This window comes from Candidatus Chryseobacterium colombiense (assembly GCA_029203185.1).
In the GTDB taxonomy this organism is placed as follows: domain Bacteria; phylum Bacteroidota; class Bacteroidia; order Flavobacteriales; family Weeksellaceae; genus Chryseobacterium; species Chryseobacterium colombiense.
The window spans coordinates 346,029-807,401 of record CP119310.1; the positions used below are offsets into that span (position 1 = coordinate 346,029).

Annotated in this window: 367 protein-coding genes, 2 tRNA genes and 1 pseudogene (2 of these 370 running past the window's edge); 253 read left to right on the forward strand and 117 right to left on the reverse strand. The window is 36.0% G+C overall.

All coding sequences use genetic code 11. From position 1 onward, the window contains the following. Both P0Y62_01530 and P0Y62_01535 read right to left on the reverse strand, forming a co-directional pair. A protein-coding gene (locus P0Y62_01530; protein ID WEK70236.1) for a porin crosses the window boundary here: on the reverse strand, positions 1-737 show its 5' portion. It extends 643 nt beyond the left edge of the window; only the first 737 of its 1,380 coding nucleotides appear in the window; it begins with the start codon at positions 735-737; its stop codon lies beyond the left edge, outside the window. 252 nt (positions 738-989) lie between these two features. Then, on the reverse strand, positions 990-1,406 hold the full coding sequence (locus tag P0Y62_01535) for a hypothetical protein (GenBank protein WEK70237.1): 417 nt from the start codon (positions 1,404-1,406) through the stop codon (positions 990-992). Between the two features lie 160 nt (positions 1,407-1,566). On the opposite strand from P0Y62_01535, the gene P0Y62_01540 reads away from it, so the two are divergent. The 8 genes from P0Y62_01540 (at position 1,567) to argH (ending at position 10,474) form a co-directional block, all read left to right on the forward strand. Continuing rightward, complete coding sequence (locus tag P0Y62_01540; protein WEK70238.1) at positions 1,567-2,166, forward strand: GNAT family N-acetyltransferase; 600 nt, start codon at positions 1,567-1,569, stop codon at positions 2,164-2,166. Further along, positions 2,138-3,334 (forward strand): argininosuccinate synthase, encoded by a 1,197-nt coding sequence (gene argG, locus P0Y62_01545; protein ID WEK70239.1) that lies wholly within the window; start codon positions 2,138-2,140, stop codon positions 3,332-3,334. The genes P0Y62_01540 and argG overlap by 29 nt, the downstream gene beginning before the upstream one ends. Further along, positions 3,331-4,293: an N-acetyl-gamma-glutamyl-phosphate reductase gene (gene argC, locus P0Y62_01550; GenBank protein WEK70240.1), complete on the forward strand. Its 963-nt coding sequence runs from the start codon at positions 3,331-3,333 to the stop codon at positions 4,291-4,293. The genes argG and argC overlap by 4 nt, the downstream gene beginning before the upstream one ends. 335 nt (positions 4,294-4,628) lie before the next feature. Beyond that, the gene (locus P0Y62_01555) at positions 4,629-5,768 is read left to right on the forward strand and encodes an aminotransferase class III-fold pyridoxal phosphate-dependent enzyme (GenBank protein ID WEK70241.1); all 1,140 of its coding nucleotides are present in this window, start codon (positions 4,629-4,631) and stop codon (positions 5,766-5,768) included. A gap of 226 nt (positions 5,769-5,994) precedes the next feature. After that, positions 5,995-6,954, forward strand: a complete 960-nt coding sequence (locus P0Y62_01560; GenBank protein WEK70242.1) for an N-acetylornithine carbamoyltransferase — start codon at positions 5,995-5,997, stop codon at positions 6,952-6,954. A 7-nt stretch (positions 6,955-6,961) separates the two neighbouring features. Continuing rightward, positions 6,962-7,756, forward strand: a complete 795-nt coding sequence (argB, locus tag P0Y62_01565) for an acetylglutamate kinase (protein WEK70243.1) — start codon at positions 6,962-6,964, stop codon at positions 7,754-7,756. After that, positions 7,731-8,813, forward strand: a complete 1,083-nt coding sequence (locus tag P0Y62_01570; GenBank protein WEK70244.1) for a M20 family metallo-hydrolase — start codon at positions 7,731-7,733, stop codon at positions 8,811-8,813. Before argB ends, P0Y62_01570 begins: the two co-directional genes overlap by 26 nt. 356 nt (positions 8,814-9,169) lie before the next feature. Beyond that, positions 9,170-10,474 (forward strand): argininosuccinate lyase, encoded by a 1,305-nt coding sequence (gene argH, locus P0Y62_01575; GenBank protein ID WEK70245.1) that lies wholly within the window; start codon positions 9,170-9,172, stop codon positions 10,472-10,474. A gap of 169 nt (positions 10,475-10,643) precedes the next feature. On the opposite strand, the gene P0Y62_01580 is transcribed toward argH, so the two are convergent. Continuing rightward, a complete protein-coding gene (locus tag P0Y62_01580) occupies positions 10,644-11,105 on the reverse strand; it encodes an Lrp/AsnC family transcriptional regulator (GenBank protein ID WEK70246.1) in 462 nt (153 codons plus the stop codon). Positions 11,106-11,472: 367 nt separating this feature from the next. On the opposite strand from P0Y62_01580, the gene egtD reads away from it, so the two are divergent. The 18 genes from egtD to P0Y62_01670 all read left to right on the forward strand — a co-directional run bounded on the left by egtD (position 11,473) and on the right by P0Y62_01670 (position 30,555). Next, on the forward strand, positions 11,473-12,438 hold the full coding sequence (gene egtD, locus P0Y62_01585; GenBank protein ID WEK70247.1) for an L-histidine N(alpha)-methyltransferase: 966 nt from the start codon (positions 11,473-11,475) through the stop codon (positions 12,436-12,438). Positions 12,439-12,453: 15 nt separating this feature from the next. Continuing rightward, positions 12,454-13,635 carry an ergothioneine biosynthesis protein EgtB gene (gene egtB, locus P0Y62_01590; GenBank protein ID WEK70248.1) on the forward strand — a complete coding sequence of 394 codons (1,182 nt, stop codon included), beginning with the start codon at positions 12,454-12,456 and terminating at the stop codon, positions 13,633-13,635. 9 nt (positions 13,636-13,644) lie between these two features. Further along, the gene (locus tag P0Y62_01595; GenBank protein ID WEK70249.1) at positions 13,645-14,550 is read left to right on the forward strand and encodes an ABC transporter ATP-binding protein; all 906 of its coding nucleotides are present in this window, start codon (positions 13,645-13,647) and stop codon (positions 14,548-14,550) included. Further along, positions 14,550-16,112, forward strand: coding sequence for an ABC transporter permease/substrate-binding protein (locus tag P0Y62_01600; protein WEK70250.1), 1,563 nt, complete (start codon positions 14,550-14,552; stop codon positions 16,110-16,112). The genes P0Y62_01595 and P0Y62_01600 overlap by 1 nt, the downstream gene beginning before the upstream one ends. A gap of 244 nt (positions 16,113-16,356) precedes the next feature. Further along, complete coding sequence (locus P0Y62_01605; GenBank protein WEK70251.1) at positions 16,357-17,247, forward strand: aspartate carbamoyltransferase catalytic subunit; 891 nt, start codon at positions 16,357-16,359, stop codon at positions 17,245-17,247. A 169-nt stretch (positions 17,248-17,416) separates the two neighbouring features. After that, positions 17,417-18,490 (forward strand): carbamoyl phosphate synthase small subunit, encoded by a 1,074-nt coding sequence (locus tag P0Y62_01610; protein ID WEK70252.1) that lies wholly within the window; start codon positions 17,417-17,419, stop codon positions 18,488-18,490. A gap of 135 nt (positions 18,491-18,625) precedes the next feature. Then, positions 18,626-21,808 (forward strand): carbamoyl-phosphate synthase large subunit, encoded by a 3,183-nt coding sequence (gene carB / locus P0Y62_01615; GenBank protein WEK70253.1) that lies wholly within the window; start codon positions 18,626-18,628, stop codon positions 21,806-21,808. Positions 21,809-21,915: 107 nt separating this feature from the next. Beyond that, a complete protein-coding gene (locus P0Y62_01620; GenBank protein WEK70254.1) occupies positions 21,916-22,368 on the forward strand; it encodes a hypothetical protein in 453 nt (150 codons plus the stop codon). A 103-nt stretch (positions 22,369-22,471) separates the two neighbouring features. Continuing rightward, complete coding sequence (locus tag P0Y62_01625) at positions 22,472-22,897, forward strand: hypothetical protein (protein ID WEK70255.1); 426 nt, start codon at positions 22,472-22,474, stop codon at positions 22,895-22,897. 31 nt (positions 22,898-22,928) lie between these two features. Further along, positions 22,929-23,360, forward strand: coding sequence for an SRPBCC domain-containing protein (locus P0Y62_01630; protein WEK70256.1), 432 nt, complete (start codon positions 22,929-22,931; stop codon positions 23,358-23,360). Positions 23,361-23,524: 164 nt separating this feature from the next. Then, a complete protein-coding gene (locus tag P0Y62_01635; GenBank protein ID WEK70257.1) occupies positions 23,525-24,676 on the forward strand; it encodes an ABC transporter ATP-binding protein in 1,152 nt (383 codons plus the stop codon). Positions 24,677-24,698: 22 nt separating this feature from the next. Continuing rightward, positions 24,699-26,540 carry a hypothetical protein gene (locus tag P0Y62_01640; GenBank protein ID WEK70258.1) on the forward strand — a complete coding sequence of 614 codons (1,842 nt, stop codon included), beginning with the start codon at positions 24,699-24,701 and terminating at the stop codon, positions 26,538-26,540. Between the two features lie 147 nt (positions 26,541-26,687). Continuing rightward, entirely contained in the window at positions 26,688-27,467 is a 780-nt protein-coding gene (locus P0Y62_01645) for an isocitrate lyase/phosphoenolpyruvate mutase family protein (GenBank protein ID WEK70259.1), read from the forward strand. Then, positions 27,464-28,507, forward strand: a complete 1,044-nt coding sequence (locus P0Y62_01650; GenBank protein WEK70260.1) for a methylated-DNA--[protein]-cysteine S-methyltransferase — start codon at positions 27,464-27,466, stop codon at positions 28,505-28,507. The genes P0Y62_01645 and P0Y62_01650 overlap by 4 nt, the downstream gene beginning before the upstream one ends. A 28-nt stretch (positions 28,508-28,535) precedes the next feature. Next, complete coding sequence (locus P0Y62_01655; GenBank protein WEK70261.1) at positions 28,536-29,141, forward strand: DUF2911 domain-containing protein; 606 nt, start codon at positions 28,536-28,538, stop codon at positions 29,139-29,141. 31 nt (positions 29,142-29,172) lie between these two features. Continuing rightward, positions 29,173-29,700, forward strand: a complete 528-nt coding sequence (locus P0Y62_01660; GenBank protein WEK70262.1) for a GNAT family N-acetyltransferase — start codon at positions 29,173-29,175, stop codon at positions 29,698-29,700. Further along, the gene (locus P0Y62_01665; GenBank protein WEK70263.1) at positions 29,697-30,056 is read left to right on the forward strand and encodes a cupin domain-containing protein; all 360 of its coding nucleotides are present in this window, start codon (positions 29,697-29,699) and stop codon (positions 30,054-30,056) included. The genes P0Y62_01660 and P0Y62_01665 overlap by 4 nt, the downstream gene beginning before the upstream one ends. Before the next feature lie 121 nt (positions 30,057-30,177). Next, positions 30,178-30,555, forward strand: a complete 378-nt coding sequence (locus P0Y62_01670) for a PEGA domain-containing protein (protein WEK70264.1) — start codon at positions 30,178-30,180, stop codon at positions 30,553-30,555. 75 nt (positions 30,556-30,630) lie between these two features. On the opposite strand, the gene P0Y62_01675 is transcribed toward P0Y62_01670, so the two are convergent. From P0Y62_01675 to P0Y62_01685, 3 genes are all read right to left on the reverse strand, one after another. Continuing rightward, positions 30,631-31,374 carry a dienelactone hydrolase family protein gene (locus P0Y62_01675; protein ID WEK70265.1) on the reverse strand — a complete coding sequence of 248 codons (744 nt, stop codon included), beginning with the start codon at positions 31,372-31,374 and terminating at the stop codon, positions 30,631-30,633. 74 nt (positions 31,375-31,448) lie between these two features. Beyond that, complete coding sequence (locus tag P0Y62_01680; protein WEK70266.1) at positions 31,449-32,063, reverse strand: HAD family phosphatase; 615 nt, start codon at positions 32,061-32,063, stop codon at positions 31,449-31,451. A gap of 24 nt (positions 32,064-32,087) precedes the next feature. Next, the gene (locus P0Y62_01685) at positions 32,088-32,519 is read right to left on the reverse strand and encodes a type I restriction enzyme HsdR N-terminal domain-containing protein (GenBank protein ID WEK70267.1); all 432 of its coding nucleotides are present in this window, start codon (positions 32,517-32,519) and stop codon (positions 32,088-32,090) included. 7 nt (positions 32,520-32,526) lie between these two features. On the opposite strand from P0Y62_01685, the gene holA reads away from it, so the two are divergent. The 4 genes from holA (at position 32,527) to P0Y62_01705 (ending at position 36,666) form a co-directional block, all read left to right on the forward strand. Further along, positions 32,527-33,564, forward strand: coding sequence for a DNA polymerase III subunit delta (gene holA, locus P0Y62_01690; protein ID WEK70268.1), 1,038 nt, complete (start codon positions 32,527-32,529; stop codon positions 33,562-33,564). Between the two features lie 188 nt (positions 33,565-33,752). Further along, a complete protein-coding gene (gene trxB, locus P0Y62_01695; GenBank protein WEK70269.1) occupies positions 33,753-34,694 on the forward strand; it encodes a thioredoxin-disulfide reductase in 942 nt (313 codons plus the stop codon). A gap of 219 nt (positions 34,695-34,913) precedes the next feature. Beyond that, positions 34,914-34,998 (forward strand) — tRNA-Ser (locus P0Y62_01700). 294 nt (positions 34,999-35,292) lie between these two features. Further along, positions 35,293-36,666 (forward strand): site-specific integrase, encoded by a 1,374-nt coding sequence (locus P0Y62_01705; GenBank protein WEK70270.1) that lies wholly within the window; start codon positions 35,293-35,295, stop codon positions 36,664-36,666. Between the two features lie 343 nt (positions 36,667-37,009). On the opposite strand, the gene P0Y62_01710 is transcribed toward P0Y62_01705, so the two are convergent. Further along, positions 37,010-37,279, reverse strand: a complete 270-nt coding sequence (locus P0Y62_01710; GenBank protein WEK70271.1) for a helix-turn-helix domain-containing protein — start codon at positions 37,277-37,279, stop codon at positions 37,010-37,012. 325 nt (positions 37,280-37,604) lie between these two features. Between P0Y62_01710 and P0Y62_01715 the strand changes: the two genes are divergently transcribed. Then, the gene (locus tag P0Y62_01715; GenBank protein ID WEK70272.1) at positions 37,605-42,287 is read left to right on the forward strand and encodes an ATP-binding protein; all 4,683 of its coding nucleotides are present in this window, start codon (positions 37,605-37,607) and stop codon (positions 42,285-42,287) included. A gap of 108 nt (positions 42,288-42,395) precedes the next feature. Here the strand turns inward: P0Y62_01715 and P0Y62_01720 are convergent, their stop codons facing one another. The 3 genes from P0Y62_01720 to P0Y62_01730 all read right to left on the reverse strand — a co-directional run bounded on the left by P0Y62_01720 (position 42,396) and on the right by P0Y62_01730 (position 44,246). Then, positions 42,396-43,082 carry a zeta toxin family protein gene (locus P0Y62_01720; protein WEK70273.1) on the reverse strand — a complete coding sequence of 229 codons (687 nt, stop codon included), beginning with the start codon at positions 43,080-43,082 and terminating at the stop codon, positions 42,396-42,398. 8 nt (positions 43,083-43,090) lie between these two features. Further along, positions 43,091-43,525 carry a hypothetical protein gene (locus tag P0Y62_01725; protein WEK70274.1) on the reverse strand — a complete coding sequence of 145 codons (435 nt, stop codon included), beginning with the start codon at positions 43,523-43,525 and terminating at the stop codon, positions 43,091-43,093. A gap of 253 nt (positions 43,526-43,778) precedes the next feature. After that, entirely contained in the window at positions 43,779-44,246 is a 468-nt protein-coding gene (locus P0Y62_01730) for a DUF3408 domain-containing protein (GenBank protein ID WEK70275.1), read from the reverse strand. Positions 44,247-44,673: 427 nt separating this feature from the next. On the opposite strand from P0Y62_01730, the gene P0Y62_01735 reads away from it, so the two are divergent. Continuing rightward, a complete protein-coding gene (locus P0Y62_01735; GenBank protein ID WEK70276.1) occupies positions 44,674-45,672 on the forward strand; it encodes a toprim domain-containing protein in 999 nt (332 codons plus the stop codon). Between the two features lie 205 nt (positions 45,673-45,877). Next, complete coding sequence (locus P0Y62_01740; GenBank protein WEK70277.1) at positions 45,878-47,044, forward strand: hypothetical protein; 1,167 nt, start codon at positions 45,878-45,880, stop codon at positions 47,042-47,044. Positions 47,045-47,496: 452 nt separating this feature from the next. Here P0Y62_01740 and P0Y62_01745 read toward each other — a convergent pair whose 3' ends face one another. From P0Y62_01745 to P0Y62_01765, 5 genes are all read right to left on the reverse strand, one after another. Further along, on the reverse strand, positions 47,497-48,006 hold the full coding sequence (locus P0Y62_01745; GenBank protein ID WEK70278.1) for a hypothetical protein: 510 nt from the start codon (positions 48,004-48,006) through the stop codon (positions 47,497-47,499). 317 nt (positions 48,007-48,323) lie between these two features. Next, complete coding sequence (locus tag P0Y62_01750; GenBank protein WEK70279.1) at positions 48,324-48,845, reverse strand: hypothetical protein; 522 nt, start codon at positions 48,843-48,845, stop codon at positions 48,324-48,326. A gap of 4 nt (positions 48,846-48,849) precedes the next feature. Continuing rightward, a complete protein-coding gene (locus tag P0Y62_01755; GenBank protein ID WEK70280.1) occupies positions 48,850-52,401 on the reverse strand; it encodes a DUF6443 domain-containing protein in 3,552 nt (1,183 codons plus the stop codon). A gap of 6 nt (positions 52,402-52,407) precedes the next feature. After that, on the reverse strand, positions 52,408-55,245 hold the full coding sequence (locus tag P0Y62_01760) for a hypothetical protein (GenBank protein WEK70281.1): 2,838 nt from the start codon (positions 55,243-55,245) through the stop codon (positions 52,408-52,410). 6 nt (positions 55,246-55,251) lie between these two features. Further along, complete coding sequence (locus tag P0Y62_01765; GenBank protein ID WEK70282.1) at positions 55,252-56,889, reverse strand: T9SS type A sorting domain-containing protein; 1,638 nt, start codon at positions 56,887-56,889, stop codon at positions 55,252-55,254. 400 nt (positions 56,890-57,289) lie between these two features. Between P0Y62_01765 and P0Y62_01770 the strand changes: the two genes are divergently transcribed. Next, complete coding sequence (locus tag P0Y62_01770; GenBank protein ID WEK70283.1) at positions 57,290-57,676, forward strand: helix-turn-helix transcriptional regulator; 387 nt, start codon at positions 57,290-57,292, stop codon at positions 57,674-57,676. 1,298 nt (positions 57,677-58,974) lie between these two features. On the opposite strand, the gene P0Y62_01775 is transcribed toward P0Y62_01770, so the two are convergent. Next, the gene (locus tag P0Y62_01775) at positions 58,975-60,243 is read right to left on the reverse strand and encodes a hypothetical protein (GenBank protein ID WEK70284.1); all 1,269 of its coding nucleotides are present in this window, start codon (positions 60,241-60,243) and stop codon (positions 58,975-58,977) included. A 485-nt stretch (positions 60,244-60,728) separates the two neighbouring features. On the opposite strand from P0Y62_01775, the gene P0Y62_01780 reads away from it, so the two are divergent. From P0Y62_01780 to P0Y62_01815, 8 genes are all read left to right on the forward strand, one after another. Beyond that, a complete protein-coding gene (locus P0Y62_01780) occupies positions 60,729-61,400 on the forward strand; it encodes a hypothetical protein (GenBank protein WEK70285.1) in 672 nt (223 codons plus the stop codon). Positions 61,401-61,613: 213 nt separating this feature from the next. Continuing rightward, entirely contained in the window at positions 61,614-62,255 is a 642-nt protein-coding gene (locus tag P0Y62_01785; protein ID WEK70286.1) for a hypothetical protein, read from the forward strand. 301 nt (positions 62,256-62,556) lie between these two features. Then, positions 62,557-63,393 carry an SDR family NAD(P)-dependent oxidoreductase gene (locus P0Y62_01790; protein ID WEK70287.1) on the forward strand — a complete coding sequence of 279 codons (837 nt, stop codon included), beginning with the start codon at positions 62,557-62,559 and terminating at the stop codon, positions 63,391-63,393. Positions 63,394-63,485: 92 nt separating this feature from the next. Then, complete coding sequence (locus tag P0Y62_01795; protein ID WEK70288.1) at positions 63,486-64,436, forward strand: helix-turn-helix transcriptional regulator; 951 nt, start codon at positions 63,486-63,488, stop codon at positions 64,434-64,436. Between the two features lie 377 nt (positions 64,437-64,813). Continuing rightward, on the forward strand, positions 64,814-65,638 hold the full coding sequence (locus tag P0Y62_01800; GenBank protein ID WEK70289.1) for an SDR family NAD(P)-dependent oxidoreductase: 825 nt from the start codon (positions 64,814-64,816) through the stop codon (positions 65,636-65,638). A gap of 46 nt (positions 65,639-65,684) precedes the next feature. Continuing rightward, positions 65,685-66,575 carry a helix-turn-helix transcriptional regulator gene (locus P0Y62_01805; protein WEK70290.1) on the forward strand — a complete coding sequence of 297 codons (891 nt, stop codon included), beginning with the start codon at positions 65,685-65,687 and terminating at the stop codon, positions 66,573-66,575. 298 nt (positions 66,576-66,873) lie between these two features. After that, on the forward strand, positions 66,874-67,464 hold the full coding sequence (locus tag P0Y62_01810; protein ID WEK70291.1) for a TetR/AcrR family transcriptional regulator: 591 nt from the start codon (positions 66,874-66,876) through the stop codon (positions 67,462-67,464). Between the two features lie 151 nt (positions 67,465-67,615). Next, positions 67,616-68,344 carry an SDR family NAD(P)-dependent oxidoreductase gene (locus P0Y62_01815; protein WEK70292.1) on the forward strand — a complete coding sequence of 243 codons (729 nt, stop codon included), beginning with the start codon at positions 67,616-67,618 and terminating at the stop codon, positions 68,342-68,344. 65 nt (positions 68,345-68,409) lie between these two features. On the opposite strand, the gene P0Y62_01820 is transcribed toward P0Y62_01815, so the two are convergent. Both P0Y62_01820 and P0Y62_01825 read right to left on the reverse strand, forming a co-directional pair. Beyond that, on the reverse strand, positions 68,410-69,366 hold the full coding sequence (locus P0Y62_01820; protein WEK70293.1) for a nitrilase family protein: 957 nt from the start codon (positions 69,364-69,366) through the stop codon (positions 68,410-68,412). A gap of 41 nt (positions 69,367-69,407) precedes the next feature. Then, entirely contained in the window at positions 69,408-70,247 is an 840-nt protein-coding gene (locus P0Y62_01825; GenBank protein WEK70294.1) for a helix-turn-helix transcriptional regulator, read from the reverse strand. A gap of 570 nt (positions 70,248-70,817) precedes the next feature. On the opposite strand from P0Y62_01825, the gene ilvE reads away from it, so the two are divergent. The 7 genes from ilvE (at position 70,818) to ilvA (ending at position 80,736) form a co-directional block, all read left to right on the forward strand. After that, positions 70,818-71,720 carry a branched-chain-amino-acid transaminase gene (ilvE, locus tag P0Y62_01830; protein ID WEK70295.1) on the forward strand — a complete coding sequence of 301 codons (903 nt, stop codon included), beginning with the start codon at positions 70,818-70,820 and terminating at the stop codon, positions 71,718-71,720. Next, complete coding sequence (gene ilvD, locus P0Y62_01835; protein WEK70296.1) at positions 71,713-73,398, forward strand: dihydroxy-acid dehydratase; 1,686 nt, start codon at positions 71,713-71,715, stop codon at positions 73,396-73,398. The genes ilvE and ilvD overlap by 8 nt, the downstream gene beginning before the upstream one ends. Before the next feature lie 102 nt (positions 73,399-73,500). Next, positions 73,501-75,243, forward strand: a complete 1,743-nt coding sequence (gene ilvB, locus P0Y62_01840) for a biosynthetic-type acetolactate synthase large subunit (GenBank protein WEK70297.1) — start codon at positions 73,501-73,503, stop codon at positions 75,241-75,243. A gap of 9 nt (positions 75,244-75,252) precedes the next feature. Then, entirely contained in the window at positions 75,253-75,843 is a 591-nt protein-coding gene (ilvN, locus tag P0Y62_01845; GenBank protein ID WEK70298.1) for an acetolactate synthase small subunit, read from the forward strand. 196 nt (positions 75,844-76,039) lie between these two features. Further along, on the forward strand, positions 76,040-77,521 hold the full coding sequence (ilvC, locus tag P0Y62_01850) for a ketol-acid reductoisomerase (GenBank protein ID WEK70299.1): 1,482 nt from the start codon (positions 76,040-76,042) through the stop codon (positions 77,519-77,521). A 323-nt stretch (positions 77,522-77,844) separates the two neighbouring features. Next, positions 77,845-79,296 carry an ATP-binding cassette domain-containing protein gene (locus P0Y62_01855; GenBank protein WEK70300.1) on the forward strand — a complete coding sequence of 484 codons (1,452 nt, stop codon included), beginning with the start codon at positions 77,845-77,847 and terminating at the stop codon, positions 79,294-79,296. 171 nt (positions 79,297-79,467) lie between these two features. Continuing rightward, positions 79,468-80,736 (forward strand): threonine ammonia-lyase IlvA, encoded by a 1,269-nt coding sequence (gene ilvA / locus P0Y62_01860; protein WEK70301.1) that lies wholly within the window; start codon positions 79,468-79,470, stop codon positions 80,734-80,736. A gap of 232 nt (positions 80,737-80,968) precedes the next feature. Here ilvA and P0Y62_01865 read toward each other — a convergent pair whose 3' ends face one another. Beyond that, positions 80,969-82,726, reverse strand: a complete 1,758-nt coding sequence (locus P0Y62_01865; GenBank protein ID WEK70302.1) for an RICIN domain-containing protein — start codon at positions 82,724-82,726, stop codon at positions 80,969-80,971. A 672-nt stretch (positions 82,727-83,398) separates the two neighbouring features. On the opposite strand from P0Y62_01865, the gene P0Y62_01870 reads away from it, so the two are divergent. Further along, positions 83,399-83,551, forward strand: a complete 153-nt coding sequence (locus P0Y62_01870; protein ID WEK70303.1) for an SDR family oxidoreductase — start codon at positions 83,399-83,401, stop codon at positions 83,549-83,551. 213 nt (positions 83,552-83,764) lie between these two features. On the opposite strand, the gene P0Y62_01875 is transcribed toward P0Y62_01870, so the two are convergent. From P0Y62_01875 to P0Y62_01895, 5 genes are all read right to left on the reverse strand, one after another. After that, a complete protein-coding gene (locus P0Y62_01875) occupies positions 83,765-86,227 on the reverse strand; it encodes a glycoside hydrolase family 3 C-terminal domain-containing protein (protein WEK70304.1) in 2,463 nt (820 codons plus the stop codon). Between the two features lie 120 nt (positions 86,228-86,347). After that, positions 86,348-87,226, reverse strand: coding sequence for an alpha/beta hydrolase (locus P0Y62_01880; protein WEK70305.1), 879 nt, complete (start codon positions 87,224-87,226; stop codon positions 86,348-86,350). A 192-nt stretch (positions 87,227-87,418) separates the two neighbouring features. Continuing rightward, the gene (locus tag P0Y62_01885) at positions 87,419-88,585 is read right to left on the reverse strand and encodes an alpha/beta hydrolase-fold protein (protein WEK70306.1); all 1,167 of its coding nucleotides are present in this window, start codon (positions 88,583-88,585) and stop codon (positions 87,419-87,421) included. A gap of 233 nt (positions 88,586-88,818) precedes the next feature. Beyond that, positions 88,819-91,110, reverse strand: coding sequence for a glycoside hydrolase family 3 N-terminal domain-containing protein (locus P0Y62_01890; GenBank protein ID WEK70307.1), 2,292 nt, complete (start codon positions 91,108-91,110; stop codon positions 88,819-88,821). Between the two features lie 11 nt (positions 91,111-91,121). Further along, on the reverse strand, positions 91,122-93,380 hold the full coding sequence (locus P0Y62_01895) for a TonB-dependent receptor (GenBank protein WEK70308.1): 2,259 nt from the start codon (positions 93,378-93,380) through the stop codon (positions 91,122-91,124). Between the two features lie 414 nt (positions 93,381-93,794). Between P0Y62_01895 and P0Y62_01900 the strand changes: the two genes are divergently transcribed. Next, on the forward strand, positions 93,795-94,544 hold the full coding sequence (locus tag P0Y62_01900) for an NUDIX domain-containing protein (protein ID WEK70309.1): 750 nt from the start codon (positions 93,795-93,797) through the stop codon (positions 94,542-94,544). Positions 94,545-94,796: 252 nt separating this feature from the next. On the opposite strand, the gene P0Y62_01905 is transcribed toward P0Y62_01900, so the two are convergent. Further along, on the reverse strand, positions 94,797-95,174 hold the full coding sequence (locus tag P0Y62_01905; GenBank protein WEK70310.1) for a helix-turn-helix domain-containing protein: 378 nt from the start codon (positions 95,172-95,174) through the stop codon (positions 94,797-94,799). A 91-nt stretch (positions 95,175-95,265) separates the two neighbouring features. Between P0Y62_01905 and P0Y62_01910 the strand changes: the two genes are divergently transcribed. The 31 genes from P0Y62_01910 (at position 95,266) to P0Y62_02060 (ending at position 148,224) form a co-directional block, all read left to right on the forward strand. Beyond that, positions 95,266-96,270, forward strand: a complete 1,005-nt coding sequence (locus P0Y62_01910) for an alpha/beta hydrolase (protein WEK70311.1) — start codon at positions 95,266-95,268, stop codon at positions 96,268-96,270. Between the two features lie 16 nt (positions 96,271-96,286). Next, positions 96,287-97,447, forward strand: a complete 1,161-nt coding sequence (locus P0Y62_01915; protein ID WEK70312.1) for an MFS transporter — start codon at positions 96,287-96,289, stop codon at positions 97,445-97,447. Between the two features lie 672 nt (positions 97,448-98,119). Continuing rightward, positions 98,120-98,836 (forward strand): NUDIX domain-containing protein, encoded by a 717-nt coding sequence (locus P0Y62_01920; protein ID WEK70313.1) that lies wholly within the window; start codon positions 98,120-98,122, stop codon positions 98,834-98,836. A gap of 16 nt (positions 98,837-98,852) precedes the next feature. Next, positions 98,853-100,337 carry an FGGY family carbohydrate kinase gene (locus P0Y62_01925; protein WEK70314.1) on the forward strand — a complete coding sequence of 495 codons (1,485 nt, stop codon included), beginning with the start codon at positions 98,853-98,855 and terminating at the stop codon, positions 100,335-100,337. A 107-nt stretch (positions 100,338-100,444) separates the two neighbouring features. Continuing rightward, positions 100,445-101,773, forward strand: a complete 1,329-nt coding sequence (gene xylA, locus P0Y62_01930) for a xylose isomerase (GenBank protein WEK70315.1) — start codon at positions 100,445-100,447, stop codon at positions 101,771-101,773. Positions 101,774-101,869: 96 nt separating this feature from the next. Then, positions 101,870-104,749 (forward strand): SusC/RagA family TonB-linked outer membrane protein, encoded by a 2,880-nt coding sequence (locus tag P0Y62_01935; protein ID WEK70316.1) that lies wholly within the window; start codon positions 101,870-101,872, stop codon positions 104,747-104,749. A gap of 13 nt (positions 104,750-104,762) precedes the next feature. Beyond that, positions 104,763-106,724 (forward strand): RagB/SusD family nutrient uptake outer membrane protein, encoded by a 1,962-nt coding sequence (locus P0Y62_01940; GenBank protein ID WEK70317.1) that lies wholly within the window; start codon positions 104,763-104,765, stop codon positions 106,722-106,724. Positions 106,725-106,810: 86 nt separating this feature from the next. After that, positions 106,811-107,980, forward strand: coding sequence for a mannonate dehydratase (gene uxuA, locus P0Y62_01945; protein WEK70318.1), 1,170 nt, complete (start codon positions 106,811-106,813; stop codon positions 107,978-107,980). A 15-nt stretch (positions 107,981-107,995) separates the two neighbouring features. Next, positions 107,996-108,811 (forward strand): SDR family oxidoreductase, encoded by an 816-nt coding sequence (locus tag P0Y62_01950; GenBank protein ID WEK70319.1) that lies wholly within the window; start codon positions 107,996-107,998, stop codon positions 108,809-108,811. Positions 108,812-108,971: 160 nt separating this feature from the next. Further along, positions 108,972-110,690 carry a glycoside hydrolase family 43 protein gene (locus tag P0Y62_01955; protein WEK70320.1) on the forward strand — a complete coding sequence of 573 codons (1,719 nt, stop codon included), beginning with the start codon at positions 108,972-108,974 and terminating at the stop codon, positions 110,688-110,690. 162 nt (positions 110,691-110,852) lie between these two features. Next, positions 110,853-112,469 carry a glycoside hydrolase 43 family protein gene (locus P0Y62_01960; protein WEK70321.1) on the forward strand — a complete coding sequence of 539 codons (1,617 nt, stop codon included), beginning with the start codon at positions 110,853-110,855 and terminating at the stop codon, positions 112,467-112,469. 84 nt (positions 112,470-112,553) lie between these two features. Beyond that, complete coding sequence (locus P0Y62_01965) at positions 112,554-114,482, forward strand: alpha/beta hydrolase-fold protein (GenBank protein WEK70322.1); 1,929 nt, start codon at positions 112,554-112,556, stop codon at positions 114,480-114,482. A gap of 49 nt (positions 114,483-114,531) precedes the next feature. Then, positions 114,532-116,976, forward strand: a complete 2,445-nt coding sequence (locus P0Y62_01970; protein WEK70323.1) for a glycoside hydrolase family 31 protein — start codon at positions 114,532-114,534, stop codon at positions 116,974-116,976. 12 nt (positions 116,977-116,988) lie between these two features. Next, the gene (locus tag P0Y62_01975; GenBank protein ID WEK70324.1) at positions 116,989-119,544 is read left to right on the forward strand and encodes a glycosyl hydrolase 115 family protein; all 2,556 of its coding nucleotides are present in this window, start codon (positions 116,989-116,991) and stop codon (positions 119,542-119,544) included. A 12-nt stretch (positions 119,545-119,556) separates the two neighbouring features. Next, entirely contained in the window at positions 119,557-120,675 is a 1,119-nt protein-coding gene (locus P0Y62_01980) for a family 43 glycosylhydrolase (protein WEK70325.1), read from the forward strand. 17 nt (positions 120,676-120,692) lie between these two features. Then, complete coding sequence (locus P0Y62_01985) at positions 120,693-122,066, forward strand: glycoside hydrolase family 43 protein (protein ID WEK70326.1); 1,374 nt, start codon at positions 120,693-120,695, stop codon at positions 122,064-122,066. Between the two features lie 12 nt (positions 122,067-122,078). Then, positions 122,079-124,100 carry an NPCBM/NEW2 domain-containing protein gene (locus P0Y62_01990; protein WEK70327.1) on the forward strand — a complete coding sequence of 674 codons (2,022 nt, stop codon included), beginning with the start codon at positions 122,079-122,081 and terminating at the stop codon, positions 124,098-124,100. 12 nt (positions 124,101-124,112) lie between these two features. After that, complete coding sequence (locus tag P0Y62_01995; protein ID WEK70328.1) at positions 124,113-125,519, forward strand: glycoside hydrolase family 43 protein; 1,407 nt, start codon at positions 124,113-124,115, stop codon at positions 125,517-125,519. A gap of 168 nt (positions 125,520-125,687) precedes the next feature. Then, the gene (locus P0Y62_02000; protein WEK70329.1) at positions 125,688-127,064 is read left to right on the forward strand and encodes a glycoside hydrolase family 43 protein; all 1,377 of its coding nucleotides are present in this window, start codon (positions 125,688-125,690) and stop codon (positions 127,062-127,064) included. 2 nt (positions 127,065-127,066) lie between these two features. After that, positions 127,067-129,007: a glycoside hydrolase family 97 catalytic domain-containing protein gene (locus P0Y62_02005; GenBank protein ID WEK70330.1), complete on the forward strand. Its 1,941-nt coding sequence runs from the start codon at positions 127,067-127,069 to the stop codon at positions 129,005-129,007. 65 nt (positions 129,008-129,072) lie between these two features. After that, on the forward strand, positions 129,073-131,595 hold the full coding sequence (locus P0Y62_02010; GenBank protein WEK70331.1) for a glycosyl hydrolase 115 family protein: 2,523 nt from the start codon (positions 129,073-129,075) through the stop codon (positions 131,593-131,595). Positions 131,596-131,855: 260 nt separating this feature from the next. After that, entirely contained in the window at positions 131,856-134,585 is a 2,730-nt protein-coding gene (locus P0Y62_02015) for a T9SS type A sorting domain-containing protein (protein ID WEK70332.1), read from the forward strand. 221 nt (positions 134,586-134,806) lie between these two features. Beyond that, positions 134,807-137,434, forward strand: a complete 2,628-nt coding sequence (locus P0Y62_02020) for a glycoside hydrolase family 3 C-terminal domain-containing protein (protein ID WEK70333.1) — start codon at positions 134,807-134,809, stop codon at positions 137,432-137,434. Between the two features lie 100 nt (positions 137,435-137,534). Further along, positions 137,535-139,517 carry an alpha-L-arabinofuranosidase C-terminal domain-containing protein gene (locus tag P0Y62_02025; protein ID WEK70334.1) on the forward strand — a complete coding sequence of 661 codons (1,983 nt, stop codon included), beginning with the start codon at positions 137,535-137,537 and terminating at the stop codon, positions 139,515-139,517. Positions 139,518-139,735: 218 nt separating this feature from the next. Continuing rightward, the gene (locus P0Y62_02030) at positions 139,736-141,433 is read left to right on the forward strand and encodes a ribulokinase (GenBank protein ID WEK70335.1); all 1,698 of its coding nucleotides are present in this window, start codon (positions 139,736-139,738) and stop codon (positions 141,431-141,433) included. A gap of 454 nt (positions 141,434-141,887) precedes the next feature. Beyond that, a complete protein-coding gene (locus tag P0Y62_02035; protein WEK70336.1) occupies positions 141,888-142,586 on the forward strand; it encodes an L-ribulose-5-phosphate 4-epimerase in 699 nt (232 codons plus the stop codon). A 135-nt stretch (positions 142,587-142,721) separates the two neighbouring features. After that, complete coding sequence (gene araA / locus P0Y62_02040; protein WEK70337.1) at positions 142,722-144,218, forward strand: L-arabinose isomerase; 1,497 nt, start codon at positions 142,722-142,724, stop codon at positions 144,216-144,218. A 20-nt stretch (positions 144,219-144,238) separates the two neighbouring features. Continuing rightward, positions 144,239-145,399 carry a galactose mutarotase gene (locus P0Y62_02045; protein WEK70338.1) on the forward strand — a complete coding sequence of 387 codons (1,161 nt, stop codon included), beginning with the start codon at positions 144,239-144,241 and terminating at the stop codon, positions 145,397-145,399. Positions 145,400-145,402: 3 nt separating this feature from the next. After that, the gene (locus P0Y62_02050) at positions 145,403-147,130 is read left to right on the forward strand and encodes a sodium/solute symporter (protein ID WEK70339.1); all 1,728 of its coding nucleotides are present in this window, start codon (positions 145,403-145,405) and stop codon (positions 147,128-147,130) included. A gap of 85 nt (positions 147,131-147,215) precedes the next feature. Further along, positions 147,216-147,797 carry a Crp/Fnr family transcriptional regulator gene (locus P0Y62_02055; protein ID WEK70340.1) on the forward strand — a complete coding sequence of 194 codons (582 nt, stop codon included), beginning with the start codon at positions 147,216-147,218 and terminating at the stop codon, positions 147,795-147,797. A 58-nt stretch (positions 147,798-147,855) separates the two neighbouring features. Beyond that, a complete protein-coding gene (locus tag P0Y62_02060; GenBank protein ID WEK70341.1) occupies positions 147,856-148,224 on the forward strand; it encodes a DUF4260 domain-containing protein in 369 nt (122 codons plus the stop codon). 152 nt (positions 148,225-148,376) lie between these two features. Here the strand turns inward: P0Y62_02060 and P0Y62_02065 are convergent, their stop codons facing one another. Beyond that, positions 148,377-149,063 carry an NUDIX domain-containing protein gene (locus P0Y62_02065; GenBank protein WEK70342.1) on the reverse strand — a complete coding sequence of 229 codons (687 nt, stop codon included), beginning with the start codon at positions 149,061-149,063 and terminating at the stop codon, positions 148,377-148,379. Positions 149,064-149,605: 542 nt separating this feature from the next. On the opposite strand from P0Y62_02065, the gene P0Y62_02070 reads away from it, so the two are divergent. The 13 genes from P0Y62_02070 (at position 149,606) to P0Y62_02130 (ending at position 167,013) form a co-directional block, all read left to right on the forward strand. Continuing rightward, positions 149,606-151,975 (forward strand): glycoside hydrolase family 127 protein, encoded by a 2,370-nt coding sequence (locus P0Y62_02070; protein WEK70343.1) that lies wholly within the window; start codon positions 149,606-149,608, stop codon positions 151,973-151,975. A gap of 7 nt (positions 151,976-151,982) precedes the next feature. Further along, positions 151,983-153,893 carry a sialate O-acetylesterase gene (locus P0Y62_02075; protein ID WEK70344.1) on the forward strand — a complete coding sequence of 637 codons (1,911 nt, stop codon included), beginning with the start codon at positions 151,983-151,985 and terminating at the stop codon, positions 153,891-153,893. A gap of 88 nt (positions 153,894-153,981) precedes the next feature. Beyond that, complete coding sequence (locus P0Y62_02080) at positions 153,982-155,436, forward strand: MFS transporter (protein ID WEK70345.1); 1,455 nt, start codon at positions 153,982-153,984, stop codon at positions 155,434-155,436. 245 nt (positions 155,437-155,681) lie between these two features. Next, positions 155,682-156,803, forward strand: a complete 1,122-nt coding sequence (locus P0Y62_02085) for an endo-1,4-beta-xylanase (GenBank protein WEK70346.1) — start codon at positions 155,682-155,684, stop codon at positions 156,801-156,803. Positions 156,804-156,953: 150 nt separating this feature from the next. Beyond that, positions 156,954-157,928, forward strand: coding sequence for a glycoside hydrolase family 43 protein (locus tag P0Y62_02090; protein WEK70347.1), 975 nt, complete (start codon positions 156,954-156,956; stop codon positions 157,926-157,928). 80 nt (positions 157,929-158,008) lie between these two features. Continuing rightward, complete coding sequence (locus P0Y62_02095; protein WEK70348.1) at positions 158,009-160,039, forward strand: alpha-glucuronidase; 2,031 nt, start codon at positions 158,009-158,011, stop codon at positions 160,037-160,039. 114 nt (positions 160,040-160,153) lie between these two features. Next, positions 160,154-160,807, forward strand: coding sequence for a fructose-6-phosphate aldolase (gene fsa, locus P0Y62_02100; GenBank protein WEK70349.1), 654 nt, complete (start codon positions 160,154-160,156; stop codon positions 160,805-160,807). Between the two features lie 5 nt (positions 160,808-160,812). Continuing rightward, positions 160,813-161,658: a transketolase gene (locus tag P0Y62_02105; protein WEK70350.1), complete on the forward strand. Its 846-nt coding sequence runs from the start codon at positions 160,813-160,815 to the stop codon at positions 161,656-161,658. A gap of 106 nt (positions 161,659-161,764) precedes the next feature. Then, complete coding sequence (locus P0Y62_02110) at positions 161,765-162,718, forward strand: transketolase C-terminal domain-containing protein (protein WEK70351.1); 954 nt, start codon at positions 161,765-161,767, stop codon at positions 162,716-162,718. 117 nt (positions 162,719-162,835) lie between these two features. Continuing rightward, positions 162,836-164,020 carry a galactokinase gene (galK, locus tag P0Y62_02115; protein WEK70352.1) on the forward strand — a complete coding sequence of 395 codons (1,185 nt, stop codon included), beginning with the start codon at positions 162,836-162,838 and terminating at the stop codon, positions 164,018-164,020. Further along, on the forward strand, positions 163,989-165,053 hold the full coding sequence (locus P0Y62_02120) for a UDP-glucose--hexose-1-phosphate uridylyltransferase (protein ID WEK70353.1): 1,065 nt from the start codon (positions 163,989-163,991) through the stop codon (positions 165,051-165,053). The genes galK and P0Y62_02120 overlap by 32 nt, the downstream gene beginning before the upstream one ends. 193 nt (positions 165,054-165,246) lie before the next feature. Next, positions 165,247-165,696: an Hsp20/alpha crystallin family protein gene (locus P0Y62_02125; protein WEK70354.1), complete on the forward strand. Its 450-nt coding sequence runs from the start codon at positions 165,247-165,249 to the stop codon at positions 165,694-165,696. Between the two features lie 135 nt (positions 165,697-165,831). Beyond that, complete coding sequence (locus tag P0Y62_02130) at positions 165,832-167,013, forward strand: cation:proton antiporter (protein WEK70355.1); 1,182 nt, start codon at positions 165,832-165,834, stop codon at positions 167,011-167,013. A 101-nt stretch (positions 167,014-167,114) separates the two neighbouring features. Here the strand turns inward: P0Y62_02130 and P0Y62_02135 are convergent, their stop codons facing one another. The 4 genes from P0Y62_02135 to P0Y62_02150 all read right to left on the reverse strand — a co-directional run bounded on the left by P0Y62_02135 (position 167,115) and on the right by P0Y62_02150 (position 170,281). Next, positions 167,115-167,588: a PaaI family thioesterase gene (locus tag P0Y62_02135; GenBank protein ID WEK70356.1), complete on the reverse strand. Its 474-nt coding sequence runs from the start codon at positions 167,586-167,588 to the stop codon at positions 167,115-167,117. A gap of 72 nt (positions 167,589-167,660) precedes the next feature. Beyond that, positions 167,661-168,101, reverse strand: coding sequence for a GNAT family N-acetyltransferase (locus P0Y62_02140; GenBank protein ID WEK70357.1), 441 nt, complete (start codon positions 168,099-168,101; stop codon positions 167,661-167,663). A 123-nt stretch (positions 168,102-168,224) separates the two neighbouring features. Then, positions 168,225-169,628 (reverse strand): dihydrolipoyl dehydrogenase, encoded by a 1,404-nt coding sequence (gene lpdA, locus P0Y62_02145; GenBank protein WEK70358.1) that lies wholly within the window; start codon positions 169,626-169,628, stop codon positions 168,225-168,227. Between the two features lie 56 nt (positions 169,629-169,684). After that, complete coding sequence (locus P0Y62_02150; protein WEK70359.1) at positions 169,685-170,281, reverse strand: TetR/AcrR family transcriptional regulator; 597 nt, start codon at positions 170,279-170,281, stop codon at positions 169,685-169,687. Positions 170,282-170,765: 484 nt separating this feature from the next. Here P0Y62_02150 and P0Y62_02155 point away from each other — a divergent pair, with 484 nt between their 5' ends. Beyond that, positions 170,766-171,827: a ketoacyl-ACP synthase III gene (locus P0Y62_02155; GenBank protein ID WEK70360.1), complete on the forward strand. Its 1,062-nt coding sequence runs from the start codon at positions 170,766-170,768 to the stop codon at positions 171,825-171,827. 15 nt (positions 171,828-171,842) lie between these two features. Here the strand turns inward: P0Y62_02155 and P0Y62_02160 are convergent, their stop codons facing one another. Further along, positions 171,843-172,787, reverse strand: a complete 945-nt coding sequence (locus P0Y62_02160; protein ID WEK70361.1) for a beta-1,6-N-acetylglucosaminyltransferase — start codon at positions 172,785-172,787, stop codon at positions 171,843-171,845. 445 nt (positions 172,788-173,232) lie between these two features. On the opposite strand from P0Y62_02160, the gene P0Y62_02165 reads away from it, so the two are divergent. The 19 genes from P0Y62_02165 to P0Y62_02255 all read left to right on the forward strand — a co-directional run bounded on the left by P0Y62_02165 (position 173,233) and on the right by P0Y62_02255 (position 190,583). Beyond that, the gene (locus P0Y62_02165; protein WEK70362.1) at positions 173,233-174,351 is read left to right on the forward strand and encodes a DEAD/DEAH box helicase; all 1,119 of its coding nucleotides are present in this window, start codon (positions 173,233-173,235) and stop codon (positions 174,349-174,351) included. Between the two features lie 51 nt (positions 174,352-174,402). After that, a complete protein-coding gene (locus P0Y62_02170; protein WEK70363.1) occupies positions 174,403-174,597 on the forward strand; it encodes a cold-shock protein in 195 nt (64 codons plus the stop codon). 264 nt (positions 174,598-174,861) lie between these two features. After that, complete coding sequence (locus tag P0Y62_02175; GenBank protein WEK70364.1) at positions 174,862-175,320, forward strand: MaoC family dehydratase; 459 nt, start codon at positions 174,862-174,864, stop codon at positions 175,318-175,320. Positions 175,321-175,516: 196 nt separating this feature from the next. After that, positions 175,517-176,011 (forward strand): hypothetical protein, encoded by a 495-nt coding sequence (locus P0Y62_02180; protein ID WEK70365.1) that lies wholly within the window; start codon positions 175,517-175,519, stop codon positions 176,009-176,011. A gap of 32 nt (positions 176,012-176,043) precedes the next feature. Next, entirely contained in the window at positions 176,044-177,168 is a 1,125-nt protein-coding gene (gene chrA, locus P0Y62_02185) for a chromate efflux transporter (GenBank protein WEK70366.1), read from the forward strand. 460 nt (positions 177,169-177,628) lie between these two features. Further along, positions 177,629-179,068: a TolC family protein gene (locus tag P0Y62_02190; GenBank protein WEK70367.1), complete on the forward strand. Its 1,440-nt coding sequence runs from the start codon at positions 177,629-177,631 to the stop codon at positions 179,066-179,068. A gap of 12 nt (positions 179,069-179,080) precedes the next feature. After that, the gene (locus P0Y62_02195; GenBank protein ID WEK70368.1) at positions 179,081-180,076 is read left to right on the forward strand and encodes an HlyD family efflux transporter periplasmic adaptor subunit; all 996 of its coding nucleotides are present in this window, start codon (positions 179,081-179,083) and stop codon (positions 180,074-180,076) included. A 39-nt stretch (positions 180,077-180,115) separates the two neighbouring features. Continuing rightward, positions 180,116-181,261, forward strand: a complete 1,146-nt coding sequence (locus tag P0Y62_02200; protein ID WEK70369.1) for an ABC transporter permease — start codon at positions 180,116-180,118, stop codon at positions 181,259-181,261. Further along, positions 181,258-182,415, forward strand: a complete 1,158-nt coding sequence (locus tag P0Y62_02205) for an ABC transporter permease (GenBank protein ID WEK70370.1) — start codon at positions 181,258-181,260, stop codon at positions 182,413-182,415. Before P0Y62_02200 ends, P0Y62_02205 begins: the two co-directional genes overlap by 4 nt. 106 nt (positions 182,416-182,521) lie before the next feature. After that, positions 182,522-183,073 (forward strand): dihydrofolate reductase family protein, encoded by a 552-nt coding sequence (locus P0Y62_02210; GenBank protein WEK70371.1) that lies wholly within the window; start codon positions 182,522-182,524, stop codon positions 183,071-183,073. Between the two features lie 486 nt (positions 183,074-183,559). Further along, positions 183,560-184,099, forward strand: coding sequence for a tail fiber protein (locus P0Y62_02215; GenBank protein WEK70372.1), 540 nt, complete (start codon positions 183,560-183,562; stop codon positions 184,097-184,099). A 44-nt stretch (positions 184,100-184,143) separates the two neighbouring features. Continuing rightward, positions 184,144-184,683 (forward strand): tail fiber protein, encoded by a 540-nt coding sequence (locus P0Y62_02220; GenBank protein ID WEK70373.1) that lies wholly within the window; start codon positions 184,144-184,146, stop codon positions 184,681-184,683. Positions 184,684-184,722: 39 nt separating this feature from the next. Beyond that, positions 184,723-185,265: a tail fiber protein gene (locus P0Y62_02225; protein ID WEK70374.1), complete on the forward strand. Its 543-nt coding sequence runs from the start codon at positions 184,723-184,725 to the stop codon at positions 185,263-185,265. A 58-nt stretch (positions 185,266-185,323) separates the two neighbouring features. Continuing rightward, entirely contained in the window at positions 185,324-186,445 is a 1,122-nt protein-coding gene (locus P0Y62_02230) for a hypothetical protein (GenBank protein WEK70375.1), read from the forward strand. Next, positions 186,442-187,380 (forward strand): formyltransferase family protein, encoded by a 939-nt coding sequence (locus tag P0Y62_02235; GenBank protein WEK70376.1) that lies wholly within the window; start codon positions 186,442-186,444, stop codon positions 187,378-187,380. The genes P0Y62_02230 and P0Y62_02235 overlap by 4 nt, the downstream gene beginning before the upstream one ends. A 171-nt stretch (positions 187,381-187,551) precedes the next feature. Continuing rightward, on the forward strand, positions 187,552-187,818 hold the full coding sequence (locus P0Y62_02240) for a SemiSWEET transporter (GenBank protein WEK70377.1): 267 nt from the start codon (positions 187,552-187,554) through the stop codon (positions 187,816-187,818). Positions 187,819-187,943: 125 nt separating this feature from the next. Further along, positions 187,944-188,519 (forward strand): Crp/Fnr family transcriptional regulator, encoded by a 576-nt coding sequence (locus P0Y62_02245; protein WEK70378.1) that lies wholly within the window; start codon positions 187,944-187,946, stop codon positions 188,517-188,519. A 64-nt stretch (positions 188,520-188,583) separates the two neighbouring features. Then, positions 188,584-189,594 carry an NAD-dependent epimerase/dehydratase family protein gene (locus tag P0Y62_02250; GenBank protein ID WEK70379.1) on the forward strand — a complete coding sequence of 337 codons (1,011 nt, stop codon included), beginning with the start codon at positions 188,584-188,586 and terminating at the stop codon, positions 189,592-189,594. A 356-nt stretch (positions 189,595-189,950) separates the two neighbouring features. Next, on the forward strand, positions 189,951-190,583 hold the full coding sequence (locus P0Y62_02255) for an HdeD family acid-resistance protein (protein WEK70380.1): 633 nt from the start codon (positions 189,951-189,953) through the stop codon (positions 190,581-190,583). Positions 190,584-190,706: 123 nt separating this feature from the next. Here P0Y62_02255 and P0Y62_02260 read toward each other — a convergent pair whose 3' ends face one another. The 12 genes from P0Y62_02260 to P0Y62_02315 form a co-directional block, all read right to left on the reverse strand. Continuing rightward, on the reverse strand, positions 190,707-192,260 hold the full coding sequence (locus P0Y62_02260) for a peroxidase, FMP-type (GenBank protein WEK70381.1): 1,554 nt from the start codon (positions 192,258-192,260) through the stop codon (positions 190,707-190,709). 27 nt (positions 192,261-192,287) lie between these two features. Next, the gene (locus tag P0Y62_02265; protein WEK70382.1) at positions 192,288-193,787 is read right to left on the reverse strand and encodes a ferritin-like protein; all 1,500 of its coding nucleotides are present in this window, start codon (positions 193,785-193,787) and stop codon (positions 192,288-192,290) included. A gap of 2 nt (positions 193,788-193,789) precedes the next feature. Next, on the reverse strand, positions 193,790-195,844 hold the full coding sequence (locus tag P0Y62_02270; protein ID WEK70383.1) for a GMC family oxidoreductase: 2,055 nt from the start codon (positions 195,842-195,844) through the stop codon (positions 193,790-193,792). Further along, a complete protein-coding gene (locus P0Y62_02275; GenBank protein ID WEK70384.1) occupies positions 195,841-196,284 on the reverse strand; it encodes a hypothetical protein in 444 nt (147 codons plus the stop codon). Before P0Y62_02275 ends, P0Y62_02270 begins: the two co-directional genes overlap by 4 nt. Before the next feature lie 552 nt (positions 196,285-196,836). After that, positions 196,837-197,388, reverse strand: a complete 552-nt coding sequence (locus tag P0Y62_02280) for a hypothetical protein (GenBank protein ID WEK70385.1) — start codon at positions 197,386-197,388, stop codon at positions 196,837-196,839. Next, positions 197,385-198,629, reverse strand: coding sequence for a hypothetical protein (locus P0Y62_02285; GenBank protein WEK70386.1), 1,245 nt, complete (start codon positions 198,627-198,629; stop codon positions 197,385-197,387). Before P0Y62_02285 ends, P0Y62_02280 begins: the two co-directional genes overlap by 4 nt. Then, the gene (locus P0Y62_02290) at positions 198,622-199,893 is read right to left on the reverse strand and encodes a condensation domain-containing protein (protein ID WEK70387.1); all 1,272 of its coding nucleotides are present in this window, start codon (positions 199,891-199,893) and stop codon (positions 198,622-198,624) included. Before P0Y62_02290 ends, P0Y62_02285 begins: the two co-directional genes overlap by 8 nt. A gap of 5 nt (positions 199,894-199,898) precedes the next feature. Beyond that, positions 199,899-202,295: a glycosyltransferase gene (locus tag P0Y62_02295; protein WEK70388.1), complete on the reverse strand. Its 2,397-nt coding sequence runs from the start codon at positions 202,293-202,295 to the stop codon at positions 199,899-199,901. Continuing rightward, the gene (locus P0Y62_02300; GenBank protein WEK70389.1) at positions 202,288-203,079 is read right to left on the reverse strand and encodes an alpha/beta fold hydrolase; all 792 of its coding nucleotides are present in this window, start codon (positions 203,077-203,079) and stop codon (positions 202,288-202,290) included. Before P0Y62_02300 ends, P0Y62_02295 begins: the two co-directional genes overlap by 8 nt. Then, positions 203,070-203,369, reverse strand: coding sequence for a phosphopantetheine-binding protein (locus P0Y62_02305; protein WEK70390.1), 300 nt, complete (start codon positions 203,367-203,369; stop codon positions 203,070-203,072). The genes P0Y62_02300 and P0Y62_02305 overlap by 10 nt, the downstream gene beginning before the upstream one ends. After that, the gene (locus P0Y62_02310; protein ID WEK70391.1) at positions 203,357-207,592 is read right to left on the reverse strand and encodes a beta-ketoacyl synthase N-terminal-like domain-containing protein; all 4,236 of its coding nucleotides are present in this window, start codon (positions 207,590-207,592) and stop codon (positions 203,357-203,359) included. The genes P0Y62_02305 and P0Y62_02310 overlap by 13 nt, the downstream gene beginning before the upstream one ends. A 21-nt stretch (positions 207,593-207,613) precedes the next feature. Next, on the reverse strand, positions 207,614-214,612 hold the full coding sequence (locus tag P0Y62_02315; GenBank protein ID WEK70392.1) for an SDR family NAD(P)-dependent oxidoreductase: 6,999 nt from the start codon (positions 214,610-214,612) through the stop codon (positions 207,614-207,616). A 944-nt stretch (positions 214,613-215,556) separates the two neighbouring features. Here P0Y62_02315 and P0Y62_02320 point away from each other — a divergent pair. Both P0Y62_02320 and P0Y62_02325 read left to right on the forward strand, forming a co-directional pair. Continuing rightward, positions 215,557-216,747 carry an FAD-dependent oxidoreductase gene (locus P0Y62_02320; GenBank protein ID WEK70393.1) on the forward strand — a complete coding sequence of 397 codons (1,191 nt, stop codon included), beginning with the start codon at positions 215,557-215,559 and terminating at the stop codon, positions 216,745-216,747. A gap of 15 nt (positions 216,748-216,762) precedes the next feature. Continuing rightward, positions 216,763-218,523, forward strand: a complete 1,761-nt coding sequence (locus P0Y62_02325; protein ID WEK70394.1) for an FAD-dependent oxidoreductase — start codon at positions 216,763-216,765, stop codon at positions 218,521-218,523. Between the two features lie 114 nt (positions 218,524-218,637). Here the strand turns inward: P0Y62_02325 and P0Y62_02330 are convergent, their stop codons facing one another. Together P0Y62_02330 and P0Y62_02335 are read right to left on the reverse strand one after the other, a co-directional pair. Beyond that, complete coding sequence (locus P0Y62_02330; protein WEK70395.1) at positions 218,638-219,663, reverse strand: phytase; 1,026 nt, start codon at positions 219,661-219,663, stop codon at positions 218,638-218,640. Positions 219,664-219,803: 140 nt separating this feature from the next. Then, on the reverse strand, positions 219,804-222,614 hold the full coding sequence (locus tag P0Y62_02335; GenBank protein WEK70396.1) for a TonB-dependent receptor: 2,811 nt from the start codon (positions 222,612-222,614) through the stop codon (positions 219,804-219,806). A 375-nt stretch (positions 222,615-222,989) separates the two neighbouring features. Here P0Y62_02335 and P0Y62_02340 point away from each other — a divergent pair, with 375 nt between their 5' ends. Beyond that, entirely contained in the window at positions 222,990-224,792 is a 1,803-nt protein-coding gene (locus P0Y62_02340) for a hypothetical protein (GenBank protein ID WEK70397.1), read from the forward strand. A gap of 39 nt (positions 224,793-224,831) precedes the next feature. On the opposite strand, the gene P0Y62_02345 is transcribed toward P0Y62_02340, so the two are convergent. Then, positions 224,832-225,329: a hypothetical protein gene (locus tag P0Y62_02345; GenBank protein WEK70398.1), complete on the reverse strand. Its 498-nt coding sequence runs from the start codon at positions 225,327-225,329 to the stop codon at positions 224,832-224,834. A gap of 140 nt (positions 225,330-225,469) precedes the next feature. Between P0Y62_02345 and P0Y62_02350 the strand changes: the two genes are divergently transcribed. Then, positions 225,470-225,554 (forward strand) — tRNA-Ser (locus tag P0Y62_02350). 1,260 nt (positions 225,555-226,814) lie between these two features. Here P0Y62_02350 and P0Y62_02355 read toward each other — a convergent pair. The 5 genes and pseudogenes from P0Y62_02355 to P0Y62_02375 form a co-directional block, all read right to left on the reverse strand. Beyond that, positions 226,815-228,383 (reverse strand): MBL fold metallo-hydrolase, encoded by a 1,569-nt coding sequence (locus tag P0Y62_02355; GenBank protein WEK70399.1) that lies wholly within the window; start codon positions 228,381-228,383, stop codon positions 226,815-226,817. A 141-nt stretch (positions 228,384-228,524) separates the two neighbouring features. Continuing rightward, positions 228,525-228,757, reverse strand: a pseudogene (locus P0Y62_02360) (transposase). A 153-nt stretch (positions 228,758-228,910) separates the two neighbouring features. Continuing rightward, positions 228,911-229,816, reverse strand: a complete 906-nt coding sequence (locus P0Y62_02365) for a helix-turn-helix domain-containing protein (protein ID WEK70400.1) — start codon at positions 229,814-229,816, stop codon at positions 228,911-228,913. A 99-nt stretch (positions 229,817-229,915) separates the two neighbouring features. Continuing rightward, on the reverse strand, positions 229,916-230,470 hold the full coding sequence (locus P0Y62_02370; protein ID WEK70401.1) for a TetR/AcrR family transcriptional regulator: 555 nt from the start codon (positions 230,468-230,470) through the stop codon (positions 229,916-229,918). A gap of 26 nt (positions 230,471-230,496) precedes the next feature. Then, positions 230,497-230,751, reverse strand: a complete 255-nt coding sequence (locus P0Y62_02375) for a hypothetical protein (protein ID WEK70402.1) — start codon at positions 230,749-230,751, stop codon at positions 230,497-230,499. A gap of 602 nt (positions 230,752-231,353) precedes the next feature. Here P0Y62_02375 and P0Y62_02380 point away from each other — a divergent pair. The 7 genes from P0Y62_02380 to P0Y62_02410 all read left to right on the forward strand — a co-directional run bounded on the left by P0Y62_02380 (position 231,354) and on the right by P0Y62_02410 (position 239,990). Then, the gene (locus tag P0Y62_02380; GenBank protein WEK70403.1) at positions 231,354-232,394 is read left to right on the forward strand and encodes an efflux RND transporter periplasmic adaptor subunit; all 1,041 of its coding nucleotides are present in this window, start codon (positions 231,354-231,356) and stop codon (positions 232,392-232,394) included. 18 nt (positions 232,395-232,412) lie between these two features. After that, a complete protein-coding gene (locus P0Y62_02385; GenBank protein ID WEK70404.1) occupies positions 232,413-235,550 on the forward strand; it encodes an efflux RND transporter permease subunit in 3,138 nt (1,045 codons plus the stop codon). Positions 235,551-235,648: 98 nt separating this feature from the next. Further along, on the forward strand, positions 235,649-236,935 hold the full coding sequence (locus P0Y62_02390; protein WEK70405.1) for a TolC family protein: 1,287 nt from the start codon (positions 235,649-235,651) through the stop codon (positions 236,933-236,935). A gap of 190 nt (positions 236,936-237,125) precedes the next feature. Continuing rightward, positions 237,126-237,863 carry a glucose 1-dehydrogenase gene (locus P0Y62_02395; protein WEK70406.1) on the forward strand — a complete coding sequence of 246 codons (738 nt, stop codon included), beginning with the start codon at positions 237,126-237,128 and terminating at the stop codon, positions 237,861-237,863. A gap of 311 nt (positions 237,864-238,174) precedes the next feature. Beyond that, positions 238,175-239,443 carry a glycoside hydrolase family 32 protein gene (locus P0Y62_02400; GenBank protein WEK71768.1) on the forward strand — a complete coding sequence of 423 codons (1,269 nt, stop codon included), beginning with the start codon at positions 238,175-238,177 and terminating at the stop codon, positions 239,441-239,443. 3 nt (positions 239,444-239,446) lie between these two features. Then, complete coding sequence (locus P0Y62_02405; protein ID WEK70407.1) at positions 239,447-239,575, forward strand: hypothetical protein; 129 nt, start codon at positions 239,447-239,449, stop codon at positions 239,573-239,575. Positions 239,576-239,591: 16 nt separating this feature from the next. Next, positions 239,592-239,990: a PfkB family carbohydrate kinase gene (locus P0Y62_02410; protein WEK70408.1), complete on the forward strand. Its 399-nt coding sequence runs from the start codon at positions 239,592-239,594 to the stop codon at positions 239,988-239,990. A gap of 375 nt (positions 239,991-240,365) precedes the next feature. Here P0Y62_02410 and P0Y62_02415 read toward each other — a convergent pair whose 3' ends face one another. The 3 genes from P0Y62_02415 to P0Y62_02425 form a co-directional block, all read right to left on the reverse strand. After that, complete coding sequence (locus P0Y62_02415) at positions 240,366-241,547, reverse strand: hypothetical protein (GenBank protein WEK70409.1); 1,182 nt, start codon at positions 241,545-241,547, stop codon at positions 240,366-240,368. Positions 241,548-241,634: 87 nt separating this feature from the next. Then, complete coding sequence (locus P0Y62_02420; protein WEK70410.1) at positions 241,635-242,501, reverse strand: helix-turn-helix transcriptional regulator; 867 nt, start codon at positions 242,499-242,501, stop codon at positions 241,635-241,637. Between the two features lie 135 nt (positions 242,502-242,636). Next, positions 242,637-242,780: a winged helix-turn-helix transcriptional regulator gene (locus tag P0Y62_02425; GenBank protein WEK71769.1), complete on the reverse strand. Its 144-nt coding sequence runs from the start codon at positions 242,778-242,780 to the stop codon at positions 242,637-242,639. A gap of 157 nt (positions 242,781-242,937) precedes the next feature. Between P0Y62_02425 and P0Y62_02430 the strand changes: the two genes are divergently transcribed. From P0Y62_02430 to P0Y62_02460, 7 genes are all read left to right on the forward strand, one after another. Further along, positions 242,938-243,507 (forward strand): Crp/Fnr family transcriptional regulator, encoded by a 570-nt coding sequence (locus tag P0Y62_02430; protein ID WEK70411.1) that lies wholly within the window; start codon positions 242,938-242,940, stop codon positions 243,505-243,507. 96 nt (positions 243,508-243,603) lie between these two features. Further along, positions 243,604-244,125, forward strand: a complete 522-nt coding sequence (locus tag P0Y62_02435; GenBank protein WEK70412.1) for a YceI family protein — start codon at positions 243,604-243,606, stop codon at positions 244,123-244,125. Between the two features lie 12 nt (positions 244,126-244,137). Beyond that, positions 244,138-245,202 (forward strand): nitronate monooxygenase, encoded by a 1,065-nt coding sequence (locus tag P0Y62_02440; protein ID WEK70413.1) that lies wholly within the window; start codon positions 244,138-244,140, stop codon positions 245,200-245,202. A gap of 330 nt (positions 245,203-245,532) precedes the next feature. Next, the gene (locus P0Y62_02445) at positions 245,533-246,672 is read left to right on the forward strand and encodes an AraC family transcriptional regulator (protein ID WEK70414.1); all 1,140 of its coding nucleotides are present in this window, start codon (positions 245,533-245,535) and stop codon (positions 246,670-246,672) included. A gap of 152 nt (positions 246,673-246,824) precedes the next feature. Continuing rightward, positions 246,825-247,883, forward strand: coding sequence for a serine hydrolase (locus P0Y62_02450; protein ID WEK70415.1), 1,059 nt, complete (start codon positions 246,825-246,827; stop codon positions 247,881-247,883). Positions 247,884-247,921: 38 nt separating this feature from the next. Further along, positions 247,922-249,292, forward strand: a complete 1,371-nt coding sequence (locus P0Y62_02455; GenBank protein ID WEK70416.1) for a serine hydrolase — start codon at positions 247,922-247,924, stop codon at positions 249,290-249,292. A gap of 325 nt (positions 249,293-249,617) precedes the next feature. After that, on the forward strand, positions 249,618-250,466 hold the full coding sequence (locus P0Y62_02460; protein ID WEK70417.1) for a hypothetical protein: 849 nt from the start codon (positions 249,618-249,620) through the stop codon (positions 250,464-250,466). 151 nt (positions 250,467-250,617) lie between these two features. Here the strand turns inward: P0Y62_02460 and P0Y62_02465 are convergent, their stop codons facing one another. Genes P0Y62_02465 through P0Y62_02490 form a run of 6 tightly spaced genes read right to left on the reverse strand, consistent with a single transcriptional unit; the run spans position 250,618 to position 254,158 of the window. Further along, the gene (locus tag P0Y62_02465; GenBank protein ID WEK70418.1) at positions 250,618-251,271 is read right to left on the reverse strand and encodes a TMEM175 family protein; all 654 of its coding nucleotides are present in this window, start codon (positions 251,269-251,271) and stop codon (positions 250,618-250,620) included. 35 nt (positions 251,272-251,306) lie between these two features. Next, the gene (locus tag P0Y62_02470; GenBank protein ID WEK70419.1) at positions 251,307-251,948 is read right to left on the reverse strand and encodes a hypothetical protein; all 642 of its coding nucleotides are present in this window, start codon (positions 251,946-251,948) and stop codon (positions 251,307-251,309) included. Positions 251,949-251,961: 13 nt separating this feature from the next. Beyond that, a complete protein-coding gene (locus P0Y62_02475; GenBank protein WEK70420.1) occupies positions 251,962-252,117 on the reverse strand; it encodes a hypothetical protein in 156 nt (51 codons plus the stop codon). Further along, positions 252,114-252,521: a hypothetical protein gene (locus P0Y62_02480; protein ID WEK70421.1), complete on the reverse strand. Its 408-nt coding sequence runs from the start codon at positions 252,519-252,521 to the stop codon at positions 252,114-252,116. The genes P0Y62_02475 and P0Y62_02480 overlap by 4 nt, the downstream gene beginning before the upstream one ends. A gap of 23 nt (positions 252,522-252,544) precedes the next feature. Next, positions 252,545-253,276 (reverse strand): DUF3667 domain-containing protein, encoded by a 732-nt coding sequence (locus P0Y62_02485; GenBank protein WEK70422.1) that lies wholly within the window; start codon positions 253,274-253,276, stop codon positions 252,545-252,547. A 6-nt stretch (positions 253,277-253,282) separates the two neighbouring features. After that, positions 253,283-254,158: a hypothetical protein gene (locus P0Y62_02490; GenBank protein ID WEK70423.1), complete on the reverse strand. Its 876-nt coding sequence runs from the start codon at positions 254,156-254,158 to the stop codon at positions 253,283-253,285. A 235-nt stretch (positions 254,159-254,393) separates the two neighbouring features. Here P0Y62_02490 and P0Y62_02495 point away from each other — a divergent pair, with 235 nt between their 5' ends. Further along, positions 254,394-257,231 carry a histidine kinase gene (locus P0Y62_02495; protein WEK70424.1) on the forward strand — a complete coding sequence of 946 codons (2,838 nt, stop codon included), beginning with the start codon at positions 254,394-254,396 and terminating at the stop codon, positions 257,229-257,231. A 3-nt stretch (positions 257,232-257,234) separates the two neighbouring features. Then, positions 257,235-257,969: a LytTR family DNA-binding domain-containing protein gene (locus P0Y62_02500; protein WEK70425.1), complete on the forward strand. Its 735-nt coding sequence runs from the start codon at positions 257,235-257,237 to the stop codon at positions 257,967-257,969. A gap of 187 nt (positions 257,970-258,156) precedes the next feature. Here the strand turns inward: P0Y62_02500 and P0Y62_02505 are convergent, their stop codons facing one another. Next, on the reverse strand, positions 258,157-258,945 hold the full coding sequence (locus P0Y62_02505; GenBank protein WEK70426.1) for a PhzF family phenazine biosynthesis protein: 789 nt from the start codon (positions 258,943-258,945) through the stop codon (positions 258,157-258,159). Positions 258,946-259,700: 755 nt separating this feature from the next. Here P0Y62_02505 and P0Y62_02510 point away from each other — a divergent pair. From P0Y62_02510 to P0Y62_02520, 3 genes are read left to right on the forward strand one after another with little or no spacing between them, the layout of a single operon-like run. Continuing rightward, a complete protein-coding gene (locus tag P0Y62_02510) occupies positions 259,701-260,522 on the forward strand; it encodes a hypothetical protein (protein WEK70427.1) in 822 nt (273 codons plus the stop codon). A 4-nt stretch (positions 260,523-260,526) separates the two neighbouring features. Continuing rightward, a complete protein-coding gene (locus tag P0Y62_02515; protein WEK70428.1) occupies positions 260,527-261,402 on the forward strand; it encodes a hypothetical protein in 876 nt (291 codons plus the stop codon). Between the two features lie 2 nt (positions 261,403-261,404). After that, positions 261,405-262,187, forward strand: coding sequence for a hypothetical protein (locus tag P0Y62_02520; GenBank protein WEK70429.1), 783 nt, complete (start codon positions 261,405-261,407; stop codon positions 262,185-262,187). Between the two features lie 177 nt (positions 262,188-262,364). Here the strand turns inward: P0Y62_02520 and P0Y62_02525 are convergent, their stop codons facing one another. Together P0Y62_02525 and P0Y62_02530 are read right to left on the reverse strand one after the other, a co-directional pair. Continuing rightward, positions 262,365-264,125, reverse strand: coding sequence for a RagB/SusD family nutrient uptake outer membrane protein (locus tag P0Y62_02525; protein ID WEK70430.1), 1,761 nt, complete (start codon positions 264,123-264,125; stop codon positions 262,365-262,367). A 12-nt stretch (positions 264,126-264,137) separates the two neighbouring features. Further along, positions 264,138-267,182, reverse strand: coding sequence for a SusC/RagA family TonB-linked outer membrane protein (locus P0Y62_02530; protein WEK70431.1), 3,045 nt, complete (start codon positions 267,180-267,182; stop codon positions 264,138-264,140). Between the two features lie 328 nt (positions 267,183-267,510). Between P0Y62_02530 and P0Y62_02535 the strand changes: the two genes are divergently transcribed. Then, positions 267,511-268,572, forward strand: a complete 1,062-nt coding sequence (locus P0Y62_02535; protein WEK70432.1) for a phosphatidylinositol-specific phospholipase C1-like protein — start codon at positions 267,511-267,513, stop codon at positions 268,570-268,572. Positions 268,573-268,679: 107 nt separating this feature from the next. On the opposite strand, the gene P0Y62_02540 is transcribed toward P0Y62_02535, so the two are convergent. Next, entirely contained in the window at positions 268,680-270,470 is a 1,791-nt protein-coding gene (locus P0Y62_02540) for a metallophosphoesterase (GenBank protein WEK70433.1), read from the reverse strand. Between the two features lie 267 nt (positions 270,471-270,737). Then, entirely contained in the window at positions 270,738-271,763 is a 1,026-nt protein-coding gene (locus P0Y62_02545) for an NAD(P)-dependent alcohol dehydrogenase (GenBank protein WEK70434.1), read from the reverse strand. Between the two features lie 385 nt (positions 271,764-272,148). Between P0Y62_02545 and P0Y62_02550 the strand changes: the two genes are divergently transcribed. The 5 genes from P0Y62_02550 to P0Y62_02570 all read left to right on the forward strand — a co-directional run bounded on the left by P0Y62_02550 (position 272,149) and on the right by P0Y62_02570 (position 277,961). Further along, positions 272,149-273,762 (forward strand): helix-turn-helix domain-containing protein, encoded by a 1,614-nt coding sequence (locus tag P0Y62_02550; protein WEK70435.1) that lies wholly within the window; start codon positions 272,149-272,151, stop codon positions 273,760-273,762. 417 nt (positions 273,763-274,179) lie between these two features. Continuing rightward, positions 274,180-276,054, forward strand: coding sequence for a hypothetical protein (locus P0Y62_02555; GenBank protein ID WEK70436.1), 1,875 nt, complete (start codon positions 274,180-274,182; stop codon positions 276,052-276,054). An 84-nt stretch (positions 276,055-276,138) separates the two neighbouring features. After that, entirely contained in the window at positions 276,139-276,702 is a 564-nt protein-coding gene (locus tag P0Y62_02560) for a hypothetical protein (protein ID WEK70437.1), read from the forward strand. A gap of 124 nt (positions 276,703-276,826) precedes the next feature. Beyond that, a complete protein-coding gene (locus P0Y62_02565; protein ID WEK70438.1) occupies positions 276,827-277,066 on the forward strand; it encodes a hypothetical protein in 240 nt (79 codons plus the stop codon). 286 nt (positions 277,067-277,352) lie between these two features. Beyond that, positions 277,353-277,961, forward strand: coding sequence for an alpha-ketoglutarate-dependent dioxygenase AlkB (locus P0Y62_02570; protein ID WEK70439.1), 609 nt, complete (start codon positions 277,353-277,355; stop codon positions 277,959-277,961). Positions 277,962-278,084: 123 nt separating this feature from the next. Here the strand turns inward: P0Y62_02570 and P0Y62_02575 are convergent, their stop codons facing one another. Next, a complete protein-coding gene (locus P0Y62_02575) occupies positions 278,085-278,630 on the reverse strand; it encodes an NAD(P)H-dependent oxidoreductase (GenBank protein WEK70440.1) in 546 nt (181 codons plus the stop codon). A gap of 85 nt (positions 278,631-278,715) precedes the next feature. On the opposite strand from P0Y62_02575, the gene P0Y62_02580 reads away from it, so the two are divergent. The 3 genes from P0Y62_02580 (at position 278,716) to P0Y62_02590 (ending at position 281,034) form a co-directional block, all read left to right on the forward strand. Then, positions 278,716-279,087 carry a helix-turn-helix domain-containing protein gene (locus tag P0Y62_02580; GenBank protein WEK70441.1) on the forward strand — a complete coding sequence of 124 codons (372 nt, stop codon included), beginning with the start codon at positions 278,716-278,718 and terminating at the stop codon, positions 279,085-279,087. Positions 279,088-279,213: 126 nt separating this feature from the next. After that, positions 279,214-279,765 carry a helix-turn-helix domain-containing protein gene (locus P0Y62_02585; GenBank protein ID WEK70442.1) on the forward strand — a complete coding sequence of 184 codons (552 nt, stop codon included), beginning with the start codon at positions 279,214-279,216 and terminating at the stop codon, positions 279,763-279,765. Positions 279,766-279,870: 105 nt separating this feature from the next. Then, positions 279,871-281,034, forward strand: coding sequence for a serine hydrolase (locus tag P0Y62_02590; GenBank protein WEK70443.1), 1,164 nt, complete (start codon positions 279,871-279,873; stop codon positions 281,032-281,034). 105 nt (positions 281,035-281,139) lie between these two features. On the opposite strand, the gene P0Y62_02595 is transcribed toward P0Y62_02590, so the two are convergent. Further along, positions 281,140-282,045, reverse strand: a complete 906-nt coding sequence (locus P0Y62_02595) for a hypothetical protein (GenBank protein ID WEK70444.1) — start codon at positions 282,043-282,045, stop codon at positions 281,140-281,142. Positions 282,046-282,307: 262 nt separating this feature from the next. Between P0Y62_02595 and P0Y62_02600 the strand changes: the two genes are divergently transcribed. The 7 genes from P0Y62_02600 to P0Y62_02630 all read left to right on the forward strand — a co-directional run bounded on the left by P0Y62_02600 (position 282,308) and on the right by P0Y62_02630 (position 288,201). Beyond that, entirely contained in the window at positions 282,308-282,853 is a 546-nt protein-coding gene (locus tag P0Y62_02600) for a DUF2652 domain-containing protein (protein WEK70445.1), read from the forward strand. A 74-nt stretch (positions 282,854-282,927) separates the two neighbouring features. Further along, positions 282,928-283,077 (forward strand): hypothetical protein, encoded by a 150-nt coding sequence (locus P0Y62_02605; protein ID WEK70446.1) that lies wholly within the window; start codon positions 282,928-282,930, stop codon positions 283,075-283,077. 157 nt (positions 283,078-283,234) lie between these two features. Next, positions 283,235-284,044 (forward strand): helix-turn-helix domain-containing protein, encoded by an 810-nt coding sequence (locus P0Y62_02610; protein ID WEK70447.1) that lies wholly within the window; start codon positions 283,235-283,237, stop codon positions 284,042-284,044. Between the two features lie 170 nt (positions 284,045-284,214). Next, positions 284,215-285,084, forward strand: a complete 870-nt coding sequence (locus tag P0Y62_02615) for an SDR family oxidoreductase (GenBank protein ID WEK70448.1) — start codon at positions 284,215-284,217, stop codon at positions 285,082-285,084. Positions 285,085-285,102: 18 nt separating this feature from the next. Continuing rightward, positions 285,103-285,630 (forward strand): SRPBCC family protein, encoded by a 528-nt coding sequence (locus P0Y62_02620; protein WEK70449.1) that lies wholly within the window; start codon positions 285,103-285,105, stop codon positions 285,628-285,630. 445 nt (positions 285,631-286,075) lie between these two features. Further along, positions 286,076-286,894 carry a helix-turn-helix transcriptional regulator gene (locus P0Y62_02625; protein ID WEK70450.1) on the forward strand — a complete coding sequence of 273 codons (819 nt, stop codon included), beginning with the start codon at positions 286,076-286,078 and terminating at the stop codon, positions 286,892-286,894. Positions 286,895-287,637: 743 nt separating this feature from the next. Continuing rightward, positions 287,638-288,201 (forward strand): Crp/Fnr family transcriptional regulator, encoded by a 564-nt coding sequence (locus tag P0Y62_02630; GenBank protein ID WEK70451.1) that lies wholly within the window; start codon positions 287,638-287,640, stop codon positions 288,199-288,201. 83 nt (positions 288,202-288,284) lie between these two features. Here P0Y62_02630 and P0Y62_02635 read toward each other — a convergent pair whose 3' ends face one another. Next, complete coding sequence (locus tag P0Y62_02635) at positions 288,285-290,390, reverse strand: S8 family peptidase (protein WEK70452.1); 2,106 nt, start codon at positions 290,388-290,390, stop codon at positions 288,285-288,287. A 330-nt stretch (positions 290,391-290,720) separates the two neighbouring features. Beyond that, a complete protein-coding gene (locus P0Y62_02640) occupies positions 290,721-291,209 on the reverse strand; it encodes a hypothetical protein (protein WEK70453.1) in 489 nt (162 codons plus the stop codon). A 655-nt stretch (positions 291,210-291,864) separates the two neighbouring features. Between P0Y62_02640 and P0Y62_02645 the strand changes: the two genes are divergently transcribed. The 13 genes from P0Y62_02645 (at position 291,865) to P0Y62_02705 (ending at position 305,477) form a co-directional block, all read left to right on the forward strand. Continuing rightward, the gene (locus P0Y62_02645; GenBank protein ID WEK70454.1) at positions 291,865-292,686 is read left to right on the forward strand and encodes an alpha/beta hydrolase; all 822 of its coding nucleotides are present in this window, start codon (positions 291,865-291,867) and stop codon (positions 292,684-292,686) included. 29 nt (positions 292,687-292,715) lie between these two features. Beyond that, complete coding sequence (locus P0Y62_02650) at positions 292,716-293,201, forward strand: MaoC family dehydratase (GenBank protein ID WEK70455.1); 486 nt, start codon at positions 292,716-292,718, stop codon at positions 293,199-293,201. A 116-nt stretch (positions 293,202-293,317) separates the two neighbouring features. Continuing rightward, on the forward strand, positions 293,318-294,226 hold the full coding sequence (locus P0Y62_02655; protein WEK70456.1) for an alpha/beta hydrolase: 909 nt from the start codon (positions 293,318-293,320) through the stop codon (positions 294,224-294,226). A 35-nt stretch (positions 294,227-294,261) separates the two neighbouring features. Then, a complete protein-coding gene (locus tag P0Y62_02660; protein ID WEK70457.1) occupies positions 294,262-294,894 on the forward strand; it encodes a hydrolase in 633 nt (210 codons plus the stop codon). Between the two features lie 54 nt (positions 294,895-294,948). Then, on the forward strand, positions 294,949-296,301 hold the full coding sequence (locus P0Y62_02665) for an alginate export family protein (GenBank protein ID WEK70458.1): 1,353 nt from the start codon (positions 294,949-294,951) through the stop codon (positions 296,299-296,301). Between the two features lie 391 nt (positions 296,302-296,692). Next, complete coding sequence (locus P0Y62_02670; GenBank protein ID WEK70459.1) at positions 296,693-297,436, forward strand: M17 family peptidase N-terminal domain-containing protein; 744 nt, start codon at positions 296,693-296,695, stop codon at positions 297,434-297,436. Between the two features lie 2 nt (positions 297,437-297,438). Further along, positions 297,439-299,328 (forward strand): amidohydrolase, encoded by a 1,890-nt coding sequence (locus P0Y62_02675; protein ID WEK70460.1) that lies wholly within the window; start codon positions 297,439-297,441, stop codon positions 299,326-299,328. Positions 299,329-299,339: 11 nt separating this feature from the next. Then, entirely contained in the window at positions 299,340-299,765 is a 426-nt protein-coding gene (locus P0Y62_02680) for a DoxX family protein (protein ID WEK70461.1), read from the forward strand. 1 nt (position 299,766) lies between these two features. After that, positions 299,767-300,240 (forward strand): DNA starvation/stationary phase protection protein, encoded by a 474-nt coding sequence (locus P0Y62_02685; protein WEK70462.1) that lies wholly within the window; start codon positions 299,767-299,769, stop codon positions 300,238-300,240. A gap of 4 nt (positions 300,241-300,244) precedes the next feature. Further along, a complete protein-coding gene (locus tag P0Y62_02690; GenBank protein ID WEK70463.1) occupies positions 300,245-300,916 on the forward strand; it encodes a YoaK family protein in 672 nt (223 codons plus the stop codon). A gap of 39 nt (positions 300,917-300,955) precedes the next feature. Further along, entirely contained in the window at positions 300,956-303,223 is a 2,268-nt protein-coding gene (locus P0Y62_02695) for a histidine kinase dimerization/phosphoacceptor domain -containing protein (GenBank protein WEK70464.1), read from the forward strand. A gap of 15 nt (positions 303,224-303,238) precedes the next feature. Then, positions 303,239-304,591 (forward strand): sigma-54 dependent transcriptional regulator, encoded by a 1,353-nt coding sequence (locus tag P0Y62_02700; GenBank protein ID WEK70465.1) that lies wholly within the window; start codon positions 303,239-303,241, stop codon positions 304,589-304,591. Positions 304,592-304,859: 268 nt separating this feature from the next. Beyond that, entirely contained in the window at positions 304,860-305,477 is a 618-nt protein-coding gene (locus P0Y62_02705; GenBank protein WEK70466.1) for a TMEM175 family protein, read from the forward strand. Between the two features lie 4 nt (positions 305,478-305,481). Here the strand turns inward: P0Y62_02705 and P0Y62_02710 are convergent, their stop codons facing one another. Beyond that, entirely contained in the window at positions 305,482-307,038 is a 1,557-nt protein-coding gene (locus tag P0Y62_02710) for a sigma-54 dependent transcriptional regulator (GenBank protein WEK70467.1), read from the reverse strand. Between the two features lie 311 nt (positions 307,039-307,349). Between P0Y62_02710 and P0Y62_02715 the strand changes: the two genes are divergently transcribed. The 3 genes from P0Y62_02715 to P0Y62_02725 all read left to right on the forward strand — a co-directional run bounded on the left by P0Y62_02715 (position 307,350) and on the right by P0Y62_02725 (position 311,092). Continuing rightward, positions 307,350-308,927: a Na+/H+ antiporter gene (locus tag P0Y62_02715; protein ID WEK70468.1), complete on the forward strand. Its 1,578-nt coding sequence runs from the start codon at positions 307,350-307,352 to the stop codon at positions 308,925-308,927. 52 nt (positions 308,928-308,979) lie between these two features. Beyond that, the gene (locus P0Y62_02720; protein WEK70469.1) at positions 308,980-309,141 is read left to right on the forward strand and encodes a hypothetical protein; all 162 of its coding nucleotides are present in this window, start codon (positions 308,980-308,982) and stop codon (positions 309,139-309,141) included. A 262-nt stretch (positions 309,142-309,403) separates the two neighbouring features. Continuing rightward, complete coding sequence (locus P0Y62_02725) at positions 309,404-311,092, forward strand: AraC family transcriptional regulator (protein ID WEK70470.1); 1,689 nt, start codon at positions 309,404-309,406, stop codon at positions 311,090-311,092. A 118-nt stretch (positions 311,093-311,210) separates the two neighbouring features. Here P0Y62_02725 and P0Y62_02730 read toward each other — a convergent pair whose 3' ends face one another. Continuing rightward, the gene (locus P0Y62_02730) at positions 311,211-311,987 is read right to left on the reverse strand and encodes a helix-turn-helix domain-containing protein (protein ID WEK70471.1); all 777 of its coding nucleotides are present in this window, start codon (positions 311,985-311,987) and stop codon (positions 311,211-311,213) included. A gap of 730 nt (positions 311,988-312,717) precedes the next feature. On the opposite strand from P0Y62_02730, the gene P0Y62_02735 reads away from it, so the two are divergent. From P0Y62_02735 to P0Y62_02750, 4 genes are all read left to right on the forward strand, one after another. Further along, positions 312,718-313,320: a hypothetical protein gene (locus P0Y62_02735; protein WEK70472.1), complete on the forward strand. Its 603-nt coding sequence runs from the start codon at positions 312,718-312,720 to the stop codon at positions 313,318-313,320. Between the two features lie 280 nt (positions 313,321-313,600). Then, positions 313,601-314,335, forward strand: coding sequence for a DNA-binding domain-containing protein (locus P0Y62_02740; protein ID WEK70473.1), 735 nt, complete (start codon positions 313,601-313,603; stop codon positions 314,333-314,335). Between the two features lie 272 nt (positions 314,336-314,607). Further along, entirely contained in the window at positions 314,608-322,134 is a 7,527-nt protein-coding gene (locus P0Y62_02745) for a hypothetical protein (protein ID WEK70474.1), read from the forward strand. A gap of 192 nt (positions 322,135-322,326) precedes the next feature. Next, the gene (locus P0Y62_02750) at positions 322,327-322,869 is read left to right on the forward strand and encodes a hypothetical protein (GenBank protein ID WEK70475.1); all 543 of its coding nucleotides are present in this window, start codon (positions 322,327-322,329) and stop codon (positions 322,867-322,869) included. A gap of 390 nt (positions 322,870-323,259) precedes the next feature. Here P0Y62_02750 and P0Y62_02755 read toward each other — a convergent pair whose 3' ends face one another. After that, positions 323,260-323,802, reverse strand: a complete 543-nt coding sequence (locus P0Y62_02755; GenBank protein WEK70476.1) for a hypothetical protein — start codon at positions 323,800-323,802, stop codon at positions 323,260-323,262. A 692-nt stretch (positions 323,803-324,494) separates the two neighbouring features. Between P0Y62_02755 and P0Y62_02760 the strand changes: the two genes are divergently transcribed. From P0Y62_02760 to P0Y62_02795, 8 genes are all read left to right on the forward strand, one after another. Continuing rightward, on the forward strand, positions 324,495-324,872 hold the full coding sequence (locus P0Y62_02760) for a hypothetical protein (GenBank protein ID WEK70477.1): 378 nt from the start codon (positions 324,495-324,497) through the stop codon (positions 324,870-324,872). A 152-nt stretch (positions 324,873-325,024) separates the two neighbouring features. Then, positions 325,025-325,489, forward strand: coding sequence for a heme-binding domain-containing protein (locus P0Y62_02765; protein WEK70478.1), 465 nt, complete (start codon positions 325,025-325,027; stop codon positions 325,487-325,489). Positions 325,490-325,560: 71 nt separating this feature from the next. Further along, positions 325,561-328,068, forward strand: a complete 2,508-nt coding sequence (locus tag P0Y62_02770; GenBank protein ID WEK70479.1) for a cation-translocating P-type ATPase — start codon at positions 325,561-325,563, stop codon at positions 328,066-328,068. Between the two features lie 40 nt (positions 328,069-328,108). After that, complete coding sequence (locus P0Y62_02775) at positions 328,109-328,498, forward strand: hypothetical protein (protein WEK70480.1); 390 nt, start codon at positions 328,109-328,111, stop codon at positions 328,496-328,498. Between the two features lie 70 nt (positions 328,499-328,568). Then, entirely contained in the window at positions 328,569-329,012 is a 444-nt protein-coding gene (locus P0Y62_02780; protein ID WEK70481.1) for a thioredoxin family protein, read from the forward strand. 5 nt (positions 329,013-329,017) lie between these two features. After that, positions 329,018-329,944 carry an FAD:protein FMN transferase gene (locus P0Y62_02785; protein WEK70482.1) on the forward strand — a complete coding sequence of 309 codons (927 nt, stop codon included), beginning with the start codon at positions 329,018-329,020 and terminating at the stop codon, positions 329,942-329,944. 93 nt (positions 329,945-330,037) lie between these two features. Beyond that, positions 330,038-330,259 carry a DUF4266 domain-containing protein gene (locus P0Y62_02790; GenBank protein WEK70483.1) on the forward strand — a complete coding sequence of 74 codons (222 nt, stop codon included), beginning with the start codon at positions 330,038-330,040 and terminating at the stop codon, positions 330,257-330,259. A gap of 25 nt (positions 330,260-330,284) precedes the next feature. Then, positions 330,285-331,475, forward strand: coding sequence for a DUF3570 domain-containing protein (locus P0Y62_02795; GenBank protein ID WEK70484.1), 1,191 nt, complete (start codon positions 330,285-330,287; stop codon positions 331,473-331,475). Between the two features lie 183 nt (positions 331,476-331,658). Here P0Y62_02795 and P0Y62_02800 read toward each other — a convergent pair whose 3' ends face one another. Then, on the reverse strand, positions 331,659-336,200 hold the full coding sequence (locus P0Y62_02800; protein WEK70485.1) for a GEVED domain-containing protein: 4,542 nt from the start codon (positions 336,198-336,200) through the stop codon (positions 331,659-331,661). 916 nt (positions 336,201-337,116) lie between these two features. Here P0Y62_02800 and P0Y62_02805 point away from each other — a divergent pair. From P0Y62_02805 to ligD, 9 genes are all read left to right on the forward strand, one after another. Further along, positions 337,117-337,980, forward strand: coding sequence for an SDR family oxidoreductase (locus tag P0Y62_02805; GenBank protein WEK70486.1), 864 nt, complete (start codon positions 337,117-337,119; stop codon positions 337,978-337,980). Positions 337,981-338,171: 191 nt separating this feature from the next. Continuing rightward, positions 338,172-338,768, forward strand: coding sequence for a Crp/Fnr family transcriptional regulator (locus tag P0Y62_02810; protein WEK70487.1), 597 nt, complete (start codon positions 338,172-338,174; stop codon positions 338,766-338,768). Between the two features lie 110 nt (positions 338,769-338,878). Continuing rightward, the gene (locus P0Y62_02815) at positions 338,879-339,085 is read left to right on the forward strand and encodes a hypothetical protein (GenBank protein ID WEK70488.1); all 207 of its coding nucleotides are present in this window, start codon (positions 338,879-338,881) and stop codon (positions 339,083-339,085) included. A 293-nt stretch (positions 339,086-339,378) separates the two neighbouring features. Beyond that, a complete protein-coding gene (locus P0Y62_02820) occupies positions 339,379-339,975 on the forward strand; it encodes a Crp/Fnr family transcriptional regulator (protein WEK70489.1) in 597 nt (198 codons plus the stop codon). Between the two features lie 30 nt (positions 339,976-340,005). Further along, positions 340,006-340,620, forward strand: coding sequence for a Crp/Fnr family transcriptional regulator (locus tag P0Y62_02825; protein ID WEK70490.1), 615 nt, complete (start codon positions 340,006-340,008; stop codon positions 340,618-340,620). Positions 340,621-340,816: 196 nt separating this feature from the next. Next, a complete protein-coding gene (locus tag P0Y62_02830) occupies positions 340,817-341,365 on the forward strand; it encodes a nicotinamide-nucleotide amidohydrolase family protein (protein WEK70491.1) in 549 nt (182 codons plus the stop codon). Between the two features lie 102 nt (positions 341,366-341,467). Beyond that, positions 341,468-342,247: a Ku protein gene (locus P0Y62_02835; protein ID WEK70492.1), complete on the forward strand. Its 780-nt coding sequence runs from the start codon at positions 341,468-341,470 to the stop codon at positions 342,245-342,247. Between the two features lie 31 nt (positions 342,248-342,278). Next, entirely contained in the window at positions 342,279-342,890 is a 612-nt protein-coding gene (locus P0Y62_02840; protein ID WEK70493.1) for a DNA polymerase ligase N-terminal domain-containing protein, read from the forward strand. Between the two features lie 65 nt (positions 342,891-342,955). Then, on the forward strand, positions 342,956-344,827 hold the full coding sequence (gene ligD, locus P0Y62_02845; GenBank protein WEK70494.1) for a DNA ligase D: 1,872 nt from the start codon (positions 342,956-342,958) through the stop codon (positions 344,825-344,827). Between the two features lie 14 nt (positions 344,828-344,841). Here ligD and pdeM read toward each other — a convergent pair whose 3' ends face one another. The 8 genes from pdeM to P0Y62_02885 form a co-directional block, all read right to left on the reverse strand. Next, positions 344,842-345,489 (reverse strand): ligase-associated DNA damage response endonuclease PdeM, encoded by a 648-nt coding sequence (gene pdeM, locus P0Y62_02850; protein ID WEK70495.1) that lies wholly within the window; start codon positions 345,487-345,489, stop codon positions 344,842-344,844. Beyond that, the gene (locus P0Y62_02855) at positions 345,486-347,948 is read right to left on the reverse strand and encodes a ligase-associated DNA damage response DEXH box helicase (protein ID WEK70496.1); all 2,463 of its coding nucleotides are present in this window, start codon (positions 347,946-347,948) and stop codon (positions 345,486-345,488) included. The genes pdeM and P0Y62_02855 overlap by 4 nt, the downstream gene beginning before the upstream one ends. After that, the gene (locus P0Y62_02860) at positions 347,945-349,525 is read right to left on the reverse strand and encodes an ATP-dependent DNA ligase (GenBank protein ID WEK70497.1); all 1,581 of its coding nucleotides are present in this window, start codon (positions 349,523-349,525) and stop codon (positions 347,945-347,947) included. The genes P0Y62_02855 and P0Y62_02860 overlap by 4 nt, the downstream gene beginning before the upstream one ends. Further along, complete coding sequence (locus P0Y62_02865) at positions 349,522-350,526, reverse strand: ligase-associated DNA damage response exonuclease (GenBank protein ID WEK70498.1); 1,005 nt, start codon at positions 350,524-350,526, stop codon at positions 349,522-349,524. Before P0Y62_02865 ends, P0Y62_02860 begins: the two co-directional genes overlap by 4 nt. 31 nt (positions 350,527-350,557) lie before the next feature. Continuing rightward, a complete protein-coding gene (locus P0Y62_02870) occupies positions 350,558-351,073 on the reverse strand; it encodes a pyridoxamine 5'-phosphate oxidase family protein (protein ID WEK70499.1) in 516 nt (171 codons plus the stop codon). Positions 351,074-351,248: 175 nt separating this feature from the next. Beyond that, on the reverse strand, positions 351,249-352,061 hold the full coding sequence (locus tag P0Y62_02875; protein WEK70500.1) for a ferritin-like domain-containing protein: 813 nt from the start codon (positions 352,059-352,061) through the stop codon (positions 351,249-351,251). A 24-nt stretch (positions 352,062-352,085) separates the two neighbouring features. Next, complete coding sequence (locus P0Y62_02880) at positions 352,086-352,796, reverse strand: ferritin-like domain-containing protein (GenBank protein ID WEK70501.1); 711 nt, start codon at positions 352,794-352,796, stop codon at positions 352,086-352,088. Between the two features lie 107 nt (positions 352,797-352,903). Beyond that, entirely contained in the window at positions 352,904-353,473 is a 570-nt protein-coding gene (locus tag P0Y62_02885; protein WEK70502.1) for a fasciclin domain-containing protein, read from the reverse strand. 372 nt (positions 353,474-353,845) lie between these two features. Here P0Y62_02885 and P0Y62_02890 point away from each other — a divergent pair, with 372 nt between their 5' ends. From P0Y62_02890 to P0Y62_02975, 18 genes are all read left to right on the forward strand, one after another. Further along, positions 353,846-354,322 carry a sigma-70 family RNA polymerase sigma factor gene (locus P0Y62_02890; protein WEK70503.1) on the forward strand — a complete coding sequence of 159 codons (477 nt, stop codon included), beginning with the start codon at positions 353,846-353,848 and terminating at the stop codon, positions 354,320-354,322. A gap of 1 nt (position 354,323) precedes the next feature. Beyond that, on the forward strand, positions 354,324-355,133 hold the full coding sequence (locus P0Y62_02895) for an anti-sigma factor (protein ID WEK70504.1): 810 nt from the start codon (positions 354,324-354,326) through the stop codon (positions 355,131-355,133). A gap of 223 nt (positions 355,134-355,356) precedes the next feature. Continuing rightward, positions 355,357-356,028: a helix-turn-helix domain-containing protein gene (locus P0Y62_02900; protein WEK70505.1), complete on the forward strand. Its 672-nt coding sequence runs from the start codon at positions 355,357-355,359 to the stop codon at positions 356,026-356,028. A gap of 2 nt (positions 356,029-356,030) precedes the next feature. Beyond that, positions 356,031-357,503 (forward strand): phytoene desaturase family protein, encoded by a 1,473-nt coding sequence (gene crtI / locus P0Y62_02905; GenBank protein WEK70506.1) that lies wholly within the window; start codon positions 356,031-356,033, stop codon positions 357,501-357,503. A gap of 2 nt (positions 357,504-357,505) precedes the next feature. Further along, on the forward strand, positions 357,506-358,342 hold the full coding sequence (locus tag P0Y62_02910) for a phytoene/squalene synthase family protein (GenBank protein ID WEK70507.1): 837 nt from the start codon (positions 357,506-357,508) through the stop codon (positions 358,340-358,342). Positions 358,343-358,358: 16 nt separating this feature from the next. Then, entirely contained in the window at positions 358,359-358,829 is a 471-nt protein-coding gene (locus P0Y62_02915) for an SRPBCC family protein (GenBank protein WEK70508.1), read from the forward strand. Then, positions 358,826-359,284 (forward strand): sterol desaturase family protein, encoded by a 459-nt coding sequence (locus P0Y62_02920; GenBank protein ID WEK70509.1) that lies wholly within the window; start codon positions 358,826-358,828, stop codon positions 359,282-359,284. Before P0Y62_02915 ends, P0Y62_02920 begins: the two co-directional genes overlap by 4 nt. A gap of 2 nt (positions 359,285-359,286) precedes the next feature. Next, complete coding sequence (locus P0Y62_02925; GenBank protein WEK70510.1) at positions 359,287-359,973, forward strand: lycopene cyclase domain-containing protein; 687 nt, start codon at positions 359,287-359,289, stop codon at positions 359,971-359,973. Further along, positions 359,966-361,252 (forward strand): deoxyribodipyrimidine photo-lyase, encoded by a 1,287-nt coding sequence (locus P0Y62_02930; protein ID WEK70511.1) that lies wholly within the window; start codon positions 359,966-359,968, stop codon positions 361,250-361,252. Before P0Y62_02925 ends, P0Y62_02930 begins: the two co-directional genes overlap by 8 nt. A 536-nt stretch (positions 361,253-361,788) precedes the next feature. Next, positions 361,789-361,959, forward strand: a complete 171-nt coding sequence (locus tag P0Y62_02935; protein WEK70512.1) for a lmo0937 family membrane protein — start codon at positions 361,789-361,791, stop codon at positions 361,957-361,959. A 183-nt stretch (positions 361,960-362,142) separates the two neighbouring features. Next, positions 362,143-362,754, forward strand: coding sequence for a DUF4142 domain-containing protein (locus tag P0Y62_02940; protein ID WEK70513.1), 612 nt, complete (start codon positions 362,143-362,145; stop codon positions 362,752-362,754). Positions 362,755-362,934: 180 nt separating this feature from the next. Next, positions 362,935-365,367 (forward strand): bifunctional YncE family protein/alkaline phosphatase family protein, encoded by a 2,433-nt coding sequence (locus P0Y62_02945; GenBank protein WEK70514.1) that lies wholly within the window; start codon positions 362,935-362,937, stop codon positions 365,365-365,367. 62 nt (positions 365,368-365,429) lie between these two features. Next, on the forward strand, positions 365,430-365,801 hold the full coding sequence (locus tag P0Y62_02950; GenBank protein ID WEK70515.1) for a hypothetical protein: 372 nt from the start codon (positions 365,430-365,432) through the stop codon (positions 365,799-365,801). A 147-nt stretch (positions 365,802-365,948) separates the two neighbouring features. Next, positions 365,949-370,310 (forward strand): CusA/CzcA family heavy metal efflux RND transporter, encoded by a 4,362-nt coding sequence (locus P0Y62_02955; protein WEK70516.1) that lies wholly within the window; start codon positions 365,949-365,951, stop codon positions 370,308-370,310. A gap of 1 nt (position 370,311) precedes the next feature. Further along, positions 370,312-371,568 carry an efflux RND transporter periplasmic adaptor subunit gene (locus P0Y62_02960; protein WEK70517.1) on the forward strand — a complete coding sequence of 419 codons (1,257 nt, stop codon included), beginning with the start codon at positions 370,312-370,314 and terminating at the stop codon, positions 371,566-371,568. 72 nt (positions 371,569-371,640) lie between these two features. Beyond that, positions 371,641-372,633 carry a linear amide C-N hydrolase gene (locus tag P0Y62_02965; GenBank protein WEK71770.1) on the forward strand — a complete coding sequence of 331 codons (993 nt, stop codon included), beginning with the start codon at positions 371,641-371,643 and terminating at the stop codon, positions 372,631-372,633. 316 nt (positions 372,634-372,949) lie between these two features. Beyond that, positions 372,950-374,698 (forward strand): amidohydrolase, encoded by a 1,749-nt coding sequence (locus P0Y62_02970; protein WEK70518.1) that lies wholly within the window; start codon positions 372,950-372,952, stop codon positions 374,696-374,698. Positions 374,699-374,872: 174 nt separating this feature from the next. Continuing rightward, on the forward strand, positions 374,873-378,208 hold the full coding sequence (locus tag P0Y62_02975; protein WEK70519.1) for a DEAD/DEAH box helicase: 3,336 nt from the start codon (positions 374,873-374,875) through the stop codon (positions 378,206-378,208). Between the two features lie 7 nt (positions 378,209-378,215). Here the strand turns inward: P0Y62_02975 and P0Y62_02980 are convergent, their stop codons facing one another. Both P0Y62_02980 and P0Y62_02985 read right to left on the reverse strand, forming a co-directional pair. Beyond that, on the reverse strand, positions 378,216-379,436 hold the full coding sequence (locus P0Y62_02980; GenBank protein WEK70520.1) for a retropepsin-like aspartic protease: 1,221 nt from the start codon (positions 379,434-379,436) through the stop codon (positions 378,216-378,218). A gap of 98 nt (positions 379,437-379,534) precedes the next feature. Then, positions 379,535-380,080, reverse strand: a complete 546-nt coding sequence (locus tag P0Y62_02985; GenBank protein WEK70521.1) for a helix-turn-helix domain-containing protein — start codon at positions 380,078-380,080, stop codon at positions 379,535-379,537. A gap of 123 nt (positions 380,081-380,203) precedes the next feature. Here P0Y62_02985 and P0Y62_02990 point away from each other — a divergent pair, with 123 nt between their 5' ends. The 10 genes from P0Y62_02990 (at position 380,204) to P0Y62_03035 (ending at position 392,241) form a co-directional block, all read left to right on the forward strand. Next, on the forward strand, positions 380,204-381,553 hold the full coding sequence (locus tag P0Y62_02990; protein ID WEK70522.1) for a sigma-54 dependent transcriptional regulator: 1,350 nt from the start codon (positions 380,204-380,206) through the stop codon (positions 381,551-381,553). 158 nt (positions 381,554-381,711) lie between these two features. After that, positions 381,712-382,071: a hypothetical protein gene (locus P0Y62_02995; GenBank protein WEK70523.1), complete on the forward strand. Its 360-nt coding sequence runs from the start codon at positions 381,712-381,714 to the stop codon at positions 382,069-382,071. A 12-nt stretch (positions 382,072-382,083) separates the two neighbouring features. Next, entirely contained in the window at positions 382,084-382,212 is a 129-nt protein-coding gene (locus P0Y62_03000) for a hypothetical protein (protein ID WEK70524.1), read from the forward strand. 230 nt (positions 382,213-382,442) lie between these two features. After that, positions 382,443-384,143, forward strand: coding sequence for a potassium-transporting ATPase subunit KdpA (gene kdpA, locus P0Y62_03005; protein ID WEK70525.1), 1,701 nt, complete (start codon positions 382,443-382,445; stop codon positions 384,141-384,143). Between the two features lie 10 nt (positions 384,144-384,153). Continuing rightward, positions 384,154-386,178 (forward strand): potassium-transporting ATPase subunit KdpB, encoded by a 2,025-nt coding sequence (gene kdpB / locus P0Y62_03010; GenBank protein WEK70526.1) that lies wholly within the window; start codon positions 384,154-384,156, stop codon positions 386,176-386,178. Between the two features lie 94 nt (positions 386,179-386,272). After that, complete coding sequence (locus P0Y62_03015; GenBank protein ID WEK70527.1) at positions 386,273-386,833, forward strand: K(+)-transporting ATPase subunit C; 561 nt, start codon at positions 386,273-386,275, stop codon at positions 386,831-386,833. A gap of 21 nt (positions 386,834-386,854) precedes the next feature. Beyond that, on the forward strand, positions 386,855-388,222 hold the full coding sequence (locus tag P0Y62_03020; GenBank protein WEK70528.1) for an outer membrane beta-barrel protein: 1,368 nt from the start codon (positions 386,855-386,857) through the stop codon (positions 388,220-388,222). A 36-nt stretch (positions 388,223-388,258) separates the two neighbouring features. Beyond that, the gene (locus P0Y62_03025; protein WEK70529.1) at positions 388,259-389,335 is read left to right on the forward strand and encodes a porin; all 1,077 of its coding nucleotides are present in this window, start codon (positions 388,259-388,261) and stop codon (positions 389,333-389,335) included. Between the two features lie 63 nt (positions 389,336-389,398). After that, the gene (locus P0Y62_03030; GenBank protein WEK70530.1) at positions 389,399-390,520 is read left to right on the forward strand and encodes a sensor protein KdpD; all 1,122 of its coding nucleotides are present in this window, start codon (positions 389,399-389,401) and stop codon (positions 390,518-390,520) included. Beyond that, complete coding sequence (locus P0Y62_03035) at positions 390,517-392,241, forward strand: ATP-binding protein (GenBank protein WEK70531.1); 1,725 nt, start codon at positions 390,517-390,519, stop codon at positions 392,239-392,241. Before P0Y62_03030 ends, P0Y62_03035 begins: the two co-directional genes overlap by 4 nt. A 35-nt stretch (positions 392,242-392,276) precedes the next feature. Here the strand turns inward: P0Y62_03035 and P0Y62_03040 are convergent, their stop codons facing one another. The 3 genes from P0Y62_03040 to P0Y62_03050 all read right to left on the reverse strand — a co-directional run bounded on the left by P0Y62_03040 (position 392,277) and on the right by P0Y62_03050 (position 395,137). Then, a complete protein-coding gene (locus tag P0Y62_03040) occupies positions 392,277-394,121 on the reverse strand; it encodes a chloride channel protein (protein WEK70532.1) in 1,845 nt (614 codons plus the stop codon). Between the two features lie 140 nt (positions 394,122-394,261). Next, positions 394,262-394,621: a prevent-host-death protein gene (locus P0Y62_03045; protein WEK70533.1), complete on the reverse strand. Its 360-nt coding sequence runs from the start codon at positions 394,619-394,621 to the stop codon at positions 394,262-394,264. Between the two features lie 159 nt (positions 394,622-394,780). Next, positions 394,781-395,137, reverse strand: a complete 357-nt coding sequence (locus P0Y62_03050) for a hypothetical protein (protein WEK70534.1) — start codon at positions 395,135-395,137, stop codon at positions 394,781-394,783. A 207-nt stretch (positions 395,138-395,344) separates the two neighbouring features. Here P0Y62_03050 and P0Y62_03055 point away from each other — a divergent pair, with 207 nt between their 5' ends. Further along, positions 395,345-397,528: an outer membrane beta-barrel family protein gene (locus tag P0Y62_03055; protein WEK70535.1), complete on the forward strand. Its 2,184-nt coding sequence runs from the start codon at positions 395,345-395,347 to the stop codon at positions 397,526-397,528. A gap of 73 nt (positions 397,529-397,601) precedes the next feature. Here the strand turns inward: P0Y62_03055 and P0Y62_03060 are convergent, their stop codons facing one another. Both P0Y62_03060 and P0Y62_03065 read right to left on the reverse strand, forming a co-directional pair. Continuing rightward, positions 397,602-398,591: an SDR family oxidoreductase gene (locus P0Y62_03060; GenBank protein WEK70536.1), complete on the reverse strand. Its 990-nt coding sequence runs from the start codon at positions 398,589-398,591 to the stop codon at positions 397,602-397,604. 301 nt (positions 398,592-398,892) lie between these two features. Continuing rightward, entirely contained in the window at positions 398,893-399,390 is a 498-nt protein-coding gene (locus tag P0Y62_03065; protein ID WEK70537.1) for a hypothetical protein, read from the reverse strand. Positions 399,391-399,582: 192 nt separating this feature from the next. On the opposite strand from P0Y62_03065, the gene P0Y62_03070 reads away from it, so the two are divergent. Next, positions 399,583-400,752, forward strand: coding sequence for a cytochrome c peroxidase (locus tag P0Y62_03070; GenBank protein WEK70538.1), 1,170 nt, complete (start codon positions 399,583-399,585; stop codon positions 400,750-400,752). Positions 400,753-401,021: 269 nt separating this feature from the next. Here P0Y62_03070 and P0Y62_03075 read toward each other — a convergent pair whose 3' ends face one another. Beyond that, the gene (locus P0Y62_03075) at positions 401,022-402,215 is read right to left on the reverse strand and encodes an MFS transporter (protein WEK70539.1); all 1,194 of its coding nucleotides are present in this window, start codon (positions 402,213-402,215) and stop codon (positions 401,022-401,024) included. 246 nt (positions 402,216-402,461) lie between these two features. On the opposite strand from P0Y62_03075, the gene P0Y62_03080 reads away from it, so the two are divergent. The 7 genes from P0Y62_03080 (at position 402,462) to P0Y62_03110 (ending at position 409,418) form a co-directional block, all read left to right on the forward strand. Then, entirely contained in the window at positions 402,462-403,718 is a 1,257-nt protein-coding gene (locus tag P0Y62_03080) for an aminotransferase class I/II-fold pyridoxal phosphate-dependent enzyme (protein WEK70540.1), read from the forward strand. Positions 403,719-403,723: 5 nt separating this feature from the next. Further along, positions 403,724-404,362 (forward strand): TetR/AcrR family transcriptional regulator, encoded by a 639-nt coding sequence (locus P0Y62_03085; GenBank protein ID WEK70541.1) that lies wholly within the window; start codon positions 403,724-403,726, stop codon positions 404,360-404,362. Between the two features lie 89 nt (positions 404,363-404,451). Continuing rightward, the gene (dnaX, locus tag P0Y62_03090; protein WEK70542.1) at positions 404,452-405,537 is read left to right on the forward strand and encodes a DNA polymerase III subunit gamma/tau; all 1,086 of its coding nucleotides are present in this window, start codon (positions 404,452-404,454) and stop codon (positions 405,535-405,537) included. Between the two features lie 293 nt (positions 405,538-405,830). Next, entirely contained in the window at positions 405,831-406,151 is a 321-nt protein-coding gene (locus tag P0Y62_03095) for a hypothetical protein (GenBank protein ID WEK70543.1), read from the forward strand. Positions 406,152-406,533: 382 nt separating this feature from the next. Further along, on the forward strand, positions 406,534-407,613 hold the full coding sequence (locus tag P0Y62_03100; GenBank protein WEK70544.1) for a chorismate mutase: 1,080 nt from the start codon (positions 406,534-406,536) through the stop codon (positions 407,611-407,613). 127 nt (positions 407,614-407,740) lie between these two features. Continuing rightward, a complete protein-coding gene (gene rsgA, locus P0Y62_03105) occupies positions 407,741-408,667 on the forward strand; it encodes a ribosome small subunit-dependent GTPase A (protein WEK70545.1) in 927 nt (308 codons plus the stop codon). A 334-nt stretch (positions 408,668-409,001) separates the two neighbouring features. After that, positions 409,002-409,418, forward strand: coding sequence for a nucleoside-diphosphate kinase (locus P0Y62_03110; protein WEK70546.1), 417 nt, complete (start codon positions 409,002-409,004; stop codon positions 409,416-409,418). Between the two features lie 62 nt (positions 409,419-409,480). Here the strand turns inward: P0Y62_03110 and P0Y62_03115 are convergent, their stop codons facing one another. The 3 genes from P0Y62_03115 to P0Y62_03125 all read right to left on the reverse strand — a co-directional run bounded on the left by P0Y62_03115 (position 409,481) and on the right by P0Y62_03125 (position 413,338). Next, positions 409,481-411,325, reverse strand: coding sequence for an alpha-L-fucosidase (locus P0Y62_03115; protein WEK70547.1), 1,845 nt, complete (start codon positions 411,323-411,325; stop codon positions 409,481-409,483). A 260-nt stretch (positions 411,326-411,585) separates the two neighbouring features. After that, entirely contained in the window at positions 411,586-412,236 is a 651-nt protein-coding gene (gene rpe, locus P0Y62_03120) for a ribulose-phosphate 3-epimerase (protein ID WEK70548.1), read from the reverse strand. Between the two features lie 25 nt (positions 412,237-412,261). Beyond that, positions 412,262-413,338, reverse strand: a complete 1,077-nt coding sequence (locus tag P0Y62_03125) for a M42 family peptidase (protein WEK70549.1) — start codon at positions 413,336-413,338, stop codon at positions 412,262-412,264. 51 nt (positions 413,339-413,389) lie between these two features. Here P0Y62_03125 and P0Y62_03130 point away from each other — a divergent pair, with 51 nt between their 5' ends. Continuing rightward, the gene (locus P0Y62_03130; protein WEK70550.1) at positions 413,390-414,094 is read left to right on the forward strand and encodes a DUF4294 domain-containing protein; all 705 of its coding nucleotides are present in this window, start codon (positions 413,390-413,392) and stop codon (positions 414,092-414,094) included. A 41-nt stretch (positions 414,095-414,135) separates the two neighbouring features. Here the strand turns inward: P0Y62_03130 and P0Y62_03135 are convergent, their stop codons facing one another. Both P0Y62_03135 and mnmD read right to left on the reverse strand, forming a co-directional pair. Beyond that, entirely contained in the window at positions 414,136-414,552 is a 417-nt protein-coding gene (locus tag P0Y62_03135; GenBank protein ID WEK70551.1) for an NUDIX hydrolase, read from the reverse strand. A 147-nt stretch (positions 414,553-414,699) separates the two neighbouring features. Then, entirely contained in the window at positions 414,700-415,374 is a 675-nt protein-coding gene (gene mnmD, locus P0Y62_03140; GenBank protein WEK70552.1) for a tRNA (5-methylaminomethyl-2-thiouridine)(34)-methyltransferase MnmD, read from the reverse strand. An 84-nt stretch (positions 415,375-415,458) separates the two neighbouring features. Between mnmD and P0Y62_03145 the strand changes: the two genes are divergently transcribed. The 5 genes from P0Y62_03145 (at position 415,459) to P0Y62_03165 (ending at position 419,848) form a co-directional block, all read left to right on the forward strand. Further along, positions 415,459-416,529 (forward strand): branched-chain amino acid aminotransferase, encoded by a 1,071-nt coding sequence (locus P0Y62_03145; protein ID WEK70553.1) that lies wholly within the window; start codon positions 415,459-415,461, stop codon positions 416,527-416,529. A gap of 286 nt (positions 416,530-416,815) precedes the next feature. Beyond that, complete coding sequence (locus tag P0Y62_03150; protein WEK70554.1) at positions 416,816-417,328, forward strand: hypothetical protein; 513 nt, start codon at positions 416,816-416,818, stop codon at positions 417,326-417,328. An 81-nt stretch (positions 417,329-417,409) separates the two neighbouring features. Beyond that, the gene (locus tag P0Y62_03155) at positions 417,410-418,447 is read left to right on the forward strand and encodes a peptidylprolyl isomerase (GenBank protein ID WEK71771.1); all 1,038 of its coding nucleotides are present in this window, start codon (positions 417,410-417,412) and stop codon (positions 418,445-418,447) included. Positions 418,448-418,754: 307 nt separating this feature from the next. Next, the gene (locus tag P0Y62_03160; protein ID WEK70555.1) at positions 418,755-419,108 is read left to right on the forward strand and encodes a hypothetical protein; all 354 of its coding nucleotides are present in this window, start codon (positions 418,755-418,757) and stop codon (positions 419,106-419,108) included. Positions 419,109-419,269: 161 nt separating this feature from the next. Beyond that, complete coding sequence (locus P0Y62_03165) at positions 419,270-419,848, forward strand: hypothetical protein (GenBank protein ID WEK70556.1); 579 nt, start codon at positions 419,270-419,272, stop codon at positions 419,846-419,848. Between the two features lie 37 nt (positions 419,849-419,885). Here the strand turns inward: P0Y62_03165 and P0Y62_03170 are convergent, their stop codons facing one another. The 5 genes from P0Y62_03170 to P0Y62_03190 are packed head-to-tail and all read right to left on the reverse strand — an operon-like array spanning position 419,886 to position 422,966. Further along, a complete protein-coding gene (locus P0Y62_03170; protein ID WEK70557.1) occupies positions 419,886-420,461 on the reverse strand; it encodes a hypothetical protein in 576 nt (191 codons plus the stop codon). 38 nt (positions 420,462-420,499) lie between these two features. Beyond that, positions 420,500-421,081 carry a GDP-mannose pyrophosphatase NudK gene (gene nudK, locus P0Y62_03175; protein ID WEK70558.1) on the reverse strand — a complete coding sequence of 194 codons (582 nt, stop codon included), beginning with the start codon at positions 421,079-421,081 and terminating at the stop codon, positions 420,500-420,502. 9 nt (positions 421,082-421,090) lie between these two features. Further along, complete coding sequence (locus P0Y62_03180; GenBank protein ID WEK70559.1) at positions 421,091-422,002, reverse strand: TIGR01777 family oxidoreductase; 912 nt, start codon at positions 422,000-422,002, stop codon at positions 421,091-421,093. An 11-nt stretch (positions 422,003-422,013) separates the two neighbouring features. Beyond that, the gene (locus P0Y62_03185) at positions 422,014-422,358 is read right to left on the reverse strand and encodes a hypothetical protein (GenBank protein ID WEK70560.1); all 345 of its coding nucleotides are present in this window, start codon (positions 422,356-422,358) and stop codon (positions 422,014-422,016) included. A gap of 5 nt (positions 422,359-422,363) precedes the next feature. Then, a complete protein-coding gene (locus P0Y62_03190) occupies positions 422,364-422,966 on the reverse strand; it encodes an HPP family protein (GenBank protein ID WEK70561.1) in 603 nt (200 codons plus the stop codon). A 175-nt stretch (positions 422,967-423,141) separates the two neighbouring features. Between P0Y62_03190 and ssb the strand changes: the two genes are divergently transcribed. From ssb to hisS, 3 genes are all read left to right on the forward strand, one after another. After that, complete coding sequence (gene ssb, locus P0Y62_03195) at positions 423,142-423,474, forward strand: single-stranded DNA-binding protein (GenBank protein ID WEK70562.1); 333 nt, start codon at positions 423,142-423,144, stop codon at positions 423,472-423,474. 46 nt (positions 423,475-423,520) lie between these two features. Further along, complete coding sequence (locus tag P0Y62_03200) at positions 423,521-423,973, forward strand: HRDC domain-containing protein (GenBank protein ID WEK70563.1); 453 nt, start codon at positions 423,521-423,523, stop codon at positions 423,971-423,973. Positions 423,974-424,133: 160 nt separating this feature from the next. After that, positions 424,134-425,483, forward strand: a complete 1,350-nt coding sequence (gene hisS, locus P0Y62_03205; protein ID WEK70564.1) for a histidine--tRNA ligase — start codon at positions 424,134-424,136, stop codon at positions 425,481-425,483. 80 nt (positions 425,484-425,563) lie between these two features. Here hisS and P0Y62_03210 read toward each other — a convergent pair whose 3' ends face one another. Continuing rightward, the gene (locus P0Y62_03210) at positions 425,564-426,226 is read right to left on the reverse strand and encodes a TerD family protein (protein ID WEK70565.1); all 663 of its coding nucleotides are present in this window, start codon (positions 426,224-426,226) and stop codon (positions 425,564-425,566) included. 191 nt (positions 426,227-426,417) lie between these two features. Between P0Y62_03210 and P0Y62_03215 the strand changes: the two genes are divergently transcribed. Beyond that, on the forward strand, positions 426,418-427,218 hold the full coding sequence (locus P0Y62_03215) for a class I SAM-dependent methyltransferase (protein ID WEK70566.1): 801 nt from the start codon (positions 426,418-426,420) through the stop codon (positions 427,216-427,218). 43 nt (positions 427,219-427,261) lie between these two features. Here the strand turns inward: P0Y62_03215 and P0Y62_03220 are convergent, their stop codons facing one another. Further along, positions 427,262-427,498, reverse strand: a complete 237-nt coding sequence (locus tag P0Y62_03220) for a YtxH domain-containing protein (protein WEK70567.1) — start codon at positions 427,496-427,498, stop codon at positions 427,262-427,264. Positions 427,499-427,819: 321 nt separating this feature from the next. Here P0Y62_03220 and glgB point away from each other — a divergent pair, with 321 nt between their 5' ends. From glgB to apaG, 7 genes are all read left to right on the forward strand, one after another. Next, positions 427,820-429,760, forward strand: a complete 1,941-nt coding sequence (gene glgB, locus P0Y62_03225) for a 1,4-alpha-glucan branching protein GlgB (protein ID WEK70568.1) — start codon at positions 427,820-427,822, stop codon at positions 429,758-429,760. Positions 429,761-429,802: 42 nt separating this feature from the next. Further along, positions 429,803-431,212, forward strand: a complete 1,410-nt coding sequence (locus P0Y62_03230; GenBank protein ID WEK70569.1) for a glycogen/starch synthase — start codon at positions 429,803-429,805, stop codon at positions 431,210-431,212. Between the two features lie 15 nt (positions 431,213-431,227). After that, complete coding sequence (locus P0Y62_03235; protein ID WEK70570.1) at positions 431,228-432,496, forward strand: glucose-1-phosphate adenylyltransferase; 1,269 nt, start codon at positions 431,228-431,230, stop codon at positions 432,494-432,496. A gap of 68 nt (positions 432,497-432,564) precedes the next feature. Next, positions 432,565-433,605, forward strand: a complete 1,041-nt coding sequence (locus tag P0Y62_03240; protein WEK70571.1) for a polyketide cyclase — start codon at positions 432,565-432,567, stop codon at positions 433,603-433,605. A gap of 123 nt (positions 433,606-433,728) precedes the next feature. Next, positions 433,729-436,542 (forward strand): 2-oxoglutarate dehydrogenase E1 component, encoded by a 2,814-nt coding sequence (locus P0Y62_03245; GenBank protein WEK70572.1) that lies wholly within the window; start codon positions 433,729-433,731, stop codon positions 436,540-436,542. A gap of 38 nt (positions 436,543-436,580) precedes the next feature. After that, positions 436,581-437,831: a 2-oxoglutarate dehydrogenase complex dihydrolipoyllysine-residue succinyltransferase gene (odhB, locus tag P0Y62_03250; protein WEK70573.1), complete on the forward strand. Its 1,251-nt coding sequence runs from the start codon at positions 436,581-436,583 to the stop codon at positions 437,829-437,831. A 79-nt stretch (positions 437,832-437,910) separates the two neighbouring features. Next, complete coding sequence (apaG, locus tag P0Y62_03255; protein ID WEK70574.1) at positions 437,911-438,297, forward strand: Co2+/Mg2+ efflux protein ApaG; 387 nt, start codon at positions 437,911-437,913, stop codon at positions 438,295-438,297. 48 nt (positions 438,298-438,345) lie between these two features. On the opposite strand, the gene P0Y62_03260 is transcribed toward apaG, so the two are convergent. From P0Y62_03260 to P0Y62_03275, 4 genes are read right to left on the reverse strand one after another with little or no spacing between them, the layout of a single operon-like run. Beyond that, positions 438,346-438,900, reverse strand: a complete 555-nt coding sequence (locus P0Y62_03260; GenBank protein ID WEK70575.1) for a 3'-5' exonuclease — start codon at positions 438,898-438,900, stop codon at positions 438,346-438,348. Positions 438,901-438,903: 3 nt separating this feature from the next. Further along, on the reverse strand, positions 438,904-439,416 hold the full coding sequence (locus P0Y62_03265; protein ID WEK70576.1) for an endonuclease V: 513 nt from the start codon (positions 439,414-439,416) through the stop codon (positions 438,904-438,906). A gap of 3 nt (positions 439,417-439,419) precedes the next feature. Further along, entirely contained in the window at positions 439,420-440,397 is a 978-nt protein-coding gene (locus P0Y62_03270) for a glycosyltransferase family 2 protein (protein WEK70577.1), read from the reverse strand. Further along, positions 440,397-441,275, reverse strand: a complete 879-nt coding sequence (locus P0Y62_03275) for a lysophospholipid acyltransferase family protein (GenBank protein WEK70578.1) — start codon at positions 441,273-441,275, stop codon at positions 440,397-440,399. The genes P0Y62_03270 and P0Y62_03275 overlap by 1 nt, the downstream gene beginning before the upstream one ends. Before the next feature lie 79 nt (positions 441,276-441,354). Here P0Y62_03275 and P0Y62_03280 point away from each other — a divergent pair, with 79 nt between their 5' ends. Beyond that, on the forward strand, positions 441,355-441,939 hold the full coding sequence (locus P0Y62_03280; protein WEK70579.1) for a thioredoxin family protein: 585 nt from the start codon (positions 441,355-441,357) through the stop codon (positions 441,937-441,939). A 32-nt stretch (positions 441,940-441,971) separates the two neighbouring features. Here the strand turns inward: P0Y62_03280 and P0Y62_03285 are convergent, their stop codons facing one another. Then, a complete protein-coding gene (locus P0Y62_03285; GenBank protein ID WEK70580.1) occupies positions 441,972-443,333 on the reverse strand; it encodes an aldehyde dehydrogenase in 1,362 nt (453 codons plus the stop codon). A 158-nt stretch (positions 443,334-443,491) separates the two neighbouring features. Here P0Y62_03285 and P0Y62_03290 point away from each other — a divergent pair, with 158 nt between their 5' ends. Next, on the forward strand, positions 443,492-445,177 hold the full coding sequence (locus tag P0Y62_03290; GenBank protein ID WEK70581.1) for a hypothetical protein: 1,686 nt from the start codon (positions 443,492-443,494) through the stop codon (positions 445,175-445,177). Between the two features lie 18 nt (positions 445,178-445,195). Next, the gene (locus P0Y62_03295; GenBank protein WEK70582.1) at positions 445,196-445,705 is read left to right on the forward strand and encodes a hypothetical protein; all 510 of its coding nucleotides are present in this window, start codon (positions 445,196-445,198) and stop codon (positions 445,703-445,705) included. Between the two features lie 15 nt (positions 445,706-445,720). Here P0Y62_03295 and P0Y62_03300 read toward each other — a convergent pair whose 3' ends face one another. The 3 genes from P0Y62_03300 to P0Y62_03310 all read right to left on the reverse strand — a co-directional run bounded on the left by P0Y62_03300 (position 445,721) and on the right by P0Y62_03310 (position 449,912). Then, a complete protein-coding gene (locus tag P0Y62_03300) occupies positions 445,721-447,283 on the reverse strand; it encodes a hypothetical protein (protein WEK70583.1) in 1,563 nt (520 codons plus the stop codon). 239 nt (positions 447,284-447,522) lie between these two features. Beyond that, entirely contained in the window at positions 447,523-448,569 is a 1,047-nt protein-coding gene (locus tag P0Y62_03305) for an HlyD family secretion protein (protein ID WEK70584.1), read from the reverse strand. A gap of 5 nt (positions 448,570-448,574) precedes the next feature. Then, the gene (locus tag P0Y62_03310; GenBank protein WEK70585.1) at positions 448,575-449,912 is read right to left on the reverse strand and encodes a TolC family protein; all 1,338 of its coding nucleotides are present in this window, start codon (positions 449,910-449,912) and stop codon (positions 448,575-448,577) included. Between the two features lie 137 nt (positions 449,913-450,049). On the opposite strand from P0Y62_03310, the gene P0Y62_03315 reads away from it, so the two are divergent. After that, positions 450,050-450,853: an AraC family transcriptional regulator gene (locus tag P0Y62_03315; protein ID WEK70586.1), complete on the forward strand. Its 804-nt coding sequence runs from the start codon at positions 450,050-450,052 to the stop codon at positions 450,851-450,853. Positions 450,854-450,925: 72 nt separating this feature from the next. On the opposite strand, the gene rplI is transcribed toward P0Y62_03315, so the two are convergent. From rplI to P0Y62_03355, 8 genes are all read right to left on the reverse strand, one after another. Then, on the reverse strand, positions 450,926-451,435 hold the full coding sequence (rplI, locus tag P0Y62_03320) for a 50S ribosomal protein L9 (GenBank protein WEK70587.1): 510 nt from the start codon (positions 451,433-451,435) through the stop codon (positions 450,926-450,928). 107 nt (positions 451,436-451,542) lie between these two features. Then, positions 451,543-451,845 (reverse strand): 30S ribosomal protein S18, encoded by a 303-nt coding sequence (gene rpsR / locus P0Y62_03325; protein WEK70588.1) that lies wholly within the window; start codon positions 451,843-451,845, stop codon positions 451,543-451,545. 31 nt (positions 451,846-451,876) lie between these two features. After that, positions 451,877-452,218: a 30S ribosomal protein S6 gene (gene rpsF, locus P0Y62_03330; GenBank protein WEK70589.1), complete on the reverse strand. Its 342-nt coding sequence runs from the start codon at positions 452,216-452,218 to the stop codon at positions 451,877-451,879. A 156-nt stretch (positions 452,219-452,374) separates the two neighbouring features. Next, positions 452,375-453,727 carry a chloride channel protein gene (locus tag P0Y62_03335; protein ID WEK70590.1) on the reverse strand — a complete coding sequence of 451 codons (1,353 nt, stop codon included), beginning with the start codon at positions 453,725-453,727 and terminating at the stop codon, positions 452,375-452,377. Between the two features lie 42 nt (positions 453,728-453,769). Next, a complete protein-coding gene (locus P0Y62_03340) occupies positions 453,770-454,399 on the reverse strand; it encodes a hypothetical protein (GenBank protein ID WEK70591.1) in 630 nt (209 codons plus the stop codon). Between the two features lie 242 nt (positions 454,400-454,641). Beyond that, a complete protein-coding gene (locus P0Y62_03345) occupies positions 454,642-456,072 on the reverse strand; it encodes a beta-lactamase family protein (protein ID WEK70592.1) in 1,431 nt (476 codons plus the stop codon). Between the two features lie 210 nt (positions 456,073-456,282). Next, on the reverse strand, positions 456,283-457,593 hold the full coding sequence (locus P0Y62_03350) for a dihydrolipoamide acetyltransferase family protein (protein ID WEK70593.1): 1,311 nt from the start codon (positions 457,591-457,593) through the stop codon (positions 456,283-456,285). Positions 457,594-457,656: 63 nt separating this feature from the next. After that, positions 457,657-458,484: an SAM-dependent chlorinase/fluorinase gene (locus P0Y62_03355; GenBank protein ID WEK70594.1), complete on the reverse strand. Its 828-nt coding sequence runs from the start codon at positions 458,482-458,484 to the stop codon at positions 457,657-457,659. A 131-nt stretch (positions 458,485-458,615) separates the two neighbouring features. On the opposite strand from P0Y62_03355, the gene P0Y62_03360 reads away from it, so the two are divergent. The 4 genes from P0Y62_03360 to P0Y62_03375 all read left to right on the forward strand — a co-directional run. After that, positions 458,616-459,572 (forward strand): PhoH family protein, encoded by a 957-nt coding sequence (locus P0Y62_03360; GenBank protein ID WEK70595.1) that lies wholly within the window; start codon positions 458,616-458,618, stop codon positions 459,570-459,572. 86 nt (positions 459,573-459,658) lie between these two features. Beyond that, complete coding sequence (locus P0Y62_03365) at positions 459,659-460,321, forward strand: porin family protein (GenBank protein ID WEK70596.1); 663 nt, start codon at positions 459,659-459,661, stop codon at positions 460,319-460,321. A 110-nt stretch (positions 460,322-460,431) separates the two neighbouring features. Then, positions 460,432-460,938 carry a hypothetical protein gene (locus P0Y62_03370; GenBank protein WEK70597.1) on the forward strand — a complete coding sequence of 169 codons (507 nt, stop codon included), beginning with the start codon at positions 460,432-460,434 and terminating at the stop codon, positions 460,936-460,938. A gap of 365 nt (positions 460,939-461,303) precedes the next feature. Then, positions 461,304-461,373, forward strand: the start of a protein-coding gene (locus P0Y62_03375) for an outer membrane beta-barrel protein (protein ID WEK70598.1). 530 nt of this gene lie beyond the right edge of the window; the window shows 70 of its 600 coding nt (coding positions 1-70); the start codon lies at positions 461,304-461,306; the stop codon falls past the right edge of the window.

Consider the following 461,373-nt stretch of genomic DNA (forward strand, 5'->3'; position numbering starts at 1 on the left):
GCATAGCCTGCTTTTGAGAAATTCGGATTTCCATTGTTGTCGACAGCCACTGCTTTTGCCGGATCTGTAACATTTGTTGGTGTTAAATCTGTCGCAAAAGGCTTGTTTAGGCTAAAACGATACTCCAGTTTCCCATATTTTCCTTTTGCAAACATTCCCAATTGTCTGGCGAACTGGTCAGAATTATCGATTAAAGGCCATGAGAAAATAGGGGAGTCGACTGTAAGGAAATTCAATGTGGAAGCCATCGTCATTCGGGAAAGTCCCATGTAATAATGCAATCCCGCTCCTAAAGATAAACTGAATTTGCCTGCTTCACCAGGTAAAATAACTGCATATTCGTTCCAGGCGTCATGAAAAAACATTTGTGGCTTTTTCCCGTTTCCATAGCCTCCCGTTCCTGAAGTTCCCGAACCACCTCCGTTGATAAATGTCTGATTATTAATTCCAAAATGTGCTAAAATCATATATCTTTTGGAAATTTGAGCATATGCTAAAGCACGTAATCGTCTGTTTCCCAGACTCCAGGAATTATCGGTAGGTTCTCCGCCAACGATACTTCCGGGGTTCATTTGGGTATTTCTTAACCAAAACTGGTCCCACAAAATAAATCTGACATATTTGTCGCCTTGTGGATTTAAGTTAACTTTCAGTCCATTTCCATAATCAGGCGAACCTTGAGAATATAAAGAATTGCTGATTAAAGCCAATCCAATAAAAGTGAGTAATTTCTTCATAAATTATCAATTTTTGGCGTTGTTTTTTGTGAAAGCCAAATTGTAATTAATAATTTGTTTGAAAAAATTTAATATATATTAATGCTAAGTGTATAGTTATAAGTTATTAATGATGAATTATAAGTTATTGAAATGGATGGATTTTTGAATCGTTTTTATATTTAATGTTTTGATTTTAAGCTATTTATTTTTTTTTGATCATACGTAACAAAAACTCATAATTAATAACTTATAACTCATAACTTACCAAAGTTACTTTTTAAATCGTTCCCATTTTATCAACATATATTTATCAGCAAACTGAGTAATAATTAAGCCTGAATTTTTAATGTTTTCTTCTTTGCTCATGTATTCAATCAATTCGTTTTGCTTTAAAATTTTATACACCGGATGAAATTCGGAATGAGGTGGTCTTACGATATTGTATTTTTTGATCCATGCACTGATAGTAACATGAGAAACGCCAATGATTCTTTCTATTTCTCGGAAACTTAAACCTTCCAGATAGAGCTGTAATGCTTTTGTTACGTAGTAATCATCTATTTGTTTTCCCAGCTTTTTTACCGTGAAATAATAGTTACAGTCTTTGCAGTGGAAGCGTTGTTTTTCATTCACGATTCCACTTTTTACAACTTTTATACTGTTGCATTTTGGACATTGGTTTTCCATAACTATATCTTTTTAGCAAATATATAATAACTTAGCAAAATATTAATTTAGTGTAAAGATAAAATTACCTGTATATTAAATTAATTCAATAAAATTATCTTTTTTATTTGGTTTTAAAAGAAATTATATTTTAAATTTGCCAAAAAATTTAGATAAATAAATGGAAATAGAAATTTCCTCATCCATACATCTGATGTATGTGAGTGAAATACAGCAGGAAATGTACGATTCTGCACAGCGTAGAGGAACGGGGATTGCCAAACGTTCCATAGAATATTTAAGTAAGAAGATTTCAGAAGGCAATGCTGTGGTGGCTACTGAAAACGGAGAGTGGGTGGGTTTCTGTTATATAGAAACCTGGTCGCATGGTCAGTTTGTGGCTAACTCCGGATTGATTGTTTCTCCTAAATTCAGGGAAAGAGGTGCTGCAACTTTAATTAAAAATAAAGTTTTCCAATTATCTAGAGAAAAATATCCGAATGCGAAAGTCTTCGGTCTTACCACAGGTCTTGCCGTAATGAAAATCAACAGTGATTTAGGCTATAAACCGGTAATTTATTCTGAGCTTACTCAGGATGAGGAATTCTGGAACGGCTGTAAGAACTGTGTGAACTATGAAATTTTAATGAAAAAAGAACGTAAAAACTGCCTGTGCACGGCCATGCTTTTCGTTCCTGAAAATATAACAAAAAATGGAGCTGCCCATACGCAGCCGGAAATTAAATATAGCAATGAACAAGAAAGTCATCTTAGCGTTTAGCGGAGGGTTGGATACCTCTTACTGTGCTAAATATCTTAGTGAGACACTGGGATATGATGTGTATGCAGTTACTGTAAATACCGGAGGTTTTTCTAAAGAAGAAGAGAAAGAACTGGAAAGGAAAGCCTTAAATCTTGGGGTGAAAGAATACAGGTGTGTAGATGCTCAGGAAGATTATTACAATTCTTGCGTAAAGTATTTGATTTTTGGGAATGTTTTAAAAAATAATACCTATCCGTTGTCTGTAAGTGCGGAACGTACGATTCAGGCGCAGGAAATTGCAAAATTCGCGATTGAAGTCGGTGCTGATGCCATTGCTCATGGAAGCACGGGAGCAGGAAATGACCAGGTCCGTTTTGACTTGATTTTCCAGGTAATGTGTCCGAATGTTGAGATCATTACGCCGATTCGTGATAAGGCTTTGTCTCGTGAAGAGGAAATCGAGTTTTTGAAAAATAACGGCTATGAAATGGAGTTCCATAAAGCGCAATATTCTGTGAATAAAGGACTTTGGGGTACTTCGGTAGGTGGAAAAGAAACGTTGACGTCAAGAAATTATCTCCCCGAAGAAGCTTTTCCGTCTCAAATTAAAGAAACTGAGCCTTCTGAATTGGAAATTGAGTTTAAAAATGGAGAAGTTGTGGCTGTAAACGGAGAAAATTTTGAACATTCTGTTTATGCGATTCAGAAAATTGAAGAATTAGCTTCGGCTTATGGAATTGGTAGAGATATTCACGTTGGAGATACGATTGTGGGAATCAAAGGAAGAGTTGGTTTTGAAGCGGCTGCAGCATCTGTAATTATCAAAGCGCACCATTTATTGGAAAAACATACGCTTTCAAAATATCAGCAGATGATGAAGTCCCAATTATCCGATTGGTACGGAAACTGGCTTCACGAAGCACTTTTCTTAGATCCAGTGATGAGAAATATCGAGTCTTTCTTGGTTGATTCTCAAAAAACGGTCAGTGGAAAAGTTTTTGTAACTCTTCATCCTTACCGATTTATCTTGAATGGAATTGAATCTGAACACGATCTAATGTCTGATAAATTCGGAAGTTATGGAGAAGCAAACAGAGCTTGGACGGGAGAAGATGTGAAAGGGTATACTAAAATTGTAAGCAATTCCTTGAATATATATCATCAGATTAACGCAACCAAAATATGAAAACAGTAGGAATTGTAGGCGCCAACGGTTACACGGGAAGCGAATTGGTTCGGCTGCTGGCTTTTCATCCTCATGTGTCTTTGAGTTTTTTATATAGTCGTTCGAATTCGGGCACAAAAATTTCAGATTTGTACCCGGATTTAGCGACGGTCTGTGAAATACTTTTAACAGATCATCCAGAAGAAGTGGATATTTTATTTTTATGTCTTCCTCACAAAGAAAGTCAGAATTGGCTGAATCAAAATGCTGTAAAAGATTCAACGTTGGTCATTGATTTAGGAAATGATTTTCGCTTAGACGGGAATTTCGGAAACAGAAATTTTATCTACGGATTACCTGAAATCAATAAAAAACAACTTTCCGGAGCGAAAAGTATTGCCAATCCAGGGTGTTTTGCAACGGCTATTCAACTGGCTTTGCTTCCATTAGCTCAAAAAGGTTTGTTAAATGAAGTGTATACAACAGGAATCACAGGTTCTACAGGAGCGGGGCAGTCTTTACAGGCAACAACGCATTTTACCTGGAGGAATGATAATATCTCAGCCTATAAAACTTTGACACATCAGCATGTGGATGAGATTTTACAGCAGTTAATTGCTTATAATACAAATGAAATCAGTCTGAATTTTGTTCCATGGAGAGGGGATTTTGCGAGAGGGATTTTTACAAGTTCCACTGTGAAAACAGATTTAGAACTTTCAGATATTGAGCAATTGTTTAAGGATTTTTATGAAGATGAGCCTTTCGTAAAGGTAAGCGAAAAAGCAATTGACTTAAAACAGGTTGTCAACACGAATCGCTGTGTGATTCATATTGAAAAGAGTGGAAATGTTGCAGTAATTCACTCAGCGATTGACAATTTGTTGAAAGGTGCTTCCGGACAGGCGGTGCAAAATATGAATATTGCCATGGGTTGGGAAGATAATTCAGGATTAAACTTAAAACCAATAGCATTTTAATATCAAAGTAAAATGTTTGTCATGCTGAGCTTGTCGAAGCATCTCTATTGTAGTTTGTAATTAATTTTTAAAGCCCAATCAAAACCGACCTAGGAAAATGAATCGTTAAGAAAAATAATTTTGTGAACGTTAAGAAAATCCCACTGTTTGAGTGCGACACAAATATTGAAACGAAGAACTAATATTCAGTTCGCATGAGTTTTGGGATTTTTAGAGAACAAAAATATTTTTTAGCGGAAGTTTCCAAGTCTTGAACTTTTGTTTCAAGACAAAAGAAAAATAATAAAGATAGTTGTTAAAAACCAACAACTATCAACCAAAAACAATCAACTAAGATGAATTTATTCAACGTATATCCATTATTCAACATAAATCCAATTAAAGCTCAGGGATCATTCCTTTGGGACGATAAGGGAGAACAATATCTTGATTTTTACGGAGGTCATGCTGTGATTTCTATTGGTCACAATCATCCACATTATCAAACTCAATTAAAGAACCAGTTAGATAAAATATCTTTTTATTCAAATTCGGTTCAAAATGAATTGCAAACTGAATTGGCTGAAAAATTAGGAAAACTTTCAAGTTTGGAAGATTACAATCTGTTTCTGTGTAATTCAGGTGCTGAAGCGAACGAAAATGCTTTAAAACTGGCTTCTTTTCACAACGGAAAGAACAAAGTGCTGTATTTTTCAGGTTCATTTCATGGAAGAACTTCCGCAGCAGTTTCTGTGACGGATAATCCAAAAATTGTTGCTCCTGTCAATTATGATGAAAGATTCATTAAATCTGAATGGAATAATATCGAACAACTTGAAGAGGTTTTTGAAAAAAAGGGAAGTGAAATTTCATCCGTTATTATTGAAGGAATTCAGGGAGTTGGTGGAATTATGATTCCAACACTTGAATTTTTAACTAAAATCAAAGAATTATGCGAAAAACATGATGTTGTCTTGATTTTGGATGAAGTTCAGTCCGGATACGGAAGAAGTGGTTATTTCTTCGCTCATCAGGAATTTGGAATTGAAGCCGATATCATCACAACGGCAAAAGGAATGGGAAATGGTTTTCCAATCGGCGGTGTTTTGATTCATCCGAAATTTGAGGCAAGCAATGGTTTGCTGGGAACTACTTTTGGAGGAAATCATTTGGCTTGTGTCGCGGCAATTGCTGTATTAGACGTAATGAAAGATGAAAATCTCATCCAAAATGCTCAGGAAATGGGCACTTATATTGAAAATGAAATTAAAGGTTTTCCACATATTAAAACGATCCGAAGGAAAGGCTTGATGATTGGGATTGAACTTGACAGGGACTGCTCTGAAGTGAGGAACAGCCTGTTGTACAATCATCATATTTTCACAGGAAATTCTAATGATAAGGCTGTGTTGAGAATTCTTCCGGCACTTAACATTAAAAAAGAAGAAACTGATTTATTCATTAATGCTTTGAAAGAAGTATTGGAGAATATTTAAGCTGTGAAAATTATGCGGTCTGTCATTCTTAATGGAACGAAGTGAAGAATCTCTTTTATGTTGATGGATTCTCCTTTGTCAGAATGACAAACGCAACTTTCAATTGCTGAGTGAAACGCCCTTGCGAACTAGAAATATTTTCAAGTTTATTTAAAAAAAACTTCGCGACCATAGCGTTAAAACTCAACATAATATGTAAGATAAAAATCTTTAAAATCAATTCAAAATGAAAAAATTCACCTCTGTGAGTGATGTTGAAAACTTACAGGAAATTATAAAAAAAGCTTTACAAATTAAACAAAATTCTCTTTCGGAAACTGAGAAAGGAAAAGGAAAAACGATAGGACTTGTCTTTTTAAATTCAAGTTTGAGAACCCGTTTAAGCAGCCAGATTGCCGCACAGAATTTAGGGTTGAATGTTTTAACATTAAATGCTGCTCAGGAAGCATGGAACTTGGAATTTGCAGACGGTGCTGTGATGAACGGAGATACGGTTGAACATATTAAAGATGCGATTGAAGTATTAAATCAATATTGTGACATCATTGCGGTTCGTTGTTTTGCGGGGATGAAAAGTAAGGAAGATGATGTTAACGAAAGTATTTTAAGCCAGTTTGAACAACACGCAAAAGTTCCGGTTATTTCATTGGAATCAGCGACACGTCACCCTTTGCAGAGTTTGGCAGACTGTATCACCATTACAGAAAACTGGAAAGAAGAACGTAAACCGAAAGTGGTTTTAACGTGGGCTCCTCATATCAAACCGATTGCTCATGCGGTAGGAAATTCTTTCGCAGAATGGATGCAGGAGATGGATGTTGAATTGGTAATAACAAATCCTGAAGGGTATGATTTGGATAAAAGCTTTACAAAAGACGTGAAAGTAATTCATGATCAGGATGAGGCGTTGAAAGATGCAGATTTTATCTATGTTAAAAATTGGTCGTCTTTTGATGACTATGCTGCGATGCCGGAAGTGAAAGAAAGTTGGATGTTAACGAACGAAAAATTGGAAAACACCAATCAGGCAAAGGTAATGCACTGTCTTCCCGTTCGTCGAAATGTGGAATTAAGCGATGAGGTAATGGATGGTGAGAATTCCATTATTTATCAGCAGGCTAAAAACCGTATTTTTTCAGCTCAGGCAGTTTTCTCTGAAATTTTAGATGGAATTAATTCAAAATAATCAAATCATGCAAGAAAAGCTTTTCGTCATAAAAATTGGAGGTGCTTTGATTGATGATGAGGAATTATTGGAAGAATTCCTGGAGCAGTTTGCCCAGATTCAGGAAAAAAAGATTCTCGTTCATGGTGGTGGAAAATTAGCAACAACATTGGCAGACAAGTTGGGAATTGAACAGAAGCTGGTGAATGGACGTAGAATTACGGATAAAGATACCTTAGATATTGTAGCGATGGTCTATGCAGGAGGAATCAACAAAAATATTGTAGCCAAACTTCAGCAGAAAAAATGCAAGGCTATAGGATTCTCAGGTGCCGATGCGAACCTAATTAAAGCAACTAAACGTGAAGATGATGAAATCGATTTTGGATTTGTGGGCGATATTACGGAAAAAGGTGTGAATAGAAAACTGATTTCAAAGTTGCTTAAACTTGAATTGGTTCCTGTATTTTCCGCAATTACGCATGATAAAAAAGGACATCTTTTCAATACAAATGCAGATACGATTGCTTCTGTAATTGCTCAAGCTTTGTCGGTAAAATATGATGTGGAATTATTGTATTGCTTTGATAAAGAAGGTGTTTTGGAGGATGTTAATAATCCGAAATCTGTTATTAAGAATATTTCCGAAGAAGAGTTTTCTACATTAAAAGATGAAGGAAAACTTCACAAAGGAATTCTTCCAAAATTAGAAAATGCTCTTGGAGCTGTAAAAAATAATGTAAATAAGGTATTCCTGATTAAAGAAACCGAACTGAAAAACCATATAGAAAACCATCATGCAGGAACTGAAATCTGTTTATAGTAAAGAAGAACTACTGAATAACGCAGTTGAATTGTTAAAAAAACTGATTGAAATTCCGTCATTCAGCAAAGATGAATTTAATACGTCTGTGGAAATTGAAAACTTTTTTAAAAAGCATCATATTCCGACCAAACGTTTTAAAAATAACATCTGGGCGGTGAATAAAAATTTTGATGTTTTCAAACCGTCGATTTTGCTGAATACGCATCATGACACGGTAAAACCGAATAAGGCGTATACATTAGATCCGTTTTTGCCCATAGAAAAAGAGGGTAAATTATTCGGATTGGGAAGTAACGATGCAGGCGCTTCTTTGGTTTCAATGGCGCAGGTTTTTTTACATTTTTATGATAAAGAAGATTTACAATATAATTTAGTTATTGCTTTAACGGCAGAGGAGGAGATTTCAGGATTTGATGGGATCGAGGCTTTATTTCCGCAGCTTCCGAATGTGGAGCTTGCTGTTGTGGGAGAACCGACGCTGATGAATCTGGCAATTGCGGAAAAAGGACTTTTGGTTATTGACGGGGAAATGAAAGGGACTCCTTCTCACGCCGCTCATCCGAATAATGATAATTCTATTGTGAAATGTATGGAAGATCTGCAGAATATTCTAAACTTCAGATTTCCAAAAGTTTCAGATTATTTAGGAGAGGTAAAGATAACATTGTCAGGAATTCATGCCGGAGTTCAGCATAATGTGGTGCCGGAATCTTGTGCTTTTACACTGGATGTGAGAGTTACAGATGAATATTCAAATGAGGAAGCTTTCGAAATCTTACAGTCACAGATGAAATCAACTTTAACGGCAAGGTCTTTTAGATTAAATTCTTCAAAAATTGAAATGGATCATCCTTTTGTAAAGGCAGGATTAGAAATTGGAAGGACAACTTATGGTTCACCAACTTCATCCGATCAGGCAATCATTCCTTGTACATCTGTGAAGCTGGGACCTGGAGATAGCAGGCGTTCTCATACCGCGGATGAATTTATTTTCATTGAAGAAATTGCTGAGGGAATTGAGATTTACATCCGAATTTTGGAGAGGATATTATAGGCTGGATGATAGAGGCTTGTAAGTAAGTGAAAAATCTCTTTTTGATCATTCAATAGATTCCTCCTTTGTCGGAATGACAAAGTTGAGTACAATAATAAATAAAGGGAAGGGAAGTAACAGAAGGTAAAAGTTCGGCGTACTTCTTTGAACTTCAAAACATTTGATTTTAGTTAGTTTTTTTACTGTTTTGACTTTACTCAGCAGACGATGAAGTTTGAATATTTTTAATAAAGATTTATGCAAAGGTTGATGTTAAAAATGAAAGACTTTAAAAATGTGGAAATGTTTAAAGTTGCAGAAATAGAAAATGAGTTCTGCTGGGTTGTCAAAATAGATTAAATTTTTAAAGAAAGAATATGAAAAAAATATGGCAGAAAGACGATAATGCCACCAATATATTAGTAAATAACTTTACAGTCGGGAAGGATCTTGACTTTGATGAGCGTCTGGCGAAATATGATGTCAAAGGTTCTATGGCACACTGTAAAATGTTGGCAGAAGTTGGAATTATTTCCAATGAAGAATCGGAACAGATGTTGTCTGTTTTGGCAGGTATTTTAGAAGACATCGAAAACGGAACTTTTGAAATCGATAAAAATGCGGAAGATATTCATTCGCAGGTTGAATCGATTTTAATTGAAAAATTAGGCGATACAGGAAAAAAAATACATACGGCGAGATCTCGTAACGATCAGGTTTTATTGGATATTAAATTGTATTTAGTAGATGAAATCCGGGAAATTACAGCATTAACGGATGAATTTTTTCAGATTTTAATCAAATTAGCAGAACAGCATAAAAATGTTTTGCTTCCGGGATATACCCATTTACAGATCGCAATGCCTTCATCATTTGGTTTGTGGTTTGGAGCCTACACAGAAGCATTATTGGATGATGTGGAAATGTTGTTTTCGGTTAAAAATATCATTAATAAAAATCCATTAGGTTCTGCAGCCGGTTATGGCTCATCTTTCCCGATTGACCGTGAAAGCACGACGTATAATTTAGGATTTCAGTCGATGAATTATAATTCTGTATATGCTCAGATGACGCGTGGAAAATCGGAGAAAATGTTGTCGATGGCAATGGCTACTTTGGCGGGAACTTTAAGCAAATTCTCTTATGATGTCTGTCTGTATTTGAGTCAGAATTTTGATTTTATCAGTTTTCCTAAAGAATTTACAACGGGAAGCAGCATTATGCCTCACAAGAAAAATCCGGATATTTTCGAATTGGTTAGAGCGCGTTGTAACAGAATTCAGTCGTTACCGAATGAATTTATTTTATTGACAAATAATCTCCCTTCAGGCTATCATAGAGATATGCAGCTGACGAAAGAAATTCTTTTCCCAGCTATTGATTCTTTAAAAGAATGTCTGGAGATTTTAAATTACACGTTACCCAATATTCAGGTAAAAGATGGAATTCTTGAGGATGAAAAGTATAAATATCTTTTCAGTGTAGAGAAAATCAATGAAGAAGTGAAAAACGGAAGTTCATTCCGTGATGCTTATGTAAAAATAGGACAGGAGATTGAAAATAATGCGTTTGATTTTGAAATAGGCAATCTCAATCATACACACCAAGGAAGTATCGGAAACCTGTGTTTAGATAAAATCGAATATCAGTTTAATAAACTGAAAAATAAATTATTGGGTTGATTTAAAACAAGAAAATTGTTTTAAATTGATAATGAGATGCTTCGGCAAGCTCAGCATGACAACACTACTAATGAATGGCTAATAAAACAATTAGTATTAGAGATGTCATGCTGAGCCTGTCGAAGCATCTTTAAATTTATATAGAAAAAGTTTGAGTTTAAATAAAGATTTAATCCAAATCAATCTTAAACTTAGTAGATTTTTTTACTTCATGAAGCACGATAGAACTGTGGTATTGCCCGATATTTGGAATATTTGAAATCACGTTCACGGCGAATTCATTATAAGAATTGATATCCTTTGCAATAATCTTTAACATGTAGTCGTATTCACCGGAAAGACTGATGATCTCCTGAACTTCATCATGTTTGCCAATGTTTTTCTCGAATGTTTCCAAAACCTTCTGAGATTGTTCTTTCAAACGAACATTACAATACACCACAATATTCAGACCTAGTTTTTCACGATTCAAAAGACCTACATATTTCTCAATAATCCCGTTTTTCTCCAGCTGTTTGATTCTTTCATAGGTTGGAGTAAAGGTAAGACCAATCTTTTCCGAAATTTCTTTCACGGATAAAGTGGAATCTTCCTGAATTATGCTGAGAATCATTCTGTCTTTTAAATCCATATAATAATAATGTTGAGTTGTAACAAATATACAATCTAATTTTTTTATTATCCATTACATTGTGATAATATGCTGATTCTTTACTTCAGTTTTGACTAAAAAATATAAAAGCCATTTTTTATTCTAGCCTTATTAATTGTTGAAAATCAGCAAAAACCGTTTCTCAAATCTAAGTAAAATATTTTTTTGTATAAATTTTATGTATATAGATAATTTCATATGATAAGTTCATTTTATATTAAAAAAACTTTTAATTTAGGATAAGGAACAGAACTGCTTTTTAGAATGACGAAATTCCTGCAATGGCAGAATAATTGTATTGATCTGCTTACCAAATAACAAACTAAACATGAGGAAAATTATTGATATGGACACTTTTTCCTTCGAAGAAACACAGAATAAATTTCAAAGTGAAATTATTGGGGGACTGAAAGGTGATCCCAAACATCTGCTTTCCAAATATTTTTACGACAAGAAGGGAGATCATCTTTTTCAGCAGATCATGAATATGCCGGAATATTATCTTACTGATTGTGAACTTGAAATTTTTACGCAAAAAACAGCCGATCTGGCAAATGCAATCAATGCTTTTGATGAATCTTTTGATCTGATTGAGCTTGGAGCTGGAGACGCTACAAAATCTTCTTTTTTATTGGAATATCTTGTTGGTCAAAAAGCAGATTTTACTTACATGCCAATTGATATTTCGGGGAATATTATTGAAGTTTTGGAAGCTAAATTAGCTTTAAAAATTCCCAATCTCCATGTTGTTGGTTTAAACGGAGAATATTTTGAAATGCTTGATAAAGCAAGCAAAATTTCCTCCAAAAGAAAAGTGATCCTGTTTCTCGGAAGTAACATCGGGAATATGGAAGTTGAAGAGGCTTATCATTTTTGTAGTGAGCTGAGAAAAAAACTAAATCCCGGCGATATTCTTCTCATCGGTTTCGATTTAAAGAAAAATCCGCACACCATTTTACAGGCGTATAATGATAAGACCGGCATTACAGCTGCTTTCAATCTCAATCTTTTGACCAGGATCAATGAGGAGTTGAATGCTGATTTTAATATTGATCAGTTTCAGCATTATCAGACTTATGACCCATTATCAGGAGCGTGCAGAAGTTATTTGATCAGCTTAAAAGATCAAATCGTAGCTATTGGAAATCAAGAGATTCAGTTTAAAGAAAACGAAGCGGTTTACATGGAAATTTCACAGAAATACTCTCTGGATGAAATAAATGTAATGGCTGTTAAAAATGGTTTTGAATCTTTAAAAGAAATCTCAGATTCCAGAAAATGGTTTATAGATGCTATTTGGAAAGTTGTATAATTTAAATCTGAAACTATGAAAAATCTCACTTTAATCTCACCTCAGGAACAGATCAAAGAAAAATATCAAGCCGTTAGAAAACGTTCTGTTGAAATTTGCCAACCTCTTGAAATAGAAGATTATGTTGTACAACCTATTGTAGACGTAAGTCCTCCAAAATGGCATTTGGGACATACGACATGGTTTTTTGAAACCTTTATTCTGATCCCGAATTTTCCGGATTATCAGGTCTTTGATCCGCAATATAATTTTGTTTTCAATAGCTATTATGAAACGATCGGAGCTCGTGTGATCCGTACAGACAGAGGAAATTTAAGCCGTCCTTCCGTTGCTGATGTTTATCGTTATAGAGAATATGTTGATCAGAATATGACGATTTTTTTATCCAATTTTGATTTAAATGAAGATTTAAAAAAGCTCTTTGAATTAGGCTTAAACCACGAGCAGCAGCATCAGGAATTGTTGTTAACGGATATTAAATATATTTTGGGTCACAATCCATTATTCCCGGCTTATGACAAAAATTATCCGTTAGAAAAGCCAGAGCATGAAAATTTAGAAATGCTTGCTTTTTCCGAAGGAATTTATGAAATAGGATTTGAAGGTGAAGGTTTTTGTTTCGATAACGAATTAAACAGGCATAAAGTTTTTCTGAACGATTTTGAGATTTCAAACCGTCTTGTAACCAACGCAGAATATATTGAATTTATGAATGACGGAGGTTATGAAGATTTTAAACATTGGCACGCTGAAGGTTGGGACTGGGTAAAAGGAAATCAGTTGAAATCTCCGCTTTACTGGCATTTTATAGAAGGAAAATGGATGCATTATACCTTGAACGGATTAAAAGAAATTAATCCCGATGATGCAGTTTGTCATATCAACTTTTACGAAGCATCTGCTTTCGCATCCTGGAAAGGTTTACGCTTACCGACCGAAGCAGAATGGGAAGTTGCTTCCGGAAAATTCAGTTGGGGAAAACGTTGGGAATGGACAGGAAGCGCCTATCTTCCATATCCAGGATTTGCAAAAGAAGAAGGAGCGGTGGGAGAGTACAACGGAAAATTCATGGTTAATCAAATGGTTTTAAGAGGCGCTTCTGTTGCAACACCAGTCGGGCACAGCCGTAAAACATATAGAAATTTCTTTCAGACCCATCTTCAGTGGCAATTCACGGGAATCAGGCTGGCAAATTAATTTGAACTGATGATTACTGTAGAATCTGTTTCTAAAAGTTTTAATAATCGTCCCGCTGTGGATGATATTTCCTTTGTTGCTCATGAAAAGGAAATTTTGGTTTTATTAGGAACCAGCGGTTGTGGAAAAACGACTACCCTTAAAATGATTAACCGTCTCATAGATTCAGATTCGGGTAATATTTTAATTAATGGAAAAAATATTAAAGAGCAGAAAACAGAAGAATTAAGAATGGGAATCGGGTATGTGATGCAGAATTCCGGACTTTTCCCTCATTATACGATTGCTGAAAATATTGCCGTGGTTCCAAGGCTCCAGAAATGGGATTCAAAAAAAATTGAAACCCGGACAGAAGAATTAATTCATAAACTGCATTTGTCTGATGATGTTCTAAGAAGATTTCCTCACGAATTAAGTGGCGGACAGCAGCAGCGCGTCGGAATTGCCAGAGCTTTGATAGCAAATACACCTATTTTATTGATGGATGAACCCTTCGGAGCACTGGATAATATTACAAGATCCGATATTCATTCTGAATTTAAAACATTGAATGAACTGAAAAATAAAACCATCATTTTGGTGACGCACGATGTTTCCGAAGCATTTGAATTGGGGCATCGGATCTGTTTAATGGATAAAGGCAAAATTATCCAAATCGGAACCCCGAAAGAAATGATTTATCATCCTAAGACTGATTTTGTCAAAAATTTCTTTGCCAGCAACCGTCTGATCTTAGAATATAAAATCACCAAAGTTGAAGACCTTCAGTTAGAAAATGTGCCGGAAAAAGATTTTGATAAAACTGAAAATATCTGGAATGTTCTTCAGAACCTTAATGCAAATCTAAAGGATGCTGAACTTTACGACAAAATAATAGCAGCTTTTAACGAATACCGAAAAAAACAATTAGCATAATGCAGCAAAGTTTGTGGCAGTTTCTTGTTGAGCAGCAGCATAAAATATTCATTCAGGTGATCCAGCATTTGGGACTGACCTTTATTGCGTTATTGTTTGCTATTGCCATCGGTTTGCCTTTAGGAATTTTAATCAGCCGCAAAAAAAAATTGGCAACGCCCGTTTTAACGGGTGCCGGAATTTTACAGACCATTCCAAGTATTGCTTTACTGGGATTTATGATTCCTGTATTCGGAATCGGACCGGAGCCTGCAATTGTTGCACTGTTAATCTACGCTTTGTTGCCCATCATCCGAAATACTTATACAGGAATTTCGGGAGTAAACAACAACGTCATTGAAGCAGCAAAATCCTTGGGAATGTCGAAAAGCCAATTGCTTTTTAAAGTGGAATTACCTTTGGCAATGCCGGTTATCGTTGCAGGAATCAGAACTGCGGCAGTAATTAATGTCGGAGTGGCAACGTTGGCTTCCTTTGTTGCAGCGGGAGGTTTGGGTGAGTTTATTTTTGGCGGAATTTCTCTTAATAACTCTAATATGATCCTTGCGGGAGCGATTCCGGCGGCATTATTGGCAGTTATTGTGGATCAGATCATTGCCTTCATTCAAAAATTACCATATCGTACGATCCGGAAAATATTGATCCTTATTCCTGTTGTTTTTATACTTGCAGGTGGAATTTATTTTTGGACTAAAAATTCTGCAAACGATTTGCGTGCCGGTTTTACGCCTGAATTTATGGGAAGAAAAGATGGAGATATTGGTGTGAAAAATACTTATCATTTAAATTTAAATCCTTCCGTTGTTAATGATGCACTAATGTATAAGGCTTTATATGAAGGAAAATTAGACGTTATCAGTGGGTATTCTACAGATGGTAGGATTAAAGCTTATGACTTGATGGTTTTAAATGATGACAAAAAAATATTTCCTCCATACTTTGCAGCTCCTATTATTAAGGAAAAAACGTTGCAAAAATATCCTGATCTCGAAAAAATACTCGATCTCCTCGCAGGAAAGATCAGTGATTCTGTTATGAGAGAGCTGAATTATAAAACCGACTATCTTCATGAGGTTCCGGAGAAAGTGGCGAAAGAATTTTTGGTTAAAAATCATTTGTATAAAACTCCCAATAAAGCAGGAAATGAAACGATCCGGATTGGCTCAAAAATATTTGGTGAACAATATATCCTTGCCGAAATGTATAAAATGCTGATCGAGGGAAATACCTATTATAATGTGGAAACCAAAACGGGTTTAGGCGGAACAAAAATCTGTTTTGATGCTTTAATGAACGATTCCATAGATTTTTACCCCGAATATACGGGAACGGGATTGCTGGTTTTACTGACGCCTGATAATTCAACAATAGATAAAGTCACGAAAAGCGCGGATCTTACCTATCAGTTTGTACAAAATGAATTTGAGAAAAAATACAGAATTCGCTGGCTTAAACCTATTGGCTTCAATAATGCTTATGCACTTGTTATGCGAAGAAATCAAGCTGATCAGTTTAAAATAAGATCAATAACCGACTTGAAAAATTATACTGATAAAAAATAATTTTATTAGATGTAAGTTTTTAAAACGGTTCCAAATCTCATATACTGTAGCGAGAATAATTAAATTTCAGATATAATGCAAATTTGGTTTTGTCAGTTTCTAAAATTGTTGTATCTTTGCATCTAATGAATAAGACAGTATTTATATCATTAGAATTACCGGGCGCAGACGCCCTTTACGATATTTATTTATAGTAAGCGAAGATATTTTCTTCGCTTTTTTTTTGTGAAAAAATTAAGATAGTATGTTTACAATTACAGAACTAAGCACCGAGAGAATCAACAGTATAGTTACAGAAGCATTAGCTTTTGCCAATGGAAAAACTGCTAAAATAGAAGGAGAGGTTTTTTGCTCAAATCTTTTCTTTGAAGACAGTACCAGAACAAAAACAAGTTTTGATATTGCCGAAAGAAAACTAGGATTACAAGTGGTTCCTTTTGATGCTTCTCACAGTTCTGTAAATAAAGGAGAAAGTCTTTACGACACGGTAAAAACAATTGAAAGTCTGGGGGTAAATCTGGTAGTGATCAGAGATAAAAAAGACAGGTATTTTGAGGAACTGGAAAATATAAAAATTCCGGTTATCAACGGTGGAGACGGAACAGGAAACCATCCTTCCCAATGTATGCTTGATCTGTTGACAATCTACCAGGAATTCGGAAAATTTGAAGGCTTGAAGGTGGGAATTGTAGGAGATGTAAAACACAGCCGCGTTGCCAATTCAAACGCAGAAGCTTTGAGAAGACTGGGTGCAAAAGTATATTTCTCAGGACCTGAACAGTGGTTTGATGAAGGCGCTTTAATCAACGGAACGTACCTAAGTGTTGATGAGTTAATTGCTGAGGTTGATGTTTTAATGTTGTTAAGAATTCAGCACGAAAGACATGATGCAAAAATGAGCTTCTCAGCATCGGAGTACCACAGAAAATATGGTTTGACAAAGGAAAGGGAGCAAGCCATGAAAAAAGAAGCGATTATTATGCATCCGGCTCCAATTAACAGAGGAGTGGAAATTGATACAGATTTGGTAGAATGCGAACGATCAAGAGTATTTAAACAAATGCAGAATGGCGTTTTTGCAAGAATGGCAATTTTAAAAGAGGCGTTGGAACAAGAAGGGTATACTTTTAAATAAGAACCAATGAATTAAGAACCAAGTTAAAAGTAAACGCCCATAAATTCCCCTCCTTTGGAGGGGTGGCGAAAATTCAAAGAATTTTTGACGGGGTGGTTAAAAATAAGAATCATCAGTAATAAGGATGGTTGAAAAAAATAAAAAGTAAAAGAAAATCTAAATAAAGAAAATGAAGAAAAAGTTAATACTGGAGTCCGGTGAAGTGTTTCATGGAGAAGGTTTCGGAACAGAATTGGAAACTGCAGGAGAAGTAGTTTTCAATACCGGAATGACAGGGTATCAAGAACTGATTTCTGATCCGTCATATTGCGGTCAGATTGTTTGTATGACCTATCCGCTTATCGGAAACTATGGGATTAATAGAGATGACTATGAGAGTATTGAGCCGGCGATCAAGGGTCTTATTGTAAAAGAACTTTGTGATCTGCCTTCCAATTTCCGTACTCAGATTACTTTAGATGAGTTATTTAAAAGGAAAAACCTTTCAGGAATTTCAGGGATTGATACGAGAAGACTTACAAGAATTCTTCGTAATTCCGGAGTAGTGAAAGGAAAAATTGTAAACGCTGATGCTGATGAAAGCGCAGTTGTAGCAGAATTAAAATCTACAAACTTTCTTACCAATCAGGTAGAACAGGTTTCTACAAAAACGCCTTATGCCAATCCGGGAAGAGGTTTGAAAGTAGTATTGGTAGACTTTGGTTCTAAATTAGGAATTATCAGAGAATTATCTCAAAGAAACTGTGATATCACGGTAGTTTCTCAGGATGTAACGGCAGAAGAGATTTTGCTGATGAATCCTGACGGAGTAATGCTTTCAAACGGTCCTGGAGATCCGGAAGATAACCAACAAGCACTGGAAATGATTAATGGAATTTTAGGAAAAGTTCCGATTTTCGGAATCTGTCTAGGACACCAGTTGATCGGTCTGGCTTGTGGAGCTAAAACTTTCAAACTAAAATTCGGACACAGAGGAGGAAACCACCCTGTATTGGATTTAGAGAAAAACAAAGTGGCCATCACTTCTCAGAACCACGGGTATGCAGTAGACCAAGAGAGTTTGAAAGGGACAGATTTAATTGAAACGCACATCGCACTGAACGACAGAACCAACGAAGGTCTGAAACACAAAATTCACCCTTGTTTCTCCGTTCAGTATCACCCGGAAGCTAGCCCAGGTCCGGAAGATGCGAACTACTTATTTGATGAATTCATTGAATTAATGGAAAACTTCAAAAAGTAAGACAGCAAGTTTGTCATTCTGATGCAGGAAGAATCTCAGAAATCAAGAATGGCAATGTGTAAAAATTAACTCTAAATAAAAACAGTGCTAAAAGTTTAACATTTAAACTTATGGCATCTAACATCTAACTTAGAAATGGCAAAACGTACAGATATAAAAACAATTTTAGTAATCGGTTCAGGACCTATTATCATCGGTCAGGCAGCGGAATTTGATTACGCAGGAACGCAGGCTTGTCTGTCTTTGAAGGAAGAAGGCTACAAGGTAATTTTGATCAATTCAAACCCTGCAACGATTATGACAGATGTTGAAATCGCAGATAAAGTATATATCGAGCCGATTTCACTTCAGTTTGTAAGTCATATCATTAGAAAAGAGCGTCCAGATGCACTTTTACCGACTCTTGGAGGTCAGACTGGACTGAACATGGCGGTAGAATTGGAAAAATCAGGTATTCTTGAAGAATGTAAAGTTGAGGTTTTAGGAACAAAACTATCAGCGATCAACAGAGCGGAAGACAGAGATTTGTTCCGTGAATTGATGAGAGAACTGAACGAACCGGTTCCTGAATCTGACATCGTAAACACGGTAGAAGGAGCATTAAACTTTGCTGACAATATCGGATATCCAGTAATTGTTCGTCCTGCTTTCACCATGGGTGGAACAGGAGGTGGTATCGCTTCCAATGAAGTTGAACTAAAAGAAATTGCTGAATTAGGATTAAAACACAGTCCGGTAACTCAGTGTCTGATCGAAAAATCAATCGCAGGTTTCAAAGAAATTGAATATGAGGTAATGCGTGATGCAAACGACAACGCGATTGTAGTTTGTAACATGGAAAATATTGATCCGGTTGGAGTTCACACAGGAGATTCAATTGTTGTAGCGCCTTCTCAAACGCTTTCGGACAGAGAATACCAGTTACTGAGAAACGCTTCATTAAAAATCATCAGAGCATTAGGAATTGAAGGTGGATGTAACGTACAGTTGGCATTAGATCCACATTCATTCGACTATTATATTATCGAGGTAAACCCGAGAGTTTCCCGTTCATCAGCTTTAGCATCTAAAGCAACGGGTTATCCGATTGCGAAAATTGCAGCAAAAATCGCAGTAGGCTTAACACTTGATGAAATCATGAATCCGGTTACAGGGAAGACTTATGCTTGTTTCGAGCCAGCTTTAGATTATGTAGTAACTAAATTCCCGAGATTCCCATTCGATAAATTCGAAACGGCGGATAGAAGATTATCAACGCAAATGAAAGCAACGGGTGAAGTAATGGCGATCGGAAGAAATTTCGAAGAGTCTTTACAAAAAGCGATCCGTTCTCTGGAAACAGGAATTAAACATATCGGTTTAAAAACCAAGCAGGCAGCAGCTCTTACAGCTGAAGAAATCGAAAGAAGAATCAGAGTGTGTGATGATGAAAGATTGTTCATCATCGGAGATGCTTTAAGAAGAGGGTATGATTGGGAACAAATCGTAGAATGGAGTAAAATCGATAAATTCTTCATCTGGAAGATCAAGAAATTAATTGATTTCGAAAAAGTTATCGCTGAAAATAAATTCAACAAAGAAATCGTTTTAGAAGCTAAGAAATTAGGTTTTGCAGATGTAAACATTGCAGTTCTTTGGAATGTAACGGAGCGTGAAGTGTTCAATTTCAGAAAAGAAAACGGAGTGATGCCGGTTTATAAAATGGTAGACACCTGCGCTGCGGAATTCGAATCTGAAACTCCATATTTCTACGGAACGTACGAAGAAGAAAACGAATCTGTAGTTTCAAATAAAGAAAAAATCATTGTTCTAGGTTCAGGACCGATCAGAATCGGACAGGGAGTTGAGTTTGATTATGCAACAGTTCACTCAGTTTGGGCAATCAAGGAAATGGGTTACGAAGCAATCATCATCAACAACAACCCTGAAACGGTTTCTACAGACTTCTCAATCTCAGATAAATTATACTTCGAGCCTTTAACGGAAGAAGATGTAATGAACATCATTGAGCTAGAAAAACCAAAAGGAGTTGTAGTACAGTTCGGTGGCCAAACTGCGATCAACCTGGCTGATAAATTGGCTTCTCACGGAGTTCAGATCTTAGGAACTTCTTTGGAAGATTTAGACAGAGCTGAAAACAGAGATAAATTTGAAAAAGCGCTTCAGGAAATGCAGATTCCTCAGCCTTTAGGAAAAACGTCAACCTCAAAAGAAGAAGCGATAAAAATTGCTAATGAAATAGGTTATCCGGTGTTGGTTCGTCCGAGCTATGTCTTAGGAGGTAGAGCGATGGAAATTGTGTACTCAGAAAGCGAACTGGCTCACTATATGGAATTTGCGGTAGACGCAAGTCCGGAACATCCGGTTTTGGTCGACAGATACATGGTTGGAAAAGAAATAGAAGTTGATGCGATCTGTGATGGAGAAACGGTAATCATTCCGGGGATTATGGAACATATCGAAAGAGCAGGAGTTCACTCCGGAGACTCGATTGCTGTGTATCCTCCTCAAAATATCTCACAAAGTGAAGTTGATACGTTGGTAGATTACACACAAAGACTGGCAAAAGGATTGAATGTAGTTGGTTTAATGAATATTCAGTATGTTCTTTTTGAAGGAAATGTGTATGTGATCGAGGTAAATCCACGTTCATCGAGAACGGTTCCTTTCTTATCTAAAATCACGGATGTTCCAATGGCAAACTTGGCTACGAAAGCAATTTTAGGTCAAAAGCTAACTGATTTAGGATATAAAAACGGATTGGTTCCAAATAAAGAGGGAGTTTTCGTAAAAGTTCCGGTGTTCTCTTTCTCAAAACTAACGAAAGTTGACATCTCTTTAGGTCCTGAAATGAAGTCTACAGGAGAGGTTATGGGTAAAGACACGACATTAGAAAAAGCATTGTATAAAGGATTGGTTGCAGCAGGAAGAAAAGTCCCTATGCATGGTTCTATCTTGTTCACAGTAGCGGATAAACACAAGCAGGAAGCAGCTGATTTGGCGGCTAGATTCCATGAAGTTGGTTTCAGAATCTGGGCAACGGAAGGAACAGCGAAATTCTTCGAAGAAAAAGGAATTCCTTGTAAAATAGGATACAAAATCGGAGAGGAAAGTGTAAACCTGATCGACCTGATCCAGAAAGGAAAAGTTCAGTACGTTGTCAACACCACTACAAAAGGAAAGCAGGCTGAAAGAGACGGTTTCCAGATCAGAAGAATGAGTGTGGAAAACGGTGTTCCTTGTTTAACATCCATGGATACAGTTGAAGCCATTTTAAAAGTAATCGAAAGCATGAGTTTCAAAATGGAGACAATGTAATTTTCGGATTAAGATATCTTTAAAACGCATCTTTTCAAGGTGCGTTTTTTTGTTTTATAATATGACTAAAATTTATAAATTAGAAAAAATAAATGCTAGCTTAACAAATGACTAATACTATAAGATCAATAATTTTTTCACTTAGTATTCTGCTAATTTCCTGCAATCAAACAAAAAAGCAAAAACGGATTGATGATAAGATTTTAAGATCGAAAGTTATTTCTGATTCGACAAATAAGCTGTCTGGTAAACCCGTTTTTAAAGCTGATAAAAAAGTGAAAACTTTAATTCTGGATTATAATGCGATTTCCTGTAGTTGCGCACAGTGGAGCGAATCGAAATCAAATAAAAAAGAATATTACTGGCTGGAACCTGCGAATGAAAAATTAATAAATGCGGATCATTTATTTAATGGGGATAATTTACCAGTACAAATTAAAGTAACAGGTCAGATTGTTAGTGAAAATGGGTTTCCTAAAAGACATAGTTTATCAAAAGTAAACGAGAATGAAGCAGGGAAAGTCTTTCGGTATACAAATATTGAAGTACTTAAAAAGTAAATCTTCATATATGATTAGCAATTATGATCACTTTATAAAAATTAATTTTTTGAGAATGAATTCATTAAATTAGCTTTGAAATTATAATTTAGATTCAAAGATAGTGGGGAAATATAATATCAAAAAATTACCAAAAGGATTCCGGTTTTTATTGAGTTTGAAAGAGATTAAAGAAATAGAAAACCATGCTGATCTAAAGTTTACAAATGTCACTTATGGCAGCTTGGCAAATTCAAAAATATTTAATGATGAATCATTTTTTCAGAGCAGTTTTCGAGGTTTTTCAATTCAAGGCTTAAAAAAAGGATCAATTTGGGAATTTAGTTTATTGCAAAAGGGATTTAGAGATGAATTATTACCCGAAATTTATGAAATAGATATCAAAAAAATGATAAAGGAAAAAGTAAAAGATTATCTGAGTAAAGTTTATTATTCCAAAGAAACAGATTGTTACAATAATCCGCAACTTTGGTGTTTGATTTCTATAATTCAAAATAAAGCAGATGTTTCTTGGACAGAATCAAAATAAAACTTCGTAACCAATCATTAAATCAAACAATATGAGTTCACAAAATTTCTCTTACACACTCACCACCTCAAAATCTCCAAATGAAATTTTTAATAGATTAATTGATCCAAAACAATGGTGGAATGGCCTACACGATGAAATTATCACTGGAAAATCTGAAAAGATAAATGATGTATTCATTTTTGATGCGGGAAACGGAGTACATCATACCGAGCAAAAACTGATAGAAGTTATTCCGGATAAAAAGATTGTCTGGGAAGTTACGGACAGCAATCTGACATTTGCAAGCAAGACTGATGAATGGACGGGAACGAAAATAAGCTTTGAAATTTTTAAAGAAGACCATAGAACAAAAATTGTTTTTACACACGATGGATTAACTCCACAATTTGAATGTTATGATGGCTGTTCTGGCGCTTGGCTGCAATATTTGATGCAGCTTGAGAAGAATTTAAATGAATAGTATTTAACCATAAAAATCCATACTTTGCATTGCGCTAATTATTATATGTCGATTATGAAAGCAGGAATGTAAGCTGAGATTATAAAGAAACTATGATGAGCAGAGGGTAAGGGCTGCTCAATTTTTTATTTTAAGATTTAATTAATACCAATAAAAAACACCAAATGACGAAACATCAGAAAAGAGTAGGTGAGGTCTATCATTTTTTTGATAACAAAGACACTGTTTTAGGATTCAGGAAATTGCTGGATTGTGCAATGGATACTCAGAATATGGAAATCTACAAAGAATCCATTGAGTTAACCGACTGGAAAGAGCAATATCCAGCGTATACCGAAGAGCTGATTGAAAAATCCAAAATTCTTCTTCAAAAAATAGAAAAAATTCCGGTAAAAGAACATTCGCTGGAGAAATCTGTGCTTCGGGCCCGAAATATTTTAAAATCCTACGGAAGCAATCGCTTTTCTTTAGGTCCGGTTTCTATGGAAATCAATAAAGGCCAGGTTTATGGACTGGTAGGAGAGAACGGAAACGGAAAAACGACTCTTTTGAGGATTTTGGCTAAAGAGATCTCTCATAATGAAGGCGAACTGCATTATTCTTTTACCATACAGCCCAAAGATGAATATGACCTTCGTACAAAACTGATATATATTCCACAAAGAACTGCAAAATGGTATGGAAGCTTAAAAGATAATTTAAAATTTGTGTTGTCAAATTATGGGGTTGCTCCTGAAGAAAACGAGACGAGAACTTTAATGATGATTGCCCGTCTCGGGCTTTGGAATTACAAACACCTGAAATGGAATGAGCTTTCTTCCGGATATAAAATGCGTTTTGAACTGGCGAGAACCCTTTTGAGACAACCTGAAATTCTGCTATTGGATGAACCTTTGGCGAATCTTGATGTACTCGCTCAACAGGTGATTTTGGAAGATCTTAAATCGATCGCAAATTCTGTAAACAATCCGATTGCCTTGATTTTAAGCTCACAGCAATTGTATGAAGTAGAGAAGGTTTCTGATAAAGTAATTTTCCTTAAAAACGGTCAGTATAAAGACAACTCTGAATTAAAAGATACGGAAAATGATCATCTGATCATAGAAATCGACACTCCGAATTCCAGAGAAGAATTGCTGGAGGTCTTCAAAAATTTCAGTTTAGAAAAACTTAATTTTAACGGAGGGGTTTATGTGGCTTATTTTTCGGCGGAAACTGAATTTTATGAAGTCATAACAGCGCTTGGAAATGCCAAAGCAGAAATCGTGTATATCCGTAATATTTCATCCTCTACAAGAAGATTCTTTGTAAGCTAAATCCTTTTAATTTCGACAGAAAATGCAAAAAATATTTAAGTTCAACCAATATGTACTCGAAAAATATCCTACCATATGGAATACTAAAATTATATGGATGGTTTTGGCGAGTATTGTCATTCACATTTTGTTTTTTATCATTGGGTATTTTTCCCATATCAATCCTGTTTCACTTCAGAAGTTTGAGGTAAAAGATGATTATTTCAGAGATGGGATGATTTTTATTCACCTTATCATTTCTATTTTAATGATTGTAGGATGGCTGATCATGATGTTTAAAAATAATGCGTTTAAAACCTACTATCCCTCATCCAAAAGCAAATTGTTTCTACAGTTTGTACAATATTTTATCATCATTTTTGCGTGTACAACATTCTATTTCTCTTATATGACGGGGTTTAAAATGTTTATTAAAAACAAGTATCCGGATAAAGAAATGCTTGGGAATATTGATGTCATCAACAGGGCAACGCCCTTCCTGTCGCAGGAAATGAATAACTATACTTTGGATAACAGAAAATATCCTAAAATTTTTAATGATCTTTATTGTGAGACCAATATCAATGAAATCAATAGAAACAAGAAATACTTTGTCTATCACAACAATGTGTATCAGTTTTATTCTGTGTTTTCCAAAATCTCGTATAAAAAAGATAAGTATGACAATTATGAGTTTCCGGCGAAAATGGATAAAAAACTTTTGGCCTATTCAGAAAAAAAGGAAAACTGTGAAGTATTTTATTTCAAAAAAGAGGTAGTAGATCTTTCTTCGTCTATTAAAACAACAGGTTTAACGTATTACAATTTTTCAGATATATTTTATGATAATGAATTAAATAATAAAGCAGGATATTCAGAAAATAAATACAATGAATTAGTTGTTGATGATTATATTAAAGACCTGCAGAATAAAAAATCTTATGCAATTAATAAAAGTGTTGCGGAGCTGTTGGATAAAAAAAATCCGGCTGAAGTAGAGATACTTCTAAATAAATTTTTAAAAATATCAAAAGAATTTGGGATTGAAAATAATTTGGAACCTAAGCAATGGACGAAAATGATTGTTGCACCTCAAAATCCGAATTTTGAAGTCAGATATTTTATCAGAAAATCTGAAAAAGACAGAAAAGATGACGATTTGGCTGTTGATTTAGGCTACGACACAGCGATAGATTCTGCGGCTGTTGTTGCAGACAACGGAACGATTGTGAATGATACGATAACTATTAAAATGTTTAACCCGAACATCAATAATGAAATTTCTTTAGAAGAGTATTACAAAAACAATCTTACGGATTACTATTATTACAGTGATCATCTTAGGGATCTTCTTATTAATGTTGATACGATGAAGTCTTTTGATTTTTTTACACAAAATATTCATGTTTATATCTGGATTGCATTTTTCATTTCCATACTCATTTTTAGTTTCAGAATTACGGGATTGAAATCTGTTCTGTTTAGCTTAATCAGTTCGGGGGTATTGACTTTGGGCGTGACATTACTTACAGTTCTGTATTCTTTAATCGTAGGCGGAAGAGAAGAATTCTTTGTGATGTATTTTCTTTTAATCCTTGCACTGTTTATTTTGCTGGTTCCGATACTTATGATGAGAAAATTTGGAAAGCTCATTTCCTCAATTTTTGTAAATATTTCAATGATTGGCTTTGTATTATTTGTATTACTGATTTTCGGAATTATTTCCCTACATCAGAGAAATGCTTGTCAGGATGTTTATAGAAACTGCAAAACACTGATTGAATATTTAGATTTTAATGTAAGTTATATCATTTTGGTTTGCGGCTTTATATTTATGTATTTCTACATGTCCGTTATTCAGAAATGGAAAGCGATGCCACAATAAATAATAATGAGCCCTGTAATTCTTTGCAGGGTTTGTTATTGTAATTCATTTTATAATAATATGTGGATTACTTATAACTGAAAAATACTTGTCCATTTTTCGGTTGCATGCAGAATGCAGATAACACTAGTTTTGTAAAAAAATAATATGACACATATTCAGACTTTTAAAGAACTGCATAAAAACGAAGAGCCTTTATTATTAGGAAATGTATGGAATCCGCAAAGTGCCAAAGTATATGAAAAATTAGGATACAAAGCATTGGCAACCTCCAGTTCGGCTGTTGCCCATAGTTTAGGATATGAAGATGGTGAAAATATGACCTTTGGTGAGTATCTTTATATTGTTGAACGAATTTTAAAATCTATATCAATTCCATTAACAGTAGATTTGGAAGGTGGTTATGGAAAAAATGCTAAAGAAATTGTTTCAAATATTTCAAAGCTTGCCGAAATAGGAGTGGTTGGAATCAATATTGAAGACAGTTTGATAGTAAATGGAATCAGACAAATTACAGATAAAGTGATTTTTTATGAAAAGCTGAAATCGGTTATTTCAAAATTAAAAGAAAACAATGTTGATATATTCGTTAACCTGAGAACAGATCCGTTTTTATTGGGATTGGAAAATCCTGTAGAAGAAACACTTCAGAGAATAAAACTCTTTGAAGAAACAGGAATTGACGGGATTTTTGTTCCTTGTATTACTTCAGAAAATGATATTGAAACAATTGTAAACGAAACACAGCTTCCGGTGAATGTAATGGCGATGCCTGAACTTCCGGACTTTGCTACATTAAAAAGATTGGGAGTGAAAAGAATTTCTTCAGGTAATTTTGCCAATGGATATATTTATAAAAGCTTAGAAGAAAAAGGTCGGGAAATTATAAAAGAAAAAAGTTTTTCACCTATTTTTATATCATCATGAAATTGACAGAGGACAGAATGTATCAGGCATCTCTGGATAAGGATTCTTCATTTGAAGGAACCTACTGGATGGCTGTAAAAACGACCGGAATATTTTGCCGGCCGACCTGTACTGCGCGAAAACCCAAAAAGGAAAACGTAGAATTTTTCCTAAGTACAGAAGAAGCTATTGAAAAAGGATACCGTGCCTGTAAGATTTGCAAACCTCTGAAAAAATTAAATGAAACCCCTCAATATATTCAGGAGTTATTAACAGAACTGGCACAAAATATATCGCTGAAAATAAAAGATGCAGATCTCTCAAAAAGAAATATAGAACCAGTGACACTCCGCCGCTGGTTTTTAAAAAATCATGGAATGACTTTTCAGGCTTTTCAAAGAGAATTCCGGATGAATGCTGCTTTTAAGAAAATTAAGAATGGAGAAAGCATTATAGAAACGGCTTTGGATTCAGGATATGAAAGCTTAAGCGGTTTTAATGAAGGATTTAAAAATATTTTGGGAACTTCCCCGAAAAAAAGTAAAAGACAAATGATTATTGATCTTAAAAGAATTGAAACCCCTCTCGGAACCATGTTTGCCTGTGCTGTTGAGGAAGGAATTTGTCTGCTCGAATTTACAGACCGCAAAAATATGGACAAACAATTCATTTCATTATCGAAAGCTTTGAATGCGGAAATTGTGCAGGGTGAAAATAAACATTTTAAACAACTTGAGGAGGAATTAAAAGAATATTTTGAAGGCAAAAGACAAACATTTGAAGTTCCGTTATTTACAACAGGGACTCAGTTTCAGGAGAAAGTCTGGCAACTCTTAAGAGAAATCCCAATAGGCGAAATCAGAACCTATAAACAACAATCAGAACTTCTCGGAAATCCGAAAGCGATTCGCGCTGTTGGAACGGCAAATGGGATCAATAAAATTGCCATTTTAATTCCCTGCCATCGTGTGATTGGCTCCAACGGTGATTTGGTGGGCTATGCGGGAGGAATATGGAGAAAACAAAAATTATTGGAACTGGAGAAGGCTATTCTGTTTTGATTTTGTAATTTTAAACAAAAATTTACACGTGAAAAAGTTACTATTTGCACTTTGCATATCAACATCAGTTTTCAGTTTTGCACAGGATTATTCCGTACCGGCTGTAAGTCCGCGTCAGAAGGTGGAGCAGCAGTTTTCAATGTCTAAAATCACAGTTGACTACGGAAGACCGGGAGTGAAAGGTCGTAAGATTTTTGGTGATCTGGTTCCTTACGGACAGGTTTGGAGAGCCGGAGCAAATTCATCAACAAAAATTACTTTCGGACAGTCTGTTAATTTCGGCGGGAAAGTAGTTCCGGCAGGAACGTATGGTTTATTTATCGTTCCCACAGAAAAAGAATGGAAAGTTATCTTAAATAAAGATTTTCAGCAATGGGGCGCTTATACGTATGATCCAAAACAGGATGTAGTAGATGTTACAGTTCCGGTAAATAAACTTGTGGATAAGCAAGAGTGGTTTGAAATTACTTTAAACCCAACAGATGAAAATACAGGGAATTTAGTGATCAAATGGGATACTTCTGAAGCTGAAGTAAGCTTAAAACCCGCAAAATTAGATGCTGTAATTAAAATTTCAGACAAACTGAAAGAAATCAAAAAGATCGAATCTGATGCCGCAAAAGCCAAAAGCTAAAATCACTCTGATTTAAAATAAAAATATACCGATGAAATTTTCTATACAAACCATTTTAGAAAATCAGGACTATCAATTAATCCCCTTACAGCAAGGGGATTTTGAATATCTATACGAAGTAGCTTCCGATCCTGAAGTCTGGAAGCAGCATCCTAACAAAGACCGTTACCAACGAGAAGTTTTTGAGAACTTTTTCAAAGGAGCCATAGAAAGCAAAGGAGCTTTTAAGATTGTTGAAAAGTCAAACGGAGATATTTTGGGAAGCACCCGTTTTTATGACTTTGACGAAAACAGAAATAGTATTTTTATTGGCTATACGTTTTACGGAACAAGATCCTGGGGAAAAGGAATTAATCCTCAGATAAAAAAAATAATGCTAGACTATATTTTTCAGTTTGTAGATACTGTTTACTTCCATATCGGAAAAGAAAATTTCCGTTCACAGACTGCACTAGAACGGCTTGGCGGACAAAAAATTGCAGAAGAGGAGGTTGCTTATTTCGGAGAACCTACAAGAACCAATTTTGTATATGAAATTAAAAAAGAAAACTGGATATGAAAAAATATAAAATTCAAACATCACCATTTGTAGTTCCTACCACTGATGGTAAATTAATAGAAGAACATTGGGGGCACTCAACGCAGAATTCCAATATTTCAATTGCTCATATGGTAGCACCACCAGATTGGAGTGAACCGCACCAAACTCCAGAATTTGATGAGTTTACCTTAATTATTTCCGGGAAAAAACAATTTGAAATTGACGGAGAAATAGTGACGTTAGAAAAAGGACAAAGTATTTTGATTGAAAAAGGAGCAAGAATCCGTTACAGCAATCCCTTTTCTGAACCTTGTGAATATGTAGCCATTTGCCTTCCTGCTTTCTCTATGGAATTGGTAAACAGAGAAGAGTAGAGGAGTTGGGAAATATTGATGAATAAAAGCAAAACGAACAAAATTATTTCTCATTATTTAGAAGTATTTTTTGTAAGTTCGCCGCGCTAAAATATTTAGCATCATTAATGTTTTACAATCTATGAAAAAAAGTTTATCAATTGTGCTAATACTTAGCATCAGTCTTAGCATGACTTCATGTGCAACAATCTTAACAGGAACTCAGGATTCAATATCTTTTGCCTCAAATCCTGAAGGAGCGAAAGTGTTTCATAAAGGAGTCGAAAAATGTACAACACCTTGTACAACCAAAATTCCGAGAGCATTGGGGAAGCAAATGGTTACATTTGAAAAAGAAGGTTTTAATAAGAAGGAAATTAAACTAACCAAAACCTTTAATGCTGTTACCTTATTGAATATACTTCTTGGAGGTGCTATTGGGGTGGGAATTGATGCGGCAACAGGTTCTCTGACAAAGTATTCGCCAAAAACCTATACGGTTGAATTAGAAGCAAATTAATCTACCTTATAAATCAAGCAGTGTACTCTTAACTTTCTTTACAAAGAGTACGCTGCTGAATAATATTTTCTAATACTATTTCAATATTTCCTTGAGGAACATCAACGTATGATTCCAGGCTCTTTTAGCCATGATTTCATTATAATCCGGTGATTTCGGATCTGTAAAAGTATGCTTTGAATGGGCATAGGTAATGATTTGCCAATCTGCATTTCCTTCATTCATTTCCTTGATCAGATTATTGTAATCTTCAGGAGTAACACTTTTGTCATCAGCCGGATTTTCAACTAAAATTTTAGTAACAATCGGACCATTTTTTCTGGACTGATCTTTCCCTATGCTTCCATGAATGGAAACAACACCTACTACGGGAAGGCTTCCTCTGGCAGATTCTAAAGCGCCCGTTCCGCCGAAACAATATCCGATAACAGCTATTTTACTCGGAACGGCCCCGTTTTTCTTCAACTGTTCCAAAGCTAATGTTATTCTTTTCTGATAGGTTTCGTAGTTTTGCTTGTAATATCCTGCTGCTTTACCAGCGGCAGCATTGTCGGCAGGAATATTTCCTTCCCCATAAATGTCCGCAATAAAAGCAATGTATCCTTGTTTTTCAAGTTCTGCTGCGGCTGTTTTTGCTTCATCGTCAATTCCTTTCCAGGCAGGAAGGATCAGGACTCCGGGAAGTTTTTTTCCTGCATTAGAAGTTACCAGACCGTTCAGCTTTTGAGAACCGTCCAGATAAGCGACAGGTTTAAGATTTTGACTGAAAATTGCTGCTGAAACACTTAGAAATGCTGCAGATAAGATGGATCGTATCATATTTTTGTAATTTTTAGTGTTGTTTTGTCATTACGAAGAATGACTTATCTAAATTAATAAAAATAACTTACTGCTTACTCAAATTTTACGCCTAAACTGATCAATTCCTGCTCTAAATTGGTTTCAGGAGTAACATGAACGGTTTCAAAACCTAATGACTTGGCTGTTTCAATATTTTTAGCATTATCATCGATAAAAACAGATTCCCGAGCCTTAAGATTGTATCTTTCTAACAAAACGTACCAGATTTTAGGATCAGGTTTGATTAATTTCTCTATTCCTGAAACCACAATCTTTCCATCAAATAACTGAAAGAAATCATAATTTTCCAATGCATAAGGAAAGGTTTCTTCTGACCAGTTGGTGAGTCCGAAAAGCTGATAATGAGTTTTTTTAAGCTTTCTCAGCACCTCTACATTGCCCGGAATATCACTTTTCAGCATTACCGTCCAGTTATCATAATACGATCTGATTTCCTTTTCCCAGTCCGGGAATTTTTTTACCTGAATTTCTGTTCCTTCCGAAAGCGTTCTTCCTCTATCTTGCTCTTCATTCCATGAAGACTGGGAAATATTTTTAAGGAAATATTCCATTTTTTCATCATCATTGAAGTAATCTTTGAAAAAATATCTGGGATTCCAGTCCATTAAAACTCCTCCAAAGTCGAATATGATGTTTTTTATTTCCATGGTAAATGTTGAGTTTAGAAAAGCTTATTCGGGTCTGTAAAACTGATATTGTTCGTTCTCATAATACGCATTGATATGCTGCAGACCATTGGTTAAAATGATCTCTTTAGCTCCGATAATGGAATTGTATCTTGCGGTTTGTTCAAACGTTTTCTCTGTTAATTTTATTTGCGGAGCTTTGCATTCAATTAAAATTATGGGTTCTGTTTTCTCAGTGATTAAAAGATCGATTCTCTTCGTTAAACCATTCAGAACAATTTTTTTTTCAGTGATTAAAGCTGAGGTCGAATACGATTTTACAGTAAGATAATAATGGATCCAATGCTGGCGAACCCATTCTTCAGGAGTGAGCAAAAGATAGGTCTTTCGGACTAAATCATAAATAAAAAACTTATCTTTGTCTTTCTTGAATTTAAAATCAAAAGTTTCCTGAAAATTCAGTTTTGGAAGTTCCATTTATAAGATGAAAGAATTAGATTTAATCCTCAAAAATATTAAAAATAAAGAAGTTTTACCTATTTATTTTTTCCACGGAGAAGAACCTTACTTTATAGATCTTGCTATAAAAGCTTTAGAACATGACTTTTTGAATGAAGATGAAAAAGCGTTCAATCAAACAGTAGTGTACGGAAAAGATACGTCTTATCAGGAAATCCTTTCGTTGGCGAGACAGTTTCCGATGATGGGAGACAAGCAGGTGATCATTGTAAAAGAAGCGCAGGATTTAAAATTAAATGAAGAGGAAAACAGAATTTTAGAAGCTTATGTAACGAATCCCGTTCCGTCTACTGTACTGGTTTTTGCCCATAAACACAAAAAATTAGACAGCAGGAAGAAAGTAACCAAAGCGTTGGATAAAGCCAATGCATTGTTTTTAAGCGAATCCATCAGAGAAAATAACCTCCCGAAATGGATTGCGGATGAATGTATTGCTTTAGGAATTAAAACCGCACCCAATATTTCGCATCTTTTAGCAGAATATCTTGGAAATGATCTTTCCAGAATCGCCAATGAGCTGAATAAGCTTAAAATTATTCTTAAAGAAGGAGAAGCATTGGACGGAACAATTATCGAAAATCATATCGGAATCAGCAAGGAATACAACGTTTTTGAGCTGCAAAAAGCTTTAGGAACAAAAAATGCCAATGCTGCATTTAAAATTGTTCATTTTATGGGTAAAAATCCGAAAAATAATCCCTTTGTGATGATGTTGGCGAGTTTATATAATTATTTTTCCAATGTCATTATTTATAATACGATGGTGGGGCAGTCACCGCAGGCAATTGCTTCTCAAATGGGGGTAAATCCCTATTTCATTAAAGACTATGCAGAATCGGCAAGATTATATCCTTTAAAGCATGCCACAAGAGTGATCTCTATTTTAAGAGAATTCGATATGAAAGGAAAAGGACTGGGAGCGGTTAATATGAGTGAGGCGGAACTTATTAAAGAACTTGTCTATAAAATTATCAATGTTGACAAGATTAAGATGAAAGTGTAGTTTGAGTAGAGATTCGAGTTCATATAAAAGTCCATTATTATCATAATCCCGACTCCGAAACTCACAACGCGAACCATTGAAAATCGACATATTAGATATTGACAACTATCATTAAAATAACTTTAAATTAATAGTAAAAATTACGAAATTAGCGCACGTTAATTTTATAATCTTTTGAAAAGCAAATTATGGAGCAAAACATTTTAGATTGTGTGATCGTTGGATCTGGACCTTCTGGTTTCACAGCGGCAATTTATGCAGCAAGAGCAGACCTTAAACCTGAATTGTATACAGGTCTGGAACCGGGTGGACAATTGACTACAACTACGGAAGTAGATAATTTTCCGGGTTACCCAGCGGGAATTACTGGTCCTGAAATGATGATGGATTTGCAAAAACAAGCCGAAAGATTCGATACTAAAGTTCATTATGAAATGATCACCAAAGTTGAATTTTCTAAGGAAGTAGGAGGTATTCACAAATTATATGCAGGAAATAAAGAAATCTTCGCGAGAACGGTAATTATCTCTACAGGAGCTACTGCAAAATATCTAGGGCTGGATGATGAGAAAAAATACAATGGAGGAGGAGTTTCCGCATGTGCAACTTGTGATGGATTTTTCTACAGAGGAAAAGATGTTGTAGTGGTTGGAGCAGGAGATACAGCAGCAGAAGAGGCTACTTATCTTGCTAAACTGGTAAACAAAGTAACGATGTTGGTGAGAAAGGATGAGTTCAGAGCTTCAAAAGCAATGATTCACAGAGTTCATAATACACCTAATATTGAAGTAAAATTCCACCATGAGCTAATTGGTATTGAAGGTGAAAATAATCTGGTAGAAAGAGCAGTGGTAATTAATAACCAGACTCAGGAAAAGTCTACAATTGATGTTCACGGAATTTTTATTGCGATTGGTCATAAACCGAATACAGACATTTTCGTAGGACAAATCAATTTAGATGAAAACGGATATATCGATACTGAAAAAGGTTCTTCAAGAACAAACCTTCCTGGTGTTTTTGCTGCGGGAGATGTTCAGGATCATATCTACAGACAGGCGATCACAGCAGCTGGAAGCGGTTGTATGGCGGCTATGGATGCAGAAAAGTACTTAGCGGAATTGCATTAATTTTATAGTATTAAAAATAAATAAAAGCGTATCTTTTAAAGGTACGCTTTTTATTTTCTGATGATTTCTTCTCATCCCAAAGAGACTTTAATAAAATAATCAATTTGATTTTTAGTCTATTATTAAGTTTTGTTAAAAAATGTATCGAAAAAATTTTGTCAGAATTGAAAAACATTCTATATTTGCACCACTGAAAACGACGATAGAATCGAAATTTATGGAGAGTTGGCAGAGTGGTCGATTGCGGCAGTCTTGAAAACTGTTGACTGTAACAGGTCCGGGGGTTCGAATCCCTCACTCTCCGCAAGATGCGAAAACGGAAGTTTTCAAAAAGCATCAAAAAATAGATAAATCCTGCAAAATCAATGATTTGCAGGATTTTTTTGTTTATAGTAGTTGCTGCAATTTTCAAAAATAATCCAAAAGTTTGTGGCAATCGTGTGGCAATTTTTAAATCAGATAAAAATTGCCACAAAAACGGAATGCAAAACGCTATAAAAACACATGTAAATAATTTAAAATGAACATGTTGTAAATCTAAACATCTTGATTTGAAGAGCTTTTAGTTTGACATTTATCACCTTAAAAATGTTGAATTATGTTAGTAGAACAAAGCTACGGGCTCACCTACTTTTTAAAGAGCTCAAAAAATGAAAAGATTCGCCACATTTACTTGCGAATTACCGTAGATGGTATTCCTAAAGAAACCTCCACCAAAAGAAAATGGTATCCCAACCGATGGGATCAGAAAGAAGGTAAAGCAATTGGGACAAAAGAAGATGCCCGAACAATTAATCTTTTTCTTGAATCCTTAACCACTAAGATCAATCGTCACAGAACAGAGTTAATGAATAATGATATTCCCATTACCTCTATTGATCTCATTAATTTTGTCAACGGAAGATACAGGACACGCAATAAAGTCCTTGAAGAATTCCAGGAGCATAACGATGAGATGGCCAAACTGGTCATTACTGGGGAATATTCCAAAGGTACACATGAGCGTTATATTACAGCACGCTCCCATGTGCAGGAATTTATCCAGCATAAGTATAATATGGCTGACTTGGAGTTCAGTGCCCTTAATTATGAATTTGTCAAGGATTATGATCTGTACCTTAAAACCGAAAGACATTGTTCAAATAATACCTCACTAAAATATATCAGCAATTTTAAAAAGATTGTTTTGAGGGCTGTGGCAAAAGAGATCATTCCCAAAGATCCTTTCAAACTGTTTGTCAGCAAGAAAACCAAGGTTAAAAAGAAGCCACTGACAAAAGCGGAGCTGAAACGGGTCGAAGAAAAAGAGTTCAGATCAGAAAGACTAAGTGTCGTTCGGGATATTTTCATATTTCAGTGCTACACGGGATTGTCTTACATTGATGCCTTTCAGTTAAAATGGGAAAATATTAAAGAAGCAGACGATGGAAGCATGTGGATTATGTCAAGCAGGCAAAAATCAAAATCAGATACCGATATTCCTCTTCTTCCAAAGGCATTGGAGATTATGGCTCGATATAAGAATGATCCCCAATGTCTAAAAAGAGGAACTGTACTTCCCGGGCGTTCAAATCAAAAAATGAATGAGTATCTAAAAGAAATTGCTGTATTATGTGACATTCAGGAAACGCTCAATACGCATAAAGCGAGACGAACATTTGCCAGTACGATCACACTAAACAATGGAGTATCCATCCATGTAGTCAAGGAAATGCTGGGACATTACTCAATTAAGCAGACGGAAGAGTATGCCATGACCGAACAGGCGTCCATAGCCCGTGAAATGAAGCAGCTTGAAACCAAGCTGAGAAGTACAGGTAATTTTAACCATGATCTGGTGAAATTGCTTGAACGGCTCGAAAAAGAATTCCAAGACCTAAAGGCTTCCCGGAACAATCACCCGGATATTTCTTTAGCTGATAGATATGATGCTTTTGAAAATATGCTCAATAGGGCAAAAGCAATTATTTAACGCAAAAAATAAAGCTCAATATATTAAATATTGAGCCTTATTTATGAATCATTTTTTTTTTTGCTTGCGAAGGATCTCTACAGTACTGCGATAATCCGGATGATAAGATGGCGTGTACTTTATATAGCCTAGCTTTTGAAGCTGATTAAAGTACTTATGATAGCTTGTTATTGTACCTATGTGTGAGTAGGTCATGAGCTTACTCCTGCTCACTCTTATGATCCATTTTTCTTTTTGTTTGCAAGCAAGTCTTGCTATAGCAATGAGCAACGCAATATGCCATACATTCAGTTGTGGATCATTGTCAATTTCATCAAGGAAATCAAACCATTGTTGCGGGTTATTAGTCTTCATCGTCAAATAAGTGTTGAAGATCCTCTTTATTGTAATAATAAGAACCTAATAGCTTCTTGAATCGAATTTTTCCCGTGATCCTAAGATTCTGTAGAGTAGAGGCGGAAATATTTAGCTTATTGCGAATGGCTTTACTTCGCATCCAGCCAAATTCTTCGGATTCTTTACTGTTGTCTATTCTACTATCAAGAAGACTACCAATGTCAGAAATGATTTGATCTCTCAATATGTTGAGATCATTTTTTGTTATTGTATCCATATTTAGAAATTTTGAATTTGTACAAAATTTCTACTTTATGAAATAATTTCAGTTAAATTGGAATTTAAAGGTATTGTTTTTCCTTTATTTGCCGAATTGAATTTAATTCAGGGTTTAACTAAATTTTATTAATTCTGAAATTACCCGGGAGACTTCTTTTATATAATTTGTTCTATTTAGAGTTATTCTATCAATTATTAAAGGAAGAATAATCAACAATCTCTTTTTTAGTAATGTTACTAATTATATTTGAAATTAAATAAATAAAATACTAACTTATAAACTTAATAAACTCTATACATAAACAAATTCAATTAGTAAAAAAATGAATTGGAATATTTTTAATTTGAAATATGAACGCCGCGAAACCTGGGCGTTTGAACAACTTTCATATCTACTTTTTTGTACAGAATTTAACAATAAAATAGGCCTATTTCGTTACAAAAATCAAGCTGGGATCGAAACAGAATATTTCACAAAGGATGCAAGAAACTATGGGTTTCAGGCAAAGTATTATACAACGTCTCTATCACAGAATAAAGATAATATCATTGATTCTCTAAAAAAAGCAAAAAGGAAGAATCCTGAATTAAATAGTGTTTACCTCTATGTTAATCAAGAGTTATCCGAAAGTAGTAAGCCTAATCAAAAGAAGCCACAATATCAATTAGAAATTGAAAAAGTTGCTAAGGATCTTGAACTGGAAATTGAATGGAGAGTGCCAAGCAATTTAGAACTACAGTTGGCTCTTCCTGAAAATAAATATATCTATGATTTGTTTTTTAATTTACATCACAATCAAGAGAATGTCATTCTTGATATTGAAAGCCATAATGATAATTTGTTAAGATCAATATCCAGTGAAATTACTTTTGAAAACCAGCACATCAAGGTTGACCGAAATTATTTTCAGAGTCAAATTATAGAAGCATTGGATCATGATAAATCCATTATAATTTCAGGTGAAGGAGGTTCGGGCAAAACAGCTATATTAAAAGAATTTTATGAAAACAACAAGCAAAAGATTCCAATATGTATTTTTAAAGCTTCTGAACTCAATGTAATGAACGTTAATGATCTGTTTAATCTTGATCATCATTTCTCGTTCATAGATTTTTTACAGGCGTATGAATTAGAAGAAAAAAAAATATTTATTATTGATTCTGCGGAAAAAATGGCTGAGCTTACTCGATCTGATCTTTTGACCCATTTGATCAATACATTAAGTAGCAATGGATGGTTTTTAGTTTTTACCACAAGATTTTCTTACTTAAACGATTTATCCTTTCACATTAAAGAAAGCTACCAACTACCTTTCCAGGTTTTCAATGTGCCGTTACTTACTACTGATGAATTAGAAAAGTTATCACAGGAATACCATTTTTCTTTACCAGATAATTTCAATTTTTCACATCGTTTACATAATCTTTTTTACCTCAATGAATATCTTCGACATTATACCAATATAGATAAGAAAGGAAACTTTGAAAATTTTATTGATATATTATGGAAAAAGAAAATTCAAAATAACAATGTACAAAAAGACAATGTGCATTTGGAAAGAGATAAGTGTTTTATTGAACTTACTAAAGAAAGATGTAAAACCGGATTATTCTATATCAATACGAACAATTTATCTCCAGTTGCACTTTCGTTGCTGAAGCAAGATGAAATTTTAGGGTATAGCGAAATTCATGATGGATATTTTATTACCCATGATATCTATGAAGAATGGGCATTAAATAGAATAATCTCCCGAAGATACGCTAACTACGAAGATGTTGATGTTTTTTTTGAAGATATAGGAAGTTCTTTGCCTGTAAGGAGAGCCTTTAGATTATGGCTTTCAGAACAGCTGTTTTATTATGAAAATACTATAGAAAACTTCGTTCTGGAAATTTTTAAAAACCCTAATGTAAATCAATACTGGAAAGACGAATTGCTTGTCTCTGTTCTTTTATCTGATTACTCTCAAACATTCTTTACATTCTTTGAAAAAGAAATTGTTGCTAATGACTTTGAACTGTTGAGAAAGATTATATTTATAATTAGAACTGCATGTTCTGATATCTCTACAAACAAAGGATTTGATATAATAATACCAAAAGGGAAAGGTTGGGAGGTTTTAATCTCATTTATATACCGTCATAAAAAAGATTTTTTTGAGCAAAACCTTAAGCTTGTGGTTCCTTTATTAAAGCCATGGTGTTTGAATAATCCACAGGGTGAAACAACTAAAATTTCAGGACTGTTGGCTCTCAGTATAATCCAAAAAACGGAACATGAAAAGAATTTTTATATTCATGGCGAAGCGGAGGAGGAACTGGTAAAAATTATATTTAATGCTGCGGAGGAGTTAGTCGTAGAACTGAAAGAGATATTTGAAAAAGTAATTTTAAATCAATGGACTGCATATAATGATCCCTATGAAGGAATCTGTTCTAAAATATTAGAAAAACCATATTTAGCATTCCGATTAATAAGAGCATTGCCAGAATCCGTTATAGGACTATGCAACTTATTTTGGCGGAAAAAAATAGATGATGATTATGATAACTATAGTGTAGAAAGTAAATATGATCTTACGGACAAACACCGTTTTAATTACCATCCGGCCAGTGCCTACCAAACACCTACTTATTTATTGCTTGGTGGCGCTTTTAAAGAAACGCTCGAATTTATCATTGACTTTACAAATAAGTCTACAAAATCCTATCGACATTCTAATTACGGAGATGATATCGAGGAAGTCATTGTACATATTGACGACAAAGAAATTAAGCAGTATTTATGCTGGGCTTTTTGGGGGGCTTATCGTGGCATTAGTAGTCCTGTAGTTCCTTATCTACTGCAGTCTATGCATATGGCTCTTGAAAAAAAGCTTTTAGAATTGGCTCAGGATTTAGATGCTTCCATTATAGAAGTAATACTATTACAAATTATAGCCAAAACAGAATCTACATCATTAACTGCTGTTGTATCTAGTATTGTTTTGGCTTATCCGGATAAATTATATAATGTTGCCATAGTATTATTTAAAACACTTGAGTTTTTTGGTATTGATATGCATAGGTGTGTCAACGAATTTCAGACTAAAAGCCTATATTCTATTGGCAATGGATTAATGGATACTTATTATACGGATGAAAGATTAAAGACCTGTGAGGATAAACATAGAGGGACTTATTTGGAATCATTGTTGGTGAATTATCAGTTTTTCGGAGTTAAAGGTTTTACAAAAGATCAAAATGAGAGGTATATAGCCAAACTATATGAAATAATTGATAGTCATAAAAAAGCAGTGGCATTCCTATCGGGCGATAGTAAAATAACCGCTGAAATATTGTTATCCCGTGCGGATCGACGCATCATGAAACCGGAAATGAAAAAGATTAACGAGACGGAATATCATATTGAGTTGAATCCACAATTACCCCCTGATTTAAAAGAACATAGCGAACAGGCTGTTAAGCAATATGAAGATATTTATAAATATATACCACTAAAAATGTGGTCGGATTTTATTTTCAGGAAAAGGAATTCCGGACAAAATCAGAACTATCCGCAATATGATGAAAATCCAGTAAGAGCTTTAAAAGAAGCCAAACAATTACTCAACGATTTAAGTAGCAATGTACACCTATTGCCCTTGGATAGTTATACTCCTTACTTTGTCTGTGCCAACCTAATGATTAATCATAGGGATAAACTTTCTGAAGATGATAAATTATACTGCAAGGAGCTAATTCTGTTATCAATTTCGCGCTTGTTTGAAGATGAATATCATTATCATATTAGTGATGGTGTTGAAGCAGCCTTGCATGCGATACCTTCATTAATGGAAGAATATCCTGATGAAAAAGAAAACTTTATTTCATTAATGATATTTTCTCTTTTTGATGACACATCATTAGGAAATGCTCGTATATGTGATTACGTAATCAATACTATATATGAATCAGGTTTATGGGATAAAGATTTTGGTACGGTAAATAATATCCTATTGGGATTTATTAAGTTGAAGCCTATTTTTAAGGAGATTTGTGATAATCAAAAACAAGATAATATATTTGTAAGAAGGATACAGAAAAAACAAATTTTTCAAAAACTACGTGAGGCTTTGGGAGATTTTTCTTTATCAAACATTTTGTATGATATAAGGGATATTGATTTATTAGATATTTTTGATCTGGAAATAGTATATCAGCTGATTCCAACAACAACTAATGATCAGAGGCACTTGGAAATCATAAAAAGATCATTACCCACCATCATTCCTCAGCTATTAGAAGATAAAAAAGAATCCAAACAGGGTAGAAGTTCTAGCCATTCTAATATTTATCTTGTCCGATTATATATTTTCAGAAAACTGGCTAATCTCATATTAGAGCAAGGTCTATCAGAAATCGACTTACTTTTAAAGCCTTTTGTTGAACAGTTTACAATTTCTAAAGAGATGGCGGCTTTCCTTGATGAGGTGGTGGGGGCAGCGGATAAAAATGATAGGCAGGAGCAATTTTGGTACGTCTGGAATCAGTTTTATCCGAGAGTTATTGCTATTGGCATCATAAAAGATAATTCATATGTCCATGAGATTTTAAAAAGCTATTTGTTGGCTTGGGATTGGTGGAGAGAAGATGCAAAACAATGGCATAGTTTGAGAAAGGAAAATCTTAGATTTTACGATGACATAATACGTGATTTAGGTAGTAACCCATCAATTTTATATTGTATTTCTAAAGTCTTAAATTCTATTGCCAGTCAATTTGGAACAGAGGGAATAGATTGGCTCTATCGGATTATTTCTAATAACACTGTTTTGCAATTGAGAAATTTAGAAGTGAAAACATTACAATATTTAGAAAAATTCCTTAGAACGTTTATTTTCCAGAATAGGCAAAAAATCAAGAAAGGAGCAAGGTTAAAGAACAAAGTGATCATAATTCTTGATTTTGTTATTGAACGTGGATCGGTGCATGGGTATTTACTAAGGGAAAGTATATTATAAAAGTTAAGTGAAAAAAATACAGAGTTGGAAAACTCTGTATTTTTCTTTAATAGCTGTTCCAAGATAATTCACTTTATAAAAATAAGGATCCATTGGATCGAAAGTTATTTATCTTCGTAAACCCCTTCCTTTTTTAGGCGGATTAATTTGAATTTGTTGCTTTTTGATTTGTGAAAGTTTTTCTGCTCTATTTTTAGCACATTTTTTAAGATTATCACTAAAATAAGTATTAAACCATTGTATGCTGTTATTCATTATTTGGCAGTTTGCACTATCGTTCAGATAAAAAGCAACTGCTATGGGCACACCTAAACTTGTAGTATCTACAAATCTAATTATATCAAAGAGGTTAAAATGTTCATTGACCCTTACAATCCCTTCATCGTAATTAAATTTTATATCGTGAGGGCTTACATCATGTTTACCTAATGCAACACGGTCTGTAACCCTTGAAGTCGCTAAGCTAATATTGTCAAGGCCAAAATAGATAAGATTAGTCTGATACCCTGCATCTTTGAAGGTCTTAGTGATTAGGGCTGCCATATCTGTCGAAAAATTACTTTCAAATGCAAAATCCTTTTTTAGAGATAAAGCGGCATCAATTTCTTTTTCAAGCCGTGATGGTACACCCCCTTTAAGTTTCTCAGGGTCATAATTTGGATATCTGCGTTGAAGTTCCGCATAAAGCTCATCACCATTGAAAAAAAATACATTTTCAGGAATAAAATCGCTGCTATATGTCGATTTTCCTGCTCCGTTAGGACCTGCCAAAAGAAAGAACTGCGGCCTACTCATGATTAAAGCTAATTTTTGTTATTGGTATAAGCCCAACGTCCTTTTCCGGCTGGCAAAAGCTGCTTGATAAAAGAATACTTTCTGCTATCAGCATTAAAAGCCACTAAATCTTCTGAGCCATCAGGATTGGCACAGATAAATTCCTTTTCCGTGGTACATCTGTCATCCTTGTAGTGCAGGGACACTCCTTTTGCAAAAGCCTCTTTATAAAGATTTTCAGTAGTGATAATACTTTTCTCATGTGTTTCTCTTATTGTCCGTCCTTCAGGCATCGTGGTATTAAGAAACATATTATCCTCTTGCCATTTTTTCATAAGGTCTTCTAATAATAACCTCATTTGGGAATTTTCTTTTAAATTATCTTTTAATTCAGACAGCTCTTCAATTGGAATAAAAAGTCCGGTCTGAACACCTTTGTCATTTTTTACATTACTGATTTTCATAGAACTATATATTGATTTATTAAACAAATTTAAACATTATATTTTTCAAAAAGAATCCGATTACTGCGATATGCAGATACTTTGTAATGATTACAATCTTTTTTCAAAAAATTGAGTTCTTGACTTATTAGGATCTCTTTATGGTTATTTCAGGATTTTTGAAACAAGCCAAAAATCATATTTTTTTGCGTATTGATATATAGAATTGTATTGAGAGGCACTGTTTTTCCTTTATTTTCCTGATTCATATCCGTTAGAATATTGGCTTATTTCTATCTTGGTATATTTTATAGATTACTTCTTCAAACTCCGTAAAATGATGCTCAATGATATTATCCACGTAAGCATATATGGTCAGTCTTTCTATTTCAAGTCCGGCTATAAGCTTTAAAAATTTTTGATGAAATTCTGGACGGATGTATACTGATCTTCCTTTACTTGCATTGTGTTTTGGAATTTTAAAGAAGGTTTCAAAATATTCCTTCTTCATTAATTCAGGAGACTTTAACCTCTTATTTCTATTGATCTCTGATTGACTTCTTATTGATTTCGCCTCTTTAGAGATATCTGCTGTCATAGCTTTTTTGAGATATTCATCGTCTGTTAAGGACTGAATATTACCTGCTAATTCTTTTGACTCGTTATGAGTTTCATCTGAAGTTCCTTTTTTTTTATGAGCCTCATTTTCATTGTTTTGATTATAAAAATATTCATTGTTCATATGTTATAATATTAAATATTCATTGTCTTTTATGTGTATCCCATTAGCTTTGATAACTATTATACTGTTATAAAGCTTTTGGTTATGTCGTTGGCTATGTTATGCAACAGTCAGTTATCATTATTTAAGCATAGCAAACTGTATAGTCATGACGTAAGCAGATTATAATTTCAGCATCATATAGTTTTATGATTCCAATTTGTCAGCCGTATATAAAATTATAATGCTAGCGATATAACAAATTAAATAAATGAATGCCGGTATTATTTTATTGCTGTATTGATAGGCACTGTTTTTCTTTTGCTGTCCTAATAAGTAACCATAAGATTGAATTATTAAGAAACTAAAGGACAAATACAGCCTCTCTATGCCATATTACCTATGTACATTACTCGCTTTACTATCTTCTGGAAAATAGATAGAGCAAATGAACTGTAAGCAATTAAATTCCATAGAGCTGGAAGAAGTCCTCGCTTTTCTCGGACACCTTCCAGTCAAACAAAATGAAAAAGAAGCATGGTATCTCAGTCCTTTTAGGGCTGAATCCCATGCCTCTTTTAAAGTGGATAAGCCGAAGAACCTCTGGTATCACTTTTCAGAGGGAGTAGGTGGCACAACGACCGATTTTATTCAGAAATATTTTAACATATCGGTAAAAAGAGCTTTAGAATGGGCTTCCAATCAAAATTTTTCTTCTTTTCAGCAGCAAACAAAAAGGTTAAAATCCCATCTAAATTATCGTATAGACAGGATTATGAATATTGCTCATCCTAATCTTTTATCTTATCTCCATGAGAGGGGTTTAAGTGAAAAAGTGTATCCTTTTATCAAAGAACTATGGTTTACCATCGAGAACAAACAACTTTATGCAGTGGGGTTTAAGAATAATTCTGAGGGTTGGGAGCTTAGAAATGCTTTCTACAAAGGGGCTTTACTTAATAAAGATATTACTGTCCTACCATTTCCCAAAGAAACCGAATCAGTGAGCAATAACGAAACTCAAAAGAATACTGTTAATCAAAAAATAGCAGTTTTTGAAGGCTTTACAGATGCCCTGTCTTTTATCGAAATGCAAAGATCTTTTCAGGGGGATTTACTGATACTGAATTCTACGGCAATGCTTAAAAAGGCTTTAACAGCGCTTGATTCCTATTCAGAGATCAGCCTGTTTTTGGACAATGATCCCACAGGCAGAGAATGCACTGAGCAGATTCTAAAAGTTTACCCTTATGCCAAGGACTTTTCCCACCTCTATTCAGATCACAAAGACTTGAACGAGTATCTCGTAGCAAAAAAGAAGCATCATGCTAATGAGTCAATTAATACGCAGATAATACCAACATCGAAAAACGAGCATGCAGAAAAAGAGAATTCCAGCAAGGAAGAAACAAACAGGATAAAAAAAGGAATGCGCAGGAGAATGTAGCACTGTGCTTTTTACAAACTGTCCGCAAAAGTTAGGAGCTCATTCGCAACTTTGAAGGTCGATACTCTCCCAACAAAGTTTCTACTTCGCCCGCAGGGGCTAAAAAGCAACCCTTTAGGGTTACTGAAAACGATTGATTTTAAATCCATCATAAATATAAAGTTGGTTGCTCAAAGATAATGCAAATTGATTAAACAGCTGTTTTATGAAAACCTCTATTAATTTTAAAGCGGTTAAGGCTGACTCGGAAGTCCATAACTTCCGAAGAAAAACCTTTGACTATATCCGTAAAGACCTGACACCTCTAAATGAATATTGGCAGGAGGATAAAATAGCGGACAGAATTCAAAAAATTGAAGTCTATTGCAAAGAGAAGTCGGGTAGAAAACTACAGAAAAATGCCATGCCCGTCCGTGAAGCCGTAGTGGTAATTAGAGAAGATACTACCATGAGAGAATTACATGATCTTTCTAAAAAATTAGAACAAGAACTTGGAATACGAATATTTCAGATTGCCATTCATAAAGATGAAGGTCATGTTGATAAAGAATCCGAAGAATGGAAACCTAATTTCCATGCGCATCTTGTTGCAGACTGGCAGGATAAGAAAACGGGTAAAACTTTAAAACATCAATCCTTTCATTACTCTAAAATGCAGGATCTGGCAGCAGAATGTTTGGGCATGGAAAGAGGAGTTTCAGGATCAGTGGGGAGACTGGAAGCGGTAGAATTTAAAATACAGAAAAAAGAAGAGGAATTAAAGGTTTTAGAACAGAAAATTGACAATATGAAAATGACTCTCGGCTCTGGAAAGTTCAACGATCTTATTGTTAATGATACCAATTTTTTTGGAGCGCAGCAGATTAAGACCAAAGAGACGATCGCTAATTTTGGTAATACTTTTAAACTTTATAACGCTGAATTAATCAAGAACAGCAATGAACTCGATATTAAAACCAAGCGGATTACAGAACTGTACAAAGAAATTATAGATTTAAAAATAGAAAATACTCAGCTTAAAGACAAAAACACAGCACTTTTGACAAATGCAGATGTTTTTGCTTTCGAAAAGAAAAAATATTTAGATTCAGTTGTAGATGCATTGGAAAAATCAATACGTTTTCATCGGCTTAAAAACCCTTTGATTGATAGATCGGATAATAAAAATCTTGTCGGGGAGATGAATAATATATGCAAAGAGTTTTCACAAAAGAATCACATTCCTTTTTCCGCTTTCGAACAAATATTTACCATAACAGAATTAACAACAGGGTTGTTTTCACTTTTAAGACTAGGAGACGGAAATGATATTGATCCGGAATATATTCCGCTACCTAAGAAAAAAAAGAAAAGCAGAAATATCAGGTATTAGTAATAGTAAAAAGAACAATAATGGTTATCATGTGATCTCATCAGTTTTTAATAAGTACTCGTTACACTTTGATTAGATTTGATGATAAATATTTTTTATAGATATTTCTATGTTTGAATATAAAAGCATAATTTAGATATGGATAAACCTTTATATTACAGAGATTTGACGGTTATCCAAATAATAAATGATGTGAAATTTTAAGAAGGTGGTCAGATGAATGCACACAATAATAGATCTTGTTCTTTTTCAACTCTTTGAATATTTAACTAAATATGGAAGTATACGACCTAATCTCCCGCTACTTGCTTATCCATTTATTTTTGTCATGAAAAAAAAGAGTATTGAAAATTCAACACTCTTTTTTTATCAATATTATATAAACTTGGAAGGATTAAAGCATAATCTTTTTGCCTTAAAAATGATAGCAATTCCAAGAGTTAAATGAATTTTTATTGTACTATTTTTCCTTCCTTATTTATGGCAATAGAAGCTATTTTAATCTTTTTGTTCTTTGCGAAATCATATAAATAAATTGGAAAGTTTGCTTCCGAACTACTAAAAGAATCATGAAGAGATAACAAATAGTCTTCTTTACCATTATTATATTGATTCAAAATATACAAAAATTCTTTATCTGTTATATTTTTCGAAACGACAATATCTTGAACATTCTCTTTTTTATTATAAATCATCTTTTTTTCATCAGTTAAATAATTATATATAAGCGCTCTAAACGTAATATTTTCATTAGAAATCAAACTTTTATCCCAAGATATTAATAATAATAAATTATTATTATTTTCTTCTGATAGTATATATTTTATAATTTTTTTCTTTTTAGCAAAATATCTACTTTTTTTATCTATACCTTGATTTAATTTTTTATACTGGTTATATAATGGGTTACAGCCCCAAAAACAAAATGATAAAAACATTAACGTCAAAAATTGTTTTTTCATATTCTTTTATTACTTCCGAGCCATCTTGGCAAGTTACATTTTCCACTTACATAAAACAAAGCGAAATAGCTCTGTTGGGGAACAACCTGCAAGGAATTACACTTTAATACTGAGGAATAAAAAAGGAAGGTAAAAATACTCTTTCCTTTTCATTATTATTCAAATTATTCAAAAGCTATTATATATGACTAAAAAATATAGGATTAAGTTTTTATCTCATTGTATTAATTTATTATCTTCATCAATTACAATAGCATTAATATTTAATTTTTTATGTCCTCTAAAATCATAATTCTAATAAAGGGTCAAATAGATTCTCATTGAATTATTTTCCCATTTTTATTAAAAGCAAATGATTTTATTTTCAATTTTTTATTTTTGACAAAGTCATATAAGTAATAAGGTGAATTAGCTTCCGAACTACTAAAGGAATCTTCTAAAGATAGTAAATATTCATCTTTTCCCTCCAAATAATTTTCAAGAATGTATAGATACTCTTTAAATTCTTTATCAGAAGTTATTTTCAATAAAATTTCTTTATCTGGATTTTGTTCGGTAGTTTTAATAATCTTCTTTTCTCCGTTGACTGCGTTATACAGTAAAGCCGTATAATATAGAGGGCCATTTTTCACCAAAATATTTTTTTTCCAACTAATTACTAAAATCACTTGTTTTTTTTCTTTTGAGAGAATAGATTTAATGATTTTCGATTGATCGCTATACAAACTATTTTTAATTGTATTATTATTTAATAATTCATACTGCTTATAAAGGGGGGTACAACTAAAAAATAGCGCTAGAAATAATATGTATATACATATATTCATTTTTTTTTTCATTTTCTTATTTTTTACTATTCATTATTTTATTATATATATTCTGAACATTATTTGGCATTATAAATACTCGTGTATTTGTATTTATTTTAGTAGTACTAGGCCCATTGCCTTTTATTGTAGGTTGCCATCTAATACTTTTAACATCAACTAAGGTATCAGTATTTCCAGCATCTGGGCTATAACTTACACGAATAGGTAGTCCTTGTTCAGAGCGGAGAAGATTCTCAATATATGATGCTGCTATTTCAGCTTGAGAAAAATCCTTCGATAATCCACTTCTTTCCTTATCAACCCATGTTTTACCCAGTTCAGAACGAGAAGATGTTTGATCTAGCCAACTATGTCCAATTTCATGAAATAATGTTATATGAAATGGATTCTGAAGTTGTTTCTCTTTCTCTCCAAACATTGAGGTATAAGGCATAACTTCTTGTTTAAAATCTGTTAAAATTCCTGAACCGTCGGTATATGTAGCATTTTGTCCCTCCCAATCTGTTCCTTTACTAGATTGAATGGTAGTATTAATATTATCATTGGCAAATAAACCTAAAAATGTACTTCCAAACGAGTCCTTATCTCCCCCTGTGATAGAGGTTAATGCCGCTAAAATTTGTCCGGCATAACTATCATTTTTCACGTTTGCTTCAACATCCCATTTTTTTGTCTGGGCATTTTGAGTATAAAGTTTACCATTATTATAACGATATGTATTATCTCCATCTTCAATATCAATCCACATTCCATTTGGATCAATAAATCTAATTGGGTTATTAGCAACATAATTATACGGATTATAACTATAATATAATTCCGATAATGGGTCCATTACCCCCCATCTTCCCAATTCAGGCATATACATTCTCGCACCATAGTCATACATTCCTGTCTCTTGCAACTCCTTTCCGTTGTACTTGTACTGATAGGCATTATCAAAACTATGGTTCTCACTATTATGCATCAACCCAAAAGGATAATAGTTGGTGACACCTTCAGCTTCTCCTGTGATGATATAGTTATTACAAATCTGTCCGTCAGGAGTATCATAACAATTATTTACTACAATATCCCCGGTTACAATTCCGTTTCCATCAGCATCGCTGTAGCTTAATCTTACATTTCCTAAATGGTCAGTGTAATTATAAAAATACCGGTTGCGTAAGGCATCAAAATAACCTTCTGAGGTCGGGATGATTCTCAGCTTCATTTCATCGTTCATCGTAGTTCCCGTTTCATCTTCCCAGGCATAGGTATATTTATACTGGAAGCTTCCCAGATAATCAGTCTCTATTCCTCCAAAGAGCTTCTTCACTTTCACCCCGTCTGCACGGTAGGTATAGTCTGTTACCTGTGCATTCCGGGTAATCTTCGCAGGTAAATTTAAGTAATTATATTGAATGGAGGAAATGCCTTTATCCCGGAAGGAAGTCATATTTCCATTAGTATCATATTCTATATTGGTAGGGCTCGATTTATATGGGAATCCCTGAGCAATGGTAACAGCATCGCGTACTTTTTGCAAACGGTTGGATGCATTTCCATTTTCATACTCATAGGTAAGGTTGTCAATCATTAAAGAGGTAGCACCAATTCTTTGTGCGGTTCTCACCATTGTTTTTATATTCCCGTTCAAGTCATAGGTTGCCTTTTCATAATATTCTCTCAGAGAAGGGTTGGTCGCGTTCTGGTAAAAGCCTGCCGAGAGGCGGTTGAGACCATCATATACATAGCCGTATCTTTTCAGAGATTCGTTGGGGGTGGCTCCTGTTTTCCAATCTACTTCGGCAATGTTTCCGTTGTAGTGGGGAACAACCTGCAAAGAAGTATCGGAAGCATCGGGAGTCTGAAGGCCTTCTACCTGATTGTATTTGATCTTATATCCAAAGAGATCATTACCCAGATTATTGGGATCATTGATCTGCGTCATCCAGCCGCGGATATTGTATAGGTAATTGACTTCCTGAAGCCCGGTTCCTAAAACTGTTCCTCCTACTTTCTTGGTCGTTAGCTGCGAAAGCTCATTGTATTCGTTCTGCGAGAGAATTTCTTCGGCACCGTTGTCAATTTTATGCTTGTGGGTGAGTATCCTGTTCTGATGATCGTAGGTAAAGGTTTCTGTGATCATTTTTTCAGGATCGCTGCTCAGTCTTTTATGTCTGGTCACTACCTGCTTTAGGGTTCCCGAAAAATCGAGCTCCGATTCTGTTTTGGTATAGCCTCCTAAATGATTGACGGAATGCGTTCCAATTATTCTTCCTTTGGTGTCATAATAACTGTAATTTTTCGTCCAGCTGTCGTCTTCTATGTTTTTCACATAAGATGCTAAAGGCAGACCTTTGGTGTTTAGCTTTGAGCTTGTATTATCCGTTAATACAGCACTTTGGTTAGGAATTGTCGGAACAAATGAAGGGGTACCTGTTGGATAGGTATCGGAATAATAAACACTTAAAACAGTTTCAATTTGGGAAAAGAAATTGTTTGTGTAATATATCTGCATTCCATTTTTGGTAAATCCTGTCGCATCTCTGTTTTCAATAATCACATTATTTCCTATCATAGCCTGCATGGATGCCCGATCACTTCCGGGAACTATTCCTGTCATGATCACTCTTCCCAACTTATCATACTTGGTGAAAAGCCATTTATTATTTGTTCTCAGATTAGCATCTTGGGTCACTACGAGACGATCGGCTGCGTCATACACCATATATTCCCAGCCTTTCCCAGGGAGTTTCTTTTCTACCAATCTATTCTTACCATCATAGCGGTACTGATAGCAAAGGTTATCCAATGTGGCTTGATCAATATTGCCTACAGAAGCCAGTGGTGGAATAACAAATGCCAATTGGTCATATTCATTATACACATAATAGGTATCTGCATTTTCTGTAATGTTAAGTACTTTTCTTACCAATAGAACCTGTCCGTCTCCATTTTTAAATTCAATGGTTTTGTTTCCATCCTCATCTTTAACTGAGTTTTTATATAATTTGCCGTCAGCAAAAAAAGCTCCTTCTCCCGGTGTCGTTTTAGTAGCCCCGTTCTCCCAGATACTACCGGTTGTATATTTTTTCACTTTATCCGCTGTAGTATTGGCATCATAGCCAAACATTACCGGTTTGGTACTCCAATCGTTTCCCACCTGGATCTGCTGCTGGATTCTGTCTAAGGGAGAATTTTCCAGTACTTTTTCAGTATAGATCTTTTCTGATCCATAAATGGAAGATGCATTTGCCAATGGAGAGGTATAAACCGCTCCATTCTGGGTTCCGGATTGGGGAACAGGAAGGTAGTCTTTTACCGGTCTTCCATACTGATCGTATTCTATATGGGAAACCACATCTTTTTCTGTAGGAGAAGCTTTTACATTAACCACTTGTTTTGGCCTTCCCAAAATATCAAAATACCGGATGGTTTCAGAGGTTTTAGGAGTTCCTATGGTAGGGTCTGATAAATAGGTCTTTGTATAGATGTAATTTTCTGTTGTACTTGGTGAAGTCTGGGCATATAATACCCCGGAAACCAGCAAAGTACTTATAGGAATTATAATTTTTTTCATCAATTCTTAGTTTTTGTAGTTGTATTTGAGTTCTTTCAACACTTTGCCGTTCACATCAACAATCTTTTCCAGCCTGTTAGCCGAATCATAAAAATAAACCTCTCTGATTCCTGATGGCGGAGTGATACTGGTGATCCCTATCAGAGGGTCGTAGCTATAAGTACTGACCTGATACCCTGATAATGATGAGTTATTTCTGAAACTATCTAATGCCGTAATTAAAGCTCCCTCATTGGATGGATTAGAGGCATCGGAATCTGAAGCCGAGACGATGGCTGAAATAAGGCCAAGGCTCTCCAGCTGGCTATACGCTACTCCTTCAACCTTGGCAATAGGCTGTGTATTGTTATATCCCCAAATGATAGATACAGGAACACCTGCTTTTGTAGTGTATTGCAATAATTTGTTATTACTGTCATACCTGTCATAAGTAATATTTGTTTGAGATCCGGATGCCGTGTTTAAAATCCCGCTCAACTCCGAAGTAGGATTATAATGAGCGGAATCGTCAAATTTTATTTCGCTTTTATTAACAGTAATTCCATTTACTTTTGTTTCTGTAATGACAGGAATGTTTATTATGTGGGCGTTCCATAGTCTTGGATCTACGGTTTTAAATACCCATGGGTAAGTGATAAAGGTTTCTGTAATTTTCCCGGAAGATTCTGTATTTTTTTTATATACAATATTAAAGTCATCAATGTCCCTAGTAATCTCTGAGGTTTCGGTAGTTACCGCTGAAGGGTTGTAAAAAGTAGATATTACCTTTTGATTTTGGATGATCCCGTTTCTTACGGTCTCATAATATTGCCCAAATATTACCTTTGGAATAGGGAATGGGTAAGTACTGTAAATATTATTATTAAGAGGAAGTATATAAGAAATGATTTCATTCTTTTTCATGAGGGCGTTGTTGGCATTATAAACTTCTTCCTTTTCTAAAAGTCCGTTTTTTAAAAGATTAGCACATCTGACTTCGGTACCCGCCAGGATTAAAGTATCCTGACTGGGAGGCTTTATATCATGTAATGTTCTATAATAATATTTAATAAACCCTTTATTTTGTCCGGTGGTTTCTTTTATATTTTCATAGACTACCGTTTCTTCATCTACATTTTCGTTCAGATACCCACTTGTTTTATTAGTACCGTCAAACTTCTGATAACTATAATTGGTAGTTAACCCAACTAAAGGGGCATTATTTTCCAGATATTCAATTTTTTTAATCCTTAAGCCCTTTCCGGTTGAATAATTCTCCATAGGTAAAGATTTATAGCGAATTCTCTTAATAACGATGGTTCCACGTCCTCCGGTTCCGCTAATCGTATAAGGATTAACGCCCGGAGGATACTTTTTATAGCCGTTTGCATCATTGACTCCGCTGCTCATATTGAGATTTACTACATAATTACCGTTTACAGGCTGAAAAGGGCTGTCGGTATATAGTTCATCAATATAAAGGTTGGTGAACAGGTAGCTGTAACCGTCAGATTCATCAGGGTTTGTAGTAAGGGTGAATTGGCCGAATTGCGCAGCCCCGTTGGTGTTATGATAATCAAAAGGTATCACGGCAATATCTTGAAAATACTGGGCATCTCTGTCTTTCAATTCATAAGGTGGAGCCTGGAGATTTTTGTATTCAGGATCACTTTTATCTACATAATATTGATTAGGTTCAAAAGTATATTTAACTTCACTTCCGTTAGGGAATTTAATTGAGCTAAGCAATCCGATTCCTAAATACTTGGGATTTTCTGATTCATTTTTAAAGCAGACTTTTAGCGGGTCTATATTAGAATATTCCGCCCAATAATCGGTTACATCAAAATTGTTATTACTGAAAGCAGGATATTTTATTTCTGTAGTTTCATAATTGGTTCCTCTTCCGTATTTTACTATTTTATCCAGCCTCCTCTTTGTCAGGACATCAACCATACCACAGGTATGGCCGGCTACGCTGGGATCAAATTTTTTAGGATAGGTCAATTCGAGTAATGACGACTGTAAAATATATTTTTCAATCTGGTTTCCGTTATTATCTTTCAATTGAATCATATCCAACCTGAAAGGGTCCCGGAATGTTTTCCTCTCATTTGGATCTAATGTATAGCTAAAATTGATACTTCCAAAGTCTTTTGAAATGATTTTTTTTATTTTTAATGATTTATAGTGATCCAGCACTTCTGTATACTCATCTGCCAAATATTCAAATGTAAGCATTTCATTTCCTTTTTCATTTTCAACCTTTGTTAGATAATAGCAGCTGGTATATGGCTTATTATAGGGTGAAAAATTCTGCGGATGATATAAATAATTGGATTGGTCTAATGTCTCAAAATAATATTTATAACCATTTTCATCGATTATTTTAAAATGGTAAAGCTCGGGGGATATTTCTTCAAATGTTACCTTTAGTTGATCTTCAATGATTTTAGCATATTGATGAGTTCCGTCTGTTTTTTTAGAAAAATAAAATTTCCCTACTTTTCCAAATAGGTTGATAATATAGTTGTTGTTTAGAGTACCAGAGTTATTTTCTCTATAAATCGTATTGGAAGTGCCAAATAAAGTCCATCCTAAACCTACATCACTAGCTTTACTATCCGCTAAAGTATTATTGGGATGGTAGGAAAGTCCAATATTGATATTGATTTTCTTTAAATGGGATGGTAAAGAAGTAAGAGGAATGTCAATATCCGGAATTCCTGTAGCATTTTTTGAAGGTGAATTAATATAACTTGCAAGTGATGAAACACTGGGAGCTGTCACATCATAATCTGCTGATTGAGCATTTACAATGTATGTTATACATGTCAATATTATAATTAATATATTTTTCTTCATTTCAGTTTATTTCTTAATCAGTTTAGCATTCGCAGTTTTGTTGGTATCCGTTTTTATGGTAATCAGGTAAGCCCCCTGTATCAAAGGCTGAGTGTTTATCTTCGTTACCTTGCTCTTGGTTTTCAAACTCTGAAGCTGTCTTCCCGCCATATCATATAGGGTGATATCCGCTTCCTTGAAATCAAATCCAATCTCTACATACGCGTAATCTGATACAGGATTCGGATAGATCTTAATATCCTGCTTCTCGATGAGTTGATCTATCTGCTGATCGCCCAGCTTTACGATCTTCCAGTTCTCTTTACCTAATTCTTCAGCACTGGTTCCTGCCAGAATAATGGATCCGTCTCTGTTTAATTTAATATCTGCTAATCTTTCTTCTTTTTTTCTGGATTCTCCTTTGACGTGTTTTCGCCATTGTTCATTGCCGTTTTCATCCAGATACAGCATCCAGAAGGTTTCATCATCGGTTTCTATCCTGCCTTCTGCCTGGGTATAGCCTCCGAGTAATATTCCTTTGGTAAGGTCTTTATTCTTTTCTCTTTCATTATGGCCTAAGATGACATGCATTCCCATTAAAACATCTCTGTTTTTGAAGTTGTAGGATTTCTGCCAGATTTCTTCACCTCTTTCATTTAATGAAATTAGCCATAGATCCGTTCCTTCTTCTACGCCTACGGTTTTATTGCCTGATCTTTCGGAACGGCTTTCACCTCCTATGATATAGCCTGAAGTCGTCATGGCCATGGTTCTTAAATGATCATCTCCTGTTCCTCCATAGTTCTTTTCCCATTCTACTTTACCGTCTTTATTCAGCTTAATGATCCAATAGTCGCCTTCTCCCTGATTATTCGTGGATTTAGGGTAACGGGATACGGGATTCGGAGTGGTAGTACCTGTACCAGAATCCAAATTGGGGGAATCGGAGCCCGAGCCTCGAATCTCAGAGCTTCTGGAATAGATTCCTAATAAAACGCCTCCATCTCTGGTGGGAATCATTTTTTCTACTTCGTCTAAGCCTTTTCCGCCTAGAATGAGTTGGGAGATTTCTTTTCCGGTTTTGTCTAGTTTAATGACAAGAACATCTTTGGAACCGTAACCTTGCGCAGAGTTCTGAACGTTTCCTGCAACAAAGAATCCTAAGTCAGTGGTTTGAATGACGGCTCTGGCTTCTTCATCGGAAGTTGTGCCTATTGTTTTCTGCCATAATTCGTCTCCGAATTCATTGATTCTGATGAGCCAAATATCGGAGCCTCCTTTGGAATCGTCTTTTTTATCGAGGCCTTTGCCTGAATACGAAGTTCCTGCGAGAATAAAACCTCCGTCCTGAGTGGAAAGGGATGCTGAAAGGTAATCATGGTTTTTGCCTGCAAAGTATTTTTCCCAGACGGCTTCGCCTTGTTGGTTGAGTTTTACGAGATGGAAATCGTAACCGTTGTTCTGCTGTTGGCTGCTGGCTACTTGCGACAGGCTTTTAGACTGTATGGAGCTTCCGGTAATTAGGTACTGAAGGTCTACGGTTGGGGTCACCTGGCTTAAGAAATCCTGAGTATTGGATTTGATGTCTTTCTGCCATAGGACTTCCTGAGCAAAGCATGCCCCTGTGATGCACAAGAACAATGCCCCTAAATAGAGTTTTCGCATAGTTATTATTTATTATTTAGATTGTTTTCATTTCTCTGCTTTTAGCAGCTGGTATTTACGTTAGGATGAGACCATTGGGGTTTGCCCCAATCCTTATATTGCAAATTTACTTCAACGACACGACAGGACATGACGTAATAAATTATTAAAGTAATTATATTATATGTCACAAGTTATTTATTTAAGTTTTATTAGGTGGATACAAAGTTATTATATAGGTTCCCACATACATTACGGTAAACCATACCAGTATCTTCTTAATAATGAGTTGTTTTTTGCGGCGAAGATAAAAATAAATAGTTCGGATGACGATAACTTGGATTATAATCTTAATAACTAAAGTTATAAAATGAAAACTTTTACAATATTTTATTAATTTAGCATATTGAAAAACTGTGAAATGACTACACTGGGTACTAAACTGACAAGATTAAGAAAGAATAAAGGCTATTCACAACAGGAACTTGCTGATAAGTTGGGAGTTTCCCAACCGGCATACCACAAATGGGAAACTGATGATGTAAAACCTGATCTTGAAACACTATTAAAAGTTAGTCAGGTACTTGAGGTAGATCTAAACGATCTGACTGATGATTATAATAGTCTTATCCAAAACAGTCAGTTCAAAGGATCTAATATTGTAGGTAATCATCAACCAATAATCAATATGAACTCACCGGAACTGATGAACCAGCTTTTGAAAAATCAGGAACAGATTACTCAAATACTTATTACTCAAAACAAATTGATCGAAACTTTTGTGGATAAGATCAATAATGCAAAATAAGACAGGGAATATATTATATTTCCCGATATAATTTTTTTTCATCCCGATGGCTCTTACAACTTTGTAAGGGCTATTTTTATATAGCATAATTGCTAATTCTTAAAACATTTATAATAATTGACTATAAATAATAGCCAACAAACAATTTGTAACTGTTTTGGTGCGAATGCTTGAAAGAATAAATACAGTGCTTATTCTTCAAAAATATTATTGGTTAATATTATAAAAAATAGATTAGCGGTATTCAAAATAGAATTTTATTTGCATTAAATAAATTGAAGTTTTTTATCTTTGCCCTATCAGACTAGATTTAATTTTTGGTCAGGTTGTTAAGATTTTTGCAGTTTATCTAAAAAATAATAGAGTAGTGGCAAATTCGTAGCAATGTATTGAATGGTATTTTGTAAGTATCAAATTTTCAATACTTTGGATTAATTGGTTCGAATCCCTCACTCTCCGCTTAGGGAGACGTTTATTTTTTAACGTCTCCTTTTTTTGTGTTTTATATTTGTTGATTTTCAGTTTGTTACATTGTTTTAGTTAAATGTGGAAAAGTGTTCGAGTTTTACAATATTTTTCACCGACAAAAAAATTGCCTTTAGAATTTTCGTATTATCCATAATTTAGTGTTCAATATTTCTTTAGCCAATCAATCTCCCAATTCAAGATTAAGTATCTTTTTTGAAGGATGTGGCTAACATATATAGGAAATCTAAAATAGCAATGGCTTCATCCTCATTAATATGTATTGCATTTTTCCCCAGGATTTTTATTGCCTGACTAGTAGAAATCATTCGCCCAGAAAAATATTTTGTATTTCGATTGATATTTTTCTAGATAATTTTTAAAACTTTTTCAGCTTTAGTATTGATTAAACCATCATACATTATTATTTTTTTTAGAACTGGATTAATTTGTATAGCCTCAAATTCCTTTTTAGATACATTTATTTGAGAAGGTGTAAACATACTTGTAATATGTCTTTTACCAACGAAGTCTTGAATGTTATGCGATTACTGAGCAAGAAGCTATTGGCTGTGAAATGAAAGAATTACAAACAAGGCCAAACACTAAAGAAAGTATCTCTAAAATTGATCTGAAATCAATGATTTATGAGCTTAGAAAAGAATTTGAAGCACTTAAGAATTCGAAACTTCAGATTAGTAATGAAGTTATATTTTAAAGGTTTGATCTGTTGGATAAGAATATACAACAACTTACTTTTAAGCTGTAAGTCTATAAAGGTGAAAAGAGGCTATTCTTTTGTGATAGCCTCTTTGTTGAGAGATTATTATCCATTATTTTATTTCTTCGCCGGTTGTCGCGTCAAAGCTGAGTACTGTGGAATTATAGGGATCTTTGAAATACATAAAAATAACCATACGTTGTTTTAGAGCTTTGCCGGTGACGGTTTCTTGGGCCTTTTTGGGGTCTTTAATCAAGGCATCAATATCTATTTCAAAATTCTTGTCTATACTTATCTTAGTCTGTTTTCTAAAACCTACGTAAGTGAGGTTTTTGACATCGTACTTTTTAAGGCTTTCGGCAAGTACTTTTTTAAGAATGGGCAAGGATGTTTCATCAGAAGTAAACAGCTCTTCGGGATTTACCGAGCTGCTGCTGGAATTTGGACTCACTTCGGCGGAATTACCGCGCAGCGTAACATCATCGTAGGCATTTTTTTGCCCCTCTGCTTCTACGCTCAAGCTTGTAAATTTATCGTAAATCAGTATTTTTTCTACCTTTCGATTGCCGATATATTGAATGGCTTTTTGATAGGCCTTGTCAAGATTTTCGTCGTCAAAATTACCTACATTTTGCCCCGTTAAAGTTTTTGGTAAATCGCGGACATCAGAAATCAGCTGGTCAAAATTACCCGATAGGGCAAAGGGCAATGCAAAGCCAAGGCCCAAAAAAGCAAGTGAAAGAATTATACCGAAAGCCAGTCGGACACCAGAAACTTTGCCGATTTCAGTTGGAAAAATAGACGAGCCTTTGTCGGGATATACCTTCTGGGCTTTAACATTTTTGAACTTTTCTAACGGATCGTAGACTTTATCCCGCCAAGCTTCATTCGGATTGATTTCCATGACGCCGTAGCCAGGATTTTCCCTGTCTTCAATAAAAGCCACAAACCACCCGGTATAGAAATTGGGTAAATCGCCCATAGTGATAAATTGGCGAATCGTGGTTTGATAAGGCTCTCCCATATCCGGGAAAACAGTAAGCGTGAATTTGAATTGATGATTAAAATTATTCACCACCAAGCCGACCTCTTCAAGTTTTTCAATCCGTGCAGGCACCCTTTGGGCATTTCCGCCACCTATATTTTCGCCATTTCCGGTCATTTTTTTGATTTTCGAAGTCAACCCGCGCGTGAAAACTATAGCCCACAAAAACGAGAGTGCAATAAACCCGATAATGGTAAATGGAATCCAGCTGTCCGGAATCATACCGCCAGAGCCTGCTGTTATTGTTCCAATGAATGCACCAATAGCTATCCAGGTTAACGCTTTAAACAAAAATCTACGCAAGTTGAACGGTCTCTTTTTTTTCTCGTTGTTCATATAGTAGCTATTTTATACCAAATTTATTACTTTACTTTTGAAAATACACGGGCAAAATCAATCCGATGTAAAGTATTAAATTTAAGGCTATTGTAAAAAGTATTGTTGTCTGAAGGGACTTTTTTTAATTTTATTCCATATCAGTCCTTCAGTTGTGACAATTCCAATGCTAGCAAACGTTCCCGGAATGGCTGCTATAAGTGAAAATTTGAGTAGGGGCTGTCCATAAAGTTGAAAGATCAAATTGTGCACCCGCCTGGGTATTCCTATATTAATTTATCTTCATCCATTAAATATCAAACTTCAGGTAAGTCTATAGCCATTGTTATATTTCTTTAAAAGCAATTTGATATTTTGCTCATTTTCGAACTGATCGACCTTGTCATTGGTTCTAGACTTGAAAAACAAATTAGAGATAAGACCGATATAAATTTTATATCTTAGAGTTGGCTTAAAAATCGCAATAAATTATAGTAAAATTAACAATGGGAAAAATCAGATGTGTTTTAATCTGTTTGCTCTTTCTAACCAGTTGTAAAAAGGAAAAGGCCATAGAATTGGAGGATTACAACTTTAATAGTAAGACCTCAACCTATTTTTCAGCTAAAGATAAGTACAAAACCTATGACAACTATTACCAAATAAAATCTGAGGTCATAGGGGTTGACACTATTTCTGACGGCGAGTTTATCGGAAGCGAAAAACCAATACGAATTGATTACAGGCAGGAAATCTTTTCCAATGAAGATGTTCTGGCGAGATTTGACGGTTTTGATTTTAATGCTATTAATTTCGCCACCACTATCGATGGCAGGATGATGGTTTTTAACGCGGTTGCAGGGAAGATTTCCTTAGAAGATACCAAAAAATTTGTAGCGGTATTAGATGAAAAATATGGGAAGTCTAAAGTCAGCACAGAAACATTTATTATGCCCTATAAAATTTATACCTGGCATTTGAAAGACCGAATAATTAAATATTGTGTAGTTACTGCCGATGAAAACAATGCACTGAAAATAGAGGATCAAGCAGATAAGGGATTCAATATCGAAAATAGAAAACCCCACCTAAGAGCTTTCCTATATATAATAAAAAATGAGTATGCCGACCAGGTTATAGGTAAGATGAGTTCAGGTGATCTTTTGTATTGCAAATGATTGGAGGTAAGTTGGATGATAACAGTTTGGCTTGTGTATTTTTAGTAGGGACATTCATCTGTTACAGCTAAATACAGTAAAAAAGTATTGCATGAGTTAAAGAGGGTTAGATGGTAATATCATTTGCTGATTCATTTGAATTTTGAAATGTAATTGGCCATAATTACTGAGAAACACGCTAATTTGTTTAATAATCTTTGAAAAACTAAAGTAATGGATAAAGTTGCGAAAACCTTGTACAGATATTTTATTTTGATTTTATTATCAATCCCACTGAACTTATTTTCTCAAACTAGTAAAAGTAAGGAGCATTTTACCTATCAGGTGAGAGAAGAACAGGGAGATCTAAATAATGATGGTAAAATGGATAGAATAACAGTGAAAATGGATACGGTAGACGAAACAAGACCGTTAAGATTACAGATTTTTCTGTCTCAGCCGAACGGAAAATTAGCGCTGGCTGTGTCATCAACTAAGATCATCGAATCCCAGTATCCGGTTGAAAAACAAGGGAAATTCAATGGTTTTCAAATTCCCGATTTTTTTATTGAAGAAGGGGTCTTAAAAATGTGGAGTGAAATTGAAGCTGGAAATATTACATATCACTTCAAATATCGGAGTGGGAATTTTGAATTAATTAAAGTTGAAAAGCTCACTAATAACGCAACTAGAGGTTATATTGATGATAAAACAATATTTACAGAAACAAAATTTGATCTTGTAACCGGGATCAGAACCGAAACTGATGAAATATTAGGTTCAACCACGCCATTGAAAGTAAGAAATAAAAGAGTCTTGATAAGACCGTTACCCAAAATACAGGATTTTAAATTTTCTGATAAAGAGTTATTTTAAGGTATCCTTAACTAAATATGGAGTCTGAACTTGAATATTATATCGTAAACTTATAATGTTTAAAAATATAATCAATAAAATAATTTGTTAAACATTATGAATTACGAAAAACGGTAATTTTAAAGAACAGTTCTTTCGTGCTGTTCCTATAATCGGTGTTGTAACTATAGATTTTTTGCTCTTCTACCTTTTATATACCAGCATTTCGCTTTTCTTTATTTTGGTTACGAGAATCCTCATTTTAGCAACGTAATCACGCCTATTTAAAACCAACTTTGCATAATATTAATACAATTAAAAAATGGAAAATAGACAGCAAGAAAAAGTTTGGTTTATTACAGGATCTTCAAGAGGATTTGGAAAAATATGGACAGAAGCCGCTTTGAAACGCGGCGACAAAGTCGTTGCTACAGCACGTAATATCAATAGTATTGCTACATTAAAAGAAAAGTATGGAGATCAGGTCTTGATACTTGAAGTGGATGTAACCAATGCCTCACAAGTGCAAAACGCTATCAGCAAGGCCAACGACTATTTTGGAAGATTAGATATTGTGTTCAATAATGCAGGATATTCTCTGGTGGGCACCATCGAAGAGAGCAACACTGATGAGGTAAAAGCCATGTACGAAACAAATATTATAGGACCTATCCATGTGATTCAGGCGGCATTGCCTATACTGCGAGCCCAAGGCCATGGCCATATTTTGGGAACATCCAGCGCCGTTGGCATTTACAGTAATCCTCTAATCGGGTATTATTGTTCTTCAAAATTTGCGTTTGAAGCGATTTACGATAGTTTATCTAAAGAAGTTGCGGCATTTGGCATCAAAGTAACAATGATTGAACCGGGGGCTTATAATACTGAATTTGGCAGTGCTGAATCACTAAAAATAGCCAGTAAAAAACTGACGGATTATGATGATTTGAAAAGCAGTTTGATGGAAAATTTAAAAAAGCTGGAACGAGGAAATCCTATTGCTACTTCCGAAGCCATATTTGCTGTTGTGGATGCTGAAAATCCTCCGTTGAGATTATTATTAGGTAAAAACGATTTACCACATATTCAACGTATCTATTCTGAACGTATTCAGGAATGGGAAACTTGGAAAACTGTTTCAGAAGCAGCCCAAGGTTAAGCCACCTAAGCTATTTGACATGCTTTTATTCGCTTTTCTTTTTGCTGGGAAAAGCGAATATTGCTTAACTTGTAATCTAGAATTTTTATAATATGGTTTCAAAAAAATCGAATCATTCCGTAAAAAGATTTAATATATTAGCTGAGGTAATGGAGGCATCTGGTTTTCCGCCTCCGAAGCACCCTTTAATCGTTTTGTTAAACGGTGTAGACAAACAGCTTAAAGGTCGTGCACCTAATAAATCGCACGTATTGAATTATTATAAAATAGCTTTTAAACCAGATGCGGGAGGAGAGCTAATGTATGGTCATACCAAATTTGATTTTAAAGAAGGCGGTTTGTTTTTTGTGGCTCCTCAGCAAATTCTTTCATCTATAGAAGATGATAAGCAAAAGGAAACTGAAGAACAAAAAATACTTAGCCCGCAGATCACACTGCTTATAGATCCTGATTTTTTACTACAATATCCATTAGCGCAAAAGATTCATCAGTACCACTTTTTCTCCTATGCTACCAATGAAGCGTTGCACCTTTCGGGAAAAGAAAAAGAGACCATTCTGTCACTTTTCAGAAATATAGAAGAAGAACTTGAGAACCGTATAGATGACATGAGCCACAATGTGATCATCTCGCAGATCGAACTGTTGCTAAATTATGCCCAACGATTTTATAACAGGCAGTTTTTGACCCGAAAACAGAACTATCCGAGTATTGCCGAGCGCATCGATCAACTGTTGGAGGATTATTTTAATAGCGATAAGGTTCTAATTGGAGGAGTTCCAACCGTTAATTACCTAGCTGATCAGCTCCATATGTCAGCCAGTTATTTAAGCGATCTGTTGCGAAACCTTACCGGTCAAAACACCCAACAGATTATCCATGATAAAATGATTTACCGTGCTAAAAATAAATTATCTACCACAGATCTCAGTATTTCTGAAATTGCATTTGAATTAGGTTTTGAACAGCCTCAATCCTTTAGCAGATTGTTTAAATTAAAAACCAATCAAAGTCCCCAGCAATATAGGGCTCAGTTTAATTAATGAATTGATTAACTAAATTGCCATTTGTGTCTTCCCAATTAAATATTCATTCAATTTATATTAAAAACGAGTAAGGGATCGTTTGAGGTTTCGTGTTAGGGTTTAGGATGATTTGAAGTAGAGATTATAAACAGTTACAGTAGTATCTATTAAAAGGCATTGATTAGACATATACATTTGAGTAAGAGCACGAATTATCAAAGCTATTTCCAATGCCGTTTTAAGTTATTATTCGGATTCAGCACGGGATTTCCTAAACAATTTCAAATAATCATCAAATACGTCATTTTGTACCATTAATTCGCTGATATGGGTTATTTGATCTTGCAGCTTGACGGTAACTTTGTATTATTAAATCAATCAAAAAAATTAGAACAATGAGTAAAGTAATTTTTATAACAGGAGCATCCAAGGGATTTGGTAAATTATGGGCTGAAGCGCTTTTGAAAAAGGGTAATAAAATAGCAGCGACTGCAAGAAATATATCTGCCTTAGACGAGCTTAAAGAAAAGTATGGTGACCATATATTAACATTAAAACTCGATGTTAACAACAGAGCTGAAGTTTTTGAAACTGTGGATCAGATTGAAAAACATTTTGGAAAAATTGATGTCCTGATCAATAACGCAGGCTTCGGTTTGTTCGGAACGACGGAAGAAACAACCGAACAGCAGGCAAGAGAACAGATGGAGACAAATTTCTTCGGTTCGCTTTGGGTAGCACAGGCTGTTCTGCCGATAATGAGAAAACAAAAAAACGGTCATATTATTCAGGTGTCAAGCTTTTTAGGTTTAACAACTTTACCGTTGTTGGGCTTATACAATGCATCCAAATTTGCTGTGGAGGGTCTGATTGAAACCATCGGAAGTGAAACCGCACATTTGGGGATCAAAACAACCCTGATTGAGCCCAACGGATTTGCAACAGATTGGGCAGGAGCATCAGCAATTCAAACATCTTCGGATATTGCCGATTATAACCCTGTTCGTGAGGCTTTTGCAGAGACAGGTGATAATCCGGATATCTGGGGAAAACCTGAGGCGACAGTAGATCCTATTTTGAATATAATAGACAGCGAAAACCCTCCGAAAAGGTTATTGTTGGGGAAAATTGCCTATCATGCTATTCATCAGATCTACACTGATCGTCTTAAGGAAATTGACAATTGGAAAGAGGTGAGTATTGCCGCACACGGGCATTAATCATTACTAAATTAATATTGTAATTTTGATTAAAATTTGAAATCCAATGAAACATTACGCAACCTTAACGGAACTGCATCTTGGAAATGGTTGGGATGCTCCCCAGAATCCGCTGTTCAGTATGATTGGCTGTCTGGCATCATGTCCGCTGGTAAATCGAGAATTCACAACAGACTGTTATATCATTGCTTTCAAAAAAATAAAATCAGGAATGTTCATGTATGGCCGCACTCAGTATGACCATGACAATGGCTGTCTATTTTTTGCCAAACCAAGACAGATCATTGAAATGAAAGACCTTGAATTTGAAGAAAAAGGCTATATGCTAATGATCCATGAGGATTATTTTAATGGCCATGAAATTCGAAAACGTATAGAAAACTATAGTTTTTTTGATTATGAAGTGACCGAGGCCCTGCAACTTTCACCAAAAGAAGAACAGATTATTCTCGAATTGTATGATAAAATCCAGATAGAGTATTATAACAATCCTGACGAATTCAGCAGGGAGATTATCCTCTCCCATATATCATCAATTTTAAACTATGCGCATCGATTTTACAAAAGACAATTTATAGACCGGGCACAGGTAAATGGAAAGATGGTATCAAAATTTAATGATGCACTCAAGAAATATATTAATGAAGGTAAATTAGAAGGTGTAGGTCTGCCCAGTGTAAATTACCTGGCGGAGCAGCTCTTTGTTTCTCCACGGTATTTAAGTGATCTGTTAAAACAGGAAACCGGGAAAACTGCCATGGAACTTATACATGTATTCTTGATTTCCGAGGCTAAGAATCTTTTGCGCTTAGGTGAGAAAGGGGTGGCTGAAATCGCTTATCATCTTGGTTTTGAAAATGCATCCTATTTCACAAAACTTTTCAAAAAACAGACCGGGGTAAGGCCATTAGAGTTTCGGAAGATGCATATGAATTAATTGAAAACTGATTAAAAATAATCTGACTAGCAGAAACCAATCATAGAATGAAATATTTAAAAAATTATAATTTGATAGGGAGCTTTATCAGACTTAACAAGTTAGATTAAAAAAGGAAAGAATAAGAGTAGAAATAATTTAGTAAAATAGTTTGATAATAATGTTTTCATCACTGAGTAATCTGTATTCTTATTTCTATTGAAAATTTATTTTAAAATTATAAAATAAACCTTTTGGTATATTTTATTTGGTTTTAAAATAAACTTTTTAGTACATTTGTAGCGTAAAGTAGAAAACGATGCTAACAAAAGCGGAAAAAACCAAACTATTTATCTTAGAAACAGCCAGTCCTCTTTATAATGAGAAGGGGATTTCTGGCGTGAGTATAGATGATGTTTTGGAGGCAACAAAATTGACAAAAGGATGTATCTATGGACACTTCAATGGAAAAGAAGATCTGTCTGAACAGGTTATTGAATTTTCTTTAAAAAAAATATCTGCAAAGGTCGGGACTATAATTGCGAAAGGTAAAACGGCAAAAGAAAAAATTTTCTTATACCTTGATTTTTATAAAAATCCTATTGATACCTATATTGCAGGAGGCTGCCCTATATTTAACACTGCTGTTGAGGCAGATGATAATTTCCCGATCATTAAGAAAAAAGTTGCTGCAGTACTTCTTGCTAGCTATAAAGATATTTCCCAAATTTTAAAAGGAGGTATCGAAGGTGGAGAATTTTCAGATAAACTAAATGCTGATGTTTTTGCTTTCAAAATGCTGTCTGCTGTAGAAGGTGGACTTGTATTAAGCAGAACAATGGACTCCCAAAAATTGATGATTGAACTCATAAAAGACCTTAAAAAAGAATTAGAGCAGTATTTGCTATAATTTTTTTTGTATTAAAATATACTAAAAAGTATATTTTAGAAAAGGGCTTTATATATTCAAAGATAAAGGTTCAAAGATTATCCTTCCCTAAATAAATAATAAAGTCTACATAAAGAAAACATAATTCAAAAATTACATAAAATTATTCAAAATGAAAACAACAGGTAATACCATATTTATTAGTGGTGGAAGCGCAGGAATTGGATTGGCAATTGCTAAAAAACTAAGTGAAGCAGGAAACAAAATTATTATTAACGGGCGTAATGAAGAGCGTCTTCAGAAAGCTTTAATAGAGTTGAAAAATGCAGTCGGCATTCAAGGTGATCTGGCTGTGGAAGCAGATCGAATTCGTATCGCAGAAGAGCTGAAAACGAATTATGCAGATGTTAATATTATTGTCAACAATGCGGGAGCTGCGTTTGGTTATTTATTGAGTGAAACTACCAATGCGCACGAAAAAGCATTACAGGAAATGAATACCAATTATTTTGCAATTATTCATTTCACAGAATTGATGCTTCCTCATTTATTGGGTAAAGAAGCGGCTGCAGTTGTTAATATTTCATCTATAGCTGTTTATGGAAGTCTTAAAGTTTTACCAACCTATGGAGCAAGCAAAGCTGCATTACACAGTTATACAACTGCCCTGAGAAAAACTTATGAGGACCAAAAAAATCTTCAGATTTATGAAGTATATCCGCCATTGGTAAACACTGAATTCTCAGCTGAAATAGGTGGATCAGCAGGTATTCCGCCAAGTGAGGTTGCAGATGAATTGTTCATAGGACTGGAGAATAATTTATTTGATATTCCGGTAGGTGATACTAAGTTGTATGCAAATGCTATTGGTGAAGCGATGTCAAAACTGACTCAGTCTTAATATAAATAAACCAATCATTTTCCATATCAAAAGTTAATGATTGGTATTTATTTCACTTTTAAATTTTAACTATTGTTGGGATGCAACCAAACTATTTTTTGAGTTGATTCATGTTCTCGTCCGAGAATGTCTCGATACAGATCGGGTCGTCGTGCATTAATATAACGATATCCGCCGGCTTGCATGAGTTTTTCGTGTGTAATGGTTGTAATGACAAAACTATCTTCAAATGTACGGCATTCAGCAAGAATATCCCCGAATGGATCTAAAATCATGGAACACCCATTTTTTAATTGATCATCATCCATGCCGATAGGATTTGAGAAAACAACATAAACTGCATTGTCATAAGCTCTAGCTGGTAACCATTTCATCAGCCAGCTGCGTCCTTTCATTCCGTCAAATTCCAAGCGTAGTGACGTTGGATCGTTTTCTCGGTTCTGCCAGAGCTGAATATCTACGAAGCCTGCTCCGGGCCGAGACGAAGGTGTACACATCGTCACATGAGGCATAAAAATTATATCGGCACCCAATAATTTTGTCGCACGTACATTTTCAATCACATTATTATCATAACAGATTAAAATACCACATTTCCATCCTTTAATTTCAAAAATGGTATAGTTTTGTCCTGCAGTTAGATGAGGATTTATAAAAGGATGTAACTTACGGTGTTTTGCAATTAATCCATTGCCGTCTACACAGATGTAAGGCTTGTATAAATTATCATTTTCATCTTTCTCAAATAAACCCGCAAGAATAATGATATTATATTTAGCCGCTATCGCAATCAGTTGCCGGGTACTTTCCCCGTCGGGAACAAGTTCGGCGATAGCAAGCATTTGCTCTTTATCTAAATTTCGTGCAAAGGTATAACCTGTAATGGAGCATTCGTGAAAAGCAATCACTTCCGCTCCTTGTGCGGCAGCTTCTTGTGCCAATTTTTCAATAACAGAAAGATTATAGGCTTTGTCCGCACTTTTATGCTCAAACTGTGCGGTTGCCATTTTTAATTTGTCCATATTTTTTTGTTTAATCGATGGACAAAGCTAAACCAACATCCTTAAGCCAAATTGTATAAACCCGACATCTGATTAAGACCGTCTTTAAATTCCATAAAATTTACGGCGAGCCTGTTTGTGCTATTTAAATACTGGGAAGGTGTGATGCCTGTATATTTTTTAAACATTCTGATAAGATGAGACTGATCGAAATATCCGCTTTCATAGCTGATGCCGGTCAGATTGGCTTCAGTTGGTTTATTACGGAGTAATTTCAGAAAGGAGTGAAGTTGGATGATATTGACATATTTTTTTGGACTCATTCCGACTTGTTGTGCAAATATTCTTTCTATGTGCCGCTCAGTATAACCAGTATAGTGAATAAGTTGTTCAATAGTTACCAAACCTTTATGCTGATCGATATGCTGCAGTACTTCAGGAAGTAAAGTTTGACCTGGGGATTTGCGTTTAAGTGATAATTCATAAAAGAAGATATTTAAGGCATTTACTTTCTCTGTTGCATATGTAAGATTGAAAAGGCTTTCATAGAGATTATTAGCTAGCGATCCAAAAATTTCCTGTGAGCTAATGATCTGGTCTTTTAAATCAATAGCGGGAATGCCAAGCAGCCTGTACAGTCCATCGGGCTGAAATACAACAATAATAAAGGAAGCCTGTTCGAAAAAGGTGAGATCTTGAAAATGACTGATCTGGCCATATAAAAATGAATTCGGAAGGTGCTGACTGTGATTGATAGATAAGTTGCTTTTATTCAGAAGGAATACCATCCCGGTATTTCCATCCGAAAATAAACGCAGTTTTTTATGCTGATCATGAGCACTTTCCAAAAAAAGATAGTGTTTAATATAGGGAGCTAAAATTTTTATTGGAAGTATCTGCATAAGCCGGATCCGGAAATTTACTATCTCAAATGTACGCATTTCCCATTGTTATGGAAAATGAAGTAAAGCTCAATTTTTAAAGTCTAAAGAATAGAAATAGTGTGTTCTTAAAAATCTATCATATTAATCGGTGTTTTTTGTTTTTCTTTAATATAACTGTGTGAAAAATTAGAACAGAATATCAAAATTCCTTGTTTTAAATAAAATTTTAGACATCGTAATTATGATTATTGCAATCTGTTGAAAGTAAGTGTTTTACGTGTTGTTTGCTGTTTGGTGGATATCGTAAAAAAAATAATATTTAGTGTGTTTTTGATAATGTTAAGGCTAAAATTTTATTAAAAAATCAATGTTTATTCAAATTAGTTTATACATTTGTATCGTTCAAAACGAGCAGATATGAATAAAACAATAATTATTTTCTTCATCCTTGTCATTATCGGATTCCGGTGGTGAGTGATGGCTTGTGATAATTATTGAAATTGAAATAATACAGACCATTCTCATCACGAGAATGGTTTTTTTATTTAAAAAAATAAAACAATAATAAATATAAAAAATCAATACAAAATGTATTACAATGACGACAGTGTTCTCTTTTTTGATGGGGAATATGTGAAAGCAAAAGAAGCCAAGACTGACTTGTACGGTCAATCGTTGCATTACGGATATGCCGTTTTCGAAGGAATTAAATCTTATAAAACAGCCAATGGAACCAAAATTTTCAAAGCAGAGGAACATTACGACAGACTTCGTAAATCTGCAGAAACAATGATGATGCCTTTCGATTATTCTACCGAAGAAATGGTTGAAATTACCTACCAACTTTTGGAACTGAATAATCTGAGCAATGCTTACATTCGTCCATTAGTGATTTGTTCTCCGAATATGTCGTTGTCAAAAGGTCAAAAAAGTTATCTCGTAATCGAGGTTTGGAATTGGGATAATGGTTATATGGCAAACAAAATGAGAATTATGACGTCGTCATTTGAACGTCCAAACCCCAAAGCTTTCAAGGTGGAAGCAAAAGTGAGCGGTCATTATGTAAACTCCATTTTGGCTTGTCAGGAAGCTAAGGACAAAGGTTTCGACGAAGCTTTAGTCTTAGATGCTCAAGGAAATGTAGCAGAAAGTTCCGGCGCCAATATTTTCTTTGAAAAAGACGGAAAGCTTTTCACACCAGCAAAAGGAAGTATTCTTCCTGGAATTACAAGAGCTACTGTTTTTGAAATCTGCAGTCAATTAGGAATTCCTTACGAGGAAAAGTTCTTCAAACCAGAAGAAATGAAAGGTGCAGATGCAGGATTTTTCTGCGGAACGGCGGCGGAAATTGTGGCTTTGGATTCTCTTGATAACGTTCCTTTCAAACTGAATTGGGAAGACAGTTTATCATCTAAAGTTCAGACAGCTTATCGTCATCTTGTGTTAGAAGAAGATTATTCATACCTGAAATCAAAATTGCAATATGTGTAACGTAGAATTGAATAAATATTCCAAAACACTGACGAAAGACCCGACTCAGCCTGCAACTCAGGCAATGTTTTACGGGATTGGTTTTCAAAAGGAAGACTTCGACAAAGCACAGATTGGAATTGCAAGTATGGGTTACGACGGCAATACTTGCAATATGCACCTCAATGGTCTTGCTGAGATTGTGAAAAAAGGAGTTAAAGAACAGAATTTGGTCGGATTAATGTTCCACACCATCGGAATCAGTGACGGAATGACCAACGGAACCGACGGAATGCGCTATTCTCTCGTAAGTCGCGACATCATTGCAGATTCTATCGAAGCCGTTTGTGCCGGACAATATTACGACGGATTGATTACAGTTCCCGGTTGCGACAAAAATATGCCAGGTTCTCTGATGGCAATGGCTCGTCTCAACCGTCCTTCGATAATGGTTTATGGCGGAAGTATTGCGCCGGGACATTACAAAGGCGAAGATTTGAACATCGTTTCAGCTTTCGAAGCATTGGGAAACAAAATCGCAGGTAAAATTTCTGAAGAAGATTTCCAAGGAGTAATTCAAAATTCCTGTCCAAGCGCAGGTGCGTGTGGCGGAATGTACACGGCAAACACAATGGCTTCCGCAATTGAAGCTCTTGGAATGAGTTTACCTTATTCTTCGTCTTACCCTGCACTTAGTAAAGAGAAAAAAGAAGAATGTCAGTTTGCCGGACATTACGTTAAAATCCTTTTGGAGAAAGACATCAAACCATCCGATATAATGACACCAAAGGCTTTCGAAAATGCTTTAAGGCTGATTATGATTCTGGGTGGAAGTACCAATGCGGTTCTCCATTTTATAGCGATTGCAAAATCTATCGGATACAATTTGACTTTGGATGATTTCCAAAAAATCAGTGATGAAACACCATTTTTAGCCGACCTTAAACCAAGTGGAAAATATCTGATGGAAGATCTTCACAAAGTTGGTGGAGTTCCGGCTGTGATGAAGTATTTATTGGATTTAGGCTTGCTTAATGGAGATTGTTTAACGGTTACAGGGAAAACTATTGCCGAAAATCTGGAGCACGTCACTTCAATTATCGACAGACAGCAAAATATCATTCACGATATCAAAAATCCAATCAAAGAAACCGGACATATCAGAATTATGTACGGAAATCTTGCTGAGAAAGGTTCTGTTGCAAAAATCACAGGAAAAGAAGGTGCTTATTTTAAAGGAACAGCGATTGTTTTCGACGGAGAAAAAGAATTCATCAAAGGTATCGAAGACAAAAAAATTCAGGAAGGAAATGTAGTTGTAATCAAGAACGAAGGTCCAAAAGGTGCTCCAGGAATGCCAGAAATGTTGAAACCTACTTCCGCTTTGATGGGTTCTGGCTTAGGTAAAAATGTTGCGTTGATTACTGACGGAAGATTTTCAGGCGGAACGCACGGTTTCGTTGTAGGTCACATTACGCCTGAAGCTTTTGCCGGAGGATTAATTGGTTTAATTAAAGATGGTGACGTGATTGAATTGGATGCAGAAAAAAATACCATCAACGCACTGTTGTCGGACGAAGAAATTGCCAGTAGAAAAGCCAGTTTCATTCAACCTGAATATAAAGTAAAAAGCGGTGTGTTATACAAATATGCCAAGTCTGTAGCAGATGCGTCGCAAGGTTGTGTAACCGACTTGTAACCGATAAAGAATGAAATAAAATACAATCCAAACAAAGAACCTAAAGGATTCAATTTGAATCACCGTAGGTGTAACTTATGGAGTAAATGAAAAATATTAAAAATGAATAATACCATTTCACGAATAGAAAATATAGAATTAGAACAGCCAAAAGCGATAGAAATATCAGGTTCAAAAGCCGTTTTAGAAGCTCTGTTACAAGAAAATGTCGACACGATTTTCGGTTATCCTGGTGGCGCAATTATGCCGATTTATGATGCGTTGTACGATTATTCCGAAAAACTAAAACATATTTTGGTTCGCCACGAACAGGGCGCAATCCACGCTGCACAGGGATTTGCAAGAACTTCGGGGAAAACCGGAGTCGTGTTCGCAACCAGCGGTCCCGGTGCAACCAATTTGGTAACAGGTTTAGCAGATGCGATGATAGACAGCAATCCGATTGTCTGCATTACAGGTCAGGTTTTCGCCTCACTTTTGGGAACGGATGCTTTTCAGGAAACGGACGTTATCAACATCACTACACCTGTTACAAAATGGAATTATCAGGTAACCGATGCAACAGAAATTCCTGAAGCAATAGCCAAAGCTTTTCACATTGCAAGTACAGGTCGTCCCGGTCCGGTTTTAATTGATATTACCAAAAATGCTCAGCTCCAATTATTCGGATATTTAGGTTACAAAAAATGTAATCACATCAGAAGTTATCGCCCTGAACCGGAAATCAGAAATGAATACATTGAGCAGGCTGCAGAATTAATTAATCAAGCAAAAAAACCATTTGTACTGTTTGGGCAAGGTGTGATTTTAGGAAAAGCAGAGGAAGAATTCAAAGCATTTATTGAAAAAATAAATCTTCCCGCAGCAGCAACTGTAATGGGATTGAGTGCGCTTCCAACGAACCACAAACTACATGTCGGAATGCTGGGAATGCACGGCAATTATGCACCAAATGTTATGACCAACGAATGCGATGTTCTGATTGCGGTCGGAATGCGTTTCGACGACAGAGTAACTGGACGTTTGGATAAATATGCGAAACAGGCAAAAATTATCCATCTTGATATTGACCCTGCCGAAATCGATAAAAACGTGAAAACAACTGTTCCGGTTTGGGGAAATTGTAAAAAGACGCTTCCACTTTTAACTGCTTTATTGAAAGACAATGACCATTCCGGATGGCTGGAAAAATTCCGTGAGTTGGAAAAAGAAGAGGTTAAAGAAGTCATTCAAAATGAACTTAATCCAACAACTGATGTAATGACAATGGGAGAAGTCATCAAAGTTCTTAATGAATTAACAAATGGTGATGCAATCATCACAACCGATGTTGGTCAGCATCAAATGGTTGCCTGTCGATATGCGAATTTCAATAATTCCAAATCCAGCGTAACATCTGGAGGCTTGGGAACAATGGGATTTGGTTTACCAGCCGCAATTGGCGCTTGGTATGGTGCACCGGAAAAAACAGTGGTTGCAATCATTGGAGATGGCGGATTCCAAATGACGTTGCAGGAATTGGGAACAATTATGCAGTTCGGAGCGAAGGTTAAAATCCTCATTCTCAATAATGAATTTCTTGGAATGGTAAGACAATGGCAGCAATTGTTCCACGATAGACGGTATTCTTTCGTAAACATTACAAGTCCGGATTTCGTGGCAGTTGCAAAAGGTTATTATATCGATGGACAGAAAATTTCCGAAAGAAAAGATCTGAAAACCGCTTTGGAAACAATGCTTAATCAAGATGGAGCTTATCTTCTTGAAGTAATGGTTGGGAAAGAAAATAACGTTTTTCCAATGGTAGCACAAGGAACTTCGGTTTCAGAAATCAGACTTAAATAAAAGAAGAAAATGGAGAAACAAGAATTTACCATCACATTATACACCGAGAATTCGGTCGGATTAATCGGCAGAATATCTGGGATTTTCTCACGCAGAAAAATAAATATCGAGAGTCTTAATACTTCTCCTTCCGAAGTCGAAGGCATTCACAGATTCACAATTCTCATCAATGAAACAGAGGAAGTCGTAAGGAAACTCTGCCGTCAGCTGGAAAAACAAATCGATGTTCTGAAAGCTTATTTCAATACCGATGACGAGATTGTCTGGCAGGAGCAGGCACTTTACAAAGTTCCCGCAGATGTTGTGACAGAAAAGGTCTATGTAGAACGGTTACTTCGTCAGTATGGCGCATCCACGGTTGTGATTCGTCAGGATTACATCGTTTTTGAAACAGCAGGACATCGGGAAGAAATCGACCGATTGACCGAAGAACTCAATAAATATGGTCTCATCGAGTTTGTGAGAGGTGCAAGAATCGCCATCATCAAAAACAGCGCAGGAATCCACGAAAAAGTCCTCGAGTTTGAAAAAAGAGAACCTTCACCCGAACTCATAGAAAACGAATATCTCGACAAAAGAGACGATGTTTTCACAATGTAAATAAAGAATCAAACTTTGTTGAGCGTAAGCGTCTTAGTGAACTTAAAAATATTCAATTGTTAAAAAATCTTCGTGCGCTTTGTGTTTAATTTTCAATACATATTCAAAACAAAATTTAAAAATCAAAAAATATTAATCCTAAAAAGTAGTTACGGTAATCTTTTTACTTGATACTTTTTACTTTTTACTTAAAAATATGGCAAATTATTTCAATACCTTATCACTCAGAGACCAGTTACATCAGTTAGGACAGGCAGAATTTATGGACACCTCAGAGTTTTCTGATGGCGTTTCTGCATTGAAAGGAAAGAAAATCGTAGTAGTTGGTTGCGGAGCTCAGGGGCTGAATCAAGGTCTGAATCTGAGAGATAGCGGACTGGATGTTTCTTACGCATTGCGTCAGGAAGCTATCGACCAAAAGAGAGATTCGTGGAAAAACGCAACCGAAAATAATTTCAAAGTCGGAACTTACGAAGAACTGATTCCAACTGCGGATTTGGTAATTAATTTGACTCCGGACAAACAACATACTTCCGTGATTAATGCAGTTCAGCCTTTGATGAAACAGGGTGCGACTTTGTCTTATTCACACGGTTTCAATATCGTGGAAGAAGGAATGCAAATCCGTAAAGATTTGACGGTGATTATGGTTGCTCCAAAATGCCCGGGTTCCGAAGTTCGTGCCGAATATCTGCGTGGTTTCGGTGTTCCAACGTTGATTGCCGTTCATCCCGAAAATGATCCTCAGGGAAAAGGTTGGGCAGAAGCAAAAGCGTATTGCGTGGGAACTGGCGGTCATAAAGCCGGTGTTTTGAAATCCTCTTTCGTTGCCGAAGTGAAGTCAGATTTAATGGGCGAGCAGACCATTTTATGCGGACTTTTGCAGACCGGTTCTATTCTTTCGTTTGACAAAATGGTGGAGAAAGGTGTTGATGCAGGTTACGCTTCCAAACTGGTTCAATACGGCGTTGAGGTAATTACAGAAGCCTTGAAACACGGCGGTGTGAGCGGAATGCTGGACAGACTTTCCAATCCTGCAAAACTAAAAGCGTTCGAATTGTCCGAAGAATTGAAAGACATTATGCGTCCACTTTTCCAGAAACATCAGGACGATATTATTTCGGGCGAATTTTCTAAAACAATGATGGAAGACTGGGCAAACGGCGATGCCAATCTTTTGAAATGGAGAGCTGAAACAGGAGAAACCGCTTTCGAAAAAACACCTGCAGGCGATGTGAAAATCGAGGAGCAGGAATATTTTGATAATTACCTTTTGATGTCGGCATTCATCAGAGCGGGCGTTGAATTGGCGTTCGAAACAATGGTTGAAGCCGGAATAAAGCAGGAATCCGCTTATTACGAGTCACTTCACGAAACACCTTTGATTGCGAATACCATCGCACGAAAAAAACTGTTCGAGATGAATCGTGTGATTTCCGACACCGCAGAATACGGCTGTTATCTTTTCGACCAGGCTTGTAAACCTTTGCTGGCAGATTTTATGAAATCAGTGGATACAGATTTGGTTGGAAAAGACTTTAACGAAGGCAAAAAAGCTTCGGTTGACAACGCTCAATTAGTTCATGTAAACGATATTTTGAGAAATCATCCTGTAGAAATTGTCGGCAGAAAACTGCGTCAGGCAATGACGGCGATGAAGTCGATTAAAACAGTTTAAAATTAGGAGCTAATCCCGCTTTGAGTTTATGCTGAGCGTCGTCGAAGTGCTATATCTTTTGCTCTTCGTTCCTCATCACAAAAGGATGCCGCTGCAATCGGGGCTAGGGGATTTGTCATAAAAATAAAGTTTGTTCCTAAATTCAAATTTTGTCATTCCATATAAAACCTAATGAGATAGTTTAAAACTGTTGAAATTCCTACGGAATGACAAATTATATGCAAAACCTTTTCTAAGCGAAGCGGCTTTGTGAACTTAAAACAGTTAGTTAATAAAAAAAATCTTTGTGCACTTTGTGTTCAAAATTGATTCAAAAAATAAAAATGTCAATCCCAATCATCCACATTTCAAACCTGAATTTCCAGTATGACAAACCCGTACTGAACCATTTCGACTGGGAAATATCTTCCGGTGAATGCTGGATGCTGGGCGGATTGAGTGGAAGCGGGAAAACAACTTTAGCCAAAATCATTTCGGGAGAAATCAAAAACTTTGAAGGAAAAGTTGAGGTCAATTTTAGTGAAAAATCAAACTTGCAGAAGAAAGTTCTGTACGTTTCCAACTGGTTTCAATTCCGTAATCTGGAAGGCGACCGCAATTTTTATTATCAACAGCGATATAATCAATTGGCTAAAAATGATACCCTAACCGTTTTTGCAGAGCTGAATCATTTTGGAAAAGAAGAAAATCTGGATTTTGGAATTTTGGAATCCTATTTAGAGCCGTTTGGATTTGAAAATTTTAAAAATCAGCAATTGATAGAATTGTCAAGCGGCGAACATAAAAAATTACAATTACTGAAAGCACTTTGGCTAAAACCTCAGGTTCTGATTATCGACCAACCTTACACAGGTTTGGATGTCAAATCGAGAGACTTTTTGAATGAGGCTTTTTATAATCTGAATCAGGAAAATGTCACATTGATTTTGATAAATAACGATGACGAATATCCTGAAAGTGTTCAGTATTTTGTAGAAATAGAAAACGGAAAATTAGTTCATAGAAATTCTCCAAAAGACTTTTCCAAAGGCGAAGAAAGAGTTCCAAAATCGCTACCTTTTTTCTTGCAAAATAATCAGGTAAACGAACAGGAAAGTCTCATCAGATTAGAAAATATCAATATTTCTTACGGCGAAAAACAGGTCCTGAAAAATATTGATTGGGAAGTCAATTCCGGAGAACAATGGCTGTTGCAAGGTCATAATGGTTCTGGAAAATCAACATTATTAAGTTTGTTGAATGGCGACCATCCACAAGCTTACACCAATGAAATTCATCTTTTCGGACAAAAACGGGGAAGTGGTGAAAGTATCTGGGACATCAAAGAAAAAATCGGGATGATTTCACCAGAGTTACATTGGTATTTTGATATGAATTCAAATGTAGGCCAAACCATCGCTTCAGGTTTTTTTGATTCGATGAGTTTGTATCAGAAACTGAGTTTTGACCAGCAACAACAGTTGGAACAGATACTTTATTTTTTCGATTTGAAAGATGATAAAAATAAGAAATTAAATACACTTCCACTTGGAAAACAACGTTTGGCTTTACTCGCAAGAACATTAATCAAAAAACCAAAACTTCTGATTCTGGATGAACCCTGCCAAGGAATGGACAATGAACAGACGCAATATTTCAATCAGGTAATTGATGATTTGGCAGGCCAGGGACAATCGTTAATTTACGTTGGGCATTTTGAATCTCAATTACCAAAAAAACTCAGTCATAAACTCGTTTTGGAAAACGGAACGACAAAAATTAAAGAAATGATTTAACCACAAAAGTCACAAAAGTTTTTTTAAGCTTTAAAAAGATACGTTTATAGTTCACAAAAAAGAATGTCAAAAATAATGAATGTTTTGTGAGCTTCTTATTTTCAATTGTTTATACTTAAGAGAAATAATATCTTTTGTGACTTTTGTGATTTAAAAAAATCAAAAAAATAAATGAAGATGAACGAAACGCTTATATTTCCAACATTGGAAGCGGTGAAAGAAGCCCGGAAAAGTATAGAAAATGTTGTGAATTACACGCCTTTACAATACAATGCGAGATTATCAGAAAAATTTGCAGCAAATATTTTCCTGAAAAGAGAAGATTTGCAACCAGTGAGGTCATACAAACTGCGAGGCGCCTACAATAAAATCAAAACTCTTTTTAACGAAGGCAAAGTTTCTCAAGGAATAGTCTGTGCCAGCGCAGGAAATCACGCTCAGGGAGTGGCTTTATCGTGTAAACAACTCCAAATCAAAGGAACGATTTTTATGCCCGTGACTACTCCAAAACAAAAGCTGGAACAGGTTGAAATGTTCGGCGGAAACTTCGCTGAAATTAAATTAGTCGGAGATACTTTCGATGCTTCAAAAAATGCAGCTTTGGAATTTGCGAAAACTTCGGGAGCAGCTTTTATTCATCCTTTTGATGATGTTCAGATTATCGAAGGACAGGCAACTTTGGCATTGGAAATATTAGAACAACAAAAAGAAAATATTGATTTTGTTTTCATTCCGATTGGTGGTGGCGGTTTAGCTTCCGGAATTTCTACCGTTTTTAAAGAGTTATCAAAAGAAACTCAGTTAATCGGCGTTGAACCAAAAGGTGCGCCTTCTATGAGAACTTCTATCGATAATAATCTGAATACAGAACTTTCAGAAATCGATGGTTTTGTTGACGGTGCAGCTGTGAAAAGAGTAGGAGATTTGACTTTTGAGATATGCAGAAATACGCTTGCAGACTGTATTCCTGTAGATGAAGGGAAGATTTGTGATACGATTCTTCAGTTATATAATAAAGATGCAATTGTCTTGGAACCAGCTGGAGCTTTGTCGATTTCGGCTTTGGAACAATATCGAAATCAGATTAAAGGCAAAAATGTGGTCTGCATTGTGAGTGGAAGCAACAACGACATTACCAGAATGGAGGAAATCAAAGAACGGGCTTTGCTTTACAATGGTTTGAAACATTATTTTATGGTGAAATTCCCACAGCGTCCGGGTTCTTTGAAAGATTTTGTTCTGAATGTTCTCGGCGAAAATGACGACATCACCCATTTTGAATATACCAAGAAAAACTCAAGAGAAACCGCTTTGGCAATTGTAGGAATCGAACTTTCCAATATCTCTGATTTCAATGGTTTGAAACAGAGAATGCAAAATCTCGGTTATTTTGAATCTTATCTTAATGATAATCCTGATATGTTGAATATGCTTGTTTAAAACGTTTTTAAAAATACCTAAGCTCATATTCTTTTTTAATGTTAATTGTGTCCAAACTTAAAAGTGAACAATTTGTTTAGAATTTAAAGCCAGTAAGGCTATAAAGTATTTGTTACAGTATGAATTTTTTAGCATTTGATCAAAAAATTTCTCGGTAAGGATTTACTTACCGAGAAATGGTATAAGAATTTGGAATACGATAATAGCTTTTATTTTTGTACTTCCAAGATGCTTAGTTCATGGCTATAAATTTAAACTTGAATAATTGACAGGATGTACCATAATAATCCCAAAGTTGTAAGTTTGAATTGCCATCCATAGTACAATTAGGAATGTCCCAGCCACGTGTGGCATCTACCTTTGATAGGATTTTATAATAGCCATTCGAAACAGCAACTACCTGCCATGCCTGTGCATCATTCCCATAGTTCTGCCAAAGCCGGATTGACGTTCCTAGTGTATTGCTGTTACTGGTCAGATCAATACATCGATTTGTTGCACTGGCTTTAGACACAAAACGCCAGTATCCATTGCCTGCGTCGATGGCAACCCAACGTTGTGCCGAAGCACCATTTCTTGTCCATGGTCTTAGTACTGCACCATTGGCGTCTTCCCCGGATTTTAGATCAAGTACTTTGTTGGCATCAGTTTGAAACTCAATCTCGTAAATACCATTATTGACCAGGCTACTAGTTGTGTTACAATTTGAAGAGGGATAGTTGGAGGATGCATATTGCTGAAACCACTGTTTGGCCGGGGCGGCACAAGCCTCCCAATCATTGTTGAAAGCAGTTCCAGCATTAGGGTCACCCTTATGGAGCAGATCATCAGGGGAAAGAAGATTCCAGCTTACATTGCCTGATTGATCTACAATATATTTTAGATTTGCACCAAATCCGTTTCCACCTGCTGTTCCGGTTGTTCCAGTACCAAAGGTGCCATATCCTTGTGGTGCCCAGTCGGTCTCGGTAATAACAATTGGAGCAATGTCTGCGACCGGTTTAACATTAATATTCCATGCATTTTGAAAGGATTGATAATTATTGACACCGCCCCAGTAACCCGGGTAAATGTGAACAGCATAGCCAATATTACCTCCTGTGATCTGATTATTAACATAGCCTTGATAATGCGATTGCCATCCCGTACCCGGTATCCAGCAAACATTATTAGCTCCGTTATTACGAATAATATTGACCAACGGTTGGAAGAAGTTTTTAAGTGCTGCAAAATGCTCGTTTCCCGTTGATCCCCATGTGCCGTTTGTTCCCAGGATTTCAACTGGTTCATTGGCTAATTCGAACATTACATTATCAGCATTCTTTAAGCCTGGGTGCTGCGATAAATAGGTCCATACGGTTTTAAGATAACTATGATAAGCGTCGTTTACAGCAATACGACTTGGACATACGCCTGGTGGACGTAGGATGACATACATTCCCAGACTGCGGGCATGGTTAATCAGTGGAATTATCACCTGATCTGTGTAAGTCACCAAGCGGTTATAATTGAATCTTGAGATATCGTTTTCAGGGATAGCCGGTCCAGGATCATTGGTCCAATACGGATCAATGTGAAGGCGAATATAATTGAGATACCAGCCATCGGCAGTGTTGCTGAGTTTATCCATAACAGCTTTGTTATAGTTTAGAGCTCCCTGAACATTGTAATTGTCCCAGGTACAGTAGCCGGAATTGGCACCATATTGACATCCATTAAACCAAGGGCTCGGCGTTATGGCGACTCCATGTAAAATTACGTTGTTGTCACAAGGGTCTTTGAGGTATCTGCCTCCGACATGCAGAGTTGGTGTTGCTGCGAATGCTCTCGCACTGATACTTGGATTGGTATCAGTTTCTTCAGGTAAAATTTTTTCTTCCATACGTAAGCAGCTGGAAAGAGTAGTTAACAGGATTACTAGAAGTAACCAAATTTTTTGTGTTCTCATATTTTTATTATTAAGGTGATTAGTAATGTTTTCTTTAGGCATGAGTTTCTCCGCTCTCTATCTTTTTGAACTAGATAATGAGTATTTATATAAATAATAAAGTATAATTCTTAAGATTCTCTAGGAAAAAACTGTAGTGTATAAGATTGAATGTCTTTCTGCCAGATTGCAAGCATGCTTAAAAAATGGATATAAATAAGCTCCATGTAAATTTGAGTTTTCATTTATTATTAGTTTTATATAAAAATAATAAAATTATTGAATATAAATCAATGTTTTTTTATAAATTAACAAAATAAAATCAATATCATAAATGAAATGATTAATAAATGGCTATAATGTTATCTATAATAGAGAAAAACAATGGATCTTATCATAAATTTTCATCAGGAGACTTATAAAATAGAAGAAAATGATTATTTGCTTTGATTTAAACCTTTTATATTGGCTCAAAAAATTATATAAAACCTGATTTTTATTGAAAATTCAAAATCAGTAACTGACTTTTAATCAATAGATTTATTGCAGATATGGATGAATTGACGTTTATAAATCGGACCCTCCTATGTGTTTACTCCTGTCATTTTTTCACCATTTCGGAAACTATATCACAAGGTTTTCTAACGACTACTAATTTTCTGAAACTTTTGAAAACCTTTTTCAATTGAATCTTTAAGGGAATCGCTTTTTTGTTTTAAACGCCCCATAATTAATTTGATGGAAAGTAAATTTTCTAATTTTAAAACAGTTATGAACAGAGTAGGAGATGTTCCTTTGGGAAGAATGTCTGAACCTGACGAAATTGCGAACCTTGTTACATATCTTGTTTCTTCTGAATCAAGATATATCACAAAGCAGATTATTTGATTGATAGCGGTCTAAGTATTGTTGTGTAAATTTTGGGATTTTCAAAATATGAAATCTTCAGGAGTTATTGATAAAATGAGGACTTTACTAAAAACAACGCCAATACAGAAAGTATTGGCGTTGTAAAATAATGAAAAATAATATCCCTTTTATTTTTGAATTTTATTTCTTGCAAGACAATCAAATAATCATTCTAATAATAGAGCTTTATTCTTAGTTTTTAGGTTTCAAATCTTCAAACTTTTCATCCGCAGGCAAAATATGCTGTACTTTTTCAACTACCAATTCTTTCGGAACAGAGAATTCCGTTGTTTGTCTGATGTCTAAAGAAGAAGCTCCGACAGATACTTTATAATTTCCGGCTTCTGCAACCCATGCCGATTTTGCGATTTCGAATGATGCTAAATCTTTCGGATTAAGAGTCAAAGTAATCGTTTGAGATTCTCCAGGTTTCAGATCTTTGGTTTTAGCATACGCTTTCAGCTCAGATTTTGGTTTGTCGATATTTTTTCCCGGAGCTGAAAGGTATAATTCAACCACTTCTTTTCCGGAAACTTTTCCTGTATTTTTTACATCAATAGTTACTTCCAGCTTATTATTAAAAGTCTTTGAACTCGTTTTAATATTTGAATATGCAAAATCCGTATAAGATTTTCCATAACCAAATTCATACGAAGGTTTTATGCCAAACGTATTAAAATAACGATACCCCACATAAACTCCTTCCTTATAGGTCACCTCTTTCGGATTATCTGCAGGAATTCCCGGGAAATTCTTTGACGAAGCGTGATCTGCGTAATTCACAGGGAAAGTCATCGTCAGTTTTCCGGAAGGATTTACCTTTCCGGAAATCACATCTGCAACGGAATGTCCGCCTTCCTGCCCCGGTTGCCAAGCCAAAAGAATGGCATCGACTTTATCTTTCCACGAAGCGGTTTCGATAACACCACCGATGTTTAGAATCACCACCACTTTCTTTCCTTTGGCGTGGAAAGCTTTGGAAATTTTATCCAGCATTTCAATTTCTTCATTCGCTAAATTAAAATCATTATCAACAACTCTGTCACCGCCTTCTCCTGAGTTTCTTCCCAACGTCACGAAAGCGATTTCCGAAGTTTCCGCTTTTCTAGCATAAAATGCGTCATCCAGTTTTATTTCGGGAAGTCTTTCAGGTAATGCTAAAATTCCTCTTGCTTTTCTTCTTTCTTTTTCGGCTGCAACTTCTTTTTCAGCGTGTGGTGTATATAAATCGACCAATTCTTTGTCTAATTTATAACCTGCTGCATTCAATCCTTCCAATAGAGAAACGGTGTGCTTGTTGTTTACACTTCCGCTTCCTGTTCCGCCTGTAATCCAAGCATAAGAAGTTACACCAAATAATGAAATTTCTTTTTGTTTGTTGGCAAAAGGTAAAGCGTTCTGTTCATTTTTAAGCAAAACCATTCCTTCCGTTGCCGCGCTTCTTGTTACTTCTGCGTGTTCTGTAAGGTTAGGTTTATCGCTGTATTTGTATTGTGCGAAAGTTGGCGTTTTGAACACATATTCCAGAATTCTTTTGACATTGAGATTTGCCACTTCCTGAGATAATTTCCCAGAATCCAAAGCTGCCAACAACACTTTTTTCTGAGCTGGAATTCCCGGCATCAAAAGGTCGTTTCCTGCATTCATCTGTTTTACGACATCGGAAATTCCTCCGCTTCTGATGGATTCAAATCCAGGGAAACCACCGAACCAATCGGTCATTACAATTCCTTTGAAACCCCATTCATTTCTCAGAACCTGAGTTAATAAATCTTTTGAATCTGACGTATAAACGCCGTTCACTTTATTGTAAGAAGACATTACCGTCCACGGTTGGGATTCTTTAACTGCGATTTCAAAGTTTCTCAGATATAATTCTCTCATTGCTCTTTCAGAAACGTGCGCATTGATGGTCAAACGATTGGTTTCTTCGTTATTTGCAGCAAAATGTTTGATGGAAGTTCCCACACCTTGAGACTGGATTCCGTTCACAATGGCAGCGGCTGTTTTTCCTGAAATTAGAGGATCTTCGGAATAATATTCGAAGTTTCTACCATTCAACGGGTTTCTTTGAATATTCAGAGCAGGTGCTAAAAGTACATCCACGCCGTATTCTTTCACTTCATTTCCCATTGCTTTTCCCACCTGTTCCAAAAGCGTTTTATTCCAAGTTGAAGCCAAAGCTGTTCCCACGGGAAAAGCCGTTGCATAATAGGTTTTCGAATCATTCGGTCTTGTTGGCGCAATTCTCAACCCTGCAGGTCCGTCTGCAACCACTGTCGCAGGAATTCCGAATCGGTCAAAATTCGCTGTTCCACCCGCTGCTCCGGGAACCAAACCTTGCTTTGAATCTCCGACAGGTCCTGTCAGAACTTCAATTCCGGGCATTCCTGTTCCGATCAGAAGGTTTACTTTTTCTTCGTTGGTCATTTGTTTGATGATGGCATCAATTCTTTTGTCCACCGAAAGTCTTGTATCTTCCCAGACATCCAATTTTCCGTTTTTGTTAAGGTCTTTGAATGTTTTTCCGGCAACGGTAACCGTCGGATTATTTTGAGCCTTTGCAAAAGGCGAAGCTGCTAATAAAGCCAGAAACAATCCTGCAAACTTTGCTTTTTTCGAAAGCATCAGCAAAGTAGTTTCGTTCTTGTTCATAATACGTTTTACTTTTTGTTATTATTGAGAATTTCTGAAATTACGGCAGATAACTGTGCAGGCACAACTACTGCCGTACAAAGAAACTATATAATTGATTTTTTTCAGTTTGATAATGTGTTACAAAAATTTATGAAATCGTAACCAATCCAAATACACATCCGACCATTTATCAACAGGAAGGTTCTGTTTTCCCATTCCGAAACCGTGACCGCCTTTTTCATAAATGTGAAGCTCAACAGGCTGCTTTGCATCGTGCCATTTGGTGTATAGTAAAATAGATTTCGGAGCCAGTTTTAATTGGTCATCGTCTGCTGCACAAATGAACAAAGGCAACTTTTGCTCAGGAACCTGATAACCTAAAACCGCGTCACTAGGACCGCCGTAGATGGAAGCTGCAAAATTCGGAATGGTAGAAGCATCTTCGCTGTGAAGTACACTTTCCAGAATCACACTTGCACCCGCTGAAAAGCCGATAACACCCAATTTTTCCGGATTTACATTGAGTTGAGCTGCATTTTTTCTGATGTAAGAAATGGCAGTTTTAATATCATTTCCTGCCATCACTTTGATCGGTGCTGTTTTGGCATCAAAAGCAGGTCTGTCTTTGATGTTTTCCATCATTTCGCGCGCCGGATCGCCGGTTTTGGTTTCGAGCAAACGGTATTTTAAAACGACTGCCGTAATTCCTTTTTCCTGAAGAATTTTGGCTAAATCTCTTCCTTCTTTATTAATGGAAAGACTCTGAAATCCGCCACCGGGAGCGATTACGATTACTGTTCCGTTGGCTTTAGCCTTTGGCGCTTCGTAGATTTCTATTGCCGGAGCGGCAACATTGTAAACCAAATGGGTTTTGAATAAATCTGAATCCATTTCTTTTTCAGAATAAGTCCAGTTTTCTGATCCCGGAGCTTTTCCTTTGTATAATGGAATTGATTTTTGGGCATTGATGCTATTTAAACCAAAAAGGAATAAGCTTGCTATGATTAATTTTTTCATTGATTTTAATTTTAGATTTAACCACAAAAGGCATAAAAGCTTTTAATACTTTAATTATTTTAAGTAATATTAAACTCCATAAAAAGAGCACTTAAGTTTCGAAAATCTTTAATTTTCATTTTTGTGAACTTTTATAAATATTATTTTTTGCTTAAAAATTTTTGTGACTTTTGTGGTTTTAAAAATTTATGATTATTTGAATAATTGCGGCACAAACTCGTTCAGGTACGTTCTCCAATTGCTCCAAGTGTGGCCGCCTTCAGATTCTACGTATTGATATTTGAAATTCATTTTGTCGAGTTTCTGACGGTATTCTGCTACATTTTTGTAGAGAAAATCAGTCTTTCCGATAGCAATCCAGTACAATTTGTACGAGTTATTTTGCTGGGTTTTCAGTTTTTGATCTAAATTCTGATAAATCGGACTTTTCTTTTCATCTGGCGGAAGAATTGCAGGAGAAAAAAGTCCTACATAATCGAATGTTTTAGGCTGATTGGCAGAGATGTATAGCGAATGAAAACCACCCATCGAAAGTCCTGCAATTGCACGGTCTTTGGCATCAGCTTTTACACGATAATTCGACTCTGTGAAATCCATAATTTCTTTGAAATACATTTCCATATCGCCACTGAAAATATCCGGCGTTCTCATATCGATTTTATAAAAACCTTTGGAAGATTCGCCCGGTGCTGCAGAATTGCTTGTATGACCGTTTGGCATTACAACAATCATCGGTTTTGCTTTTCCCTGGGCAATTAAATTATCTAAAATCTGAGAAGCTCTACCTAAAGTCATCCACGCTTCTTCGTCGCCACCCATTCCGTGAAGCAAATACAAAACCGGGAATTTTTCTTTAGAATTTTCATAACCCGGTGGTGTGTAAACTGTTAATCTTCGGTCTTCTTTCAGTCCGTTTGATTTGTACCATCTTTTGGAAACCGTTCCGTGCGGGACGTTCCGAACTTTGTAATTCTCGGATTGTTTTCCATCAATTAAGATCATGCTCATCACCGATGAAACATCACGAACCTGATAAGAATTGTTCGGGTCGTTGGCTTTTACACCGTCAACAATGAAAGAGTAGGTATAAATATCGGGATTGAAATCATTTTTTGTGAACGACCAAACACCGTCTTTGTCTTTCTGCAAATCCACAAAACCTGCTTCCATTCCTTTTGACGGAAACCAGTTTCCCTGTAATTTTACACTGTTTGCATTGGGCGCGAGCAAACGGAAGGTCGCATTCTGACCGTTGATTTCCGGAGAAATTAAATTTTTCTTCCCGCTGAAATCAAGGTTTTCCTGAGCAAACATTAATGAACTTAGCATTAATGAATAGATTGTGTATCTGATTTTCATATTAAATTGTTTGTTTAACCACAAAAGGCACAAAAGTTTTTTAACACTTTAGTTAATTTAAGCTTAATGCCAATTTTTTTAAGAACACATAAGTTTTGAAAATCTTTGATTTCCATTTTGTGGACTTTCAGGATTATTTTTTAAACTTGAAACTTTTGTGGTTTAAAAAATTAAACAGTTTTTAATTCAAAAATAAAATTCTGAGCCCGTAAGAACAGACTCAGAATCATCAATTATTTTTTATACTTCTCTGTTCTGGCATCTTTAATCACTCCAGACCAGTTCATTCCGTATCCGAAATCGTAGTTATGACCCTCGGAATCTTTATGCGTTTCCATATCATAAGGAACATCTTCTTTCTGTTTTTCAACGGTTGACATATTTGCAGGCATCTGAAGCGGAAGCAATCCTGAAGGTTCGTATTTTCCGGTTACGATATCAACAACCGCTTGATTGGATACATTAAAGTTCATCAGAATCGCATCAGCATGCTTTTCAAATTCGTTGAAAACCATTGGTTTTGAAGCGGTAACAGAAACAATCACAGGTTTTCCGTTCATTGCTTTATAGGTATTTTCAATCATTAGCAAATCTGTGAAATTGGTTGCTGTAGAAGTCTTGTTTTTGAATGTTCTGTCGTGTACATTAGGAGCAACAACTGGGTCGCCCGCAGCAATACTTTTTTCACGGGCTTCTGTCGCTGTGTAAGTCTGATATTGAAGAGAAATCGGGACATAACCGTTTCCGCCTTCTTTGGCATCGATATCGCTGTAACCGCCTTCTTCACTGTGCGGACTTTTTACAAAAACCAAAGCGAAATCTGCTTTTGCAGGATCTTCGGTTACATTATAATGTTTTTTGATTTTTTCGATATCCACAGGATAATCCAAAGACGGCGCAGTATAAACTCCCCACCAGCTGAACGTTGCAGGAGAATATCTCTTCGGAATGTAAACCGTTTTTCTTTCTTTGATAGGAAGGATATTCGCTTTGTTTTTCAACAATACGATAGACTTTACCTGAGCTTCGTAACCTGCTTTCATAAATTCAGGATTGCCAACGATTTTCTTGGTTTCTTCAACGTTAACGTATGGATTTTCAAACAATCCTGTTCTGAAGAAATTTCTCAGCAAACGAACGGCTGATTGTTCAAATTTGGCACGATACGCTTTTTCACCGTGTTCTTTTACACCCATTTGGTAGGCTTCCAAAACAGGGCCTTTATCGTTATTTCCTCCGAACTGGTCAACTCCTGCTTCAAGAACTTTGTAATGGCGTTCCGCGATCGATAATTTTTCAGCTCCCCAAGGTTTTCCGGCAAATCCGCCGGGAGATTTTGGTTCATCTGCAGTAATTAACCAATCGGTGCAAACTACGCCGTCATACTTGTATTTTCCACGAAGTAAATCAGTAATTAGATATTTGCTATACCCATTTCCAACATTCTCGCCATTTTTTGTATCCTGATTGAAACTGATGGTATAATAAGGCATTACTGCGGCAGCTTCTTTCGTTCCTCCATTGAGTTTGAAAGCCCCTTCCGTAAAAGGTTTTACGTGGTTTTGGAAATTATTTCCCGGATAAACTGCAAATTTCCCCATTGCCCAGTGACCGTCGCGGCCACCTTCTTCAGGTCCGCCTCCCGGCCAGTGCTTTACCATGGCGTTCACACTTTTGTTTCCCCAACCGTTTTTGTTTCCGATGGTGGTCTGAAAACCGTCAATGTAGCCTCTAGCCATATCTGCTGTCAGTTCCGGACTTTCTGAAAAAACGTAAGCTATTCTGTACCAACGAGGTTCTGTTCCCAAATCGATTTGAGGTGATAAAGCTGTAGAAATTCCCAATGCTCTGTATTCCTGAGCTGCAATGTTTCCGAATTTTTTAACTAATTCGGGATCGAAGGTTGCGCCCATTGCCAAACCATCCGGCCAAAGCGAGATCTGTCCACCCGCTCCTTCATTAAATTCGGCTGTTACTGTTGCAGAATGTCTCGGATCTGTACTGTTGTTGGCGGGAATTCCCAATCCTAAACCTTCGATATAAGCCTGAATATTGTTGCTCCATTGCGCTGCGATTTCGGGAGATTCTACCGTAGTTACTAAAACATGGCGAAGATTGTCTTCTTTTAAGAATTTCTTCTGCTGATCTGTTAAATCATAAGCTTTTGCACCGCTTTCTTTGTAAAATTTACCATTGTATTTTCCTGCTCTGAAACCGTCTGCAGGTGCCGGAACAGATTGGTGACCGCTATACAGCATCAAGCCTGCAATCTGCTCGATGGTCATTTTTGAAGCCAGATCTTTCGCTCTTTCGTCAACCGGAAGTCTCCAGTCTTCGTATTTATCAAGTTTTCCGTTTTTGTTTAGATCTTTGAATTTATTTCCGCCAATAGTCAGAATTTTCACCCCTGAATCTGCGGAATATCCTAAAACAGGACCTTTTGAATTCGTTACTGTCTGAATATTTTGAGCAAAGGCTGTTACTCCTAAAAATAACGCAGCAACATTTAAAACCGTTCTTTTCATTGTTTTACATTTTAGAAATTAAAGCTTACTGAGAATTGACCCGTTAATGGCATAATATACGTCCCTGTCAATAGTTTTCCGTAGTATGGACTTGCGTCTGTAATCAATTCGGCACCGTTGATGGTTCCGCTGGCTCCTCTTTGGTTCAGGAAGTTGATAACGGTCGCGCCAACATTGATATTTTTATTCACTGTATAACTCACGCCACCGAAAGTTTCCCATCTCGGAGCGAAATAAAGAGCGTTCGTTAAATTGGCATATTGTTTTGAAAAATATCTGAAACTTGCCCAGAATCTCCATTTGTCAATAGAATAGCTCGGATCGATTTCCATCAACACTTTAGCAACACCCAATACATTGTTGTTATTGTAATCATAGTCTTTTCCGAAAGCATTGAAATTAAATTTCTTATAAACAGGATTTTGGAACGTAATCAGATAATGCAAATTGAATCCTTTGAATGGTTTTAAAACAAAATCCGTTGTCCATCCCAAAGTTTGGATATCGTAATAAACCGTCGTAGTCTGCGCTTCAGAGCTATTAGCAGGATTGACCAGGTTGTATCTGTTGAGATTGTTGTTTTTCTTAAGATAAGTGGCCTGAGAAATCAACTGAATCCAGTTGGTGTTCCAGAAAACTCCGATTGCTCCCAATGGACTTTTAATTTTAGTAGTATTAGGTTCAAAAGCCTGGGAATAACTTTCTAATCTTCTGTTTTCTTCAGTGTAAAGGAAGTTGGCTAAAACTCCGAAGTTTTTAGTAATGTTGTACGTTGCATTCAAACTCCCTGCAATCTGGAAGAAATTTTGACTGATATGATTAAACTGACTTGGGTCTGTAAAGCTAAAACCAACTGTTCTTGGAGTCAGGGAGTATTCTCCGTCAATGATGTGATTTCTCAAATGTAATCCATAGCTTAAGTTAAAGTTGTCAGTCACTTTCCATTCATCTGTACCGTACACTGAGAGTTTGTTTTCTGTTCCGCTATGATACTCTCCACCAGCGTTATAGTTGTAGAATCCGTCAGCATCTGTATTCGGACCAATCAATCTCTGAGGCTGAGATTCAACAGTCTGGAAGAAAAAAGATCGGTTGGATGTGAATTTATCTACATGATAGTACTGTTCCAATACTCCAAATGTCACATTATGATTGGCGAGCTGTTTATTCAAAGAGAACCGACCGGCAATATTAGTAACGGGTGTCTCCGGCGTATACATTCCTAAAATAGTTCCTACTGGTCCAGTATAAGGCTGCCCGTTTGAAGCCAAAGTATATCCTGATGAAGCATTCGCATTAAAAATGCTTAAAGGAATCATATTGGCCATTTTCACTTTTGAAAAATGAGCTCTTGTAGAGAATTTGAAATTCCATCCGTTGTTTAGAAGGTAATTACCAAAAATATCAATGTTGTGCGATGTTGATCTGTTATCCTTACCACTCATGGATGCCCAATAAGATTCTCCCGTAAGAATATCTTTAATTTTCATTTGCCCGTCTCTTACTACGTAAGAATCTCTACCGATTTTAAAATTGTCGAGTTCGGTTACTTTTCCTTCGGCTCCGTATTGAAAAACGGCATAATTGGTTATGCTGTAAGAATCTGCATACTTGTATAATATTGAGATTTTACCTTTATCATTATTAAAATATTTGGTGACACCTGCTCTGAAAATCTTAGTTTCATCAGCATTTCTTGCAAAACCTAGTTTGTACGTACTTGGGTCAAAGTTAGCAAAAGCTCCCACTGTATAGGTCCAGCCGTTTTTGGAAATCGGTCCGGAAGCGTTGACATCTCCTTGCAGCCACCCAAAAGTACTTGTTGTAAGTTTTCCTTTCAGTTTAAAATCTTTGGTTCCTGTTTGAGCATAAGAGTTTACTGCAAAACCAAGATCTCCCATGGTATTGGCTAGTTGATCCATTTTCAGGAGTCCGGTTTTTTCCAAACCTACACTTTGTCTCCATGTTTTGTTTGGAAGTTCAGGCCAGAAAAAATAAACTACAGGAAGGTCATTCTCAAGGATTGTTATTCCTCCAACGGTTGATGGCAGACCAATATTCACGTCTCTTGGACTTGTATTGTTGGCTGCATTTAACATTACATTTCTGTTATTATCTTCTTTGGTGGTGACAGTTTTTACACCTTCTCCACCTTTTGTAGCGGTATTCACGGCATTTTTTACTGCCAGGCTATCAATCTGTTGTCCGAATGCCCCACTGAAGGAAAGCAGCAGTCCCAATGCGGAAATTTTCAGTTTTGGATTTTTCATAATTATCAATCAATCTATTATTAAAGTTTAATTTTTACAAGGAGATATAGAATTGCAGATATAGCATCTTAATAATTGATTTTTAGCATTATAAATAGCGGTTTCTATAAGAATTATATCTGGTATGGGTTTTGATATTTTCATATAAATATTGGTTGCTTCAATAGGAAGCAACCAATATTACATTCTTTTTTTGATACAGCCAAATGAATGTTAGGAAAATTTAATATTTGTTTATTTTATTGACTATTAGATTGTTAAATAACGGTCTTGTTGCGGATAGTATCAAAAAGCTTTAGAAATATTAAAAAATCGTAAACTGAATATTACCCAAAAATAGAATCTGGAGGCGCAAATTTTGGTTCTTCCTAAATATGAGCTTAAATTTGTTCAGTCAAACAATAGAAAATAAACATGAATCCCCATAAGCAGATCTTAGAGAAATCAGTTGAGTCCTATGAGCTATATTTACCACATATTTCTATCGATACAGTTATCTTCGGCTTTAGCGAAAATGAGCTTAAGGTACTTGCCATCAAGATGAAGTTTAATCAGCAGTGGTTTCTTCCAGGCGGTTATCTCAAAAAGAAGGAAAATATTGATGCTGCTGCGGTGAGAATTCTGTCTCAGCGTGCAGGGGTTTCCAATATATTTCTGGAGGAGTTTGCAGTATTCGGAAAGTATGGACGAAGCGAAGATTTTTTTGCGGATTATGAAGACAGTCTGTGGCACAAGCAGAGATTTGTTTCCATTGGGTATTATGCATTGGTGAATTATCATAATGTTTCTCCTGAAGCAGATGAAATGAGTGAGGAGTTTGACTGGTTGGATGTCAATAATCTTCAAAAATATGAGATTACAATGGATCATAAGGAAATTATCCAAAAAGCTCTTTTGACTCTTAGAGAAAGAATTACTTATAAGCCTATCGGATATAATTTGCTGCCGGAAAAATTTACGATGACAGAGCTTCAAAAGCTGTATGAAACAATATTGGGCAGAGAGCTTAACCGTGGTAATTTCTATAGAAAAATCAAAAATATGGGAATTCTGTTAAAATTAAATGAGCTGCGAACGGGGGGAGCTCATAAAGCACAGGAATTATATTCTTTTGATAAGGAAAATTACGAAAGGGCATTGCAGGATGGTGTAAATAGTTGGTAATTAAATGTTTATAAGGTAAATGAACAAGCGTTGAGATTTTTACCAATCAGCTTTATGGATTATTTGCTGATTGGTTTAATATTGATTACAGTAATTTTTATATAAACTAACCGAGACGTATTTAATTATATCATCAATTTTTCCTTTCTTTAATTAGGCTTTATGAAAAAAATCAAAGCCCTAAATGCCAAATGGACCGCTTATTCTGTCTAAAAAAAATAATGTTGAATTTTAGAATCCTGATAATAAAGATTAATTTTCAGTAAGGGCTTCCTCCTGAATTAAGCTTTTATGTTTATTTCCCCAATCACTTAATTGTTTCCAGATAGGGATCAATTCATTTGCAATTTCTGTCAACTCATAATCTACTCTCGGTGGGACTTCTGCATGTACAGTTCTTTTTACCAGACCTGCTTTTTCCAATTCGCGAAGTTGCAGGGTCAGCATTCTTTCTGTAATTCCTGTGATTCGGTTTCTGATTTCACTAAACCGTAGTTTTCCGTGTTCAAGTTTACATAAAATCAATAATTTCCATCTTCCTCCGATCTTACAAATGGCGTAGCTAAGATCACATTCTATAATATACTGTTCATTGATGCTATTCGTCGAATTTTCCTTTCTCTTTCCCATTACTTACAAATTTGTTCGTACCATACAATTAGCTGTGTACTGTGCAAATGTATGGCTTCTATTTAATTTTGCCTAAAATTTTGAATGGAATATGAAAAGACTTCTGGGCATACTGATGATAACGGGATTGGCTTCCTGCAGAATAATAAACAATAATAACAAAATGAATACAATTAATTTGACCCCTGAAATAAATAAAATAGTTGAAAACTTACAAAAGATTCATGTGTTTGATGGTCAAAATACATTAGATATGAGCCGGAAAGGATATGAAACGATGGCTGTTCAGCTTAGTGGAAAAAAAGAAATGATCAGAATGATTGAGGAATTTAATATTCATCAAGATACCCACAAAATTCCCGTGAGAATTTATAGACCTAATGGAATTGAAAATGAAAAATCAGCAGCTGTTATTTATCTTCACGGTGGCTGGTTTGTTTCTGGGAGTTTTGAAACTCATGATGCGATTGTTCGCCAATTGGCCAATGCTACAGGTGCTGCAATAGTCTTTGTTGATTATCGTTTGGCTCCTGAATATCCTTTTCCTGCTGGTTATGATGATGCTCGATCAGCTACTCAATGGATTCTTGATAATGCAGATCATTTACATTTAGATAAAAATAAAATCGGAATTATTGGGGACAGTGCAGGAGGAGCTCTAGCGGCAAGTGTATCCACGCAGCTTGGAGACCAATTAAAATTTCAGATACTGATTTATCCTGCAGCTGACAACGGGTTGAATACAAACTCGTGGAAAGATTATGAAAATGGTCCTATCATCAATAAAGAAGAAGGAATAAGAGCCTGGAATTGGTATCTGACCACTTCAGAGGACCGTCAAAACCCTCTGGCAATTCCTTTATTGATAAAAGATTTTAAAAACACACCACCAACGCTTGTTTTATTATCTGAACATGATCCTTTACGCGATGAAGGCCAGCAATTGGCAGAACATATGAAAGCTTCCGGAATTCAGGTCAAAACCGTTGTGTATAAAGAGATGGTTCATGGATTTTTGCATATGGGAGCCGTTTTAAAAGAAACCGGAGAAGCTGTTCAGGAAATTGCAACATTTACAAAAGAATCCCTAAAATAATTTTTAGAATTTTGATATGAAGAAATATGCATACATCGGTTTTTTAGGATTTCTTGCTATTATAACCACTGAATTCGGAGTCATTGGAATTTTACCTCAAATCGCCGAATATTATAAAATAAGTATTGATAAAGCAGGCTATTTACTAAGTGCTTTTGCTTTAATTATTGCTCTTACAGGGCCTTTTATGACCTTACTGACTTCTGGTTTTGACCGTAAGAAGATCATGCTGACTTCCATTGCTATATTTCTGCTCACAGGTTTGGTTTCCTCGTTTTCACCTCCATTTTGGGTTTTGATGTTGGTGAGGGTTTTACCCGCATTTTTACAGCCTGTTTATATCGCGACAGCTTTGTCCGTTGCCATTTCAAATGCTGACGATGAAAATAAAAATGAACTAATGAGTATCGTTTTCAGCGGAGTAACAGTTGCAATGGTAACAACAGTTCCCTTTGCTACATGGGTTTCAAGCTTGTGGTCATGGGAATATTCATTTATCATTCAGACAGCTGTAAGTTTCATTGCCTTAGTTGTGATTTATTTTATGCTTCCTTCAATGCCAGTAAAAAAGAAAAAATCATATGGTACCCAGTTGAAAATCCTCACTCAACCTTCATTTATTTTAAGTACGGCAACTAATTTTTTTATGATTACTGCCTGGTTTTCCACTTACAGTTATTTTGCAGATTATCTCAATAAAGCGAAAGAAATGAGTGAAACAATGGTAAGCTATATGCTCTTTGTTTTCGGGATTATCGGTGTTGTATCAACTTGGATTGCAGGAAAAATGCTTAATAAGAATATAACCAAAACAACAGCTTTTTTCCTTTCAGGAACTTTAGTGATCCCTGTTTTGTTGTACTTTTCAAATGGCAATTTATTATCAACTATTTTGGTCATCGGAATTTGGGGATTTATGTACTCACCAAGTTTTCTGAACGCATCAACCTACATGATTTCATCAGTTCCTGACTCTTTGGAATTTGCCAACAGCCTGGCTACTTCATTCGGGAATCTGGGAGTTACATTAGGAACCACTCTTGGTGGATGGATGATTATAAACAAAGGGGTAGAGTACAATCCATGGATTGGTTTTGTATTTGGTTCTTTGGCTTTTCTTATGATGGTGTTAAGGAGTTTTTATGAGAAAAAAGAACGGGCGATCGTTTGTCGTTAATAAGCACTGACATGAATACATCTGATTCTTATTAGTAAGTTTATAAATATAGCAATAGGAGATCAACTGAAAGTCTTCATCTCCATAAAGTAAAACTTAAAATTTCAATAAAAACCTTTAAAAATTTCAGTTTAAAAAGCATATTGAAATCACTAAAGGCAAAATTCATAGCCACTAAACTAATCCTTCTGTTTAATAGCAGTTAATACAGAAAAAATTTTCCTTTTCCATTGTGAAGGGGAAAATTTTTCTTAATAGATTTTTTTTCCAATTACATATTGAAATTCTGTTATTGGCAATTTTATAATGGCTTACATACAAAAATGGTAAAAAAAAACGTCAAAATTTAACGGTTTTTCTGTTTAAAAGTGTTTTTTTTACACTTGTTTGTATTTTTTTTTACATTTTTTTTTCGTAGTTCTTATCATAATATTTATTCGAAAAAATAGAATGATTTATCGTCGTTATTTTTATCATAAATACTTGTTAATTGATCTATTACAATACTCATAAGTGTAAATATAATGATAACCTTATCATATTTTATATGTGAATGTTTTCATAAAAAATCGATATGTAAACTGTTGATATTTAGGTGTTACTGTGGAAAATATTTTTTTTATTCAATTGAATTTTTATATTTGTCATGTTACATAAATGTTAACACGTCAGATGAACTCAAACTTTATTCATACATATGTATCGGTGGACTGCGTTGTTTTCGGATTTGATCACGAAAATCGACTGAATATTTTATTGGTTGAACGTCATCTTGATGAGAAAAGACAAATTAAACTTCCTGGAAGTCTTATTTTTAGTGATGAAGATGTGGATGATGCTGCACAAAGGGTTTTACATGAGCTTACTGGAATAAAGAAAATGATCCAGAAGCAATTCAAATGTTTTGCAGATCCTATGAGAGCAAATAATGAAAATGATATCAAATGGATGGGAATGGAATATAAGCATCATATTGACAGAATCATTACAGTAGCCTATCTTTCTCTTTGTAAAATAGACCATAAAATCAACAGTACAAAATACAGTACGGTAGATTGGTTTCCAATCGATGAAGTTCCTTCTTTACCATTTGATCACAATAAAATTATTAACGAATCTTTAGTGGAGGTAAGAAAATGGATAGAGCTGGACTTTTCTATTATTTTTGAGTTACTTCCCAAGAAGTTTACCATCAGGCAATTATATCAGCTATACAGCGCTTTGAGCGAAAAGTATATAGATATTAAAAATTTCCATAAAAAAATATCTTCTTTCAGTTACATTGTTCCATTGGATGAAATTGAAACCAATGTATCCCATCGTGCAGCAAGGTTTTATAAGTTTGATGCGAAGATTTACAAAAAAAACAATACTAAACTAATAAAATAATCTACTTCTTTACATTATGTATTTACTAGGCTATGATATCGGCAGCTCGTCTGTGAAGGTTTGTCTTATTGAGGCATCCAGCGGAAAAGTGATTGCGTCAGAATTTTCTCCTAAAAAAGAAATGAAAATCACTGCTGTTCATCCCGGTTGGGCAGAACAGAACCCCGTCGATTGGTGGACAAATCTAAAGCTTGCCCATGAAGCTGTAATGCACGAATCGGGGATACATGCCGAAGATATTAAAGGAATCGGGATTACCTGGCAAATGCATGGTTTAATTTTAGTAGATAAAGATCAAAACTTATTAAGACCTTCAATTATCTGGTGCGACAGCCGTGCCGTTCCTTATGGTGAAAAAGCCTTCAAAGAAATTGGAGAAGAAAAATGCCTGTCTCATTTATTGAATTCACCGGGGAATTTTACGGCTTCAAAATTAGCTTGGGTAAAAGATAACGAGCCTGAAATTTTTGAAAAAATTGATAAAATAATGCTTCCGGGAGATTATATTGCCATGAGACTTTCTGGAGAAATCGGAATGACGATTGAAGGGTTGTCAGAAGGGATTTTCTGGGATTTTAAAAATAATTGTATTTCGGAAGATGTTGTTAATTATTATGGAATTCCGAAAAGCTTTTTCCCTGAAATTGTCCCGACTTTCGGTATCCAGGCAACAGTTTCTGCAGCGGCAGCTCAGGAATTAGGTTTAAAAGAAGGAACCCCGATTTCTTACAGGGCTGGAGATCAGCCCAATAATGCACTGTCATTAAATGTTTTTAACCCTGGAGAAATTGCATCAACAGCAGGAACTTCAGGAGTAGTGTATGGTGTTTTGGATCAATTGGACTATGATAAATTATCAAGAGTAAATACTTTTGCACACGTAAATCATACGGAAGAGCTTACCAGACTGGGAGTTTTGCTTTGCATCAACGGAACAGGAATTTTAAATTCATGGCTGAAGCACAATTTTGCAACTTCATTATCTTCATACGGAGATATGAACGATTTAGCATCTCTTTCACCAGTAGGAGCCAAAGGTTTAAGCATTATTCCTTTTGGGAATGGAGCAGAAAGAGTACTTGAAAATAAAGAGACAAATTGTTCAATTCACGGAATTAATTTCAATATACATAGCAAAGGGGACATTTTACGTGCTGCACAAGAAGGTATTGTTTTCTCTTACGAATACGGAATGAATATCATGAGAAATATCGGAATGGATATTCAGGTCATTCGTGCAGGGAATGCCAATATGTTTTTAAGTTCAATTTTCAGAAAATCACTAGCCGGAGTGAGTAATGCTGTTATTGAACTATATGATACGGACGGAGCGGTAGGAGCTGCAAGGGCTGCAGGAATGGGTATCGGTTTTTATGCCGACTCCAAAGAAGCTTTTGCTTCTCTTGAAAGAATTGCTGTTATAGAACCACAATTAGAAAAACGAGAACAATACTTAGAAGCTTATTCAAGGTGGAGACAACATCTTAACGAAATAGTATAATCCCGAAACAAAGGAATTTCCATTGTACTTATTGATCTTTTGAGATCAGTGAGCAGGGTAATTTTACGCCAATTTTAAAATTAAATTAAAAATTAAATCAAATATATATGAACACTTTAACAGGTACAAAAGAGTTTTTTACAGGTATTGACAAAATTAAGTTTGAAGGAAAAGAAAGCAGAAATCCAATGGCTTTCAGATATTATGATGAGGAAAGAATAGTTATGGGAAAACCTATGAAAGACTGGACGCGTTTTGCGATGGCTTGGTGGCATACATTATGCGCCAACGGAAGTGATCCTTTCGGAGGACCTACGATTCACCATCCTTGGGATATCGGAAATGATGCTGTTACCAGAGCTATGCACAAAATGGATGCAGGTTTTGAATTTATGTCTAAAATGGGTTTCAATTACTATTGTTTCCATGATATCGATTTGGTAGATCCTGCTAACAACTGGAAAGAGTATGAAAAAAATCTTCAGGCGGTTGTAGACTATGCAAAACAAAAGCAGCAGGAAACAGGAATTAAGCTTTTATGGGGAACTGCAAACGTTTTCACTCACGAAAGATACATGAACGGAGCTTCTACCAACCCGAATTTTGATGTAGTGGCTTGTGCAGGTACTCAGGTTAAAAACTCTATCGATGCAACAATTGCTCTTGGTGGTGAAAACTATGTATTCTGGGGTGGTAGAGAAGGTTATATGAGCCTTTTAAACACAGATATGAAGCGTGAAAAAGATCATTTGGCACGTTTCCTTTCCATGTCGAGAGACTATGCTCGTCAGCAAGGTTTCAAAGGAACTTTCCTTATTGAACCAAAACCTATGGAACCTACCAAACACCAGTACGACTACGATTCGGAAACGGTGATCGGTTTCCTGAGACATTACGGATTAGATAAAGATTTTAAATTAAATATAGAAGTTAACCACGCGACACTTGCAGGTCATACTTTCGAACATGAACTTCAGGTAGCAGTAGACGCAGGGCTTTTAGGAAGCATCGACGCAAACAGGGGAGACTACCAGAATGGATGGGATACAGATCAGTTTCCGGTAGACTATTATGATATGGTTCAGGCTTGGTTGGTACTTTTACCAGCTGGAGGTTTAGGAAATGGAGGAGTTAATTTTGATGCTAAAATCAGAAGAAACTCTGTCGATCCTGAAGATTTGTTTATTTCTCACATTTCGGGAATGGATGTTTTTGCAAAAGGACTTTTAGCAGCAGCAGATATTCTTGAAAATTCAGATTATAAAAAATTAAGAACAGACCGTTACGCATCTTTCGACAATGGAAACGGAAAAGCTTTTGAAGAAGGAACGCTTACTTTAGAAGATCTTCAGAGAATAGCTCATGAAATCGGGGAACCACAGCCAAAAAGCGGAAAACAGGAATTGTTTGAAGCGATTGTGAACATGTATATCTAAATAAAAGTAAAAAGGCTGCTAAACACTAAGGATTTATAAAATCATAATTATTACCAGCCTTTTTATTTCAACCCTAATATTTAAAAAATAATAATTATGAACCGATTTTATTTTACTAAAACCAATAAGGCAGCTCTCTTTTTTGCTATGGCCTTATTACCTGCCGGCATGGCCTATGCTCAGGTTAAAAAAGATACGGTGGCTAAGGAGAAAAAGATAGAGGAAGTAGTTGTCATTGGTTATGGTACACAAAGAAAAGAAGCTGTAACGGGGTCTGTTGTAACTGTAAAAGGTGAGACCCTTAGAGAAGTTCCTACTGCAAATATAACTCAAGCTTTACAAAGTAGAAGTGCTGGGGTAGAAATTAATCAAACGTCCAGCAAGCCCGGGGCTACCATGAAAATAAGAATTAGAGGAACGAGATCATTGTCAGACTCGGCAAATGATCCGCTTATCGTATTGGATGGAATTCCTTTTGTAGGATCTTTGGGAGATATAAGTTCTAATGATATCAAGAGTGTAGATATCCTGAAAGATGCTTCTGCAACCGCTATTTATGGTTCCAGAGGAGCAAACGGGGTTATTTTGGTTACAACAAACAGAGGATCAAAAGGACAAAAACCTAGATTTACTTATAACTCTTTCACGGGGAGTCAAACCCTGTTTTCGAGGTATCCTATGATGAATGCTGCTCAATTGACTAAACTGAGACATGATGCCAATGATCTCATCAAAAATGGAGACAGTGAAAAAGACGGAGTTGATACCGATTGGCAAAAGCTCTATTATAAGCCGGCAATGATAACGAATCATGATTTTGGCGTTTCCGGAGGTACAGACGGAGGTAATTATAATGTAGGTTTGTCATACTTGAAGCAAGATGCTATAGTTCCTTTGCAAAGTTATGAACGTTTTGGTTTTCGACTAGGTTTGGATCAGCAGGTCGGAAAAATTTTTAAATTTGGTTTTACTACAAATTCAAATTATGTAAAATCTGAAGGTAATGGTATTGCTTCAGCTCCTACTTTGGGATATTCGCCTTTGGCCAGTCCTTATGATGAATTTGGTAATCCGAGAAGAACATTAACGATGTCATCAAATATGGATCAGGCGTGGGTTTATACAAGAAAAAGTCTGGATGCTCTGGGAGATAAATATGTAGATGAAACGAAAGCTTTCTCATCTTATAATAATATGTATGGTGAAGTTAAATTACCAGTAGATGGATTGAAATACCGTATAAATGTAGGATTGGATTTCAGAACTTCAAATAGTGGAAATTATACAGGGGTAGGTGTATTTAATACAAATCCTGCTGCTATTTCTTCTGCAGGTAAGGGTAATAACCAAACCTATCACTGGACTATAGAAAACTTATTGACTTATGATAAGACTTTTGGAAAACATAAGATAAATGCTGTTGCTTTATATTCTTCTGAACAAAATACTTATACAAGTAGTTATATGAGTGCTAAAAATGTACCTGCAGATTTTTTTCAATATTATAATCTAGGTCAATCTCCGCAAGCTGATATTACTGTGAGGCCCGAAGATCAATATTATGCCAGAACAGGATTGGTTTCCTATATGGGACGAGCAATGTACACATATGACAATAAGTATATGATTACAGCTACTCTTAGAAGGGACGGTGCTTCTGTGCTTGCAGAAGGACACAAATGGAATACTTATCCGGCAATCTCCGTGGGTTGGAATATTACTAATGAAAACTTTATGAAAACTTTCCAATTCGTTAATCTTTTAAAATTAAGATATGGTTGGGGAGAAACGTCAAATCAAGCTATCGCCCCCTATACGACTTTAGGAAGCTTAACTGTTAATCCATATAACTTTGGAGGAGCTTATTCTACAGGTGTTTCTATTAACACTGCACCAAACCCTTACTTAGGATGGGAATATTCCAAAACCCACAATGCAGGATTAGATTTTGGGTTTCTTAACAATAGAATCAACGGTACAGTAGAATATTACAGAACACATACCTACGGAATACTTCAAAATAAGAGTTTACCCTCAACTGCAGGGATTCCCGGCGGAGTGTTACAAAATGTAGGAAATATTGAAAATAAAGGATGGGAAGCTTCTCTTAATGCAATTATTATTGATAAACCTAATGGTTTCAGCTGGGATGCCGGAGTTAACTGGTATGCTAATAGAAACAAAATTTTATCACTTGCATCCGGTGCGGATAGAGATGAAAATAATTTATGGTTCGTTGGCCATAATGTAAATTCACTATATGATTATCAGTATGTAGGTTTATGGCAACAAGGAGATCCTTATTTGAGTATTCTTGAGCCTCAGGTTGGAGCTGCTCCGGGTATGATTAAAGTTCTATATACTGGGGGATATAATGCAGATGGAACTCCTGTGAGAGCTATAGGTCCAGCAGATAGACAAATTATAGATACCAATCCAGATTGGCAGGGAGGTTTCAATATGCGTTTTGCTTATAAAGGCTTTGAACTAAGTACGGTAGGTGCATTCCAAAAAGGAGGTGTTCTGATCAGTTCTATTTATGGTTCTGCGGGGTACTTGAATAGATTAACTGGTAGAGGAAATAACGTAGATGTAGATTACTATACAGATGACAATACGGATGCAAGATTTCCAAAACCTGGCGGATTGCTAAACGGTGATAACCCAAAGTATCTGTCAACTTTAGCTCTTTTTGATGGGTCATACGTGAAATTAAGAACCATCACATTAGGATATAACTTAAGTAAGGATTTTCTTAAAGATCTTAACATTAATAGCTTAAGAGTTTATTTTACAATTACGAATCCATGGATAATTTATTCTCCATACCACAAAATGTCTGGAATGGATCCCGAACCGAATTCTACAGGTGATCAAAATCAGGCTGTAAGCGGATACAAAAATCGTCAGTTGATTATAGGAACTAATAATCCTGCGACAAGAAACTTTATAATGGGAATTAATTTATCTTTCTAAATCACACATCATCATGATAAAAATTAACAAAAAAATTGTATTGGGAGTTGTAGTGGCTTCACTAGTATTGTCTAGCTGTAATGAGATTCTAGACGAACAACCCAGATCAGGATATACGGTTGATTATTTCAATTCTGCAGATGGCGTAACATCTGGCGTAACCGCATTGTACAGAAGCTTACGTCTTCTTTATGGGAATGGTTATTATATGAGTGCAACACAGAACGGAACAGATGAGGCAACTTGGGCTCAGAGTGCAGACGGGAATTTTAAAGATCTGGATATGACAGGAGGGACTGGAGCAATCAACTCTAATACTTTTCCTACAAGTATGGTTTGGGGATCTGTTTTCCCTTATATTAATACAGCCAATGGTATTATAGAAAGAGGACCTAAATTCAATATTCCGGAATCTCTTGTATCTGAAGCTCGTTTTTTTAGATCTTTTTATTATTTTCAACTAGTACAGACGTACGGTGGTGTACCTTTAGATTTAGGTTCTGGAGAATTGGCTCTGAACATTTCACCTACAACTTTGTCTAAAAGAAATACCGTTCCTGAGGTATATTCAAGAGGTATTTTTCCTGATTTATTAAAAGCAATAGACAATCTTCCTGCAACTCCTAGAGTAACGGGTGGGGTTACAAAAAATGTGGCAAGGCTGTTTTTAGCTAAAGCGTATCTTACTTACGGTTGGTGGTTGCAAAATCCGAATAATATTCCGACATATCCTGATGCTGCACGAACGGATCTTGATGGCCATAATGCACAATGGTATTTTCAACAAGCATATGATTTATCTCTACAAGGTATTAATAATCCAGGATCTTATGCCCTTCAGCCTACTTACTATGATGTAAATGAGGGCTCTAAAGATCGTAATTCAGAGCAGATGCTTTACGCAGATCATACAGCATCCAGTATTTTTTATAACGAGGGTGATCCTGTAGGATACGGTTCTGGGTGGGCTCCGGATAACTTCGCTGCCTGGATGCAAACATGGAATTATACAAATATAAAAAGTAGTAAATCTGCTACTTCATGGGTTTCAGCAAGTCCTATTACAAGAGAAGCGGCACAATCGCTGGGAAGGCCTTGGGTACGTATGGCACCACCTATAGGAGTTATTAAAAATACCTTTGCCGATAAAACTAATGATTCCCGTTATGACGGTACTTTTGTAACGACTTACAGAGGAAACTGGCAGAAAACAGGAACAGGCTTGGAATCTGTTACAACACTCTATAATGCTAATAGTCTTCCTGTACCGGTAGGAGGGGCGATATTAAGCTTCTTGGATGATGATTCTCAATTACCAAATATTGCTTACCCGACTGATGGCGGCCAAAATGGTGTAGGTGCTGGTGTTTTGCCTGGACGAGCGGATTGGGTAATTTCACCTAACGGAATTAGCAGAATTGTATATCCGGGACTTTGGAAAATTGGAACGTATCAGACAAATGATGTCACTGGTTTAGGTTATCCAAATGCAGCTTTAACAAGACCATTCCCTGTAGCTAAATTCTCTGAATTTTATTTCATTGCAGCGGAAGCAGCTGTAAAAGGAGCTTCGGGTGCTATGAGTGCAAGAGATTTGATCAATGTAATTCGTGCAAGAGCAGGAAAATGGAGATTTAGTAATAAAAATAATGCTTCATATATTGCCGACAACAGCGCAGCTATGACTGCAGCAACACCAGCTACGATTACTATAGATTATATTTTAGCAGAGAGATCAAGAGAATATTATGGAGAATTTTACAGATGGTTTGATTTGGTAAGAACTCAAAAATGGACAGAATATGCTGCAAGTTATCAGATAGGAGGAACAGCTTATGGAAATCATACACCACAGAATTTTACAAGAAACATTCAGCCATATCATTACTTGAGACCGATTCCTCAGGGACAGTTAGATGCAATGACCGAAATGTCTGCAGCGGATAAGGCAAAATACCAGAATCCTGGTTATTAAAAATTAGTTAGTTTCACATTCATATATAGTTTACAGGGCAGATCCTAAAATATCTGCCTTGTTTTTTAATTAAAAATTTAAATGGTATGGAAAAAACATGGCGTTGGTTTGGGAAGAACGATAAAATTAAATTACAAACACTTCGACAAATCGGTGTGGAAGGAATTGTTTCTGCATTGCACGATATTCCTAACGGAGAAATCTGGAATTTGGAGGTTATTAACGATTACAAAAATTATATAGAAAGTCACGGTATTCGCTGGTCTGTTGTGGAGAGTCTTCCGGTAAGCGAAGCGATCAAATACGGAGGTGAAGACCGTGATTTTTTGATAGAAAATTATATTAAAAGTCTCGAAAACTTAGGAAGAGCAGGGGTAACTACGGTTTGTTACAATTTTATGCCGGTTTTAGATTGGGCAAGAACAGATCTTTTCCATGAATGGGAAGACGGTTCATCGTCATTGTATTTTGATAAAGCAAGATTTGCTTATTTTGAAATTCATATTCTGAAAAGAGAAGGAGCAGAAAACGATTATAATCAGGAAATTTTGCAAAAAGTTGAAGAATTAAAAAATACGCTCACAGAAAAGGATAACAATGATCTGATAGATTCAGTCATTGTAAAAACACAGGGATTCGTTAATGGAAATATTAAAGAGGGCGATTTAAATCCCGTAGAAAAGTTTAATAATTTATTGGCTTTATATGATGGAATTGATAAAAATCAACTTCGGGAAAACCTAAAATATTTCCTTGAAAAAATAATGCCTGTCTGCGAAGAATGGAATATCCAGATGTGTGTTCATCCAGATGATCCACCTTTTGCTTTATTAGGTTTACCAAGAATTGTAACCAATGAAGAAGACATCGATTGGTTTCTGAACGCAGTCGATAATCCTCACAACGGATTGACATTCTGCGCAGGTTCTTTGAGTGCCAATCTTCAGAATGACGTTCCGAAATTAGCTCAGAAATTTGCCAACAGAACAAAGTTTGTTCATTTGAGAAGCACCAATGTTTTTGAAAACGGAGATTTCATTGAAGCCCATCATTTAGGTGGAAGAGGAAAATTAATCGACGTAATCCGAGTTTTCGAAAAAGAAAATCCAGATTTACCAATGAGAATCGACCACGGAAGATTGTTGTTGGAAGATATTGATAAAGGCTACAATCCTGGTTATTCTTTTTTAGGAAGGATGTTGGCTTTGGGACAGATTGAAGGAGTAATGGCAACAGTACGATCAGAAGTACAATAAATAATAAAAAGTAAAATGAAAGAATTATTCAGCATTAAAGATAAAGTAGCTGTCATTACAGGCGCTTCCGGCGTTTTGGGAGGAAGCCTTGCGAAAAGTTTTATCGAAGCGGGGGCAAAAGTGGTGGCTTTAGGAAGAAACCAGGAAACGCTGGACAACCGAGTGGAAGAACTGACTGATTTAGGAGGTGATGCCTTTGCTGTTGAAGCTAATGTCATGAACCTCGAAAGCCTTGAAAAAGCATCAAAAAAAATTATAGAAAAGTATGGTAAAATAGACGTTTTGCTCAACATCGCCGGCGGAAATATCCCAAGTGCAACTTTGTCTCCAGAACAATCATTTTTCGACATGAACATCAATGGATGGAATGAAGTAACCAATCTTAATATCAATGGAACCGTGTATCCAAGCTATGTTTTTGGAAAAGTAATGGTACAGCAAAAAAGCGGAAGTATTGTCAATATTTCTTCGATGGCAGCTTATTCTGCAATTACAAGAGTGGCAGGATATTCGGCAGCAAAATCGGCAATTACCAATTTTACACAATGGCTGGCTTCCGATTTGGCTTTAAAATTCGGAGATAAAATCCGTGTTAATGCTGTGGCACCTGGATTTTTCATTGGTGATCAAAACCGTGCTATTTTACTGAATCCTGATGGATCTTTAACGGATAGAAGCAAAAAAGTGATTGCGAAAACACCAATGCAGAGGTTTGGAGAAGTGGAAGAATTAAACGGAACTGTACAGTTTCTCTGTTCGGATGCCGCAAGTTTCATTACAGGAGCTTTAATACCTGTTGATGGCGGTTTCAGTGCTTTCAGCGGGGTATAATTGTAGTTATTTTCTTCATATAGTTAAGACCTTAATTTATTATTTTAGATTAGGGGCTTTTTCTAAATTTTTCTAATAAATCGCTAAAGTAGTATGCATAAGTTTGTTTTAGCGAAGCAGTTCTAATTAAAACTAATAATAAATCTAAAAAAATATAATAATGAAACAGAGACTAATGCAATCGATTTTTTCAGCACATAAAACCGGCATTATTGCAGCTGCAGCTCTACTTTATGTAAGTAATATTTCTGCCCAGACTTTTTCAGATTTTAATTACCGTGGAAACGATAAAATATACAGTGATAACCCTCTAAAACCGGACGAATTTTATTCCCCAATTCTTCAGGGTTGCTATCCCGACCCGAGCATTACCAAAAAAGGAGATGATTATTACTTAGTAAACTCTTCTTTCTCAATGTTTCCGGGCGTTCCGATTTTTACTTCCAAAGATTTGGTGAATTGGAAGCAGGTTGGTCACGTTCTCGACAGACCTTCACAACTTAAAGTGGAAAAAGGCGGAGTTTCTCACGGAATTTACGCACCAGACATCAAATACAACAAATTCAACGATACATTTTATATGATTACCACGCAGATTGCGGGCGGAGTCGGAAATATGGTCGTGAAAACCAAAGACCCGGCAAAAGGCTGGAGCGAAGTCCAAAAATTAAATTTCGACGGAATCGACCCTGCGATTTTCTTTGATGATGACGGAAAAGCATATATCGTTCACAACGACGCACCGCCACAAGGAACAGAGCAATATCAAGGTCACCGCGTCATCAAAATGTGGGATTACGATTTGGAAAAAGACCAAGTTGTCGCAGGTTCCGACAAAATTATTGTGAATGGCGGAGTCGACCTTTCTCAAAAACCAATCTGGATTGAAGGTCCGCATTTATACAAATTCAAAGGAAAATACTACCTGATGTGCGCCGAAGGTGGAACAGGAGGCAACCACAGCGAAGTTATTTTTATGTCAGATTCTCCGAAAGGGCCATTCGTTCCCGCAAAAAATAATCCGATTCTGACGCAAAGATATTTTCCAAAAGACAGAAAGGAAAAAGTAGATTGGGCAGGTCACGCAGATTTGGTTGAAGGTCCGAACGGACAGTGGTACGGCGTATTTTTAGCGATTCGTCCTAACGAAAAAGGACGTGTAAATCACGGTAGAGAAACCTTCATTCTTCCTGTTGACTGGAGCGGAACATATCCTGTGTTCCAGAATGGCTTGGTTCCAATGAAACCAAAATTAAAAATGCCGGAAGGTGTGAAAAATCAAACCGGACAAAATGGATTTTTCCCGAACGGAAACTTTACTTATAATGATAAATTAACAGATAAAAATCTCGATTTCCGTTGGATTGCAATGCGTGGTCCTCGTGAAAACTTTATTACGGCTACAAAAGCGGGTGTCAAAGTGAATCCTATGGAAACGAATATCAAAGCTTTGGCTCCGATTTCATCTTTGTTCCACAGATTACAGCACGAAGATTTTGAGACATCTGTAACCCTAGATTACAAACCTAAATCTGAAAAAGAATTAGCCGGAATCACGCTCTACCAAAGCGAAACGTTCAATTATGTTTTCGGAGTTACAAAGAAAGACAAAGACTTCTACATCGTTTTAGAAAGAACTGAAAAAGGAAGTTCAAAACTCATTGCCAGCGAAAAAATTACATTAGGTAAGATGATTAAATTCCAGGCTGTTGGAGAGAAAGATAACATCAGTTTTAATTATTCTGTAGACGGTAAAAACTTTAAAAATCTAGGTGGACCGGTTTCCGGAGACATTCTCTCAACGGATGTTGCAGGCGGTTTCACAGGAAGTTTAATCGGTCTTTATAGCACGTCTTCAAACGATATTGTACCGAATTAAAATTATCAATAGAAACGGGCTTTAGCCCGTTTAACTAAAAAGCAATGATGAATGGCTTTAGCCTAAACTTATTGTAAATTTTGGCTAAAGCCAATCCAGAAACTAAAGCCCTACGCAATTGATAAATTCTATTGTAACAAACCAAACCAAAATATCAAAACCGTGAAAATTAATAAATCATTTTATATAGTTTCTTTTTTGGGATGTATCGGGCTGAATCACCTTTCAGCCCAGGTAAATCACTCTGAAAAGGCGACAACTCAATTTACCAACCCAATCATTTGGGCTGATGCACCGGATTTATCGGTCACCAGAAACGGCGACGATTTTTATCTGATAAGCACCACAATGCATCTTATGCCAGGCGCTCCGGTGATGCATTCCAGAGATTTGGTACATTGGGAAATGTCGAGTTATGTTTTTGATACATTAAATGATAATTCTAAATATGATTTGATTGACGGAAGCGTTTACGGACGTGGACAATGGGCATCGTCCATCCGTTATCACAAAGGGAAATATTACGTTCTGTTTTCCCCGAATGATGAGCCTTTCAAATCCTATTTTTATGTCACCGACAATCCTGAAAAAGGCAATTGGAAGCTTATCACGAGAACCAGACATTTTCACGATGCATCTTTACTTTTTGATGATGATGACCGGGTTTATGTCTTCACTTCCAACAAAGTTTTTGAGCTAAGCTCAGATTTTAAAACAATTATCGGGAATCAGGATGGAACGGAAGTTTTTCAGAAAGATGCTTCGGAAACCGGACTTTTGGAGGGCAATCAAATCATCAAAAAAGACGGAAAATATTATATGATGATGATTTCCTGGCCGAGAGGTGGAAAACGTCGTCAGGAAGTGTACAGAGCCGATAAAGTTACCGGACCTTATGATAAAAAGGTCATTCTTGAAGACAATTTTCTTGGATTTTCTTACGCCGGTCAGGGTGCTTTGATTGACGACAAAAACGGTAATTGGTATTCATTGATTTTTCAGGATAGAAATGGAGTAGGAAGGGTTCCTATTTTGCTTCCTGTGAAATGGGAAAACGACTGGCCAATTTTGGGTGACAACGGAAAAGTACCTTTGACAGGTGAAGTTCCGCTTTCGCCATTTAAACCGAAAAATCATCTGGTAGAAAGCGACGAATTTTCCGACAAAAAAATGAAAATCCAATGGCAGTGGAATCATAATCCTGTCAATTCTGCCTGGTCATTATCCGGCAGAAAAGGTTTTTTAAGATTGAAAACCAGTAGAATAGTTGATAATCTCTACCTCGCTCCCAATACATTAACGCAAAGAATGGAAGGTCCAAAATCCAGTGGCATAGTTGCTTTGGATGTGAAAGGAATGAAAGACGGTGATGTTGCAGGTTTCAGTGCTTTCAACGGTGATTCCGGGATTTTATCTGTGGTGATGGAAGACGGTAAAAAGTTTGTCGTTTTTTCAACGAATGAAGTCAGTTTAGATAACAAAACTAAGACGGTTACAGGTGTTAAAAAAGAAGAAAAGAAGAGAATTCCTCTGAATTCCGACAAAGTTTATTTTAAAATTGATGCCGATTTCAACCTTGGAAAAGATTTAGCCGATTTTTATTACAGCACCGACCAAAAGAACTGGACCGAAATGGCGAAAGATTACAAAATGATTTTCGATTACCGAAGATTTTTTATGGGTTCCAAGTTTGCAATTTTCAATTATGCAACGAAAAATCTGGGAGGTTTTGTAGATGTTGATTTTTTCAGATATGCAAATTCTTTAACCATAAAATAAATTCTTTAATGAATATTTAATTAAATCTTGCAGGAATAATTTTTTTATCTAAATTAATAAGTGTAAAAAATACAAATAAAAATCATGAACAAATCTATCATATTAGCAGTAAGTTTCGTGTTATCAGGCACGTTTGTTTCGGCACAAACTCTTGATAAACAGGCGCCACAAGGTTTTGATATTGAAAACCGAACCATTTCTCACGGAAAAATTGATACGATTCAGTATACTTCAAAAACCGTCGGAACTACAAGGAAAGCTTTGGTTTACACACCGCCGGGATTCAAAAAAGGGGAAAAATATCCTGTTCTTTATCTTCTTCACGGCATCGGCGGAGACGAAAAAGAATGGTTCAACCAAGGGAAGCCTAATGTTATTCTGGATAATCTCTACGCACAGGGAAAACTGCAGCCGATGATTGTCGTTTTGCCAAACGGTCGTGCAATGAAAGATGACAGAGCAACAGGAAATATCATGGCTCCGGATAAAGTGGAAGCGTTCGCAACCTTTGAAAAAGATTTGTTGAACGACCTGATTCCATTCGTAGAAAAAAAATATCCTGTCAAGAAAGACCGTGAAAACAGAGCTTTAGCCGGTTTGTCGATGGGAGGCGGACAAACGCAGAATTTTGCTTACGGAAACATCGATAAATTTGCATGGTTGGGCGCATTTTCTTCAGCACCCAACACGAAAGAACCGAGCCTGCTTTTACCCAATCCGCAAGATGCATTGAAGCTGAAGCTGATTTTTATTTCCTGCGGTGATGCCGACGGACTGATGCCTTTCAGCAAGAGAACCAGTGATTATCTGAGGAAAAATAAAATCCCGCATATTTTCTACATTGAACCAGGTGGTCATGATTTCAAAGTCTGGAAAAATGATTTGTACATCTTTTCGCAATTGTTATTTAAACCAGTTGATAATACTAAATTTGATGGATTTACTGTTTTGGGAACGCCTGCTGCAACCAATATCAGGAATGCGCAGTATCCTCAAATTCTTCCCGATGGAAGGGTGATGTTCAAAGTGAAAGCACCGGAAGCACAAAAAGTTCAGATAGATTTAGGAAAAAAATATGACCTGAAAAAAGATGCTGAAGGTTTCTGGACTGGAACGACTGATCCTCAAAGCGGAAGTTTCCATTATTACTCGTTACTGATTGACGGTGTTGCATTTGCAGACCCGTCCAGCGAAACGTTCTACGGAATGGGAAGATACGCCAGTGGAATCGATATTCCTTTTGATGGCGATGATTTTTATGCTTTAAAAGATGTTCCGCACGGTGATATTCGTATTAAAAATTTCTATTCTAAAATCACTAATTCTTGGCGAAGAGTTTTCATTTACACGCCGCCAGGCTACGACCAAAACTCTTCTGAATCTTACCCAGCCTTGTATATTTTACACGGCGGAGGCGAAGATGAAAGCGGCTGGGCAAATCAGGGGAAAACCAATCTGATTTTGGATAATCTGGTTGCGGAAGGTAAAGCCAAAAAAATGGTCATTATTATGCCGGATGCCAACATAGGACAAGGCGGAATCCGAAATTTTGGCGAACGTAATCTCCAGATGTTCGAAAGAGAGCTGAAAGAATCCATTATACCATTTGCTGAAAGCAATTACAGAATTAAAAAAGGCAAAGAAAATCGTGCATTGGCCGGACTTTCAATGGGCGGTATCTATACATTGTATACAGGAATTCAGAATTCGGATATGTTTTCCAGTCTGGGTGTTTTCAGTTCAGGATATATGTTGCCGATGCTTCAGGATGTTGCCGATAAACAGTACAAATTTTTAAATGAAAATAAATCTGCCTTTTCATCCAACGTTAAAAATTTCTGGATTTCAATGGGTGGAAAAGACGATATCGCATACGAAAACGGCCAGAAAATGTTGAAAGAACTGAATAAAATCGGAATTAAATATTCTTACAGAGATTATCCTGGCGGTCACAGTTGGCCGGTTTGGAGAGACAGTCTGCATCAGTTTGCGCAGGAAATTTTTAAAAATTAAGATTTAATCCAAAACAGACTGTTAATGTTTTAATCCAAAATCCTATACAATGAATTTCAACAGAATAAAAATCAAAGCACTTATTATCACGGTCGTTATTGTATCGGGAGATATCACGGCGCAATCTTATCAGAAGACAGATTCAGGATTGAAATTTTCAGCTGATAATATGACTATTGAAGTGAAATTGTATGGAGAAAATACAGTTAGGATTATTAAATATCCGCTTGGAAAATCATTTGAAAAAAACAGTCTGTCGGTTATCAAAAAAGAACAGAAAACTAAATTTTCAGTTTCAGAAAACAATCATCTTATTTCATTAAAAACAAATGATTTAAATATTTTAATTGATGCTAAAAATGGCACGATTACTTACAAATCATCCTCAGGAAAAGAATTGTTGAAGGAAGTTGGAAGCGATTTCCAACCTTTCAATGATGCCGGAAATCAAACCTATTCTGTGTCTCAATCATTTCAACTGGAAAAAGACGAACCCATCTACGGTTTAGGAATTTTACAAAACGGAAAAATGTCTCAACGGAATATGGATGTAAAAATGATACAGAATAACACCTGGGATTTTGTGCCGTTTTTTCAGTCTGTGAAAGGATATGGCATTTTTTGGGATAACTATTCGCCGACACAATTTACCGATAAACCGGACAAAACATCATTCTCTTCGGAAGTTGGCGAAGGTGTAGATTATTATTTTATCTACGGAAAAAATGCGGATGGCGTAGTTGCCGGAATGCGAAATCTGACGGGAAATGTACCAATGATTCCTTTATGGACTTATGGTTACTGGCAGAGTAAAGAACGCTATAAAAGTCAGGATGAGCTTTTGGATGTCGTTAAAAAATACCGTGATTTAAAAGTTCCTTTAGACGGAATTATTCAGGATTGGCAGTATTGGGGAAATAATTATCAATGGAATGCGATGGATTTCATCAGCCCCGATTTTTCCGATGCAAAAAAAATGATTCAGGATATTCACGATATGAATGCACATCTTTCTGTTTCCATCTGGTCGTCTTTCGGACCGATGACAAATCCGTACCGTGAAATGGATAAAAAAGGAATGCTCTTCAATTTCAAAACCTGGCCGGAATCTGGCCTGGAAGTGTGGCCGCCTGATATGAATTATCCTTCAGGAGTCCGCGTTTACGACGCCTACAATCCCGAAGCCAGAAATATTTACTGGAAATATCTGAACAAAGGCGTTTTCAGTCTGGGCGTAGATACTTGGTGGATGGATTCTACGGAACCGGACCATCTGAGCCAAAAACCGGAAGATTTAGATACCAAAACATATCTTGGTTCATTCCGAAAAGTGAGAAATGCGTATCCGCTGATGACCGTTGGCGGAGTGTATGACCATCAACGTGAAACAACCAGTGATAAAAGAGCTTTTATTTTAACAAGGTCAGCTTTTGCAGGACAGCAAAGATATGCAGCCAACACTTGGTCGGGCGATGTCAACTCTTCCTGGGAATCCTTGCGCAATCAGGTTCCGGCAGGTTTAAATTTCAGCCTGACAGGGAATCCGAATTTCAACTCTGATATCGGCGGTTTCTTTGCCGGTGTTTATAAAAGAAATGGAGGTGCCAACAATCCGATGTTTCAGGAATTGTATGTTCGCTGGTTGCAATACGGAACTTTTACGCCAATGATGCGTTCGCACGGAACCGATGTGCCAAGGGAAATCTATCAGTTTGGAAAAAAAGGAGATGTAGTCTATGATATAATAGAGAAATTCATCAACCTCCGTTACAGTATGTTGCCTTACATTTATTCCGTTTCCTGGGATGTTTCTAAAAATAATTCCAGTTTTTTGAGGGCACTTTCGATGGATTTCTCATCAGACAAAAAAACTTGGGACATTAATAATGAATATCTTTTTGGAAAGTCATTCTTAGTTGCACCGATTCTTAATCCTCAATATACGCCTGAAAAAATCGTAAAAACCGATGAAAATGAAGGCTGGAATAAAACCGATGCCAGCAAAAAAGAAAATTCACTTTCTAATATAGATTTCACCCAAAATAAAACCGTTAAAGTTTACCTTCCGGCAGGTTCAGACTGGTTTGATTTCTGGATGAATGAAAAACACAAAGGCGGTCAGGAAATTGAAAAATCCATTAATCTTCAAAGCATTCCGCTGTATGTGAAAGCGGGAAGTATCATTCCGTTTGGTCCTGATGTACAATATACTACTGAGAAAAAATGGGATAACCTTACCATAAAAATCTATCCTGGAGCAGATTCAGACTTTGTTTTATACGAAGATGAATTTGATAATTACAACTACGAAAAAGGCGATTACACTGAAATTCCTTTTCATTGGAATGAAAAATCAAAAACCTTGACGATTAATGCCAGAAAAGGCTATTACAAAGGCATGATTGATAAACGAAATTTCAATCTGATTCTTCCTAATGGTCAAGAGAAATCGGTGAGTTATTCCGGGAAAAAAGTGACTGTAGATTTCAAATGATAAAACTTATTAATGAAAAACCGTCAGATAAATAATAAGCTATTCATCCTGTTTCTGTTTTTTGCAGCAAGAATTTTTGCCCAGCAAACCTCAGGAATCACGGAAAATATCATTTCAGATGATAAAGGTTTCCCTATTGTTTCAAAAGAGGGAGAAGTTGCCGATTTATTTTATGACCCATCAGAAAATATTGCCGTTATTCGTGCTGCAAAAGATTTACAGACCGACCTTCAGAAAGTAACTGGAAAACTGCCCAATTTGGCAACAACAGAAACTTCCGGAGAATTTGAAATCATCATCGGAACGGCTGGAACCAATAAGCAGATTGACCAACTGATTTCCTCAAAGAAAATCAATGCTAAAGATTTGAAAGGCAAATGGGAAAGTTTCGTTATCACTACAATAGAATCTTCAAATTCAAAAAAACAGCTCATTATCGCAGGAAGTGACAGACGGGGAACAATTTATGGAATTTACGAAGTCTCAAAACAGCTTGGTGTTTCGCCGTGGCATTGGTGGAATGATGTTCCTGTTCAGAAACGTTCTTCAGCGTACGTCATTCCGGGATATTTTGCTTCGGGCGAACCAAAAGTGAAATACCGTGGCATTTTCATCAATGATGAAGAACCCGCTTTCGGAACCTGGGCAAGAACAAAATTCGGAGGAATCAACAGTAAGATGTATTCGAATATGTTTGAACTTCTGTTGCGTCTCAGAGCCAATTATCTTTGGCCTGCGATGTGGGGAAAAGCCTTTAACGAAGACGATCCGCTCAATCCAAAAGTCGCCGATGAATACGGAATTGTAATGGGAACTTCGCACCACGAACCGATGATGCGTGCTCAAAAAGAATGGGGAAATCACCGCAAAGAATACGGGAACGGAGAATGGAATTACCACACCAATAAAGACGCACTCCTGAAATTCTGGGAAGATGGATTCAGTCGTAATAAAAATTATGATAATCTCGTAACAATGGGAATGCGTGGTGACGGCGACGAACCGATGAGCGATTTGGGAAGTGCTGAAGCCAATTTCAAACAGTTGGAGCAGATTATGAATGACCAAAGAAAAGTCATTGAAAAAGTAACAGGAAAACCTGTAAAAAACACCCCTCAGCTTTGGGCTTTGTACAGTGAAGTTTTGGAATATTACGACCAGGGAATGAAAGTTCCGGACGATGTCATTATTTTGCTTTGCGATGATAATTGGGGAAATGTACGACGACTTCCTGAACTGAATTCCAAAAAGCATCCGGGCGGTTACGGAATGTACTATCACGTCGATTTGCACGGTGCGCCTAGAGCCTATCAATGGCTGAATATGACGCAGATTCCGCATATGTGGGAACAGTTGCAGTTAACATACAGTTACGGAGTTGATAAAATCTGGATTTTGAATGTCGGGGATTTAAAACCCAACGAATATCCAATGGATTTCTTCCTGAATATGGCGTGGAATCCCACTTCTTTTACACAGGACAATCTTGAAAATTATTCGGTGAAATTTGCAGAAGAACATTTTGGAAAGACCAATGCGAAAGAAATTGCAGAAATTATTAATCTTTACTGTAAATACAATTCAAGAGTTTCGGCAGAAATGCTGAATGATAAAACCTACAATCTTCAAAGCGGCGAATTTTTGCAGGTAAGAGATGCATATTTAGCTTTGGAAACAAGAGCTTTGAGACAATTTATCAATTTAGACGAGACTTATAAGGACACCTATAAACAGATTGTTTTGCATCCCGTTCGTGCGATGGCGAATCTTTACGATATGTATTATGCCGTTGCAATGAATCATAAACTGGCAGCAGAAAAAGATTTAAAAGCCAATGATTGGGCAGATTATGCCGATGAATGTTTTGCGAGAGATGCAGAATATACTAAAGATTACAACCTGAATATTTCTGGTGGGAAATGGAACCATATGATGGACCAGACGCACATCGGCTACAAATCCTGGGACGAACCGAAAGAGGGAAATATCAAGCCAACCGTTTACAGAATCACGAAAGAAGATGCAAAAACAGGCGGTTATATTTTTGAGGAAAAGAATGGCGTAGTTGCAATGGAAGCCGAGCATTTTTTTGAGACTAAAGCTTTGGCAAATACAAAATGGACGGTCATTCCTGATTTGGGAAGAACGCTTTCTGGGATTGCATTGATGCCTTATACGGAAAAAACTATTGGTTCGGCGATAGCCTATCAATTTAATCTGAAAAATAAACCTTCTGAGGTAAAAGTTCATTTCATTTTTGATTCCACGCTTCCATTTAAAAAAGGTGGACATAGTGTAAAAGCTTATCTCGATAAAAATAACTCAAAAACCATCGGTCTCAATCAGGATTTGACCTGGGCAAATAATTACACCAAAATGTATCCTGCTGCTGCAGCAAGAATCGTGGAAAAAGTTGAAACATTCACTGTTCCGGCAAATCAGAACGGCAATTTTACTTTGACGGTAGAACCTCTTGACCCAGGAATTGTACTGCACAAAATCATCATAGACAACGGCGGTTATGAAGAAACGTATTTGAAAATGGATGAAAGTCCTTATAAAAGATAAATATTTCGAAATATGAAAAATTTTAAAGATATTCTGTTATTATTTTTATTCATTTTTATTTCAAATCTGAATTTTGCTCAGGTTGAAACATCAAAAACTTCAGCCAAAAGAGAATTCCGATATACCAATCCGATTACCAGAGATTCTGCCATTTCTATGCGTGACCATTTCATCATTAAGGTCGATGATTTATGGTATTGTGTGGGAACTTCCAATCCTGTTTGGGAAGGCAAAAATCCGGGAGTCAGGATGTTGGTTTCAAAAGATATGGTGAATTGGAAACAGCATTCTTTTTTAATTGATGCTAAAAAACTTCCCAAAGATTGTCCTTATGACGGTCGTTTCTGGGCTCCCGAAATTCATTTCATCAAAGGAAAATATTATTTGATTGTAAACAGCGGAAAAGTAACCAAAGAAGACCCGAAAGGAATGGCGACACATAGCATTTGGCTGTTTTCAGCCGATAAAGTGACAGGTCCATATAAACTGCTGAACGGTCCGCTCACCCCACAATATAACAACGATGCCACTTTGTTTGAGGATGAGGACGGACAGGTCTATCTCTATTGTAGCGGAAATGGATTATTTCAGGCTAAAATTGATTTAAAAACAGGAAAATTAACCACACCTATTCAAAAATTTCTGGATAAAAAACAATCGGGCTGGCCAGAATGGATGGTTGGCGGAATCGAAGGGCCTTTCGTTACCAAGAAAGAAGGAATGTATTTTATGTTTTTTTCCACGTGGACAAGAGGTTATGAAGTTGGTTTGCTGAAATCAAAATCACCTTTGGGGCCTTGGGAACTTGCTTCGCAGGAACCGATTTTCGGAACCCGCAAAAAAGGTTACAGACAACAAATGGCAAAAGATGGAGGCTATGAAAACCTGCAATTTACAGATACACAGGATCCTTATCAGGAAACAGGTCATAATGCGTTCTTTATCGGACCTGATGGAAATCTCTGGAATTCCTGTCATTATTTTATGTATGAAAAACGACCATATCCATACAGTCAGACCTTCGAGCCTTGGGAACTGGGTCCGCAAATGGGAATCGAGCCGGTGTATTACAAAGACGGAATGTTTTACATTAATCCACCGACCTGGACGGAACAAATCATTAAATATTAATTCGAAAAATAATTAATATGATCAAGAAATATATATTGAATTTTGTGTTGTTGTTCCTGGGAATATCACTGAGCGCACAAAATCCAATCGTCCAAACCAAATTCACCGCCGACCCTGCGCCTATGGTTTACAAAGACACGGTTTTTCTCTACACAAGCCACGATGAGGACGATGCTTTTGGATTCAAAATGAAAAACTGGTTGCTGTACACATCCACCGATATGGTCAACTGGACCGACCACGGCATTGTAGCCTCCCTGAAAGATTTCAAATGGACCGATCCCGAAAACGGAGCGTGGGCGCCACAGGTTATCGAAAGAAACGGCAAATTCTATATGTATTGCCCGATGCCTGGGCAAAGAGGAATCGGAGTTTTGGTGGCAGACAGTCCGTATGGCCCGTTCAAAGATCCGATTGGAAAGCCGTTGGTGAAAAATTCCAGCGATGATATTGACCCAACTGTTTTAATTGACGATGACGGACAAGCCTATCTTTATTGGGGAAACCCAAATCTTTGGTATGTAAAATTGAATGAAGATATGATTTCGGTAAATGGCGACGTCATAAAAGATCCTTCTATTGCGAAAGTGAAAGGTTCGCCAGACCTGTTTCATTATCAGGAAGGACCTTGGGTTTGGAAGAAAAACGGAAATTATTATCTGGCGTATGCGTCCACTTGCTGTCCGGAAGGAATCGGTTATGCAATGGGAAAATCTGCAACCGGACCTTGGGAATTCAAAGGAATGATTATGGACAGCGACAAACGCTCCAACGGAAATCATCCTGGAATTATTGATTATAAAGGAAAATCCTATGTATTTGGATTCAACTATAATATTGGGAAACAGACGATGAGCAAACATTACGAACGCCGCTCTGTCTGCGTAAGCGAAATGAAATACAAAGCCGACGGAACCATCCAGAAGCTACCTTTTTGGAATCCCGAAGGTGTAAAAAGAATTGCAATACTCAATCCGTACAATAGAGTAGAAGCGGAAACCATCGCTTTCAGTGAAGGTCTGAAAACCGAAAAAATGACCGAGTGGGAAAGAAATAATCCTTATGACACAGGGAAGAAAATCACTGACCGAATGGTGGTTTCATCCATCAATAACGGCGATTATCTGAAAGTTCAAGGTGTGGATTTCTCAAAGGGAACGAAATCCATAGACGTTTCTGTTGCTTCAATGTACGGCGGAACGATTGAAATCCGCACAGACACAATTGACGGACCAATTTTAGGAACTGTAAAAGTGACCGGAAAAGCGGAAGGCGATATTTTTAAAACCATTACTACTCCTGTTAAAAACATCAAAGGTATCCACGATTTGTTTTTTGTTTTCAGGGGAGACAGAGACCTTTTCTATTTTGATTGGTGGAAATTTAATTAATCTAATTTAATAATGTTGAAGACTAAAATATTTTTAATTGCTGTAACATTTTTGTTGTCAGGAAATATTTCCAAGGCACAGTCAACCGTTTGGCTGGACCAGTTGGATTTAAGCGTGGCAACCCAAGGTCACGGAAAACCGGGTATCAATACTTCGGTGGACGGCAAACCTTTGACCATCGCCGGCCAAGTTTTCAAAAGAGGCTTCGGAACCCACGCTGAAAGTTCTTTGTTGATTAAATTAAATAGTAAAGCAAAAAGCTTTTCCGCAATGGTGGGAATGGATGATGAAATAAAAGGTCAAAATCCCGCAGCCGAATTTGAAATTTACGGCGACAACAAAAAACTTTGGTCAAGCGGAATCATGCATTTGGGAGACAAAGCAAAGCCTGTTTCCGTTTCGCTGGAAGGAATTAAACAATTAGAATTAGTCGTAACAGACGGCGGAAACGGACCTTATTACGATCATGCCGATTGGGTAAACGCCAAATTTGAAACCAATGGACTTTCGACTTTGGAAACGTTCAATCCAATCGCTTCAGAACCATATATTTTAACCCCAAAACCTGCTCCGACGCCAAAAATTAATTCGGCTGGCGTTTACGGCGCTCGTCCCGGTTCTCCTTTTCTTTTCAGAATTCCTGCGACAGGCGACAGACCAATGACTTTTTCAGCCAAAAATCTTCCGACAGGTTTAATATTAGATTCTCAAACAGGGATTATCACTGGAAAAGTTGATACAAAAGGAACTTATGATGTTGTTTTAAATGCTAAAAATGCACAAGGCTCCGCTTCAAAAAAATTAAAGATAGAAATTGGCGACAGGATTGCGCTCACGCCAACGATGGGTTGGAACAGCTGGAACTGTTTCGGGCACGAGGTTTCTGCCGATAAAGTGAAACGGGCAAGTGATGCTTTGATTAAATCCGGCTTGGTAAATCACGGTTGGAATTACATCAATGTCGATGATTCGTGGCAATTCAACAGAGATGGAAAAGACCCGTCGTTTCAGGGAAAAATGCGTGATGACAAAGGTTATATTTTGACCAATTCCAAATTTCCGGATATGAAAAACCTAGCCGATTACATTCACGGAAACGGTTTGAAAATGGGAATTTACTCTTCGCCCGGACCCTGGACTTGTGGTGGATGCGCCGGAAGTTACGGTTACGAAAAACAGGACGCTGAAAGTTATGCCAAATGGGGCGTCGATTACCTGAAATACGATTGGTGCAGTTATGGTGGCGTGATTGACGGTTTGCCGGATAACGATTCGAACAAAGTTCCGTCATTGGCTTTCAACGGTGGTGGCGATTTGGATAAAGGAGTGAAGCCATTCAAATTGATGGGGAATCTTCTTAAACAGCAAAAGCGAGATATCGTCTATAACCTTTGTCAGTACGGGATGGGCGATGTCTGGAAATGGGGCGATGAAGCCGATGCGCAATCGTGGCGAACCACCAATGACATTACAGATACTTGGGCGAGCGTCAAAAATATTGCATTGGCACAGGATAAAGCATCTGCGTTTGCGAAGCCCGGAAACTGGAACGACCCGGATATGTTGGTCGTCGGAATTGTAGGTTGGGGAAATCCGCATCAGAGCCGTTTGAAACCCGATGAGCAATATTTACACATCAGTTTGTGGAGCATTTTTTCCGCGCCGTTGCTGATTGGTTGCGACCTTGAAAAACTGGACGATTTTACCTTAAATCTTTTAACGAATGATGAAGTGATTGCTGTAAACCAAGACGTTTTGGGAAAACAGGGCGTTTGTCTGCAGACGATTGGCGAGCTTAAAATTTATGTGAAAGAACTGGAAGACGGTGGGAATGCAGTGGCTTTTGCCAACTTTGGAAGGGATAAAGTGAAGATGTCTTACAAGGATTTTAAAACACTGGGAATTTCAGGAAATCAAACGGTGAGAGATATTTGGAGACAGAAAGATATTGCAAAAATCAATGCAGATAAGGGAAATCTGGCTTTGGATATTCCGGCGCACGGCGTTGCTTTTTACAAATTCATTTCAAAATAATAATATTTAATTATGATTCAGTTTAAATCAAAATATATAACGTTATCATTTTTGCTGGCAGGAATTTGTATTTCCGCCCAAAATCCGGTTATTCAGACTCATTTTACGCCAGATCCTGCACCGATGGTGTACAAAAATAAAATGTATGTCTACACCGGAGACGATATTCCCGGCTATGATTTTTATTATATGACGAAATGGAGAGTGTATTCTTCTGATGATATGGCGAACTGGACCGACCACGGTTCTCCGCTTTCACTGGAATCTTTCAGTTGGGCTCGTGACAGAGCCTGGGCGGCGCAATGTGTGGAACGTAATGGCAAATTTTATTGGTATATCTGCGTGCAGACCGTTGATAATAATATGGCGATTGGTGTGGCGGTATCGGACAGTCCGACTGGTCCTTTTAAAGATGCGCTCGGAAAACCATTGGTGACAACGGGAACCTGGGATAATATAGACCCGACGGTTTTTATTGATGATGACGGACAAGCCTATCTGTATTGGGGGAACAGCAAATTATTTTACGTGAAGCTCAACAAAGATATGGTTTCGTATGAAGGAAAGATCACCGAAATTCCACAATCGGTGGAAGCTTTTGGCGGATTGAGACGTCCTGGAAGAAGTGATGAGGTTTTGCAGAAACAGGAACAGTTTAAAGATGTTTTTGTGGAAGGTCCCTGGTTTTACAAACGCAACAAGCAATATTATATGATGTATGCCGGAATGACCGATCGAACCGAATGTCTGTCATATTCCGTAAGCAATTCACCGACCGGACCGTGGAGATATCAGGGAAAAATAATGACCGGCCAGCCAACCAATAGTTTTACCAACCACGGCGGAATTATCGATTTCAAAGGAAAATCCTACCTGTTCTATCACACAGGATTATTGCCCGGCGCAGGAAGTTACGGAAGGTCGACGTCTATTGAAGAATTCAAATACAATCAGGATGGCAGCATTCCGAAAATTACAATGACTAAAGAGGGCGTAAATCCTGTTGCAACACTCAATCCCTACAAAAGAAACGAAGCGGAAACAATAGCCTGGTCAGAGAAATGCAGCACTTCCGAAAATAAAAAGACGGGAGTTTATGTTTCCGATACCAGAGTGGGAGGTTACATTAAAGTTCGTTCGGTAGATTTTGAAAAAGGTGCCTCTGAATTTTCAGCTTCAATTGCCGCAGGTGTTGACGGAGGAATTTTAGAAGTCAGATTAGATAAAGTGGACGGAAATAAAATTGCCGAGATTGAAGTACCGAGAACCGGTGGCTGGGAAGAATTTAAAACCCTGACATCAAAAATTTCAGAATCGGTTTCCGGCGTTCACGATGTGTATTTTGTCTTTAAAGGGAAAAACATTACAACCGGAAGAGTGCTTTTCAATTTCGACCATTGGAGTTTTAAAAAGAAATAAGATAAAAATTCCCCTCCTTTGGAGGGGTAGCGAAAATTCAAAGAATTTTTGACGGGGTGGTTTATTAGAATTACGTGATAAAAATAATACAACTTCTACAAGCGTTAGCGGCTTTGTGAAACTAAAAAAATAAAAACTTTGTGTCCTTAGTGTTCAAAAAAAGTTAAAATGAAAAAAACAATAAAAACAATACTCAATCTCTGTTTAATAGGATATTCGAGAATATTATTTTCTCAGAATCCTATCATTCAGACCAATTATACCGCCGACCCGGCGCCGATGGTTTATAAAGACAGGCTTTACGTTTACACCACCCACGATGAAGACGATTCCACATGGTTTACAATGAACAACTGGAAAGTTTATTCCACCAACGATATGGTGAACTGGACCGACCACGGAAGCATTCTGAGCTATAAAGATTTCGACTGGGCAAAACGTGATGCCTGGGCAGCGCAATGCGTGGAAAGAAACGGCAAATTTTTTATGTACGTTCCGATGTGGTCCAAAACCAACAACAAAGGAGCGATTGGTGTTGCAGTGGGTGACAGTCCGTTTGGACCATTCCACGACCCGCTTGGAAAACCGTTGGTACAGAGCGAATGGGGCGATATTGACCCGACGGTTTTTATTGATGACGACGGTCAAGCCTATATGTATTGGGGAAATCCCAAACTTAAAATGGTTAAGCTCAATCAGGATATGATTTCCTATTCAGGCGATATTGTGGAAGTGCCAATGACCGCAGAATCTTTCGGAAAAAGAGACGGAAAAGAAAATCCTGAAAGACCCACCAAATACGAAGAAGGGCCTTGGCTGTACAAAAGAAAAAACCTGTATTATCTGTTCTGGCCGGGCGGTCCGCTTCCTGAATTCATCGGATATTCCACGAGTAAAAGCGCACAGGGACCTTGGAAATACGGTGGAATTGTAATGCCAACCGAAGGGAAATCTTTTACCAATCATCCCGGAATTGTTGATTTCAGAGGAAAAACCTATTTCTTTTATCACAACGGAGCGTTACCGGGAGGAAGTGGTTTCACAAGGTCGGTGAGTGTGGAAGAACTTAATTTTAATAAAGACGGTTCTATTTCGCCTATCAAAATGACGAATGGAATTACCAAAGCGATTGCAACCATTAATCCTTATTCCTTTAATCAGGCAGAAATGATTGCCTGGTCTGAAAATGTAAAATCCTATCAGAATAAAGAAGCAGGTGTTTTCATTAAAGCTAAAAAAAGCGGCGCTTACACCAGCGTGAAAAATGTTGATTTCGGTAAAAAAGGAGCCGCAACATTTTCAGCCAGAGTTGGAACGACACACAACAGCGATGTGACGATGGACGTTCATTTGGACAGTGTAAGCGGACCTATTATCGCTACGGTAAAAGTTCCGTTGACCGGCGGAGACGACCGTTGGGAAACCGTGAAAACCGAACTGAAGGAAAAAATTACCGGCGTTCACGATGTGTATTTTGTATGTAATGGAAAAGCAGCAAAAGATATCATGTTTTTCGATTATTGGACTTTTCTTGAAACTCATTAATTATGTTTAAAATATCCTACTTATCAATATTATTCTTTTTCCTGACCGGAATTTCATGTTTTGCACAAGTCGCAGAAATCTCAAGTCCTGATGGAAAATTAAAGCTGAATATCTTTTCTGAAAACGGAAAAGCCCTTTACAACGTTAGTTTTCAGGGAAAAACAATGCTGGAAAAATCACCTTTAGGCTTAGTTTCCAATGAATCTGATTTCTCTAAAAATTTAAAATTCATTGACAGCAAAAAAGACAAAGTCTCTAAAAATTATACGAACGAAAAAATCAAAAAATCACAAGTCAGTTACACGGCTAATACCTTGATTGTCAATTTTACCAATGCAGACAACTTCAAGATGGGGATTGAATTTCAGGTGAGCGATAATAATGTCGCTTTTAGGTATGAGATTCAGCCGATGAAAGACCGTTTGAGCGCGGTCGTGCAGTCGGAAATCACAGGTTACAGATTTCCGTCTCAAACCACAACTTTCCTTTCTCCAATGATGAAGCCGATGACAGGTTTTGCCAGAACCGCCCCAAGCTACGAAAGCGGTTACAAAGCTGATGCGGAATTAGGAACAAAAGCAGATTATGGTTATGTTTTTCCCGGATTATTCCATGTCGGAAACGACGGCTGGATTTCATTGTCTGAAACAGAAGTAAATAGTTTGTACTGCGCTTCCCATTTGAATACGACTTCAGAAAAAAGCCTTTATCAGGTTGCTTATCCAAACATGGCTGAAAACAATGGTTTTGGAAGCTCCGGAGCAGCAATTTCCCTTCCCGGAAAAACGCCTTGGAGAACCATTACAATTGGTGATTCTTTGAAACCGATTGTTGAGACAACGATTCCTTTTGATGTGGTTGAGCCAATGTATGAGCCTTCGCAGAAATACAGTTTCGGAAAATCTACCTGGAGCTGGATTTTGTGGCAGGATAACAGTATGAATTATGAAGACCAGAGTCTCTTTATTGATTTAGCATCAAAACTCGGTTATGAATACATTTTGATTGATGCACTTTGGGACAAAAATATTGGAAAAGAACGAATGAAAGACCTTATTCAATATGCCAAATCCAAAAATGTTGGGGTGATGCTTTGGTACAATTCCAATGGTGCTGCCAATGATGCACCGATGGGACCGAGAAACAAAATGAGCTCTTCTACCGAACGAAAAAAAGAAATGAAATGGCTGAAAGATATCGGTGTAAAAGGTCTGAAGGTCGATTTCTTCGGTGGAGACAAACAGGAAACGATGCACCTTTATGAAGATATTCTTTCCGATGCCAATGATTTTGGGTTAAAGATTATTTTCCACGGAGCCACTTTACCGAGAGGCTGGGAAGTAATGTACCCGAATTATGCAGGAAGTGAAGCGGTTTTAGCATCCGAAATGCTGTATTTTTCGGAAGATGTGCGCAAACAGGAAGCTTTTTTCGCAACATTACATCCGTTCATTAGAAATACGGTCGGAAGTATGGAATTTGGCGGAACGCTTTTGAATAAATATTTAACAAAATCTAATAAGGATAAAAATAAAAGATACACCACAGATGGTTTTCAGTTGGCAACAGCGGTTTTATTTCAAAATCCGATTCAGATGTTTGCTGTAATGCCGAACAATTTGACCGATGCTCCGAAGTTTCAACTCGATTTTATGAAAGAAGTTCCGACACTTTGGGACGAAACAGTGTTTGTCGACGGCTATCCAGGGAAATATTCCGTGATTGCCAGAAGACATCAGAACCAATGGTATGTTGCAGGAATTAATGCCGAAAAAACGATTAAAAAACTAAAAATCAGTCTTCCAATGTTTGTGGGAAAAACTGTAAAATTCATCAATGATGATGCCCAGGGAAATTCATCAGAAAAAGAAGTGAAAGTGAATACAAAAGGTGAGTATAGTGTAGAAATTCAGCCGAATGGAGGATTTGTTTTGAGGAATTAACGGTCTCTAAACCTTCAAGGTTTTAAAACTTTGAAAGTTTCAGATAAAACATAAAATAAAAGATTATGAATCAAATAAAAATATTTTTTCTCGTCACGTTATTCGGATTTTGTCTTCGGATAAATGCGGCTGAACCATTCATCAGCACAGAAAAAAATTCAGAAACGATTGTTTTGAAGGAAAAATCGGTCAATCTTTCGATTTTTGTCAATTCAGGAATAGATAATGGTATTTTGAGAGCCGTTAAAAACTTACAATCTGACTTTCAGAAAGTGACAGGAAGCCAGCCAAATATTCTGAATCAGATTTCCGGACAGCAAACTCCGCTGATTATCATCGGAACAGTTGGAACAAGATCTGTAATTGACGATTTAATTAAACAGAAAAAAATTGATGGAAAATCTTTAACAGGAAAAAAAGAAAAATACATCATTCAAAATATCAGCAATCCGTTTCCCGGAGTTTCCGAAGCGATTGTGATTGCGGGAAGTGACAAACGCGGAACAATTTACGGAATTTACGAAATGTCCCAGCAAATTGGGGTTTCGCCGTGGTATTATTGGGCGGATGTTCCGGTTGAGAAAAAAGAAAATCTATACTTTAAAAAAGGAATTTACACAGATGGAGAACCTGCAGTAGAATATCGCGGGATTTTCCTGAATGATGAAGAACCTTCACTCGGAGGATGGGCAAGAGCTACTTTTGGCGGAATCAACTCTAAATTTTACGAAAAAGTTTTTGAATTGATTTTACGAATGAAAGGCAATTATATCTGGCCTGCAATGTGGGGAAAAGCTTTCTACGACGATGATCCTTTGAACGGGCCTTTAGCCAACGAAATGGGAATCATCATGGGAACTTCGCACCACGAACCGATGGCGCAGGCTCAAACCGATTGGCATCGATACATCAAAAAGAATAGTTTGCCGAATGTCTGGGATTATTCGAAAAATGAGAAAGTTTTGCAGGAATTCTGGAAATTGGGACTTGAAAGAAGCAAAAACTGGGAAAAATTAGTCACAGTCGGAATGCGCGGCGACGGCGATGAAGCGATGGGAGATGGAACTAATATCTCCTTGCTTGAAAAAATTGTGAAAGACCAGCGAAAAATCATTGCTGATGTAACAGGAAAAAAAGCGGAGAAAACGCCTCAGGTTTGGGCTTTGTATAAAGAAGTTCAGGATTATTATGACAAAGGAATGCGCGTTCCGGACGATGTAATTCTATTGTTTTGTGATGACAATTGGGGAAATGTGAGAAAACTTCCGGATCTTTCAAAACCTTTGCATAAAGGCGGTTACGGAATGTATTACCATTTTGATTATGTGGGAGGACCGAGAAATTCAAAATGGATTAATATCAGTCCGATTCAGAGAGTTTGGGAACAGATGAATCTTTCTTACGAGCATAAAGTCGATAAGGTTTGGGTTGTGAATGTCGGAGATTTAAAGCCGATGGAATTCCCAATCAGCTTTTTCCTGGAAATGGCCTGGAATCCGAAGCAATTCAACTCAAAAAATCTTTTGAAATACACTGAAAAATGGGCGGCACAGCAATTTGGTGAAAAATACGCCAAAGAAATTGCAAGAATGATCAATCTTTATTCAAAATACAACCGTCGTGTAACGCCTGAAACACTGGACAGCAAAGCATTCAGTCTGGAAAATTATAATGAATTCGAAACCGTTTTAAATGATTACAGAGCTTTGGCTATTGATGCACTGCATTTGAAAGAACAGATTCCTGCGGAATATCAGGATGCTTATTATCAGTTGGTTCTTTATCCTATCGATGCTTGCAGCAATTTGTATGAAATGTATTATGCCGTTGCCAAAAACAGGGAATTGGCTGCCAAATATGACTTAAAAGCAAATTATTATGCTGACAAAGTGAAAGAATGTTTTGAAAGAAATGCTTATTTGGATCATAAATACAACCATGAGATTGCCGGCGGAAAGTGGCAGCATATGATGGACCAGATGAGAATAGGATATAAAACCTGGGCAGACGGAAAAGAAAATATAATGCCTGAAGTTACCCATGTATATGATGATAATGCTTCGAAAGAGAAAGTGTTTCAGGAGAAAAACGGTTATGTTTCCATTGAGGCGGAAAATTTTGCAAGAATGAATTTTTCAGACCGGATCCGTTGGGAAGTGATTCCTGATTTCGGGAAAACTAAATCCGGTGTGACGACATTTCCACAGAATGCTTACCCAAAACCTGATGAAAATCTCTATCTGGAATATGATATAAATTTTGAATCAAAAGGTGAGTTTGATGTCCAATTGTTATTGGCTCCAACTTTGAATTTTAATCATAATAAAGGATTGCGTTATGAGATTTCTTTTGATGGCGGAACTCCGCAGATTGTCAATTTCAATGGTCATTACAAAGGTGAATTGGGAAGATGGCAATCTGAACATATCATTAAATCTATAACGAAACACCAGATTTCCCAACCTGGAAAACATACGCTGCGATTCCGTGTTCTGGAGCCGGGAATCGTGCTTGAAAAAATATTAATCAATACAGGAGGTTTACAGCCTTCTTATCTGGGTGCACCGGAAAGTGAGATTCTTCACTGAAAATTAGCAAATATTAATAAAATCAACGCTTTGCTTATGAAACATTAATCTTATTTATCAATCAACTTCTTTAAGTATTGTTTTCAGCAAATAAATGAAAAGGAAAACAGCAGGGGCTTTGTAATATAACTTTATTTAAACCGCTGCCTGAAATATTTCAGGGTATTTTCTTGATGGTTTTTTTGAATAATTAACTGTCTTGAAGGGGATTGTATTATCCATACTTTATTGAAAATTATAAAAATTAAAACTAGAACATTATGAAAAAATTAATCAACTTTATTATAATTCAATATATATGTCTGTTTTCCAGTTGCTTTTTATACGGGCAGCTTACCACGGTTAAAATCGACAAAAGTATTTCTTACCAAAAAATAAAAGGATTCGGAGGTTTTGTCTGCAGTCCGCAGTTTGCTTACAATCATATGTCTACTTCGGAGATTCAGACCCTTTGGGGAACGGGAAGTGAAGGGGGGTACAATATTATGAGACTGTATATTCCCGAAGACAGTAACAATTGGAGCTCTGTATTAGCCACTGCACAGCTGGCAAAATCTATGGGACTTACCATTTTTGCAAGTCCGTGGACGATGCCTGCAGCCTGGAAAACCAATAACCACGTTAATGCAGTTTATACCGATGCTAACGGAGTGCAGCAGATCGGATATTTAAAAACTCAAAACTATCAGGATTATGCCTTGTATCTCAATAGTTTTGTTACTTATCTTCAGACGAATGGCGTAGATCTCGATTATATTTCTATTCAAAATGAACCGGATGAAATGGCGCAATATCAAGGGTGTATCTGGACTCCGACTCAGATTGCCACATTTGTAAAAGATTACGGACATCTCATCAATTGTAAAGTAATTGCACCTGAAAGTGTAGGTCTTACCGATAATTTTGCCAATGCAATGCTGAATACCGCCACCATGGCTAATTTCGAAGTTTATGGAGGGCATCAGTATGGATTGATGCAGTCGGCTTACAAACAATTTCAGAATTATGGTAAAGAAATCTGGCAAACTGAGTATCTGATCAACTGGAACTCAGGAAATCAGGCCCCGCGTGATTTTAACTGGGATCTTGATGCATTTAATTTCGCTTCAAGTATAAACAATGCTATGCTTGGAAACATCAATGCATGGATTCATTATGCTTCAAAACGGTATTATGGATTAATGGGAGACGGAACGTATGGTACCCCAGCTGGAGTAATGTCTAAAAGAGGATATATCCTTTCTCATTATGCAAAATATACAACAGGAAAAACAAGAATTGATGCTAAATGGGATGATAAAACAGGAAATTTACAGGGGTCCTCTTATATTTCTTTAGATGGTAACCAGATTGTTTTAATGGTTATTAATCCTTCTTCAAGTACATACAATCTTAAAGTAGATCTGCCTTTTTATACAACTTCGGGCACAAAAGTATTGACCAATACTTCGTCTAATATGCTTACGACTCCCATTTCTTTAAGTACACCAACTTTCCGTCCCGGTGTGGAGATTGCCCCTTCAAGTGTGATGACTTTTGTATTTAATAAAAGCGGTGACAGACCGGTGTCTCTTATGACTGGCGGGAATATCCATTACAATAAAATTGAAACCCAAACAACAACCAATTCAGCTTTCGGGACTTCTTTTAATATGAGTAATACAACGGTGACTTTTTCCAATCCGAGCCCTTTGATCAGCAATAATATGACTGCCTCAAACGGTTATCTTCAGCTGAATGACAGATACAATAAATTTATCTTACATGTAAATAGTTTTACCACTGCAGGACAAAGTTATTCGGATAATACGACATTGTATTATATCAACAGTCAGGGCGCTGTAAATTCTTATAATTACGGAAAAATTACTTTCCCACCAAATGGAGGTTTTGATATCACTCTGGATATCTCAAGACAAGTTCTTACTGACGGCTGCAAAGGAATTCTAGGACTCAGAAATTCAAATTACAGTTCAGTTCTTATATTGAATTTGGGTGATGTTTATTTTAATGTAGGAAACGAAATTGCCTCAAAATTTGGAGGAACTTATTCAGATAGCGACAGTAATCTTATGGATGCTCTGGAAAACGGGTATTTCACATCGCTGGATTTCAGAACTACTTCAGGGATTACGACTTCGAACAATTGGCAGCCTTTGAGCATCAATTCAAACAATATATTTTACGTGAATTCCAGTGTAAATTCAACGGCTAATAATGTAATTTCAGGTACAGCATGTTCCAACCTTGTCCTTTCTGACCAGGGCAAAGATTTCCAGGTTCCATTTATTTTTAGTGCAGGAGTGGCGTCCTACAACAGGACTTTTAGCGGGTATGAAACTCTATTGTTGCCTTTTGAAGCGAATATTCCTTCAGGAGTGACAGTATATTTGATGTCGCCAAGTACAACAGCCGTTTCCGGCACTCAGATTTCTAACGGAATCATTCCAGCCAATACTCCGGTTCTTGTGAATGCGACGGGGAGTTTTACTTTTACGGGTACTGGAAATGTTTCTACACAAAAAGCAATTACAGTCAATCAGATGAATGGAGTGTACCACACCATAAAAGTTCCGGCCAATAGTTATGTATTAAAAACAGAAAACGGAGTAACGGGATTTTATAAGGTAACCGCAGGAAGTGAACCGATGATTAATCCTTTCAGGGCTTATCTTACGGAAGAAAATACGTATTCAGCGAGTATACTTCCTTTGAGTTTTTCTGTACTGGCTACACAAGATAGAAATCAGCAGAAAGATGAGGTAAAAGTGTACCCTAATCCTGCAAAAACAGAAATTTTTGTTGAATTAAAAACGTCTGATGCTACAGCTACAATTTATGATGCAAAAGGTGGTTTGGTGAAATCGGGAATGAAAATGACTGCAGGAAAAAATCGTATCGGAATCAACGAACTTTCTACAGGAACATACTTTATTGAAATTTCCTCCAAAAACCAAAAATTATCTTCACATAAATTTATTAAACAGTAAACAGAAATTGAATTAATTCTTATTTAAAGTCATCATATCGTATTGATTTTGATGACTTTAATTTTTTAAAAAAATAGTTAAGTGTAAATTCTTCTAATTAATAAGTGTTAATTTTACATTTATATGAAATAGAATCTTATATTTGTTTTTCTTACAAAATAACTAACTATATACAATAATGATTAAAAATTTTTAACCTTAAAATGTTTTGTTTTAATCAAATGAAAAAACTTCTATTAAATATATCAGTTTTCTTCTGTGCACTTTCTTCGGCGCAGAATTTTAAATACCCTTTCCAAAACCCTAAACTTCCTGTTGAACAAAGAATCGAAAATCTTCTCGGATTATTAACGGTAGATGAAAAAATCGGAATGATGATGGACAATTCAAAAGCAGTTCCTAGATTAGATATTCCTGGTTACGGTTGGTGGAACGAAGCGCTTCACGGTGTTGCAAGGGCAGGAACAGCAACGGTTTTTCCTCAAGCGATAGGAATGGCAGCAACCTGGGACGTTCCCGAACATCTCAAAACTTTTGAAATGATTTCCGACGAAGCCAGAGCAAAATACAACAAATCTTTTGACGAATCTCAGAAAACAGGTCGCTACGAAGGTTTGACTTTCTGGACGCCGAATATCAATATTTTCCGCGATCCGAGATGGGGAAGAGGTCAGGAAACCTATGGCGAAGATCCTTATTTGACATCAGTTTTAGGCGTTGCTGCCGTAAAAGGCTTGCAGGGAAATGATCCGAAATATTTCAAAACCCACGCTTGCGCCAAACACTTCGCCGTTCACAGCGGGCCGGAATGGAACCGTCATTCCTACAACGCCGAAGTTTCAAAACGAGATTTGTACGAAACCTATCTTCCTGCTTTCAAAGCATTGGTTTTGGAAGGAAATGTAAGGGAAGTGATGTGCGCTTACAATGCATTCGACGGTCAGCCTTGCTGCGCCAACAATACTTTATTAACCGAAATTCTTCGCGGAAAATGGAACTACGATGGAATGGTTGTTTCCGATTGCTGGGCTTTGGCAGATTTCTACCAGAAACAATACCACGGAACACATCCTGACGAAAAAACTACTGCCGCGGATGCCCTGAAACATTCTACAGATTTAGAGTGTGGCGATACGTATAATAATTTAAACAAATCTCTCGCAAGCGGTTTAATCACCGAAAAAGACCTCGATATTTCGATGCGAAGAATTCTGAAAGGTTGGTTTGAATTGGGAATGCTAGACCCAAAATCTTCCGTTCACTGGAATTCAATTCCATATTCAGTTGTGGATTCTGAAGAGCATAAAAAGCAGGCTTTAAAAATGGCTCAGAAATCTATTGTTCTGATGAAAAATGAGAATAATGTTTTGCCTTTAAATAAAAATATCAAAAAAATCGCTGTTGTCGGTCCAAACGCCGATGACGGATTGATGCAGTTGGGAAACTATAACGGAACACCTTCTTCCATTGTAACGATTTTGGACGGAATCAAAACCAAATTTCCAAACGCAGAAATCATTTATGAAAAAGGAACTGAAGTTGCCGATCCATCTTCCAGAACTTCGCTTTACCAAAACTTTTTAAGCCAGAAAAGCGGAGAAAAAGGAATGAAAGTCACGTTTTTCAACAATAATGAATTCAAAGGAACTCCGGCTAATGTTTCTGTAAATAAAAGCGGAATCAACTACAACAGCTTTGGCGGAACACAGCTTGCCCCGAACGTGGGAAGAGAAAATACATCGGCCATCATTTTCGGCGTTTTCAAAAGTCCTTACACGGGTGATGTGATTCTTTCGCCTTCAACATCCGATATTTACACACTTTTCGTTGATGGAAAAGAAATCGGCACCAGAAAAGGTCCGGACGCAAGACATCCTTCAGAATTTCCTGTAAAAATGGAAAAAGGAAAAGAATATCTGATAGAGTTACGTCACACCCAAAAAGGAAAATATGTAAGCATCACATTTGACGTGTACAGAAAAGACCCTGTCAATTTCGCTGCGGTTAGGGAAAAAGTGAAAGATGCGGATGTCATTATCTTTGCGGGCGGACTTTCTCCAAGTCTGGAAGGTGAAGAAATGATGGTGAATGCAGAAGGTTTCAAAGGTGGCGATAAAACTTCCATCGATCTACCGAAAGTTCAGCGCGAATTGCTGGCTGAATTAAGAAAGACAGGGAAACCAGTCGTTTTTGTCCTTTGTACCGGAAGTTCACTCGGTTTAGCGCAGGATGAAAAAAATTATGATGCGTTGATTACGGCTTGGTATGGCGGACAATCCGGCGGAACAGCCGTTGCTGATGTTTTGGCGGGGGATTACAATCCGTCCGGAAGATTACCAATTACCTTCTATAAAAATCTGGAACAGCTTGACAATAATTTGTCTAAAACCAGCAAACACCAGGGTTTTGAAAACTACGATATGGTCGGAAGAACCTACCGTTATATGACGGAAAAACCGTTGTACGCTTTCGGTCACGGGTTGAGTTATTCAAAATTTAATTATGGTGATGCTAAACTGAAGAAAAATGCCATCAATGCTAATGAAAATCTGATGATTACAGTTCCTGTTACCAATAATTCGGAAAGAGAGGGTGAGGAAGTGATTGAAGTTTATGTAAAAAGAAATAATGATCCTTTGGCACCAGTAAAGACTTTGAGAGCTTTTGAAAGGGTTTTAATTAAATCTAAGGAAACAAAAAATATCCAGTTAACAATTTCTAAAGATTCATTTAAATTTTATGATGAAAAAGTAGATGATTTAGCTCCGAAAGCAGGAAATTACACGATTTTCTACGGCGGAACTTCCGATGAATCAGGTTTGAAGAGTTTTCAATTGAAAGTAAATTAAACTCTTACAATTAAAATTTAGATATAAAATCAGTTTAAAATATAGTATTAGAGATGTCACACTGAGCTAGTCGAAGTGTCTCTGCGATAAAAACCAATCAATGAAAACAAAAACCAAAATATTCGCAACCGCATTTTCTTTAAGCGTAGCCTTCTTTTCAGCGCAAAACGGAAATGTTCAAAAGCATTTCCTCGATTTGGACGGAACTTCCACCAACATCAAAATCCAACCCACGATGTACGGAATTTTCTTCGAAGACATCAACTTTGCAGCAGACGGCGGATTATATGCTGAATTAATTAAAAACCGCAGCTTCGAGTTCGATGAACCGTTAACAGGCTGGAAACAACCTGATACAAAGACACTTTCTCCAAACTTGGATTCCGGTTTTCTGACGATTATTACAGAAAAGTCTAAAACCAATAAAAACTACGCAAGAATAACGGTTTGGAATGATAAAAATTATATTCTTGAGAACGAAGGTTTCCGAGGAATTGGTTTGCATCAAGGTGAGAAATATGACTTAAGTTTCAATTTGGAAAACATTTCAGGCAATATTTCTGCCATCAATACAAGTCTGATTGATGAAAATGGAACGGTGATTTCTTCGGTTTCTACAATCATCAAAGGTGGAGGCCGGCAAAAATATAATGCTGTTTTCTCACCTTCCAAAACCGTTGAAAAAGCTAAACTTCAAATCACTTTCACCGGAAAAGGTGTTGTGAATATGGATATGATTTCATTGTTTCCGCAAGACACCTGGAAAGGCAGAAAAGGCGGTTTAAGAAAAGATTTGGTTCAAAAATTATATGATTTACAGCCGGGATTTTTACGTTTTCCGGGCGGCTGTATTGTAGAAGGAAGAACTTTGGCAGAACGTTATCAATGGAAAAAAACAATTGGTAAAGTAGAAGACCGCGAAAATCTGATTAATAAATGGAACAACGGATTTTCACATCGTCTTACACCAGATTACTGGCAATCTTTCGGGCTTGGCTTTTTTGAATATTTCCAGTTGGCGGAAGATTTAGGCGCAGAACCGCTTCCGATTTTAAGCTGTGGAATGGCTTGTCAGTTCAATACTGCAGAGCTTGCAAAAATGGAAGATTTAGATCCGTATGTTCAGGATGCTTTGGATCTGATTGAATTTGCAAACGGCGATTCCAACACGAAATGGGGAAAAATTCGTGCTGAAATGGGACATCCGAAACCATTTAATATGAAATTCATAGGTGTTGGAAATGAACAGTGGGGTGCAGATTACATCGAACGTTACAAAGTTTTTGAAAAAGAGATTCATACCAAATATCCTGATATTAAAATCATTTCCGGAAGCGGCCCGTCTCCCGATGGCGAATTTTTCGATTACGGTTGGAAAGAGCTTAAAAAATTGAATGCACAGCTTGTTGACGAACATTACTACAATTCCCCTGAATGGTTCTTAAAAAATGCAGATAGATACGACAAATACGATAGAAGAGGACCAAAAGTTTTCGCTGGAGAATATGCCGCGCAATCGGTTGGCGTTGTAAAACCAGATAACAAAAACAATTGGTTGACCGCACTTTCGGAAGCCGCTTTTATGACCGGACTTGAACGCAACGCAGATGTTGTGACAATGACTTCCTATGCACCACTTTTTGCCCACGCAGAAGGTTGGCAATGGACGCCGGATTTAATATGGTTCAATAATTTAAAATCTTACGCTACTCCAAATTATTATGTTCAGAAATTATTCTCCAACAATAAAGGAACGGATTTAATTAAAATCTCCGAAAACGGAAAACCATTGAAAGGTGAGAATAATCTCTATGCATCGGCGGTTCGTGATCTTAAAAAAGAAGAAATCATTATTAAAATTGTTAATTCGAGTTCTCAGGAAACCTCAGTTGAAATCAATCCGAAAAATAGTAAAACGGGGAGTCAATTAACAAAAATTGTACTGACTTCTGCAGGACTTTCCGATGAAAATAATTTCCAATCAGAAACCATTACACCAAAAGAAGAAACTCAGGCCATTAAAAAAGGAAAGATTTCTGTTGAAATTCCGGCAAATTCTTTAGTGATTTTGAAAATAAAATAGCTTCAAACTACTATAAATAAAGGATAATTTAAAATTAAGTGTTAATATTACATTTATTTAAAATAGAATCTTATATTTGTTTAGCTCTTAAACAGAAAACCGGAGAATTCTTTAAGGTAAATGAAAACTTAATGAAAAATCTTTGTAGAATGTAATCCATTGCATCGATTTTTTTAAAAAGAGCTAAAAACAAATAATCAAATAAATCACTTTCGTTAATGAAAAAGTACGTTATCGGCTTAGACTACGGAACAGACTCTGTTCGGGCCGTTTTGATTGATACGGAAAACGGGGCAGAACTGGCAACTTCCGTAAGCTATTACAAGAGATGGAAAGAAGGAAAATTCTGCAAGCCGGAAGAAAATCAATTTCGTCAACACCCACTAGACCATATCGAAGGGTTGGAAAAAACCATTTCAACCGTTGTCAAAGAAAGTGGCGTTGCGCCTGAAAATATCCTCAGCATTTGTATTGATACAACAGGTTCATCACCTCTTCCCGTGAATAAAGAAGGAACTGCATTATCACTTTTGCCTGAATTTTCAGAAAATCCGAATGCAATGATGGTGCTGTGGAAAGATCACACTTCCATTGGTGAAGCCGAAGAAATCAATCATCTTGCAAGAAACTGGGGCGGCGAAGATTATACAAAATTTGAAGGAGGAATCTATTCTTCCGAATGGTTTTGGGCAAAAATTCTTCACATCAACAGAGAAGATGAATCCGTTAAAAATGCCGCATACAGCTGGATGGAACATTGCGATTACCTCACATTTTTACTTTCCGATAATCAGGATTTAGCAACGTTTAAAAGAAGCCGTTGTGCGGCGGGTCACAAAGCAATGTGGCACGAGTCGTGGGACGGACTTCCCTCCAAAGAGTTTCTTGGTCAATTGGATGCTTCACTGGCAGAACTTCATGACAGATTGTACGATAAAAGCTATACTTCGGACGAAGTTGCCGGAAATCTTAATGAAGAATGGGGAACAAAATTAGGCTTAACGACCAATACGGTAATTGCTGTCGGAACTTTCGACGCGCATTCCGGAGCGGTCGGCGCAAAAGTCGAGGAGAATACACTGATCAGAATTATGGGAACGTCAACCTGCGATATTATGGTGGCTCCTAACGAAATTATCGGCGACAAAACGGTTAAAGGAATCTGCGGACAGGTAGATGGTTCCGTCATTCCGGGATTGATGGGATTAGAAGCGGGGCAATCCGCATTTGGTGATGTTTTGGCGTGGTACAAAGATATTCTGACCTGGCCGACACACCATATTCTGATGAATTCCAACGTGATTGACGAAAATCAAAAGCAGTTGCTGAAAGAAGAAATAGAAAACAATCTTATTCGCAATCTCACTTTGGAAGCGGAAAAAATTCCACTTTCAGAGGTGGTTCCGGTTGCTTTGGATTGGATTAACGGACGAAGGACTCCCGATGCCAATCAGGAACTGAAAATGGCAATCAGCAACCTTTCCTTGGGTACAAAAGCACCGCATATTTTCAAAGCGTTGGTGAATGCTATTTGCTTTGGAGCCAAAAAAATCGTCGACCGTTTTGAGGATGAAGGCGTAAAAATCGAAAAAGTAATCGGAATCGGAGGCGTTGCCAGAAAATCACCTTTCATTATGCAGACTTTGGCCAACGTTCTTAATATGCCGATTGTAGTGGCAGCTTCAGACCAGGCTCCGGCTTTGGGTGCAGCCATTTATGCGGCTGTTGCGGCTGGAATTTATCCGACTGTTCAGGAAGCGAGCCAGAAAATGGGTTCCGATTTCGAAGCAGAATATTTCCCACAAGTGGAAAAAGTAGAAAAATATGCAGAATTTATGAAACAGTATCAGATTCTCGCAGATTTCACAGAAAACAATATCAAATCAAAGAAAAAGTTGACGGTTGAAAGTTTATAGTTGATAGAAGTTAAAGCAGAAAAGCTCCGTAGGAGCGCCCTGTTAATAGCAAATATGTAAATATTGTCATCACAGGCACCCTGTTAAATAATTACAATCATTTAAAAACCATCAACCAACAACTATTAACCAATAACTAAAATTATTATGGCAGCTATATCCGTCTTCCGCTCCCGCTTTTTTGTTCCGCTATGCTACACAAAAAGAGCTCCGCTCAAGCCGGGCTGCGTGCAATTCGACGTTCAAAACTTGAATAAGATTATTCAATAGAGGCGGGCTTTAGCCCGTCTACAAAAGAACGAAAACAAATTCGGCTTTAGCCGAACGTATTATAAATTTTGGCTAAAGCCAAATGAAAATCAAAAATAAAACATCGGGCTAAAGTCCGACGCAATTGAAAAATAAATATTTGATTCTTAAATCAATTAATATTTCAATCATTAATAAAATAAAAATGAGCATCTATAAAGAATTAAAACGAGAATGTTACGAAGCCAATATGCAACTCGATGCATTGAAGCTGGTCGTTTACACATTCGGAAACGTAAGCGCCGTTGACCGTGATAAAGGAATCTTTGCCATCAAACCGAGCGGTGTTCCTTACGAATTATTAAAACCGGAAGACATCGTGATTTTAGATTACGATGCCAATGTGGTGGAAGGAAATTTAAGACCGTCTTCCGATACCAAAATCCACGCTTATCTCTACAAAAACTGGGAAAACATCGGCGGAATCTCGCATACACACGCCATCTATTCCGTAGCTTGGGCACAGGCACAGCTAGACATCCCGATTTTCGGAACGACCCACGCAGACCATCTGACAACAGATATTCCCTGCGCACCGCCAATGCGGGATGATTTAATCGAAGGTAATTACGAATACAACACCGGAATCCAGATTCTGGATTGTTTCAAAGAAAAAAACTTGTCTTACGAAGAAGTCGAAATGGTGCTCATCGGAAATCACGGACCGTTCACTTGGGGGAAAAATGCTGAGAAAGCTGTTTATAACAGCAAAGTCCTCGAAACCATCGCTGAAATGGCGTATCTCACAAGACAAATCAATCCAAACGCACCTCGTTTGAAAGATTCACTCATCAAAAAACATTACGAACGGAAACACGGCAAAAATGCTTATTACGGACAATAATAGAATTAAATAAAGTCTGTCATTCTGAACGAAACGTAGTGTAGTGAAGAATCTTTATTATCAACAGAGATTTCTCGTTCCTCGGAATGACAAACACAATATTAAACTATCAACCAAAAACAATCAACTAAAAATATGTTAACACCTCTCAATACGAAAGAAATCTGGTTTATCACCGGAAGCCAGCATTTATACGGCCCTGAAACATTAGCACAGGTTGCGGAACATTCTGCAAAAATCGTAGAAGCATTCAATGCTTCGTCACAGATTCCTGTAAAAGTGGTTTTGAAGCCAACTGTAAAAACGACGGAAGAAATCTTTGAAACACTTACGGCTGCTAACTTTGCAAAAGACTGCATCGGAATCGTAACCTGGATGCACACGTTTTCACCCGCAAAAATGTGGATCCGCGGATTAACTGCCTTGCAAAAGCCAATGTTACATCTTCACACGCAGTTCAATCAGGATATTCCGTGGTCTACGATGGATATGGACTTTATGAACTTAAACCAAGCGGCTCACGGCGACAGGGAATTCGGATTTATGGTAAGCCGTCTGCGCAAAAACAGAAAAGTTGTTGTAGGACATTGGGCTGAAGAAAGAGTTCAGAAACAAATCGGAGAATGGAGTAGAGTTGCCGCAGGTTGGGATGATTGGCAAGGTGCGAAGTTTGCCCGTTTTGGTGATAATATGAGATTTGTGGCCGTTACCGACGGAGATAAAGTAGAAGCGGAAACCAAATTTGGATTTTCGGTAAACACTTGGGGAATCGGGGATTTGGTAAGCGTTGTCAATTCCATTGGCGATGGTGAAATTAAAACCTTAATTGAAGAATATGAAGCCTCATACAAAATGGCAGAATCTCTTCTTTCCGGAGGCTCGAACAGAAAATCTCTGGAAGTTGCCGCAAGAATTGAATTAGGTTTGGAAAAATTCCTGAAAGACGGAAATTTCAAAGGTTTCTCTGATACTTTCGAAGATCTTCATGGTTTGGAGCAATTGCCTGGAATTGCCGTTCAAAGATTAATGGAAAAAGGTTACGGATTTGCTGGGGAAGGCGATTGGAAAACGGCCGCTTTAGTTCGTGCGATGAAAACAATGGGACAAGGCCTTGAAGGCGGAAATGCCTTTATGGAAGATTATACTTATCATTTGAATCCTTCAAATCCTTCGATTTTAGGTTCACATATGTTGGAAGTTGACCCTGTTTTGGCGGTTGACAAACCTTCTTGTGAAATTCATCCGTTAGGAATTGGCGGAAAAGCTGACCCGGTTCGTCTGGTGTTTAATTCGAGAGGAAATATCGATTCTTTAAATGCAGCTTTGATGGATTTCGGAAATCATTTCAGACTGTTAATCAACAAAACAAGAGCGTTGGAAATCACCGAAGAATTGCCAAAACTTCCGGTTGCGAGAGTCCTTTGGAAACCGCTTCCTGATTTGTACACGGCAGCGGAAGCCTGGATTTTGGCAGGTGGAGCGCATCACACGTGTTACAGTGAGAATATCAGCGTGGAACAGTTGGAAGATTTTGCGGAGATTGCAGGTATCGAATCGCTTGTTATTGATGAAGATACGAAAATCAGTGATTTTAAGAACACACTTCGCTGGAATGAAATATATTATCGTTAAACTTGCAAAACTTCTAAAAAATGAGAAAAACAAGTATCAACCTGATAATTCTTTTTGCCGTTTTATGTATTTTCGGGTGCAATAAAAAAGAAAATCAATCAAAAACTCAACCGGAAACAATGGAAAACATACAGGTTTCAGATTACGGAGTCACGTCAAAAGGTGATTCCATCAAAAAATATACTTTGACCAACAAAAACGGGATGAAGCTGGAAGTCATTAACTTCGGTGGAATTATCACTTCACTTACCGCTCCCGATAAAAATGGAAAATACGAAGATGTCGTTTTAGGATTTACAAAGCCTGAAGATTATTTCAACGGCAATCCATATTATTTCGGGGCATTGATTGGCCGTTACGGAAACAGAATTGCCAACGCCAAATTCACTTTGGAAGGTAAAGTTTATGACATCGACAAGAATGACGGACCCAACAGTCTTCACGGTGGAAAAGAAGGTTTTCACACTAAATTCTGGAACATCGAGCCTGTAAAAGATGCCAAATTCCCGACTTTGAAACTGACTTATACCAGCGCAGACGGTGAAGAAGGCTATCCTGGAAAATTAACGACAACGGTTTTGTATACTTTGACGGACGACAACGCGCTTGAAATTTCTTACGAAGCGGAAACCGATAAACCGACTGTGGTGAATTTGACTCAGCATTCGTATTTCAATCTTTCAGGGAATTTCTCAAAAACAATTCTTGACCACGAATTGCAGATTAACGGAGATAAATTCACACCAGTAAATGAAACTCTAATTCCGACTGGAGAACAGAAAGCGGTGAAAGGAACTCCGTTTGATTTCACAGCTTCAAAAGCAATTGGAAAAGATATCAATGCTGATGACGACCAACTGAAAAAAGGAAAAGGCTACGACCACAACTGGATTCTGAACGGAAACGGATTGAGAAGTATTGCTAAAGTTTACCATCCTGAATCAGGTAGGGTAATGGAAGTTTTGACCGATGAACCGGGCGTTCAGTTCTATTCCGGGAATTTCCTTGATGGAAAATTTGATACTAAAACAGGTGGGAAAAATGAATTCAGAACAGGTTTTTGTTTAGAAACACAGCATTTTCCAGATTCACCAAACCAAGCATCTTTTCCTTCTACAGAACTGGAGCCGGGACAGAAATATCAGTCGAAAACAATTTATAAATTCTCAGTTAAAAAATAAAGTATGGGAAATTTAGCAACTCTTGATATCATCATATTTCTAATTTATTTTGTGGTGGTTGCAGGTTACGGAATCTGGATTTACAAAAAGAAAAAATCGGCGGCTTCAGGTAGTAAAGATTATTTCCTGGCAGAAGGTTCACTGACGTGGTGGGCGATTGGAGCGAGTTTAATTGCTTCCAATATTTCAGCTGAACAGTTCATTGGAATGTCTGGCGAAGGATTTTTTGTGGGAATTGCCGTTGCAGCGTACGAGTGGATTGCCGCGATTGCACTGATTATCATTGCGGTTTGGTTCATTCCGATTTACCTCAAAAATAAAATTTATACGATGCCACAATTCCTGGAAACCCGTTATAATAAATCGGTTTCCCTGATTATGGCGGTGTTCTGGCTGTTTTTATATGTGATTGTCAACCTTACTTCCATTCTTTATTTAGGTGCTTTGGCGATTGATACATTGCTTGGAGGTGACAATCTTCATATCATTATGATTGGATTGCTTCTAATGGCTTTATTAATTGGTCTTGGCGGTATGAAAGTAATCGGTTACACAGACGTAATTCAGGTGGCGGTTTTAATTATCGGAGGTTTTGCGACGGTTTATATGGCGCTTCAGATTGTCGACCAGAGAATCAACGGAGCGGTTGTAGGAAATGCTTTGACAGGTTTTCAGACCTTGATGAACGAAGCTCCGCAACATTTCAAATTAATGTTGGAAAAGCCGGTTAAAACAACGACAACTTTAGCTATGCCTGAAAACCTGGATGTTCAGAAATATGTGGTTTTACCGGGACTGGCAATGTATTTTGCAGGACAGTGGATTGTTAATTTAAATTATTGGGGTTGCAATCAATATATCACGCAAAGAGCTTTGGGAGCTGATTTGAAGACGGCAAGAACCGGGATTTTATTCGCAGGATTCTTAAAATTATTTATGCCGATTATCGTAATGCTTCCGGGAATTGCAGCTTACGTTTTATACTCGAAAGGACATTTGGCTGGCTTTAATGGCGTAAAAGATGGCGCGTATTCTGCGATTTTAGGATTTTTGCCGGTTGGTCTGAAAGGTCTTGCTGTAGCGGCTTTAACTGCAGCAATAGTTGCTTCTTTGGCAGGAAAAGTGAACAGTATTTCAACGATTTTCACATTAGACATTTATAAAAAATATTTGAAGGCAGATGCAACGGAAATCCAGATGGTAAGAACTGGAAGATGGGCGATTATCATTGCGATGTTTCTGGCGCTGGCATTTACTTGGACGGATGTTCTAGGAATCGGTGGTGAAGGCGGATTTACTTTCATCCAGAAATATACAGGATTCATCAGTCCGGGCGTTTTTGCGATGTTCCTTTTGGGAATGTTCTGGAAAAGAACAACCGGAACAGCAGCTTTGGTAGGTGTAATTTTAGGATTCGTTCTTGCAATTTTCTTCAACAGTTTTGCAGTTGATATTTTTGGGAAAGAAACTTGGTTATACACAGCTTTCACGTATGAAAAACTGGAAAACGGTGTAGTTCATACGATTACTGAAATTCCATTTCTGATTAATATGGGATGGTCATTCGTGATCACAATTATAGCAATGATTCTCATCAGTCTTGCAGGACCAAAAGTGAATCCGAAAGCTTTTGTTATCGATGCCACAATGTTCAAAGTGGATAACAGAACATTGGTTTTAATTGTTGTGACATTACTTTTACTGACTGCACTTTATGTAAGGTTCTGGTAAAATTTAATTGTAATAAAATAAATGCAGGATTCCGTTTGGAGTCCTCTTTTTGTTTAATTTTAATTCAGAATTTAGAAAGTATTAGATGAAAGTTTTTAATGAATTGATACAACAACATTTTGGTCCGTTGAATTCTCAGGATCTGTCTGTTATCCAGTCTTATTTCAGGGAAGAACAATTAGGGAAAAATGAAATATTTACCAATTCAGATGAAATTTGTAACAAATTGAGCATCGTGAAATCTGGTATTTTGCGTGTCTTTGCTTTGTCAGAAGATGGAAAAGAGATTACACAATGGCTTTCCACAAAAGACTTTTTCATCACCGATGTGATGGGATTTTTCTTTAATCAACCCAATCGGTGGACGATACAGGCTTTTACTGAAACCGAATTACTTACCATTTCCAAAGCAGATTATTTAAAACTTTGCCACGAATATCCGAAATGGCTTGAAATTGAAAAAAAGTTTATCATCAAATGTTTTTCAATGATGGAAGACAGGGTTTTTTCCCATCTTTCGATGACGGCGGAAGAAAGGTATAATCAATATTTTGAACAGAATAAAGAGTTATTTCATCAGGTTCCGTTGCAGTATATTGCTTCGGTTTTGGGAATGACGCCCGAAACATTCAGCAGAATCAGGAAACGGCAGGCAGAAAATTCTTGATTTTTGTCAAGAGAACATATTTTCAATTGTCAGACATTTGTTGTATAAATCTTAGACAATGAAAAATCTCTTACAGCTCGAAGAATTAGGGCAATTTGGTTTCGCCATTTTCCTGTTTACTCAGTTAGAATTTCAATGGTGGCTTTTTCCGCTTTGCCTTTTGCTCCCGGATATTTCGATGGTTGGATATTTAATCAATCCAAAAATCGGAGCCTGGCTGTATAATTTTTTTCATCACAAATTGCTTGCAATCGTTGTTTTGATTCTTGGATTTTGGCTTAAAATTCCGATTGTAGAATTTACCGGAATCATTTTATTGGCTCACTCTGCGATGGACAGGATTTTCGGATACGGATTGAAATTTGAAGACGATTTCAAACACACGCATCTGGGTTTGATTGGGAAAAATAAGCCTTTTAAATCTTAAACATAAACCCTTCCGCAAGCTTTTCGTTTTGGAGTCCTGTTTTTTTGTGTCAAGTCACAAGTAAGCTTGGCTTCTCCGTAGGATAAATATGTAGAAAATATTGTGTTAAACACAAGGGAGAACTCCGTAGGAGTTCTATCTCAATCCAATATTTAAATCTTAAACATAAACCCTTCTGCAAGCTTTTTCTTATATTTATCCTCATCAAATCGGTACAAAAAAGAGCCTTTTTTAGACGAGGTCATATCTTTTTCCTCAGTTTTCACAAGAATATCCAGCGCATTGATTTTGCTGATGAAATTCCGCTTGTCATACTGTTCGTTAAAGATGGCTTCGTATAAACTCTGCAAATCTTTCATCGTAAATTTTTCAGGCAGAAGCTCGAAACCGATAGGTCTTGTAGATGCTCTTCTTCTCAATCTCAGAACCGCATCTTTCACCATTTCGTTATGATCAAAAATCAGGTTCGGAAAATCCTGAAGATCAAACCATTTCGCACTATATTTTTCATTGATCTGAATATTTTTTTCAATATTGATCAGTGCGTAATACGAAATTGACATGATTCTCGCCGTTGGTTCGCGATCGATTTGAGTGTAGGAATTGAGCTGTTCAAGATAGATATTTTCCAGTCCGGTAAGTGTATTCAGGACACGCTGCGCCGCTTCATCAGAGGTTTCTTTGTTCCCGATAAAACCGCCCATTAATGACCATTCTCCCATTTTTGGCTCAAAATTCCTTTGTACTAAAAGGATTTTAAGATTTTCGCCATCGAAACCGAAAATAATGCAGTCAACAGCTACCAAATGTCGTGGAAAGTGAGAATAGTCTTGTGTCATCGATTATATTTTTATGCAAAGTTAATGCTTTTAGGCTTTGATTTTACAGTTGAAACCATATAAATGTATTTTATACACTTTATTTTGCTTTTTATTTTTAAAAAATCCAAATTTCATCATTTACCTTAATATTTTGGGAGCAATTAATAGCTCTGAAACTTAAATTTTATTCATTAAAAACATTAAAAACAGATGAACTCAACGTTAAAAATATGTTAAAATTAAGTTTCCTTTCATTTTAAATTTACTCTAAAACAATCATCAAGGCTTAGTCTTAAAAATACGATAAGTTATTTATATAAATTACTGACGTCATCACTCTACATTCCGTATTCATTTTTTATACAAGCGATTTCGCCGTATGGTTCTGATTATCGTGATTTTTCATAATCTTAATTTTTATGATAAGTCCTTGTTGTTTTCAGCTTTTTTCCAGGACTTTAAAATAGACTTTTTTTTGATTCCATCGGCTCATTCTGCAAAATTCTTTGTCATATTGATTCTTTCTTTTATTTTTAGAAATGTTGAATAGACATTTATTAATGAATAAAAAATCGCTGATAGTATTTTTAGGTTTGGGCACGCTTGCTTTTGGGCAGGTGAGCAAAACAGTCAGTTATTTTCCGCTGAATAAGGTCGCTTTGTCGGAAAGTGTTTTCAGCAGGGCGATGCAGACGGATAAGAACTACATGATGTCGATGGATGCAGACCGTTTGCTGGCGCCATACCTGAAAGAAGCAGGACTTAACCCTAAAAAGCCAAATTATCCAAACTGGGAAAACACAGGATTGGATGGTCACATTGGCGGTCATTATATTTCAGCTTTGGCGTTGATGTACGCTTCTACAGGCGATGCCAAAGTAAAACAGCGACTCGATTATATGATTGATGAGCTGGAGCGTTGCCAGAATCTTTCAGGAAACGGCTATATTTCTGGCGTTCCGAATGGCAAGAAGATCTGGAAAGAAATCTCGGATGGCAATATTCGCGCATCGGCTTTTGGACTGAATGACCGTTGGGTTCCATTATATAATATTCACAAAATATATTCCGGTTTGCGCGATGCCTATTGGTATGCGGATAGTGAAAAAGCAAAAAAAATGCTCATCAAGCTTACCGATTGGATGGCGGATGAAGTTTCCGGACTTTCCGATGATCAGATTCAGGAGATGCTGAGAAGTGAACATGGCGGACTGAACGAGATTTTTGCCGATGTTTACGACATTACAAAAAATGAAAAATATCTCAAGCTTGCGCACCGTTTTTCGCATCTGGCCATTTTAAATCCTTTGCTGATTCACGAAGACAAACTGACAGGAATTCACGCCAATACACAAATTCCAAAAGTAATTGGTTTTAAAAGGATTGCCGATTTGGAACATAATAAAGAGTGGAGCAGTGCGGCAGATTTTTTCTGGACGAATGTTACTCAAAAACGTTCAGCAATTATCGGTGGAAACAGCGTCAGCGAACATTTTAACCCGACAACCGATTTCAGCGGAATGATTAAAAGTATTGAAGGCCCCGAAACCTGCAATACTTACAATATGCTGAAGTTGACCAAAGAACTTTTCGCCACAAACCCGAAATCTTCTTATCTCGATTATTACGAAAGAGCTTTGTACAATCATATTCTTTCCACTCAAAATCCCGAAAAAGGTGGTTTTGTGTACTTCACGCCAATGCGTCCCGGTCATTACAGGGTCTATTCTCAGCCGGAAACCAGTTTCTGGTGCTGTGTCGGTTCGGGAATGGAAAACCACGCGAAGTATGGTGAAATGATTTATGCACATTCGGATAACGACTTGTATGTGAATCTTTTTATTCCGTCTGTTTTAAAATGGTCGGAGAAAAAAATGATTGTAAGACAGGAAAATAATTTTCCACAAACACCTTCCACAAAATTAATTTTTGATCTTGCTCCAAAATCCGAAATCAACCTGAAATTGAGAGCTCCGGAATGGACGAATGCTTCACAGATAAGTGTTTCAATTAATTCAAAAAATATCAATATTCCTGTCGATTCCGAAGGTTATATCAACATCAAGAGAAAATGGAAAAAAGGCGATGTTGTCGAAATGAAAATGCCGATGCATCTTTCTACAGAGCAGCTTCCGGATAATTCCGATTACTATGCATTCAGATATGGGCCCATCGTTTTGGCAGCAAAATATGGTAAAGAAAATCAACAGGGATTGTTTGCCGATGACAGCCGTGGCGGACATATTGCACACGGACCGCAGATTCCGTTAAATGATATTCCGACGATTTTAGGAAGTTCGACAACTGTTTTGGATCATTTAAAGCCTGTTAATCAAAAAGATTTGACATTTAAAATTAATGGTCTTTATCCTCAGAATAAATTCAACAACGGGTTAGAACTTGTTCCGTTTTATCAGGTTCAGGAAGAGCGATATATCATCTATTTTCCTCAGGCAACTCAGGATAAAATCGAAATGATTCAGCAGAAAAAAGCTCAGGAAGAAGAAGCTGTCCGAAAGCTGGATAATATCACAACAGATAAAATTCAGTTAGGCGAGCAGCAGCCGGAATCCGATCACTTTTTTGACAGCAAAGATGCTTATGATGGTTATATGGAAGACCGGCATTTCCGCGATGCTAAAGGTTGGTTCAGCTATCAGATGAAAAACAAGGATAAAAATTCAAAATACCTTTACCTTCTGTACTTTGATGCTAATAACAATCGTACATTGAATGCTGAAATCAACGGAATCAAATCATTTTCAAAAGATTTTGAAGGAAAAATGGGAAGTTCGCCACAAACATTGTTAATCCCTATTCCCGAATCAGAAAAGAATAAAGAAACACTCATCGTAAAATTTATTTCAGGCGAAAAATCTCTGACGCCAAAAATTATTGAAGTGAGATTACTGAACGAATTACCAAAATAAAACTAATATGTCAAATAATATTTTTACTAAAATTCTGGGCTTGTTCCTATTGATTTTCAGTCTTTGTGTTGAAGCTAAAATCAAGCTTCCCGCATTGGTTTCAGACGGAATGGTTTTACAGCGCAACCAGAAATTGAACATTTGGGGAAAAGCCGATGCCAATGAAAAAGTGGAAGTGAAATTCCTCAATAAAAGCTACAAAACCACTGCAGACCAAAACGGAAACTGGAAAATCGTTCTTCCTGAGCAAAAAGCTGGCGGTCCGTACACAATGACCATCAACGAAATAACCCTGAAAGATATTTTGATTGGCGATGTTTGGCTGGCTTCCGGACAATCGAATATGGAGTTACCAATGCGTAGACTGACGCCTTTATATTCTAATGAAATCAAAAATGCAAACAATCAGAATATTCGTTTTTTCACAGTTCCTCAGAAGTATAATTTCAAATCGCCACAGACTGAATTAGATGGTGGAAAATGGGAAGCTACCAATCCTCAAACCATTATGAATTTCTCTGGTGTTGCGTATTTTTTTGCTAAAGATGTAAGCGAGAAAAATAAAGTTCCAGTAGGAATTATTCATTCCAGTTTGGGAGGTTCTCCAATTCAGGCTTGGATGGATGAAAATTCTCTGAAAAAATATCCTGAATATCTCGACGAAGCCAAAAAATGGCAGAACGATGAGTTGATAAAGTCTACAGAATCTTCAGAACAGGCATTGAGCAAAGCTTGGTACACAGAACTTGATCAAAGCGATTTAGGTTTAAATCAGCATTGGGAAAATTTCGATTTAAATGATTCTGACTGGAAAACAATGAAAATTCCCGGTTCTTGGGAAGACAAGGAAGGTTCTTTTGAAGGTTCGGTTTGGTTCAGAAAAGAAATTACTTTAACAAAAAATCAGGCAGGAAAAGCAGCTTTTTTAAATTTAGGCAGAATTAAAGACGCTGATGTAACCTACATCAACGGGACAAAAGTCGGAAACGTAACTTACGAATATCCTCCGCGTTGGTACGACGTTCCAGCAGGAATTTTGAAAGAAGGCAAAAACGTCATTGCCGTAAGAGTTTCAAACGGAAGCGGAAAAGGGCAGTTCATTGCTGACAAACCATACTATCTGGAAATCGACGGACAAAAAATCGATTTAAAATCTGAATGGAAATATAAAATCGGGGCAAAAATGGAAAAAATGGCACCCGGAACGACCTTTATCCGTTGGAAACCGACAGGATTGTATAATGCGATGATCAATCCTTTAATCAATTATAATATCACGGGAGCAATCTGGTATCAAGGCGAAAGCAACACCGGAAAGCCGAAAGAGTATGGTGATTTATTAACCACGATGATTACAGACTGGAGAAATAAATTCAATAACAAAAACATGCCGTTCATCACCGTTCAGTTGGCTAATTTTATGGAGTCAAAAGCACAACCGATAGAAAGCAACTGGGCGGAACTCAGAGACCAGCAGCGTAAAGTTTCATTACAAGTTCCAAATGCCGGACTTGCCGTAATCATCGATGTCGGGGAATGGAATGACATTCATCCACTCGATAAAAAAACAGTAGGAGACAGGCTGGCTTTGCAGGCAATGAAATCGGCTTACGGGAAAAACATCGTTGCAGACGGACCGGTTTATCAGTCGATGAAATCAAATGGAAACAAAATCGTTCTTACTTTCAAACCCGGAACGGATGATTTTGCTCCGGTTGCAGAACTGAAAGGTTTTGCCATCAAAAATGCTGATGGAAACTGGTCTTGGGCAAAAGCAAAAATCGAAGGAAAAACAATTGTAGTTTGGAATGATTCGGTAACAAATCCTGTTGCAGTCCGTTACGACTGGGCAGACAATCCAAATGGAAATCTGAAAAACAAAACCGGACTTCCTGCATCACCTTTCACCACAGAATAATTTAAAATCCAAACCTTCAAGGTTTCAAAAACCTTGAAGGTTTAAAAACTAACTAACTGTTATTTAAATAAAAACAACCATAAACTATATGAACAATCCATCTCAGAAAATATCTGTCGTTGAAAAAATCGGCTACAGTTTGGGAGATTTAGCGGCCAATCTGGTTTTCCAGACTTTGGTGACTTACTTAGCTTATTTTTACACCGATATCTACGGATTAAAACCGAAAGATGCGTCTATCATTACTTTGATTGTCGGACTTATTGCAGGTTTCGGATTCAATCCGATGGTCGGTGCTTTGGCAGACAGAACCCGAACCAAATGGGGAAAATTCCGTCCGTGGATTTTATTTTCTGCCGTTCCGTTGGGTGCAGCGGCACTTTTTGCATTCAGCACACCCAATTTTTCGTATCAGGGAAAAATGATCTATGCAGCAGCAACCTATACGATTTTACTGTTGTTATACGCGGCTAATAATTTGCCTTATGCAGCATTGAGCGGCGTTATAACAGGCGATATGGGCGAACGAAACAGCATTTCATCTTACCGTTTTGTGGCGGTGATGTTTGCACAGTTTTTCGTTCAGGTATTTATGTTGCCGATTATTTTATCGGTCGGGAAAGGAGACAAAGCTGCCGGAATCGAAATTGTGATGACGTGGTTGGCGATTATTGGAACGATTATGTTGCTCATCACATTTTTCACCACCAAAGAAAGAGTCATTCCAAAACCGGAGCAGGAATCCTCTTTGGGAGCCGATTTAAAAGACTTAAAGAAAAATAAGCCTTGGATCATAATGTTAGTGGTTACAGCCTTGATTTTCATTACTTTGGCAATGAAAGGCGGTTCATACGTTTATTATTTCAACAATTATGTCGATGAAACCTCTTTGAAAAATTTCATTTCGCCGATTACCGCATTTTTTAGTTCCATCGGAATGAATTTCTTCGGTGAAGATCCTCGTTCAGCAGGTTTCGGGCTGTTCAATGCAGGCGGAATTATTATGATGATTGTTGGAATTACCTTCTCAAAAAGATTTGCAGACAAATATGGAAAAAGGGATGCGTTCATCGCATCACTGTTCATTTCAACTTTATTTATTGTTGCATTCATCTTTTATCCGCCAAAATCAGTAGGATTAATGTTCCTTTCGCAAATCCTTCACGGCTTTTTCTACGGAATCAGCACACCGTTACTTTGGGCAATGATTGCCGATGTCGCCGACTATTCCGAGTGGAAAAACAACAGACGCGCCACAGCAATTATTTTCTCTGCAATGATGGTAGGATTAAAAGTTGGTTTAAGCATCGGAAGTTCGTTGGTTTCTTCCATTATCGGGCATTACGGCTACATTTCATCCGAAGGAACCGAAAATGTTATCCAGCCGGAATCCGTTGCAAACGGTGCTCAGATGCTGGTCAGTATTTTTCCGGCCATTCCGTTCTTTGCGGCGTGTGGACTATTAATGTTCTACGAAATCAACAAAAAAATGGAAACCCAAATCGAACAGGAACTCAAAGAAAGAAGGAAAAAAGAAGATTAATATTGGTTTAATTATATAAAGAAATTCCGCTCCGTAGGAGCGATATCTGTGTAGAAATTAAGAATATAAAAAGTAGAACTCCGTAGGAGTTCAATCTAAAAATAGAGATTCCACTGAACCTTTTGTATTTCTTAGCTGAGTTGGAGTTTACACTGAGCTTGTCGAAGTGCCCTTGCGACCTTAAAAAAGTATAGTAGTCAAAAAAATCTTTGCGCTCTTTGCGTTTAAAATTTAAAAAAATAATTATGAAAAAAATAGCTGCATTACTGGGAATTTTAGCCTTGACCGTTTCCTGCAAAACAGCAAATTCAGCATCCTCAAAAGATTCCCTGAAAGATGCCTACAAAAATAAATTCTACATTGGAACCGCAATGAGCCTTCCGCAAATTGACGGGACTGATGTAAAGTCGGATGAAATCATCAAAAAACAATTCAGTTCCATTGTTGCAGAAAACTGTATGAAATCGATGTTTATCCAGCCTCAGGAAGGAAGGTTTTTCTTCGATGATGCAGATAAATTCGTAGAATTCGGGGAGAAAAATAAGATGTTCATCATCGGTCACACGTTGATTTGGCATTCACAGTTACCAAGATGGTTTTTCGTGGACAAAGACGGAAAAGATGTTTCTCCGGAAGTTTTAAAACAGAGAATGAAAAGCCATATTTCGAGTTTGGTCGGCAGATACAAAGGTCGTGTAAAAGGTTGGGATGTGGTGAACGAAGCAATTATGGAAGACGGAACGTACCGTAAAAGCAAATTTTACGAAATTCTGGGCGAAGAATTTATTCCACTCGCTTTCCAGTATGCGCAGGAAGCTGACCCGAATGCCGAACTCTATTACAACGATTACAACGAATGGTTTCCGGAAAAAGTAAAAACCGTTACCAAAATCGTCAAAGATTTGAAATCAAGAGGAATCCGTATCGATGGAGTTGGAATGCAAACCCACGTTGGATTGGACAATCCAAAACTGGAAGAATATGAAAAGGCAATCGTCGATTACGCAGCCACCGGAGTAAAAATAAATGTTACAGAAATGGAAATCAGCGCACTGCCTTCACCGTGGGGAACTTCTGCGAACGTTTCCGACAAAGTAGAATATGAAGCAAAAATGAATCCTTATACAAAAGGATTGCCTGAAAATATGACGAAAGAATGGGAAAACCGATATCTGGACTTCTTCAGATTATATTTGAAACATCAGGATAAAATCCGAAGAGTAACATTGTGGGGCGTAACCGACAATCAATCCTGGAAAAACGATTTCCCGGTAAAAGGAAGAACCGATTATCCGTTGCCATTCGACAGAAATTACCAGGCAAAACCTATCGTTGAGAAAATCATTGAATTAACCAAAGAAAAATAAAATCAGCTTTAAGATTTCAAAAATTAAAATAAATATTTTTCTCGCAGATTTAGCGAATTAAGCAGATTTTATTTAAATAATCTGCGAAATCTGAAAAATCTGCGAGAAAATTAACTAAAAAGTTATTATTTAAAAATCTAAACTATAAAAATGAACAAAGCAAAATACCTTTTCCCAAAAGATTATATGGCAGATCCTTCCGTACACGTTTTTGAAGGAAAACTTTATATTTATCCATCTCACGACCGTGAAAGCGGAATCGAAGAAAACGACAACGGAGACCATTTCGATATGAATGATTACCACGTTTTTTCTTTGGATGATGTGGAAAATGACGAAGTGACGGATCACGGCGTGGTACTTTCGGTAAAAGATATTCCTTGGTCGGGAAGACAGTTGTGGGATTGTGATGTGGCTTTTAAAAATGGCAAATATTATATGTATTTTCCTTTGAAGGACAAAAACGATATTTTCAGAATCGGCGTTGCAGTAAGCGATAAACCTTGCGGACCTTTCATTCCGGAAAAACATCCGATGATGGGAAGTTACAGCATCGATCCTTGTCTTTTTGAGGATAACGGAAAGCATTATATGTATTTCGGCGGAATTTGGGGTGGGCAATTGCAACGTTACAGAAATAACAAAGCATTGGAATCTGCCATTATTCCTGCCGATAATGAACCTGCCATTTCATCAAAAGTAGTGATGTTAAGCGATGATATGCTGGAATTTGGAGAAGAGCCGAAAGATGTCGTGATTTTGGACGAAAACGGAAATCCTCTACTTCACGGCGATGAGCATCGTTTTTTTGAAGCATCCTGGATGCATAAATACAATGGAAAATATTACTTTTCTTATTCCACAGGAGACACGCATTTGATTTGCTACGCAACAGGCGATAATCCTTATGGTCCGTTCACTTTTCAAGGCGAAATCTTGACGCCTGTTGTAGGTTGGACCACACATCACAGCATTGTAGAATTTAAAGGAAAATGGTATCTGTTTTTCCACGATTCGGTTCCTAGTGGCGGAAGAACGTGGCTGAGAAGTATGAAGGTCGTGGAGATTGAATATGATAACGACGGTAAAATCAAAACGATTGAAGGATTGGAAGACCATCAATAGGAACGGGCTTTTAGCCCGTTTAAAAAAGTGACATACCATTTGGCTTTAGCCAAAACTTAAATAATTTTAAAAATTTAAGAATGCAACATTTCCGACATTACTTATTACTGTTTTTAATCCTTCCGTTAATGGCTTTAGCCGAAGATGGAAGTCAGTTATGGCTAAGATATCCTGTAAACTCAAAGCCAAGAAATATTGTGAATTCAAACAGTAAAAGTCCGACTATTGAAATCGCCAAAAAAGAACTGAACCAACATTGGGCAGGACAAGCCGTTGATTTAAAGATTGACAGATTTCCGGAAAATTTTAAAGACGGATACAAAATCGTTTCTACTCCGAAAAAAATCAGTGTTTTGGCAAAAACAGACTTAGGATTACTGTACGGAAGCTATCACCTGTTGAATTTACAACAGCAGAAAGCCAATTTTTCTAATCTAAAGCTTGAGGAAAAACCTTCCTACGACGTAAGAATTCTTAACCATTGGGATAATCTCGACGGAAGTATTGAACGTGGTTATGCCGGACATTCGCTTTGGAAATGGGAAGATTTACCCAATAAAATTTCGCCGAGATACGAAGAATATGCAAGAGCCAATGCATCTGTCGGAATCAATGCAACGGTTCTTAATAATGTCAATGCTTCGCCAAATATGCTTCGTGAAGATTATCTTAAAAAAGTAAAAGTTCTCGCGGATATTTTCAGACCTTACGGTATCAAAGTATACCTATCCGTGAATTTTTCGTCGCCAAAAGTGTTGGGAGGATTGGAAAATTCTGACCCATTAAATAAAAACGTTCAGAAATGGTGGAAAGATAAAGCGGCGGAAATTTACAAACTGATTCCTGATTTCGGAGGATTTTTGGTGAAAGCCAACTCTGAAGGTCAGCCAGGACCGCAGGATTACGGAAGAACGCATGCAGACGGAGCAAATATGATGGCAGATGTTTTGAAACCTTACGGCGGAATCGTGATGTGGAGGGCTTTCGTATACAGTCCGAGCAAAGATGACCGCGCAAAACAGGCTCACCTGGAATTTGTTCCGTTAGACGGAAAATTCAGAGACAATGTTATTATTCAGATTAAAAACGGGCCGATCGATTTTCAACCGAGAGAAGCCTTCAACCCGCTTTTCGGAGCATTAAGGAAGACTTCGGAAATGGTCGAATTTCAGATTACTCAGGAATATTTAGGACAGGCTAATCATCTGGTTTATCTTGCCCCATTATTCAAAGAGACGTTGGACAGTGATACTTTTTCGGATGGAAAAGGTTCTACGATTGCTAAAATTACAGACGGGACATTAAGACCTGCAAAACTGACCGCAATTGCTGCAGTTGCCAATATAGGAGAAGATCAAAACTGGACGGGACATCACTTTGCGCAGGCCAATTGGTACGCTTTCGGACGTCTGGCCTGGAATCACGATTTAACCTCGGAACAGATTGCAGATGAATGGATTAAGATGACTTTTACGGATAATAAAAACTTCGTAAATCCGGTCAAAGAAATAATGCTTACTTCACGCGAAACTGCCGTAGATTATATGATGCCGCTTGGTCTTCACCACATTTTTGCCGGCGGGCACCATTATGGTCCGGAACCTTGGGGCGATTACAAAGGCGGAAGGCCTGACTGGTCGCCGGTGTATTATCATCAGGCCAATGCAGAAGGAATCGGATTCGACAGAACAAAAACAGGAAGCAATGCCGTTTCGCAATATTTTCCGCCGCTTGACGAAATCTATGGAAACATCAAGACAACTCCAGAAAACCTGATTCTCTGGTTCCACCACGTTCCTTGGGATTACAAGATGAAAGACGGAAAAACGCTTTGGGATGAGTTGTGCTACAAATATGATTTGGGTGTTCACGAAGTGAGAGATTATCAGAAAACCTGGGACAAAATGCAACCTTATATTGATCAGCAAAGATTTTCTGAGGTTCAGGATAAACTGAAAATTCAGGCAAAGGATGCCGTTTGGTGGAAAGATGCTTGTTTGCTTTACTTCCAGACATTTTCTAACAAACCAATTCCGTCTGATATTGAAAAACCTGTTCACCAGCTTGAAGATCTAAAGAAAATCAAGCTTAATATGGGACATCACAATTAATCAATCTATTTAAATTTAAACAAATAACTTTCTAAATCTTTTTGAGACAGGAAGTTGTTTGTTTTATAAATTAAGTGTAAATTTAACACTTAAATAAAGTTAACAATATAATCTATGAAATTTTTTATTGACACTGCCAATCTGGATCAGATAAGGGAAGCTCAGGATCTGGGAATTCTTGATGGCGTTACAACCAATCCGTCCCTGATGGCAAAAGAAGGAATCAGCGGAAAAGAAGCTATTTTGAAGCATTACAAAGATATTTGCGAAATTGTAGACGGCGATATTTCGGCAGAAGTTCTTTCCACGACTTATGAGGAAATGATCAAGGAAGGCGAAGAGTTGGCAGCCATTCATCCCAATATTGTAGTAAAAGTTCCCATCATCAAAGACGGAATCAAGGCAATCAAATATTTTTCGCAAAAAGGAATGAGAACTAATTGTACCTTAATCTTCTCTGCAGGACAGGCACTTTTAGCGGCAAAAGCAGGAGCAACTTACGTTTCTCCATTCTTAGGAAGACTGGATGATGTTTCCACCGATGGTCTTCATTTAATCCAGGAAATCAGAACCATTTTCGATAACTATGGCTATGAAACTGAGATTTTGGCAGCATCTGTTCGCCATTCGATGCACATCATCAACTGTGCAAAAATTGGCGCCGATGTCGTAACTTGTCCTTTGCCACCGATTTTGTCATTGCTGAAGCATCCTTTAACGGATTCCGGCTTAGAGCAGTTCATCAAAGATTCACAAAAAATGCAATAAAATATATGCACGATATTCAAAAATTAAAAAGTATTGCCTCACAGGTTCGCAGAGATATTGTGAGAATGGTTCACGCCTGTCAGTCGGGACATCCGGGTGGTTCATTAGGGTGCACAGATTTTCTCGTAGCTCTTTATTTTGATGTGATGAAGAGAAAAGAAGGATTTGATATGACGGGGAAAGGTGAAGATGTCTTTTATCTTTCCAACGGTCATATTTCTCCTGTTTTTTACAGTGTTTTGGCGCACTCAGGATATTTCGACAAATCGGAGCTGGTAACTTTCAGAAAACTGAATTCCAGATTGCAGGGACATCCGACGACGCACGAGCATCTTCCGGGAGTTCGTATTGCTTCGGGCTCGCTTGGACAGGGAATGTCTGTGGCAGTCGGTCACGCAGTCGGAAAGAAATTAGATAAAGACCCGAATCTTGTTTTCAGTCTTCACGGTGACGGCGAATTGCAGGAAGGACAAAACTGGGAAGCGATTATGTATGCCTCTCACAACAAGGTTGATAATCTTATCGCCACCGTAGATTATAACGGACAGCAAATTGACGGACCGACTTCCAAAGTACTTTCTCTGGGAAATCTTAAAACTAAGTTTGAAGCCTTTGACTGGAAAGTTCTTGAAGTGGAAAACGGAAATGATATGGAAGAAATTCTGAAAGTTCTGGACGAAGCCAAATCTTTAACAGGAAAAGGTCAGCCGATTTGTATTCTCCTCAAAACAGAAATGGGTTACGGTGTCGATTATATGATGGGAACTCACGCGTGGCACGGAAAAGCACCAAATGACGAACAATTACAAAAAGCTTTAGATCAACTCGAAGAAACTTTGGGCGATTATTAATTCGTTGTTGGTTGATTGTTTTTAGTTGATAGAAAACAAATTAATGTCTACAATCTACTTCAACTTCTGACAACCATCAACTGACAACCATCAACAGATAAAAACAATGAAAAAATATACCTACACAGAAAAAAAAGACACCCGAAGCGGTTTCGGAGCAGGAATAGCAGAATTGGCGGATAAGAATCCCAACGTTGTCGGACTTTGCGCAGACCTTATCGGTTCTTTAAAATTTGAAAAATTCATCGAAAAAGCACCGGAACGTTTTTTCCAGATCGGGATCGCGGAAGCCAATATGATCGGAATGGCTGCAGGCTTGGCAACAGAAGGCAAAATTCCTTTCACGGGAACCTTCGCCAACTTTTCTACGGGAAGAGTGTACGACCAGATTCGCCAGTCGGTGGCTTATTCAGGGAAAAATGTGAAAATTTGTGCTTCCCACGCTGGCTTAACTTTAGGTGAAGACGGTGCAACGCATCAGATTCTGGAAGATATCGGATTGATGAAAATGCTTCCGGGAATGACGGTGATCAACACCTGCGATTACAACCAGACCAAAGCCGCAACCATTGCCATTGCAGATTACGAAGGTCCGGTTTATCTAAGATTTGGAAGACCGGTAATTCCTGTTTTTACTGATGAAAATCAAACATTTGAAATCGGAAAAGCGTGGATGGTGAATGAAGGAAAAGATGTAACGATCGTTGCAACAGGGCATTTGGTTTGGGAAGCTATTAAAGCCGGAGAAATTCTGGAAGAGCAGGGCATCGATGCGGAAATCATCAACATCCACACCATCAAACCATTAGATTCTGAAGCGATTTTAAAATCTGTAAAGAAAACAGGTTGCGTAGTTACGGCAGAAGAACACAATAGACTCGGCGGATTAGGCGACAGCGTTGCACAGCTTCTGATTACAGAATATCTTGCACCTCAGGAATATGTTGCCGTAAATGACAGTTTCGGAGAAAGCGGAACGCCCGATCAACTGATGGAAAAATACGGTTTAACTGCGAATGATATCGTAGCAGCGGTGAAAAAAGTAATGAAGAGAAAATAAAACAATTGCGTGATCTAATCTTTTAGCCACGAATTCGCAAATTTTTTTTAAAGAAAGATAAATTTTTATTAGTGCATTCGTGGCTAAAAGATTTAAAATCATAAATTGCAGTTATATATGCAGGAAAATTTAATCAACCACACAAAAGAAGCATTTCGGTCATTTTTTCAGTCAGAACCTGAGAGAGTTTTCCTCGCTCCGGGAAGAATCAATATCATTGGAGAGCACGTCGATTACAGTGATGGTTTTGTACTTCCGGCTGCCATTGATAAACATATTTGTTTTGCCGTAAAAAAAACGGATGATTCTACAATTTCTTTTTTTGCCAAAGATTTTAACGATTCTTTCAGTTTTGATGTTAACGAAAAACAGTTTCCGGTTTCACAGATCTGGGTTAATTATTTGTTGGGCGTTTTCAATGTCATTCAGGAAGCGAGAAAAGAAGTCGGAGGTTTGCAGATTGCTTTCAGCAGTACGATTCCGATGGGTTCAGGTTTGTCATCATCGGCAGCTTTGGAATGTGGTTTTGCTTATATTCTCAACGAAATTTTCAATTTACATTTAAATAAAAAAGAAATAGCAGTCATTGGTCAGAAGTCCGAACATACTTTTGTAGGCGTAAAATGCGGAATTATGGACCAGTTTTCTTCAGTCTTCGGAAAAGAGCATAAAGTGATTATGCTCGATTGCAATTCTTTGGAACATCAGTATTTTGAAGCCAATATAGATGGTTACAGCTTGGTCCTTTTCGACAGTTGCGTGAAACATACCCATCTCACTTCCGGCTACAACGACAGAAGAAGAGATGTTGACAACGGCAAAAAAATATTATGGGAAAAGTTTCCCGAAATACAGAAATTCAGGGATTTCAGTTTTGAAATGCTTGACGAGGCAAGAACAGAAATGGGTGAGATTTCATACAAAAGATGCTTTTATCTTCTTAAAGAAATCAAAAGGGTGGAAAAAGCCGCAAAAGCTTTGTCAGAAGGTGATGTAGAATATCTTGGCCAGCTTTTGAACGAAACACATTCCGGACTTTCTACAGAATTTGAAGTAAGCTGTGATGAACTCGACTTTATGGTTGAGGAAACTTTAAAGGAAAAAGGCGTTTTAGGAGCAAGAATTATGGGCGGCGGTTTTGGCGGTTGCAGCATTAACCTTATTAAAGATGAAAATGTAAGTAGCGTCATTGAAAATATCAGTGCTCAATACAAACAGGCGTACAACATCGGCATGAAAGTCTATCAAGTAAAAATATCGGACGGAATTAATGAATACTACAGAAATGAAATCGTCATTTAATCAAAAAGACCATCCTCACAGAAGATATAATCCGCTTTTGGACGAGTGGATTCTGGTTTCTCCGCAACGTGCAAAGCGACCTTGGCAGGGGCAAACAGAAAAAACATCGGAAGAACAGCTTCCGGCTCACGACCCGAATTGTTATTTGTGTTCAGGAAATGTTCGTGTTAATGGTGAAAAAAACCCAGATTACAAAGGTGTCTATGTTTTTGATAATGATTTCGGTTCTCTGATGAAAGATGATGTTGAATTTTCTGAAGAAAGCTCTGATTTTTTTTCATTAAAACCTGAAAGAGGAATCAATCGTGTCATTTGCTTTTCGGAAAATCACAGTCTAACACTGCCTGAAATGGAAGTTGATGACATCAAAAAAGTCGTTGATGTTTGGCAACAGCAATATGAAGAGTTAGGAAATCTGGATTACATCAACCACGTTCAGATTTTTGAGAATAAAGGTCAGGTGATGGGCTGCAGCAATCCGCATCCTCATGGTCAGATCTGGGCGCAGTCTTCGATTCCTTCGATTGTTTCAAAAACGCAGGAAAATCTTAAAAAATATTTTGACAAAAACGGAACTTCACTTTTAGAAGATTATGTGAAAAAAGAGCTGGAAATTAATGAAAGAATAATTCTTGAAAATGAGGATTTTGTTGCAATAGTTCCTTTCTGGGCAGTCTGGCCTTACGAAACGATGATCGTGAGCAAAAGAAAGATTGAAAACTTGATTGAATTTTCTGAAAACGAAAAATTATCTTTAGCATCAATAATAAAAGATTTAACCACGAAATACGACAATCTTTTTGAAATTTCTTTTCCGTATTCAGCCGGAATCCATCAGTCGCCAACCGATGGAAAACCTCATCCAGAATGGCATTTTCATATGCACTTTTACCCGCCATTGCTGAGAAGTGCAGAAGTGAAAAAATTCATGGTTGGTTACGAAATGCTCGCTGAAGCTCAACGTGATATTACGCCAGAGCAGAGTGCGGAGATACTGAAGAGTCTTTCTACACTTCATTATAAAAACAGATAGTTCTTATTATTTTCATTACTTTTAATAAGAATCTTATTTATGATTGTCAATTTGACATAAAACTGAAATTTTGACAGTTTTTATGAAAAAAAATCCTGTTTTTTAAATTGGTATTTTTTTTGAAATAAATTTGTAAACAGCTGGCCAGTTGAGGTTTAAATAATACATTGTTTAACTTTAAAAGAACATTATTATGAATCTTATTAAGAAAAATTGGAGTAATCTACCAGGAGTTCCAAATCTTTTTGATGATTTTTTTAATCGTGAACTTTTTAATTGGGGGAACAATAATTATTCATCAACAAGTACTACTGTTCCTTCAGTCAATATTGTAGAAAATGACGAGGCTTACCAAGTACAAGTAGCTGCTCCTGGTATGGAGAAGAATGATTTTGAAATTAAACTTGATGGACAGCTTCTGACTATTTCTTCATCTAAGCAAGATAGTAACGAAACCCAGAAGGGAAATTATACCCGCCGGGAATTCAGCTATCAATCATTCCAAAGAAGTTTTGAATTGCCAAAAGATGTTGTTGATCAGGAAAATATTCAAGCCAAATATGAAAATGGTTTATTGATGTTGACTATTCCTAAAAAGGAAGAAGCCAAACAGAAACCACCAAGAGTAATTGAAATACAATAATAACCTTTAATTGCATAGTGAAACAAGCCTCAAGATGAGGCTTGTTTTTATAAAATCAAGCTACTGCAACTAATCGTACTACTTACATTGTATGACTGAATACTACTAAAATACTAACGCTATAATACAGAAAATATGCTTTGGACAGTATGTGTTTTATGTATGACAACGTTGGGATTGATGTTTTTGCTGAAAAAGCTGAATCAGCCCTACCTTATTGCTTATATTATTGCGGGGATATTACTTGGTCCTCATGTACTGAAACTTTTTACGCAACCTGAAGAAATAGAAGTAGTCGGAGAAATCGGTATCCTGCTGCTGATGTTCTTTATAGGGATGGAAATCAATATTCCTAATAAAAAGAGCTTAATTATTAAGCCTTTATTAGCACAGGGTATAAAAATAATTTTAAGCCTGTTTTTTGCCTATTTTATTGGAAGATTTCTTGCTCTTGATGATAAAAGTATTGTGCTCATTGCCATGCTTTTTACATTTAATAGTACCGCCGTTGTGGTTGAATTTTTAAAGAAACACGGTACTATACATACAGCGTTCGGAATTGTTATTCTGAATATTTTGCTGTTACAAGATCTCCTTTTAGCACCTGCTTTGACAATACTGAAATTTTGGAATGGTGAAAAGTATAATTTTTTTAATTTTATTTTACCCTTAGCTGTTTGCGTAGTCATTTTCTTTATATTCAGAAAGATAAGACATATCAGGGAAATCAATTTTTCGTATTCTTTTTTAGAGAATGATCATGATTTACAGGTTTTTTCGGGACTTTTTATTTGCCTCGGATTTGGTGTTTTGGCAGAAATAATAGGCATGAGTGCTGCATTGGGAAGCTTTATTGCCGGAGTTTTGGTGGGAAAGATAAAAGCTTTTCACTGGCTTGAGCACTCTCTGCTGCCTTTTAAGGTTTTCTTTGTCTCGCTGTTTTTTGTATCCATTGGTCTTCGCATGGATATACCTTATCTTATATCTAATTATAAACTCATTGTTTTAGGTACTATAGTTGTACTGGTAAGTAACAGTATTATGTCCGCTATTTTTTTCAGGTTATTAAACTTCAAATGGAAAGACAGTCTTTACGGAGGGGCATTACTTTCGCAAACGGGAGAGTTTGGAATTCTGGCACTGTCTATCGCTTACAAAACAAATATTGTGGAATACGAACTTTACAAAGCCGGGTTGGGAATTACCTGTCTCTCCCTGCTTTTTTCCACTCTATGGATCAGTATCGGAACAATTTTTAAAGAACATAAAACTACTGTTAATAAAGATCATGTTAGTGAACACTTTAAGCATCATTAGTTTACTTATAAAAATTGTTCCTTTCAGAAATACTGATTGTATAAAAATTAGGATTTAATCTGATAAATATGGAAAGTAATAATATTATTTATTATTTAAGACTACCTTCCTGCTGCTTTTTCTCCCTTTAAAGTCATCACAGTGCTGGTTACCATTGCCACTTTCTTTCCGTCACTGCGAAAAATTTCGCAGATATAATGGCTTAAGTTTTTTCCATTCTGTAAAGCTGAGGCTTTAGCAGTAAGCACATTATTAAAAGTAGGTCTGTAAAAATTGATTTTTAAATCTACAGTGGTAAAGGATTCTCCTTCCGGAATGAAGGTAGAGTGGGCTGTTCCGATTGCTGCATCTGCCAGCTCACATATTAATCCGCCGTGGATGGTTCCTTGTTGGTTGCCATGTTGTTCTTTTGTTGTATTGATTTGTACTGTTGCTGTTCCTAGTCCGATTTCTTTGATGCTGATCCCCAATGTTTCCGATATCGGTGTTGGATATTGCATATGCGTGTACATCTCGGAAGTAAGCTTGCCTTTTATCATATTGTTTAAATAATCGAGTATTGACAGCTTTGCCATAAGTATTTTTTTTACGGTTTAATAAAAATTGAGCTTGAAAATTGTTTTAGCCTGCTATTTTATTTTTAATATTTATTCCAAAAGACTCATGTGGATAATTGGATAATTTTTACCCGAGCCGTCTTTTTCAGATCTTCCCGTTTTTCTAAAGCCCAGTTTCTCGTAAAAGCCAATGGCTTGATGATTTTGTTCGTTGACATCGACCTTTTTAATTTCCTGTAGATCTTTCATAAGATGAAATAACTTCTTTCCATAACCTTTTCCACGATTGTCGTTATGAATAAAAAGCATTTCCAGATTTTCTTCTGATACCGATGCAAAACCTATTGGTTCTCCCTGTTCGATAAGCAGGAATACTTGTAGGTTGGGAAGATAATCCGTCGGGATAACCTTTCTAAAATGGAGGAAATCTTCTTCATTAAGGAAATCATGGGTAGCTTTAACCGCAGATTCCCAAATTTCCATTATTCTTGGGTAATCATCTTTGATGGCAAGTCTTATGTAGTGTGACATATTATAAAATTAAGATAAATAAATGACCGATAAAATAGTACGATACATTTATCGTTGATGTGACATATAATTGATTTGTTGTAATTGATTTATGATTTCAAGAACTAAGTCCTTGATCTTTATTTAAATATTGACCGATGCTCTTCCTGAAGCAATAGTATAGGCTTCTTTCAATACCTCCGAATAAGTCGGATGGGCATAGCAAATTGAGGCCATATCTTTCGCAGTAATCTCATATTCTAAACCAACAACTGCCTGTGCAATTAAATCTGAGGCTCTTGCACCAATGATATGTACACCTAAAAGTTCGCCATATTTCGGATCAGAAAGTACTTTTACAAAACCATCCGTTTCCATTCCTGCTCTGGCTCTTGCATTTACTGCAAACGGAAATTTACCAACATTGTATTCTACTCCCTGTTTTTTTAATTCTTCTTCTGTTGCACCTACGGAAGCAACCTCTGGCCAGGTATAAACTACTGACGGAATACGGTCATACGCAATATGTGATTTTTGCCCATTAATTCTTTCAACTACAAATGCAGCTTCTTCTTCGGCTTTATGGGCAAGCATGACACCACCAATAACATCGCCGAGAGCGAAAATATTTGAGGCTGTTGTCTGGAGTAGTTCATTTACTTTAATCGTCCCATTGCTGTTGAGTTCAATGTTGGTATTTTCTAAGCCTAAATTAGTCACATAAGGTTTTCGGCCAACAGCTACTAAAATGTAATCAGCGGTCAGTTCCTGTTCAGCTCCTTCTTTACTTCTAAAATAGACTTTGGCTTTATCACCGAGGTTTTCAGCTTTGTAAACTGACTCTTTAAGCTTGATTTCTACGCCCTCTTTACTTAAAATTTTTGTCAGTGTACTTCCCAGTTCCTGATCCATATTGGCAATCAGATTATCGGCATACTCTAAAATAATTACCTGGGTACCAATTCTATTGAAGATTGAAGCCATTTCTACCCCGATCACACCTCCGCCAATAATAATGATGCTTTCAGGCTTTTCTTTCATGGCCAATGCTTCAGTCGAAGTAATGATCCTTTTTTTGTCGATAATAACTCCTGGAATAGTTGCCGGTTTTGATCCGGTTGCAATAATGAACTTATCTGATTTAATAATTGTTTCTGTTTGATCTTCGTGTATGATTTTCAACGATTCGTTGTTGAGAAAAGTACCTGAACCCTGTATAACTTTAATTTTATTCTTTCTCATCAGGTAATCCAGACCTTGGGTATTTTTAGCCACTACATCTGTTTTACGTTTAAATACTTTTTCATAATTGAGTTGTACTTCTGAAAACTCGATCCCATGATTTTCAAAATTTTTAACTGCATCTGCATAATGGTGAGTGCTATCTAATAATGCTTTAGTTGGGATACAGCCCACGTTGGTACAAGTCCCGCCCAAAGTACTGTATTTTTCGATTATAGCAGTTTTGTACCCCAGTTGAGCACTTCTTATTGCTGCTACGTAGCCGCCGGGACCAGACCCGATAACGGTAATATCAAATTCTTCCATTTTAATTCTTATCTAAAGTTACAATAAACCGATCGGTCTATTTTTTGGTAAAAAAATTATATCTTTAAGTTATTAATCAGTTTTTCTAAAAAAGACATTGCAATTTTTAGCTCTGTCATATGACTGTTTACTTTTGCCTGCATAAATGCTCCTTCGATCATTGAAATCATGATCACTGCTATTTCGCTTGGATCAGTATCTGCTTTTATCTCATTTCTTTCTATACCGCGTTTTACTTGATTTTCAATAGATGTTTTCCAAAAAACTAGCGCTTTTTGGGCACGTTCTTTTAGTTTTGGATGCGTATCATCAGCTTCTGTAGAAGTGTTTAAAATCGGACAGCCAGCCTGTAAATATGAGTATCTGAAATAATTTTTATACGTTTGAGGATAAACCAGCAATCGTTCGATAGAATTCTCAGTAGCTAATATGCGTTCTTTCATATGCTGTGTTACCTTACCAAAATTATGATCAAAAACGCTGAGTGCTATCTCATCTTTGTTCTCGAAATTACCATAAATGCAACCTTTCGAAAGTCCCGTAGCGTTCATTAAATCATTTATCGATGTACCTGCATAACCTTTTGTATTAAAAACAGGAGCCGTTTTCTCAATAATCAGTTGTTTGGTATTTTCAGATTTTGTGGTTTTCATAAGTAGAAATTCTAATCTGTAACAAAAGTAAATAAAAAAATAAAACGATCGGTCTTTTTTTTGATTATTTTATTTTCCCGCTTTAGGCAATTTTACTGAACACGGAATTAATTTTTTATAAAATGAAAATGTAAGAAAAAGTAAAAAGTTTCTTAAACCGTTAATTTATAAAATTATTAAAAATTTATATTTTTTAATAGTAGTATTCATTTTTAATCAGCTAACTTTAATACCGGAAATGAATTTTTTAAAATAAATGAATATATTTTGTGTATTCATTAGTTATCTTAAGATTCTGTTTTCAAAATAACAATGTATTAATATTGCAATGTCTTAATTATTTTATTAAAAAAATATTTAAATTTATAACTTATTATAATGTTCATAAACCTCTTGTTGAATAGCAGGAGGTTTTACTAATGGGTAATTAAAATTGATGTATTGATGCTTAAACTTTTAAAAATATTAACAAGTAAATATTCAAATGACAAGTAAGATAATAGGTGTTGGAAATTGTATACCATCTGAAACGATAACTAATTTATTCTTTGACAAACATATTTTTTTAGATGATAAGGGAGTATTATTAAAAGATAACAATTTCGCTATTACAGAGAAATTAAAAAAAATAACAGGTATAGAGGAGAGGAGATACGCAAATCGTGAACAGGTAACTTCTGATCTCGGATTAATTGCTGCTCAGGCGGCGATAGAAGATTCGGGAATAGATCCTGAAAGTTTAGATTATATCATTTTTGCCCATAATTTTGGAGACGTCAGATTTGGAACCGTTCAATCGGATATGGTCCCAAGTCTTGCGGCAAGAGTTAAGCATTCTCTAAAAATCAAGAATAACCTTTGTGTAGCTTATGATGTACTTTTTGGATGTCCGGGCTGGATCGAAGGTGTCATTCAGGCCAATGCCTTTATAAAAGCTAATATTGCCCGCAGATGCTTAGTAATTGGGGCGGAAACCCTTTCACGGGTAGTCGATATTCATGACCGTGATAGTATGATTTATGCTGACGGTGCAGGTGCTGTAATTATTGAAGCTAATGAAAAAGATGATTCAGGTATAAAATCGCATTTATCTTCGTCGCATACCTATGAGGAAAAAGATTACCTGTATTTTGGAAAATCTTATAATAACGATGGTTGTCAAGATACTAAGTACATAAAAATGGATGGTCGGAAAATATATGAGTTTGCTCTTTTAAATGTTCCTGATGCTATGAGAAAATGTCTTGATCAGAGCGGATATGGAATACATGATATAACCAAAATTATTATTCATCAGGCTAATGAAAAAATGGATGAAGCCATCGTAAACAGGTTTTATCAGTTGTATAAAGTAACAGCTCCCGATAATATTATGCCTATGGTAATCCATAAGCTTGGTAATAGTAGTGTTGCTACAATTCCCTCTTTACTTACCATGATTTTAAAAGGAGAACTGAAAGAACATTCCATAGAAAAAGATGATATTGTACTTTTTGCTTCTGTAGGAGCGGGGATGAATATCAATGCACTGATCTATAAATTTTAAACTCACTTATAGAGATCAATTATTGTATTGGTCTCTTTTTAATTCTTTTTCAATTTCGTCGATCTCTGTTAGAGGAAGGAGATATGTATCTTCAATATAACTTAGGATATTTTCATCAGTTTTATGATTTATTTTTCTGATGAAAATTTGATTGCTGGATTTCAGAGATTCTATATAATTTAAAGTGTCTTGTTTGCTCTGAAAAAATGATTGCTCAAAAACTGCTCTTTTATCATCATTAACGATAATGTCATTAAATGAAGTATTCATGAGAACTGTCTGAAAAAATGATTCAGCAGGTAAAAAAGTATGGAGATAATAGTCTTCAAAATCCAATACTTTTTTGTTGTTTGTTAAGAATGCACAGGTATTTCTTGTAAAAATAAACCATTTTCCTCCAATATAAGGCGTTATTCCTTTCATAAATTCTCTTTTATAAATAAAAGAGGAAATCTTATAAGCTAATTCAGTAAAATGATTTTGTATTCTTTTTAATGTATCGGGTCTGAAAAATTTTTGGTCATAATAAAATAGATAATTTCGTCCGTTATTAGCCGTAAGAAATTTCCGTATTATTTGCTGAGATTTAAGTGGATGGTCTTCGCCGCTCAGGTTGATAAAATAGTCCCATTCCAAACTTGCATTCAAGAGAAATTCCATCGCATTAAGTTCGGCTTGTATCATGCTGAATCCTCCTGAAACAATATTTAAGCTTTCTAAAATATAAACATTCGGAAATTGGGAGATGTATAGCTGTATTTCTTCGGTTACTTCAGACTTAGCTTTTCTGTCGATATGAATAAGATAGATTTGGTCTTTTGTGTAGATTTTCTGAAACATTGCCTTGAATACATTAGGTTTATGATGAACCATAATGAAATAAGCGATTTTGACAAGAGAAGTAATTGGTGACTTCTGGTGTTGAACCTGAGGATTGGTGATAGGAAAGGCTGTTTGCATATCATGGACATTTAAAATCATCCGCATAGCAAATAATTTGGTTAACGTGCGTAAGGTATGAATATATTTTTGATAATCAATTAATTAAATGTTGTGGTGTTTGCTTTTTTTTATTGTAGGTTTGCAAAACATTTATAAAAACAGGTTACTGCCTTTGCTATTCTGTAAGTTTAAAATCACCATTTTCTTTTTCCAGTTTTGCTTTTTCAGCTACCAATTTATACTCCTCAATTCAGGCAACGGAATTTAAGGGATTATAAAGTCCTATGATCAATAGGAGCGATATGTTATTGCAGATCATTCAACAGTATTTTAACGGTATTGTACAGATAAAGCAAGCAAAATGATAAACCGGAAAAGTATTCTTTATTTGTTTATCCTAATACACCAATTCAAATTCTGATTAACAGATTTGCTTACCAACTACCGGAAGACCGGAATTATAATGAGTTTTAAAAATTTAAACTTAATCAATCCAATTATTCGTGCTGTTACAGAAGCCGGGTATTCCAAGCCTACTGCGATACAGACAGCGGCGATTCCACACATTTTGTCAGGAAAAGATATTATAGCATGTGCCCAAACCGGTACAGGAAAAACAGCAGCATTTGCAATGCCTATCCTGCAGTTGTTAAAAAAAGATGCTCCTGAGCACAAAGAAATAAGAACGCTCATACTCACACCAACGCGGGAATTGGCAATACAGATTGAACAGAATTTTGCTATTTACAGCAAGTATTTACCTTTATCACAACTTTCTATTTTTGGAGGTGTTTCAGTGGGCGGACAGCTTGCGGCGCTTAGAAAAAGAGTAGATATTCTGGTGGCTACACCTGGTCGATTACTGGATTTGGTTAATCAAAGACATATTGATCTTTCTAAAATTGAAATACTTGTTTTAGATGAAGCAGACAGAATGCTTGATATGGGTTTTGTGAATGATATAAAAAAAGTGCTGAGGCTGGTTCCCCAGAAAAGGCAAACTTTGTTTTTTTCTGCCACAATGCCTACAGATATAAGGACATTTTCTGAAACAATCTTGAATAATCCTGTAGAGGTTACGGTAAATCCTGTATCTTCAACAGCCCAGACCATTAAGCAATCTGTATATTTTGTAGAAAAACGAGATAAGACAGGATTGCTGATCGACCTCCTGCAAAATGAAAATATGAGGCGTTCATTAGTTTTTACCCGTACTAAACATGCTGCCAATAAATTGGTCCAACAGTTGGAAGGTGTAGGAATTTTTGCCGCAGCTATTCATGGGAATAAATCTCAGTCCGCAAGGCAAAATGCACTTGATGATTTTAAAAGCAGTAAAATTAAAGTTTTGGTTGCTACAGATATTGCAGCCAGGGGAATTGATATTGATGATCTTCCTCATGTTGTAAACTATGAACTGCCTAATATTCCTGAAACTTATGTTCACCGGATCGGAAGAACAGGAAGGGCAGGAGCAGAAGGTAATGCAATTTCGTTTTGTGACATGGATGAGCGTATAGATCTTAAAAATATTCAAAAACTGATAGGATTCATCATGCCCGTAAGGTCATTTTATAAATAAAAATCTGTAGAGTTTACAGAAAATAATATATAATTTTTAATACTAATTACAATGCAACAAGGCACCGTAAAATTTTTCAATGAAGCAAAAGGCTTCGGATTTATTTCTCCTTCAGATGGAGGTAAAGATATATTTGTACATTCATCAGGATTAAGCACAAGAGCAATCCGTGAGAATGATAAAGTAGTTTTCGATGTACAGGAGAGCGATAAAGGTTTAAATGCTGTTAATGTAAAACTGGCATAATTAACCTTATTATCTGTATGAAATAATATTATTTCAATTTCAGTATCATATTTTTACAACTCAAGAGTCCAATAACCTTTTGTATTTGGATGTATTGTTTGAAACAGCATTGATGTAAGTTAAATTACTTTCATGTTCATTGACCTCTTGCTTTATGTAAGAGGTTTTTGAAAATTCAATAAGATTATAGATAATCCAGCGTTAATAATAGAGATGTGGATGTTTGTATTATTATTTCCTAATCATAAAACAAAATAATATAAAATGATTATTATTAATAATTTTAATGAATATAAATTGCTGGAAGGTAAGATGATCGGGACTTCTTCCTGGCATACCATACATCAGGCTCAGATCGATAAATTTGCCGAAGCAACATTGGACTTTCAGTGGATTCATGTAGATGAAAAAAAAGCACAAAGCGAAAGTCCTTTTAAATCGACTATTGCCCATGGCTATTTAACACTATCACTCATTCCTTACCTCTGGAAACAAATTGCAGAAGTAAGAAATGTAAAAATGGAGATAAATTATGGAATTGAGAACTTTAAATTCGGTCAGCCGGTTCCAGTAAACAGTGATGTGAAATTACAGGCTACGGTAAAATCAGTAATAAATCTTAAGGGAACCGTAAAAGTCGTGGTTGAGGCAAAACTTCTCATAAAAGATCAAACCAGACCATGTTATACGGGAGATGTTATTTTTCTGTATCACTTTTTATAAGATATTCCAAATAATTTTTCTTTTTACCACTTGTAAATGAGGATTTTATTCCGTTTAAATATGCAGAGACTTTAAAGTCTCTTTTTTTTTGTATTGAAAAACACAAGAAAAAAATTATCATGCTATAAATCTGTGTAATTTTATAAATGGAAAAATATATAATTTCACTCTTGATCACATCTTGAAAACTCTATATATGAAAAGCATATTTATCATTTCAGCAATATGGGTATTATCATCCTGTAACCAATCAGATAGTAATCAGGCGGTTTTGCAAAATCGTATCGACAGTCTGCAAACCCAATTAAACAGTTGTTATAAACCTGGATTCGGGGAGTTTATGAGCGGTGTGCAGGTTCATCATAACAAGCTTTGGTTTGCCGGCATTAATCAAAACTGGAAGCTTGCAGATTTTGAAGTCGGGGAAATTCAGGAAAGTATAGAAGGGATCGGAAAGTATTGCAAAGATCGTCCTGAAACTAAGTCTTTACCCATGATTAATCCTGCGTTGGATGCTATACGGAATGCTATTCAGCAACAAAATAATACAGCCTTTAAAGAAGACTATATTACTTTGACCAATACCTGTAATTCCTGCCATCAGGCAACCAAGCATGAATTTAACGTCATTACCGTTCCATCTGCGCCTCCTTTTAGCAATCAGGATTTTAAATTGCATAATGAAAAATAATAGCTATTCAATTGATGAATTTATAATAATGCATGGAAAAAGAAACCAAACTGAAAGAACTTGCAGGTATTTTTCTAAAATTGGGGATTACAGCTTTTGGAGGACCAGCTGCTCATATTGCCATGATGAGGCAGGAAGTCGTAACAAAGCGGCAATGGATGACCGAACAGCATTTCCTGGATATGATAGGGGCAACCAATTTAATACCCGGACCCAACAGTACGGAAATGGCAATTCATATCGGGCAAGACAGAGCAGGCTGGAAAGGACTTGTTGTAGCGGGATTATGTTTTATATGTCCTGCGGTTCTCATTACTTTATTTTTTGCCTGGCTGTATAAAGAATATGGTCAGCTTCCGGAAGTTCAGCCCTTTATTTATGGGATAAAACCAGCGATTATATCGGTTATTTTAGCTGCGATTTATCCTTTAGCCAAGAAATCTCTGAAAACGTTACAACTCTGGATGATTGGTATAATTGTTCTGATTTTATCTTTATTGGGTATCAATGAGATCTTTCTCTTATTTGGAGCAGGTTTTTTGGCTGTATTATTATACCTTATCAATAAGCGAGGTGAAGTATATTCCTTTATTCCGGCGGTATTATTTCAGATTCCGGATTCCGGTTTTATCTCATCTAAAAATTTTCATCTTTTTCTGGCTTTTCTTAAAATCGGTGCTATTCTGTATGGAAGCGGATATGTCTTGTTTGCTTTTTTAGATGCTGAATTGGTAGCAACGGGCTTGCTGACGAGACAGCAACTGATAGATGCTATTGCTGTAGGACAATTTACGCCGGGCCCGGTCTTTTCTTCAGTTACTTTTATCGGGTATCAGATTAATGGCTTTTCTGGGGCTGTATTTTCTACCATTGCTATTTTTCTGCCTTCGTTTATATTTGTAGCAATGCTCCATCCATTGATGAGAAAAGTACGGAATTCAAAACTTTTGTCCGCATTTTTAGATGCAGTAAATGTAGCATCAGTAGCTATAATTGCGGCTGTGTGTTATGAAATGGGTAAAGACAGTATTGCAGATTGGCGTACTGCAGTCATTGCAGTGGTAAGTCTGGTTTTTGTATTGAGGTTTACTAAAGTTAACAGTGCTTTTGTAGTATTGGGAGGGGCTTTATTAGGGTTTTTGCTGTTCAGAATTTGAAATCTAAAAAGAATTGAAGAGATCATTGTCATGAATTGTTTTTCAATAATAATTTGTTTCAAGTAAAATGTATTAAGACAATAGGTTATAACCTCATTATAAATTCATTAAAATTGCATTAGGGGAGTAATTTTTTTTAAATTTTTATTAGAACTGAAACATATTAATATTTTTTAATACTTTCTATGGTGAATTAATTAAAATAATTTGTATTTTTATAAGACAAACCAATATTAATAAGTAGTTATATGAAAATTTATCTTGTTTTAAATCTTGTTTCACATTCTCATATAGACTAAACAACTGTATATACAATCACCAGTTTTCTGTCAAAAGAATGTTCAGCTTCTCTTATTCGAAATCAATTCATTGAGCATCATTCCTTTGTAAAGTTTTTTCGATTATAAATTACAATTAAAACTTTACAGCAAACAATATCTTAATGCTGAAAATAATGTATATGCAAATTATACGATTACAAAAAATAATACCGATATGTTTTGTACTGGTTTCTGCAAATATCTTTTGCCAGAGTCTCAGTCTGCAACAATGTATCAATAATGCAATAAAAAATAATACTGCGATAAAATTGGCAGAACAATCTTTGGAAACAAGGGAAAAACTTGTGAAGTCCAATAAAAATAATAATTTACCGAAGGTTGATTTACTTGGAGGCTACAACTATATTGGGGAACCTATTAAAATTAATCTTCAGCAGGTAAAAGGCGGAATTGTAGAGGGATCGGCACAACAAAGCGTATCTTCTGCCAATACTGTTTATCAGCAGATCACCGGGAATGCTCTTCCCCAAAGTGTACAGGATGTTATTTACCAGACTTCCAAAGATATTATTAATGCGGTCTATCCCAATTATAATCCTGCAATTGCAAAACAAAGTTATTTTTTAGCCGGTGTTTTGGTAAAGCAGCCTATTTATTTGGGAGGTAAGCTGAATGCTTCACAAAGACTTTCGGAACAGCAGGTGGAAAGCGGAAAAGCCAATTTAAAATCTTCAAAAGATCTTGTCACTTATAATATCATATTACAATATATTCAGATCATGTATCTCAATTCGATGATTGAGAAGCAGCAAAAAAGTGTTGCGTCTCTTCATCAGAACGAAAAATATGCTGAAAATCTCTTGAAATCAGAAATCATTCCTCCTTATCAGAAAAATTGGGCAGATATTGCGAAGAAACAAGGAGAAACCAATCTTAAAAACCTGAATCTTGAAAAAGAAAATGCATTGCTTACTCTTAAAGATTTAATGGGAATTTCATTAGACGACCCCTTGGAAATTACTGAGATGTTAACCGAAAATACGGAGCTTCCAACATTTTCCAATTCAGAAAATAATGCAGATATTAAATTCCTTCAAAGCAAAAAAACAGAAGCAGAAACAGGGCTTATGATTACCAAATCTCTTTCGAAGCCGAATATTTTTGCCATTGGAAACTATCAGTTTTTCAGAAAGGATCTTCCTTTGATTACGCCTCCCTGGCTGGTCGGGATAGAAATGCAGTGGACACTCTTTGATCCCGAAAGGAGATCCAGAAATCAGGCATCGGAATCCATTATAAAAGAAGCTGATCTGTTAATAGAACAGAAACAGAAAGCCGTCAATCTTGCAACCAGAGTAGCACAGAATAAGCTTATCAGCCTGAAAGAACAGAGTGAAATTTTTGATGATTCAAGAAAACAGACTTATACAACTACTGAAATGGTAAGAAAACGATTGGAAAACAGTCTTGCTTCTGTGAAGGATGTTAATGATGTACTTCAATTACAGTATGAAACCGAAAAATTGTATTACACCTCACTCGTTGCATACCAGACGGCGTTGGCAACTTATTTTTTTATTACCGGGAATCCCGAAAACATGATCAATTATATTCCATAAAATCAGAACAAGATGAAGAACTTTATAAAAAATTACTGGGCGGTTTTTATTCCTTTGATTGTTTTGGCTATTGCGGTTATATACCTTCTTAGAAATAAATCTTCACAAGTCGATAAGGATGCCGTTATCGGAATGGTTGATGCGGAATTTGTAGATGTGTCTGCTTCATTACCCGGAAGAGTGGTCGATTTGTTGGTAAAACAAGATGATGAGGTGAAAGAAGGGCAGGTTGTTGCCCAGATGAAAACTTCAGAGATAGAAACCATTCAGTCACAGGTTTCCGAAGCTGTAACGATTGCTCAAAATCAACTGAATAAGGTCGATCGAGGGGTAGAACCTGAAGTTTTAGCTTCAGCAAAGAATCTCCAGCAGATTGCACAGCAGCAAATGGATTTAATGAATAAAACCTATTCGCGTTTCCAGAACCTTTATTCTGAAGGGGTGGTTTCCGGACAGGAAAGAGATATTGTTTATTTTAAATATAAAGCGGCCCAAAAAGAGCTTGAAACAGCAAAGCTGAATGTACAGCTGCTTGAGCGCGGAAGTAATGATGAGCTTAAAAACTCAGCAAAATCGATTCTGAATCAGGCAAAAGATGCAGAGAAGCTTACGGAGCAGATTAAAGATAATGCCTCTATAAAAGCTCCTGCTTCCGGAAAAATTTCAACCGTTATTTCAAATAAAGGCGAAATGGTAAATGCAGGATATCCTATGATGACCATTCAGAAAGATAATTCCTATTTTGTAAAATTCAATCTCCGTCAAAGTCAGATGAATAAAATAGATAAAGGAACATCTGTAACAATGAAAATCCCGGGATGTACGCCGGAAGAAGTGAAAGGTGTTGTATCAGAACTGGCTCCTGCATTAGGATATGCGGATTGGGTACCCGAAAAACAGAACGGAGAATTTGAGCTGAGAACATTCCAGATAAAAGTAAAGCCTGAAAATATGAGTTCAGTTAAAGGACTTCGTCCAGGTATGACTGCGCAACTGATTTTACCATAATATTATTTTTAATTTAAATTGAAAACCATTAGCCAAATTATGCTGCGAGAATGGAAGCGAATTTTTTCGATTCCTAACTTTTATGTGGTTTTACTGGTGATTCCGCCGATTATTTTTATTTTTTACGGTTTTATTTATCAGAAGCAATTTGCCAAGGAGCTTCCAATGGCAGTTTGGGATGAAGATCGCTCTTCAGTTTCCAGAATGCTTACAGATATGATGGAACAGAATGAATATATACATTTTACCCATACAGCTTTCAGTAATTCAGAAATCGAAAGCCTGATGAAAAAAGGTGAAATTTTTGGAGCTGTTCATTTTCCGAAAAATATGGAAGCGGATGTAAAGAAAGACCATCAGTCGAATATCACGCTATATACGAATGGTGCTTATCTTGTTCCTGCGAAGATGATCTATAAAGGAGCTGCAGAAGTCATTATCAAAGGAGGACTTGCTGTAGTTCTTCAAAAAGCGGAGAAACAGGGAATGCCCGCTGAAAAAGCGAATACTTTGGTTCAGCCCATTAAGCTGAATACAACAACGTTGTACAATCCAGATTTTAATTATCAAATGTATCTTACTCCGGGTCTCATAACTGTAGGTTTACAAATGGCCTTAATCGTGGCGTCTGTTCTCATCTTAAATTTAGAGTTTAAAAGAAATACAATTGATGAGCTTTTGAAGATTTCAACCTCTTCCTCACAGATTTTTATAGGAAAAATGTTGGCGCATCTTTGTATTGCATGGATTCTTTTTTTATTGGTTGCTTTTTTGGTGTTTCCTATGTATCATTTAGAAAAGCCAGAAACTTATTTTAATTTCTTCATTATGTATACTTTGATGTCTCTTGCTTGCATCGGTATAGGGATGATGGTTTCAGCAATTTCAAACAATCTGCTTTTGGTAACGGATATTGCATTGTTTTTTACTTCTCCGGCTTTTGTATTCAGTGGATTTACATTTCCAAGAACGGCAATGCCTTGGTATGATCAGTTTTATGCAGAAATAATGCCTTACACACACTTTCTGGACGGATTTATTAAAGTTTATTTTATGAAACTTCCAATATCTTATGCAATGCCGGAAATTTATAAACTGTTAATATTTATTGGGGTTACTTTTTCACTTGCTATTCTTTTTTTCCAAAATAAAGTGAATACTTATCTTAAAAATAAAGAGGTGTGAAAGAAATATTCCAAATCATAAAACGAGAGGCCCAAAACGTTTCAAAAGATTCAAGTCTGTTTATGATTTTACTTTTGGCTCCGATTGTGTATGCCTTTATGTATGGAAGCATTTATCTGAACAAAGGAGAAGAAAAAGTAAAATTAGCTTTAATTGATGCAGATGGAACAGCGATATCAAGACTGTTGACGGATCAGCTTAATTCTACTCCGATGATTGATATAATTCCTGCTTCCGATATTTCTGAGGCCAACGAAAAACTATATAATGGAGAGATCGAAGGGTATTTTTATATCCAGAAAGATATGGAAAAGTATATTCTTTCCCAAAAACAGGTCAATGTAAATCTCGTTTTGAATGCTTCCCGGTTTTTACCTTCCAGTGACTTATTAAGTGCGGTAACTAAAGTTTGTCTTACGGTTGGAGCTGGTGTGCGAAAAACCTATTTCAACAAACAAGGAATGAATGAGGATCAGTCGATGAAAATGACGAATCCAATTAATATGGATTACCGTCCGTTGTACAATTCTGGGATGACGTATGGATCTTTTTTATTGCCGGGATTATTGGCCATAATTTTGCAACAGACTTTATTGATAGGTGTTGCAGCTAGTTTTGCTTCCGAAAGAGAAGATAAAAAACTGACTAATCTTTATCAACTTTCAGGACGCAATATTTCTAAATTACTTATTGGGAAGAGTTTTTTATATTTCATTATTTTTATGATTTTTGGGTTATTTTTTACCACCATAAATTTCTCAGTTTTTGATGTGGAAATAAGAGGGAATTATTTAGATTTGGCTTTGTTAATGGCTCTTTTTATAGCTACAATATTAGTTTTTGGAATGTTCATTGGAAGTTTTTTTAAATCCAAGCTTTTCACATTTCAAGTGATGGTTTTTTCGTCTTATCCGATATTTTTGATAACGGGATATTCTATGCCGTATCAGGCTTTACCTAAATTAGTTCAATTGTTCTCGGATATGCTTCCGACAACACCTTTCCTGAAGGCCTATCTTTCCATCGTTCAGGCAGGTGGTAGTTTAAAAGATAATTTACCGTCAATACTTCACCTGACAGCTTTGTTATTACTATTTATGGTTTTATGCATGATTAGATGTAAAGTCATTATCAATTATAAATCCAGTAACTGATATCAAAAAATTATAGATTCTGCTTCTTTAACTTTATATCATTTGATCACGCTTCTTCTTGTAAGTAGGTGTATTTTTTTAATTAATCATCTAAATCGTAACCGATATGAGAAAGATAATTGCAGCATTCAATATGACACTTGATGGATTTTGCGATCATACTGCAGGCATTCCCGATGAAGAAATACATAAGCATTATACAGATCTGTTAAGTGATTCAGACGCTATTTTATACGGTAGAATAACCTATCAGCTTATGGAATATTGGCGGCCATATGTAAACAATCCTTCAGGTGAAAAATCAATAGACGATTTTGCATATGCTATTGATAAAATTCATAAAATTGTTTTTTCCCACAGTCTGGAAAATGTAGAATGGAAGAGTGCAAAGCTGGCCACTGAAGGATTAAAGGAAGAAGTTCTAAAATTAAAACAACAATCCGGTAGACCTGTTTTAATAGGAAGTCGAAGTCTGATTATACAATTAATGAAACTCAATTTGATTGATGAATATCAATTGTGCATTTACCCCGTTATCGTGGGAAGTGGTATGTCGCTGTTTGAAAATATAAACAATAGACATGTTCTTAAACTTTTAAAAGTCAAAAGTTTTAATGGAGGTTCCGTCATATTGTATTATAAGCCTGTCGATATCTAAGATGCATTACTATGCAATTTGTTTTAATTGATAGGTACGCTTTCATAACTAATGAAAGAATATTTAATGTTTTATTATTTTTATCTATAGGTTAAATAATTCATGGGAAATTTGGGTTTTTGTTAATTTTATGAATATTTAATGTTGAAAATGTTTTTGAATCAATAATTAATGTATATTTGTGATACTCTTCACGGAGTGATTTAAAAAAACTTAACCAGACCAAACTTAATAACATGATAAAAATCCCTAAAAAAGGTTTTAAGCCTTTACCGTTATATACTATTACTTAGTATAATTCTTCAAATAAAATCTTTACAAATACCGAAGCAGTAGAATTCATTTATATTCTATTGTCGAGGAAATGATTTCCAAATTCTAAAAGAAAATGTTGGAAGAGTATCATATTGTTTGCTATGTGAATTATAAATCATGAAAATTTCTTACGATAAAAACTTAACAATTTCAATTTAAAAACAATTAACTATGGAAGGAACAATTGGAGAAATCCGCCTTTTTGCTGCAAACTTTGCCCCTAGAGACTGGTGGTATTGTGACGGCTCATTATTGGCAATCAGATCAAATACTGCTTTGTTCGCTATTTTGGGAACAACGTATGGAGGAGATGGTATAGCAACTTTTGGCTTGCCGAATCTAGCTGGCCGATCAGCGCTTGGAGCTGGTCAGGGACCGGGATTATCTTATTATGATTTAGGTGAAAGTAGAGGTACAAACGCTGTAACACTGAATGTGTCTAATTTACCTTTGCATACCCATTTAGCAACTGGAACTATTGTTGTGCCCGCATCTTCACAGGATGGAGATTCAGATACACCCTCCAACAACGTGGTGGCAACAAAGGATTCTATGTATACCTCACAGGCTGGCAACTCTAGCACTAAACCTACTACTCTGACTTTACAGGTTGGTGTTTCCGGTGAAAATATTCCCCTGCAAATCAATCAGCCCTCGTTGGGAATGAATTATATTATCTGTTTGTATGGAGTTTTTCCACCAAGAGCATAATGTAAACTAAAAAATATAAATAATAATAATCAAACACTTAAATTATGGAAGGATACATAGGAGAAATCCGTCTATTTGCAGGAAATTTTGCACCATTGGGTTGGGCATTCTGTGACGGGGCTTTATACAGTATAGCAACATATTCAGCAACATATTCTATACTCGGAACAACGTACGGAGGTAACGGACAGACTACTTTTGCGGTTCCTGACCTGAGAGGGCGTATTCCTGTAGGAACCGGAACCGGAGCTGGATTGTCAAACGTTACTCTTGGAGAAATAGGAGGAAAAGAATCAGTTACAATGACCGTATTACAGATGCCTGCACATACTCACTCCGCATCAGCTACAGTCAGCTTTCCTGCTTCTATAGACGGAGGAGGCGAATCATTTACTTCTGAGTCTATATTGGGAGGGTTGCAAGGGGCATATTCATCACAGGCAGCAGATACTCATTTAGCTCCTCAAATCACTAGTAGTATATTATCTACAGTAGGAAATAATACTCCTTTTGAGATTATACAACCGGTTATGGCGGCCAATTATATCATATGTCTTGAAGGAATTTATCCAAGCAGAAGCTAATATAGTATATCAGTAACCTTTTAAAACTAATCATTCATTATGGAAGGAACTATTTCAGAAATCCGAATGTTTGCTGGTAATTTCGCACCTAAATACTGGGCATTTTGTCAAGGGCAAACATTAAATATAAATACAAACCAAGCATTATTTGCTTTGTTAGGAGTTACTTATGGAGGAAACGGGACAACAACTTTTATGCTCCCTAATTTTGCCGGAAGAGCTCCTATGGGGACCGGAAATGCGGTTGGAATTAAAAAATATCAATTAGGAGAGGTGTTAGGTAGTGAGACTGTAGTATGTACACTGGCCAATATGCCCAAGCACACGCATAATTCAACTTCTGGTACGGTAGCTATTAAAACCTTTTCTGGTGATGGAGACACCAACTCGCCTACTAACAGTACACTCGCTGCATTACCAGGATTGTATTCTGAAAATCCTTCAGATACAACTTTAAGACCTATCTCGGCAGCATTTAATTTAAGTGTTATGGGAGGAAGTCAGCCTATTAATATTAGGCAGCCTTATCTTGGAATGAATTATATCATTTGCTTATACGGAATTTTCCCATCAAGATCATAATTGAAAATAGAATAAACAAGCCTCTAATAGATATTTTAGAGGCTTTATATTAAAAAAAATGAAAATAGCTTTACTTTTACCACGATCTGTCATCTATCCTTCAATTTCTTTTGATATCATGGATGGTTTTAAACAATCCTTGAAAAATATGGGTTTGGAAGGTTATCATGAAATTATCTCTGCTGGAATAGGTGTTGCGGCAAAACATGAAGAAATTTACCAGCGGTGTGAACAGTTTTTAATCGAAGGTGCAGATGTTATTATTGGATATATGAGCCCTATTGCCGCGGAATTCGTAAATCCCTTGTTTCAGGCAGCAGATAAAACACTTTTAGTATTGGATAGCGGATATCATTTTCCGGCCTTTGACGGAAAGCTTTCGCATACTTATTTTATTTCTCTACAGGGAACTTTATGTACCCGGGTTATTGTTAATCAGGCGATTGAACAAGGTTATAAGAACTTTGCATTTACCTGTTCTTTTTATGATGCGGGCTATCGTCCCTCTTATATCTATTCTATTGCGGTAGAAGAAAAAGGAGGCACAATAGGCTTTAATCATATTACTTCTTTGCGACGTTCAGAATTTACTTTGGCTCCTCTTAGAGAATATATTGAAAGAGAAGAACAAACGGCTGTGCTTGCAACTTTTTGCGGAGATATGGCAGAAGATTTCTTTAGTGAAAGCAATACTATTTCTGCTGGTTCATCTGTGTATGGAACATGTTTTACAGCGGATGAATTATGGCTCAAAAAAATACCCTATCCGGGAAAAGACTGGAATTCAGCAGTAGCGTGGTCGCAAACTTTGGAAACGTCTGAAAACAAAACTTTCTTACATATCATGAACGGAATCAGAGAAGGAAAGGCGAATCTTTTCTCATTATTAGGATGGGAAGCTGCTCTTTTTATAGGAATGGAAAATATCAGATTTGATGGGATTTCTATTGATTCACCCAGAGGAAGGGTCTGGATGAATCCGGACAATGGATTTACAGAAGCTCCGGTTTATTATGCGACTGTGATAAAGGCTAAAGATTCAGAAAACTGTGAGCTTACGGATGTTCATTATGCGGCTGTTACAGAATCAGAGCGTGAGAGCTTAAAAATTAATATAAAAGACATGCAAAATACAGAAGCTAATACATGGTTTAATGCATATGGCTGTTTAGAATCATGATGAAAGTAACAAAAATATCAGTATTATGCAATAATCGTATGGCCATTCCTGCTTTACAGGCTCTACAGGGAGCAGGAATGCTTTGTGCGGTGGGAATACCTGAAGGAAATACAGATGTTATTGATTTCTGTACAATGCTTTCAAAACAATCTGGAATTCCTCTATTCATTATGAAAAAAGAAAATTTTCATATTAAAATAACGGGAATGATTGGCAATAGTAATCCTCGGTATTGTTTTACGATGACATTTCCTTGGAAAATACCTTCAGAAATTTTAGAAAATCACCCATCTCTGTTTTATAATTTTCATTATGGACTGCTGCCTGAAATGCGTGGTGCAGATCCGGTATTTGAATCTCTTCGCAGCAGATTGAAAGAAACAGGAATTACGGTTCATGCGATAGATAAAAAGATTGATACAGGAGCTATTATCATAAGAAAAACACTCCCTCTTAATTCTAACATGACGCATGGTATGTTATCTACCCAACTTTCGTGGCTGGGTGCAAATCTCCTTAATGAACTTTTGCTGTTATTAAATGATGGCTATCAAGGGACGATACAGGATCAGTCAAAGGCTAAATATTTTGCAAAGCCAAATATAAAGGATGTATGCATATCTTGGAAAACATCTGATGCGCAGACTGTAGAAGCTTTAGCAAGAGCCTGTAATCCGTGGAATAAAGGAGTATATACTCAATGGAACGGTTGGAATATACGGATAGTTGAGGCTACGATTATTGAAAAAGAAATTAATGGTCTCCATTCTCCGGGAACAATTCTTTCAATAGATACGGAAAATGGATTAATAGTCCAGTGTGATCAAAATACCCAACTCAGATTGGACGTTATCTATACCGATGAGGGTTTTATGAGTGGACATAAACTGAGTATTTTTGGATTAAAAAAAGGTGATTGCTTTCTCTTGAATTGATAACTCTTGTAATCAGAAATTTTTAATTGGCCAATATGCATACAGTATAATAATTAGGAGTAAATGAGTACCGGATGAAAAATTATTTTTAAATTGTTTTCTCAAAATATAAAATTACAGGATTAAAAATCTTAAGCTTACATAAGTTTATAGTTTTAAACAAGAATATAAATGATTGATGAAAATATTTTAGGAATTGCCGCAGGAATTCTGACTTCTGTTTCAATGCTTCCTCAGCTGATAAAAGTAATAAGAGAAAAAAATGTTGATGATTTATCATGGGTGATGATTCTGGTCCTTATTTTAGGTCTTTCATTATGGGTGTGGTACGGATTTAGGAAAAATGAATTACCTATAATTTTTTCAAACGCTTTTGCTGTCTTGGTAAATATGACCCTTTTTATCTGTTATTTACTCTATAAAAATAAGTCTGATTAATGCTTGATTACGTAAAAACAACTACAAATACATAATTCCTCATTGATGAGGTTGAGATATATTTTACTTAAAAAAGTATATCTTGTAAAATTTTATAATCAGATCAGGTAATTTATAATAATATTATGCATAATCAACTCATCCGGCTTATTTCAGAAACTACTGAACTTTCAGATTTGGATAAGGAATTGTGCATTCAATCCTTCGAACCTGTCCTGTATCCAAAAAACAGGGTGATTGAAGAAGAAGGAAAAATTCCACAATATTTGTACTTTGTAGTTTCAGGCTTTGTACGGTTGTTCCATTACAATGATAAAGGCGATGAGGTAACGACACACATCAATTGTCCTCCGGGGTTTATTACTTCTTATTCCAACTTTACAAATCAGACCAGATCGGATGAAAATCTGGAATGCATTACGGAATGCGAACTTTTACGTATTACAAAGACAGATCTAGACCTGCTTACTCAAAAAAGCCCTGCTTTTAAAGACTTCAGTTTTTTTGTCTTTCAGAAATCCTTATCCTATAATGAAAAACGTGCGAAAGAATTGGCAACACTTACCGCAGAAAAACGCTATTTGAAGTTAATGACAGAACATCCTGAATTATTGCATAATGTTCCTATGCAGTATATTGCTTCTTTTCTTGGCATGAATCCCAAAAGTTTGAGCCGTATCCGAAAACAGATTATTAAGTAACATTTGTGAAGTGGTTTTGAATTGGCAAGGTTGAACTTTGCAGTAGTATTTAAAATCAAAAAATATGACAAGCAAAAACTTAGTATTGGTGTCTGGAGCCAATGGGCATTTAGGCAATAATCTGGTAAGATTACTCATCAAAAAAGGATTTCAGGTTCGTGCATCTGTTCGCAACATCAAAAATAAAGACTGTTTTAAGGATTTGGACTGTGAAGTGGTTCAGGCAGATATTACTGATAAAGCTTCATTTGTAAAGGCTCTTCAGGGAGTGCATACATTTTATGCTGTAGGGGCTTCATTTAAATTATGGGCCAAAGATCCTAAAAAGGAAATCTACGACGTTAATATGAACGGGACCCGTAACACGATTGAAGCTGCAGCTGAGGCCGGGGTAAAAAGAATTGTCTATGTAAGTTCTATTGCCGCTCTGGATTATACGAATCTTCCTACTAAAGAAAGTAACGGATACAATCCTGACCGAAGAGATATGTACTATAATTCTAAGAATGACGGTGAAAAGCTGGCATTTCAGCTCGCTAAAGAATTGGGAATAGAACTGGTATCTGTAATGCCGGGAGCAATGATTGGTAGTGAAGCATTTCTTCCGTTGAATGTATCCTATGGCGTACTGGGATTAATCTTAAACAAGCAGATACCAATGGATACCAAAATAACGCTGAATTGGGTAGATGTAAAAGATGTTGCCGAAGGTTGCTATCTTGCAGCAGAAAAAGGACGCCCCGGGGAGCGTTATATTTTAGCCAATGAAAAATGTATGACCATTACCGATACCACGAAACTGGCTCAGAAACTTTATCCGGAATTAAAAATCAAAGTACCTGGTTCAGTTCCTAAATTTGTCCTATATGCGATTGCCGGTTTAATGGAATTTTCGGCTAAAATTAACAGAAAACCTCCGGTACTGACTGTAAAAGATATTGCAATGTTTTCAGGATTACAACAGAACTTCGATATTTCCAAAGCCAGAAATGAATTAGGTTTTAATCCCAAAAGCCCGGAACAAACTGTAAAAGAAGCTTTATCGTATCTTATGGAACATAAGAATTTACTGTAAATACAATGAGTAAGCAATTGCAGTTTGTAACATATTCTGAATATAAACTGATTAATTATGAAATGGCTATCAACAGATAGTCATTTTTTGTTTCATAAAGAGAAATCGAGCAAAAAATATACATTTTTATTGTGTTAACTTTTAAATATCATACTAATTAAGTCTCTTATATTCAGATATTTTATGTAAATTAGAACATCTGAAGAAAAGTTTTTATGAAGTAATGAAGACTTTGCTGTCAACATCAAATCATTTTACATTTCTTTTACGCAGATTTCCCGAAGCTATTGACAACAATATAAACACGGACTCGCCGAACACCGTATTGCAAAGTAGGCACTAAAAATTTATTCATTATGCCCAATCTATTAAAATCATTCAGAAACTCTGTGAAGCATTGGTATATCCCTCTTATTCTGGGAATTATTTTTATTGTTTGTGGACTTTATGTATTTTCTTCACCTCTTGGAACCTATCTGGCTTTATCGCTTTTATTTAGTGTATCTTTTATCGTTTCAGGAATATTCGATATCTTTTTTTCCATCGAAAATCGAAAATCGATGAACGGATGGGGATGGTATCTGGTGAGTGGACTTTTATCCCTGATTATGGGTATTTATTTGGTAAATTATCCTAAAATATCCATGGCAATACTTCCTTTTATTGTAGGATTTACGGTAATGTTCCGTTCTTTTCAGCTATTGGGGATTTCTTTTGATTTAAAAGATGCTCATGTCCTTCGGTGGGGGAATCTTGCTATTTTCAGTATTCTTGGAATTATATTGTCTTTCATGCTTTTAGCCAATCCTATATTTTCGGGAATGTCATTAGTTGTTCTTACCGGGTTATCCTTTGTTTTTGTAGGGGTAGCTTCTGTAATTCTGGCTTTTGATCTGAAAAAGCTTAAAAATTTTCCCAATAAGCTTAGCCAGGAAATAAAAGAAAAAATAGAAAATCTTCAGCAAGAAATTAATGAAAAAATGAGATAAAATTTAGCTTTTATAGCCTATTATCTACAGAAATATAAAGAAATAAACACTTCAAAAATGAAGTGTTTATTTTTTAGCATTAAAAAAGGAGAGAAATAGATTAAAAGGCTCCTGATCTTATGTTTATAGTTCTTCCTTGTGATAAGGACATCCTGCAGGTGGATTTGCAATTCGCTCAGACACTGAAGCTGTTGTTGTCATACTCATGGCAGGCGGTGCATTAAAGAATTCCTGTTCGATTACTTTTCTTTGATCAGCAGGAATATCTTCAATTTTACGAAGCGTATTTACCTGAATATGAGGCCAGCTTGTTGTACCGCCATCATTCCCAAAATCAAATTCGAAGAATATAATCTGTTCATATTGCAGCTGAAGAATTTCTTTTCCGTTTTCAATTACGGTTTCGATCCAAAGATTAAATTCTATTTCAACTGTCGGAACAAAACGATTAACAAAAGGAACGTTTAGGATTCCGCCTTGTGCGCCTGTTGCCATTCTTGATGATAATTGAACAAGTACAAAATTTTCAACATTTTGTCCGCTCAGTGTATCTCTTAATCGCATATCCGGTCTTACACAATAAGGATATAGTTCATTCGCAAGAATTCTCTGGGTATAGATTTTATTTGAACCTTTATCATTTTCATCCGTTAAAGTTTCGTGAACCCAAGCCGGAGCTGGTTCATCAAGGTTGATAGGACCTCCGCCACCTCCCATAGTGGGTGAGATCGCAAGATGAGGAGGATCCCAGGTTTTAATACCAGTCGGGAACTTTGGAGCGCCCTCTCTAAGATAATATTGCTTGTCGTCTTTATTTTCGGGGGTTATATCTCCCAACACCGTAATCGTACTTCCATGAGGAATAACTCCGCTTCTTGAAATTGAATAATCAGGAATAAAATAAGGTCCTGTAATTCCATCCATTGGCTTTATTTCCTGTGCCGGAATGATCTCATAATATTTTTGTCCTTCTTTTAACTGGCTTAAAAGAATATAGGAAGGATTACCGTTTTCGTCTCTTACTTCAACCAATGGCTCATTTCTATATTCACCTTTATAACCATATTTTTCAAAATCTTCGGTAGAAAAGGCGTGAATTCCGCGGTCTCTTTTGATGGTTTCTTCTGTGGCAGCATAATTATAGACATCACTTAACCAGAGATACATCCCATTTTCTTCGTGAATTCCGGCATATTGCAATTCAGATTGTCCTTCAACTTTATTGACGCTTTTAATGGTTTGATCATATTTTACCGCACCGCAAAATAATTCGGTTGCACCGCCACGGTTACGAACACCGCCGGGAACGATCTCAAACGTTAATTTTTCAATATATTCTTCCGTATCAAAACTGAATTTTCCCGGAATTGTTGATGGATTTGTCCCGGGAGAAGGCATAATCGTTGTGTGGATTCCGCTTCCCAGAGAAGGTCTTGTTATATTTTTGTTATAATTAGCATTGTAGCTTACCCACGTTCCATTCAGTGCTTCTAAAACGCCGTAATCAACATTATTGGCTATTTCCTGTAAATTTTCTTCTCTGAATGGTCTTACCGGATCATCAATCAAAAGTTTTGAATATCCTTCCATGAGCGTTGCAAGATATCCTTTCGTACTCTCAGCGGATGTTCTTGATAGTTGACTTTCTTTTCCAAAAATTTCTTTTCTTTTTAGCATGATGTTAAGTTTTTATGGTTTTTTAAATTAGTTTGTAGGGTATTCAAATGTGGGACCTGCATTTTGAGTGGAATTTAGAGGCTGGCTCATCAACCCGATTGCCTGCTCTTTTAGCGCATACATATACATGATTGATTTTTCGAGCTCCTTTGCATTGCCTTCTACTGCAGCCTGGATGGCATCTAATAAGCTTTTATAGGTTTGATTGAATGCCTTTCCCTGTGCATAAAGTTGTGGATTTGCCTGATAATCGGCCATTTTGGGGTTAGGTTTCATAGGGTAAGCTGCACTCCAGTCAACAGGAAGTGGTTTTCCGACAGGCGGTGTCGTTACCGGCATCATTCCGTTTTCATCGGTAAAAGGCCTGTAATCTCCCCCCACGTAGAAATGCTCATGAAATACTTCTTTAAATCTGAAATAATGCGCCAGTTCTGCGCCTTCTTCAAACTGAGAAGGGTCTACATCAAAGATAGAATCATCAGCACCTTCACCCTGACCTTTGATCTCCTGGAAAACTGCGATTACCCCAGTTAAAGCTTCAACAGCGTGTAATTTCCCGCCACTTCCGTAATATTGCTCAGGACGGATTTGCTTGGCGGGATCTCCTGTGAAAATTCCTCCCGTATTCAATTCTTTAAAATTCTGAGGAAGACTCCTATGTTCTTTGTAATAAGCGATGATTTGGAAAACAACAATGTAAAAGAATAATACATCATAATATTCACCGATGGTATGAACATTTTCCATGATGAAGCCTTTCATATTTTCAAGCGTCCAGTGATTATTTTCCTGTACGGCAGCTCTTTTAGCAAATGAAACGGTTGGTTCTAATTCTTCATGATATTTCGGAGCTTTTACCAGTGGACTGCTCGGACTTTCAATGGCAATAAAGGTCGCAATACTGTTTGTTGAAAAAGTTTCCAGCCCAACGTAGAAGTAAATATTCATAGGCAATTTCATCGGATAAGATGGATAATTCTGAGGTCTGTTTACGGAAGGTTGTATGCTTACCGCATTCATCACATTACAAACCATGATCATGTGGAGCATTTCTTCTACTGCAACACTTCGGATGATTTGTGAAGCTAGTGCATTGGTTCCGTCTTTAATGGAATACAAAGCAGTAAGGTAAGGCGGAATTGTAGAATGCTCAATCAGAATCGCGGTCTGTAAAAGATCCTGCAATATGGGTTTATAATTAATGTTGACTAAACCTTCCTTTTTAACCTCAGTATTGGGCTGAACAGATAAATCTTCAGGCTTTAATTCAGAGATTTCTGTTCCGAACTGTGAGCTTAAATATTGGTCAAATTGATCTTTCTGTTCATTTAATAAAAGATTTGTAAGCGTTTTGCTGTGGTGTTTTAATCCTTCTGTCCAATCTGCTTTGCTTATAGTAGGATCAAATAATAAGGATTGTAAGGAAAGCGCATCTGTAACTACTGCCGCACTTCTACCCATAATCTTGGAGTCCTGTAAAGAAGCTGTTTCCTGAGGTTCCGTTTTATTGATAAGTCTCTGTCTCATGTTTAGTTTTTTAATTTAGTTTCCAGATCTGCTAAGATGGATTCTACAGAACGGATTGTGAATGCCGATAACGTTAGAGTAGGGTTGGAGGTTCCCAAAGTTGTCATGTTTCCTGCTCCGACAATGTATAAATTCGGGTGATCCCACGACTTGCAATAGCTGTTTGTCACAGAATCGTCAGGAGTTGATCCCATTCTGTGAGTTCCTACAATATGACCAGCGCCGTTATAAGAATATCTCACATTATTGTACATGAAAGTATTATTGTCTGTCGCATTGTATTTGGTGAAATCTTCAATACCCAGTCTTTCAAACATCTGGTCTGAAGCCAGTTTTGCCTGTTCCATAGCTCTCATTTCATAGTCCGTGAGCTCATAATGAATAACCGGGCGGGGAATTCCCAAAACATCCAGATATTGATCATTGATGGTGACTCTGTTTTTTGGATTGGGTAATTGCTCAATTTCAAAGTGGAATAACACCTGTCTCGAAAGTCGGTAGGTTAAAGCTTCTTTTAGTTCAGCTCCGAAAAGCCCATCATTTAAAAATTCAGAAAGATCAGACCCGGGAGAGAAAGTTGGCCAGCTCCATCCCCAGTTGTCTAGCGGAGAAATCCAGGCTGAAAACTCACTTCTGAAGTTTCCGTCACGGAAAGACGAAATATTGGTTGTAGAACCCGGACCTCTGTAAGAATAAACAGGTTCCGGAAAAAGTCCCCAAGTTAGCATTACCATGTGATCCATCAGGTTTCTTCCTACCTGGTCACTTCTGTTGGCAACGGTTTTTTCCACTTTCTGGCCGTTTTCAGTTACCATATATTTTGAATTCAATAGGATTTTAGGGTTCTCAAAAGCATTTGCTGCAAGAATTACGATGGAATCTGATGTATCAATCACATCTTCAACAAAATCTGTTTTTTCTCTTGAAATATATTTTCTCAGATGAACTTTTGAAATTTTATCCTTGTCATTCTGATTTACACTTAATTTGTAAACTACACTCTGAGCTTTCACTTCAATGTATGGGTTACGCGAAAGATTTTCATTGTCATTTACTTTATATAATGCTTTTTTCAGTGTTTTTAAAGCATTGTATTTAGCCTGAACAGGACAGATCGGAACACATGAGGCATTTCCTTCACAACGCTCTCCCATATAAGGATTCCAGACTGCACCCAATGCTTTGTATTCTTCTTTTTCGGAACTGTCCAAAACTAATTTATAGCCTGCTTCTGATGTTTCGGCCTTAATGATTTTTGTTTTTCCGTATTTCGGATTGGGAATAGAATTTCTTCCTTGTGGAGAGGGAACAAGCATCAACGGGATATTTTCAAAATTTAACTGAACACTTGTTCCGGCAAGCCCTTCTATGATCTTCTGATCCATATAGCTTTGTGGAATTTCTTCCATCGGGAAAACATAATCTCCGTAGTACTGTTCCATGCTTTCAGAAATCGGATATTCCTGTTTTGAAACATCACCTGAAACGCCGATCTCAAATTCGGCCATTTCGTAGTAGGGCTTTAAGATGTCATAATTGATGGGCCAGTCCATTCCTCTTCCGTATTTTTCCTTTAAATGGAAGTCATTAGGAAGCATTCTTGGCGTTGTTCCCAGCCAGTGAAGGGTAGTTCCGCCTCCCACCCGGATTGCATCACTTGCAAAGGGCATTGGGCCAAACTGAACCAGATATCCTTTCTTATCAGGAAACGGGGGAACGATAGGTTCCATATCTAACACATTGGGAGAGGGAGCCTGTTTTAAATTGGGATAAGGAGAATTCGGAACTTTGGCTTCCTGTAAATAAAAAGTACGCATATACTCGTTATAATTCGTCATCGAAGACACGGAATCGAGTTCAAGTCCCGCTTCCAGACCGGCTTCAAACATCAGGATTGAGAGTTCCCGGACTTCATCTCCTTTTTGGGCATCTGCACGGTGAATCATTTTTCCTTTTTTAGTATCGAATACATGATCGGTCAGTAATTTGGCGATCAGTGACCCTGCAATCCCCGTTCCTACGATGATTACATCTTTTTTGTTGTCTGTCTGGCTCATGAATTACTGTTTACAGGTTTAATGGCCCATGATTTATACCCCGGTTGTTTTGCGCCTGGTGGATGAGCATGCATGACGTTCCATACGAGACCTTCTTTATAAGAAAGATCGTTGACGTAAGCTCCTTCCCAGGTTCCTAAATACCAAAGCGTAATAATGCTGTTAGCAATGCCTTGAGTGGAAGAATCAGAAAGAATTTCTGCATTGATCGCATTACTGAGCTGATCCTGACTATAAGAATTTTCAAGCACATTTTTGGAAGTATTCAAAAATTCGATGAAAGTTGCGGCTTCGATTTTTTTGAGAATGTGTTTGTAATAAATCTCGGCCAAACCAGTTGATTGGAGTTCGTTCACGGAAAATCCTGTAAGGGATTCTGAAATAGCCATGAACACGTCGTAATAATAATCATCGACGTTGAGGATTTTGTTGATAATCATTTTGTTGAGTTTTGGTAATTGAATTCCTGTCTCCCTTCAGAAAAGGAGATATGGACAAGTATGATGTAAATTGTTTTGAAATATCCTAAGTGTAATAGGCTATCAGATCAATAGGATTGATGTTTTTAGGGTTGTACATGGATGTTAGTTTTAGTTATCTAAAGATAGTGAATTATATTTAGGGGGAATATAAATTTTTTTGATAAAATGTTGTTAATCTGTTATTTGTAATAATTCTATAAAATAATTACATAAATTATGAATATAACAATTTAGATCTTCTAATTCGGCATTCATGTGAAGAATTTGAATGTTTTTGGAAGGTAAAAAATGATCTTAATAATTGCTAGTAATTAGGACGGTCAGTATAAAATGATAGAATCAGAAAGTTGTGTAAATTATTAATTATGATAGTATTACATTTTTGCTTGTTGGGATCATGGTCATTTGTTTAAAACCTTTTGAAAATATCAAGCCACAGCTTAAAGGATTTGCTTTATAAAAAACTTTTAAGCTGTGGGGAAGTTAAATAAAGATATCTTAACCTTTATATTAATTATTTACATCAACAGGCTCTAATACGGCGCGTTTGTATAAATGATTTTTTAATATTCTAATGGGAAGATAAGTAAACAATACAGAAAGCAAGCCCGCTAAAATTCCTACTAAAACGGCCATTGCTGTTGGATCAAGTCTGTAATATTTTGATAAAATAAACTGTCCCAATACTAAGCCGGATAAAACCAGTAAGCCTGTAACCAGTCCGTGCAGAATACTCAGCTTGGTCATTAATTTTTTTAAATTAAGCTCATCATCCACTTCAAATTCTATGGCTTTTTGATGAGCAGCATCTGTAACTCTTTTGATAATGTCAATGGTAAGAACTACCGGTAAAAAAATCGCCATAGGTAAGGTAAGGCGGGCCAGACTTTGTGTACAGGCAAAAAAATGAGTGTACCCAAGTTCATTAAAACTTGCATAGGCAATAATGAAATTAAAAAGCACATTGGGAAGCATATAAATGAGCATCCGCTTTCTCAGAAAACGGTTAAGTGTTGTTTTTTTTAGAGGTTTCGGTTGAGTCTTTTTTATTTTAAATTTCATGAAGTCAACAGCTCGATAGCTTTCTCTTTTATTTTTATGGCTTCTTCTTTCGGAAGAAAATCCTCATTCGACATCATTGTAAAATCCATTTGCTGATTATAAGTTGTCACCACCAAAGTATTGGAATTCAGCCAGGGAAATGCAACCGTTGGACTGTAAATGGTCTCCAGTTTAAAATTTTTATAATCATTGGGAATATCTATTTTACCCATATTAGACAGGGTAATATCATGTCCGCCTTTACTGGACTTTAATAGCGAAATCATACGATCTGCGACCGGATGCATATTTTCTCCCATCCACAACAGTTCTCTGGCTTTTGTCTTTTCTATTTTTTCTGCGAGATCCTTTTTGATATGTCGGGCATTCTCAATCATGTCTTGCCCTTTTTTTACAGACAGTTCAACAGTCGGAGCGAATGCAAAGATATGATCTGGTTTGATTTCCGGAATAAAATGACGAACATCGACCGGACTAATAACTTTTCCCTTGGCATTCTTACCCAGAGTCTCCCGAAATGCCTGCATAAAAGACGAGCAAAGCAATGCATGAACAGAGACCCCGTGAGTTTTACTTTTTTCAATGATCTTTTTAGAAATAGTAGCATCCAGCTTTCTGTGAAGAGCGTAGTTTTTTCCGAGATTTCTTTTTTCACTTTTAGCCTGAATTAAAAAGAATAATTTAGCCATCATTAAATAGAATCTGGCTTTTCTTTTGTTCTTTTTAAGGTTAAAATCGGCAGGTAAAAAATCACTTACAGAGTCGAATGCCTGATAAGAGTCCAGCTCTGTTGAAGGATCATCCAGTAATGAAAAAAGTTCCCTGATTAAAGTGATCCCCGTAGTTCCGTCACAGATACAGTGAGGTATTACCCAAAGAACCTCGGAAACTCCTTCTCCTTTTACCCAGACAATCTGAGCCATTGGTTTTCTGCGGTCCTCAAAGATTCTGTACCACTCGTTTTCAGATTCCGACAGCCAGTCCTGGTCTGTTTTTCGTTCAACCTTACGAAGCGGAATCGGTTCCATATCTTTTTCTTCAATAAAGAGAGGATATTTTGAACTTGTATGGTCGATAGAAGATCTAAGCAAAGGATGTTTTTGCTGGATTTTATCTAAAGCAATTGTAAAATGATCTTCAGGAATTTCACCCTTTATTTTAGCTGTAAATACACAATTTACAGGAGTTTCAGAATCAACATACATGATTCTTTCTACCATCATCAGTTTTCTTTTAATCATATATCGCTAAAGATTCCAGTTTGTTTTTTATGATGGTAATGACCTCGTTACGAATAGCCAAAGCATCAGTATGTGGCAGATAGCCTTCACTTCCCATGAAAGAAAAATCCATTTCTCCCCGGAATGTTGAGGTCACCATTGTCGTAGTATTTCCTAAAGGACCGATTACAGAAGGGCTGAAAATGTTTTCCAGCGTGAATTCTTTGTATTCATGGGCAATCGGAATACGTCCCAAATTAGAAAACATACAGTCGTTGGATGATTTTCCGTTTTTCAGTAATTTGGTAAAATTCGTCAGAGCATCATGAGCAGACTCCATCACCATCATGGTGATATAAGGATTGAGCTTTGATGTTTTTTTCTCTACGGCTTCCTGCATCAGTTTCAAATTTTCTTCAAAACTGAATTTTTTGTTTAAAGAAACCACAATCATTAATCCGAAAGCAAAAATATGATCAGCTTTGATCTGATTGGCAAAACGTCTGATATCAACCGGGCACGAAACTTTATTAAAAGCCTTTTCTTTCCTGATTTTCTGAAAAGCCTTTAAAATGGTTGCACACAGAAATGTATTCACGGTTACTTTTTGGGATTTACAGTAATCGATCAGTTCCTTGCTTGTTTCTTTATCAAATCTCCAGTTGATAAGGTAGTCGGTTTGCCGGTCTGTGGATTTTTTACTGACAGGAATAACTTTAATTCCGGTTGCTGCCAATCTTCCGATCATTTTTGCTTTAAATTGTTGTCCACGGCTTTTGAGAATTTCGTTGGGAACAACATCCTGGATTCCTAAAATTGGATCTTCAACGCCAATATCATAATTAGGGTTGTCAAGTAATTTTAAAAATTCATCCAGAACAGCCATTGCAGAACCACCGTCACATAAGCAATGATGAAATACAAACATCATATCTGAAGTTTCTTCACCCTTTATCCAGACAAATCGCATCAGTGGCTGTTCTTTGTAATTGAATAGTTTATACCACTCATTTTTAGATTCTTCCAGCCAGTCGTTTTCTTCTTTTTTAGCTAAAATTCTAATTGGAATTTTTACTTTTTCTGAAACTTCAAACCACGGAATATTTTTTTCATCATGTTGAATAACAGCCTTTAACCAGGGATGTTTTTGCTGAATTTTTTCTAAAGCATGCTGAATATCTTTCAACACAAACGTTCCTTTTAATCTGAAAGGAATTACTGTGTTGAAAGGCTCTGTTCCATCACCAAGTAACATTCGCTCGCCAAATAACAATCTTCTTTTCATATGTCTTACCCGGGAATTAGAGTGGATTGTTTAACAAAATTTTCCAATAATTCAACTGCACGGTCATTTCCGCCAGCATTGATTAAGCTCGATTGGACTTCTTTCGCAGCATTTCTGTACGTCGGATTTTCCAATAATTCAAAAACAGTCTGACGAAGCGCCTCTACACGCAGTCTTTTATATCGGATGCTGATTCCACAACCTGCTTTTTCAATCAGTTTTGCAATATGAAAATGATCGTAAGCGATTGGTGTAATCAGCATCGGTAATCCGTTGGTAAATGTATCATTCACGGTATTAAACCCTCCATGACAAATCACGGCATCCATGTGAGGCATTAAAGCTGATTGCGGCACAAAGCTACTCACAATAAAGTTGGAAGGCCATTCTTCGAAAATATCCGGTGGAGTAGCGGCAATTATTGTTACAGGTTGATTTGCAAATGCAGCAATGACTTTTTCGAAAAATGCTTTTCTTATGTCTACTAATAATGTTCCTAATGAAACAAATATTTTGGGTGTTGTTGAGGCGTTTAATCTGTCCCAGTCAAAAGGTGCTGGATTCGGGCGCCCTTTTACTGGACCCACAAACTTCATGTGAGAAGGAACCTCATCAAAATCTGCAAATTTCTGCGATGTAAAAATCAAATTCAAATGATGAGAATGAATGAAAATTCCCTCATTTTCAATTCCGACTTCTTTTTGGAGTTGTTTGATTAAATTCTGCTGCCATTCGAAAATTTTCGGGGCACTGTTTTCTGTATCGCCCATCACATCTGGCGGAACAGGCGTTGTCGTAACACATGGAATATTATTTTTATGGGCAAAAAGTGCTCCTCCGAAAGTGATACAATCATTGACGATAACATCAGGTTGCCATTCTTTGGCTAGTGTTTCCAAGCCGGGCATCATGATTTTAGCAAAAGGAACATAGGTTTCTTCCAAAGCCAGTTTCATGACTTCAGGACCTGAACAAGCCGGGCCGTCATCCTGTCTTTTTAAAATCCTGTCAATTTCTTCCTGATACGGAATTAAATCCTGTTCAGGGTAGAAATAACTTCCTCCTTCAGGAATATGTTTGTTGTCTAAAGGAGTAATTCCGAACCATTTTACTTCATGACCACGGGCAATTAAGCTTGCTCCAACACTTAGTGTGGGACTAATGTGTCCGAAGAATGGAGGAACAACAAATAAAAATTTAGACTTGGTTTTTTCCACAGTTGAATTTGAAATGGCATTTTCCAGTAAATTGGCTGCTGTTTGGCTTCCTCCGGCTTCCACGAAAGATTCACGAACGATTTCTGCCGCTTTTTTATATTCCGGATTGGTTAAAATATTGTGTACGGCTTCGTTCAAATGATTCGCTTTAAATCGGTTGAAATTCAGACGTTCTCCCGCTCCGGTACGTACAACACGTCCCGCAACATGCGACTGGTCATACGCAATCGGAATTACGACCAAAGGCAAACCATTTGATAACGTTTCGGAAACCGTATTGTGACCGCCGTGAGAAACAACACCATCTAAATGAGGTAATAATTCTAACTGAGGAACTTGCTGATAGACCATGAAGTTTTCCGGCCATTGCTCGAAAAGCTGAGGATCTGAAACTAAAACAACCGTTAAATTTTCATCTTTAAAAGCATTCACAACCTTTTGGAAAAACGCTTTTTTATGTTCATGGTCGAAAGTCGTTCCGATGCTTACCAAAATCTTCTTTCTTGGATTGCTGTTGAATTTTTCCCAGTCAAAATCAGAAGAAACACGGCGTTCTGTAAGGACGGGACCTGTAAATTTATAATTCGACTCAAGATCCATTTCGCCAAAGAAATATTGTGAGGTTAAAACCAGTGTCAGTAAATCCGAACAATCCAGCGCACGGTTTTCTTCAACGCCTAATTCCTGTTGCAAAGCGATGATTTGTTTTTCCTCCCATTCATGAACTTTTGGGAGCTCGCTCATAATTTTGATGGCAGCAGGAGCGGTCACCGTTGTAGCGTAGGGAAAACCTAATTTTTTTGCAGCAATAGAAGCCGCAAACAACTGATGGTCACCAATCACCAAATCGGGTTGATATGCTTTTAATAAAGGAATAATTCCGTTATAGCAATGCCTGTTTAAAGGAATCAGAACATCTTCGTAAAGGAACTTGATGCTGTCGATTCCATAGACCACTTTTTTAGAAATAATATCGAGATAATTTTCACTTTCTCTTTTTTCTTCATCCGTCTGGTCGTACTGAATCAATAATAATTCTCCGCCTTCCGGAAGTTTATTTTTTAAATTCTGGTCAAGACTTATCCAAGCAACCTGATGTCCTCTTTCCAGAAGAGTGGCACCGATGCTTAATGTGGGGTTCACATGACCAGTTAAAGGGGGAACTATAAATACAAATTTAGCCATGGTTTTGTGATAAGGTTTTTAATGATGTTGATAAAAAATAAGCGATGGTTTCTGCAATTAAAACAGGTTCCTGGATCGGGATGTTGTGATCTCCGGAAATTAATTTTAATTCGGAATTTCCGATTTGAGTATTCAGCCATTCTCCCGTTGGTCTGCAGTTGGAATCTTCACCATAGAGCAATAATGCTGAAGCTTTTAATTCGGAAAAACCAGCTTCACTCAGGAAATGTTTTTCTTTAATCATATCCGCTTTAATGGTGGTCTGATTAAATAAAAACTCATACATCCTGTGGTTTTTTTCCATTTGTCTTTTGCCTATCTGTACTTTGGTAGTATCGGTAAAATTAGCTACATAATGCTCCAGAAACTCTTTGCTGTATTCATCTATAATATTTCGGGCTTTTTCGTCCTGCGGATCAGGTGCTTCTATAACAACCAATTGATCAATGCGATTCGGTGCTTTTAAAGCGGTTTTTAAAGAAATCAATCCTCCAAAACTGTACCCGACAAGATGTGCTTTTTCAATTTCCAAAGCATCCATCAATGCCAAAACATCGGAAGACATATTTTCCAAATCATAGCCGTCGAGAAAACGCTCGCTCATCCCATGACTTTTCAAATCGTACATCACCACGTGGAAATGTTTTGCCAGAATCGGGGCAATATTAAAATAATAAATAGACAGGTTGCTGAACATACCGTGAATAAGCACCACAGTTTGTTCAGCCCCTTTGTTGAGTTCCTGAATATGAACTTTTTTATCATTAACAGAGATTATTGGCATTCGTAGATATAATTGATAATCATACTTAAATCAAGGTTAATCAGCTCATCCAGATCCATGGAAGACAACCATCCCGTGAAATCGATCTGATCTCCAAAATGGGCTTTTATTTTTTCTGAAAAAGAAACGATTTCAATGCTGTCCATTTCCAGGTCTTTCGTGAACGAACTTTCCGGCGTAATGTCCATTTCCTCTACAAATTCTTCGCCGATAACTTCTGTGATAAAACCTTTTAAAAGGGTAAATAATTCTTCGTGATTTAATTTTGCTGTAGTGTTTATAGTGTCCATCCTATGATATAATTTTTATGTTTAATAGTTTTTATTTCTGTTTGGTTGATCCATAAAGAATCTTCTGTAATTTTTTCGACTTCGAAATTTTTCGGGTTTCCTTTCAGTCCTGTTCCAACGAATTTTCCGTAGGCTTCTTTGGCTACCCAGAATCTGGTAGTCCATTCTGCCTGATCTTTTCCTTCTAATAATGCTAATTCATTATTTGTAAAGACCAGATCGTAGAATCCTGGGCTTCGTTCTTCCATGATTTCCATATCAATTCCAACTGGCTTTCCGCTTTTTGCAATTCCGACAGCATCTTTTCCTTTATGTGCCAGAGAAATGTGAATGTCTTTTGTTGAATCTCCAATTAAATAAGGCTTACCGACCTCATCTTTCCCAACTTCAAAAGTGATAGGGAAGCAAGGGTGATTTTTTTCTTTTTTAAGAAGGTTTCTCACCGCATCTTTCACTGCAACCCGGCTTACCATATAGCTTTTTCTCTTGTTGGGAAGCAATGTTTGATGGTGCTGCTTTTCGGTCTGATTGAAATATCTTTTCAGAATAAAATCCCAAGATGCCACCCTTGAATACGCCTGATGAAAGAAAAATATGTCAGGAGCAATTTCTTCTGAAAGACGGTTGTGTAAAGGCGACATTGAAACATTCCATAGGGCTGCATCGATTTCCAGACGACGGTTTTGCCAGCCTGAAATTTTACACCAGGTTTTTCCGTTTTTGGTTAAAAGAATATCTCCGATTGCAAATTCATCGTTCATTTCGGTCAGGCTGCACGTACATTCAAAAAGACCATCCTGATCCTGTAAATCTCCGAAAAATTCAATGTCTTTGATTTTTACAGGAAAAGCTATTCTGTCTTTTGTTAAGGTTAATTGAAGCCAAAGCCCGAATAATTGTCCTGCATTATCCAACAACGAACCTTTTCCGCCATTTCCTTTTATTTTTCCGATAATTCCTTTCGTTCCGACCTTTGAAACTTCCGTAATTCCCTGGTATTTTTCACCGTGGAACATGTGCATCTCGTAGATTTCTTCGGGAGTTCTTTCGATAGGCAGTAGATCTCCAATAGAAAGATTGAAAGTTGGATTAGGTCTTGTTATTGAAGTTAATAGAACTTCAGCATTGGCAAAATTTTCGATATCTAAATAAGCATGGTTTTCCGATTTCCATTCACCTTTTACAGTTTTCTCGAAGGGTTTTGCCACATTCATCCATTGAAAAACGCTTACGTTCATGATTTTATGAACCTGGCTTCCTTCGATTTCCTGCTGTGCAATTTCAGCTAACTGTTCGAAAATCATGGTCATCGGAATCACAGGTTCCATATCGGCAACTTCTGTCCAGCCTTTTGGCTGTCTCAACAAGCTGTGGTCGATGAGGTAAGGGTGAGTTTCCAGTGTTACGTATAATGTCTTTTCAAAATTCCTGCTTACTGGAGTCTGAACTTTTGGTAACACAACATTCGGAATCGAAACTTTCGGACGATCCTGGAATAAGGTTAAAACTTCCTCCTGCATTTTGATCATATCCGAAATGTTATCCTGGAATGCCTGAACAAGAGGATGTCCTGATTTTGCAACCGTTGCAGTGACTTTGTGCTTCGGTGTATCAATCGATTTTGATAAATGTTGAATCTCTTTAAAATTACGGATAATCGGTGAGCCTAATTCCAGCTTCATTCCTTTTCCGGATGATTTTTTTGTTGGAGTCTGGATCTCTAAAAAGTCCGGTGCAACTGTTTTTCCTTCTACGAATAACGCTGCAACCACTCTTTGAAACTGAGCCAGCGCAGAGCGTGTTGCAACACTGGAAGCAATGGTGCTGAAAGCTTTTCCTTTTAGGGTATCATCGATAAATCCGATTAATCCACCGGTTCCGACCTGGATGAAAAATCTTGCGCCTTCTTCATATAATTTGTCTATCAGTTCACGGAAACGAACGGGTTCAACAAGGTGTTCTGCGCTTAGTTTTCGTATAGATTCCTGATCAGAAGGATACGGTTCCAATGTTGTTGCCGACCACAACGGAATTTTCGTTTTCTGAAACTGTGCCTTTTCCATCCCCGCCAAAATCACGTCCAATTTATCTGCAATAAAAGGTGAGTGGAATCCTGACTGGAACGGCAATATCTGATGAAAGATCTGTTTTGATTTTAAAACAGGAACCAATTCATCCAGAGCCGAATTACTTCCGCAAAGAATTACCTGATTCGGGCAATTATCATTGGATATATAAACGTTCGGAATTGCTGAAATAATAGGTTTTATGGTTTCAATACCAGCTCCGATAGCGATGAATTTAGAATCTTTTAATTCAAAAGTTTCAGGATTTAAAACATCAATTAAAGCTTTTACAGAATTCACTTCTGCTAATTCAGAAGAGTAGCCAGCCAACCATTCTCCTAGACTGTGACCTGCATTCATATCAGGAATAATTCCCAGTTTTTTTAATGAATTATCCAGAATACTGCAGGTATTGAAAATATTTAAAGCATCATTCAATAGTCCTTCGCCTTCCGTCTCAATCGGTGCATTGATGTTGAAATAGCGGCTTACACTTTCTACTTCGCCTTTTGCCAATCCGTCTAATCCTGGAAAGACAAAAGCTACTTTTTCTCCGTTTTGTAACAGGGGAGTGTTGGTATACCAAATATCCTGTTTATTTCTCCACGGATTATTTTTAGCAACTATTTTTATTGCTTTTTCAATTCTCGCCGGAGTTGGTTCGAAAATCGCTACACGGAAATTTCCTTCACCAACTGCTGTTTCATTATTTTGTAAAGCCGTTAATAATTCTTCATGCGTGGGTCTTGCTAAGATTAAAACTTTATCTTTTTTAGGCATATCATATCCTTCCAAAACCACATGAGCATTGATTCCTCCAAACCCGAAAGCATTGACTGCAGCAACTTTCGGTAAACCTGTTTTCGACCAGTTTTTCGCTTCCTGAATAGGTTCAAATCTTGTTTTCTGCATTTCAGAAGTCGGATTTTCGCAATATAAAGTCGGAGGCAATGTATCGTGATGCAAAGCCAGACAGGTTTTAATTAAACCGGCAATTCCCGCGGCGGGCATCGCATGACCGATATTCGATTTTACTGAACCGATTCCTGCTATTTTAGCACCTTCTTCTTTTCCGAAAAACTGAGCTAAAGTCTGCAATTCCGTCTTGTCGCCAAGCGGAGTTCCTGTTCCGTGAGCTTCCAGATAACCGATTTGATTTTCATCCAGCTCCGCATTTTCCCAAGCCTGTTGTAAAGCTTTCAATTGGCCTTTTACAGAAGGGCTCATTACGCTTGTTCCGTTGCCATCACTGCTGATTCCGACCCCTTTTATGGCCGCGTAAATTTTATCCTGATCACGAACGGCATCTTCCAATCTTTTTAAGACTACAAATCCGCAACCTTCACCAATCAATAAACCATCGGCATCACAGCTGAAAGGCTTAATTTGCTGTTGATGAGATAAAGCCCCCAACTGAGCAAAAATACTCCAGAACGCAGCGTTTTGCCCGGTATGAACCCCTCCCGCGATCATGATGTCTGAACGACCTCTTTGAAGTTCCTGAATAGCGTGATCAACAGCTAACAGAGCACTTGCACAAGCTGCATCTACGGTAAAAGCTGCACCACCTAAATTAAACCGGTTCGCCACTAAAGATGCAACCAGATTGGGAATTAATCCCATCGCGGTGTCGGCTGCAAAACGTCCTTTCCTTTCCTGAAAAGCATGTTTTACTTTTTCAATATCGGCAGAAGATACTTCGGGGAGCAATTCCTTTAATAAAGAAGATATCTGTTCTCCGGTTCTTACGATTTCAATAGCACGGGTTGCGCCCGGTCCTGTATAATTTCCTTTCCCAATGATAATTCCTGTTTTTTCCAAAGAGATATTCTTCTTGAAAATTCCGGCATCGTCTAAGGCTTTCTGAACCAAATCCAATGTTAATAAATGATCGGGTTCTGTTCCTTCAACTGCCAATGGTAAAATTCCGAAAGCAGTTGGATCAAATTCATAATCAGGGATGAATCCACCGCGTTGGCAATAAAAACGATCCACCGGATTGGTGCTGTCACTGAAATGAACAGGATCTATTCGGTCGGCAGGAGCTAATTGGGTAGAATCTACTTTATTGACGATATTCTGCCAAAAAGTTTGGGCATCCTGCGCCCCGGGAAAAACGCAGGATAAACCAATTACTGCAACATCTGTTTTTTTCATACATTCAATTTAAAACAGAGATTACCAGTTACTTCCAGACATGATTAATACCTGACTTTCAGTCCCGTATTTTATTTCGTTTAAGAAAATTTCTTTCCCTTGATCCAATGGAATTAAAGAAATACCTCTTCTTTCATATTCTGTTTCCAAAGTTGAGGAGACCATTCCTGCTCCTTTCCACGGACCCCAGTTGATGGAAATTACTTTTCCTTTTAATTTTTTATTTAAAGCATTCGCGTAATCATCCAAAACAGAGTTTGCGGCTGCATAGTCGGTTTGTCCTTTATTTCCATATACCGAAGCGATGCTTGAAAACAATACCACAAACTGACAATCTGTACGAAGCTGCTCTGCCAATACACGAAGCGGTTTTACCTTTGTATCGAACACTCGTCCGAAAGAGCTTGTTGTTTTTTGCTTGAATAGTTTGTCTTCCAACAATCCTGCACCATGAATAACACCGTCTAAACGGTTGTATTTTTCATAAATGCTGTTGATTAATTCAGACAAACCATTTTCATCACAAAGATCTAATGATTGATAAACAATGGTGTTTCCCAATTGCTCCATATCTCGGATTGTGCGAAGAATCTGATTGTTTTTATAAACTTTTATGGTTTCTTTTTCAATCTCAGAAGGTGAAGTAAATGTTCCGGATTTGATAAGGTAGGCTCTTATTTCTTCCTTGGTTTTAAATGCTTCCAGTTCACTATTTGCCGCCTGATTTCTCGGGTCTGCAGATCTTCCGATCAAGACATAAGTACAAGGATAGGTCTGTGACATGTGCTTTACCAATTCGGAAGTGATTCCCTGTGCGCCGCCAAGAACCAGAACGACAGAATCCTTATCCAACTGAATTTGAGCTTCACTTAAACCTGTTGACAAAGGAGATGGAATGATATCCACCTTATGTCTTTTGTCATTTTTATAGATCACTTCTGCAGGTTTATCTTTCGTTAAAATTTCTTTTAATGCAATTTCTGCAATCTGTTCGATCTGTTGGGGTGAAGTCAGACTGATCAATCTGCAATTCGTTTGTTCAAACTCACGTGCTAAACTTTTGAAAAGTCCCGGATGTCCCTTATAATGGCGCAAAAGAGTAGTGTCCGTCAATTCCTGAACGTGAGCCGGAATATCGGAAATCAGATAAATCCATTTTGCTTTATCAAGATCCATTTTTTTGATTAAATCAACGTGATCAATGATGTTGTGATTTGCGGAAGATGAGAATAAATCAAGGATAATTAACCCGTCAAAATCTGTTAAATCTTTATCAGAATCAATTAATTCTGCAACCGCACCATATTTTTCAAGCTCATTTTTAATTGCTAATGTCTGATCGCTGTCATTTTGAGTAATGGCAAAACGTTTTCCCTGGAGGATTTCTGTGTTTTCACTTAAAGAAATATCAGTCGGAGTCAAATCAAAACGTAGACGTGATAATGCACTTTTTTCTGGTTCAGAAGTTGCATTTTCACTCATTTCGTGAATCCAGGAAGCTAATCCGTTTAGTGTTTTAATTGCTGCTAATTTTTCCATTATGTCATCTGCCTGTTCCATATTGCCGCCAAAACCGATTTTTGTTTTAAGTTCACCGATAATTTCCATTCTTTTGATGGAATCGATGCTTAAATCTGCTTCCAAATCAAGGTCTAAACCTAACATTTCTTTTGGATAGCCCGTTTTGTCACTTACAATATTTAAAATAGCGGTCTGAAGTTCTTCAAGAGAAAATCCTACCTTATTTTGAAGAGTCGAAGCCTGAGTCTCTACAATTTCAACTTTTTCTGTTGTGTTTGATGCTCCGGAATATTCTGTTAACCAGGAAACTAACCCGTTTAATGTTTTGATTCCGGCTAATTGTTCCATAATGGTATCTTCATTCGCCGTGTTGGAAGAAAAAGAACCCAGTTCGGCTTTCAAAGTTCCGATGATTTCCACTCTTTTGATGGAATCGATACTCAAATCTGCTTCCAGGTCCATTTCCATACCCAACATTTCATGAGGATAACCTGTTTTATCGCTTACAACCTGGAGTAACAATGTTTTAATATCCTTTGTCGGAGTCTGTTTCGCAGGAATAGTAATTGCTATTTGTGTTTCGTCGGTTGATGTTGTAGAAACTACCGGAGCAGGGATATTCTGAGTCGGAATATTTTGAACCGGAGCTTGATAAACCGGGGCCTGATAAACCTGAGGATTTTGTCCTAGGAACGAAAGCATCACATCGCGTTGCGCCTGAATCATCATTTTCATGCTGTTTAAGTATTCCTGCAACATGCGTTCCGTATTCGTCTGGTTTTCAGCTACCGGAGTTTGTGTATTATTAGTGAAATTGTTCATTTGAAGTGGATTTATGATGGGTAATGCACCATTCGCAGGGAGTGAACCTGTCGTTGGATGAGCTGCTTGTCCGTTTACACGCCAGATGGCAGGACTTTTTTTATACAGTTCGGGCTGGTCGATTTGAATGGATTTTGCATTTCGACCGTCGAAAAGTTTAGCGATATTAAAGCTTCTTCCTGTTCCCAGATATTGAGCAAGTGTTGAAAGAAGATGCGTCAATTTGTTGGTGTTATTATCTTCAACAAACAAAGTCAATTGGTCTTTTTCAAGGCATGATTTTGTCAATCCTGTCAATACTTTTCCTGGTCCAACTTCGATGAATATTCTTGCACCGTCATTGTACATCGCTTGGAGCTCTTCCACGAATCTTACAGGCTGTACCAAATGGTCTGTTAATCTTTCTTTGATTTCAGAAACATTTGTTGGATAGATTTCTGCCGTCGTATTCGACCAAACCGGAATTTGCATCTCGTGAAAAGGAACATTCTCTAAAACTGTTTGATATAAACCTTTAGATTTCGTCAATAACGGACTGTGGAATGCACAGGCAACTTCCAGCTTTTTCGCTGAAATTCTTTCCTGTTTTAAGACTTCCATTAATTTGTTGATAGCTTCCGTACTTCCAGCCACCACACATTGAGTCGGAGCATTGTAATTTACCGGATAACAGCCTTCAACCTGGGCTAAAATCGGCTGTAGGTTTTCTTTGGTTGCACTTACCGCAATCATAGAACCAGGATCGCCGCCTTCAACAGAATTTAAAATAGACTGAGCTCTTTTAATACTTAAATCAACCAATTTCTCTTCCTCAAAAACACCCGCAAAACATAATGCCGGTAATTCTCCGTAACTATGTCCTGCCAACATATCGGGAACAATTCCAATGGATTGTAAGAATTTCGCCAAAGCTAAATCAACAATTCCTAAAAGAGGTTGCGCTAAACGCGTATCTTTTATGGTTTCTTTTTGTTGTTTTAAGGTGGTATCATCAAATGTTTTTGAAGGAAAAATTACTTTTTCCAATTCTGGATAGGCGTCGATTAATTTTCGCATTTCGGGGAAGGCTACAAATAAATCACGTGCCATATTGATACGCTGACTGCCTTGTCCAGGGAATAGGAAGGCTACTTTTCCTTCTTTTTTATTAACGGTAAATGTGTCTTTGCTTTCAATTCCGGATAATGCCAGTTCAATGTTCATCATCAAATGTTCGGATGTATCGGCAACGATGCTTAACTGAACTTGTTTTTCTGAATATGTTGCTAAGCTGTAAGCAATGTCTTTTAAAGCAATGCTGTCATTTACTTCAAGTAAAGATTTAATCTGGTTTAATTGGATTTTAGCCTCATCATAAGTGTCTCCGCGGAACACAAATAATTCTGAAGGCCAGGATTGCAGTACTGCAGAATCGTCTTTTTTAGGATGGTTTGCAATAACCGTATGGAAATTTGTCCCACCAAATCCAAATGCACTGATTCCGGCATAACGATTTTTATCAGTCCAAATTCCTGTTTCTGCATTGAAAGAGAAAGGACTGGTTATCGAGTTATAATAGCCATTTGGTTTTTGCAAATGAAGGGTAGGAGGTTTTACCCCGTGATAAACTGCTAATGAAGCTTTAATTAAGCCAGCCAAACCAGCAGCACATTTTGTATGTCCGATCTGAGTTTTTACAGAACCTAAATGTGTTTGTCCCGGCAATGCTCCCGAACGGCTGAATAGATTGGTCAATGCACTCAATTCGGTTTTATCACCAACAACGGTTCCTGTTCCGTGAGCTTCGACTAATCCAATCGATGCAGGACTGATTCCGGCTTGAGTATAAGCTCTTTCCAATGCACGAACCTGTCCGATTTTTCTTGGAGCGGTCAATCCAAGTGCTTTTCCGTCACTTGATCCACCGACACCTTTTATCACAGAATAAATTCTGTCACCGTCTTGTACAGCGTCTTCATATCTTTTCAATACTAAAATAGCCACACCTTCGCCTAAAGCAATTCCGTCTGCTTCACTGTCGAAAGTTGCACACCTTCCTTTTCTGGAAAGTGCGTGCGTGCTGGAAAACATGAGGTAATCATTAATTCCATTGTGTAAATCTGCTCCACCAGCCAACACCATATCTGATTTGCCTAAGACTAATTCCTGACAAGCCAGATCAATCGCTGCCAGAGAAGAAGCACAGGCTGCATCAACGGTATAATTTCTTCCGCCTAAATCTAATCGGTTGGTAATTCTTCCGGCGATAACGTTTGCTAAAATTCCTGGAAATGAATCTTCCGTGGTGTGCGGAAAGGCTTCCTTCACTTCTTCATGAAGTTCACCGAAAACCTGCTTATAATATCCTCTGAAACTGTAGCTGTTGGCTAAATCATTCCCGCCTTCGGCACCGATGATTACAGAAATATTTTCTCTGTTTGTATGTTTTTCACCATAACCGGCATCGTCCATTGCGCGTTTAGCCACCAATAAAGTCAGTAATTGTGTTGGCTCTATTGCTGCCAGAGATTGTGGCGGAATTCCGAACGCTAATGGATCGAAATCGATTTTTGGAATAAATCCGCCCCATTTTGAATGGGAAACATCAGCTTCGTTGGAATCTGGGTGATAGTATAATTCTTTATTCCATCTTTCGTCAGGAACTTCAGTTACACTGTCTTTTCCAAGAACAATATTTCTCCAGTATTCCTCTAGATTTTTAGCATCAGGGAAAATACATTCCATTCCTATAATAGCGATGTCCAAAGGTTTTTCTACAGAAACAGGCTCTTCTGAAAGCTCAGCTTCCTGAATATATTTTTGGTTATGAATGCTTACATTGTCGTGTAATTCATTCAAGGAAATTACCTTATCATGCATTGTTGCAATCTGACCGATCATATACATTCCCAAATCCAGTTGATCTTCTTTAGGAATATTAACCAATTGATCGCCTTGACGTTCAACGCCTTTTGCTGCAATTCTTAAACGGCCGACGTTTAATTTTTCAAGCTGTTCCCAGACTTCTTTTTTATCAGTTCCAGCAGCAATTAATTTAGATTTTTCTTCATTAAAATATTTGGCAAAAGCTGTATCTAAACAACGGGTTTCGTGTCCGGGAGCGGTTTCCAGTAATACTGTTTCTTTTGCCTGCATCGCCTGCAGCTGGAATTCTTCCTGAATCGCACCACATTCTACAGCTTCCTTCGTGTACAAATAAGCAGTTCCCATTAAAACTCCGACTTTTACACCTCTTGCAGCCAATGGAGCCGCCATAATGGAAACAAACGCCGTTGAAAAATCATTATGAATTCCGCCTGCAAAAAATACACTGATGTTTTCAGGATGGTCTTCTTTTAAAATTCTTTCAATCTGTTTTTCCCAAAGAACGGTGCTGGAAAGCGGACCAACGTGACCACCACATTCACGGCCTTCGAAAATGAAATTCGTAGCACCTTCTTTCAGGAAAATATCCAAAAGAGCAGGAGAGGGAACATGTAAAAATGTTTTTATTCCCGCTTTTTCGAAAATTTTTGCCTGAGCCGGTCTTCCTCCTGCAATTAAAACAACAGGTGGTTTTGCTTCTAAAATATAAGAAGTTTGCTCATCTCTCAATTCCTGTGGAGCAAATCCTAAAATTCCTACACCCCAGGTTTTTTCTCCAGCTAAATTTTTGGTGTCAAATACCAAAGATTTTGCAGCATTACCTTTTAATAAAGATAAAGCAACGAATGGTAAAGCTCCTGATTCAGCCACCGCATTGGCGAATGCCGGAACATCGCTTACACGGGTCATTGGACCTTGTGCAATGGGATATTTTAAGTTGAGATCTTTCGCTAAAATATTTTCCTGATCGATAATCTGAAGAGCTTTCGCCTGTTTCAGATGACCGTACATAGCTTCTTTAAAACCAAAAACTAATTTTTTCAGATTCTTAAAATCTTCATATAAGTCAATTGCCAAAGAAATATCCTGTCCCATAGGAATATAGCTCTTGCTTACATCAAGATCTGTGAAATATTCTGTAAGCTCTTCTGAAGTTGCATTTTCAGGCAGGAATGGAGAGTTAGGCCTCACCAATACACGATGATTGGCAATGATTTTTGTTTCTGTTCCGTTTAATTTTGAAAATAGATCTTTAATTTCTTTGGGAACAGAAGTTTCCGGGAACAAGGCAAGTTGGCTGTCCAGCACTATGCCGGCTGCTCCGAGGGATTTTGTGGCGGCAGCGGTATGAAGTCCGATTCCGCCCTGTACCCAAACAGGAATAGATTTAATTTCTTTGATGATCCGCTGATATAATACAAATGTGGATTCATATCCGACCAATCCTCCGGCTTCATTACCTTTAATGATGATGCCTTTTGCACCAGATTGCTCTGCTTGCCTGGCTTCTTCCAAACTGCTAACCTGATAAATGATTGGCAGATTCCAGGAAGGGTTTGTTGGAATTTGGATCGGCTGAATAGCAAATTGTACCTTTTCCGAAATGTTGAGGGATATTGATTTTTCATTTGAAATATGAATACCATAATACGGTATATCTTTTTTATCAAGAAGATCAAGTGATTCTTGGGCAATCACCAACTCATGTCCTAAGCTTAAGACAGGGAACGCATCTGCTTCATAGAGTTTAATAATAAGATTAACATCCGGTTTTTCAAAAGGAGTTAATCCAATAATGGTTAAGTTTTTCATTGTGTTGTTGATATTGAAATGATGGAAGGGGAATTTCATATATAAATACCAAACTTACTGTTGTAAAAATTGATACTTCATTATGAAGTGATAAAAGTAGTTAATTTTTATGATATTTTCAATAATAAACGATATTTGATAATAATTTTTTAACATTAATGAAATATAGAGATTAAATATCTGATATTTAATTATTTACATGTTTTTTGCGTTTTTATTTTAATCCTTAGCTTTTATAGAGGTAAATTAATTTTGTGTTATATTGATGTTATCTATTGAATAATAGTGTGTTTATCAATGAGGTAGTTATTTTTATTCATTGAATAGTGAGTAAAATAACTGATTTTAAATAGTTTGTTACTGATATATTTATAATGATAAAGATAATTTGATAATAATTTATTAATACAAAAGTTATTCACTATATACATCTGATGTATGTAGTTTCAATTAGGCTCTTAGAATTAAGAAAATGTAGTGTTTAGTAGGTATGGTAAACAAATATATAAATAAAATAAAATATTTCAATAATATGAGAATTGTTTTTTATCAGAAAATTATGTAAACTATTATACTTGAAAATTCAAGTTATGGAGTATTTTGAGGAGATGGTTTGGTAAATTTAGGGAAAATATTAGTTTTTCTGACTATAACGGACATATTTAGTAAAAGAATTTTAATATGAATTGAATGTTTCTAAAAAAAATAATAAATAATTGTTTTTGTAACACTAGGGTATCAATATTATTTTTAAATTTGAAAATATTACATCAACTGATTGTACCAAAAGATTTATATCTAAATCAACCGTGATCAATTCCATCATATTGGATGATATTACAGGAATAAAAGATAATCAATGGTATTCATCAGACCATTGTTATCTCTGCTTTTCTGTGTTTCGCCAATAATTAATAAAAACTAAAAACTAAAACAGTGTAAACATGAAAACAGAAAACTATGACGTTATCGTCATTGGCGGAGGTGCGATCGGTTTGGCTACCGCTTATCATCTTGGTCAACGAAAAGCAAAAACCCTTGTTCTAGAGCAATTTACCTTTGTGAATCAATTGGGAAGTTCAGCAGGAGTTTCAAGGCAGTTCAGAATTCCATATCCTGATGAATATATGGTACAAATGGCTCTGGATGCTGAACCTTATTGGGCTGAACTGCAAAAAAAAACCGATGAACCATTACTGGATAAAGTTGGAACGCTTTGGTTTGGAGATCCTAATGTACATTCCACCGAAGGAAATATTGCTGAAGCTGAAGAGGCATTAAAAGCATTAAAAGTTCCTTATACAACCCTTACGGCAAAAGAGATTGAAGAAAAATATCACTTTAAAAATCTTCCTGAAACATATACAGGACTTTTTCAGCCGGATGGAGCGAGCATCAATTTTAAAGCAACCATAGAAACCCTTTTAGAGCTTTGTAAAAAAGAAGAAAGTGTTATACTGGAAGAAAATTCTCCGGTTCTTAAAATCAACCAGATCGGTGATCTTTTTGAAGTTGAAACTCCGAATGGGATTTATATTTCTAAAAAGCTGGCTATTATTCCCGGTCCCTATATCAACAGTGTTATCAATTTACTGAATTTTAAAATCCAGGCGACGTACTGGAATATGTCTTCTGCTTATTTTAAAAAGACAGATCCTGATATTCAGTATCCTACCTGGTTTGTATTCCAAAACCCTGTTGGAAAAAATGGAAATCAGTTTTACGGTTTTCCTTCGGTAGACTGGGATCACCCTGACTATATTCGTGTAGCACCGGATTTTGTAATCACTCCGCTAGATGATCCGAGTGAAAGAACTTTAATTCCTAATCCATTGGAGCTAGGCTATACTTCCGAATGGGTAGAAGAGCATATGACAGGTTTGGCGGTAGAACCAGAATATACTTCAACATGTCTTATTTCACTCAGTACAATTGCCAATAAAGAATTGCTGATTGATTTTGCGCCAAGTTATGTTCCGAATCACAAAAATATTGTGGTGTATGCAACAGGTTGGGCGGCAAAATTTACTCCGTTTCTGGGTAAAATAATGTCAGATCTTGCTTTGGACGGGCATACGGATTTTGATATTAGCCCATTCCAATTAGGACAAAATTATTTTAGAAAACTCATTTAAAAACTAAAGAATACCATGAACAAAAACACTCCTCTGAATCCGGAAATGCATCCGGATTTAAAAATTGAAGTGGCCGTTATAGGAGCCGGAACTTCTGGATTATACACTGCTTATCGTTTAGTAGCAGACAAAAAGTTTAATGCCTCCGATGTCCAGATCTTCGACATGAATAATAAGCTGGGTGGAAGACTCGAATCTGTAATCATGCCCGGAATGAATTTTTGGGGAGAACTGGGAGGGATGCGTTACCTTACTTCTCAAGAAATTGTAACTACGCTCATTGAGGGTTATACAGATCCGGATGACCATACTAAAAAAATCCCTGTTTTAAAAGATGTGATGACCCCGGTTCCTTTTCCTATGGGTGATCCTACAAAACTGTTAATGTACCTGAGAAAAGAACACTTTAAGCAGGATGCGTGGAATGTTGCTCAGTCAGAAGGTAAGAAGCTTCCGACAAGATATTATCTTAATGATGATGATTTGGGATTCAGTTCAGATCAGCTGTTTAATAAAATCATTTATGACGTACTCATGGCCGATCCATGGGTTGCCGAAACTTATGGGGAGTTAATAAAAAGAGGGGAAACGATTTATGATTATTCGTTTGAATTAACAAGTTTTGACTGGGATCAGATTAAGCCAAGGCTGGTGTACAACTTTCCTAATTCTCCTTATGACGGACGTAAAGTAAATGATTTGGGTTTCTGGAACTTAATCAAAGATCAGGTTTCGCAGGAAGGATATGAGTTCTTAGCCAATGCAGGCGGATATTATTCCAATACGATTAACTGGAATTCTGCGGAAGCATTCCCGTATATGGTGGGAGACTTCTCTGCCGGAACTATTTATAAAACGATCGAAGAAGGATATGACAGCATTGCCTATGCTTTGGCCAATTCTTACATGGAAAATGAAGGAGCTTGTATTTGGTCTGAAAACAAACTGATTACCTTTAAAAAAGATTACGAATTAGGAGCTACTCATCAGTATGAACTGGTATTCTTAAATCTAAGAAGCAATAAAGAGTGGAAGGTATATGCCAATAAGATTGTTCTTGGAATGCCTAGAAAATCTTTAGAACTTCTGGATCAGAATAATTTCTTCTTTAATATTAATCAGAATTCAACATTGAATTACAATATCCGCTCTGTAATTATGGAACCTGCTTTCAAAATTCTGATGGGCTTTCCGTATCCTTGGTGGAAAGAGTTGGGAATCGATTCCGGGCATTCTATCACCGATTTACCGATGAGGCAATGTTATTATTTCGGGACAGATCCGCAGACAGATAACTCCATGCTGTTGGGAAGCTACGGGGATATGGAAACCGAGACTTTCTGGAAGGCGCTTTCAGACGATAAAATCCTTTTTGAAGTAAAAGCTGCAAAATCGGCATCTTTAAAAGAACTGCATGAGTTAGATGATGTGCAGGCTACCAAACTGATGGTGGGCGAGCTGATGAATCAGCTTCGCGAACTTCACGGTGATCAGGTGACTATTCCGGAACCTTATGTAACCTATTTCAAGGATTGGACGGATGATCCTTTCGGAGCTGGATATCATGCGTGGAAAGCAGGATATTCAGTTAAAAATGTAATGCCGTATATGAGAAAACCGGTTGTTGACGAGGCTATCCATATCATAGGGGAAGCGTATTCGGATCAGCAAGGCTGGGTGGAAGGAGCTTTCTGTGAAGCTGAAAAAATGCTGCAGGAGCACTTTGGTTTAAAGCGCCCTTATTGGCTGAGTGATGATTATTACTTAGGCTGGTAATAAAAAATAATAAGAAACCATCTCTTTATTGGGATGGTTTTTTTTAATAATAAAACCACCACAATTTAAAAATCGCAATGGTTTTTGATAAAATATAATAAGTGAATTTTTTGATTATTTCATATGGGCTTTTATTCTTTCCTCCACAATTCTCCAGTCGTATATATGAAAAACCTTACCGTTACTCATTGCTACAAAAATTCCTTTTGGAAATTTAGGGCCGAGATTGACATTGGTGACCTCAGAGCCGTCACTTTCTTTTGTAGAAACCGGAATTTCAGCGATTCTCCCTTTCATAGGATTTTCTCTTAAATAGACATTGAAGGTATCTTTCTGTTGGTTTGAAACCAAAATATAACCAGAGCTTGAAGAAGTAGGATAGATTGAAATTCCCTCTACATCAGATTTGAAATCTCCTTTTCCGAAAACGCCCAGTTCTTCATTGCCCTTTGCCGGATCTGCATAATATTGATGAACACCGAACATTTCATCAGAATAATAAATATATCCTGCCTCGTCATCAACAGCAATACTTTCGATTTCTTTTAAACCGCTGTATTTTCCGAATTTTCTTACAACTTCTCCGGTAACCTTACCATTTTTTTCTACAAGTCTATACTGCCATAGATAACCGTCTTTAGGTCCTGATTTTCTTCCCACTATGGCAAAGATTTCTGCTGTCTGAGGATTTTTATACATCGAGATTCCCATCGGTCCACGTTCCGTTTCGCCATCGAATACAGAGATTTCTCCCAATTCTTTTAAATCCGGAAGAGAATATAATTTTACTTTGTTCGTCTCTCTTTCTGTGGTTGCTGCAATATCGATCTTCTGTCCGTTCAGATCAAATCCGTATTCGATATCTACATTGTTGGGGCGTTTTAATCCCAAAACTTTATGCATAATTTTTCCATCCAGATCAAAAGCATATAGTCCACCATTGGTATCTTTATCTGTCCCGATGATGATACTTTTTGAAGCATCCTTAGGATTAATCCAAATGGCAGGATCATCTGTGTCGTACATTACGGTTTCGGTAACAACAGAAGGTTGTAGTTTCCTTCCTAATGAACCTTGTCCTGCACAGTTCAACACAAAGGGCAGGAGGGATAATGTGATGATATAATTTATCTTTTTCATTTAAATTTTAAAAATGCTTAATTTTTCTAACAGTTATTTGTCATTCTGACGAAGGAAGAATCTCTTCAATATACAGATTCTTCACTCCGCTTCGCTATGTTCAGAATGACAAACTAAGAAGCTGGTTTGGAAATGTTCAATTAAAAATCAAACTTCACTCCAATATTAAACTTCGGTCTGTAATATTCAACCTGCGCGGTTCTGTCCTGAATTCCCTGATAATACCTCAAAGGTTGGTTGGTTAAATTATTGGCTTCAGCAAAAATTCTCAGCTGGCTTGTAATTTTATAAGAAGCATTGGCATCCAGGAAGAATTGATTATCATAATAACGGTCTTCAAAGGAATTTCCACCCAGTTCATCAATATAATGAGAAGCATAATTCATAGAGATTCTGGCTGAAAAACGCTTATTTTCCCAGGAAAGCGATCCGTTGAACATATGAGGTGCTGTTCCGGGAAACCCTACATCAGTTCTTTCAATACCTTCTTCATTGGTGATCCCTTTTGCTTTGGAATGGGTGTAGGTGTAGTTTACATAAAGTCCCAATCCTTTCCAGAATGCTCCGGGAATGAAATCAAGCTGTCTTTGCAGAGCCACTTCAAAACCGTAAAGATCTACGTTGTTACCGTTTCTTTGCTGCGTAAAGAGCCAGTTGTTTTCTCCTGCAGGAATAGGATTGGTTTGCCCTGCAAAATCATTGGCGAAATCGGCTGCTGAATAATTTTTCCTTGAATAGGTATAAATAAAATCCTTTAAATTTTTATAAAATACACCTCCGGAAAGAATACCTACTGATTTGAAATATTTTTCGGCCATGAAATCAAAATTGTAGGCATAAGTAGCTTTCAGATTGGGGTTTCCTGCAGAAACGGCCTCATCTCCTGAAATGACATTAAGATAAGGAACCAATGCATAATAATTAGGTCGTGCTAACGCTGTTGTAAAGGCTCCGCGAAGTACCAGATTCTGAACCGGAACATATTTGAACGATACATTCGGTAGGATATTGGTGTATGTATTGGTGTTGGTAATTTTTCCTGCCAGTTTCTCTTCATCCATTACGTAATTTCCGGTATAATCAATTTTTGTTGTTTCTAAACGGGCTCCTACAATCATTGAAAATTTATCACTGAAATCCTGATCCCAGCGAATATATCCTGCATAAATGTTTTCTTTTGCATTGTAATTGCCAGAAAGAAATTCTTCCGGTTTGGATTCCGAGTTAAATAAATTAGGATTAAATAAATCCAGGCTTCCAAGATAGGAAGTGCTTACAAATGTTCCCGGAACATAATTTCCCGGCTGGAAGTTGTGTCCGTTGAAATAAGTGGTGGGAACATTCAACAGACTTCCCATGTTATTGATTGGTTCGAACGCGAAATAATCGTTTTCTCTTTCTTTGGTTTTTAACCTTAAACGTGCTCCTACACGAAGCCTTCCTTTTTGGTCTTCTATAACAGAAAATGGAAAACGCAGATTGATCTTTGCTCCAAATTCTTTTTCTTGGGTAAAACTGTTTGAATCTGAAAGATCACTCAGTTGGTAGTCTCCAAGATTATCAGGAGAAGTGGGAAGGATCATCGGTTTTCTCGGATCCATTAAATTCGATGAAAAGCTTAGATCTTCATTTTCAAATTCAATAATTCTTTCATGAGGCTTTTTTTCACTCGCTATGGCATAGTTCATTGCCCAGTCCAAATCGATTTTTGATCCTAAAAGATGCTCTCCTCGTAAAGCATAATTTTGAACTTTTTGTCTTTCAAGACGGGTGTTGTCATTGTCGTAATCTCCCGCTTTATCCTGTCTTGTAATGCTTCCTTTCCAGTCTGTAATCTGAGTTTTGTCCGCACTATAAACAGGCTTTATTTTATATCCTAAAGCATAGCGGTTTTCTTTGTCATTCCTGAAATTGTACATTGCAGAAGCGTAGATTTTGTTTTTAGAATTGAATTCGTAATCCATATTCAAATCAAAACTGTGTCTGATACGGTGTTCATTGTAATAACGGATTCCCATTTTACTCACATACGCTGTCTGTGCGACATCTTTGGCAAGACTCCAAGTCGGTTCTATATTGTCTGAACCAAAATTGTTGTTATTATAGGAAAAACTGAATACAGCGCCTAATTTTTTATTCAGAAAACGATCTCCGTAGACTAATCCGGCAGTATAATTTCCTTTTTCACGGATTGGACTATAACCTCCTGTAACTGTTGCTGAAATTCTTTTTCCGTTGGGAGAAGCTCTGGTGATAAGATTTACAGAACCTCCGATCGCATCAGCGTCCATGTCGGGAGTCAGGGTTTTATTCACTTCGATCGTAGAAATCATATCTGAAGGAATCAAATCCATCTGAACATTTCTGTTATCTCCTTCTGCAGAAGGAATTCTGTCACCATTAAGCGTTACGGAGTTTAAATTCGGAGCCAGACCTCTTATGATCAGGTTTCTTGCTTCTCCCTGATCGTTTTGGATCGTAATACCTGGAACACGTTTTAGGGCATCACCTATATTGGCATCAGGAAAGCGCCCGATCTGATCAGATGAAATGACATTGGTGATATTGGCATTGCTTTTTTGCTTATTTAAGGCTCTTGCCTGATTTTTTAGAGTAGTTCCGGCAATAACCACTTCTTCAATAGTTGTTTCTTTTCTTGCAAAAACAATATTTTGTTGTGTATTCTTATCTGACTCCACGGTAACGTTGTATTCACGAGTTCCATATCCAAGATAATCGATTTTCATCGTATAGTTTCCCTTTGGAACATTCAGGAAAAGGAAATTTCCGTGGTCGTCAGAAGTCGTATAGATATTTCCGGGAGTCAGGGAAATTTTTGCTCCGGGAAGAGCAATTTTAGAATCATCGTTAATGTTTCCTGAAACAGTACCCGTTTGTGCATAAAAATAAATAGAGGCACACAGGAAAACGGAGGTAAAAATTTTCTTCACTTTTTAGATTTATATCCGGACAAAATTAAATGCTTGTTTAGAAAAAGGCCTGAAGAGAATTTTAAGGTTATTTTAATATTTTATTATGGTGGATACTTGATTTTTTGTTTAATGTTAAGTTTTTTTTAATTTTCTTGAATATTAAGTTCAATTCTTCCACGGATTGTATTTTAATTAATCATACTCATCCTATTGATCGGGCATTCATAGGGTTTTCATATAAGACTGGCTCACATAAATCAAATGAATATAAAAGAAATTATGCGAAATACTATATTATTTTACGCATAATTAATTTGAAACTGATACTTTTGCAGAAGTGAAATAAGTTGATGGGAATTTAAGGGTAAGACATTATTTTAATCAATATAAAAAATGATCAAAAAACCTTTGCACAATTTCCATATTCCCGTAATGGGATTGGCGTACACAATAGACAGTCCTATTCGTGTGGCGCAGTACGGCATTTCTTCCGTAGTTTCTATAATTGATGATGAGATTATAGAAAAAATGAAAAACTTTTACAGCAAAAAATTCAATCTGAAGTATCCAAGTATTTCAACAAAGATTGACGATTACCGGGCCAAAAGGATTACCGATTATCTGGATATGATGGATGATATCGTCAATGAAAAGTTTGAAGCCTTTAAAGAGGAAATTTCGAAAAATAAAACCGCTTTGAAGAACTTTATGGAAATGCTTCCCGGTGCTTCAGAGCTTAAAAATGGTCTGCAAAGTTTGCTTAATCAAAAGGACGATTTTACTTCTTCTGTTAAAAATTTCATTGAAAGCCATCTTTCACCCGGCAATATTGATGTCAACATCATGACGAAGGTAGATAAGGATAATTTTCATAAAAATGAACAATTACCTGTGATGTATAATGATGCCCATGCTTCATTACGAGGTTTTGCCAACAGTAAACTGTCATCTTCAATGGTACTTTCTGCAGGAATGAATCCCCGTTTGTACAGTTATATTGAAGCATTTGATGATTTTTTTCCTGATGAAAACGGTTTCCTGAAAAAGAAAATTATTCTGAAAGTAAGCGACTTCCGTTCTGCAATGATTCAAGGGAATTTTCTGGCCAAAAAAGGACTTTGGGTTTCTGAATACAGGATAGAATCGGGGTTAAATTGTGGCGGACACGCTTTTGCTACAGAAGGATTGCTGATCGGTCCGATTATGGAGGAATTCAAACAAAGAAGAAACGAACTGATAGAATCTGCTCATGCTTTGATGATAAAGGCACTAGAACAAAAAGGAAAATCTTTGGTTGTTGAGCCTCTGGAAATGAAGATTACCGTTCAGGGTGGAGTAGGAACTTCCGAAGAACATGAGTTTCTTTTGAAAACCTATGAAGTCGACAGTGTCGGTTGGGGATCGCCGTTTTTGTTGGTTCCTGAAGCAACTTCAATGGATGCAGAAACCCGTGAATTATTGGTAAAATCTACAGAAAATGATTTTTATCTGAGCCATCTTTCTCCTTTGGGAGTACCTTTTAATACGGTAAAAGGAAGTTCAAACGAAATTTTTAGACGAAACAGAGAATCCAGACATAAATTTGGAAGTTCTTGTCCGAAAAAACTGTTGGCATTAAATAAAGAATATTCATCGAAAGGAATTTGTACAGCTTCTAAAAAATACCAGGAAATAAAGCTTGGAGAGCTACAACAGGAAAAAGAGCAACTGACAGAAAACCAGTTTCGCAAAAGGAAAGAAGAAATTACGGAAAAGGCTTGCCTTTGTGTAGGTTTGGTAAATTCTGCCTACATAGAACATGATTTAGAAATAAAAGGGGAGAAGCAGGGAGTAGTCGTTTGTCCGGGACCTAATCTTGCTTTTTTTGATAAGCAAGTCTCTCTTTCGGCTATGGTACAACATATTTATGGAAATAACAATGTACTTTCAGTTGGAGAACGTCCCAATATGCTTATCAATGAATTGAAATTATATGTTGACTACCTGAAAAAAGATATCGGTGATTTTACAGAAAAAATCGGCAATTCCCAGATCAAAAAATGGAAAACATTTAAAGAGAACCTTTTTAGTGGAATTGCTTACTATGAGGAGCTTTTTTCAAAGTCGAATTTTTTTAAAGCAGATGTCAATACGATTAAAGAACAATTAAATAACTATAGATCGTTATTAGGGAAAATTGAAATTCCTGAAAATTAAAATAAATAGCCCTTCAATTCATGGTTGAAGGGTTTTCTTTTATAGTTGTTTATTTTCCAGTTCTTTCTGGTTCTGGTATTTGAGCTGAGCCAATTCATAGCTGTAATAGAGAATGTCATCATATTCATATCCATACAGATCTTTATAACGATCTCCTGTATTTTTATCTACAGGATGTAAAAGTGATTCCTGAATAATCTTTTCCTTGTCAATGACTATACTGATTAAATCATCTATAGGATAACTATCACCATAATATGTAAAACTTTCAAGGAGAAAGCTTTGTAATCCCAACTCCCGTATTGTTTCAATAAGCTCTTTCGTTTTTTCCGAAATTGGGTCTGATTGAATACTGATTTCATTCAGATTTTCATAATTTTTTAAATCATCCCCTATATCTTCCATATTGAGATGGTTAAAAGGAATGTCGGTGTAATCATTCCCATCCCATCCTTTCACATGAAAATGTATTTTGCTTTCAGGAAGGGTAAGCTTTCCTTTTACAATGATTCTGCATACAGATTTAAATATTGCCACTCGCTTGATATTCTACGGATTAAAATAAGCTTTTTCTGAAATGAATTCAAAAGTAATATTTTTTCTAAAAATAATTTTGTCAATATTAAAAATAATTCTATATTTGCACCACTGAAAACGACGATAGAATCGGAGTTTATGGAGAGTTGGCAGAGTGGTCGATTGCGGCAGTCTTGAAAACTGTTGACTGTAACAGGTCCGGGGGTTCGAATCCCTCACTCTCCGCTTAGGGAGACGTTAAAAAATTAACGTCTCCTTTTTTTATGTTTTTTATTGGTTGACTTTCAATTGATTATATTGTTTTAAAATAATGCAAAAATGTGTTCGACTTTTTGAATGTTTCTCAATAAAAAAAAATATTTGACACTAGATATTCCTATTATTCATTATTATGTGTTCAATTTTCCTTTAACCATTCAATCTTGTAGCTCAAAATCATCATCTTTTTTGAAGGTTGTAGCTAGCATGTATAAGAAATCTAAGATAACGATGGCTTAATCTTCATTAATATGTATTCTATTTTTTTTTTAGGATTTTTATTGTTCAACTGTTTAAATATACACTTTAATCAGTTGCCCTTTTTCAGGGGTACATTATAGTTCGAACGTTATGACACGTGCCCTTATGAGGCAGATCAAATCACTTATGCGAAATACTGGAGTAATGTAATTGATACCATTAATAAACACACAATGTTACAATCTGAGTATTATAATAAGTCTGCAATTGGTAATATATATTCAGGAGCACCAAGGAATGGAGGTGGAATGGCAGGCGCTTGCCTTTATTTTGACAAATCACATTCTGTAACATGCTCTCTTAGGTGAAAGTTGCGTTATATCCCTGGTCAATCAAAATGGTGTTATCATTAGTGTCCTAATAAATACCTCTATTTTTATTTGGTGAAACTTCCTTTTGTAATTGCTTATCAGTTAGCTTGTAGCAAATTATCTATCCTTGATACCTGAATTTGCCAAGTATCAAGTGATAGTTTTATAAACATTTGTTGTTAATTTTTCATTGCACGTTTTTTGATAATTATTTCTGTTTTCTTAAATGCATTTTATGGTCAATTGAATAATTACCTGCCCCAACAAAAAATAAACAGATGGCAATGATGAAATAAAGCAAGGCAAGTTCTGCCAATCCGGAACCTGCGGCGCTATGCCCGTCTGCTCGGGCTAACCAAAACGGAAATCCAAGGAATGAAGAGCCGTCTCCTTCAAAAGTATTTTACCGGAATGCGATAAAGTGGGTCATCGTAAATATACTGGCAGGATTGGCAGCATACAGCTTCTTCCCAAAGAAACCTTCCATCAAATATTAAACTGTAAAAACTAACCAGTTGTGCGCTTTTTAATAATCGAACTCAGGTTATTAGAGCATTTAGAGTTCGATTTTTGAAGCTAGAATTCTTCTATTCTTATTTAAAGACAACTTATCTATTGAATTGTTAAACCAGCAACTTGAATTATTACGATACTTTTAATTTTGCTGCTTAATATTTAAATTACTGGCTTTGAAAAAATCTGGATTAATAATATGAATGTCCGTTCTGTTTTTCAAAATAATTGGCATATCGTGACCTGGAAATACTATCAATTCGGGCATTTTTGTTTCTAAAGTTCGAATATTATTTCTGTTTTGTGCAGCATTCTCAGGTTGAGTTGGCAGTCTTTCAACATCATTAGATTTAAGCCAGTCATTATGTACAACAGCATCTCCGCTTAGTAAAACAGGCCCTTGATTTAAAGTTACCAAAAGCATTAAATCACTGTCTGTATGTCCCGGTTTTTCTATTAATTGTATCGTTTTGTCACCAAACAAATCGTATGCTTTTCCTAACGAAGAATTACTTTCTTTAAATGAAGAAGCTGGTGTAAACCCTGGAAGACTTCCTTCTTTTGGCTTTGCTTTGCCATTTAATATTAACGTTGCGTTTTTAAATGCGTAGACAGTTCCTATATGATCATCATGAAGATGTGAAATTGCCAAATATTTAATATCTTCAGGCTTTATGCCAAGTTTTTTAATCTGATTAAAGGCCAGCATTTCTAATTTAGATTTACTTTCAAATAAAAAAGGCATCGGAAATCCCAAACCATTTTGACCTTCAAGTGCTACTTTCTCTGATATTCCGGAGTCAAATAAAACATAGCCAAACTTTGGGTGTTTAATTAAATAAATCGGACATGGTCTCCATTTTTTATAAGTAGGACTTAATGCTTTTGTCATTCGGTTAAATCCGGTATTAAATACATACAATTCGATCCCTGAATCCTTAGAAAATGCTTCAATTTTCATCTCTTGATTTTCGCCAATAATAGTAGTTGGCTGATATTTGATTGCAATCGAAATTCCAAAAGAAATAACAATCAATATAATAGCTGTGATTCGTACAATAATAGCATACCAATTATGTTTTGCATCGATTTTTGGTATTTGTTGGTTATTCAAACTTAATATCAAAATACAAATAAGAAGTGCCAATACAGGAGCATGCGGAATATATTGAAACACAATCGTCCATAGAAGCGTTAACGAAACAGGCAATAAGTAAACATACTTTTTCCATTTTGAATGATATTGTTCTTTTAATTTATAGGCAATTACAGTAAATAAAATAAGTAAGATTGCAATTGCCGGAACTTCGATATAATTAAAGAATATTTCACGGGCATAAATAGTTAAATATTCACTTGCCCAATAAATTAAGACATTGGTGCTTAAAGCAATTGATGTAATTAGTATTGCACTATTTTTTAGCCATTGCTGGCGAATAAAACTACTAGTCCAAATTGCGATGAGTAAAGAAAAATAGACTAAAACAAAATAATGCCCATATTTAAAATATTCCTGTGGCATGTTTAAAGTTGACTTTACCGGCTCATCGAGCAATGCATCTTTTGCCAGAAAGTTTGTTAGAAAATTTGATATTGCACAATCCTGACGGCCATTCCAGATTCGGGATTGAATAGGAATTAGAAATAGATTTAAAAGAATTCCCAGAGAGCTTGCTATAATTGTTATTCTTTCATTAATGAATCGTTTCATCTCTTGACACTTTTAATATTAAAATTATCTAGCAAAAAAACAATAATAAAAGAACCCTTTCATTTACATATGTAAAGGAATAATTAGTATTTATTGATATCGTATTCGCGAATATGATAGAATTTTGACCTCTCCCCAAATTTAGGACTGTTCTATAGTAGAAAATTCCGCTGTTTTAACCTGTTTTTCGATAAATATTTCAGGCATTAAATTATCTAAACAGCTATGGGGTCTGATGGTATTGTATTCTTCCCACCAGGCCTCGATTTTTTCCTTTGCATCTTCCAATAAAAGGAATCAGTATGCGTTCAGGCACTCGTCCCGACGCTTCCATTGAATGACTGAATATACGGATTATCTGTCTGTCTTCCGGGGCTGGGGAAAACTAATTCAATCTGATGTTCAAACAATACGTTCAATACCTATGTATAGGTGTTTGTTATAATTCAAAATTCCTTTATTGAGAAATCTCCGTTTGTGATTGTGACACTTTAGGATGTTTTTAATGTAATATGTTGTATAGGGTTTTATTTATTTTTTGCCCTAAACATCTTTGGAGACATTTTCATTTTCTTTTTAAAGAATTTACCAAAAAAAGACTGATCACTGAAGTTAAGCTCTTCTGCAATCTGTGTAATAGAAAGATTAGAACTTAAAAGCAGATCACGAGCCTCAATAATGACTGAATTGGTAATAACGGTACGGGTAGATTCCCCAGAGGCTTCTTTCACGATTCGTGTCAGATAGCTTGGGCTCACAAAAAGCTTCTCGGCGTAAAACTCAACAGTTCTCTCTTTTTTGGAATACTCGGAAAGCAGTATAAGAAACTGATTGATAAGATCCTTCTTCCTTGATGTTTTAGAATCAATCGTTCTGGTTTCATTGTACCGGTATAGTACCATCAACTCAAGGAGCAGCGCATTAAAATAATGATTGATGATGTCTTTCGAGTAATAATTTTCCTGTTCATCCGCCTGGCTAATCTTATTAAGCAGGAATCTTATGGTTTCCCTTTCATTAAGGCCGGGATGTAAGATAGGAGTATTTCTTTCAGAAAAGAAGATGATCTCATTAATATAATGCATATGACGGATATTTTTTTGAACAAAAGAATCGTTGAAGACAATCCCCCTTGCCCTGATGTAAGAACCTTTATAGGCTGGATAAATAATTGAATTTGGAGTGAAAATAACGATATCATCTTTTTTAATGCTTATTTCTTCAAGATTAATCTGTATTTTACCTTCCCCTTCTGTAACCAGCATAATTGCGCCATTGTCTGTTCTGAAAGGATATTTGTAAGAATTTTTGTCCAGGTCATGAGATTCCCGGATGATAAAAAAATCATTGTTGTTTTTTTGATGATCACCATTTTTGTCGATCATTTTAAACAAATCGTGGAGATTATGAAAAACAATATCTTTATGAGTCATAGTTTTAAATATGAACGTTAGTAAAGTTAATAAATAAGCCGCAGGATTATACCATATATTCAAGAATTCATCTTACAGCTTATTTTTCAATTTGATAACTTACTTTAAAAATAAATTTATAATCGTTTCAGTTCGTTGATGATAGAAAGATGATGATAATACAATATCTGATCTTTTCCTAAAAAAGTCAGCAGAGATATGGAAACCTGAAACAATGGAAGCAAGATCGACAAGAAACAAGAAAGGATTATTGTAGGTTGTTCTTCCTTTACTAATTGAAACTGAGATCTCAGGTATCATTTCAGTGAGCGGAAAAAATAATTTTCCCCCAAATTCTGAGCATTCATTCTGGGTAATAATATAAACATCCAGATAAGGATATTTTTTGCTTTTTTCAGTATTGAAATCAATATATCTTTCCATTTTCTCTTTCAGTGAAAGATTCTTGATGTCATTCCAGGTGGGAGCAGGAAATTCGTTGATCACTTCACCAATGATAATGTTAACAAGGTTGGATTTCGTGCGGAAATAATAATGTATTGCTGTTCTATCCATACCCGCGCTTTGTGCGATCTGCTGTGTTGTAGCATAGAACCTGCCTTCTACAAAAAGCACATATTTAGCAATTTCTTTTATTTTTTTTTCAGTACTCAAGATTTTTTTTGTTGTATTATACATTATCAGGATATAATATGCTCAAACCTTACCCTTGAGCTATTTCTTTCCAAAATAGAGAATTCCGTTTCATATAATTCAAATACAGGTTTAAGCTCATTTTCCGAAAATAAAGTTTCAGATGATACACTCAAAAATCTGAAATTGTTGTCGAGATATTCACATTGGCAGTTGGGAATTGTTTCCAGAATATCTTCTCTAAGCCAGAAAGTATCTATAATTTTTTTGAATTTTGTTTCAAAAAGCACATTGTTTTTCATTTCTATTTTTTATCTGTTCAACAATTATGGTAAGGTCTTCGGATGTATTGCTTAAAATTTTTTTACCACTAACAAATATTTTTTTTTTTTTTTTTTTTTTTTCATATTGGTTAATAATGCAAATTTCTACAGTAAAATGTTAATAAAAAAGGTCTGAATTCGATGTAAATTGGTCAAAATCTGAACAAATGATTATCTCTGGAACTTGTCCTTTTATATTGTGAAGTGATTAGGGAACTATTATGTTTAAAGGAGCATCTTAAGCGGAATAGATGCTAAACTCACCACGATTTACAAAAAGGAAGTAACTTTAATGCAATCTTTAGAATGCCTAGGATAGTTTCATGAACTATAAAAAGCGTGTCCGCAAATTTCACAAAATTATAAGAATATACAAAGGTGTTTACATTATGTAAAATTCTTTGTATCAATAAGCTTTGGATTGCTGTTTTATTGTTAAGCTGCTTTTTATCTAGAATAATCGTTTCGTTTTAGACCAATATCAGCCAAAAACAGACCTTTTATCACGTATTTTCTTACCTCAACTTTGCATGGTGAACCAATTTACGATTGAATTCTCTTTAACGGTAAAAATTTATTTTATGATAGTCAAAAAAAAGAAAAGTCTTTTTTTATTAGGAATTCTGCTGTTGCTTTCAGCATGTGGCGGAAAAGAGCAACCCACAGTCAAAGCTGAGCTTATAAGGGTTGCCGTGCAGAAAGTAGAAATGATTTCCCGACCCGAAACTTTCTCTTACAGTGGAAATATTCTGGCCGACAACAGTGTGAGCATTGGTTTTGGGGTTTCCGGACGTGTTACAGCAGTTTATGTTCAGGAAGGACAGTGCGTATCAAAAGGTCAGTTGTTGGCTGCCATAGAAACCAGTACTTATCAGAATGCCCTGGCTGTTGCCGGAGCAGGAATGGATCAGGCTCAGGACAATTTCAACCGCCTCAATCAGCTGTATCTTAAAAAAAGTTTACCGGAAAGAGATTATATCGCTGCAAAAGTAGCGCTGGCACAATCTAAAGCCAATAGAGATATTGCCATGAAAAATCTTAGGGATACAAAGCTATACGCCTCTTTTTCGGGGATCGTTTCTCAAAAGCTTACTGAAGCCGGAGCTATGGCAGCACCTGGAGTCCCTGCATTTACAGTAGTAAAAACCGATAAGATCTATGCAACTGCAGCCATCACGGAAAATGAGATCAGTGCCCTTAAAATAGGAACTCCTGCGGAAGTTTCCATTCCAAGCCTTAACCGTACGATTCATGGAAATATTACCATCATCAATCCTCAAGCGGATGACAACTCCAAAACGTATACCGTAAAGATCCGGCTCGACAATCCGGGAGGGCAGATACTGCCGGGGATGATCACGGATATCAACATCAAAACAGGCAAAAGTAAAGATGCCATTATCCTTCCTGCTCAGGCCATACTTAAAGACCCTGATGGTTCAAGCTATGTATATACTGTGAAATCTGCTAAGAATGGTGCCACTGCCTTTAAAAAGAGAGTAGAAATGCAGAATATGGCGGGTGCAAGCGATGTAATTATCAAAAGCGGACTGACTCCGGATGAGCAGGTCGTTATTTCTGGGCAGACACGTCTTGGAGACGGTACACCTGTTAAGTTTTAATTAAAAAGAAATAAAGAAATGACGAATAAAAAAGTGCATTTTCTGGAAGCTGTGATGAAATACAAGCAGGTAGTGATCGTGATGGTAGTCCTGTTGATGGTAATGGGGATCAACTCTCTTATCAATATGCCCCGAAGCGAAAATCCACGGATCGAGATTCCGACCGCTGCTGTATATGCATTTTATCCGGGAGCCGATGAGCATCAGGTTGAGGAAGAAGTAGCAAAAAAGATAGAACAATATCTCTTCTCCTTTGAAGAGATCAAAAAGAAAAAAGTCAAAGCTGAAGTTAAAGAAGGACAGGTATTTTTCACTGTGGAAATGAATACTGATGTCAAAGACCGTAAGAAATTCTGGCACACGCTTCAGCTTGATATGGATGCGAATCTTCGTCCAAAGCTTCCTGCCGGAGTTGTCGGACCGTTTATCAACAGTAATTTTGCCAATGTGACGGCAATGATCATCTCCGTATCTTCCAAAGAAAGAAGCTACGCCGAGATCGAAAAATATGTTGATAAGCTGGAAGATGGCCTGAAGGTAATCCCTACAGTTTCCAAGATCAACCGATCCGGTGGCCAGAAACAGCAGATCTACATTAAAATCAATGACCAGAAACTACAGCAGTACGGTTTGGGAATTAACACATTGGTCAGTGCCATTCAGCAGCAGAATGTAACCGGATATAATGGAGAATTATCCGGAGGTTCCAATGCCATCATTCCAGTCTTTACCAACAGCCGTTACAAGAATATGTCTGATATTGCCGAGCAGATCGTCTACACTACGCCGGCAGGCAATGTGGTTCGCCTGAAAGATGTCGCCGATCTTGAAAGACGTTTTGAAGAACCTTCTTCATTGGTAAGAGTAGGAGATGAAAAAGCAATGGTACTGACCGTTGATATGCAGCCCGGAAATAATATCGTAGCCTTCGGGAAAGAAGTGGAGAAAAAGATCGAGGACATTCAGAAAAATTTCCCGCCTGACATTCACATGAAAACGATTGTGAATCAGCCGGAAGCGGTAGGAGAAAGTATAAGTCATTTCATGGTGGAGTTCGCCATGGCAATAGGTTCTGTGGTACTTGTTGTAATGTTACTGCTTCCTATACGGGTTGCCGGTGTAGCTTCAGCAGCAGCGCCTATTTCTATCGTTATTACGTTTGGGCTTATGCAGATCGTAGGTCTGGAACTTCATCAGGTAACCCTTGCCGCCTTGATCATCGTCCTTGGAATGGTGGTGGACAATGCCATTGTGGTAGTCGACAACTATATTGAAAAGCTGGATGAAGGAATAACACCATGGACAGCAGCTTGGCAGGCCGCCCAACAGCTGTCACTTCCTATTTTTACGGCGACAATGGCCATTATATTTGCATTTGCTCCATTAGCTTTATTTATGGATGGCATTGCAAAAGATTTTATGTTCTCACTCCCGATTACCGTAGCTATTGCATTGATCACCTCGATGCTGGTCGCTCTGTTCCTTACACCATACACCTGTTATGTATTTATTAAAAAAGGATTAAAGCATAAAGTAAGTGACAGACCTGTGAAGAAGAACATGCTGGACCATCTTCAGACAGCATTTGATAATGGGGTAGGACTGGCTTTCAAATGGCCAAAGACGACAATGTTTATTGGTGTGCTATCAATTGTTAGTGCTCTCTTTATCGCGACTAAAGTTGATCCTGAGTTTTTCCCGCTTACTGAACGGAATCAGTTCAATATGGAAGTCTGGATACCAAACGGAACCTCATTGGATAAAACGGAAGCTAAGGTAAAAGAGCTTGAGAAGATCCTTAAAAAAGACAATCGCGTAGTGGATATCACAAGCTTTGTAGGAATGAGTTCACCACGATTCCATACTTCATATGCGCCGGAATCTCCTAAAAAATATTTTGCACAGGTTTTCATTACCACCATCAGTAATGATGCATCTAATGAAATGGTCAAAGAATATCTGGAAAAGCTTAAAAACTTTATACCTGATGGGTCTATTAAGTTGAAGCAGCTTAGCTTTCAGGAAGGTTCACCTATTGATATCCGTGTGGTAAGTGATAAAGAATCCGATCAGAGAAAGGTAGCACTGGAGATCAAAAAGATCATTGAAAATACACCGGGAACCAATAATGTACGCCTGAGCAGTGAATATGATTACATGGGCGTAAAGCTGAATGTGGATGATGTGAAGGCCAACCGGCTAGGGGTAACGAATCAGGCGATTACCCAAACTCTCGGAGCTGGACTGAAAGGATATTCTGTTTCGACATTATGGGAAGGAGATAAACCAGTCGATATTTTCCTGAGGTATGATTCCATAAGCAGGAAAGATATGAATGCCCTGGAAAATCTTCACATCCAATCTTATTTTGGCAGCAAGATCCCGTTGAAGGAAGTGGCGACTTTACAGCCGGAATGGCATGCAGGAGTCATTTCAAGAAAGAACGGCATTAAGTACGTCAGTGTTTTGGCAGAAGCACAGCTTGGTCCTAAGCCATCAAGAATTCTTAAAGAAGCCCTGCCAAAAATTGAGGCGCTTCCGCTCCCAGCAGGCACAACCATTCAATATGGAGGAGATGCAGAATCAACGGCTGAAAATACTCCGGGGATGATGCTTTCACTTTCTGTGAGCCTTATCCTGATTTTTCTGACACTGTTGTTCCAGTTCAAAAATCTGGGTAAAGCCCTCATTATCTTGTGTACTTTCCTTCTGAGTCTTTTCGGAGCCTTTTTCGGACTTTTCATTACTGGAAACCCACTGGGAATGACAGGCTTCATGGGTATTATCAGCTTGATAGGTATCGTGGTAAGAAACGGAATCATCCTGGTAGATTATGCTGATGAATTGATCCGGGAGCATGGATACAAACACAAAGCAGCGGCCATGGCAGCCGCCAAAAGGAGAATGCGTCCTATATTCCTTACTTCAGCCGCTGCGGCAGTAGGTGTGGTTCCAATGATTCTAGGTAAATCTCCGATGTGGGCACCGTTGGGAAGTGTATTGGCTTTTGGGCTAATCTTCTCCATGATCTTTACACTTTTCATTGTTCCGGTGATGTATTACAAGCTTCTGAAGGATCCCGTGCCTAAAGATGAAACGTCTGAAGATCAAATGGACGATGAGGTTATCTTATATAAACCAAAACCTCATCACTAATAATTGTAATATCAATTTTTTAACTGGTTGCCCTGTATTGATTCCTTGTTAATGAACTCATTTGTTTAATGCTGCAGGGCAACCTTTATGTAAAAAAGATGAAAATAATATACGATACGATATCAAAAATAGTTCTGGTGCTGTTGTTCACCACGGCAATAGATGCTCAGGCCCAGGAACGTGTAGTTTCAGTGGATGAAGTCAAAAATCTGGCATTAGAGAACAATAAAAAGATCAAAAAAGCGCAACAAAATATCGAAGCTGCCAAAGCAGCCAAGACGGCTGCAGAAACAGGTGGAAAGCCTACAGTTGACGGAAGTGTAGGAGGATATTATTTCTCCAAACCACTTTCCAACCTAATACCGGAAGTATTGGGAAGTGCCAATGTGAATGTTACCCAGGTTTTATATGCCGGCGGAAAAGTAGAAACCGGGAAAAAGCTTTCTTCAACAGCAGTAGATCTGCAGATAGCGCAGAAAGACCTTACCAAAGAAGAAGTAAAACTCTCTGCGGAGACTATTTACTGGCAAATTGTAAATGCCAAGGAAAAAATAGCTTTGGCAAAAGAATACATCAAACTTTTGGATCAACTGCATACCACGGTTAAGAATTCCTTTGATGCAGGGCTAACGTATAAAAATGACCTCTTGAAAATAGAAGTTCAGCAGAATGAGGCACAACTCAATCTGAAACGCGCTGAAGATGGCCTTAGCATAGCCAAGTTAAGCCTTGCCCAGATCGCAGGACTTCCTAATTCCAGTTTTGATGTGGAGGATGCTGTTAGCGGCAGTTTTACTGGTGTTCTGGCAGACAGTCAGCTGCAGCCGGCGAACCGACCTGAGCTATCCATTCTTGCGAAAGCAGTAGAAATAAATGAGCTACAGGGAAAACTGCTGGATGGAGATCGCAAGCCGACGGTTGCTCTTTCAGGAATAGGCTTTTCCAGTTTTGGTAAGAATATCAATCCCATCGATATGAAAAATAATATGCAGGGTTTTGTGGGAATGTTGTCGGTGAATGTTCCAATTTATGACTGGGGAGCCAGAAAGGAGAAAGTTAAAGAGCAGCAGTCTAAAACCAATGCGCAAAAGCTTGAATTGGAAGAAACTAAGGAGCTTCTGTTGCTGGAAGTCCAGAATGCAGTGATGCAGCTCAATCAGTCTGCTAAACGTATAGAGCTTACTGAAAGATCTTTTATTCAGGCTAGTGAAAATCTCAGACTGAACCAGGATAGATATGACGCAGGAACGGTGGTAGCAGAAGAAGTATTGAAAGCTCAGGTTCTTTGGCAGGAGGCCAAATCGGAGATTCTTGATGCCAAGGCAGAATATAAGATCAATGGGGCCAAGTATAGAAAAGCATCAGGTATAAATAGTCAATATTAAATGTTTTTAGAAAAGGAAAGAGAGCTTTCCCTTTAAAATCAAATAAAAGACGCGTAGGATAGAAGACTTAATTATTTCGTGTCATCAAGCAAATGATCAATCAATGTACTGTTATGAATTGGTCATTGCAGACACATAATATATTATAGCAAACAATTAATAATGAAGTTTAATAATAAATATATAAAACATGGACAGATTAAAAGGTAAAGTAGCGATTATTACAGGTGCAGCATCAGGAATGGGTGCTGCCCACGCAGTTGCATTTGTTGCAGAGGGTGCAAAAGTTGTACTCACGGATATTAACGAAGAGAAAGGCCTGGAAGTTGCCCAATCTCTGGGAGAGCATAACGTACTATTTGTTAAACATGATGTTTCGAGCCAAGAGGACTGGGTTAAAGTAATCGAAGCCACTGAAACAGCTTTTGGCCCGGTCGATATACTGGTTAATAACGCAGGTATTGATAAGCCCGCCTTATTGGAAGAGATGCCAGAAGCCTTATACCGACAGGTGATAGAAATCAACCAAGTGTCGGTATTTTTAGGCATGAAAGCAGTAATTCCTTCAATGAAAAAAGTATCAAAGGGATCGATAGTGAATATATCGTCGATCGCAGGTTTTGTTGCAGCGCCTTACAGGCTTGCCTATACTGCATCTAAATTTGCAGTTAGAGGAATGACCAAGTCAGCAGCGGTGGAATTGGCGAAGTATAATATCCGGGTTAACTCTGTACATCCGGGACTGATTGATACGCCAATGACCGGCGTGGTACCAAAGGAGCAGTTGTCACAACTTAATATACCTTTGGGGAGAACTGCCGATGCGAAGGAAGTATCGGCTTTGGTAGTTTATCTTGCTTCTGATGAGTCAAGTTATTCTACAGGATCAGAGTTTATAATTGATGGGGGTATTACCGCTCAATTGTAAACTAAGTACACACAGAAAATTTGGAAGATAAAGAGCTTATATGTTCTTTCTTAAGGCAGAATATAAGATCAAAGATAAGTAGATTAAAACATCAGATATAAATAGTGAGTATTAAGTGTTTTCAGAAAAAGAAAGAGATCACAGGTTGTTATATGCAGTCGCTTATTAAAAAATTGGTAACGATATACTAAAATATACCATATGTTTAGTTATACAAATATATTTCAATTAAATAAAAAGTATTTGTTCAAACAATCTTTATAATCTTCAATAACAAAAACTTTGAACACTAAGGCAGATCATTTCACGATATTCACAGCTTTGAGACGACCAATTTTAAAGATTTTACTTATCAAGGGAGACAAATTCTCTACGGAACGGCTTCCGAACCGGATTTTGGTGTTGGAACGGGTAGTCTTGTGAAGGTCGGGAGTACGTATTTTTACTATTACACAGGTCATAATGAGATTGCTTCATTTTTAGCGGGTAATCCGAGGGAAAGCGTGCTTTTGGCTACAAGTACCGATATGAAAAACTGGACGAAAGTGAAGAATTTTAAAATCACTGCTCCGGCTGGCTATTATGATTATGAATTCCGCGATCCGCATGTTTTGTTCAATGCAGAAGATGGGAAATACTGGATGCTGGTTTCTGCACAGACTTCGGCTAAAAAAGCGGTTGTTCTTAAATTTACAACAACCAATCCTGCCAGCGGAAACTGGACGGTGGAAAATCCGATTTACACGACAACTTCTTCAGAAAATTACATTATGCTGGAATGTCCCGACCTTTTCAAAATGGGCAATTACTGGTATCTTGTTTTCTCAGAAAACTGGAGTAACAATACCGGAACACATTACAGAATCGGAACTTCACCAAACGGACCGTGGACTACACCTGCAAATGACCGGTTGGACGGCTCTTATCTCTACGCTGCAAAAACTGTTTCGGACAATGCCAACCGTTATCTGGTAGGTTGGACTGCAAGAAAAGTTCCTGAAAGCAACACTGGTGGAAAAGACTGGGCGGGAAATCTTGTAGCACATCAATTAGTTCAGAATCAGGATGGAACGTTGGCGGTAAAACCTATTTCTACCTTGCAATCTGTATTTGGACAAAGTGCTTCACTTTCTGTAGATAAAATTATAGGAAATGCTTCTCAAAATGGTAACGGTTTTAATTTGTCTGCCAATTCGCAAGTGATGTTTGGGAAACTTCAGAAAGCAAATCAAATAAGCTTTACGTTGAACGCTTATGCTAACGGAAAATCAGGATTGATTCTGGCGCAGGATAATGAAGGAAAAAATGGTTTTAAAATTGCATTCGAACCTTCCTCCAACAGAATAGCAAGTTATGTAATGAACGGCGGAAGTGAGGATTTTGCCAATGCTTATCCTTTGTCCGGAATCTCGGGAACCAACTATAATGTAACGGTTTTCATCAGCAATGATGTTTGTGTGGTCTATGTGAATGACAAGTTGGCGTTCAGCAATCGAGTGTACGATGTTGTTAACAAAAAATGGAGTATTTTTGGTTCTTCGGACAGTTCATTCAGTAATATTAATGTCAAAAATCCTTAATTAATGTTTCTTAATAAAAAAATAAATGCAGTCAGTTTCGGAGAGGTGCTCTTCGATGTGTTTGGAGAAGAAAAGAAAATCGGCGGTGCTCCGCTCAATCTGGCACTCAGAACGGCGTCTTTACCATATTGAACTTCTGGAACAATTAATGAATAAAGCCGATTTCATTAAATTTAATGATGAAGAAATCCTTGAAATTGCCGCTGCGTTAGGTTTTAAATCAGATGATTTGGAAGAAAATATCCGTTTCATTTCAGAAAAAACAAATACAGGTTCTATTTGTGTCACGTTGGGAAAACACGGCTCAATATTACTCTGGAACAACAAGTTTTACAAACACGGTGGCTATCCTGTGAAAGTGGCCGATACGGTTGGAGCAGGGGATTCGTTTCTGGCAAGTTTGATTGCCCGATTGTTGTCAGATAAAAATCCTGAAACGGCACTGGATTTTGCGAGTGCGGTTGGTGCTTTGGTGGCGAGTTATTCGGGAGCCAATCCGAAACTTCGGAATGAAGAGATTGAAGAGTTTATAAAGGAAAGGGTTTGAGAGAATTCTGATAAATCTCTTAAAAAACTTTCTTTCAGCTTGTGGATTTACAAAATTGTTCTATACTAATAAACTTTATCCTGTTGCAAGCTGTACTTAGATTTGCTGGGTTATCTGAGCTGCTTATTACGGGGGGAGTAGCTTTGTCGTAAATAAAACAAAATTCGCAATTATAACAGGAGCAATTTCAGGAGTAGGGCTGCTGTTGCAAAAGACTGGCGGCTAAATAGTTGATAAATTTGCACTATTTAATGCTTTCAAAGAAGGATAATAGTGGGATCAAGTGTTCGACTGGACTCCCTCTATCCCCGCATAAGGGATTAAATTAGTAAATTTAATCCCTTTTCATTTGCAATTAATTTGTATAACTTTCTTTTAGAACTTTCCGTTATTGTTCTTCCAATTCTCTTTTGCAAGGATTGGTTCTATAACATCCCAATGCTCAGCTATCTTTCCGTTTTCTACTCGGAACAAATCGTAAAAAGAATTGTAATCTTTTCCAAAATGCCCTTCGCTCACGACAAGTACAAAATTCCCCTCGCCAAGCACTTTATGAATTTTGTCGTACTTCAAGAATATTCCTTGCTTGCCAAGAGCTTCAAGGGTCTTCCCAAGCCCTGAAAGTTGGTCAGGGATTTGAGGATTGTGCTGTATATAATTATCACCGTCAAAATAACCTGCCAATTTTTCCATTTTACCACCTACCAAAATATCCTCAACAAAATTTCGTACTAATGTCTTATTTGCTTCGGTTTTGTCAAGGTCTTTGATTTCTGTTGTTCCGTCAATCATTGTATGCCCGCTTGGATTGGGTTTCGCGGTTTCTTGTAAATTATCCCAATGTTCTACAATTTTTCCATCTTCAAAACGGAAAATATCAAAGCCTATTTTCGGACCAAAAAAATTGTAATCTGAATGAGTGAAAATGTAATCTCCGTCTTGAAAAACACGAACGGTATTTACTTTTGCAGAGTTTTGCGGCAGCTGTTGAAGCAAAGCTCCAAATCCTGCAAGTCCGTCTGCAACGCCTAAGTTGTGTTGAATGTATTTATTGGGATTGATATATGAAACTGGCTCTTTTGCCCCAGTTTCTATGCTTTTTAAAAGTGCAGCTACTTTTTCTTTTTTGTTCATATCGCTATTATTTATTTTTGTTAATTTTCCTTTTAAATTTAAAAAAGAGTGGTCCGGTGCTGTTATATTGGTATAGACTATTTGCTTTTCGAAGTCTTCCACGTGGGTTACCGTTGTGCCAGATTTTTCTTTCCAATAAACCATATAAACATTCGGTCTGATTTCTGTTTTAGTAATCGATACGGTTTCTGATACGCCAAAACCTGTATTGGTTAGAGCCTTCCAAGTTAGTTGGTTTTCGCTTTCAAAATTCAATTCAAAAGCATAAGTCCCAAAATCTGCTTTAAACTTATTTCCTATTACCTTAATAGTATTTTCCATTTTATTTTTAATTTTTGTTTTAGATGACGATTTGTTTTGAGCATAGGCAGAAGAGAGCCCAAAGCTGAAAAGGATTGCCGTAGTGAAAAATATTTTATTCATTTTGCATATATTATTTACAATGCAAAATTGCAACGAATGAATAGGTTGGAAAAGGTAGGAATGTGCCTTTAAATGATACTTTTACGCCTAAGTAAATTGTTCCCTGAATTCAACAGGTGTAAATTGTGTATGTTTGCGGAAATACTTGATAAAATTAGTCGGCTCTTCAAAACCCAATCTAAAACCGATTTCTTTAATGCTCTCATTTGTGTGCACCAAAAGCCTTTTTGCTTCAAGTAAAACCCTTTCATCAATCAGTTGTTTTGGTGTTTTTCCTAAAATTTTTGATGTAGCTTGATTTAAACGCTTTTCTGTAACGTGGATTTCTTTTGCGTAACTGCTTACCTGTTTGAGCTGATGAAAGTCTTTTTCTAGCAAGTCCTTGAATAATATCAAATAATCTAAGTCGGCAGTTTTCTTTATCTCGGTAAAGTTTTGTTTCCGTCTTTCTCTTTCGGCAAACAGCAAAAAATTGTTCAGAAAGTTTTGTATGATATCAGCTTGGTTGTTATCTGTTTTGTTTTGCAGTTCGCTTGTTATCTGTTGTAAAAGTTCGGTAAACAGTGACAACTTTTTAGCAACTCGAAACTGAGCCACTCCAAACATATCATTGAACAAAATACTGCTTTGTAAAAATTTTGTGTCCGCTTCTGTTTTGCAATAAAAAGTGTCTGTAAATAAAATAGCTATTCCGTCAAACTTTGCGTTGCTGTCAAATCGGTGAACTTTGGCTTTGTTTAGAAATAGAATTGTATTAGGTTTGATGTTTACCGGTTCAAAATCTACTAAATGCGTTGCACTACCTTTTTGAAACCAAAGAATGTGATAAAAATCCGTCCGATGTGGATTGGTCAAAAGTTGTTTATTGTTTTTGTATAAATCGTTTAAACTTACGATTTCAAATTCTATCGGAAGGCCTGTTTTAAATTCATATTTTTTGATTTCATTTGCCATTTATGCAATCTCTTTCACGATAACCAAAATTAAACAAAAATATTAATGTATCATTAAGTGAATGTTGTCTAATAGCAGTTTTTCAGCACAACAAACCAGCAGTGAGATTATACATGAACCATGAAATCGTAAAGTTCAAAGGCCTGCGTAAGGTTCGAGCTTGTAAAATATTTTTACTAGATAATCATCAATGACTATTCTTTTAATAAGCTGGTGTTGTTCTAACTCCTTAAGTTCTTTGGCTAAGACCTTTGGAGTTATTTTCAGCAAAACGCTCATTCCCTGCGAAAATTGGAAATTATAATAGGCATTTTCCATTTTCCGCTAATAACATCCAGGGTATCTCTTACCGTTTGACGGTGCTAAGGCTGTCATTACATATGTTTTCTAAAATATTTCATTACATTTACCTGTTATCAAAATGAATTATAAATTGATGAGTGAAATTTTAAAAAATCAATTCAAAGAAATTATAGAGGTTTCGGATGATGAATTCGATTATATTTTGAGTCATTTTATCTCGAAAAAATTCAAAAAACATCAATTTTTAGTTCAGGAAGAGCAAGAGGTTATTTTTGATTATTTTGTGCTTTCAGGTTGTGTAAAGTCATATTATGATGATGAAAATGGAAAAACACATATTTTGCTTTTTGGGACTCAGGATTGGTGGATTACAGATTATGAAGCTTACTATTATCAGAAAAAAGCAACGGTAAATATTGATTGTTTAGAAGATACAGAAGTATTGTGTTTGAGTAATGAAAACAGAGAAAAATTGTGCAAAGAGTTTCATCAAATTGAACATTTTTTTAGAAAAAAAACCAATCGTAGAAATGTAGCATTACAAAATAGAATTCTAACCTTACTTAGTAGTAGTGCCAAAGAGCGTTACGAAAAATTTGTTCAGGAATACCCTTCATTAGTTCAAAAACTACCGAAACATATTTTAGCATCTTATTTGGGCATAACTCGAGAAACTTTGAGCCGTCTATATTCTAATAAATAATTTGATTTATATCACATTTTATTTGTGATTTATGTCCTTCGTTTTCATTCCTTAATGATGGAATTTTGTCATGTAGAATTTTAAAAATATTAAACAATGACAACATTTAACATTCAAACGGAAAGCAGTACTGTCAATTGGACAGGTAAAAAAGTTTTAGGTTTACACACCGGAACGATCAACATCAAAAATGGATTTCTAAATTTTGAAAATACTCATTTAGTAGGTGGTGAAATAGTTATTGATATGACGACAATCGTCATTACAGATATAGCAGATAAATCTATTTACAATGAATTTTTTAACCATTTGAATAATGATGATTTTTTTGCGGTTGACAAATTTAAAACAGCCACTTTTAAAATTAGTAAAGCTGAAAAAGACAATGAAAAGTATCAAATTTCTGGAGATTTAACAATAAAAGATATTACACATCCAGTTACTTTTTTTGCCACAATAGAGATTTTTACAGATTTTCTACACGCTTTGGGAGAGATAAAGATTGATAGAACATTATATAATATCAAATATGGTTCAGGTAAGTTCCTTCCAAATTTAGGAGATAAATTGATTTATGATGAATTTGTACTGCAGTTCAAACTAGTTGGGCAAAAGTAAAATGATACGATTATGTGGTCAGATACAAAATTTACAAGATTATTGGGTATAGGCTTACCCATAGTCCAAGGACCTTTTGGAGGAAAAATTTCTGCGGTAGAATTGACTTCATTAGTTTCTAATGCTGGAGGATTGGGATCATACGGATGTCAACCTTACTATGCAAATGAAATCATAGATATTTCGAATGAAATCAAAAAACAGACGAATAGGCCTTTTAATCTTAATCTGTGGGTGAGTGATAAAGATAGAAGTGTCGAAGATTTTGACCAAACAGCTTTCGATAAAGTGCTTAAAATATTTTATCCATATTTTGACCAAGTTGGTGTAGAACCGCCAACTTTTCCACTGCCACAGAGTCCGACTTTTGAGAATCAAATTGAAGCAATTTTTGAGGTTAAGCCTGCTATTTTCAGCTTTGTCTACGGAATCCCTTCGCAAGATATTTTAGAAAGATGTCGTAGACTGAATATTAAAACAATAGGTACAGCGACTGCATTAGATGAAGCCATTGCCATTGAAAATGCAGGTGTAGATGCAGTTGTTGCAACTGGTTTCGATGCGGGAGGACATCGTGTGTCATTCATAGAAAAAGCAGAGGAAAGTTTAATAGGAACATTTTCTTTAATTCCACAAGTTGCCGATCATGTAAACATTCCTGCCATCGCAGCGGGGGGTATTGCGGATGCTCGTGGCGTGAAAGCGGCTTTGGCTTTGGGTGCTGATGCCGTTCAGATTGGTACAGCATTTTTAGCGACTCAGCAATCAGGAACAAGTAACATTCATCGCGAAAAATTATTTTCAAAAGAAGCTCGTTATACAACATTAACAAAAGTGTTTACAGGAAGACTGTCACGTGGCATTAAAAATAAGCTGACAGAAGAATTAAAAGATTTTCAAAACGATTTTGCTCCATATCCTTTACAAGGAAAGATAGTAGGTAAATTAGGTGCATATCCTGCAAACACGGAAAATAATCCAGAATTGAAGTCATTTTGGGCCGGACAAGCAGCTCCGATTTTGAAATATCACCATGCAAAAGAACTTATAGAAGCAATAATTCAAGCAATGAAATAAGTTCTTTTTAAGGGGCAGTATCATAAATTTGACGTAGTATCATACAAAAAAATAGGAATTATTTAAAGAGTTTTCAGCAGTTCTAAAAGAATTTGCTGAAAACTCTCAATTTGATGAAAGTAGTATAGGCTTGATAAATAGATTTTTAAGATTTAAGTCCAATGGCGCAGTTAGTCTTACACTCCCGATGGGTATATTTTAAATGAAAAACTTAAACAAAGTGAATCTAATTTCTATATTTGCCATGTTTGATTTTAAATCTCAAAATAGATCTAAAACTCTCAAAAAAATTATTTTATAAAAATAACTATAAACCGAGAAGAGCAAAGAATGGATAAAATTAATTTATTAATTATTGTGACGATAGTCTCTTTATTTATTTCATTGTTTCTTGCGCTATTCCTGATTACGGTTAAAACAAAGTACAAAACAAGTAATTTTTTGTTTGCTGCTTTTCTCATATTAAATGCAATAGATGTCAGTGATCCTTTGTTTAATATGTTCGCTCATGGTCCGTCAAACCTGGGAATGTTTAGAAATACCTTTGCTTTCCTTCAAATTCCGGTTTTTTATCTGTATGTTCTATCAGTTTGTTACTCCGATTTTAAACTTAAGCAGAAATATCTCCTGCATCTGCTTCCATTTTTAGTTGTTAATTTGGTTTTACTGCCACGTTTTTATATTGTAGATGCTGTATCGAAACTGAGCTTTATCCAGAATCGTCAAAATATGATAGAGTTCCAGTTTAATCATATTTTAATACATTGTCAGATCATTATATATATTATTGCTGCTTTTATAGTATTGAGAAAATCAAAGAAATTATATCTTGAAAACTATGCAGGAAAAAATATCAATTCTTATAATTGGCTGATTCAGTTTACCATTGTACTAACAATTTTATACACGGTAGCTCTTTTAAAAAACATCTTTAAATTTTCTGATTATCCAAACATTTCTGAATGGTTAAAGATTACAATTTTAGTATCTTCTCTTTTTATTTTTTGTTGGTATCTGTTCAAAGCGTTAAATAATCCTGATCTGTTTAGAAATATTGATTCAAAGCTAAAGCTTGTCTCTGAAATTGTTTCCGAAGAAAAAGGTAATGAATTATCAATATTAAATAAAAAAGAAGACAATGAGGAAGTGTTGAGACTGAAACAGTATATGATTGAAAAAAAGCCTTTTCTCAATCCTTCATTAACCATTCAGGATATTTCTGGTGAAATTGGAATTCCTACCCGGGAATTATCTGTTTTAATCAACCATCAGTTGGGACAGCATTTTTACGATTTTGTGAATACCTATCGTATTGAGAATGCTATGGAAATTTTGAAAGATACTACAAAAACTAAGGTAACTATTCTTGAAATTCTGTATGAAGTTGGTTTTAATTCAAAATCTTCTTTTAATACTGCTTTTAAAAAGTATACAGGAAATACGCCGACGTACTATCGTAAAAATTTGTAAATCAGTATTTTGTAATTACTCGTACTTTTTTTGTAAAGATTCGTACTTATTTTTTTGAACAAATAGGACTGAATACTTTTATTCGGTCGCACAATTTTGTCTTCTCCCACATCTTTGTATCGAAATAATTTTTAACATTAAAAAACGATACAATGAACACTTCATCAAAATTTCTGGCTGCACTTTTATTTATAAGCAGCTTTTCTTTTGGACAGGGTACCTTCAAAAAGATTGATTCCATTATCAATGACAATTATAAAAAGAATCCTGATGTAGGAATAAGCGTTGGCTTTATCAATAACAATGAAGAGTACTATACAGCTTATGGTAATCTGAACGCGGAAAGTCAAACAAAAATTAATAAAAACTCCATATTCGAAATTGCATCAATCACTAAAATACTGACTTCAAACTTAATTGCTCAAGCAGTATTGGATCATAAAATAAAATTGGATGATTATATCGACGGATTTCTTCCTAAAGAATATATACTCCAGCAAAATCTTAGAAATAAAATTAAAATTTCGGATCTGGCATCGCATCAGTCAGGTTTACCAGATATAGATTTTGCGAAATTGATTGAGCTGAATCCGCAACAACCCGTAAATAATGTAACATCTGAGACATTAGCGGCTATCATCAATAACTGCAGTGAATTAAAGGATTATGGTAAATATCGCTATTCTACAATTGGATATACTTTGCTGGGCCAAATATTGGAAAAAGTATATGGTAAGAGCTATGATGAAATTATCAGAGCTAAAATAATAAAGCCATTGTATATGAACAATACATTAACCAAGAATTTTGATGTGAAAAACAGAGCAACGGCTCACAATCCGGAAGGAGGTGTCCAGGAATTTTTCAAATGGAATATTACTGCATCTGCTGGATTGGTCAAGTCTAATGCTTCCGATATGGTTACATATTTAAAAGCACTTCTGAATAAAGAAACAACAGTAGGAAAGGCTGCTATCATCACTGAAAAAATAGTATATAAAGATGAAAAAAGAGAAATGGGATTAGGTCTTAATATTGTGACTGATGATAAAAATACTATTTATATGAAATCGGGGGATTCCATGGGACAGTCATCCATCATCTGCTACAACAGGAAGAAAAAATGGGGGATCATCATACTTCTTGACCAGAGAAACTCAAAAATGAGACAAGATCTGCTGAACAAGATTTATGATACGGTTCTGAAATAAGTAAAAAATTAAAAGAGGTATTCTAATATTTTATAAATATGGCAAACTCAAAACTAATGTTTCTCCTGGGAATCAGCTTATTTTCTCTCAACGGTTTTTCTCAAAGTAACATAATAAAAGAAAAAGAGAAATTAACCAAAAGCAATATGAACCTTTCTGAAAAGCTGTCCGGATATATGCAGGCTCAAACAGATATCAATGGATTTAGCGGTACTGTATTAATACTAAAAAAAGACTCTTTGCTTTTGCAAAAGGCTTATGGATATGCGAACTATGAATGGGGAATAAAAACTACGGTCAATACAAAATTCAGTCTGGCTTCAGTTAGCAAACAATTTACTGCGGTAGCAATTCTGCAATTGGCAGATCGTGGCTTATTATCCTTGAATGACAAGATGGAAAAGTATTTTCCCGGGTTACCAAAAGGGAATCAGATTACAATACACATGGTCCTTTGCCATATGTCGGGATTATCCATGGATTTTGATGAACTTTATCTTAACCAGACTTCTTTGATTCATGAAATGGTGTTGAACCACATTTGCCACAAAAAACTGCTATTTACCCCCGGAAAACAGACCGCGTACAGTAATATTGGTTATTATCTATTAGCGCGGATTATAGAAAAAATAAGCGGTAAAAGCTATTCGGTGTATTTAAAAGAAAATATTTTTGATCCTTTGAAGATGAATGATACCGGGGTAATGACAAATGAAGAAGTGATACCATATATTGCTGATAGATACGTTAAGAAAGGAAAAAGTTATACTAAAAATCCGTATATCAATTGGGCATTTAATATTGGACATGATGGACTCTATTCAACGGTTGCTGATCTTTCAAAGTGGGATCAGGCTTTATACGATACTACGATTCTAAATGAAAAAATGAAGCGATTGATGTTTACTCCATATAATGATCAAAACTTCGGATATGGTTTTTTAATTAATCCGTTTTATAATCAGGGCCATCAATTAGTTGCTCATGATGGTGGCTTTATGGGAGCTATGACTTCCTTCAACCGTTTTACAGATGATGGCTTGCTTATTATTGTTCTTTCTAACAATCAGTCTCCTGCTTATCTCCTTTCATACGGATTAGCAGCCATATGTTTTGGTAAAAATGTTGAACTTCCCTATCATCATCAGAAGGTTAATAATAATGTGTCGCTTTACAAAGTTTTTAAAGGAAAGTATGAAGATATTGAAATTCTTGAAAACAATGGGAAGCTCTATTATAACAACTTCAATATTGAGCTTTTTCCAGAGTCAGACTATAAATTTTTCAGATCAGATGATGATAACAGAACCGTTGAATTTGTTAAAGATTCAGACGGAAACTATTCGACCATTAAATTGATAAAAGCCGGGGTAGCCGATATACGCAGGAAAACATTTTTAAATAATTAACATCTAGTGTTACTTCTTCTAAATTTTATAAAGAATATATATATATTATACTATGGAGGTTTAGTGAATTAAGTTAGAGCAGCATATATTACTCCAACGCAACAGCGAAGACTAGCCTGATTCTATCGCTATATAAGCGTATGGTAAGTGTTTTAAAAATAATAATTATTGCTTAGAGTATTTCCTCAAATTAGAAAATATTTTAGATGTAGAATTGAGTAATAGAATACTATTAATGGATGTTTAATATTAAAAGTTAAAATAATTCAATATTTTTTGATTTATTTTTATGTAACTATTAACATGAAAATAAAAATCTAATATCATGAGAAAACTATCAATTTCTTTTGTTCTGATTTTCATATGTACCCTTATATATGGTCAGGTTGGGATTAATACTACGTCTCCTAATGGAGCAACAGTGTTGGATATTACTTCTAGTCGGAAAGGGATTTTAATTCCTCGTCTTTCAGATGCGCAAAGAGATGCAAGTCTTGCTGACAATGATGCATCTACAGTACCTCCTGCAGGCGTTGTCAATTCAAATCTTACTGCGGGAACTTTAATTTTTAATACAACAACTAATAATTTCCAGTTTTGGGATGGTACCCTCTGGAGACAGCTTTTTGTTCCCACAAATTCTCAGGCTGGTAATGACGGTGTCGTTAAAATAAATTCTGGAAATGCAAATGTAAAACCTTCTCTTAGTTTAAGTGCTTCAGGAAGTACTTATGGAGCGGCTCTTACGGTAAGTTATGCTGTACCATTGGTATTTGCTCCAAGTCCTACGACAAGCTGGCCGGAAACTACAGTACCTTTTCCTGGGGTAACTGCTAATATTTATGATTCCACAACCAATAAATGGCGCGAGAATGAAATTAATGGTCAAATTCATGTCTGGAGGCTGATTGCTATGGTAACTCCGGGATCGAATTCTTCAGGATCTGTAAAAGCTATTTTCAGAACCCCTGATTCGGGTTTTGAAGTAACATCAGTACAATTGCTTCCGGCTGGTTCAAACGGAACAGGAAATATTCTTACGTTTTATTTTTACACGGTTGCAGATCCGGAGAGCCTTGATCCGGGCAGAGGATATTTGCTTACAATGCAGGCAGATTTGAGTTGTAATGTGGTGGTAGAATCTTTTACAAGGATATCATTATTTAAAGATTAGTTTCAAGTATATTTTAAAAATCTTAATTGATCTTGAATAAAAGACGATTTTTAGAACCTGATGACTTCAATGAAATAGATTAAATATTAAAAACCATTATAAAAAAATTAAACCGACCGGCTTATGCTGAAATCATAATTGACGATTAGTATTAACCTCGGAGACTTTTTTCATAATATTTCCGAAGGATAAAAATGAGGAAAGGGGTCGTCAGCGGAATAAAATAGGCAATACGGGCATTAACGAAAGAGAGCAAAAATGCACAGAGAAAAATCACTGGAATTGTTAGTGACCTTACCATATTATAACGGAGGTGAGCTTTATCTAAGTGCTGTGAAAGGTTGTTCTTGACATTTCCAATCATCCACCAAAGGCGGAAATTTAAAAAACCTGCCATACAAATCGTAACGGTATAGACGGCCAATGGCAGCTTTAGGGAAGGATCATAAAATTCACTTAAAAAAGCCGTACTAAAAGGCATGATCACAATAGGAAGTAAAAAAAGAAGATTTCCCCAAAGCAGCTTATTATTAATACCTGTAACATAATTGAATATTCTGTGGTGAGCAAGCCAGTATAAGCCAATCACAAAAAAGCTGATAAAGAAACCTATAAATTTCGGAAGCATTTGAATTATTACATTCCAGAGCTCTTTGTCCGAGATTGTATCGTGATGTATTTCCGGAATTTTTATTTCTATAATCAACAGCGTAATAGCAATGGCAAAAACAGCATCGCTAAAGAGGGCAATTCTTTCCAACTGGAATTTTTCTTTGTCCTTATTATATTCTGAGTATTTGTCCATGATTAAATTTTGTTTTGTATGGTGGAAACGTTGGGTTATCGGTATTTTCTTGTCCATTTAATAATCAAGGGAAGGAGGATTGCGGTAGGTAAAAGCCACACCACAAAAGAAGGGAGCATGGAGGTGTTGTTAACGACCAGAAATGCTGTGGCTGCCGCTGTATATGCACCTGTCATTCTTTGAAGGTGTGTGGTGAGCCAGTAATTTTTATACGTTGCATTTCCTTTATAATATTGTATGTCCTTTTTTACCATTCTCAGGCTCAAAAACCAAAATACAAGAAATACTACGCCAAAAGTATTTTTGTGAATAAGCTCATATATTCCCAAACCCATGAAGACAACAGAAGCAATCATCATGGAATACGTGAAGAAATAATCTATAAAAGAGGGCTTTTGTTCTCCTCCTGTCATTGTTTTTAATTGCAATACACGTTGTCCTGTACCAATCATATAAATGGTAAATATTCCCAGTATCAGAAGGAAATAATTAGGATGTATGAGGGCGAGTAGCAATGATGAAATACCGGTAGCCAACATCCCATAATAGAAGAATCTTCCGGTAATTTTATGGATTTTATCACCCTTTTTTCTTACGATGGATATTGTACCACATAGCAATCCGATGCTGCCTCCGGTAATATGAAGAATTAATAAAATGTTGTAAATGATTTCCATGAGATAAAGTATATTAATCTTTTGATAAACGTAAGGACAGTGCTGTAATGAAGCATAATAAGGAGCCTGCAAAGCCGATCCATTTCAATAGGTCTTTAAGGATAAGAATACTGATCACCAAAAGGACAATTCCTGCCATGCTTACAAGAGTTGCTTTATTTTTTTTCATATTTCAGTTTTTTGAATTGCTAATGATCTTTGTATTAATCCGGAAGCAATGATAATAAAGAGTAAAGGCAGTATTCCTGCGAATATTCTGTGTGCAAAGATTCCTTTGCCTGTGAAGAATAGTGTAATACAGGCACCAATGTACATTCCTGCAATGACTTTATGGGAAAGGTTGTAGTACAGTTCCAGCGAAGCCACAGGCTGAGCGGGATTGTCGGGGATACCGGTGGTCAGTTTTTTCGTATAGAAAAATTTTTTCACCAATAATTCTTCCGGGAAATTAGTGGTGATGGTTACTGTTTCACCTGCTTTCGGTCGTACAGTATTCCCGTCCTGGGTGATGATCTTTATGCTGGCTAAAAATCCAACAGGCTGTTTTCTTCTTTTGATAACGAGTGTTGTCATGATCTTCAGGTTTTATTTAATAATTAGCGGGACATTATATAGGCTGCCGCCAGTCCAATAGGAAGAGAAATAAGAATGATAATCAGGATTGAATACAGGTAAGCCAGAAAAAGCCTTAATAGGATGTGCAGGAAAGGATGTCCTTTGAAAAACTGTATATAATCAATGCACGTAATAATCACTGTAATGATTATGGAGAATGTTTTGAGTTTCTCCATGACGGGATCGCCTGCATACAGATAGGCAACAGGAAGCAAGATCATGCCTATTATCAATCTTTGTCCTGCAATAAAAGCATTCAGTACAATATGCTCTATATAATTGTAATCCCATTTTCTGAAAGAAAGCCATGTAGAAAATGAAAATACAGGCAGGATTATAAGTTCAGTTAATGAATAATGGCTGGCTGCCCATTCTGTAATCTGAGAAGCCCGGCTACCGGATATCCGGTTTGGATTCAAATGGAGACTATGGTATAAAAATCCGTAAATCCCCGCTAAAACAAACAAAAACGTGAGGGGTCTGAAATGACGGGCTCTTTTGCCTTCAATAAATTCCCGGATCGTATCTCCGGGCCTTACTGCAAGTTCTTTTATGGTATAAAAAATACCCTTATCAATATGAATAATACCATGCTGTATTTCATGCAGAAGAAAATGTCCGTTGATTCTTCCTGTGTCAGACCTTTGCCCGCACTGACTGCAATATTGAGTATCAGCGATACTATGGCCACAATTTAAGCATTCGGTTTTCATGGCTTTTTAATTTCTTTTCTTTGTCACAATTTCTTTTAACGCAGGTTCTATAGCCAATGCATGGCCGTGTCCGAATGTTACCAATACCCGGTCATAAGTATTCAGTGCTGCATCAATTTTGGATAAGAGAACACCGTCTCTCGTCATTTTCGAAATCCTTCCAACCGCACAAGATATACAGTGGTCATTGATATAATCAAAGGCTTCCAGATCGATGTCATTGATATCAAACTTCTTTTTTGTTTCTTTTACATAGAGATTTTCAAAATACGGAAGCTCTTTTTCTTTGTCAGATAATGGAAAACCATTTTTAATGAAGTACTTTTCAATAAGCCTGTGGAAGACCGTTTCAAAATCTTCATGCTGATAGGCTCCGTAATGATAAGGAATAACAACTCTTTCCATTAAGTAATAAAGAAAAAGCTGGTCCTTAGGAACTTTTTTTAGGGTTAGGGCAAATTCCGTTTTGGCATCCAGATCTCCATTGATCATAGGTATTCCTGCTTGGTCTGAAAAGTATTTTAATGCTCCTGTTTCTCCTGATTTTTCGATGGCTTCAGACGTTGAAGAATAATGAATGCTGTTTGAAATTTGTCCGCCTTCATTAAAAGAAACCTGTGGTTTCAGCTCATTAAAATATTTTTCAATAATAGTAAACTGTCGATGAGTAGGAGGAACATCATGAACGCAGCCAATGAAGACAACCCGTTTCTGATGATATGATACGTCTATGACATAAGGAAGTTTTACAGTATCCATGATCTTTCCTACTGTGACATAATCACGGGTGGGATATTTCAGGATCTTTTCCCTGTTTTTCAGAGTTTGATTATTGCATGATAAGAGGCTTAGCAACAATAGTAATACGATACTTTTCATCATATTGTTATTCAATCACAGCAACAAAGAAAGCGTATTGGAATGGTGAAATTTTCTTCCGTTTTATAAATCCTGCTTTTTTTTTGATAAAAGAGGCTATTCATTTGACAGAAAAATTTTTAGCGAAAATAAATGCTGTAAATTTGTTTGTGATGAATGCATTCCTATCGATACAATTAGCCTGATCAATCAAATGATGATGAGCTATAATCCATGTAAACCTCTCAGAATAGTAGTAATGATGCTGCTATTGATCTTATCCTACAGTAAACTCGGGGCACAGGATATTGGCCGGTATGAGGTTTCGTACCGGAATTTTAACAGGGTTAATTCGGATATTCCATCCAATATAATTTATAAGATTGTTACAGACAGCTATGGCTATGTATGGATGGCTACAGAAAAGGGATTGGTACGGTATGATGGGAATTCTTTCCGAAAATATAATGCTCCGGGTACAGATAACGAATTTATACAAGTGTATAAACCTAATGATGATCAGCTGTGGTTATTCGGATATTCAGGAAATTCCCGCTTGTTCAACCTGAAGACTCATACATTTAGTAATGTTCTTGAACAGCCGGATGCTGCAATTTTTAAAAGCCCGGTTATATTGGCCTATCAAAAGAAAGATTCATTATCACTTTACAGGATAAACAGCACTTTCTCACAAACAGCACTTTCAAATCCCGGAAGACAGCAGATTAGAAGTAAAACAGCTTTCATTAAAGACCTTCTGGCTGCATGGAATATTACCAATAATGGGAACAATGTATCTGCAGACACACTGTCAGTTCTGTTTAGAAATAAACCCTATGCGATACAGATTGCAGGAAATATACTGATATTGGGAAATAAGATCTTTAAGAGGAACCCCAATGCAGCGGCAACCATGATTTATAATGGAGATCGTGATAACATCAAAAATAATATTAGCTCTTATACCAGGATCGGGAATGATATCTACCTCGCATTTGTTGAAGCGCAGGAGTTGATCAGAATCAAACCCTTTTTTTCTAAAAACCAGCGTGATATACCTGTTCTTTCAAAGATACTGACGAAAATTGCGGTCACAAGTCTTGCAAGTGATTATCAGGGCAATCTATGGGCAGGGACACTGGGGAATGGAATTTTTGTATTCACTCAGACGGATCTGGCAACCGTACATTTTCTGGAAACTCCGCCTATTGCCAATGAAAAAATGAATTATATTTCAGGAGTCAGCAATCTTGGAAGTGATGTTTTGGCTTTGGGGCATATTCGTGACAGGGTAAGCCTCTTATTCGGGGAAAAAGTAGTAAATGTTCAGATGTCCGATGCACAGTCACTGAATGAAATCAGAGCTGTTTATAAGGTTAAGAATAACTGGTTTTTTTTCGGAAATCAAAATAGCTATACGGCTAAAGGAAACACGATTCCTGGGAAAATCTCTTCGTTACCCGTTAGCAGTCATACTCCTTTTAAGGATGGGGTATTATTCAATGGGCAATACTATTTCACGACCAAAACTGCGACTTTCTTTATTGATGGCAATGGCAATATCATTACTGATAAAAAATATACAGGAGCTAATATACTTTCAATAGCACCGGTTAATGAGCATATATGCTTTTATGGGACGAACGATGGGCTTTACCGGAATAATATCCGACAGGTTTATTTTTCAGGAAACCGCATCAATAAAATCAGATTGCTACAAAACAAGCTGATTATATGTACTCAGCAGGGAGCTTATGTTTCCTTATTGAATCATAATTCGGAAATGGGAAAACCTTTCAGAATATTTGAACAAAACAGTTATGACATAAAAGCAGATGAGAAGTATTGTTATCTGAAAACAGATGAAGGGGTAATGATCTTTGATCTCCATACCTGGAAGCGCCTGAATGTAATTGATACTAAAACCTACTTGTTTTCTATTAATGATTTTATGATCAGTTCTGATAAAGTGATACTGGCAACTGACCGGGGAATTTATTACTTTCCTAAAGAATATATTCAAGATCCCCGGAATAAAGTTATTCCCAAAATATATCTTACGGCATCACTTACAGGATTCAACCCATCCGGAGGGATCTCCACCATTGATTACTCTAAAAAACTTTCGGTAACTCTTCTGGCTGATGTGCTGGATTTTGCCAATGAGGCGAAAAATATCAGCTATAAGATCAATTTTAATGACGATGACATCAGCAATTGGCAGCCTCTAAATAACCGTACCATTACACTCAATAATTTGGAACCCGGTAAATATGTGGTTACCGTTAAAACCAAAGGTAAATACTCCGGTCTCGAAAACAGCAGTTCATATACCCTTATCATCCGGCCTTTGTGGTATCAGCAATTTTGGGTGCATTTGCTTCTGGGAATTGTATTACTTTTGTTGCTTACTGTTATATTGCTGAAATGGTACAGAATCCAGTTAAAGAAGGCAAGAAAAAAGATGAATGATCAACTAAGAGTCAGTGAACTGGAATCAAAAAATCTTTTTGCACAGCTAAAGCCCCATTTTATTTTCAATGTTCTGACCCCTTTACAATCCTACTTTATTAATGGTGATGATATAGGAGGATTGGAATATATTGATAATTATGCAAAATTGATGCGTGGCTTTTTGCAAGAAAGCAGAGAAAGCTATATAACAATCACAAAGGAAATAGATTTTCTCCGGCATTACCTGTTCATTCAACAGCGTCGTTTTAATAACAACTTTTTATATTCGTTTATTATTGACCCTAATGTAAATGCATCGCAATTGTATATTCCCACGCTGATCCTGCAGCCCATTGTTGAAAATGCAATAGAGCACGGGGTTAATGGGCAGACTGATGGGCAGATTATAATCAATATCAAAATAAAAGAAAAGTCTCTTCTCATATCCGTAACAGATAATGGAAAAGGCATAATGCCTGAAAGTGTATTTCTGAAGCCAGATCATGCACTGGAAATTATCCGGGAACGTCTTGAGCTGATCCGTATAAAACATACCATAGGAATGCTGGAGATAATACCTAACGCTTCGACACCCGGTACGACTGTCGTAATAGTATTACCTATTTTAAATACCCAACCCTAAATTATGAAACTGAAAGCCTTTATAGTAGATGATGAAGCCATGACAAGGAATACACTTGCTGCCTTGATCAGAAAGTTCTGTCCCGATGTAGAAATTTCAGGTATGGCAGAAAATTTTTCCACTGCTGTTGAAGCGCTTAAACTAAAGCAGGTAGATATTATTTTCATGGATATTAACCTTGGAGATCGTACCGGTTTTGAAGTGCTGGATGAATTGCTGTCTTATCAGGCGGCGGTTGTTTTTGTGACCGCTTATGAAGAGTTTGCATTAAAAGCATTCAAATATGCCGCGATCAATTATTTACTGAAACCTGTAAGTCATCTTGAACTTATTGAAACAGTCAGCAGAATAAAGCAGTCAAAATTAGGTACTGTTGCATCGACAGATCTAACCGGGGAAAATGCTTATGAAAGAAAACGGATCTCGATTCCTAATAAGAACAAAATAGAGCTGGTTGCGATTAGCAATATCGTTTACCTGGCAGCCGAAGGAAGCTATACTCTTATTTATTTACAAAATAAGGAACGTATTATGATTTCTAAACATCTTAAGCAGTTAGAGGAAATATTATCAGCCTATCCGCAATTCATTAGGGTTCATCGTTCATATATTGTAAACAAAAGATTTATTAATGCTTTCAACAGGGCAGATAATGGTTACATTGAAATGTATTCAGGAGTATCAGTACCTGTAGGGGGACTCTATAGACAGGATATTTTTACTTTTTTTGAGAATTAGTAAACAGAGAAATTTTCTGTTATCACGTCATAATTTATCAAGTTTTTAAAGCTTTTTAATATCCTAACCTTAAATTTTTTTTAGGATTATTTTATAGATAACCACTAAAAAGATTGATTAAAGAGCAGTGATATTGAGCTTTTAAAAATTTCATATAAAAGCTCAATAAAACTTTTGTTTTAAGAATCTATTCTGTCCAAATGTGTCCTTGGGAATACGTTCTGGCTTTTCCTGCCACAATCACTCTTTCATTTTTATTCTCACAATAGAGCTGACCTTCTCTTTCTGAGATTTGACGTGAAAAAAGGGTGTCTTTTCCTAATCTTGAAGCCCAAAACGGAATCAGCGAACAATATGCTGAGCCGGTAACAGGATCTTCGAGTATGGTCGATTGTGGAGTAAAGTATCTTGAAACAAAATCGCTATCAGTGCCGACTGCTGTTACAACAACACCTCCCGGGTCCAGATTGATAAGGTCAAAAATAGATCTTTCAATTTGTATGTTTTTTATGTCTTCTTCGGAATCGTATACCAGAACATAGTCTCTTGACTTAAAGACTTCTTTAGGTTGGATGTTAAGAGATTTTGTAATGATATCAGGAAGGGTAGATGGTTCGGGCATTCTGGACGGAAAATCCATATAATACATACCATCCTTTATTTCGACTGTCAATTCACCAACTTGAGTTTCAAATATAATTTTGCTTTTTTGATAATTCAAATGCGAAACTAAACAATGAGCTGTTGCAAGGGTGGCATGTCCACATAAATCCATTTCAATCTCAGGTGTAAACCATCTAATCTGAATTGTATTCCCGTTGTCTATAAAAAAAGCTGTTTCGGCTACAGCGTTTTCACGGGTTATTTTAAACAGTGTTTCATCGGGCAACCAATTTTTTAAGGGAACAACACAAGCCTGGTTTCCTCGGAAAATTTCCTCTGTAAAGGAATCTATTTGATATAATTCTAACTTCATAATTGATATAATTCGGTAGTGCAAAGGTAAATTAATTCTTGTGTATTAATCCCCATTAAAATGAGTCGGGTATTGATTTCTTTTTTGGAAATAATATCACATTCGTAACTGTCTTGTTACTGATTAATTATATAATGAAAATATTTATAAGCCTCTATATCTATTTAAAAAATGAATTTATAGAATTTTTTATAAGATTTCATTTTTCTGCAGCTCTTCCAAAATCCGTTAAATACCCAGATTAATAGGAGTTCGGGAATTTGTTTTTCTATTCAGATTGCCAATATTTTATTTATATAATTATTTATGGTTGTTTTATTTTTAATTAATTTTAATTTTTGGTGTATATATGATAATTGTATTTTTTTCACATAAAAATGATTTATATTTATTTTTTTACGTTAAATTTAATTAAAATACAATATATGGTTCAAAATTAATTATATTTGTGAAATTTTTTAATCAATATTACTTGTTGGTATTATTTTTGACAAATATTATATGTTTAAAATTAATCTCAATTTTGTGATTTTTATATATTTTAATATGACGATCTGTTTATGAAATAATCAACATATTATTAATATGTAAATGAATAAGATAATCATTGGAAAATATTATAATTATTGGACTATATGATTAAATAAATGAATTAAAACATGAAAATTATTAAAAATACTATATGAATAGAGGTGTAAATATTTATACTCTTTCATTAAGATATTCAAGTTTCTATTAATTTAAAACACAATTTTATGAAGTACACAGGTACATTAATTCTTACTTTTCTGATGTTTATGAAAATGTTTTCTCAAGTAGGGATTAATACAGCGACACCTAAATCTACATTAGATGTAAATGGAGATTTAGCATTAAGAAAAGCATTAAGTGTGGGGGGGACAGATGTTGTAAATGGTGATACGGGTAGTGTGGATCAGGTTTTAGTTTCGAAGGGAGCCGGACAGCCTCCGGTTTGGAGATATGCAAATATTCCTTTTATGGAAAATTCTCAGTATAAGTTAGTAAATACTTATCTTAAAACAGATCAAACAGGTATTACGACTTTATCTAATACTGTAGCTGCATCTTCTCCGGTAACGAGTAATTTGAATGAAGATTTTGATCCGGCAAAATGGGTTAAAATAACTGACTTGAGTATTCCGGTGGAAATTAAGGCATCTCAGAATAAGATAACTTATCAGGTTCAGACAGGAGTTGAATTGGTAAATAAAGTAGCAGGTGCAGGCTCTTCTGTAGATTTTATTTGCGGTATTTTTAAGAATGATAAGCTTGTTGCATTAAGACCTGATGGGATTTCAGCAATTGATACTGCACCAACGCAGAGTATTTTCACATTAAATTATACAGAAGAAGATGTTCCTACGGGTAATTATACAGTGGATGTTGCTTGTAGAAAGATTTCTTCATCGGATGTAGCCAACAATTATTTTAGAATTGGTGTTAATATTCCCACTTATGGTCCAACTCCAATTTTGACTAATAATTCCTCAAATGCTTTTAGTTTGAGATCTTTACTAAAAATCGATATTGCAGAACTTGTTACCTATACCAATTAGAATCATGAAAAAGACATTAATATTTTCAATCACTCTGATCTCAACTTTATTATGTGCACAAGGCAATGTCGGGGTGGCTACAACAAATCCTAGAAGCAATCTCGATGTAAATGGAGACCTCAATATAGGGAAAAAATTATTTTTAGATAATGGTACAGGGACGCTTGTTCCTGGAAGTGTAGGACAGGTTTTGGTTTCTAGGGGACCGAATAGTTCACCTACATGGAAGACATTCAGAATTCCGGAATATTTAACGAACAAGTATTATCTTATCTTTAATGATTCTTTTCGGGATTTAAATACTTCAAATACAACAAATCAGGGACCTTCTGGAACGACCGGTCAGGGTATTACATTCACGAATGCGGAAACGGCGACGGGTATAGTGCCTGCGACAGATTTCGTTCAGGATACACCACTCACATCTTTAACTGTGGCTGGGAAAAATTTTAAGACAATATCAGGTTTGTCTCAAAATTTTACGGTTAATAGTACGCAAAATAGTACCTATCTGCTCTTCGAAACTGTAGTACAGCAAAATAATGGAGCGGGAGATGGATCTAATATTAAATTTGCATGCGGTATTTTTGTAGATGGACTATTGAAAAGTATGAGAATTAATAAGGTTACTGCAAGTCCTAATAATAACACCTTTATCACTCATACTCAGATTGGAGGTGTTGAAAATCTTACACCAGGTACCCATTCAGTGAGTGTTGCTTGTTCAAGGCTAACGAATCCTGTATCAGGATTAACTTTGGCTATTGGAGTTCCGGCATCCACATCTGTAGGGAACTTAAATAATTTTATGACACAATCTTCTCTGAAAGTTGATGTTTTTGAAATTCCACAGAATTTTTCAGTAATAGTAAATCCATAAAGATGAAAAATATTTATATAATAGGAGTTTTCTTTGCAACGATCTGTTATGGTCAGGTAGGGATCAATACAAATACTCCTGCAAAAACCTTAGATGTTAACGGGACATTAAATGTCAGAAAAGAAATTCGAACAGGAGGAACTCCCAGCGCGGTAGGAGATGCGGGAACTTCAGGGCAAATATTTACTGTAGCAGGTTCAACTTCCGATGCCTGGAAAACTTTTCAAATAGCCAATGGTACAGGAAGTCTTTCCTTATATTATTTGAATACCGTAAAGGATAATGTGGGTATACAATTTACTCAAACTGGAAGTACAGGAATTTATACTATGGATGATCCATATTCTGCGACTAAGTGGTCGTACATACCTGGTATAACAGATAGTTTTGTAGTCACTCGTGCAGATAATAAATCTAAAGCAATATTATCTTTTCAGACCACTGTTCAGATAGCCAGACCTACAGGATTATCTTGGTCAACAGGTTCGGCGAGTTATGCATGTGGTATTTTCTTAGAAAAAGATGGAGCTCCCGGAGTTTTAAAAGCTGTAAGAAACGATGTAGTGCGTGGTATTCCTGGTAGTTATAGAGTGTATAATTTGAATGTTACATTAGATGCTTTAGCTGCAGGTTCATATGTCGTAAAAGCAGCTTGTACAAATAGAAATTTAGGTTCAGGAAATAATGTGGCTACTTTAGGAATAGGACGGGCTGTTGATACATCCAATTTGAATAGTGCAATGTCACAATCTACATTAACGACTTCTATGCTTCAGACTTACTAGTTTTTATTTTTATAATTGGTTTAATAATAAAAACATATAAAATTTAAATCCTGAAAATTGATCGTTTTCAGGATTTTTTATTGCTGTAAAGTAAAGCCAAATATCATTATAACAAAAAAGTGACTGTTCCGGAAGACAGTCACTTTCTACGAAAAAAATCAATCTGAAAATAAGAAATTAATAGCCCGGGTTTTGAGCAAATTCCTTAGAAACATCAAGAGTTGCCTGTGGAATCGGAAAAATTCTTCTGTAGGGTTGAGTCGCAGGTTTTGCTGTTCCTGCAAGATCAAATTTTCCAAACCTGATCATTGCTTTTCTTCTGTACATTTCCCAATACAGTTCATATCCTGATTCTTTAAATAATGTATTGGCATCCAAAGAAGTAAGTGCAACACCTGGTGTATTGTTCTTTAAAGCATCATTGGTTCTGCTTGTTCTTAATTTGTTCATATCTGCCAAAGCTGCAGTCATATTTCCACTTCTGAAATAGGCTTCTGCTCTCATCATATAGATGGTTCCTAATCTGTACAATGGCACATCCATTCCGCTGGTTCCGTTGTTTCCGTAACCAGGATCAAATTCAAACTTAAAGTTTCTTACTCCTCTATTGATTTGAGCTTGTGTAAATACAGCTTCTGAAGGATTGTCAAAATTAAGTTCAGGAGTGAAATCTGCGGCAAGGGTTGTATTTTTTTCTGTGAATAGTTTATAAACTTTAATTCTTCCATCAGCGGTCATATCAAAGTTACCATTAGCAAGAATTTTAGGACCATATTGCTGACCAACCTGTAAACCTCTATTGAAGTGAAACCAAGGCTTTCCTGTTCCTTCCACTTTACTTGTTGAGGGTACGCTTATATCGGTTCCGTCATTTCTGAACCATGTTCCGTCTTCATACTGATAAGTTCTTTGGAAACGAGGGTCATCATGATTTCCGTTCCATGAATAATAGAATTCAGGAGTGATGCAGGAAGCATTTGTTCCCCTGTTATCGGGAGATGGTTTCTGAATTCTTTCCATTGACATATAGGCTAAGTCGTTATCCGCATTTCTAAGCGAATTTTTCTTCTGAACAATCGTGAAAATCAATTCTTTACTATTGTCATTATTGATATCGAAATTATGGAAATAATTGGATTCTAAGCTGAACAGTCCTCCGTTGATCAACAGATTGGAATATTGAATGACTTTATCCATATCTGTTCCGCCTCCGTTGACTGCCTGTTCTGTAAAATTGAAGGTAGCAGCTGTTTTATTTTTTAAGACAGCTCTGTTCAGGTACATATCGGCCAATAAAGCATAAGCCGCCTGTTTTGTAAATCTTCCGGCGTGAGTATTTTGAGTTTTAATATCCGCCAAATTGGGAATAAGCCCTTCAACTTCAGTAATTAAAGCATCAATCGTTGTTTCTGCTTTCTTAATCTCTATAGGGGCATTCAGATTATCCGGATCTCTGTAAGGAGCCTGTCCGAACAGATCTATTGTTGTATAGGTGTAATAAGCCAATAAACCCTTTGCTTCCGCTAAAAATAAAGCTTTATTGCTTATATTGCTTTGGTTAATGCTTCCTATAGCTGTTAAAGATTTGGTAATCCCTAATGTCAGCTGATTGAATGTTGTTTTTACCACATCACTATTAGAATCCCAGGTAAATTCATGCATCGCTCTCCATTTTCCGCCGTCTCCCCAATCACTTCCTCTGGTTGGTAAGATGGCTTCATCCGTAGAATATTCCTGTAAAGCAAATACACTTCCGTGATCTACAAATGTTCCGTCGCCAAGCTGGCCATAAGCTGCGGCTAAAGAAGCTTCTGGATCTGCAGCGATTGAGCTAGGGACTTCGTCAAGTAATTTTTCATCCAGATTGGTACATCCTATTAAAGACATAACGGCAACGGATAAAATGATTTTATTAATATTTAAAAATGTTGATTTCATGATTTCTTTAAATTAAAATTTAACAGTAGCTCCCAAAATGAAAGTTTTTGCAGATGGATACGTCGTGTAGTCAATTCCCAACGACTGGTTTCCATCTACTTGTTTGTTGGTATCAACAAGTGGATCGTAACCTGTATAGCTTGTAATTGTTAGTAAGTTCTGTGCACTCACGTAAAGATTAATGCTTTTCAGAAATTTAAGCTGATTGATGTCGAAAGTATATCCTAATCTTACATTATTTAGGCGGATAAAGTCTGATTTTTCAAGATATAAAGAAGACAATTGCGGTTGATTGGTAAAACTTGCTCCTGAATCATAGAAGTTTTTCAAAACGTTTCGGTCTGAAGCCAGATTGTTGATACTTAAATCCAATGCGGTATTGTTGACCAGGTAACCTCCAGTTTGCCCGATAAAAGAGAAAGAAAAATCAAATTTTTTGTACTTCATATAAGAATTGATCCCGAAAGTAAATTTGGGAATAGGCCCTTCAAAGATTTTTTTGTCTTTCTGGCCAATCGTGCCATCGCCGTCTACATCTTCATAAATATATTTACCGTTTGCATCAATTCCTAAATAATGGTACATATAAAAAGATCCCGCCTGATAACCGTTTTTATATATATTGGCAGTAACCCCTGAAAGTCCTGGACCAGATACTGATCCCGAATAAATTTCTGAAACAGGAAGACCTTTCACTTCATTATGAACCGTAGCTCCATTTACATCAAGATTCCACGTGAAGTTTTCATTTTTGATAATTTCAGACCCGATAGAGAATTCAAAACCTTTATTAATGATCGTTCCGTCAGAATTTCTCCAGATCATTGGCGTTGGGCTTAATGCTGGGGACGAAATACGCAGAATCGCATCTTTTGTTGATTTATTATAATATTCCAACGATCCGTATACTTTATTTTTCCATAAGCTGAAATCTAAACCGATATTAGTCTGCTCTACGGTTTCCCATTTCAAATCAGGGAAAGGAGTCCTTACGACTGTAACTCCGTTAATCAGATTCAAATTATCATATAAATAATATCCTGCAGACTGTGATAGTAAATAACTTTGCTTTGTAATTTTGTTCTGAACTTCCTGATTACCGGTCTGCCCCCAACTTGCTCTTAATTTTAATTCATTAATGATCGAGTTTCCTTTCAAAAAGTTTTCATTGGAAATCGTCCAGCCTACAGCAACTGACGGGAAATATCCATATTTGTTGTTATCTCCAAAACGGGTAGAACCATCAGCTCTTAAAGAAGCTGTTAAGAAATATTTTTTATCGAAATTGTAGTTGACCCTTCCGAAGTATGACTGTAACTCATTTTCCTGATCCGTTCCAGGCTGTGGAACAAAAACATCTCCGGAATATCCGGGATTAATTTCAGGTGGAATTCCGGCTCCTTGAGCCAGGAAGTTTCTTACTCCCCAATACGTAGCTGTTGCTTTGAATTTTTGATAGGAAAAACCGGCTAACCAATTAAAATTATGTCTGCCTAAGCTGAAATCGTAAGTGAGATAATGTTCTAGAAGAATGTTATAAGTGTCAAGATTTGCCTGAGAATAGATTCCTTTCGGGCTTCTGTCAGTAATATTTGGGAACATCGTTGTATTTCTTTCAGACAAACTTCTGTCAATCCCTAAATTGAATTTATAATTCAGCCCCGGTAGAATTCTCAGCGTAGCTTCTGTATTTCCTAATACACGGAAGGTGTTGGTTTTATCCTGATACACGCTCAATAAATATAACGGATTGTAATGAGCATTCATATTGAAGTTGGTATAATTTCCGTTTTCATCATATACCGAACGGGTAGGATTAGCCATCAAAGCGTGGATAATCAACTGTCCATCAGATCCTGCAGTTCCACCGTTTGGAATACCTGTTTCTCTGATATCACTCGCGGTTAGGTTTACTTTAACTTTTAATCTTTTATCATCAAGGAAAGATTCTTCTGCATTGATACGGGCTGTCGTTCTTTTGAAACTGCTGTTCAGCACAATACCGTCCTGATCCATATGAGAAAGCGACGCAAAATAGCTTCCCGTGTCTGTAGCTTTTGAAAATGAAACAGAATGATTGGAAGATACTGCATTTCTGTAAATTTCATCCTGCCAGTCTGTATTTCCGCCATGATCGTAAGATTTGTCTATTCCTGCTGCTCTGTATTCATCTGCTGTTAAGAGATCTAATTTTTTGATCACAGAAGAAAATCCTAAGTAGGTATCGTAGGTAAATAAAGGTTCTCCTTTTTTTCCTCTTTTAGTAGTCACCAAAACAACACCGTTCGAACCTCTTGCTCCATAGATTGCTGCCGCAGAAGCATCTTTTAAAACAGTAATCGATTCGATGTCACTGGTATTTAAAAAATTCAGTGGATTTTTTGCTGCAGTATTTCCCAACCCAAAATCAGGACTAGACGAACTTACAGGATCATTATTTAAAGGAACACCGTCTACAACAAATAGAGGAGTACTTCCGCTTCTGATGGAACCGATCCCTCTGATGGAAACATTCACTCCTGCTCCCGGTTCACCGCTCGTCTGTACGATACGGACACCCGCTACTTTTCCCTGCATCAGATTATCCACGGAAATATTCATTCCTTCTTTGAAATTGGCTGCTTTCAGCTGGCTTATAGCTCCAGTAACATCAGATTTTTTCTGTGAACCGTATCCTACTAAAGTAACCTCTTCAATGGAAGCGGCTTCTTTTTTTGATTTCAGATTCACAGAAACTGAAGTTCCTGAAATTCTTATGGTCTGTGTGGCATAACCTTCATAAGAAATGGATAATGTCTGTCCGGTATTGGCAGAAACCGTAAAATTTCCTGATGCATCGGTAGTCGTTGTTTCTCCGGTTTCTACAACAGTAATTTTTGCGCCTTCTATGGCAGAACCTTCCTGATCTTTTACATTTCCGGTAATGGTTTCCTTAATCTGAAAAGAGATAGGAGAGTGTTTAAAAATTCCTTCTGCATGAGCCTGATTAGAAACCAGGAAAATCAATGCAATCGGAATTAGCTTTTTAAATTTTAAAAAATTAATTTTGTGGTACATATCATTAAGTAAAGTAATTGTCAATGTTGCTTGCTTAATAAAAAGCCGCTGTTGTTCCCGCAACAGCGGTATTTTTTTCTCATCTTTTGTGTTTATTCTTTCAGATGCAAAGTAAAAACGTTTAACCCAAATCTATTTTAACATAACATTATCATAAAATCAATAAAATATAAATATCCCTTTTTGATAAAATAAAATATGATTCATTATCAAGTACTTATGAATGCTTATTTTTTAACATTCATACAATCTTAAAAAACACTTAACATACTTTAAAACTTATCTGAGTAAAGACTTCCTAATTTCGCGATTACAAAAAATTGAAGTCATGAAAAAGGCGGTATTCCTAAGTTTGTATATATCTTCATTCAACCTTTTTTGGGCGCAATCTCAGAACCTGAACAATTTAAAGATTAATGAAATTCAGGTGATTGGTTCGCACAATTCTTATAAAAAGGCTATTCTGCCGGAAGTTTATACCTATTTATCTAAAAAAGATTCTCTGAATTTTCTTCCCAGAATTCAGTACGAGCATATTCCGATTCCTCAACAGCTGGATTTAGGATTAAGAAACCTTGAAATAGATGTGTATGCAGACAGCAAAGGCGGAAAATATGCACATCCTAAGATTTTAGATCTGGTAAAGACAAGTCAGCCTTTTGACCCGGAAGGGAAAATGAAAAAACCTGGATATAAAATGATTCATATTAACGATATTGATTATCAGACCCATTATTATACACTGGAAGACTGCCTGAAAGATTTGAAAAAATGGTCTGATGCACATCCTGATCATGATCCTGTTTTCATTACATTGGAGCCTAAGGACGGGAAAGCCAACCAGTTCGGAACAGAACCTGAACATTATACTTCAAAATTGTTCGATGATTTAGACAATGAATTAAAAAACTATTTGGGCAAAAATAAAATCATTACACCGGATGATATCAGAGGGAATTATAAAACGTTGAATGAAGCGGTTTTACACAAAAACTGGCCGAAAGTAAAAGAGGCTAAAGGAAAATTCCTTTTTGTACTGGACAACAACAGTGAGAACAGGGATTTGTATATGAAAGGTCATCCGTCTTTAAAAGGAAGAATGGTATTTACCAATTCCACTCCTGGAACTCCTGAATCGGCTGTTGTATTTATGAATGATCCAAGTTCTGAGATTTCGGATTTAGTAAAACAAGGATATATTGTCCGAACCAGAGCCGATGCAGATACGATGGAAGCAAGGAAAGAAGATTATTCAAGATTTGAAAAAGCGAAAGAAAGCGGGGCACAGATCATCACGACGGATTATTATCAGTCGAGTAAATTATTCAAGTCCAGCTATAAAATCAGTTTTGATAAGAATACGTACGAAAGGAAAAATCCTTTGAATTAAAAAAGAATATTCTTTACGATTAGATTCACAATAGAAAAAGCTGTTAACTTTTTGTTGACAGCTTTTTTATTTTATAATCAATAAGTTGAAAAAGTAGAAGGTAAAAATTAAAGTTTCCTGATTTCCTGTTTTTTTAAATCTATCTCAAAATGATCTGCAGGATCTCCGTTTGAAAGTAACTTCAAAATTTTAAATACAGATTGTAATTGCAATAGGAAAGAATCTTGTGATTGATTTTCCTGATAAAGCTTTTCCAGGATTTCATATTGCTGCAGCCTTTCTTTTGGAATATCTTTTTTTGCCAGTTCATCAGCCGACTGAAATTTATAGAGATCAAGTAAGACATCTTCAAAAGTCCATGTTCTGAAGTTTGCTGAGTGGATGTTCTTTTCTTTTAATTGATTTTGATTAAAAATAAAAAGTAACAGGTCTTCTCCATTCAAATGTTGGACTTTTTCGATAAAATCTTTCGGCCAGTCATCGGGAATCATCCTCAATCGAACCAGTTCTTTAAGATGAAACAGCATAAAATCATGATATGATTTTGACTGCAGAATATCCCTGTTCCAGATGATTTTATTTTTGCCTTTTTCTAAGGCTGCATATTCCTTTTCATACAAAGGAAATAATGCATCGAAATAGGGAACTTTATTTAAAACTTCCGTTCGGACCTCCATTTTATCAGGAGATTGTATGGTGAGTATTTTATAAGCAGGAAGATAAGCCGCCAATGAAGGAACCTGAATATTTACGAGTATTTTACCCTCCTTTTTTATGATTCCTGTATCATTGATGTGCATATGGCCTGCAAAATGGATCTGCAATCCGTTTTCAGCAAAAGCTTCTGCAACGTCTTCTTCAGGAACCCTTTCCAGCTGCCATTTTTTTTCGCCTAATAGTTTTTTAATTTCGTTCGTAGCTCCGTCATTAAAATCGATCATCGGATAATGGGTGAAAGCAATCACTGTTTTTCCATTAACCTTTGCTTCCTGCGTAATTTTTTTTATCCACTCGATCAGATGTTTTTTATGAGTCAAAACATTGTTGTAACCAATACTTGCCCCTTTATAATTAGAAGGGATATTGGGATTTTCATTTGCATTTTTTGGAATATAGGTATTTCCGTCAATGGCCACCATCCAGATTCCTTTTACTGGTTCAACCACATAGCTCATATCGGGAACGGAAAATCCTTTTGATACTTCGTACATCCTTTGAGAATAATCTGCACTGCGTAAAGCTTTTTCGTAAGAATAATTTTTAACCGATTGGAAATTGAAAGGTGTACTCCAGAAGAGGTTTTCTTTTTGCGGATAAAAACCAAAATCTTTCAGTTCATGTAAAATTTCGAGATATCCGGATTCTGCAATGTCTTTGGTAATGACTTTATTTTTTACCTTTCCCATATTTTCCTTGCTGTAAATTCCCAATGGGCTTCCGTCCTCTCCGAGAAAATTATCTTTTCCTGCATCCTGTCGAAACGGGCCTACAGGATCATGATTTCCCGTAGTGAGGTAAAAATCAATTCCGTATTTTTTATGATATTGGTCTAGAATTTTGTGAAGTCCTCGAAGGTTATAAGCCTGTCCATCATCTGAAAAATCGCCGGGCATGGCTATAATTTTGATTCCTTTCAAAGCGATATCATCTAAAGCTTTCAGAAAAGCAAAATAATTTTCATTAAAAATCCTTGTTGAATGCAACTGAGCATCCATGGTTCTTAAAATGGTCTGTTTTCCTGTTTTAGAATTAAAAATGCCTTTGAAATCATGGTCTGAAAAATTCCCATACAGATCCTGAAAATGAACATCTGAAAGAAAAGCAATCTGAACAGACTTTTGTTGGGCCGGTAACAGGGAAAAAATAAAAAACAGAAACGATAAAATTCCTTTATTCATCTTAAAAGATACAAAATTAGAGGAATATCATGCATTCTTTTTTAATTATACTTTAAATAATTGTAAAGATTTTCTCCTGCATTATTATACTAAATTTACCAAGATACTGGCAAATGCTTATAACCTTTGAAAACAAGGAATTCCAGTAATTTTAATGCTGTAATAGGCAACTTTAATAACATAAAACCTGCTGATTTGATGCTCAACAGCATTGATGATATAGTATGAAAAAGCCGAAAGAAAATCTTCCGGCCTTCATTGTTTATATTATGGAACCAGTACGGCTCTGCCTTTTATTTTTCCGTTTCTCATACGATCGTAGACTTCATTGGCCTGATCCAGTGTATATTTTTCAATTTCTATGTGGATTTTTTTCTGACGGGCCAGTCCCACCACTTCCATCAGTTCTACTCTGGAGCCCCAATACGGATTGGTCATGCTTACTCCAAAAGGTAAACCGGACATACTGTATTGATAATGTCCGCCACCTAATCCTACAATAGTAAGATCTCCATCTAAGCTCACAGTTTTCGTACCTAGTTCGATGGTAGAAGTAGCTCCTACAAAATCAATAACAACCTTGGCTTTTTTGATACCAGTAATTTTTTGGATCTGTTCCGCTGCATCTTCGTCTTTGGAATTGATTGTATAGGTAGCACCGAGCTCTTTTGCAAAAGCAAGCTTTTCTTCTGTAACATCACAGGCGATGATCGTACTGGCACTGATTTCTCTTAAAATCTGTATGGCAACATGTCCTAAACCTCCAACACCGATTACGACAACAAACTCGTCAGGAGTTAGTTTGGAGATCGATCTTTTAATGGCAGAATAGGGAGTAAGAGCGGCATCGGTAAGCGGAGCGGCAATCACAGGATCTAAATCAAAAATAGGAACCAATAGGCGTGAAGAGGGGACAAGCATATAATCAGCCATACCTCCATTAAGACCCAAGCCTCCTCCATAAGCCATTTCAGACTGATGATCACAATAGTTTTCTTTGGATTGCTGGCAAGGCTTGCAATGTCCACATCCCCAAGGTCCATATACTAAAACAGCGTCTCCCTTTTTGTAATCTTTTACATCAGATCCCACTTCCTCTATCCAGCCTGCATTTTCATGTCCTAATGTAAATACAGAGCCGTTTACGGTACCCTCGTCAATAATATGAAGATCAGAATGGCAGACACCTGCACCTCCTATTTTTAATAAAACTTCATCTCCTTTTGGAGTGGGTTTTTCCATATCGTTTACGACACGAACATCCTTATGGCCAAAAAAACGTACTGCTTTCATAAGCTTAAAATTTAAAGTTTGTATACCTTAAAATTAAGGAATATTCAACAGAGGGGAATTATAAAATAGTATAAAAAAATGATAAAGTTTGATAGATAATGATGTAATAATCAATACTTGGTTTTCATTCATCCAAAATATAAAATTTTATATCTATTAAAATCCATTAGTATTAATGAGTGGAACTGTTTTACTGATCTATAAATTGAAAATTTTAAAATAAATTATTATTTTAATAATTTATCATTTAATGCTTAGATTTTTAGATGTTTATATTATTGAAAAAAATATCCGTTTTCATGAAAATGGATATTAAAAATTTTTACTTAAACTACTAAATAGGCTAATTTTGTAATCTTTTGAATTTTAAAAAAATATAATGATTATGAAATTTTTAATTACTGTGAATTTGTTTTTTTTAACAGTAATATGCGTATCTGCTCAAAATCTAGAAAACTATAATCTTATTTATTCAAAAACTTATCTTGAAACTTCTCAAAAAGATTTTAATAAAGCACTAAGTACTGCGGATTCATTATTTTCAATTTCTGAAACGCCAACTTTTCAAGCGAGAAGTTTAATGTTATCGGCTTCTTTGTATAAACAATCGGGTGAGATAAAAAATGCAGTTGATTACGCTTTAAAAGCCGAGACGATTATCAATGGAAACGATGATGTCTGGTTAGCCAAGATAGACGGCTTTCTTGCTTCTCAATACCGTTCTTTGGGATTACTGAATAAATCTTTAACGTATGCCAATAAAACAATTGACGTTATTAAGAGAATTAACAATCCTATTATTGAAAAACAGCTAATGGGCTTTGTGCTACAAGAAAAAGCCTACTATGAATATGGGGTCGCCAATTATCAGAAATCTATTGCTGCAATTAGAAAATCCCAAAGTTATTTTGATAAAAATACCCAACAGAATTATGATTTCGTAACGGCAAATAATGAACAGTTACTAGGACTTAACTATACTGGTTTGAAAGACTATGACAAAGCACTTTTTCATTATAATAAAGCCCTCCATAAACTGAATGGAATGCCGGATAATTTTCTAAAAGCATTGGTTTATAATGGATTTGCTCAAGTGTATATTGATAAAAAAGATTTTAATAAAGCAAAAGAAAACCTAGATCTGGCAGAAAAAATTTCTAAGACGTCGCAATATCTTGATCTTAAAAAAGAAATTTATGAAACCTCAAAAAAATATTATCTTTTTAAAAAGGACTTTGAAAAATTGTCAGAAGTGACCATGAAAAATGATTCTTTGTCGGAGAAGATTGAAAATAATTCTAAATCTTTTATCAATGATTCCTATAATAACCTTGAAAAGAAAAATAGAGAAGTAGAGAAAAAGTCAGAATCTAAAAATTCTCTGATTTTTATCATTGGAGGCTTATTGATTGTAATGGTTATCTATTTTATAATGTACAGAAAATATCAGAAAAGAAAAATTGATAAAATTAATCAAGTATTAAAAAAAATAGAAACAAATACAAAGCCTTTTGATACAGATTATACGACCCAAAATAATGAAACTGAAGACAGTGCAGATAGAAATGATCCTGTAGCTACAGATGAAATGAAGGATGAAAATTCATTGATGACGGAGGCTACTGAGATGATGATTATAAAAAAGCTTGAAAAATTTGAAAAATCAAAACAATTTATTCGGAATGGAATTTCTTTACCTTTTTTGGCATCTTACTGTAATACAAATACAAAATACTTATCTTATATAATTAATAGAGAAAAGAAGAAGGATTTTAATAATTACATTAATGAATTGAGAGTTCTTTTCATTATTGAAAAAGTAAAAAATGATCCGGTATATCGAAAGTTCAAAATTGCAAGCTTAGCTAAAGAAGCTGGTTTCTCTTCCCAAAGTAAATTTTCAACAGCTTTTAAGAAAGTAACAGATGTCTCTCCTTCTGAATTTTTCCGGCTTTTATTACAGTCCATTACTGAAGAATCAGAAATAATGGAGGAATAAAATAAAGAATCAGTGAATGAAAAGAGAAAAATTTTCTTTAAATATTTATAAATAAAAAAAATCCTAAAATCCTATTTAATTGATTGTATTCCAGATTTTTATTTTTGTTTTTATTTACCCCTTTTTCAGGAATTCGTAATTACTATTATTCGTTTAAGGAGATAATCCGTTTTATTTTTGCAACGGAAAATTCTCAAGTATCCGTTTTTATTTTTCGGTTTAATTCTATAAAATATCTTAATAGATTCTCAGCTTTTAAAGAGTTAAAATAACCTTAATTAAAAAATATTGACATGAAGGGATCGGAGATTTACAAATAGATTGATGACAACGAATATAAATACAAATTGAATGAATAATTACGGTTTTTTATCTAGAGCATTAAAACTATTTTTTCTACTACTCATCTCTTCAATAGTGCAAGCACAATATTGTGTGTCGGGTTGTAATTCCAATACTTTTGTAAACAGCTCTGATCCAAATACAATAGAATATGATAACCTGATTTCTGTTTTTCATGCTTCTTTGGCAAAAGAAAAGGACGGTTCTTTTAAGGTTTGGGGACAAGCCAGTAATAGCAACGGAACTTCAGATTTATTAAGCCCAACATTATTAGCTTCAGCTAATGGATTTAACTATACAGGAACACCGATAAGAGTGGCAGCCGGAAGTACTAGTAACACAGGACACCAGTTCGCCTTATTAACAACAGACGGGCTGTATGTTTGGGGGACATCAAATACCTTGATAAGCTCAACAATTAAAAGTACAACGGCTTTTGGCAAAATCACCATAAATGGTAAGGCAGACGGTTTACCGGCAGGGGTAAATCCTTCAGACGTAAAAATGATGTTTGGATCTTATCGTACTTTGGCTATTGTTACTTGTAATGGGGATGCATGGGTATTGTCATTTAACGGATCAAAAAACGGTGATGGAACGGCAGAAAGTACTGCAAATAATATTATTTGGCATCGTGTAAAAACCTCACAGACGGGAAATCCAAATCTTAACAATGTTGTTGCAATGAGAGGTACGCCTAATGCTCTTTTTGCTTTAACGTCAGACGGAAAACTTTTTACCTGGGGTAGCGGTACCTATATTAACAGCGGAGCAGCTGCAGCAAGAAATTATGCAACAGAAGTTTCTGTACCTACAGGGGCTACGCCAAAAATGATCGGGATGACACAGGGTGGCGGAGGAACTCCATTCTTACAGACTTATTACCTTTTGGCTGCCGATGGTAAGCTCTATGCTATGGGTGATAACAGTAATAGACAGTTGGGTGATGGAAGTACCAATACAAGTACTGTCTGGAGTGAAGTAACGGCTGTTTCAGGAAGCAATACACTAGGTGGAAATATTGTTTGGATTTCTCCTAATGAACATTCCAACTTTGCCAATTCTGCTACTATTAATATATTAACCAATAATAATAAACAATGGGCTTGGGGGGCTAATAGTGGAAATATGATTGGGCAATCTACATCAACTGCTTTTTATGATCCCATCTACATGCCGGGTAACAGCACTGCTGCTGATGGACTCAGTCTTACCGATGAAGTAATTGCCGTAGAAACCGGAGGCCATACTACCATTAACGTTAAAAAATGTTCCCAGAACTTCGGATACGTAGGGCACAGAACCAATGGAAGTATGGGAGATGGAACTGCTACTAACAGCAATCCGACATCTTTTACGTATTCAACAGCGATATTGATTGTTTGTGGAACAGATTTGGGACCTAAATCAAAAGATTTAAAGATTTGCTCGGGAAGTACAGCAAATTTAAATGACGCAAACTTAGAAATAAATTCTTCTGAAGTGGAATGGCATGCAACAAATGATGTGAATAGCCCGGTAATAAGTAATGTTACAGCAATGGGACCCGGTACTTATTATGCTTTCTTTACTTCGGCTTCGGGAAAATGTAGATTAGTGGGTTCTATAGTCACAATTTCGTACTATTCTCCAACAGATCCTGCAAATCCGTGTGCCTGTTATAATCCTGGGACAATTTCTGGTACAGCACCAGATACTAAATTGGGAATCACCCTGCTGAAACGTGCGGGTACCAATTCTCCGGATAATTGGCCTATGGTGAGAAAATCTGGACATGTAGTATTAGAGTCCAATACCAAGGGATTTGTAATCACAAGAATGTCTTCCACGGAAATTTCATCGATACCTGCTCCTCAGGAAGGAATGATGGTTTATGACAAAACCGCCAAATGTTTAAAAATATATTCAGACGGTGTATGGTCTTGTTTTTCTAACCCGGCTTGTCCATAATAAATATAATTAATAAATCAACCTCTGTCATCTTATACTAGAAAATAGGATGACGGGGATGATATTGACTTAAAAATATAAAATATGAAGAAGATATTTTCTCTTGTAGCTATTGCTTTATCTGCATGTGCATTTTCACAGGTTATTTTCGGGGATGCAACAGGTACAGCATCCAATAAGCAGTCTGTTCTTGTAGATTTTGCTGCCGGACAGAATAAAGGAATTATTGTACCCTATGTAAGAACTGTTCCTTTGGGAGCTGGTTTAGCAGAAGGTACTATTATATTGGATGCATCAGATCAGACAAACGCTAAAGTTAAATTTTATAACGGAGTAATAAGTGCAGGATCGCCTGAAGGATGGGTGGATTTGAGTAACGGGCATGGTGCGAATATAAACGGAGTAATGACTGCACAGCCAGTGCTTGTAGAAGATGCTGGAGCAAAGGTAATCATAGGCGGTAATAGCTCTGCAGCCGATGGAGTTTTGGTCTTGGAGTCAAATACGAAAGCGATGATACTTCCTATGATACAGGATACTAATGACATTTTAAGTCCTGCACCGGGGATGATGGTGTATATAAATAAAACAGGTTCTAAAAGGCTGGCTGTATATAATGGGGAAGGGTGGACGTATTGGAAACCTTAATATGATTCTAAAAAACAAATGAAAAATGGGTTATGGTTATGGGAAGGATAAGTGAATTGTTTTTTCTCATAACCATTCTTGTTGTATTGGTAAAGGTGATGTATATACACTAAAAAAACTAAAATTGATAAAGATTAAACGAAAGTTTCACTATTTAATAGGGAGAACTAAAGCCGATATCATTTCAGATTTTGGAGAGAATTATGTCGAATCCGAGAATATATTCTATTATACAATCAATAGAACCTGGTTTACGAAAGGAATAACATTATCCGTAAGATTTGACCAAGATGATAAAGTAAAAGCTGTGTCTACAATGAAAAACAACTATACATTAATATGGCATAGTGTTTTTGACAGATAAATTTATTTCACAATTCAAAATTGGTTTTGGTAATTAGTAAGTTCAAAAGTAGCCTTTTGAGGCAAGATGCTTTATAAGTATTTTCATGTTTTGGTTTGTGTAACCTCTCTTTGGAGAGGTTTTTGTTTTTTAATTGATTTCATAGCAACTGCCGTTGGAAACAGTTTTTTATATTAGCTTAATAAATACAAAACTTCCCCGAAGGGAAGTTAAAAAACACAAATGATGAAAAAAAATCCCATACTAATGAGATATTGCTAAGATAAAATAAAATAATTAATTTTTGATGTCCCAATTGAGTTTATTTGATGCAGAAGAATTTTATGAATTTCCAAAAGACCTTTTGGAATACAGAGAGAATTTTCTCACCAGAGAAGAAGCTGATTTGCTTAAAAATACATTATTGCATACTGTTCCCTGGCAACAGCGTACCCAAAAGATGTATGATAAAACAGTTCTGACTCCACGATTAACAGCTTGGTATGGTGATTTGCAATACAATGAATCTGAAGGAAATAAACAGCCAGGAAATCCATGGACGCCTGAATTGCTTTCCTTAAAAGAAAGGATTGAAAAAGAATTTGGGTATCAGTTTAATGGAGTTTTGCTAAACCTCTATAGAGATCATAATGATTCAGTAGCATGGCACAGAGACAAAGAAAGCCGTTACGGAAAACGGCCTGTCATTGCATCAATCAGCCTTGGCCAAACCAGAAACTTTGATTTCAGGAAAAAAGATCATCACCAGAGTAAATACAGCCTTCCTCTTCCGCATGGTTCGCTGCTCATTATGAAAGGAGATTTACAGGAACATTGGGAGCATAGAATTGCTAAATCAACTATTCCGATGAAGGAGAGAATCAATTTGACATTCAGGTTAATTAATGAATTATAGGGATAATTCCATTTCTGAGTGTTTTTATAAAAAGAGATCAATGGTCTCCTTACATGGCCATTTAATATATTATCCTATATTATAAACCGTAGTTAATTGTTTAGGCTTTTAGACTTTGAATTACTACTTTAATTCGTTTATTAGAACTATCAGCTTTTCAGCATGTAGTTTTGCACTAGTTTTGATGTCCTGTTCTGTATAACCAGCTGTCAAAGATGTTCCGTGAAAATAGATCGGATCAACATAATTCATCTGGGCAAATAAAGCTGTTTGTTCAAGGTTCTTGCAAAATTCGTAAACCCGGAAATGCTGAATCCCCAGAACATTATAGCTGCTCTCCGATGATCCTATAGTGAAACTTGGAATAAAATTTTTGTTTTTCAGTTTGTCACCATTGGAGCCATAAGCAAATTGATATTCAAATACCATGTCAAACCAATGTTTCAGAATTCTAGGCATATTATACCAGTAAAATGGATATTGAAATATGATGGTCTGATGTCGCAATAATGCCTCTTGTTCTGCTTTTACATTAATTTTATAATCAGGATACAAGTCGTAGATGTTTCTTATTTCAATGTCTGAACTTCTCATTTGTAATTCTTCAATAACTGTTTTGTTGGCAATGGACTTTTCAAAAGTCGGATGTGCCAGAATGATTAATGCCATACTATATTTATTTTAGTAGCAAAAATATTTTTAGTATATTACATTGACAATAACTATCCAAACAGATAGGTTTAAAAAAAGAAAAATGAAAACAGAATGTATAGGTGACCATGTGAAACTTAAAGGGAAGGCTTATCCTTGTACAGTCAGTCTTACAATGGACTTGGTGGGCGGAAAATGGAAAGCGGTTATTCTTTACCATCTGAAAGATGAGCCCAAAAGATATAGTGAACTTCGTAAGGAAATGCCATCTGTTACTGAAATGACTTTAAGCTTGCAGTTAAAACAATTAGAGAAAGACGGTTTTGTGTCAAGGAAGGTTTATGGGAAAAAGCCCCCAATAAAAGTCGTTTATAGTCTTACTGATTTTGGAAAAAGTTTCGTCCCGATTTTAGAAGCAATAACAGAATGGGGGAATAAAGTGGTTCATGAAAAAGGAGAATTTGTTATTGGATAGTGGCCTGGTAGAATGTCAATTTTGGAATGGTTCTAAATCGAAAAGAAACGGGCATTTCCAAATATTTTTATGCGTTGTAGTTGGGTTTCATTATTTAAAATTATTAATTTCCTATTTTTGTGTACTATGACTTCAAAATTAGCACATTACAGGCGTAATAAAGGATTAAGCCAGCAACAGCTCGCAGATGTTTCCGGCGTGAGTGCAAGAACAATACAGCGCATCGAAAGCGGAAAGGTTGAAGCACATCCTGCAACGTTAAAGATGCTTGCGGACTCACTCGAAATAGAAACTGAAGAACTGATGGTCAATGATCAGTTACCAAAATCTCCGGAGATCAGGAATGAAGATAAAATAAAACCGTTTTTCCATATATTAGCTCTGATCGGGCTTTTTCTTCCTGTTTTTAACATCATTCTTCCAGGTCTTCTTTGGTTTTTTAAAAAAGATGAAGCCCAGGATTACGACCTTGAAGGGAAGTCAGCCGTTAATTTTCAGATCACCATGTCGCTTCTCCTTATACCGTCTGTTGTATTAATGGTCTTTGTATTTTCCGTTGGATTTCCATTGGTAATGATCATCTATTTCTATGCTTTTGTCATGTGTGTTATCAATATTTTCAGAAGCGTCAACAAAAGAGACTGCTTTTATCCTTTAACCTATCGATTTTTGAAATAAATCCCTTAAAAGCCTTTTCCAGAGCCAAATGGCGTAAACTTGTCGTGAAAGAGTCCGGGTAAATTATAGCAATTTGCAGCTAAATTTGTCACAAATATTTCTCTCATGAAAAAACTCTTCACCCTTTTATTCTTAGTCTGGATATTTCCCTTAATAGCTCAAAAAAATATCAAGATCAGACATCTTAACGGAAAAACAATCGATTCTCAAATTCTTCAGCAGCGGTTAGCACGTTTGGTCGATAGCGCTAAGATTGCGGGTCTGCAGATAGCTATTGTCAATCATAATAAAGTCATCTATTCATCTAGTTTCGGATATAAAGATATTGAAAACAAAAAAAAGCTGAATGACAGTACAGTAATGTATGCAGCCTCGCTCACTAAGCCGGTGAGTGCCTACATTTTTATGCGTCTGGTAGAGAAAGGAATATTCAGTCTCGACCAGCCTGTTTACAAATACCTGAAAAAATCAATAGGAGAGTATGCGAAATGGAAAGATCTGGCAGAAGATTCTGAATCTTTCAATCTGATCACACCCCGAATGCTCTTAAGTCATAGTTCCGGGTTGCCGGTTCTTCGGCAATTGTATGGTAACAAAGTCAACCTTATTGCAAAGCCGGGTGAAAAGTTCTATTACTCCAATGAAGGGATTAATCTTTTGGGATTTATAATAGAGGAATATACGGGAAAAAAGCTTGAAGATATTGCACAGGAAGAAGTTTTCGAACCACTGCAGATGAAACATACAGACATGATCTGGCAAAGTAAATTTGAAGATAATTTCTCCAATGCGTATTTTAAAGATGGAAAGAAATACGGTTCAGAAAGAAGAGAAAGCAGCAGGGCAGCAGGTTCAATGTCTACCACAGCGAATGATTATGCGAATTTTATGATCAATCTGATGAAAAAGAAAGGTCTATCCGGTGAAACTTATCTTGAGATATTAAAACCGCAGATCATGGTAAAAAGTAAAAGAGGATTCGGTCCTTTGAAAGACAGTATTACGAATGAAAATGATGTTATTAATCTAGCTTGGGGATTAGGAGTAGGGCTGTTCAGTTCGCCTTTTGGCAAGGCTTTCTTCCACACAGGGCACGGTGAAGCCAATCAGAATTATGCTGTGGCATTTCCTGAAATTGGAACAGCCGTTGTTATTCTAAGCAACAGTGAGAACTTTGAAAAGAATAATGCACAGATCTTAAAGCTTTGTATAGGAGATACTTATTCACCATTAAGATGGCTTGGTCACCTGGATAAAACTCCGGAATAGAAATGATCAACCTCAGATTATAAAAGAAGATTAATACTTATTATTGTCCAAACTGAAATATGAACTTAAAAACAATATCAACCTGTATTAAAAACAGTTAGATGATTATTCAATTCCGTATTTCTTTTTTACGTCATTTTTCGTTTTTTCATCTGCTGATTTGAATCCAAAGCCACTCTGGCTTCCAAAGATCTGATAACCATACTTTAACCCATAAAACCTGTCAATAAGCATTTTTAACGGTGCAGCTTCTAATTCTTTATTAGTGACGGCTTTTTTTACAATGGGTAAATATCTGTCCATCATTTCAACATTGGAATGTTGAATAACTGCCCACATAACGCTTTCAAATTTTTTACCGACCAAGCTTCTTCCGATATATGTATTGTACTTATTATAAAGTGAATCGATAATTGCCTGGTTTTTTTTATCCAGAACTTGTTGGTCCTGCGATAATTTTTTTTCTGCACCTGAATCTCGATATTTTTGATCATTGATATTGATCTTGTATATTTCTTGAACTAAAGAAGATTCAAGGTTGTTGGCTTTTGAGTATTCCTGAAGATCCGGTTCTTTTTCAATGTTGATGGTTGCTTTGCACTTAGCGAGTTGCTGGTTATAATCATCCCGAACCATGTCATACTTCGGATTGTTTTTAATGGTGTTTTCAAAAGCTTTAATATATTCACAACTACCTTTTTCGTGGATAAATTTATCAAATGCAATATTGATATTTTGTTTCGTTTCTTTCAAAGTCAGTAATGCATTCAGTATGTTGAAGTAATCTGCCAGATTGAAATTTTCGGGTTTGGATTTTACGGATTCTTTGGTTTCTTTCAGGATCATCATGGCGTAATTATAATCCTTTTCAGAAATATTTTCCGTTTTTTTAGGAGTATAATGTAGTATTTGCTTTTCAAAATCAAGTGCTGTAAACTTATTGGAAGCCTCTTGGGAATAAATAGTGTTAAAACCCAATACAACTGCTGTAAACGTTATTAATTTTCTCATAAGTAATCTGTTTGTAGTTTCTGAATTTTTGATGAGAATACAATGATTAAGCGATGGTTGCGGGCTTTGCACTTTTTCTTTGTATTGTTCTAAATGTATTACTCTTTCTTCTGAAATTCAATATTATGCATTTCCATAACTATGAATTTACTTCTCAAAAATAGATTTTATATTCGAATATTCTAGCATTAATCACTTTCGTTTTCTTACAATTTTTGCTATAAGCATGTCTTTACATTTGTATCAGAAAAGAAAAAATACCATGGAATATTTATACCAACAATATTTATCAGAAAGCGAAAAGATACGTACTGAAAAAGGAACGGTAATAATTCCTGACATTAGCGGTTATACAGAGTTTGTAAAAAGTATCTGTATAGAAGCCGGGCGTTATATCATCAAAGAACTGCTTTCTTCGATTTTGAACGCCAATAGAATCGGAATGGATATATCTGAAATCGAGGGAGATGCTATCCTGTTTTACAAATTCGGTAAAAAGCTTTCAAGAGAGGAAATTTTAAAACTGTATGAAACAATGCTGGAAAGCTTTAATAGGAAACTTGAAGATATAGAAGCTATCATGGGACATAAATTAAACTTATCATTAAAGTTAATAGCACATTACGGAACCTTTTCTGAATATACCATCGGAAGCTTTAAAAAACTATATGGTGAACCAATCATCAAGGCACATACACTTTTGAAAAACAATATAAAAAGCAATACTTATGTATTGATGACCAATGCTTTTGATTCAAAAACAAAGCCTGAAAAAGAGCAGGAATATTTTTACATTAATTATCAGTAACAAAACAATTTATAACAACAAACAACAAACAACAAACAACAAACAACAAACAACAAACAACAAACAAAAGAAAAATGGAACAGACAGTAAAAACAAATTTCGACAAATCGGCTTATAACCCAATAGTATTTAAAAGCTATAAGATTGTAAAGAAACTTATCAAATATAGTTTTTATACAGCCGTGATTTACTTTGCTTATGAAGGTTTTATGGCTTGGGATTGATTTCCTGAACTATAACCTGTCGATGCCATTGATAATTATTTATCAATGGCTTTTTATTATCAATATGATAAAAATTAGATATATTTGTTGTTCTTAAATTATATTTGAAAACGGGAATAGATGTAATTGACATTTTTATTTCTAAAACTTGGAAAAGATGAAAGGCTATAAGAGTTACCGAATTTCAGCTCCTTCAACATTTAAAGATGTTTTCTCCCACTTTTATTTTGCTGAAAATGGATCGGAAGAAGCTATAGAAAAAACACTTTTACCTTCCTACCAGACTATAATGATTTTCAGTTTTGGTATTCCTGCGTCGTTTATTTCTAAAAATCAGGAAAAGATTAAGGTTGAAAAATGCATTGTACTGGGTCCTATAAAACAGGCTTTTAACTATGTGCTTCCGGCGGGTGCAGAAATTCTGGTCTGCAATTTTAAAGATGATGCTTTTTTTAGGTTTTTTGGAAATGCAGATTTGGCAGAAGGCTTAGCGATACACCCTGATGAATTGTTGCATCAGGATTGTTTTACAGCCCTTTGGTCTGTCTTGAAAGAGATCGATACTAATGAGGGGCGGATTCAGTCGTTGCTGGATTTTTGTCAGCCCTATTTACGAAACCGTAACGAGATTGCTGAGCAGATTGCTTGTTTCGACCGGACTACTTTCAGCCCGATAAAGGAAATTTCCAAAAGGAACCAATTATCTGAAAGAGCGCTGCAAACGAACCATAAAAAACATTTTGGCTATAGTTCTAAAGAAATCTATCGGTATCAACGTTTTCTAAAGGCAATTCAGATTATCCAGACCATTTCCGGTCAGAATATCAAAGTAAACTGGTTTGATATCATCAATGAATGTGGTTATTACGATCAAAGCCAGCTTATTAAGGACTTTAAGCATTACATTCATCTAAGTCCTTCAAAATACCTGAAATTCCAGGAGTCCATATGTGATCCTAAAAACTAACCGGACACTCATTATTTTTTTTATAAATAGTATATGCTGATCAATAGTATAATTGGTTCGGCTTATTTATGTTGTTTTTACTGATATGTGCATTAAAAGGATACTTCGTTTTCTTACAATTTTAAATCCTTCGATACACCGAATTTTGAGGTATTAAAAAAAACAGTTTTATGAAACAAGCAAATCTTTTAATTACAGGATCAACAGGAAGTGTAGGTACACAACTCGTTAAAAAATTGGTGAATATGAATGTCTCTTTTAGAGCCCTTGTTAGAAACAACGATCAGGCAGATCTGATGGCGAATTTGCCACAGACTGAAACCGTGGTGGGTGATCTGTCAGACAGTGACAGTCTTGTTCAGGCGTTGCAGGGAATCGAAAAAGCATTTTTGCTGACAAACTCTTCAGAGTATGCTGAAGAACTTCAGCTCAATTTTGTCAATGCGGCATATAAAGCCGGGGTAAAACATATTGTGAAATTATCTCAGCTGGCTGCTGACAAAAACTCTCCGGTACGTTTCCTCAGATATCATGCCGCTGTTGAGAACCGAATCAGGGAGTTGGGAATGGATTATACTTTTTTACGTCCTAATTTGTTTATGCAGGGCCTTATAGCATTTGGACATTCCATTAAATACGAAGGAAAATTTTATGGCTCATTGGGAAATGCTTCCGTAAGTGCAGTTGATATCCGGGATATTGCAGGAGTGGCAGCAAAGGCACTAACAGAGAACGGACATGAAAACAAAATCTATAATATAACTGGAGAGGAATCTCTCACGCATTTTCAAATGGCAGAAATACTTTCCCGAATCTTGGAAACTAAGATTACCTATGTAGATTTAAATTCAGAACAGTTACGGGGCGCATTAACTGCTGCAGGATTTCCGGAATGGCAAACAGGAGGGCTGATCGAAGATTATGCTCATTATGGAAGAGGAGAGGCCTCTGAAGTTTTCAATACTGTTCATGATATAACAGGAAATCCTGCAATTGGCTTCGAACAATTTGTTCAGGATCATTTAAAATTTTTCAAATAATTTATTAAAGGTTAAAAAATGAAAATGTTAGTTTATAGTCTTATTTTAATAGTAGGCACACTTGCAGTAACTATTGCTCTGCTGGAAGTATTCAGCTCTTATACAGTATCAGAATCTATCAATAAAGAAGCACCGGTAAAAACTTATCAGGAAATTACAATAGATGCGCCTCCTCAGAAGGTATATCAAATTATGAGTGATATAGATCATTGGTCGGAATGGCATGGTGATGTTCAGGACCCTAAGCTGAATGGTCCATTTCGGAAAGGAAATTCCTTTGATTGGAAAAGTGGCGGTTTAACCATTCATTCCACCCTTCATACTGTATTGCCCGGACATAAGATCGGTTGGTCAGGTAAAGCTTTCGGGGCATTTGCTATACATAATTGGACTTTTACAGAACATAACGGGAAAACAATTGTGAGTGTTGAGGAAAGCATGGAAGGATGGTTGGTATCTCTATTAAAAGGGACATTTCAAAAAGGTTTGGAAAGCTCATTGCAAACCTGGTTAAAGAATCTTAAAATCCAATCAGAAAAAAAATAGATTCTAAAAACGATATGGTGTCTTCTTCATTATATTTTAATCCGGGAACATTCCTGTGTTTGCTCCCGGATTAAATATAGTGTTGTGTGATTCAGATCACATTTATTTTGTGATCCAAATGTTTGCTTTTTTGAATTATTTTTATTTTTTTTGTTTAAGTACTGTGTTTTGATATGGGTTTATTGGTTTTTTTGTGTTAAATTAAATGAATATCATTGTTGAAATTAGGGGTGTATTAAAAAAAATATAAAATAGAATGTGAATTCTGAAGGGGCTTTTATAATCATTCCTTCATTTCATCCCGTTAAAAAGCTGTACATGAAGAATTGTGATCAATTATCAGGATCGTATTTCATCAAATGCTAGGTAATTTCAAAGATTTCGTTTTCTTACGTTTTTTATGAAGCTCAGTATTATCAATATTGCTAATTACTAATGATTAAACATGATGAAGATCGTATCATTATACCATCCAAGCAGACTTTTATTTGTTGAATCACTGGATTATAATAATCCGTATGATTTTACGAAAATACATAAGCATGATTATTTTGAGATTCTTTTTATTCAAAAAGGAGGTGGGTCTCAATTAATAGATGATCAAAGATTTGCATTAGAAGACCTTTCTGTATTTATCATACAGCCCGGGCAGGTTCACTTGCTTAACAGAGGTCTTGCCGAAGGAAAGATTATTCAGTTCGGGAAAGATATATTTGCTCATATGTCTCCTTTAGAATTTCATCATCTTTTATTTAAACAGCCTAAAGTTCAGATTTCGGAAACCGATTTTTTCCATTTGTACTCTTTGATAGAACATATGGATAAAATAATTAAGCAGGAAGGAGCGTCCAGCCTGGCTATGTTCAAATCTTACAGCTATCTCCAAATTATTCTGATACACCTGATCGAAAAGCATAGCGTAACACAAACAAAAAACACTAAGCTCGCGGCCCGCTTCCTCGAGTTGCTGAGTCTGCACATAAAAGACAAAAGAAATGTTGTGGAATATGCCAATATGCTGTATGTAAGTGTTGATACATTAAACTATCATTGTAAACTGAATTTTGGAAAGACTCCGTTGAACCTGATTAATGAAGAAGTCGTTAAGGAAACAAAAAGGCTGATGTTGCTGGGAACGCATTCTATTGTTGAAATAGGTTATGAATTAAATTTTAACAGTCCGTCTAATTTCAGTTCTTTTATTAAGAAAAATACCGGAAAAACACCTAAACAGCTCAATATAGATATTAAAAGTATAATCTGAATAGTATTTCAGGGAATTGATAAATCCGTTCGGGAAATTTGAAACTTTTATAGAATAATTGGGCGTAGCTTTGTACTATCAGACTAAAGAAATATATGATTGGCCATTGATAAATCTATCCTTGTTAAAAGGACTGAAATGGATAGGATAACTGTTTACGGTAGCAGTCTTTTCATTTCTGTAACACAATAAAGATCTTTTTCAACCAATAGATTTTTATAGATTAAGTTAAACGCGAGACGGAGTTATCCGTCTTTTTTATTGAATTAAATTTAATATAAAAAGCTGTTTATTCGGAAAATCGATAAATCTGATCGGGAAATTTAAAATCATAATAAAAAAATGACCTGTAATTTAGCTTAGTAAATAAAATAATAATATAAAACAAGTCCAACGGAAAGTATAGATTAGGATCGGATTGTTGTTTTCATTTTCCACTTAATTCTAAATACTTTGCCGGGTATCAAGAAAATAAGAGTTTCACTTTATAACGGAACAGGCATGTTATATTCTGCTTTTAACGGATTTGATAAAAGGCAATATTTTTATTGGGGTGCCGAGAGTATATACCTTAAAGTTGTAAAGATGAAGTTTTTGTCTTTTTATTAGTCGAGGCGGGCTTGTCCCGTCTTTTTGTTTTTAGAATAAGCATCAGGAAAATAGAGTGGGATGCTCATCGGATGCCATAATTTTTTTATTGGAATTTTATAAATAGATAAATTTATCTTCTCAATTAATAACTCATGAATACTTTCCGGCAGCATATAGAAAAAATTACGCCTTTAAAAGATGAAGAATTTGACTATATTTTTTCAATGTTCTCTATTAAAAAGCTTCGTAAGCATCAATTTCTTGTGCAGGAAGATGATGAAGTGGCCAATGATTATTGGGTAATCAATGGGCTGCTTAAGGCGTATCATATTAATAAAGGTGGGAAAATGCATATCCTGCAGTTTGCAATGGAAGACTGGTGGATATCCGATTATCAGGCTTATAATAATAAAACATTGGCTACCATTTCGATAGATTGTATTGAAGATTCTGAGCTGCTTGTATTATCACGGGAAAATAAAGAAAAGCTTTGTAGGGAAATGCATACGGTTTCTGATTTCTTCAGGAAAAAATCAAATATGGGGTATGTGGCACTTCAGCAGCGTATTTTGATGCTATTGGAAAAAAATCCACAGGAAAGATACAATCGATTGCATCATCTGACTCCCCAACTTTTACAGAGACTGCCCAAAACTTTGATTGCATCATATTTGGGGATATCGAGGGAGGCCTTGAGTCGGCTAAAGCACCCTTAAAGGTTTGAGTTACCTTTTATTATAACAACAGAATACTAAGAAATCTTAGTATTCTGTCTTTTGTTATGATATTACTATGAGTGTTACTCCTTGATGATTTTTTTAGAAATTATACCATTATCAGTTTTTACCTCCACGATATAAATTCCTTTGAGGTAAGAGGAAACATTAATGGTTTCCTGTTCATTACTGATGACTCCGCTCTGAAGCTTCTTTCCGGACAGGTCATAAACTGTGAACGTTGACTTTCTCGGCGCTTTAAAGATATTAATGATGTCTTTGGTAAGTGTTGGAGTAATAATGATTTCATTAGTGGAGGCTACGATATCTTTAGTGCCCAATACTTCGTTAAACCCTGTTACAATAATGGAATAATTTTGTGGTGCGGAAGCTCCGGCATTATTTACCAATGTACCTTTGTTGGTGACCTCTATTCTATAATTTCTGCCTGCTACCGGGGCATCCAATACAACCTGTTCAACGTTATCAACAGTGTTATCTGCTTTGGTTGCAGGGGTCATTGGGCTATTGGCATTAAGTTTCCAGGGATAATAAATGGTGTTGTTCGTTGTATCGATTATTCTTACGTCAAGATCGTTAACAAGCCTTGATGTTCTATTATTAAAAACATCAGATACAGACTGGAAATTGATATTGTATTGAAGATCAATCCAGCTGATGGTTACCTTCAAAGGTTCTGATCCCGAAGCCTTAACTGTTGTAGAATTTTTTCCACCACTAGTTAATGTTTCATCTTTGAAGATGACCGTGTTGTTAGATTTTCCGACCAGGAGTTCAGCGCCTTTTTTGGCATTGATAAAGCCCCAGCCAAAATGAGGATCCGGACCGACATTGCCGGCTTCTGATGCAGAGTGAATGGTAAGTACTTTTGCTGACGAAGCATTTAACAATGCATTGTTGAACAATTGCTTGTGTATTTGAGTCCAGAGACCGATAATACCTGTTACAATAGGCCCGGAAAAAGAGGTTCCGCTGCCTGCCGTCCAGGTCGAATTTCCGGCACTGTTAACCGTTGCAGCGTACAAGACATTCGTACCTACTGTGGAAATATCCGGTTTGATTCCTCCATCATCTCTTGGCCCCGCACTGCTGTAGTTGGAATGAACAACATCAGTGGCTGCATTGTAACGGTTGTTATTGCCTGTTATGATATCGGTTGCTCCAACTACAATGATATTCTTTGCAAGGGAGCCGTTTCCAATACAATCATAACCTAGAGCACAATTATTTGGGGGTAATGTATCTGTGGTGCTAAAAGAAGCTGTTCCTGCTCCTGTTCTGTAGTATTTAGGAGCGGTAGAACCCGTTCCTCCAGGACCTGATCCATAAGAATTTCCTGCAGACTTTACAATGATATAAGAAGGATTATTATACACAATCATATCATAGTTACGATCATCGGTGTTGTAGGTTCCCTGATAATCATAGAATGTGTTGCCGGACTTAGAGCCGTTGTACAGAAAGTAATCCAGATTTCCGCTGGCATCATATTCTTCAATCCAGCCGGTATCAATTCCATAAGAATGATTGGAAATGTTGGGCTGGGCAATCAGTATTTTTTGGAATATGGTACTCGTTGAGCTGTTACCCGGTAGAGTGGTGGTATTAAACATATAGCTGTCTATTGTTGAATTGATGGCAACCCCTTTAGCATTTCCTACCGGGACATTATTACTTGATAAAGTCACATCTCTTCCGCCGATAAAACTGCTCACTCCGGTGGCATGGTCTGAAAAGCTTTCTGTAGAGGCTTCTTTATTGGTAATTCTTCCGGATGCATTATTGAAAGATACATGCGTAGAATATACTCGCCCTCCATCAAATATAGTATATTTGATATTTTCACCATTGAAAGCTCCTGCTAATCCAGCAATATTTCCGGCAGTATTCAATAGGTCGGAATTGGCGTTGAGAAGCTGTCGGGTATCATGGGATTTCAGAAAATAAGGAATTCCGAAATTAAATCCGGCCAAAGAGGCTCTTAGTTTTCCGATCTCTTTTTGCTTTTCAGGATCGATGTTTGTTCCGTATACTCTTGAAATATAGGCATCAAAATTTTCATTGTTCTCTTTGTTTTGTCTTGCAAATTCTTTATTTAAAGCCTCATTATTCTGTGCATTGATTAAAGTGACAGCTAATGCGCTTACTAAAAGTAAAGGTTTCTTCATAAAGTTAGTTTTTTAGAGGGTTAGTATAATTATTGAAGTCATTGTATTCAGTTTCTCATATAATAAAGTTCCATTTTAATCATAAGAACTATTTAATTTGAGGAAGGGGGATTTTTCAAATGGAGGTTTTATTTATTAAGGCTAAATTACAGGTCATTTTTTTTTTATAATTTCAAATTTCCCGATCAGATTTATTGATTTTCCGAATTGATCAATAATATTTTGTTTTTGTAATTAATAATTAATTGAATATTGTGTTTTATTGTTTATGCATATAAAAAGCCACCCAAATTGGATGGCTTTAATAAAATATATACTCATGGGATATGACTAATTCCAGTAGTCCTGTTCATAGTCATAATAAAAATCTTCAGGATGTCGACTGATCGGAATATCCTTTATAATACGGATTTGAGCTCTTCCTAGATCAATTCCGACTAAGAATGACGGCACTTCCGGTGAAAATCTCCATCTTCCGCGATCCTGAAAGACATAGCCTCTGCGGTAAGGATCATAAAAAGTATTATAATTCTTGAAGTATACGTGATGGCGTGAATCATATCTGTGGACTTCTGCCCATCTTGGAAAACCGTGTTTATGGCCTTCTTTATAATATTCTTTTCTCTCTTTATAAGCCTCTTTGTAATACTTATCTCTTTCTTTATCACGTTCCTTATAATATTTAGACCTTTCCTTATCGGCCTCTTTGCGGTCTTTCCAATACCTTTTATCGTCTTCATATCGCTGAGCGTTGAAGCTGCCTGTTGTTGTGATAAACAACCCGATTGACATGGCCATTACTAAACTTACATTTCTCATCTTTAGATATATTATTTCATCTACAAAACAATTTTAAGGCCAATTTATTGTTGTGATTTGTTGTTTTAAAAGAAATCAGAAAATCAGAAATCACTGAAAAGTTATTGGTGAAATAATAAGCACATTATAAAAATTTGTAGGTAACAAAATAATTCTAGGTACCAAAAAAATTAATAATTAATGGTTTAAAATTAATGGAGATTCATAATCATTAGGTCAATGGTCATAAAGAAGATCCTATTTATAAAATTAAAAAGGATAACATTTACTAAGAAAATATGGTTGTAATATCTACAGTATCAGTTTTCTTCTGTTGCTATTTAAACTAGATTTTAATGAAAATATTACGGCTGTGGAGTATATTTCCTATACCGATCTTATAAGACTAAATATAAGTAAGTGGAAAGAGTATAAATGTCAGGAAGTACTGTGCAGGAGCTTTGAAAAATCGGTGTATTATGGTGAGAAATATAATTAAGTTCATATACTTTTTATGTAAATATTTATGAATAGATCATAAAACTACGTTATTCCGTAGTGGGATTTATGGATTTTCTTTAATAATATATTGAAAAACAGATGCTTTGTTATTTTGGGTTGTTTTTTGGTATTATGCTCATAAGTTTAATTATTAATTCAAATAAAATTTACAACAATGAGCAAATTAACATTAAAGGACGGAACAGAGATTTTTTACAAAGACCAAGGCGAAGGACCGGTACTGATGTTTCACCACGGATGGCCTTTATCTTCAGATGATTGGGATGCGCAGGTAATTTTCTTTTTAAAGAAAGGTTACAGAGTTGTTACGCATGACAGAAGAGGCCACGGAAGATCCAGCCAGAATATTTATAACCATACGATTGAGCAATATGCTTCTGATGCTGCAGAGCTGGTTGAATTCTTAGACCTGAAAGATGTAATTCACATTGGTCACTCTACAGGCGGCGGAGAAGTGATCCGTTATGTAAACAAATATGCCAATGGAAGAGCTAAGAAAGCGGTTTTGATCAGTGCAGTTCCGCCAATCATGGTACAAAGTGAAAGCAATCCTGATGGAGTTCCTATTGAAGTTTTCGACAACATCAGAGATCAGACGATGAACAACAGAAATCAATTTTATTTTGATCTTACTTTTCCTTTCTACGGGTACAACAGAGAAGGAGCAAATGTAAAAGACGGAGTTCAGAGAAACTGGTGGAGACAGGGATTGATGGGAGGAATTGTAGCTCATTATGACGGAATCAAAGCTTTTTCTGAAACAGATTTCAGGGAAGATCTTAAAGCGGTGGATATTCCAGTTTTGGTGATGCATGGTGAAGATGACCAGATTGTTCCTATTGCCAATGCAGCATTAAAATCAATTCAATTATTAAAGAACGGAAAACTGATCACGTATCCCGGTTTCCCTCACGGAATGCCGACTACAGAGCATGAAACCATCAATAAAGATCTGTTGGAATTCATCACTGAATAATCATCATTTAATTTAAATTCAAAGAAACTATGGAAAATTCAAACATAGAATCAGTATTTAATCCTGAAGATTTTTCAGTTGTTCCTGCTCGTACATTCGATCAACTGAAAGTAGGAGAAGTTTTCAGAGCGCCAAGCAGGACTCTTACTGATGCACATGCCTCAGCTTTTCAAACGGTCTCCTGTGATAATCACCCGATTCATTATGATGCGGAATACGCAAAAAGATATGGTCATGATGCTCCTGTAGTTCATGGTTTGCAGGTATTGGCTTTTACCGCGCCGGGAGCAACACTTTTGCCTCATTACTTTGGAAATGTTTTCATTGCTTTTTTAGAATTGTCATGTAGTTTTTTGAAAGAGGTTCATTCAGGAGATACGCTGTATTCTTCATTAACGATTACCGATTTAACGCCGCAGGAAGATAAAGGTATTGTTACTACAAAAGTGACGGTTTATAATCAAAAATCTGAACTCGTTTTGGAAGGTCAGCATAAATATTTACTTAAAAGATAAATTCTTTTTTGAATCTGCTGTCTTATTTAAATGGAAGACTTTTAAAGACGGCAGCGGATTCAACACTGACAATTTTCAATGAATCTGTTAAAAATCAACCATTAAATATCATCATTATGAAAATAAAATCAATTTTCGGTGCCGTTTTATTATCAACGGTATTCTTTACCGGCATTAATGCTCAAAATACAGCGAAATCTACAAAAGCCAGAGCAGAATATATCGAAGTTGAACCTAATGTAAGGCTTCATGTGACAGACCTTGGAGAGGGTAAGCCCGTTGTTTTAATTCACGGTTACCCGGTAAGTGATGTTTCCTGGGAGTATCAGTATCTTCCTTTAATTAAAGCAGGTTACCGTGTTATAGGAATCACTTTAAGAGGATTCGGACAGTCGGATAAACCTTATGGAAAGTACGATTATGATCAGTTTGCTTCCGATATCAAAACTGTTTTGGACAAACTGGATATTAAAGATGCTACGTTGGGAGGACATTCTATGGGCGGAGCGATTGCTTTGCATTACGTGGCAAAATACAACAGTGCTCATGTTAGCAAGTTAGCATTGTTCGCTGCTGCAGCCCCTGTTCATACCAAAAAGCCAGATTATCCCTATCCGTTATTTACAAAAGAAGACATTACCAAATGGGCAGACCTTGTAAGCGTTGACAGACCGGGATTACTGAACACGATCGGCGAAAGATTCGTTTTATCCGCAACTTCTGTTTCACCGGGCGTAGGAGCTTGGCTAGGAGGAATCGAAATGCAGTCATCTGCTTATGCAATGGAACAGGCTTTAATTGCTTTGAGGGACGAAGATCTTCGTAGCGATTTGCCTAAGATCAAAATTCCTACCTTGATTATGCAGGCTAAACAGGACAGAATTGTGGCTTATGCTTTGGCAGAGCAGATGAATAAAGCCATTAAAGGCTCAAAATTAATTCCTTTTGAAAACAGCGGACATGCACTGTTCCTTGAAGAAAAAGACAAATTCAATGAAGAACTATTGAAATTTCTTAAGCAATAAATATAAAATGGAAAATAATATCTAAATAAACTTTTATGAAACCATCAACCAAACTACTTTCTCCTGAAAACCATGCATTGGTATTAATTGATTTTGAAGGTCAAATGGCATTTGCTACCAAAAGTATTTCTATGAACGAACTTCGCAACAATGTAGCAGTTCTTTGCGGAGCATCAAAAATATTCAATATTCCTACTATTGTAACGACTGTTGCAGAAGAAAGCTTTTCGGGGCCGGTTTTCCCGGAAATCGAGGAAGCATACCCTATGGCAACTTCAGGTTACATCGACAGAACAACCATGAATACTTGGGAAGATGAAGCAGCCTATAAAGCGATCGTGGGAACGCAGAAACAAAAGCTGGTTTTCGCAGGATTGTGGACAGGTGTTTGTATCGTGGGTCCTGCATTATCTGCACTGGAGGAAGGTTATGATGTGTATGTAATTACCGATGCTTGCGGTGATGTAAGCGATGAGGCGCACGAAAGAGCAGTACAGAGAATGATCCATTCAGGAGTAAAACCGATGACATCCATTCAGTATATTCTGGAACTTCAGAGAGACTGGGCGCGTCAGGAAACCTATGTTCCGGTAACAAATCTAATGAAGAAATACGGAAGTTCTTACGGATTAGGAATTCACTACGCTCATAACATGATCAAACATTAATATAAAATCATTCATTCAGTGTTGAGATCTGCACATTTCATAGTATTCCTCAAAATGTTAATCCTGCTTATATTTTGTTTTTCAGAAAACTTTTCGGCACAAAGTTTCAAGCTTCTGCGTTACGATGAAAATTATGAATATTTAAAAGATTCGTCAGAAACGTTTTATAACAGGATTAAATTTCTTCCGCTTAACAATAAAAAAGATATTTATCTTTCGTTTGGAGGGGAGGCAAGATATGAATATGTAGATTTCAACAACGAAGATTGGGGAAGACTGAATATAGGACACAACAACTTTTTGCTGCAGCGGTACGATCTTCATGCAGATTTTCATATCGGGAAAAACATCAGGATATTTTCACAGCTGAGAAGTGCTTTGCAGAATGGAAGGAAGAATGGTTCCAGAGGTATCGACGAGGATCAGCTGAATGTTCAGAATTTATTTCTTGATGCTGATGTGATTCACAGAACAGACCAGAAACTTACAATAAGAGTAGGGCGGCAGGAACTGGATTACGGTTCGGGAAGATTAATTTCTGTGCGCGAAGGTCCGAATGTACGACTTTCTTTTACCGGAGCCAAAGCAATGTTCTCTCATAAGAATGTTTCTGTGGATGTATTTGCTATGATGGCAGATAGTATCAACACAGGAGTTTTTGATAATAAAATCTCAAAGCAGCTTAATCTTTGGGGAGCTTATTCCAAAATAATTATTCCTAAAGCCGGAAATCTCGATCTTTATTACCTTGGAATCCGTAGGGACGAATCTGTTTTTGAAGTGGGAACTGCCAAAGAAAAGCGTCATACAATCGGCGGAAGACTCTGGAAATACGGTGGTGGATTTATTTACAATCTGGAAGCAGCTTATCAGTTCGGTACTTTCGGAAACGAAAATATCAGCGCATGGACGGGCTCTGCCGATGTCGGATATCTGTTTGAAAATATAAAATTCAGGCCGAGCATCAACTTGCGAAACGATTATATTTCAGGAGATAAGTCTAAAGGAGATAATAAGATGAACACATTTAATCCTTTGTATCCGAAAGGCGGTTATTTTGGCTTCAGTCCGCAGGTTGGACCTGTCAATTTAATAGACATTCATCCCTATGCGACTTTAGATTTAACTTCAAAACTGAAAATGCAGGCAGATGTTGTTTTTAATTGGCGTTATTCCCTTAATGACGGGGTTTATCGTCCAAGTGGAATGCTGAACCGCCCCGGAAGCAGCTCAGGCAAAAGATATATCGGAACAGCTTATTTAACCAATTTCACATACAGTTTTAATAGATATTTCTCTTTGGTGAGCGGGATTCAGTATTTTCATAAAGGTGCTTTTATCGAGGATATTATTCCGGATGCGAAAAATGGTATTTTTTACAATATTCGGTTAGGATTCAAATATTAAATATAAAAAATTGTCACACTTAAAACTCTTAAACGCTCTTACTTTAAAAACTTATGAAGGAGCTTAATCCCGCTTTCCGCACTCGCTATTTTCTTTGTTTTCGGCTCGGCGGCGAAGCCGCCGAGCCGAAAACAAAGAAAATGAGCTCAAACAAATGCTGCAATCGGGGCTAGGGTGGTAGTCTTCCATTTAAAAACAGAAAATAACCACAAAGCTTGTCGTCCCATTTGAATCTCAGCTCGAATCTTTCCACAAGAAATTTAGTAAAAATGGAAAATAAAACAAATTATTTCATAGCAGGTAACATCCTTGCGCTTAAAAAAAATGTAATATTAAAAAATAACCCGGAATCTTTGCGATTTTCTAACTTTAAATAAAAATTATTTTAATTATGCAAAAATCAATTTCAAAATACATCAGCTGGTCTAAAACAATGTTCATTGCATTGATTTTAGTGACTTCAGCAACAGGTTTCGTTTCCGCGCAAACCACGGAAACGAAAACAGCCATCGGAACATCTAAAATTTGGGGAACAGTTGACGGAGTTTCTGTTGTGGGGCTTGTTCAAGGGCCCTCAGCTGCCGCAGCAGATCTTCAGATCGCATGTGTATTCGAATATACGGAAGGCGATATTTTCAATCCTCCGGCACTTCCAAAAGAGCTGAACGGAATGGTACATCTGGATGAAGCCCTGCACGGAATCATCACCGATGTCAGAAAAAGCGGAAAATTCAAAGGACATGCTTTGGAAACATTATTAATTGCTCCTCCAAAAGGAAGTTTATCTTCAAAAAAATTGCTGCTGATCGGATTGGGAAACCGAAATTCCTTCGATGCGGAATTGATGAAAGAAGTGGGAAGTGTAGCGATGAGAGAAGCTCTAAAACTGCAGGTAAAAACGGTCTCTTTTGCAAGCGACATCAAAGATGCGGGAATAGATTCTCCCACGGCTTTGGTAGCAGAGAATGTAGTCTTGGGAGCATTTGACGCATATCGTGCTCAATCGTATTTGAACGAAAAACATTTATCTGAGAAAATGAAGCTGGAAAAATTGATTTTACTGGCAGGACCCTCATTTTTTACCACAGCAGGCGGAGGAATTAAAGATGCGATCTCAAAACTGAATACCAAATAACAATGAAAGCAGATCTTATTCTACATAACGGGAAAATCCACAGTTTTAACAAAGAAACACCGGAAATTTCTGCAGTAGCAATGAAAGACGGTAAAATAATTGCGGTCGGGAATGAAGGTTTAATAGAACAATTTTCAGATGAATCAACAAAAGTTATTGATTTAAAAAAGAAAAGAGTTGTTCCCGGAATTAACGACTCTCACATCCATTTAATTCGTGGCGGTTTAAATTACAATCTTGAATTACGCTGGGATGGTGTTCCTTCCTTGGCCGATGCCTTGAGAATGCTGAAAGATCAGGTTGATAGAACACCTTCTCCGCAATGGGTTCGTGTTGTTGGCGGATGGTCAGAGTTTCAGTTTGCGGAAAGAAGAATGCCAACTTTGGAAGAGATTAATGCTATTGCGCCCGAAACTCCTGTTTTCATTCTGCATTTGTACGACAGGGCATTGATGAACAGGGCTGCTTTAAAAGCAGTTGGATTTAATAAAAATACACCTGCTCCGGCTGGCGGACATATCGAAAGAGATGCAAACGGCGAGCCTACAGGAATGATCATTGCCACGCCCAATGCCATGATATTGTATTCAACATTAGCACAGGGACCGAAACTTTCTTACGAACATCAGCTGAATTCCACGAGACATTTTATGACAGAGCTGAACCGTTTCGGAATTACAAGTGTCATAGATGCGGGAGGTGGTTTCCAGAATTTCCCCGATGATTATAAAGTGGTGAATGAACTTAATGAAAAAAAACAGCTGACAGTAAGAATTGCCTATAACTTATTTACTCAGAAACCAAAACATGAATTCGAGGATTTCAGCGATTGGATCGATACCGTAAAATTATATCAGGGCGATGATATGTACCGTCACAACGGAGCAGGAGAGATGTTGGTATTTTCGGCGGCAGATTTTGAAGATTTTCTTCAGCCAAGACCCGATTTACCTGAAAATATGGAAGCTGATCTTGAAAAAGTGGTTCGTTTGTTGGTCGAAAACCGTTGGCCTTTCAGGCTTCATGCGACTTATAATGAAAGTATTACCCGGTTTTTAAATGTATTTGAAAAAGTAAACCGAGATATTCCTTTCAATGGATTGCCGTGGATTTTTGATCACGCTGAAACGATTGACGAAAAAAATATCGAAAGGGTAAAAATGCTCGGTGGAGGAATTGCGGTTCAGAGCAGAATGGCTTATCAGGGAGAATATTTTACGGATCGTTATGGTTCTGCAGCAGCAGAAAGCACGCCGCCTGTCAAAAAAATGCTCGATATGGAAGTTCCTGTCGGCGGTGGCTCGGATGCGACGAGAGTGAGCAGCTATAATCCCTGGGTTTCGATGTATTGGTTAACGGTTGGAAAAACGGTTGGCGGACTTGAATTGTATCACGAACCGAGATTAGACAGAGCAACAGCTTTGGAATTATACACAAAGGGAAGCGCATGGTTTTCTCAGGAACAGCAGAAAAAAGGCGATATTCAGGTAGGTATGTTTGCTGATCTTGCTGTTCTAAATAAAGATTATTTCACTGTTGAAGACGAGGAAATCAAAAATATTGAAGCGGAAATGACCGTCGTGGACGGGAAAATTGTTTATGCAAAAGGAGAATTTTCAACCTTTGCGCCACCTTCCATTCCTGTACTTCCGGACTGGTCGCCTGCGAATTTATACAACGGCTATTATCCTGAAGGAGGACACATCCGGAAAGAGATCGAAAAGAATGCAAAATCACAATTAAAAGCGCCTCTCACATCACAGATTCATAGTTGTGCGGGAAGTTGTGACGTTCATAATCACAACCACGATCATGCAAGAATGAGCAATCTTCCGGTAAATAATTACCATGCATTCTGGGGAGCTTTGGGATGTTCCTGTTTTGCTTTTTAAACTAAAAAATTATGGAAATTTTAAAACAGATCCTTACATCAGATCTAGGTTCATCGTTCAATGATATTGCCGTTCTGGCTTTTAGAGTTTTTTTAGGAATTGAATTATTCATGGTGCATGGCTTAAAGAAATTCAGGCTGGAAAACGGAAAAAAGGAAGTGATCCCTAATCCGCTTGGTCTTCCTGATAAAATGAATGCTTTAGTCGCTTCCTTCGCCGATTTGGTCGTTCCTTTTTTAATTATTTTGGGATTGGGAACGAGACTGGCCGTGTTGCCAACGATTGGAGTGACAGCGATCGGATATTTTGTGGTTCACAGAAAAGATTCTCTGGAAGTTCGCGATGTTCCGTTTATGTACACTTTATCATTATTACTTATTCTTGCATTGGGCGCAGGAAAATATTCACTCGATTATTATTTATTAAATCTTTTATAAAATGAAAACATCAATTGGAATTAAAAACGAAAATTTAGCAAAAGTTGCTGAAGTATTAATTAAAACGTTGGCAGACGAATTTGTATTGTACACCAAAACCAGAAAAGCACACTGGAACGTGGAAGGTGCGGATTTTTACAACAAGCATCTGTTTTTCGAAGCACAATATCAGCAATTAGACGGGATTATCGATGATTTGGCAGAAAGAATCAGAACGTTGGGACATTATGCTCCGGCAACTTTAAGGGAATATCTTGAACTTACCCATCTTTCCGAATCTCCTCTACAATCTAATGACAGCCTGACGTATATAAAAGAGCTTCTTTCAGACCATGACAGTATCATTATCCATCTTCGTGAAAGCATCGAAAATTTTGAAGTTGAATTTAAAGATGCAGGAACCAGCGATTATATTACAGGATTAATGGAAACCCATGAAAAAATGGCATGGATGCTTCGTTCACATTTAAAATAAAAACATGGAATTAAAACATAGTATTGGCTTCGTTACTTTATTGCTGGCAATGATTGCAGGGTATTGTGACACAGTAACTTTTGTGGCGGCGGAATCTATTTTCTCCGCCCATGTTACAGGAAACTTTATCGTTTTTGCTTATCAGTTTGTAAAAGGTTCGGATATTAATGCATGGGTAAAGCTTTTAACTTTTCCTGTGTTTATCCTGGCGGTCATTACAGGCGGACGAATTGCCGGAAAAGCACTAAACCATTATACAATTTTATTTTTGGAAGGGCTGTTACTTGTTTTGGCCGGAATTTTAGTGGCTGTTTTGGATTATAACGGTATATTTTCCCAGACAATGGTGTATTTTGTTACGATGATGACGGTTTTTGCAATGGGGCTTCAGAATGCTTTCGGAAAGCTGTATGCTAAAGAAACGCATGGTCCTACCACGATGATGACGGGAAACGTTACTCAGGCTTCGCTGGATTTCGGAACTCTTTTGAAGAATGGTTTTCATCATCCGGAAGCATGGACGAGCATGAAAAAACAATTAATTACCATTCTCGGGTTTCTGGTGGGATGCTTTTTAGGTGCTTATGCGGGGAAACAATTCGGCTTAACGACGCTTGTTCTTCCCGGATTTGCCATGATTATTTGTTATCTTTATCATCGTAAAAATAACGATTAAATCTTACGGATTGGTTGCATAACAATGTATTTTTAAATAATGAATAGAATTCCCATTTTCTTTATCAGGAAATCATTGAATATTATAGGTTTAATATTCATTTTCATGCTTTCGGCTGTCCGTTTGGCTGCTCAGGCAAAAGGCGATCCGCAGAAACTTGAAAAAAAGATTTCAAATGCTGAAAATAATAACCGGAAAGTTGAATTACTTATCAGGCTAAGCAGCTATTATCTGAATAAAGAAGGAGAATTAAAAGAAGACATCGACAAGGCAGCTAAAACAAATATTGAGGCTAAAAAGCTGAGCCAGAAGATAGATTATAAATTGGGATTGGGGAAAGCCCTGCTTTTAGAAGCTCAGATCATGCGGGAAAGCGGAGATGCTAAAAAGGCACAGGAAAAAGCCAATGAAGCTCTGCAATATGTTAAAAAAAACAATCTGGAACTTGTAACAGCAGATGTTTACAAAGAACTCTGCGCTTATGGCGGTTTTGAAAAAGAAGATATAGAAAAGAAAATACAATATCTTGAAGCTGCAGTACCGCTCTATAAGAAGAATAAAGCGTTTAAAAAACAGGCAGATGCTTTGAAAGATCTGGCAGATTATTATGGTCTTGTGCAGGAAAATCAAAAATCTTTGCAAGTTCTTGAAAATGCCGTAGCCATTTATAAGTCTATCGGTTTCAGAGAATTGCAGGGAGTTTATACCTTAATGTCAGGGAATTACGGTGTTTTACAAAATGCTCAGTTATCGTTACAGTATGCACTTATGGCAGAAAAAACCGCAGAAGAAGTTAATGATAAAAGCTATCAGTGGTGTACGATATACAATCATTTGGGGCTTGCTTATTATGATCTTCTAAAGTTTGATCTTGCTTTTTCCAATTTCGAAAAATCTTTGAATATTGCCTTAAAACATAAAAATGTAGGTGATATCAATGCGATAACCTATAACCTTGCTTCACTGTACTGTCATAAAAAAAATTATCCTGCGGCATTAAGAACACTTAAGCGTACTGAAAAAAATTATCCTCCTCCCGATGAAATTACTAAAATAAGACAGCTTTTCATCTTTACAGTTTGCTATTCTATGCTGAAACAGCCGGAAAAGGCAAAACCATACTACGAACAGATGCTTAAAAAATACAATGAATCTGACGTTGGCCTTTTTTATAAACTGACGGGGATTATCATCTATTTACAGCAATCAGGACAGGTTGAAAAGACCTATCCATATATTGAAAAATTTAAAGAATTTGCTAAAAAATCAGATAATCTTGTCTTTTACTCACAGGTTGAGCTTTTATCGTTTCAGTCGGATTTTGCGAGTAAGAAATATGAGTCGGCTGTTGATCATTTAAAGCAGCATCAGGTATTTAAAGATTCTATTTTTAACCTCGAAAAACTAAAACAGTCAACAGCCCTTCAGCTTCAGTTTGAAACAGAGAAAAAAGACAAGAATATCAAGTTGCTTACACAGCAGGGAAAATTGCAGGAAATTAAGATTCAGAATGAAAAGGTTATAAGATATGTTTTTATCGGAAGCGTTACTATTTTGGTTCTTTTTTTAGTTTTTTTGTATAACAGCTTCAGGACTAAAAAGAAAAAAAGTGAAGAGCTTGAATCACAGAGAAAACAGATAGACAAACAGAATGAGCAGCTTAAAAAACTGCTTGCAGAAAAAGAATGGCTGCTAAAGGAAATCCATCACCGTGTAAAAAATAACCTGCAGATTGTGATCAGCTTACTCAACACACAATCGGCTTATCTTGATAATGAAGATGCGTTGATGGCAATCCAGAACAGCCAGCACAGAATGCATGCGATGTCGCTGATTCATCAGAAATTATATCAGTCGGATAATCTTTCAATGATCGATATGTCCTGGTATATTTATGAATTAATTACCTATATCAAAGAATGTTATTCATCAGAAAAGAATATCAATTTTATTTTGGATACTGAAAAAGTATATTTAGACGTAGCACAGGCAGTTCCAATGGGGCTTATTGTGAATGAAGCGATTAACAATACCGTAAAGTATGCATTTCCCAAAAATACAAAAGGTGAAGTATATGTATCATTGAAAAATATAGAAAAAAATCTTTACCAACTGATTATTTCTGATGACGGGATAGGTTTGCCGGAGAATTTTGATATTGATGAAACAGAATCCCTGGGAATGAATTTAATGAGAGGACTTGCCGATCAGTTAGACGGAACTTTTTCTCTCGAAAATAAGAATGGTCTGAAGATCATCGTTACATTTAGAAAAAATACAGAAATTGAAACTTCACACGAGAAGTAGAGGTTTTACATTATAATGAAAGAAAAAATTTTAATCGTTGAAGATGAATTTATTGTAGCCAATGATTTGAAAATCATGCTTAAAAAAGCGGATTATCAGGTTGTGGGTATTGCATCTTCTGTTGTACAGGCAAGAAAGTTAATCACAGATAAAAAACCGGACTGGGTTCTTCTGGATATCATGCTGAAAGGTGATCTCACAGGAATTGATCTTGCATGGGAACTCCGCGAAATGAACCTGCCGTTTCTTTACATTTCTGCCAATACCAATCAGGCGACACTGGAAGCGGTGAAGGAAACCCAACCATACGGATTTATGGTGAAGCCTTTCCGCGAACGTGATCTTATTGTGATGCTTGATATCGCAAAATACCGTTTTGATCTGGAAAAAGGTTACAGTTTTACGGCAATCCCGGATCATAATGCTATTGACGGAATTATAGGAAAAAGCAAGCTTTTGCAGGATGTTGTAGAAAAAATAAAAATAGTGGCTCCTACAGATACTTCTGTTTTAATAATAGGAGAAAGCGGAACGGGTAAAGAAAAAGCGGCTCACTCTGTTCATGAGCTTTCAGATCGCAGTTCACAGCCGATTGTTGTGGTAAACTGTGCTGCATTGCCGCATTCACTTATAGAATCTGAATTGTTCGGGCACGAAAAAGGAAGCTTTACCGGAGCAAATATACAGAGGATCGGAAAGTTTGAGCAGGCAGATAACGGAACGATCTTCCTGGATGAAATCGGGGAACTGCCTCTGGATTCTCAAGTTAAATTACTGCGTGTTCTTCAGGAAAAAGAAATTGAAAGGTTAGGTGGAAATAAGACCATTAAAGTTAATGTAAGAATTGTTGCAGCAACCAACCGTTCCCTAGAAAAAGAGGTTGCAGAAGGAAGGTTCAGGCTGGATTTATATTACAGGTTAAATGTTTTCCCGGTCGCATTGCCACCTTTGAGAGAAAGAAGAGAAGACATTGAGCTTTTGGCAAATTTCTTCCTGAATAAATACACTGCTGCTTCAAAAAGAAATATTACTGGAATCAGTAAAAATGCTTTAGAACAGTTGTTAAATTATCATTGGCCGGGAAATATCCGCGAACTGGAACATCTTATTGAGCGAAATATTCTTTTAGCAAAAACAGCCGAGATAGAAAGTTTTGATCTTCCCGAATCTATTGAAAAACCTTCACAACAAAGCCACGGTCAGTTGAAATCAATGGAAGAAATGGAAAGAGATCATATCATGAATGCTTTACAAAGCAGCAACGGAAAAGTCTCGGGAATTGGTGGAGCAGCGGAATTACTGAAAATTCAGCCACAGACATTGTATTCTAAAATGAAAAAACTTGGCATTGATAAAGGATATAAATAATCTTACTGTCATTCTGAACATGGACTGAAGGTCTACGAACGCTTTCAGAAGCGAAGATCTATGATATTGCATATAAGATACTCTTTCGTCAGAATAACAAGCTTTAAAAACCGTCATACTAAATTCAAAATATTGGAAAAATTTACTTTTATTTTCCAATAAAATTATCTTTAAATTGATTGAAGGTAAATTTCGTAATGCCTTAAATACAAAGCTTTATGAAATTACTTTATGCTTAGTAACAGAATTAAACAAAAGAAGAAGAGTTATGGAAAAAGAAACAGTAAGAATAGAAGGGTTCAGTGATGCCGTGTTTGCAATTGCAGTTACTCTTTTAGTGTTAGATCTTCATGTTCCCGAAAAAAGTTCAATAAAAAACGGAAACGATTTGTTGGTTTTTGTTAAAAATCAATGGCCTGAATTTCTGGCTTTTACCCTTTCATTTTTCAGCATTTTCATCATGTGGGTGAATCATCATAAAATCTTTAAGCAGATCTACAGCCGCAACTCTGCGATTATGTTTGCTAATGGACTGATTCTATTTTTGGTTTCGGCAGTTTCTTATCCTACCGCTTTACTTGCCCGTTATTTTGACGGTGAAGCTTCCTCGGTGGTGGTGGCAATGTATACGGGAATCTTCGTTCTGATCAACCTTTCTTATAATTTATTATGGTATTTGGCGAGCAAGAATAAAAAACTTCTCCGCCCTGGAATTTCAGATCTTGCCATAAGGACAATCCACAACAATTATCTGTATGGTTTGCCGATTTACATCATTGCCCTGATCTTTTCTTTTTGGATTCCTGCGGTTTCATTAATTATTATTCTCGGGCTCTGGATCTTCTGGGCATTGTCCTCAGGAAAAATTGAGATGGGCATGAAGTAGTAAATTATTCATTACCTTTAAAATGATGTTTTTTCTCGATTCCTAGTTTCTGCATTTTTGAAATTAATGTGGTAGGAGGCAATCCCAGCAATTTAGCAGCACCGTTTTCCCCGAAAATTTTTCCGTTGCATTTGCCGATTATTTTTAAAATATATTCTTTTTCAAATTCCTGGAGTGTTTTAACCCGAAAATCCTGATCAGCATTTTGATAATCAATTAATTTCGGAAGATCCATTTCCTTAATCATATCTCCTTTTGTCATCAGTATACTTCTTTCAATCATGTTTTCCAGCTCACGGATATTACCCGGCCATGGATTGGCAACCATCATCTTTATTACTTTTTGAGAAAAACCACTAATCTTTTTACCCGTCTTAGGGTATAGTTTTTCGAGAAAATAATTTGCCAGCAAAGGAATATCTTCCTTTCTTTCCCGTAATGCCGGAAGATGAATAGGAAATACATTCAGCCTGTAAAAAAGATCAGTTCTGAAGAGTCCTTCCGCCGCTTCTTTTTCAAGGTTCCTATTCGTGGCTGTAATAATCCGTACGTTCACTTTTATTCTTTTGTTTCCACCGATTCTTTCAATTTCTTTTTCCTGAATAACCCTCAGAAGTCTGGCTTGTAATTCCAGGGGAAGTTCGCCTATTTCGTCCAGGAAGATTGTACTGTTGTGTGCTTGTTCAAACTTTCCTTTTCTTTGTTCTGTTGCTCCGGTAAAGCTTCCTTTTTCATGTCCGAACAGTTCAGATTCTATTAAATTGGCAGGAATAGCCGCACAGTTTATTCTAATCATCTTCTTCCCGGAAAATTCTGAAAGTTCATGAACCACTTGTGCTATAAGTTCTTTTCCCGTGCCCGTCTCTCCAAAGATAATCACATTGGATTGTGAAGAAGCTACTTGTGAGATTTGTTCAAAAATATGCTGCATCGCTTCACTTTGCCCCACAATTCCATGAAAGCCAAACTCAATTTTCTTTTCTTCCTCAGTTTTTTTAGAAAAGTCATGAATGTTTTCCTGAAACGCTTTCAATTGTTCCTGAACATTAATATTATGAAGGGTAATAGAAAGCTGGGTAGAAATGCCATTTAAAATTCTTTCCGGAATTGTATCTCTTGAAATGAAGTTTCTGTAAAAGAGGAAAAGTACATTTTTACTTTCATTGAGAGCAGGTAGTCCGAATCCGAGGGCCATCCGCATTCCCGAATTTTTAGCTTTTGCAAAACAGGAAGGAATTGATGATAGTTTAAGATCAAAAAGCAGAGGTTCCGCTGAATCAAGACAGTTTTTTAAATACATATTAAACTGTTGATCTATTATGGAATTTTGATTTTCAACTCCACTACTGATCATTTCAAAGGTTCCTTTATGATCCCTGATGATCATAAAATCATTGAATTCGAGTTCAGTTTTGAAAGATTTATTGAAAACAAGCTGAAGCTGTTTCTTATCTAAAATTGTAGAAAACTCTTTGGTTAAGCGGGAAATCATAAGCTGTTGTTTCTGCATTTCCTGCAGGTGTTTCATCATTTCTGCATTAGACTCAGAAGGCTTACTCATAGGAAATTCTTACTTGAAAGTTTAAAGATAGGAAAATTGAGATAAAGAAGATATGGGAATTGTTAGAATATCTGAGGTCTTAGTACGGGTCCTATTTGGAGGAATGTAATTTTACAGAAGTTTTTGCGAAGCATTGTTTTCGGACTGTAGCTTTCATTTCACTAAAAAACAAAGAAATGATGTTTATTATGACAATAGTACTGAAGAATGCTGAACTTTTAAAGCATGATGTGATACGCGAGCTTGCCATTTTCAAAAAGAGGTAAAGTTTTTAAGAATTTAATATATTTAAGTATCTAAAAATTTCCCATATGCTTAAAGACTTTGAATTTTATCTGTTCTTGGTTTTCTTAATTACAATGCTTATCATGTTGGCCAATAAAATTAAAGTTGCATATCCTGTCTTACTTGTTTTAGCAGGACTTCTAATCAGTTTTATTCCAGGTGTGCCGGCCATTAAAGTAGAACCTGAACTCTTGTTTATTATTTTTTTACCTCCTTTACTATATGAAGCAGCATGGTCAACTTCTTGGAAAGAGCTTTGGCGATGGCGTAGAATTATTTTCAGCTTTGCTTTCGTTGTTGTTTTCTTTACTGCACTCTCAGTTGCTGTTTTTGCCAATTATTTTATTCCCGGATTTTCTCTGGCTCTTGGGTTTTTACTCGGCGGCATCGTTTCGCCGCCGGATGCTGTTAGTGCCGGAGCCATCTTAAAATTTATAAAAGTTCCAAAAAGACTAGCTTCAATTTTGGAGGGTGAAAGTCTGCTGAATGATGCTTCGTCTTTGATTATTTTCAGATTCGCTATGATTGCTGCTGCAACCGGACAGTTTATCTGGCATGAAGCAGTAGGTAGTTTTGTATGGATGTGCTTCGGAGGGTTGGGAATCGGGCTTGCGATTGCGTACTTTTTTTTGAAAATGCATAAAATGTTACCTACCGATTCAAATATAGATATACTGCTTACTTTTATTGCACCATTTTCCATGTATCTGGCGGCAGAACAGCTTCATGCGTCCGGTGTTTTAGCAGTTGTAACCGGCGGACTATTTCTTTCTTATCGCAGTCATGATTTTTTAAGCAGCGCATCACGAATACGTACAGTAACCGTTTGGGAAAGTTTTTGTTTCTTGTTAAACGGGATCGTGTTTATGCTCATAGGTTTAGATCTGCCGGAAATTGTTTCAGGCCTGGGAGATACGGATATTTATACAGCCATCGGTTATGGGATTGCGGTCACCCTTGTACTTATTATTGTCAGGATTTTAGCAGGGTACGGAGCGCTTGTTACGACCTTAATTATGAGAAATTTCATTACTGTTGCGGATCCGAAATCGCCTGGATGGAAGACTCCCTTAATCATTGGGTGGACTGGAATGAGAGGCGTAGTTTCTTTGGCAGCAGCACTTTCTATTCCCTTAACTTTAGATGATGGATCTCCGTTTCCACAAAGAAATATGATCCTTTTCATTACATTTATTGTGATTTTGTTGACGTTGCTTTTACAAGGACTTACCCTTCCATTTTTATTGAGGAAATTTCCTCCGGTAGATAGGGATTTCATAAGAAGCGTTAAAGAGATCGATTACGAAATTCAGAACAGTCTGGCAAAAGTGGCAGTCGATAAAATTCGGAGTAATTATGCTGACAAAGTTGACAGTTTTCCTGCATTAAAGGATCAATTGCAGAAATATGAAAATCAATTGAGCAGTTCTGAAATTATTCTTAATTACGATGAATACAGACGTATTTATATTGACATTCTCGACACTCAAAGAAGTTGGCTTATTAACAAAAACCGTGAAGAATTGTTACTGGATGAAAATATCATCAGGAAACACTTGCGGTTGTTGGATTTGCAGGAGGAAAGACTGAATATGAAAGGTTGATACTGTGTTGGTTGTACCTTTCAAATGAAAACTCTTATTTATTCTATTTTTTATGATAATCAGTATATTATTCTTTCCTGAAAGAGAAACGAATAAAGACATTTCCGGAACCTGGAAACTGAATCTTTATACAATGGACTCTGATACCGTTTTTATGAAAACCATGAAAAATATACTTTTAATTACTTTGGAAAAATTTTTACAATCAGTATAGGTTAACAAAAAAATACTAAAACCTCTCGATAAAGAGGTTTTCTTATTTTATGACTGTAGTCATAAAACAAGAAAAAATAAATTTACTGTAAGATATAGGATATTATGATAATGCAAAATAATTATCTAAAAAAGCCTGTCAAAATAGAAGGAATATCTGTAATTAATGTTTGATATATAAACTATATATGTTTTTATCGTATTTTTGCAAGGTATTAATAGTCCTTTAAAAAACACAATTTTCCTCTTAATTATAGATCTCTATGAGAAAGTATCTCTATTTATTTTTTGTTTTTTTTTCTTTTTGTAGTGTTTTTGCCCAATCCACTTCCCGTTCTGTGACCATGACCCAAACTTCCATAGATAAAAAATTGGATGAAATTGCTAAAGTAAGTAAGGGAATTTTCGAGCCTAAATATGAACCTGCGCTTCTGAGATTAAAGGCCGAATCAGAAAAATTGGGGTATGATTGGGGCATATTGAGATGTGGCGATTATTTAATGGCTTTGTATCAAGGGAAAGGTGAAGATAAAAAAACAATAGATCTGGCAAATCAGCTCAAAAAAATAGCTCAAGGTAAAAAAGACGTATACGGTTATATATCTGGGATATACCGTAAAAATGCATTGTCATTAGGATATTTAGGTTTAGCAGATGCAAGTTTAGAAGACTTCAAGAAAGCAATTAGTTTTGCGAAAGAAATAAAGAATAATGATAGAAAAATGAAATTATTGTCTTTTGCTTATGAAAATATAAATTCATATTACGAAAATAAGGGAACAGAAAGAGCTGCAAATGACTCTATGTTTGTTAATTATAAGAAAAGCCTTGAAATGGCTAAAATGATTAGTGATAAAAATGATGAAGTACCTGTTGATCAGAAGTATGACCTTATTGCCTATATGAATATGAGATTAGGCCTTTTCTATTTGGAGCATGAGGCAATGAAAGATTATTTGAAATTAGCTGAAGTTTATCTGTTAGAAGCATTAAAAATTTATCAAGATAAAAGATTTAAAATAGATCCTACTAATAAAGCTCAGACATTTAATATAGTGAGTAGTCTGTACATTGAAAAAAAGAAGTATCAAAAGGCAATTGAATATGCTACACATGCATTAGAGTTTGAAAAACAACATCCCTATCCTGCGACTAGAAAACAATCATATGAATATCTTCTACAGGCTTATTTAGAAATTGGAGATAATGAAAAGTCAAAGTTCTATAGAGATAAATTCAAGAACCTTAATGATAGTTTAGATTATATACGAAGGAAGGATGCCAATGCAACAATGAAAAAAATGGTAAAGGAAGCCGATGCTGAACATGAAGAAAGCTCAAAGCAACAATGGATCATCACTGGAGTCATAGTTTTGATTACCGGACTTACAACTGCTATTCTCTGGAGAAGAAAAAATAAAATGTTTCGCAGCAAATATGAGCAGATGATGGTAAAGTTGAAAAATGATGAGGCCGTTCTTCCGGAAGAAAATATTGAAGAGACAGAAGATCATGAGGTAGAACCTGAATCTAATAACGATTCGCAGGCTGCCACCAATAAAAATACCATTCCTGTTGATACCAAAATAAGAATCCTTAAAGGCCTGGCTGCATTCGAAAAATCTGAGAAATTCTTAAAAAAAGACCTTACGATCAGTTCGTTGGCTGCCCAGCTTAATACCAATACCCAATATCTTTCCAAAGCGATTAAAAACAACAGGTCGGAAAACTTCAGCAATTACATCAACGGATTAAGAATCAACTATATCGTTCATAAGCTTTATAATGACCCTAAATACAGGGAGTACAAGATCAGTTACTTGGCAGAAGAATGCGGGTATGCTTCCTCCCAGGTGTTTGTAATTGCTTTCAAAAAGATCAACGGATTAACGCCTTCGTATTTCATCCAGAATCTAAAAGATGATCAGGTAAATACCCAGGTATCTGAATGATAACCATTAAACAAAAAAGAACAACAAAAACAGGAGCCCAATATTGACTCCTGTTTTTATGTAATGGCAATAACAATATCTCTGTTATTTCCTGTTAAGGACTTTGCAATCCATTACACTAGGCTGAAGATTGATTAAGCGTATCATCCGGCCCGTTTTTAAACTGCTCTATAAAATAAGATGGTGTAACGCCGGTTTCCCTTTTAAAAGCAATCGCAAAAACCTGTGGAGACCCATAACCGCATTCTTCCGCCAGATAGCTTATTTTGTAATCTCTGTAAACCGGCATTTCAGTCAATTTATTAATGATATACCGAATGCGAAGCCCGTTGATATAGCCGTTGAAGTTTTTACCGGTATGACTCTTGATGACTTCCGAAAGGTATTTAGTATTCGTATTCAGATGATTCGAAAGCCAGGTAAGATTAATATCCTTTCTTAAGAATTTCTCAGATTTTTCGAATTTGTTTATTTTTTTTAAAATGGAATTATATGTTTCGGTAGAGATGGAATGTGTTGTTTTCACTAGATTGCTGTAAAGATCGGTAGTTTGAGAAACCTCTAAAGGAATATTCTTATTATTGCCTTGTTGTTGAAACAGATGAGAAATAGATTTTATAATCAGGGATGAGCCTTTTCTCTTCACACGGTAAGTCAAAAGCAATACGATAAGCAGTAATCCCATAAAGCACAGGCTAACCACTTTATCCGTTATCTTAGGGGTCTCAACATAACCTTCGGCAATAAGAAAAGTTAATGGGATTATTGCAGTATTACTTTCATGAGCGGCAATAGGTGGGGAAACATCAAAATGTTGTGCATTTACTTGGAAAGAACATAAAAAAGCTGTTAAAGCTACCAGGTAGGCTAAACGGAGTATAAAGCGGTGATGCATTTTTCCTTTAACAGGAAAAAAATCCTTTAGATGAAACAGAAAATAACAGTACATAGTTCTTAGTAAATAGCGTTGGTGTAGAGTAGAATAGATAAACTCATTTTGTTTGTCAAAAATAAGCCCCTCAGCGGGTAACATAAAAAACCTACATGGAATTTATTCGGAGATAATTCCACGAATATTTTATGTAAAGTGCTTATAAACAGTGTTGCTCATTTGTAAAATAGATATTAACAATGATTTGTTGTCTATAGGATTTTTGCTCATTTATTTCCGGGATTCTGCTTCCTTTACTTTCGTTTTTAATACAACAGAAATTATCTTTAGCGATTTTGAAAGACAGGGATAGTACTGGGAAAATCCTTCTGTCAGGCGATATATTCAAAAAGAACAACCCGGGTTTACATGTAGAGAAACCATTATCCGGTACAATAATTTTAATAATAGGAAGAAATGGAAGGTAGCTTTGATCCGATAAGTATACCATCACCGGATTTCTGTATTACTCAATACTGAATGATCATGAGTTTGTATTCTTTTAAAATGATAGATTTAAGGTTTTGATAATCAATGTTCTCTAGTGTGTAAAATGTTTTTTTTTGATGAAGGATTTCGGAAAAGATTGCACCCTTCCTTTTTTTTCTGGCGAATATCCGTGTAATATTGCTTCACTTCATAAGAATGAATGTTCCCTTCTTTCTTACGATTAAAAACTGTAAAACCACTTGTAATGAGAAAAAATGAGAACCCAAATTTCATCAACGTGAGGCCGAAAGGTACCCCGTGGAAATTGGGTCTCTTTTTTTTATGGGGGTTTATTCTCTTTTCAAATCCATTATTTGCGCTAAGTGAGACAAATTCCGGAAAGCTAACCGATTCAATACGTACTACTAAAGAGGTTCAGAAAGAGGCCAATGTACTGTATATCGAAAAAGGAGCCTTCATATACGGAATGGAAAATGTCACACAGACGATTACCTATTCCCACAACACAGAGAAAAATAGTTCCAAAACTTTACCTAAAAAGAAAAAAACAGCTGTTAAAAAAAAGTTAGTAAAGCATAAAGCAGTACAGCAGGTTCCTAAACCTAAAATTTCAGTAGTGCTTTCATCACCCCCTTATGAAGAATCTTTCAGTCTGGGCAAAAAAATTTCTGCAGTAGCAACCATTACTCTGAATCCCAACTTAAAATCGACTATCTTAACAAATCCGGTTGAGGTTTTCAAAGTTCCCTCTTTCAAAACAAATTCTTCACATTATTCTTCCCTCTTTATTATAAGAGATATTTCGGACACCCTTATCCTTACCCGCCCGCCACCTTCCTTATTTTGATCCCTATGATGTCAGTTAAGGCACAATAACCGTAAGTCTCATGATAGTGCAGGATTGAATAAATACACATTAGCCGGTATATCAGATGAAGACTGTCTTCTTATGAATTCAAAGTTTAACAACATGACCAATTATCTGTTTGCAGAAGGTATTTACTGGTTGTTGTCTTGTATGTTCGTATAACATCGTCGGGAAAAAATCTAACACACAATCTGATTTGGAAAAAATACATCTAAGAAAGCCTTAGATGATAGTAATTCATAAATAACACCCAATACACATGCCCATCTTACACAAAATTAAAGCCTATCTGTACGATAACTATCTTACCAAAGACAATCCTAACGATTTTACGGCCCGCACCGTTAGCGAGCGCTCACTGAATGTAAAGCAGATCTGCGAAGCGGCAGTCAGCCGTGGCGGAGCAGACGTAACTGCTGCGGCTATGGAGCATGCTACCGAGCTGTTCCTGAAAGAAATGGCCTATCAGCTTTGCGATGGATATTCTATTAATACCGGATATTTCACGGCAGGCACACTGATCCGTGGAGTATTCGACAGCCCTTCCGAAACATTTAACAGTCAGAAACATAGTATTCTGTTCCAGTTCAATCAGGGTGAAAAGCTGAGAGCTGAAATTCCGAATATTGAAATCAATATCCTGGGGGTTGCGGAGGTATCCGGTGTAATCTTACAGGTGACCGATGTAAAAAGCGGCACCGTGAATGACCTGCTGACCCCGGGAAGAAACTTAAAGATCAGTGGAAACAAAATTAAAATAGCAGGGGGAAATCCGGCTAATGGGATATTCTTCGTCAATACCTCAACCAGTGTCCGGACACAAGTAGAAACCAGTGAAATTGTTACCAATAATCCTTCTGAGCTCATTGTGATCATTCCGGATCTGCCTGTCGGTACCTACACCCTTGAAGTCGTAACCCAATATGCAGCAGGAAGCACCTTGCTGAAAGAACCGCGTATTGCAGAATTAGAAAAAGTCCTTACGGTAGAATAGACGTTTTTACTCTACGTCTTGAACCCGACCGACACCAGACCATGGAGTAGTGTTACACCAGACTCTGAACTAGGGCTGCACTATGTGTTGGATCCGCCCTTCTCCAGACAATGGAGCAGCGCAGCGGAACAGCCGAAGGATCTGTTGATGAAGAAAGGATATTTCGACAAGCTCAATATGACAGACTTTGTCATCCCAAAGTCACTGTCATCCCGAGCTATCGAGGGATCTGTTTATAGAAAAAACAACATTAAAAATTAATAATTAAAAGTATGAAGAAACAAAACCTCTTTTTTGTCTTATTGCTCTTTCTGGGTAATATGATACTTTACGCACAATGTAGCGTAAATGCAGGGGGAAATGCCACGATATGTGGTACTTCCTACACCTTACAGGGGAGTTCGTCGGGAAGCACGAACGGAACACCGGTCTGGACACTCGTCTCCAAGCCTTCGGGGGCAACCGATCCGGTGATCAGTAATGTAAATTCCCTGACCCCCAATGTGACCGGAATGAATTCCCCCGGGAATTATGTTTTCCAAGTGGCACAGAACTGTAGCCCTTCCGGGACGGCAACCTCTCAGGTAACAATTACAGCACCGGGAGATGTCTCTATCTTTACCGCAGGGCCGGATATTACCAACGTGAATGCCACTACAGGTACCGTTACACTGAATGGGGTGGTACCTACAGGCTATACTGCATCATGGAGCGCCTACAATATTTACAGATGGCAACGCAGCGGTATAAAAACCAGCCAGAACTCTCAGTTTAGTTCTGCAACATCGGCAACAACAACGTTCAGCCTTGTCAATAAAGCTAATCATGATATTGATCCGGCTTATGTAGTAACATTGAGGATAACCTCTATTAATAATCCGAACTGTTGGTATGAAGATACGGCTATTGTACGTTTTATTCCGAATCCGCAGATACAGCCTACTGTATCAACTACCACATGTGTTCTCAATGGTGGAAGCTATTATGTTTCGCTTCAGAGTACATCCCCTAAGTTTTCCAGCGGTTATTCTTCCACACCAGGAGCTTCAGGGAACTTTGGCACAACGGTTACCATGAATGTGACCAGCCAGCCGGCAGGAGGGAATATTGCCTATTCGGAAATTCATGATGATAACATTTATTTTACAGGGGTAAATGTGGTGGGAGTCTACAAGTTTACTTTAACAGTTACGAATGCAAGCGGGACTTACACCACACCGGAAATTACTTATACTTTCAGTGGAACAGTGCCTAATTATGTAAATTTTCTGACCTCTTCCAGACCGGAACAAATAATGATTTATGATAGCGGCAATTCAGGTGGAGAAGTTCATTGCGGCTATGCAGGACAGTCTACTCCTATTACATTCTATTATACCATTGATCCTGCTGATAATCCTGCAACCATCAATACAAATGCAGCGGTAGCAGGGATTATTCCTCCGGGAGGATCACCTACTGTGACCAACGGGGGAGCAGGTACAGCAACGAGGTCGGCTACCGTAACACCGCCTGCTGGAGGCTGGCGTGTAGGAACCTATAGGTTTAATATAACAAGAAATAATGCTGGGGCTTGTTCATCTACACAAGCTTATTACATCCATATCTCGGATGGTAATCGTCCTAACGTAACAGTACCTACTACTACAGTATGTTATCCGGGATCCGGCGTGGTAACAGCAACAATACCATTGCCTGCAGTGTATAAAGGAGTTGTAAACAGTAGCTATTTTCAGGATTTTGATGGACGTTACAGGCTGACCTTAGTCTCAAAACCTGCCGGGGCAGCAGATCCTGTATTTGAACCTTATAACAACACATTATTCACCAATACTTCGACAACGATTTCCAATCTGAACATGCAGGGGGAATATGTATTTAAAATAAAAGCAGATACCTATAACACAAGTGTAGGAACGTTTTTAGATAAAGAGTATGCCTGTTCAGGAACATCTTTAGAAGGTACATTCTCAGTATTTGTATCAGCACAGGTAGGTTCTAATGCAGGATCTACTCAGACATTGATAGGAGCATCACAAACTACGTTCAATGCCAACAATCCCGGAGTAGCGGCTACGGGTGCGTGGACACTGTTGACTAAACCTACAGGTGCTACCGATCCGGTAATTGCGACACCATCAGCTTATAATACCAGTGTTACAGGATTTAATACTCCAGGGGTTTATACTTTCAGATGGACCGTGACTACAGGGAGCTGTACCAGTACAAGTGATCTTACGGTTAATGTTGCTGCTCCGTCACCAGGAGGGGTAACAGCAGCCGTGTGGTATAAAGCAGATGCCATCACTACAGCTGATAATACATTGTTGAATCAGTGGAATGACCAGATGGGAACAGGATATAATCTTGTTCAGGCTACCGCAGCGCAACAGCCTACTTTCTCTAACCAAAGCACACTGGCCAACTTCAATCCTACTGTAACCTTTATCTCAGCAGGTCATGGAACGGGGCAGGGTGGCTTTATGGCAGCAGATCCCGGAACAGGAAATGCTATCATAAACCGTATTCAGGGAAGTATTTATATCGCGGGTAAAATGAATACCTTAGGTGCAGCGGGACTGGCAGGATTTGATCAGACCATGGATTATCCGGGATTGCATATTTCCAACAATGCGACTACGGATAAATTACTTTTTTATTCGGCAGGAAGCGGATACACTACTTTATCAACCAATCTATTTGCCGCTAAAAAACCTTTTATAGCAGGATCTTCATGGCTGAATGCTGCCGGATCTACTGCAGCCTATTCATTGGCTAAGGTATGGTTAGACGGTAATGAATCCGTTTATAACAATACCCTTCTGAATGTAAATGCAACGGATAATGCAACAACCCGTGTTTTCAGAATAGGGCGTGATACCAACTGGGGTAGCCATGACGGGCAGATGAATGAAGCCATTGTATTTGCAACGCCTCTTACCGCATCGGAAAAAGCACGTGTCGATTCTTATCTGTCGGTTAAATGGGGATCTACTTTATTGGGAGATTATGTAAATTCAGGAAATACAGTGGTATGGAATACTTCTACGACCTATCAGAATAATATTTTAGGGATTGCAAGAGATGATCTTTCCACTTTATACCAGAAACAATCACGAAGTGAAAATGCAAATCAGAAGCTCATTATAGGAGCAGGAAGCATATTGGCGAATACCAATGCAGGAAATGCTAATACATTGACAGACGGACAATTCTTATTGGCAGGAGATAATGGACTAAGACAGAATCTTGTAACGCCATTAGCATACTCAGCAGGAGCAAACGGGGTAGCCAATTATCGTTTTGAGTCGATCTGGAAAGTACAGAATACGAATAGTATAGGAACGGTAACAGTAGCATGGCCGAACGGAGTAAAGAACTTATATCTGGTACAATCTCCGGATGCCGTTTTTGACGGAACAGATACTTTTACACCAATGACAACAGAAGTAACTGTAAATGGAGTGGTGTATAACACGGCCAATGTTACCTTAGGAAATGGGCAGTATTTTACTTTTGCAGGATTTGCACAGGCACCTGGAGGAGTAGTAGGGCCGGATTTCTGGGTGAAATCAGATGATACAGGAACTATTTCTACGGCATGGAAGGACAATTCTAACAATGCTGACGATATCCCGAACGTGGGAGGAATTACCCTGTCAGCAGCAGACAGAAACCATAATTTCTATCCTTATACTTCAGGTTATACTGCGTCTAAATTCTTTTATAATTCTGCATCACTTATGAACCCACTGGGAAATGTAGAATTACCGAATACTTCTACTTCTATTTTCTCAGCGGTACGCCCTACCACCGTTAATGGAACAGGACGTATTGTGGGAATTGATGATGATGCTACCTATGCTGCTGAACCGGGAGTTTCAATTGCTGCAGGAAAACCAAGACAGTATGAATTTTATAATACAACGACGTCAACGGATTTTTCAACAGCATTTAATAATGGAATTTCCAATATATTCTCAGCTATAGCGAATAACTCTGTGGCTAACGGAGGTACTTCAACATTCTCAGGCGGAGAAAAAGTGTTAGGACTGAATGGAAGCTACGAAACAACCTCATTTACAGGTTCTAATAAGTTCCAGATTTATGGCCGTAATCTAAGGATAGGACAGGCTGGATGGGATGCAGGAGGTCCTTTTCCGGGAGATATAATGGAAGTTGCATGGTACAACCATACATTAACTGCCAATGAGCAGTCGAGAGTAAACTCTTACCTTGCTGTAAAGAACGGTGTAACTTTAAATGAGAACTACCTGTCTACCAATAGCAGTGTAGTATGGGATAGAACTGTGAATACAGGTTACAATAACAATATCTTCGGTATTGCGAAAGACGATTTCACAGCCTTACACCAAAAACAGGCAGGAAGCGTAAATGATGCACAAAAGCTTGTGATTTCCACTACAGGTTTTGCTGATAGCAATGCAGCCAACAGTACGGGATTGGCTAATGACTTACAATTCCTGATGACAGGGGATAACGGTCTTTTCCAAGGATTAAAAACACCGTTGGCTTATACGGCAGGCTCTAATGGAGCAGCTAATTACCGTTTTGAATCAATCTGGAAAGTACAGAATACAGGAAGTGTAGGAACGGTAACAGTGGCATGGCCTAAAGGCGTGAAGAATCTGTACCTGGTACAATCTCCGGATGCTGTTTTTGACGGAACGGATACCTTTACTCCAATGGCTACAGAAGTAACAATAAATGGAGTAGTATATAACACGGCAAATGTTACCATGGGGAATGGACAATTCTTCACCTTTGCAGGTTTCGGAAATGCTCCGGGAGGCGTTGCCAGTGGATTATCTTACTGGTACAGAGCTGATAAAAATGCAGCCAATAGCGGTGCGGCAACAGATGTAACAGGATGGACAGATGTATGGAATGGAACCACTGTGGCTCAGTTGGGAACAAATACATTACCGAAATATGTATTAGGAGCGTCCAATTATTTCAATTTCAACCCGGGAATTAACTTCACCGTAGGGACACAGACTTTAGGGAATAATACAGTACGTACACTGACAAACCTGGATTACGATGTATTCACTTTAACCAAAGAAGGTTTAGCTTCTGGTGGAGGAAATCCGAGATTATTCAGTGTCGGAATGGATAATACTACTTTAGGGGCTGCTAACTGGGATGCCTTTGGTATTTTCCCGAACACGAACCAATTGGAGAGAAGACCTTATGGTGCCGGAACACAGTTCCCAGGAGTAAACCCTGCGTTTGATGCTGCCATTCCAAGTATTATGTATTTCAAAAATACGAATACTATGAGTGCAAAAGGATTAAACGGTGCTGCGATGAATGCAGCTGTTAATTACGCGGCTGTAAACGCTCAATACGGGGGACATATTTTCGGAAATACTGTTTTTTCAGGTAATGGCAGTGACAATGCCGGATTTATAGGGCATATCGGAGAAACGATCGTATATGGTGCAGGAACTCTTACTGCAACCGAACGTAGAAGAGTAGATTCCTATCTTGCCATTAAGTATGGTATTACTTTAGGACAGGTAAATACAGACCATTATCTGGATACTGCCGGAAATATGGTATGGAACGGAACAACCAATACAACATACAATAATAATATCTTCGGGGTAGGAAGAGATGATATTGAGATTCTGGAACAGAAAGTCTCAAAAAGTGTCAATGCAGGAACTATACTTACCGTGGCAACGACGAATGATTTCGTTAATCCAAACCAGAATGCAGCACGTACAGGCTTTGCTCAAGATAAGACGTATTTACTACTGGGAGATAATAACAATACGAATCTTCTGCTAAACAGTATCACCGTAAATGGTTTTACAGGCGGTTCGCGTATCCAGAGACAATGGCTGGCACAGCCTACCAATGCTGTCGGTACAGTAAACTTCGGAGCAGACCTTAGTGCTTACGGAGCAGGTTTTGGAAGTGGAGACCACGTAAAAATGATAGTAGCAGATGATGCTGCATTTACAGCTAATGTAACGTATGTGAGCGGAACCTACGATGCGACCAGTGGAAAGTGGGTACATCCTTATAGTTTCACTGCGGGGCAAAATAAGTATATTACTTACGTAACGGTAGATGAGACATCTTGTACAACAGGTTGTAACGATAATACTTACCTAAATGCAACAGATCCTAATACAATAGAGTATGACAACATTATGGCAGATGAAACGACTACGATTGTAAAACAAAAAGACGGTTCGTTTTATGTATGGGGACCAAATTCATCACCTAATGTATCTACTGCAAACACTAATGTTGTATTAAACCTTCTTACACCAACGAAAATAGATCCGAGTACAACACTGCCAACTGCTGGATCAACAGGAAGTGGATTCAGCTATACCGGAACACCGTTAAAAGCAGCAATAAGCCAAGTGTATCATTTATTGACTACCGATGGGCTTTATGTTTGGGGAGCTGGTAATATGTATACTAACATCTTAGGTAACAATGCTATTACTTACAGAACTCCAAGTGGATACAGATTTGGTAAGCTGACTGTTAATAATAAAGCAGACGGATTGCCTCCGGGAGTGAGCCCGAACAATGTAAAAATGATGAGTGGCAATCAAGAAACAATAGGTATGGTGACTTGTAGCGGTGCTGCCTGGGTTCTCAGCCAAAGTTCAGTAGGTGCTGTGTACGGAGATAATACAACAGGTAGTATCGCTAATAATTCAATATGGCATCGTGTAATGATTTCTGCTACCAAAACGCTCGACAATGTTGTTGCAATGCGTGGTATAAGAAGCACTAAATTCGCTTTAACCTCTGATGGTAAACTTTATACCTGGGGTGTTAATACTTTTCTAAATGATAATAATAATCCGGTGACATCTAATTACGCAACAGAAATCAGTGTTCCCGCCGGGGTAACTCCAAAAATGATAGGGATGACCGAGGGAGTTAATGAAGGAGAAAGTTCTTATTATCTTTTAGCAACCAACGGCAAGCTCTATGCTATGGGTTATAATGGACAAAAACAGCTGGGTGACGGTACTACAACCATGAGCAAGGTTTGGAAAGAAGTAACCGCTGTCTCAGGAAGTAATACCTTGGGTGGTAATATCGCCTGGATTTCACCGGCTGATAACGTGAATGATCTTCCCTCTATAAATGTATTGACCACCGATGGAAAACAATGGGGATGGGGAGAAAGCTCACAAGGTCATTTAGGTAGTGTTAATAATTTAGGTATTGCTCCAACGTATATGCCTGGTAATGGCACTGGTGCAAACGAACTTAACATAAGTGATAAGGTGATCGCTATAAAAGATGGAGGTCAGCATGCCATCAACTTTAAGGAAAGCTCCACGAAATATGGTTTTATAGGTCTGAATACGTATGGATCTAAAGGAGATGGTACTTCCGTTACTGGGACTCAAGATCTTAAATATACTTATATATCTATTCTTGATCTATGTGCAAAAACAAGTCTAGCTTTTTGCTACAAGCCGGGTATCTTAGCAGGTACTGCGTTAGATACCAAAATGGGAATTACTGCTCTTAACAGAGCCGGAACCAACTCCGATAACTGGCCAATGGTAAGAAAAGGAGGCTGGCTGGCATTGGAATCCAAAACCAAAGCTTTTGTACCGAACAGGATAGCATTTTCAGGAGGTAACCCTGTAGGAATTGCGCCTGCTAACTTTGTAGAGGGAATGATGGTATATGATACCACCAACAAATGTATGAAGATGTACACCTCTACAGATAATGGGGCAACATTTGGCTGGTATTGTATATCTACACAAACCTGTCCGGATTAAAGCAGAATGATAGCTGCGGTTAATAACCGTAAACTAAACCTCATAGGTTTCAAAACCTATGAGGTTTTAAAAAAGCAAATTGTCATAGTCTGTCATCCAGAGGAATCAAGGAATCTCATAATGGAAGAGATGCTTTCTCCGTCAGCATGACAATTATGGTTCGAATTACTAATGAGTAAAAACATTAAAAAAATGAAAACAACAATTATTATAACATTTATGCTGATATTGGCCGGTATATCAGCAAAATCCCAGGTGGCTATCGGGAAACAGTCAGTGACCAATACATCAGTCTCTTTAGAGTTTGCCAATACGGAAAACAGAGGCTTGGTACTTCCGTATATAACCGATAAAAGCGGTATAACAGCAGAAGGAAGCATAATTTATGATACTACAGATCACAAGGTAAAATACCTGAAAGATTCAGGAGTGTGGGTAAACCTGAGTGAAGATGATGCTACTGCAGGTACAATAGGAACGGCCGACCTTTCTATACAGGGAGCAAACAAAACAGAACAATCCACCGCAAAAACAGTGATCGGAGCTAATGGATCAACGGATACCACAAGTGGTATTTTGGTGTTGTCGGATACTAATAAAGCAATGATTTTGCCTAAAGTAGCAAGTCCGCACCTTAATATTATCAATCCTTCTCCGGGAATGATGGTGTATGACACCGTAAAAAAGCAGCTTGCCGTCTATAACGGTACAGCATGGAGCTTTTGGAAACCATAAAGCCTCTGTCATCCCGAGGAATCGATCTCATAATGAAAGATGCTTCCTCCGTCAGCATGACAAAGCGATAATTGACAAACCCTGTCATCCTGGGCGTGAAGAACAGCAAACAGTCGAAGAATCTGTTGATGAAGAAAAGGATATTTCGTCAAGCTCAATATGACAAAAAGGTTTTCATCCCAAGTTTTCTGTCATCCCGAGGAATCGAGGGATCTCATGATAAAAAGATGCTTCCGTAGTCAGAATGACAGCATATCGGAAATTTGTTTTCCAGACATTTTGATTACTACATGCAAAGCCGTATATCTGTTCAGATATACGGCTTTTATATAAATAGTTATGAATGATAATATAACGTTGAGAAATATTGTTTTTCTGTTAGAATTTAGATTATATCCCTATAATTTCATCATCTATGGTATTGATGATTTTTCTAATATTTTTCATTTGTTTTTCTGAAAGGACCCCCAAACGGAAATAAAAATTCTTTACACCATTTCCTCTTTCGCTTCTACGACTGATTTCCAGATAGTACACGAAAAATTCCCGTGTTATCTTAAATGATTCCAATTTGCTTAAAGGGATTTCTAAAGTCGGCAGCTCATATTTAGCTTGTTTGATAGGATGAGTATATTTGATCAATAAGGAATGCTTTGATATTTCGAGTAAGATCACTTTTAACAGGCTCAGTCTCCATATTACGATTGAAATACTGAAAAACAGTCCTATGTAAAAATAGAGATCCTGAATATATAATAGGTTTTTTAGAACAATGAGAGATGAGATGGCGACCAAAAGCATGCTGATAAGAATCCCTACTATGCCGTTGAAATTTCTTCTTGGAGGTATTTCGTAATATGTTTTTCTTTCAGCCTCGTAGGTGTGCATATAACTTCTTAACAAAAATTCTTTTTTTCGTATTTGTCGATCCATTGGTAAGAAATTGTTTTAGAATTTTCAGGTTGTATTCAATGCTTCATGGTGATATTTTTATCGGCTTTATTTGATCGAAAATAGCTGTTATTATTCGCGCATAAAAAAGCTGTTCATATTCATTGAAAATTGTATATATAGATTCATCATCGTGTTCTGGTTTTAGAAGGGTAGCTTTTGTATCAAGCTACCCGTGGCTAACCCGTGTATTTAGTATCCCCTACTAAAAAACTTATCATTTCGCTGCAAGATTACTTATAGTTAGTGGTTTAGACAAGTAAAGTATTGAATGATTTCGGAAAATATTTGAACAAAATAACAGATTATACAGCATGTAATCCGGAAAGAAATTTCCTTATTTCTTACGCTTATTTTGTGTATAAATTATGGAATAATTACTGTAATCATTCCATTGATTGTTTGAAATTGAAGAACGGTTTTTATAAAATTGCAGACGATTTAGAAAATATAATCATCCATAAGAATATAGAAAATATAAATAATACAGTACATACACAAAGCGAGTATTTTGGTAATTAGTAACTTCTTAAAATACACACCCGATCTAGGGATTTTTCATGTTTTTGTGTGAACCTCTTTCTTTTGAAGAGGTTTTTTTGTGTATTAAGATAACGTATCTACAATGCTAATTTAAAATCATTCTTAATGGAAGATTTTATAATTTTGATAGGGTGAAAAAGCTGATTCCCATATTGTTGTTATCTTTTTATTTGGTTTCTACAACTGAACTGTATCAGTTTTTCAAAATGCCGCTTCTTATCGAGCATTATTTGAAACATAAAAATCTGAATCCTGAAATGTCTTTTACTGCTTTTATGAAGACTCATTATGATCATCCTGTGAAAGACAGCGACTCTGATCAGGATCAGAAATTACCTTTTGTATCGCATACCCATCTTCTTTCGGTAGTTTGTGTTATCAATTCAATTTTAGACTTTCATTGTACGAAGAAAGGAGGTCATTTTTTTGACGTGGTAGAAACCTTTTATAAAAATATTTTCTATCACAAGGAATTACTTAATTTTATCTGGGAGCCCCCGAAACTTTAGCCCTCTTAATTTATTTTTCCAATCAAGAATGATTGGAAAAATACGCTGTATCGACCTCTGAATAGATCTGTAATATTGCAGATGTATTAAAATCTTATATTCATTAGGTCTCTGTTTCAATCCCAGTTAAAAATTAATCAACAATACAAACAATGAAAACGTCGTCTTTAATAGTAAAAGGAATAGGAGTTATCTTTTTGTTACTGCTTGTGATTCAGCTTTTTGATACCGAAAAGAATGTCGCGGTTAATGATCCGGAGCAGTCAATTGAAAAGCACTATAAGGTACCTTCTCATATACAGGGCTTATTAAAAACAAGCTGTTATGACTGTCATTCTAATAATACGGTATACCCATGGTATAATAATATACAGCCCGTAAAATGGTGGTTGGCAGATCACGTCAATTCTGGAAAAAAGCATTTGAATTTTGATGAATTTAATGCCTATCCTAAAGAAAAGAAAATAAAAAAATTAAATGAAATTATCGAAACCGTTAAAGGCGGAGAAATGCCTCTTAGCTCGTATACATTTACCCATCATGATGCAAAGTTATCTTCTGCAGATAAATCGGAAATAGAGAAATGGGCGGTGCAGGTTAAAAAGCAGATTCAATAAAGGAGAAAATAATAAATATTATTCTGTTATGACAAAAACATTCAGTAATTTTAATACTACATCCATTTCACATGAATTATAATATACCTGAAGAGCTGAAAGGTCTTACTGAGACCGAGGTAGCAGCTTCCCGAAAAAAATACGGATATAACCGGCTAGAAGCGGTTAAAAAGGAAACATGGGCAGATATGCTTATTGACATTCTGAAAGAGCCTATGCTTATTTTACTCATATGTGTTTCTCTTATCTATGTAATTATAGGCGATTATGGAGAGGCATTATTTATGTTGGTGGCGATAATAGGAGTGACGGCGATCTCTTTTTATCAGGACAACCGAAGTAAAAAGGCCCTGGAAGAGCTCGAAAAACTGAATGAGCCCTTAAGCAAGGTGATCAGAAATTCAAAGGTTATTCAAATACCAACTTTTGAAATTGCTGTGGGAGACCTCTGCATTACCGAAGAAGGCAATCTGATCAATGCGGACGGTACAATCGTACATAGCAATGATTTTTCCGTCAATCAGTCTTCACTTACAGGAGAGAGCTTTTCTGTTTTTAAAGACAGCAAATCAGAAGATAATAAGGTATACAGCGGAACAATTACGGTTTCCGGACTTGCTGTTTTTGAAGTGGAACAAATAGGAAAAGAAACCAAAGTAGGAAAAATAGGACAATCTATATTGGGAATAAAAGAAGAAATCTCTCCTTTACAGCTTCAAATCCGGAATTTTGTAAAAGGTATGGCCATTATTGGGCTGGTTATCTTTATGGCGGTATGCATCTTCAGTTATATTAAAACGGAAGATTTTGTGACGAGTTTGCTGAGCGGTCTCACCTTGGCGATGTCTGTGCTTCCGGAGGAAATTCCTGTGGCTTTTACAACCTTTATGGCTTTGGGAGCCTGGAAGCTGATGCGGGAAGGAATTATTATCAAACGAAGCAGCATTGTCGAAACGTTGGGTAGTGTTACAGTAATATGTACAGATAAAACAGGAACAATTACTGAAAATTCAATGCAGCTAAAGCATCTTTATGACTATAAGTCTGATACGATTTATGAACAGGAGAATTTTAAAACAAAAGAACTGGATGAGCTTATTGATTATGCGATGTGGAGCAGTGAGCCAGTTCCTTTTGATCCGATGGAAATAACCCTACATAAGATTTATGAGCAGACTCAGGAACCTGACAACAGAAAGAATTATCAGTTATTTCACGAATATCCGTTGGAAGGAAAACCTCCTATGATGACTCATCTTTTTGAAAATGAACAAAAAGACAGGATTATTGCTGCAAAAGGTGCCCCGGAGGCCATCCTTAATGTTTCTAAGCTTTCAGAAGAGGAAAAGAATAAAATCAGAAATATTGTAAAAGAATTTGGAGAACAAGGATATCGGGTGCTTGGAGTTACTAAATCTCATTTTGAAGGAAATAATTTCCCTGAAAAGCAGCAGGATTTCAGTTTTGAATTTTTAGGACTGACTGTATTTTATGATCCGCCTAAAAAAGAAATAAAAGAAGTATTTAAGCATATTTATGATGCAGGGATTAAGGTAAAAGTAATTACAGGAGACAATGCGGATACCACAAAAGCCATTGCAATACAGGCCGGTATTCTGAATGATGCTCCAGCCGTTAATGGAAGTGAAGTGACCTCAAGTTCAGAAGAAGATTTAATGAAGCTTTCTGAAAAAACCACCTTATTCACAAGAATGTTTCCTGAAGCTAAGCTTGAAGTGGTGAATGCTCTGAAAGCACAAGGTAATGTAGTGGCTATGTTGGGAGACGGAGTGAATGACGGACCTGCATTAAAAGCAGCTCATATAGGAGTGGCAATGGGAAATAAAGGAACCGAAATTGCTAAATCGGCCGCAGCTTTGGTGATTACAAATGATGATCTTGAAAAGCTGGTAGTTGGAATTGCTGCGGGAAGGAGAATTTATGCCAACATAAAAAAAGCGGTTCAATATATTATTTCTATTCATATTCCTATTATTCTTACTGTCTCTTTACCATTATTTTTGGGATGGGTATTTCCTCACATATTTACCCCGGTTCATGTTATTTTCCTTGAGCTGGTAATGGGACCTACCTGTTCCATTGTATATGAAAATGAGCCTATTGAAAAAGATGCAATGCGCAGGCCTCCCAGAATGCTTACCGATACATTTCTGAACTGGAGAGAGCTTATGGTAAGTATTATCCAGGGACTGGTTATCACAGCGGGAATATTATGGATGTATCAATATTCCGTTGATCTGGGAAATGATGAACCCAAGACAAGATCTTTGGTATTCAGTACTTTGATATTTGCGAATATATTATTGAGTTTAGTAAACCGATCTTTCTATTACAGTATTTTTGAAAGTTTTAAAAACCGTAATTTTTTATTGATGGGGATTTCGGTATTGGTTCTTGTACTGTTGTTTATCATTCTGTACATAAAGCCGGTATCTGGATTCTTTAGTGTAACCCCTCTTGCTGCGAAAGAATTGGGGATAACAGTTCTGGTGGCTGCTGTTTCAGTGTTATGGTTTGAAATATATAAGCTCGTAAAAAGGAATATTGGAAGAAAATAAAAATAATCATTCTTAATAAAATATTTTATAATTTTGATTTGTGAAAAAATTGATTTCCATACTGTTATTATCGCTGTATCTGATTTCAACAACTGAAGTATATCAGTTGTTGAAAATTCCGACCTTGATAGAGCATTATTGGGAACATAAAAAGTTGAATCCGGAAATGACTCTTACAGCATTTCTGAAAACCCATTATGAAAATCCCGTTAAGGATGGAGATTATGGTAAAGATCAGAAACTGCCGTTTGTGGTTCATTCAGCGCCATTGGCCTTGATATTCACAGTTCATCCCAACTTTTATTTTGAAACAAAGTCTGAAAATTACAGGCCATTACAATCCCATAAAATTCCTTCAAAAGATGAAGATTTTTGTTACAAAGGATTTACTGGATCTGTTTGGGAACCACCAAAAGCTTTATTCATATAATTCTATTCAAATTTGATTGATCTCCAATCAAAAAATCACTATTTTCTAAAATCATTATAAAATTTAAATAATGAAAACACTATTTTCAGCCATATTAATGGTTGTATTCGCTGTTGGCATTCAGGCGCAGAGCCGTTTAGAAAGTGCCAAAAAACAAGCTTCACAAAATAAAGAGCTCATCTTACTCAATTTTTCCGGTTCAGATTGGTGTATTCCATGCATCAAACTTCATAAGAATATCATTGAAACTGATGAATTTAAAAAACTGGAAGCCGAAAATGTTGTTGTTTACATTAATGCAGATTTTCCAAGAAACAAAAAGAATCAGCTTTCTCCGGAACTGAAAAAAGAAAATGCATTGCTTGCTGATCAGTATAACCAAAAAGGGTTATTTCCTTATACATTGTTGCTGAATGCTGAAGGTAAAATTCTCAAAAGCTGGGAAGGACTGCCTTCGGAGAATGCATTGGCTTTTAGCAAAGAGATCAGAAATATTAAAGAAAATCATAAATAAAAAGTATGTTAAGAGAATTCAAAAGACCTCAAAAGTTAATGGGGAATGCTTTTGAAATTACCGTTGTAAGTAATAATGAAAGTTCTGCAAATCAGCATATCGATGCAGCTATTGTCGAAATCCAAAGAATTGAAAGACTTTTGACCACTTTCAGCGATGAAAGTCAAACCCATTTTATCAATAAAAATGCGGGTATCAAGCCTGTGAAAGTAGATGGGGAAATCTTTGATTTAATTGAAAGAAGTTTAAGAATCAGCAGGATAACGGACGGATATTTTGATATTTCCTATGGAGGAATCGACAAAAGTTTTTGGAATTTTGACAAGCAAATGCAGAAGCTTCCTAATCCTGAATTAATTAAAAAACATCTCAAATTAGTTAATTATCAAAATATTATTCTTGATCGTGAAAATCAAACTGTTTTTCTGAAACAAAAAGGAATGCGAATCGGTTTCGGTGGAATTGGGAAAGGGTATGCAGCGGAAATGGCAAAAGGGCTTCTTCAAAATAGAGGTGTAGCTTCCGGAATTGTGAATGCTTCGGGTGATTTAACGACTTGGGGAAATCAGGCAGACGGAAAACCATGGACGGTCGGAATTGCTGATCCGGATAACGCCGGACAGCCATTTTCTTATATGAATATTACAGATATGGCGGTGGCAACTTCCGGAAATTATGAAAAATTCGTCATCATTAACGGTAAAAAATATTCTCATACCATTAATCCTAAAACGGGAATGCCTGTTTCAGGTGTGAAAAGTGTTACGATTTTTTGTCCCAATGCAGAAATTGCTGATGCAATGGCAACTCCTGTAAGTATTATGGGAATTGATTCGGCTCTCAATATGATCAATCAGATCAATCATCTGGAATGCATCATTATTGATGATCAGGACAATATATATTCTTCTCAAAACATTAATTTAAAATGAAATGCTTTGTCATTCTGAACGAAATATAATGGAGTGAAGAATCTCCATATGAATTTCAGTATTGGAAATAAGCATTCTAAAAACAAATTTAAAATGAAAAACCTTATAAAAATATCAGCTTGCTTACTGATCACAGTTGCTTCAGTACAGTCTTGCACAACTGTAAAAGAGTACGAAAAAAACAAATTAAATGACGCTGAAATGGTTCTTGGAAACAGAACAATTGAAAAAACAGAACTCAGCTTTCAATCCTACAGAGAAGGATCTTCTGGCGCAAACGCAGGAAAAGTAGGAGGCGGGTGCGGCTGTAATTAAAAGTAAAATTTAAGTGTGATTTAAAATGAAAAAAATTATAATAAGCATTTTCGCTCTTTTTGGAATTTTTAATGCAAAAGCCCAGGAAACGCCCAATAGTGAGCAGCCTAAAAAACTTAGTTTTGATGAAGCCAATTTGGTATCCAGCTATTATAAGCAGAATGGAAATAACTCAGCGGTTACAGGAGGGATAGGAACAGAAAAATTAACGGATATTTCCAATACCATTGATGTAACAATGGTGAAATATGATAAAAAAGCCAGAAAGAATAAATTTAATTTCAGCGTGGGTATAGATCATTACACATCTGCTTCCTCCGACATGATAGATTTAAAAGCCAATTCATCTGCATCACATGCCGACAATCGAATTTACCCGGCTCTTAGCTGGAGTAGGGAAAATGACACGAAAGGAACTACATTAATGGCCGGAGTTTCATTTTCAACAGAATTTGATTATCAGTCCTATGGCGCCAATATTGGCTTTTCGCAAAAAACAAAAAATAGAATGGGGGAGTTTACAGCGAAATTTCAGGCGTATCTTGATCAGGTAAAACTGATTGCCCCGATTGAGCTTAGAACAAATGGGAGCACAGGAGGAGAACACGAAAATTACGGAACCAGCGGAAGAAATACTTTTGCATTGTCATTATCGTATTCACAAATTATCAATCAGAATTTCCAGGTTGAATTTTTGGCAGATGGTGTTCAGCAGACGGGATATTTAAGTTTGCCTTTCCATCGCGTTTATTTTACGGACAATTCAGTTCATCAGGAAGCTTTGCCGGATAAACGGTTCAAGATTCCTTTGGGTGTAAGAGCTAATTATTTTCTTGGAGATAAGGTAATTTTTAGAGCTTATTACAGATATTATACTGATGACTGGGGATTAAAGTCGAATACCTTAAGTCTGGAAACTCCAGTGAAGATTTCACCTTTTGTTTCGGTAAGTCCGTTTTACAGATATTATTCTCAGACAGCGGCTAAATATTTTGCGCCTTATCAGCAGCACACGGCTTTTGATGATTTCTATACGAGTAATTATGATCTTTCAAAATTCAGCAGTAATTTTTACGGAGCTGGAATCAGGATTAGCCCAAAGAATGGTTTGTTTGGTGTTGAAAGACTGAATATGCTGGAAATAAGATATGGGCATTATACCAAATCTGTAGGAATGAAATCAGACATTATTTCATTAAACTTAAGATTTAAATAAGATTTAATGAGTGTTAATTCTAATTGGGTTAAAGGTCATTGATTAAGACTGTTTAATAATCTTTCAATCTGTAATATCAATGTAAAGATCATTAAGATGAATAAGAGAATTTTATAAGTAATCAATAAAAAATCAGCTCTCATTTGAGAGCTGATTACCTTAAATTGAATCAGTTATGATTTGTTATTCCTTGATGAATTTTTTCTGTACCGAAGTTGAACCATCCTGAATATCGATCACATACATTCCGTTGATTAAAGCATGAACATCTACCTTATTGTTTAAGATAATTCCACTTGTGATCAACTGTCCTGCAGAACTATAAATCTTATAATTAGCTCTCTTGCTGATATTCTTAACATTCAATACCGTGCTTACTGGATTAGGATAAATTAAGATATCATCCTGATTCAGCAGATTAGCAGCTAGTTTCTTAGAGATTCTTACCGTGTAATCTTCCACTTCTCCACTGTTGAAGCTAGTACAGTTTACCGGAATTCCTCCTTTCATTAAGGCTACTCTCATCACGACATACATATAGTCTACATTACTTACAAATGCATCTGAAGGTACACTGAATGTTGTCGTTGCTGTTGCAGCAGTATTTGGTCCGGATACCAGAATTCTTTCATTGATATCAAATTCTCCGTTTCTGTTGAAATCGATCCATGCTACAACTCCTGCATCTGCGGTTACCACTTTATCAATCGTCAACTGGTTGTTTACTGATCCCTGGATCAATTCAATCTGAGCAGGGACTACAGCTGTATAATCGGTATACGTTGAAGCTGCAGAAGTATTTACCATCTGTGGTTTGCCATTAGGAGTTACTGTTACTTTAGAGATATAATCACCTACAGAATTCGATGCTCCCATCTGACAGTAAATTACTGTTGGAGTGGTAAAATAGTACGGTAACGTAAAATTACCAGGAGTACCGCTACAAATATTAGCTACCTCCATTTCATATTTAGTAAGCTCCGTTAAACCGGTAAGAGTATAAATATTATTCGTTACCTGAATATTAGTCCATCCCGGAATTCCTACTTTTCTGTATCTCAATACATATTTACCTGTAGTATCCGGTCCTAGATAAGGATCCCATTGGACTTTAGCACTTGTTGGCTTTAGCTCAAGAATGGTTAATCCCGGAGGTGCAATATCACAAGTTCTCTCAGTGGTAAATCTTGCTAAGCTAGACCACGGGTTAGGTGTTGTTGAATTAACACATATATTTCTTACCTGAACTTCATACTGTGTATACGGATCTAAACCTGAAAGTAGATATGTACTTGCCGGTGGATTTGGTAAGTTAATTGGTGGAGACCAAGTTCCTCCTACTTTTCTCCATTGTAACTGGTAGGTAGCACTTGCTGCCAATGGTGACCAGTTCACAACAGCCGAAGTAGATGTAATATTAGTAAAAGTCACATTCGGTGGAGTCGGATCACATTTTGTAGTAAACTCATTGTGGGAATAGGTTCCTACATTCACCGTATTACAAACCGCTGCTACTTCAACCTCGTATAACGTTGCTGGTAATAGTGGATAATTCGGTGCTTGAAGATTAAAAGGCTGAGGAGAACCAGCTGCTATATCTACCCCAGTCGGTGAAGGCAGCCATTGAGTTGAACCTACCGGACGGTATCTCAATTTATAAGAAGCTCCACCGATATCCTGTGTCCAGCTAACCTGAGCTGCATTATGCGTAATAGAGGTTGGAATTACTGTAACAACAGGTGTAGCAGTACTACAAACTCTTAGTACAATATTATCAACGGCTGCTGGTGGCTGCGTTCCTCCAGAAGTATCATTATACCATTCAAACACTAAACGCATTACACTTCCTGCAAAGCTGGTAAGGTTTAAATTGGTATTAGAATAAGACTGCCAAGTACTATTTAAATTATACTGTCCTACCTGAACTCTTCCTGTTCCTGCCACGATTCGGGTTCCCGGTGTAGGCATAAAATTGGATGGCACCAACCATACTCTTAAATAATCAAACGAGGAACTCTCACCCTGTGCTTTCCAGTCAAAAGAAAAGGTAGCAAGGCTGGTTCCCAGCGGAATCTGAATATCTCTGTACGCCTGTACTACACTTCCAGCTATAATATTATAAGAATTTGTTACTCCGTTATCATTGGTAATATAGATGGACTTTCCGGTATTTCCGGTTGCAGAACCATAGAACCATTTATTAGGTTGTGTTCCGTTCAGTAATCCTAAATCATTTGCTGTTTCAAAATTCTGAATATAAGGAAGCTGAGCCGGGATCTGTGTGGTCATAAAACTAGGTCCCTGAGCTACATAGCTATTATCTGTAGGAGAACAAATTGCTTTCACCCACCAGTAATAGATTGTGTTCGGAGCTAAAATCGGAGCAAGGTCTACCGAAGTTGATGTTGTTGTTCCATAAGGTGCTGCAGGCTGCGTTGGAGTTGTAGAAACATAGTACGCATATCCGCCAGCCGGAGGAGTCGCAGGAGTTGCCCAGCTTATAATTGCCCCATTACCCGATAAACCAGTTACTGCTAAACCAGTAGGAGGTAAACAAGTTGGTGGTGTAACTACGGTCAATGTAAAGTCTACGTAATTTCCATATGGTGCAGGACCGCAAGGAGGAACTGTTCCAGTCCAAGAAATTGAACATCTTACCCTATAATTCCCCAACGTAGTCCCTGCAGGTACAGGTATTGTTCCTGATAATGTTGATGCAAAAGAAGGGTTTGAAAGAACAAGCTCCCCTGGATCAGCGAAAACCCCGTCTTGATTCCAGTCTACCCACACTCTATAATAATAAGTACTTGTTGGGACTGAAGAATCTAAGCTGATATTCACGTTATTTCCGGGAGAGGACAACGCGGTCATATTAGAATTTACATACGCATTATATGAGGATGCTGTATAGTTAATATTAGACCAAGCTCCGGTTGTAATAATATTGTTTAAATAATAAGAGGTAGAAGTGCTTCCGGCTGTTGGTGTACAATAACACTGTATAGGAAGGTTCTGCCCTACAGTAACAATATTTGAAGTGGCATTCTGGCTACTGTTGGCACAGGTAACTACACAGCGATAATCGGTAGCTGCTGTTTGACTTGCAACGGTGTAAGTAGGAGCGGTAGCTCCGGCAATTGCAGTGAAAGTACCTGCACCAGCAGGACGGCTATACCATTGATAGGTAATTCCTCCTCCAATTGTATAACCGGTAAGTGTAAGATCAAATGGTACACCCACACAAGCATTCGTAGTTGTAGCAGAGGCTGTACCGGTGACTGGAGTACCTGTACAAGGAGTACCTGCGACAACAGTAATATTATAATCTTCAGTTTCACCGGATCCGAAATTCGTACAGGCATCCGTAGGAAGATTTTGATTTGCATTTCCTCTGGTTCGGATACGCATACGGGTGACTCCCTGAAGAGCCGTTACGGGAATATTTACAGGTACCGTCACTGTTGTTCCTGAAGGAATACCGGCAGAACCGCTTCCCGGTCCTACGTAAAAATGTTCTGTGGAACTTAATGTCCCGTCTTGGTTCCAGTCGATCCATACGGAGGTTATCGCTCCGGTATAAGTTCCTGCAGGACCTATTGTTACACTTAGATTCTGAGTGGACCCCATTGTTACCGTAGTTGTAGCAGCAGGGTAATACGTATAGTAAGGAGAAGCCGTAGGCTGAGAAGCTGAAGAATCATTATTAATAGCACCAAACTGTACTTTGTTAATTAATGTACCTGTTCCTCCGGAACTCACTGCCGCACAATAATTAAGACAGGCAGTACCTGAGTTTTGCCCTACAGCAACGATACTGGAGTTTTGTGTACTACCGCCATTGGTACAGGTTACAATACACCGGTAATCGGTATCCGCTGTTTGGTTGGCTACTCCATAAGAAATGGAAGTAGCTCCTGCTATATTGGTAAAAGTATTTGCTCCAGCAGGAGAACTTTGCCATTGGTAAGTAATCCCGGTTCCCATTGTGGCACCTGTAAGCGACAAATTAAAAGGAACATTCGCACAAGCATTCGTAACAGATGCTGTTGCTGTTCCTCCCGTCACTGTCCCTGTACAGGCTGCTGCAGAAGTATGGGAAAATGAAATAAACGGTCTTCTGTAGTTTGTATTGCTTAAAGAAGCTCCCAATCCTCCTGTTGTATTATTAATATACTTGGTCGTATTATTGTTTGTTGTGACCACGCAAGGCGATGTATATTCATATTCCCAGGTTGTATTAACCGTATTTCCGGTATTCGTATATTCCATCAAAACCATAAGGTTCTGTGCCCCAGAATACGTAAAGTTGTTTGAGAAAGCAAACTGCTTCCAGCCTACTGCTCCCACAGATGCAGCCACAGGATTGGAGTCATATACCAATGTGGCTCCTGTAATGGTGGTTGCCCAGTCAATAGCGGCAGCTCCAAAATCTAGATTTGGAGTTTCTTTTAAATATACTTTAAAGTTGGGAGTTCCGGTCATATCACCGGTTGTTATTTTTTTAAAGTAGATGCCGGTCAAAGCCTGGCCGGCTACACCTGTAAGCTGTGTAGCAGGATAAATGACAGCAACTCTGCTTGCAGCCGTAGATGTAGCTGTACTGTACATCGGTCCATAGGTATTGGTTCCTAAAGTCATTGTACAGGTACCTGCCACCTGATATTGCTGGGCAAAGCTCTGTATGGATAATAAAACTGCTAAAAAAAATAAGTAAAGTTTTGTCATAGTATACATTATTAATTAAACAATAACTTGATTATATTTATTAATCAAATTTTTAAGGGGTAATCTATTTGACGAGAAATATACAGTACGCATGTTTCATCGTTATCCAGATTAATGGTTAGTCTGTAACACTGTGAATGTGTTTTTGGTAATGTTAATCTGTCATAGGCAATATTATTTTAATGTTAAAAGGTTAGAAGATTTAGATATTTGAAAAAATATGAGAAGAACATAAACTGTTAAATAAAAACACCTTCCAAAATTTAAGTTTTGGATTTAAAGAAGGAAGGTGTAACTATAAGCATATCTTTCAAATCTGAACAAAAGCTTTGTTCATAAATTATTGTAGAAGCTCCTTAAGGAGTTTCTTTATCTTATATCAACCAATTGAACTTCTGAGCTGATTTTTTAATAATTAATTTTTCAAACAGAATGTTTTACCGGATCATCAGTTAATTAATTTCTGATGAACTCATTTTACCCAACAATCATTTTATGATGAGCGGTTAAACTTATACTGAAGCATGTTTTATTAAAAATTCTGAAAATATACTCCCAATCGGGTACCTGTGAAGTCTCAAAAGTATATGTTCCAACAGATCTTTGCATTGGGATGCTTGATGGAACAGAAGTTTGAAAGAGTTGAAAATAGCTTGAATAAAGAGAAAATGAGAAAAAAGTAAATTTATATATCATGTATTCGTGGTTATGGTGTTAATTATTCAAATATAGCTAAAAAAATCTTTGAATATGATAAAAATGAAAATTTTTCAAGCATTTTAATTGATTGCAGAATATATTAGTAAAGTTATTGCTGGTTTGTAAATTGTTGTTATACAGTGTTTTGTTATTTTGTTGAATATTTTGAGTTTTGAGAATAGCATATTATTTGTAATCCTTTTAGAAAACAAGCAACATGGAAAAAGAAACTAAAAAAAAGATTAGACCCTTGCAGAAACAAAACCGACCGGGGTCAGAAACAAAGATGATTCCCGTTCCTCAAACAGCTCCTTTAGAATATCCGAAAGAGGGAAAATTAAAAAACAAAGTAGCATTGATTACAGGAGGGGACAGTGGAATAGGGAAAGCGGTGGCTTTATTATTTGCAAAAGAAGGAGCAGATATTATTATTGCTTATCTGAGTGAAACAAAAGATGCAAAGCAGACTAAAAAAGAAGTCGAAGCCTTTTCTGTGAAATGTACCTTGATAAAAGGTGATTTGGGAAAAGAAAATCATTGTAAAAAAGTAATTGAAACAGGTATTAAAATCCATAAGAAAATAGATATTATCGTCAATAATGCAGGTCTTCACTGGGAAGCGGAATCTATTGATAAAATTACTGCTGAACAGTTACTGATGACTTTTCAGAATAACTTTTTCTCCTATTTCTGGATTACAAAATATGCAATGCCCTACCTTAAGAAAGGCGCGAGTATCATCAATACTTCTTCAGTCACAGCGTATAGAGGAAGTCCTAAACTGATTGATTATTCTGCAACGAAAGGAGCGATAATATCTTTTACCCGAAGTTTATCCGCCAATCTTGTTGATAAAGGAATCAGAGTGAATGCAGTAGCGCCCGGTCCGGTGTGGACTCCGTTGATTGCTTCTTCATTTAAACCGAAAAAGAATTCCGAATTTGGTAGTGATTCACCTATGAAAAGGGCAGGAATGCCTAATGAAATTGCACCATGCTTTCTGTTTCTGGCTTCTGAAGATTCGAGGTTTATCAGTGGGCAGGTTTTGCATCCTAATGGTGGAGAAATAGTCAATGGATGAGCCGGTTTTGATATAATGGTCCCGGAAGAAAACTTATGATCGTAATCATAAATTTTGATCATGTCTTTATCTATTTTTGAAACTCGATAAAAAAACGTTATTGTTGAGTTAATCAACGTTTGCATGCTGCATAGATGCAATTCTAATGTTTTGTTTTATATAATTAATAATAAAACTTTTAGCCTTCAAAAATGATATTTAATGAAGAAACTTTACTTTCATTAGGAGCGGAAATGCAGACTTATAAAGCAAATGAGGTAATATTCACGGAAGGTGGACAGCCTAATTATTTTTTTCAAATAAAACAAGGAAGTGTAAAACTGAATAATTACCATGAAGATGGAAGAGAATTCATTCACAGTGTACCTTTTAAAGGTCATTGTTTTGGAGAAACATTCTTATTTTCGGAACTTCCATATCCTATCAATGCGATTGCTATTGAAGATTCATATATACTAAGGCTGCCCAAACTTAAGTTTCTCGATTTTTTAAAAAAATGCCCGAAGTCCCTATGGAATTTATATTCGTATACGGCTGAAAGGATGTATTACAGGCATATTATGCTGAATAATCTCTCGGTAAGCAATCCTTTTTATAGAGTGAGACAGGTGATGGATTGTTTAAAGGCCTATCATCAATATGAAGAGCCTTTTTCTTTTCAGATTCCATTTACCAGACAGCAACTGGCATCGCTTACAGGCTTAAGAATTGAGACTGTTATAAGAGTAGTCAAAAAAATGGAAAAGCAAAAAATGGTAAAAATAGAGCTTGGTAAGATATTCTATTAAATTTCGAATATTTACTTTGCCACTTTTTAGGCGATTTTTATGATCGAGATCATAAGATAATTAGAAAATAATGTATTAAATTTGAATATCACGCCACAAAATTTAATATTATGAAATCTGTTGTATTATTCTCAGGTATACCTTTAGGAATACCGCTGAGTTATCAAAAAGAAACACAATATAGAAATATATCTTTTCAGGATATAACTATTACTCCGGATACAAAGCTAAAACACACTTTGGAAATTTTGAATATATTTACTTCTGATTCTGGAGTTTATCCGGAAGATTCGACGGTTATAAAAGTTAAAAAATAGATCAGATATTTTTTGTCTGGGTATTTTACAACTTTTATTAACATCTTAGCCTTTATTTTATAGCCGATACTAACTTTCTTTAATTGTTTGAATTAAATTGAGTTATAAATATTTGGTGATTTTTTGGTTTTTTATAAGGGTTATTGATAATGAGTAGTTAATACTATATTTTTCATGTTTATTCAGGGAAGGTTTTAACTTTCTTTAACAACATGAGGTGTAATATTTGTACTCATGCTCAAAAGTTCCCAGTATTATTTTTTGAAAACGTTAAAATCATTAAAAAAATTGTTATGGTTATTGAAGAAAATCTGTTGTATTCAATGGGAGCAGTTACTAAAAGCTATGCGGCCGGAGAGACGATCTTTCTAGAAGGAGATTGGCCTGCATTTTATTACCAGATTATAAAAGGAGAAGTAAAACTCAACAATTACAATGAAGAAGGAAAAGAGACTATACAGATCATGGTGAAAGATGGTCAGAGTATAGGAGAATCTTTATTGTTTATGGAAAAGTTTTATCCTATGAATGCAGTAGCAATCACTGAATGTGAAGTCATAAAACTGCCTCGAAAAGCATTTATCAGTCTATTGAGAGAAAATGCAGGAATTTCTTACGAAATGAATAAGTGCCTTTCTCAAAGATTATATTTTAAGCTGATCATGACTCAAAATCTTTCATCACAAAGTCCAATACTAAAGCTTATTGCTCTTATGGATTATCTGAAAAGTTTTGCAAAAGATCAGCAGCAGTATTCATTTAAGGTTCCGTTGACAAGACAGCAGATGGCGGGTCTCACCGGACTCTGTGTTGAAACCACAATACGGACCATAAAAGGAATGGAAAGGAGCCAAATCCTAAAAATAGAACATCGTAAAATCATGTATTAAACCTAAATTTAAATTAATAAACCGGAAACAATGAAGACAAAGAGCTGTATGGATATCGAAGAATCACTTTTATATTCGTTTGGTGCAGAGACAAAAAATTTTAAAAAAGGTGAAATGATCTTTAAAGAAGGAGATCAGGTTTTATATTACTTCCAGATTGTGGAAGGAAAAATAAAGCTGAATAATTATAATGATGAAGGCAAAGAATTTATTCACAATGTTTTAGGGAAAAATCAGAGCTTTGGAGATAACCTGATTTTTTTAGACAAGCAATATCATATGAATGCAACCTGCTTATCTCCAACAGAGGTCATAAGACTTCCTAAAAATAAATTTTTACAGCTCCTGGAAAAATATCCAGATATTTCAATTGAAATGAATCATTGTTTATCCCAACGCCTTTATTATAAAATGGTAATGATTCAGAATATGGCATCTTCAAATCCTTCAATAAGGCTAAAAGGATTATTGAATTATCTTAAAAGTTATCATAATGAAGACTGTCAGCACTGTTTTTCCGTAGAACTCACCAGACAGCAGATTGCCAACTTAGTAGGACTCCGGGTGGAAACGGTTATAAGAGCATTAAAGAAAATGGAAAAGGAAGGAGATATCAAAATTAACAACAGGAAAATTTTATATTAAGATCCAATATGACTGGAGTCATAAATAAGTGAATTATTTAATAGGACCTTAGACGAGAATTTAAAAAATTCATTGTAATACACCACTTAAATATACTAAAGTCATATAGGTTGTATTCTATATGGCTTTTTTTCAACTCAATAGACGGACAGATAATGAAAATAGTCCGGACATTAATCATTTAAAAATAAATACAATGGAATTTCATAAAAAACTTTTGGAATATATTGGTCAGTCATTAATGACGGCAGATGAAACGATTGCGGTTGCCGAAAGTGTAACTTCGGGATGTTTACAACTCGCTTTTTCTCAGATACCCAATGCCTCTTTGGTTTATAAAGGAGGACTAACTGCCTATACCTTACCGATGAAAGTAAAATTACTGAACGTAGACCAGGAAGAAGCCGAAAAATGTGACTGTGTTTCAGAAAATATTGCAGAAACAATGGCTCTGAATGTTGCAAAACTATACGACGCCGATTGGTCAATTGCCACAACAGGATATTGTACACCCATTAGGAACTCTTCATATAAAATCTTCGCTTTCTTTTCATTTTCTTATAAAGGAAAGATTATTTATACAGGAAAGCTGGAACTGCACCCCAAAACTCAAGCCCTGAATGCCCAATTATATTACACTGAATTTATTTTGGGGTGCTTTAAAACAGAAATCAGTAAAAATGCAGACATACAATCAAGACTACAGTTGAAAACAAAAGGAGATTTGAAAATTAACGTGAACTAACCCGTTAGTTTTTGATTCTTTTTGCAGATTATAATAAAGACATTTATAATATTTTAATCAATTTGGAAAGGGTTTTGTACTCTAACGCATAAAAATAAAAATATGAGAGCGATCTGGAATGGAGCAATAGGTTTTGGATTGGTAAATATACCGATTAAGCTGTACTCGGCCAGTGAATCGAGTACTTTAGATCTGGATATGCTGGATAAAAAAGATCTCAGTAATATCAGATACAAAAGAGTCAATGAAAATACCAACAAAGAAGTTGCCTGGGAAAATATTGTAAAAGGCTACAAAATAGAGGATAAATATATCGTGCTGCAAGAAGAGGATTTTGAGGCGGTAAGCCCTGAAAAGTCAAAAATTCTGAGCATTTTGCAATTTGTAAAGGAAGAAGAGGTAGATCCTGCTCTTTTTGAAACTCCTTATTTTCTGGAACCTCAAAAAAATGGCGAAGCTGCTTATAAGCTTTTGTTAAAAGCTTTAATGAAGACAAAGATGGCGGGAATCGGTTCATTTATTTTAAGAGAAAGAGAAATTCTATGTATGATTCGTCCTTATAAAGATGAAATTCTCATGGTAAACAGGATGAGATACCCTGAAGAAATGAGAAACTATGAAGATTTAAAAATTCCATCAGGAAAAGCGCCGAAAGCAGATGAACTGAAAATGGCTGAAGCACTGATCAAATCTTTAGCCGAAACTTTTGATCCTACCAAGTACAGAGATACCTACAATGAAGACCTTTTGAAAATTATAAAACAAAAAGCAAAAGGCAAAAACATAAAAACCAAAGAAGTAAAACAACCGGCTGGAAAAGCTACAGACCTTATGGCCATGCTAAAGGCAAGTCTTGAGTCAGGAAAAAGGAAAGCAGGATAAATTTTTCGTTTAAACTTTAAATTTTTTAAGGATGCCATTAGAAGAATATCACAAAAAGAGAGATTTTAAGGCAACTTCCGAACCGGAAGGCAAAGAAAAGGAGAGTAAAGCCCAATTAAAATTTGTAATCCAGCGTCATGCCGCATCGCGTTTGCATTATGATTTCAGATTGGAAATGGACGGCGTTCTTAAAAGCTGGGCCGTTCCGAAAGGACCATCCCTTAATCCCGCAGATAAAAGATTGGCGATGATGGTGGAAGATCATCCGTATGAATACCGGACATTTGAAGGAAGTATCCCCAAAGGAAATTACGGAGCCGGGGAAGTTGAAATCTGGGACGAAGGAACCTATGAACCCATAGAAAAAATAAAAGGCAAAACCGATGATTTGGTTATGCGTGCGGAACTGCACAAGCAATCTCTGAAATTTATCTTACACGGTAAAAAGCTGAAAGGAGAGTTTGCTCTGGTAAAAATCAAAAATAGTACAGACGAAAACGCATGGTTGTTGATTAAACATAAAGACCGTTATGCCGTTGAAGAAGAATATAATGCCGAAGAGCATACTTCCAAAAATTCTAAAGTGACCGCTTATCTTCAGGAAAAGAGCAGTAAAAAAAAAATGATACCACCGAAAGCCTGAAGCACTATAAAAACTATACAAAAGCACTTTCTTTAGACCGGAAGTTGTCTGATTTTATCAGGCCTATGCTCTGTAAAACAATTGAAAAGCCTTTTGATGATAAAGACTGGGCTTTTGAAATAAAATGGGATGGCTACAGAGCGATTGGAGATATCAGAAATGATGAAATCCGGCTGTATTCAAGAAATGGACTGGATTTTTCGAAATCATTTAAAAAAATTACTGATGCTCTTACAATCCAGAAGCATAATATGATTGTAGACGGTGAAATTGTGGCTTATGATGACAAAGGAAAACCTAATTTTCAATGGTTGCAAAGAATTGCTGAGAAAAATACGGATTTGGTTCTAATCTATCAGGTTTTCGATTTATTGTGGCTGAATGGGCATTCTATAGAAAACCTTTCTTATCTGCAACGGAAAGAGCTGCTAAAAGAAGCTTTAGTAGAAAATGAAATTATAAAGTATCACGATCATATTCTTCAGAATGGGAAAGACTTTTTTCAGGCCGCTAAAAATATGGGACTGGAAGGAATTATTGCTAAAAAAGCAGACAGTGAGTATAAAGAAAATACAAGAAGCTCAGAATGGCTGAAAATAAAAATTCATAAAAGTGATGAAGCCGTAATCTGTGGTTTTACAGAACCGAAAGGATCACGAAAACAGTTCGGATCACTTATTCTGGGAAAATATCTGAATAATAAACTTGTTTTCTGTGGACATACCGGAACAGGTTTTACAGATAAAAGTCTTAAAGAAATCTATCAGAAAATGGAGCCTTTTATCATAAAAGAATCGGCATTTGAAATTACTCCCAAAACCAATACCAAAGCGACGTGGCTAAAACCTGAACTGATCGCGGAAATAAAATTTACGGAGCTTACCAAAGATCATATTTACCGACATCCCGTCTTTTTAAGACTAAGAGAAGATATAGATGCTATGGATGTAAAATTTGAAACTGACTTACCTGAAAAAAAGCCGGAAATGAAACCTAAAACCTCAACAAAGAAGAAACCAACAGCAGACAAAATAAAGAAGATTGGAAAACAGCAGTTGATGCTTACCAATCAGGATAAACTGTATTTTCCTGATGATGATATTACTAAAGGGGACGTAATTGATTATTATCAGAAAATCGCCAAATTTATTCTGCCTCATCTGAAAAATCGCCCACAATCGCTCAACCGTTTTCCTAACGGGATTGAAGGACTTAGCTTTTACCAGAAAGATGCGGATGAGCATACTCCGGATTGGATCACTTTACAGAAAATCTTCTCCGAAAGTAATGATAAATACATCAATTATATTATTTGCAATAACAAGGAAACATTAGCCTATCTGAATAATTTAGGCTGTATCGAACTCAATGTCTGGACGAGTCGTATCCCGAAAGTAGATTATCCTGACTATTTGGTCCTGGATCTTGATCCGTCCGAAAAAAATACGTTTGATGATGTCATAGAAACGGCATTGGCGGTGAAAGATGTCTTGGATAAAGCGGGTATTGTTGGTTATCCGAAAACTTCGGGAAGCTCCGGCATACATATTTATATTCCTATGGGCGGAAAATATACTTATGATCAGGTAAAGGATTTTGGTCATGTTCTGATGCAATTGGTTCAGCATGAACTTCCTGAGCTTACCACACTGGAAAGAAGCCTTCAAAAAAGAGAGAAAAATAAAATTTATCTGGATTACCTTCAGAACAGGAGAGCGCAGACTTTGGCAAGTGCATACAGTTTACGCCCTAAACCGGGAGCACCGGTTTCAGCACCATTAGATTGGAAAGAAGTAAAAAAAGGGCTTCTTCCTACAGACTTTACGATTCATAATATGGTAGAACGGCTGCAGGAGAAAGGGGATCTGTTCAAGCCTGTGCTGGGAAAAGGAATTGATCTTTTGAAAACCATAAATAAATTAGAGAACTTAGAATAAAAATGAAAGCAAAATCATTGGATTAAATGAATGGAGTCCTGCGTGAAAATATACTTTTGTGCCTCCGGAAAATAATTATTCGTATCTAAACCTGTGAATGTACTGAAAGCCGGTAAAATCAATTGATGTTCTGTCACAATATAACAGGGAAATTTTAATTTTCTGGTTGACGACTGTAAAACAACTCCGGGATGAAGATGTCCGGAAATGACAAATTGATTTTCATTTTTCAAATCTTCATGACTGAAGATCAATTTATTTTCCTGATAAACAGAATGGATCTCTGAAATTCCCAGTTCAAATAATTGTTTTTCCGAAATCCGGTCATGATTTCCTTTTACTAAAATGACTTTTAAAGCCGGAAACTGAAGTTTCCAGTTTTTGTAGATTTCGAATTCCGAATTTTTTCCGGCGTGAAGAAAATCACCCACTATAATTATTTTTTCAGGACTGAAATGATCAATTAAACTTGATAATCTTTTTAAATCTTCCAATATAATATCCGAAGGTAAAGGAATGCCGTTTTTTCTGAAATGAGCTGTTTTTCCCAAATGTAAATCAGACAAAATCAATGCAGAAGCTTCTTTCCAAAATAAAGCTCTTTGATTCGTTAAAATAAAATTTTCTTCTTTAATAGAAATAAGCTTTTCTATAACCTTCATTTTCTTCTGTTTTTCTTTTTCAAATTGGCTTCCTGCATCTTATGAATTCTTGATGCTAAATCTTCACTGGATAAAGATTGTCTTAGACTGTCTACTTTTATAGGAAAGCTCAGAGGCGTAAATCGGTCGGAATGAATATAAATAATTTTACTCTGATGAATTCTCTCAAAAGCAGCAGTCAGTCTTACTTCTTCCAATTGCTGATTAAAGACTTCGGTATAGGCTTGGCGAAGTAATAAATTTTCAGGATCATAATCTTCTAAAACCGAAAAAATTATCCCTGAAGAAGATTGCAATGATTTGTTGTTTACCTGTCTTCCCGGCATTGTCTGAATAACCATTCCGGAAATTACGGCAATATCGCGAAATTTTCGTTTTGCCATCTCCGTTGAATTAACACTGCTGATCACATCCTGCATCAGGTTTTGCTTGGACAGGATCTGATGAAGTTCATCTTCAGACAGCTTAATTTCTTTATCAGAAAATAGCTCAAAACCATAATCATTCATCGCCATTGAAAAGCTGATAGGATATAATTTTGAAATTCTGTAGGCAATTAAAGCAGCCATTACTTCATGTACCAAGCGACCTTCAAAAGGATAAAAAAATAAATGATTGCCTTCCCGGGTTTTGATCTGTTCCACCAAAAATTCATTCTCTTTCGGAATATGTGAATTTTCATTTTGATTAACCAATAAAGGGTTTAGAAACTTCAGCTCCTTCTCTTTAGAATGAGGAGTTAAAGATTCTGCTAATTTTTTTCTTAAAAAGAAACTAAGGTTGGAAGAAAGCGGTAATCTTCCGCCTAACCAGCTTGGTGTAATGGCTTTACCACTTGATAATCTTACATATACTGTCATTTCTTTCAGCATTGCATATTCTAAAATTCTACCTGCCAAGACAAATTTATCACCTTTATGGAGTTTTGAAATAAAATACTCTTCAATCATTCCAATATAACCACCCGACAGAAATTTTACTCTCAACATCGAATCACTGACAATAACGCCTATATTCATGCGGTGAAGCATGGCAATTTTTCTTTTTTCAACAACCAGTTTTCCATCTTTTTCCTGAACAACTTTATGGAATTCCTCATAGTTTTTTCCTGTTTTTCCACCTTGCGTAATGAAATAGATACACCATTGCCATTCTTCCTCTGTAAGCTCAGAAAAAGCATAAGTACTTTTAATGACTGGGAATAGTTCATCAGCATAAAATCCGCCTCCCAAAGCCAACGTAACAAGAAACTGCACCAATACATCATAAGCTAAAATGAAAGGCTCCCGTTTTTCGATCACCTTATTTTTTACCGCTTCTTTTAACGCCGAAACTTCGATAAGTTCTAAAGAATGGGTAGGAACAAAATAAATAGTAGAGGTTTCAAATGGTGAATGTCCGCTTCGTCCTGCACGCTGCATGAAACGGGCGACTCCTTTACTGGAACCAATTTGAATCACGGTATCAACAGGTTTAAAATCCACACCAAGATCCAAAGATGAGGTAGAAACAACAGCTTTTAATGCCCCGGAATTAAGATTTTCTTCTACCCACTGTCGTAAAGGCGCTTCAATAGAACTGTGATGAAGTGCAATTTGTCCTGCAAAATCTGGGTATGCTTCCAACAATAACTGATACCATATTTCAGCCTGGCTTCGTGTATTGGTAAAAACCAGTGTTGATTTTGATTTAAGAATAACCGGAACGACTTCCTGTACCAATTTTCCACCCAAATGTCCTGCCCAAGGTAAGATTTCAACTTCAGGAGGATATATGGATAGAATATCAATTTTCTTTTGTTCTTTGGCGACTATTTTTGTCCTTTTTTTAGCATCAGGAATGAGAACTTCTAAAGCTTCCTCAAGATTTCCGATGGTTGCCGTAATGCCCCAAATTTTGATTTTGGGATTTCTATATTTTAGAACAGTCACTGCCAGTTCTACCATTACACCGCGTTTGGTGCTCAACAGTTCATGCCATTCGTCAACTGCGATACATTTTACATTTTTAAAAAAACGCTGATTGTCTTTTTGAGCCATTAAGAGATGCAGACTTTCAGGAGTGACAAGTAGGATATCCGGCATGGTTTTGCTTTGCCGTTGCTTTTGTTTGGCATCAGTATCTCCATTCCTTACTTCCACGGTCCAATCGAGTCCTATTTCGTCAATGGCTTCCTGCATGGCTCTTGCCAAATCTTTGGCTAAGGAACGAAGGGGAGTAATCCAAAGGAGCTTCAATCCTGTTTTGTAGTGTTCAGGCTGATTAAAAAAGTCAATGAGAACTGCGATAAAAACTGAATACGTTTTTCCAAAACCTGTAGGAGCAACCACCATTCCAGAATAGCCATTGGAAAAGCGTTGCCACGTCTCTTTCTGAAAAGAAAAAGGCGACATTCCTTTATCATTCAGCCATGTTTGAATGAGCTGGAAACCTTCGGATTGCTCAAATTTTAATGTCACGTAATGAGTTTTTTGATGTCTTCAATATCATCTATTTCATCTGCTTTTTTATCTTTTCGCCATCGTAAAATTCTGGGAAAGCGTAACGCAACACCAGATTTATGACGACTGCTGTATCCAATACCTTCAAAAGCCAGTTCAAAAACCAATTCTGGTTTTACGGTTCGTACCGGGCCAAATTTTTCCAGCACATTTTTAGCTATAAATTTGCTGACTTCCTGAATTTCTTTATCTGTTAAACCCGAGTAAGCTTTGGCAATAGTAACCAGCTTTCCTTCTTTTTTCACGGCAAAAGTATAATCTGTATAATAAGCGCTTCGTCTTCCGCTGCCTTTCTGAGCATAGATAAGAACCGCGTCAATGGTTAACGGATCTATTTTCCATTTCCACCAGTCTCCTTTTTTTCTACCGGTGTGATAGGGTGAATGATGGTTTTTCAGCATTAAACCTTCGCTATTGATTTCACGGGATTTTTCCCGGATCTGGGGAAGCTCATTCCACTTTTCGTAAGAGATGATCGGGGAAAGAATAATTTTTTCGGAAGGATTGTTTTGTAAAAGTTCTTCCAATTTTTTTCTTCTTTCCATGAGTGGTTTATCACGGTAATCTTCACCTTCAAATTCCAATAGATCATAAGCAAAAACAACAATAGGAATTTCTTCTAACATTTTTTTTGTTAAAGATTTTCTGTTTAATCTTTTTTGAAGCTCATTAAAATTGAGAACGGTATTGTCTTTAAATGCCAGAATCTCACCGTCCAATACAAAATTTCCTTTCCAGGTGGAAAGTTCTTCTTCAATTTCGGGAAACTGTGGGGTTACTAATTCTTCACCACGGGACCAGATAAAAATTTCACTATTCCTTTTAATGAGTTGCCCACGAATGCCATCCCATTTATATTCTATCTGCCAATCTTTGACTGATCCTAAATCATCCAGATTTTTTTCCAATGAATAAGCAAGACAAAAAGGGTAGGGTTTAGACAAATTGGTATTCGTATATTCACCTTTGATTAAGGCATCAAAATCCATTTCCAAAGGATTCCAGTCGCCCATAATGCTGTGTGCCACCGCAGTAGCTTCTAGTTGATAATGTTTTGCTATCGTATTGATTAAGGTTTTAGATGATACCCCAATTCTAAAACTTCCACCCAGTAATTTATTAAAAATGAAACGTTCCACTGCATCAAGGCTTTTCCAGGAATCTAAGACAAATTGTTTTTTTTGCTCTTCAGAACAGCCTTTCAATGCTATAATTTTACTCATCCATTCAGATAGTGATCGTTCTTCCGTATATTGAGGTTCAGGAAGTAACAGAGAAATGGTTTCGCCGAGATCTCCTACGGAAGAATAGCTTTCCACAAAAAGCCATTCAGGAATATGGGCAGCTTCCATCACCCATTGCTTCATAAAGGAAGAATTAACATTCCGTTTGGGTTTTTTACCTGTAAATAAGGCGAGAAACCACATTTTATCTTGTGAAGGAGCCTCTTCAAGAAACGTCAAAATAGCTTCCTGCTTCAAAGAAGTTTTGTTGGTGCTGTCAAGTGCATTAATTAAATTGGCAAAATCTTTCATTCCGGCTCAAATTCTGTAGTTTCTTCGTCATTTCCATATTCGGTTTTTACTTCGTCAGCGGAAATTCCTATTTCATTTAAATATTTTGAGAAAACAGCAGTCTGTCCGTGTGTGATATGTACTTTTTCAGCTTCTGTAGCTTTAATAGCCGAAATTAAACCCTGCCAGTCTGCATGATCGCTTATCGCAAAACCTGCATCTGCACTTCTCCAGCGTCTTGCTCCGCGCATCTGCATCCAGCCCGAGCAAATAGCATATGCTAAATTCGGAATTTTCTTCATAGCAGGATTATCAATAAGAGCAGGCGGGAGAATCACAATCTTGCCGTCAAGATGTTTTTTATCTTCACGCAGATCTATGGTTTTGTAATCAGGTAATTGTACACCAACACTTTCATAGGCTTCGTTGAGTTTGGCAATCGAGTAATGAACATTCAGCTCATCCAAACCTTCCAACGCCTTCATAATTCTTTGTGATTTACCTAATGAGTAACCTATGAATACGGAAGTTTTGCCATTGGCTTTATTTTGTTGTACCCAATTTCTCATCTGCTGTTCCTGGGCTTCCACAGAAAGCCAGTTGTAGACTGGAAGTCCGAAAGTGCTTTCAGAAACAAATTCGTTGCATCTTACGGATTCAAAGGGAGTGGAAATTCCATCGTCCTGAATTTTATAATCTCCTGAAACTACAGAAACATAGCCTTTATACTCCATACGGATTTGGGCAGACCCAATGATGTGTCCTGCAGGATGCAGAGAAACTTTTACACCATTAATATTCACTATTTCACCATATTCTACACTTTGGCATTCAATTTCTTTTCCGATCCGGGAATGCAGAATAGGCTTGGTGAAATGATGACACAGGTATTTTTTCATTCCGCTTCGGGCGTGGTCTGCATGTCCATGAGTGATTACTGCCAAGTCTACAGGCCGCCACGGATCAATATAAAATTTTCCCGGAATACAATAAATACCTTTGGGTGTAAATTTGAGGAGCATTAAACGTTTTTTATGATTTATAAATAGAAAATCAGACTTCTAATTTCCCTTCTATGCCACCATCTTCAATAGATTTTCCTGTAATGGCAGCAAAAATCATTTTAGACATGGCTATCAGTTTATTTTCTTTGGTTTGATAATAATATCCGTCATCTGGAGCAACTTTTATGACACTAATAGATGGGTCATCTTTTCCGTCGAACCATGCATTGGCAAAATTGGTCCAGTATTTTTCAATCAGTGCTTTATCTTGTGAAATAGTAGCTTTTCCTTTAATGAACATATATTCATATTTTGAATTATTCATAAAGTAAAGTTCTACCTCTGAATCTGATGTGATTTCATGATTCTTGTCGCTGTTGACATCACTCAAAAACCAGAGATTTCCTTCAGTATCTACTTCCTGTAAAGCCATAGGACGACTTTGGGTATCAGCATTTACTCTTGTAGAGAAAAAACAAGTTTTAGTACTTTCTGTAATGTTTTTAATTTTTTCAATAGCAGCAGAGCCGCTCAAATTTTCATGAGGTGAAATGGCGTTTGACATAATAATAAAATTGTGATTAGTGCTTATGGTCAATCAACTATTATGCCTTTGATTTTTTTTAAGCTTTTAAAATCTAACATTTTTTAATGAATATATCCTGACAGTTTTCACCCTATAATATATAAAATCCTTTTCCGATTTTCGGAAAAGGATCATTCACTAAAACTAAGAAAGTCTAAACAATAAACAAAGATGCTATCGCTTGCGCATCACTTCCTGTAAGAATTTCATCATAAGCTGCTGAACCTGCTGCTGCTCCAAACGCTGTAGAGGTATTGAAGCCTGCCTGATTGATATTGCCTTCTCCGGCATACACAGGATTGGTTGCGGAAGGCATGTTTCCACCGTCTGCTAATTCTATCCAGCCTTTGTTGGCTCTCATTCTGCGAACCTGCGAAGCATGTCTTGCTTCTACTGAGTGTATTTGTAAGGCAGCCTGAAGAACAGCTTTGTTAGACATTACATTTCCTGCCTGTCCTTTATAAGCTCTTACTCCGGTATCCTCAAAAGCCTGGGCAAGAATTAAAAATTGATTATAATCTGTAAATGGAGTAAAATTTCCTCCTGCGGTAAAATCAAAAGTTGGTTTTGCACCCGGAGTTACTCCCAACGAAGTCAATGTATTTTTTAAAAAGGTAACATGAGCAGATTCGTGTTTTGAAATCTGCATAAAGACAACTCTGTCTGCACTTGGAATTAATGTTCCTGCAGCTAACCCCATAGCATAATATTCATTTTCCAGATATTCTAAAACGAGTGCCAGTTGTAAGGCATCGGTTAAAACAGATTTAAAAAATGTGGTATTGTTAGTTGTTGTCGTTTCAGCTTTTGCCGGAGTTGATACCAAAGTTCCTAATCCAAGAGGAATAGAAGCAACGGCTGCTTTCTTCCCGAATTCTGAAATGTTGGTTAATGTTTCTAATCTTGTAGCTTCCGTAGTGAAGAATTTATCATTTGAAAGTTTATCTAGTAATTTAAGAATATTCATAATAATAGATTTTGATGATGAAAATTAATTGATTCCCTGCTCTTTCCAAGTGAAAGGTGTTTTGATAAATCCTCCCGCTGCCATTACAATATCTTTGGGCTCTTTGGCAAGATCCAATCCGTTACCGTCTATTACATCGTCTCCGGAGAACGCTGCTGTTCCCGGATTGATTAAATTTCTTATCGCAGAAGCATGTCTTGCCTCTACTGAAACAATTTTTCCTGCAATCACTAAATAATCAGCATTGCTAATGTATTTACCGGCCCCGTTGTAAGCTGCCACACCTGTATCTTCAAGTGCTTTTGCCGTTGCCAATACAGAATTTCTGTCATTAAAATTCACATTCGGATATTGGAATTCCAGTTTAGGAAGAACATTCATCGTTGCCCCGCTTATTGCAGCTTTGAAGAAATCTCTGTGGATCACTTCGTGATGATAAAGATCTGTGAACAGGTCTTTTTCAATGCTTGAGATTCCTGCATAGAAGTTATTAACAACCTTTGTATAAAAATCCGCTTCAAGCTGTTCCAATGCATAAGCATAATTCAGAACACCTACGTCACCAGAACCTAAATCAAATACTTTATCATCGGCCATATAATCATATTGGTTATCATCACAACCAATCAATGTAAGTCCTGCCATTGCTAAGCCTATACCGCTGAGCTTTAAAAAATTCCGTCTGCTCGTATCAAGAGTAGCTCCCTGATTAGAAACATGAATAGTGTTTTTCATAATAATTATTTTTTTGTGTTAGATTATTGAATGAAATTGGATATCTAAGATTTTTACCCAAAAGGAAAAAACAGCATATGAAATATGCTGTTTACACCACAAAACGTCTACGGCATCAATACCGTATCAATAACATGAATCACTCCGTTTGACTGATTTACGTCAGCGATTGTTACTTTTGCATTATTTCCTTTAGAATCTTTTATGTACAGGTCTTTTCCTTTTGTCCAGAAAGTAAGATTTTCACCTTCAACGGTTTTCATCATAGCTTTTCCGTTTCCAGCTTTTACTGCTGCCCAGATTTGTTTAGCACTGTATTTTCCAGCAAGAACATGATAAGTTAATATCTTGGTAAGCGTTGCTTTGTTCTCTGGTTTTACAAGGTTTTCCACTGTACCTTTCGGTAATTTTGCGAATGCTTCATCTGTAGGGGCTAATACTGTAAATGGACCTGCTCCCTGTAAGGTTTCTACCAAACCGGCTGCTTTTACAGCTGCTACCAAAGTTTTGTGATCTTTGGAGTTTACGGCGTTTTCAATAATGTTTTTAGAAGGATACATCGGAGCGCCTCCTACCATTACTGTTTTTTCTTTTGACATCTGTGCAGCTGCATTTCCACTGAAAGCAAATGATAATACCATCATTCCTAAAACTGCGATTTTTGATTTTGTGTTCATTGTTTCGATTTTAATTGTTATTGAATTTGATTGTTTTTAATTGTCTTGTTAAAATCATCTACGACGTTGGTTTTTATTTAGATTTAAAAATTTCATTTTTTTTATTAAACAATTGTAAATCAGGCTATTAATTTTTACAAGAATTGAATTTTTGAAGAAATTAATTGGGATATTGATGATGAAATCTTATAAATATTGAAAAATGTGTATAAAACTGCTCGATCAATTAATTATTAAATATCATTTGAAATAGATCTGAGATTTATTTTATTTTACTACATTTGAAAAAAATATCTCACTATTAAAACAACCTACTCGGAAGAACAACTTATCGTTTTACTGAAAGAAAAAAACGAAACTGGTTTTCATCATTTGTATGACAACTATTCCGGTGCGTTGTATGGAATTATTCTACGGATTGTTCAGTCTAAAGAATATACCGAAGAAGTTATTCAGGATGTTTTTGTTAAAATCTGGAATTCTATCCATCAGTATGATTCATCTAAAGGCAGATTCTATACCTGGATGATCAATATTGCAAGAAATACGGCAATAGATTATTTAAAATCAAAAAGTTTTCAAAACGAGTTAAAAAACCAACCGCTTCCGGATTTCGTATATAACTCCAAAGAACTTTCAATCACTAATGATTCATCAGATTACATTGGATTTAATAAGGTGCTTGAAAGTCTGGACGTTGACAAGAAGGAACTTATCGATCTCGCGTATTATCAGGGATATACACAAAATGAAATATCCGATAAACTGAAAATACCGCTGGGAACGGTAAAAACTAAGATGCGGAATGCGCTGATAAAATTAAAAGACTTGCTAAAAGATTATCAATAAATTGAACACTAAAGAATACATATCATCCGGAATAATAGAATCTTATATTCTAGGTCTTGCTTCTCCTGAGGAAGCGGGGATTTTGGAGTGTGTTATGAAAAATAATGCAGAAGTAAAGGCGGCTGTTGAAGAAGCTCAAAAAACATTGGAGGATCTTGCTACTGTACAGTCTGTAACGCCTCCGGCAGATTTAAAAACAAAGATCTGGGATAAGATTCAGCAGGAACAGACTGTTGAGAAATTACATCCTGTAGTTTCAACAGATATACCTTCTGCAAAGCCTCAGGAAGAAATTAAAATTCAAGGGAATAGTAATTGGAAAGCTTTTGCAATTGCTGCATCGGTATTGTTTTTGATAAGTGTGGCAGGAAATCTTTTCTGGATGAATAGCCAGTCTGAAACCAAAGAAAATCTTACAAAAATACAGACCGAGAAGAAAAATCAGGATCTTGCAATGCAGAAAATGCATGAAAAAATAGAAATGGTTTCAAATCCTGATATGAAAATGGTTATGCTGAAAGGAGTAGAGAAACATGCCGATTCTAAAGCGATGGTTTTCTGGAATACCAAAACAAAAGAAGTATATCTGAATGCTGATAGTTTACCCAAAGCTCCTGAAGGAATGCAGTATCAATTGTGGGCTATTGAAGATGGAAAACCTGTGAATGCGGGAATGTACACGGAAGATAAAGACAGTAAAATAGCGATTGCCAATATTCCGAATGCCCAAGCTTTTGCCATTACTTTGGAAAAACAAGGCGGTAGTCCAACCCCTACTATGGAAAATATGTATGTAATGGGTGGGGTATAGATAGTAATTTCAATAAAATTCAGGCAGAATTTTAACATTAAATAATTAAAAACTAGTTAGTTTCATAAAAAAGTTCAGTGGTATATTTACTGCTGAACTTTTTTTGTCTACAAGCTTAATCTATGCTGATCTCATAAATGAGGAAGATAATAAAAATATAAAAGTATATTTATATTCTTTTGTTTTTTTTATTTAGTATATTTGTATACTAATTTATCGATGTATGCATTATTCTATTGTAAAAGATGTTCTCAACTTACTTGAAAAATTTGAGGTCGAAAATGAAAGCAATGCTTATGCTTCGGATATAGAAGGTTTCAAAACATGGTTGTGTACAAAAGAGTCTTCAGCATCCAAGAAAGAGAATGAACCTTATTGGGAGGGCAAAGAAAATGGAAGAAGCCCGGAAAGTGTAATAAGCACTTCATTGGTACACCTTAACAGATATGCGAAATCGTATTCAAAATCTGCAATCCTGGATTCTGATTTTGCAACACAGGAAGATTTTATTTATCTGATTACACTCAAGACATTTGGAGAAATGACCAAAATGGAGCTCATTAAAAAGAATATTCATGAGAAACCGGCAGGAATGCTGATTATCAACAGGCTTATTAAGCTTGGATGGATAGAGCAACAAGAGTCTGAGAAAGATAAAAGAACAAAAGTGATAAATATTACTGATTCAGGAAGGGTGTCCTTAGAAAATCAGATGAGCAGAATAAGAATGGCTACGAATATTGTAGCCGGAAATCTTGATCATTCAGAAAAAATGGAGCTGATAAGAATTCTTGAGAAATTGGAAAAATTCCATCATCCGATCTTCAGCCGTCATATAGAATCCAGAGAACTTATTGATACCATTAGCTCAGAATATTCATTCCTAAAAAATTAATCATGAGTAAAAAAATAGCCATTATCGGTTCAGGATTTTCCGGTTTGTCTTCAGCAGCTTATCTGGCCAAAGAAGGCAACGAAGTTCATGTGTTTGAAAAAAACAGTAATGTGGGTGGAAGAGCAAGACAATTTAGAACCGAAGAAGGTTATACTTTTGATATGGGGCCAAGCTGGTACTGGATGCCGGATATTATAGAAGCATTTTTTGAGGATTTTGGAAAAAAGTCATCAGATTTTTATGAATTGGTCAGATTAGATCCTCAGTTTGAAATGGTTTTTTCGGATGGAATCATGAGCATTCCGGACAGCTATGAGAAAATGACTGCTTTATTCGAAAAGATGGAAAAAGGAGCAGGAAAACAACTCGATGCTTTTATGAAAGATGCTCAGGTTAAATATGAGATCGGAATGAAAGATTTCGTCAACAAACCTTGTCATTCATGGTTGGAGTTCGTTTCCCCAAAAATGGCTGCAAATGCATTGAAACTGGATTTGCTGAGTAGTTTTAGCAAGTTTGTGAGAAAGTATTTTAAGCATCCTAAGCTCATCACATTGATGGAGTTTCCGGTTATTTTTTTGGGAGCAGCACCCTCAAAAATTCCTGCTTTGTACAGCCTTATGAACTATGGTGGATATAAATTAGGGACTTGGTATCCAATGGGTGGTTTTTCAAAAGTAACTGAAGCGATGATGCAGATCGCAAAAGATCAGGGAGGGTATTTTCATTTTAATTCAACAGTTGAAAAGATTAATGTTGAAAATGATAAAGCTCATTCAATACAGGTGAATGGAGAAGAACAATATTTTGATATCGTTATTGCTTCATCAGATTACCATCATACTGAGAGTAAGCTTCTTCCTACGAATAGCAGAAATTACGCTTCTTCCTATTGGGAAAAGAAAACATTTGCCCCTTCTTGCCTCATTTATTATTTAGGGATTAAAGGGAAAATTCCTGGTCTGAAGCATCATACCCTTTTCTTCGAGAATGAACTTGAATTGCATACTCATGAAATTTATGAAGATAAAAAATGGCCCACAAAACCATTATTTTATGCCTGCTGTCCATCTAAAACTGATCAAACGGTTGCTCCTGAAAATTGTGAGAATGTATTTCTTTTAATGCCTGTAGCACCCGGAATAGAAGATTCTGAAGAAATAAGAGAAAAATATTTCCATGAAATGATCAGAAGGCTGGAAATCCACACCGGAAGTTCAGATATCCTTTCAAAAATAGAGTATAAAAGAAGTTATTGTATCAATGATTTTGAAGAAGATTATAATGCCTACAAAGGAAATGCTTATGGTCTTGCCAATACATTATCCCAAACGGCAGTTCTAAAACCTTCAATGAGAAATAAAAAAATTAAAAACCTGTTGTATACCGGACAGCTTACAGTTCCCGGACCGGGAGTGCCTCCATCTATAATTTCCGGTAAAATAGCAGCGAATGAAGCCAGCAAAATAAATTAACTATGAAAAAATTGTTTGACGACCTTTCTTACAAGGTAAGCAGAGAAACTACAAAGCTGTACAGTACAAGCTTTTCTCTGGGGATAATAGCACTTGCACCAAAACTGAGAAATCCGATATATGCCATTTATGGATATGTGCGCCTTGCCGATGAAATTGTGGACAGCTTTCATGCCTATGATAAGCAAAAGCTTTTATTGCGGTATAAAGAGGAGACTTTTCAGGCTTTGGAAGATGGCATTTCACTTAATCCCATCTTACAGTCTTTTCAGGAAACGGTTCATAAATACAAGATTGATTACAGTCTCATTCACCAGTTTCTGAAAAGCATGGAAATGGATCTCCAAAAAATTGATTATAATTCGGATTTGTATAAGGAATATATTGTAGGATCTGCCGAAGTTGTGGGTCTTATGTGCCTTCATATATTTACGGAAGGAAATACCAAAGAGTTTGAGAGGCTGAAACCTTATGCAATGATGTTGGGATCTGCATTTCAGAAAGTCAATTTTCTTAGGGATATGAAAGATGATTATCAGATCTTAGGACGATGCTATTTTCCGAATGTAGATATTTCTTATTTTGACAATACGGTGAAAGCTCATATTGAAAAAGAGATAGAAGAAGAATTTCAAATAGCGCTGCAGGGAATTAAAAAGCTTCCGGGTTCTTCAAGATTCGGTGTTTATCTTGCCTTTAAATATTACACTTCACTGTTCAGAAAAATAAAGAGAACTTCTGCCAATGAAATGATCAATCGAAGAATAAGAATATCCAACGGTAAGAAAATTTCGGTAATGATGAGCAGTTATCTGCAATATAAAACTTCTTTTTTATAGTATAATACCTTAAACCATGGTGCATACAATTTATAAAAAACAGCAGCTGAATTGTAATATCGAAGAAGCATGGAAATTCTTTTCTTCAGCGAATAATCTTGCGATCATCACACCACCTGAGATGAACTTTACGGTGCTCACCAAAATGGATGATGATGAAATTTTTGAAGGGATGATCATTGATTACTATGTTTCTCCTATAATGGGAATAGAAATGAAATGGAAAACGGAAATTACCCAGGTTGATTTTCAAAAGAGTTTTACCGATTTCCAGAAAAAAGGACCGTACAAACTTTGGAACCATCATCATGAATTTATAGTCAATGATCATGGAGTATTTATGAAGGATGTTGTGAAGTATGAGCTTCCTTTCGGATTTTTAGGTGAAATTGCCCATAAAATATTCGTCAGAAAGAAACTTGAGCATATTTTCAATTACAGATATAAAGTTTTGGAAGAGCTTTTTAATACACCCCAAAAATTATGAATTTGCTGATCGTACTAAGTACATTTTTCATCATGGAAGGAATGACGTGGTGTATTCATAAATACATTATGCATGGGTTTTTATGGAAATTACATAAAGATCACCACGATCATAGTAACCACGGTCCTATGGAAAAAAATGACTATTTTTTCCTGATCTTTGCTTTGCCTACCATAGCGTTGATGTATTACGGAACTTTACAGAATTTTAATTTTTGGTTCTATATAGCAGTAGGTATAGCATTATATGGAATGGCTTATTTCTTTGTTCACGATATTTTTATCCATCAAAGACTGAAGATCCTTCGGGATACTAAAAATCCTTATCTGCTTGCCATAAGAAGAGCGCATAAGCAGCACCATAAACATACAGGAAAAGAAAAAGGGGAGTGCTTCGGCTTTCTGTGGGTTCCTGTACAGTATTTCAAAATGTATTTTAATAAAAGCAAAGCCTGATAATGCGGCAATATACCTATCTTTTGATTGATTTCTGTACGGTGATCATCTGTTTTATTTTTTCATTCCATCCTAAAATAAAGTTTAACAGACATTTTACCGCATTTTTTAAAGCTTCGGTTATTGTGGCTTCAGTATTCATTATATGGGATATTTGGTTTACACAAAGAGGAGTTTGGTGGTTTAATGATACTTATCTTTTAGGAATAAGGATATATAATCTTCCGGTGGAAGAAATTCTGTTTTTTTTCTGTATTCCCTTTTCATGTATTTTCACCTACTTCTGTATAGATAAATTTTTTACGCTGGATTGGAATCCTTTACCAGAAAAAGCTTTTGTCTATGTTTCGATTATTTATTCGCTGATCATAGCTTCTTATTTTCACGATAAAATCTATACTTTAGTAACGTTTGCTTCCACTGCAGTTAGTATTTTCATCCTTTATTTTGTATTTAAATCAAAATGGATTGGTAAAGCATCTCTTATCTATCTTTTTCTGATGCCTGGTTTTTTTGCAGTAAACGGAATCCTTACAGGAACAGGTCTGGAATCTCCCATTGTCAATTACAATCCACAGGATTTCTTAGGCATAAGAATGCTTACAATACCTATTGAAGATACCGTGTATGGGTACGAAATGATTTTGTGGAACATCTTTCTATTTCAAAAATTTAAAAATAATGAGTAAGATTAATATTTTCTGGTTCAGAAGGGATCTTAGGCTCGAAGATAATGTTGGGCTGCATCATGCTTTACAATCAGGAAACAACGTATTACCTGTATTTATATTTGATACAGAAATTTTAGATCTTCTTCAGGATAAATCAGATAAAAGAGTCGATTATATCCAACAGGCGTTGAATGATTTAGATAAAGAGCTAAAAATTCGTAAAAGCAGTCTTAAAACATATTATGGAAAGCCAATTGATATTTTTGAACAGCTTAAGGATGAGTTTGAGATTGACACTGTATTTTGTAACAGAGATTACGAACCGCAAGCTATAAAAAGAGATAAGCAAATTGCAGAATTTCTCAAAAAATTGGATATTTCATTTTCAGATTTTAAAGATCAGGTGATATTCGAAGAAAATGAAATTCTGAAAAGCGATCAGTCTCCATACACGGTTTTTACTCCCTATTCAAAAAAATGGAAGGAGAATTTAAAATCTGTTGAGGAATATGAATCAGACTTCAGTAATTTTATTCAGTTGAAAGACTCTTCAAGTATTCTTAATCTGGAGGATATTGGTTTTAAGAAAACAGGAATAAATTTTATAAAGCCTTCCCTTGACAGAAAGATCATTGATTCTTATCAACAATACAGGGATTTTCCAGCTCTAAACCATACTACGCATTTAGGAATTGCCCTTCGTTTCGGAACGATTTCTATAAGGAAATGTGTGAAATTTGCTCTTCAACATAGTTATACATGGCTTAATGAGTTGATATGGAGAGAGTTTTTTATGCAGATTCTATTTCATTTTCCTTATGTTGTAACTCATTGTTTTAAAGAAAAATATGAAAACATCAAATGGAGAAATAATGAAGAAGAATTTAAAGCCTGGTGCGAAGGAAAAACCGGTTATCCTATTGTGGATGCAGGAATGCGTGAGCTTAATGAAACAGGCTTCATGCACAACAGGGTGCGAATGATTGTCGCAAGTTTTCTTACCAAACATTTGCTGATTGACTGGCGATGGGGTGAAGCTTATTTTGCACAAAAGCTTTTAGATTATGATCTTTCTGCCAACAATGGAAACTGGCAATGGGCTGCTGGATGCGGATGTGATGCTGCTCCCTATTTCAGAATTTTTAATCCCGAAGAGCAAACCAAAAAATTTGATAAAAATCTTAGCTATATTAAAAAATGGCTTGCAGATTATGATGAGTCAGTTCCTTTAGTCGAGCATAAATTTGCTAGAGGACGTGCGTTGGAAACCTATAAGAAAGCTCTTACTGAAGTTTAATGATAACAAAAACCCCTCTAAGAGGGGTAAAATAATAATGCCGGAAATAAATGAATGAGATTGACAATAAATTTAACATAAGATATATACTTCATTCTATGATCCAAATCATAGCATGTAATAAAATAGACTAATATCTTTGGCTAGATAAATTTTTTTGTTGGAGGAAACTCTGATTAGACCGGCACTCATTAGAGTGCTTTTTTTATAATCATACTACAATAGAAAGGCTAAAAACGGTTTGAGGGATCAATTAGAAGTACCTTATTGCATAGTTGTACCTTTAAAAGGATGCTATTAAAAATACCTCCTCTGAAGAGGAGGATAAATAATAATAATGCCAGAATAGATATGAATGATATTTTATAAAGATAAGTAGATACTCACACGGAGTTTATGATTCAGGTCATAAACAAAAAGATTATTAAAAAATATCTTTGAATAGAGTTTACTATTGATAGTAAGCGAATGAACTATTTTAAAATTATAGACAATACCATGTCTTTATTCATTGTTTAACTTTAAAATTTTAGATTATGAGAAGTATATTATGGTTAGTAGCAGTCATTTGTATTGCAGTATGGCTTTTAGGAATTTTAGGAATTATTCCGGGAATCAGCACAGGATATTTAGTCCATGTATTGTTGGTAATAGCAATTATTGTGATTCTATACAATATTATCACAGGAAGAAAACCACTTGATTAGATATTGAATCATCCATAGATAAGTAAAATGTACTTGGAATATGGATACATATTCACATGAAAAATTAATTCAAAACAATTATGAATGCTTTGTTTTCAAAAGTGTTGAGTCAGAAGAAATACGACTTATGGTTGAAATAATGCTTCAGATTTGTACTTCACCTTAACCACTTAAAATTATAATATGAAAAATTCAATGTTAGTCCTTTTATCGGCCATTGCTGTGGTGGCTTGTAAGAAAAAAGAAACAGTGACTGTTAATCAATCTACAGACAGTACGGCAATATCTGCTCCGGCAGAATCAGGAATGACTGTTTCTGACTCTGTAAAAATGTCTAATGATCATGATGTAAAGAAGGTGCTGAGTGATCAGGATAGAGAGTTTGCAGAAAATGCATCAAGAGGAGGTGTCATGGAAGTAATGCTGGGAAAACTGGCAGCTACCAATGCAGGCAGTGCTGCAGTAAAATCATTAGGGGAAATGATGGTTAAAGATCATACTAAAGCCAATGAAGAGCTTACTAAATGGGCTTCAGGGGTAGGATATACATTACCTAAGGATTTAGATGATAAAAAACAGAAGAAATACGACGAGCTGAAAGCTAAAAAAGGGATGGAATTCGATAAAATGTATACCGATTTTATGGTGGATGATCATGAAGAAGATATCAAAGAATTTAAAAAACAGGCTTCTGACGGTTCAGAATCTGCCCTGAAATCGTTCGCAAGTAATACACTTCCTACTTTAGAACACCATTTAATGGAATCCAAAAAAGTAAAAGAGGCCGTAAAATAATATTGGTTTTACTATCATAAAATGAGTTATTCCGAGAAGAAACAGTTTAAAAACTGAATTTTTTCCGGAATAACTTTTTCTTTTTTATGATTAAAATATTGTTATGTTAAGTTTTCTTTAAAAATTAGACTAGCCATTCTGCATTCTAACGTATTTTCATAATTATGTAGAATAAAAAAAATGAAGAATATATTCTTGATAGTTTCTGCGATAATCTTATCTCAAGGAGTACTGGGACAGAATAAAATAGTTTCGGAATTAGAACATCATAAGGTAGGATTACCCAATGGCTGGACATTGACACCTGTGGGAAAACAGATAGTATTAGGAGATCTTCCTCTTAATCTGGTCATCAGTCACAATAAAAAATGGGCTGCAGTTACCAATAACGGACAAAGTACACAAACCATTGATCTGATAGATATTGAACATCAAAAAAAGACAGACAGTACCATCATTGCAAAATCCTGGTACGGATTGGCTTTTTCTTCAGATGATACTGTTTTATATGCTTCGGGAGGACATGATAATATGATTAAGACATATTCTGTTAAAAAAGGGAAATTAGCTTTACAGGACTCTATTGTTTTGGGAAAACCATGGCCTGAAAAAATGGGCATTGCAGGGCTGGATGTAGATGATAAAGTTCAGAAACAGCTATATGTGGTAACGCGGGAAGATAAAAAGCTGTATGTAATTAATCTTAATAATAAATCTATACAATCTAAAGTTGATCTGGGAGCAGAAGGCTATACCTGTAAACTGTCACCAGATCTTAAACAACTATACATCAGTGTTTGGGGAGCAGAAAAACTCTTGGTTTGGGATGTGGTTTCTAAAAAAATAACGAAAGAGATTGCAGTGGGAAATCATCCCAACGAAATTACTTTCAGTAAAAACGGAAAGTGGCTGTATGTTGCCAATGCTAATGATAATTCCGTATCTGTAATCAATACGAAAGAAGGAAAAGTTGTAGAAACTCTTAATGCGGCGCTATATCCTAATGCACCAAGCGGTTCCACAAGTAATGGGGTTGCACTTTCCGAAAATGGAAAAACCTTATATATTGCCAATGCGGATAACAATTGTCTTGCTGTTTTTGATGTGACGAATCCCGGAAAATCAGTTTCCAAAGGATTTATTCCCGTCGGATGGTATCCTACGAATGTAAAGGTAGTGGGTAACGAGATATTGGTGACCAATGGAAAAGGACTTTCTTCCAAGGCCAACCCTCAAGGACCGAATCCTACGGATAAAAAAGAAAAAGTGGACCGCCATTCAGGAGATACCAGTAAACCTAAAGAAATACAATATATTGCAGGATTGTTCAAAGGAACTTTAAGCTTCATAGAGAGTCCGCGGCCGGAAACACTCGCTGTTTACTCCCATGCCGTTTATCAGAATACACCTTACTCTAAAGATAAAGAACTAAATGCAGAAGGTGAAGTCGGAAACCCGATTCCCATGAAAATTAGTGAAAAATCTCCCATTAAATATGTTTTTTATGTTATTAAAGAAAACCGTACCTATGATCAGATTTTAGGAGATCTTCCGCAAGGAAACGGTGATCCTAATTTGTGCTTGTTTGGGGAGAAGATAACTCCGAATCAGCACAAAATCGCCAATGAATTTGTATTGTTGGATAATTTCTATGTGGATGCGGAAGTAAGTGCAGACGGACACAATTGGAGTATGGGAGCCTATGCAACAGATTATCTGGAGAAAACATGGCCTTCGAGCTATGGTGGGAGAGGCGGAAGCTACGGAGGCGAAGGAGAAAGGGAAATCGCAAACAATAAAGGCGGATTTATCTGGGATAATGCAAAAAGGCATAATGTAACTTACAGAACATACGGAGAATTTGCTGATAAAGGAAAACCCAATGTAAAATCATTGGAAGGACACGTGGCGACGGGCTACACAAGCTACGACCTAAGCGTATCAGATACCACTCGTGTCAGACAATGGAAGGAAGATTTCGATGCACTGATCCGGGGTGGAAAAATGCCCCAGTTAACAACCATTCGTATCAGTAATGATCATACGGAGGGAATGAGAGCGGGCAAAAAAACGCCTTATGCACATGTTGCAGACAATGATCTGGCAGTAGGTCAGTTTGTTGATTATATCAGTAAAAGTCCAATATGGAAAGAATCTGCCATTTTCATCCTTGAAGACGATGCTCAAAACGGTCCCGATCATGTAGATGCCCACAGAAGTCCGGCCTACCTGATAAGTCCTTATGTAAAAAGAAAATCTGTGGACCACACCATGTATTCCACAACGGGAATGATCCGTACGATTGAATTAATACTCGGAATGAAACCTATGACTCAATATGATGCAGCAGCAGTTCCTATGTGGCGGTCATTTACCAGTCAGCCGGATTTTGCGACTTTCGATCATGTTCAGGCTAATATAAACCTTAATGAAAGAAACCCTGAAAAAGGCAAATTGGCAGAACTGAGCGCAAAGTTTGACTGGTCCAAAGAAGATGCTGTTCCCGATTTGGTATTCAATGAAATTCTTTGGCAGGGAATTAAAGGAGAAAGTGCACCTGCTCCGATACGTGCTGCATTCTTGAAAATTAATGAGGATGAATATGATGATTAATAAATAACATTTTTTGATGATATAATTAATGTGCACTGAATTCTCATTGTTCAAAATTCCGAATGATAAAAACAGCTGTTAAGGATAATTTTTATACATTTGCCTCAATGTATTTATTCAGATTGCTTTTAACATTCTATTTTGTGGCCTTGTCTATTATGCCATGTAATGATGTTGCCGCTAAGCAATTGAATGCTACTCCGAATTTTACTTATGTAAATAATCCACAGGAACATTCACATTCAGGCAATGATGCCTGTTCTCCGTTATGTTTCTGCAATTGTTGCCAGATGACGGTGACTTCTTTTAAAATTGAACCCGTCATTACCTTTCCAGAGCAGATTCGTATTTACTTTTCCAAGAAAATTTTTTTCCAGAAAAATGATTTTGCTTATTTGGTGTACGATCAAATTTGGCAACCTCCTAAAATTTAATTTTTATTGATTTTTAATGGAAGACACTTGTCTTTCATCGATTTGTTATGAAGTCTTTGCAATTCCGTTGCATGGAGTTTCTATTCATTTTTGTCCTTCTGTTTAAAAGTTTTTAAGCAGACAGACACTCAATAAAAATTAAATTCAATGTTAGATAAAATCATAAGATTTAGCATCAGGAATAAAATAGTCATTGGAATAATGACTTTGGTGCTTGTCATTTGGGGTATTTGGAGTGCCTCAAAATTACCGATTGATGCCGTACCCGACATCACCAACAATCAGGTACAGATTATTACTGTATGTCCTACATTGGCAGGACAGGAAGTGGAACAGCTGGTGACATTTCCAATCGAGCAGAGTATTGCCAATATTCCGGATATAGAAGAAACGAGAAGTATTTCAAGATTTGGTTTATCCGTTATTACGGTAGTTTTCAAAGAAAAGGTCGATATCTATTTTGCCCGACAGTTAATCAGCGAACAATTGAAGCAGGCTGCAGAAGAAATCCCGAAAGGAGTGGGAACTCCTGAATTGGCTCCTGTAAGTACAGGTTTGGGAGAAGTTTACCAATATATTCTCCATCCTAAAAAAGGAAGTGAGAAAAAATATACAAGCAAAGAACTGAGAACCATGCAGGACTGGATTGTCCGCAGACAGTTAAACGGAACACCGGGAGTGGCGGAAATCAACAGTTTTGGAGGAGAGTTAAAACAATATGAAGTCGGCATCAATCCGGACCGTCTGAAAGCAATGGGAATCAGTATTACAGATATTTTTACGGCTTTAGAAAAGAACAATCAGAATACGGGAGGAGCTTATATTGATAAAAAACCGAATGCCTATTTCATCAGAGGAATCGGTATGGTAAAATCAATAGAGGATATTAAGAATATTGCCGTAAAAAATGAAACAGGAAGTGTTCCCATTTTTATAAAAGATGTTGCCAATGTCGGTCTTGGTCATGCTATCCGCTATGGAGCTCTCACCTATAATGGCGAAGTCGATGCAGTAGGAGGCGTTGTGATGATGCTGAAAGGAGCCAACAGTAATGAGGTTGTGCAAAGAATTAAAGATAAAATTCCGACAATTCAGAAATCGCTTCCTGATGATGTGATTATTGAACCGTTTCTTGACCGTACAGACTTGGTAGACAGAGCTATTAATACAGTAGAGAAAAATTTAATTGAAGGTGCCTTAATCGTCATATTTGTTCTGGTTCTTTTTCTAGGCAATTTTAGAGCAGGATTAATTGTAGCTTCGGCGATTCCACTTTCTCTTTTATTTGCTTTAGGAATGATGAATGTTTTTGGAGTCAGTGCTAATCTGATGAGCTTAGGAGCGATTGATTTCGGTCTGATTGTAGACGGAGCAGTCATTATTGTAGAAGCAACACTTCATCACTTAGGACTGAGAAAAGCTACAAGAATGCTGACTCAATCCGAAATGGATGAAGAAGTCTTTTTATCTGCTTCCAAGATCAGGAGCAGTGCGGCTTTCGGTGAAATTATAATTCTTATTGTTTACATTCCTATTTTAACATTGGCAGGAGTAGAAGGAAAAATGTTTACCCCTATGGCGAAAACGGTCGGATTTGCTATTTTGGGTGCACTGATTTTATCTCTGACTTACATTCCGATGATGAGTGCTTTATTTTTATCTAAAAAAATAACTCATAAAGAGACTTTTTCGGATAAAATGATGAACAGGCTGCAAAGAATTTATCAACCGTTATTGGAAAAAGCTTTAAAGATAAAATATGCTTTAGTGGGAGGAACAGTGGCTTTGTTTATGTTGTCGGTTCTCCTATTTAACAGGATGGGAGGTGAATTTATCCCCCAATTGCAGGAAGGAGATTATGCTTTTCACTGTATTCTTCCACAGGGAAGTTCATTGAGCCAGAGTATTGAAACCTCCATGCAGGCTTCAAGAATTATCAAACAATTTGACGAAGTAAAAATGGTGATCGGAAAAACAGGTTCAGCAGAAGTTCCCACAGATCCGATGCCGCCGGAAGCTTCTGACTTGATTATTGTTTTAAAACCCAAAAAGGACTGGAAAAGCAAAAAATCCTACGATGAACTTGCAGATGAAATTTCCGAAAAATTAGAAACCATTCCGGGTGTGTTTTTTGAGAAGAATCAGCCGATTCAGATGCGCTTTAATGAATTGATGACAGGGATCAGACAGGATGTAGCGGTAAAGATATTCGGAGAGAATCTGGATTCACTGTCAATATATGCAGATAAAACGGCAAAGATAATTTCATCTGTTAAAGGATCAACTTCGCCTCAGATTGAACGGGTAAGCGGTCTTCCGCAAATCAATGTGGAATACGACAGAACCAGAATGGCGAATTACGGATTGAATATTGAAGAGGTGAATAATGCTTTGAGTACAGCTTTTGCAGGACAGACTGCCGGTCAGGTTTTTGAAAACGAAAGGAGATTTGATTTGGTTGTACGTCTGGACAGTCTCCACAGAACCAATATTGAAGATGTTAATAATCTGATGATCTCTACGAATTCCGGAGCACAGATCCCGCTTTCCCAGGTGGCGAATGTCAGTTACAAATTAGGACCTGCCCAAATCAGCCGTGAAGAAGGAAAACGTAGAATTGTGATCGGGTTTAATGTAAAAGACCGTGATGTGGAAAGTGTTGTAAAAGACATCCAGGCAAAACTGGATAAAGTAAAATTACCATCAGGATATTATTTTACGTATGGTGGTCAGTTTGAAAACTTACAGGCTGCAAGCCAACGACTGATGATTGCAGTACCGGTTTCATTATTGTTGATTTTTATGCTGTTGTATTTTACTTTTCATTCCTTTAAACAGGCAGCATTAATTTTTACAGCCATTCCTATGAGTGCTATTGGTGGTGTCTTCGCTTTATTGATAAGAGATATGCCTTTCAGTATCAGTGCCGGAATAGGATTTATCGCTTTATTTGGTGTAGCGGTTCTCAACGGAATTGTGTTGATCGGAACTTTCAACCAGCTGGAAAAAGAAGGAGAAACAAGTATCATAAAGCGTGTGATAGAAGGAACAAAAACAAGATTACGACCTGTATTGATGACGGCAACGGTAGCGTCTTTAGGATTTTTACCGATGGCCATTTCTACAGGGGCTGGAGCGGAAGTTCAGAAACCTTTGGCAACGGTGGTAATAGGAGGTTTGATTACCGCAACTTTCCTTACGCTTTTTGTATTACCGATGTTATATATTATTTTCAACACAAAAATTGATTTAAAAAAGATAAAGCCTAAATCAGTAAGTGCAGGTATTGTGCTGGGATTTTTATTTCTTGGACAGGCTTTTAACGCACAGCAAAGAACGCTTTTAACTTCAGATCAGGCTGTTCAGATGGCATTGAGTAATAATGCTCTAATTAAATCAAAAGATCTGGATATTAAAGCCAGTGAAGCTTTACAACCTACGGCTAAAGAGCTTCCGAAATTGAATGTGGACGCTCAATTAGGACAATACAACAGTAAACAGTTCGACCAGTCTTTTTCGATCTCGCAAAATATTCCGTTTCCGACCCTGTTTAAAGCCAGAAAAGAACTGATTGCTGAAGAGATCAAAGGAAAGCAGATTAATAAGGAAATTTCTGCCAATGAACTGGCAAAACAGGTAAGAACGTACTATTATCAGATTGAATATCTGCAATACAATCAGTCAAAGCTGAAATACCTGGACAGTCTTTATCAGGATTTTATAAGAATTGCAACCATAAGGTTTAAAGCAGGGGATATTAAAAAAATTGAGATCAATACTGCCGAAACACAGAAAGGTGAAATCAATTTGCTGTTAAGTCAAAATGAAATATACCTTACCAATGCTTATAAAAATTTAAAAACATTGCTTACTACTTCAGAAGAGATTACAGTTCCTTCCAATAAAAACTATTATCCTTTAAAAGCTGACGATGTTCTTGATAGTCTTTCAATTGCAAAGCATCCTACCGTGAGAGCATTCTATCAGGAAATGGAGATTGCGGAAAAAAATAAGAAGGTGGAAAAATCGCAGGGACTTCCGGAATTTACGATCGGGTATACCAATCAGTCTTTAATAGGTTTTCAGACCATCAACGGGATGGAGCAGTACTTCAGTGGAGGAAACAGGTTTCATTCTGGAACAATAGGCGTTTCGATTCCTTTGACTTTCGGGGCGACAAAAGCGAGAATGCAATCCTGGGAACTTCAGAAGCAAATGGCGGAATCGAATGCAAAACTACAGGAAAAACAATTGGAAACCTTGCTGGAAAATACTTTCAATCAATACCTTCAAAATATAAAGCGATATGAGTATTATATGAATCAGGCGATTCCGAACGCTGAAAAGATTATAAAAGCCGGACAATTAGGATATAAAACAGGTGAAATATCATATGTGGAATATCTTTTCGCCTTGCAAACCGCTACGAATATTCAGCTGAAATATCTGGAATCTATTCAGCAGGTAAATGAATCTGTCATTACTATCAATTCAATATTAAATAAATAACATGAACATAAAATATAATATCATCTCTTTTGTTTTCATTTTCCTTGTTGTGATTAGCTGTGGAAAGAAAGATGCTGCCGGAGAAATTACTGAACAGCCCAAAACAGAACAGACAGAAGAGAATCATGCAGAAAGTCCCCAAACCATTGCAGAACTTACGGAAGAACAAATGAAATCGGTCGGAGTGACATTAGCAACTATTGAAATGAAAGAACTTACCTCAACCATTAAAGCGAATGGCTTATTGAGAGTCCCCAACAATAGAAAAGCTACGGTAACTTCTTTATATGGTGGAGTGATTAAAACCATTAATGTACAGATTGGGGATTTTGTGAGGAAAGGTCAGGTATTAGCTACCATAAGCAATCCAGAATATATCCAGTTACAGGAGCAATATTTGACTGTAAACAGCAGAATTACCTATGCCGAGCAGGAATACAGAAGACAGAAAGAACTTTTTGATAATGATGCGGGAGCCAAAAAGAACCTTCAGAGTGCCGATGCAGAATTAAAAAGCCTGAGAACTCAGAGAGCATCTTTACTGAGACAGCTTCAGATGATGGGAATCAATCCGGGAAAAGTAACGAATGGAAATCTGAAGTCAGGGTTAGTCATTACCTCTCCGATTAACGGAACCGTAAGCAATATCAATGCACAAATCGGAAGTTATGTAGATGTTTCCTCTCCTGTATTGGATATTATTGATAATAGTTCCATTCATCTTGACCTTCAGGTGTTTGAAAAAGATTTACCCAAAATGAAAATCGGGCAGATCGTTCATTTTAAACTGACGAATAATCCTGAAACCGAATATGATGCAAAAATATACAGCATCGGATCTTCTTTTGAAAATGAAAGCAAAACGATTTCAGTTCACGCCAATGTTACAGGCAATAAAGAAGGTCTGATCGACGGAATGAATATTACCGGAATTGTGAGTCTGGATAAATCGGTAACTCCGGCCATTCCGAATGAAGCGATTGTAGAAGCAGACGGTAAATATTATGTTTTTGTGCAGACCGATAAAAAAGCAGAAACCCACGAGGAAGAAAGCGAAACTAAAAAAGAGACAAATCCTGATAAGAAAGAATCTAAAACTATGAATTTTGAGAAAATTGAAGTGGTGAAAGGTTCAACAGATATGGGCTACACCGCGATTACTCCGGTAAACAATATTGCTACTGATGCAAAGATTGTAGTAAAGGGTGCTTTCTTTGTCAATGCAAAGCTGTCTAATTCGGGAGAACACGAGCATTAAATTTGTATAAATATTTAAAAATTTTATAACTATTTATTTAGAAAAAAGTTAATTTTATTAATGAAATAAGAAATAAATATTTGCACAAGAGTAGTTTATAAGGGACTTAATGATACAGTACTAACGGCAAGATCTATGGATTGGAAAGAAGAAATTCCGGCCAATCTTTGGATTTTTCCAAGGGGAATGAATCGTAATGGTTTGGTAGGAGAAAACTCCGTAACATGGAAATCAAAATATGGAAGTGTAATAACCAGTTCTTGGGATCTTTCTTCTTCTGATGGCATGAATGAAAAAGGATTAACAGGAAATGTCCTATGGCTTGCTGAATCCGAATATCCGTCTTTTGATCCTGAAAGTGGTATAAAAGGGATTTCTATTTCACTTTGGCTTCAATATGTTTTAGATAATTTTTCTAATGTGAATGAGGCGGTAGAAAAATTGAGACAGGCAGAATTTGTTATCGTTTCGGGAATCATCCCCAATACAGATCGTTTTACAACGCTTCGTTTATCGATCTCAGACTCTTCCGGAGACAGTGCTATTTTTGAATACGTAAATGGGAAGCTTGTTATTCATCATGATAAAAAATTTATCGTCATGACCAATTCTCCTACTTATGAACAGCAGCTTGCAATCAACAGTTATTGGCAGGGTATTCCGGGAACCATTATGCTTCCGGGTACCAATCGTGCAGCAGACAGATATGTACGAGCTTATTACTATATCAATGCAATTCCTCGGACTGATGAGGCTAATCTAGCTTTGGCAAGTGTTTTAGGAGTTATCAGAAACTGTTCTGTTCCATTAGGAATATCTTCTCCGACTGAGCCTAATATTTCGTCAACACGATGGAGAACTGTATCTGACCATAAGAATCTACTTTATTATTTTGAAAATGTTTTGACTCCTAATACATTATGGGTTGATTTAAAAAAAGTTGATTTTAGTGAAGAAAATGGAAAACCTTTAAAGTTAAGTTTGGACAGTAATGAAATATATGCAGGAGAAACGTCAGACAAATTTATTCACACTGAACCGTTTATTTTCAAAGGACTTATTTGACGGAGAATAATTTAGTATTAATCTTACTGGACTTTTATAAATAAGAGCACTCATATGAGTGCTTTTTGCGTATAATTTCAGATAAATACTATTAATTATATTTAAAATAAAAATAATTAACTCTTTTTTTATTATTAATTTAGTAGAGATTAAATACTTAAAAATTAAATTATTATGGTTGTTAAAGTTAATATTCATAATTACTACTAGTTGTATTAAATCTTCTATCATATTTACCTTCAGGAAAAAATAAAAAATAGATCTATCACAATCCATAGATTTCTGTCACTGAATTTATAACCATAAAATAAACGGTATGCCTAACCAAATCACAAAACGGTATTTAGTTTTCTTGCAATTACTGACGGCTTTTTTTCTATTGCAAGTGATGAATTCCTGTACCTCATCAAAAAATGAATTTGCAGATACGATTTACATTAACGGAGACATTCTTACCATGAAAGGGAATGATGCAAATTATGTTGAAGCATTAACGCTAAAAGATGATAAAATAACTTTTGCCGGTGACAAAAAAACAGCAATGTCGTATAAAGGAGATTCGACTCAGGTAATTGATCTTAAGGGCAGAACGCTCATGCCGGGTTTTATCGATGCTCATGGTCATGTGACGCAGGCGGCTTCCTTTTCTTTTGCTGCCGATTTAGCACCTGAACCTTATGGTAAAGTAATGTCGATTCCCGACCTTCAGGAGGCTTTGAAAGATTATATCCGGAAAAATAATATTCCACCAGGTATGCCGGTCATCGGAAATGGTTATGATGATGCCATTATGAAAGAACATCGTCATCCTACCGCACAGGAACTGGATGAAGTATCTTCCGTTAATCCTATATATATACTTCATACTTCCGGTCATATGGGAGTGGCAAATACACTTTTGCTTAATGAAATGAAAATTACATATGATACTCCTGATCCTGTAGGTGGAGTGATAGGAAGAAATACCTCATCTAAAACACTTACAGGAAAAATGCAGGAAAATGCAAACATCAATAGTCTTCTTTTTTTGATGGCTAAACTTCCAAAGTCAACGGAAGAAGATAAGTTGAAAGGATTGTTAAATGCTGAAAAAGAATGGTTTGCTAACGGACAAACAACAATCTGTGACGGACGTGCAATACCTGAAAATATTGGTTTAGTAATGACAGCCAATAGAAAGGGGTTACTGAAAGGGGATTTTATCGTTCTCCCTGACTATGACACTAATGCAAAAGGGCTGGATTCATTAAAAAAATATTATAGAAAATACTATAATCATTTCAAAATAGGAGCGATAAAAATGACTTTTGACGGTTCTCCGCAAGGGAAATCAGCATGGCTTACTACACCTTATCTTGTTCCTCCGGATGGAGAAGAAAAAAACTTTAAAGGACATCCTATTTACAGTCATAAAGCAGCATATGAGGGACTAAAAAATATACTTTCTCACGGGATGCAGGCTCATGTGCATTGTAACGGAGATGCAGCTATTGACGAAGGACTGAATCTAATGGATACTTTAAAAAAAGAAGGTCTCCTTACTTCAGATATGCGTTGTGTTCTTATCCATAGTCAGGTTTGTCGTCCAGATCAGGTTCCCAGATTTAAGCAGATCGGAATCGTGCCAAGTTGGTTTCCGACTCATTGTTATCTTTGGGGAGATTGGCATTTAAACAGTGTTTTAGGAAAAGAAAGAGCTTCGCATATAAGTCCGCTTAAACAAGGACTTGACAATGGAATACGTTTTACAATTCATCATGATGCCCCTGTAACTCCTCCAGATCTCCTTACTGCAGTCTATGCCGCAGTGAACAGGAAAACAAGATCTGGGACTATATTGGGTCCTGATCAGCGAATTTCACCATACGAAGCACTCAAAGCAATTACAATAAATGCTGCATGGCAATGGAGCGAAGAAAATGAAAAAGGAACACTGGAGAAAGGTAAAAAAGCAGATCTTGTTATTTTAGATAAAAACCCATTAAAAGTAGATCCTTTAACAATTAAAGACATAAAAGTAATGGAAACATTTAAAAATGGAAAATCAGTATTTAAAAGAAATTAAAATATCTCTTTATATGAAAAAATACCTTGAGGCCTTCCTTGAGGTATTTTTTATCACGAAATAAATTCAGTGAATAAATAATTTCTAAACTTGGTTTAATCATTATTTGATTTAGGATTTAATTTTCAGAAATTTGCTACCTTATCCAACATTCTTAAGAGTCAGTTGTCAGTAATGGAATTATCAGGAGAATATACACTATTCAATACCCATATCAGTACACTTTCAGTGTATGAGTTGCTGAAACATACCCAGAATGGAAGTTTTATGGAAAATAGAGACTTCCAGAACGTTCATCCCATTGCTCTTGAGCTGAATGTTGGTGTATTTACTAAAAATAATGTAGCGGTTGATTTTCCAAGAGTTTCAGTAAGCCAGATTGGAAATGATGTTATTTCATCCTGCTCCTGTAATCATAATACCCAAAAACTATGTCAGCATCAGGCGGAAGTTATTCACTGTATTCTTGAGCAGGAAGATTTCCGTATTTTCTATGATCATAATTTGCGTCGTAAAATATTAGTGCGATCAGCCAAAGGTTATGGATTAGAAAATGAATCTAACCTGGATGCCTATTTTCAACTGAGCCATAAGGATGGAAAACTGAACATTGAAAGTAAAATAAAGGAACTGCTGAAAATGGATGAACAGGTTTTTAAGAAAGATCTTATTCCTCAACAGCAATCCCTCATCAAAAAATTAGCAGCTCAGGAAATCTACAAAAAACAGATCCTTGTTATTGGCAGACACCGTTACTACAATCAACTGAGTTTTTTGTTGATGGAAGCGGATATAACGCAGGCCGGAAAAATTAAAAACCCGGTAAGTACTGCAGATCCGATGAATCTGATATGGAAGGCTGAAAGTCCTTTGGCCGTTAAATTTTATACCGCTCTCGTTATTTTTCAGAATAAATATAACGAAGACAATACAGATACAGAACTGGATGCTTTACAGCAGATTATTAAAAATCCCTTAGAACTAGATACCTTTTTTCATGACAGGGATATTTCTGAAACCATTTCCGCAAAATCTCTGATTCCTGTTGATGTAAAAATTTTAAAAGCCGAGATACAGTTGACTGTTTTAAAAAAAGAGCCGTTTTTTGAAATTACAGGAGAGCTTGTTTTCAATGATACTTCGCTTCCTTTCAGCAATGTGGTGATTCGCAATGAATATTTTGTTTATCATCAGCAGACTTTTCATTATGTAGATCATCCCGATATGCTTCGGATACTTAAGTTTTTCAAGGCCAACAATGAAATCTTATTGATTCATTCTTCCAAATATGAAGAGTTTTTTCAGAATGTTTTGGCTCCTTTAGAAAATCTGGTTCATATTAATTACAGTTATATCCGTAAAGCTACTTCGGTGGAGCTTATTGAGAAAAATTTTGAGGTAGAACGGATTGTTTACCTGAATCAGGAAGGAAATTTCATATCCATTATTCCCATAATGAAATATGGAGAGGTGGAAGTTCCCGTTTATTCCAGAAAGCAGATATTTGATACTGATCAGAACGGAAACGAATTTAAAATAGAACGCGATTACAATGCAGAAATTGCCCTCACTTCGGTGATCATGAATCAGCATTTGGATTTTAGCGAACAATTAGAAGGACACGAATATTTCTATCTGCATAAAGATAAATTTTTAGACGAAAACTGGTTTTTAAATGCCTTTGAAATATGGAGGAATGAAGGAATTACCATTCTCGGGTTTAATGAAATTAAAAATAATAAACTCAATCCCCACAAAGCCAAAATAACTATAGAAGTCAATAGTGGAATTGATTGGTTCAATGCTAATTTAAAAGTTCATTTCGGAAAAAAGAAAGCTACTCTGAAACAAGTACATCGGGCTCTGAGAAACAAAAGTAAATTTGTTCAGCTCGATGATGGATCTCAAGGAATTTTACCCGATGAATGGATCGAAAAAATAAACAGATATTTTCAGGCAGGAGATATAGACGAAGACTTACTAAAAATTCCCAAAGTCAATTTTACAGAAATATCCGGTTTATTTGAAAAAGAAGTGTTAAGTGAAGAAGTACAGAATGAAATTATAACTTACCACGAGCAATTTTCAAAGATAAACAGGAGTGAAGTCCCGGTTCCTGCAGAATTGAATGCTGAACTCAGAGATTATCAGCGCGAAGGACTGAACTGGCTGAACTTTTTAGATAATTTCAATTTCGGAGGATGTCTTGCCGATGATATGGGATTGGGAAAAACGGTACAGATCATTGCTTTTATTCTATCACAACGGGAGAAATACGGACATACAACCAATTTAGTGGTCGTTCCGACTTCTTTATTATTTAACTGGCAGGAAGAAATAGAAAAATTTGCCCCTTCTCTAAAAATACTGACTCATTACGGAGCAGAAAGAGAAAAAAGCATTACAAAAATGCATGAATATGAGATCGTATTAACCACCTATGGAATGGTATTGTCTGATATTCGTTTTCTCAAAAATTTCCGTTTCAATTATATATTTTTAGACGAATCTCAGGCGATTAAAAATCCTAATTCAGAAAGATATAAAGCTGCCCGTTTGTTGCAGTCGAGAAATAGAATTGTACTTACAGGAACACCTGTTGAAAACAATACCTTCGATCTCTATGGACAGCTTTCCTTTGCCTGTCCTGGATTGTTGGGAAGTAAGCAGTATTTTAAAGATATTTATGCCATTCCGATCGATAAATTTGAATACAGCAAAAGAGCGCTGGAACTTCAGCATAAAATAAAACCATTTATCCTGAGAAGAACCAAAAAGCAGGTTGCCAGTGAATTACCAGAAAAAACAGAGATGGTCGTTTACTGTGAAATGAATGCAGAACAACGTAAAATCTATGATAATTATGAACAGGAACTGCGTGAATTTATTTCTGCAACGGAGGATGATGAGATCACAAAAAACAGCATGCATGTTTTAACAGGATTAACGAAGCTTAGGCAAATCTGTAATTCACCGGTACTTTTAAAAGAAGGCCATTCCGGAAGCAATTCCGTGAAGATTGAAATCCTTACCGAGCAGATTGAAAATAAATCTAAAGAGCACAAAATCCTGGTTTTCTCTCAGTTTGTAGGAATGCTTGATCTTGTTAAAACCGAATTGGAGAAAAAAAATATTCCTTTTGAATATCTGACAGGCCAGACAAAAGATAGAGGAGCAAAAGTACAGAATTTCCAGATCAATGATGAAGTTCGGGTATTTTTGATCAGCTTAAAAGCGGGTGGAGTAGGCTTAAACCTCACCGAAGCAGATTATGTCTATCTTATTGATCCTTGGTGGAATCCTGCTACTGAAAATCAGGCGATTGATCGAAGTCATAGAATCGGACAGACGAAACATGTAGTGGCAGTTCGGCTAATTTGTACGGATACCGTAGAAGAAAAAATCATGAATATGCAAAAGAAAAAACATAAGCTGGCTCAGGATTTAATTAAAACGGATGCTTCTTTCTTTAATAGTCTGTCTAAAAATGAGCTTCTGGAAATTCTGTAACAGGTAATTATTTTTTCTGCATTTTACTGATTTCTTTCAGATAGCTGTGATAATCGGAATAAGGTTCATGAATCCTGCTATTGGGCTTAAGATAAAGAATACCATTTCTATTGTCCAGTATCATATTGAAATGATTTAAAACCTGATTGCCAAATAAGCTGGTTCTTCCCTTAGGTTTATTGGGATCAGCTGCGTTGGTAACGATGTCTTTAAAATGAACTCCGGAAATCGTTGCATCAAGACGTACTATTTTTTTATCATTAATGGTTGTTAGGGGAACCAATTTTTCCCAATAATCCTTTTTTGAAGTGAAATCTTCTCCAAGGACCATCGTTCCGTCTCTTCCGGTATCAAAAAGAAACCAGAAGTCGTATTTTTTATTATTATGACTCAATTTTGCATTAAACTTGGGTCTGTCCTGCTCATAAAAAACAGACTGTTTGTTGAAACCTTTAGTAGAAGGAAGTTGAGAGTGAACGATAAATTGTTTTTTATCATAATCTATTTCAATGATTTTATCTTTGAAAAGGCTGTTTCCAATGATAATATCTTCGTTATCCTGCATATTCCTGACCTCGGTTAAAGAAATTCCTTTCCACTGTAAGGCAGCTAATTTCAACTCATTATCAAGGCTCGTTCTTTCTTGGTTAACTCCGCTTGTATTGCTTACAAGAGTCTGAGAAGTAAAAGAGAGTCCTAAACGTTCTACAGATTTTGTATTTACAACACTCGTTCCCGCTCCCAAATCCAATTGAACTGTAACTGATTTTCCATTAATAAACCCATCAAAATAGATCCTTGAACCTATAAGTTTAAACGGAATAATTTGTGGAAAAGAATTCTTAGAAATTAAACGGGCAGGATTGGGCGGTTGTGCAGATGAAATTCTTACGTGGCAACTGTCTTTTTTGTTAATAACAACTATAAAATCATAGTTTTTTCCAGGCTGTGTATGAAACGTTAAGCTTCCTTTATCTGTTTTGAAATGAACAACACTTTTCTTTAGCGGAATATTAATAAAATAAGTGTCCGGTTTTAATGCCGAATCCAGTTTCCAGTCGATTTCGACATATTTTCCATCTTTGATACGGGCTTGTTCGTTAGAAGCTTCAATTACTGGAAGCTGTGATTGAGATTTTATAATTGAAGAAAATCCTGAAAAAATAAGAATAATAAGGGCTGTAACGGTATGTCTAAATAAAACTAAAAAAGAATACAATGACTTCATAATTGTTGGCGCTAAATTTATGCAGCAAAGGAAATAGTAATTACCCAAAATAGAGGAAAATTTACTCCGCCAAAGTACCGCCAATCAGCCGTCAGATATTATAAAATGCTGATATTAGGATAAATCCGTGGATTTTTGTCTTTATTGAGAGCTACAGCATTTCTGAGAATGATAATGATGTTGACCAGTATCCAGACGATAGGAATCAGAAATTTAAACTGAGTTTGGATTCCCAGCCAATCAGTCAAAATAAGGATGACAATGAATAATAAAACGGCGATGATTGTCCATAAAATCTGAATGGAAATAATTTTTCGGGTAAGCTCATTATTTTGTTTCTTGAAGAATAAAATAAAGACCGGGATTAAAATATTTAATGGGGGAATAAATGTAAAAAGTAATGATGAGAGATTGATTATTTTCGCCCATTGATGCTGGTTATTATCATCTTCTTCAATACGCTTGTTCTCAAGCAATTCAACTTCATTAATTTCTAAAGCATTACATAAGGCTTTAAGGGTATAACCTTTGGGAACAGTTCCGGATTCTATTCTCTGGATAGTTCTTACAGAAACTCCTGTTTTTTCCGAAAGCTCTTGTTGTGTAAGGTTCAATTGTTCTCTTATTGCCAGTAATTTGTTCATGCTGTTTTTTGTAAAATTATAGATTTTATCCTTACAAAAGAATTTTTATGAGAAGGATAAATTGTAGAAAATATAATTTTTCTGTCCGTATAATTTCTACCTTTGTTTCTTAATTTTATTGTTTTGAGCAAGATATTAATCATCGATGATGAAGAAAAGATCAGAACGCTTCTTTCAAGAATTATTGAACTGGAAGGTTTTGAAATATTTCAGGCTTCTGATCTGAAGAACGGAAAAAAAAGACTGGAAAACTCAGATATTGATGTCGTCATCAGTGATGTAAAACTTCCCGACGGAAGCGGAGTCGATTTTTCCAAAAATATCAAAGAAAATTATCCCTGGATTGAAGTCATCCTTCTTACCGCATTCGGAAATATTCCGGATGGAGTTCAGGCCATAAAGAACGGAGCATTTGATTATATTACCAAAGGCGACGATAATAATAAAATCATTCCTTTGGTGTATAAAGCGACAGATAAAGTGAGCCTGAACAGACGGCTTTTGCAGCTTGAAAAACAATTGGGAGATAAACAGTCTTTTGATAATATTATTGGAAAGTCTAAAACAATAGAAGCAGCCATTACTTCAGCCAAAAAAGTTGCTGTAACGGATGCTACGGTTCTTTTAACCGGAGAAACAGGAACAGGGAAAGAGGTTTTTGCGCAGGCCATTCATAATGAAAGTCCCAGAAATAAACAGAACTTTATAGCGGTTAATTGTTCCGCTTTTAGTAAAGAATTACTCGAAAACGAATTGTTTGGGCACAAGGCGGGAGCTTTTACAGGAGCAGTTAAAGATGCTAAAGGAATTTTTGAAGAAGCCAACAACGGAACTGTTTTTTTGGATGAAATCGGAGAAATGCCATTAGATCTACAAGCCAAATTACTTCGCGTTTTAGAGTCGGGAGAATTTTTAAAAGTAGGTGAAAGCAAGCCTACGAAAGTGAATGTAAGGATAATCGCTGCTACCAATAGAGATTTACAAAAAGAAATAGACAACGGGAACTTTAGAGAAGACCTGTATTACCGGATCAATATTTTCAATATTATTCTTCCATCTTTAAGAGAAAGAATTTCCGATATTGAAGAATTGGCCCATTTTTTCTTAAAAAAATATGCACAGAAAGTAGGAAAAAAGATAAACTCTATTTCGGGAGATTATCTCAATATATTGAAAAAGAATTTCTGGAAGGGGAATATCCGTGAACTTAGAAATATTATTGAAAGAAGTGTTATTCTGGAAGATAGTGAAGAATTATCGGTAAGCAGCCTGCCTTTCGATATGCAGCAGATTTCTACAGCCCAATCTTCATCAGATAAAACATTGTCTGCCTTTTCTATGGCGAGTGCAGAAAAGCTTCATATTCAGAAAATCCTGAATTATACCCAAGGAAACAAAGCTGAAGCAGCGCGCTTACTGGAGATCGGTATTGCTACTCTTTATCGGAAAATAGATGAATACAAAATATCATAAACGATTATCATATTGATAACGAGCCTATCATTTTGATAGGCTTTTTTGTTGCTTTAATTTATAGATAAATTGGTAATTATTTGTATTTTAGTGTTTTATATATATATTCTAAAAAAAGGAATATAAGTTGGCATATATGATTCAAATAATTCTACAAAATGAATCATACAGAAGCAATTCAGGAGATCCTTAAAGTAATTCCTGAATCAGAAGAAGAATTTAAAGACACTTTCAGAACCAAAAACTCTTTTATGGTGATTAATGTCTTCACTAAACAAATCCGGAGACTGATCCGGAAAAAAGATCAAAAGGTTTTGGTCATCTGTCTTAACCAAATGAACGAGATGTATAAAAAAGGCGATCAGGCATTAAAAAATGCAATAGAATCGGTTTTTATCTACTCTTTAGACAGTCTTACGTTTACCTGCGATAAGGCATACAAAAATCTGGTTTTTGAAAAAATCCCTTTGCCTTTAAAAAACGCGTATCTGCATCAGATTTACAAATCAGGAATTTAAATTCGTAACAACATGAAAGTAAGAAAACACGGAAGCTGGAAAGAATGGAAATCTTCCAACGACAGACACAATCTTGAAATTTTAGTCATCAATGTAGTGGTTATTCTGGGAGTATTTGTAGTGGCCGCTATTATTCAGTGAATATAAAAAATATAGAAATGATCACCATTTTAATAATAACAGGAGCAGCGCTTTTTGCTTTGTTTTTTCTAACGGTAAAATACTTTGAGAAAATATGACAACATTATTCATTATAGCAATCAGCGTATTCATTTATATGTGCTATGTGCTGGTAAAACCAGAGAAATTTTAACCAAAATGGAAATTGAAAAAATAATTTATTATCAATTTTCAGATTTTAATTAAGAACTATGAACTCAGAAATTTTAGGAATATTATTGATGTTCTTTTTGGCAGTAGGTCTTGCCATACCTTTAGGAAGATACATCGGAAAAATATACAGCAATGAAAAAACTTGGCTGGACAAAATCTTCAATCCGATAGATAAAGTTTTTTATAAAGGTGCCGGAGTTAATTCTGACATAGAAATGACCTGGAAGCAACATTTGTTTGCTTTATTAACGATCAACCTCATTTGGTTTTTAATAGCCATGTTTGTATTAACCAATATGGGATGGCTTCCGCTTAATCCGGATCATAATCCGTCTATGAGCGGAGACTTGGCATTTAATACGGCCGTAAGTTTTGTAACCAATACCAATCTTCAGCATTATTCGGGAGAAACAGGAATGTCTTATTTAGGTCAGCTTGTTCTCATGTTATGGCAATTTATCAGTGCAGGATGCGGAATGGCAGTTGCAGCAGTCGTTTTCATCGCTATGAGAGAGAGAACGACAGAAAAGCTGGGAAACTTTTACTTCTTTTTTGTAAGAAGCTGTACTCGGATTTTATTACCGATTGCAATTGTTGTTGCAACTTTATTAGCGTTTAACGGAACTCCTATGACATTTGAAGGTAAAGATACCCTTACCAATCTGCAGGGAGATAAAATACAAGTAAGTCGCGGTCCGGTTGCTGCATTTACGGCAATAAAACATTTGGGAACCAATGGAGGTGGTTTTTTTGGACCAAACTCAGCACATCCTTTTGAAAATCCAAACTATTTTACCAACATCGTAGAAATGGTAACCCAAATGCTGATTCCTTTGGCGATGGTTTTTGCCATGGGATATGTTGTGAGAAGAAGAAAACTGGCTTGGACGGTTTTTGGAGTAATGACCATAGGATTTTTACTTCTTACCATTCCGACAATCGTTTCAGAAGTTAACGGGAATCCTGCCATTACTCATATGGGCATTTCTCAGCCGATGGGAAATATGGAGGGTAAAGAAGTACGTTTCGGTTCTGTTGCTTCAGCGTATTGGAGTATTGCTACAACCGTAATTTCTACAGGAAGTGTCAACTCTATGCATGACAGTTTTATGCCTTTAAGCGGAATGAATCAATTGCTGGGAATGATGGTAAATTGTTTCTATGGAGGTGTAGGTGTAGGTTTTTTAAACTTCTATATTTTCATCATCCTTGCTGTTTTTATCAGTGGATTGATGGTAGGAAGAACTCCTGAATTTTTAGGAAAGAAAATAGAAGCCAGAGAAATGAAAATAGCTATGATTATTGCTCTTCTTCATCCTCTTCTGATTCTTTCCGGGACAGCTATTGCGAGTTTTTTGTATTCTCAGAATCCCGAAGCATTTGCAAGTTGGCTGAATAACCCGGGATATCACGGTTTCAGTGAAATGCTGTATGAATTTACCTCATCAAGTGCCAACAACGGAAGCGGTTTTGAAGGATTGGGAGATAACACTCCTTTCTGGAATATCGCCTGTGGAATAGTCATGTTAATGGCAAGATATTTACCCATTATAGGCCCGGTTGCAATTGCAGGAAGCTTGGCTGCTAAAAAATACATTCCTGAAAGTGCAGGAACATTAAAAACAGATACTTTAACATTCGGGCTTATGGTATTTGCAGTTATTGCCATTGTTGCAGCACTGTCATTCTTCCCGGCATTGGCTTTGGGACCTATCGCAGAGTATTTTTCTATGTATTAATTATAAAAAAATGAAAGGAAATAATAACAATTTGTTTCAGGCAGAATTAGTCAATGAAGCATTGAAACAATCATTTATAAAACTTCACCCGGCAAAAATGTTCCGTAATCCGGTCATGTTTATGGTGTATATCGGAACTTTGGTAATGGCTGGAGTTTGTGTATGGATTGCAACAGGAGAAACTTCTCAGGGAGGTCTTGTTTACAATATCATAGTAACCGCTATATTATTGATCACTCTTCTTTTTGCCAACTTTGCCGAAGCTATTGCCGAAGCAAGAGGAAAAGCTCAGGCTGATTCTTTAAGAAAAACAAGAGAAGAAACTCCCGCAAAGATGGTATCATCCAACGGAGAAATCATAATAGTACCTTCCAATCAGTTGCGAAAGGACGATGTATTTGTTTGCGAAACAGGCGATATCATTCCTTCTGACGGAGAAATTATAGAAGGCTTAGCTACGATCGATGAAAGTGCAATAACAGGGGAAAGTGCTCCGGTAATCCGGGAAGCAGGAGGAGATAAGAGTAGTGTAACAGGAGGTACAAAAGTACTTTCAGATCATATTAAAGTAAAAGTTACCACAGAACCAGGAGAAAGCTTTCTAGATAAAATGATTGCCCTGGTTGAAGGAGCATCAAGACAGAAAACACCGAATGAAATTGCCCTGACTATCCTTTTGGCCGGATTTACATTAGTCTTTGTAATTGTCACAGTGACTTTAAAGCCATTTGGTGATTATGCCAATACGCCGATTACCATCGCAGCATTTATCTCATTATTCGTTTGTCTGATTCCCACTACGATTGGAGGATTATTGTCAGCAATCGGGATTGCAGGCATGGACAGGGCTCTAAGGGCAAATGTGATTACCAAAAGTGGTAAAGCAGTAGAAACCGCGGGAGACATTGATGTTTTACTATTAGATAAAACCGGAACCATTACTATTGGAAACAGAAAGGCTACTAATTTTTATCCGGCTGATGGAATTGAGGAAAAGACTTTAATAAAAGCAGCTGTTCTAAGCTCTATGGCAGATGAAACTCCGGAAGGAAAATCAATTGTAGAATTAGCAGGAATAAACCCATCAATTTATGATGTGAAAGATCCTCAGTTCATAGGTTTTACAGCGGAAACAAGAAGTTCTGGAATCAACTATGAGAATACACGAATCAGAAAAGGGGCAACAGATGCCATAAAAAAAATTGTTACCCATTCAGGCAATACATTTCCGACAGAAGTTGAAGAAAGAGTCAGAGAGATTTCGCAAAACGGAGGAACCCCGCTTGTGGTTTCAGAAAATGAGAAAGCTTTGGGAGTGATAGAATTACAGGACATCATTAAACCGGGTATTAAAGAACGTTTTGACCGTTTGCGAAAAATGGGAATCAAAACGGTGATGGTAACCGGAGATAATCCTCTGACGGCAAAATTCATTGCTGAAAAAGCAGGAGTAGATGACTTCATTGCAGAAGCCAAACCTGAAGATAAAATGAATTATATCAAAAAGGAACAGACTGAAGGAAGATTGGTAGCCATGATGGGAGACGGAACCAATGATGCTCCTGCTCTTGCTCAGGCGGATGTAGGTGTTGCGATGAACAGTGGAACACAGGCGGCAAAAGAAGCAGGAAATATGGTGGATCTTGATAATGACCCAACAAAACTTATCGAAGTTGTGGAAATTGGAAAGCAGTTATTAATGACCCGGGGAACGTTAACGACTTTCAGTATTGCCAATGATGTGGCAAAATATTTCGCCATTGTTCCCGCTTTATTTATTGCTTCCATTCCGGCATTACAAGGACTGAATATTATGAACCTTCATTCTCCGGAGTCAGCCATTCTTTCTGCTGTAATATTCAATGCCATCGTAATTCCCATGCTGATTCCTTTAGCTTTAAAAGGAGTTGCCTATAAGCCGATCGGTGCAAGTGCACTGCTAAGAAGAAACCTTTTTATATATGGTTTAGGCGGAGTTATTATTCCGTTTATCGGGATCAAAATTATTGATCTTATTGTAGCATTATTTATTTAAAATAAAAAGTAAAAAGTAAAAAGTAAAAAGTAAAAAGTAAAAATAGCTTGTTAAACTTCTGTCTTTTTACTTCTAACCACTAACATTCATCATCATGAAACAAAATATATTACCAGCCATTAGATTAACACTTTTATGCGCCGTGTTTTTTTCAGGAATCTATACCCTTTTTATTTTTGGAATCGCTCAGGTTGCACCCAATAACGGAAAAGGAGAAATTATAGAATTTAATGGCAAAAAGTATTATGCCAACATAGGTCAGAAATTTGATAAGGATGAATATTTCTGGTCCCGTCCTTCGGCTGTAGATTACAATGCTGCAGGAGCAGGAGCAAGCAATAAAGGTCCTTTAAATCCTGAATATCTTAAAACCGTTCAGGAAAGAATAGACCATTTTATGAAACATAATCCTGAAGTTCAGAAATCAGAAATTCCATCAGATATGGTAACTGCCAGTGGAGGAGGATTGGATCCGAATATCTCTGTACAGGCAGCAAAAATTCAGGTAAAAAGGATTTCTAAAATCAGAAATATAGATGAAAATAAAATTCAGGAATTGATAGTTTCCCACACAGAAAAACCACTCTTTGGACTGTTCGGGACTGAGAAAATCAATGTTTTAAAACTCAATATTGCATTAGACGGGTTGAAATAACTAAAAAAAGAAATTTAAAAAATGAAAAAAACAATTAGCTTGGTAAGTACTCTATTATGCCTTGCAACTAATCAATGGGCATTTTCTCAGAAAATCTCTGATTCTGCGTCTGTTGGAAATTTAAAAAAAGACTCTGTTATCACCCAATCAAAAATACCGTTTGATGGCTATGATCTTTCCTGGATCAACGGGCAGAACAGGCAGACTGATTTTCCGCTTACCTTAAAGGATAAAAATGGAGAAACTATTCTGACAGGAGTTGCCTATGTTGATTCATACTTTAATTATGACTTTAACCGTCCAAAAGATAATACCCATAACGCTTCTGCAGCAATAGGGCGTTCCAATGAATTTACGATCAATATGGCAAGTGTAGGCATGGAAACAAATTATAAGAATGTGATCGGCCGTCTTTGGCTTCAGTTTGGACAGATGGGATCCATTGTACAGGATCTTGACGGAACTGTTAATCATGGGAAAAATACCTCAGCAAGTAATTTGAAATACATTCGTGAAGCTGCCGGAGGATACCATTTTGATGTTATGCACGGTTTAAATGTTGAAGCAGGGATTTTTATGAGCTACATCGGTCTTGAAAGTTATGTGCTTAATGAAAACTGGAATTATCAGCGAAGTTTGGTGTGTGATTTTACGCCGTTCTATTTTCAGGGGGCGAGAATTCAGGCGTACCCTTCGAAAAAATTTAAAACAGAAGTGTGGGTAATGAACGGCTGGCAAACCTATAATTCATGGAATACGGGATTGTCAATTGGAAACTCAAACTACTACCGTCCTAATGAAAACCTGCAATTGGTTGCCAATTTTTACTTAAATGGAAAAGATACCCGCAATAACCCAGGAGTAAGAAGATTTCATCATGATAACAGTGTTGTGGCAAGGTACTTAAACAGAAAAGACAGTAAAGGAATTTCCCAGGCTGCTTTCAGCTTAAACACCCACTATGGATTCCAGTCCGGAGCAGGGGTTAAAGCTAAAGACAATTATATGATAGGAACTTCTCTTGCCAACAGAATATGGTTTAATCATAATAAATTTGCTTTGACTTTAAGAGGAGATGTCATAAGAAATCCGGGAGCTTATTTGGCTTTTGCTCCTTCTCCGGTTGCTAATAACGACTTTAATGATGCTCTTGCAGCGGGTAAAAACCTGAAAATGTTTCAGGGAACCGCAACTTTTGACTATATGCCCAATCAGTTTTGTACGTTCAGATTAGAATATGGCTACAGAAGCAGCAATATTCCTTATTTTGCAGGAAGAGAAGGAACTACAAGTCCGGACGGATGGGCAGATACGGCGGTTGAAAACTGGAGACCGGATCTCAGAAAGAGAGACAGCAGACTTACTTTAGCGGTTATTTTCAGGCTGTAATAAAAACATACTTTTTAAATTAAAATCAACTTAAAAATGAAGAAAAAAATACTGTGTATGTTTTTAATACCGGGATTTCCAATTTTAGATTTTGCACAGGAAAGTAAATCATTAAAAATTACAGGATATGCTGAATTGTATTATCAGTATGAATTCAATAATCCCCTCAATAATTCACGTCCTGCTTTTATTTACAGTCATAATCGAAACAATGAAGTCAACTTGAATTTGGGTTTTGTAAAAGCAAACTATGAAACTGAAAAACTAAGAGCGAATGTAGCTTTGGGAGCAGGAACTTATATGAATTCCAATTATGCGGCAGAATCAGGGGTTTTAAAAAATATTTATGAAGCGAATGTTGGTGTAAAAATTTCAAAACATAAAAATCTTTGGATTGATGCGGGAATTATGCCATCGCACATTGGTTTTGAAAGTGCAGTCAGTAAAGATTGTTTTACACTGACAAGAAGTATGCAGGCAGAGAACTCTCCGTATTTTGAAAGCGGTGCTAAGATTTCTTACGCCAGCGATAACGGGAAATGGTTCGTAAGCGGATTAGTGCTTAATGGCTGGCAAAGAATTCAACGGATAGACGGAAATTCTACCGTAGCTTTTGGTCATCAGCTGACCTATAAGCCGAATGAAAAGATTACCCTGAACAGCAGTTCCTTTATTGGGAACGACAAACCGGACAGCATAAAACAGATGAGGTATTTTCATAACCTGTACGGAAGTTTCCAATTGAGTAAAAAATTTGCTTTGATTACGGGATTCGATATAGGAGCAGAACAAAAAGCTAAAGGAAGCGATCAGTACAATATCTGGTATTCTCCTGTTATTATTGCGAAATATTCTCCAACGGAAAATTTAAGCTTTGCTGCGAGAGGAGAGTACTATAGTGATGAAAAAGGAGTCACTATTGCGACCGGAACGGAAAATGGTTTTAAAACTTTCGGATATTCTCTGAATGCCGATTATTGGATTCTTCCCAATCTGGTTTGGAGAACGGAAATTAAAAATCTTAATAGTAAAGATGAGATTTTTATCAACCGAGATCATATGCTCAAAAAAAATACGCTTACAGCAGTCTCCTCACTTGCCGTAAGTTTTTAATTACTCAAATCCCTTACTGAAATTTTGGTAAGGGATTGCTAACTTTGATTTAGATAATCTGTTATGGATGATAAAAAATCTGCTCAGGATTTCCTAAGCTTAATTAAAAGATCAAGAAAGGGAAAATTCAAAATCTACATTGGAATGAGTGCTGGTGTAGGAAAAACATACCGTATGCTGCAGGAAGCTCATGGACTGTTGGAAAACGGAATTGATGTAAAAATCGGCTATATTGAGACGCACAACCGTAAAGAAACGCATGCTTTATTGGATGGCTTACCAATTATTCCGAGAAGAAAGCTTTTCTATAAAGGAAAAGAGCTGGAAGAGCTGGATGTTCAGGCTGTACTGAATCTCCGTCCTGAAGTAGTGATTATTGACGAATTGGCCCACACCAATATCGAAGGAAGTAAAAATGAAAAAAGATGGCAGGATGTTATGGAAATCCTGGATTCCGGGATCAATGTAATTTCAGCAGTTAATATTCAGCATATTGAAAGTTTAAATGAAGAAGTAAAAGACATTACTGATATAGAAGTAAAAGAAAGAATCCCGGATTCTATTCTTTCTATGGCAGATGAGGTTGTGAATATTGATTTAACAGCCGAAGAGTTGATTAATAGATTAAAAGCTGGAAAAATTTATGATCAGACAAAAATCAATGCAGCACTGAATAATTTTTTTAAAGCTGAAAGTATTTTACAGCTTCGGGAATTGGCTTTAAAAGAAGTGGCATCACAAGTTACCAGAAAAGTAGAGTCGGAGGTAACCATTCATAAAACCATTAAAAAAGAAAGGTTTTTAGCGTGTATAAGTTCCAATGAAAAAACAGCTAAAAATGTGATCAGAAAAACGGCTAGATTAGCGAATTATTACAACAGCCAGTGGTATCTTCTGTATGTTCAGATTCCCCGTGAAAGTTCTGATAAAATCGCTCTGGATAAGCAGCGTCATCTGATTAATAATTTTAAATTAGCAACAGAATTAGGAGCTGAGATCATAAAAGTTGAAAACACCAATGTTGCCCATGCTATTATGGAGCAATGTGAAGAGCGGAAAATTACAACGGTATGTATCGGAAAACCACATTTAAACTTATGGAAAATCATTTTGGCAACAGATACTTTCAATTCATTGTTGAATAAACTGTCGCAGGAGAATATAGATTTGGTTATATTATCATGAAAATCAAAACAAAACTTAATATTGGTGTAGGCCTTTTGTTTATTATGATTATCGTACTCTCTGTTTTAAGCGGATGGTATATCAATCAATTGAAACGAGATACCAATAACATCTTAGTCGCCAATTACAATACCCTGGAGTATTCCAGAAATATGTTGTTGGCATTAGAAGAAATAAATTCCGATCCATTGGCTTTCGGAGTGTTTGAAAAGTATCTGGATAAACAGAAGAAAAACGTTACGGAGTCCGGAGAAAGAGAGGCAACTGAGGAAGTGGTCACTCATTTTTCAGCCCTGAAAAAAGATACTCTGAACGCTTCATTAAAATCCTCCATAAGAAAAGATATTGCCGAGTTGATGCAGCTTAATATGGCTGCTATTCAGCACAAAAGCAGCATAGCCGATGAAACAGCCAAAAATGCGATTACAGTTATTTCCATTGTAGGAATGATGTGTTTCTTGATAGCATTTATTTTAATGGTAAATCTTCCATCGAATATTGCCGATCCGGTTAGAATTTTAACCCAGAGTATTAAGCAGATTGCCAATCAGAATTATAAAGAAAGGGTTCATTTTAAAAGCAACAGCGAATTTGGTGAGTTGGCAAGATCTTTCAATACCATGGCTGAGAAACTTCATGAATACTCGGAAAGTAAGCTGGAGAAAATTTTAAAAGGGAAAAAACGTATCGAAACCCTTATTGATAATATGCAGGATCCGGTGATTGGAATTGATGAAAATAAAACGGTACTCTTTGTAAATGATGAAGCTTTAAATATTACGGGTCTTAAAAAAGAAAATTTTGTCGGAAAGCTCATTCAGGATGTTGCAGTTACCAATGATCTGGTGAGAAGTATCATCAAAGATATCATTCATCCGGACGGAAAAACAGAAACTGAAGCGATGAAAATCTATGCAGATGGAAAAGAAAGTTATTTTGAAAAAAATATTATTGATATCAATATTGTACCTACAGGAGAAGAAAACAGCCAGTTTATAGGGCAGGTAATTATGTTGCATAATATTACACCGTTTAAGGAACTGGATCTTGCCAAGACCAATTTCATCGGAACAGTTTCTCATGAATTTAAAACACCAATCTCATCGATAAAAATGGGATTACAGCTGCTTGAAAATGATAAAATAGGTAAATTGAATGAAGATCAGAAAAACCTGGTCAATGGAATTAAAGATGATGCGAATAGACTATTGAAGATTACCGGGGAACTATTGGATATCACCCAATTGGAAAGCGGGTCGATCAAACTCAATATAAAACCTTCCGAAGTATCCCAAATCGTTGAATATGCAACAGATGCCAATAAGGCTGCTGCAGAACAGAAACAGATCAAAATTAAGGTAAATATTTCTCCTGAAATTAAAACGGTTTTGGCAGACAGTGAAAAAACAGCCTGGGTTCTTAATAACTTGCTTTCCAATGCTGTGCGTTATTCTTATGAAAACTCTGATGTTGTTATAGAAGTAAAAAAGAGAGAAGATAGAGTTATTTTTTCTGTGACGGATACAGGTCAGGGAATTGAGCCCCAATATGTTTCAAAAGTATTTGACCGTTATTTCAGAATTCCGGGGACGAAAAAAGAAGGAACAGGACTGGGATTGAGTATCAGTAAAGAATTTATCGAATCTCAGGGTGGAGAAATTTTTGTAAAAAGTGAATATGGAGTAGGAAGTACATTTGCTTTTATTTTAAAAGACCATTAAAAAGCTTACTAAAAGTAAGCTTTCTATAGATAAATTTAATCTGAATATTCTTTCAATAATTGCCTGTAGCTCATTAAAATTTTAGACTTAGATATAAATCCGACGAATTTATTGGTGTCGTCTACTAGAGGTAAATTCCAAACTCCGGTATCATCAAAGATCTGAAGAATTTCCAGGGGACGGTCTTCCTGATGAATGAGAGCAGGAGGAGTTTTCATAATTTCAGTTATTGTTACAGGGATTTTTTCAGCATTGAATAAATAAGGTCTGATATCATCCAATGTCAGAATCCCACGCAGTGTTTTTTGTTCATCAACGATGGCGAAAATATTTTTATCCCCGTTTTTCACCAGTTCAAACAGATCATCAATCGGAGCATTTTCCGGAATCGTCTGAGAATATTGGTCTATAAATTCTTCTGTTTTTAAAGAAAATAAAATGTTTTTATCATGCTCGTTGGTGAAAATTTTTCCCTGATCAGCCATTGATTTTAGCTCCGGGGAAATAGGAGAGAACCATTTAGCAATAAGATAAGACAAAATGGAAACAATCATAAGTGGAATGAATAGATCATACCCAAAGCTGGATTCTGCAATCAAAAAAATTGCAGTTAACGGAGCATACATGACTCCGCTCATGGCTCCTGCCATTCCTACTAAAACGAGATTGGTGATTGGAACTTCGGTAAAACCTATTTGCTGACAAATGATAGCGAATAAATAGCCGACCGTTCCTCCCGCAAAAAGAGAAGGTGCAAAATTTCCTCCGTTTCCTCCGCTGAATATGGTAAAAGAAGTGGCAAAAGCTTTTAACAAAAGAACAAGGACCAGGAAAATAATAATGGTAAAATCTTTAATTTCAAAATATCTGAAAAGACTGTTTTCAATAATTTTGTGAGTATCTCCATTGGTAAAAGCCTTTACAGTGTCGTAACCTTCTCCAAATAAAGGCGGAAAAAGTACACATAATAAGGAAAGAACAGCCCCTCCGAACATGGCTTTTCTGAGGCGTGACATCTGTAATCCTTTGATAAAATGCTCAACCTTTTGCGAAATAACAACAAAATACCTTGCATATAATCCTGTAATCACTCCTAAAACAAGATAATAAGGTACATTGCGATAGTTGAAAGCTTCTCGTGCATAAAATCTGAAAAGAACATCTTCCTGAAGCAAAACCCTGGATAATAAACTCCCGCAAACGGCAGCAACCACCAAAGGAATAAAGTCTGTGAACACAACTCCTGTCAGCAATATTTCAAAAGCAAACATAATCCCCGCGATAGGCGCATTGAATGCAGATGCGATCCCTGCAGTGGCTCCGGCTGCTAATAAAAGGGTACGTTCCTTATAAGTAAGCCGGTAAGTTTGTGCGTAATTGGAGCCTATTGCTGCTCCTGTTACGGCAATGGGACTTTCCAGACCGGCAGATCCTCCAAGTCCTACGGTTATTGCACTCTGAATAATTTGAGAATACATCTTAACCGATGAAACAATACTGGAATTCTGTGCAATTTCATATAATATGGCTCCGATTCCCTTTCTGTCCTGTCCTTTGAATAAAGTAAGAACAATACTTGTGGTCAGAACAATTCCCAGAAACGGAAAAACAATATAAAATAAAATCTGGTATTCAAAATGAACTTTAGTGGTAATAAAATGATGAATACTGTGAACCAAAGTTTTTAATAAAACCCCTGCTAAACCGGCCGTGCTTCCGACAAGAATTCCTGACAAAACAAGAAACTGGTTTCTGCTGAGCCTGTTATTTAACCAATGAAGAATGAGTTCGTAGCTGCGTGCTTTTTCAAGTCCAAACTTTTGAAAGTCTCTTTTAAACTTTAAAAAGCTCAGTAATCTTCTTTTATTATGAATTTTCACCTGCTTAAATTTGGGGATATGCAATCAATAGAAATGTAAATGTAAGAAATTATATTTTTAATGATTGGATGCTAAGATTTGAAATCTAAAATCTCCAAAACCAAAAGATTTCGGAGTATAAAAAACTACGATTAGAAAAATTAGTTAAGTGTATAGTTTAAAATAACCAATCTCAAAATGAAGTGAACATAATTTTCTTCAGCTTCTTTTCTGTTAATCAGCTTGTTTTTATATTCATAGGATGACAAAACCTGTACTGCCCTTTGATACAATTCAAAATCCTCTCCTTTTATTTTGATTCTACCATTACCATCTTTGGTTTGGATAAGATTATTGTCTAAAGTTCTGACTTTGAATAAGACATGATTGAGTTTTGAACGAGAACGCATTGAACCGGTATGTCTTTCAACAATATTCACTTTGAACGAATCAAATACGATGTTGTTAAAAACGATATTAGAACCGGGGTCCTGCGTATTCAGTTCAAGTGTATAATTCATAAATTTTACTTTTTGCAAATTTACATAGAAGCAGAAGATTTTCAAAATAAAATGAGTAAATCTATTGAGTATTTTTTTAAGTCAAATTTTAATTCCAATGAAATTTTTTAATAATGAGAATATTGAACTTCTAGAATTGACATATAAAATAGGGCTTTTTTAATGTAAAAACTCAGTACGATCGATACGCTCACAATACTCAATTCCCAGATACAAAGTGTTTCCATGCTTTTCAGACCAGAATCCGTCCAGCTGATCTTTGCTGATACAACGGTAAACAGCTACGCCTTTATAAATCTTTTGATCTTCACCTTCATAATTGAAATTGATGACCAAGATTTGATCTTTATAAAATCCGGTGCCGTTTTGTAGTTGATCTCCAATTATCCATTGGGCAATAATTCTGTTGTTTTCATCCAGAGATAAAGTTAATATACCATGATAAGAAATAGAGTTGTCTTCTTCCTGATTGCTGCCCTGAACAGAATAACTGCCTACAAGATCTTCTACTGTCATTGATTAAATTTTAATTCCCAAAGTTAGAAAATCTTATCCTGATGTTTTAAAAATGATTCTTTATTTATTAGTAGTGAATGAGAGGGTAATTAATTTATTTGTGAGAAAATTGGGAAAAAGGCTCTCTATATTAACCTTTATTTAACGTTTAAAGATGTAACGAATATTCCCGTATTGGTGTCTTATAATTGGAAAACATAACTTTTAATGAAAAATATTATAGCGCCAATCGCTTTATTAATGGGTACTTTAGTTTTTGCTCAAGCTCAAAAAGACACCGTAGAATCAAAAGTAAAAGAAATAGAAGCCGTCACTTTTGTGGCGAAAAAACCGACTGTAGAATCTAAAGCTGACCGTACTGTTTTTAACGTTGCCAATAGTTCAATTCTTGCAGGTAACACAACCTGGGATGTCTTGCGTATGACTCCTTTGGTAAGTATTGATAATAATGATGCAATAAAAGCGGAGGGAGAAACGGTGACTGTGTATATCAATGACAGAAAAACAGTCTTTACAGGTAAGGAACTTAAAGAATATTTGAAAACAATTCCTGCCGATAATCTGATGAAAATAGAAGTGATTACCAGTCCGTCTTCACGGTATGAAGCGACAGGATCAGTAATCAATATCGTTTTAAAGAAAAGAGATGATGAGGGACTGAAAGGAAGCGTTACTTTCAATAACAGACAGAATACTAAAAATTCTCAGTATTCCAATCTCAATCTGAATTATCACAAGAAAAATTTTACCCAGACACTTATCGGAAGTTATAGTGACAATACCAATGTACAGAGTAACTCCAGTCTTTATACGATTTATAAAGATAATTCAACCACTCAGATTAATTCTAAAACAATTGGAAGGTATAAAAGTCCTTCTATTTCTTCAACTTCGGAATTTGAATTAAATAACAAAAATACAGTAGGAGTTATTTTGGAATATTATCAAAGTAACTCAGGTTCTTCTTCTGATGCGGATGGATTAATGAATATCAATGGGGAATTTGATAATTCATATAAACAAAATCAGAGTTCAAATGGTCTTAATCGTAATTTAGGTACCAATCTTTTTTATAAATGGTACGATAAAGAAAAGAATAAAATTTTAGATGTAAACTTTGGAGCTAATTATTATGGACAGTCGGATGACAGTTATTTCATTAAAGATATGCTTTCCGTCAAAGAGGGAGCATCAACAAAGGATATAGGTGTACTTACTGATACCGAAAACAGAAATTATTACATTAAAGTTGACTATACCCAGCCATTAGGGAAATCAGGAGGGAATTTCGAGGTTGGTGGTAAAATGAATTTCAATAATAATGTAATTCCCAATAATTTGTACGGGAATAACCTGGCTGGTCTAAGCAAAAATGATATTTTCCATTATGAAGATAATATTAGTTCAATCTATGCCAACTACAGTAAAACATTCTTCAAAAAATTGGAAACCAGGGTTGGACTTCGCTACGAATATATTGATTATAAAATCAGTCAGGATGTTGCCGGAGGTTCAAGAAAAGATTCTTATGGTAAATTGCTACCCAATATTTTGCTGAAATATTCTTTCTCAGACAAATATGATCTGAGTTTAACCTATAATAAAAATATATGGAGACCTTGGTATGCAGAATTCAATCCGTTTTTGATTCCTAATGATGACGGTTTCTACAGCCGTGGAAATATTGGTCTGGAGCCCAATCCGAGTGACAGAGTTTATATGAAACTGGGAATTTTAAAGAAATACTTTATCTCAGCAAGATATATGTTTACCGATCAGGATTATTGGACAGATTATGTACAGGATTATATTACAGTTTCTCCTGGAAAAACACAGCAAATAACCGTTACCCAGCCTTCTAATTTTGCAGGAAAGGTTCATAAATATTATCTATATGCAAATACCAACCAGACTTTCTTTAAAAATAAATTTACAGTAAATCTTGGGTTAGGATGGTATTATATTGATAACAGTGATTTTAACCAGAAAAATCAATTAACAGGCGCTAGTAATTATATTAGCTATCTGAGCGCTTCTACTAATCTTTCCTACACCAACCTTTTTAATAAAAATATTAACCTGAGTGCTTGGGTTGAAGTTTCCAACCAGAATAACGGAAATTCTACCACCAACAAACCAAATGTTTTCCATAATATTTCTGCAACGAAAATATTCCCGAAAACGCAAATGGAAGTCAGTCTTCAGCTTATGAATATCTTCCAGAGGCCCAATTATGATGCTACAACATATACGCAGGGAGGAACATTCAGAAATGCCTCGAAATGGGATTGGTATGGAGCTTCCATATCATTTGTAAAACGATTTGGAAATCAAAAAGTAAAAGAAAATACCAAAACCGATGTTGAGAAAAACGGAGGTGGAGGAAAATAGTTTCGTGTTTTCTAAACGAAGCGGATCATGATATTTCATGATCCGTTTCTATTTATATTAAAATTATATTGTATTATTTCGAAGATCTGGATGTGAAAAGCATATAAGCCAAACCTAATCCCATTCCTGCAAAAACAGCCATAGTGGTTTTTCTTGAAAGTACAGGAAGCATGGTTTCACCATAAATTCGATGGGGCTCAGATGACGGAGTCAGAACATTTCCTGAATCATTGGGGGCCTTTTTTACTTTCATTAATAGTCTCATCGCTCCAGAAGCGGTATTCATAATTGTTTTAGGAAATAATCCATATACATTTTTAAGAAATATAGAAGTAAAATCAGGGAAAAACTCCTTTTTAGGCTGCTTTGCAAGTTGAACAATGCTTGCGGCAGTATCTCTCGGGTCTGCTGCAAATGGGGGGATTTTAAAATCCAATCCGGAGTACTTGGCAGAATGCATATTGCCGGTTGATCTTTGAATTTGCGGATAAAGATTACAAATATGAATATGCGGGAAATCAGAGAGTTCTCCGTGCAGGCATTCCATCATTCCGCGGATTCCGAATTTTGCAGAAGAATAAGCGGCACTATATGGAGCGGGCATAAAACCGCCGATCGAGATATTATTGATAAGAATACCTTCCTGCTGTTTCTTGAAAATAGGTAAAACACTATAGGCACCATGCATATAACCGAACAGATTCGTCTTTATCACCTGCTCGTTCAGCTCTATAGGAATTTCTTCAAACTTTCCACTCGCCATTACTCCTGCATTGTTGACCCAAATATCAATTCTTCCGTTAAATTGTAAAGCTTTATTGGTGAGATTTCGGACATCTTCAGCTATGGAAACATCTGTAGATACGGCCATTGCTGCTACTTCAAGATCCCTGCACAGGCTTACGGTTTCGTCCAGGCCTTCTTTTCCTCTTGCGGCAACTACGATATTGCAGCCTTCTAAAGCAAAAGCTTCTGCAATCGCCCGTCCTATACCACTACTTCCTCCGGTAATGACGACGGTTTTCCCTTTTAAAGTTTTCTGTAATAGATCTACTGATTTCATTTTATGATTGGTTTTTTGGTTTGATACTAGTAATCAACCTATTATTATGCCAAGAAGTATTTAAACATTATTCATCCTAAAACAAAGTAACAAGCTCTGATAAAAAGATTTTATTATTTTTTCTTAAATAATCTTAATTATTCCTAAAAAAATGAATGTCTAAAGTTTTTGGCACAGAATTTTAATAAGGATATATAACTCATGTTTAATTTGAGTTTTCATGGTTATTAGTTTTTATCCTCAGAATTTCTGAGGATTTTTTTGTTTATCCCGGAAAACAGGAAAGATAAAATGAAATAGCCTATTTCTTTTTTATCCCGATCATTCGTAAGGCTGTTCGGGTTAAATAGATCTCATCAAACGAAGTAAGTGATTCCACATCCTGAAAAGATGAGAAACTAAGATCATTTTTATTAAAGGACAATTCGATGGAAGTATTATAGGTTGCAACTATTCTCACGCGGGAATAGCCGTTATAATCTACTTTAAAATCTTTAAACAGGCATTGTTGCTCTGCAGCCTGGTATATTCTGTATTCTTCAAATAAGGTAATATCATTTGTTTCTCCCTTGCTGTTGTGTTCAAGAGTTTTCCAAGAAGTGTAGTTTTTAGGTTCCTTTAAAACATTTCCTTGCTGGTCCACAGGAACAAACATTCCTAGGCGTAAAGGCTTTTTTAAGAAATTAGCATAGTTCTTCATCAGTTTTAATGTTTGAAGATCTGCATATCCTTCATGGGAATAATATTCTAAGACGAACGTAGTCATCGGGATCAGCTTATGAGACGCATCATGCTGCATAGTTACAAGGTCATTTAAAAAAAATTAAAATTAATATTTTTATTCATTTTATCAAGTCTCATTGGTAAATAATAGTGTATTTATTTTAATTTGTTGATTATTAATTGTTTGTTTTTGATTTTTTAGACTGTTAATGATCCGGATAGTTTCGAAATAAAATTAATCCCTATTTTTGTTGAAATTCATCGGAAAATGAAGAATGTACTAAGCTGGTTTTTAGTTTTATTTCTTACTGTTTCACTGTTAAACAATTGTCTGAATAATAATAAGGTTCAGAAAGAAATCAGCGGAAAAAAATCTTTCATTGCCAAGCTTAGGGAATTGTATTCTTCCGGAGATACTTCAAAATGGCCTGTTCCGATGCTGGATGAAGAGGCTAAACCGTATTTTTCAGAAATTGGACATCTTCCAGAAATAGAGTTTCCGAGGGATAATACATATTCTCCCGAAAAAGCAGTGTTGGGAAAAATCCTTTTTTATGATCCGAGGCTTTCAGGTTCTAATCAAATTGCCTGTGCTTCTTGCCATGATCCTGAATTGGGATGGTGTGATAATAGAATGATTTCTTTTGGACACGACAGACAATTAGGAACTAGGAATGCAATGAGTATCTTAAACACGGCGTATGCAACTTCTTTATTTTGGGATGGACGTGCTGGTTCTTTAGAAGAACAGTCTCAGATGCCTATTCAGGATCAAAAAGAGATGAGTGGGCATGTGGATATGGCAGTTGGAAAAATTGCTAAAATTAAAGGATATGAAACCCTTTTTGAAAAAGCTTTTGGAGATAAGGCGATAACAAAAGAGAAAATAGCCAAAGCAATTGCCACCTTTGAAAGAACTATAAGAAGCTTTCCAAGTAAATTTGACCGTTTCATCGATGGTGAAATTAATCTCTTTACCGATGATGAAGTAATGGGATTACATCTATTCCGTACCAAGGCACAATGTATCAATTGTCATAACTCAGGATATTTTTCAAATAATCGTTTTGAAAATATAGGAACCTCTTTGCTGGGCTCCGAACAAGAAGACTTAGGAAGATATTTGGTAACTAAAAAGCCTGAAGATGTGGGCAAGTTTCGTGTACCTAGTTTGCGGGAAGTTGTAAGAACCGGACCATGGATGCATAATGGATCTTTTACATCTTTAACAGATATTATTCAGATATATAATAAAGGAAACCCGGAACCCTATAAAAATCGGACTACTATATATAATGGAGTGGAACTGACTTCTCATAAATCTGATATGCTAAGACTTCTTGATCTGACAGATGATGAAATTGTACAATTAGAAGCCTTTATAAGAACATTATCAACAAAAAATCAGCGGATTTCGCCTCCCGTTTTGCCTCGGTAACAATATAAAAAAACAAAACCCACAATGATTACCATTGTAGGTTTTTCGTAAATGAAATATATAATTAAGATTTGGGTGCTTACAATCTATAAATTCAAAATTTTGTCTTTATGTTTTATAAACTTATTTGTACAACACGTTGCAAATACTATGCCTGAAATCCCACAAATTTGTGATTTTTCGTAAAATTAATTGATGAAAGATTCTAACATGTTCATTTCCTGCTGGAAAAATATGTTGTGGCTTAATTAATTCAGGAGAAAAGAAGATTATTTATGAGACGTAATAAGTTTTCCGGCTAGTAAAAATGCGATGAAAAGAGTAGAAGCGAGTAGGCTTACGAATATATTCCAAGAAGTGGCATGCAGTAAATATCCGGTGCCACTTCCTAAGATACTGGAACCGAAATAATAAAATAACCAATACAAAGATGTAGCAGAAGATTTCCCGAATTTTGCACGAATAGCAACCATTTGACTTGCCATGGTGTGGGCAGAGAAAAAGGATAGGGTAAATAATGCTAAACCGAATATGACCAGATAAATATTTTTCAAATAGAAAAACAATAAAGAAGCAAACATAATTAAAATGAATGACTTCAGGATGTTTCTTTTCTCATAGTGTTTTGACAAATAGCTGGTAAGCATCGTTCCGAAAACTCCGAAAATATACATTAAGAAAATTAAGGCTATAAAATAGTGACTCAAAGAGAATGGTGGAGCTTCCAGCCGGAAACTTAAATAGTTATAGATGCTCACAAAAGTTCCCATAATAAGAGCAGCAATACAGAATAAAGATAAGAGAAAAGGATCCGAAAGAAACTTTCTCATTTGTTTTATTTTTAAAGAATAATCTGTTTTTTGAGGATGAAAAAAACGAGAGCTTGGAAAAATCTTCCAGAAACTTAATCCTAATATGAGACTTGCTATTCCAATAATCATAACGGCTGTTTTCCATCCATATTCCCCTGAAAGAATCGTTGTAGAAATTCTTCCGCTCATTCCTCCAATAGTATTTCCGCTCAGATACATACTAATAGCAAGTGCAACAGAAGATATTTCAACTTCTTCGGTAAGATAGGCGAGAGCAACTGCCGAAACCCCTGAAACTAAAAAACCTTTTAAAAAGCCAATCCCAATTAAAATTTCAAGACTGGGAATCCATGTAGAGATAAAAGTTAAAAGTGCGGAAGAAAGTAGGGAGAATACCATAAGCTTTTTTCTTGGATAGGCATCAGCTTTAAAAGCAAAGAAGAAAAGGCCTGTTGCCATTCCGATAGTAGTAGAAGATACCAGAAGAGAACTATTTCCCGCTCCTGCATTAAAATATTCACTTATTAAAGGAAGAAGCGGCTGAAAGAGGTAAAGTTGGGCGAATACAGAAAGACCTGATAAGAATATGCCTATTTTAATATGTTTAAATCTGGAGCTGTTCTTGCTTGCTTTTTCTAAGTTGCTCATCATAATATACTGTACCCAAATAATAGATTTGAAAATTACAAATTTCTTACTAATAAAAGTGGGTAGGTGTGATGAAATCTATTGATAGAACTGAATGTGGATTTAATTTTTAAAGTAAAAGATAATCTAAAAAGAAACAGTGCTGTGACTGTGGAAAAAAATATTTATATATTTTTGTGAATTAAATATAAATATATAACTATAAATCATATATTTGCAGTAAATAACTCCACAAACTAATAACTAAAAATGAACATAGATTTTACAACGGCAACTTTCAAAGATTTTGAAAATATTCCAGGTCTGGATATGATGGATCGTGCTGATGCCTATTATGACTTCTTAGATTATATGAAATCTAATGGACATCGTTATAGATTACAGAATAATACAGGATGCAGTTCGGTAATGAGTGTTACTGCGGGAAATACGACTAAAGAGTTTATTAGTTTTGTTACCAGTGATTACTTAGGCTTTACACAGCATCCTAAAGTAAAGCAGGCGGCTATTGAAGGAATTGAACAATTTGGTGCAGGTACTGCAGCGACTCCTCTTATTGGAGGATATTATTCGTATCACAAGGATTTGGAAGAAAAAATAGCTTCTTTTTTTGGAAGGTCGCAAGACGAAGCTGTAATTTTTACTACCGGATATACTGCAAATAGCGCCACATTACAGATATTGCTTCAAAAAGAAGATATTGCCATTGTAGACATGGGGGTGCATGCAAGTGTGTATGAAGGGTGTATTCTTACCAATAGGAAAACATTTCCGCACAATAATTTGGAAGCTTTAGAGCAAATTTTAAAGAGCTCAGAAAATAAATACCGTACCAAATTGGTAGTGATTGATGGAGTGTACTCCCAGGATGGAGATACATCACCAATCGAAGCAATATATCAATTGGTGAAAAAATATAACGCCTACTTAATGATTGACGATGTTCATGGAGTGGGAATTTTAGGAAAAACAGGGAGAGGAACGATTGAAGATACTGGGTTACTGGATAAAATTGATATTATTACAGGAACATTCAGTAAGACATTTGGGAATCTTGGAGGATATGTTATTGCTAATAAAAAGCTGACTAATTTTATCAGATTTCAATCCCGTCAGCAAATATTTTCAGCAACAACTCCGCCTCCTACTGCTACAGGAATCATTAAAGCTATTGAACTAATAGATGAAGAGCCGCATTGGCGTTTAAAGCTGTGGGATAATATCAATTATTTCAAAAAAGGATTAGATGATATGGGGTTAGATACAGGAACGACTTGTTCTGCTGTAATACCTGTTAAAATTGGAGATCCGCATATTACCGGAGATGCAGGGAAGCTTCTTTTAGATCGCGGAATCTATACCAATCCGATAATATATCCCGCAGTAGCGAGAAAAGATGCTCGTATAAGAATGAGTATCACTGCAACACACGAAAAAGAGCATCTTGACAAAACGTTGAGTGCGTTTGAGGATATAAAAAATAAATTGCATATTGCAAAAAAATAATAAACATGCCTAGAAAAGTTGTACAAGGTCCTATCAGAGATAAAGAAAAGACCAAACAAAAACTATTAGCCGCAGTTGGAAAAATTTTGAGAGTAAAAGGCTATTCAGGACTGAAAGTAAGTAAAATTGCTGCAGTCGCTGGATTTGATAAAAAACTGATCTATGAATATTTCGGAAGCACCGATAAGCTTATTGATGAGTATATCAAATCTCAGGATTATTTGAGCAGAGTGAGCCAGGATAATGTGGAAGTTGACATTTCAGATGGCGGTAAAGAATTGTCTAAAATTGCTATTCTTAGCCAATATGAAAACCTGAAAAAAAATAAAGAACTTCAGAAAATTATACTTTGGGGGCTTTCTGAAAGCAAGCCTATCCTTAAGAAAATTGCGGACGAAAGAGAAGAAATGGGAGAGATGCTTTTTACTAATATAGTAGATCCTTATTTCGGTCCGGAGGATTCGGTAAGATACAGGGCGATTGCTGCGCTTCTTGTTTCCGGTGCTTATTATTTAAATCTTTATACAGGGCATAATGCCAGCAAATTCTGTGGTATCGATTTGAAAACAGACGAAGGAAGACAGGAAATTGAAAAAGCTATCGCTGATATTATTGATTATGCCTACCAGAAAAAACAAAAATAAAACTATTGTTTTTTTGTAAGAAAATAATTTGTGGATAATTTGAAACCTTTACGCTTTCAGATTAAAACTTTATTTCTTATTTTTGACCAATGGAAAATTTTATTGTATCTGCAAGAAAGTACCGCCCACAAGAGTTTGATACCGTTGTTGGGCAATCTCATATTACAGATACTTTAGAGCATGCAATCGAGGAAAACCAATTGGCTCAGGCTCTGCTTTTTTGCGGACCTAGAGGAGTTGGAAAAACGACTTGTGCAAGAATTCTGGCTAGAAAGATCAATGAAAAAGACGGTTCTGTTTCAGAAGATGGTTTTGCGTATAATATCTATGAATTAGATGCCGCGTCTAATAACTCTGTAGATGATATCAGAGAATTAATAGATCAGGTTCGCTTTGCTCCTCAGGTTGGTAAATATAAAGTATATATTATCGACGAGGTTCATATGCTGTCTTCTGCAGCTTTTAATGCTTTTCTTAAAACATTGGAAGAGCCGCCTGCTCATGCGATATTTATTTTGGCAACCACGGAGAAACACAAAATCATTCCTACAATTTTATCCCGTTGCCAGATTTATGATTTCAAAAGAATTACCATTGAAGGTATTCAGGGGCATCTTAGGAATATTGCTCAGAAAGAAAGTGTGCAATATGAAGATGACGCTTTATACTTAATTGCTCAGAAAGCAGATGGAGCATTAAGAGATGCGCTTTCCATTTTTGACAGGCTTTCTACTTTTTCCCAAAAAAATATTACGCTGGCTAAAGCTGCGGAAGTATTGAATATTCTGGATTATGATCAATATCTTAATATTGTTGATTTAGCTAAAGAAAATAAAATACCAGAAGTATTATTCTCTTTCAACGAAATTGTAAAAAAAGGATTTGATCCGCATATTTTTATTGCAGGCTTAGGAAATCATTTCAGAGATTTAATGATGGCTCAAAATGCCTCTACGATAGAATTAATAGAAGTCGGGGAGCAGACAAAGATAAAGTTTGTAGAACAGGCCCAAAAGTGGAATGCACAACAATTAATAGATGCTATTGAAATTTGTAATCACGCAGATATTAATTACAAAAATTCTAAAAACCCTAGGCTTACTGTAGAAATCGCTTTAATGCAGTTGGCTTCTTTAACGGCTAATGGTGACGTTACAAAAAAAAAAAGTTCATAATATTAGCTCCGTTTCTTGAAGAAAAGCAAGAAGTTAGAATTCCAGTACCGGCACAACCTCAGGAAATAAAAGAAAAAAAGGCTGAAGCCGTCGTTTCTGTTCAGGAGGAAGAAAATGTTATCGTAAAAACATCCAAGCCATTATCCAAACGTCCTTCTACATCAGGGTTCAGTATTAATTCTTTTTTAACTAGGGAAGAAAAAGTAGAAGTAGACGAAAATGTAGCGGTAAAATCAGAAGATCTTCCGCAGCATCATTTTACCGATACTGATCTTCAGATGGAATGGAATCTGATGCTAAAACAATTACAGAAGAAAGACTCTTTCATTTTCAATGCGGTGAAAACATTCAAAATGTTTAAATCAGGTGAAAATCAGATTACGGTTTCCTATCCTTCAGATTCTGCAAAAGTAGAGTTTGATAAAGTAAGCGGTGAGTTTTTCAACCATTTTAAAAGAAAAGTCCACAACTATTCTATCGAGGTTGAATATAAGAGAGACTTCGAAAATCTCAAGGTAGAAGTGATGACAAAAAGAAAAATCTTCGAAAAATTTATAGAAAAAAATCCTCTTTTGAAAGATCTTGATGATTTAATGAGGTTTGATTTGACATAAATTTTATATATTTGTCAAATATTTGAACGGAAAATCATTTTTCGACAACTATAAATTAACAAAGAATAGCTGAAAATAGACGCTTTAACAATGAAAAATTTGTTTACACCTTACCAGTCTACTTTTGCACCCGCTGATTATTTTAGCGGTTATTTTAGCTTTTCGTTTACCTATTTTAGAAATTTCAGAAATTATTACCGATTTTATTGGTATTGCTAATCTGAATTTCTTTCTCAAAAAATACAGGAATACTGAAATATCTTTCATTTAAATCCTGATTCCTTTAAAAACTTTAACGGCATTTTTTGAAAAGAATTATAAAGTAATTTTATAATGCATTTCCTATGGATACAAACAAACAAGAATACAATAGAATAAAGATATGAACTTAAAAGATTTAAAAAACGAGTGGATTAATGACTTCGCTCAACCCATGATGATTGCCGGACCATGCAGTGCGGAAAGTGAGGCTCAAATGTTGGAGACGGCCAAAAGAATTAAAGAAACAAAAGCTCAGGTGCCTATTTTTCGTGCAGGAATCTGGAAACCAAGAACAAAGCCAAACGGATTTGAAGGAGTAGGGGTAATTGGTTTAAACTGGCTGAAAAAAGTAAAAGAAGAATATGGATTCAAAACGGCTACAGAGGTAGCGAATGCGCATCACGTTTTTGCAGCTTTAGAAGCAGATGTAGATATTCTATGGATCGGTGCCCGTTCTACGGTAAATCCTTTTACAGTTCAGGAAATTGCTCAGGCTTTAAGAGGAACAGATAAAATAGTTCTGGTAAAAAATCCTGTAAATCCGGATCTTGCTTTATGGATTGGAGCTTTAGAAAGGCTTTTAGGACAGGGAATTACCAATTTAGGAGTGATCCACAGAGGATTTTCTACCTACCAGAAAACAAAATACAGAAACAATCCGAACTGGCAGATCGCATTAGATTTTAAGAGCCAGTTTCCTAATATTCCGATGTTGATTGATCCTTCTCATATTTGTGGAAACCGAACAGGTTTGGCAGATATTACACAGGAAGCTCTGAATGTAGGTTATCAAGGAGCAATCATTGAAACGCACAGCAATCCTGATGAAGCTTGGAGTGATGCTTCCCAGCAAATTACACCGGAAGTTTTAGCGGAACTGATTGGCAATTTAAAAGTCAGAAGTACTGATTTGGCAGGATTTGAAGGAGAAATGGGACGACACAGAACATTGATCTCCGATCTTGATTTTCAATTGATTGAGCTGCTTTCTCAGAGAATGAAAATTTCCGAGAAAATCGGTAAACTTAAAAAAGAAAATGATATTGCGATTTTTCAGCCGGAACGCTGGAAAGTGATTACCGAATACGCTGTTCAGAAAGCACTGGAAACAGGAATGTCACAGGAATTCATAGAAAAAGTTTTCAAAGCAATTCATGAAGAATCTATTGAAGTTCAGAATAATATTATGATCAACAGATAGTAGTTTTTAGATTTTAATTAAATAAGGCTTAGTTGTAGGGGAGTTGGAATGTAAACAATTCTGGTTCTCTAAAATACTAAGCCTTATTTCTATCTCCTAATTCCTTATATTTGCAGCAATATTGTTTATGAAAGGAAAAGTCATTAAATCTACAGGAAGTTGGTATCAGGTTTTAGAATTAGAAACCGGAAAAATTTTTGAAGCCAGGATTCGTGGAAAATTTAAATTGATTAAAACCAGATTAACCAATCCTCTTGCTGTAGGAGATTTTGTGGAATTTCAACTGGAACAGGATGACATTGCGTGGATTACGAAAATAGAGCCTCGCAGAAATTATCTCATCAGAAAATCTGTAAACCTTTCAAAAGAAGCACATATTATTGCTTCCAATATCGATCTGGCATGTTTTATTTTTACTTTAAAACATCCTGAAACCTCTTTAGGTTTTCTTGATAGATTTTTGGCATGCTGTGAAGCTTACAATATAACTCCGCTTATTTTATTCAATAAAATTGATGTACTCAACGAAGAAGAAATTGAGATTGTAAAAGATATAGAATTCCTTTACAACGAAATTGGATATGATTCTCTGGAAATTTCTTCCTATTCAAAATTAAATTTAGATCAGCTACAGGATCTGCTTAAAGATAAAACCTCTGTATTTTTCGGACATTCAGGATGTGGAAAATCTACTTTGGTCAATGCTTTGCAGCCGGGGCTGAATTTAAAAACTTCTGAGATTTCAGATACCCACTTAAAAGGAAAACACACCACAACTTTTGCTCAAATGCATTTTTGGCACTTTGGCGGAAACGTAATCGATACACCCGGAGTTCGTGAATTTGCCATGATTGATATTGAAAAAGAAGAAGTGCAACATTATTTTCCGGAAATTTTCAAAAAGAGAGAAGAATGCAAATATCATAACTGCCTTCATATTAATGAGCCAAAATGTGCCGTTTTGGACAGTTTAGAGACCGGGGAAATCCAACATTCCCGATATTCTACTTATTTGAAGCTGATGGATGAAGCAGAAGAAGCTTCTTTAAAATAATTTAATCTTAAATTTTTTCGTCTTCTATTATATTGTTGCTTGATAATGAAGCAATAGTCGATTTATTATATTTTTATTTGTTGGAATTTTTGCGAAATTATCAATAAAAATGACTTTTGTTTATTAATAACAAAAAACCCAGCCGAAGCTGGGTAAAAACTAATAACCATGAAAACTCAAATTAAACATGAGAATCGGAATAGAATAAACAATTACTGTGCCAAAAAAATGATTGCGAATTATTCAAAAAGTTAATTTTATGTTAAAAAAAAATTAAAATTAAAATCGGATATTTTTTTGTAATTTTGCTCACTTTAAAAAAAATATAACATTTATGTCTAACATTACATTCACTATGATTAAGCCGGACGCTGTTGCAGACGGACATATCGGTGCGATATTAGGTAAAATCTCTGAAGGAGGCTTTAAAATCAAAGCTCTAAAATTGACTCAGCTTACTGTTGCTGATGCTAAAAAATTCTATGAAGTACACGCTGAAAGACCGTTCTACGGAGAATTGGTAGAATTTATGAGCTCAGGACCGATCGTAGCTGCTGTTTTAGAAAAAGAAAATGCAGTTGAAGATTTCAGAACTTTAATTGGTTCTACAAATCCTGCTGAAGCTGCTGAAGGAACAATCAGAAAAATGTTCGCAAGAAGCATTGGAGAAAATGCTGTGCATGGTTCAGATTCTGATGAAAACGCTCTTATTGAAGCTCAGTTTCATTTTTCAGGAAGAGAAATTTTCTAAGAAAAAGATTTCAAAAAATAAAAAGTCCGGAGATTTTCTCCGGACTTTCTTTTTTATACATATTATAAGTTGCTTTCAATAGCTTTTACCTTTTCACGGTACAACTCAATAGGTTGATCAAGTAAGACAGCAATAACAGTCATATTTTTATCCAGTCTTTCTTTTGGGATATCAATATAAACAATTCCCGGTGTGTCACTCCAGTAAAGCTTGTTGTAAATATTATGATTAATCATGGAGCCATCTCCTACAATACGGATTCTTGAAATTCCGTTTTTAATTCCTTTTAATGCAAGAGGACCGGTTGGAGTACCTTCTACAAAAAGATAAATCGTCTGCTGGTCTTTTGAAAGAGCGCTTATTCCGGAGTAGTGTCCGTCTGGTAAACCTTTTTCGGTTTCAAAAAGAGCTTCGGCGTGCTTGCTGATCCAGTTTAAAGTTTCCTTATTGGTTTTTGAACTGGTTGGAATTTTCATGTTGAGCCCGTCATTGGTTAAGCCTGAATTATTAAAAATGTTTTTTCCGTCGTATAATTCCTCTGCAATTTCATAGGCAGCGTTTTTAGTTTTTTGATCCTCTAAAATTTTTTGTAAGGAAGGTTCTTCTTTTTTTATTGTCTTGAAAACCTTAATTTCTTCATTGAAATTAAGTTCAACTACAGTCGCATCCTGATCAAATTTTACCTTTGAAAAATAAATAGTAATATTTCCAAAGTTGTCCGCTTTACAATCAAATTTAGCATTGTTGTCTCCAATAATTTTTGCAGATACAGGCTTAGAGTTTAACCCGTAAATTTTTGTGAAATCTTTGGCTTCTTCGAGATAAAGGAATAATTTTTTTCTGTCTTTTGAAATGGAAGACTTTCCTTTGTAATTCTCAAAAGGCAGACCTTTTCTTGTTCCGTAAACCGCTTCATGATATTTTGAAGTCCACCTTCCGAGATTTTTCAAAATTTCGATCTGTTCTTTAGGAATGCTTCCATCTGATTTAGGTCCGATATCCAATAATAAATTTCCCCCCATGCTAATTACATCTGCGAATGTTCTTACAATCATATTGGGAGTTTTATAGTGCGTGTCAAAAGGCTGAAATCCCCATGAATCATTCATGGTGTAGCAAAGTTCCCAAAATTCGTTTTCTGGGCTGATTACCGGAATTCCCTGCTCTGGAGTTTCATAATCACCATGACCATTAAGTCTTGAATTAATAATGATGTTGGGGTTGAACTTTTTCAGATTTTCAAGAGTTTCGGGAGCGTGCCATTCTTGCGAGGTGTGTTCCCAATCTCCATCAAACCATAAAAGATCAGGTTGATATTGAGAAGAAAGCTCATTGAGCTGAGTTTGATAATAGTTAATATAGTTTTGCCAACGTTGAGTATCGTTTTTTATATTATATCTTTTTTCAGTTCTGGTCTTACTATCATAATAAGGATGGCTCCAGTCAGGAAGAGAGTAGTAGAGACCTGTTTTTAAACCGGATTTTTTAAGCTCTGCTACAAAAGGTGTTAATACGTCTTTTTGGGCTAAAGAATTTTTAGGGATAGTTATTGCTTTTTCTGCCTTGGAATTCCAAAGAGCGACACCGTCGTGATGCTTTGTGGTAATTACCGAATACTTTGCTCCCGAATCTTTAATCAATTTCACCCAGTCTTCAGGATGGTATTGCGAAGCAGAAAACCCGTTAAGCTGCTTCATATAGTTTTCATGATTGATATAATTATTGAAAAATGACCATGATTCAGAAATACCATTTACAGAATAAATCCCCCAGTGAATAAAAACTCCTAGTTTAGCATCCTGAAACCATTCCATTTTTTTGTTTTCAGATGGCGTGTCTTGGGCGCTGAAGTAGGAAGTTGTGAAGATTGTGCTTAATAAAAAAATCTTGGTCAATTTATTTTTCATTGTTTATTTTTCAGCTAAAATAAGAAAAGTAGCCACGTTGTAAAATAAACCTTTTATTAAAAAAATACAGTAAAAATACTGGAGTGATTTCCGTGTTTTTACTGTGTCTTAGATTAAATTTTTTTGCGAGATTTACAGCAGAATTTAGAAAGAAATAATCCATTCAATATTAAACTAATAACAATATCAACTCTGTTTTTTTTGAGGAAACAATGAAGGCAACCGAAAGGCTGCCTTTTCATTTTTTATGTAAATAACAATTAGATTTTTAGCAACTCAATTGTTTTTTCGGGATTTTCCGTTGAGAATACTGCATTACCGGCAACCAGAACATCTGCTCCTGCGTCGAAAAGTTTTGCTGCATTGTCAAGATTTACTCCTCCGTCAATCTCAATGAGAGCTGTAGAGTTGTTGCTTAGAATCAAATCTTTAGTTTCTGCAATTTTTTTGTAAGTATTTTCGATAAATTTCTGTCCCCCGAATCCTGGGTTTACACTCATTAATAAAACCAGGTCTACATCAGCGATAATGTCTTCAAGCATTAAAACAGGAGTAGACGGATTTAAAACAACTCCCGCTTTTGCACCTAAGCTTTGAATATGATGAATCGTTCTGTGAAGATGAGTACATGCTTCATAATGAACAGAAACTAAATCTGCACCATGATTGATGAATTCTTCAACATATTTTTCAGGCTCAAGAATCATTAAATGAACATCTACAAATTTTTTGGCATGCTGCTGAATCGTTTTCATCACCGGAAAACCAAATGAGATGTTAGGAACAAATCTACCGTCCATCACGTCTACGTGAAGCCAGTCTGCCTGAGAATTGTTCAGCATTTCAATATCTTTTTGCAGATTCCCAAAGTCTGCAGATAAAAGGGAAGGAGCAATAAGCTTCGTTTTCATTTTTACTTTACTTTTATTTCTTCTATTAATGATACTTCAGTTTCATTTCCGGCTGTATCTTAAGAAGTGTTTCGTAAATAAGCTTTATTACATTTCCTACGTCTTCTTTAGAAACCATTTCTACTGTAGTGTGCATATAGCGCAAAGGTAGGGAAATTAATGCACTTGGTACACCGCCGTTAGAATGGGCAAAAGCATCGGTGTCTGTTCCTGTGGCTCTGCTTGCCGCAGCTCGTTGGAACGGAATTTTCTTTGTTTTTGCCGTATCAATAATCAGTTCTCTGATGGTGTGGTGAATGCTTGGAGCAAAGAAAACAACAGGACCTGCTCCGCATTTCTGATCGCCTTCTTTTTTCTTTTCGATCATTGGAGTGGTTGTATCATGAGTAACATCGGTAACAATGGCAATGTTAGGTTTGATAGTATCTGCAATCATATCTGCACCATATAAACCTACTTCTTCCTGAACGGAGTTGGTAATATATAATCCGAATGGAATGGTCTTTTTGTTTTCCTTTAAAAGTCTTGCTACTTCGGCAATCATAAATCCTCCGATCCTGTTGTCTAAAGCACGGCAGACAAAATACCTGTCATTCATTTCAAAGAATTCATCAGGATAAGTAATCATACATCCTACGTAAATTCCTAAATCTTCAACTTCTTTTTTGGAAACAGCACCGCAATCGATAAAGATATTTTCAATTTTAGGAGTAGGCTCGTTTTGATTTGCACTTCTGGTGTGGATGGCCGGCCAACCGAAAACACCTTTTACAATACCTTTTTCTCCATGGATATGAACTACTTTTGAGGGGGCGATTGTCTGGTCTGAACCTCCGTTTCGGATTACATAGATCAATCCGTCATCTGTAATATAGTTGACATACCATGAGATCTCATCTGCATGTGCTTCTATCACTACTTTGAACTCTGCTTCAGGATTGATAATTCCGTAACAGGTACCATAGTGATCAACTTCGATTTTATCGACATATTGACCTATATAATCCATCCAAATTTCTTGGCCTTTATGCTCAAAACCAGTCGGAGATGCTGTATTTAAGTATTTTTCTAAAAACTTTAAAGATTTCTTTTCAAATTTCATAAAAAGGAACGATTTTTGTAAGTAATTTTTGTTCTAATAAGTGTAAAAATAATGAATTTTAATAAAATTATTTGCCTTTTTCTTTTCTTTTTAGGGGTGAGTGTTTTCGGGCAAAAAGATTCTTTAAGGTACATACCTTTAAGTCAGTATCCTCCTGAATTGTTGAAAGTAGATGAATTTGGTAATAAATATTATTATGATGAACGGCAGAAAGCCAAGTTTTATGAAATAAATGGTGAAACCGTAGTTGTAATGGATGAGCTGACGTTATTGAACAAACCTAAGTTTAATAACCAATTAGATAAGAACTACTATTACTTCCTTAATAAAAAACTATATAGAGTTTATCCGTTATTTATAACCGCTTTGGGGCAGTATCGCGATATTCAGAAGGAGATGACTAATATGGATACTAAAGCGAAGAGAAAATATGTGAGAGACCGGCAGAATATGCTGGCTGATCAATACGAAAAACAATTAAGAGATTTAACGACAACAGAAGGACAGGTTTTTGCTAAGCTTATGAATAGAGCAACGGGTAAAAACGTCTATGAGATTATAAAAGAACTGAGAGGAGGATGGAGTGCATTTTGGTGGAATGTAAAAGGTAAAATGGCAGATATTGATCTAAAGGATCAGTATAATCCTCATGTGAACAGAACAGATGAGTTTTTAGAGTCTCTTTTGCAGTCTAATTGGAATTCGGGGTTTTTACAGCCTTATCCTGGTGCCTATCAGTTTAAAGTCGGCAGATAATATAATCATTATTATATAAAAAAAGAATTCCTGTAATAACTTTACAGGAATTTTTCTTTTAATTTATCAAATACAATTTTGTCAATAGGTAAAGGAAATGGATTATGAGGCTGATCGATGTCAATCCATTCTGTTTTTTCGATACAAGGGTCGAGAATAAGAAAATCTTCTTCGTTAATAATATTTACAATATAATATATAGTAAGGAGTTGTTCGTTTTCCCTAAAACGCGAAACTAAAAAATCTTCCTGAGTATAAAAGTGCTCTACAATTTCGACTTTTACATTGAGCTCCTCTTCAAATTCACGATGAAGGCATTCCAAAACTCCTTCCCCATATTCCAGTCCTCCTCCCGGAAATTTCATTAAAGCTTCACCGGCATATTCTTCAAACAAAGTCAATACTTTTTTGTTTTTTACAACACAAGCATAAACTCTGATGTTTATCTTATCTATCATATATAATAATTTGTAAGGCTAAAATAAGGAAATTATAGAGATTGTGAGAATATATAAGCCCGAAATTAATGTTGAAAATAGTTAGAGGTATTTACTATTAATAGCTGTTCTTAAACAGAATGGTCAGGCTCTACTAATTTCTAACTTCTAGAATTTAATGGCATTAATCATTTCTCTTTTTCCCGGAGGACCTTGTTTCTTTTCTACTTTAAAGTTCAGTTCCTGTAGAATTCTTCTTACGCTGCCTTTTGAAGAATAGGTTGTTAAAAGTCCGTTAACCTGCATTTTGTTGGCTACCATTTCAAATAAGGGTTTTTCCCAAAGATCCGGCTGTACTCTTGCTCCGAAACAATCATAATATACCAGGTTTATTTTAGGTAACACAATGTTTTCCAGGTCGAAAAAGTCACATTGTATCTTTTTAAGACTAAATCCTTTAGTGATTTCAACTGATTTTTCCCATTCTGCCAAATGAATTTTCTGATAAATATTTTTTAATTCCGGGTGATCAAAATGTTCAAAATAAGCCAAATCGTTAATTTCGGATTCATTTATGGGGTATTTTTCGAGTGAAAAATAATTGATGATATGATTTTTGTCAGTTTTTAAATATTCATTAATTGTCACCAAAACATTTAAACCTGTTCCAAAACCTAGTTCTAAAATATTAATTTCGTAATCATTTGTTAAATTTAGTCCATTTTTAATAAACACATGTTCGGCTTCCTGTAGGGCGCCGTGGTGAGAATGGTAATTTTCGTTTAATTCATTGATAAACAGTGTTTTGCTTCCGTCGTTTGTCGTTTTTACTTCCCTTTTCAAGCTATTTTTTCACAAATTTACTCTAAAATTTTTATATTTAGAAAATTATGTTAAATTTGTAGAACATCATAAAAAATTTTAGAAATGATAATTCAAAAAACTGAAAACTCCAGAATTTCTACATTCGACCCAAATAATTTTTCATTTGGAAATACTTTTATTGATCATATGGTGATTTGTGAGTATGAAAATGGGAAGTGGGGTGATGTGAAATTAGTTCCTTATGGTCCAATACCATTTACACCAGCAATGATGGGAGTAAATTACGGACAGGCTTGCTTTGAAGGTATGAAGGCCTACAAAGACAAAGATGGGCAGGTTTTCCTTTTCAGGCCTGAAAAGAATTTTGAACGTATCAATAAATCAGCGAAACGTCTTGCTATGCCCGAAGTAACGGAAGAAATGTTTTTGGATGGTTTGAAGGCTTTGGTAGATATAGACAGAGACTGGATTCCTCAGGGAGAAGGAATGTCTTTATACATACGACCATTGATTTTTGCTACGGAAGAAGCATTAAAAGCAAGAGTATCTGACAAATATATGTTTGCAATTGTAGCAACACCTGCTAAAATGTATTATACTGAGCCTGTTTCTGTGAAAATTTCTGATCATTATTCAAGAGCTGCAAATGGTGGAGTAGGTTCCGCTAAAGCTGCAGGTAATTACGCTGCATCTTTCTATCCGACTCAGTTGGCTATTGAAGAAGGATATGATCAAATTATCTGGACAGATGATGCTACTCATGAGTATTTCGAAGAAAGTGGAACAATGAATGTGTTTGTAAGAATTAATGATACTATTTTTACACCACCGACTTCTGAAAAGATCTTAGATGGTGTTACCAGAGATAGTTTCATTGCTTTGGCGAAGAAAAGAGGATTTGAAGTAAAAGTTGAACCAATTAAAGTAGAAGATGTTGTAGAAGCTCAGAGAAACGGAACATTGAAAGAAGTTTGGGGAGTTGGAACAGCAGTTGTAACTACCGTTTTCCAGGCTTTAGGATATAAAGGAGAAAAATTGGAATTACCAAAACTTTCTTCTGAAGAAAGCTATGCTGAAACTCTGAAAAATGATTTAGTGAGTTTACAGACAAACCTTTCTGAAGATACATTCGGATGGAGAGTACTGGTAGATCACGTATTGGAAACAGTATAAATTCAATTCAATAAAATCTAAATAAAGTCGGGAAATTTTTCCCGGCTTTTTTTGTTTTAAATGAGTTGTTGTACTGTCATTCCGAAAGGAACAAAGTGAATTGAAGAATCTGTGGTTGTAATTGTCTGAGATTCTTCCTTCGTCAGAATGACAGTTAGAAAATCTGGACATTGAAAAAGCTATAACAATTTAAAATCAAATTATTGTAAAAGTTGTATAACTTTTATCTAATAAGTTAACCAACTTTTGTAATTAATTCCCGAAATGTGTATTTTCGCAAATGTTTATGAAAAAAATACTCTTCATATCTGTATTGGGCTTATTGAGCTGCAATAGAAATACACAACAGGCACATCCTCCTGTAGGTGGTGTTCTGAGCAAAAGTGATCTGGATGTTTCACGGGAAAGAATGAAAAACCTCAACACATTGGAAAGAAACCAGATTCAGGATTGGATTGGCGGGCAAACTGAGAAGTTTTACCCCACACAGCTTAATTACTGGGTAAATGCTCAGGGGTTTGATAAAAGAGAAAAAAGGGCAGATGAAAGTCTGATTTCTTACTCTTATGATCTTTACGATTTTGATCAGACTAAAATTTATGATCAGCCTGTTGCAAGAAGAGATGCTAAATTCGGACATTTTGATGAATTAAAAGCGGTAGAAAATGCTTTACGTTTTATACATGATGGTGAGGAAGTTACTCTTTTGGTTCCATCTTCTCTGGCTTATGGAACTTTCGGGGATGAGAAGAAAATTGATAACGACATCCCTTTAATCATAAAATTAAAAGCTTTATAATAAATGAAATTGTTTAACAAGAATATAATTCTGGCAGCGGCAAGTATTTCGCTGATGAGTTGTACCCCAATTTATAAAAAAATGAACGTAGACAAAGAAACTTACGAAGGTCTTAATGACGGACTTTATGCCAATCTTCAAACAACAAAAGGAAACCTGATTGTAAAATTTGAAGATAAGAAAGCACCTGTAACTGTAGCGAACTTTATTGGTCTTGCAGAAGGTAAAATCGACAACAAAGCTAAAGCGAAAGGAGTTCCTTACTATGACGGAACTATTTTTCACAGAGTGATCAAGGATTTCATGATTCAGGGAGGAGATCCTCAAGGAACAGGAATGGGAGATCCAGGATATAAATTTGAAGACGAAAGAAACGACCTTAAGCATACAGGAAAAGGAATTCTTTCTATGGCGAATTCAGGACCGAATACTAACGGATCTCAATTCTTCATTACTGAAGTTGCTACACCCTGGTTAGATGGAAGACATACGATCTTTGGAAAAGTAGTAAAAGGTGAAGATGTAATCGATGCGATTGCCAACGTAGAAAAAGGAGCTCAGGATAAGCCTAAAACAGATATCGTTTTAGAAAAAGTTTCTGTTTTCAGCAAAGGTGATGAATACAAAAACTATGATCCGGCAAAAACTTTCAACGAAGGAAAAGCTAAAATTGCTGAGAAAAATAAGGAGTTCGTTGCTAAAGAAGAAGCTGATAAGAAAAGAAAAGAAGAAGAATTTAAAGCGAACCAGTTGAAAATGGTTGAAGATTTAAAAGCCGGAATGCAAAAAACAGAATCTGGTCTTTACTATAAAATCACAAAAACAACTGATGGAAAAGCTCCAAAAGCTGGGGATAATGTATCTGTACATTATGCAGGTAAATTGGTAGACGGAACCGAATTTGATTCTTCATTCAAGAGAAATGAGCCTATTGAAATTCCAATCGGAATGGGAAGAGTAATCAAAGGATGGGATGAAGGAATTCTTTTATTAAAAGAAGGTGAAACTGCTACTTTATTGATTCCTCCTGCAATGGGATATGGAGAAAGAGGAGCAGGAGGAGTAATTCCGCCAAATGCTTGGTTGATTTTTGATGTTGAGCTTGTAAAAGTAAAATAATCTAATCTTAAAATATTTTAAAAGCCGTCCGTAAGGATGGCTTTTTTAACAACTATAATTCAATATATAAATAATGAAATTTAAACTAATAATTTTTATAACATCTTTTTTTTCAATTTTTTCGTGTAACCAAACAAAAGAAATCGATTATGAATCAGGGATAAAAAGATCTTTAACTGCCATGGTTTAAAATATTAAATCAAAGAATATAGGGAATGCCGTAAATTTTATTTATCCTAAATATTTAGATTTAATTACAAGAGAGCAAATGATCAAGATTCTGAATGTTTCTTACAATAATCCAAGTATGATGGTAAATATTCAAGATTTTAAAATATATAATATTGAAAAACCTCAATTAATAGATAAAGAGTACTTTTCAATAATAAATTATTCTTTTAGAATTAAGCTGAAGATTGACTGGAATTCAAATCCGAATAAAGATATTGTAAAACGAAAAATAGATGAAGCAATGATTTTAAAATATGGGAAAGAAAATGTTCAATATTTGGCTAGTGATGATTATTATTTAATTAATGCAAGGATGAAAGCTTGTGCAATCTCAAGCGAAGGGAAAGATTGGACATTTTTGGTACTGGATAAAAAATATAAGTCCGAAATTGTGGGGATCGTACCGGAAAAAATTCTTGAGAAATTTTAAAATATAAAATAGTGAAAGCTATCCGTAAGGATGGCTTTTTTATTTAACGAAAATATATTCTGTAACGATTTATCTAAAACCTTCGACATATTTGGTAAAGAGATTACCAGAAAAGTCGAATATCTATTCTTGTAAAGAATCTTAAGAATCTAATATTAAAAATGATGAAAACCAAATCACTTCTGTTTCTATTTTTCCTGTTGTCATTCATTTCTTTTGGCCAAACAAAAGCTAATCCAGATGATATATCAATTAAGAAAAACCTTACTTATTTTGTAAATACAATTAAAACTAAGAAAATAGATCAGTCAATAAATTGTATCTATCCTAAATTTTTTACCATTGTTGCCAAAGAACAAATGACCCAGATTATGAATTTGACCTACAACAATCCTTTTATGAAGATTGATGTACAGGATTTGCAATTCGGGGATATTGAGAAACCGGAATTAATTAGTGGTGAATATTTCTCTATCGTCAACTATTATCTTAAAATGAAATGTAATGTAAACTCATTGAATGATGATATGAAAAAGCAAATGAATGCAGCTTTGATAGGTAAATATGGCAAAAATAATGTAAAATATTTAGCCGACGAAGGTTCATATCTGATTAACGCCAATATGAAAGCTTGTGCTGTTTCAAAAGACAGGAAATACTGGAAATTTGTAATCCTTGAAAAAGAATTTAAAACTGAATTAACAAAAATATTACCGAAGAAGGTTTTGGATAAGATCTAACAAAAAATCCCTCTCTTAAAATAAGAGAGGGATTTTTTTATTCAGTTTGATCTAAATACGTCAAAGTTGATTCCTTTATAAAATCTTCAAGTGGGGTATTCTCTTTCGCACTTTTGTTGGTAAGCTCAATCAAGTAGATGATCGTACTGTTGATTCTGTTATCCTTAAAAGTTAGTTTGAACCTTTTTGCTTTAGGACTGGAATTAGCAAAGGTCAGTTCTTTAGTATTGGTCAGTTTTACATTGTTTACATCAAAACCGGCACGAGGATCTTTCTGAAGCTTCAAAAATCTCTTTTGAGTCTTATCCCTGGTTTCAGCAAGGAATTTTTCCATTTGATAATCGGTTAATAATTGCGGATATATAAGGCCATGTTGTAGGATGTAAGCTGTAATTTTATCTGATTTATCATAGAAAATAACCTTATCATCAAACAATACCTGGGTATCTTTTACATTTATCTTTCCTTCAAATTTTTTATAGTTTTTCTTTTTATATTCAGTTTTAAAATGCTGTATAATAGATTGATCTTTAGAGCTTAATGCTTCTGTTTTTTGGCCGAAAGTATAAACACTTAATGATAAACAGAGACTTAATGATAATAAAAGTTTCATAATTTTAAAAATTTAATTTTTACGTATTGTAAGAATCTTTATAAAATATTTTTCAGACGGAGATATTGAATTAACATGATTGTTTTTGCGTCTTTAATGCCGCCTTTGTCAATCAGGCGAAGTGCTTCTTCAAAAGAAAGTTCTAAAACCTCAATATTTTCACCTTCCTCTTCAAGGCCGCCTCCATCAGTTATTTTCATTTCATTGGAATATTCAGCGATAAAGAAATGAAGAATTTCGGTAACTGAACCTGGAGACATATAGGCTTCAAATACCTTTTGTACTTCAGATATTTTATACCCGGTTTCTTCCTCTGTTTCCCTTTTTATGCATTCTTCAGGGTGATCATTATCTAATAATCCTGCACAGGCTTCAATCAGCATTCCGTCATCATTGCCATTAATGTAGGTAGGTAAACGGAATTGTCTGGTGAGTATAATTGTTTTTTGAATGGTATTATAGAGTAGAATCACGGCTCCGTTTCCTCTGTCATAGGCTTCTCTGCTTTGGGTTTCTTCACTGCCGTCTTTCTTTTTAATGCTAAAGGTTACCTTTTTCAAAGTATACCAGTTGTCAGATAATATTTCTGTGTTTTTAATCTTTATTTTTGGATTTTGCATGGGTAGATTTTATACTTTTTTTGATAATAAATCTTCTAAACTGTTTTGTAAATTAGGGAATTCGAAGCGAAAACCTGCATCCTGAATCTTCTGTGAAGAAGCTCTGGAGCCTTCTAACAAGGCATTTGCCAATTCTCCAAAGATAAGCTTTAATACAAAAGCAGGGAGATTGGGCATGAATAAAGGTTTTTGTATTGTTTTAGCAATTTGTTTTGTTAAATTTTCATTAGTTATATGCTCCGGAGAATTCGCGTTGTAAGCACCATTTATATGTGAATTTTTTAAGGCAAATTCATAAATAGAGCAAATGTCATTAATGTGAATCCATGGCATATATTGTTTTCCTGTTCCTAAAGGAGAGCCAATATAATACTGGATAGGAGGAAGCATTTTTTTTAAGGCACCTTCTTTTTCAGATAGTACAACGGCGGTTCTTATTTTTACGACCCTTTCAGCTAAATTCTGTTGTTTAAATTCGTCTGCAGCTCTTTCCCATAGAATGACAACTTCACTTAAAAAATCATTTCCGGGATCATCTGTTTCTGTAAATATTTTTTCAGAAGTTATTGTTCCGTAATAATTGATTCCGGAGGCAGAAATAAAGGATTTAAGCTGTATGTTTTTTCTTTTCAGCGTGTTTAAAAGAAGTTGTGCCGAGTCGACACGACTGGAAATGAGTTCTTTTTTCCTTTCGGTTGTCCATCTTTTTTCTGAAATATTGGCTCCTGCAAGATGAATAATATGAGAAATATTTTCAAATGCAGATTCATCAATGGTTCCTTTTTTTATGTTCCACTCGTATTCATTAGCCCGTTTTTTATTGCGAGTCAGGAATCTCACCTCATAGTTGTTTTCAATTTTTTTTGCTAACTCTTGGGCAATCAATCCGCCGGCTCCTGTAATCAGTACTATTTCTTTCATATAGCAAATCTTTATGCTTGATTTTTTACTATGAGTATATAATCGTCTTCCAGTATTTTATATCCGTAATCATAGATGAATTTATATTCGGCTCCGTTTTTATAAACTTTAATATTGGTGAAATAGTTGAAATCAAAACCTAAGCCATCCAGCTTTGCTTTTGCGATTTTAGTTTTTCCTTCCGTATTTATATCTGTCAGAATACGATAGTTTTTGCGTAGCTTATTATTCACATTACGCATCAGATTATTAGAATCTTTATTCTGTTTATTATTGCAGGCGTTTCTACAGGCATCATTGCAGAATTTTTTGTCGGATCTTCCGATGATTTTTTCACCACATTCTAGACAATTCATAATTTTTATTTTTTCATTTTGTGTGGATGTGAATGTTTTTTCTTCAATAATCTCTTAAACCTTGTATGGTTAGGATAGCTCCTATTAGGCGTTAAATTATTAAAAAACAAAGCAACAATCAATAAGATAATACAACCGGATAAAACAGGAGATAAAACATACCAATATCCCAATTCAGGAATTTTTCCTGTAGAGCTTACGGCAATAAGTGCAGTGGCTCCTCCCGGAGGATGTAAAGTTTTTGTGTATTGCATTAAAACAATAGAAAAAGCAACGGCTAAAGGAGCAGAAAGCCAGATGATGTCCGGTACAATTTTATAAATAGTAACTCCTACCAAAGCAGAGAGAACATGCCCTCCGATTAAATTTCTGGGTTGAGCTAAAGGACTTTGGATAGCTCCGTAAATTAAAACACTGGATGCTCCAAAAGAACCAATAAGAAAAATGTTTTCTGTTGCCGATAATGTATGAGACTGAATAAAAGCAATTATTCCAATTCCAAAGAAAGCCCCTAAAAATGACCAGAAATGCTCTTTGTAGTCTATTAGGGTTTCTTTATAGATTACATATTTTGAGACTCTTAATGTTCTTTTAAAAGTTTTCTTCACAATTTTCTTTTTTATAAGCTAAAGATACAAAATATCCGTTTGCAAACGACTACAAATGAATTTAAATGATTTTTAACCGATTCAATAGACAGATTTCCAGAATCTTTGCAACAGAGATTTGAGAAAAACAGTGAGCGTCTCTTATCTGATTGTTAAATTAAAAAATAATAAAATTATGTCACTAAGAAACAAAGTAACATTAATTGGTTACACAGGAAAAGAAGTTGAAATTACAAACTTCGAAAACGGAAATATCAAGACAAGTGTGTCTTTAGCTACGAATGATCATTACACCAACGCAAAAGGAGAGAAGGTGGAGGAAACTCAATGGCACAATCTGGTAGCATTTGGTAAAACAGCTGAGATTTTCCAGAAATATGTTCCTAAAGGAAAAGAAATTGCCATAGAGGGAAAATTAACATATAGATCGTATGATGACAAAGATGGGGTAAAGAAATATATTACAGAAATAAGAGTAGATGAGATCTTACTTTTAGGAAGTAAATAATATTATTACTGTTAGATCTAGTAAAATAATTAAAAACACAAATCAGATGAAAGTTAAAGTTTTAAAAGTTAGAATTGCAGAAGAATTTTTACGGATCGATCAAAAAAATATTGATCAGTTTCTGAGTGAGCATCAAATACTAAACGTTGAAACTGCTTTTGTACATGATGAAAATTTTTGGTCGGTCATCTTTTATTATGATGAAGTAAAACATTCGGTAAACAGTGTAAAAGATTCTAAACCTGTAAAATATTCTGCAGAAGATGAACCTCTGAATGAAGATGATGTTAAAATATTAGATGCATTAAAATTATGGAGATCTGAAAAAGCTAAAGAACAAAATCTACCGTCTTATTTTATTGCAACTAATAAAGAACTGACTTCTGTTGCTAAATATAAACCAGCTAAAAAAGAAGAATTATTAGATATTAAAGGTTTCGGAAAACATAAAATTGAAAACTATGGAGAAGAAATTTTAGACATTTTAGAAAGTATATAATTAAAAATTGAGTAAATAATAATCAAAGCAAACACAAATGATGATTTATTATTTCCAAGCCAAAGAATGTATTTCTTTGGCTTTTTGATGACGGAAAGTCTTTGTAAATCCTTACTTTTGCATACACAATCATTATCAACTATCAATTGTCATTTATACAATGAAACCAAGTTTAGCGAAAGGAACGAGAGACTTTACAGCTTTAGAAGTTTCCAGAAGAAGATACATTATCAATATTTTACAGAAAAATTTTGAATTATTTGGTTTTCAGCCATTAGAAACGCCTAGTTTTGAAAACCTGTCTACATTGACTGGGAAATATGGTGAAGAAGGAGACCGTTTAATTTTTAAAATTTTAAATTCAGGTGAATACACTTCAAAAGTGAATCAGGAAGACTGGGAAAATAAAAACCATCAGAAACTGACTTCTCAGATCTCGGATAAAGCTCTTCGTTATGATCTTACTGTGCCTTTTGCAAGATTTGTGGCTATGAATCAAGGAAAACTTACATTTCCTTATAAACGTTACCAGATTCAGCCGGTTTGGCGAGCAGATCGTCCTCAAAAAGGAAGATTCAGAGAGTTTTATCAGTGCGATGCAGATGTTGTGGGAAGTGAAAGTCTTTGGCAGGAAGTGGAGCTGGTCCAGTTGTACTTAAAGTCTTTTTCACAGCTTAATGTTTCAGTAACCATTCATATCAATAACCGAAAAATTCTTTCGGGCTTAGCAGAATATGCAGGAATCACGGATAAACTGATAGATTTTACTGTAGCTTTAGATAAGTTGGACAAAATTGAGAAAGATGGAGTCGTAAAAGAACTATTAGAAAGAGGAATTACTCAAGATTCGATTGATAAATTGGATTTCCTTTTTAATCAATCCAACGATGCATTAGAAAATCTTCTTCAACTGAAAGAAAAATTTGAAGGCAATGAAACCGGATTAAAAGGAGTAGAAGAATTAGAATTTGTACTTACGCAATCTGTTAATTTAGGTGTTGATATCCAGAATCTTGTTTTTGATATTACTTTGGCAAGAGGTTTAGATTATTATACCGGAGCTATTTTCGAAGTAAAAGCTGATGAAGCCCAAATGGGATCCATTGGCGGTGGCGGAAGATATGATAACCTTACCGAAGTGTTTGGAGTGATAAATGTCCCCGGAATAGGAATCTCATTTGGTTTGGACAGGATTTATCTGGTTATGGAAGAGCTTAACCTTTTCCCTCAAGAAGCAGCAGCCAATATTGAATATCTGTTTGCTAATTTTGGAGGTGAAGAAACGCTGGAAGCTTTGAAATTGATTAGTCAACTAAGAGAAAAAGGAATTTCGGCAGAGCTGTATCCTGAAAATGCAAAACTGAACAAGCAATTCACCTATGCGGAAAAGAAGGGAATTAAAAACCTGGTTTTCTTAGGGGAAGAAGAAATAGGAAATTCAACTGTAAGATTAAAAAATTTAGAAACAGGTGAACAAAAAATCATTTCTCTACAAGAATTTTTAGCATAGTTCAAATTATAAAATAAAATTCCGGCTGATCTTCTAAGAAGTTAGCCGGAATTTTTTTATATATTTTATTTACGTTTTACTTATGAAAAATACTCATATTCTTTTTTCTCCATAGCATATTTTTTATCCGACAAGTTTTTACCGATTGCTTCAAATTTCCATTCATGACTTATTTTAAAAAGTCTTCCCACAAGTAACGTGCCCTTTTTTACCGATTCACTGCTCTTTGGTATTTCAAATTGACAATGTTTTGTCTTGATTTGATGGATATTTCCTTCAAATATCTGAGCTGTTACAAAAGGTACAAGAGAAAAATCTATTGTTTTAATTTTTCTAGGATTAATATGGAGATAAAAAAAGATTTGATCAATATCGGTACTGATCTTTTCAATATTTATTTTGATTAATTTCTTGTCAGAACTTTCTAAAGAAGAATTATCATTTTCCTGATGTTTCAAGGCTTCATCTTTAGAAGAAAGCTTTCCTAATGGAAAATTATTCTGAATAAGCCAGCTGTTGTATTTTGGAGAATGGATCCAGTCAAGTTTGTTTCCATTTTTATCAAACATAATACAAGTTAATTCAAGATCAATTTCTGTTAAACTTTTTCTGTTAAAAAGGCTTAGATAAAAAGGCAGAGGTAATTTCACCTGTCCCCAACTAACTCCTAAACAGAAGTCAGTAAGATTTTGTCCAGTGTTTTTTTTTAGAGTAAAAAAATCTCCTTTTTTTAAATTTAACATGTGCACGGTTTATTTGAATAATGGTGGTTTTAGTTTTTATTAATGGTAGTTTTACAAATGTATATATTTTTTTGTTTATAAATCTGTGAATTTGCGTAAAAAAAATGTGAATTTTTACAATGGCTAGAATTTTTTTCATTAATTTGTGATATATTTGTTAAAATAACTAAACTTGTATTATAAATAACATAATGGAGAATTATCTGGAAATCAATAGAAAATCTTGGGATGCAAAAGTAGAATTTCATCTACAATCAGATTTTTATTTTGTAGATGAATTTATGAAGGGAAGAACGTCTCTAAACTCGATAGAACTTGAGCTTTTGGGAGATATTAGGGATAAAAAAATATTGCATTTACAATGTCATTTTGGGCAGGATTCAATTTCCTTATCGAGAATGGGAGCAAAGGTTACAGGGATCGATTTATCGGATAAAGCTATTGAAACAGCTAAAGATTTAGCTCAAAAATGTGGAACGGATACAGAATTTATTTGCAGTGATGTATATAGCCTCCCTGATTTTTTAAATGAAAAATACGATATTATTTTTACCAGTTACGGAACAATTGGCTGGTTACCGGATTTAAAAAAGTGGGCGGACATTATCAATTATTTTCTGAAAGAAAACGGGAAATTTGTTATGGCAGAATTTCATCCTGTTGTTTGGATGTTTGATGATGATTTTACTAAAGTAGTATATAATTATTTTAATGAAAAACCCATAATAGAAACCTATGAAGGAACTTATGCCGATCAGTCTGCAGATCTTAAACAGAAGTACATCATGTGGAACCATTCTTTAGAAGAAGTGATTCAGAACTTGATAAAAAATGGTATTGAATTACAGGATTTTCATGAATATGACTGGTCACCTTATCGTTGTTTCAAACATGTGGAAGAATTTGAGAAAGGAAAGTGGAGAATTCCTCAATTCGGAAACAAAATTCCTTTAGTCTATTCTTTAAAAGCACAGAAAAAGCCATCATTATGATGGCTTTTTCTGTTGTGTATATGAATGTTAAATTTTTAGTTTATTAAAAGTTGGAATCCTGAACTTTTGCTTTAGTTTCATCCACTTTATCCTGAACCTGAGAAGCTACCTCATTAGCTTTATTTTTTATATCATTCCCCCATTTGTTAAGATTATCTTTTGCTGAATTGATTTTATCTTTTACAGCCTGCTGCTCTTCCGGAGTAGATTTCTTATACTTCCAATATGCTAAAGCTCCTAAACCTAATAACGCTAATAAGCCATTTGTTTTATTTCCCATGATTTCTTGTTTTAAAAGTTAATAATTAAGATTTGATAATAATATGTAAGTAAATTGTGTGCCAAAATAGAATTGAGTGTAATAAAATAATGTTAAAGTTTTCTTTTTCTTAATTACTGAGTAGTTTTATTGAAAATTTAATTTGTAACTTAATTTCATTATCTCATATAAACATCAAAAAGCTATTACTTAAATTTAATGATAAAAACTTTTAAAATAAACAGTAGAAAGTCATATATTTGAGTGACATCCAAATTTTAAAATTATAATAGATTTTGAAATACCTTTTTTCTGATGCTAATATTTCGAAATCGTCTGAATATGAATTCTGTTAAAACATATACTCTTTTTACGGACCATGATATTTATCTTTTTAAAGAAGGTAAACACTATCGGCTATATGAAAAATTCGGTTCGCATTCGGTAAATAAAGAAGTAGTTTCTGGCGTTTATTTTTCAGTTTGGGCTCCTCATGCAACGAAGGTTTCTGTAATAGGAGATTTCAATAAGTGGAACTCAACAGATCATATTCTATATCCACGGTGGGATGAATCCGGAATCTGGGAAGGATTTATTGAAGGATTAGAATGGGGAACTTTATATAAATATGCCATTGAAACAGCTCATGGTGAAATTTTGGAAAAAAGTGATCCTTATGCATTGAGCTGGGAACAGAATATACAGGCAGCTTCTTTGGTTTCTACTAACTGGTACGAATGGAATGATAAAGAATGGATGCAACACAGGTGGAGAAAAAACAACATAGAGGCTCCGATTTCTGTGTATGAATTGCATTTGGGCTCCTGGAGAAAAAGTGAATCCAATAATTTTCTGAATTATAGAGATATTGCGAAAGAATTGATTCCTTATGTTAAAGATATGGGATTTACCCATGTGGAATTCATGCCGGTAATGGAATATCCCTATGATCCGAGTTGGGGATATCAGATTACAGGCTTTTATGCGGCAACTTCACGTTTTGGTTCTCCTCAGGACTTAATGTTTTTAATTGATGAACTTCACAAGCAGAATATAGGAGTTATTTTAGACTGGGTTCCGTCTCATTTTCCGGGAGATGCGAATGGTCTTCACAGGTTTGATGGAACTTGTTTATACGAACATGAAGATCCCAGAAAGGGTTTTCATCCGGATTGGAAATCTTATATTTTCAATTATGGAAGAAATGAAGTAAAATCATTCTTAATTTCAAATGCCATGTTCTGGTTAGATCGGTATCATATAGACGGATTACGGGTGGATGCAGTTACTTCTATGCTTCATCTCGATTATTCAAGGAATGAAGGAGAATGGGAACCCAATATTTTTGGAGGGAATGTAAATCTTGAAGCGAAAGCTTTCTTGCAGGAATTTAATACTGCTGTTTATAAAGAATTTGGTAATGCCATTATCACTATCGCAGAAGAAAGTTCAGACTTTCCAATGCTGACAAAACCTGTTCATGACGGAGGAGTCGGTTTCGGAATGAAATGGATGATGGGCTGGATGCATGATACGCTGGATTATTTTGAAGAAGAGTTTACAAACAGAAAATATAATCATCATAAGCTTACGTTTGCTTCCATGTATATGTATAATGAAAATTATATGATGCCATTGTCTCATGACGAAGTTGTTCATGGGAAGTCGAGCCTTATTTATAAAATGGTTGGAGATGAGTGGCAAAAATTCGCCAATCTCCGTACATTATTTGTTTATATGTATACTCATCCCGGGGCAAAACTTCTTTTTATGGGCGATGAGTTTGGGCAGACCAGTGAATGGGATTTTACTAAAAGCCTGGATTGGGATTTGTTACAATATCCTGTTCATAAGGGATTGCAAACACTAGTTAAAGACCTTCACTCTATTTATAAAGATTGCCCTGCCTTTTATGAAAACCAGTTCCAGAAAGATGGTTTCGAATGGATTGAAGCAGATGACCTGGAAAATTCGGTATACATATACCTGAGAAAAGGGAAAAAACGAGATGATGTTTTTATGATCATCCTTAATCTTTTACCTAAAGTTATCGATTATAAAATAGGAGTGAAAGCAGGAACACATTGGGAAGTAATTTTCAATTCAGATGATGAACGATATTCAGGAAGCGGAGTAGAGCCGGAAGTATTCGGTGAACAATATGAAGAGTATATGCGTCATCCGAAGTCAATAGCCTTAAAATTACCACCTCTTGCAGGGGTTATCCTGAAACAGACAAAAGACAAGAAGTACAAAAACCATAGAAGTAAATTTAGAAAATAACACGCTAAATTTAGATAAACATAAAACATTTATAGAAATTATATGACCATATATCATCTAAGTACAGAATGTTATCCTGTAGCAAAAGTAGGAGGATTGGCAGATGTTGTAGGCGCTCTCCCCAAATATCAGAACAAAATAAAAGGAATTGATTCAAAAGTGGTTATGCCTTGGTATAACAAATCTTTTATATACAATCATGAGTTTGACATAGTTTTTGATGGGTTCATTCATCAGGGGCCGAATATGCTTCAGGTGCAGGTATTAAAGGAGAAAACCAACGCTTTGGGATTTGAATTGTTCATGGTTAAGATTCCAGGACTTTTAGATCGGGAAAATCCTTATGGTTATGCTGATGAGAACTTTCAGTTTATTGCTTTTCAACATGGTGTTTTACATTGGTTGAGTGCAATGGAAATTCGTCCGGATGTATTGCATTGTCACGATTATCATACAGGATTAATCCCTTTTATGACTGAGCATTGTCCTGAATTTGCTTTTTTGAAAGGAGTAAAAACGATAGGTACGATACATAATGGCGAATATCAGGGAAATATGAACTGGGAGATGGCTAAATATATCCCGTCGTTTGATTACTATAAATGGGGACTTTTAGACTGGAAAGGTCAGATTAATCCATTGGCAACAATGATTAAGTGTTGCAATGCATTTACTACGGTTTCGGAAGGATATTTAGAAGAACTGTTTATAAGTTTCAGAGGGTTGGAAAGTCTGGTCCGTCAGGAATTTGGAAAAGCATATGGTATCATCAACGGAATAGATAATGAAGTTTGGGATCCTGAAACCGACCCTATGCTGGACTTTAATTACAATATAGAAAATGTTGTTGAACGAAAGAAAAAGAATAAAGAAAAAATCTGTAAAGAATACAACCTGAAGCCAGAGCTTCCTCTATTTGCTTTTATTGGTCGTTTTGCAGGAGAAAAAGGAGCGGATTTATTACCGGATATGGTTTGGAGGAGTATAAAGCAAAGTTACGGAGCTTTAAATATTATTATTTTAGGATCAGGAGATCCTTATATTGAAAATAAATTGAAGGAATGTGATGCTACATATACCAATTTTGCATTAGATTTGGGATATAAGGAGCAGCTTTCTCATAAAATATATGCGTCAGCAGATTTTTTATTAATGCCATCAAGGGTAGAGCCTTGTGGTTTGAACCAGATGTATTCAATGAGATACGGAACAATTCCTGTCGTAAGATATACAGGAGGTTTAAAAGATACTGTAGCTGATATTTCTACGGGAGGAGCGGGAATTAATTTTGCTTTTCCTGGAGTAGATGATATGATTCATGCTATGAACAGGGCATTAAGTCTTTATAATCAAAAAGAAGTCATGACAGATCTTATTCATGCCAATATGAGCTTTGATTTTGCGTGGGAAAAATCTGCAGAGAAGTATTTAAAATTATATGGTAATAGTTAAAAAAATACAAAATATATGAATCGCAATGTAATTTCTATTGTTCTTGGAGGGGGAAGAGGAACAAGACTTTTTCCGTTGACCTTTACAAGATCAAAGCCGGCTGTTCCTATCGCAGGAAAATACAGATTGGTGGATATTCCTATTTCAAATTGTTTAAACTCGGGACTGAATAAAATACTGGTATTAACACAGTTTAATTCAGCATCTCTTAATTCACATATCAAGAACTCATATCATTTTGATATTTTCAGTAAAGGATTTGTTGATATCCTGGCTGCAGAACAAAACGTAGAGAACGATAATTGGTATCAGGGAACTGCAGATGCCGTTCGCCAGTCGATGAAGCATCTGGAAAAATATGATTATGATTATATTCTGATTCTTTCCGGAGACCAGTTGTACCAGATGGATTTTAGAGAAATGCTCGATTTTCATATTGAAAATGGGAGTGATGTTACCATTGCAACGATTCCTGTACATGCTAAAGATGCAACAGGTTTCGGAATTTTAAGCTCTGATGATGAAGGAAATATTACTTCTTTTGTAGAAAAGCCTGCTCTTGATGCTTTAGACAATTTAAAATCTGAAGTTTCGGAAGAAAATAAACATAAAGGGAAAGAATATCTCGCTTCCATGGGGATTTATATCTTTACAAAAAGCATTCTTAAAAAAATGTTTGATGAAGGAGCCGGAGACGACTTTGGAAAAGATATTATTCCAAGCTCAATTGGGAAATATAAAACCATGAGTTATCAGTATGAAGGTTATTGGACAGATATTGGTACTATTGAGTCCTTTTATGAAGCCAATTTAGATTTATGTCAGGATCTGCCGCAATTCAACTTATTTTCTACTTCTCCAATCTATACAAGAGCGAGAATGTTGCCTCCTTCAAAAATTAATGGTTCCTATGTAAGCAAGGCGATATTTGGAGACGGATGTATCATTATGGCTGATAAAATTGAAAATTCAATCATAGGAAACCGTACAAGAATTGATAAAGGCAGCACAATTGTGAATTCTTACATTATGGGTTCGGATTTTTATCAAAATACAGATGAAATTCTGAAAAATAATAAAAAAGGAAATCCCAATATGGGTGTTGGAAAGTATTGCTATATTGAAAAGGCAATTTTGGACAAAAACTCATATATAGGAGATAATGTGAGGATTATAGGAGGGAAACATTTAAAAGATGGAGACTATGGAACTTATTCTGTTCAGGACGGAATTGTAGTGGTGAAAAAAGGTGCCGTTTTACCTCCGGGAACTCATATCGGATAATAATTCTTTAACATAAACAAGTGATCGAGTATATTGGTCACTTTTTTTATTTGTATTACATTTGTGAAATGCGTTTTTTCAAGATTTTAGCTGTACTTATTGTTCTTTTGGTGGGAGCTTATGCTTCTTCCATGTATTTTTTTGTAGAGGAAAATAAAAATTTTCAAATTGAAAAAGAAATTGATTATCCCTTAGATAAAGTCTTTTCTCAATTCAACAACCTGCAGCATTTTACCCGTTGGAACAATTTTTTTACGAGCTCTCAAAGCATAAATATAGATTATTACACCCCTTACGAAGGAAAAGGGAGTTCAATAAGCTATGTAGATACTAAAAACGACAGGGAAGGGGAAATGTTTATCCGCTATGAAAACCCAAATAAAACTTTAAAATATCAGCTTTTTGAAGATGAAAATGAAAATCCTACGCTAGTTGATGTGAAATTTAAAGCAGTTTCTCCCGAAAGAACTAAAATTATATGGTATGTTCATACGCCTAAGCTTTCGGTACTGAGAAGAGTTGAAAACTTTTGGACAGAAGATAGATTTGCCGAAAATATTGATAAAAGTATGGCAAACCTGAAGAATGTTTTAGGCAATAAAGTAGAAAAAGACCATCAGATGGCTGCTATAAAATACGACAGTCTTATGGTTGAAAAAGAGGAAGAGAAAATATTACTCGGAATTAATATCAGTACCTCCAATAAAAAAGATGCTTTATATAAAAACGTGGTTATGAACTATAACAAAGTTTATAACTATGTAACCATGGATTTGGGTAAAAAAGAAGACGAATTCGGCTACCCTGTTTTGATAACAGATGCAGACAATTACAAAGATAAAGAGGTTTCTTATTTTATCGGAATTCCGCTATCTAAAAAAATTGGGGTTACAGATAACAACTTTAGCTTCAGGACAATAAATCCTACGCAGGATTATGTTGTTTACTATAAAGGAAATTATGCCGGAAGAATACAGGCAATTCAGCAGCTTATTCAGAAAGCAAAAAAAGACGAAATGCGTTTTGGAGATATTCGCCAGACTTTCATAGAGCGACCTATGGATGATCAGAATGTGAATATGAAGTTATCTTTATCAGTTTATAAGTAAATTACTGAAATTTATCATTTTTATAGTTATTTTTAATAAGTTAGCACTGTTTCACATCGGTTTTTTTATTAAATTTGAGGATTAATTCTACAAATAAATTTTAATAATAGATAAACTGTAATAATGGACAGATTTTCATTCCTAAACGCAGCTCATTCTCAATTAATTGAGGATTTATACCAACAATATTTAAAATTCCCGGACTCTTTAGAACCATCATGGAAAGCCTTCTTTCAAGGTTTCGATTTTGCCTTGGAGAACTATGGTGATGATGAAAGTATTCAATACATTCAGGCTTCAGCTTCATCTGCTCCTGCAGTACAGCAAATTTCTCAGGCAGCAGTCAACGGAGAGGTTCCTGAACATATCAAGAAAGAATTTAAGGTAGTAAACCTTATTGAAGCATACAGAACAAGAGGGCATTTGTTTACAAAGACAAACCCTGTTAGAGAAAGAAGACACTATACTCCGACTTTAGATATCGAGAATTTCGGTCTGGATAAGTCCGATTTAAATACAAAATTCAACTGTGCTGTTGAAACAGGAATGAAAGGTCCTGCAACTTTACAGGAGCTAATTACACACCTGGAAAACATTTACTGTGATTCTATCGGTGTAGAATATATGCACATCAACAACGTTGAAGAAAAAGATTTCATCAAGCAGTGGCTTCAGGTTAACGAAAACCATCCGAATCTTTCGGCGAATGAAAAAACTGAGATTTTACTAAAATTAAATCAGGCAGTAGCGTTTGAAAATTATCTTCATACAAAATTTGTTGGTCAGAAAAGATTCTCATTAGAGGGAGGGGAGACTTTGATTCCTGCATTGGATCAGCTGATCTCTAGATCTTCTCAACTGGGTGTTGATGAAGTTGTATTAGGAATGGCTCACAGAGGAAGATTGAACGTATTGACCAATATTTTCGGAAAATCTTACAAGCAAATCTTCTCAGAATTTGAAGGGAAAGAATTTGAAGAAGATGTATTTTCAGGTGACGTTAAATATCACTTAGGATCATCCAAAAAAATCAAAACGGCTTCCGGAGAAGAAGTTTCGATCAACCTGACACCAAACCCATCTCACCTTGAAACAGTTGCAGCTCTTGTAGAAGGTATCTGCCGTGCGAAAGTAGATGATAAATACAAAGATTACTCTAAAGTTTTACCGATTATTATTCATGGTGACGGAGCTATTGCCGGACAGGGTATTGCTTATGAAGTGGCTCAGATGATGACTTTGGAAGGGTACAAAACCGGAGGTACGGTTCATATTGTGGTAAATAACCAGGTTTCTTTTACAACCAACTATATGGATGCAAGATCTTCAACATATTGTACAGACATTGCAAAAGTTACAGAATCTCCTGTAATGCACGTAAATGCTGATGATGCAGAAGCTGTAGTTCACGCGATCCACTTTGCGGCTGATTTCAGAGCGAAGTTCGGTAAAGATGTTTATATCGATCTGTTAGGATATAGAAAATATGGTCACAACGAAGGAGATGAGCCAAGATTTACACAGCCTAATCTATACAAAACAATTTCTAAGCACCCGAATCCAAGAGAAATTTATAAAGATAAATTATTAAAGGACAGCATTACTTCAAACGATGTTATTGCTAAAATGGAGGCAGATTTTAAAGAACTTTTAGATAAAGACTTTGATGCTTCTAAAGAAATTGAGAAAAACATAATGGATGTCTTCATGGCAGAAGACTGGACAAACTATCCGATCGGAAAGAGAGGAGCTGTTCAGGAAGCTGTTGATACAAAATATGACTTAGAGAAGCTGAAAGAATTGGCAGTTAAAATGTCAACACTTCCGGCAGATAAAAAGTTTCTGAATAAGATCACGAGACTTTTCGAAAACAGACTGAAAGCTATTGAAGCAAATTCATTAGACTGGGCTCTTGGAGAATGGCTCGCTTATGCAACACTTCTTGTAGAAGGTCACAACGTAAGAATTTCAGGAGAAGATGTGGAAAGAGGAACATTCTCTCACAGACATGCTGTTGTAAAAACTGAAGATACGGAGGAAGAATATATCCCGTTAAGACATGTTTCTGAAAGCAGATTTGATGTATTCAATTCTCACCTTTCAGAATATGGAGTTCTTGGTTTCGATTACGGATATGCAATGGCTTCTCCTAATACTTTAACAATTTGGGAAGCTCAGTTCGGAGATTTCGTAAATGGCGCTCAGATCATCGTTGACCAATATTTGGCTGCAGCAGAAGAAAAATGGAAAATTCAGGATGGTTTGGTAATGTTATTGCCTCACGGTTCAGAAGGGCAGGGAGCAGAACACTCTTCAGCAAGACTAGAGAGATTCTTAACCCTTTGTGCGAATGAAAATATGGTAGTGGCGAATATTACTTCTCCTGCCAACTATTTCCACTTGTTAAGAAGACAATTGAAATGGTCATTCAGAAAGCCGTTGATCGTAATGAGTCCAAAATCATTATTGAGACATCCAAGAGTGGTTTCTCCGCTTGAAGATTTCTCAAATAAAGGATTCCAACCTATTTTAGATGATCCTACTGCAGATCCTAAAAAAATAGAAAAATTAGTGCTTTGTTCAGGTAAATTATACTTCGAATTATTGACTAAAAAAGAAGAACTTAATGCTGAAAATATCGCATTAGTAAGATTCGAACAGCTGTATCCGCTTCAGACGGATGCTATTGAAGCGATCTTCGAAAAATATTCAAACAGAAAAGAAATTGTTTGGGCTCAGGAAGAACCAGAAAACATGGGAGCTTGGTCCTATATCTTAAGAAACTTCAGAGATACAGGAATCCAGGTGATTGCTCCTGTCCCAAGCGGTGCTCCGGCTCCGGGAAGCCACAAAATGTTTGAGAAAAACCAAAATGCAGTGATCAACAGAGTATTCGATAGAAATGATGCTCCTGTAAAAAGACCTGTAACGGCTTAATTATAAATAATAATCAATAAAAAAATAAAAAATACGATATGTCAGTTTTAGAAATGAAAGTTCCTTCACCGGGCGAATCAATAACAGAAGTTGAAATTGCAACTTGGCTTGTGAAAGATGGTGATTATGTAGAAAAAGATCAACCCATCGCTGAAGTAGATTCAGATAAAGCAACTCTTGAATTGCCTGCTGAACAAAGTGGTATTATCACTTTGAAAGCTGAGGAAGGTGACGTGGTACAAGTAGGACAAGTGGTTTGTTTAATCGATATGGATGCTGCAAAACCTGCGGGTAGCGCTGCTCCTGTTGCTGTAGAAGCTCCAAAACAGGAGGAGGCTCCGAAAGCGGCTGAACCAATTAAACAGGAAGCTCCAAAACCAGTTGCTGCACCTCAAACTTATGCGACAGGTGCTCCGTCTCCTGCTGCTAAGAAAATTCTTGACGAAAAAGGTATCGATGCCTCTCAGGTTTCAGGTTCCGGAAGAGATGGAAGAATCTCTAAATCTGATGCTGAATTAGCGGCTGTTCCTGCATTTGGTGGAAATCCACTTTCTGCTACAGGTTCAAGATCTACAACAACAACTAAACTTTCAGTTCTTAGAAGAAAAATCGCTCAGAGATTAGTTTCTGTAAAGAATGAAACAGCAATGTTAACTACTTTCAACGAAGTTGACATGTCTGAGATCTTTAGACTAAGAAAACAATATAAAGAAGAATTTGCTCAAAAACATGGAGTAGGACTTGGTTTCATGTCTTTCTTCACAAAAGCGGTAACAAGAGCATTACAAATGTATCCGGATGTAAATGCATCTATCGATGGAGATTTCAAAGTAAACTATGATTTCTGCGATATTTCAATTGCGGTTTCAGGTCCTAAAGGATTAATGGTTCCGGTATTGAGAAACGCTGAAAATATGTCTTTTGCAAGCGTTGAAGCAAATATCAAAGATTTGGCAATCAAAGTAAGAGACGGAAAAATCACAGTTGACGAAATGACTGGTGGTACTTTCACGATTACAAACGGAGGTACTTTCGGATCTATGATGTCTACACCAATCATTAACCCTCCTCAATCTGCAATCTTGGGTATGCACAACATTATCCAAAGACCAGTTGCTGTTGACGGACAGGTTGTTATTCGTCCAATGATGTATGTAGCAATGTCTTATGACCACAGAATTATCGACGGTAAAGAGTCTGTAGGATTCCTTGTTGCGGTAAAAGAAGCGATCGACAACCCGGTTGGAATTTTAATGGGTGGAGACGAAAGAAAAGGTCTTGGATTATAATTTACAGAATTATAAAATATTTACAATCTCGCTTTGAAAAAGGCGAGATTTTTGTATTTAATAAATAAAATGAAAAAAAATGTTTTCTAAAATCACATCTAATATCAGAGTTTCAGTAATTCCTGAATATGATAGTAAGAACAGTTATCCCTCAGAAAACCGTTATGTTTTCAAATATAACATTGTGATTGAAAATAAGGGAGATTTTCCTATTAAGATTCTTAAAAGAAAATGGTTGATTTTCGATGTTGGCTTCGGCTATACAGAGATTGTAGGAGATGGAGTTATTGGTTTGACTCCGCTAATAGAACCTAACGAAAACTTCGCTTATTTTTCGAATGTAATGCTTCGTTCCGGAGTAGGGAATATGAGTGGTAAATACTTGGTAAGAAATGAACAGACCAAAGAAAATTTTGAAATTGATATTCCGAAATTTAATCTGCTGTCTGAAGTCTTGAGTAATTAAATGAAATAGTTGCTCACCATCGATGCAAATTTGTGTAAGCACTAAAAATCAAAGCTTTTTGATCTTAGTTTTCATGTATTCCGAAATTTCTTCATTACTGGTCAAAAATAATTTTTCGAAAGCTAATAAAGATATTTTTGCACAAACCTCTGCATCGTCTCCTGCTCTGTGATGGTTGAATTTTATCTGATGGTATTCCGCTAGATTTTTTAACCCATATTTTGGAAGATAATTCCATGATTTTTTTGCCAGCTGTATACTGCAAAGATAATTTAATTGGGGAGTAAACATTCCGTAATGATCCAAGCAGCCTCGTAATACACTCGCATCAAAACTAGCGTTATGTGCCACCATCAATGTTCCGTACATCATTTCTTCAACTTCGTACCATATATCTTCAAATGTAGGAGCATCTTTTACATCTTGAGGTAAAATTCCGTGTACATCAATATTTCTTTGACTGAAATAAGGAAAACTCGGAGGTTTTATTAGCCATGTTTTTGTTTCTACAATTTTTGAATCCTGCACTACACAAATCCCCAACTCACAGGCAGAGTTACGGTCAAAAGTGGCTGTTTCAAAATCTATCGCGCAGAAATCCATCGTTTAAAATTGTCTTGTTAAGATATCTACTTTCTTTAATAAAGTGGGCATTCTATGTTCTCCATGCATCTTTCTAATGAGATCATGGGCTTTATTCATATCAATTCCTACACTCGAAATATAAAGAGGTGTTTCGCTGCTTCCTCTTTTTAGAGCTAATTTATATTTTTCTACAGTTGCAAAGTTTGTTTTTGCTACACCAATTACTGGTATTTCACTATTTAAAGCATCATATAAATGCTTTCCTAAACCAGGACTCATATCATCATCAAGATAAACAAAGCCATCAATAATAATACAGGAAATTTTATCAATCTGGGGTTTAATTTTCTCTAAAAGACTTAAAATGCAAGGGAGCTCTCTTCTGTAAAACTGCCCAGGAACATATTCTTCAACGCCTTCTTTTATTTCAGAAAACTTGCGATCAGGAAATGGACTTTCCCAATTTTCAAAAGCCAGACAAATGGTATTGGCTTTGTCCTTATCAAAGTAATAAGTGTCGAAAACTAAATTCATTAATTATAAAAAATGTTTAAAAATCAGCCACTTTGATTGGTAGAAATTATTCTTCTGATATTTTTGTCTGCGTTTCCAGGTTCCTGAAGCTTGGGCATAAAATCCAAAATGTGCTCTTAAAACAGCCCAAAGATGCGGAAATCCTTGTTTCAAACCCAAATAAAATCCGGCAACTCCATCTAAACATAATCTTAGGAGAATTAATCCAACTAATTTGGGAAAAGGTAAATTTTTCAGCATCATAGAAAGATTGTTCCGAATGTTTAAATAGGTTTTTTGCGGACTTTGCTTATTTAGGGTTCCACCTCCGACATGATAGACTTTAGATTTTCCGGTATAATAAATTTTCCTTCCTGAATTAATCAGTCTCCAGCAAAGATCTATTTCTTCCTGATGGGCAAAAAATCTTTCATCAAAACCATTTTGATTCCAGAAATCTTGTGAGCGAATAAAATAACAGCATCCTGAAGCCCAGAAGATTTCCGTTTCATCATCATATTGTCCTTTGTCTTCTTCTACCTCATCAAACACTCTTCCTCTGCAATAAGGATAGCCTAAATTATCAATTAAACCTCCCGCAGCTCCGGCAAATTCAAACTTACTTTTATCGGTATAAGAAAGGATTTTAGGCTGAATAGCTGCAATATCCGGATTTCTTTCAAAAAGACTTAAAACAGGCTCAATCCAGTTTTCAGTAACTTCTACATCAGAATTCAGTAAACAATAATATTCTGCATCAATTTGCTTTAACCCTTCATTATATCCTCCTGCAAAGCCGGAGTTTTTAGAATTAACGACAATCTTTACAGATGGAAAATTAAGTTTTAGAAATTCTACAGAATCATCTGTTGATGCATTATCAATTATATAAATATCAGCACCATCAGAAAACCGAACCACGCTTGGAAGAAATTTTTCCAGCCAGTTTTTTCCGTTCCAGTTTAAGATGACAACTGCAAGCTTTTTAGAATTTTCTATCATTATTCGCCGTCATAAGTTTTTATAGAATCCTGATATTTCCATTTTCGATGTGACCAAAGATAATTATCAGGATATTTATGGATTGTGTTTTCTAATAATTTGTGAAACTTTCTTACTACTTCATTTTTTACAAATTTTTCTCCATCCGGATAGATTCGGTGATAATTTACCTGATAAAAACCTCTTTTTACTTTTTTCATTTCACAATAAATGAAAATAAGATCCATTCTTGTCGCCAGTTTATCATATCCAATGAAAGCCGGAGTTCTTTGGTTAAGGAATTTCAACCCGTAATTGACGTGGGCAACGTGCGGAGTCTGATCGGCAACAAACATATATATTGATTCGCCGTCATTTTGATTTCTGAAGATATTTAAAATTACCTCATTGGCTTCCAAAGCTTCATTTCCGAATTTATTCCGAACTTTCTTCATCTGATCTTCCCAAAAACTGCTGTTAACTTTTCTGTAAACCGGATGAGAATTCTTTTGAGGAGTTAATGTGGCCAAAGCATTCATCCATTCCCAATTAAAAACATGACCTGCCATGAGAATAATATTCTTACCTTCTGCTTTAGCTTCATGAAATAAATGCTGATTGATATGCTGCATTCTTACCCTGGATTCTGTTTCACTTATGCTAAACGATTTTACGGTTTCCACCAGATAATCAGAAAAATTGAGGTAGAATTTTTTTAAGATGGCCTGTATTTCTTCATCTGTTTTATCAGGGAAGGATTTTTTAATGTTTTGTAAGATGACTTTTTTTCTGTAGCCTACAATATAGTAGTTTAAAAAGAAAATAATATCCGAAAAAATATATAATATCTTAAGCGGGATCTTTGAAATTAAATAAAGTATTTTGATTAAAAAATTCATAAAGTATGCAAATTTAAGGATAATAAAAATATGGTTTCATTTTTGCAGGTAATAAGTATTATTTTTTTATTTTTATAGTATGAAAAAAGTGTCGTTAATAGCTTTTGTAGCTCTGAGCAGTATAGTTTGGGCTCAGAATAAAGAAATTAGAAAAACACCCGAAGAAATAAATTCGGGAGACAAAGCTTTGTTGGTGAAAAGTGATGCTGCAGAATTGGAAGCAAAGAAGAAAGCTGCGGCAGAAGAAAAGGCAAAACTTCCTAAGCCTTATGACCCTAAAGCTGATGCACAGGCAGATATTAATAAGCTGATCGCAAAAGCAAAAAAAGAGGGGAAAAATATTATGATTCAGGCAGGAGGGAACTGGTGTATCTGGTGTCTAAGATTTAATCAGTATGTACAGACTACTCCGGAACTGAAAAATGTAGTGGATAAGAATTACCTGTATTATCATTTAAATTATTCTCCGGAGAACAAGAATGAAAAGATCTTTGCTGAATATGGTAATCCTGGTGATAAGTTTGGTTATCCTGTATTTATTGTATTGGATAAAAACGGGAAAATGATCCATATACAACCAAGTGATGTATTGGAAGAAGGAAAAGGATACAGTCTTGAAAAAGTAAAAGAGTTCTTTAACCGATGGACTCCAAATAAATCATAAGTTTAAACCGGAAATTTTTTCCGGTTTTTATTTTATAAAAATCTTTTGATCCAACTTAATTTCTTATCTGAATAAGGAGGATATTTAATATTGGGTTCTCCCCAGGTTGCCTTTTCCAGCACTGCTTTTTGATGGGAAAAGGTCTCAAAACCGAATTTTCCGTGATAACTTCCTATTCCTGAATTTCCTATTCCTCCAAAGGGTAGGTTTTCATTTCCTAAATGCATGATCACGTCATTGATGCAGCCTCCACCAAAAGAAATCTTTTTAACAAATGCTTCTTTTTCTTCATTATTATTGGTGAATAAATAGGCAGCAAGTGGTTTTTCATGGCCTAAAATATCATTTAAAATTAGGTTAAAATCAGTAAAAGAAATTACAGGTAAAATAGGTCCGAAAATTTCTTCCTGCATAATTTTATCGTTCCAGTCAATATTATTTAGAATGGTTGGTTCTATATATAATTGCTCTTTATTATAACTTCCGCCAACATAAATTCTATCGTTGTTAATTAAGTTAATCAGTCGTTCAAAATTCTTTTGATTAATGATCTTTGTGTAATGATTTGAGCCAGATTGATATTTAAATTCCTGAATATATTTTTTCAATAAAGCTAAAAATTCTTCCTGAATAGTTCTTTCAACCCATAAATAATCGGGAGCAACACAAGTTTGTCCTGCATTTAAAAATTTACCCCAGACAATTCTTTTGGCTGCAATTTCAAGATTAGCTTCTTTAGAAATAATTGCAGGCGATTTTCCTCCTAATTCTAAAGTAACGGGTGTTAGATGTTCTGAAGCGGCTTTGTAAACAATTTTTCCCACTTTCGTACTTCCTGTAAAAAAGATTTTATCGAATCTGAGTTTCAAAAGTTCCGTTGTTTCATCAATTCCTCCTTCATAAACGTATACATATTTTGATGGAAAATTTTCATTGATGATTTTCGACATGATCTTCATGGTGTTTTCCGCAATTTCGCTGGGTTTCAGAATGCAACAGTTGCCGGCTGCCAAAGCTGCAATTACGGGAGATAAGGATAGTTGGTACGGATAATTCCAGGCTCCTATCACCAAAACATTTCCCAGTGGTTCCGGATGAATTCTGCTTTTTCCAATTTGACTAACGAGATTGGTTCTGACTTTTCGGGGTTTGGAAAGTGACTTTAAATTTTTGAGATAATAATTGATGTCATTTATTATAAAAGAAATTTCTGTAGTGAAAGTGTCAAACTTAGATTTACCAAAGTCTTTATCAATAGCTTCGTATAAAAGATCTTCATTTTCAAGGATTAAATTTTTCAGTTTTTCAAGATAACGTTTACGAAACCTAATGTTTTTCGTTTCCTGGGTTTTGAAAAAATCTTTCTGCTCTTGAACAATTTCTTGAATTTCCATAAAGTAAATGATTAATTATCTTTTCAATCTAATATCCTATAAAATAGTATTGATAAAGTTAAGGATATTTGAATATATTGTTAACATAATAAAAATATTGCTATTTCATTGTTTTGTGATAAAAAAAATGTATATTTATTATCCCCAAATTACTAAAAATGAGAAAAATTGTACTTCTAACTTTCATTTTTATCAGTTACGTGTTACAAGCCCAATGTACAGGCTGCACGATCACAAATCCAACTGACCCCAATTTTCATTTTCCGGATAATGCAACGGTCTGTTTGTCATCTAATATGACTTTTAATAATCCAAGCTTTGGAGCTAATGTAAAGGTATGTATTGCTTCCGGAACTACGGTAACATTTCAGAATAATATTTCCGGAGTTAATAATGCCATGACTTATTTTGATGTTCACGGAACACTTCTTTTTAGCCAGGCTATTACTGTTGTTGCGGATCTTAATGTTCATGTTTTCAGTACAGGAAGCGTATCTATGAGCTCTGGGAACGGAAATTTTACAATGAATGGTCAGCAGAATATTATTTTAAATGAAGGTCTTATAGAATTGGGAGTTCTACAATTCGGAGATAATACCAACAATACCATTGATAATTACGGAACATTTGATATCAATGGAAATATGAATATGAGTAATTCCGCTGTTACAAAATTTCGAAATAGATCCAGTGGTTTTATTTCTTTGACCGGAAATTACAGCAATAATGAAAACAGTGTTTATATCAATTGCGGAACGATTATTTCCAATAGCGGTTTTAATATCAATGGTGGATCTATTTATAATACCGGGACTTTTACTGCAGGAGGAGATATTAATTTATCAGGAAATTCAAGCGAGATTTATAATTTCGGTGTTTTTACTTCAACCGGAAATATGAACAATGCGCCTTCAGATGCGGTGATTTATAATGAAGGAAAACTTTTCATTAATCAATATCAAGGAGGTAATGCTGCTATTGTTGGCCCTTTATCGCCTTCTAAAAAAGGATATATTGAAGTGAATAATGCCATTCAGGTAAACAATTCTGTAATGGGACCTAATCTCGATTTTAAAAGAAGTACAGGAGCTTCAAATCCAAGTACAGTTTTTATGAATAGTAATCCTACATATCTTACCAATGTAACTTTTGATTGTGCTTCTACCAATTCATGCAGTGCCCCGCTTATTACCAATCCTGGATTTTGTGCTACCATTAATGGGAATTTACCTCCAATGGCAGTGGATGATTCTTATACAATTAATGCAGGAAGCACATCTACCGGAATTGTTCTTGATAATGATTTTGAAACTTATAATGGGCCGCAAGCAACCATTGCCAATGTTATCATGTCCCAGATTTCAACATCAAATCCAAATATTACCCTAAACACGACTGATGGTCATGTTACCGTTGCTCCAGGAACACCGGCAGGAACTTATAGCTTGGTTTATCAGATCTGTCAGCAAGCAGATCCAACCAATTGTGACACTGCCAATGATACCATAATTGTTCCAGGCGGAGGAACTTTACCTTGCTACAAACCTGCTGTAAATGCAGGAACCGTACTTTCTTCCAATCTGGGAATTACAGGTTTGGGAAGAGCTAATTCAGGAGGGACAAACTGGCCCGAAGCTAGAAAAGGAGCATGGATGGTATTGGAATCTAAAACGAAAGGATTTGTATTAAACAGACTTACAGATGCTCAGGTCGCAGCTATTCCTGTGGCAGATCTGAAAGAAGGAATGATGGTGTACAACACTACCCAAAACTGTCTTCAGGTGAATATTGATGGAACTGCTACAGGTTGGAGATGTTTCAATAATCAAACATGTCCTGATTAATTTTAAAATTAAATCAAAATGAAAAAAATTGTTTTAATAATAAGTTTAATGGCTTCTGGTTTTATCTATTCGCAGGTTGCAATAGGAAAAACCACTGTTGAATCGGAATCTTCTTCGATAGAGTTTGGTAATGCTAACCGTGGAATTGTTCTTCCATGGGTAACAGATTTAGCGAGCGTACAAAATGCAGTGAATGGCACTTTAGTCTTTGATCTGTCAGATAAAAAAGTGAAATCTTATCAAAATAGTGCCTGGGTTGATCTTTCTATTGATGGAACTGGAGTTGCTGACTCAGTTCTACAGGATGCGTTGAATGAAAATCCGGCTGCAAAAGTGGCTATCGGGACACCAACGGCAACTTCAGGAATTTTGGTATTGGAAGACAGTAACAAAGCGATGATTTTACCTAAAGTTGCCAGTCCACATCTCAATATTATTTCTCCTTCAGCCGGGATGATGGTTTATGATACTGTGAAGAAACAACTGGCTGTTTTCAATGGTTCGGTATGGACCTTTTGGGGAGAATAGTTAGAAATTAGAAACTTACATAATATTTCGTACTGCAATTCTCACCGGATGATAGAGTAAAACAATAACAGCGGTAATCAAAGCCAGCCAGAATAAGCCGGTGAAAATTTCCATATTAGAAAGAAGAATCGCCTGAGCATTAATTTTAGCTTTAAAAACGCCTGTGGTTACAGACAATGAATCATTGATCGGAAGTTTTGATAGATTGCCTCCAAATATCTGATTCCATTGAGAATAGAAAACGGGATTAGTATCTGTCAGTTGAGAACTTAAAGAATCAGAATGTTTTAATGTTAAAAACAGCATTAAATTCTGCATTAAAGCATATCCTATGGCTGTTGTCCAAAATCTGGTTGCCGTTCCTACTGCAGTTGCATTGGAAACATACTCTTCGGGCATTCCTGCAATTAAAAAGAATACAAGAGGTGTAAAAAGTAATCCCTGACCAACTCCCTGGAGAAATAACGGTGGACAAATTGTCTGTAGAGTAGTGTCGGGATAAAAAGTATAGGTAAACCAGGCTGAATCGATCGCCAATATCAGAAATCCCGTAAAGAATACTAATCTTGAAGAAGCCCCTTTTGTAATACATAAAGCAGAAATAAAAACACCCAAAAGACTTCCGGCAACATTCCAGTACTGGATTTTTACAATATAATCCCAAGGCCATTTCCAAACTGTTGCCATAACACTGTATACATTATTAATAGAAGCTCTCAATATGTAAAAAATAAAGAAAAGAATAACTCCTACAATTACGTTTTTAGAACTGAAGACTTCGAAATGGAAGAAAGGACGTGGCTGATTTCTCTGTTTCAGCATAAACAATCCGCCGAATAATAAAAAAATTAGAAAACAAAAAACAATAAGATCAGATTCAAACCACATCAGTCTTTTTCCATAAATTAATGCATATCCGCCAGCCTGAAGACATACCCAAAGTAAAAACCAGCTTGTAATATCCAGCTGATAAAGAGGTTTCTTTGGAAAAAATCTGTTCTTATTGAAAATAGCAAAGGCAATGATGAGTACAAAAACATGAAAATACACCATCATTAAAATCATATGCTTGAAATCATAATCTTCAATGCTCGATTTTAGAAGAGAAGTTGTAAGAGTTCCCCCCGTAAGAATGATGGTATACATAAACAGGTAAGCAATTTCTTTGGCGTGTCTTGTCTTGAGTTCGGCAACAATCAGTGGCAGAAAAATAGCACCTTCCATTACCCCGAAGATTCCTTCCAGAAAACGGATGACGAGAATGATATGATAATCATTGGTAACAGAAAGTCCATATAAAATAAGAATGGATACAGAAGACATAAGCAATGTATAATATTTCACGCTGAAATAAGCCATGAATCGCTGTATAACTAAAAGGGTAACCACAAATGTCCCGTACATCAAAATCATTAAGTATTGGATGTCATCTGAATCTACATCCATAAAAGAAGATGTGAAGGCGCTATTGGAATGCAGTAGCGACAACAGCATCAGGTGGGGAAACAGCGCCAGAATTAAAAGCGGCAGCTTCAGCCATTGTGGTACCCATTTATGATAAATTGTATTGTGTTGCATGATTTTTAAACAAAATCGTATAAATTGACGAATTGTAAAGTTGCTTTATTTTATAAATGAAAAGCGAAAAGACAAAAGAGCAATATGTAAAAGTAAAGGTAAGATGGCAAAATTGAACTTTGCCTTTTCGCTAAAAATATTTAATGGTTAATTTAAATCTGAGAATGAGGAATTTGAAAAAATTAAAATCTAATATACATGTTCTTCCACATCAATTCTCAATTCCTCGGTTTCTCAAATTATATCTTTTTGGCACTTACCAGAACATTCATTCCGGAAAGTAATTTTTCGTTATGCTGATTGTTGTCAAGGATAATTTTTACAGGAAACCTTTGTTCTATTTTTACAAAATTTCCTGTTGCATTATCGGGTTTTACCAAAGAAAACTGAGAACCGGAAGCGGGTGAGACAGAAACGATTCTTCCTTTGAATTCTACGTCAGGATAAGCATCTGCTGTAATAATCACTTCCTTGTTCTGATCGATCTGTCCTAGCTGCGTTTCCTTATAATTGGCAATAATCCATTTTTCTTTGCTTACGATCTGAACCAAAGCCTGACCTTCTTTAATCAACTGACCTTCCTGAATGGTTTTCTTTCCCACCCAGCCGTCATAAGGCGCTGTAACCACAGTATAGGAAAGGAAAAGTTTCGCATTGTTCAGACTGGCAGAACTTTGCTGGATCTGGCTTTTTACCGGGGCAACTTTCGTCGCTTGCTCGTTCACGCTTGCTCTCACTGCATTTTTCTGCTGTTCTAAAGCTAAAAGATTGGCTTTTGCCTGTTCATAGGATGCCTTCACATTTTCAAACTGCTGTTCGGTTGCAGCATCTTCAGAAACTAAATTTTTATATCTTTTAAAATCCTGTTCAGTTCTCCATATATCAATTCTTGCAGAAGCTATTTTAGCATCAATGATTTTAGTGTCGCTGGCTTTAGTATTTACGCCGCTTTCAATTGTATTGATATTTTCTGAATTGGCATTAAGATTTGCTTCGGCCATTTTCACCTGGTTTACAAATTCACGATTGTCGATCACAATTAAAGTATCCCCTTTATGTACAAACTGATTTTCGTTAAACTTAATGGTTTTGATGAAACCCGAAACTTTACTGGAAACCGGGGTAATGTATTGCTCGATCTGCGCATCGTTGGTCGTAACATTTTTTCTGGAAAAAAGATAAAAGCTTACCATTCCAGTGATCCCGCTGATAATGAGGATCCAGGCCAGTAAAGTAATCGTTTTGTTGATTCTTTTCTCCTTTTGTGTTAATTGTTTCTTTGCCATAGTTTTTATAAGTTTCCAATCGTATATTGGAGTTGGTAATATTTAAGTTGTCTGTTAATTTTTACGGAAATAAGATTCGATTGAGCTTCCAGATAAGCATTATCAGCGTCAATTAATTCTGTGATTAAGCTTAATTTATTCGCATATTTAGTTCTTACGATCCGGTAGTTTTCTTTAGCCTGGGTAATTGCCTCTTCGGCAATCTGTACTTTTTGGTCGGTTTCTTCGAACTTTTTGTAAGCTTCATACACATTATGTCTGATGTTTTCTTCATTTTCTTCAATCTGAAGCTTTGCCAGGTTAATATTTTCTTTGGCTTCCTGCATTTTGTACTTATTCTTATACAAACTTTCAATAGGGTAGGTAAGATTCACTCCGATCATTCCTAAACGGTATGCATAAGGTTCAGGAGGAAAAAACATCATATTCGGATACTTTAGAAAATACTCTCCACCGGCTGTAATTTTGGGTAAGTAATTTGCTTTTGTAATCTTTTGGTCAAGCTCTTTAAGCGAAAGATTTTTATGAGCCATTTCTACAGATTCGTTTTTATGTAAAGCAGTTTCCGTTAACTCATCTACATAAGGAATTTCAGCATTTTCTGAAATCAGGTCTTCAGTATTGACGTGCATCTCCTGGTTTTCAGGAAGAGAGAGAATCGTCTTAAGCTTATGCTCTGCAATCTGAATATCATTATCCAGCTCCGTCCAGCTCATTTTATGATTAGAAAGCTGTAAAGAGGTTCTTAAAACTTCATTTACGGTAACAACTCCATTTGCTTTTAAAGCTTTCACCTGCTTGATGTTTATAGAATCTTCTTTCATTTTGTCATTAATCAAGCCCTGCTGTTCTTTTAAATGATGGATCTGAAGAAAAGCCGTGATGATTTCCATAGTCAGCTGTCTTTCATCCTGATGGGTTTTTAATGATGAAATTTCAGTGTCAATAGCTGCTTTTTTCTCAGCATTTTTAATTTTACCACCCATATACACCGGAATTGAAGCCGAAAGCGTAAAATCATACATTCCATTGATAATATCATATTTTGTAGCTTTTCCGAATACGCCATTTTCCTGCTGAAAAAGATTGGTAACCTGGTTGTAGCTTGTATGGAATTCAATATCCGGAAGTTTTTCCATTTTCAGGTCTTTTTCCTTTGTTTCGGACATTTCGTTTTTTAGATGACTAATCTGAATATTTTTATTATTCTTTAGTCCAATCTCAACAGCCTGCTGTAAGCTGAGATGCTGATAATCGGTCATCTGTGAATAAAAAAGGTTGCTTATCAATAATAAGCACAACGCAATACAGTGATATCTGTGTGCGTCAAATATCATTTTCATAATTTAATTAAAGGTTTTTTGCTAAATTGATTTTGATACTGCAAATTTACGGGGTGAAGCATAGGACACGATTTGTGAAAACAGAAAAAGATTTGTTCATTTACGCCAAATTGAAATTTTCTTCCTACCTTTATTTTATGAATAATAGTCATTTTGGAGCCGTTGAAGAAGAAGATGCTGCGTTTTACGTATATCATGTTCTAACCGGAGATGTAAAAACAGAGATTCATCATCACAGCTCTGCACAATTAGTATATGCAGAAGGCGGTATTGTACATGTTTTTACAGATTTGAAACATTGGTATTTACCTGCAAGATGCTTTATGTGGATTCCGGCAGGAACGCCTCATTATATTTTTTCGACCAGTCCGAAAGTAGATTTGTATAATTTTTATTTTAAAAAAGAAGACAATGAAAGTGGCTTTTTTGATGAAATCAATATCTATTCTGTAAGCCATCTTCTTAGAGAGATGATTTTATACACCAAAGACTGGGATGGGAAAATCACAAAAAATGACGGTTCAAAATATTATTTCCTTAAAGCCTTAAAAGGAATTTTACCTGAAAAAAGAGATAAAAAATTAGCATTTCCTGTTCAGCATCCCTTTCCTAATGATGAAACTTTATTGAAGGTTGCACAATATATTCATGCAAACCTTGAAAAGCCTTTAACCATCGAATCTACGGCAAAAGAATTCGGAATGAGCACAAGAACTCTATCCAGGAAATTTAAAGAAATTTTGGGGATGAATTATATTCGTTTTTTACGTGCTTTGAGGATTACACGTTCGTTGGAACTGATGTTGGAAGGAAAGTACAATATGTATGAAATTGCCATGATGGTAGGGTACAACAGTCTTTCCTCTTTCAGCAATATCTTTAAAAAAGTAATTGGAATCCCTCCTACAGAATATCTGCACAAACTTAAAGATGATGATTAAAATCGTCACCATATAAAATAAAAAACCACTTCAAAAGAAGTGGTTTATATATTGAGAAAAATCTCGTCTTGATTAAGCTTCTTCAGAAGGAGCTTCTTCTTTTTTAGCAGGAGCTGCTTTTGGAGCTTCTACCGGAGCGTCAGATACGATATCGAATTCGAAGTTGTACTCAACGTTTCTGTGCAATCTGATGTTTGCAGTTACTTTACCAGTTCTCTTAATTGTGTTCCCTGGAATTTTGATGTATTTCTTCTCAACAGAAACTCCAGCTTTTTCTAGAGCAGCAGAAAGATCTGCATTGTTGATAGATCCGAATAATTTGTCACCAGAACCTACTTTTGCAGGAATAGTGATAGAAGTTTTCTTCAATTGCTCAACTACAGCAGTTGCAGCAGCGATTAATTTAGCTTCTTCTTCTTTTCTAGCCTCTAAAGTAGCTTCTAAAGCTGCAATGTTTTTAGGAGTAGCTAAAAGTGCAAATCCTTGAGGGATTAAGAAGTTTCTTGCATAACCAGGCTTTACGCTTACTGTGTCGAATTCAAGACCTAAGTTTTCTACGTCTTTTTTTAGAATAATGTTCATTGTTGTTGTCCTTTTTAGATTTTAGATGTCTAAAATCAAGTTAGAATTAATTATGTATTCAGCAACAAAAGAAGAGATTGCTCTCTTCTTTCATTTATTTTTTTGTCTTATTTCAATAAGTCAGCTACGTAAGGCATTAAAGCTAAGTGTCTAGCTCTTTTGATAGCAGCAGAAACTTTTCTTTGGTATTTCAAAGAAGTTCCAGTGTATCTTCTTGGTAAAATTTTACCTTGCTCGTTTACGAACTGTAATAAGAAGTCAGGATCTTTGTAATCAACGTGCTTAATTCCGAATTTTTTGAATCTACAATATTTCTTTTCAGATTTTGTATTGATATCTAGTGGAGTAAGGAATTTTACTTCTGATTCTCCTCCAGCTGAGGCTTGTTTAGCCATTTCATCTATTGCCATGTCTTGTCGTTTTAAAAAATTGGGTTAATAATTAAGCTTTAGCTGCTTTTACTTTAGTTCTTCTAGTTACAGCGTACTCAACAGCATGTTTGTCAAGTTTTGTAGTAAGGTAACGAATTACTCTTTCGTCACGTTTGAATGCTAATTCTAGATCAGCAACTACAGTACCTTCTCCTTTAAATTCGATTAAAGTGTAGAATCCGTTCTTTTTCAATTGGATCGGATAAGCTAATTTTTTTAATCCCCAGTTTTCTTTAGCAACGATTTCGCAGTTCTTTTCTTTTAAAAGATCTAGAAATTTGTTCACTGCTTCCTCTACCTGTGACTCAGATAGAACGGGAGTTAAAATGAAAACAGTTTCGTAATTGTTCATAATGTTAAATGAATTTGTTAATTATTTCGAGGTGCAAAAGTAGAAAATATATTTGTAATATGCAATATGAAAGTAGATTTTATTGATTGTAAATGTGAATAAGTCAAAAAAAATTTCATAGAACCCCTTCTCGAAACTCGAAACTTGCAGCCAATCTTATTTCTCAGCCCTGATTTCGTTCAGGAAATTTACTTTTATCACATCATATAACGAATGTCGGCTCACCAGAATGGAAGCGATTGAAGAAACCATTCCTGCTAACATAAGGTGGAATATCAGAGAATGTCTGTCGGTCATTTCTAAGACAATAATGGCAGATGTAAACGGGGCTCTTGTAATCCCGGTCAGAAAAGCAACCATTCCGGCGAGAACCACTACGTTGGTTTCATTGGGGCTTAAATGAATAAATCCGGAAATCACGGATCCGATACTTGCTCCGGCGCTTAAAGCAGGAGCGAAAATTCCACCTGCGCCTCCGGAGGTAAACGATAGGGCAGGACCTAACATTCTTAAAACAGGAACATACCATTCTTCATGTTTATCTTTTGTAAAAAGTACCCGCTCCATAATTTCTTTTCCTGAGCCCAGAATTTCTCTGTTGATAAAGAATGCTACCGAGGCAATAACTAAAGCACTAACAACCAGAAAAGCAACGTTGGCTCTGTCTGTTTTTAGTTTTCTTTTCTTCCAGTCATTCATTTTTAACATGGTTACGGAAAGCTGGCTGGCTAAAATTCCTGCAGTTCCCGCAACTAAAATAATAGGAAACATTACTATTAATGAAACATCATTCGTTTTCGGATATCCTAAATATAAATAAGAGCCTGCTAAAGTCTGGGCAGTCAATCCTGCAATAATAACAGCGGTAAATAAAGCTGTTTTAAAGTAATTGATATGCGTTTTAGAAAGTTCTTCCACGGCAAATACAATTCCTCCAAGAGGAGTGTTGAAAGCCGCCGCAAGTCCGGCTGCAGCACCCGTCATGATCATGTTTTTCTTGGAGATTTTTGGCCACCATTCAGGAAGATATTCGTTGACTTTTCTGAAAACGGAACCTGCCACCTGAATAGTAGGACCTTCTCTACCAACTGCGCCACCACCAATGACCAAAACAACAGATGAAATAATTTTAAAAACAATAATCTTTAAACTCAAAAGGCTTCGGATCTTTTTATGCTCTTTCGGATTAGCCAGCTCTACAGCAGCCATTACCTGTGGAATTCCGCTTCCTTTGGCATTAGGAGCAAATTCTTTTACCAACCACCATGAAAGGACAAAGCCAATCGGAGCAATGATGAAAATCATCCATGAATGCCAGTCGAGAATGAAATGAAGAAGATTTTCACCCCATGCAAAACATTTAGCATATATTACGGCAATAAATCCCGTAATCACCGAACCAATCCAAAAGGGAATCGCCTGAAGCAGATTGTATTTCAGTTGTTCATTCCGGATATTATCGAAAGATTTTTTCAGAGATCTTTGGATGAGAGATAAAAATTTCAGCATTTGGGAGGTTTGAGATATAAAAATACGTGTTTTTTGCAGATCTTATATTTCGTGTAGAAATTTAGAAACAATCAAAGCATTATCTATAGAAAGTTCTTTGGGCAAACCGAAACTTAGAATGTTATTTTTAACTTCCAGTTCAAAATCTTCATCAGGAAAAGATTGTATAATTTCTTTTCTTTTTGAAGTTAAAAAAGTCATTGTTTTAAATTTATCGCTTCCTAAAACATAAAAGTCTTTAAAATCGCGGTCATTAAAGTTGATCGAAAAACGGTTGAAAATTCCTGCCACTTTATCTATTAATTTCTTTTTATGAACAGAAATATAACCATAATCTTCGGTTATATCTTTTAATCCCCAAAGCTGCAAAGTGTCATATTCAACAGGCATTTTACCGCCTTTCCATGTTTTTTGAATTTTACTGACTACAAAAAGATAAAAAGAATGTTTTTGGTCTTTATCAGTAATAAAATAACAGATCCTTGGGATGAATAGTGAAAAAGGGTTTTGAATATCTGAACTGAATTTACTGTATAATGAATCTTCAATATGAACTACTGAAATGTTATAAACCTCGAAAAGCTTATCGTAAATTTCAAAAATCAACTGTTCTTCTTCTTTGGAAAAGTCAAAAAGTTTATTACCATTCAGTTTTCTGAAATCAAGATCCATTGTATTAAATATTATTGGATTTAAATGTAATGCTAATATCTTAAATTTCCAAGAAGGCTTTATGAATGTAAAACCTATTTGGTTTATTGTGAATTTGGTAATTAATTATTATTTTGTTTGAATTATTTTTAATTTTAAAATGTGGTATAAATACTATTTTTACTAAAAGACTAGTTGTTGATGCTAAATAAAAAATCCCAGCTTTCGCCAGGATTGATTTTTAATTGATTTAAAGTTAAATATTAATTCTTTTTCATTACATCTTGTATTTTGGTAATCATATTTCCTGCGTTGGTGTTTTCAGGGTTTAATTCTAAAGATTTTTTATAGTTTTCTAAAGCTAAAGTATAGTTTTTAGTTGAAAAATATGCTTCACCCAAGCTATCAAAAGCGTTTGCTGATTGGGGATTTTCTTTGGCATTTAAAGCAAAAACTTTTACAGCCTCATTAATTCTCGAATTCCTTATTAAAATATAACCGATATTATTTAATGTACCTTCAAAATTCCATTTTGGATCTTTTGCTTTAATGGCGTAATAGTTTTTTTCAGCATTCGGATTGTTGAGCTTGGCAAACCCGGCGATAATTGATTCTTCTGCTAACAGATAATTATCAGTTAAATTTTTATCTACAATGGCTGCAACATGATTAATAATATGATATTGTTCGGGAAAAAAGTTATATCCGTTTGACATCATAATAATTGCCATATTATTTTGTGGGAAAAATCTGAAGGCACTCACATTTCCGCCAGAAAAACCATAGGATGGAATATTATTGGCTTTACTGATTTCCCAGCCATAGGCAAAAACATCTTTTTTATTTCCATATTCAAACGGTTGCCACATCATATCTTTCGTTTTCTGATGTAAGAAATCTGTTTTACTTAAATGGTTGCTCCATTTTAAAAAGGCAGGTAGAGTAATAGCTATTCCATTTCCCGGATATGCTTTTTTTCCTTCAACATCGGTGGACTTTACATATTTTTTAGTGTCCGAATTGTAATTATACTTTGTAATACGATTTGGGATTTTTTCAAGAGCATTGGATGAATAAACAACTTGATTTTTAGAATCAGAAAATTGATTATTGAGAATAAAATCTTCAAAAGACTGTCCGGTAATTTTTTCAATAATCATTGAAAGAAGCATATAATTCGTTTGATTATATCTGAATTCATTCCCTGTTTCAAAGTCCATTTTTTCTCTACTCAAACGTTCAATGGTTTTAGGACCTGAATATTCGGGCAAAATATCACTAAATGCAACAAAATCAGGCATTCCTGAAGAATGGGTCAAAAGGTTTTTTACTTTTACATTCTGCCACTCTTTTGGAAGATTGTCAACATATTTCGAAACATTATCTTCTAAAGAAAGTTTTCCCTGTTCAATCAGTTGAAAAACGCCCACATCGGTCATTAATTTTGAAGTAGAATATATTCTGAACATTGAACTTGGACTTACCTTTTTAGCATCTTCCAAATTTTCTGTACCGTAATATTGCTCAAAAATGACTTTACCATCTTTCATGACACCAATCGCTAAACCGGGAATTTGATTTGTTTTGATAGCTTCTTGTAAGTAATTATCAATTAATTTAAATTGATTGGTTTGCTGCGAAAAAGCAGTGGCAGAAATATTTATAGCTAAAGCGGTCAGGAGAATTTGTTTCATATATTTTTAAGAATGTTGATTCATATTTTATTTAAGACAATTGAAAAAAGTATACTATTACATTGTTTGTCAGGAGTTGTTGTAAAATGTTACAGATTCTGTCAATAAAAAAACCTCCGAAAAAATCGAAGGTTTTGTATTGTAAAGATATTCAGATAAGTTTAATATGACAATCAAAATCATTTATAACTTATCATTCATAGTCTATAATTAAATTTCGGTATTCAGATCCCAGTTTTCTAGGTAATCGTGAACGTGTTTCAACATCATTCCGCCCAGAGATCCGTCTACCACTCTGTGATCATAAGAGTGAGACATGAACATTAAGTTTCTGATCGCAATTACATCTCCGTCAGCTGTTTCAAGAACTGCAGGCTTTTTAACGATTGCTCCAATAGCTAGAATAGCCACCTGTGGCTGAGGAATGATCGGAGTTCCCATTAGGTTTCCGAAGCTTCCTACGTTAGAAATTGTATACGTTGCTCCTTGAGTATCTTCAGGTCTTAATTTTTTATTTCTTGCTCTGTAAGCCAAATCATTGATTGCTTTCGCCAATCCTGAAAGTGACAGTTGATCTGCATTTTTAATCACAGGAACAATAAGGTTTCCGTCCGGTAAAGCTGTTGCCATACCAATATTGATATTTTTCTTTTTAATGATGTTTTCACCATTTACAGAAACGTTGATCATTGGGAAATCCTGGATTGCTTTTACAACAGCTTTCACGAAAATAGGCATGAACGTTAGTTTTTCACCTTCACGTTTTTCGAAAACAGCTTTATTTTTGTTTCTCCATTTTACAACATTGGTAACATCTGTTTCAATGAAAGAAGTTACGTGCGGTGCGATTTGTTTAGCTTTCACCATGTTTTCAGCGATGATCTTTCTCATTCTGTCCATCGGAATGATTTCGTCACCTGCTGCAACAGGAATGGTAGAAGCCGGAGCAGAAGCTGCTGTCGGTTGTGGAGTAGAAGCTACCTGTACAGGAGCCGCTTGTGGAACAGGTTGATTTCCTCTGTTTTTAACGTAAGCTAAAATATCTTCTTTTGTAATTCTTCCTTCTAAACCGCTCCCTTTAATCGTTTTCAGTTCAGATTCGGAAATATTTTCTTGTTGTGCAATTGATTTTACAAGTGGAGAAAGATAAAGATCTCCTGAAAATTCTGTTGAAGCAGCCGTTTGAAGAGGCTGTTCAATTGTTTTTAAAGTTTCAGCATCCGGAGTTGCTGCCGGAGTTTCAGTTTTTACATCTTCTGCAGCAGTATTGCCGCTTTCTCCTTCAATTTCTAAAATAGCAATAGCTTCACCTACTTTTGCAACTTCGTCTTTCTGCTTCAAAATCTTTACGATTTTCCCTGAAACAGGTGTCGGAACGTCTGAATCTACTTTGTCTGTTGCAATTTCTACTACGGAATCATCTTCTTTTACGTGATCGCCTTCATTGAATAACCAAGTGATAATAGTAGCTTCCATAACACCTTCTCCCATGGAAGGAAGCAATAATTTGTACTCTGCCATTTTTAATTTTTAGATTTTGACAAATATATAAAAAAAATCGGTTTTTTTATGAAATGTATAATTTTATGAAAATTCGATGTAAATACTCTCTCCTACATTCATTCCGAATAAGCTTTTTGCACCGTTTTTTTTGCTCCCTTTATAGATGGTAAGCTCCAAAAGCTGACTGTCATTGAAGATTGCTGCGGACTGACCATGATATTCGGTTTCTCTTTCCCAATCCGAAACAACTTCCGTATGGCTAGAAAAAACTTTTGAAAGGGCTAAGTTTCTAAATTTAATAGTGAAGTTTTCGTATCCGTTTCCAACACTTTCAAAAAGATCTTTACTGATATTTGAAATGATATTTCCGAAATTATCAATATAGGTTACTTCTCCGATGATCATCTTTTCAGATTCGTTATATACAGGTTTCGGGAATAAAAGCTGCTTGGCGGTATCAATTTTCCGCCCGATAACTCCGGGAAGTCCTCCGTTCGCTAAATGTACGGCTGCCGGAACGAAAACATCTGTTGAAGTAAAATTAACGATATCATCAAACCTGTTATTTAGAGTGATTTCAAAAATTGCTTCCGGCTTAATATCGAAAAATATCAAACTTAAAAGGCCATTATCAGCCGCAATAAAGTAATGACCATCTGCTTTGTATAAAATATTTTTTCTTGATTTGTGCTGAAAGCTGTCGACAGAAATAATATGAATACTGCCTTTTGGAAAATGTTTATAAGCGTTTCTTACAATATATGAAGTCTGGATAAGGTTGAAAGCCTGAATATCGTGGGTGATATCAACAATATTAACCTTCTGATTCAGAGAAAGAATGCTGCCTTTTACAGCGGCAACTCTGTAATCCAAATTTCCGAAATCTGAAGTAAGGGTAATAATTGACATTGATTGTTTGTAGAATAATAGAATTGCAAATTTATCTAAAATAAAAAGAAAGCCCGAAATATTCTGGAAAAGAATTTGATAAAAATTTCAAAAAAAGCTTTACATTTAAAATCTAAAAATAAAAATACTGCATGTTTGAATTGACATATGATTTGGAAGATATTGACATGAAAATCTTCTATGGCGTTAATAACCAATTTTTCAATTTAATAAAATCAAGCTTTCCTACCCTTAAAATCACAGGAAGAGATCATTTTATCTTTGCGATGGGGAATCAGGAAGCGTTGGATATATTTAAACAGAAACTTGATGATATTGTAAAATTTATTTCCAAGAATAACTCTATTGAACTTAAAGACGTTGAAAACATTCTCAATTTAAAAGATGAGAACGAAAAACAGCTTGTATTTGATCAGGATATTATTGTAAAAGGGGTAAATGGTAAAGTGATTAAAGCTAAAACCACCAATCTTAAAAAATTAGTAAAGGAAACTGAGAAAAAGGATATGGTTTTTGCGATCGGACCTGCGGGAACGGGTAAAACATACACAAGCGTTGCTTTGGCAGCGAAGGCTTTGAAAGATAAGCAGGTTAAAAGAATTGTTTTAACGAGACCTGCCGTAGAAGCGGGAGAGAGTTTGGGATTTTTGCCGGGTGATCTGAAGGAAAAATTAGATCCATATTTACAGCCTTTGTATGATGCTCTCCGCGATATGATTCCTCATGAAAAATTAGAGGGTTTTATTGAAAAAAAAGTAATTGAAGTCGCTCCATTAGCTTTTATGAGAGGAAGAACTCTGGATGATGCTTTTGTAATTCTGGATGAAGCTCAAAATACAACACATTCTCAAATGAAAATGTTTTTGACGAGAATGGGGATGAATGCTAAATTTATTATTACAGGAGATCCCACCCAAATAGATTTACCTCCAAAACAACAATCAGGATTGAAGGAAGCCATGAGAATTCTTCAAGGTGTAAAAGAGATCGGTTTTGTACATTTAACCGAAGAAGATGTTGTAAGACATCCTGTGGTTAAGAAAATTATTTTAGCATATAACGAAGAAGAAAAGAGACAGAGAGATTAATTTTCTATAAAATTTTGAAAACCCTTGATAAATCCGCAAAAAGTGATATATTTGCTCGCTAATTTTTTAGAAAAAACAAATATATCATGAAAAAACTTTTACTTATTGCAGCAGTTGCTGTCATGGGAAGTAGTGCTTACGCACAGGAATTCAGATTCGGACCAAAAGCTGGATTTGCAATGTCAACTTTAAAAATTGATGAAAATCAAGATTCTGCGGGAAAAAGAAATATGGATCCCAAATATACTTTCTACATTGGAGGTATGGCAGAATATAAAATCAATGATAATTTCGGGTTTCAGGCTGAAGTTTTATATTCTCCATTGGGAGCTAAAGAAAAAATTGATGGAATAAATGCCGGAATTATGTTCGTAGGTGAGCAGACTAAGGTTAATTTAGGAACATTATTGGTGCCGGTTTCTGCAAAATATTTTATCTCAGAAAATTTCTCGGTAGCTGCAGGTGCTAACTTTGGAATTATCCTTTCTGCTAAGCAAAAAACTGTGATCGGTTCCGATTTTGCTGATATATCAGTTGATGGAGATTCTGGTGAAGTAGATATTAAAGATGATATCAAAAAATTAAACATTGCTCCATTTGTAGGAGTAGAATATATGTTTGAGAACGGATTCTTCATTGATGGAAGATATAGTTTGGGAGTATCCAACCTTTCTAATGATGGAAGCGGAGGGAAAGTAACCAATAGTTTTGCTCAAATTGGAGTAGGTTTCAAATTCGGAGGAAACTAGTGTTTTTCCTTCAAAATTATATAAAGCAGGACATTTTTGTCCTGCTTTTTTCATAAACGGCATTCAGTTTGCTATACCTGCTTTTATAACAACATTTTAAATTTTAAACAATGAAAAGATTATTATTACTAGGTGCTTTTGCACTGTTTGGTGGTATGGCGCATGCGCAGGAAGGTTTTAGGTTAGGTGGTCATATTGGAGCTCCACTTGGTGATGCTGCAGACGCTGCAAGTGTTACTATAGGCGTAGATGCTGCTTATATGTGGAATATTACCAAAGGATTGGATATTGGAGCTACTACGGGATATTCTCATTTTTTTGGAAAAGATCATGTAGATGACTTTGGTTTCATTCCTATTGCGGCATCAGGAAAATATCGATTTGCTAAAATTCCGCTTTTTGTTGGATTGGATTTAGGAGCAGCTATTTCTACTAAAAATTATATCAATAGCGGTTTATATGTGGCACCAAGAGTAGGATATCAGATGAAAAATACAGAACTGTATTTAGGATTCCAAAATATCAGCAGCAGATATAAAGATCATGGACCTTATTGGCATGACGACAGATTTAATTTTGGAGCGATTAATTTTGGTGTAAATTTCTTTCTAAAATAAAACCGAGAAAATATATATAGAAACTTCGTCTTTTGACGGAGTTTTTTGCTTTATGTTATAAACATATTTAAGTATATAGATTATTTTTTAAAAAGATCTTAAAATATATCAATTAATCAGTAAAATCATATTGATCCATTGATTTCACAATTTAAAATAGTATGAAAAATAATCTTTTTTGTTTTTAATTAATAAATTGTAGCTTTCTTATTCAAAATATTGTGAAAAAATTAAGAACCTCTATTTAGTTAGCTTTATTTCGGGAAAACACCAAATTTTAACAGTGATATTAATCATGTTAACAAATTTTAATATTAGAATAGACCACTATAAATTTGCAGTCAGAAAGTATTAAAATTATTAAAATGAAAAAATTATTATTAGCAAGTGCTATTGCACTTTTCGGTCTATCTAATGCACAGATCGCTCAAGGAA

Excerpts from the sequence above, each read along its gene's own strand:
- P0Y62_01535 (WEK70237.1), bottom strand. The coding sequence starts at position 1,406 with ATGGAAAACCAATGTCCAAAATGCAACAGTATAAAAGTTGTAAAAAGT.
- P0Y62_01540 (WEK70238.1), top strand. The coding sequence starts at position 1,567 with ATGGAAATAGAAATTTCCTCATCCATACATCTGATGTATGTGAGTGAA.
- argG (WEK70239.1), top strand. The coding sequence starts at position 2,138 with ATGAACAAGAAAGTCATCTTAGCGTTTAGCGGAGGGTTGGATACCTCT.
- argC (WEK70240.1), top strand. The coding sequence starts at position 3,331 with ATGAAAACAGTAGGAATTGTAGGCGCCAACGGTTACACGGGAAGCGAA.
- P0Y62_01555 (WEK70241.1), top strand. The coding sequence starts at position 4,629 with ATGAATTTATTCAACGTATATCCATTATTCAACATAAATCCAATTAAA.
- P0Y62_01560 (WEK70242.1), top strand. The coding sequence starts at position 5,995 with ATGAAAAAATTCACCTCTGTGAGTGATGTTGAAAACTTACAGGAAATT.
- argB (WEK70243.1), top strand. The coding sequence starts at position 6,962 with ATGCAAGAAAAGCTTTTCGTCATAAAAATTGGAGGTGCTTTGATTGAT.
- P0Y62_01570 (WEK70244.1), top strand. The coding sequence starts at position 7,731 with ATGCAGGAACTGAAATCTGTTTATAGTAAAGAAGAACTACTGAATAAC.
- argH (WEK70245.1), top strand. The coding sequence starts at position 9,170 with ATGAAAAAAATATGGCAGAAAGACGATAATGCCACCAATATATTAGTA.
- P0Y62_01580 (WEK70246.1), bottom strand. The coding sequence starts at position 11,105 with ATGGATTTAAAAGACAGAATGATTCTCAGCATAATTCAGGAAGATTCC.
- egtD (WEK70247.1), top strand. The coding sequence starts at position 11,473 with ATGGACACTTTTTCCTTCGAAGAAACACAGAATAAATTTCAAAGTGAA.
- egtB (WEK70248.1), top strand. The coding sequence starts at position 12,454 with ATGAAAAATCTCACTTTAATCTCACCTCAGGAACAGATCAAAGAAAAA.
- P0Y62_01595 (WEK70249.1), top strand. The coding sequence starts at position 13,645 with ATGATTACTGTAGAATCTGTTTCTAAAAGTTTTAATAATCGTCCCGCT.
- P0Y62_01600 (WEK70250.1), top strand. The coding sequence starts at position 14,550 with ATGCAGCAAAGTTTGTGGCAGTTTCTTGTTGAGCAGCAGCATAAAATA.
- P0Y62_01605 (WEK70251.1), top strand. The coding sequence starts at position 16,357 with ATGTTTACAATTACAGAACTAAGCACCGAGAGAATCAACAGTATAGTT.
- P0Y62_01610 (WEK70252.1), top strand. The coding sequence starts at position 17,417 with ATGAAGAAAAAGTTAATACTGGAGTCCGGTGAAGTGTTTCATGGAGAA.
- carB (WEK70253.1), top strand. The coding sequence starts at position 18,626 with ATGGCAAAACGTACAGATATAAAAACAATTTTAGTAATCGGTTCAGGA.
- P0Y62_01620 (WEK70254.1), top strand. The coding sequence starts at position 21,916 with ATGACTAATACTATAAGATCAATAATTTTTTCACTTAGTATTCTGCTA.
- P0Y62_01630 (WEK70256.1), top strand. The coding sequence starts at position 22,929 with ATGAGTTCACAAAATTTCTCTTACACACTCACCACCTCAAAATCTCCA.
- P0Y62_01635 (WEK70257.1), top strand. The coding sequence starts at position 23,525 with ATGACGAAACATCAGAAAAGAGTAGGTGAGGTCTATCATTTTTTTGAT.
- P0Y62_01640 (WEK70258.1), top strand. The coding sequence starts at position 24,699 with ATGCAAAAAATATTTAAGTTCAACCAATATGTACTCGAAAAATATCCT.
- P0Y62_01645 (WEK70259.1), top strand. The coding sequence starts at position 26,688 with ATGACACATATTCAGACTTTTAAAGAACTGCATAAAAACGAAGAGCCT.
- P0Y62_01650 (WEK70260.1), top strand. The coding sequence starts at position 27,464 with ATGAAATTGACAGAGGACAGAATGTATCAGGCATCTCTGGATAAGGAT.
- P0Y62_01660 (WEK70262.1), top strand. The coding sequence starts at position 29,173 with ATGAAATTTTCTATACAAACCATTTTAGAAAATCAGGACTATCAATTA.
- P0Y62_01665 (WEK70263.1), top strand. The coding sequence starts at position 29,697 with ATGAAAAAATATAAAATTCAAACATCACCATTTGTAGTTCCTACCACT.
- P0Y62_01670 (WEK70264.1), top strand. The coding sequence starts at position 30,178 with ATGAAAAAAAGTTTATCAATTGTGCTAATACTTAGCATCAGTCTTAGC.
- P0Y62_01675 (WEK70265.1), bottom strand. The coding sequence starts at position 31,374 with ATGATACGATCCATCTTATCTGCAGCATTTCTAAGTGTTTCAGCAGCA.
- P0Y62_01680 (WEK70266.1), bottom strand. The coding sequence starts at position 32,063 with ATGGAAATAAAAAACATCATATTCGACTTTGGAGGAGTTTTAATGGAC.
- P0Y62_01685 (WEK70267.1), bottom strand. The coding sequence starts at position 32,519 with ATGGAACTTCCAAAACTGAATTTTCAGGAAACTTTTGATTTTAAATTC.
- holA (WEK70268.1), top strand. The coding sequence starts at position 32,527 with ATGAAAGAATTAGATTTAATCCTCAAAAATATTAAAAATAAAGAAGTT.
- trxB (WEK70269.1), top strand. The coding sequence starts at position 33,753 with ATGGAGCAAAACATTTTAGATTGTGTGATCGTTGGATCTGGACCTTCT.
- P0Y62_01705 (WEK70270.1), top strand. The coding sequence starts at position 35,293 with ATGTTAGTAGAACAAAGCTACGGGCTCACCTACTTTTTAAAGAGCTCA.
- P0Y62_01710 (WEK70271.1), bottom strand. The coding sequence starts at position 37,279 with ATGGATACAATAACAAAAAATGATCTCAACATATTGAGAGATCAAATC.
- P0Y62_01715 (WEK70272.1), top strand. The coding sequence starts at position 37,605 with ATGAATTGGAATATTTTTAATTTGAAATATGAACGCCGCGAAACCTGG.
- P0Y62_01720 (WEK70273.1), bottom strand. The coding sequence starts at position 43,082 with ATGAGTAGGCCGCAGTTCTTTCTTTTGGCAGGTCCTAACGGAGCAGGA.
- P0Y62_01725 (WEK70274.1), bottom strand. The coding sequence starts at position 43,525 with ATGAAAATCAGTAATGTAAAAAATGACAAAGGTGTTCAGACCGGACTT.
- P0Y62_01730 (WEK70275.1), bottom strand. The coding sequence starts at position 44,246 with ATGAACAATGAATATTTTTATAATCAAAACAATGAAAATGAGGCTCAT.
- P0Y62_01735 (WEK70276.1), top strand. The coding sequence starts at position 44,674 with ATGAACTGTAAGCAATTAAATTCCATAGAGCTGGAAGAAGTCCTCGCT.
- P0Y62_01740 (WEK70277.1), top strand. The coding sequence starts at position 45,878 with ATGAAAACCTCTATTAATTTTAAAGCGGTTAAGGCTGACTCGGAAGTC.
- P0Y62_01745 (WEK70278.1), bottom strand. The coding sequence starts at position 48,006 with ATGAAAAAACAATTTTTGACGTTAATGTTTTTATCATTTTGTTTTTGG.
- P0Y62_01750 (WEK70279.1), bottom strand. The coding sequence starts at position 48,845 with ATGAAAAAAAAAATGAATATATGTATATACATATTATTTCTAGCGCTA.
- P0Y62_01755 (WEK70280.1), bottom strand. The coding sequence starts at position 52,401 with ATGAAAAAAATTATAATTCCTATAAGTACTTTGCTGGTTTCCGGGGTA.
- P0Y62_01760 (WEK70281.1), bottom strand. The coding sequence starts at position 55,245 with ATGAAGAAAAATATATTAATTATAATATTGACATGTATAACATACATT.
- P0Y62_01765 (WEK70282.1), bottom strand. The coding sequence starts at position 56,889 with ATGCGAAAACTCTATTTAGGGGCATTGTTCTTGTGCATCACAGGGGCA.
- P0Y62_01770 (WEK70283.1), top strand. The coding sequence starts at position 57,290 with ATGACTACACTGGGTACTAAACTGACAAGATTAAGAAAGAATAAAGGC.
- P0Y62_01775 (WEK70284.1), bottom strand. The coding sequence starts at position 60,243 with ATGAACAACGAGAAAAAAAAGAGACCGTTCAACTTGCGTAGATTTTTG.
- P0Y62_01780 (WEK70285.1), top strand. The coding sequence starts at position 60,729 with ATGGGAAAAATCAGATGTGTTTTAATCTGTTTGCTCTTTCTAACCAGT.
- P0Y62_01785 (WEK70286.1), top strand. The coding sequence starts at position 61,614 with ATGGATAAAGTTGCGAAAACCTTGTACAGATATTTTATTTTGATTTTA.
- P0Y62_01790 (WEK70287.1), top strand. The coding sequence starts at position 62,557 with ATGGAAAATAGACAGCAAGAAAAAGTTTGGTTTATTACAGGATCTTCA.
- P0Y62_01795 (WEK70288.1), top strand. The coding sequence starts at position 63,486 with ATGGTTTCAAAAAAATCGAATCATTCCGTAAAAAGATTTAATATATTA.
- P0Y62_01800 (WEK70289.1), top strand. The coding sequence starts at position 64,814 with ATGAGTAAAGTAATTTTTATAACAGGAGCATCCAAGGGATTTGGTAAA.
- P0Y62_01805 (WEK70290.1), top strand. The coding sequence starts at position 65,685 with ATGAAACATTACGCAACCTTAACGGAACTGCATCTTGGAAATGGTTGG.
- P0Y62_01810 (WEK70291.1), top strand. The coding sequence starts at position 66,874 with ATGCTAACAAAAGCGGAAAAAACCAAACTATTTATCTTAGAAACAGCC.
- P0Y62_01815 (WEK70292.1), top strand. The coding sequence starts at position 67,616 with ATGAAAACAACAGGTAATACCATATTTATTAGTGGTGGAAGCGCAGGA.
- P0Y62_01820 (WEK70293.1), bottom strand. The coding sequence starts at position 69,366 with ATGGACAAATTAAAAATGGCAACCGCACAGTTTGAGCATAAAAGTGCG.
- P0Y62_01825 (WEK70294.1), bottom strand. The coding sequence starts at position 70,247 with ATGCAGATACTTCCAATAAAAATTTTAGCTCCCTATATTAAACACTAT.
- ilvE (WEK70295.1), top strand. The coding sequence starts at position 70,818 with ATGTATTACAATGACGACAGTGTTCTCTTTTTTGATGGGGAATATGTG.
- ilvD (WEK70296.1), top strand. The coding sequence starts at position 71,713 with ATGTGTAACGTAGAATTGAATAAATATTCCAAAACACTGACGAAAGAC.
- ilvB (WEK70297.1), top strand. The coding sequence starts at position 73,501 with ATGAATAATACCATTTCACGAATAGAAAATATAGAATTAGAACAGCCA.
- ilvN (WEK70298.1), top strand. The coding sequence starts at position 75,253 with ATGGAGAAACAAGAATTTACCATCACATTATACACCGAGAATTCGGTC.
- ilvC (WEK70299.1), top strand. The coding sequence starts at position 76,040 with ATGGCAAATTATTTCAATACCTTATCACTCAGAGACCAGTTACATCAG.
- P0Y62_01855 (WEK70300.1), top strand. The coding sequence starts at position 77,845 with ATGTCAATCCCAATCATCCACATTTCAAACCTGAATTTCCAGTATGAC.
- ilvA (WEK70301.1), top strand. The coding sequence starts at position 79,468 with ATGAAGATGAACGAAACGCTTATATTTCCAACATTGGAAGCGGTGAAA.
- P0Y62_01865 (WEK70302.1), bottom strand. The coding sequence starts at position 82,726 with ATGCCTAAAGAAAACATTACTAATCACCTTAATAATAAAAATATGAGA.
- P0Y62_01875 (WEK70304.1), bottom strand. The coding sequence starts at position 86,227 with ATGAACAAGAACGAAACTACTTTGCTGATGCTTTCGAAAAAAGCAAAG.
- P0Y62_01880 (WEK70305.1), bottom strand. The coding sequence starts at position 87,226 with ATGAAAAAATTAATCATAGCAAGCTTATTCCTTTTTGGTTTAAATAGC.
- P0Y62_01885 (WEK70306.1), bottom strand. The coding sequence starts at position 88,585 with ATGAAAATCAGATACACAATCTATTCATTAATGCTAAGTTCATTAATG.
- P0Y62_01890 (WEK70307.1), bottom strand. The coding sequence starts at position 91,110 with ATGAAAAGAACGGTTTTAAATGTTGCTGCGTTATTTTTAGGAGTAACA.
- P0Y62_01895 (WEK70308.1), bottom strand. The coding sequence starts at position 93,380 with ATGAAAAATCCAAAACTGAAAATTTCCGCATTGGGACTGCTGCTTTCC.
- P0Y62_01900 (WEK70309.1), top strand. The coding sequence starts at position 93,795 with ATGAATCCCCATAAGCAGATCTTAGAGAAATCAGTTGAGTCCTATGAG.
- P0Y62_01905 (WEK70310.1), bottom strand. The coding sequence starts at position 95,174 with ATGGGAAAGAGAAAGGAAAATTCGACGAATAGCATCAATGAACAGTAT.
- P0Y62_01910 (WEK70311.1), top strand. The coding sequence starts at position 95,266 with ATGAAAAGACTTCTGGGCATACTGATGATAACGGGATTGGCTTCCTGC.
- P0Y62_01915 (WEK70312.1), top strand. The coding sequence starts at position 96,287 with ATGAAGAAATATGCATACATCGGTTTTTTAGGATTTCTTGCTATTATA.
- P0Y62_01920 (WEK70313.1), top strand. The coding sequence starts at position 98,120 with ATGAACTCAAACTTTATTCATACATATGTATCGGTGGACTGCGTTGTT.
- P0Y62_01925 (WEK70314.1), top strand. The coding sequence starts at position 98,853 with ATGTATTTACTAGGCTATGATATCGGCAGCTCGTCTGTGAAGGTTTGT.
- xylA (WEK70315.1), top strand. The coding sequence starts at position 100,445 with ATGAACACTTTAACAGGTACAAAAGAGTTTTTTACAGGTATTGACAAA.
- P0Y62_01935 (WEK70316.1), top strand. The coding sequence starts at position 101,870 with ATGAACCGATTTTATTTTACTAAAACCAATAAGGCAGCTCTCTTTTTT.
- P0Y62_01940 (WEK70317.1), top strand. The coding sequence starts at position 104,763 with ATGATAAAAATTAACAAAAAAATTGTATTGGGAGTTGTAGTGGCTTCA.
- uxuA (WEK70318.1), top strand. The coding sequence starts at position 106,811 with ATGGAAAAAACATGGCGTTGGTTTGGGAAGAACGATAAAATTAAATTA.
- P0Y62_01950 (WEK70319.1), top strand. The coding sequence starts at position 107,996 with ATGAAAGAATTATTCAGCATTAAAGATAAAGTAGCTGTCATTACAGGC.
- P0Y62_01955 (WEK70320.1), top strand. The coding sequence starts at position 108,972 with ATGAAACAGAGACTAATGCAATCGATTTTTTCAGCACATAAAACCGGC.
- P0Y62_01965 (WEK70322.1), top strand. The coding sequence starts at position 112,554 with ATGAACAAATCTATCATATTAGCAGTAAGTTTCGTGTTATCAGGCACG.
- P0Y62_01970 (WEK70323.1), top strand. The coding sequence starts at position 114,532 with ATGAATTTCAACAGAATAAAAATCAAAGCACTTATTATCACGGTCGTT.
- P0Y62_01975 (WEK70324.1), top strand. The coding sequence starts at position 116,989 with ATGAAAAACCGTCAGATAAATAATAAGCTATTCATCCTGTTTCTGTTT.
- P0Y62_01980 (WEK70325.1), top strand. The coding sequence starts at position 119,557 with ATGAAAAATTTTAAAGATATTCTGTTATTATTTTTATTCATTTTTATT.
- P0Y62_01985 (WEK70326.1), top strand. The coding sequence starts at position 120,693 with ATGATCAAGAAATATATATTGAATTTTGTGTTGTTGTTCCTGGGAATA.
- P0Y62_01990 (WEK70327.1), top strand. The coding sequence starts at position 122,079 with ATGTTGAAGACTAAAATATTTTTAATTGCTGTAACATTTTTGTTGTCA.
- P0Y62_01995 (WEK70328.1), top strand. The coding sequence starts at position 124,113 with ATGATTCAGTTTAAATCAAAATATATAACGTTATCATTTTTGCTGGCA.
- P0Y62_02000 (WEK70329.1), top strand. The coding sequence starts at position 125,688 with ATGAAAAAAACAATAAAAACAATACTCAATCTCTGTTTAATAGGATAT.
- P0Y62_02005 (WEK70330.1), top strand. The coding sequence starts at position 127,067 with ATGTTTAAAATATCCTACTTATCAATATTATTCTTTTTCCTGACCGGA.
- P0Y62_02010 (WEK70331.1), top strand. The coding sequence starts at position 129,073 with ATGAATCAAATAAAAATATTTTTTCTCGTCACGTTATTCGGATTTTGT.
- P0Y62_02015 (WEK70332.1), top strand. The coding sequence starts at position 131,856 with ATGAAAAAATTAATCAACTTTATTATAATTCAATATATATGTCTGTTT.
- P0Y62_02020 (WEK70333.1), top strand. The coding sequence starts at position 134,807 with ATGAAAAAACTTCTATTAAATATATCAGTTTTCTTCTGTGCACTTTCT.
- P0Y62_02025 (WEK70334.1), top strand. The coding sequence starts at position 137,535 with ATGAAAACAAAAACCAAAATATTCGCAACCGCATTTTCTTTAAGCGTA.
- P0Y62_02030 (WEK70335.1), top strand. The coding sequence starts at position 139,736 with ATGAAAAAGTACGTTATCGGCTTAGACTACGGAACAGACTCTGTTCGG.
- P0Y62_02035 (WEK70336.1), top strand. The coding sequence starts at position 141,888 with ATGAGCATCTATAAAGAATTAAAACGAGAATGTTACGAAGCCAATATG.
- araA (WEK70337.1), top strand. The coding sequence starts at position 142,722 with ATGTTAACACCTCTCAATACGAAAGAAATCTGGTTTATCACCGGAAGC.
- P0Y62_02045 (WEK70338.1), top strand. The coding sequence starts at position 144,239 with ATGAGAAAAACAAGTATCAACCTGATAATTCTTTTTGCCGTTTTATGT.
- P0Y62_02050 (WEK70339.1), top strand. The coding sequence starts at position 145,403 with ATGGGAAATTTAGCAACTCTTGATATCATCATATTTCTAATTTATTTT.
- P0Y62_02055 (WEK70340.1), top strand. The coding sequence starts at position 147,216 with ATGAAAGTTTTTAATGAATTGATACAACAACATTTTGGTCCGTTGAAT.
- P0Y62_02060 (WEK70341.1), top strand. The coding sequence starts at position 147,856 with ATGAAAAATCTCTTACAGCTCGAAGAATTAGGGCAATTTGGTTTCGCC.
- P0Y62_02065 (WEK70342.1), bottom strand. The coding sequence starts at position 149,063 with ATGACACAAGACTATTCTCACTTTCCACGACATTTGGTAGCTGTTGAC.
- P0Y62_02070 (WEK70343.1), top strand. The coding sequence starts at position 149,606 with ATGAATAAAAAATCGCTGATAGTATTTTTAGGTTTGGGCACGCTTGCT.
- P0Y62_02075 (WEK70344.1), top strand. The coding sequence starts at position 151,983 with ATGTCAAATAATATTTTTACTAAAATTCTGGGCTTGTTCCTATTGATT.
- P0Y62_02080 (WEK70345.1), top strand. The coding sequence starts at position 153,982 with ATGAACAATCCATCTCAGAAAATATCTGTCGTTGAAAAAATCGGCTAC.
- P0Y62_02085 (WEK70346.1), top strand. The coding sequence starts at position 155,682 with ATGAAAAAAATAGCTGCATTACTGGGAATTTTAGCCTTGACCGTTTCC.
- P0Y62_02090 (WEK70347.1), top strand. The coding sequence starts at position 156,954 with ATGAACAAAGCAAAATACCTTTTCCCAAAAGATTATATGGCAGATCCT.
- P0Y62_02095 (WEK70348.1), top strand. The coding sequence starts at position 158,009 with ATGCAACATTTCCGACATTACTTATTACTGTTTTTAATCCTTCCGTTA.
- fsa (WEK70349.1), top strand. The coding sequence starts at position 160,154 with ATGAAATTTTTTATTGACACTGCCAATCTGGATCAGATAAGGGAAGCT.
- P0Y62_02105 (WEK70350.1), top strand. The coding sequence starts at position 160,813 with ATGCACGATATTCAAAAATTAAAAAGTATTGCCTCACAGGTTCGCAGA.
- P0Y62_02110 (WEK70351.1), top strand. The coding sequence starts at position 161,765 with ATGAAAAAATATACCTACACAGAAAAAAAAGACACCCGAAGCGGTTTC.
- galK (WEK70352.1), top strand. The coding sequence starts at position 162,836 with ATGCAGGAAAATTTAATCAACCACACAAAAGAAGCATTTCGGTCATTT.
- P0Y62_02120 (WEK70353.1), top strand. The coding sequence starts at position 163,989 with ATGAATACTACAGAAATGAAATCGTCATTTAATCAAAAAGACCATCCT.
- P0Y62_02125 (WEK70354.1), top strand. The coding sequence starts at position 165,247 with ATGAATCTTATTAAGAAAAATTGGAGTAATCTACCAGGAGTTCCAAAT.
- P0Y62_02130 (WEK70355.1), top strand. The coding sequence starts at position 165,832 with ATGCTTTGGACAGTATGTGTTTTATGTATGACAACGTTGGGATTGATG.
- P0Y62_02135 (WEK70356.1), bottom strand. The coding sequence starts at position 167,588 with ATGGCAAAGCTGTCAATACTCGATTATTTAAACAATATGATAAAAGGC.
- P0Y62_02140 (WEK70357.1), bottom strand. The coding sequence starts at position 168,101 with ATGTCACACTACATAAGACTTGCCATCAAAGATGATTACCCAAGAATA.
- lpdA (WEK70358.1), bottom strand. The coding sequence starts at position 169,628 with ATGGAAGAATTTGATATTACCGTTATCGGGTCTGGTCCCGGCGGCTAC.
- P0Y62_02150 (WEK70359.1), bottom strand. The coding sequence starts at position 170,281 with ATGAAAACCACAAAATCTGAAAATACCAAACAACTGATTATTGAGAAA.
- P0Y62_02155 (WEK70360.1), top strand. The coding sequence starts at position 170,766 with ATGACAAGTAAGATAATAGGTGTTGGAAATTGTATACCATCTGAAACG.
- P0Y62_02160 (WEK70361.1), bottom strand. The coding sequence starts at position 172,787 with ATGCAAACAGCCTTTCCTATCACCAATCCTCAGGTTCAACACCAGAAG.
- P0Y62_02165 (WEK70362.1), top strand. The coding sequence starts at position 173,233 with ATGAGTTTTAAAAATTTAAACTTAATCAATCCAATTATTCGTGCTGTT.
- P0Y62_02170 (WEK70363.1), top strand. The coding sequence starts at position 174,403 with ATGCAACAAGGCACCGTAAAATTTTTCAATGAAGCAAAAGGCTTCGGA.
- P0Y62_02175 (WEK70364.1), top strand. The coding sequence starts at position 174,862 with ATGATTATTATTAATAATTTTAATGAATATAAATTGCTGGAAGGTAAG.
- P0Y62_02180 (WEK70365.1), top strand. The coding sequence starts at position 175,517 with ATGAAAAGCATATTTATCATTTCAGCAATATGGGTATTATCATCCTGT.
- chrA (WEK70366.1), top strand. The coding sequence starts at position 176,044 with ATGGAAAAAGAAACCAAACTGAAAGAACTTGCAGGTATTTTTCTAAAA.
- P0Y62_02190 (WEK70367.1), top strand. The coding sequence starts at position 177,629 with ATGCAAATTATACGATTACAAAAAATAATACCGATATGTTTTGTACTG.
- P0Y62_02195 (WEK70368.1), top strand. The coding sequence starts at position 179,081 with ATGAAGAACTTTATAAAAAATTACTGGGCGGTTTTTATTCCTTTGATT.
- P0Y62_02200 (WEK70369.1), top strand. The coding sequence starts at position 180,116 with ATGCTGCGAGAATGGAAGCGAATTTTTTCGATTCCTAACTTTTATGTG.
- P0Y62_02210 (WEK70371.1), top strand. The coding sequence starts at position 182,522 with ATGAGAAAGATAATTGCAGCATTCAATATGACACTTGATGGATTTTGC.
- P0Y62_02215 (WEK70372.1), top strand. The coding sequence starts at position 183,560 with ATGGAAGGAACAATTGGAGAAATCCGCCTTTTTGCTGCAAACTTTGCC.
- P0Y62_02220 (WEK70373.1), top strand. The coding sequence starts at position 184,144 with ATGGAAGGATACATAGGAGAAATCCGTCTATTTGCAGGAAATTTTGCA.
- P0Y62_02225 (WEK70374.1), top strand. The coding sequence starts at position 184,723 with ATGGAAGGAACTATTTCAGAAATCCGAATGTTTGCTGGTAATTTCGCA.
- P0Y62_02230 (WEK70375.1), top strand. The coding sequence starts at position 185,324 with ATGAAAATAGCTTTACTTTTACCACGATCTGTCATCTATCCTTCAATT.
- P0Y62_02235 (WEK70376.1), top strand. The coding sequence starts at position 186,442 with ATGATGAAAGTAACAAAAATATCAGTATTATGCAATAATCGTATGGCC.
- P0Y62_02240 (WEK70377.1), top strand. The coding sequence starts at position 187,552 with ATGATTGATGAAAATATTTTAGGAATTGCCGCAGGAATTCTGACTTCT.
- P0Y62_02245 (WEK70378.1), top strand. The coding sequence starts at position 187,944 with ATGCATAATCAACTCATCCGGCTTATTTCAGAAACTACTGAACTTTCA.
- P0Y62_02250 (WEK70379.1), top strand. The coding sequence starts at position 188,584 with ATGACAAGCAAAAACTTAGTATTGGTGTCTGGAGCCAATGGGCATTTA.
- P0Y62_02255 (WEK70380.1), top strand. The coding sequence starts at position 189,951 with ATGCCCAATCTATTAAAATCATTCAGAAACTCTGTGAAGCATTGGTAT.
- P0Y62_02260 (WEK70381.1), bottom strand. The coding sequence starts at position 192,260 with ATGCTAAAAAGAAAAGAAATTTTTGGAAAAGAAAGTCAACTATCAAGA.
- P0Y62_02265 (WEK70382.1), bottom strand. The coding sequence starts at position 193,787 with ATGAGACAGAGACTTATCAATAAAACGGAACCTCAGGAAACAGCTTCT.
- P0Y62_02270 (WEK70383.1), bottom strand. The coding sequence starts at position 195,844 with ATGAGCCAGACAGACAACAAAAAAGATGTAATCATCGTAGGAACGGGG.
- P0Y62_02275 (WEK70384.1), bottom strand. The coding sequence starts at position 196,284 with ATGATTATCAACAAAATCCTCAACGTCGATGATTATTATTACGACGTG.
- P0Y62_02280 (WEK70385.1), bottom strand. The coding sequence starts at position 197,388 with ATGAAATTTAAAATAAAAAAGACTCAACCGAAACCTCTAAAAAAAACA.
- P0Y62_02285 (WEK70386.1), bottom strand. The coding sequence starts at position 198,629 with ATGATTAAAAGAAAACTGATGATGGTAGAAAGAATCATGTATGTTGAT.
- P0Y62_02290 (WEK70387.1), bottom strand. The coding sequence starts at position 199,893 with ATGAAAAGAAGATTGTTATTTGGCGAGCGAATGTTACTTGGTGATGGA.
- P0Y62_02295 (WEK70388.1), bottom strand. The coding sequence starts at position 202,295 with ATGGCTAAATTTGTATTTATAGTTCCCCCTTTAACTGGTCATGTGAAC.
- P0Y62_02300 (WEK70389.1), bottom strand. The coding sequence starts at position 203,079 with ATGCCAATAATCTCTGTTAATGATAAAAAAGTTCATATTCAGGAACTC.
- P0Y62_02305 (WEK70390.1), bottom strand. The coding sequence starts at position 203,369 with ATGGACACTATAAACACTACAGCAAAATTAAATCACGAAGAATTATTT.
- P0Y62_02310 (WEK70391.1), bottom strand. The coding sequence starts at position 207,592 with ATGAAAAAAACAGATGTTGCAGTAATTGGTTTATCCTGCGTTTTTCCC.
- P0Y62_02315 (WEK70392.1), bottom strand. The coding sequence starts at position 214,612 with ATGAAAAACTTAACCATTATTGGATTAACTCCTTTTGAAAAACCGGAT.
- P0Y62_02320 (WEK70393.1), top strand. The coding sequence starts at position 215,557 with ATGAAAACAGAAAACTATGACGTTATCGTCATTGGCGGAGGTGCGATC.
- P0Y62_02325 (WEK70394.1), top strand. The coding sequence starts at position 216,763 with ATGAACAAAAACACTCCTCTGAATCCGGAAATGCATCCGGATTTAAAA.
- P0Y62_02330 (WEK70395.1), bottom strand. The coding sequence starts at position 219,663 with ATGAAAAAGATAAATTATATCATCACATTATCCCTCCTGCCCTTTGTG.
- P0Y62_02340 (WEK70397.1), top strand. The coding sequence starts at position 222,990 with ATGATCAAAAAACCTTTGCACAATTTCCATATTCCCGTAATGGGATTG.
- P0Y62_02355 (WEK70399.1), bottom strand. The coding sequence starts at position 228,383 with ATGAAACGATTCATTAATGAAAGAATAACAATTATAGCAAGCTCTCTG.
- P0Y62_02365 (WEK70400.1), bottom strand. The coding sequence starts at position 229,816 with ATGACTCATAAAGATATTGTTTTTCATAATCTCCACGATTTGTTTAAA.
- P0Y62_02375 (WEK70402.1), bottom strand. The coding sequence starts at position 230,751 with ATGAAAAACAATGTGCTTTTTGAAACAAAATTCAAAAAAATTATAGAT.
- P0Y62_02380 (WEK70403.1), top strand. The coding sequence starts at position 231,354 with ATGATAGTCAAAAAAAAGAAAAGTCTTTTTTTATTAGGAATTCTGCTG.
- P0Y62_02385 (WEK70404.1), top strand. The coding sequence starts at position 232,413 with ATGACGAATAAAAAAGTGCATTTTCTGGAAGCTGTGATGAAATACAAG.
- P0Y62_02390 (WEK70405.1), top strand. The coding sequence starts at position 235,649 with ATGAAAATAATATACGATACGATATCAAAAATAGTTCTGGTGCTGTTG.
- P0Y62_02395 (WEK70406.1), top strand. The coding sequence starts at position 237,126 with ATGGACAGATTAAAAGGTAAAGTAGCGATTATTACAGGTGCAGCATCA.
- P0Y62_02405 (WEK70407.1), top strand. The coding sequence starts at position 239,447 with ATGTTTCTTAATAAAAAAATAAATGCAGTCAGTTTCGGAGAGGTGCTC.
- P0Y62_02410 (WEK70408.1), top strand. The coding sequence starts at position 239,592 with ATGAATAAAGCCGATTTCATTAAATTTAATGATGAAGAAATCCTTGAA.
- P0Y62_02415 (WEK70409.1), bottom strand. The coding sequence starts at position 241,547 with ATGAATAAAATATTTTTCACTACGGCAATCCTTTTCAGCTTTGGGCTC.
- P0Y62_02420 (WEK70410.1), bottom strand. The coding sequence starts at position 242,501 with ATGGCAAATGAAATCAAAAAATATGAATTTAAAACAGGCCTTCCGATA.
- P0Y62_02425 (WEK71769.1), bottom strand. The coding sequence starts at position 242,780 with ATGAGCGTTTTGCTGAAAATAACTCCAAAGGTCTTAGCCAAAGAACTT.
- P0Y62_02430 (WEK70411.1), top strand. The coding sequence starts at position 242,938 with ATGAGTGAAATTTTAAAAAATCAATTCAAAGAAATTATAGAGGTTTCG.
- P0Y62_02435 (WEK70412.1), top strand. The coding sequence starts at position 243,604 with ATGACAACATTTAACATTCAAACGGAAAGCAGTACTGTCAATTGGACA.
- P0Y62_02440 (WEK70413.1), top strand. The coding sequence starts at position 244,138 with ATGTGGTCAGATACAAAATTTACAAGATTATTGGGTATAGGCTTACCC.
- P0Y62_02445 (WEK70414.1), top strand. The coding sequence starts at position 245,533 with ATGGATAAAATTAATTTATTAATTATTGTGACGATAGTCTCTTTATTT.
- P0Y62_02450 (WEK70415.1), top strand. The coding sequence starts at position 246,825 with ATGAACACTTCATCAAAATTTCTGGCTGCACTTTTATTTATAAGCAGC.
- P0Y62_02455 (WEK70416.1), top strand. The coding sequence starts at position 247,922 with ATGGCAAACTCAAAACTAATGTTTCTCCTGGGAATCAGCTTATTTTCT.
- P0Y62_02460 (WEK70417.1), top strand. The coding sequence starts at position 249,618 with ATGAGAAAACTATCAATTTCTTTTGTTCTGATTTTCATATGTACCCTT.
- P0Y62_02465 (WEK70418.1), bottom strand. The coding sequence starts at position 251,271 with ATGGACAAATACTCAGAATATAATAAGGACAAAGAAAAATTCCAGTTG.
- P0Y62_02470 (WEK70419.1), bottom strand. The coding sequence starts at position 251,948 with ATGGAAATCATTTACAACATTTTATTAATTCTTCATATTACCGGAGGC.
- P0Y62_02475 (WEK70420.1), bottom strand. The coding sequence starts at position 252,117 with ATGAAAAAAAATAAAGCAACTCTTGTAAGCATGGCAGGAATTGTCCTT.
- P0Y62_02480 (WEK70421.1), bottom strand. The coding sequence starts at position 252,521 with ATGACAACACTCGTTATCAAAAGAAGAAAACAGCCTGTTGGATTTTTA.
- P0Y62_02485 (WEK70422.1), bottom strand. The coding sequence starts at position 253,276 with ATGAAAACCGAATGCTTAAATTGTGGCCATAGTATCGCTGATACTCAA.
- P0Y62_02490 (WEK70423.1), bottom strand. The coding sequence starts at position 254,158 with ATGATGAAAAGTATCGTATTACTATTGTTGCTAAGCCTCTTATCATGC.
- P0Y62_02495 (WEK70424.1), top strand. The coding sequence starts at position 254,394 with ATGATGCTGCTATTGATCTTATCCTACAGTAAACTCGGGGCACAGGAT.
- P0Y62_02500 (WEK70425.1), top strand. The coding sequence starts at position 257,235 with ATGAAACTGAAAGCCTTTATAGTAGATGATGAAGCCATGACAAGGAAT.
- P0Y62_02505 (WEK70426.1), bottom strand. The coding sequence starts at position 258,945 with ATGAAGTTAGAATTATATCAAATAGATTCCTTTACAGAGGAAATTTTC.
- P0Y62_02510 (WEK70427.1), top strand. The coding sequence starts at position 259,701 with ATGAAGTACACAGGTACATTAATTCTTACTTTTCTGATGTTTATGAAA.
- P0Y62_02515 (WEK70428.1), top strand. The coding sequence starts at position 260,527 with ATGAAAAAGACATTAATATTTTCAATCACTCTGATCTCAACTTTATTA.
- P0Y62_02520 (WEK70429.1), top strand. The coding sequence starts at position 261,405 with ATGAAAAATATTTATATAATAGGAGTTTTCTTTGCAACGATCTGTTAT.
- P0Y62_02525 (WEK70430.1), bottom strand. The coding sequence starts at position 264,125 with ATGAAATCAACATTTTTAAATATTAATAAAATCATTTTATCCGTTGCC.
- P0Y62_02530 (WEK70431.1), bottom strand. The coding sequence starts at position 267,182 with ATGTACCACAAAATTAATTTTTTAAAATTTAAAAAGCTAATTCCGATT.
- P0Y62_02535 (WEK70432.1), top strand. The coding sequence starts at position 267,511 with ATGAAAAAGGCGGTATTCCTAAGTTTGTATATATCTTCATTCAACCTT.
- P0Y62_02540 (WEK70433.1), bottom strand. The coding sequence starts at position 270,470 with ATGAATAAAGGAATTTTATCGTTTCTGTTTTTTATTTTTTCCCTGTTA.
- P0Y62_02545 (WEK70434.1), bottom strand. The coding sequence starts at position 271,763 with ATGAAAGCAGTACGTTTTTTTGGCCATAAGGATGTTCGTGTCGTAAAC.
- P0Y62_02550 (WEK70435.1), top strand. The coding sequence starts at position 272,149 with ATGAAATTTTTAATTACTGTGAATTTGTTTTTTTTAACAGTAATATGC.
- P0Y62_02560 (WEK70437.1), top strand. The coding sequence starts at position 276,139 with ATGAAGAAGATATTTTCTCTTGTAGCTATTGCTTTATCTGCATGTGCA.
- P0Y62_02570 (WEK70439.1), top strand. The coding sequence starts at position 277,353 with ATGTCCCAATTGAGTTTATTTGATGCAGAAGAATTTTATGAATTTCCA.
- P0Y62_02575 (WEK70440.1), bottom strand. The coding sequence starts at position 278,630 with ATGGCATTAATCATTCTGGCACATCCGACTTTTGAAAAGTCCATTGCC.
- P0Y62_02580 (WEK70441.1), top strand. The coding sequence starts at position 278,716 with ATGAAAACAGAATGTATAGGTGACCATGTGAAACTTAAAGGGAAGGCT.
- P0Y62_02585 (WEK70442.1), top strand. The coding sequence starts at position 279,214 with ATGACTTCAAAATTAGCACATTACAGGCGTAATAAAGGATTAAGCCAG.
- P0Y62_02590 (WEK70443.1), top strand. The coding sequence starts at position 279,871 with ATGAAAAAACTCTTCACCCTTTTATTCTTAGTCTGGATATTTCCCTTA.
- P0Y62_02595 (WEK70444.1), bottom strand. The coding sequence starts at position 282,045 with ATGAGAAAATTAATAACGTTTACAGCAGTTGTATTGGGTTTTAACACT.
- P0Y62_02600 (WEK70445.1), top strand. The coding sequence starts at position 282,308 with ATGGAATATTTATACCAACAATATTTATCAGAAAGCGAAAAGATACGT.
- P0Y62_02605 (WEK70446.1), top strand. The coding sequence starts at position 282,928 with ATGGAACAGACAGTAAAAACAAATTTCGACAAATCGGCTTATAACCCA.
- P0Y62_02610 (WEK70447.1), top strand. The coding sequence starts at position 283,235 with ATGAAAGGCTATAAGAGTTACCGAATTTCAGCTCCTTCAACATTTAAA.
- P0Y62_02615 (WEK70448.1), top strand. The coding sequence starts at position 284,215 with ATGAAACAAGCAAATCTTTTAATTACAGGATCAACAGGAAGTGTAGGT.
- P0Y62_02620 (WEK70449.1), top strand. The coding sequence starts at position 285,103 with ATGAAAATGTTAGTTTATAGTCTTATTTTAATAGTAGGCACACTTGCA.
- P0Y62_02625 (WEK70450.1), top strand. The coding sequence starts at position 286,076 with ATGATGAAGATCGTATCATTATACCATCCAAGCAGACTTTTATTTGTT.
- P0Y62_02630 (WEK70451.1), top strand. The coding sequence starts at position 287,638 with ATGAATACTTTCCGGCAGCATATAGAAAAAATTACGCCTTTAAAAGAT.
- P0Y62_02635 (WEK70452.1), bottom strand. The coding sequence starts at position 290,390 with ATGAAGAAACCTTTACTTTTAGTAAGCGCATTAGCTGTCACTTTAATC.
- P0Y62_02640 (WEK70453.1), bottom strand. The coding sequence starts at position 291,209 with ATGAGAAATGTAAGTTTAGTAATGGCCATGTCAATCGGGTTGTTTATC.
- P0Y62_02645 (WEK70454.1), top strand. The coding sequence starts at position 291,865 with ATGAGCAAATTAACATTAAAGGACGGAACAGAGATTTTTTACAAAGAC.
- P0Y62_02650 (WEK70455.1), top strand. The coding sequence starts at position 292,716 with ATGGAAAATTCAAACATAGAATCAGTATTTAATCCTGAAGATTTTTCA.
- P0Y62_02655 (WEK70456.1), top strand. The coding sequence starts at position 293,318 with ATGAAAATAAAATCAATTTTCGGTGCCGTTTTATTATCAACGGTATTC.
- P0Y62_02660 (WEK70457.1), top strand. The coding sequence starts at position 294,262 with ATGAAACCATCAACCAAACTACTTTCTCCTGAAAACCATGCATTGGTA.
- P0Y62_02665 (WEK70458.1), top strand. The coding sequence starts at position 294,949 with ATGTTAATCCTGCTTATATTTTGTTTTTCAGAAAACTTTTCGGCACAA.
- P0Y62_02670 (WEK70459.1), top strand. The coding sequence starts at position 296,693 with ATGCAAAAATCAATTTCAAAATACATCAGCTGGTCTAAAACAATGTTC.
- P0Y62_02675 (WEK70460.1), top strand. The coding sequence starts at position 297,439 with ATGAAAGCAGATCTTATTCTACATAACGGGAAAATCCACAGTTTTAAC.
- P0Y62_02680 (WEK70461.1), top strand. The coding sequence starts at position 299,340 with ATGGAAATTTTAAAACAGATCCTTACATCAGATCTAGGTTCATCGTTC.
- P0Y62_02685 (WEK70462.1), top strand. The coding sequence starts at position 299,767 with ATGAAAACATCAATTGGAATTAAAAACGAAAATTTAGCAAAAGTTGCT.
- P0Y62_02690 (WEK70463.1), top strand. The coding sequence starts at position 300,245 with ATGGAATTAAAACATAGTATTGGCTTCGTTACTTTATTGCTGGCAATG.
- P0Y62_02695 (WEK70464.1), top strand. The coding sequence starts at position 300,956 with ATGAATAGAATTCCCATTTTCTTTATCAGGAAATCATTGAATATTATA.
- P0Y62_02700 (WEK70465.1), top strand. The coding sequence starts at position 303,239 with ATGAAAGAAAAAATTTTAATCGTTGAAGATGAATTTATTGTAGCCAAT.
- P0Y62_02705 (WEK70466.1), top strand. The coding sequence starts at position 304,860 with ATGGAAAAAGAAACAGTAAGAATAGAAGGGTTCAGTGATGCCGTGTTT.
- P0Y62_02710 (WEK70467.1), bottom strand. The coding sequence starts at position 307,038 with ATGAGTAAGCCTTCTGAGTCTAATGCAGAAATGATGAAACACCTGCAG.
- P0Y62_02715 (WEK70468.1), top strand. The coding sequence starts at position 307,350 with ATGCTTAAAGACTTTGAATTTTATCTGTTCTTGGTTTTCTTAATTACA.
- P0Y62_02720 (WEK70469.1), top strand. The coding sequence starts at position 308,980 with ATGATAATCAGTATATTATTCTTTCCTGAAAGAGAAACGAATAAAGAC.
- P0Y62_02725 (WEK70470.1), top strand. The coding sequence starts at position 309,404 with ATGAGAAAGTATCTCTATTTATTTTTTGTTTTTTTTTCTTTTTGTAGT.
- P0Y62_02730 (WEK70471.1), bottom strand. The coding sequence starts at position 311,987 with ATGCATCACCGCTTTATACTCCGTTTAGCCTACCTGGTAGCTTTAACA.
- P0Y62_02735 (WEK70472.1), top strand. The coding sequence starts at position 312,718 with ATGAGAAAAAATGAGAACCCAAATTTCATCAACGTGAGGCCGAAAGGT.
- P0Y62_02740 (WEK70473.1), top strand. The coding sequence starts at position 313,601 with ATGCCCATCTTACACAAAATTAAAGCCTATCTGTACGATAACTATCTT.
- P0Y62_02745 (WEK70474.1), top strand. The coding sequence starts at position 314,608 with ATGAAGAAACAAAACCTCTTTTTTGTCTTATTGCTCTTTCTGGGTAAT.
- P0Y62_02750 (WEK70475.1), top strand. The coding sequence starts at position 322,327 with ATGAAAACAACAATTATTATAACATTTATGCTGATATTGGCCGGTATA.
- P0Y62_02755 (WEK70476.1), bottom strand. The coding sequence starts at position 323,802 with ATGGATCGACAAATACGAAAAAAAGAATTTTTGTTAAGAAGTTATATG.
- P0Y62_02765 (WEK70478.1), top strand. The coding sequence starts at position 325,025 with ATGAAAACGTCGTCTTTAATAGTAAAAGGAATAGGAGTTATCTTTTTG.
- P0Y62_02770 (WEK70479.1), top strand. The coding sequence starts at position 325,561 with ATGAATTATAATATACCTGAAGAGCTGAAAGGTCTTACTGAGACCGAG.
- P0Y62_02780 (WEK70481.1), top strand. The coding sequence starts at position 328,569 with ATGAAAACACTATTTTCAGCCATATTAATGGTTGTATTCGCTGTTGGC.
- P0Y62_02785 (WEK70482.1), top strand. The coding sequence starts at position 329,018 with ATGTTAAGAGAATTCAAAAGACCTCAAAAGTTAATGGGGAATGCTTTT.
- P0Y62_02790 (WEK70483.1), top strand. The coding sequence starts at position 330,038 with ATGAAAAACCTTATAAAAATATCAGCTTGCTTACTGATCACAGTTGCT.
- P0Y62_02795 (WEK70484.1), top strand. The coding sequence starts at position 330,285 with ATGAAAAAAATTATAATAAGCATTTTCGCTCTTTTTGGAATTTTTAAT.
- P0Y62_02800 (WEK70485.1), bottom strand. The coding sequence starts at position 336,200 with ATGACAAAACTTTACTTATTTTTTTTAGCAGTTTTATTATCCATACAG.
- P0Y62_02805 (WEK70486.1), top strand. The coding sequence starts at position 337,117 with ATGGAAAAAGAAACTAAAAAAAAGATTAGACCCTTGCAGAAACAAAAC.
- P0Y62_02810 (WEK70487.1), top strand. The coding sequence starts at position 338,172 with ATGATATTTAATGAAGAAACTTTACTTTCATTAGGAGCGGAAATGCAG.
- P0Y62_02815 (WEK70488.1), top strand. The coding sequence starts at position 338,879 with ATGAAATCTGTTGTATTATTCTCAGGTATACCTTTAGGAATACCGCTG.
- P0Y62_02820 (WEK70489.1), top strand. The coding sequence starts at position 339,379 with ATGGTTATTGAAGAAAATCTGTTGTATTCAATGGGAGCAGTTACTAAA.
- P0Y62_02825 (WEK70490.1), top strand. The coding sequence starts at position 340,006 with ATGAAGACAAAGAGCTGTATGGATATCGAAGAATCACTTTTATATTCG.
- P0Y62_02830 (WEK70491.1), top strand. The coding sequence starts at position 340,817 with ATGGAATTTCATAAAAAACTTTTGGAATATATTGGTCAGTCATTAATG.
- P0Y62_02835 (WEK70492.1), top strand. The coding sequence starts at position 341,468 with ATGAGAGCGATCTGGAATGGAGCAATAGGTTTTGGATTGGTAAATATA.
- P0Y62_02840 (WEK70493.1), top strand. The coding sequence starts at position 342,279 with ATGCCATTAGAAGAATATCACAAAAAGAGAGATTTTAAGGCAACTTCC.
- ligD (WEK70494.1), top strand. The coding sequence starts at position 342,956 with ATGCTCTGTAAAACAATTGAAAAGCCTTTTGATGATAAAGACTGGGCT.
- pdeM (WEK70495.1), bottom strand. The coding sequence starts at position 345,489 with ATGAAGGTTATAGAAAAGCTTATTTCTATTAAAGAAGAAAATTTTATT.
- P0Y62_02860 (WEK70497.1), bottom strand. The coding sequence starts at position 349,525 with ATGAAAGATTTTGCCAATTTAATTAATGCACTTGACAGCACCAACAAA.
- P0Y62_02865 (WEK70498.1), bottom strand. The coding sequence starts at position 350,526 with ATGCTCCTCAAATTTACACCCAAAGGTATTTATTGTATTCCGGGAAAA.
- P0Y62_02870 (WEK70499.1), bottom strand. The coding sequence starts at position 351,073 with ATGTCAAACGCCATTTCACCTCATGAAAATTTGAGCGGCTCTGCTGCT.
- P0Y62_02875 (WEK70500.1), bottom strand. The coding sequence starts at position 352,061 with ATGAATATTCTTAAATTACTAGATAAACTTTCAAATGATAAATTCTTC.
- P0Y62_02880 (WEK70501.1), bottom strand. The coding sequence starts at position 352,796 with ATGAAAAACACTATTCATGTTTCTAATCAGGGAGCTACTCTTGATACG.
- P0Y62_02885 (WEK70502.1), bottom strand. The coding sequence starts at position 353,473 with ATGAACACAAAATCAAAAATCGCAGTTTTAGGAATGATGGTATTATCA.
- P0Y62_02900 (WEK70505.1), top strand. The coding sequence starts at position 355,357 with ATGCATTATTCTATTGTAAAAGATGTTCTCAACTTACTTGAAAAATTT.
- crtI (WEK70506.1), top strand. The coding sequence starts at position 356,031 with ATGAGTAAAAAAATAGCCATTATCGGTTCAGGATTTTCCGGTTTGTCT.
- P0Y62_02910 (WEK70507.1), top strand. The coding sequence starts at position 357,506 with ATGAAAAAATTGTTTGACGACCTTTCTTACAAGGTAAGCAGAGAAACT.
- P0Y62_02915 (WEK70508.1), top strand. The coding sequence starts at position 358,359 with ATGGTGCATACAATTTATAAAAAACAGCAGCTGAATTGTAATATCGAA.
- P0Y62_02920 (WEK70509.1), top strand. The coding sequence starts at position 358,826 with ATGAATTTGCTGATCGTACTAAGTACATTTTTCATCATGGAAGGAATG.
- P0Y62_02925 (WEK70510.1), top strand. The coding sequence starts at position 359,287 with ATGCGGCAATATACCTATCTTTTGATTGATTTCTGTACGGTGATCATC.
- P0Y62_02930 (WEK70511.1), top strand. The coding sequence starts at position 359,966 with ATGAGTAAGATTAATATTTTCTGGTTCAGAAGGGATCTTAGGCTCGAA.
- P0Y62_02935 (WEK70512.1), top strand. The coding sequence starts at position 361,789 with ATGAGAAGTATATTATGGTTAGTAGCAGTCATTTGTATTGCAGTATGG.
- P0Y62_02940 (WEK70513.1), top strand. The coding sequence starts at position 362,143 with ATGAAAAATTCAATGTTAGTCCTTTTATCGGCCATTGCTGTGGTGGCT.
- P0Y62_02945 (WEK70514.1), top strand. The coding sequence starts at position 362,935 with ATGAAGAATATATTCTTGATAGTTTCTGCGATAATCTTATCTCAAGGA.
- P0Y62_02950 (WEK70515.1), top strand. The coding sequence starts at position 365,430 with ATGATAAAAACAGCTGTTAAGGATAATTTTTATACATTTGCCTCAATG.
- P0Y62_02955 (WEK70516.1), top strand. The coding sequence starts at position 365,949 with ATGTTAGATAAAATCATAAGATTTAGCATCAGGAATAAAATAGTCATT.
- P0Y62_02960 (WEK70517.1), top strand. The coding sequence starts at position 370,312 with ATGAACATAAAATATAATATCATCTCTTTTGTTTTCATTTTCCTTGTT.
- P0Y62_02970 (WEK70518.1), top strand. The coding sequence starts at position 372,950 with ATGCCTAACCAAATCACAAAACGGTATTTAGTTTTCTTGCAATTACTG.
- P0Y62_02975 (WEK70519.1), top strand. The coding sequence starts at position 374,873 with ATGGAATTATCAGGAGAATATACACTATTCAATACCCATATCAGTACA.
- P0Y62_02980 (WEK70520.1), bottom strand. The coding sequence starts at position 379,436 with ATGAAGTCATTGTATTCTTTTTTAGTTTTATTTAGACATACCGTTACA.
- P0Y62_02985 (WEK70521.1), bottom strand. The coding sequence starts at position 380,080 with ATGAACAAATTACTGGCAATAAGAGAACAATTGAACCTTACACAACAA.
- P0Y62_02995 (WEK70523.1), top strand. The coding sequence starts at position 381,712 with ATGAATCATACAGAAGCAATTCAGGAGATCCTTAAAGTAATTCCTGAA.
- P0Y62_03000 (WEK70524.1), top strand. The coding sequence starts at position 382,084 with ATGAAAGTAAGAAAACACGGAAGCTGGAAAGAATGGAAATCTTCCAAC.
- kdpA (WEK70525.1), top strand. The coding sequence starts at position 382,443 with ATGAACTCAGAAATTTTAGGAATATTATTGATGTTCTTTTTGGCAGTA.
- kdpB (WEK70526.1), top strand. The coding sequence starts at position 384,154 with ATGAAAGGAAATAATAACAATTTGTTTCAGGCAGAATTAGTCAATGAA.
- P0Y62_03015 (WEK70527.1), top strand. The coding sequence starts at position 386,273 with ATGAAACAAAATATATTACCAGCCATTAGATTAACACTTTTATGCGCC.
- P0Y62_03020 (WEK70528.1), top strand. The coding sequence starts at position 386,855 with ATGAAAAAAACAATTAGCTTGGTAAGTACTCTATTATGCCTTGCAACT.
- P0Y62_03025 (WEK70529.1), top strand. The coding sequence starts at position 388,259 with ATGAAGAAAAAAATACTGTGTATGTTTTTAATACCGGGATTTCCAATT.
- P0Y62_03030 (WEK70530.1), top strand. The coding sequence starts at position 389,399 with ATGGATGATAAAAAATCTGCTCAGGATTTCCTAAGCTTAATTAAAAGA.
- P0Y62_03035 (WEK70531.1), top strand. The coding sequence starts at position 390,517 with ATGAAAATCAAAACAAAACTTAATATTGGTGTAGGCCTTTTGTTTATT.
- P0Y62_03045 (WEK70533.1), bottom strand. The coding sequence starts at position 394,621 with ATGAATTATACACTTGAACTGAATACGCAGGACCCCGGTTCTAATATC.
- P0Y62_03050 (WEK70534.1), bottom strand. The coding sequence starts at position 395,137 with ATGACAGTAGAAGATCTTGTAGGCAGTTATTCTGTTCAGGGCAGCAAT.
- P0Y62_03055 (WEK70535.1), top strand. The coding sequence starts at position 395,345 with ATGAAAAATATTATAGCGCCAATCGCTTTATTAATGGGTACTTTAGTT.
- P0Y62_03060 (WEK70536.1), bottom strand. The coding sequence starts at position 398,591 with ATGAAATCAGTAGATCTATTACAGAAAACTTTAAAAGGGAAAACCGTC.
- P0Y62_03065 (WEK70537.1), bottom strand. The coding sequence starts at position 399,390 with ATGCAGCATGATGCGTCTCATAAGCTGATCCCGATGACTACGTTCGTC.
- P0Y62_03070 (WEK70538.1), top strand. The coding sequence starts at position 399,583 with ATGAAGAATGTACTAAGCTGGTTTTTAGTTTTATTTCTTACTGTTTCA.
- P0Y62_03075 (WEK70539.1), bottom strand. The coding sequence starts at position 402,215 with ATGATGAGCAACTTAGAAAAAGCAAGCAAGAACAGCTCCAGATTTAAA.
- P0Y62_03080 (WEK70540.1), top strand. The coding sequence starts at position 402,462 with ATGAACATAGATTTTACAACGGCAACTTTCAAAGATTTTGAAAATATT.
- P0Y62_03085 (WEK70541.1), top strand. The coding sequence starts at position 403,724 with ATGCCTAGAAAAGTTGTACAAGGTCCTATCAGAGATAAAGAAAAGACC.
- dnaX (WEK70542.1), top strand. The coding sequence starts at position 404,452 with ATGGAAAATTTTATTGTATCTGCAAGAAAGTACCGCCCACAAGAGTTT.
- P0Y62_03095 (WEK70543.1), top strand. The coding sequence starts at position 405,831 with ATGCTAAAACAATTACAGAAGAAAGACTCTTTCATTTTCAATGCGGTG.
- P0Y62_03100 (WEK70544.1), top strand. The coding sequence starts at position 406,534 with ATGAACTTAAAAGATTTAAAAAACGAGTGGATTAATGACTTCGCTCAA.
- rsgA (WEK70545.1), top strand. The coding sequence starts at position 407,741 with ATGAAAGGAAAAGTCATTAAATCTACAGGAAGTTGGTATCAGGTTTTA.
- P0Y62_03110 (WEK70546.1), top strand. The coding sequence starts at position 409,002 with ATGTCTAACATTACATTCACTATGATTAAGCCGGACGCTGTTGCAGAC.
- P0Y62_03115 (WEK70547.1), bottom strand. The coding sequence starts at position 411,325 with ATGAAAAATAAATTGACCAAGATTTTTTTATTAAGCACAATCTTCACA.
- rpe (WEK70548.1), bottom strand. The coding sequence starts at position 412,236 with ATGAAAACGAAGCTTATTGCTCCTTCCCTTTTATCTGCAGACTTTGGG.
- P0Y62_03125 (WEK70549.1), bottom strand. The coding sequence starts at position 413,338 with ATGAAATTTGAAAAGAAATCTTTAAAGTTTTTAGAAAAATACTTAAAT.
- P0Y62_03130 (WEK70550.1), top strand. The coding sequence starts at position 413,390 with ATGAATTTTAATAAAATTATTTGCCTTTTTCTTTTCTTTTTAGGGGTG.
- P0Y62_03135 (WEK70551.1), bottom strand. The coding sequence starts at position 414,552 with ATGATAGATAAGATAAACATCAGAGTTTATGCTTGTGTTGTAAAAAAC.
- P0Y62_03145 (WEK70553.1), top strand. The coding sequence starts at position 415,459 with ATGATAATTCAAAAAACTGAAAACTCCAGAATTTCTACATTCGACCCA.
- P0Y62_03150 (WEK70554.1), top strand. The coding sequence starts at position 416,816 with ATGAAAAAAATACTCTTCATATCTGTATTGGGCTTATTGAGCTGCAAT.
- P0Y62_03155 (WEK71771.1), top strand. The coding sequence starts at position 417,410 with ATGAACGTAGACAAAGAAACTTACGAAGGTCTTAATGACGGACTTTAT.
- P0Y62_03160 (WEK70555.1), top strand. The coding sequence starts at position 418,755 with ATGATGGTAAATATTCAAGATTTTAAAATATATAATATTGAAAAACCT.
- P0Y62_03165 (WEK70556.1), top strand. The coding sequence starts at position 419,270 with ATGATGAAAACCAAATCACTTCTGTTTCTATTTTTCCTGTTGTCATTC.
- P0Y62_03170 (WEK70557.1), bottom strand. The coding sequence starts at position 420,461 with ATGAAACTTTTATTATCATTAAGTCTCTGTTTATCATTAAGTGTTTAT.
- nudK (WEK70558.1), bottom strand. The coding sequence starts at position 421,081 with ATGCAAAATCCAAAAATAAAGATTAAAAACACAGAAATATTATCTGAC.
- P0Y62_03180 (WEK70559.1), bottom strand. The coding sequence starts at position 422,002 with ATGAAAGAAATAGTACTGATTACAGGAGCCGGCGGATTGATTGCCCAA.
- P0Y62_03185 (WEK70560.1), bottom strand. The coding sequence starts at position 422,358 with ATGAATTGTCTAGAATGTGGTGAAAAAATCATCGGAAGATCCGACAAA.
- ssb (WEK70562.1), top strand. The coding sequence starts at position 423,142 with ATGTCACTAAGAAACAAAGTAACATTAATTGGTTACACAGGAAAAGAA.
- P0Y62_03200 (WEK70563.1), top strand. The coding sequence starts at position 423,521 with ATGAAAGTTAAAGTTTTAAAAGTTAGAATTGCAGAAGAATTTTTACGG.
- hisS (WEK70564.1), top strand. The coding sequence starts at position 424,134 with ATGAAACCAAGTTTAGCGAAAGGAACGAGAGACTTTACAGCTTTAGAA.
- P0Y62_03210 (WEK70565.1), bottom strand. The coding sequence starts at position 426,226 with ATGTTAAATTTAAAAAAAGGAGATTTTTTTACTCTAAAAAAAAACACT.
- P0Y62_03215 (WEK70566.1), top strand. The coding sequence starts at position 426,418 with ATGGAGAATTATCTGGAAATCAATAGAAAATCTTGGGATGCAAAAGTA.
- P0Y62_03220 (WEK70567.1), bottom strand. The coding sequence starts at position 427,498 with ATGGGAAATAAAACAAATGGCTTATTAGCGTTATTAGGTTTAGGAGCT.
- glgB (WEK70568.1), top strand. The coding sequence starts at position 427,820 with ATGAATTCTGTTAAAACATATACTCTTTTTACGGACCATGATATTTAT.
- P0Y62_03230 (WEK70569.1), top strand. The coding sequence starts at position 429,803 with ATGACCATATATCATCTAAGTACAGAATGTTATCCTGTAGCAAAAGTA.
- P0Y62_03235 (WEK70570.1), top strand. The coding sequence starts at position 431,228 with ATGAATCGCAATGTAATTTCTATTGTTCTTGGAGGGGGAAGAGGAACA.
- P0Y62_03240 (WEK70571.1), top strand. The coding sequence starts at position 432,565 with ATGCGTTTTTTCAAGATTTTAGCTGTACTTATTGTTCTTTTGGTGGGA.
- P0Y62_03245 (WEK70572.1), top strand. The coding sequence starts at position 433,729 with ATGGACAGATTTTCATTCCTAAACGCAGCTCATTCTCAATTAATTGAG.
- odhB (WEK70573.1), top strand. The coding sequence starts at position 436,581 with ATGTCAGTTTTAGAAATGAAAGTTCCTTCACCGGGCGAATCAATAACA.
- apaG (WEK70574.1), top strand. The coding sequence starts at position 437,911 with ATGTTTTCTAAAATCACATCTAATATCAGAGTTTCAGTAATTCCTGAA.
- P0Y62_03260 (WEK70575.1), bottom strand. The coding sequence starts at position 438,900 with ATGGATTTCTGCGCGATAGATTTTGAAACAGCCACTTTTGACCGTAAC.
- P0Y62_03265 (WEK70576.1), bottom strand. The coding sequence starts at position 439,416 with ATGAATTTAGTTTTCGACACTTATTACTTTGATAAGGACAAAGCCAAT.
- P0Y62_03270 (WEK70577.1), bottom strand. The coding sequence starts at position 440,397 with ATGATAGAAAATTCTAAAAAGCTTGCAGTTGTCATCTTAAACTGGAAC.
- P0Y62_03275 (WEK70578.1), bottom strand. The coding sequence starts at position 441,275 with ATGAATTTTTTAATCAAAATACTTTATTTAATTTCAAAGATCCCGCTT.
- P0Y62_03280 (WEK70579.1), top strand. The coding sequence starts at position 441,355 with ATGAAAAAAGTGTCGTTAATAGCTTTTGTAGCTCTGAGCAGTATAGTT.
- P0Y62_03285 (WEK70580.1), bottom strand. The coding sequence starts at position 443,333 with ATGGAAATTCAAGAAATTGTTCAAGAGCAGAAAGATTTTTTCAAAACC.
- P0Y62_03290 (WEK70581.1), top strand. The coding sequence starts at position 443,492 with ATGAGAAAAATTGTACTTCTAACTTTCATTTTTATCAGTTACGTGTTA.
- P0Y62_03295 (WEK70582.1), top strand. The coding sequence starts at position 445,196 with ATGAAAAAAATTGTTTTAATAATAAGTTTAATGGCTTCTGGTTTTATC.
- P0Y62_03300 (WEK70583.1), bottom strand. The coding sequence starts at position 447,283 with ATGCAACACAATACAATTTATCATAAATGGGTACCACAATGGCTGAAG.
- P0Y62_03305 (WEK70584.1), bottom strand. The coding sequence starts at position 448,569 with ATGGCAAAGAAACAATTAACACAAAAGGAGAAAAGAATCAACAAAACG.
- P0Y62_03310 (WEK70585.1), bottom strand. The coding sequence starts at position 449,912 with ATGAAAATGATATTTGACGCACACAGATATCACTGTATTGCGTTGTGC.
- P0Y62_03315 (WEK70586.1), top strand. The coding sequence starts at position 450,050 with ATGAATAATAGTCATTTTGGAGCCGTTGAAGAAGAAGATGCTGCGTTT.
- rplI (WEK70587.1), bottom strand. The coding sequence starts at position 451,435 with ATGAACATTATTCTAAAAAAAGACGTAGAAAACTTAGGTCTTGAATTC.
- rpsR (WEK70588.1), bottom strand. The coding sequence starts at position 451,845 with ATGGCAATAGATGAAATGGCTAAACAAGCCTCAGCTGGAGGAGAATCA.
- rpsF (WEK70589.1), bottom strand. The coding sequence starts at position 452,218 with ATGAACAATTACGAAACTGTTTTCATTTTAACTCCCGTTCTATCTGAG.
- P0Y62_03335 (WEK70590.1), bottom strand. The coding sequence starts at position 453,727 with ATGCTGAAATTTTTATCTCTCATCCAAAGATCTCTGAAAAAATCTTTC.
- P0Y62_03340 (WEK70591.1), bottom strand. The coding sequence starts at position 454,399 with ATGGATCTTGATTTCAGAAAACTGAATGGTAATAAACTTTTTGACTTT.
- P0Y62_03345 (WEK70592.1), bottom strand. The coding sequence starts at position 456,072 with ATGAAACAAATTCTCCTGACCGCTTTAGCTATAAATATTTCTGCCACT.
- P0Y62_03350 (WEK70593.1), bottom strand. The coding sequence starts at position 457,593 with ATGGCAGAGTACAAATTATTGCTTCCTTCCATGGGAGAAGGTGTTATG.
- P0Y62_03355 (WEK70594.1), bottom strand. The coding sequence starts at position 458,484 with ATGTCAATTATTACCCTTACTTCAGATTTCGGAAATTTGGATTACAGA.
- P0Y62_03360 (WEK70595.1), top strand. The coding sequence starts at position 458,616 with ATGTTTGAATTGACATATGATTTGGAAGATATTGACATGAAAATCTTC.
- P0Y62_03365 (WEK70596.1), top strand. The coding sequence starts at position 459,659 with ATGAAAAAACTTTTACTTATTGCAGCAGTTGCTGTCATGGGAAGTAGT.
- P0Y62_03370 (WEK70597.1), top strand. The coding sequence starts at position 460,432 with ATGAAAAGATTATTATTACTAGGTGCTTTTGCACTGTTTGGTGGTATG.